The sequence below is a fragment of the Streptomyces incarnatus genome, assembly GCF_001027185.1.
Taxonomy (GTDB): Bacteria; Actinomycetota; Actinomycetes; order Streptomycetales; family Streptomycetaceae; genus Streptomyces; species Streptomyces puniciscabiei.
In genome coordinates this window covers 1,954,776-2,356,249 of sequence record NZ_CP011497.1, presented here as the reverse complement: position 1 = coordinate 2,356,249, position 401,474 = coordinate 1,954,776, and the positions used below count along the sequence as shown (strand labels likewise).

At 70.4% G+C, this 401,474-nt stretch carries 337 protein-coding genes, 1 tRNA gene, 11 pseudogenes and 2 riboswitches; of the genes and pseudogenes, 199 read left to right on the top strand and 150 right to left on the bottom strand.

Annotated features, from left to right (window positions below; translation table 11 throughout):
• The first annotated feature begins 112 nt into the window (after window positions 1-112).
• Both ABB07_RS10350 and ABB07_RS10345 read left to right on the top strand, forming a co-directional pair.
• Window positions 113-775, top strand: a complete 663-nt coding sequence (locus ABB07_RS10350; protein WP_208903375.1) for a DegT/DnrJ/EryC1/StrS family aminotransferase — start codon at window positions 113-115, stop codon at window positions 773-775.
• 84 nt (window positions 776-859) lie between these two features.
• Window positions 860-932, top strand: a tRNA-Thr gene (locus ABB07_RS10345).
• Between the two features lie 54 nt (window positions 933-986).
• Here ABB07_RS10345 and ABB07_RS10340 read toward each other — a convergent pair.
• Window positions 987-3,743 (bottom strand): SpoIIE family protein phosphatase, encoded by a 2,757-nt coding sequence (locus ABB07_RS10340; RefSeq protein ID WP_208898447.1) that lies wholly within the window; start codon window positions 3,741-3,743, stop codon window positions 987-989.
• Window positions 3,744-4,152: 409 nt separating this feature from the next.
• Between ABB07_RS10340 and ABB07_RS42175 the strand changes: the two are divergent.
• The 10 genes and pseudogenes from ABB07_RS42175 to ABB07_RS10295 form a co-directional block, all read left to right on the top strand.
• Window positions 4,153-5,418, top strand: a pseudogene (locus tag ABB07_RS42175) (HAMP domain-containing protein); the annotation flags it as partial.
• Between the two features lie 78 nt (window positions 5,419-5,496).
• Window positions 5,497-9,855, top strand: a pseudogene (locus ABB07_RS10335) (HAMP domain-containing protein); the annotation flags it as partial.
• A 299-nt stretch (window positions 9,856-10,154) separates the two neighbouring features.
• Window positions 10,155-10,835 (top strand): response regulator, encoded by a 681-nt coding sequence (locus tag ABB07_RS10330; RefSeq protein WP_069778400.1) that lies wholly within the window; start codon window positions 10,155-10,157, stop codon window positions 10,833-10,835.
• Between the two features lie 124 nt (window positions 10,836-10,959).
• The gene (locus tag ABB07_RS10325) at window positions 10,960-13,704 is read left to right on the top strand and encodes a DNA translocase FtsK (RefSeq protein WP_208898446.1); all 2,745 of its coding nucleotides are present in this window, start codon (window positions 10,960-10,962) and stop codon (window positions 13,702-13,704) included.
• Between the two features lie 292 nt (window positions 13,705-13,996).
• Window positions 13,997-14,842 carry a helix-turn-helix domain-containing protein gene (locus ABB07_RS10320; RefSeq protein ID WP_208898445.1) on the top strand — a complete coding sequence of 282 codons (846 nt, stop codon included), beginning with the start codon at window positions 13,997-13,999 and terminating at the stop codon, window positions 14,840-14,842.
• Window positions 14,843-14,937: 95 nt separating this feature from the next.
• A complete protein-coding gene (rimO, locus tag ABB07_RS10315; RefSeq protein WP_208898444.1) occupies window positions 14,938-16,410 on the top strand; it encodes a 30S ribosomal protein S12 methylthiotransferase RimO in 1,473 nt (490 codons plus the stop codon).
• Window positions 16,407-17,165 (top strand): CDP-diacylglycerol--glycerol-3-phosphate 3-phosphatidyltransferase, encoded by a 759-nt coding sequence (gene pgsA, locus ABB07_RS10310; protein ID WP_208898443.1) that lies wholly within the window; start codon window positions 16,407-16,409, stop codon window positions 17,163-17,165. The genes rimO and pgsA overlap by 4 nt, the downstream gene beginning before the upstream one ends.
• Entirely contained in the window at window positions 17,162-17,707 is a 546-nt protein-coding gene (locus ABB07_RS10305; protein ID WP_208898442.1) for a CinA family protein, read from the top strand. The genes pgsA and ABB07_RS10305 overlap by 4 nt, the downstream gene beginning before the upstream one ends.
• A gap of 109 nt (window positions 17,708-17,816) precedes the next feature.
• A complete protein-coding gene (locus ABB07_RS10300) occupies window positions 17,817-18,191 on the top strand; it encodes a helix-turn-helix domain-containing protein (RefSeq protein WP_053666341.1) in 375 nt (124 codons plus the stop codon).
• Between the two features lie 196 nt (window positions 18,192-18,387).
• Entirely contained in the window at window positions 18,388-18,858 is a 471-nt protein-coding gene (locus tag ABB07_RS10295) for a Dps family protein (protein ID WP_208898441.1), read from the top strand.
• A gap of 362 nt (window positions 18,859-19,220) precedes the next feature.
• Here ABB07_RS10295 and ABB07_RS10290 read toward each other — a convergent pair whose 3' ends face one another.
• The 3 genes from ABB07_RS10290 to ABB07_RS10280 form a co-directional block, all read right to left on the bottom strand.
• Complete coding sequence (locus ABB07_RS10290; RefSeq protein ID WP_208898440.1) at window positions 19,221-19,985, bottom strand: SDR family NAD(P)-dependent oxidoreductase; 765 nt, start codon at window positions 19,983-19,985, stop codon at window positions 19,221-19,223.
• Between the two features lie 340 nt (window positions 19,986-20,325).
• Window positions 20,326-21,171, bottom strand: a complete 846-nt coding sequence (locus ABB07_RS10285) for an Fpg/Nei family DNA glycosylase (RefSeq protein WP_208898439.1) — start codon at window positions 21,169-21,171, stop codon at window positions 20,326-20,328.
• 308 nt (window positions 21,172-21,479) lie between these two features.
• Complete coding sequence (locus ABB07_RS10280; protein ID WP_208898438.1) at window positions 21,480-26,495, bottom strand: ATP-dependent helicase; 5,016 nt, start codon at window positions 26,493-26,495, stop codon at window positions 21,480-21,482.
• 410 nt (window positions 26,496-26,905) lie between these two features.
• On the opposite strand from ABB07_RS10280, the gene ABB07_RS10275 reads away from it, so the two are divergent.
• The 3 genes from ABB07_RS10275 to ABB07_RS10265 are packed head-to-tail and all read left to right on the top strand — an operon-like array spanning window position 26,906 to window position 29,030.
• On the top strand, window positions 26,906-27,820 hold the full coding sequence (locus ABB07_RS10275) for an AraC family transcriptional regulator (RefSeq protein ID WP_244189309.1): 915 nt from the start codon (window positions 26,906-26,908) through the stop codon (window positions 27,818-27,820).
• Window positions 27,821-27,843: 23 nt separating this feature from the next.
• Window positions 27,844-28,725 carry an AzlC family ABC transporter permease gene (locus tag ABB07_RS10270; protein ID WP_425264697.1) on the top strand — a complete coding sequence of 294 codons (882 nt, stop codon included), beginning with the start codon at window positions 27,844-27,846 and terminating at the stop codon, window positions 28,723-28,725.
• Window positions 28,722-29,030 carry an AzlD domain-containing protein gene (locus tag ABB07_RS10265; protein WP_208898437.1) on the top strand — a complete coding sequence of 103 codons (309 nt, stop codon included), beginning with the start codon at window positions 28,722-28,724 and terminating at the stop codon, window positions 29,028-29,030. The genes ABB07_RS10270 and ABB07_RS10265 overlap by 4 nt, the downstream gene beginning before the upstream one ends.
• Before the next feature lie 130 nt (window positions 29,031-29,160).
• On the opposite strand, the gene ABB07_RS10260 is transcribed toward ABB07_RS10265, so the two are convergent.
• Window positions 29,161-30,105 carry a hypothetical protein gene (locus ABB07_RS10260; RefSeq protein ID WP_208898436.1) on the bottom strand — a complete coding sequence of 315 codons (945 nt, stop codon included), beginning with the start codon at window positions 30,103-30,105 and terminating at the stop codon, window positions 29,161-29,163.
• A gap of 396 nt (window positions 30,106-30,501) precedes the next feature.
• Here ABB07_RS10260 and ABB07_RS10255 point away from each other — a divergent pair, with 396 nt between their 5' ends.
• From ABB07_RS10255 to recX, 5 genes are all read left to right on the top strand, one after another.
• Entirely contained in the window at window positions 30,502-30,912 is a 411-nt protein-coding gene (locus tag ABB07_RS10255; RefSeq protein WP_208898435.1) for a hypothetical protein, read from the top strand.
• Window positions 30,913-30,996: 84 nt separating this feature from the next.
• Entirely contained in the window at window positions 30,997-31,191 is a 195-nt protein-coding gene (locus ABB07_RS10250; RefSeq protein WP_208898434.1) for a DUF3046 domain-containing protein, read from the top strand.
• A 129-nt stretch (window positions 31,192-31,320) separates the two neighbouring features.
• Window positions 31,321-32,577, top strand: a complete 1,257-nt coding sequence (locus ABB07_RS10245; protein WP_208898433.1) for an AI-2E family transporter — start codon at window positions 31,321-31,323, stop codon at window positions 32,575-32,577.
• A 230-nt stretch (window positions 32,578-32,807) separates the two neighbouring features.
• Window positions 32,808-33,935, top strand: a complete 1,128-nt coding sequence (gene recA, locus ABB07_RS10240) for a recombinase RecA (protein WP_208898432.1) — start codon at window positions 32,808-32,810, stop codon at window positions 33,933-33,935.
• A gap of 3 nt (window positions 33,936-33,938) precedes the next feature.
• Window positions 33,939-34,781 carry a recombination regulator RecX gene (recX, locus tag ABB07_RS10235; RefSeq protein ID WP_208898431.1) on the top strand — a complete coding sequence of 281 codons (843 nt, stop codon included), beginning with the start codon at window positions 33,939-33,941 and terminating at the stop codon, window positions 34,779-34,781.
• A 118-nt stretch (window positions 34,782-34,899) separates the two neighbouring features.
• Here the strand turns inward: recX and ABB07_RS10230 are convergent, their stop codons facing one another.
• From ABB07_RS10230 to ABB07_RS10200, 8 genes are all read right to left on the bottom strand, one after another.
• On the bottom strand, window positions 34,900-35,343 hold the full coding sequence (locus ABB07_RS10230; protein WP_208903373.1) for a rhodanese-like domain-containing protein: 444 nt from the start codon (window positions 35,341-35,343) through the stop codon (window positions 34,900-34,902).
• 5 nt (window positions 35,344-35,348) lie between these two features.
• On the bottom strand, window positions 35,349-35,882 hold the full coding sequence (locus tag ABB07_RS10225) for a cupin domain-containing protein (protein WP_208898430.1): 534 nt from the start codon (window positions 35,880-35,882) through the stop codon (window positions 35,349-35,351).
• A gap of 67 nt (window positions 35,883-35,949) precedes the next feature.
• Window positions 35,950-36,036: a putative leader peptide gene (locus ABB07_RS41745; RefSeq protein WP_313960178.1), complete on the bottom strand. Its 87-nt coding sequence runs from the start codon at window positions 36,034-36,036 to the stop codon at window positions 35,950-35,952.
• 73 nt (window positions 36,037-36,109) lie between these two features.
• A complete protein-coding gene (locus tag ABB07_RS10220) occupies window positions 36,110-37,714 on the bottom strand; it encodes an FAD-dependent monooxygenase (protein WP_208898429.1) in 1,605 nt (534 codons plus the stop codon).
• A 177-nt stretch (window positions 37,715-37,891) separates the two neighbouring features.
• Window positions 37,892-38,782: an amino acid ABC transporter permease gene (locus ABB07_RS10215; protein ID WP_208898428.1), complete on the bottom strand. Its 891-nt coding sequence runs from the start codon at window positions 38,780-38,782 to the stop codon at window positions 37,892-37,894.
• Window positions 38,779-39,444 carry an amino acid ABC transporter permease gene (locus ABB07_RS10210; RefSeq protein WP_208898427.1) on the bottom strand — a complete coding sequence of 222 codons (666 nt, stop codon included), beginning with the start codon at window positions 39,442-39,444 and terminating at the stop codon, window positions 38,779-38,781. Before ABB07_RS10210 ends, ABB07_RS10215 begins: the two co-directional genes overlap by 4 nt.
• Window positions 39,445-39,522: 78 nt before the next feature.
• Window positions 39,523-40,356: a glutamate ABC transporter substrate-binding protein gene (locus ABB07_RS10205; RefSeq protein ID WP_208898426.1), complete on the bottom strand. Its 834-nt coding sequence runs from the start codon at window positions 40,354-40,356 to the stop codon at window positions 39,523-39,525.
• Window positions 40,357-40,455: 99 nt separating this feature from the next.
• A complete protein-coding gene (locus ABB07_RS10200) occupies window positions 40,456-41,235 on the bottom strand; it encodes an amino acid ABC transporter ATP-binding protein (protein WP_208898425.1) in 780 nt (259 codons plus the stop codon).
• 288 nt (window positions 41,236-41,523) lie between these two features.
• On the opposite strand from ABB07_RS10200, the gene ABB07_RS10195 reads away from it, so the two are divergent.
• On the top strand, window positions 41,524-42,210 hold the full coding sequence (locus ABB07_RS10195; RefSeq protein WP_208898424.1) for a response regulator transcription factor: 687 nt from the start codon (window positions 41,524-41,526) through the stop codon (window positions 42,208-42,210).
• Between the two features lie 9 nt (window positions 42,211-42,219).
• Window positions 42,220-43,623, top strand: a complete 1,404-nt coding sequence (locus ABB07_RS10190; protein WP_208898423.1) for a sensor histidine kinase — start codon at window positions 42,220-42,222, stop codon at window positions 43,621-43,623.
• 240 nt (window positions 43,624-43,863) lie between these two features.
• Here ABB07_RS10190 and ABB07_RS10185 read toward each other — a convergent pair whose 3' ends face one another.
• Window positions 43,864-44,862 carry a TAXI family TRAP transporter solute-binding subunit gene (locus ABB07_RS10185; RefSeq protein WP_208898422.1) on the bottom strand — a complete coding sequence of 333 codons (999 nt, stop codon included), beginning with the start codon at window positions 44,860-44,862 and terminating at the stop codon, window positions 43,864-43,866.
• A 187-nt stretch (window positions 44,863-45,049) separates the two neighbouring features.
• On the opposite strand from ABB07_RS10185, the gene ABB07_RS10180 reads away from it, so the two are divergent.
• Window positions 45,050-45,478 carry a pyrophosphohydrolase domain-containing protein gene (locus ABB07_RS10180; protein ID WP_208898421.1) on the top strand — a complete coding sequence of 143 codons (429 nt, stop codon included), beginning with the start codon at window positions 45,050-45,052 and terminating at the stop codon, window positions 45,476-45,478.
• Window positions 45,479-45,610: 132 nt separating this feature from the next.
• On the opposite strand, the gene ABB07_RS10175 is transcribed toward ABB07_RS10180, so the two are convergent.
• The 3 genes from ABB07_RS10175 to ABB07_RS10165 all read right to left on the bottom strand — a co-directional run bounded on the left by ABB07_RS10175 (window position 45,611) and on the right by ABB07_RS10165 (window position 48,108).
• Complete coding sequence (locus ABB07_RS10175) at window positions 45,611-47,053, bottom strand: hypothetical protein (RefSeq protein WP_208898420.1); 1,443 nt, start codon at window positions 47,051-47,053, stop codon at window positions 45,611-45,613.
• 207 nt (window positions 47,054-47,260) lie between these two features.
• A complete protein-coding gene (locus tag ABB07_RS10170) occupies window positions 47,261-47,704 on the bottom strand; it encodes a MarR family winged helix-turn-helix transcriptional regulator (protein WP_208898419.1) in 444 nt (147 codons plus the stop codon).
• Window positions 47,705-47,748: 44 nt separating this feature from the next.
• Complete coding sequence (locus ABB07_RS10165) at window positions 47,749-48,108, bottom strand: DUF6204 family protein (protein ID WP_208898418.1); 360 nt, start codon at window positions 48,106-48,108, stop codon at window positions 47,749-47,751.
• Window positions 48,109-48,275: 167 nt separating this feature from the next.
• Here ABB07_RS10165 and ABB07_RS10160 point away from each other — a divergent pair, with 167 nt between their 5' ends.
• On the top strand, window positions 48,276-49,607 hold the full coding sequence (locus ABB07_RS10160) for a cytochrome P450 (RefSeq protein WP_208898417.1): 1,332 nt from the start codon (window positions 48,276-48,278) through the stop codon (window positions 49,605-49,607).
• 217 nt (window positions 49,608-49,824) lie between these two features.
• Window positions 49,825-50,577: a PP2C family protein-serine/threonine phosphatase gene (locus ABB07_RS10155; protein ID WP_208898416.1), complete on the top strand. Its 753-nt coding sequence runs from the start codon at window positions 49,825-49,827 to the stop codon at window positions 50,575-50,577.
• Between the two features lie 15 nt (window positions 50,578-50,592).
• Here ABB07_RS10155 and ABB07_RS10150 read toward each other — a convergent pair whose 3' ends face one another.
• A complete protein-coding gene (locus tag ABB07_RS10150) occupies window positions 50,593-51,222 on the bottom strand; it encodes a protein-L-isoaspartate O-methyltransferase family protein (RefSeq protein WP_244189308.1) in 630 nt (209 codons plus the stop codon).
• A gap of 139 nt (window positions 51,223-51,361) precedes the next feature.
• Between ABB07_RS10150 and ABB07_RS10145 the strand changes: the two genes are divergently transcribed.
• A complete protein-coding gene (locus ABB07_RS10145) occupies window positions 51,362-51,652 on the top strand; it encodes a hypothetical protein (RefSeq protein ID WP_208898415.1) in 291 nt (96 codons plus the stop codon).
• 52 nt (window positions 51,653-51,704) lie between these two features.
• Here the strand turns inward: ABB07_RS10145 and ABB07_RS10140 are convergent, their stop codons facing one another.
• Window positions 51,705-52,130, bottom strand: coding sequence for an SRPBCC family protein (locus tag ABB07_RS10140; protein WP_208898414.1), 426 nt, complete (start codon window positions 52,128-52,130; stop codon window positions 51,705-51,707).
• A gap of 115 nt (window positions 52,131-52,245) precedes the next feature.
• On the opposite strand from ABB07_RS10140, the gene miaB reads away from it, so the two are divergent.
• Both miaB and ABB07_RS10130 read left to right on the top strand, forming a co-directional pair.
• A complete protein-coding gene (gene miaB, locus ABB07_RS10135) occupies window positions 52,246-53,775 on the top strand; it encodes a tRNA (N6-isopentenyl adenosine(37)-C2)-methylthiotransferase MiaB (RefSeq protein WP_208898413.1) in 1,530 nt (509 codons plus the stop codon).
• Between the two features lie 361 nt (window positions 53,776-54,136).
• Window positions 54,137-54,850 carry a class III extradiol dioxygenase subunit B-like domain-containing protein gene (locus ABB07_RS10130; protein ID WP_208898412.1) on the top strand — a complete coding sequence of 238 codons (714 nt, stop codon included), beginning with the start codon at window positions 54,137-54,139 and terminating at the stop codon, window positions 54,848-54,850.
• Between the two features lie 136 nt (window positions 54,851-54,986).
• Here ABB07_RS10130 and ABB07_RS10125 read toward each other — a convergent pair whose 3' ends face one another.
• Together ABB07_RS10125 and ABB07_RS10120 are read right to left on the bottom strand one after the other, a co-directional pair.
• Window positions 54,987-55,292 (bottom strand): antitoxin, encoded by a 306-nt coding sequence (locus ABB07_RS10125; RefSeq protein ID WP_208898411.1) that lies wholly within the window; start codon window positions 55,290-55,292, stop codon window positions 54,987-54,989.
• Between the two features lie 24 nt (window positions 55,293-55,316).
• Window positions 55,317-55,616: a hypothetical protein gene (locus ABB07_RS10120; RefSeq protein ID WP_208898410.1), complete on the bottom strand. Its 300-nt coding sequence runs from the start codon at window positions 55,614-55,616 to the stop codon at window positions 55,317-55,319.
• 183 nt (window positions 55,617-55,799) lie between these two features.
• Between ABB07_RS10120 and miaA the strand changes: the two genes are divergently transcribed.
• The 6 genes from miaA (at window position 55,800) to hflX (ending at window position 64,701) form a co-directional block, all read left to right on the top strand.
• A complete protein-coding gene (gene miaA, locus ABB07_RS10115; protein ID WP_208898409.1) occupies window positions 55,800-56,738 on the top strand; it encodes a tRNA (adenosine(37)-N6)-dimethylallyltransferase MiaA in 939 nt (312 codons plus the stop codon).
• A gap of 371 nt (window positions 56,739-57,109) precedes the next feature.
• Window positions 57,110-57,649, top strand: coding sequence for a hypothetical protein (locus ABB07_RS40715; RefSeq protein ID WP_425264808.1), 540 nt, complete (start codon window positions 57,110-57,112; stop codon window positions 57,647-57,649).
• 57 nt (window positions 57,650-57,706) lie between these two features.
• A complete protein-coding gene (dapF, locus tag ABB07_RS10105) occupies window positions 57,707-58,582 on the top strand; it encodes a diaminopimelate epimerase (RefSeq protein ID WP_208898408.1) in 876 nt (291 codons plus the stop codon).
• 283 nt (window positions 58,583-58,865) lie between these two features.
• Complete coding sequence (locus ABB07_RS10100; RefSeq protein ID WP_208898407.1) at window positions 58,866-61,094, top strand: RelA/SpoT family protein; 2,229 nt, start codon at window positions 58,866-58,868, stop codon at window positions 61,092-61,094.
• A 406-nt stretch (window positions 61,095-61,500) separates the two neighbouring features.
• The gene (locus tag ABB07_RS10095; protein ID WP_208898406.1) at window positions 61,501-63,033 is read left to right on the top strand and encodes a M1 family metallopeptidase; all 1,533 of its coding nucleotides are present in this window, start codon (window positions 61,501-61,503) and stop codon (window positions 63,031-63,033) included.
• A 177-nt stretch (window positions 63,034-63,210) separates the two neighbouring features.
• The gene (hflX, locus tag ABB07_RS10090) at window positions 63,211-64,701 is read left to right on the top strand and encodes a GTPase HflX (RefSeq protein WP_208898405.1); all 1,491 of its coding nucleotides are present in this window, start codon (window positions 63,211-63,213) and stop codon (window positions 64,699-64,701) included.
• 152 nt (window positions 64,702-64,853) lie between these two features.
• Here hflX and ABB07_RS10085 read toward each other — a convergent pair whose 3' ends face one another.
• Complete coding sequence (locus tag ABB07_RS10085; protein ID WP_208898404.1) at window positions 64,854-66,077, bottom strand: trypsin-like serine peptidase; 1,224 nt, start codon at window positions 66,075-66,077, stop codon at window positions 64,854-64,856.
• 516 nt (window positions 66,078-66,593) lie between these two features.
• On the opposite strand from ABB07_RS10085, the gene ABB07_RS10080 reads away from it, so the two are divergent.
• The 4 genes from ABB07_RS10080 to ABB07_RS10065 all read left to right on the top strand — a co-directional run bounded on the left by ABB07_RS10080 (window position 66,594) and on the right by ABB07_RS10065 (window position 73,533).
• Window positions 66,594-68,066: a diaminobutyrate--2-oxoglutarate transaminase family protein gene (locus ABB07_RS10080; RefSeq protein ID WP_208898403.1), complete on the top strand. Its 1,473-nt coding sequence runs from the start codon at window positions 66,594-66,596 to the stop codon at window positions 68,064-68,066.
• A gap of 282 nt (window positions 68,067-68,348) precedes the next feature.
• Window positions 68,349-70,307, top strand: a complete 1,959-nt coding sequence (locus ABB07_RS10075; protein WP_208898402.1) for an IucA/IucC family protein — start codon at window positions 68,349-68,351, stop codon at window positions 70,305-70,307.
• 67 nt (window positions 70,308-70,374) lie between these two features.
• Window positions 70,375-71,181 carry a GNAT family N-acetyltransferase gene (locus ABB07_RS10070; protein WP_208898401.1) on the top strand — a complete coding sequence of 269 codons (807 nt, stop codon included), beginning with the start codon at window positions 70,375-70,377 and terminating at the stop codon, window positions 71,179-71,181.
• A 360-nt stretch (window positions 71,182-71,541) separates the two neighbouring features.
• Window positions 71,542-73,533, top strand: coding sequence for an ATP-dependent DNA helicase (locus tag ABB07_RS10065; protein WP_208898400.1), 1,992 nt, complete (start codon window positions 71,542-71,544; stop codon window positions 73,531-73,533).
• Between the two features lie 180 nt (window positions 73,534-73,713).
• Here ABB07_RS10065 and lexA read toward each other — a convergent pair whose 3' ends face one another.
• Window positions 73,714-74,493 (bottom strand): transcriptional repressor LexA, encoded by a 780-nt coding sequence (gene lexA, locus ABB07_RS10060; protein WP_208898399.1) that lies wholly within the window; start codon window positions 74,491-74,493, stop codon window positions 73,714-73,716.
• Window positions 74,494-75,081: 588 nt separating this feature from the next.
• Between lexA and nrdR the strand changes: the two genes are divergently transcribed.
• Together nrdR and ABB07_RS10050 are read left to right on the top strand one after the other, a co-directional pair.
• Window positions 75,082-75,633: a transcriptional regulator NrdR gene (gene nrdR / locus ABB07_RS10055; protein WP_208898398.1), complete on the top strand. Its 552-nt coding sequence runs from the start codon at window positions 75,082-75,084 to the stop codon at window positions 75,631-75,633.
• A 163-nt stretch (window positions 75,634-75,796) separates the two neighbouring features.
• Complete coding sequence (locus tag ABB07_RS10050; RefSeq protein WP_208898397.1) at window positions 75,797-78,688, top strand: vitamin B12-dependent ribonucleotide reductase; 2,892 nt, start codon at window positions 75,797-75,799, stop codon at window positions 78,686-78,688.
• A 79-nt stretch (window positions 78,689-78,767) separates the two neighbouring features.
• On the opposite strand, the gene ABB07_RS10045 is transcribed toward ABB07_RS10050, so the two are convergent.
• Complete coding sequence (locus ABB07_RS10045) at window positions 78,768-79,298, bottom strand: TerD family protein (protein ID WP_208898396.1); 531 nt, start codon at window positions 79,296-79,298, stop codon at window positions 78,768-78,770.
• A gap of 154 nt (window positions 79,299-79,452) precedes the next feature.
• Here ABB07_RS10045 and ABB07_RS10040 point away from each other — a divergent pair, with 154 nt between their 5' ends.
• From ABB07_RS10040 to ABB07_RS10030, 3 genes are all read left to right on the top strand, one after another.
• Entirely contained in the window at window positions 79,453-80,058 is a 606-nt protein-coding gene (locus ABB07_RS10040) for a YdbC family protein (RefSeq protein ID WP_142218487.1), read from the top strand.
• A 153-nt stretch (window positions 80,059-80,211) separates the two neighbouring features.
• The gene (locus tag ABB07_RS10035) at window positions 80,212-80,871 is read left to right on the top strand and encodes a histidine phosphatase family protein (protein WP_208898395.1); all 660 of its coding nucleotides are present in this window, start codon (window positions 80,212-80,214) and stop codon (window positions 80,869-80,871) included.
• Between the two features lie 12 nt (window positions 80,872-80,883).
• Window positions 80,884-81,789, top strand: coding sequence for an ADP-ribosylglycohydrolase family protein (locus ABB07_RS10030; protein ID WP_208898394.1), 906 nt, complete (start codon window positions 80,884-80,886; stop codon window positions 81,787-81,789).
• A 365-nt stretch (window positions 81,790-82,154) separates the two neighbouring features.
• On the opposite strand, the gene ABB07_RS10025 is transcribed toward ABB07_RS10030, so the two are convergent.
• Entirely contained in the window at window positions 82,155-83,702 is a 1,548-nt protein-coding gene (locus ABB07_RS10025) for an MFS transporter (RefSeq protein WP_208898393.1), read from the bottom strand.
• 185 nt (window positions 83,703-83,887) lie between these two features.
• On the opposite strand from ABB07_RS10025, the gene ABB07_RS10020 reads away from it, so the two are divergent.
• From ABB07_RS10020 to ABB07_RS10010, 3 genes are all read left to right on the top strand, one after another.
• Window positions 83,888-84,511, top strand: coding sequence for a TetR/AcrR family transcriptional regulator (locus ABB07_RS10020; RefSeq protein WP_208898392.1), 624 nt, complete (start codon window positions 83,888-83,890; stop codon window positions 84,509-84,511).
• 81 nt (window positions 84,512-84,592) lie between these two features.
• Window positions 84,593-85,294 carry a ribonuclease HII gene (locus ABB07_RS10015; RefSeq protein ID WP_208898391.1) on the top strand — a complete coding sequence of 234 codons (702 nt, stop codon included), beginning with the start codon at window positions 84,593-84,595 and terminating at the stop codon, window positions 85,292-85,294.
• A gap of 68 nt (window positions 85,295-85,362) precedes the next feature.
• Complete coding sequence (locus ABB07_RS10010) at window positions 85,363-85,995, top strand: hypothetical protein (RefSeq protein WP_208898390.1); 633 nt, start codon at window positions 85,363-85,365, stop codon at window positions 85,993-85,995.
• Between the two features lie 560 nt (window positions 85,996-86,555).
• On the opposite strand, the gene ABB07_RS10005 is transcribed toward ABB07_RS10010, so the two are convergent.
• Both ABB07_RS10005 and ABB07_RS10000 read right to left on the bottom strand, forming a co-directional pair.
• On the bottom strand, window positions 86,556-87,176 hold the full coding sequence (locus ABB07_RS10005; RefSeq protein WP_208898389.1) for a hypothetical protein: 621 nt from the start codon (window positions 87,174-87,176) through the stop codon (window positions 86,556-86,558).
• A 266-nt stretch (window positions 87,177-87,442) separates the two neighbouring features.
• The gene (locus ABB07_RS10000) at window positions 87,443-89,608 is read right to left on the bottom strand and encodes a RecQ family ATP-dependent DNA helicase (RefSeq protein WP_208898388.1); all 2,166 of its coding nucleotides are present in this window, start codon (window positions 89,606-89,608) and stop codon (window positions 87,443-87,445) included.
• Window positions 89,609-89,751: 143 nt separating this feature from the next.
• On the opposite strand from ABB07_RS10000, the gene ABB07_RS09995 reads away from it, so the two are divergent.
• The 7 genes from ABB07_RS09995 to ABB07_RS09965 all read left to right on the top strand — a co-directional run bounded on the left by ABB07_RS09995 (window position 89,752) and on the right by ABB07_RS09965 (window position 101,768).
• Window positions 89,752-91,320 carry a DUF4192 domain-containing protein gene (locus ABB07_RS09995; RefSeq protein WP_208898387.1) on the top strand — a complete coding sequence of 523 codons (1,569 nt, stop codon included), beginning with the start codon at window positions 89,752-89,754 and terminating at the stop codon, window positions 91,318-91,320.
• A gap of 902 nt (window positions 91,321-92,222) precedes the next feature.
• Entirely contained in the window at window positions 92,223-94,136 is a 1,914-nt protein-coding gene (locus tag ABB07_RS09990; RefSeq protein ID WP_341845921.1) for a glycogen debranching N-terminal domain-containing protein, read from the top strand.
• A gap of 130 nt (window positions 94,137-94,266) precedes the next feature.
• Window positions 94,267-95,025 (top strand): NUDIX hydrolase, encoded by a 759-nt coding sequence (locus ABB07_RS09985; RefSeq protein WP_055709754.1) that lies wholly within the window; start codon window positions 94,267-94,269, stop codon window positions 95,023-95,025.
• Window positions 95,026-95,189: 164 nt separating this feature from the next.
• Entirely contained in the window at window positions 95,190-97,754 is a 2,565-nt protein-coding gene (locus tag ABB07_RS09980; protein ID WP_208898385.1) for an ABC transporter ATP-binding protein, read from the top strand.
• Window positions 97,755-97,916: 162 nt separating this feature from the next.
• The gene (locus tag ABB07_RS09975; RefSeq protein ID WP_208898384.1) at window positions 97,917-98,804 is read left to right on the top strand and encodes a FadR/GntR family transcriptional regulator; all 888 of its coding nucleotides are present in this window, start codon (window positions 97,917-97,919) and stop codon (window positions 98,802-98,804) included.
• A gap of 436 nt (window positions 98,805-99,240) precedes the next feature.
• On the top strand, window positions 99,241-100,785 hold the full coding sequence (locus tag ABB07_RS09970) for an RNA polymerase sigma factor (protein WP_208898383.1): 1,545 nt from the start codon (window positions 99,241-99,243) through the stop codon (window positions 100,783-100,785).
• Between the two features lie 122 nt (window positions 100,786-100,907).
• Window positions 100,908-101,768, top strand: coding sequence for a serine protease (locus tag ABB07_RS09965; RefSeq protein ID WP_208898382.1), 861 nt, complete (start codon window positions 100,908-100,910; stop codon window positions 101,766-101,768).
• A gap of 98 nt (window positions 101,769-101,866) precedes the next feature.
• Here the strand turns inward: ABB07_RS09965 and ABB07_RS09960 are convergent, their stop codons facing one another.
• On the bottom strand, window positions 101,867-102,097 hold the full coding sequence (locus tag ABB07_RS09960; RefSeq protein ID WP_208898381.1) for a DUF7455 domain-containing protein: 231 nt from the start codon (window positions 102,095-102,097) through the stop codon (window positions 101,867-101,869).
• A gap of 440 nt (window positions 102,098-102,537) precedes the next feature.
• Between ABB07_RS09960 and ABB07_RS09955 the strand changes: the two genes are divergently transcribed.
• From ABB07_RS09955 to ABB07_RS09930, 6 genes are all read left to right on the top strand, one after another.
• Window positions 102,538-104,661, top strand: a complete 2,124-nt coding sequence (locus ABB07_RS09955; protein WP_208898380.1) for a DNA gyrase/topoisomerase IV subunit B — start codon at window positions 102,538-102,540, stop codon at window positions 104,659-104,661.
• Between the two features lie 853 nt (window positions 104,662-105,514).
• The gene (locus ABB07_RS09950) at window positions 105,515-106,036 is read left to right on the top strand and encodes a CcdC protein domain-containing protein (RefSeq protein WP_208898379.1); all 522 of its coding nucleotides are present in this window, start codon (window positions 105,515-105,517) and stop codon (window positions 106,034-106,036) included.
• Entirely contained in the window at window positions 106,033-107,184 is a 1,152-nt protein-coding gene (locus tag ABB07_RS09945; RefSeq protein WP_208898378.1) for a sensor histidine kinase, read from the top strand. Before ABB07_RS09950 ends, ABB07_RS09945 begins: the two co-directional genes overlap by 4 nt.
• A complete protein-coding gene (locus ABB07_RS09940) occupies window positions 107,181-107,867 on the top strand; it encodes a response regulator transcription factor (protein WP_208898377.1) in 687 nt (228 codons plus the stop codon). The genes ABB07_RS09945 and ABB07_RS09940 overlap by 4 nt, the downstream gene beginning before the upstream one ends.
• A 162-nt stretch (window positions 107,868-108,029) precedes the next feature.
• Complete coding sequence (locus ABB07_RS09935) at window positions 108,030-108,485, top strand: DUF485 domain-containing protein (protein WP_244189306.1); 456 nt, start codon at window positions 108,030-108,032, stop codon at window positions 108,483-108,485.
• A complete protein-coding gene (locus ABB07_RS09930) occupies window positions 108,482-110,074 on the top strand; it encodes a solute symporter family protein (RefSeq protein WP_208898375.1) in 1,593 nt (530 codons plus the stop codon). Before ABB07_RS09935 ends, ABB07_RS09930 begins: the two co-directional genes overlap by 4 nt.
• Before the next feature lie 52 nt (window positions 110,075-110,126).
• Here ABB07_RS09930 and ABB07_RS09925 read toward each other — a convergent pair whose 3' ends face one another.
• Complete coding sequence (locus ABB07_RS09925) at window positions 110,127-110,819, bottom strand: response regulator (RefSeq protein WP_208898374.1); 693 nt, start codon at window positions 110,817-110,819, stop codon at window positions 110,127-110,129.
• A gap of 158 nt (window positions 110,820-110,977) precedes the next feature.
• On the opposite strand from ABB07_RS09925, the gene ABB07_RS09920 reads away from it, so the two are divergent.
• The 3 genes from ABB07_RS09920 (at window position 110,978) to ABB07_RS09910 (ending at window position 113,771) form a co-directional block, all read left to right on the top strand.
• Window positions 110,978-111,793 (top strand): ABC transporter ATP-binding protein, encoded by an 816-nt coding sequence (locus ABB07_RS09920; RefSeq protein ID WP_208898373.1) that lies wholly within the window; start codon window positions 110,978-110,980, stop codon window positions 111,791-111,793.
• Entirely contained in the window at window positions 111,783-112,646 is an 864-nt protein-coding gene (locus ABB07_RS09915) for an ABC transporter permease (RefSeq protein WP_208898372.1), read from the top strand. The genes ABB07_RS09920 and ABB07_RS09915 overlap by 11 nt, the downstream gene beginning before the upstream one ends.
• Before the next feature lie 66 nt (window positions 112,647-112,712).
• Window positions 112,713-113,771 carry an ABC transporter substrate-binding protein gene (locus ABB07_RS09910; protein ID WP_208898371.1) on the top strand — a complete coding sequence of 353 codons (1,059 nt, stop codon included), beginning with the start codon at window positions 112,713-112,715 and terminating at the stop codon, window positions 113,769-113,771.
• A gap of 10 nt (window positions 113,772-113,781) precedes the next feature.
• Here the strand turns inward: ABB07_RS09910 and ABB07_RS09905 are convergent, their stop codons facing one another.
• The 4 genes from ABB07_RS09905 to ABB07_RS09890 form a co-directional block, all read right to left on the bottom strand.
• Window positions 113,782-114,462 (bottom strand): response regulator, encoded by a 681-nt coding sequence (locus ABB07_RS09905; protein WP_208898370.1) that lies wholly within the window; start codon window positions 114,460-114,462, stop codon window positions 113,782-113,784.
• Entirely contained in the window at window positions 114,459-116,138 is a 1,680-nt protein-coding gene (locus tag ABB07_RS09900; RefSeq protein WP_208898369.1) for an ATP-binding protein, read from the bottom strand. Before ABB07_RS09900 ends, ABB07_RS09905 begins: the two co-directional genes overlap by 4 nt.
• Window positions 116,139-116,265: 127 nt before the next feature.
• Entirely contained in the window at window positions 116,266-117,207 is a 942-nt protein-coding gene (locus ABB07_RS09895) for a sucrase ferredoxin (RefSeq protein ID WP_208898368.1), read from the bottom strand.
• 94 nt (window positions 117,208-117,301) lie between these two features.
• Entirely contained in the window at window positions 117,302-118,558 is a 1,257-nt protein-coding gene (locus ABB07_RS09890; protein ID WP_208898367.1) for a citrate synthase, read from the bottom strand.
• Between the two features lie 113 nt (window positions 118,559-118,671).
• On the opposite strand from ABB07_RS09890, the gene ABB07_RS09885 reads away from it, so the two are divergent.
• Together ABB07_RS09885 and ABB07_RS09880 are read left to right on the top strand one after the other, a co-directional pair.
• Complete coding sequence (locus ABB07_RS09885) at window positions 118,672-119,835, top strand: citrate synthase/methylcitrate synthase (RefSeq protein ID WP_208898366.1); 1,164 nt, start codon at window positions 118,672-118,674, stop codon at window positions 119,833-119,835.
• 65 nt (window positions 119,836-119,900) lie between these two features.
• Window positions 119,901-121,013, top strand: coding sequence for a CobW family GTP-binding protein (locus ABB07_RS09880; protein WP_208898365.1), 1,113 nt, complete (start codon window positions 119,901-119,903; stop codon window positions 121,011-121,013).
• Here ABB07_RS09880 and ABB07_RS09875 read toward each other — a convergent pair.
• Window positions 121,010-123,469, bottom strand: coding sequence for a DNA gyrase/topoisomerase IV subunit A (locus ABB07_RS09875; protein ID WP_208898364.1), 2,460 nt, complete (start codon window positions 123,467-123,469; stop codon window positions 121,010-121,012). The genes ABB07_RS09880 and ABB07_RS09875 overlap by 4 nt on opposite strands.
• Before the next feature lie 307 nt (window positions 123,470-123,776).
• Between ABB07_RS09875 and ABB07_RS09870 the strand changes: the two genes are divergently transcribed.
• The 4 genes from ABB07_RS09870 to ABB07_RS09855 all read left to right on the top strand — a co-directional run bounded on the left by ABB07_RS09870 (window position 123,777) and on the right by ABB07_RS09855 (window position 128,616).
• The gene (locus ABB07_RS09870) at window positions 123,777-125,171 is read left to right on the top strand and encodes a M16 family metallopeptidase (protein WP_208898363.1); all 1,395 of its coding nucleotides are present in this window, start codon (window positions 123,777-123,779) and stop codon (window positions 125,169-125,171) included.
• A complete protein-coding gene (locus ABB07_RS09865) occupies window positions 125,168-126,556 on the top strand; it encodes a M16 family metallopeptidase (RefSeq protein ID WP_208898362.1) in 1,389 nt (462 codons plus the stop codon). Before ABB07_RS09870 ends, ABB07_RS09865 begins: the two co-directional genes overlap by 4 nt.
• Before the next feature lie 246 nt (window positions 126,557-126,802).
• A riboswitch (cyclic di-AMP (ydaO/yuaA leader) is annotated at window positions 126,803-126,966 on the top strand.
• Window positions 126,967-126,978: 12 nt separating this feature from the next.
• Complete coding sequence (locus tag ABB07_RS09860; RefSeq protein ID WP_208898361.1) at window positions 126,979-127,731, top strand: M23 family metallopeptidase; 753 nt, start codon at window positions 126,979-126,981, stop codon at window positions 127,729-127,731.
• A gap of 198 nt (window positions 127,732-127,929) precedes the next feature.
• On the top strand, window positions 127,930-128,616 hold the full coding sequence (locus ABB07_RS09855) for a GntR family transcriptional regulator (protein WP_208898360.1): 687 nt from the start codon (window positions 127,930-127,932) through the stop codon (window positions 128,614-128,616).
• A 148-nt stretch (window positions 128,617-128,764) separates the two neighbouring features.
• Here ABB07_RS09855 and ABB07_RS09850 read toward each other — a convergent pair whose 3' ends face one another.
• Window positions 128,765-129,046: an HPr family phosphocarrier protein gene (locus ABB07_RS09850; RefSeq protein WP_003993478.1), complete on the bottom strand. Its 282-nt coding sequence runs from the start codon at window positions 129,044-129,046 to the stop codon at window positions 128,765-128,767.
• 178 nt (window positions 129,047-129,224) lie between these two features.
• Between ABB07_RS09850 and ABB07_RS09845 the strand changes: the two genes are divergently transcribed.
• From ABB07_RS09845 to ABB07_RS09825, 5 genes are read left to right on the top strand one after another with little or no spacing between them, the layout of a single operon-like run.
• On the top strand, window positions 129,225-132,131 hold the full coding sequence (locus tag ABB07_RS09845) for a bifunctional acetate--CoA ligase family protein/GNAT family N-acetyltransferase (protein WP_208898359.1): 2,907 nt from the start codon (window positions 129,225-129,227) through the stop codon (window positions 132,129-132,131).
• 16 nt (window positions 132,132-132,147) lie between these two features.
• A complete protein-coding gene (locus tag ABB07_RS09840) occupies window positions 132,148-132,561 on the top strand; it encodes a hypothetical protein (protein ID WP_208898358.1) in 414 nt (137 codons plus the stop codon).
• Window positions 132,562-132,571: 10 nt separating this feature from the next.
• On the top strand, window positions 132,572-133,159 hold the full coding sequence (locus ABB07_RS09835; protein WP_208898357.1) for a DUF5998 family protein: 588 nt from the start codon (window positions 132,572-132,574) through the stop codon (window positions 133,157-133,159).
• Window positions 133,159-134,349, top strand: a complete 1,191-nt coding sequence (locus ABB07_RS09830; protein WP_208898356.1) for an alkaline phosphatase family protein — start codon at window positions 133,159-133,161, stop codon at window positions 134,347-134,349. Before ABB07_RS09835 ends, ABB07_RS09830 begins: the two co-directional genes overlap by 1 nt.
• Window positions 134,350-134,392: 43 nt before the next feature.
• A complete protein-coding gene (locus tag ABB07_RS09825; RefSeq protein WP_208898355.1) occupies window positions 134,393-135,043 on the top strand; it encodes a thymidine kinase in 651 nt (216 codons plus the stop codon).
• Window positions 135,044-135,363: 320 nt separating this feature from the next.
• Here the strand turns inward: ABB07_RS09825 and ABB07_RS09820 are convergent, their stop codons facing one another.
• From ABB07_RS09820 to ABB07_RS09795, 6 genes are all read right to left on the bottom strand, one after another.
• The gene (locus ABB07_RS09820; RefSeq protein ID WP_244189305.1) at window positions 135,364-136,395 is read right to left on the bottom strand and encodes an ABC transporter substrate-binding protein; all 1,032 of its coding nucleotides are present in this window, start codon (window positions 136,393-136,395) and stop codon (window positions 135,364-135,366) included.
• A 101-nt stretch (window positions 136,396-136,496) separates the two neighbouring features.
• Window positions 136,497-137,078, bottom strand: a complete 582-nt coding sequence (locus tag ABB07_RS09815) for an ABC transporter permease (protein WP_244189749.1) — start codon at window positions 137,076-137,078, stop codon at window positions 136,497-136,499.
• A 341-nt stretch (window positions 137,079-137,419) separates the two neighbouring features.
• A complete protein-coding gene (locus tag ABB07_RS09810; RefSeq protein WP_208898352.1) occupies window positions 137,420-138,706 on the bottom strand; it encodes an MFS transporter in 1,287 nt (428 codons plus the stop codon).
• Window positions 138,703-139,518, bottom strand: a complete 816-nt coding sequence (locus ABB07_RS09805; protein WP_208898351.1) for an LLM class F420-dependent oxidoreductase — start codon at window positions 139,516-139,518, stop codon at window positions 138,703-138,705. The genes ABB07_RS09810 and ABB07_RS09805 overlap by 4 nt, the downstream gene beginning before the upstream one ends.
• Window positions 139,519-139,578: 60 nt before the next feature.
• Complete coding sequence (locus ABB07_RS09800; protein WP_208898350.1) at window positions 139,579-140,598, bottom strand: zinc-dependent alcohol dehydrogenase; 1,020 nt, start codon at window positions 140,596-140,598, stop codon at window positions 139,579-139,581.
• A gap of 159 nt (window positions 140,599-140,757) precedes the next feature.
• On the bottom strand, window positions 140,758-141,426 hold the full coding sequence (locus ABB07_RS09795; RefSeq protein ID WP_208898349.1) for a ribonuclease FAU-1 family protein: 669 nt from the start codon (window positions 141,424-141,426) through the stop codon (window positions 140,758-140,760).
• Between the two features lie 331 nt (window positions 141,427-141,757).
• A riboswitch (FMN riboswitch) is annotated at window positions 141,758-141,888 on the top strand.
• Between the two features lie 282 nt (window positions 141,889-142,170).
• Here ABB07_RS09795 and ribB point away from each other — a divergent pair.
• From ribB to ABB07_RS40710, 26 genes and pseudogenes are all read left to right on the top strand, one after another.
• A pseudogene (ribB, locus tag ABB07_RS09790) lies at window positions 142,171-142,809 on the top strand (3,4-dihydroxy-2-butanone-4-phosphate synthase); the annotation flags it as partial.
• A 290-nt stretch (window positions 142,810-143,099) separates the two neighbouring features.
• Window positions 143,100-143,342 carry a phosphopantetheine-binding protein gene (locus ABB07_RS09785; protein ID WP_208898347.1) on the top strand — a complete coding sequence of 81 codons (243 nt, stop codon included), beginning with the start codon at window positions 143,100-143,102 and terminating at the stop codon, window positions 143,340-143,342.
• Window positions 143,343-143,345: 3 nt separating this feature from the next.
• On the top strand, window positions 143,346-144,602 hold the full coding sequence (locus ABB07_RS09780) for an ATP-grasp domain-containing protein (RefSeq protein ID WP_208898346.1): 1,257 nt from the start codon (window positions 143,346-143,348) through the stop codon (window positions 144,600-144,602).
• Between the two features lie 118 nt (window positions 144,603-144,720).
• Complete coding sequence (locus ABB07_RS09775) at window positions 144,721-145,983, top strand: MFS transporter (RefSeq protein ID WP_208898345.1); 1,263 nt, start codon at window positions 144,721-144,723, stop codon at window positions 145,981-145,983.
• Between the two features lie 12 nt (window positions 145,984-145,995).
• A complete protein-coding gene (locus tag ABB07_RS09770; protein ID WP_208898344.1) occupies window positions 145,996-146,862 on the top strand; it encodes an isocitrate lyase/phosphoenolpyruvate mutase family protein in 867 nt (288 codons plus the stop codon).
• Complete coding sequence (locus ABB07_RS09765) at window positions 146,859-147,734, top strand: transketolase (protein ID WP_208898343.1); 876 nt, start codon at window positions 146,859-146,861, stop codon at window positions 147,732-147,734. The genes ABB07_RS09770 and ABB07_RS09765 overlap by 4 nt, the downstream gene beginning before the upstream one ends.
• Complete coding sequence (locus ABB07_RS09760; RefSeq protein ID WP_208898342.1) at window positions 147,718-148,650, top strand: transketolase family protein; 933 nt, start codon at window positions 147,718-147,720, stop codon at window positions 148,648-148,650. The genes ABB07_RS09765 and ABB07_RS09760 overlap by 17 nt, the downstream gene beginning before the upstream one ends.
• Window positions 148,647-150,386, top strand: coding sequence for a thiamine pyrophosphate-binding protein (locus ABB07_RS09755; protein WP_208898341.1), 1,740 nt, complete (start codon window positions 148,647-148,649; stop codon window positions 150,384-150,386). Before ABB07_RS09760 ends, ABB07_RS09755 begins: the two co-directional genes overlap by 4 nt.
• Window positions 150,379-151,683, top strand: a complete 1,305-nt coding sequence (locus tag ABB07_RS09750; RefSeq protein ID WP_208898340.1) for a condensation domain-containing protein — start codon at window positions 150,379-150,381, stop codon at window positions 151,681-151,683. The genes ABB07_RS09755 and ABB07_RS09750 overlap by 8 nt, the downstream gene beginning before the upstream one ends.
• A 53-nt stretch (window positions 151,684-151,736) precedes the next feature.
• On the top strand, window positions 151,737-152,645 hold the full coding sequence (locus ABB07_RS09745; RefSeq protein WP_208898339.1) for a phytanoyl-CoA dioxygenase family protein: 909 nt from the start codon (window positions 151,737-151,739) through the stop codon (window positions 152,643-152,645).
• Window positions 152,632-155,103, top strand: a complete 2,472-nt coding sequence (locus tag ABB07_RS09740) for an amino acid adenylation domain-containing protein (protein WP_208898338.1) — start codon at window positions 152,632-152,634, stop codon at window positions 155,101-155,103. Before ABB07_RS09745 ends, ABB07_RS09740 begins: the two co-directional genes overlap by 14 nt.
• Window positions 155,097-156,152 (top strand): zinc-dependent alcohol dehydrogenase, encoded by a 1,056-nt coding sequence (locus tag ABB07_RS09735; protein ID WP_208898337.1) that lies wholly within the window; start codon window positions 155,097-155,099, stop codon window positions 156,150-156,152. The genes ABB07_RS09740 and ABB07_RS09735 overlap by 7 nt, the downstream gene beginning before the upstream one ends.
• Window positions 156,149-157,228, top strand: coding sequence for an N-acetyl-gamma-glutamyl-phosphate reductase (gene argC, locus ABB07_RS09730; RefSeq protein WP_208898336.1), 1,080 nt, complete (start codon window positions 156,149-156,151; stop codon window positions 157,226-157,228). The genes ABB07_RS09735 and argC overlap by 4 nt, the downstream gene beginning before the upstream one ends.
• Window positions 157,225-158,400 (top strand): phosphoglycerate kinase, encoded by a 1,176-nt coding sequence (gene pgk / locus ABB07_RS09725; RefSeq protein WP_208898335.1) that lies wholly within the window; start codon window positions 157,225-157,227, stop codon window positions 158,398-158,400. The genes argC and pgk overlap by 4 nt, the downstream gene beginning before the upstream one ends.
• A complete protein-coding gene (locus ABB07_RS09720; RefSeq protein WP_208898334.1) occupies window positions 158,390-159,559 on the top strand; it encodes an iron-containing alcohol dehydrogenase in 1,170 nt (389 codons plus the stop codon). The genes pgk and ABB07_RS09720 overlap by 11 nt, the downstream gene beginning before the upstream one ends.
• A 194-nt stretch (window positions 159,560-159,753) precedes the next feature.
• Window positions 159,754-160,143: a hotdog family protein gene (locus tag ABB07_RS09715; protein ID WP_208898333.1), complete on the top strand. Its 390-nt coding sequence runs from the start codon at window positions 159,754-159,756 to the stop codon at window positions 160,141-160,143.
• Window positions 160,144-160,193: 50 nt separating this feature from the next.
• A complete protein-coding gene (locus ABB07_RS09710; RefSeq protein WP_208898332.1) occupies window positions 160,194-160,628 on the top strand; it encodes a hotdog family protein in 435 nt (144 codons plus the stop codon).
• Window positions 160,629-160,631: 3 nt separating this feature from the next.
• The gene (locus ABB07_RS09705; RefSeq protein WP_208898331.1) at window positions 160,632-161,882 is read left to right on the top strand and encodes a cytochrome P450; all 1,251 of its coding nucleotides are present in this window, start codon (window positions 160,632-160,634) and stop codon (window positions 161,880-161,882) included.
• Between the two features lie 129 nt (window positions 161,883-162,011).
• Window positions 162,012-162,905: a 4'-phosphopantetheinyl transferase family protein gene (locus ABB07_RS09700; protein WP_208898330.1), complete on the top strand. Its 894-nt coding sequence runs from the start codon at window positions 162,012-162,014 to the stop codon at window positions 162,903-162,905.
• A complete protein-coding gene (locus tag ABB07_RS09695; protein WP_208898329.1) occupies window positions 162,812-164,506 on the top strand; it encodes an AMP-binding protein in 1,695 nt (564 codons plus the stop codon). The genes ABB07_RS09700 and ABB07_RS09695 overlap by 94 nt, the downstream gene beginning before the upstream one ends.
• A 47-nt stretch (window positions 164,507-164,553) precedes the next feature.
• Window positions 164,554-165,345 (top strand): ferritin-like domain-containing protein, encoded by a 792-nt coding sequence (locus ABB07_RS09690; RefSeq protein WP_208898328.1) that lies wholly within the window; start codon window positions 164,554-164,556, stop codon window positions 165,343-165,345.
• Window positions 165,342-165,887 (top strand): PaaI family thioesterase, encoded by a 546-nt coding sequence (locus ABB07_RS09685; protein WP_208898327.1) that lies wholly within the window; start codon window positions 165,342-165,344, stop codon window positions 165,885-165,887. The genes ABB07_RS09690 and ABB07_RS09685 overlap by 4 nt, the downstream gene beginning before the upstream one ends.
• A 67-nt stretch (window positions 165,888-165,954) precedes the next feature.
• On the top strand, window positions 165,955-166,218 hold the full coding sequence (locus tag ABB07_RS09680) for an acyl carrier protein (protein ID WP_208898326.1): 264 nt from the start codon (window positions 165,955-165,957) through the stop codon (window positions 166,216-166,218).
• Window positions 166,219-166,224: 6 nt separating this feature from the next.
• Complete coding sequence (locus ABB07_RS09675) at window positions 166,225-167,076, top strand: SAM-dependent methyltransferase (RefSeq protein WP_208898325.1); 852 nt, start codon at window positions 166,225-166,227, stop codon at window positions 167,074-167,076.
• An 11-nt stretch (window positions 167,077-167,087) separates the two neighbouring features.
• Window positions 167,088-167,978, top strand: a complete 891-nt coding sequence (locus ABB07_RS09670; protein WP_244189304.1) for an acyl-ACP desaturase — start codon at window positions 167,088-167,090, stop codon at window positions 167,976-167,978.
• A gap of 172 nt (window positions 167,979-168,150) precedes the next feature.
• Window positions 168,151-168,267: pseudogene (locus ABB07_RS40710) on the top strand (thymidine kinase); the annotation flags it as partial.
• 183 nt (window positions 168,268-168,450) lie between these two features.
• On the opposite strand, the gene ABB07_RS09665 reads toward ABB07_RS40710, so the two are convergent.
• Window positions 168,451-169,242 (bottom strand): VOC family protein, encoded by a 792-nt coding sequence (locus ABB07_RS09665; protein WP_208898324.1) that lies wholly within the window; start codon window positions 169,240-169,242, stop codon window positions 168,451-168,453.
• A 319-nt stretch (window positions 169,243-169,561) separates the two neighbouring features.
• Here ABB07_RS09665 and ABB07_RS09660 point away from each other — a divergent pair, with 319 nt between their 5' ends.
• The gene (locus tag ABB07_RS09660) at window positions 169,562-170,413 is read left to right on the top strand and encodes a sulfurtransferase (RefSeq protein WP_208898323.1); all 852 of its coding nucleotides are present in this window, start codon (window positions 169,562-169,564) and stop codon (window positions 170,411-170,413) included.
• 79 nt (window positions 170,414-170,492) lie between these two features.
• On the opposite strand, the gene sepH is transcribed toward ABB07_RS09660, so the two are convergent.
• The 4 genes from sepH to ABB07_RS09640 all read right to left on the bottom strand — a co-directional run bounded on the left by sepH (window position 170,493) and on the right by ABB07_RS09640 (window position 175,201).
• The gene (gene sepH, locus ABB07_RS09655; RefSeq protein ID WP_208898322.1) at window positions 170,493-171,533 is read right to left on the bottom strand and encodes a septation protein SepH; all 1,041 of its coding nucleotides are present in this window, start codon (window positions 171,531-171,533) and stop codon (window positions 170,493-170,495) included.
• 764 nt (window positions 171,534-172,297) lie between these two features.
• Window positions 172,298-172,540: a hypothetical protein gene (locus ABB07_RS41740; RefSeq protein ID WP_208898321.1), complete on the bottom strand. Its 243-nt coding sequence runs from the start codon at window positions 172,538-172,540 to the stop codon at window positions 172,298-172,300.
• A 143-nt stretch (window positions 172,541-172,683) separates the two neighbouring features.
• Entirely contained in the window at window positions 172,684-174,003 is a 1,320-nt protein-coding gene (locus ABB07_RS09645) for a D-arabinono-1,4-lactone oxidase (RefSeq protein WP_208898320.1), read from the bottom strand.
• Window positions 173,963-175,201 (bottom strand): MFS transporter, encoded by a 1,239-nt coding sequence (locus tag ABB07_RS09640; RefSeq protein ID WP_208898319.1) that lies wholly within the window; start codon window positions 175,199-175,201, stop codon window positions 173,963-173,965. Before ABB07_RS09640 ends, ABB07_RS09645 begins: the two co-directional genes overlap by 41 nt.
• A gap of 194 nt (window positions 175,202-175,395) precedes the next feature.
• On the opposite strand from ABB07_RS09640, the gene ABB07_RS09635 reads away from it, so the two are divergent.
• A complete protein-coding gene (locus ABB07_RS09635) occupies window positions 175,396-176,523 on the top strand; it encodes a ferrochelatase (RefSeq protein WP_208898318.1) in 1,128 nt (375 codons plus the stop codon).
• Between the two features lie 8 nt (window positions 176,524-176,531).
• Window positions 176,532-177,347: an inositol monophosphatase family protein gene (locus ABB07_RS09630; protein WP_208898317.1), complete on the top strand. Its 816-nt coding sequence runs from the start codon at window positions 176,532-176,534 to the stop codon at window positions 177,345-177,347.
• A 77-nt stretch (window positions 177,348-177,424) separates the two neighbouring features.
• On the opposite strand, the gene ABB07_RS09625 is transcribed toward ABB07_RS09630, so the two are convergent.
• Window positions 177,425-177,598 (bottom strand): hypothetical protein, encoded by a 174-nt coding sequence (locus ABB07_RS09625; protein ID WP_167528465.1) that lies wholly within the window; start codon window positions 177,596-177,598, stop codon window positions 177,425-177,427.
• A gap of 418 nt (window positions 177,599-178,016) precedes the next feature.
• Between ABB07_RS09625 and ABB07_RS09620 the strand changes: the two genes are divergently transcribed.
• The 4 genes from ABB07_RS09620 to ABB07_RS09605 all read left to right on the top strand — a co-directional run bounded on the left by ABB07_RS09620 (window position 178,017) and on the right by ABB07_RS09605 (window position 181,574).
• The gene (locus tag ABB07_RS09620; RefSeq protein ID WP_031165802.1) at window positions 178,017-178,670 is read left to right on the top strand and encodes a response regulator transcription factor; all 654 of its coding nucleotides are present in this window, start codon (window positions 178,017-178,019) and stop codon (window positions 178,668-178,670) included.
• 6 nt (window positions 178,671-178,676) lie between these two features.
• On the top strand, window positions 178,677-179,924 hold the full coding sequence (locus ABB07_RS09615) for a sensor histidine kinase (RefSeq protein WP_208898316.1): 1,248 nt from the start codon (window positions 178,677-178,679) through the stop codon (window positions 179,922-179,924).
• A 428-nt stretch (window positions 179,925-180,352) separates the two neighbouring features.
• A complete protein-coding gene (locus ABB07_RS09610; RefSeq protein ID WP_003997302.1) occupies window positions 180,353-180,649 on the top strand; it encodes a DUF4193 domain-containing protein in 297 nt (98 codons plus the stop codon).
• Between the two features lie 13 nt (window positions 180,650-180,662).
• Window positions 180,663-181,574, top strand: coding sequence for a hypothetical protein (locus ABB07_RS09605; RefSeq protein ID WP_208898315.1), 912 nt, complete (start codon window positions 180,663-180,665; stop codon window positions 181,572-181,574).
• 17 nt (window positions 181,575-181,591) lie between these two features.
• Here the strand turns inward: ABB07_RS09605 and ABB07_RS09600 are convergent, their stop codons facing one another.
• Entirely contained in the window at window positions 181,592-182,056 is a 465-nt protein-coding gene (locus tag ABB07_RS09600; protein WP_208898314.1) for a DUF3093 domain-containing protein, read from the bottom strand.
• A gap of 58 nt (window positions 182,057-182,114) precedes the next feature.
• On the opposite strand from ABB07_RS09600, the gene ABB07_RS09595 reads away from it, so the two are divergent.
• From ABB07_RS09595 to ABB07_RS09565, 7 genes are all read left to right on the top strand, one after another.
• The gene (locus ABB07_RS09595; RefSeq protein ID WP_208898313.1) at window positions 182,115-182,699 is read left to right on the top strand and encodes a PaaI family thioesterase; all 585 of its coding nucleotides are present in this window, start codon (window positions 182,115-182,117) and stop codon (window positions 182,697-182,699) included.
• Window positions 182,696-183,247 (top strand): dUTP diphosphatase, encoded by a 552-nt coding sequence (gene dut / locus ABB07_RS09590; RefSeq protein ID WP_055704262.1) that lies wholly within the window; start codon window positions 182,696-182,698, stop codon window positions 183,245-183,247. Before ABB07_RS09595 ends, dut begins: the two co-directional genes overlap by 4 nt.
• Before the next feature lies 1 nt (window position 183,248).
• Window positions 183,249-184,013 carry a DUF3710 domain-containing protein gene (locus tag ABB07_RS09585; protein WP_208898312.1) on the top strand — a complete coding sequence of 255 codons (765 nt, stop codon included), beginning with the start codon at window positions 183,249-183,251 and terminating at the stop codon, window positions 184,011-184,013.
• Window positions 184,014-184,277: 264 nt separating this feature from the next.
• Window positions 184,278-186,836, top strand: coding sequence for a sensor histidine kinase (locus ABB07_RS09580; RefSeq protein ID WP_208898311.1), 2,559 nt, complete (start codon window positions 184,278-184,280; stop codon window positions 186,834-186,836).
• Window positions 186,833-187,519 (top strand): response regulator, encoded by a 687-nt coding sequence (locus ABB07_RS09575; protein ID WP_208898310.1) that lies wholly within the window; start codon window positions 186,833-186,835, stop codon window positions 187,517-187,519. Before ABB07_RS09580 ends, ABB07_RS09575 begins: the two co-directional genes overlap by 4 nt.
• Window positions 187,520-187,579: 60 nt before the next feature.
• Entirely contained in the window at window positions 187,580-187,978 is a 399-nt protein-coding gene (locus ABB07_RS09570; protein ID WP_079048543.1) for an OB-fold nucleic acid binding domain-containing protein, read from the top strand.
• 3 nt (window positions 187,979-187,981) lie between these two features.
• The gene (locus tag ABB07_RS09565; RefSeq protein ID WP_208898309.1) at window positions 187,982-188,749 is read left to right on the top strand and encodes a DUF3159 domain-containing protein; all 768 of its coding nucleotides are present in this window, start codon (window positions 187,982-187,984) and stop codon (window positions 188,747-188,749) included.
• 181 nt (window positions 188,750-188,930) lie between these two features.
• Here the strand turns inward: ABB07_RS09565 and ABB07_RS09560 are convergent, their stop codons facing one another.
• The 3 genes from ABB07_RS09560 to ABB07_RS41510 all read right to left on the bottom strand — a co-directional run bounded on the left by ABB07_RS09560 (window position 188,931) and on the right by ABB07_RS41510 (window position 190,581).
• Window positions 188,931-189,608 carry a potassium channel family protein gene (locus ABB07_RS09560; RefSeq protein WP_208898308.1) on the bottom strand — a complete coding sequence of 226 codons (678 nt, stop codon included), beginning with the start codon at window positions 189,606-189,608 and terminating at the stop codon, window positions 188,931-188,933.
• Window positions 189,608-190,279 carry a potassium channel family protein gene (locus ABB07_RS09555; protein WP_208898307.1) on the bottom strand — a complete coding sequence of 224 codons (672 nt, stop codon included), beginning with the start codon at window positions 190,277-190,279 and terminating at the stop codon, window positions 189,608-189,610. Before ABB07_RS09555 ends, ABB07_RS09560 begins: the two co-directional genes overlap by 1 nt.
• Window positions 190,280-190,452: 173 nt before the next feature.
• Window positions 190,453-190,581: a hypothetical protein gene (locus tag ABB07_RS41510; RefSeq protein WP_279617435.1), complete on the bottom strand. Its 129-nt coding sequence runs from the start codon at window positions 190,579-190,581 to the stop codon at window positions 190,453-190,455.
• 173 nt (window positions 190,582-190,754) lie between these two features.
• On the opposite strand from ABB07_RS41510, the gene ABB07_RS09550 reads away from it, so the two are divergent.
• Window positions 190,755-192,806, top strand: a complete 2,052-nt coding sequence (locus tag ABB07_RS09550; RefSeq protein ID WP_208898306.1) for an APC family permease — start codon at window positions 190,755-190,757, stop codon at window positions 192,804-192,806.
• 108 nt (window positions 192,807-192,914) lie between these two features.
• Window positions 192,915-194,243: a class I SAM-dependent RNA methyltransferase gene (locus tag ABB07_RS09545; RefSeq protein ID WP_208898305.1), complete on the top strand. Its 1,329-nt coding sequence runs from the start codon at window positions 192,915-192,917 to the stop codon at window positions 194,241-194,243.
• Window positions 194,244-194,440: 197 nt separating this feature from the next.
• Here the strand turns inward: ABB07_RS09545 and ABB07_RS41505 are convergent, their stop codons facing one another.
• Complete coding sequence (locus ABB07_RS41505) at window positions 194,441-194,737, bottom strand: inorganic diphosphatase (protein ID WP_279617423.1); 297 nt, start codon at window positions 194,735-194,737, stop codon at window positions 194,441-194,443.
• Between the two features lie 235 nt (window positions 194,738-194,972).
• Here ABB07_RS41505 and ABB07_RS09535 point away from each other — a divergent pair, with 235 nt between their 5' ends.
• The 3 genes from ABB07_RS09535 to ABB07_RS09525 all read left to right on the top strand — a co-directional run bounded on the left by ABB07_RS09535 (window position 194,973) and on the right by ABB07_RS09525 (window position 204,719).
• Complete coding sequence (locus ABB07_RS09535; protein ID WP_208898304.1) at window positions 194,973-198,350, top strand: hypothetical protein; 3,378 nt, start codon at window positions 194,973-194,975, stop codon at window positions 198,348-198,350.
• Between the two features lie 762 nt (window positions 198,351-199,112).
• A complete protein-coding gene (locus ABB07_RS09530) occupies window positions 199,113-202,043 on the top strand; it encodes a putative dsRNA-binding protein (RefSeq protein ID WP_208898303.1) in 2,931 nt (976 codons plus the stop codon).
• A gap of 105 nt (window positions 202,044-202,148) precedes the next feature.
• Window positions 202,149-204,719, top strand: coding sequence for a competence protein CoiA family protein (locus ABB07_RS09525; protein WP_208898302.1), 2,571 nt, complete (start codon window positions 202,149-202,151; stop codon window positions 204,717-204,719).
• Between the two features lie 304 nt (window positions 204,720-205,023).
• Here the strand turns inward: ABB07_RS09525 and ABB07_RS40695 are convergent, their stop codons facing one another.
• Entirely contained in the window at window positions 205,024-206,670 is a 1,647-nt protein-coding gene (locus ABB07_RS40695) for a recombinase family protein (protein WP_244189302.1), read from the bottom strand.
• Between the two features lie 871 nt (window positions 206,671-207,541).
• On the bottom strand, window positions 207,542-212,122 hold the full coding sequence (locus tag ABB07_RS09515; RefSeq protein ID WP_244189301.1) for a sacsin N-terminal ATP-binding-like domain-containing protein: 4,581 nt from the start codon (window positions 212,120-212,122) through the stop codon (window positions 207,542-207,544).
• 94 nt (window positions 212,123-212,216) lie between these two features.
• On the opposite strand from ABB07_RS09515, the pseudogene ABB07_RS40690 reads away from it, so the two are divergent.
• The 3 genes and pseudogenes from ABB07_RS40690 to ABB07_RS09505 form a co-directional block, all read left to right on the top strand.
• A pseudogene (locus ABB07_RS40690) lies at window positions 212,217-212,419 on the top strand (transporter); the annotation flags it as partial.
• Between the two features lie 387 nt (window positions 212,420-212,806).
• The gene (locus ABB07_RS09510) at window positions 212,807-214,249 is read left to right on the top strand and encodes a DNA phosphorothioation-associated putative methyltransferase (protein ID WP_208898300.1); all 1,443 of its coding nucleotides are present in this window, start codon (window positions 212,807-212,809) and stop codon (window positions 214,247-214,249) included.
• Window positions 214,250-214,309: 60 nt separating this feature from the next.
• Window positions 214,310-215,158 (top strand): hypothetical protein, encoded by an 849-nt coding sequence (locus tag ABB07_RS09505; protein ID WP_208898299.1) that lies wholly within the window; start codon window positions 214,310-214,312, stop codon window positions 215,156-215,158.
• Window positions 215,159-215,271: 113 nt separating this feature from the next.
• On the opposite strand, the gene ABB07_RS09500 is transcribed toward ABB07_RS09505, so the two are convergent.
• From ABB07_RS09500 to ABB07_RS09480, 5 genes are all read right to left on the bottom strand, one after another.
• On the bottom strand, window positions 215,272-216,072 hold the full coding sequence (locus ABB07_RS09500) for an adenine nucleotide alpha hydrolase family protein (protein ID WP_208903369.1): 801 nt from the start codon (window positions 216,070-216,072) through the stop codon (window positions 215,272-215,274).
• Window positions 216,073-216,287: 215 nt separating this feature from the next.
• Window positions 216,288-216,935 carry a hypothetical protein gene (locus ABB07_RS09495; protein ID WP_208898298.1) on the bottom strand — a complete coding sequence of 216 codons (648 nt, stop codon included), beginning with the start codon at window positions 216,933-216,935 and terminating at the stop codon, window positions 216,288-216,290.
• A gap of 192 nt (window positions 216,936-217,127) precedes the next feature.
• Entirely contained in the window at window positions 217,128-218,030 is a 903-nt protein-coding gene (locus tag ABB07_RS09490; RefSeq protein ID WP_208898297.1) for a phospholipase D family protein, read from the bottom strand.
• Window positions 218,027-219,901, bottom strand: a complete 1,875-nt coding sequence (locus ABB07_RS09485) for an ATP-binding protein (protein WP_244189300.1) — start codon at window positions 219,899-219,901, stop codon at window positions 218,027-218,029. The genes ABB07_RS09490 and ABB07_RS09485 overlap by 4 nt, the downstream gene beginning before the upstream one ends.
• Complete coding sequence (locus tag ABB07_RS09480) at window positions 219,898-221,523, bottom strand: DEAD/DEAH box helicase (protein WP_244189299.1); 1,626 nt, start codon at window positions 221,521-221,523, stop codon at window positions 219,898-219,900. The genes ABB07_RS09485 and ABB07_RS09480 overlap by 4 nt, the downstream gene beginning before the upstream one ends.
• Before the next feature lie 365 nt (window positions 221,524-221,888).
• Here ABB07_RS09480 and ABB07_RS09475 point away from each other — a divergent pair, with 365 nt between their 5' ends.
• The 5 genes from ABB07_RS09475 to ABB07_RS09455 all read left to right on the top strand — a co-directional run bounded on the left by ABB07_RS09475 (window position 221,889) and on the right by ABB07_RS09455 (window position 230,808).
• Entirely contained in the window at window positions 221,889-223,151 is a 1,263-nt protein-coding gene (locus tag ABB07_RS09475) for a cysteine desulfurase family protein (protein ID WP_244189298.1), read from the top strand.
• A 58-nt stretch (window positions 223,152-223,209) separates the two neighbouring features.
• A complete protein-coding gene (locus ABB07_RS09470) occupies window positions 223,210-224,301 on the top strand; it encodes a DUF4007 family protein (protein ID WP_208898295.1) in 1,092 nt (363 codons plus the stop codon).
• Window positions 224,298-227,879, top strand: coding sequence for an ATP-binding protein (locus ABB07_RS09465; RefSeq protein ID WP_244189297.1), 3,582 nt, complete (start codon window positions 224,298-224,300; stop codon window positions 227,877-227,879). Before ABB07_RS09470 ends, ABB07_RS09465 begins: the two co-directional genes overlap by 4 nt.
• Window positions 227,876-228,709, top strand: coding sequence for a phosphoadenosine phosphosulfate reductase family protein (locus ABB07_RS09460; RefSeq protein ID WP_208898294.1), 834 nt, complete (start codon window positions 227,876-227,878; stop codon window positions 228,707-228,709). The genes ABB07_RS09465 and ABB07_RS09460 overlap by 4 nt, the downstream gene beginning before the upstream one ends.
• An 800-nt stretch (window positions 228,710-229,509) precedes the next feature.
• Entirely contained in the window at window positions 229,510-230,808 is a 1,299-nt protein-coding gene (locus ABB07_RS09455) for a DGQHR domain-containing protein (protein ID WP_208898293.1), read from the top strand.
• Window positions 230,809-230,994: 186 nt separating this feature from the next.
• Here ABB07_RS09455 and ABB07_RS40685 read toward each other — a convergent pair whose 3' ends face one another.
• The gene (locus ABB07_RS40685) at window positions 230,995-231,831 is read right to left on the bottom strand and encodes a hypothetical protein (RefSeq protein ID WP_244189296.1); all 837 of its coding nucleotides are present in this window, start codon (window positions 231,829-231,831) and stop codon (window positions 230,995-230,997) included.
• Between the two features lie 925 nt (window positions 231,832-232,756).
• Between ABB07_RS40685 and ABB07_RS09445 the strand changes: the two genes are divergently transcribed.
• Window positions 232,757-233,647, top strand: coding sequence for a DUF5655 domain-containing protein (locus ABB07_RS09445; protein WP_208898292.1), 891 nt, complete (start codon window positions 232,757-232,759; stop codon window positions 233,645-233,647).
• A gap of 94 nt (window positions 233,648-233,741) precedes the next feature.
• Here the strand turns inward: ABB07_RS09445 and ABB07_RS09440 are convergent, their stop codons facing one another.
• The 15 genes from ABB07_RS09440 to ABB07_RS09370 all read right to left on the bottom strand — a co-directional run bounded on the left by ABB07_RS09440 (window position 233,742) and on the right by ABB07_RS09370 (window position 245,699).
• Window positions 233,742-234,923 carry a DnaB-like helicase N-terminal domain-containing protein gene (locus ABB07_RS09440; RefSeq protein ID WP_208898291.1) on the bottom strand — a complete coding sequence of 394 codons (1,182 nt, stop codon included), beginning with the start codon at window positions 234,921-234,923 and terminating at the stop codon, window positions 233,742-233,744.
• Window positions 234,923-236,149: a DNA cytosine methyltransferase gene (locus ABB07_RS09435; RefSeq protein WP_208903365.1), complete on the bottom strand. Its 1,227-nt coding sequence runs from the start codon at window positions 236,147-236,149 to the stop codon at window positions 234,923-234,925. The genes ABB07_RS09440 and ABB07_RS09435 overlap by 1 nt, the downstream gene beginning before the upstream one ends.
• Before the next feature lie 5 nt (window positions 236,150-236,154).
• Window positions 236,155-236,370 (bottom strand): XF1762 family protein, encoded by a 216-nt coding sequence (locus ABB07_RS09430; protein ID WP_244189295.1) that lies wholly within the window; start codon window positions 236,368-236,370, stop codon window positions 236,155-236,157.
• Window positions 236,367-238,157, bottom strand: a complete 1,791-nt coding sequence (locus ABB07_RS09425; protein WP_208898290.1) for a type IV secretory system conjugative DNA transfer family protein — start codon at window positions 238,155-238,157, stop codon at window positions 236,367-236,369. Before ABB07_RS09425 ends, ABB07_RS09430 begins: the two co-directional genes overlap by 4 nt.
• Window positions 238,158-238,190: 33 nt before the next feature.
• Window positions 238,191-238,967 (bottom strand): SPDY domain-containing protein, encoded by a 777-nt coding sequence (locus ABB07_RS09420; RefSeq protein WP_341845879.1) that lies wholly within the window; start codon window positions 238,965-238,967, stop codon window positions 238,191-238,193.
• A 598-nt stretch (window positions 238,968-239,565) separates the two neighbouring features.
• Window positions 239,566-240,369, bottom strand: coding sequence for an SPDY domain-containing protein (locus ABB07_RS09415; RefSeq protein ID WP_341845878.1), 804 nt, complete (start codon window positions 240,367-240,369; stop codon window positions 239,566-239,568).
• Complete coding sequence (locus tag ABB07_RS09410; RefSeq protein ID WP_208898287.1) at window positions 240,366-240,728, bottom strand: hypothetical protein; 363 nt, start codon at window positions 240,726-240,728, stop codon at window positions 240,366-240,368. The genes ABB07_RS09415 and ABB07_RS09410 overlap by 4 nt, the downstream gene beginning before the upstream one ends.
• Before the next feature lie 21 nt (window positions 240,729-240,749).
• Window positions 240,750-241,553: an SPDY domain-containing protein gene (locus ABB07_RS09405; protein ID WP_208898286.1), complete on the bottom strand. Its 804-nt coding sequence runs from the start codon at window positions 241,551-241,553 to the stop codon at window positions 240,750-240,752.
• Window positions 241,550-241,933: a hypothetical protein gene (locus ABB07_RS09400; RefSeq protein ID WP_208898285.1), complete on the bottom strand. Its 384-nt coding sequence runs from the start codon at window positions 241,931-241,933 to the stop codon at window positions 241,550-241,552. The genes ABB07_RS09405 and ABB07_RS09400 overlap by 4 nt, the downstream gene beginning before the upstream one ends.
• A gap of 265 nt (window positions 241,934-242,198) precedes the next feature.
• A complete protein-coding gene (locus ABB07_RS09395; RefSeq protein WP_208898284.1) occupies window positions 242,199-242,609 on the bottom strand; it encodes a hypothetical protein in 411 nt (136 codons plus the stop codon).
• Window positions 242,610-242,893: 284 nt separating this feature from the next.
• A complete protein-coding gene (locus tag ABB07_RS40680) occupies window positions 242,894-243,271 on the bottom strand; it encodes a hypothetical protein (protein ID WP_244189294.1) in 378 nt (125 codons plus the stop codon).
• Window positions 243,268-244,026: a hypothetical protein gene (locus tag ABB07_RS09385; RefSeq protein ID WP_208898283.1), complete on the bottom strand. Its 759-nt coding sequence runs from the start codon at window positions 244,024-244,026 to the stop codon at window positions 243,268-243,270. Before ABB07_RS09385 ends, ABB07_RS40680 begins: the two co-directional genes overlap by 4 nt.
• A gap of 28 nt (window positions 244,027-244,054) precedes the next feature.
• A complete protein-coding gene (locus ABB07_RS09380; protein WP_208898282.1) occupies window positions 244,055-244,747 on the bottom strand; it encodes a hypothetical protein in 693 nt (230 codons plus the stop codon).
• A gap of 14 nt (window positions 244,748-244,761) precedes the next feature.
• A complete protein-coding gene (locus ABB07_RS09375; protein ID WP_208898281.1) occupies window positions 244,762-245,262 on the bottom strand; it encodes a hypothetical protein in 501 nt (166 codons plus the stop codon).
• Window positions 245,259-245,699: a hypothetical protein gene (locus ABB07_RS09370; protein WP_208898280.1), complete on the bottom strand. Its 441-nt coding sequence runs from the start codon at window positions 245,697-245,699 to the stop codon at window positions 245,259-245,261. The genes ABB07_RS09375 and ABB07_RS09370 overlap by 4 nt, the downstream gene beginning before the upstream one ends.
• A gap of 605 nt (window positions 245,700-246,304) precedes the next feature.
• On the opposite strand from ABB07_RS09370, the gene ABB07_RS09365 reads away from it, so the two are divergent.
• Window positions 246,305-246,469: a hypothetical protein gene (locus ABB07_RS09365; RefSeq protein WP_208898279.1), complete on the top strand. Its 165-nt coding sequence runs from the start codon at window positions 246,305-246,307 to the stop codon at window positions 246,467-246,469.
• Between the two features lie 560 nt (window positions 246,470-247,029).
• On the opposite strand, the gene ABB07_RS09360 is transcribed toward ABB07_RS09365, so the two are convergent.
• The 5 genes from ABB07_RS09360 to ABB07_RS09340 form a co-directional block, all read right to left on the bottom strand.
• Complete coding sequence (locus tag ABB07_RS09360; RefSeq protein WP_208898278.1) at window positions 247,030-247,527, bottom strand: hypothetical protein; 498 nt, start codon at window positions 247,525-247,527, stop codon at window positions 247,030-247,032.
• 125 nt (window positions 247,528-247,652) lie between these two features.
• Window positions 247,653-248,699 carry a hypothetical protein gene (locus ABB07_RS09355; RefSeq protein WP_341845877.1) on the bottom strand — a complete coding sequence of 349 codons (1,047 nt, stop codon included), beginning with the start codon at window positions 248,697-248,699 and terminating at the stop codon, window positions 247,653-247,655.
• A gap of 87 nt (window positions 248,700-248,786) precedes the next feature.
• Window positions 248,787-249,131: a hypothetical protein gene (locus ABB07_RS09350; RefSeq protein WP_208898277.1), complete on the bottom strand. Its 345-nt coding sequence runs from the start codon at window positions 249,129-249,131 to the stop codon at window positions 248,787-248,789.
• Entirely contained in the window at window positions 249,128-249,577 is a 450-nt protein-coding gene (locus tag ABB07_RS09345; protein ID WP_208898276.1) for a hypothetical protein, read from the bottom strand. Before ABB07_RS09345 ends, ABB07_RS09350 begins: the two co-directional genes overlap by 4 nt.
• 32 nt (window positions 249,578-249,609) lie before the next feature.
• Window positions 249,610-250,719, bottom strand: a complete 1,110-nt coding sequence (locus ABB07_RS09340) for a hypothetical protein (protein WP_208898275.1) — start codon at window positions 250,717-250,719, stop codon at window positions 249,610-249,612.
• A gap of 103 nt (window positions 250,720-250,822) precedes the next feature.
• Here ABB07_RS09340 and ABB07_RS09335 point away from each other — a divergent pair, with 103 nt between their 5' ends.
• Window positions 250,823-251,596 (top strand): glycosyltransferase family 2 protein, encoded by a 774-nt coding sequence (locus ABB07_RS09335; protein ID WP_208903364.1) that lies wholly within the window; start codon window positions 250,823-250,825, stop codon window positions 251,594-251,596.
• Window positions 251,597-251,702: 106 nt separating this feature from the next.
• On the opposite strand, the gene ABB07_RS09330 is transcribed toward ABB07_RS09335, so the two are convergent.
• The 14 genes from ABB07_RS09330 to ABB07_RS09265 form a co-directional block, all read right to left on the bottom strand.
• Complete coding sequence (locus ABB07_RS09330) at window positions 251,703-252,428, bottom strand: glycosyltransferase family 2 protein (RefSeq protein ID WP_208903363.1); 726 nt, start codon at window positions 252,426-252,428, stop codon at window positions 251,703-251,705.
• A 44-nt stretch (window positions 252,429-252,472) separates the two neighbouring features.
• A complete protein-coding gene (locus ABB07_RS09325) occupies window positions 252,473-252,907 on the bottom strand; it encodes a hypothetical protein (protein ID WP_425264694.1) in 435 nt (144 codons plus the stop codon).
• 423 nt (window positions 252,908-253,330) lie between these two features.
• Entirely contained in the window at window positions 253,331-254,605 is a 1,275-nt protein-coding gene (locus tag ABB07_RS09320; protein WP_208898274.1) for a DUF8094 domain-containing protein, read from the bottom strand.
• A gap of 90 nt (window positions 254,606-254,695) precedes the next feature.
• Window positions 254,696-255,229, bottom strand: coding sequence for a hypothetical protein (locus ABB07_RS09315; RefSeq protein ID WP_244189292.1), 534 nt, complete (start codon window positions 255,227-255,229; stop codon window positions 254,696-254,698).
• 14 nt (window positions 255,230-255,243) lie between these two features.
• Window positions 255,244-255,723 carry a hypothetical protein gene (locus ABB07_RS09310; protein ID WP_208898273.1) on the bottom strand — a complete coding sequence of 160 codons (480 nt, stop codon included), beginning with the start codon at window positions 255,721-255,723 and terminating at the stop codon, window positions 255,244-255,246.
• Between the two features lie 338 nt (window positions 255,724-256,061).
• Window positions 256,062-256,496, bottom strand: coding sequence for a hypothetical protein (locus tag ABB07_RS09305; RefSeq protein ID WP_208898272.1), 435 nt, complete (start codon window positions 256,494-256,496; stop codon window positions 256,062-256,064).
• Between the two features lie 95 nt (window positions 256,497-256,591).
• Complete coding sequence (locus ABB07_RS09300; protein WP_208898271.1) at window positions 256,592-258,112, bottom strand: ATP-binding protein; 1,521 nt, start codon at window positions 258,110-258,112, stop codon at window positions 256,592-256,594.
• Window positions 258,113-258,140: 28 nt separating this feature from the next.
• A complete protein-coding gene (locus ABB07_RS09295) occupies window positions 258,141-258,596 on the bottom strand; it encodes a DUF6238 family protein (RefSeq protein ID WP_208898270.1) in 456 nt (151 codons plus the stop codon).
• Window positions 258,593-259,159: a hypothetical protein gene (locus ABB07_RS09290; protein ID WP_208898269.1), complete on the bottom strand. Its 567-nt coding sequence runs from the start codon at window positions 259,157-259,159 to the stop codon at window positions 258,593-258,595. Before ABB07_RS09290 ends, ABB07_RS09295 begins: the two co-directional genes overlap by 4 nt.
• 63 nt (window positions 259,160-259,222) lie before the next feature.
• On the bottom strand, window positions 259,223-260,695 hold the full coding sequence (locus ABB07_RS09285; RefSeq protein ID WP_208898268.1) for an SCO6880 family protein: 1,473 nt from the start codon (window positions 260,693-260,695) through the stop codon (window positions 259,223-259,225).
• Between the two features lie 84 nt (window positions 260,696-260,779).
• Entirely contained in the window at window positions 260,780-262,186 is a 1,407-nt protein-coding gene (locus ABB07_RS09280; protein ID WP_208898267.1) for an SCO6881 family protein, read from the bottom strand.
• A gap of 15 nt (window positions 262,187-262,201) precedes the next feature.
• Window positions 262,202-262,870 carry a hypothetical protein gene (locus ABB07_RS09275; protein WP_208898266.1) on the bottom strand — a complete coding sequence of 223 codons (669 nt, stop codon included), beginning with the start codon at window positions 262,868-262,870 and terminating at the stop codon, window positions 262,202-262,204.
• Window positions 262,870-263,187: a DUF6112 family protein gene (locus ABB07_RS09270; RefSeq protein ID WP_208903360.1), complete on the bottom strand. Its 318-nt coding sequence runs from the start codon at window positions 263,185-263,187 to the stop codon at window positions 262,870-262,872. Before ABB07_RS09270 ends, ABB07_RS09275 begins: the two co-directional genes overlap by 1 nt.
• Before the next feature lie 85 nt (window positions 263,188-263,272).
• Window positions 263,273-264,391: a C40 family peptidase gene (locus ABB07_RS09265; RefSeq protein WP_208898265.1), complete on the bottom strand. Its 1,119-nt coding sequence runs from the start codon at window positions 264,389-264,391 to the stop codon at window positions 263,273-263,275.
• 519 nt (window positions 264,392-264,910) lie between these two features.
• Here ABB07_RS09265 and ABB07_RS09260 point away from each other — a divergent pair.
• From ABB07_RS09260 to ABB07_RS09165, 20 genes and pseudogenes are all read left to right on the top strand, one after another.
• Window positions 264,911-265,666, top strand: coding sequence for a DNA-methyltransferase (locus ABB07_RS09260; protein ID WP_208898264.1), 756 nt, complete (start codon window positions 264,911-264,913; stop codon window positions 265,664-265,666).
• A 205-nt stretch (window positions 265,667-265,871) separates the two neighbouring features.
• Complete coding sequence (locus ABB07_RS09255; protein ID WP_244189747.1) at window positions 265,872-266,420, top strand: DUF4913 domain-containing protein; 549 nt, start codon at window positions 265,872-265,874, stop codon at window positions 266,418-266,420.
• Window positions 266,417-266,899, top strand: coding sequence for a hypothetical protein (locus ABB07_RS09250; protein ID WP_208898262.1), 483 nt, complete (start codon window positions 266,417-266,419; stop codon window positions 266,897-266,899). Before ABB07_RS09255 ends, ABB07_RS09250 begins: the two co-directional genes overlap by 4 nt.
• A gap of 15 nt (window positions 266,900-266,914) precedes the next feature.
• Window positions 266,915-267,607 (top strand): hypothetical protein, encoded by a 693-nt coding sequence (locus tag ABB07_RS09245; protein WP_208898261.1) that lies wholly within the window; start codon window positions 266,915-266,917, stop codon window positions 267,605-267,607.
• Between the two features lie 13 nt (window positions 267,608-267,620).
• Entirely contained in the window at window positions 267,621-268,373 is a 753-nt protein-coding gene (locus ABB07_RS09240) for a hypothetical protein (RefSeq protein ID WP_208898260.1), read from the top strand.
• Between the two features lie 151 nt (window positions 268,374-268,524).
• Window positions 268,525-268,860, top strand: a complete 336-nt coding sequence (locus ABB07_RS09235) for an SH3 domain-containing protein (protein ID WP_208898259.1) — start codon at window positions 268,525-268,527, stop codon at window positions 268,858-268,860.
• Between the two features lie 106 nt (window positions 268,861-268,966).
• Complete coding sequence (locus tag ABB07_RS09230; RefSeq protein WP_425264693.1) at window positions 268,967-269,434, top strand: hypothetical protein; 468 nt, start codon at window positions 268,967-268,969, stop codon at window positions 269,432-269,434.
• Window positions 269,431-269,895 carry a hypothetical protein gene (locus ABB07_RS09225; protein ID WP_425264692.1) on the top strand — a complete coding sequence of 155 codons (465 nt, stop codon included), beginning with the start codon at window positions 269,431-269,433 and terminating at the stop codon, window positions 269,893-269,895. Before ABB07_RS09230 ends, ABB07_RS09225 begins: the two co-directional genes overlap by 4 nt.
• Window positions 269,892-270,326, top strand: coding sequence for a hypothetical protein (locus tag ABB07_RS09220; protein ID WP_208898258.1), 435 nt, complete (start codon window positions 269,892-269,894; stop codon window positions 270,324-270,326). Before ABB07_RS09225 ends, ABB07_RS09220 begins: the two co-directional genes overlap by 4 nt.
• A 39-nt stretch (window positions 270,327-270,365) precedes the next feature.
• Window positions 270,366-271,217, top strand: a complete 852-nt coding sequence (locus ABB07_RS09215; RefSeq protein WP_208898257.1) for a winged helix-turn-helix transcriptional regulator — start codon at window positions 270,366-270,368, stop codon at window positions 271,215-271,217.
• Window positions 271,214-271,714 carry a hypothetical protein gene (locus ABB07_RS09210; RefSeq protein ID WP_208898256.1) on the top strand — a complete coding sequence of 167 codons (501 nt, stop codon included), beginning with the start codon at window positions 271,214-271,216 and terminating at the stop codon, window positions 271,712-271,714. The genes ABB07_RS09215 and ABB07_RS09210 overlap by 4 nt, the downstream gene beginning before the upstream one ends.
• 86 nt (window positions 271,715-271,800) lie before the next feature.
• A pseudogene (locus ABB07_RS09205) lies at window positions 271,801-272,936 on the top strand (MFS transporter).
• A 29-nt stretch (window positions 272,937-272,965) separates the two neighbouring features.
• Entirely contained in the window at window positions 272,966-273,286 is a 321-nt protein-coding gene (locus tag ABB07_RS09200) for a hypothetical protein (RefSeq protein WP_208898255.1), read from the top strand.
• A gap of 90 nt (window positions 273,287-273,376) precedes the next feature.
• Window positions 273,377-274,603, top strand: coding sequence for an ATP-grasp domain-containing protein (locus tag ABB07_RS09195; RefSeq protein WP_208903358.1), 1,227 nt, complete (start codon window positions 273,377-273,379; stop codon window positions 274,601-274,603).
• A pseudogene (locus ABB07_RS09190) lies at window positions 274,591-275,757 on the top strand (MFS transporter); the annotation flags it as partial. The gene ABB07_RS09195 and the pseudogene ABB07_RS09190, both read left to right, overlap by 13 nt.
• Window positions 275,754-276,374, top strand: coding sequence for an HAD-IA family hydrolase (locus ABB07_RS09185; protein WP_208898254.1), 621 nt, complete (start codon window positions 275,754-275,756; stop codon window positions 276,372-276,374). The pseudogene ABB07_RS09190 and the gene ABB07_RS09185, both read left to right, overlap by 4 nt.
• 28 nt (window positions 276,375-276,402) lie before the next feature.
• Complete coding sequence (locus tag ABB07_RS09180) at window positions 276,403-277,263, top strand: SPDY domain-containing protein (protein WP_208898253.1); 861 nt, start codon at window positions 276,403-276,405, stop codon at window positions 277,261-277,263.
• An 18-nt stretch (window positions 277,264-277,281) separates the two neighbouring features.
• A complete protein-coding gene (locus tag ABB07_RS09175) occupies window positions 277,282-277,773 on the top strand; it encodes a hypothetical protein (RefSeq protein ID WP_208898252.1) in 492 nt (163 codons plus the stop codon).
• Between the two features lie 33 nt (window positions 277,774-277,806).
• Window positions 277,807-278,601, top strand: a complete 795-nt coding sequence (locus tag ABB07_RS09170; RefSeq protein ID WP_244189291.1) for an SPDY domain-containing protein — start codon at window positions 277,807-277,809, stop codon at window positions 278,599-278,601.
• A gap of 35 nt (window positions 278,602-278,636) precedes the next feature.
• On the top strand, window positions 278,637-279,662 hold the full coding sequence (locus ABB07_RS09165) for a SpaA isopeptide-forming pilin-related protein (protein WP_208898251.1): 1,026 nt from the start codon (window positions 278,637-278,639) through the stop codon (window positions 279,660-279,662).
• 127 nt (window positions 279,663-279,789) lie between these two features.
• Here ABB07_RS09165 and ABB07_RS09160 read toward each other — a convergent pair whose 3' ends face one another.
• A complete protein-coding gene (locus ABB07_RS09160) occupies window positions 279,790-280,635 on the bottom strand; it encodes an SDR family oxidoreductase (RefSeq protein WP_208898250.1) in 846 nt (281 codons plus the stop codon).
• 132 nt (window positions 280,636-280,767) lie between these two features.
• Between ABB07_RS09160 and ABB07_RS09155 the strand changes: the two genes are divergently transcribed.
• The 4 genes from ABB07_RS09155 to ABB07_RS09145 all read left to right on the top strand — a co-directional run bounded on the left by ABB07_RS09155 (window position 280,768) and on the right by ABB07_RS09145 (window position 284,480).
• Window positions 280,768-281,091 (top strand): DUF6087 family protein, encoded by a 324-nt coding sequence (locus ABB07_RS09155; RefSeq protein ID WP_208898249.1) that lies wholly within the window; start codon window positions 280,768-280,770, stop codon window positions 281,089-281,091.
• A 461-nt stretch (window positions 281,092-281,552) separates the two neighbouring features.
• Window positions 281,553-281,975, top strand: a complete 423-nt coding sequence (locus ABB07_RS40675) for a DUF6233 domain-containing protein (RefSeq protein ID WP_244189290.1) — start codon at window positions 281,553-281,555, stop codon at window positions 281,973-281,975.
• A gap of 271 nt (window positions 281,976-282,246) precedes the next feature.
• Window positions 282,247-283,236 (top strand): ATP-dependent DNA ligase, encoded by a 990-nt coding sequence (locus ABB07_RS09150; protein ID WP_244189745.1) that lies wholly within the window; start codon window positions 282,247-282,249, stop codon window positions 283,234-283,236.
• 341 nt (window positions 283,237-283,577) lie between these two features.
• On the top strand, window positions 283,578-284,480 hold the full coding sequence (locus tag ABB07_RS09145; protein WP_208898247.1) for a DUF4231 domain-containing protein: 903 nt from the start codon (window positions 283,578-283,580) through the stop codon (window positions 284,478-284,480).
• Between the two features lie 61 nt (window positions 284,481-284,541).
• Here the strand turns inward: ABB07_RS09145 and ABB07_RS09140 are convergent, their stop codons facing one another.
• Window positions 284,542-287,703 (bottom strand): TIR domain-containing protein, encoded by a 3,162-nt coding sequence (locus ABB07_RS09140; RefSeq protein WP_208898246.1) that lies wholly within the window; start codon window positions 287,701-287,703, stop codon window positions 284,542-284,544.
• Between the two features lie 666 nt (window positions 287,704-288,369).
• Between ABB07_RS09140 and ABB07_RS09135 the strand changes: the two genes are divergently transcribed.
• The 3 genes from ABB07_RS09135 to ABB07_RS09125 all read left to right on the top strand — a co-directional run bounded on the left by ABB07_RS09135 (window position 288,370) and on the right by ABB07_RS09125 (window position 290,383).
• Window positions 288,370-288,660: a hypothetical protein gene (locus tag ABB07_RS09135; RefSeq protein WP_208898245.1), complete on the top strand. Its 291-nt coding sequence runs from the start codon at window positions 288,370-288,372 to the stop codon at window positions 288,658-288,660.
• Between the two features lie 12 nt (window positions 288,661-288,672).
• Entirely contained in the window at window positions 288,673-289,491 is an 819-nt protein-coding gene (locus tag ABB07_RS09130) for an SPDY domain-containing protein (protein ID WP_208903355.1), read from the top strand.
• Between the two features lie 352 nt (window positions 289,492-289,843).
• Window positions 289,844-290,383 (top strand): hypothetical protein, encoded by a 540-nt coding sequence (locus ABB07_RS09125; protein WP_244189289.1) that lies wholly within the window; start codon window positions 289,844-289,846, stop codon window positions 290,381-290,383.
• Window positions 290,384-290,444: 61 nt separating this feature from the next.
• On the opposite strand, the gene ABB07_RS09120 is transcribed toward ABB07_RS09125, so the two are convergent.
• The 10 genes from ABB07_RS09120 to ABB07_RS09075 all read right to left on the bottom strand — a co-directional run bounded on the left by ABB07_RS09120 (window position 290,445) and on the right by ABB07_RS09075 (window position 298,660).
• Window positions 290,445-291,140, bottom strand: a complete 696-nt coding sequence (locus tag ABB07_RS09120) for a hypothetical protein (protein ID WP_208898244.1) — start codon at window positions 291,138-291,140, stop codon at window positions 290,445-290,447.
• A 77-nt stretch (window positions 291,141-291,217) separates the two neighbouring features.
• On the bottom strand, window positions 291,218-291,589 hold the full coding sequence (locus tag ABB07_RS09115) for a hypothetical protein (protein WP_425264806.1): 372 nt from the start codon (window positions 291,587-291,589) through the stop codon (window positions 291,218-291,220).
• Window positions 291,590-291,751: 162 nt separating this feature from the next.
• On the bottom strand, window positions 291,752-293,470 hold the full coding sequence (locus ABB07_RS09110) for a relaxase/mobilization nuclease domain-containing protein (protein ID WP_208898242.1): 1,719 nt from the start codon (window positions 293,468-293,470) through the stop codon (window positions 291,752-291,754).
• Window positions 293,467-293,823 (bottom strand): plasmid mobilization protein, encoded by a 357-nt coding sequence (locus ABB07_RS40670; RefSeq protein ID WP_237281021.1) that lies wholly within the window; start codon window positions 293,821-293,823, stop codon window positions 293,467-293,469. The genes ABB07_RS09110 and ABB07_RS40670 overlap by 4 nt, the downstream gene beginning before the upstream one ends.
• A 302-nt stretch (window positions 293,824-294,125) precedes the next feature.
• The gene (locus tag ABB07_RS09100; protein ID WP_058083009.1) at window positions 294,126-294,329 is read right to left on the bottom strand and encodes a hypothetical protein; all 204 of its coding nucleotides are present in this window, start codon (window positions 294,327-294,329) and stop codon (window positions 294,126-294,128) included.
• Window positions 294,330-294,448: 119 nt separating this feature from the next.
• Entirely contained in the window at window positions 294,449-294,640 is a 192-nt protein-coding gene (locus ABB07_RS09095) for a hypothetical protein (RefSeq protein ID WP_058083010.1), read from the bottom strand.
• Window positions 294,637-296,262, bottom strand: coding sequence for a hypothetical protein (locus tag ABB07_RS09090; RefSeq protein WP_208898240.1), 1,626 nt, complete (start codon window positions 296,260-296,262; stop codon window positions 294,637-294,639). The genes ABB07_RS09095 and ABB07_RS09090 overlap by 4 nt, the downstream gene beginning before the upstream one ends.
• Window positions 296,259-296,903: a WhiB family transcriptional regulator gene (locus ABB07_RS09085; protein WP_208898239.1), complete on the bottom strand. Its 645-nt coding sequence runs from the start codon at window positions 296,901-296,903 to the stop codon at window positions 296,259-296,261. Before ABB07_RS09085 ends, ABB07_RS09090 begins: the two co-directional genes overlap by 4 nt.
• Window positions 296,904-297,061: 158 nt before the next feature.
• Entirely contained in the window at window positions 297,062-297,745 is a 684-nt protein-coding gene (locus ABB07_RS09080) for a zinc finger domain-containing protein (protein WP_208898238.1), read from the bottom strand.
• A 3-nt stretch (window positions 297,746-297,748) separates the two neighbouring features.
• Window positions 297,749-298,660, bottom strand: coding sequence for a helix-turn-helix domain-containing protein (locus tag ABB07_RS09075; protein ID WP_208898237.1), 912 nt, complete (start codon window positions 298,658-298,660; stop codon window positions 297,749-297,751).
• Between the two features lie 1,323 nt (window positions 298,661-299,983).
• Here ABB07_RS09075 and ABB07_RS09070 point away from each other — a divergent pair.
• Both ABB07_RS09070 and ABB07_RS09065 read left to right on the top strand, forming a co-directional pair.
• Window positions 299,984-301,375 (top strand): helix-turn-helix transcriptional regulator, encoded by a 1,392-nt coding sequence (locus ABB07_RS09070; RefSeq protein ID WP_244189288.1) that lies wholly within the window; start codon window positions 299,984-299,986, stop codon window positions 301,373-301,375.
• Window positions 301,376-301,467: 92 nt separating this feature from the next.
• Window positions 301,468-301,875 carry an acyl-CoA thioesterase gene (locus tag ABB07_RS09065; protein ID WP_208898236.1) on the top strand — a complete coding sequence of 136 codons (408 nt, stop codon included), beginning with the start codon at window positions 301,468-301,470 and terminating at the stop codon, window positions 301,873-301,875.
• A 139-nt stretch (window positions 301,876-302,014) separates the two neighbouring features.
• On the opposite strand, the gene ABB07_RS41730 is transcribed toward ABB07_RS09065, so the two are convergent.
• From ABB07_RS41730 to ABB07_RS08965, 19 genes are all read right to left on the bottom strand, one after another.
• Window positions 302,015-302,851, bottom strand: coding sequence for a GNAT family N-acetyltransferase (locus tag ABB07_RS41730; protein ID WP_341845875.1), 837 nt, complete (start codon window positions 302,849-302,851; stop codon window positions 302,015-302,017).
• 68 nt (window positions 302,852-302,919) lie between these two features.
• Entirely contained in the window at window positions 302,920-304,107 is a 1,188-nt protein-coding gene (locus tag ABB07_RS09050) for a bifunctional class I SAM-dependent methyltransferase/NUDIX hydrolase (protein WP_244189287.1), read from the bottom strand.
• A gap of 19 nt (window positions 304,108-304,126) precedes the next feature.
• A complete protein-coding gene (gene fxlM, locus ABB07_RS09045; protein ID WP_208898234.1) occupies window positions 304,127-306,031 on the bottom strand; it encodes a methyltransferase, FxLD system in 1,905 nt (634 codons plus the stop codon).
• A 20-nt stretch (window positions 306,032-306,051) separates the two neighbouring features.
• Entirely contained in the window at window positions 306,052-308,013 is a 1,962-nt protein-coding gene (locus tag ABB07_RS09040) for an ATP-binding cassette domain-containing protein (protein ID WP_208903352.1), read from the bottom strand.
• Between the two features lie 487 nt (window positions 308,014-308,500).
• Window positions 308,501-309,289: a 3-deoxy-manno-octulosonate cytidylyltransferase gene (locus ABB07_RS09035; protein ID WP_208898233.1), complete on the bottom strand. Its 789-nt coding sequence runs from the start codon at window positions 309,287-309,289 to the stop codon at window positions 308,501-308,503.
• Window positions 309,290-309,311: 22 nt separating this feature from the next.
• Window positions 309,312-309,878 carry an NUDIX hydrolase gene (locus tag ABB07_RS09030; protein ID WP_208898232.1) on the bottom strand — a complete coding sequence of 189 codons (567 nt, stop codon included), beginning with the start codon at window positions 309,876-309,878 and terminating at the stop codon, window positions 309,312-309,314.
• Window positions 309,879-309,882: 4 nt separating this feature from the next.
• Window positions 309,883-311,004: an adenosylhomocysteinase gene (locus ABB07_RS09025; RefSeq protein ID WP_208898231.1), complete on the bottom strand. Its 1,122-nt coding sequence runs from the start codon at window positions 311,002-311,004 to the stop codon at window positions 309,883-309,885.
• Between the two features lie 26 nt (window positions 311,005-311,030).
• The gene (locus ABB07_RS09020; RefSeq protein WP_244189286.1) at window positions 311,031-312,011 is read right to left on the bottom strand and encodes an NAD-dependent epimerase/dehydratase family protein; all 981 of its coding nucleotides are present in this window, start codon (window positions 312,009-312,011) and stop codon (window positions 311,031-311,033) included.
• A 54-nt stretch (window positions 312,012-312,065) separates the two neighbouring features.
• On the bottom strand, window positions 312,066-312,902 hold the full coding sequence (locus ABB07_RS09015) for an aminoglycoside phosphotransferase/kinase family protein (protein WP_208898230.1): 837 nt from the start codon (window positions 312,900-312,902) through the stop codon (window positions 312,066-312,068).
• Window positions 312,899-313,555 carry a histidine phosphatase family protein gene (locus ABB07_RS09010; RefSeq protein ID WP_208898229.1) on the bottom strand — a complete coding sequence of 219 codons (657 nt, stop codon included), beginning with the start codon at window positions 313,553-313,555 and terminating at the stop codon, window positions 312,899-312,901. Before ABB07_RS09010 ends, ABB07_RS09015 begins: the two co-directional genes overlap by 4 nt.
• The gene (locus tag ABB07_RS09005; protein WP_208898228.1) at window positions 313,552-314,313 is read right to left on the bottom strand and encodes a phosphotransferase; all 762 of its coding nucleotides are present in this window, start codon (window positions 314,311-314,313) and stop codon (window positions 313,552-313,554) included. Before ABB07_RS09005 ends, ABB07_RS09010 begins: the two co-directional genes overlap by 4 nt.
• A complete protein-coding gene (locus ABB07_RS09000; RefSeq protein ID WP_208898227.1) occupies window positions 314,310-315,155 on the bottom strand; it encodes a class I SAM-dependent methyltransferase in 846 nt (281 codons plus the stop codon). The genes ABB07_RS09005 and ABB07_RS09000 overlap by 4 nt, the downstream gene beginning before the upstream one ends.
• A 31-nt stretch (window positions 315,156-315,186) precedes the next feature.
• Window positions 315,187-315,699, bottom strand: a complete 513-nt coding sequence (locus tag ABB07_RS08995) for a P-loop NTPase family protein (RefSeq protein ID WP_208898226.1) — start codon at window positions 315,697-315,699, stop codon at window positions 315,187-315,189.
• 96 nt (window positions 315,700-315,795) lie between these two features.
• Window positions 315,796-316,860, bottom strand: coding sequence for a glycosyltransferase family protein (locus ABB07_RS08990; RefSeq protein ID WP_208898225.1), 1,065 nt, complete (start codon window positions 316,858-316,860; stop codon window positions 315,796-315,798).
• Window positions 316,845-318,563 (bottom strand): carbamoyltransferase family protein, encoded by a 1,719-nt coding sequence (locus ABB07_RS08985; protein ID WP_208903350.1) that lies wholly within the window; start codon window positions 318,561-318,563, stop codon window positions 316,845-316,847. Before ABB07_RS08985 ends, ABB07_RS08990 begins: the two co-directional genes overlap by 16 nt.
• Before the next feature lie 8 nt (window positions 318,564-318,571).
• The gene (locus ABB07_RS08980; protein WP_208898224.1) at window positions 318,572-319,528 is read right to left on the bottom strand and encodes a thymidylate synthase; all 957 of its coding nucleotides are present in this window, start codon (window positions 319,526-319,528) and stop codon (window positions 318,572-318,574) included.
• Window positions 319,525-321,354, bottom strand: coding sequence for a glycosyltransferase family protein (locus ABB07_RS08975; protein WP_244189285.1), 1,830 nt, complete (start codon window positions 321,352-321,354; stop codon window positions 319,525-319,527). Before ABB07_RS08975 ends, ABB07_RS08980 begins: the two co-directional genes overlap by 4 nt.
• A 20-nt stretch (window positions 321,355-321,374) precedes the next feature.
• Window positions 321,375-322,004 carry an HAD family hydrolase gene (locus tag ABB07_RS08970; RefSeq protein ID WP_239513293.1) on the bottom strand — a complete coding sequence of 210 codons (630 nt, stop codon included), beginning with the start codon at window positions 322,002-322,004 and terminating at the stop codon, window positions 321,375-321,377.
• A gap of 100 nt (window positions 322,005-322,104) precedes the next feature.
• Window positions 322,105-322,593, bottom strand: coding sequence for an ATP-binding protein (locus ABB07_RS08965; protein ID WP_058083029.1), 489 nt, complete (start codon window positions 322,591-322,593; stop codon window positions 322,105-322,107).
• Window positions 322,594-322,936: 343 nt separating this feature from the next.
• Here ABB07_RS08965 and ABB07_RS08960 point away from each other — a divergent pair, with 343 nt between their 5' ends.
• Window positions 322,937-324,328 carry an NsdA family TPR-like regulatory protein gene (locus ABB07_RS08960; RefSeq protein WP_208898221.1) on the top strand — a complete coding sequence of 464 codons (1,392 nt, stop codon included), beginning with the start codon at window positions 322,937-322,939 and terminating at the stop codon, window positions 324,326-324,328.
• Between the two features lie 75 nt (window positions 324,329-324,403).
• A complete protein-coding gene (locus tag ABB07_RS08955; protein WP_208898220.1) occupies window positions 324,404-324,889 on the top strand; it encodes a TrmO family methyltransferase domain-containing protein in 486 nt (161 codons plus the stop codon).
• 101 nt (window positions 324,890-324,990) lie between these two features.
• On the opposite strand, the gene ABB07_RS08950 is transcribed toward ABB07_RS08955, so the two are convergent.
• A complete protein-coding gene (locus tag ABB07_RS08950) occupies window positions 324,991-325,386 on the bottom strand; it encodes a hypothetical protein (protein ID WP_208898219.1) in 396 nt (131 codons plus the stop codon).
• A gap of 148 nt (window positions 325,387-325,534) precedes the next feature.
• On the opposite strand from ABB07_RS08950, the gene ABB07_RS08945 reads away from it, so the two are divergent.
• The 8 genes from ABB07_RS08945 to ABB07_RS08910 all read left to right on the top strand — a co-directional run bounded on the left by ABB07_RS08945 (window position 325,535) and on the right by ABB07_RS08910 (window position 333,258).
• Window positions 325,535-326,641, top strand: coding sequence for a helix-turn-helix domain-containing protein (locus tag ABB07_RS08945; RefSeq protein WP_208898218.1), 1,107 nt, complete (start codon window positions 325,535-325,537; stop codon window positions 326,639-326,641).
• A 16-nt stretch (window positions 326,642-326,657) separates the two neighbouring features.
• A complete protein-coding gene (locus ABB07_RS08940) occupies window positions 326,658-327,326 on the top strand; it encodes a YdcF family protein (protein ID WP_208898217.1) in 669 nt (222 codons plus the stop codon).
• Window positions 327,268-328,056, top strand: a complete 789-nt coding sequence (locus tag ABB07_RS08935) for a WbqC family protein (RefSeq protein ID WP_208898216.1) — start codon at window positions 327,268-327,270, stop codon at window positions 328,054-328,056. The genes ABB07_RS08940 and ABB07_RS08935 overlap by 59 nt, the downstream gene beginning before the upstream one ends.
• 764 nt (window positions 328,057-328,820) lie before the next feature.
• Window positions 328,821-329,027, top strand: a complete 207-nt coding sequence (locus tag ABB07_RS08930) for a helix-turn-helix domain-containing protein (RefSeq protein ID WP_208898215.1) — start codon at window positions 328,821-328,823, stop codon at window positions 329,025-329,027.
• 219 nt (window positions 329,028-329,246) lie between these two features.
• The gene (locus ABB07_RS08925) at window positions 329,247-330,182 is read left to right on the top strand and encodes a tyrosine-type recombinase/integrase (RefSeq protein ID WP_244189284.1); all 936 of its coding nucleotides are present in this window, start codon (window positions 329,247-329,249) and stop codon (window positions 330,180-330,182) included.
• A 184-nt stretch (window positions 330,183-330,366) separates the two neighbouring features.
• Window positions 330,367-331,083 carry a DUF4839 domain-containing protein gene (locus tag ABB07_RS08920; protein WP_208898213.1) on the top strand — a complete coding sequence of 239 codons (717 nt, stop codon included), beginning with the start codon at window positions 330,367-330,369 and terminating at the stop codon, window positions 331,081-331,083.
• 125 nt (window positions 331,084-331,208) lie between these two features.
• Window positions 331,209-331,817 (top strand): HhH-GDP family DNA glycosylase, encoded by a 609-nt coding sequence (locus tag ABB07_RS08915; RefSeq protein ID WP_208898212.1) that lies wholly within the window; start codon window positions 331,209-331,211, stop codon window positions 331,815-331,817.
• Between the two features lie 271 nt (window positions 331,818-332,088).
• A complete protein-coding gene (locus ABB07_RS08910) occupies window positions 332,089-333,258 on the top strand; it encodes a hypothetical protein (RefSeq protein WP_244189283.1) in 1,170 nt (389 codons plus the stop codon).
• Window positions 333,259-333,357: 99 nt separating this feature from the next.
• Here ABB07_RS08910 and ABB07_RS08905 read toward each other — a convergent pair whose 3' ends face one another.
• The 4 genes from ABB07_RS08905 to ABB07_RS08890 form a co-directional block, all read right to left on the bottom strand.
• Entirely contained in the window at window positions 333,358-338,361 is a 5,004-nt protein-coding gene (locus ABB07_RS08905) for an AAA family ATPase (protein ID WP_208898211.1), read from the bottom strand.
• Window positions 338,268-339,626 (bottom strand): hypothetical protein, encoded by a 1,359-nt coding sequence (locus tag ABB07_RS08900; RefSeq protein WP_208898210.1) that lies wholly within the window; start codon window positions 339,624-339,626, stop codon window positions 338,268-338,270. The genes ABB07_RS08905 and ABB07_RS08900 overlap by 94 nt, the downstream gene beginning before the upstream one ends.
• A 580-nt stretch (window positions 339,627-340,206) precedes the next feature.
• Window positions 340,207-341,030, bottom strand: a protein-coding gene (locus tag ABB07_RS08895; RefSeq protein WP_244189282.1) for an IS5 family transposase whose coding sequence is annotated in 2 segments (ribosomal slippage) — window positions 340,207-340,679 and window positions 340,679-341,030 — 825 coding nt in all. Because the reading frame shifts where the segments join, the coding sequence is not laid out codon by codon here.
• A 711-nt stretch (window positions 341,031-341,741) separates the two neighbouring features.
• On the bottom strand, window positions 341,742-343,175 hold the full coding sequence (locus ABB07_RS08890) for an endo-1,4-beta-xylanase (protein ID WP_208898209.1): 1,434 nt from the start codon (window positions 343,173-343,175) through the stop codon (window positions 341,742-341,744).
• Window positions 343,176-344,054: 879 nt separating this feature from the next.
• Here ABB07_RS08890 and ABB07_RS08885 point away from each other — a divergent pair.
• A complete protein-coding gene (locus tag ABB07_RS08885) occupies window positions 344,055-345,479 on the top strand; it encodes a non-reducing end alpha-L-arabinofuranosidase family hydrolase (RefSeq protein ID WP_208898208.1) in 1,425 nt (474 codons plus the stop codon).
• 213 nt (window positions 345,480-345,692) lie between these two features.
• Window positions 345,693-346,001: pseudogene (locus tag ABB07_RS41975) on the top strand (CHAT domain-containing protein); the annotation flags it as partial.
• A gap of 142 nt (window positions 346,002-346,143) precedes the next feature.
• On the opposite strand, the gene ABB07_RS08875 reads toward ABB07_RS41975, so the two are convergent.
• Window positions 346,144-346,980 carry a helix-turn-helix domain-containing protein gene (locus ABB07_RS08875; RefSeq protein ID WP_208898207.1) on the bottom strand — a complete coding sequence of 279 codons (837 nt, stop codon included), beginning with the start codon at window positions 346,978-346,980 and terminating at the stop codon, window positions 346,144-346,146.
• A gap of 326 nt (window positions 346,981-347,306) precedes the next feature.
• Between ABB07_RS08875 and ABB07_RS08870 the strand changes: the two genes are divergently transcribed.
• The 5 genes from ABB07_RS08870 to ABB07_RS08855 all read left to right on the top strand — a co-directional run bounded on the left by ABB07_RS08870 (window position 347,307) and on the right by ABB07_RS08855 (window position 355,575).
• Window positions 347,307-348,476 carry an MFS transporter gene (locus tag ABB07_RS08870; RefSeq protein ID WP_208898206.1) on the top strand — a complete coding sequence of 390 codons (1,170 nt, stop codon included), beginning with the start codon at window positions 347,307-347,309 and terminating at the stop codon, window positions 348,474-348,476.
• Between the two features lie 167 nt (window positions 348,477-348,643).
• Entirely contained in the window at window positions 348,644-349,042 is a 399-nt protein-coding gene (locus ABB07_RS08865; RefSeq protein WP_208903347.1) for a CU044_2847 family protein, read from the top strand.
• Between the two features lie 51 nt (window positions 349,043-349,093).
• Entirely contained in the window at window positions 349,094-351,262 is a 2,169-nt protein-coding gene (locus tag ABB07_RS40665; protein ID WP_244189281.1) for a VMAP-C domain-containing protein, read from the top strand.
• Window positions 351,259-352,257, top strand: a complete 999-nt coding sequence (locus tag ABB07_RS08860; RefSeq protein ID WP_244189280.1) for an AAA family ATPase — start codon at window positions 351,259-351,261, stop codon at window positions 352,255-352,257. Before ABB07_RS40665 ends, ABB07_RS08860 begins: the two co-directional genes overlap by 4 nt.
• A 6-nt stretch (window positions 352,258-352,263) precedes the next feature.
• Complete coding sequence (locus tag ABB07_RS08855) at window positions 352,264-355,575, top strand: SAV_2336 N-terminal domain-related protein (RefSeq protein ID WP_208898204.1); 3,312 nt, start codon at window positions 352,264-352,266, stop codon at window positions 355,573-355,575.
• On the opposite strand, the gene meaB is transcribed toward ABB07_RS08855, so the two are convergent.
• From meaB to ABB07_RS08835, 4 genes are all read right to left on the bottom strand, one after another.
• Complete coding sequence (gene meaB, locus ABB07_RS08850; RefSeq protein ID WP_208898203.1) at window positions 355,572-356,579, bottom strand: methylmalonyl Co-A mutase-associated GTPase MeaB; 1,008 nt, start codon at window positions 356,577-356,579, stop codon at window positions 355,572-355,574. The two genes, ABB07_RS08855 and meaB, sit on opposite strands and share 4 nt — an antisense overlap.
• Before the next feature lie 14 nt (window positions 356,580-356,593).
• Window positions 356,594-358,792, bottom strand: coding sequence for a methylmalonyl-CoA mutase (scpA, locus tag ABB07_RS08845; protein WP_208898202.1), 2,199 nt, complete (start codon window positions 358,790-358,792; stop codon window positions 356,594-356,596).
• Complete coding sequence (locus tag ABB07_RS08840; protein ID WP_208898201.1) at window positions 358,792-360,591, bottom strand: methylmalonyl-CoA mutase family protein; 1,800 nt, start codon at window positions 360,589-360,591, stop codon at window positions 358,792-358,794. The genes scpA and ABB07_RS08840 overlap by 1 nt, the downstream gene beginning before the upstream one ends.
• 85 nt (window positions 360,592-360,676) lie before the next feature.
• The gene (locus ABB07_RS08835; RefSeq protein ID WP_208898200.1) at window positions 360,677-361,186 is read right to left on the bottom strand and encodes a MarR family winged helix-turn-helix transcriptional regulator; all 510 of its coding nucleotides are present in this window, start codon (window positions 361,184-361,186) and stop codon (window positions 360,677-360,679) included.
• 115 nt (window positions 361,187-361,301) lie between these two features.
• On the opposite strand from ABB07_RS08835, the gene ABB07_RS08830 reads away from it, so the two are divergent.
• On the top strand, window positions 361,302-361,817 hold the full coding sequence (locus ABB07_RS08830) for a YceI family protein (protein ID WP_208898199.1): 516 nt from the start codon (window positions 361,302-361,304) through the stop codon (window positions 361,815-361,817).
• A gap of 39 nt (window positions 361,818-361,856) precedes the next feature.
• On the opposite strand, the gene ABB07_RS08825 is transcribed toward ABB07_RS08830, so the two are convergent.
• Entirely contained in the window at window positions 361,857-363,635 is a 1,779-nt protein-coding gene (locus ABB07_RS08825) for a hypothetical protein (RefSeq protein ID WP_425264691.1), read from the bottom strand.
• 226 nt (window positions 363,636-363,861) lie between these two features.
• On the opposite strand from ABB07_RS08825, the gene ABB07_RS08820 reads away from it, so the two are divergent.
• The 4 genes from ABB07_RS08820 to ABB07_RS08805 all read left to right on the top strand — a co-directional run bounded on the left by ABB07_RS08820 (window position 363,862) and on the right by ABB07_RS08805 (window position 367,610).
• On the top strand, window positions 363,862-364,251 hold the full coding sequence (locus ABB07_RS08820; protein WP_055706353.1) for a cell division protein SepF: 390 nt from the start codon (window positions 363,862-363,864) through the stop codon (window positions 364,249-364,251).
• A 1,094-nt stretch (window positions 364,252-365,345) separates the two neighbouring features.
• Window positions 365,346-366,542: an AAA family ATPase gene (locus tag ABB07_RS08815; protein WP_208898198.1), complete on the top strand. Its 1,197-nt coding sequence runs from the start codon at window positions 365,346-365,348 to the stop codon at window positions 366,540-366,542.
• A complete protein-coding gene (locus ABB07_RS08810; RefSeq protein WP_208898197.1) occupies window positions 366,539-366,907 on the top strand; it encodes a nucleotide pyrophosphohydrolase in 369 nt (122 codons plus the stop codon). The genes ABB07_RS08815 and ABB07_RS08810 overlap by 4 nt, the downstream gene beginning before the upstream one ends.
• A gap of 166 nt (window positions 366,908-367,073) precedes the next feature.
• Window positions 367,074-367,610, top strand: coding sequence for a DUF6099 family protein (locus tag ABB07_RS08805; protein WP_208898196.1), 537 nt, complete (start codon window positions 367,074-367,076; stop codon window positions 367,608-367,610).
• A gap of 36 nt (window positions 367,611-367,646) precedes the next feature.
• On the opposite strand, the gene ABB07_RS08800 is transcribed toward ABB07_RS08805, so the two are convergent.
• Window positions 367,647-367,823 carry a hypothetical protein gene (locus ABB07_RS08800; protein WP_208898195.1) on the bottom strand — a complete coding sequence of 59 codons (177 nt, stop codon included), beginning with the start codon at window positions 367,821-367,823 and terminating at the stop codon, window positions 367,647-367,649.
• Between the two features lie 176 nt (window positions 367,824-367,999).
• Between ABB07_RS08800 and ABB07_RS08795 the strand changes: the two genes are divergently transcribed.
• On the top strand, window positions 368,000-368,758 hold the full coding sequence (locus ABB07_RS08795) for a recombinase family protein (protein WP_208898194.1): 759 nt from the start codon (window positions 368,000-368,002) through the stop codon (window positions 368,756-368,758).
• A gap of 128 nt (window positions 368,759-368,886) precedes the next feature.
• A pseudogene (locus ABB07_RS08790) lies at window positions 368,887-369,745 on the top strand (transposase); the annotation flags it as partial.
• Here ABB07_RS08790 and ABB07_RS08785 read toward each other — a convergent pair.
• Together ABB07_RS08785 and ABB07_RS08780 are read right to left on the bottom strand one after the other, a co-directional pair.
• A complete protein-coding gene (locus ABB07_RS08785) occupies window positions 369,715-370,023 on the bottom strand; it encodes a transposase (RefSeq protein WP_208898193.1) in 309 nt (102 codons plus the stop codon). The pseudogene ABB07_RS08790 and the gene ABB07_RS08785 overlap by 31 nt on opposite strands.
• A 53-nt stretch (window positions 370,024-370,076) precedes the next feature.
• Entirely contained in the window at window positions 370,077-370,661 is a 585-nt protein-coding gene (locus ABB07_RS08780; protein ID WP_208898192.1) for a DinB family protein, read from the bottom strand.
• A gap of 609 nt (window positions 370,662-371,270) precedes the next feature.
• Here ABB07_RS08780 and ABB07_RS08775 point away from each other — a divergent pair.
• Complete coding sequence (locus ABB07_RS08775) at window positions 371,271-371,822, top strand: hypothetical protein (RefSeq protein ID WP_244189279.1); 552 nt, start codon at window positions 371,271-371,273, stop codon at window positions 371,820-371,822.
• 14 nt (window positions 371,823-371,836) lie between these two features.
• Here the strand turns inward: ABB07_RS08775 and ABB07_RS41970 are convergent.
• From ABB07_RS41970 to ABB07_RS08755, 3 genes and pseudogenes are all read right to left on the bottom strand, one after another.
• A pseudogene (locus ABB07_RS41970) lies at window positions 371,837-372,907 on the bottom strand (IS630 family transposase).
• 588 nt (window positions 372,908-373,495) lie between these two features.
• Window positions 373,496-373,798, bottom strand: a pseudogene (locus ABB07_RS08760) (DUF4352 domain-containing protein); the annotation flags it as partial.
• Window positions 373,799-373,886: 88 nt separating this feature from the next.
• Window positions 373,887-374,804, bottom strand: coding sequence for a D-alanyl-D-alanine carboxypeptidase family protein (locus ABB07_RS08755; RefSeq protein ID WP_208898189.1), 918 nt, complete (start codon window positions 374,802-374,804; stop codon window positions 373,887-373,889).
• Between the two features lie 152 nt (window positions 374,805-374,956).
• Here ABB07_RS08755 and ABB07_RS08750 point away from each other — a divergent pair, with 152 nt between their 5' ends.
• Genes ABB07_RS08750 through ABB07_RS08740 form a run of 3 tightly spaced genes read left to right on the top strand, consistent with a single transcriptional unit; the run spans window position 374,957 to window position 380,079 of the window.
• Window positions 374,957-376,015, top strand: a complete 1,059-nt coding sequence (locus tag ABB07_RS08750) for a DUF6215 domain-containing protein (RefSeq protein ID WP_208898188.1) — start codon at window positions 374,957-374,959, stop codon at window positions 376,013-376,015.
• A 45-nt stretch (window positions 376,016-376,060) separates the two neighbouring features.
• Entirely contained in the window at window positions 376,061-377,524 is a 1,464-nt protein-coding gene (locus tag ABB07_RS08745) for a 3' terminal RNA ribose 2'-O-methyltransferase Hen1 (RefSeq protein ID WP_208898187.1), read from the top strand.
• The gene (locus ABB07_RS08740; protein WP_208898186.1) at window positions 377,521-380,079 is read left to right on the top strand and encodes a polynucleotide kinase-phosphatase; all 2,559 of its coding nucleotides are present in this window, start codon (window positions 377,521-377,523) and stop codon (window positions 380,077-380,079) included. The genes ABB07_RS08745 and ABB07_RS08740 overlap by 4 nt, the downstream gene beginning before the upstream one ends.
• Before the next feature lie 120 nt (window positions 380,080-380,199).
• Here the strand turns inward: ABB07_RS08740 and ABB07_RS08735 are convergent, their stop codons facing one another.
• From ABB07_RS08735 to ABB07_RS08725, 3 genes are read right to left on the bottom strand one after another with little or no spacing between them, the layout of a single operon-like run.
• A complete protein-coding gene (locus ABB07_RS08735) occupies window positions 380,200-381,090 on the bottom strand; it encodes an NAD(+)/NADH kinase (protein ID WP_208898185.1) in 891 nt (296 codons plus the stop codon).
• Entirely contained in the window at window positions 381,087-381,248 is a 162-nt protein-coding gene (locus tag ABB07_RS08730; protein ID WP_208898184.1) for a hypothetical protein, read from the bottom strand. Before ABB07_RS08730 ends, ABB07_RS08735 begins: the two co-directional genes overlap by 4 nt.
• Window positions 381,245-382,456 carry an SPFH domain-containing protein gene (locus ABB07_RS08725; RefSeq protein ID WP_208898183.1) on the bottom strand — a complete coding sequence of 404 codons (1,212 nt, stop codon included), beginning with the start codon at window positions 382,454-382,456 and terminating at the stop codon, window positions 381,245-381,247. The genes ABB07_RS08730 and ABB07_RS08725 overlap by 4 nt, the downstream gene beginning before the upstream one ends.
• 143 nt (window positions 382,457-382,599) lie before the next feature.
• Between ABB07_RS08725 and ABB07_RS08720 the strand changes: the two genes are divergently transcribed.
• The 3 genes from ABB07_RS08720 (at window position 382,600) to ABB07_RS08710 (ending at window position 386,468) form a co-directional block, all read left to right on the top strand.
• Entirely contained in the window at window positions 382,600-383,823 is a 1,224-nt protein-coding gene (locus ABB07_RS08720; protein ID WP_208898182.1) for an arginine deiminase, read from the top strand.
• A gap of 62 nt (window positions 383,824-383,885) precedes the next feature.
• Entirely contained in the window at window positions 383,886-384,896 is a 1,011-nt protein-coding gene (gene argF, locus ABB07_RS08715; RefSeq protein ID WP_208898181.1) for an ornithine carbamoyltransferase, read from the top strand.
• Between the two features lie 120 nt (window positions 384,897-385,016).
• Window positions 385,017-386,468 carry an amino acid permease gene (locus ABB07_RS08710; protein WP_208898180.1) on the top strand — a complete coding sequence of 484 codons (1,452 nt, stop codon included), beginning with the start codon at window positions 385,017-385,019 and terminating at the stop codon, window positions 386,466-386,468.
• Here ABB07_RS08710 and ABB07_RS08705 read toward each other — a convergent pair.
• Entirely contained in the window at window positions 386,425-386,880 is a 456-nt protein-coding gene (locus ABB07_RS08705; RefSeq protein WP_055705125.1) for an ATP-binding protein, read from the bottom strand. The genes ABB07_RS08710 and ABB07_RS08705 overlap by 44 nt on opposite strands.
• A gap of 296 nt (window positions 386,881-387,176) precedes the next feature.
• Here ABB07_RS08705 and ABB07_RS08700 point away from each other — a divergent pair, with 296 nt between their 5' ends.
• The 3 genes from ABB07_RS08700 to ABB07_RS40655 all read left to right on the top strand — a co-directional run bounded on the left by ABB07_RS08700 (window position 387,177) and on the right by ABB07_RS40655 (window position 390,811).
• Window positions 387,177-388,004 (top strand): enoyl-CoA hydratase family protein, encoded by an 828-nt coding sequence (locus tag ABB07_RS08700; RefSeq protein ID WP_208898179.1) that lies wholly within the window; start codon window positions 387,177-387,179, stop codon window positions 388,002-388,004.
• Between the two features lie 6 nt (window positions 388,005-388,010).
• Window positions 388,011-390,275: a bifunctional salicylyl-CoA 5-hydroxylase/oxidoreductase gene (locus tag ABB07_RS08695; protein ID WP_208898178.1), complete on the top strand. Its 2,265-nt coding sequence runs from the start codon at window positions 388,011-388,013 to the stop codon at window positions 390,273-390,275.
• A 137-nt stretch (window positions 390,276-390,412) separates the two neighbouring features.
• The gene (locus ABB07_RS40655; RefSeq protein ID WP_244189277.1) at window positions 390,413-390,811 is read left to right on the top strand and encodes a hypothetical protein; all 399 of its coding nucleotides are present in this window, start codon (window positions 390,413-390,415) and stop codon (window positions 390,809-390,811) included.
• 12 nt (window positions 390,812-390,823) lie between these two features.
• Here ABB07_RS40655 and ABB07_RS08685 read toward each other — a convergent pair whose 3' ends face one another.
• Together ABB07_RS08685 and ABB07_RS08680 are read right to left on the bottom strand one after the other, a co-directional pair.
• Window positions 390,824-391,636: a PaaX family transcriptional regulator gene (locus tag ABB07_RS08685; RefSeq protein ID WP_208898177.1), complete on the bottom strand. Its 813-nt coding sequence runs from the start codon at window positions 391,634-391,636 to the stop codon at window positions 390,824-390,826.
• Window positions 391,637-391,651: 15 nt separating this feature from the next.
• On the bottom strand, window positions 391,652-393,244 hold the full coding sequence (locus ABB07_RS08680) for an AMP-binding protein (RefSeq protein WP_208898176.1): 1,593 nt from the start codon (window positions 393,242-393,244) through the stop codon (window positions 391,652-391,654).
• Window positions 393,245-393,456: 212 nt separating this feature from the next.
• Here ABB07_RS08680 and ABB07_RS08675 point away from each other — a divergent pair, with 212 nt between their 5' ends.
• Window positions 393,457-394,725 (top strand): acyl-CoA dehydrogenase family protein, encoded by a 1,269-nt coding sequence (locus ABB07_RS08675; protein ID WP_244189276.1) that lies wholly within the window; start codon window positions 393,457-393,459, stop codon window positions 394,723-394,725.
• Complete coding sequence (locus tag ABB07_RS08670) at window positions 394,722-395,120, top strand: RidA family protein (RefSeq protein WP_208898175.1); 399 nt, start codon at window positions 394,722-394,724, stop codon at window positions 395,118-395,120. Before ABB07_RS08675 ends, ABB07_RS08670 begins: the two co-directional genes overlap by 4 nt.
• Window positions 395,121-395,130: 10 nt before the next feature.
• On the opposite strand, the gene ABB07_RS08665 is transcribed toward ABB07_RS08670, so the two are convergent.
• Window positions 395,131-395,349 (bottom strand): DUF5999 family protein, encoded by a 219-nt coding sequence (locus ABB07_RS08665; protein WP_208898174.1) that lies wholly within the window; start codon window positions 395,347-395,349, stop codon window positions 395,131-395,133.
• Between the two features lie 232 nt (window positions 395,350-395,581).
• Between ABB07_RS08665 and ABB07_RS08660 the strand changes: the two genes are divergently transcribed.
• Window positions 395,582-396,007, top strand: a complete 426-nt coding sequence (locus tag ABB07_RS08660) for a DUF6299 family protein (RefSeq protein WP_208898173.1) — start codon at window positions 395,582-395,584, stop codon at window positions 396,005-396,007.
• Window positions 396,008-396,138: 131 nt separating this feature from the next.
• Here ABB07_RS08660 and ABB07_RS08655 read toward each other — a convergent pair whose 3' ends face one another.
• Entirely contained in the window at window positions 396,139-396,936 is a 798-nt protein-coding gene (locus ABB07_RS08655) for a GntR family transcriptional regulator (protein WP_208898172.1), read from the bottom strand.
• Window positions 396,937-397,259: 323 nt separating this feature from the next.
• On the opposite strand from ABB07_RS08655, the gene ABB07_RS08650 reads away from it, so the two are divergent.
• The 4 genes from ABB07_RS08650 to ABB07_RS08635 all read left to right on the top strand — a co-directional run.
• On the top strand, window positions 397,260-398,540 hold the full coding sequence (locus ABB07_RS08650) for an extracellular solute-binding protein (protein WP_208898171.1): 1,281 nt from the start codon (window positions 397,260-397,262) through the stop codon (window positions 398,538-398,540).
• A gap of 99 nt (window positions 398,541-398,639) precedes the next feature.
• Entirely contained in the window at window positions 398,640-399,638 is a 999-nt protein-coding gene (locus ABB07_RS08645) for a carbohydrate ABC transporter permease (protein ID WP_208898170.1), read from the top strand.
• Window positions 399,635-400,465, top strand: a complete 831-nt coding sequence (locus tag ABB07_RS08640; protein ID WP_208898169.1) for a carbohydrate ABC transporter permease — start codon at window positions 399,635-399,637, stop codon at window positions 400,463-400,465. The genes ABB07_RS08645 and ABB07_RS08640 overlap by 4 nt, the downstream gene beginning before the upstream one ends.
• A gap of 8 nt (window positions 400,466-400,473) precedes the next feature.
• Window positions 400,474-401,474 (top strand): glycoside hydrolase family 3 protein (locus ABB07_RS08635; RefSeq protein ID WP_244189743.1); only part of this gene is annotated, 1,001 nt, incomplete at its 3' end.

Sequence of the window (401,474 nt, the reverse complement as noted above, 5' to 3'; positions counted from 1 at the left end):
TCTTTCAAAAGGTCGGACCCTGAACTTCGGTTCAGGGTCCGACCTTTTTACGTTTTCCTTAACGTGTCGTTCACGTCGCGCACCCAGCATCCAGCACATGGGTACTGCTGCAATGCTCAGGGCCGCCGGTGTCGGTGTGGGTGACGAGGTCGTCGTACCGGCCTTCGGGAACGTCGAAGTCGCCGAGGCCGTGACCCTGGCCGGCGCGTTTCCCGTGTTCGCCGACATAGACCCGGTCACGTACTGCCTCGACGCCGGCGCTGTCGAGGCAGCCGTAACTCCGCGTACGGCCGCGGTCGTTGTCGTACACCGCTTCGGGCGGCAGGCCGACCTGCGGCGCTTGCATACGCTCGGGCAGCGGCACGAGCTGCTGGTGCTGGAGCAGGGCGAGTCGGAGGCGCCGTACGACGAGATAGCGCAGCGCAGGGAGCGGGCCGCCTATCTCGACGGCAAGCTCAAGGGCGTACGGACGCCGGACGGCGGTGACGGGCACACCTACCAGCAGTACGTGGTGCGGGTTCCGGGGAACGGCCGGCCGGACCGGGACGCCTTCGCGATGGCTTTGCGGGCCAAGGGAGTTGAGTGCCGGGTGCCGGTCAAGACGCCCGTGCACCGGCTGCCGGAGTTCCGTAGGTGCGTGTCCCTGCCGGAGACCGAGCTCGCCGCCGACGAGACGCTGGCGCTGCCCGTGGACGCCTCGCTCACCAAGAGGGAGATGCAGCGGATCGTGTCCGCGTGCAACGCGCTCGGCGGACTGCTGCAGCCCGCCTACTGAGCGGGTTCCGAACGAATTTGGGAACTCGGGCCTGCTCGGGGTACAGTTTCCTCGTCGCCGCGAGGGAAACCTCGAAAACGACAGGCCCCTATAGCTCAGTCGGCAGAGCGTCTCCATGGTAAGGAGAAGGTCAACGGTTCGATTCCGTTTGGGGGCTCAGAAAAAAGACCCCACCCTTCCGGGTGGGGTCTTTTTCATGCGTCCGTTCTCATCAGTCCTTGTGGATTCCCGGGACCCGCATGGCCAGGATCGCCATGTCATCCGACGGGGCGTCCGACGCGAAGCGTTCCACCGCCCGCATGATGCGTGCGGCGACCGCGCCCGCGGTGAGACCCGTGCAGGTCGTGAGCACGTCGGCGAGGCCGTCGTCGCCCAGCATGCGCGTGCCCTCACGGCGTTCGGTGACGCCGTCCGTGACGCAGAGCAGGACGTCGCCCGGGTCGAGGGTGACCGTCTCCTCGTGCAGTTCCAGGTCCTCGATCACGCCCAGCAGCGGCTGCGGTTCGGCGGCCGGTGTCACGGTGCCGTCCTGGCGCAGGCGCAGCGGCAGCGGGTGGCCGGCGCAGACCACCTTCAGCTCGGCGCTGCCGTCCTCCTGCGGGCGCATCTCGCCGTAGAGCAGGGTCAGGAAGCGGCTGCGGTCGCCCTCGTCGAGAATGGCGGAGTTCAGGCGCTGCAGCACCGCGGGTCCGGAGAGGCCCTCGCGGGCCAGCAGGCGCAGGGCGTGCCGGGCGAGGCCGGTGACCGCCGCCGCGTTGGGGCCCGTACCGCAGACGTCGCCGATGGCGAAGCCGTAGGCGCCGTTGCCGATCGGGAACAGGTCGTAGAAGTCGCCGCCGACCTCGTTGCCCTCGCCGGCCGCGCGGTAGATGACCTCGACCTCGACGCCGTCGATGTGCGGGGTACCGGGCGGGAGCAGGCTGCGCTGGAGGGCCTGGCTGATGGCCGTGCGCTCCGAGTAGAGACGGGCGTTGTCCAGGGCGAGGGCGGCCCGGCGGGACAGGTCCTCGGCCAGTTCCAGGATCTCCTGGCGGAAGTGTTCGTCGGTGGGCTTGCCGAGGACCAGCATGCCGATGACGCGGTTGCGGGCGACGAGCGGGAGCACGACCGTCTCACCGCCCACCGCGGAGGCCGTGGCGAGGGTCGGGCCGATACCGGAGGAGACCCGGTGCGTGGGGCCGCCGGACAGGCCGAGGCTGCGCATGGAGCTGCGCAGGGCGGCCTTGTGGGCGACCTCGCCGGGGGCCGTCCAGACGCGGGCGCCGGGCGTCGGTACCGGGTCGGGCGGGGGGATCTTCGACAACAACGACTTGATGCCGTCGATGAGTTCCTCGTCCTCGTGCAGGACGTACGACAGATACGGCTCGGAGGCCTGGTCGGCGATCGTATAGACGGCGCACCAGGTGGCCAGGGTCGGGACCGTCATCTGGGCCATCAGGGCCAGCGTCTGGTCGCGGTCCAGGGTGCCGGCCAGCAGGTCGGAGGCCTCGACCAGGAAGCTCAGCGAGCCGCGGCGCAGCCGCTCCAGCTCGCCGAGGCGGGCCGACTCGACGGCCAGGGCGATGCGGTCGGCGGCGAACTGCAGGCGCAGCGCCTCCTCGTTGGAGTACCGGCCGGGGGCCTCGGCCGCGACGCCGAGCGAGCCGGTGAGGCGCCCCTCGACCTTCAGCGGGACCGTGACGACCGAGCGCATCCCGGTGCCGGCGAGCAGCGGTACGGCGCCCGGGACGGACGTGAGGTCGTCGTGGACGGCCGGCATGCGTGCGGAGCCGTAGCGGCCGGGGCCGGCCTCGACGGGCACGCGCGCGAAGCGCTGGCGGGCGGAGGGCAGGCCGGTGGAGGCGCGGACCTCCAGCTCGGTCTCGTCGTCGGTGGCCAGCAGCAGGAACGCGGAGTCGGCGTCGAGCATGTCGCGGGCGCGCTCCACCGTGCGCTGCAGCAGGCCGTCGAGGTCGTCCGGGGCGGGGGAGCCGATGAAGACCTCGAAGGGGTCGGTGCTCTGGCCGTCGGACGACTGGGCCTGGTCGCCGGCCGGGACGCGCGGCGGGGTCTGCAGGACGGCGCGCTCGTCGTCGCGGACCAGCAGGCAGACGGTGGAGGGCTCGCCGCCGGTGTCGCGGACTCTGAGGTGGGAGGCGTAGACCGGGACCACCCGGCCGTCGGCGCCGCGGATGCCGTAGCTGCCCTCCCAGCGGGAGAGCTGCAGGGCCTCGGCCACGCCGGTGCTGGTGCCCGGGGTGTGCGGCCAGGCCGCCAGTTCGGTCAGCGGCCTGCCGACGACCTCCGCGGCCGGGTGGCCGAACAGGTCTTCGGCGTCCTCGTTCCAGGAGGTGATGGTGCCCTTCCGGTCGACCTGGACGACGGCGACGCGGACCCGGCCGTCGGCGAGCGGAAGCAGGTCGGCCGGGAGGGACGGGCCGGCCGTGCGGGTGCCGACCGGGCGTTCGGGGAGGTTGAGCTGGAACCAGACGTTCTTGTGGGTCGGCGTGTAGTCGACGCCCCAGCGTGTCGCCAGGGCGGCGCACAGTTGCAGGCCGCGGCCGCCCTCGCGGTCGGGGCTGCCCATGGTGGCCGCGGCGCCCTGGAGGGGGACCTCGCGCTCGGGGTAGCGGTCGGAGACCTCGATGCGCACGCCGTCCTCGGTGCGCAGGCACAGGACGTCCGCGTGGGTGCCCGCGTGGACGACCGCGTTGGTCACCAGCTCGCTGGTGAGGACCACGGCGTCGTCGACGATGTCGGCGAAGCCCCAGCCCTGAAGGGTGTCGCGGACGAAGGACCGGGCGGTCGCGACCGATCGCCCGACGGGCTCGAAGGTGGCGGCCGCGCGCGCGGTGATCACAGAACTCCTCGGCCGGTTGTCTACGTGCAGGGCTGCGTGGCCGGCCGGCTCGCGCCGCTGCTGCGGCATCAGCTCGCCCGTCGGCTGTGGCTCCGGGGGCTGTTCCCCCGGGATCACTCCGGTGGTCATGGTCTGCGGCCGCCCCTCCGATGCCCGCTCGTGCTCGTGCCACCGCCCAGGCCGGTCGGACCGGTGCGGCTGGACAGCCGCATGCAAGGTTACTTACCTTCGCCGTCCGAGCGGATGCCGGTCGCCGGTGTTTACCCCCCAGGGTGTGCGGACGATGTGCGAAGCTGCCGAACTGTTATGGCCTGGTTCGGCCGGGGTGAAACACTGGGCAAGCTTCTGATGAAGGTCGGGTCAGCCTGCGTGTGTTCCGTGTACGGCGGGCAGCAGCCTCTGGTGTGGCCGGATCTCGTCTGGCAGAAATACGCAGCAGTAACGGGTACGCGGACGTAACCGGTATGCCGATCAGCGGCACCCCGGCCGGAAGCGGCCGAGCACAGCAGTAACGGTCTACCCCTCCGGGAGGGACACAGTGGAGTCTGGCGCGGCGACGCGTGGCACGAAGACGCGCGCGAAAGGCGGACCGTCCCTGGGCAAGCGCGGTGACACCACCACCGTGGACACGGCTGCCCTGAACCGGCTGCTGGCGGCTCTCGTCTCGATGCGCGACGGGAACTTCCGCAAGCGGCTCACCGTCTCCGGGGACGGTGTGATGTCGGAGATCGCGGCCGTCTTCAACGAGGTGGCCGACCGGAACCTGCATCTGACCGGGGAGCTGTCCCGGGTGCGGCGCATGGTGGGTCGTGAGGGAAAGCTCACGGAGCGGCTGGAGACGGGGGCCTGCGAGGGTTCCTGGGCGGCGGCGATCGACGCCTCCAACGCGCTCGTCGACGATCTGGTGTGGCCGGTGTCGGAGGTCGGCCGGGTGCTGACGGGGGTCGCCGAGGGTGATCTGTCGCCGCGGATGGAGCTGCGGACGCAGTCGCCGGACGGCGGCGCGGGGCATCCGTTGCGGGGCGAGTTCCTCAAGGTCGGCCGTACCGTCAACAACCTGGTCGACCAGTTGTCGACGTTCACTGACGAGGTCACGCGCGTGGCCAGCGAGGTCGGCACCGAGGGCAAGCTCGGCGGTCAGGCCCGGGTGCGCGGTATGTCCGGTTCGTGGAAGGACCTGACCGAGTCCGTCAACACCATGGCGCGGCAGCTGACCGCCCAGGTGCGCGACATCGCGCTGGTGACGACGGCCGTGGCCCGGGGTGACCTGTCCCGCAAGGTCACGGTGCAGGTCGCCGGCGAGATGCTGGAGCTGAAGAACACCGTCAACACGATGGTGCTCGCCGCGCGCCGGAACCGTCACCTTCTGCGACAGATCACCAAGCAGCTGTCGTCCTTCTCCGTGGAGGTGACCCGGGTCGCCCGTGAGGTGGGCACCGAGGGCATCCTGGGCGGTCAGGCGCAGGTGCCGGGCGTGGCCGGGGTGTGGAAGGAGCTCACCGACTCCGTCAACACGATGGCGGGCAACCTGACCGCGCAGGTGCGTGGGATCTCGCAGGTCACGACCGCTGTCGCCAATGGTGATCTGTCGCAGAAGGTGACGGTTCCGGCGCGCGGCGAGGTGGCGCAGCTCGCCGAGACGATCAACCAGATGACCGAGACGCTGCGGATCTTCGCGGACGAGGTCACCCGCGTGGCGAACGTCAACACGATGGCGGGCAACCTGACCGCGCAGGTGCGTGGGATCTCGCAGGTCACGACCGCTGTCGCCAATGGTGATCTGTCGCAGAAGGTGACGGTTCCGGCGCGCGGCGAGGTGGCGCAGCTCGCCGAGACGATCAACCAGATGACCGAGACGCTGCGGATCTTCGCGGACGAGGTCACCCGCGTGGCGAACGAGGTCGGCGCGGAGGGCCGGCTCGGCGGCCAGGCGAACGTGCCGGGCGCCGCCGGTACCTGGAAGGACCTGACCGACTCGGTCAACACGGTCTTCCGGAACCTGACCACCCAGGTGCGGGACATCGCCACTGTGACGACAGCCGTGGCCAACGGTGACCTGTCGCAGAAGGTCACCGTCGACGTGGCCGGCGAGATGCTGGAGCTCAAGAACACCGTCAACGGGATGGTGGACCAGCTGTCGGCGTTCGGTGCCGAGGTGACGCGGGTCGCGCGGGAGATCGGTGTCGAGGGTGAGCTGGGCGGCCAGGCGCAGGTGCCCGGCGCGGCCGGTGCGTGGAAGGACCTGACCGACTCCGTCAACACCGCGTTCCGCAACCTCACCGGGCAGGTGCGCAACATCGCCCAGGTGACCACGGCGGTGGCCAACGGCGATCTGTCGCAGAAGGTCACGGTCGATGTCTCCGGCGAGATGCTCAAGCTGAAGAACACCGTGAACACGATGGTGGACCAGCTGTCGAGCTTCGCCGACCAGGTCACGCGGATGGCCCGGGACGTGGGTACGGAGGGCCGGCTGGGCGGTCAGGCCCGGGTGGACGGCGTGTCGGGCACCTGGAAGGAGCTGACGGACTCCGTCAACTTCATGGCCGGCAACCTGACGTCCCAGGTGCGGCAGATCGCCCAGGTGACGACGGCCGTGGCGCGTGGTGACCTGTCGCAGAAGATCGATGTTGACGCGCGCGGCGAGATCCTTGAGCTGAAGAACACGATCAACACGATGGTTGATCAGCTGTCCGCCTTCGCCGACCAGGTGACCCGGGTGGCGCGGGACGTGGGTACGGAGGGCCGCCTCGGCGGTCAGGCGCAGGTGCCGGGTGTGGCCGGTGTGTGGCGTGACCTGACCGACTCCGTGAACGGCATGGCGGGCAACCTGACGGCCCAGGTCCGCAACATCGCGCAGGTCGCGACGGCCGTGGCCCGCGGTGACCTGTCCCAGAAGATCACCGTGGACGCGCGCGGGGAGATCCTGGAGCTGAAGAACACCCTGAACACGATGGTGGACCAGCTGTCGTCGTTCGCCCAGGAGGTCACGCGGGTGGCGCGTGAGGTGGGCACGGAGGGCATCCTCGGCGGTCAGGCCGAGGTGCAGGGTGTCTCCGGCACCTGGAAGGACCTCACGCAGTCCGTGAACTTCATGGCGAACAACCTGACCATCCAGGTGCGCAACATCGCCGAGGTCACGACCGCGGTCGCCAAGGGCGACCTGTCGAAGAAGATCACTGTTGACGCCAAGGGCGAGATCCTTGAGCTGGTCACGACGGTCAACACCATGGTTGATCAGCTGTCCAGCTTCGCCGAGCAGGTGACCCGGGTGGCCCGTGAGGTGGGCACCGAGGGCATCCTGGGCGGCCAGGCCACCGTGCCGGGCGTCACCGGCATCTGGAAGGACCTCAGCAACAACGTCAACCTGATGGCCAACAACCTGACCATGCAGGTGCGGAACATCTCCCAGGTCGCCTCGGCCGTCGCCAACGGTGACCTGACCCGTCAGGTGACGATCGAGGCGCGCGGTGAGGTGGCGCAGCTCGCCGACACCATCAACATCATGGTGAAGACCCTGAGTTCGTTCGCGGACCAGGTCACCAAGGTGGCCCGGGAGGTGGGCACGGACGGCATCCTGGGCGGCCAGGCGCACGTACCGGGCGTGGCCGGCACCTGGAAGGACCTCACCGAGTCCGTGAACCAGATGGCGTCCAACCTGACCGGTCAGGTGCGCAACATCGCCATGGTCACCACGGCCATCGCCAAGGGTGACCTGACCAAGAAGATCGACATCGACGCGCGCGGCGAGATCCTCGAGCTGAAGACGACGATCAACACGATGGTCGACCAGCTGTCCAGCTTCGCCGAGGAGGTCACGCGCGTGGCCCGCGAGGTGGGCACGGAAGGACAGCTCGGCGGCCAGGCACGCGTGCGTGACGTCGACGGCACCTGGCGGGACCTGACCGAGTCGGTGAACGAGATGGCCGGGAACCTGACCCGGCAGGTGCGTGCCATCGCGCGCGTGGCGACCGCGGTGACCCGCGGCGACCTGAACCTGAAGATCGACGTCGACGCGTCCGGCGAGATCCAGGAACTGCAGGACTACATCAACAAGATGATCGCCAACCTGCGCGACACCACGATCGCCAACAAGGAACAGGACTGGCTCAAGGGCAACCTGGCCCGCATCTCCGGCCTCATGCAGGGCCGCCGCGACCTGGAGGACGTGGCCTCGCTGATCATGAGCGAGCTGACGCCGGTGGTGTCCGCGCAGCACGGCGCGTTCTTCGTGGCGATGCCGCTCATGGAGGAGGGCAAGGACGGCGGCGACGGCGAGGACAACTACGAGCTGCGCATGCTGGGCTCGTACGGCTACTCGATGGGCTCCATGCCGACGTCGTTCCGGCCCGGTGAGGCGCTGGTCGGCACGGCCGCCGAGGAGAAGCGCACGATCCTGGTGGAGAACGCGCCCAGCGGCTATCTGAAGATCTCCTCCGGGCTCGGTGAGGCCCCGCCGGCGCAGGTGATCGTCCTGCCGGTGCTGTTCGAGGGCACGGTGCTCGGTGTGATCGAGCTGGCCTCCTTCACGCCGTTCACGCAGATCCAGAAGGACTTCCTCAACCAGATCGCCGAGATGATCGCGACGAGCGTCAACACCATCTCGGTCAACACCAAGACCGAGCAGCTGCTGAAGCAGTCGCAGGAGCTGACCGAGCAACTGAGGGAGCGCTCGGCCGAGTTGGAGAACCGGCAGAAGGCGCTGCAGGCCTCCAACGCCGAACTGGAGGAGAAGGCCGAGCTGCTGGCCCGGCAGAACCGCGACATCGAGGTGAAGAACACCGAGATCGAGGAGGCCCGGCAGGTCCTGGAGGAGCGTGCCGAGCAGCTCGCGGTGTCGATGCGCTACAAGAGCGAGTTCCTCGCCAACATGTCGCACGAGCTGCGTACGCCGCTCAACTCGCTGCTGATTCTGGCCAAGTTGCTCGCGGACAACGCCGAGGGCAACCTCTCGCCCAAGCAGGTGGAGTTCGCCGAGACCATCCACGGCGCCGGCTCCGACCTGCTCCAGCTGATCAACGACATCCTCGACCTGTCGAAGGTCGAGGCGGGCAAGATGGACGTCTCCCCGACGCGTATCGCGCTCGTGCAGCTCGTGGACTACGTGGAGGCCACCTTCCGTCCGCTGACCGCGGAGAAGGGCCTGGACCTGTCCGTACGGGTCTCCCCGGAGCTGCCCGCGACCCTGCACACCGACGAGCAGCGGCTGCTGCAGGTGCTGCGCAACCTGCTGTCGAACGCGGTGAAGTTCACCGACTCCGGGTCGGTGGAACTGGTGATCAGGCCGGCCGGCGCGGACGTACCCATGGGCATCCGGGAGCAGCTGCTGGAGGCCGGCTCGCTGACCGATCCGGACGCGCCGCTGATCGCGTTCTCGGTGACCGACACCGGCATCGGGATCGCGGCCAGCAAGATGCGGGTGATCTTCGAGGCGTTCAAGCAGGCGGACGGCACGACCAGCCGCAAGTACGGCGGCACCGGCCTCGGCCTGTCGATCTCCCGGGAGATCGCGCAGCTGCTCGGTGGCGAGATCCATGCGCAGAGCGAGCCGGGCCGCGGCTCCACGTTCACGCTGTACCTGCCGCTGCACCCGAGCGAGCTGCCCCCGCAGGGCTACCAGCAGTCCGTGCCCCCGCTGGAGGCCGGGGACCTGGTCGCCGCCGCCGAGGCGGAGCGGTCCTCGGAGCTGTCCGCGGTGGAGATCGAGACCCCGGCCGAGGTGAAGTCGTACCGGGAGACGCAGAACGGGCCGGCGGCGCTCTTCCGGCGCCGGCGCCGGGGCCTGCCGCAGGGCGAGCAGCGGTCCGAGCACTGGGCGGCGGTGCCCGAGCAGGAGGGCGCGCCGCACTCCGCGCGCGGGGTGCGGTTCGGCGGCGAGAAGGTGCTGATCGTCGACGACGACATCCGCAACGTGTTCGCCCTCACCAGCGTCCTGGAGCAGCACGGCCTGTCGGTGCTGTACGCCGAGAACGGGCGCGAGGGCATCGAGGTGCTGGAGCAGCACGACGACGTGGCCGTCGTGCTCATGGACATCATGATGCCCGAGATGGACGGCTATGCGACGACCACGGCGATCCGCAGGATGCCGCAGTTCGCCGGGCTCCCGATCATCGCGCTGACCGCGAAGGCGATGAAGGGCGACCGGGAGAAGGCGATCGAGTCCGGCGCCTCGGACTACGTGACCAAGCCGGTCGACCCGGATCATCTGCTGGCCGTGATGCAGCAGTGGATGGGTGGGAAGTGACGAGATCCGGCCACGGGTTGTGAACACCCCGGGAACCCTTGGCGTGGGTCGGGAGTTGCCCACTTGAGGTGTCGGCGAGCACACGGCTTAAGGTGGGCCTGCGTACGTAGGGGAATGCGGGATTCCGGGAACCATCCGGGCTCCCGCCGCGTTTCCGGTACGTGCACAGTGACATCGCGGTGACAGGGTGTGGCGACAGGCGGGGTGCGGCTACGATGACCGGCACAAGGACGGGCGGCGAAAGGGAGTCGTCCCCTGGGGCGGCGCCCGGTGTACCGCCGGGGCGAGGAGGGCGGGCCATGGTGCAGAAGGCCAAGATCCTCCTGGTCGATGACCGGCCGGAGAATCTGCTGGCGCTGGAGGCGATCCTCTCGGCGCTCGATCAGACGCTGGTGCGGGCATCGTCCGGGGAGGAAGCGCTCAAGGCACTGCTCACGGACGATTTCGCGGTCATTCTGCTGGACGTCCAGATGCCGGGCATGGACGGGTTCGAGACCGCCGCGCACATCAAGCGGCGCGAGCGGACCCGGGACATCCCGATCATCTTCCTCACGGCGATCAACCACGGGCCGCACCACACCTTCCGGGGCTATGCGGCGGGCGCGGTCGACTACATCTCCAAGCCCTTCGACCCGTGGGTGCTGCGCGCCAAGGTCTCGGTGTTCGTCGAGCTGTACATGAAGAACTGCCAGCTGCGCGAGCAGGCGGCGCTGCTGCGGCTGCAGTTGGAGGGCGGCGGCAAGGGCGCGGTCGGCGGCAAGGAGTCCGCCGGGCTGCTCGCCGAGCTGTCCGCGCGGCTCGCGGCCGTGGAGGAGCAGGCCGAGGCCCTGTCCAAGCAGCTGGACGACGACTCGGCGGACGCGGCCGCGGTGGCCACGGCGGCCCATCTGGAGCGCAAACTCACCGGGTTGCGGCGCGCGCTCGACGCCCTGGAGCCGGGCGCCGGCCCCGGCGGCTCCTCGGTGCCCGCGCAGAACTGAGGTACGCCCAGGTGGCGGTTGCCCATGAGCGTGCGTCAGTTCCGGTCCTCGCCAAGGGCGACACGAACGGGTGAAGCTGTGGGCACACGTGTCCGCTGTCGTCTCCCCCGGTAACCTCACACCCATGGCCTCACGTCCCTCCGCAGCCAAGAAGCAGCCCGCGAAGAAGGCGGCCGCTCCCTCGAAGGCTCCGGCGAGGAAGGCCGCAGCGAAGAAGGCCCCGGCCAAGAAGGCGCCCGCCAAGAAGGCCCCGGCCCGAAAGGCCGCGCCGCCGAAGCCGGCGCCCAGCCCCACCGGGGGCGTGTACCGGCTCGTGCGCGCCCTCTGGCTGGGCCTCGCGCACGCCGTCGGCGCCGTCTTCCGGGGCATAGGGCAGGGCGCGAAGAACCTCGATCCGGCCCACCGCAAGGACGGCATCGCGCTGCTGCTGTTCGGCATCGCGCTGATCGTCGCCGCCGGCACCTGGGCCGACCTGAAGGGCCCCGTCGGCGACCTCGTGGCGATCCTCGTCACCGGCGCGTTCGGCCGGCTCGACCTCCTGGTGCCGATCCTGCTCGCGGTGATCGCCGTACGGTTCATCCGGCACCCGGAGCAGCCGGAGGCCAACGGACGGATCGTGATCGGCCTGTCCGCGCTCGTCATCGGCGTGCTCGGCCAGGTCCACATCGCCTGTGGCTCGCCCGCGCGCAGCGACGGCATGCAGGCCATAAGGGACGCCGGCGGCCTCATCGGCTGGGCGGCGGCCACCCCGCTGACCTACAGCATGACCGACGTGCTCGCCGTACCCCTGCTGGTGCTGCTGACGCTCTTCGGGCTGCTCGTGGTGACCGCGACCCCGGTCAACGCCATCCCGCAGCGGCTGCGGGCGCTCGGTGTGCGCCTGGGCGTGCTGCACGACCACGAGGCGGAGGAGTTCACCGAGGACGACGAGCGCTACGACGACCAATGGCGCGAGGCGCTGCCCGCGCGCCCCCGAAAGCGCGCGTCCGCCCCCCGGGCGTACGACCCCGACGGCGCCGAGGAGGAGGCCCTCTCGCAGCGCCGTGGCCGCCCCAGGCGCTCTGCGGTGCCCCAGCCGGATCCGCAGCGCCGGATGGACGCGGTGGACGTCGCGGCGGCCGCCGCCGCGGCGCTCGACGGCGCGGTGCTGCACGGCATGCCGCCCTCCCCGCTGGTCGCCGACCTCACCCAGGGCGTCAGCGTCGGCGACCGCGAGGAGACCACACCGGTGCCCACTCCGGCACCGGCCGCCGAGCCCGCCCCGACGCCGGTCCCCGCCGCCCGCCCCAAGCAGGAGAAGCTCAAGCTCGGGACCGTCCCCGACCTCACCAAGAAGGCCCCCGAGGAGCCGCGCGACCTGCCGCCGCGCGCGGAGCAGCTCCAGCTCTCCGGGGACGTCACCTACGCGCTGCCCGCACTGGACCTGCTCACGCGCGGCGGCCCCGGCAAGGCACGCAGCGCCGCCAACGACGCGGTCGTCGCCTCGCTGACCCAGGTCTTCACCGAGTTCAAGGTCGACGCCGCCGTCACCGGCTTCACCCGCGGCCCGACGGTCACCCGCTACGAGGTCGAGCTCGGCCCCGCCGTCAAGGTCGAGCGGATCACCGCGCTGACCAAGAACATCGCCTACGCCGTCGCCAGCCCGGACGTGCGGATCATCAGCCCGATCCCCGGCAAGTCCGCGGTCGGCATCGAGATCCCGAACACCGACCGCGAGATGGTCAACCTCGGCGACGTGCTGCGGCTCGCGGAGTCCGCCGAGGACGACGACCCGATGCTGGTCGCCTTCGGCAAGGACGTCGAGGGCGGGTACGTGATGCACTCGCTGGCCAAGATGCCGCACATGCTGGTCGCCGGTGCGACCGGCTCCGGCAAGTCGTCCTGCATCAACTGCCTGATCACCTCGGTCATGATGCGGGCGACCCCGGAGGACGTCCGGATGATCCTGGTCGACCCCAAACGCGTCGAGCTGACCGCTTATGAGGGCATCCCGCACCTGATCACGCCGATCATCACCAACCCCAAGCGGGCCGCCGAGGCGCTGCAGTGGGTCGTGCGCGAGATGGACCTGCGCTACGACGACCTCGCGGCCTACGGCTACCGGCACATCGACGACTTCAACCAGGCCGTCCGCGAGGGCAGGGTCAAGCCGCCGGAGGGCAGCGAGCGGGAGCTGCAGCCCTACCCGTACCTGCTGGTGATCGTGGACGAGCTGGCCGACCTGATGATGGTCGCCCCGCGTGACGTCGAGGACGCGATCGTGCGCATCACCCAGCTCGCGCGCGCGGCCGGCATCCACCTGGTCCTCGCCACCCAGCGCCCGTCGGTCGACGTGGTCACCGGTCTCATCAAGGCCAACGTGCCCTCCCGGCTGGCCTTCGCCACCTCCTCGCTCGCCGACTCCCGGGTCATCCTCGACCAGCCCGGCGCCGAGAAGCTGATCGGCAAGGGCGACGGCCTGTTCCTGCCGATGGGAGCGAACAAGCCGACCCGCATGCAGGGCGCCTTCGTGACCGAGGCCGAGGTCGCGGCCGTCGTCCAGCACTGCAAGGACCAGATGGCGCCGGTCTTCCGGGACGACGTCACGGTCGGCACCAAGCAGAAGAAGGAGATCGACGAGGACATCGGCGACGACCTGGACCTGCTGTGCCAGGCGGCCGAGCTGGTCGTCTCCACCCAGTTCGGGTCGACCTCCATGCTCCAGCGGAAGCTGCGCGTGGGCTTCGCCAAGGCCGGGCGGCTCATGGACCTCATGGAGTCCCGGGGCGTGGTGGGCCCGAGCGAGGGCTCCAAGGCACGTGACGTTCTTGTGAAGCCTGATGAGCTGGACGGCGTGCTCGCCGTGATTCGCGGGGAGTCTGAGGAGTAGGGCTGTAGGACGGTAGGGAGAAGGGCCGTTCGGCGGATGCCCGGTTACGCCGGGCGGCGTCGTCGTGATCCACCCGTTAGAGAACGGCGAGCAACCGTTTCCCTTCGTCGTACGTCCAGTTGAGCGAAAGGACAGATAGGCGTCCCACCATGGGGTACCTGCCTGTCGAATCATAGGAATGTCCGGCCATTCCTATGGTGCCAAAGTCCGACCGCCCGGTTGCCCCACCCTTTCGTACCCCCCCTAGACTGAGCTTCCAGCACAGGTGGCTACACGCTCGAAAGGCGCCCCCGTGTCCATCGGCAACTCCCCTGAAGACGAGCGTCCGTTCCGAGACGAGTCCCAGGAAGCCCGTGTCTCCGTGGGCCGCGCCCTGCAGCAGGCGCGGATCGCGGCCGGGCTCACCGTGGACGACGTCAGCACTGCCACTCGTGTCCGTATCGCCATCGTCCACGCCATCGAGGCGGACGACTTCGCGCCCTGTGGCGGCGATGTGTACGCCCGCGGGCACATCCGCACGCTGGCCAAGGCCGTCCACCTCGATCCCGCGCCCCTGATCGCCCAGTACGACGCCGAGCACGGCGGCCGTCCCGCACCCACCCCGGCAGCCCCCCTGTTCGAGGCCGAGCGGATCCGGCCCGAGCGGCGCGGGCCGAACTGGACCGCCGCCATGGTCGCCGCGATCGTCGTGGTGATCGGCTTCGTCGGCTTCACCGCGGTCAAGGGCGGCGGCTCCGGGAACGACGCGAAGTCGCAGGTCGCCCAGGGTGGCGGTACGCCTACCGCGAGCAGGTCCGCCTCGCCCACGCCGACGAAGGGCAAGCCCGCCGCGCCGAGCCCCGCGCCCTCCGACAGCGCCATCGCCGCCGCGCCCCAGGACAAGGTGACCGTCCAGATCAGCGCCCCCAACGGACGCAGCTGGATCTCGGCCAAGGACCACAACGGCCGGATGCTCTTCGACGGGCTGCTGAACAAGGGCCAGTCCAAGACCTTCCAGGACAGCACCAAGATCAACCTGATCCTCGGCGACGCCGGCGCCATCGAGCTGTACGTCAACGGCAAGAAGATCGACGACAACTTCCAGCCGGGCCAGGTGGAGCGCCTCACCTACACGAAGGGCGACCCCGTCGCCGGCTAGCCCGTCCCCCGGGCGGAACGGATGTGACGGGGTCGGCCAGGATCTGCCAACCCCGTCGACGTGGGCTGTCAGTGAGACGAAGTACTCTTGAGCCCATGCCTGAACGCCGTACCGTCGCACTCGTCACACTCGGCTGCGCCCGTAACGAGGTGGACTCGGAGGAGCTCGCAGGCCGTTTGGAGGCGGACGGCTGGCAGCTCGTCGAGGACGCCGCGGACGCCGACGTCGCCGTGGTCAACACGTGTGGCTTCGTCGAGGCCGCCAAGAAGGACTCCGTCGACGCCCTCCTGGAGGCCAACGACCTCAAGGACCATGGCAGAACCCAGGCCGTGGTGGCGGTGGGCTGCATGGCCGAGCGGTACGGCAAGGAGCTGGCCGAGGCGCTGCCCGAGGCCGACGGCGTGCTCGGCTTCGACGACTACGCGGACATCTCCGACCGCCTGCAGACCATCCTGTCCGGCGGCATCCACGCCTCCCACACCCCGCGCGACCGCCGCAAGCTGCTCCCGATCACCCCGGCCGAGCGGCAGGAATCGGCCGCGTCCGTCGCCCTGCCCGGGCACGCCCCGGCCGACCTCCCGGAGGGTGTGGCGCCCGCCTCGGGCCCCCGTGCGCCCCTGCGCCGCCGCCTCGACGGCTCCCCGGTCGCCTCGGTGAAGCTCGCCTCCGGCTGCGACCGGCGCTGCTCCTTCTGCGCCATCCCGTCCTTCCGGGGCTCCTTCATCTCCCGCCGCCCCAGCGACGTGCTGAACGAGACGCGCTGGCTGGCCGAGCAGGGCGTGAAGGAGATCATGCTGGTCTCCGAGAACAACACCTCCTACGGCAAGGACCTGGGCGACATCCGCCTGCTGGAGTCCCTGCTGCCGGAGCTGGCCGAGGTCGACGGCATCGAGCGGGTGCGGGTCAGCTACCTCCAGCCGGCCGAGATGCGCCCCGGCCTGATCGACGTGCTGACCTCCACCCCGAAGGTCGCCCCGTACTTCGACCTGTCCTTCCAGCACTCCGCGCCCAGCGTGCTGCGTGCCATGCGCCGCTTCGGCGACACCGACCGCTTCCTGGAGCTGCTCGACACCATCCGCTCCAAGGCGCCCGAGGCCGGTGTGCGCTCCAACTTCATCGTCGGCTTCCCCGGCGAGAGCGAGGCCGACCTCGCCGAGCTGGAGCGCTTCCTGAACGGCGCCCGCCTGGACGCCATCGGTGTCTTCGGCTACTCCGACGAGGAGGGCACGGAGGCGGCGACCTACGACGACAAGCTCGACGAGGACGTCGTCGCCGAGCGCCTGGCCCGGGTGTCCCGGCTCGCCGAGGAACTGGTCTCCCAGCGCGCCGAGGAGCGCGTCGGCGACACCGTGCGCGTCCTGGTCGAGTCCGTGGACGAGGAAGAGGGCGTGTACGGCCGTGCCGCGCACCAGGCGCCCGAGACCGACGGCCAGGTCCTGCTCACGAGCGGCGCCGGGCTGAGCGTCGGACGTATGGTCGAGGCGAAGGTGGTCGGTACGGAAGGTGTCGACCTGGTGGCCGAGCCGCTGACCGGCTCGCCCGCGTGTAGTGAGGAGGCGGGCAGATGACCGGAGTCCCGGCATCCGCCGCGGGTGGCTCCTCCGGCGCGCACGGCGCGCGGGGTCCGGCCGCCCCTGCCGACGGCGCTCGGTCCGAGGTCTCCGGTTCTGCTCCAGGTCCCGACAGTGGCGGCAGGCCCGCGCGCGGCGGAAAGATCGCGGCCGCGGCCGTCAACCAGGCCAGCGTCTGGAACGTGGCCAATCTGCTGACCATGCTCCGGCTGGTCCTGGTGCCCGGCTTCGTGGCCCTGATGCTGGCGAACGGCGGCTACGACCCGGCCTGGCGCTCACTGGCCTGGGCCGCCTTCGCCATCGCCATGATCACCGACCTGTTCGACGGGCATCTGGCGCGCACCTACAACCTGGTCACCGACTTCGGGAAGATCGCCGACCCCATCGCCGACAAGGCGATCATGGGGGCGGCGCTGATCTGTCTGTCGGGCCTGGGCGATCTGCCCTGGTGGGTGACGGGGGTCATCCTCGGCCGGGAACTCGGCATCACGCTGCTGCGTTTTCTGGTCATTCGCTATGGCGTGATCCCGGCCAGTCGTGGGGGCAAGCTCAAGACCCTCACCCAGGGCGTGGCGGTCGGGATGTACGTCCTGGCGCTGACGGGATGGCTGGCCACACTGAGGTTCTGGGTGATGGCCGCGGCCGTCGTCCTCACCGTCGTCACCGGACTCGACTACGTGAGACAAGCCATTGTGCTGCGCAGGCGGGGAATCGCCGAGCGCGCGGCGGCGTTGGAGGAGAAGGAAGCGTGAGCTCACCGGCCACCGAACTGGTGCGACTACTGACCGTGAGGGGCGAGACCCTCGCTGTCGCCGAGTCGCTCACCGGTGGCCTGGTGGCGGCGGAGATCACCTCGGTCCCCGGAGCGTCCAAGGTGTTCCGGGGTTCGGTCACCGCCTACGCCACCGAGCTGAAGCACGAACTGCTGGGCGTCGACGCCACCCTGCTGGCGCAGCGCGGAGCGGTGGACCCGCAGGTCGCGGGCGAGATGGCGGCCGGCGTGCGGAAGGCGCTGGGCGCCGACTGGGGCATCGCGACGACCGGAGTCGCCGGCCCTGAACCCCAGGACGGACAGCCCGTCGGGACGGTTTTCGTGGCCGTGGACGGGCCCCTCACTGACCGCCCGGGTTCCGCCGGTGGCGGAAAAGTGGAGGCCCTGCGGTTGAACGGCAGCCGTGCGGAAATTCGTATGGAGAGTGTACGGAGCGTACTCGCAGTGCTCCTGGAGCAGCTTGCGGGCGAACAGACCGGTAATGAGCGGGCACAGGATACGGAACGGAACGGGGGGTTTTGATGTTTGCAGCCCTGAGTGAACACGACATCGCTCCCCGCACGGCCGCAGCGCGAGGCGGTACGGTGGGGCGAGAAGGATGCGGCTACGCGGTCCGAGGAGGGAGCCACCGATGATTCTGCTCCGTCGCCTGCTGGGTGACGTGCTGCGTCGGCAGCGCCAACGCCAGGGCCGTACTCTGCGCGAAGTCTCCTCGTCCGCCCGAGTCTCACTCGGCTATCTCTCCGAGGTGGAGCGGGGGCAGAAGGAGGCTTCCTCCGAGCTGCTCGCCGCCATCTGCGACGCGCTGGACGTACGGATGTCGGAACTCATGCGGGAAGTGAGCGACGAGCTGGCGCTCGCCGAACTGGCCCAGTCCGCCGCGGCCACCGAGCCCGTGCCCACGCCGGTCCGTCCGATGCTGGGTTCCGTCTCGGTGACCGGTGTGCCACCGGAACGGGTGACCATCAAGGCGCCCGCCGAGGCAGTGGACGTGGTCGCCGCGTGACGCACGCGTACGCGGCTCAGCACCGATAGCTGTAAGACCCCAGCCGGCCGTTCCAGGGGGACCTGGAGCGTCGGCCGGGGTTTCGGTTTCACCGGCCACATGTGTGATGTGTGTCGCTTTTGCGTCCGTTTGCCGGTGGTGAGGGAGGCGGCCATGGTGGAGGGACGTGACGGCGCCGAAGCACCGGAGGAACCCGATGTACGTCGTGAAGAGCCCGTTGGCCGACGCTGACCTGAAGACCGTGACCGAGGCGCTGCAGGGTGCCCTTGTCGACCTGGTGGACCTCTCCCTGGTCGCCAAGCAGATCCACTGGAACATCGTCGGGCCCCGCTTCCGCTCCATCCACCTCCAGCTCGACGAGGTCGTCGCCTCCGCACGCACCCACTCCGACACCGTCGCCGAGCGATCCTCGGCGCTCGGCGTACCGCCGGACGGGCGCGCCGCCACGGTGGCCTCCGGCAGCGGCATCGGCACCACTCCGGCGGGCTGGATCAAGGACGGGGACGCGGTCCGGGCGATGGTGGAGGCGCTCGGCGCCGTGATCACCCGGATGCGGGAGCGGGTCGCGGCGACGGGGGAGCCGGATCCGGTCTCCCAGGACATCTTCATCGGGATCACGGCGGATCTGGAGAAGCATCACTGGATGTTCCAGGCCGAGAACGCGTAGGTGTCCCGGCCAGGGCCGGTTCAAAGTACTCGGTGAAAAACCGGACGAGCCGGCTCGTGTGCACCGGTGGGCCCGGAGTGCGTCTCCCGCGTCGGGCGGGCGGCGGTCCAGCGTTCCGCAGGAGGTGGTGGCGGCCATGGTGGGGCGGATAGCGCGCTGGGCGGTCGCGCTGGGGTGCGCAGCCGTGTGGTGGTGGGCCGTGCTCCGGATCGCCCTGGGGCACGGGGCGGGCGTGCTGGAAGCCGCCGTCGCGGCCGGCGGGTGGGGGCTGAGCCTGCTGCCCGTGCACTGCGTCCCCGAGACGCAGGCCGTGGGCGGCGGGCAGCGGGGGCGCTGGGCGGCCGCCTGGCGGGCGGGGGACGCTACCAGGGCATCGCCACACCCCCGTTCGGGCGAAGTATCTGACCCGTGGTGAACGCCGAGGCGTCCGACGCCAGGTACAGCACCGCGTGAGCGACGTCGTCCGGCTCGCCGACCCGGCCCAGCGGCGCCATTCGGGCCATCACGCCCTCGGTGTGCGCCTGCGCCTCGCGGTCGTGGCGGTCGGTCATCGGGGTGCGGATCCAGCCCGGGGCGATCGCGTTGACCCGGATGCCGTGCCGCCCGACCTCGGCGGCCAGCGTCTTGGTCAGCTGGACCACGGCCGCCTTCGCCGCGCCGTAGCAGAGCAGCCCGGGTCCGCCGGTGTCGACCGCGCCCGAGGCCATGGTGACGATGCTGCCCCGGATGGCACGGGCCAGCATCGAGCGGGCCGCCTCCTGGCAGGCGTACAGCACACCCTTGAAGTTGACGTTCAGTACCCGGTCGAGATCCTCGTCGCGGGTCTCCAGCACGGGGCTGCTGTGCATGATCCCGGCGATCGCCGCCATCACGTCCAGCCGCTCGCAGGACCGGACGGCCTCGGCGAGCCGGGCCCGGTCGGTGACGTCCAGGACGTGGGTACGGGCCGTGCCGCCGCGCTTCTCGATCAGCTCCGCCGTGCCGTGCAGGCCGTCCGCGTCCCGGTCGGCGCAGTGCACCGTCGCCCCCGCCTCGGCGAGCAGTACGGCGGAGGCCCGGCCGATACCGCCGGCGGCTCCGGTGACGAATGCGGTGCGCCCGGTGAGGTCGTACGCGGTGAGGGGCATGCGGCGACGGTACGAGCGTTTCTGACGGGTCGTCAATTGGTGGGCGGGGATTGGCTGGGTGTGCTGCGCATCGGGCCAGGGCTGTGGGTGTGATCGGGGTGCGGGGCCGCGACGGCCGGGGCGCGGGCCGGACGGGGTTTTCGGTCGCTCTGGTGTCGTCGGTAGTGGAGTGTGGGCTCGGTGGGGGGTGGGCCGAGTACAGGAGGGGTTGAGTACGGGAGGGGTTGAGCACGGGAGGAGGTAGCGTACAGACCGGCTCGGGGATCGGCGGGGTCGGCGCTGGTTGTTCGGGTGGCGCCGGGCCCGGCGTGTGGCGGAGACCTGGTGGGGTGCCAGGGCGTCAGGCGGTGCGGCGAGGTGGGCGGTTCTGCCGGTGCTGGGGTGCGCCGGGGGCCGGGGCGGGGCCCGACTGGCAGGTGGGGCACCAGTAGGTGGGGCGCTCCCGGGAGCCGTCGCCCTGGTCGGCCACGCGGACCGGGGTGTGGCAGCGCAGGCAGGGGCGGGATGCGCGGCCGTAGACGAACAGGTCGTGCCGGTGCAGGCCCGTGGTCTGGCGGACCGGGCGGTCGCGGTTCGCCTCCAGGAGTCTCTTGGCGAGCGCGGGCAGCTTCTCGGCACGGTCCGCGGGCAGCGTGCCGACCGGCAGCCATGGGGTGACGCCCAGCAGGAAGCACAGCTCGCTCTTGTAGACGTTGCCGATGCCGGCGAGGTTGCGCTGGTCGAGCAGGGCCTCGCCGAGCGGGCGGGCGGGGTCGGCGAGGAGGTTGGCGAGGGCGCGCTCGGGGTCCCAGTCCGGGCCGAGCAGGTCGGGGCCCAGATGGCCGACGATCCGTTCTTCCTCGCTCGTGCGCAGCAGTTCCAGGACCTGGAGCCGGTAGCCCACGGCCGTGCGGTCGGCGGTGCCGAGGATCGCCCTGATCTGGTGTGCCGGGCCTCCTCGCCAGCGCTCGCCGGTGCCGTACACCTTCCAGGTGCCCTCCATCCGCAGGTGCGTGTGCAGGGTCAGGCCGCCCTCGAACCGGGTGAGCAGGTGTTTGCCGCGCGGGACCGTGCCGAGCACCGACCGGCCCGTGAGGTCGACCGTCGCGTACTTCGGCACCCGGAAGTCGCTGCGGGTCAGCGCCTTGCCCGCGAGGGCCTCGTGCAGCCGCCGCGCGGCCTGCCAGACCGTGTCACCTTCGGGCATGCGTCAAGGGTGCCACGGGCGGGGCGAGCGGCGGGCGGCGGTGGCGGCGCGCTCCAAGGGGGGCGCGGGGTTGTATCGGTATCCGGCTCCGCCACGCGGGCGCGACCAGCCACGACGCTGCCGCAGCGGAAAAGCCGCACGATGCCACGGGCGGGCGAGGCGGGTGGCGGGTGGCGGGCGGCGGGTGGCGGGTGGCGGGTGGCGGCGCGAGGCTGCCGCAGTGGGAGAAGCCGCATGTCCACGAGGCTGCCGCAGCGGAAAGACGGGATGGCGCGGCACTTCCGGACTTGGTGGCAGCCGGTGGAGCGTCATGCTCTCAGGCGCAGGCCGCGCGGCGTGGCCACGAAGCCCGCTGCCTCGAAGAGGCTGCCTATGGGCGAGGTCAGGGCCTGGGCGCCGTTGATCCGCTCGACGGTGACCGTGCCGAGGGAGCCGGCTCGGGCCGCCGCGGCCAGGGCTTCCGCGGCCGTACGCAGCCGGGGGTCGTCCGGGGCCGGAGTGTCCGGGCCGGCGGGCCAGGCCAGCAGGGTCTTGCCGCCGCGCTCCATGTACAGCGTCAGTTCGCCCTCCACCAGGACGACCAGCGAGCCCGCCTTGCGTCCCGGCTTGTGCCCGGCACCGGTCGGCGGCTCGGGCCAGGACAGGGCCGCGCCGTACGCGTTGGCGGGATCGGCCGCGGCGAGGACCACGGCACGGGGGTCGGGCGAGGCCGCGCCCGTACGACCGCCCGCGTACCCTCCGTACCCGCGGTTCGCCGGTGGGCCGTAGCCGCCGGATCCGCCGCCTCTGGGGCCGCCGTAGCCGGGGGTGGCGAAGGGGTCGGCGAGGTCGCGAGGTGAGACGTATTCGCCGGGGGCGGGCGGCGGGTCCGTCGGCGGCCAGGTGAAGTCGCCGTCGAGTCCGGGGTGGGCGAAGCCGCCGTCGCCCTGGTCGAAGGCGCCGGGAAGGGCGCGATCGTGCGGTGTGCCGTCGGGTGCGGTGCCGTCGGGCGCGTCGAAGCCGTTCGGGAAGGCCGGCTGGGCGAAGCCGTCGGAACCGCCCGGGAAGCCGTTCCGGTGGGGCGCGGAGGGCAGGCCCTCGCTCCGGTCGCGCGCGTTGGACACCGCGCGGAGCCGGTCCACGGCACCGTCCATGGCGAACTGGGCCGCGCCCAGGCCCTCGACCACATAGCCCCGCCGCGCCTGGCCGCTCTCCTCGAACGCGGACAGCACGCGGTACACCGCCGAGAAGCCGCCCTCGATCCCCTCCGCGGCGACCGCGCCGCGGGTGACCACGCCGTGCCGGTCCAGCAGGGTGCGGGCCAGCGCGTGGGCGCGCACGGTGGCGTCCGGCTCGGCCGCCGGGAGCAGTGACCAGCGGCCGGCGACCGTCGGCGGGCCCGTACGGGACGCGGTGCGTGCGGCGGCCGTCAGGGAGCCGTAGCGCCCGCGCGGGACGGCGCGCTTGGCGCGGTGGGCGGTCGAGCCCGCCGTACGGCCCGAGCCCAGCAGGGAGCGCATCGGCGCGAGGGTGTCGTTGGTGAGCCGGCCCGACCAGGCCAGGTCCCAGAGCGCATCGGCCAGTTGGGGGTCGGTGATATCGGGGTGGGTGGTGGCACGGACCTGGTCCGCGATCTGACGGAAGAACAGGCCGTAGCCGCCGGACAGCGCATCCAGGACGGACTGATGGAGCGCGGTCAGCTCCAGAGGATGGGGCGGGGGGAGCAGCAAGGGGGCCGCGTCCGCAAGATAGAGGGAGACCCAGCCGTCCTTGCCGGGCAGGGCGCCCGCACCCGCCCACACCACTTCCCCGGCGGCGGTCAGCTCGTCGAGCAGCGAGGGCGTGTAGTTCGCCACCCGGGAGGGCAGGACGAGCTTCTCCAGCGCGGAGGCGGGCACGGAGGCGCCCTGCAACTGCTCGATGGCACGCACCAGTCCGTCGATACCGCGCACTCCGTGCCCCTTGCCGATGTGCTGCCACTGCGGCAGGAACTGGGCGAGCGCGGCCGGTGGCACGGGCTCCAGCTCATGGCGCAGGGCCGCCAGGGAGCGGCGGCGCAGACGGCGCAGTACGGCCGCGTCGCACCACTCCTGGCCGATGCCCGCCGGGTGGAACTCGCCCTGGACGACCCGGCCGTTCGCGGCGAGCCGCTGCAGGGCGCCCTCGGTGACCGCCACCCCCAGGCCGAAGCGGGCCGCGGCCGTGGCCGAGGTGAACGGGCCGTGCGTGCGGGCGTAACGGGCGAGGAGATCGCCCAGCGGGTCCTTCACCGGCTCGGTGAAGGCCTCGGGCACACCGACGGGCAGTGCCGTGCCGAGCGCGTCGCGCAGCCGGCCCGCGTCCTCGACCGCCGCCCAGTGGTCGGCGCCCGCGATCCGGACCTTGATCGCCCGGCGGGCGCCGGCCAGCTCGCGCGCCCACTGCGGGTCCGCGCCCCGCGCGACCAGCTCGGCGTCCGTCAGCGGACCGAGCAGCCGCAGCACATCGGCCACGCCCTCCACGTCCTTGACCCGCCGGTCCTCCGTGAGCCACTGCAGCTCGCGCTCCAGCTCGGTCAGCACCTCGGCGTCGAGCAGTTCGCGCAGCTCCGCCTGGCCCAGCAGCTCGGCCAGCAGCCGCGAGTCCAGGGACAGCGCTGCGGCCCGGCGCTCGGCCAGGGGGGAGTCGCCCTCGTACAGGAACTGGGCGACGTACCCGAACAGCAGGGAGCGGGCGAACGGGGAGGGCTCCGGGGTGGTGACCTCGACCAGGCGCACCTTCCGGGACTCGATGTCGCCCATCAGCTCCACGAGCCCGGGGACGTCGAAGACGTCCTGGAGGCACTCGCGGACGGCCTCCAGGACGATCGGGAACGAGCCGAACTCGCTGGCCACCTGGAGCAGTTGGGCCGCGCGCTGGCGCTGTTGCCACAGTGGGGTCCGCTTGCCCGGGTTGCGGCGGGGCAGCAGCAGCGCGCGGGCGGCGCACTCACGGAACCGGGAGGCGAACAGGGCGGAGCCGCCGACCTGGTCGGTGACGATCTGGTCGACCTCGCCCTTGTCGAAGGCGACGTCCGCCGCGCCGACGGGCGCCTGTTCGCTGTCGTACTCCGTGCCGGCCTTCATCGGCGCCTGGTCGAGCAGGTCCAGGCCCATCAGGTCGGCATCGGGCAGTCGCAGCACGATGCCGTCGTCGGCGTGCATGACCTGCGCGTCCATGCCGTACCGCTCGGACAGGCGGGCGCCGAGCGCGAGCGCCCACGGGGCGTGCACCTGGGCGCCGAAGGGGGAGTGGACGACGACCCGCCAGTCGCCGAGCTCGTCGCGGAAGCGCTCCACGACGATCGTGCGGTCGTCCGGGACATGGCCGCAGGCCTCGCGCTGCTCGCCCAGGTACGACAGCACGTTGTCCGCCGCCCAGGCGTCCAGGCCCGCCGCCAGCAGGCGCAGCCGCGCGTCGTCCCTGGGCAGTGCGCCGACCTCGCGCAGGAACGCGCCCACGGCACGGCCCAGTTCGAGCGGGCGGCCCAGCTGGTCGCCCTTCCAGAAGGGCAGCCGGCCCGGCACGCCGGGGGCGGGGGAGACCAGGACCCGGTCGCGGGTGATGTCCTCGATGCGCCAGGAACTCGTGCCCAGCGTGAAGACGTCCCCCACGCGGGACTCGTAGACCATCTCCTCGTCGAGCTCGCCGACCCGGCCGCCGCCCTTCTTCGGGTCGGCACCGGCGAGGAATACCCCGAACAGACCGCGGTCGGGGATCGTGCCGCCCGAGGTGACGGCAAGGCGCTGGGCACCCGGGCGGCCGGTGATCTCGCCGGTCACGCGGTCCCACACCACGCGCGGGCGCAGCTCCGCGAACGCGTCGGACGGATAGCGGCCGGCGAGCATGTCGAGCACCGCCGTGAACGCCGACTCGGGCAGCGCGGCGAAGGGGGCCGCGCGGCGGACCACGGCGAGCAGGTCGTCGAACTGCCAGGTGTCCAGCGCCGTCATCGCGACCAGTTGCTGCGCGAGCACGTCGAGCGGGTTCGCGGGCACCTTCAGGGACTCGATCGAGCCCGAGCGCATCCGCTCGGTGACCACGGCCGCCTGGACGAGGTCGCCGCGGTACTTGGGGAAGACCACACCGGTGGAGACGGCGCCCACCTGGTGCCCCGCGCGGCCGACGCGCTGCAGCCCGGAGGCGACCGAGGGCGGGGACTCGACCTGTACGACCAGGTCGACGGCGCCCATGTCGATGCCCAGCTCCAAGCTGGACGTGGCGACCACGGCGGGCAGGCGGCCCGCCTTCAGGTCCTCCTCGACCAGGGCCCGCTGCTCCTTGGAGACCGAGCCGTGGTGCGCGCGGGCGATCACCGGGGGTGCGCCCTGGGCCGCGCCCGAGCCGCCCATCAGCTGGGCCGGGGCGTGGTGTTCGTCCAGGGTCTCGCCGGTCGCCCGCTCGTAGGCGATCTCGTTGAGCCGGTTGCACAGCCGCTCGGCGAGGCGCCGGGAGTTGGCGAACACGATGGTGGAGCGGTGGGACTGGACCAGGTCGGCGATCCGCTCCTCCACATGCGGCCAGATCGACGGCCGCTCCGCGCCCTCGCCCGCGTCGGCCGCCGGTGCGCCGCTCAGCTCGCCCATGTCCTCGACCGGGACGACCACGGAAAGGTCGAACTCCTTGCCGGACTCCGGCTGCACGATCTCCACCTTGCGGCGCGGCGAGAGATACCGGGCCACCTCGTCCACCGGGCGGACGGTCGCCGACAGGCCGATCCGCCGGGCCGGCTTCGGCAGCATCTCGTCCAGCCGCTCCAGGGAGAGCGCGAGATGGGCGCCGCGCTTGGTGCCCGCGACCGCGTGCACCTCGTCCAGGATCACCGTCTCCACGCCCGTGAGCGCGTCGCGCGTGGCCGAGGTCAGCATCAGGAACAGCGACTCGGGGGTGGTGATGAGGATGTCCGGCGGGCGGGTGGACAGGGCGCGCCGCTCGGCCGCGGGGGTGTCGCCGGAGCGGATGCCGACCCTGACCTCGGGCTCGGGCAGGCCCAGACGCACGGACTCCTGCCGGATGCCGGTCAGCGGGCTGCGGAGGTTGCGCTCGACATCGACCGCGAGGGCCTTCAGCGGGGAGACATAGAGCACCCGGCAGCGCTTCTTCGGGTCGGCCGGGGGCGGGGCCGAGGCCAGCTGGTCCAGGGCGGCGAGGAACGCGGCCAGCGTCTTGCCCGAGCCGGTCGGGGCCACCACCAGCACGTCCGAACCCGCACCGATGGCCCGCCACGCGCCGGCCTGGGCCGCGGTGGGCGCGGAGAACGCCCCCGTGAACCAGCCGCGGGTCGCGGGTGAGAAGCCGTCGAGGGCTCGGTGTGCGGAGCTGACCATGCGTCCATCCTGCACCCGCCCACTGACAATCACGCTGACCTGCGCGAACGCCCTCCGAGGGAGGGGAGGGGGGTCGAGCGCGGGGAGAGAGGTGGGGGCTGCGGCGGGTGCTGGTGCGGGGCGGGTGGCGATGGCTGGGGGTCGTGGGTGGTGCGGGGCGGGTGGCGATGGCCGTCAGTCGTGGGTGGTGCGGGGTGCGGATGGCGATGGCGGGGGGCGTGGGTGGTGCGGGGAGCCGGTGGCGACGGCCGGAAGGCGTGCGACGGCGAGGGGTCGGGGTGGTGCGGTGCGGGCGGAGGCGGCCAAGGGTCGTTGTTGGTGCGGGGAGCCGACGGTGGCTGCGGGTCGTTGCACGGGGAGCAGGGCCTCAGGGCCGAGGACGGACGCGGCGGGGGGCGGAGAATGGGCGTATGACGGGTGCGGTTCGGCGGGGCGAGGAACGGACGGGCGGGGAGACCCGTGGGCGTCGGCCGGTGGAGCGTGCGCGGCACTGGCGGTACGACGACCTGCCGGGCGTGGACCTGCTGCGGGCCCGGTACATCCGCAAGACCTTCGTCCGGCACACGCACGAGCACTTCGTGATCGCGGCCATAGCCGACGGCGTCGAGGTCTTCCACCACCGCGGCTCCGACGTGTCCGCAGGCGCGGGAGCCCTCGCCCTGGTCAACCCGGACACCACGCACACCGGCCGGGCAGGCGTTCCCGAGGGCTGGCGGTACGGCGCGGTCTACCCCTCACCCGAGGTCGTCGCCGCGATCGCGGCGGAGACCACCACCATCCGGGGCACGCCCGGTTTCGTCAGCCCCGTCCTGGACGACCCCTACACCGTCCGCCTGGTCCACCAGGTGCTGCGCGCCGCGGACGAGGGCAATGCGCTGGCCGCCGACACCCTGCTGCGGGTCGCCGTGACCAGGCTGCTGCGGCTGAACGGCGGCCCACTGCCGCAGCGGCCGGTCCGCACGGCCGGAGCCGGTATCGCCGCACGCGCGCGTGCGGTGCTGGACGAGCGGATGGCCGAGCCGCCGACCCTGGAACGGCTGGCCGGCGACCTCGGTACCAGCCCGTTCGCGCTGCTGCGGGCGTTCCGGGACGCCTACGGCATGCCGCCGCACGCCTGGCTGACCGACGCCCGCGTGCGCCGCGCACGGCTCCTGCTGGACGCGGGCTCGCCTCCCGCCGAGGCGGCGGTGGCCGTCGGCTTCACCGACCAGCCGCACCTCAACCGGCACTTCACCCGGATCGTCGGCGTGCCCCCGGGGGCCTACCAGCGCGAGCGCAGGACGACCGGCGAGCGCGGGCGCAAGAACGTACAAGACCCGGGGTGAGGGCCGCCCGTACCGTCCGGGGCGTGGCACAGCAGACAGCACTCGCGGACATGACCGCCGACGGCGCGGACAAGCCCGACCGGGCCGTCGTACGGGACGCCCTCGGGGTCGGCGTCGCCGTGGGTCTGTCCGGATTCGCCTTCGGGGTGACCTCGGCCGGCAGCGGGCTCGGACTGCTCCAGACCTGCGCGCTCAGCCTCCTGGTCTTCACCGGCGCCTCCCAGTTCGCCCTCGTCGGAGCGCTCGCCGCCGGAGGCAATCCGCTCACGGCCGCCGCCGGCGCCTTCTTCCTCGGCGTCCGCAACGCCTTCTACGGGCTGCGGCTGTCGCAGTTGCTCGCCCTCCCGCGCGCGGTACGGCCGTTCGCCGCCCAGTGGGTGATCGACGAGACCACGGCGGTCACCCTGGCCCAGCCGACCCGGCGCGCCCGGCGGATCGGCTTCACCGTCACCGGGCTGACGCTGTACGCGCTCTGGAACCTCACCACGCTGCTCGGCGCGCTCGGTGCCAAGGCCATCGGCGACACGCGCGCGTGGGGCCTCGACGCGGCCGGCCCCGCCGTGTTCCTGGCGCTCCTCGCGCCGATGCTGAGGACGATCACCGAGCGCGCGGTCGCGGGCCTGGCCGTCCTGCTGGGCCTCGGTCTGCTGCCCGTACTGCCGGCCGGCGTTCCGGTCCTGGTGGCGGCCCTGGCGGCACCGATCGCTCTCGTCGCCGAAGGCCGTCGCGCGAGGCGTGGCCGACAGGGCGGAGGACATGGGCCGGGCCGGACGAGTGGACCGGCTGGACTCACCGCATCGGATGCAGCGGCCCGAGTGGACCAGATTGATCAGGTTGATCAGATTGACCGGATCAATGGAGTGGATGGATCGGACGGCGGCGCCGTGGCGGAGGAGGACCGGTGAACACCTGGATCGGGATCGGCCTGACCGCCCTCGGCTGCTACGCCGTCAAGCTCGCCGGGCTGCTGGTGCCCGCAAGTGCCATGGAGCGGCCGTTCGTACGGCGGCTCGCCGCCCTGCTGCCCGTCGCCCTCCTCGCCGCGCTCACGGCTCAGCAGACGTTCGCCGACGGGCCCGCGCTCGTGCTGGACGCACGGGTCGCGGGGCTCGGCGCGGCCGCCGTGGCGCTGGTGCTCCGCGCGCCGTTCCTGCTGGTCGTCACGGCGGCCGTGGTGGTGACGGCGGGCGTACGGGCGCTCGGCGGATGACGCACCACCGGCGCTGCCCGACACGGCTCACGCGGGTGGTTCCGCGCGTACCGGTGGGGCTCGGCCGCAGCGCGGGACGCGATCAGCCGCCGTACGGCACCGCGTCGGCGCACCGCATCAGCGCACCGCGTCAGCCCACGAAACGGCCGTACGCCCGCAGGGTGCGCAGTGCCTCGATCGTCACCAGGGGGCGCGCCTCCAGGGCGGGGGCCGGGGCCCACTGGCGCCACCGGAGGGGCCAGCCGCCGTCGTCCTGCTGCTCGGCGGCCAGGTGGTCCAGGGAACGCGCCATCTCGTCGTCCGTGAACCACGCGCGGGCGAGCGATTCCGGGGACTTGGCGAAGTCGTGCGGGAAGTGGTGCTCGCCCGGGGCGTAGCCGGACGCGACCGGATACGCGTCGAGCCGGTCCGGTTCCAGGGCCGCGAGCCGCTGTTCGCGCACCAGGCGGCCGAGCCGGTCCGCCGCGGCCTCCGCGCGCGAGCGGTCGGGAGCGGAGTCGAGGAAGGCCACGGAGGCCTCCACCTCGTACGGGTGGGACTTCTCCAGGGACTCCACGGCCTGCCAGCAGAAGTCGGTGGCCCGGAACAGCCAGGCGTGCCACACCTCGTTGCGGTGCAGCAGCCCGACCACCGGTCCGGTGGCGAGCAGATCGCTGGGCGGGTCGTCGACGACCGGGACGAACGGTGCCGCTGGATATCCGCGCTGGCTGGGATGGATCGCCGGCAGGGCGCCGTCCGCGGTGGAGATCGAGGTCAGATAGCGGCACAGGCGCTCCACCCGCTGCCCGCCGCAGCGTCCGATGGCGTCCAGGACGCGCAGGGCGTGCGCGGTGTGCAGGGGCTGGCTCACCGGGCCGCGCAGATCGGGCTCCAGGGCGTGCCCGTATCCGCCGTCCTCGTTGCGGTAGGCGTCCAGCGCCGCTTCCACCGCGTCCGGGGTGCTGTGCAGGAAGTGGTACGCGAAGAGGCGCTGCTCCAGCACGCGCGCGGTGAGCCACACGAACTGCTCGGCGCGGAAGAGCGGGGAACGCGCCGTGGGCGTGGAGGGGAGTGGGGAAGCTCCTGTTTCGGCCATGCGTCAGACCGTAGGACGGAAAGCGGTCTCGACAAGCGCTCCCGGCCGGGGCCCACCCCCAGGGGCGGGATACCGGAGTCATCCGGTTGACGCCCCCTCCGCGCCCCGGCCCGTCCCACGCCCATCGGCGAATCGGGCCTCGGCGGCGTCCGCGGTGGCCGCGGTGTGGACCGGGCGGAGTTCCCTGGCGACCTGTGACCAGTGCTTGGTGGAGGCAGTATGCGAGGCCATTGCGGGGATGGCCTCGTCGAAAAGCCGTCGCTCCGTCGCTGGTGCGTGGGCGCGATCTGCGGCTCTAAGCTGCCCCGACGGTCGCGCTGTCGCTGTGTTCCCAGCAGCCGCGTCAACCATGCCGTCACCGGCATCGCCGGCTGGTTCTCGTACGGAGTGATCGTTGTGGGGATCTTTCTGCTGATCTTCTGGGGCGGCAGCGCCTGCTTCTCGGTCTGGCGTGCCCAGCGGTTGTGGAAGGACCCGGACTACTACCAGCGGGTCGTGAGCCAAGGCGTGTTCCGGTTCAAGAAGGACGTGAGCCGCGGACTGGTCCGCGGCTGGGCTCCCTTTTCGGCCGGCGTCGTGGCCCTGCTGGTGGCGATGCTGATGTTCGTGGCCGCCGGTGTCGGCCAGCATCAGGAGGGCCCCTCCCCGGCCGTCGTCGCCGCCGCCTTGCTGATCGTCGTCTTCCTGGTCGGCGTCGTCCTCCAGCTCACGGTGGCCTGGTTCAACCGGCCGCGCTGGTGCGTCCCCGCCTACCTCCGGCAAGAGACGGCAGCGTGGGCGCAACGGCACCCGCGCAAGGCACGCTGACCGTGTGATCCGGGGTGCGATTGCCTACTCTTGAGGTGAGGGGCTGAAACGTGCAGGTCATGGCGGGGGTATGGAGCGGAATTCATGCGGTTGACGGTCTTCTGGCAGCGGATGGCGGAACACTTCGGTCCGGGGTACGCCGACACCTTCGCGCGCGATCACGTCATGTCGGAGCTGGGCGGGCGCACCGTGAACGAGGCGCTGGACGCCGGCTGGGACGCGAAGGACGTGTGGCGCGTGGTCTGCACGGTCATGGACGTGCCGGGTGAGCGGCGCTGATCCACTGACCGGCTGACCGGCCGCCCGAGGTGTCCCGTCGTCCGTGAGGAGATCCGTCGTACGGCACCGATCGGTCACGGAGATCGCAGGTGGGCGCCGGTCACCGGTGGCGTGGGCGAGACTTGGCCCGTGGCACCCATCGACGAGGACAACGAGCCGCTGACCCGGGACGCGGCACCGACCGGCACGACACCGCCAGAGCGGCCCACGGCCCCCGAAGCCGTCGCCGCGGGCGGACGCATGCCGCGGTGGCTGCCGCGCGCCATGGTGCTCGCGCTCGCGCTGATCGCCGCGTTCCAGCTCGGCAGCTGGGCCTTCCACCAGCTGACCGCACTGTTGATCAACGTATTGATCGCGTTCTTCCTGGCCCTCGCGATCGAGCCCGCGGTGAGCCGGATGGCCGCCCGTGGCATGCGCCGGGGGCTGGCCACCTTCCTGGTCTTCCTCGGGCTGACGATCGCCGTCGCCGGGTTCGTCACCCTGCTCGGCTCCATGCTGGCCGGCCAGATCATCAAGATGGTCGAGGGTTTCCCGCAATACCTTGACTCGCTCATCAACTGGATCAATGAGACCTTCCACACAGAGCTCCGGCGCGTGGACGTCCAGGAGGGCCTGCTCCACTCCGACTGGCTGCGCAAGTACGCGCAGAACAGCGCTGCCGGTGTCCTCGACGTCTCCGCGCAGGTGCTCGGCGGGCTGTTCCAGCTGCTGACGGTGGGGCTGTTCTCCTTCTACTTCGCGGCCGACGGCCCCCGGCTGCGCCGCGCCCTGTGCTCCGTCCTGCCGCCCGCACGCCAGGCGGAGGTGCTGCGCGCCTGGGAGATCGCCGTCGACAAGACGGGCGGCTATCTCTACTCGCGAGGCTTGATGGCGCTCATCTCCGGCATCGCCCACTACATCCTGCTCCAGGCCCTCGGCGTGCCGTACGCGCCCGTGCTCGGTGTCTGGGTGGGCCTGGTCTCGCAGTTCATCCCGACGATCGGCACCTACCTCGCCGGAGCGCTGCCGATGCTGATCGCGTTCACCGTCGACCCCTGGTACGCGGTGTGGGTGCTGGCCTTCGTGGTGGTCTACCAGCAGTTCGAGAACTACATGCTCCAGCCCAAGCTGACCGCCAGAACGGTCGACATCCACCCCGCGGTCGCCTTCGGCTCGGTCATCGCAGGCACCGCGCTGCTGGGCGCCGTGGGCGCGCTGATCGCCATTCCGGCGGTGGCCACCCTCCAGGCTTTCCTGGGCGCCTATGTGAAGCGGTACGCCGTCATGGACGATCCCCGCGTGCACGGGCACCGTGGCCAGGGCCCCGGCGGCCCCGGCGGCTCCGGGGTGCTGGCCCGCATTCGCCGGCCGCGGACCGGGCAGCCCGAGCCCGAGGAGACGGCGTAGACGCTTGCGCCGGCGGGCCTCGCACCGCTGGGAGCGGCGCTTGACACCAAAATCGAACATCCATTCTCATGGAGGCCCAGGCGAGGTTTTGGGAGTGGATTTCGTCCCGTTCTGCTGGGGGAAGTCCCACAGTTATCCACAGGCTGGGCCTGCGTCGGGGCGCATTGTCAGTGGCAGGCGTTAGCGTCTTTGACGTGAAGCGATCGACTCAAGCAAACCGGGTGGAACCCATGGCAGGAACCGACCGCGAGAAGGCGCTCGACGCCGCGCTCGCGCAGATTGAACGGCAATTCGGCAAGGGCGCGGTCATGCGCATGGGCGAGCGGTCGAAGGAGCCCATCGAGGTCATCCCGACCGGGTCGACCGCACTCGACGTCGCCCTCGGTGTCGGCGGCCTGCCGCGCGGCCGCGTGGTGGAGATCTACGGACCGGAGTCCTCCGGTAAGACGACCCTGACCCTGCACGCGGTGGCGAACGCGCAGAAGGCCGGCGGCCAGGTCGCCTTCGTGGACGCGGAGCACGCACTCGACCCCGAGTACGCGCGCAAGCTGGGCGTCGACATCGACAACTTGATCCTCTCCCAGCCGGACAACGGCGAGCAGGCGCTGGAGATCGTGGACATGCTCGTCCGCTCCGGCGCGCTCGACCTCATCGTCATCGACTCCGTCGCCGCGCTCGTCCCGCGCGCGGAGATCGAGGGAGAGATGGGCGACTCGCACGTGGGTCTGCAGGCTCGCCTGATGAGCCAGGCCCTCCGCAAGATCACCAGCGCGCTCAACCAGTCGAAGACCACGGCGATCTTCATCAACCAGCTGCGCGAGAAGATCGGCGTGATGTTCGGTTCCCCGGAGACCACGACCGGTGGCCGCGCGCTGAAGTTCTACGCCTCGGTGCGTATCGACATCCGCCGCATCGAGACCCTGAAGGACGGCACCGAGGCGGTCGGCAACCGCACCCGCTGCAAGGTCGTCAAGAACAAGGTCGCCCCGCCCTTCAAGCAGGCCGAGTTCGACATCCTCTACGGCCAGGGCATCAGCCGTGAGGGCGGCCTGATCGACATGGGCGTGGAGCACGGCTTCGTCCGCAAGGCCGGCGCCTGGTACACGTACGAGGGCGACCAGCTCGGCCAGGGCAAGGAGAACGCGCGCAACTTCCTCAAGGACAACCCCGACCTGGCCAACGAGATCGAGAAGAAGATCAAGGAGAAGCTGGGCGTCGGAGTCCGGCCGGAGGAGCCCGCCGCCGAGCCGGGCGGGGACGCGGCGGTCACCACCGCGGCCGCCGACGACGCCAAGACGGTGCCCGCCCCGGCAGCCGCCAAGGCCACCAAGCCCAAGGCCGCCGCAGCCAAGAGCTGACCCGTGACACGACGAACCGACTGGGCCGAGTACGAGTACGCCACCCCCGGTGCCCCACGGGGGACGGGCACCGGGGGCCACCCGGGCTCCGTCCCGGGCGGTGACGACGGACACCCGGACGGCGGCCACGAGAGCCACGACAGGCATGACGCGTACCGCGGCACCGGTGGACAGGGGGATGCCGACGGCGCCCAGTACGGGGGTGGCTCGCCCGGCCGAGGCTCCCGCGGGGGCGCCGGCGCGCGAGCCCGCCGGGGGCGCGGTCGGCGGCGCGGTTTCGGGGACGCGCCCGGTGAGGACGAAGGCGCCCCTTCCTCGTCGAGGGCCGAGCGGGGGGAGTCTTCAGGGGACCCGGCTGAGCGGGCACGGGCGATCTGCCTGCGCCTGCTCACCGGGACCCCGCGCACGCGCAGGCAACTCGCGGACGCCCTGCGCAAGCGGGACATCCCCGAGGACGTGGCCGAGGAGGTGCTGTCGCGGTTCGAGGAGGTCGGACTGATCGACGACAGCGCGTTCGCCGACGCCTGGGTGGAGTCCCGGCACCACGGCCGGGGACTCGCGCGCCGGGCGCTCGCCCGGGAACTGCGCACCAAGGGGGTCGACTCGGCGCTGATCGACGAGGCCGTCGCCCAGCTCGACTCCGAGCAGGAGGAGGCGACGGCCCGCGAGCTCGTGGCCCGCAAACTGGCTGCCACCCGCGGACTCGACCGCGACAAGCGCCTCCGCCGCCTCGCCGGCATGCTCGCTCGCAAGGGCTACCCCGAGGGCATGGCCCTCCGCGTCGTCCGCCAGGCCCTGGAAGAAGAGGGCGAGGACACGGAGTTCCTCGGAGAAGGGGACTTCTGACGTCTTCGGACGCGCGGAGAGCACCGGGCCGGATGCGAAGAGCGCCGAGCGTCCCCGCTCCCAGACGGTGACGGTGGCCCCGAGCCCCGCCCGGCAGGCGTGGCGGACCCGTTCCGGGTCAGTGCGTCGCCGGTTGCACCGGCAGGCCCTCCGCCCGCCATGCCTGGAAGCCGCCCACGAGGTCCGTGGCCCGGTGCAGGCCCAGTTGGTGGAGGGAGGCGGCGGCGAGGCTGGAGGCGTAGCCCTCGTTGCAGATCACCACGACGCGCAGGTCGTGGCCGGTGGCCTCGGGGACGCGGTGGCTGCCCTGGGGATCGAGGCGCCACTCCAGTTCGTTGCGCTCGATGACGAGGGCACCGGGGATCAGCCCGTCCCGCTCGCGCAGGGCGGCGTACCGGATGTCGACGAGCAGAGCCTCGCCCGTCCGCGCCGCCTCGTGCGCCTCCCGTGCCTCGATGCGCCGGTAGCCCGTGCGCACCCGCTCCAGCAACTCGTCGATGCCGACCGGTCGTTGACGCACATCTGCCGCAGCCGGTGTGCTGACCGCCGCTGTCTCCTGCACGCCGCTCACTGCCAGTCCTCCGGGCGTTCGACCTGCTCCAGGCGCAGGACCTGACCGCTGCGACTGTAGCGGCGGATGCGCGGCAGGGGCGGGTAGTAGGCGTGCACGGAGATGGCGTGTTCCGTACGGGAATCGTTGAGGACCTCGTGGACATGGTGGCGGCCGAAGGCACGGCCCTCGCCGGCGGGCAGCCGGCGTTCGTGGTCCACACCCTCGGTGAGTTCCAGGGTCTTCCAGCCGTCGGTCGGCAGCCGGGTGGCGAGGGAGTTCTCCTTGAGAGCGCCCGAGACGGTCAGGAACGCGCCGACCGACTCGGCGTGGTCGTGCCAGCCGGTGCCGGTGCCGGGCGGCCAGCCGATGAGCCAGGCCTCGCTGCCGCGCGGACCCTTCAGCCGCACCCAGGTGCGGCCCTCCGGGTCGAGCGGAAGGGAGTCGATCAGCTCGGCGTCGGCGGCCGTACGCCGTACGAAGTCGAGGAGGTCCGCCTGGGTGGGCGCCGAGCCGACGGCAGGGGACACGGAAGCAGGGGAGACAGACACGTGCACCGTCCTGAGAAGGTTCGCGGAACGGGCGCACCGAAGCGCCCGGAAAGAAGGGGATGCGAATTCAGCAGGACGGGCGACACACGCAGCCCGCGTAGCGGACGAGGTCCATATGGACCCTCCGCCACAGGCGCACGCAGGTGTCGGTCATGGTCCGGAGTACAGCATGCCGGTGTAGTCCGGTCAACTCACCGTCACCATGTGGACAGGGGTGACCTGCCCGGTCAGCGGGTGCCGGAGGCCGCCTGTGCCTCCTCCTTGGCCACACCGCCCACCGTCGCCTCCGCCGCCGTGTAGAGGTCGGCCGGCCGGACGCCGCTGAGCGCGGTGACCAGATGGCCGTCGGGGCGCACGAGCAGCACGCTGTGCGCCGGCGCACCCGGATAGCTCTCGGCGACCAGCAGCTCGGCGGGGTACGGCAGCGCGGTCACGGCCGCCGCGAGCCGGGGCATCACTCCGGCGGAGACCCAGTGCCTGCGGTCCCACACCCCCGTGCCGGGCGCGATCAGCACGACCAGGAGGGCGCCGCGGCCGAGCCGGTCGCGCAGTTGGACGAAGGAACCATCCTCCGCGGTGACCCGCACGTCGGTGACGGCCGCGCCGGGCGGGGTGCCGACCGGGATCTCGCCCTCCAGCTGCCGGGGCGCGAGCGGCGAGTCGGTGTAGGCCCCCGGCGCACCGAGCGGTCCGCGGCCGAGGTGACCGTCCGTGATCAGCGTGTCGTGGCCGCGCGCCGCACCCGGGACGATCTGGCGCAGCCCGCCGGCGCCGCGCAGCACCGGCAGTACCTGGTCGGCGGCGCGCAGCCGGGCGGCGACCACCGCACGCCGCTCGGCCTGGTAGCTGTCCAGCAGCGCCTCCTGCGGGCCGTGGTGCCAGGCCGGGGCCAGCTTCCAGGCGAGGTTGTCGGCGTCCCGGAGGCCCTCGTCCAGCCCCTGGGTGCCGAGCGCGCCGAGCAGGTGGGCCGCTTCCCCGGCGAGGAAGACCCGGCCGACGCGCCAGCGGCGGGCCAGCCGGTGGTGCACCGTGTGGACACCGGTGTCGAGCAGGTCGTACGCCGGTGTGGAGCCGTCCGTCCAGCCCGCGAGCGTCTCGCGGATCCGGGCCACCAGGATCTCGGGCGTCACCAGGTCCTTGCCCGGTGGCAGCAGCCAGTCCAGGCGCCACACGCCGTCGGGGAGGGGGCGGGCGGTCACCTCCCCGGCCGAGGGCCCGGACTGCCGCCACGGCGGCGTCCGATGGAGCAACGCCCGGCCCTCCCACGGAAGTTCCGTGCGCAGCGCGGCGACCGCGTGCCGCTCCACCGCCGTACGGCCGGGGAAGCGGATGTCCAGGAGTTTGCGCACCGTGGAGCGCGGCCCGCCGCAGCCCACCAGGTAACTGCCGCGCCACCAGGTGCCGTTCGGGCCCCGGGTGTGCGCGGTGACGCCGGAACGCTCCTGCTCGATCGAGTCCAGGCGGCTGTCCACGGCCACCTTCACCAGCGGCTCGTCGGCGATGGCCGCGCGCAGGGCGCTGGTGAGGACGTGCTGGGCGATGTGCAGCGGGGCGGCGGGGTCCGCCTCCTCGAAGGTGATCTCGCTCATCACCTGCTTACGCCTGACGGACCGCCATCCGGCCCAGCGCACGCCCTGCTCGCCGAGCGCCACCCCGGCCAGCCGCTCCAGCAGGGCGGCCGTGTCCTCGCGCAGTACGACGGTGCGCGCCGGGCGGGGTTCGTCCTTGCCGGGGCCCTCGTCCAGGACGACGGACGGCACCTCCTGGCGGGCCAGCGCCAGAGCGAGCGCGAGCCCGACCGGCCCCGCTCCGACGATGATCACCGGGTCCATGACGCGGCGCCCCCTGCCCGTGACGATGCCCTGACGGAGACAAGTGAACAGGAAGGGGGAGCGGGGTGCACGATCACAGAACGTATGCAACCCATTGGCAGAGTTTGCGTCAAGCGACCGGAGGCAGTGGCGATCAGGCCACTGCCTCCGGGTGAAGCTTTCGGGTCTGAGCGGGCGTCAGGCGGCGGTTCCCGTTCCCGCGTGGCCCGCGATGCCGACGGTGTCCTCGACGCCGAGCACCGCGCCGGTCGACTTCTTGCGCCGCCGCAGCCGGCCCTCCAGCCAGCTCGCGAACGAGGTCAGGGAGAAGTTGATGATCACGAAGATCACGGCCACGACGGTCAGTGAGGCGATCATGTTGCCGTAGTAGCCGGCCATCGTGTTGGCCGAGGCCATCAGTTCGGGGAAGGTGAGGACCGCGCCGCCGAGGGCGGTGTCCTTCACGATGACGACCAACTGGCTGACGATGGCCGGGAGCATGGCGGTGACCGACTGCGGCAGCAGGATGAGCCGCATCATCTGCCCCTTGCGCAGACCGATCGCCAGGGCCGCCTCGGACTGGCCCTTCGGCAGGGCGAGGATGCCCGCGCGGACGATCTCCGCGAGCACCGACGCGTTGTACAGCACCAGGCCGGTGACGACCGCGTAGAACGGCCGGTCGTCCGAACTGACGTCGGTGTACTGGGCGAAAAGGGCGAGCCCGAAGATCATCAGGACCAGGACGGGGACCGCGCGGAAGAACTCGACGACGATCACGGCCGGGACGCGCACCCACCCATGGTCCGAGAGCCTGGCGATACCGAGGACGGCGCCGAGCGGAAGCGCGATGACCATCGCCAGGGCCGCCGCCTCCAGGGTCTTCTGCAGACCGGGCCAGATGTACGTCGAGTACACCTCGGTGCCGCTGAAGAACGGCTTCCACAGCGACCAGGCGAGCTGTCCCTTGTCGTCGAACGACTTGTACACCCACCATGCGAGGGCCGCGAGGACGATCAGGAAGACCGCCGTGTAGAGGACGTTGCGCCGCTTGGCGCGGGGCCCCTGGACGTCGTACAGGACCGAGCTCATCGCTTCACCGCCACCTTCTTGCCCACCCAGCCGAGGATCAGACCCGTCGGCAGCGTCAGGCAGACGAACCCGAAGGCGATGACCGCGGAGATCGCCAGCAGCTGCGCCTCGTTCTCGATCATGTCCTTCATCAGGAGCGCCGCCTCGGTCACACCGATCGCGGCGGCCACGGTCGTGTTCTTCGTCAACGCGATCAGCACGTTGGTCAGCGGCCCGACGGCCGCGCGGAAGGCCTGCGGCAGCACGACCAGGAACAGCACCTGCGTGAAGCTCAGACCGATGGCTCGCGCCGCCTCCGCCTGGCCGACCGGCACGGTGTTGATGCCGGCCCGGATCGCCTCGCACACGAAGGCCGAGGTGTAGACGATCAGACCGAGTACGGCCAGCCGGAAGTTGATCGTCTTGAAGTCGTCCGCACCGAGGTTGATCCCCAGCGTCTGGTTGAGGCCGAGTGAGGAGAACAGAATGATCACCGTGAGCGGGATGTTCCGCACGATGTTCACATAGGCGGTGCCGAAACCGCGCATCAGCGGTACCGGGCCCACCCGCATGGCGGCCAGCAGAGTGCCCCAGACCAGGGAGCCCACGGCCGACAGCAGGGTCAGCTGCACCGTCGTCCAGAAGGCGCCCAGCACGTCGTACTTGTCAAGAAAGTCGAACACGATCTCCCGCGCTTCCGCGTGTAGGGATGCCCCGGTGCGCCGCCGTGTTCAGAGGCGGCGCACCGGCGGGGCGTTGCCTCAGCTCTTGATGTCGCCGATCTTCGGGGCGGGCTCGTTCTTGTAGTCGGCCGGGCCGAAGTTCTTCTTCACGGCCGCCTCCCACGAGCCGTCGGAGACCATCTCCTCAAGGGCCTTGTTGATCTTGTCCTTGAGGGGGCTGCCCTTCTTGACGCCGATGCCGTAGTTCTCGTTGGTCATCTTGAAGCCGCCCAGCTTGAACTTGCCCTTGAACTGGGCCTGGGAGGCGTAGCCGGCGAGGATCGAGTCGTCCGTGGTGAGGGCTTCGATGGCGCCGCTCTGCAGGCCGCCCAGACAGGCCGAGTAGGTCGGGTACGTCACGAGGTCGGCCTTGGGAGCCAGCTTGTCGTGAAGGTTCTGCGCCGAGGTCGAGCCGGCCACCGAGCACAGCTTCTTGCCGTTGAGGTCAGCCGGAGACTTGATCTTCGTGTCGTCCGCGCGCAGCAGCACGTCCTGGTGGGCCAGCAGGTACGGTCCCGCGAAGTCGACCTTCTGCTCACGCTGCGGAGTGATCGAGTAGGTGGCGGCGATGAAGTCGACGTCCCCGCGCTGCAGCATGGTCTCGCGGTCGGCGCTCTTCGACTGCTTCCACTCGATCTGGTTCGCGCTGTAGCCGAGCTTCTTGGCGACATAGGTGGCCACGTCCACGTCGAAGCCCGAGTAGCCCTGCGGGGTCTGCTGGCCGAGGCCCGGCTGGTCGAACTTGATGCCGATGGCGATCTTCTTGCCGCCGCCGGAGCCGTTGTCGTCCTTCTTGCCGCCGCCGCACGCGGTGGCGCCCACGGCGAGCGCGAGTACGACGGCCGAGGCGGCGGTGACCTTGCGGAGCTTCATGGTGAACATCCTTTGAAGTGGTGCGGAACGAGGTCCGTTGGAAAAGGCGACCCGCGGGTTGGGAAAGCCAACCCAGGGCGTGGGGCGGGTCCTGCGCCGTCAGTGGTGCAGGATCTTGGACAGGAAGTCCTTGGCCCGGTCGCTGCGCGGGTTGCTGAAGAACTGGTCGGGCGCGGCCTGCTCGACGATCCGGCCGTCGGCCATGAACACCACGCGGTTCGCAGCCGATCGCGCGAAGCCCATCTCGTGGGTGACGACGACCATCGTCATGCCCTCGCGGGCGAGCTGCTGCATGACCTCGAGGACCTCGTTGATCATCTCGGGGTCGAGGGCGGAGGTCGGCTCGTCGAAGAGCATGACCTTCGGACCCATCGCCAGTGCTCGCGCGATGGCGACGCGCTGCTGCTGGCCACCGGACAGCTGGGCGGGGTACTTGTCGGCCTGCGTGCCCACGCCGACCCGGTCGAGCAGGGCCCGGGCCTTCTCCTCGGCCTGCTTCTTGTCCGCCTTGCGGACCTTGAGCTGGCCCAGCATCACGTTCTCGAGCACGGTCTTGTGCGCGAAGAGGTTGAAGGACTGGAAGACCATGCCGACGTCCGCCCGCAGCCGGGCCAGCTCCCTGCCCTCCTGGGGCAGCGGCTTGCCGTCGATGGTGATGGTGCCCGAGTCGATCGTCTCCAGGCGGTTGATGGTGCGGCACAGGGTCGACTTCCCGGACCCGGAGGGCCCGATGACCACGACGACCTCGCCGCGGGCGATCGTCAGGTCGATGTCCTGGAGTACGTGCAACGCGCCGAAGTGCTTGTTGACGCTCTTCAGGACGACCAGTTCGTCGGACGTGACCACAGTGTCTTCCTTGGTCACCGATACATTGGTCATCGCTCTCGGGCTCCGTCCTCCTCGGTTTCGCAGGACAGTAGTGAGGGGCTGTGACCTGCGTCATCACATCTGAGGGAGATCTGAGCATCACGATCCGATAGCAATCGGACACGTGTCGTAGCATGTGCCGCCGATACGCGTATCGGCCGGATAACGGAAGCGGCGGGCAACCGGAACCCTCTTGACGCCGTCCTTCTCCATCGGCGTCACTGCCATGGTGCACGCGCGCGTGAGCCGTACGACGCACGCGAACCCAGACCGTACGACCGCTGAACCGGAGGGGGCCGGATGAGACTGCTGCTCGTCGAGGACGACAACCACGTCGCCGCGGCCCTGTCCGCCGTACTCGCGCGACACGGTTTCGACGTCACCCACGCGCGCAGCGGCGAGGAGGCCCTGCAGGCGCTCGTCCCCGAGGGCAACGGTTTCGGTGTGGTCCTGCTCGACCTGGGCCTGCCCGACCAGGACGGCTACGAGGTCTGCGGCAAGATCCGCAAGCGCACCAGCACCCCGGTGATCATGGTGACCGCCCGCTCCGACGTCCGCTCCCGCATCCACGGGCTCAACCTGGGCGCAGACGACTACGTGGTGAAGCCCTACGACACCGGGGAACTGCTCGCCCGTATCCACGCCGTCAGCCGGCGCACCGTCCACGAGGACCCGGCGTCCGGCGGCGACAGCTCCCTGCGCCTCGGTCCCGTACGCATCGAACTGCCCACCCGGCAGGTCACCGTGGACGGTTCGGTCATCCAACTGACCCGCAAGGAGTTCGACCTGCTCGCCCTGCTCGCACAGCGCCCCGGAGTGGTCTTCCGGCGGGAGCAGATCATCAGTGAGGTCTGGCGCACCAGCTGGGAGGGCACCGGCCGCACCCTGGAGGTGCATGTCGCCTCCCTGCGCGCCAAACTGCGCATGCCCGCGCTGATCGAGACCGTACGCGGCGTCGGCTACCGGCTCGTCGCCCCGGCCGCCTAGCGGGGACGGGTGCGCACACGGCTCCTGCCGCTGCTCATCATCCTGATGGCGGCCGTCCTCCTCGCGCTCGGGCTTCCGCTCGCCATCAGCCTGGCGGCCGCACAGCAGCAGAAGGTCGTCGTCGACCGCATCGACGACACGGCACGTTTCGCGGCGCTCGCCCAGTTCGTCACCGACGGACCCAGCGGGTCCCGCCGCACCAGCACCGACGAGCGCCTGGAGGCCCTGCGCAGCGAACTCGGCAGCTACTACGGCGTCTACGGCATCCGCGCGGGCGTCTTCTACCGCAACGGCTCGGCGATGGCCAACGCCCCCGACGACTGGTTCGTACCGCCGAGGGGCGAGATGCGGGAGGCGTTCGAGGAGGCGCTGCTCAGCCGGCGCAGCCATGACCCGCGGCAGGTGTGGCCCTGGCAGCACACCCGGCTGATCGTGGCCTCCCCGGTGATCCGGGACGGGGACGTCGTGGCGGTCGTGGTCACCGACTCGCCCACCGGGCAGATGCGTTCGCGGGTCCTGCGCGGCTGGCTGATCATCGGGGCCGGCGAGATCGCGGCGATGCTGCTGGCCGTCGGCGCGGCGCTGCGGCTGACCGGCTGGGTGCTCAGACCGGTACGAGTCCTGGACGCCACCACCCACGACATCGCCACCGGACGGCTGAAGTCGCGGGTCGCGGTCGGCGGCGGACCGCCGGAACTCAGGCGGCTCGCCCGTTCGTTCAACGAGATGGCGGACAACGTCGAGGAGGTGCTGGAGCAGCAGCGCGCCTTCGTCGCGGACGCCTCGCACCAGCTGCGCAACCCGCTCTCGGCGCTGCTGCTGCGCATCGAACTGCTCGCACTGGAACTGCCGGAGGACAATGAGGAGATCGCCTCGGTCCGCACCGAGGGCAAGCGCCTCGCGCAGGTCCTGGACGACCTGCTGGACCTGGCGCTGGCCGAGCACGCCGAGGCGGACCTGACGCTGACCGACATCGGCGCCCTCACCGAGGAGCGGATCGCCGCCTGGTCTCCGGCCGCCGCGGCCAAGGGGGTGCGGCTGACCGGGGACTGCCCGCCCACCACCGGCTGGGCGGACCCGATCACCCTGTCCAGCGCCCTGGACGCGGTGATCGACAACGCCGTGAAGTTCACCCCCGAGGGCGGCGCGGTGGAGGTCTCCGTGGCCGCCGACGGCGACAGCTCGACGGTCGTCGTCACCGACACCGGGCCCGGCCTCACCGACGAGGAACTCGCGCGCGTCGGCGACCGCTTCTGGCGCAGCGGGCGCCATCAGAACATCAAGGGTTCGGGCCTCGGCCTGTCCATCGTCCGCGCGTTGCTCACGGCCGGCGGCGGCTCGATCGACTACGCCCACCATGAGCCGCGGGGGCTGCGGGTGACGGTGACCGTGCCTCGGCACGGGGGAGCCTGACGGGGAGGGCGAGGGGCATGGCAGCCCGGGCCAGGGGCGGGGCCCTCGCCACCGGATGCGTGCCCCCAGGGGGGCCGAGTCACAGGGGGGCGGGCGGCGCACCGTGTGGCGAACCGGGCTCGACGGCCGGGTCGCTGCCAGGGGGAGCCGGTCATGGCCCGGGTGCGGTGGTCCCGGCTCACTCCCGCCGACGCATGCTCCCCGGCCCGGGGGCCGCTGCTGCAGGCCGCCTCGCTCGGGCTAGGGCTTCACCGAGCGGTAGTAGCGCCGGGCGCCCTCCTGCAAGGGCAGCGGATCGGTGTAGATGGCGGTGCGCAGATCGACCAGTTGGGCGGAGTGGACATGGGCGCCGATGCCGTCGCGGCTCTTGATGACCGTGCGGGTCACCCATTCGGTAAGCCTGGGATCCATGTCCGCGCGGGTCATCAGGAGGTTGGACACGGCGATCGTCGGGACCTCGTTGCCCTGCTGTACGGCCGGGTACGCCGACTCGGGGATATTGGTGGCCCGGTAGTAGCGCGCCTCCTCGCCCTGGCCGTGCAGCTTGGTGACCAGGTCGCCCTCGATCGGCACGAACTTGAAGGCGGACTTCTGGGCCAGCGCGACGAGTCCCTTGGTGGGCAGGCCCCCCGACCAGAAGAACGCGTCGATCCGGCGCTGCTCCAGCTGGTCGGGCCCGGTGTCGATGCCGTCCGCGACCGGGGTGATGTCCTTGCGGGGGTCGATGCCGGCGGCCTTGAGCACCCGGTCGGCGATCAGCCGCACCCCGGAGTCGGGCAGCCCGGTCGCCACCCGCTTGTGCCGCAGGTCCGCGACATTCCTGATGTTTGAGTCACTGCGCACGACGAGGTGCACGTAGTCGTCGTAGAGCCGGGCCACCCCGCGCAGCCGCCCGGCGCCGCTGCCCTGCCGCAGCTCGTACGCCTCCACCGCGTCGGCCGCCGCGATGGTGAAGTCGGCCCTGCCGGTCGCCACCCGCTGCACGTTCTCCTGCGAGCCGGCGCTGTTGAGCAGCTTCACCTTGAGGTTGGGCATGTCCTTGGCGAACTCGGCGCGAAGCCGCTCGCCGTACTCCTGGTAGACCCCCCGGGGCGTGCCCGTGCTGAAGACGATCGTCCCGCTCGGCGGCTTGTCGCCCAGCGGCAGCAGCCACCACAGCAGCAGCCCGAGCACCACGGCACCGGCGGCCGCGGCCGGCAGCGCCCGGCGCCTGCTGATACGGGGGAACACCTTGGACATGCGGGCGATCCTGCCAGGCCGGGCGCGACGCTGACCAGCGCCGGGGTCACTCCGGGGCGTGAACCGGCCCGGCGCGTCACCCGGGCACGCCGCGCGGGCAGCGGGGAAATCGGGGTGGACAGCAGGGTGATCCGGGACGGGCACGAGGGCCGAGGGCTGTGTCAGTGGTGGCCGTTAGAGTCGTCGCATGAGCACTTCGCCCGCCGACCTCGTCCGAGAGTTCCACCTCGCCTTCGGCCTCGACGCCCGCACCAGGCCGACGGAGGTGGACCCCGAACTGGCCGCCCACCGCGGGGAACTGCTCGCCGAGGAGGCCGCGGAGGTGGCCGAGGTCGCGGTCGACGGCCCGCTGGACAAGCTCGCGCACGAACTGGCGGACGTGGTCTACGTGGCGTACGGCACGGCACTGGTGCACGGCATCGACCTGGACCAGGTGATCGCCGAGATCCACCGCGCCAACATGAGCAAGCTCGGCCCGGACGGACAGGTCGACCGCCGGGCCGACGGCAAGGTCCTCAAGGGCGAGCACTACCGGGCGCCGGACGTGTCGTCCGTCCTGCGCGGCCAGGGCTGGATACCGGCGGCGCGGCGCGCCGCCTCGGATCCGGGCGCCTGACCGGCGGTCCGAGCCGAGCCCGGTGGCCCGAGCCGAGCCCGGTGGCCCGAGCCGTGCCCGGTGGCCGAGCTCGGTGCCTGAGGCGGCGGTCCGAGCCGAGCCCCGCGGTCCGGCCGGGCCGGTGTCGGTCGTCTAGAGCGTGCCGCCTGCCAGCTTCCACTCGCGGTTCAGGGTGCCCAGCGGGATGCTCCGCTGGATGACGGGTGTGCCGAAGACGGACAGCTGCAGCCGCAGGGTTCCGGACAGATCGACCCCGCCGTACACGTCCCAGGCGTCGGCGGTCTTCGCCCCGGCGCCGGTGAGGGCGGTGACCGTGCCGGAGGCCTCGCCCCGCAGATACGGGGCCAGGTCGGCGGTGACGCCGACGGTGCCGTAGAGGCCCACCGAGGCTTCGGCGCCGAGCGCCGTCTTCACGTTCCCGGCGCCGGTGACGGAGGCGCGCACGGGCGTGCTCTTCATGTCCGCGGAGCTGACCGGCGTCCAGCCCCTGGCCGGGCCGAAGGTGCCGCCCGCCCTGAAGTCGCCCTTGAGGTCCTGCTCGACGTCGACGGTGACCCGTCCGTCGCCGCTGATCTGGACGTACGCGGTCAGGTCGAGGTCGACGACGACAGGAACCGGGCCGACCTGGAGGACGGGGTCGGCGTGCAGTTTGGCGAACGGGATCCGCAGCGGGGCGCCGGTGGCCGCGGCGGCCCGGCCCTTGACCGCCCAGCCGGAGCTCCAGTCGCCGGAGACGCCGAGGTAGGCGGAGCCGGGCGGGGCGTCGCTGCCGGCGCCGCCGTAGGCGAAGTCGACCTGCGGGGCGACCTGGACGAAGCCGTGCACCGAGGCGGTCGCGGTGGCCGGGGCGTCCTGGGCCGTCGGCAGGTCGGCGCTCAGGTCGAGCCGGAGGCTGCCGAGTGGCACCGTGGCGCCCTTCGGGCCGGCGTGCAGGTGACCGGCCGTCGCCCAGGACACCTTCACGCCGGGCAGCAGCTTGTCGACGGTGAAGGAGGACGGGTCGACCGGTACGGCGCCCTTGGCCGTGTCGTCGCCGAGCAGCGCGTTGAGGGTGGCCGGTTCCGTCTGCACCTCGGTGCCGCCGTCCCTCTCGCCGATCACCTTGGTGACCTTGGCGAGCAGCCCGTCCGGCGCCCCGGGCGCGGGCGCGCTGGCGATCACATCGCCTACGGCGGCCCGGTGCGGGGCGCCGGAGGCAGTGGGCGCGGCCGCCGGTGAGGAGGGGGCTGAACTCCCGTGCCGGGCGGGCTTGTCGGTGAGTACGGCCCGCCGGGTGCGGCTGTCGTACGAGCCGATGGCGAGTGCCGTCCTGTGTGCCCGCCGCCCGGAGCCGGCCGGGCCCGCCGAGGCGGTCGCGGTGGTGGTGGCAGCCGTTGTGGTGGGCGCGGCGGCGACGGCGAGTGAGTGGTCCGTGCCGTCGGCGGGCCCGTCGGCGACCTCGACCTGCCGGCCGTTCCCGGTGGTCGCCGACGGTCCGGCGTGCGAGGCGGACGAGGAACAGGCCGCCGCGAGGAAGAGGGTGGTCACGGCGAAGGCGGGCAGCAGGGCACGTCTGTGCCGCATGCGTCTGCGCATGATCGGTCCTGTGTGGAGTGGGGGGTGGCAGGGAGGTACCGCGCGAGCGGGCTACTTGGTGGTAGAACCGGCCGGTAACTCGGGATGGGGCATGATCATGCCATGACTGTGCGCAGGGCCCCCTCACAATTCGGCCACATCCCAAGGTGTCCTGCGCCACGGCGAGTTCGCGTCATGGCGGGGTGAAAACCGGTCACGCGGCTGCGGTCAGGAGCCGGTCAGGCCGGTGCCGCCGAGGCGGGTCAGCAGGGAGGACAACCGAGTGATGTCCTCGGCGCTCAACGCGGGGGCGGCGAAGAGCTCGGCCGCGGTCTCCTCGGCCGTCACGAGCATCTCCCTCAGCCGGCGTCGGCCCGTCCCGGTCAGCGATGCGTAGGCCACGCGCGCGTCCCGCGCATCCGCCTCACGGGTGACCAGACCGATCCGCTCCAGTGGCGCGAGCCCGCGCGTGACCCCGGAAGCCGTCACACCCAGTGCCTCGGCCAGGTCGACCCGCCGCATACGGCCGCCGGGCGCCTGGCTCAGTCGTAGCAGCAGGGTGAAGTCGGCGAGGCTCACGCCGTGCAGCCCGCCCAGCCGGGAGTCGAAGCGCCGCACGAGCGCCGCCTGGGCGCGTACCAGTCGCAGTGTCACGTCCAGGGCATCGCTCATGGCCGCTCACGCCATCTCATTGTCATCTCCTTGAGTACTCAAGTTTATGCCCCGTTCGAACGCGCCGCGCGCCGCTGCCGCTTGCCCATCCGCGCCTGGGAGAGGTCCTCGGCGGTGGAGCGGAGGTTCTTGAAGCCGTAGCCGCGTTCGGTCAGCCAGGCCTTCGCCGCACCCTCGGCCCGCTCGATGGCCTCCAAGATGTCCGCTTCCTCCTCCCCGGTGTCGGAGAAGCGGAAGACGAAGGCCGGCCGGGCGGCGATGTCGTAGGTGAGGGTGCCTTCGGCGGTGAACGCCGCGCGCAGCACGTCGTGTTCGGCGGCGTCGGCCAGCAGCTCGGCCCGGTGCGTGTCGGTGAGGCCGTCGAAGGTGCCGCGGACGGTGATCCGGAAAGTGCGAGTGGTCATGGCGTGACCCTAGGGGTGGCGGGCTTCCTGCCTCCACCGGGTTTCGGGGGCGCCGGTGATGGGGTGTCGCGCACTGTGGCACGTCCCGTACAGTCCGTGACGGCGAGAAGAGAGCCCCAGAAGAATCCTGAGAAGAACCCCGAGAAGAGAACCCGGGAGAAGCGCACATGGACGTCGAAGCCGGTCCCGGCTCCCTCCCCGGCCTTCCGGAAACGGGACAGCCGGTGCCCGAGGCCGAGCCCGCGCTCGTCGAGCGGTGGCGTTCGGCCGGAGGCGAACTGGTGGAGCTGCTGTCCCAGGTACGTGAGCGCTGCGGCGGCGTCGGCGCGTTCCGGCAGGGGACCGCGCGCACCGTCCTCGTCACCGACCCGCAGGCGGTCCAGCACGTGCTCGCCCGGCACCCCGAGCGGTACGTCAAGCGCTCCCACCGCGCCCGGCTGCTGATCGGCGACGGTGTCCTCGCCGCCACCGGCGCGGCATGGAAGAGGCAACGGCGCCTGCTCCAGCCCCAGTTCACCGGTACCGGAATGCGCCGTTACGAACAGCGGATCACCGAGGCCGCCCGGACCACCGCCGCACGCTGGGAGGGATACGCCCGCAGAGGGCAGACCCTGGATGTCATGCGCGAGATGCGCCGTTTCGCCCTCGACGCCATCTGGCGCTCGCTGACCGGGCACGCCCTCGACGACGGGACCGAGCGCGAGCTGGCCGCCGTGACCGCCGTGGCGGCCGCCCTTCCGACGCTGCCCGCGGACGCCACCGACGCCGAGGAAGCCGTCGCCGCCGATCTCGCCCGGATCGACGCGGTCGCCCGGCACGCCATCGACACCGCCCGTGCCGGGACGGCCGGGCCCGACGGCCCGGGCCTGCTGCACGTCCTGGTCGACGCCGCCGCCGCGCACCCGCAGTACACCGACCGGCTGATCCGCGACGAGCTGGTCACGCTGCTGGCGGCCGGGCACGAGACCACCGCCACCACCCTGACCTGGCTCTATCTGCTCCTCGACCGGTGCCCCGGCGCCCGCGAGCAAGCCCTGACCGCCGGCGGCGAAGGCTCGGCGCAACGCCGCCAGGCCGTGCAGGCCCTGGTCCACGAGACGCTTCGGCTGTACCCCGCCGCCTGGATCCTGCCCCGCCACGCCACCGAGGACGACATCCTCGCCGGGTACACCGTGACGGCCGGGACCGACCTCCTGGTCTGCCCGTACCTCACGCACCGCGTTCCCGAACTGTGGCCGGATCCCGAGCAGTTCGCCCCCCGGCGCTTCCTCGTCCCGGACGGCCGGCCCGCCCACCCGGGCGCCTACGTCCCCTTCGGGATCGGCCCCCGCGCCTGCCTCGGCGCCCAGTTCGCACTGCGCGAATCGACCATTCTCCTGGAACACCTGCTGCCGGTCCACACGCTGTCCTTCCACTCCACGCCCGTCAAGGCGCAGTACGGCATCACCGTCCGTCCCGACGGCCCCGCCACCGCGTCCTTGGCTCCGCCACTCACCTGACCCGAACCGGACAGCCGGACAGCCGGCGTCCGGCCGCCCGGGGCACGGAAGCGCTGCTGCCAGGGCGACGGGGCGGACGGGCGACAGCGGAACATGCGGGGGCGGGCCGCGGGGGTACGTCGACGCGGCCCGGCGCTCCCGGCGAGCGCCTACCCTGGAGCCGCGGGCAGCGAGTCGTCCGACCGCTGTGGCCCGTCCGGGAAGGCGGTGGCGTTCCATGCGGTACGTGGCGGTGAGCGCGCTGAGTCATCCCGGGCTGGTCCGCGAACGGAACGAGGACAGCCTCGTGGCCGGGCCGTGGACCCTGTGCGCCACGGTGACGGAGAGTCCGCAGACCCTGGTGTTCCCGTTCGGTACGCCGCTCGTCGTCGCCGTGGCCGACGGGCTCGGCGGGCACCCCGGCGGCGACCTGGCCAGCGCCCTGGTCGCCCGCCGGATGGCGGCCGTCGGCCCCACGCTGAGCGGCGAGGACGCCGTACGTGACGCCCTGAACGCCTGCAACCGCGCCGTGTACGCGGCCGCGGGCGGCGAGATGGAGACCGAGCTCGCCGCGATGGGCACCACGGTCGCCGGCGTCGTCGTGCGGCCCGGCTCGCTGCTGGCGTTCAACGTGGGCGACAGCCGGGTCTACGCGGCTTCCCGCGACGACGGGCTGCGTCAGGTGAGCGTCGACGACAACCCCCCGCTCGAGCCGGGGCAGCGCACCACGCCCATCGTCACCCAGTGCCTGGGCGGCAGCCCCTCCTACCGCGCCGTCCACCCGCACGTGACGGCCGAGCCCCTGTCTCCCGGCGACCGCTACCTCATCTGCACCGACGGTCTGACCGACCCGCTGCCGGCGGACGTGCTCGACGAGGTGATGCGGGAGCACGACGACGGCCGTGCCGCCTTCGAGCTGTGGAAGGCCGCCATCGCCGCGGGCGGTCCCGACAACATCACGCTGGCGGTCGTACGCGTCGCGGACGACTGACGACCAGGGAGAACCTCAGCGCCACCCCGCCTCGTCCGGCGGGAAGCCGTAGCGCCCGCGCAACCGTACGAAGCAGGCCGAGGCCAGGACCCGCACCTGTGCCAGTCCCGCTGCGGTGCCCTCGAAGCACACCACCCGCTCGCGCCCGCCCGGCCCGATCGGCTGCACCAGGCGGCCACCCGGGCGCACCTGGGCGGCCAGCGGTGCGGGTACCTCCGGGAACGCGGCCGACACGAGGACGGCGTCGTACGGAGCCCGGTCCGGCACACCGCCGCTGCCGTCGCCGACACGCAGCTCCACGTTCCGCACCCCGTGCCGGGCGAGATTCACGCGCGCGTGGCGGGCCGTGTCCGGCCGTATCTCGATGCTGACCACGTCCGCGGCCAGCCGCGCGAGCAGGGCCGTCTGGAAGCCCAGACCCGTACCGATCTCCAGGACGTGCTCGTTCCCGGTCAGATCGAGGCCCTCGATCATCAAGGCGGACAGCGAGGGCTGCGTGGTGACCTGCCCGTGCCCGATGGCGACGGGCACGTCCCGGTAGGCGGCGGACAGCTCATCCGCCGGGACGAATTCCGCGCGGGGCGTCGTCCGCACGGCCGCGAGCAGCCGCTCGTCCCTGATCCCGGCGGCCACGAGGGCCCGCACGAGATCGTCCGGTCCTCCGGGTGCGGAGCCTCCCGGTATGGATCCTCCGGGTACAGATCCTTCAGGTATGGATCCTCCGGGTATGGAGTTCACGGCCTGGTTCACCACACCATCCGGTGGCGACGCCTACGGTGGAGACATGAGCGAGATCGTCGTCTACGAACTCGACAGACCGGGCGGAGCACGCGCACCCGTCGGATCCTCCGCGGGACCGGCGAGCGGCGCGGAACGGCGCGTCCGCAAGGTGCACGCGGCACCGGCGGCGCCGGGGTCGCACACGACCACCGGACCGCGGACCCTGTGCGGCAAGGACACCTTCGCCATGGAGACGGCCGGCTGGAAGCCCTCCGAACACCCGGGAGGGCCGTGGTACCCCGAGGAGCACGCGGCCGTGGTCTGCCCGGACTGCGATGCCGTGATGGAGACCTGACCGGCCTGCCGGAGGCCCGGCGCCGTCGCGCCCACCGCCGCCTTCGCGCCACTCACCCGCGTTCGACGTACTCCTTGAAGTGCTCCAGATCGCTGCGGACGAGCCGTTCGATCGCGTTGGTCTGGGCGAACCCCTTCGGCCCGCCGAAGGCGTCCCGTACGGTGCCGGGGTCGTACTCCAGCCGTGCCTGGATCCGGGTGTGGTTCTGGTCGATCGGCTGGACCGAGAAGGAACCCGTCAGCTCGGGAGCGCTCGTGGTGAGCCACTCCATCACGTGCTCCCCGCGGTCCGTCACCGCGGCCTCGACCTCCCGGGCCCGGCCGCCTGCCTCGAGGTCCAGGTGCGCTCGGCCCCCGGCCTCCGTACGCGCGCCCCGCACCCCCTGCACGAAGCGCGGATAGTTCTCCACCCGGTGCAGGGTCTCCCAGGCTCTGTCGACCGGGACATCGACGTCGACATGCAGCTCGAGGGTGCTCATGGCTCACCTCCGTGTGCAGCTCATGACGCATGGCCTTCCGCTTACAGTGTGCGCGCCCGGCGGGACGGGAGACGAGCCGGGACAGGGCCCTTCCGACAGCGCCTACCCTTGACGCATGACCAGCAGCAGCGACCGGAGCCCCGCAGTGGACGTTCACGCACCCAAGACCTACGAAGTGCGCACCTACGGGTGCCAGATGAACGTCCATGATTCCGAGCGGCTGGCCGGCCTGCTCGAGGACGCCGGGTACGTGCGCGCCCCCGAGGGGTCGGACGGGGACGCCGACGTGGTCGTGTTCAACACCTGCGCGGTGCGGGAGAACGCCGACAACCGGCTGTACGGCAACCTCGGCCGGCTCGCGCCGAAGAAGGCCTCGCGGCCCGGCATGCAGATCGCGGTCGGCGGCTGCCTCGCGCAGAAGGACCGCGACACCATCGTGAAGAAGGCGCCCTGGGTGGACGTCGTCTTCGGCACGCACAACATCGGCAAGCTGCCGGTCCTGCTGGAACGCGCGCGCGTGCAGGAGGAGGCGCAGGTCGAGATCGCCGAGTCGCTGGAGGCCTTCCCGTCCACCCTGCCGACCCGGCGCGAGAGCGCCTACGCGGCCTGGGTGTCGATCTCCGTCGGCTGCAACAACACCTGCACCTTCTGCATCGTCCCGGCCCTGCGCGGCAAGGAGAAGGACCGCCGCACCGGCGACATCCTGGCCGAGATCGAGGCCCTGGTCGCCGAGGGCGTCTCCGAGATCACGCTGCTCGGGCAGAACGTCAACGCGTACGGCTCCGACATCGGCGACCGCGAGGCCTTCAGCAAGCTGCTGCGCGCCTGTGGGGCCATCGAGGGCCTGGAGCGGGTCCGCTTCACCTCCCCGCACCCCCGTGACTTCACCGACGACGTCATCGCCGCCATGGCCGAGACGCCGAACGTGATGCCGCAGCTGCACATGCCGCTGCAGTCCGGTTCGGACACGGTCCTGAAGGCGATGCGCCGCTCCTACCGGCAGGAGCGTTACCTCGGGATCATCGAGAAGGTGCGGGCCGCCATCCCGCACGCCGCGATCACCACCGACATCATCGTGGGCTTCCCCGGCGAGACCGAGGAGGACTTCGAGCAGACGCTGCACGTGGTCCGTGAGGCGAGGTTCGCGCAGGCCTTCACCTTCCAGTACTCCAAGCGCCCGGGCACCCCGGCCGCGACCATGGAGAACCAGATCCCCAAGGAGGTCGTCCAGGCGCGCTACGAGCGGCTGGTCGCCCTCCAGGAGGAGATCTCCTGGGAGGAGAACAAGAAGCAGGTCGGCCGCACGCTCGAGCTGATGGTCGCCGAGGGCGAGGGCCGCAAGGACGGCGCCACGCACCGGCTCTCCGGCCGTGCCCCCGACAACCGGCTGGTCCACTTCACCAAGCCGGAGCAGGAGGTCCGCCCCGGCGACGTCGTCACGATCGAGGTGACGTACGCCGCCCCGCACCACCTCCTCGCCGAGGGCCCCGTCCTCTCCGTGCGCCGCACGCGCGCGGGGGACGCCTGGGAGAAGCGCAACGCCGCCGAGGCCGCCAAACCGGCCGGCGTCATGCTGGGCCTGCCGAAGATCGGCGTACCGGCCCCGCTGCCGGTCGCCACGGGCAGCGGCTGCGGCTGCGACTGAGGCCCGCCGGGGTACGGGCGGACCCGCCACAGGGCTGGGACCGGCCACACGACGGGCAGCCACACCGACAGGCAGCACACCGGCCGGGAGTACCCCACCGGAGGGGAGTGGCCACGTCGGCGGGGAGTACTGCACCGGCAGGGAGTAGCCACACGGGCGGGGACGGGCCACACCGGCGGGGGGTAGCGCGGTCGGCGGGGCCAGCCACACCGGCGGGGGGTAGCGCGGTCGGCGGGGCCGGCCACACCGGCCGGGAGTAGCCCACCGGCCGAGACGTGCCACACCGGCAGGAAAGACGTGCCACACCGGCAGGAAAAGCGAGACTCGGTCGGCGGCTGTCGTACGGCGTACCCTGCCGATCATGCTTGTCGCCGCCGCAGTCTGTCCCTGCCCGCCGCTGCTCGTGCCGGATGTGGCCGCTGGCGCCGCTCCCGAGATGGATGCCGCGCGCGCGGCCTGCACCGACGCGCTCGGTGTGCTCGCGGCCGCCCGTCCGGACCTGCTGGTGGTGGTCGGACCGGCCGGGCAGAGCGGGTACGGAACGTTTCCGCAGGGCACCCCGGGGTCCTTCCGGGGCTTCGGGGTCGCCGTGGACGTACGCCTGGGCGCCGCCGCGGACACCGTGAGCGAGGGCGAGCTGCCGCCGTCGCTGGCCGTCGGCGCCTGGCTGCTGGAGCGGACCGGCTGGGCGGATGCCCCGATCGAGGGACTCGGTGTCGGGGAGCGGCTCGCGCCGGAGCGGTGTACCGAGCTCGGAAGGGCGACCGGTGCCAGGGCCGGGCGCGTGGCGCTGCTGGTGATGGGGGACGCCAGCGCGTGCCGCACGGTCAAGGCGCCGGGCTACCTGGACGAGCGGGCGGCGCCCTTCGACGCGGAGGTCGCGCGGGCGCTGGGCGCGGCGGACGTGACGGCCGTCCAGGCCCTGGACGCCGGACTGGCACACGAGCTGAAGGCCTCCGGCCGGGCACCCTGGCAGGTCCTGGCCGGCGCAGCCGAGGGCGCGGATCTCAGCGGTGCGTTGCTGTACGAGGAAGCGCCGTACGGGGTGGGGTACCTGGTGGCGACCTGGTCCTAGGGGGAAGGGGAGTCCGGAGCAAGGGGCAAGCAGACGGGGAAACGGCGGACGGCCGGGAGCCGTTGTGCTCCACGACCGTCCGCCGAATCGTGCGCCATTCGGCCGCGTCCATGGGGACGCACGCCGTTCAGGAGGCTCATGAAGCCGGTGGCGGGCCCTCCGGGCGGGTGGGGGGCGTCGCATCGCCGGCCGTCGCCGGACCGGGGCCGGTGGCCCTGTCCGGGCCGGGACCTTCCTTGTGGGCGAGGCGGTCCATCGCCTCCTTGGCCTTGCCGGTGCCCGCCTGGATCCTGTCGCTGTACTTGTGCTTGGTCCGCTCGTCCACGACCTTGGCTGCCTTGTCGAGACCGTGCTGGACCTTGTCCCCGTGCTGTCGCGCGAGGTCCGACACCTTGTCCTTGGCCGGGCCGAGCTTGGCCTTCATGTTGTCCAACAGACCCATGGTCCACCTTCCCTCGCGGGCCAGTTACCTGTGGGCGCCCTCGTCGGCCTCGTTGTCGGCGGCCTCGTCGGCGGACTGCTGCTTGGGGATGCCGGAGCCGTCGGACGCGTCGTCCGCCGCGGTGTCGGACCGCGCCGCGCCGTCCGCGCTCCCGTCCCCGGCCGAATCCTCCGTCTCCGCCGACCCGGTCGCCTTCGCCGTCGCCTCCGCCGACTCCGCTTCCTCCGCCTCGGCCCCTGCCGGCTCCGCGCCGGTCTGCGCCTCGGCGGCAGACGCCTCCGGAGTCGCCTTCGACCTGCCGAGGAGTCGTGCAAAAACGCCCATATCCACTCCATACGGTACTCGTGCGGGCGAATTCCCGCGTTACCCGGTGCGTACGGTTGCGCCGCCCGGGTCACCGCCTCCGGCGGACCGGAGGGCGGTACCTCGCCACGGGCAACGACTCGGGACCCCACCCGTCACGTAACTCGTTCGAGACGCCGCCAGGAGGTTTGCGAGACTGGTGCGGTGAGCAGTGCACCCTCCACTCCCCGCGTCATCGCCGTCGTCGGTCCCACCGCGGCCGGAAAGTCCGATCTGGGCGTCTTTCTGGCCCAGCAGCTCGGCGGGGAGGTCGTCAACGCCGACTCCATGCAGCTGTACCGGGGGATGGACATCGGTACCGCCAAGCTGACGCTCGAAGAGCGTGGCGGCATCCCGCACCACCTGCTCGACATCTGGGACGTGACGGTCACCGCGTCCGTCGCCGAGTACCAGAAGCTGGCCCGGGCCCGGATCGACGCACTGCTCGCCGAGGGCCGCTGGCCGGTCCTGGTCGGCGGATCCGGCCTGTACGTGCGCGGCGCCGTCGACAACCTGGAGTTCCCCGGCACCGACCCCGAGGTCAGGGCCCGCCTGGAGGAGGAGCTGGCGCTGCGCGGCCCGGGCGCGCTGCACGCCCGGCTGGCCGCCGCCGACCCCGAGGCCGCCCGCGCGATCCTGCCGAGCAACGGCCGCCGGATCGTCCGGGCGCTGGAAGTGATCGAGATCACCGGCCGGCCGTTCACCGCCAACCTGCCGGGTCACGACTCCGTGTACGACACCGTCCAGATCGGAGTCGACGTGGCCCGCCCGGAGCTGGACGAGCGCATCGCGCGCCGTGTCGACCGGATGTGGGAGGCGGGCCTCGTGGACGAAGTCCGCGCACTGGAGGCGGAGGGGTTGCGCGAGGGGCGCACGGCGTCGCGTGCGCTGGGTTACCAGCAGGTGCTCGCGGCGCTCGCGGGGGAGTGCACCGAAGCGGAAGCGCGGGCCGAGACCGTCCGCGCGACCAAGCGCTTCGCGCGCCGTCAGGATTCCTGGTTCAGGCGTGATCCCCGGGTGCACTGGCTGAGCGGGGCCGTGGCCGATCGCAGGGAACTTCCGCAGCAGGCCCTGGCGTTGGTCGAACGACCGGTTACAGCCTGATCACGTCATGGCATCGGGATGCGCCGCCGGTCATCCCGGCCTTCGGTGCCGTGCCATCATCGAGCTTCGATCGACCAAGTGGAGCCTAGTTGGGAGGGCGCGTGGCGATGGAGGCCGGCCCTCGCGACACCGCACAAAGTGCCGAGCACGTCACCACCGCCGGTGACGAACCGGACCGGCGCGGCGGCCGTCTGACCGACGACTGTCCGGGCGAGGCCCGACCGGCGGTCGAGCCCCTGAGCGGAGACGACCTGGGCGAGCACCGGGTGCCGGAGGCCCGTCACCCCGAGGACCGGTCGGCGGAGGACCGTTTCACCGACGATCGCCTCACCGCCGACCGGCTCGCCGAGGACGGGCTCGTCGAAGACCGGCTGACCGCGGACCGGCTCGTAGCCGGCCGCCTCGCCGGTGACCGGCCCGTCGAGGAGCGGCTCACCGAGAACCGCTTCCCCGACGACCGCCTCCCCGGCAACCCGCTCACCGAAGACCGGCTGACCGATGACGGCCCCGACGAGGCGCCGGACGGCGTGACCGACGACGGGCCGGAGCCGGAGGAGATGTACCAGAGCGGCCCGGAGGTCGAGGTCGAGCTGCGCCCCCAGCGCAGGCTCCGCCTCTGGCAGCTCGCCCCCATCGTGGGACTGTCCGCCGTCGGTTCCCTGATGTTCGCCTTCCCGCTCGCCTTCGACTTCGGCGACAGCGGCGCGGTGATCGCGATGCTGGGCCTGCTGATCTGCTCGTGCGCGGCGGGCTGGGGCATGATGGCGGCCCGCAGGGTGGGCTACACATGGCCGGGCCTGCCGGCCCGGGGCTCGGCCCGCCGCCCGGACTGGCGGGTCGTACTCGGGTACGTCCTCCTGGTGGCCCTGGTGGTCGTCCTCGCGGTGTGGCGCGTGGCAAGGCTCCGCTAGCACGCACCTGAAAGGGCGCGGCGACGGCGAAGCATCGCCGTCCCTTACGATCGAGGAATGAGCACGCGCACGCGGATTCCCTTCCTCAAGGGCCACGGCACCGAGAACGACTTCGTGATCGTCCCGGACCCCGACAACGCCCTGGACCTGACCCGGGCCGCCGTGGCAGTCCTCTGCGACCGCCGCGCCGGCATCGGCGCCGACGGCGTGCTGCACGTCGTACGGTCCGCCGCCCACCCCGAGGCCACGGGGATGGCCGCCGAGGCCGAGTGGTTCATGGACTACCGCAACGGCGACGGCTCGGTCGCCGAGATGTGCGGCAACGGAGTCCGTGTGTTCGCGCGCTACCTCCAGCACGCCGGACATGTGGGCGAAGGTGACCTCGCGATCGCCACGCGCGCGGGGGTGAAGACCGTCCACATCGCGAAGGACGGTGACATCACCGTCGGCATGGGCCGCGCCCGCCTGCCGGAGGGCGAGGTCACGGTGAGCGTCGGCGAGCACACCTGGCCCGCCCGCAACGTGAACATGGGCAACCCGCATGCGGTGGCCTTCGTCGACGACCTGGCGCAGGCCGGCAACCTGTACGACCCGCCGCCGTTCAGCCCGGCCGCCGCCTACCCCGACGGCGTCAACGTCGAGTTCGTCGTCGACCGGGGCCCCCGTCACGTCGCCATGCGCGTGCACGAGCGCGGCTCCGGCGAGACCCGCTCGTGCGGCACGGGCGCGTGCGCCGTCGCCGTGGCCGCCGCCCGGCGCGACGGTGCCGACCCGGCCGTCACCGGCACCCCGGCCACGTACACCGTCGACCTGCCGGGCGGCCGCCTCGTCATCACCGAGCGGCCCGACGGCGAGATCGAGATGACCGGACCCGCCGTGATCGTCGCCGAGGGCGAGATCGACGGCGAATGGCTGGAAAACGCCCTCCGTTGACCCGGCGTCACCACGGCTGGCACGGTCCCCGGCTCCTGGATCAGCGGTTTCGCGCGACCGGTGGTGTTCGAAACCGCGGTCGAGGCCAAGACGGTTGGCGGAAACCCTAAACCTCCTTCTCGTCGCTCGAATGGGTGATCCGTTTCACGCTGGGTCAGAGGCGGTCGGTCGCACGTGATGGGCTCGGTAGCATCAAGCACCGGCACGGACGGGGGAACGTCGCCATCCCTGAGCCGCGTACGCCCTGGGGCCCCGTCCGCCGGTCCACGAGCCGGAGGTGCCCATGAGTGCGGAGGCCACGAACCCTGCGAGCCCTGGCCCGGTAGCGCCCACGGCGTCCGCGGCGACCACCGCCCCCGCGGTGCCCAGAGCGGACCGCAGGAAGTCCCGCCCCCGTATCGACCTGCGCAGACTCGGCCGGGCCGCGCTGCTGGGCCCCGCCGTCCGCGGCAAACTGCCCGACGCCATCGGCCATGTCGTGGAGGCGCACCGCGCCCACCATCCCGACGCGGACATCGACCCGCTGCGCCGCGCCTACGTCCTCGCGGAGTCCTCGCACCGCGGCCAGATGCGCAAGAGCGGTGAGCCGTACATCACCCACCCGCTCGCGGTGACCCTGATCCTCGCCGAACTCGGCGCCGAGACCACGACCTTGACGGCCTCTCTGCTCCACGACACCGTCGAGGACACCGATGTGACGCTCGAGCAGGTGCGGGAACAGTTCGGCGAGGAGGTTCGTTATCTCGTCGACGGCGTCACGAAACTGGAGAAGGTCGACTACGGAGCCGCCGCCGAGCCGGAGACCTTCCGCAAGATGCTCGTCGCCACCGGCAGCGACGTGCGCGTGATGTCGATCAAACTCGCCGACCGCCTCCACAACATGCGCACCCTCGGCGTGATGCGCCCCGAGAAGCAGGCGCGGATCGCCAAGGTCACCCGCGACGTCCTCATCCCGCTCGCCGAACGGCTCGGTGTGCAGGCCCTGAAGACCGAGATGGAGGACCTGGTCTTCGCGATCCTGCACCCCGAGGAGTACGACCACACACGCCGCCTCATCGCCGAGAACGCCGCCCGCCCCGACGACCCCCTGGCCGAGGTCGCCGACGAGATGCGCGGGGTGCTGCGCGAGGCCGGAATCCCGGCCGAAGTGCTCATCCGCCCGCGGCACTTCGTGTCCGTCCACCGCGTGGGCCGCAAGCGCGGGCGACTGCGGGGCACCGACTTCGGCCGCCTGCTCGTGCTGGTGGGCGAGGACGCCGACTGTTACGGCGTCCTCGGCGAGCTCCACACCTGTATGACGCCGGTCGTCTCGGAGTTCAAGGACTTCATCGCCGTACCGAAGTTCAACCTGTACCAGTCGCTGCACACCGCCGTCGCCCGTCCCGACGGCCAGGTCGTCGAAGTCCTGATCCGCACCCACCAGATGCACAAGGTCGCCGAGGCCGGCGTCGTCGCCCTCGGCAACCCCTACGCCCCCGCCTCCGACGCTCCCGCCCCCGCCGAGGGCGAGCGGGCCGACCCCACCCGTCCCGGCTGGCTCTCCCGGCTCCTCGACTGGCAGCGGGCCGCCCCCGATCCCGACACCTTCTGGTCCACCCTGCGCGAGGACCTGGCCCAGGACCGCGAGATCACCGTCTTCCGCCCCGACGGCGGCACGCTGGGCCTGCCCGAGGGCGCCACCTGTGTGGACGCCGCCTACGCCCAGTACGGCGAGGACGCACACGCCTGCATCGGCGCCCGCGTCAACGGCCGGCTGGCCACCCTCAGCACCGTGCTGCGGGACGGCGACAGCGTCCAGCTCCTGATGGGCCAGGACCCGGCCTCCGAGCCCTCCCGGGAATGGCTGGAGCACGCCCACACCCCGGCCGCCCGCATCGCCATCCAGCGCTGGCTGGCGACACACCCGGGCGGCGGCACCGGCACGGCGGACATGACCGGCACCCGCGCCGAGACCACCGAGGCCACCGCCCCCGCACGGCGCACCGACGCGATCGGGGGCACGGCCGCGTCCCGACCGGCGGACGCGCCCCCCGCCGAGGGCACCTCGGCACGGTCGCGGGGCGCCGACGTCCTCGTGGACCGGCCGGGGGCCGCCGTACGGCTCGCCCGTTGCTGCACGCCCGTGCCGCCCGACGAGATCACCGGTTTCGCGGTACGCGGAGGAGCCGTGACCGTGCACCGGGTGGAGTGCGCCGCGGTGGCGCACATGAAGGGCAGGGGGCGCGCGGAGATCGGTGTGCGCTGGGGAGACACCACCGAATGCCGGGTCACCCTGGTCGCTGAATCGTTCGGCCGCCCCCATCTGCTCGCCGACCTCACCGAGGCGATCTCCTCGGCGGGCGCCGACATCGTCTCGGCGACCGTGGAACCCCCCAGCCAGCAGCGGGTACGGCACACCTACACCCTCCAGCTCCCCGACGCGGCCCACCTCCCGGCCCTGATGCGCGCCATGCGGGACGTCCCCGGCGTCTACGACGTGGCCCGCGCCCAGCACCAGGCCCCGGGCGCCTGAGGGGCGCGGTGCGACCGGGGCGCTCCGGACACGACCGGAGGCGCTCCGACGCGACGGGGGCCCTCCGGTCGCGACCGGAGGCGCTGGATGCGCCGCGGGGGCGCTGGATGCAACCGGGGAGTGCTGGAGGCGAGTGAGGAGCGCCGGGGCTTGACGGCGCGCTCGGTACGCGGCCGGGCGCCGCAGGTGGGATCAGAAGCTGCCCTGGTCCAGAGGGCTGCCGAACCGGGATCAGGGAGCGCCGGGCCCTCGCTCAGGAGGCTGCCGGCCCTCGGCCAGCAGGCTGCCGGGCCTCGGTCAGGAGGCTGCCGGGCGTGGCTCAGAAGGCCCTCGGAACCGAACCCGATCGGGTGGGCCGGGCGCGAGTCGCCGTCGTAGCCCGCGAACGCACTGGTAGCGGTGGTGCATGCTGCTCAACCCCCGCGTCGGCCTCCGCGCCTGCTCCGCGTCCCGGACCAAGTCCTGGACCCAGCCCCGGACCCAGCCCCAGGTCTCCCGGCGCCGGAAGGCGGCCCTGCTCGCCTCCGCCGTCTCCCTCTGTCTCCTCGCGGCCGCGGCCCCGCCCAAGCCCCTCGGCGTCGGCGACCGGCTCTTCCCGTACCTGGGCAACCCGGGCTACGACGTGGCGTCGTACGACCTGTCCTTCACCTACCCCGGCAGCAACGACAAGCCGCTGCAGGCCGTCACCACCATCGACGCCCGGACCACCGCCGACCTGGACCGGATCAACCTCGACTTCACGCACGGCACCGTGCAGTCCGTCGAGGTGGACGGGCGTCCCGCGACCTTCACCAACGCGGGCGAGGATCTGGTCGTCACCCCGGAACACGGTCTCCCGGAGGGCAGCCGGACCCGGATCACGGTCCGGCACACCAGCGATCCCGCCGTCGCCAAGGACGGGGACGGGGGATGGGTGCGCACCTCCGACGGACTCGCCATGGCCAACCAGGCGGACGCCGCCCACCTGGTCTTCCCGTGCAACGACCACCCGTCCGACAAGGCCATGTTCACCTTCCACATCACCGCCCCGAAGGGCTACACCGCCGTCGCCAACGGTCTGCCCGCCGGAGTGGACCGGGCCGGCCGCACCACCACCTGGACCTATCGCACCCAGCACCCCATGGCCACCGAACTCGCCCAGGTGTCCATCGGCCGGTCCGCCGTGCTGCACCGCAAGGGACCGGACGGGCTGCCGATGCGGGACGTCGTGCCCAGCGCCGACGCCAAGGCCCTCGCACCCTGGCTCGCCAAGACGCCCGACCAGATCGCCTGGATGGAGAGCAAGGTCGGGAAGTACCCCTTCGAGACGTACGGCGTGCTCATGGCACAGGCCGCCACCGGGTTCGAACTGGAGACACAGACCCTGTCCCTCTTCGAGAAGGACCTGTTCACCGACCCCGCCTACCCCAAGTGGTACATCGAGTCGATCATGGTGCACGAGCTGTCCCACCAGTGGTTCGGCGACAGCGTCAGCCCCCGCACCTGGTCCGACGTCTGGCTGAACGAGGGGCATGCCACCTGGTACGAGGCGCTGTACGCCGAGGAGCACGCGCACCGGCCGATGGTGGACCGCATGAAGACCGCGTACGGCGCCTCCGACCGCTGGCGCGCGGCCGGCGGACCGCCCGCCCAGCCCAAGGCGCCCGCCCCCGGCCAGAAGATCAGCATCTTCCGGCCGAACATCTACGACGGCGCCGCGCTCGTGCTCTACGCCCTGCGCCAGGAGATCGGCCGGTCGGCCTTCGAACGCCTGGAGCGGACATGGGTCCGCGACTACCGGGACTCCACCGCCGGCACCGCCGACTTCGTCCGGCTGGCCTCGGCGGTCTCCGGCCGTGACCTGAGCGGCTTCTTCCAGGCCTGGCTGTACGGCGAGAAGACCCCGCCGATGCCCGGCCACCCGGACTGGAAGCCCACGGCACCGCCCAAGGCGGCCTAGCCGCGAACCCGGCGATAACACGGTGACGAGGTGGGCCGCCTCGTGCGACCATCTTCGGGTCGGGGCGAGACGGGGCACGGGAATCTCCCGGGGTACCCGTACGTTGACGACATAGGCGCGGTCCCGCAGGACCGCCCCACCGACGCCGTGACGGCATCCCATCGACGTAAGGATCCAATGACCTCCTCTTCTTCCCCTTCCCAGGACACCAAGCGCCTCGCGCACGCCTATCCCGAGGGTCTTCGGGCCGATGCCCTGATGGAAGAGGACGTCGCCTGGAGCTACGAGATCGACGGCGAGCGGGACGGCGACCAGTTCGACCGCTCCGAGCGCGCGGCCCTGCGCCGTGTGGCCGGCCTGTCCACCGAGCTGGAGGACGTCACCGAGGTCGAGTACCGGCAGCTCCGCCTGGAGCGGGTCGTGCTCGTCGGGGTGTGGACCACCGGCACCGCACAGGACGCCGAGAACTCCCTCGCGGAGCTGGCCGCCCTCGCGGAGACCGCGGGCGCGCTGGTGCTCGACGGTGTGATCCAGCGCCGCGACAAGCCCGACGCGGCCACCTACATCGGCTCCGGCAAGGCCCAGGAGCTGCGCGACATCGTCCTCGAGACGGGCGCGGACACGGTCATCTGCGACGGTGAGCTGAGCCCGGGCCAGCTGATCCAGCTGGAGGACGTCGTCAAGGTCAAGGTCATCGACCGTACGGCCCTGATCCTGGACATCTTCGCCCAGCACGCCAAGTCCCGGGAGGGCAAGGCGCAGGTCGCGCTCGCGCAGATGCAGTACATGCTGCCGAGGCTGCGCGGCTGGGGTCAGTCGCTGTCCCGGCAGATGGGTGGCGGTCGCGGCGGCCTCGCCACGCGTGGCCCCGGTGAGACCAAGATCGAGACGGACCGGCGGCGGATCCGCGAGAAGATGGCGAAGATGCGCCGGGAGATCGCGGACATGAAGACCGGCCGCGAGATCAAGCGCCAGGAACGCCGGCGCAACAAGGTGCCGTCCGTCGCCATCGCGGGCTACACCAACGCCGGCAAGTCGTCCCTGCTCAACCGTCTCACGGGCGCCGGCGTCCTGGTCGAGAACGCCCTGTTCGCGACCCTGGACCCGACCGTCCGCCGCGCGGAGACCCCGAGCGGGCGCCTGTACACGCTGGCGGACACCGTCGGCTTCGTCCGGCACCTGCCGCACCACCTGGTCGAGGCGTTCCGCTCCACCATGGAGGAGGTCGGCGGCTCCGACCTGATCCTTCACGTGGTGGACGGCTCGCACCCGAACCCGGAGGAGCAGCTCGCCGCCGTACGCGAGGTGATCCGGGACGTCGGCGCCACCGACGTGCCCGAGATCGTCGTGATCAACAAGGCGGACGCGGCCGACCCGCTGGTCCTCCAGCGGCTGCTCAGGGTCGAGAAGCGATCCATCGCCGTCTCGGCCCGCACCGGCCGGGGCCTGGAGAAGCTGCTCGCCCTGATCGACGACGAGCTGCCGCGCCCGGCGGTCGAGGTCGAGGCGCTCGTGCCGTACACCCACGGCAAGCTCGTCGCCCGCGCCCACTCCGAGGGCGAGGTGATCTCCGAGGAGCACACCGCGGAGGGCACCCTGCTCAAGGTCCGGGTCCACGAGGAACTGGCGGCGGACCTGGCGCCGTACGCACCGGTCTCGGCGGCCTGACCCACGGCTGCACGAAAGGCCCGCCCCCCTTTTGAGGGGGCGGGCCTTTTCCGCGCCCCCGTCAGGGGCGCGGGGAACCGCGCGACCAGCCGCAGACGACCGTCAGCCGCCGACGCGCAGCTCCACCCACGGCGCGCGCAACGCTTCCCTTCCTACTGCCCGGCAAACTTCTTGCTGACCGAGTCGTACACGCCCTTGGCCACAGAACCGAACCGAGGACCGGCCAGCCACCCCGAAGTCACCGGGCCGATCGACGTGTTGGACACCAGCGCCGGCTTACCGTCGGCACCGGTCTCCACCCAGCCACCACCGGAGGAACCCGCGGTCATCGTGCAGCCGATCCGGTACATCGTCGGGGCCGACTGGGCGATGGAGAGCCGGCCGGGCTTGTCCTTGCACTGGTAGAGCAGCTGACCGTCGAACGGCGCCGCTTCCGGGTAGCCGGACGCGGTGATGCCGCTGACCTTCGGCACCGCGGGGGCGTTGAAGTTCACCGGCAGCGCCCCGCCGACGGTCTCCTCCAGCGACTTGCCGCCGTTGCCCTGCTCCGGCGTCACATGGATCACCGCGAAGTCGTACGGGGCACCGTTGCCGCCGGTCTCACCGCCCTGGTCGATCCACTGCTGCGAGGTCCGCGCCGCATCGGCCCACCAGACGCCGTACGGGGCGATCTCGGACCGGCTGGCGTTCTGCAGCTGAGCGACCGACTTGCCGGAGTTGTTGTACGACGGCACGAACGCCATGTTGCGGTACCAGCCGCCGTTCTTGCCCGCGTGCACACAGTGGCCCGCCGTCCAGACCAGGTTGGACTTGCCCGGGTGCGCGGGGTCCTCCACGACCGTGCCCGAGCACACCATGTGGCCCTCGGGGGAGTCGAAGAACACCTTGCCCGAGGTGGCCGCGTTGGTGTGGTACGGCGTCGCGACCGCCTGGGCCTTCACCGGCTGCGGGGTCGGGTCCGTCACGCCCTGGTCACCGGAGATGTCGTTGTCGTTGACACCCTTGTTCGGGTCGTTGGCGTGGCGCATCCGGTTGGGATCCCACAGGCCCTTGATGATCGGGTTGATGAAGTCGTTGGCCTCGCGCAGCCAGTCTTCCTTGTTCCAGTTCTTCCAGGCGCCGTTCTTCCACTTGTCGATGTTGATCCCGTGCTCCTTGAGCCTCTGCTTGAGGTCGTCCGGGATCCTGATCTTTCCGTCGCCGGTGCCGGCCGCGGTCGCCGATGCGGTCGGCTTGTCGTCGGCCTTGTCGTCGCCGTTGCAGGCGGTGGCGGTCAGCGCCAGCGCCGAGGCGAGGGCGACCGCCGCCAGTGCGGGGGAGGTACGGCGGGAGCCCCTCCCCCGCCGAACGGTGAACGACGGCCGTATCGATCGCATGCTGTGATTCCCCCTGCTGTGAAGGTACTCGGCGCTGCGGCCGCACCACCGGCCGGGAACTCATGAGGAGTTCATGCCGGTCTCACGACCGTCTAGGAACGGCAACACACACTATGCGCTCGCTGTGGGGGACTTCCGACGGAACGGCAACGGTTCGGCTACAAGCCCTCTGACCAGGGCAACCGTCCATGAATTGTCCGATTTGACGTCCACTCACCGAGACGGCCCCGCACGCTGCCGCCCCCCTGCGACGGCCGCGCCCGCCCGCCCTGGCGCGCATCCGGCCGTTTGGACCACGCCGCACGGAGCCGCACGTTCCGCCGGCGGACCGCCCTCCGCGACACGGCACCGAGCCGGCCGCCGCCCCGACGTGGCAATGATCTTGCCGGAACCCGTAACCCGTCGACCGGTCCACGGTTGTAGCGGTGGGGGGCCAGCTGCCTGCACCCGGTCCCCGCGGATCAACTCGCCTCTGGACAGCGGGGAGGACAGCGAGCCGTGGCCGTTACGGAGTCGATGGCTGGGGGCAAGCACGGGGAAGCGCGTGCTGTGCACGAGGGGATCCTCAGACGCCAGTCGGCGCGTGAATCCTCCGCCCGTACCTATGCCCGGGCCCTGCCCATCGTCCCGGTCCGGGCGCGAGGGCTCACCATCGAGGGCGCCGACGGCCGCCGCTATCTGGACTGTCTCTCCGGTGCCGGCACCCTCGCCCTCGGGCACAACCATCCGGTGGTCCTGGAAGCCATCCGCAGGGTCCTCGACTCCGGCGCCCCGCTCTCCGTCCTCGACCTGGCGACCCCCGTGAAGGACGCCTTCATCACCGAGCTGTTCCGCACCCTCCCGCCCGGCCTCGCCGACCGCGCCCGCGTCCAGTTCTGCGGACCGGCCGGCACCGACGCCGTCGAGGCCGCCCTCAAACTGGTCCGCGTTGCGACCGGCCGCACCGGCATCCTCGCCTTCACCGGCGCCTACCACGGCATGACCGCCGGGGCGCTGGCCGCCTCCGGCGGCGCCCGCGACGTCCAGGTCGCCCGCCTGCCCTATCCGCAGGACTACCGCTGCCCCTTCGGTGCCGGCGGACCGCGCGGCGCCGAACTCGCGGCCCGGTGGACCGAGTCCCTCCTCGACGATCCCAAGTCGGGCGTGCCCCTGCCCGCAGGGATGATCCTCGAACCCGTCCAGGGCGAGGGCGGGGTGCTTCCCGGCCCCGACGACTGGCTGCGCCGCATGCGCCGGCTCACGGCGGACCGGTCCATCCCGCTGATCGCCGACGAGATCCAGACCGGAGTGGGCAGGACGGGCGCCTTCTGGGCCGTCGACCACAGCGGCATCACCCCTGACGTCATGGTCCTGTCCAAGGCCATCGGCGGCAGCCTCCCGCTCGCAGTGATCGTCTACCGCGACGAACTCGACGTCTGGCCACCCGGCGCCCACGCGGGAACCTTCCGGGGCAACCAGCTCGCCATGGCAGCGGGCACCGCGACCCTTGCCTTCGTCCGAGAGAACGGGCTCGCCGAACGAGCGGCCGACCTCGGCTCCCGCATGCTGCACCGCCTCGGGGAACTCGCCGACACGTTCGCGTGCGTGGGCGAGGTGCGGGGGCGTGGACTGATGCTCGGGGTCGAGCTGGTGGACCCGGCGGGCGCCGTTTCCGAGCCCCTCGACCAGCACCCCGCGGCCACGGATCCGGAACCCCCTCACGCTCCTCAGCCGGCCGCGCCCGAACTCGCCGTGGCAGTGCAGCGGGAGTGCCTCCGGCGCGGCTTGATCGTCGAACTCGGCGGCCGCCACTCGGCCGTGGTCCGGCTGCTTCCACCGCTCACCATCAGTGAGGAGCAGGCAGCGGCCGTTCTGGACCGCCTGTCGGACGCGGTGGCCGCGGTCGCCCGCGGCCACGAAGAACACGGCCCACAGCACGGCCCGCCGCACAGCCCACAGCCCGGCGCGCAGCACGGCAGACACCACGGTCCTGGCCGGCGCGCGGGCTGAGGCCCGCACCAAGGCCGGCCGGTCCTGGAAACAGGCACCGGTCTCCCGATCCCTTGCCCTTCTCATCCAACTGCACCTCCCTTCAAGGGCATTCAGGCCAAGACGGCCTCCCATGACCCACCCGAAGACCCCTCGCCCACATCCGCTCTCCCCGTCGACCCGCCCCTGGGACGCGGCCAGGCCGGCCGCCGACGCCGCCGAGGCGACCGCCGGCCCGGCGGAGCGGTGGCACAGCGACGGAACGAGCCCCGTACCATCCCCAGCCAGCCACGAGGAGCCGTCATGAACGCCACTCCCACTCCCGACGGCAGCTCCAGTGCTCCCGACGAACAGGGAGACTCCGCAGCCCAGGCCTCACCGGTGCCGCTCGCCGAGTCCGTTCCCCAGCAGAAGAGGCGCACCGCGGATCTCACCCGAGTGCCCGAGCACGGGGCCGAGCTGCTGGAGCATCAGGACCCGCACATCGCGGCCCAGGCCGCCGCCGTGGAGAACCTGCTGCGGTGCTGGGTACGCGAGACCAATCTCGCCGCCCCCACCAGTGGCACCCTCCTCCTCCCGCTTCCGGCCAGCGGCACCTCTCTGCTCGTGCCGGTCCGCTACTGGTCGCCGACCGGCTCACACCGCTTCGGTCCACCACGCCTGGCCGGCGCCCCCGAGACCGCCCCGGACGTCGACGCCGTCACCTTGGCGGTGCTGCTCGCCCGGGAGGCATCCGGCGACCCGGGCAGTGCCTCCCGCGCCCAGGCCTCCGGCGCAGCCGTCTCTCACGACGACGGTGAACTCGTGGCCAGGGTGGCCGACTCCCTCCGCCGCACCGCGACCTTCATCCGCGACCGGCGCGAGCACCCCGCCGACGCCCCCGACCTCTTCCTCTCCGCCGAGCAGGCCCTCGTTCTCGGACACCCCCTGCATCCGACTCCGAAGAGCCGGGAAGGGCTGACCGAGGCAGAAACACGTCTTTACTCACCAGAGCTGCGCGGCTCCTTTCCGCTGCACTGGATGGCTGTCGCCCCCTCTCTCCTCGCGACCGACTCGGCCTGGACGGAGCGCGGTCGTCCCGTCCCCGCCGACCACCTCACCCGGCGCCTCGCCGAAGCCGGCCTGCCCCTGCCCAACGGCCATGCCGCTCTGCCCCTGCACCCGTGGCAGGCCCGCGAGCTGCGCCATCGCCAACCCGTCGCCGCCCTGCTCGACTCCGGCCTCCTCCGTGACCTCGGCCCTCTCGGGACCGGATGGCATCCCACCTCCTCCGTGCGCACGGTCCACCGATCCGGCGCCCCCGCGATGCTCAAGCTGTCGCTCGGTCTGCGCATCACCAACTCCCGCCGGGAGAACCTGCGCAAGGAACTTCATCGGGGAGTCGAGGTGCACCGGCTGCTGCGCGCCGGCCTGTCCAAGCAATGGCAGGCCGTACACCCCGGCTTCGACATCGTCCGCGACCCGGCCTGGCTCGCCGTCGACGACCCGGACGGCTTGCCCGTGCCCGGACTCGACGTGGTGATCAGGCACAACCCGTTCGTCCCGGCCGACAACGTCGGCTGTGTCGCCGGACTCGTCTCGCCCCGGCCCGTCCCGGAGCCCGCAGGCAGCACCTCCACCACTGAGAACGTCACGTGGCCCATGCGCTCCCGGCTGGCCGAACTCGTGGCGAGGCTCGCCGCCCGCACCGGGCGGCCCGCCGGAGCCGTTGCCGCTGAGTGGTTCCTCCGCTACCTGGAGCAAATGGTCCGCCCCGTGCTCTGGCTGGACAGCGAGGCAGGCATCGCCCTCGAAGCCCACCAGCAGAACACCCTGCTGGTGCTCGACGGCCACGGCTGGCCCACCGGCGGCTACTACCGCGACAACCAGGGCTACTACTTCCGCGAGTCCCGGCGAGCGGACCTGGACGCCCGGCTGCCCGGCATCGGTGAGCACAGCGACACCTTCGTCTCCGACGAGGTCACCGACGAACGCTTCGCCTACTACCTCGCCATCAACAACGTGCTGGGCCTGATCGGCGCGTTCGGCTCCCAACGCTTGGCCGACGAGCGACTCCTCCTCGCGGCCTTCCGCCGCTTCCTCAGCGACGTCGCGACAGGACCCAACGCCCTGCGCACCTCCCTGCCCCGGCGCCTGCTCGACTCACCCGTGCTGCGCTGCAAGGCCAACCTGCTGACCCGGCTGCACGGTCTCGATGAACTCGTCGGCCCGGTCGACACCCAGTCCGTCTACGTCACCATCGCCAACCCCCTTCACTCCTGAACGAACCGAACCTGCTCCCCGCACTTCCGAGGACCATCACCCCCTCGTCTCCTGAGAGGAGCGCCCCATGCCTCCCACCGACGCGAACGCCGGCCCCGGCCCCGGCACTGCCCGTCCGGATGCCCCCGCCCACACCCGCGTCCCTGTCCACGGGGGCTCCGCCGGCCCCCGAGCGGACCATGCCGGCACCCGGAGTGCCCCCTTCACCGGGTTCGCGATCGAGGACGACGACGGGGACTGCGAGGACACACTGGATCTGCATCTGCCCGCCGACTTCCTCGCCCTCTTCGGCACAGGCACGGCCTATCTGCTGGACCAGCTCCACACATGGGGCTCGGTGGTCACGCGTATCGGCTCCTTCCAACTGGTTCCCGTCCGTATCGATGAAGACCTGCCACTCATCCATCGCTGGATGAACGACCCCGCCGTCGCGGAATTCTGGGAGCTGGCCGGGCCCCGGAACCGGACGGAGGACCACCTGCGCGCCCAACTGGACGGCGACGGGCGCAGCATGCCGTGTCTCGGCGTACTGGACGGCGTACCGATGAGCTACTGGGAGATCTACCGGGCAGACCTGGATCCCCTGGCCCGCCGCTATCCGGCCCGTCCCCATGACACCGGGATCCACCTCCTCGTCGGCGCGGCCGCGGATCGAGGGCGGGGGCTCGGATCCGCCCTGCTGCGAGCCGTGGCCGACCTGATCCTCGACCGGCGCCCCGCATGCGCACGGGTCGTAGCGGAACCCGATCTTCGCAACATCCCCTCCATCGCGGCTTTCCTGAGCGCCGGCTTCCGGTACGCGGACGAGGTCGACCTGCCCGGCAAGCGGGCCGCCCTCATGATCCGGGACCGGCTCCTGCGCGAAGTTCTGTAGCGTCGTGTGATCGTGCGGTCACATGTAGTACGACTGGCGGCCGTGCCGAGTTCCCACCCGATCCGAGAAATTTTCGAGGCGGCCCGACGGGACCACCCGGGGCAGCGCCCGTCGCCCCCGCCGTCACCGCCAGGGATCCGCCACCGCCCCACCGCCCCACGACCCGCGATCCACCACCACCCCAGCCGCTTTCCCTCTCCCCGCTTTTCCGTTCTTCCTTCCGCCCGCAGCCCCAGCCCAAGTCCTCCTCCCTCCACTTCCGCCACCCGCCCCCGCACCCAGGAGCCCGGCCGTGATCCCGCCCTCCCTCCCCGTCTTGACCACACGTTTGTCAGTGCCGGGCCGTAGGGTGGTCGGGCTATGACGAAGCCCTCACTCCCCGAACTCCTGCATGCCGCTGTCACAGCCGTCGGCGGCACGGAGCGCCCCGGCCAGGTGACCATGGCCGAAGCGGTCGCCGAGGCGATCGACGACGGATCCCACCTGCTGGTCCAGGCCGGCACCGGCACCGGAAAGTCCCTCGGCTATCTCGTGCCCGCGCTCGCGCACGGGGAAAGAGTGGTCGTCGCGACGGCCACGCTCGCGCTGCAGCGCCAGCTCGTGGAGCGCGACCTGCCACGCACGGTCGAGGCGCTGCACCCGCTGCTGCGCCGCCGCCCGGAGTTCGCGATGCTGAAGGGCCGGTCGAACTATCTCTGCCTGCACCGCCTGCACGAGGGCATGCCGCAGGACGAGGAGGACGGCCTCTTCGACCAGTTCGAGGCCGCCGCGCCCACCAGCAAGCTGGGCCAGGACCTCCTGCGGCTGCGGGACTGGTCGGACGAGACGGAGACCGGCGACCGGGACGACCTCACTCCGGGCGTGTCGGACCGCGCCTGGGCGCAGGTGTCGGTGTCGTCGCGGGAGTGCCTGGGCGCCTCGAAGTGCGCTTATGGCGCCGAGTGCTTCGCGGAGATGGCCCGCGAGCGTGCCAAGCTCGCCGAGGTCGTGGTCACGAACCACGCGCTGCTCGCCATCGACGCCATCGAGGGCGCGCCGGTGCTTCCACAGCACGAGGTGCTGATCGTGGACGAGGCCCACGAACTCGTCTCCCGGGTCACCGGCGTCGCGACCGGAGAGCTCACGCCCGGCCAGGTCAACCGAGCGGTGCGCCGCGCCGCCAAGCTGGTGAACGAGAAGGCCGCCGATCAGCTCCAGACCGCCGCCGAGGGCTTCGAGCGGTTGATGGAGCTGGCCCTGCCCGGCCGGCTGGAGGAGATCCCGGAAGATCTGGGCTACGCCCTGATGGCGCTGCGGGATGCGGCCCGGACGGTCATCTCCGCGATCGGCGCGACGCGCGACAAGTCGGTGCAGGACGAGGACGCGGTCCGCAAGCAGGCGCTGGCCTCGGTGGAGACGGTGCACGACGTGGCGGAGCGGGTCCTGAACGGCTCGGAGTGGGACGTCGTCTGGTACGAACGGCACGACCGCTTCGGCGCGTCCCTGAGGGTCGCCCCCATGTCGGTCTCGGGCCTGCTCAGGGAGAAGCTCTTCGCCGACCGTGCCGTCGTCCTCACCTCGGCGACCCTCAAGCTGGGCGGCGACTTCAACGGCGTCGGCGCGTCCCTGGGCCTCGGCCCCGAGGGCGTGGAGGGCGAGGACCTGCCGGAGTGGAAGGGCGTGGATGTCGGCTCGCCGTTCGACTACCGCAGGCAGGGCATCCTCTACGTCGCCAAGCACCTCTCGCGCCCCGCGCGTGACGGTGAGCGTGCCGACATGCTCGACGAGCTGACCGAACTCATCCAGGCGGCCGGTGGCCGCACCCTCGGGCTGTTCTCGTCCATGCGGGCCGCGCAGCTCGCGGCGGAGGAGCTGCGCTCCCGGATTCCCGAGTTCCCGATCCTGCTCCAGGGCGAGGAGACCCTCGGCGAGCTGATCAAGAACTTCGCGGCGGATCCGAAGACCTGCCTGTTCGGCACGCTGTCTCTGTGGCAGGGCGTCGACGTCCCCGGACCCAGCTGCCAGCTGGTCGTCATGGACAAGATCCCGTTCCCTCGTCCCGACGATCCGCTCATGAGTGCCCGGCAGAAGGCGGTGGAGGACGCGGGCGGCAACGGCTTCATGGCGGTGGCCGCCACCCACGCGGCCCTGCTCATGGCCCAGGGCGCCGGCCGGCTCGTCCGCGCGTCGGGGGACCGGGGCGTGGTCGCCGTACTGGACCAGCGGCTGGCCACGGCGCGGTACGGCGGCTATCTCAAGGCGTCACTGCCGGACTTCTGGTACACCACGGACCGTAACCAGGTACGCAAGTCGCTCGCGGCGATCGACGCGGCGGCAAAGGCGACGGAAGCGCAGCAGGCCGAGGCGAAGTGATCGCGGGGTGGCCCGACCAGGGGGCCACCGCCAGGGAGCCGTTGCCGCCCCCAGGTCAGACCACCCCGCGAACAACAACACGGGTCAGCCCCCGGACACAGCAGGACCCCGGAACCGGCGCAGGGGTTCCGGGGCCCGGTCAGGGAGCGGGCCGGCCGTACGACCCGCCCGCCGCACGCGTCACACGCGCCGCAGCACCGCGACGACCTTGCCCAGAATGGTCGCGTCGTCGCCGGGGATCGGCTCGTAGGCCGCGTTGTGCGGGAGCAGCCAGACGTGGCCGTCCTCGCGCTTGAAGCGCTTGACGGTGGCTTCGCCGTCGAGCATGGCCGCCACGATGTCGCCGTTCTCGGCGACCGGCTGCCGACGGACGGTGACCCAGTCGCCGTCGCAGATCGCGGCCTCGATCATGGAGTCGCCGACGACCTTGAGGACGAACAGTTCACCGTCGCCGACGAGCTGGCGGGGGAGAGGGAAGACGTCCTCGACGGACTCCTCCGCGAGGATGGGGCCGCCGGCGGCGATGCGGCCGACCAGCGGGACGTACGACGCGGCGGGCTTACCGGTGGTGTCCGTGGGCTGCACGGTCACGGCCTGGTCCGAGCCCCGGACCTCGTACGCGCGCGGGCGGTGCGGGTCGCGGCGCAGGAAGCCCTTGCGCTCCAGCGCCATCAGCTGGTGGGCGACCGAGGAGGTGCTCGAGAGGCCGACGGCCTGACCGATCTCCCGCATCGACGGCGGGTAACCCCGCCGCTGGACGGAGTCCCGGATGACTTCGATCACGCGGCGCTGGCGGTCGGTCAGTCCGGAGCTGTCCGCCCGGATGCCTGGAGGTCGGCCCGGCAGGGAGCGCTTGTGCCCCTCGGGATTCGTGGCTTCGTTCATCACGTGTACCGGCTCGACTCGTCCCTGGGAGCGGTCCTGGGCGGTGATGGTGGCACTGTCTGCGGTGGTGGTCACGTCTGCCCCTCTCGATGGTCTCCCTGCTGGACAACGGTAGTTGCTTTCGAAAGGTTGCGCCAAACACACGTTCGAGTGAAAAAGTGCGATTCACCTGACGGGATCATGTGTCTGGGTGTATTGCTAACGCGCCACCTGGCAGGCAAAAGCGCCCATTGTTGCACTCTTCACTGCTGGGATTGCCGACCTCGTGGGCCGCTACCCCAGTCTGCCATCCGGAACCCGCTCGTCCGGGCTCCGGGTCCCTGTCTGTGCCGGAGTCCCACGCGGCCTCCGTGCGGCGCCCACGGTATCTCCGTAAGTCTCGCAGCGATACGCCTCTGCGCCCGCGTGTCTCGGCGGGGGGCCGCAGGTCTGCCTGCGTGGGCCTTCTCCAGGTCGGCGTCCGCTTTCGTCCCTCACGACACGCGAGTTGGCCTCGGTGTATGAGCCAATCCCCACATCTAGTGGTTGGATGGCTACACCGGCCCAGAAGTTGTGGTCCCCCCGGTCTGAAGCGGCCCCGCGATCGCCTATGCTTAGGGCTGCTTCACGGGGCTCATGTGGCCGGTGAGGCTATTGAGTCTGCTGTGAGGAGGGTTGGAGATCATGCACTGCCCCTTCTGCAGGCACCCCGACAGCCGTGTGGTCGACAGTCGCACGACCGACGACGGCACGGCGATCCGCAGGCGCCGCCAGTGCCCCGACTGCTCCCGTCGTTTCACGACCGTGGAGACGTGCTCGCTCATGGTGATCAAGCGGTCCGGGGTCACCGAGCCTTTCAGTCGTACCAAGGTCATCAACGGCGTGCGCAAGGCATGCCAGGGACGGCCTGTCACCGAGGACGCACTCGCCCAGCTCGGCCAGCGGGTCGAGGAGGCGCTGCGGGCCACCGGAAGCGCCGAGCTGACCACCCACGACGTGGGTCTGGCCATACTCGGCCCGTTGCAGGAGCTCGACCTCGTCGCCTATCTGCGATTCGCCTCCGTGTACCGGGCGTTCGACTCGCTCGAGGACTTCGAGGCCGCCATCGCGGAGCTGAGGGAGGCGACGCGGGGCCCCGCCGCGGACGAGGAAGACGCGGGAGCGGGGAGCCAGGAAGCCGACCGCGGGCCCGGCGGGACCACTCAGGTCCCCGTGCCCGCCCGCGCCGCCGACTGACCGGCGGGCCGGGATCCGGAGGAGAGCCGGTTCCGGCCGCCAGGCGGCGACCGAAGACCTGTTGCGGGTGGCAGCTGAGGGCGCCCGCAACACAAGACACAACACCGTGCCACGGGAACAAACGCGGCACTTCAGGGCGTTTTTGCCCGTACAGGGAGGCGGCATGACAGAGACGGCGAGCGGTCCGGCACGAGGTTCCCGAGCCAAGGGCACCAAGGCCACCAAGGGGCTGCGTATCGAGCGCGTCCACACCACGCCCGGCGTACACCCGTACGACGAGGTGTCGTGGGAGCGCCGTGACGTCGTCATGACCAACTGGCGCGACGGCTCGGTCAACTTCGAGCAGCGTGGCGTCGAGTTCCCCGACTTCTGGTCGGTGAACGCGGTCAACATCGTCACCAGCAAGTACTTCCGCGGTGCCGTCGGCACCCCGCAGCGCGAGACCAGCCTGAAGCAGCTGATCGACCGCATCGTGAAGACGTACCGGAAGGCCGGCGAGGACCACAAGTACTTCGCCTCGCCCGCCGACGCCGAGATCTTCGAGCACGAGCTGGCCTACGCCCTCCTGCACCAGATCTTCAGCTTCAACAGCCCCGTCTGGTTCAACGTGGGCACCCCGCAGCCCCAGCAGGTCTCCGCCTGCTTCATCCTGTCCGTCGACGACTCCATGGAGTCGATCCTCGACTGGTACAAGGAAGAGGGCATGATCTTCAAGGGCGGCTCCGGTGCCGGCCTGAACCTCTCCCGCATCCGCTCCTCCAAGGAGCTGCTGTCCTCCGGCGGCAATGCCTCCGGCCCGGTCTCCTTCATGCGCGGCGCCGACGCCTCCGCCGGCACCATCAAGTCCGGTGGTGCCACCCGCCGCGCCGCCAAGATGGTCGTGCTCGACGTCGACCACCCCGACATCGAGGACTTCATCGAGACCAAGGTCAAGGAAGAGGAGAAGATCCGCGTCCTGCGCGACGCGGGCTTCGACATGGACCTGGGCGGCGACGACATCACATCCGTTCAGTACCAGAACGCCAACAACTCGGTCCGCGTGAACGACGAGTTCATGAAGGCGGTCGAGGACAGCGGCAAGTTCGGTCTGCGCGCCCGGATGACCGGTGAGGTCATCGAGGAGGTCGACGCCAAGGCGCTCTTCCGCAAGATCGCCGAGGCCGCCTGGGCCTGCGCCGACCCGGGCATCCAGTACGACGACACCATCAACAACTGGCACACCTGCCCCGAGTCCGGCCGGATCACCGCGTCGAACCCGTGCAGCGAGTACATGCACCTGGACAACACGTCCTGCAACCTGGCCTCGCTGAACCTGATGAAGTTCCTGAAGGACGACGGCAAGGGCAACCAGTCCTTCGAGACCGAGCGCTTCCAGAAGGTCGTCGAGCTGGTCATCACCGCGATGGACATCTCGATCTGCTTCGCGGACTTCCCGACCCAGAAGATCGGCGAGAACACGCGCGCGTTCCGCCAGCTCGGCATCGGCTACGCCAACCTCGGCGCCCTGCTGATGGCCACCGGTCACGCCTACGACTCCGACGGCGGCCGCGCCCTCGCCGGCGCCATCACCTCCCTGATGACGGGTACGGCCTACCGCCGCTCCGCCGAGCTGGCCGCGGTCGTCGGTCCGTACGACGGCTACGCCCGCAACGCCGACGCCCACAAGCGCGTCATGAAGCAGCACGCCGACGCCAACGGCAAGGCCGTCCGCATGGACGACCTGGACACCCCGGTGTGGGCCGCCGCCACGGAGGCCTGGCAGGACGTCGTCCGTCTCGGTGAGAAGAACGGTTTCCGTAACTCCCAGGCGTCCGTGCTCGCCCCGACCGGCACCATCGGTCTCGCGATGTCCTGCGACACCACCGGTGTCGAGCCCGACCTGGCCCTGGTGAAGTTCAAGAAGCTGGTCGGCGGCGGCTCGATGCAGATCGTCAACGGCACCGTCCCGCAGGCCCTGCGCCGCCTGGGCTACCAGGAGGAGCAGATCGAGGCGATCGTCGCCCACATCGCCGAGCACGGCAACGTGATCGACGCCCCCGGCCTCAGGCACGAGCACTACGAGGTGTTCGACTGCGCCATGGGCGAGCGCGCCATCTCCCCGATGGGCCACGTCCGCATGATGGCCGCGATCCAGCCCTGGATCTCCGGCGCCATCTCCAAGACGGTCAACATGCCGGAGACGGCGACCGTCGAGGAGGTCGAGGAGATCTACTTCGAGGCCTGGAAGCTGGGCGTCAAGGCGCTCGCGATCTACCGCGACAACTGCAAGGTCGGCCAGCCGCTCTCGGCCAAGAAGAAGGACTCCGCGGAGGAGAAGAAGGCCGAGGAGCCCGCCGCCGTCGAGCCCAGGGTCGAGAAGGTCGTCGAGTACCGGCCGGTCCGCAAGCGCCTCCCGAAGGGACGTCCCGGCATCACCACGTCCTTCACCGTCGGCGGTGCCGAGGGCTACATGACCGCCAACTCCTACCCGGACGACGGTCTCGGCGAGGTCTTCCTGAAGATGTCCAAGCAGGGCTCGACCCTCGCGGGCATGATGGACGCCTTCTCCATCGCGGTCTCCGTCGGCCTGCAGTACGGCGTGCCGCTGGAGACGTACGTCTCGAAGTTCACCAACATGCGCTTCGAGCCGGCTGGTATGACGGACGACCCGGACGTGCGGATGGCGCAGTCGATCGTCGACTACATCTTCCGCCGCCTGGCGCTGGACTTCCTGCCCTTCGAGACCCGCTCGGCGCTCGGCATCCACTCCGCCGAGGAGCGTCAGCGGCACCTGGAGACGGGTTCCTACGAGCCGTCCGAGGACGAGGTCGACGTCGAGGGTCTGGCCCAGTCGGCGCCGCGCGCCCAGGAGCTGAAGGCCGTGGCCACGCCGCGTGCCGAGGTCGAGGCGGCCAAGCCCGCCCCGAAGCAGGCCCACACCAGCGCCGAGCTGGTGGAGATGCAGCTGGGCATCCAGGCCGACGCCCCGCTGTGCTTCTCCTGCGGTACGAAGATGCAGCGGGCCGGTTCCTGCTACATCTGCGAGGGTTGCGGCTCGACCAGCGGCTGCAGCTGATGACGTGCGGTTCCTGAAGTGAAGTAAGGGGCGTCGGCAGTGGCCGGCGCCCCTTACCGCTACCGGGCCGGGACTGTGACTACTGGGCTCGGCCCATGACCCGGGTGAAGGTCGCCGGGTCCTCCTCGAAGCCGTGCACGCCGGAACGGAAGGTCCACTCCCCGGAGGCGTCCCGGACGAATTCCGCGATCGTGGCCGCCGTAGCCCCGAGGACGGAGCCGAAGTCGTCCTGGGCGAGCACGGTGTAGCGGTCCACCCGGATGCGCATGGCCGGATTCAGCACGTTCACGAACGTCCTGTCTCCGAAACGCTGTTGGATGACGACCCCGACCACCACGCGCGCGTACCGGTCGTCGAGCCGGTCCAGTTCCAGCGTCATGACCTCGTCCCAGCCGAAGCCCCTGCCGTCCGTGCTGTCCCGGTTGAGGAAGATGGTTCCGTCCGGCGAGCGGCTGTCGAAGTGCACCACATACGCCGGGGCCCCGTACGGGTCGCCCGACAGGAAGGTGGCGGCGACGAGATCGAGATCGGTGGGCGGCTGACCCGCAGGACTGGGGTCCCACTTGAGCCCGACCTCGACCTTGCCGATTCCCTTGCTGAAGCCGGTCATCGGGCCTCCCCTTTCCCCCGGTGGTTGCCTCACTCCCCAACTCGCCTGCGGTCAGGGCTGCTTGTCCATCGTGCCACGCGCGCGGGGGCGCACATGCGGGCGATCTCCGCCGGAGCGTGACCGACGCCACGCTCGGTGGCCTTACGATGGCGCGGTGCTGGTCAAGTGGATTCGCTGCACCGTGGTGGACCGCCGCGGCTTCGAGCGGGGGCAGCGGAAATGGGCGGGGCTTCTGGGGGAGCCGGGTTTCCGGGGGCAAGGGGGAGGCTGGAGCCGGCAGCGGCCGGGCGTGGTGCACATCTTCGCCTTCTGGGAGAGCCGTGCCTTCTACGACTCCTTCATGGCCCGCTCGCACGACCGCCTGGCGGCCGCCCAGTCCGGCACGTTCAAGGACGCGCAGGTCAAGCTGTTCGAGTACCGCTTCGATGTGAAGACGGGCTTCGAACCGCGGTTCACCGACTCCGATCTGATCCGTGTCGCCCTGTGCCGGGTCCACGAGGAGCGGGTCGAGCACTTCACGCTGATGCAGGAGAAGGTCTGGAACCCGGCGATGGCCGGTTCGCCCGGCATGATCCGCGGCATGTTCGCCGAGGCACCCGGGCAGGAGTTCCTGGTGCTGTCGATGTGGCGGTCGGCGGCCGAGCACGGCAAGTACCGCACCGAGCGCGTGGAACGTCTCGCGCTGCGTGCCCAGACAGAGGCCGACGTCGCGGCGCTCTCCGGTGACATCGTGGAGCTGGAGCCGTCCTGGACGGTCTGACACCGCCGCCGTACGTTTGAATAGCAAACTCACTGCCTGAAGGTGTGGCCCGGCGTGTTCGCGAACGGCCCCCGAGGCGGGAATCATGTGATCTACGCCGTATGGAGCCCGTACGGGTGCTCGACTCCCTCTCGCTCGATCTAGGGTTTTGGCATGGCACGACCACGGCGCATCGTCCTTGTCCGGCACGGCGAGTCCACGGGCAACGTCGACGACTCCGTGTACGAGCGCGAGCCCGACCACGCTCTCGCGCTGACCGAGCGTGGCCGGCGGCAGGCGGAGGAGACCGGCAAGACGCTCCGGGAGCTCTTCGGCCGGGAACGCGTCAGCGTCTACGTCTCCCCCTACCGCCGGACGCACGAGACACTGCGCGCCTTCCATCTCGACCCCGACCTCATACGGGTCCGGGAGGAGCCGAGGCTGCGTGAACAGGACTGGGGCAACTGGCAGGACCGCGATGACGTGCGCCTGCAGAAGACCTACCGCGACGCGTACGGCCACTTCTTCTTCCGGTTCCCGCAGGGCGAGTCCGGCGCCGACGTGTACGACCGCGTCGGTGGCTTCCTGGAGAGCCTGTTCCGCAGCTTCGAGGCCCCGGACCACCCGCCCAACGTCCTCCTGGTGACGCACGGACTCGCGATGCGACTGTTCTGCATGCGCTGGTTCCACTGGACGGTCGCGGAATTCGAGTCACTGTCGAACCCCGGGAACGCCGAGATGCGGATGCTCGTTCTCGGAGAGGACGGCAAGTACACGCTCGACCGGCCCTTCGAGCGCTGGCGGAAACCGGTGCCGTACTGGGTGAACGGATAGAGTGGCAGAGCGATGACCGCTGACTCCTCTTCCTCCGGGCGCCTGGAGCGCGCCCTGGCGAGCCTGCGCGGGCTGGCCGTGGGGGACGCCCTGGGCTCCCAGTTCTTCGTCCCGGCGAACTACCCCCTGCTCAAGCGCCACGAGCTGCCCGCCGGGCCGTGGCAGTGGACGGACGACACCGAGATGGCCTGCTCGGTGGTCGCCGTCCTGGCCGCCCACGGACGTATCGACCAGGACGCACTGGCCCGCTCCTTCGCCGACCACCACGACTTCGACCGGGGCTATGGCCCCGCGGTCAACCGGCTGCTGAGACTCGTCCGGGAGGGCGAGGACTGGCGTGAACTGGCCGCCGCACTGTTCAACGGCCGGGGGTCCTGGGGCAACGGAGCGGCGATGCGGATCGCGCCGCTGGGCGCCTGGTACGCGGACGATCCGGAGCAGGCAACCCATCAGGCGGAGATCTCGGCCTACCCCACCCATCAGCACCGTGAGGCCGTCGTCGGCGCCATGGCCGTGGCCGCCGCGGCGGCGCTGGCCGGCTCGCCGGACGGCCCGCCCAGCCCCGAGGCGCTCCTCGACGGCGTCATCGCCCTGGTGCCGAAGAGCGCCGTCGGCCAGGGACTCCGGCGTGCCCGGGACATGCTCGACTACGGCGACGCGGGCACCGTCGCGGCGGTGCTCGGCTGCGGACGCCGTACGACCGCCCATGACACCGTTCCCTTCGCCCTCTGGTCGGCCGCGCGGAGCCTGGGGGACTTCGAGGGGGCCTTCTGGACGACGGCCGGGGTCGGCGGCGATGTGGACACCACCTGCGCGATCGTGGGCGGTGTGCTCGCATCGGGCAAGGCGGGGACACCGCCCGCCGAGTGGGTGGAAAACTCCGAGGCGCTGCCGGACTGGGTGCCGACCGGGCCTTGACGGGCCGGGCGGGGCCGTGGCCGTGCGGGTATCCGGCCGTGTTCTCGCGTCCCGCGCCGGTGCGCTTCGCTCCGTGTGCGCAAACTCGAAACTCTGCGTGGCCATCGGGAACTCTCCGTGACCGCCGCCCGTTCCTTCCATGTCCGTCGTGCACCGCGGATCGCGGCGGCAGGCCGACGGACAGGCGAGGAGCGACGGCCGGAGGGGAAGGGGAGATGGCCTGCATGGTGCTGGTTGTGCTGGTGGTCGCCGTCCTGCTTCTCACGCGGCCACGGACGGTGTCGGTGCGGTCGGCCGGACCGTCGTGTGCGCCGTCCGTCCCCGGGCGGTCCGGCCGACCGCGGCCCCGCGCGGCTCGGGCCGGATCAGCCGATGCCCGGGCCCGCCACGCCGGCGAGGGCATCGAGATCACTCTTGCGGACCCTGATCACCAGCCAGGAGGTGAGGAACGCGACGCCGGCCATCGCGGCAGCCGGTACGAAGGCGGTGGAGATGCCGTGGGCGAGGACCTCGTGTCCCCACGGCGCGGGCAACTGGTGCGTCGTGGCGAAGTGGGCCTGCTGCTCCGGCGAGCCATGGGCGAGGAACTTCGGCACCTGCTTCTTCGTCTCGTCCTTGGCGGCCGAGCCGAACACGGTCGTCAGGATGGACAGCCCGAGCGAACCTCCCACCTGCTGCATGGCGTTGAGGAGTCCGGACGCGGCACCCGCCTCGTGCTGGGCGACGCCGGACACGGCCGTGACCGTGGCCGTCACGAAGTTCAGGCCCATGCCGAAACCGAACACCAGCATCGGTCCCAGCACGCCGCCGAGGTAGGAGCTGTCCGGCCGGATGAAGGTCTGCCAGGCCAGCCCGATCACCACAAGGCCCGTGCCGGCCATCATGAACGGCCTCGGGCCGAGCGCCGGAAGGAAGCGCTGGGACAGTCCGGCGCCGACCGCGATCGCGACCGTCACGGGGAGGAAGGCCAGACCGGCCTTGATCGCGCTGTAGCCGAGCACGTCCTGGACGAACAGCACGATGTAGAAGAACATGCCGAACATCGCCGCGGCGAGGCTCAGCATGATCACGTAAGTGCCCCAGCGGTTGCGGTCCGCGAACATCCTGAGGGGCGTGATCGGCTCCTTCGCCCGCACCTCGGTGAGGACGAAGGCGAACAGCAGCACCAGGGCCGCGCCGAACGAGCCGAGGGTGAGGCCGTCCCGCCAGCCGTTCTCCGAGGCGCGGATGAACCCGTAGACGAGCGAGGCCATACCCGCAGTCGAGGTCAGCGCACCGGTGATGTCGAAGCGCCCGGGGTGCCGCTGGGATTCGCTGATGTACAGCGGAGCGAGCGAGGCGATCAGCACGCCGATCGGCACGTTGACGAACAGCACCCACCGCCAGTCGAGCCAGTCCGTGAGCATGCCGCCCGCCAGCAGGCCGATGGCGCCGCCGCCCGCGGACACGGCGGCGAAGACACCGAAGGCCCGGTTGCGTTCGGGCCCTTCGGGGAAGGTCGTGGTGATCAGCGCCAGCGACGTGGGCGAGGCGATGGCGCCGCCGACGCCCTGCAGGGCCCGGGCGGCCAGCAGCTGCCAGGGCTCCTGGGCGAGACCGCCCAGCAGGGAGGCGAAGGTGAACAGCAGGATGCCGGTCATGAACACCTGGCGACGGCCGAGGATGTCACCGGCCCGCGCACCGAGCAGCAGCAGGCCACCGAAGGTGAGCGTGTAAGCGCTGACCACCCAAGTCAGGTCCGTGGTGCTGAACTTGAGTGCGTCTTGAATGTGCGGGAGCGCGATGTTCACAATCGTCGCGTCGAGTACCACCATGAGTTGGCAGGCCGCGATGACGGTGAGTGCGATGCCGGGATGCCCCTCCCGGCGGGCCACGCCCGGCTTTGGTTCCTGAAGCAGCTGAGAGGTCGTCACTATGGGTCCCCCCTGAAGGCGTTAGTGAACGCTCGCGTTCACTGTTGCGTCCACGGTAGTGAGTCCCCAACAGTGAACGCAAGCGTTCACTTAAGCTCGTGCGCCGCCTCGCGTCCCCCTGTTGCTGCAGCGCGGCGCACCGTTCCCCGGAATCCTCGCTTCCCTTGCATGTTGGAGAGACAGAGATGGTTACCTCGCGCTGGACGGCCGCTCCCGCTCGGGCGGCTTCCCCTCGTCGGCGCGGCGTGGTGCTGGAGCGCGCGATCCTCGCGGCCGCGCTGGAGCAGCTCGGCGAGGTCGGCTGGAAAGGGCTGACCATGGAAGGAGTCGCCGCCGGCGCCCAGACCGGCAAGGCCGCGGTGTACCGCCGCTGGCCCTCCAAGGAGGACCTTGTCGCGGACGCCCTGGTGGCCGGACTGCCCAAAATGGAGACGGCCCCGGACCTCGGCGGTGTGCGCGAGGACCTCCTCGCCCTGTGCCGGCAGGTGCGGCAGGTCATGTTCTCGCCCCCCGGTGTCGCACTGCGGTCGGTGATTCACGAGTGCGACCAGATCCAGGCGGAGCGCTTCCAGGAGGTGATCGTCGGAGGGGTGGTGGAGCCGACCCTCAAGCTCCTGCGTGAGGTCGTTACTCGCGGAATTGGGCGGGGGGAGGTGCGTCCGGATGCGGCCAACGGCTACGTCTTCGACGCCATTCCGGCGATGATGATGTATCGCTCAAAAATGTGCGCCAGCGAATGGAGCGATCGAGACCTCGAAGAGATGATCGACCAGTTGATGCTCCCGCTGCTGCGGCCCCACAGAAGGTGATCCCGCACGCCGGCGATCCGCATGGCGCGGGGGCGACCGGGGTGTCGGCCGGCGATCCCGGCGGCGTACGCTAAGGGCGCCATGCCGTACGTACCGCCTACCCACACCGTCGAGCGCTCCCTGCGCGCCACGACCGGAGCGAAGGTCATTGCCGGTGTCGACGAGGTGGGGCGCGGCGCCTGGGCCGGACCTGTCACCGTCTGCGCCGCGATCACCGGACTCCGCCGCCCGCCCGAGGGGCTGACCGACTCCAAGCTGCTGACGATCAAGCGGCGCACGGAACTGGCGGAGGTCCTGCAGGGGTGGGTGACGGCCTACGCGCTGGGGCATGCCTCCCCCGAGGAGATCGACGACCTGGGAATGACGGCCGCGCTGCGGCTCGCCGCGGTCCGCGCCCTGGATGCTCTGCCGGTCCGCCCCGACGCCGTGATCCTCGACGGGAAGCACGACTATCTCGGCGCGCCATGGAAGGTGCGCACGGTGATCAAGGGCGATCAGTCGTGTGTGGCCGTCGCGGCGGCATCGGTGATCGCCAAGGTTCGGCGCGACAAAATGATGGCCGAACTGGGTGTCGACCATGCACACTTCGGATTTGCGGACAACGCCGGGTATCCGTCGCCCGTGCACAAGGCCGCACTGGAGGAGTGGGGGCCCACCCCGCTCCACCGCTTGTCGTGGGCGTATCTTGATGCGTTGCCTCAGTGGCGGCACCTCAAGAAGGTCCGCAGCTGGGTGGACGGAGGCGTTCCGGAAATCGAGGGTCAGCTCGGCTTCGATTTCTGACGAGTCCGCTCGCACTGATGTGCCACCCGGTCACCCACGCCGCACCAACGTTTGATAAATATCAGCTCATGCCTCTCATTCCCGAGGAGCCTCAGATTCACGAGAGTGCCCAGGGCCCGCGCGCCACTCCGGCCAGCGGCCGTACCGCGCCGACCCCCCGCCCCGTACCCGGCCCCCGCCCCGCGGCTCCGTCCCGCCCCGGTCGTCCCGGCCCCCCGCGGCCGGCGCCGCCGGTGCAGCGCACACCGCGTGACGTGCCTCCGGCCAAGCCGGGCCAGTCCGGTCCGGCCGCTCCCGCCGCCGCGGCGGCCACCCCGCAGATCCAGCTGATCCCGGCCTCGGCCGAGGGTGCGCTCGACGCCGCCGAGGAGGCGGTGGACCTGCTGCTGGACTCTGGCCGCGCCCCCGGCGACGTGCTCGTGATCACCACCGGGTCCCAGCACCCGTGGGCGGAGCACGAGCTTTCCTTCGGTGAAGCTTCCTACTGGGCGCAGCACGACGCCGGTGACGACGTCTTCTACGCGGACGCGGCCGTCGCCGCCCGCGCCGCGTCCCGGCCCGTGGTCGTCGTGGCCGTCAATGGAGGCCCCGCTTCCGCTGCTGCCTCGGCCCTTCCGCTGGCCCACACCCGGGCCGGTGCCCTGCTGATCGTCTGCGGCGACCCGCAGCAGATCAACTCGGTGCTGGGCGCGGGCGTCTGAGCCTCCTCCGGCACCTCGGGGCACCGGGGTGACGAAGGAACCGCTCCGGTGGAATCCGCACGGCGTGGCCTCCGGCATGCCCGCACGACTGGCGTGCCCGCCCGTCTGGCGGCCGATCCGCTCGCGCCGACGGCCGGATCACTCGTGGACGGCGTACCGGCGATGCGCCCAGGCGCCGGGTGGCGAGCGGCGGTTATGGGGCGGGGACCGGCTCCCGGTTCGAGCTGCTTGCCCTGCCGAGGCCGAACCGTGACGCCGCCGCCCACGTGGGTATGGCTCCCGGCACCTGAGTGAGGCTCTCGGACATCCGGTACTGCTGCCGGATGGGGTGCGATGCTGGTTGCTCGGCACGGCACACCCTTGTCTCCCGACTCCGGCAAGGTAGGGCTCTCACGCCGCTTTCGGCATGGGCGGTCCCTGCGTTCCGCGGGCCGCGGCACGGCTTCGTGCGGCGTGGTGTCCTGGCGACGCGGCGGCGGTGGACGGCCGGCTCGCCGTCCCGGTGGCAGGGCGGTGGCCGGAAGACGGTCAGGGCCAGGCCCGGCCTCCCGCCGCGTCCTTCAGCGGGCCGCCGCGCGGCGCAGGACCTCGGAGACCGGGCCGCCGGTGCGCGGCGGGAGCGGCGGCGTGTCGGACGTGGCGAAGGGTATGGGTGCGGAATCGGCGTTGGGGCGGCGGCCGCTGCGTCCCTCGCCGAGCACGTGCCAGCCGTCCTGGGTCAGCGTGATGTACGCCCCGCAGCGCAGCCCGTGCAGCGTGCAGGCGTCACGCAGGCCCCACATCCAGGCGCCGTCCTCCTCCGTCCAACGCGCGTCTCCCTCACGGCAGTAGACGAGGATGGCCGTGCGCACCGGGGTCCGGCGTCTCAGGTCGTGCGGAATCACCCGGCGCAGCTGCGCGAGCAGCGCGTTGCGGAACATCCAGCCGTCGGCCGGGGCCGGACGACGCGTGAACGACGCACTGGCGCACAGCCGCTCGTCCGGATCGAGCACTGCCACGATCGCCGTGGAGTGCCTCGGCCGATGGCGGGCGTGCAGCCCGCTGACGACCTCACGGGGGTTGCGCAGCAGAGGGATTCCGGCGGCGGCCCATTCGGCCGGCTCGAGCAAACGGCTGGCGGAAGCGGCGGACGCGGAGGTCGACAACGAGGCCGCCGAGGACGAGGCGAATCCGAAGGTCACGTTCCTCCCTTCGGCTACGCGCCCATACTGCGGGCGAGGTCGGATTCGAGGGACCGCGCACCGCAACAGAGCCCAACCGATCACGGACGAGCCGCGCGGGGAGCGGACCTCAATTCTTCCTGCCGAACTTGGATGCGGCAACGAGCAATTGGAGCCACCGACGGTTATCTGGTGGTGCGTGGCTTATATCCCTACCCAAAGGTTGGGCCGATGACGCCAGCGGGTGCCGGGCCGTGTTCCGTACGGCCGTGGCGGCGGGTGTCCGGTCAACCCTGGACGGCCAGGACCAGCGGCAACACCGCCCGCGCGCCGGACCTTCTGAGGAGGCGGGCAGCGACCGCGAGAGTCCAGCCCGTCTCCGTGAAGTCATCGACCAGCAGCACCGGTCCGTCGGCCGCGGTGAGCGCCGAGGCGAGGGCGGGCGGTACCGCCAGCGCACCGTCGAGGGCCTTCAGCCGTTGGGCGCTGTTGCTGCGCGACACCCGAGGCGCGTCCTCGGCGTACTCCACGGAGCCGAGCAGGGGCAGCCGGCCGACCTCGGCGATCCGCGCGCCCAGGGAGCGGATCAGCGCGGGGCGGCTTCGCGAGGCGACGGTGACGACGCCCACCGGCCGGGCTTGGGCGTCGGCCGCACCGGAGGCCCAGCCGCCGGGACCTTTCGCCCAGTCGGCCAGGACACCGACCACGGCCCGCGCCACGTCGTCCGGCACAGCGGTGTCCGGCGCCTGAGGCGCGAGGAGCGGGCGCAGTCGGTTGCCCCAGCCGATGTCCGACAGCCGGCCCAGGGCCCGTCCCGACGCGGCCTGTTCACCGGCCGGGATGCGTCCCTTGAGCTCGATCCCGATGGCCGGCAGGCCAGTCGGCCACATACGCCGGGGTTCCACCTCGACGCCGGCCCGGCCCAGGTCGCTGCGCGCGGCGTCCACCGCCACCGTGGACATGTCGGCGGTGAAACGCGGCCCGGCACAGTTGTCGCAGCGTCCGCAGGGTTTGGCGCCCTCGTCGTCCAGCTGCCGTTGCAGGAACTCCATCCGGCACTGGGCGGTGGACGCATAGGCGCGCATCGCCTCCTGTTCGACGGCCCGCTGCCGGGCCACCCAGTCGTAGCGCTCGGTGTCGTACGACCAGGGCTGCCCGGTGGAGATCCAGCCGCCCTTGACGCGGCGGACCGCTCCGTCCACGTCGAGGACCTTGAGCATGGTCTCCAGCCGCGAGCGGCGCAGCTCGACCAGGGGCTCCAGCGCGGGCAGCGACAGAGGGCCGTCCGCCCGGGCGAGGACGTCCAGTGTGCGCCGGACCAGTTCCTCGGAGGGGAAGGCGAGCGACGCGAAGTACTGCCAGATCGCCTCGTCCTCCTTGCCCGGCAGCAGCAGTACCTCGGCGTGTTCGACGCCGCGGCCCGCCCGGCCGACCTGCTGGTAGTAGGCGATGGGGGAGGACGGGGAGCCCAAGTGGACCACGAAGCCGAGATCCGGCTTGTCGAAACCCATACCGAGCGCGGAGGTGGCGACCAGCGCCTTGACCCGGTTGGCGAGCAGATCGTCCTCGGCCTGCTGCCGTTCGGCGTTCTCCGTCCTGCCGGTGTACGAGGCGACGGTGTGGCCGCGCTGCCGCAGGAACGCGGTGACCTCCTCCGCGGCGGCGACGGTGAGCGTGTAGACGATGCCGGAGCCCGGCAGGTCGTCCAGGTGGTCGGCGAGCCAGGCCATCCGGTGCGCGGCGTCCGGCAGCCGCAGCACGCCGAGGCTCAGGCTCTCCCGGTCCAGCGGCCCGCGCAGCACCAGGGCGTCCGAGGTGCCGCCTGTGCCCAGCTGCTCGGCGACGTCCGCGGTCACGCGGGCGTTGGCCGTGGCGGTGGTGGCCAGCACGGGGACACCGGGCGGGAGGTCGCCGAGCATGGTGCGCAGCCGCCGGTAGTCGGGGCGGAAGTCGTGACCCCAGTCGGAGATGCAGTGGGCCTCGTCCACGACCAGCAGGCCGGTCGCGGCGGACAGTTTGGGCAGGACCTGGTCGCGGAAGTCCGGGTTGTTCAGCCGCTCCGGGCTGACGAGCAGGACATCGACCCGGCCGGCCGCGATCTCGGCCTGGACGGCGTCCCACTCCTCGGTGTTGGAGGAGTTGATGGTGCGGGCGTGGATGCCGGCCCGAGCCGCGGCCTCCACCTGATTGCGCATGAGCGCGAGCAGGGGAGAGACGATCACCGTGGGTCCGCTGCCTCTGGCCCGCAGCAGCGAGGTCGCCACGAAGTACACCGCGGACTTGCCCCACCCCGTGCGCTGCACGACCAGGGCCCGGCGCCGCTCGGCGACCAGCGCCTCGATCGCCCGCCACTGGTCCTCGCGCAGCTGGGCCCCGCCCGTGGCATCCCCGACGAGCCGGGCGAGGACGGCGTCCGCCTCTGCCCGGAGATCCGCGTTGCTCGTGTGCTCCATGCGTCCCATACAACAGGACGGGACCGACAAGCGTGCGGCCCGCTGAGCCGGGCTGTGGACAACCGGTGCGGTCTTGTCGTGTCCCTGATCCGACTTGTCCACAGGCTCAACCGGAATCGCAGGATCCGCGAGATCGTCTGCGCATGACGAATCACAGCGAAACCGCCGGACCGTTCGAAAACGGCGACATCTCAGGACAGGAGCCGTTCACCGGCCCGGCTCCGCACGACACACAGATCACGCTGCGTACCCCGGCCGAGCTGGCCGACGCCCTGCCCTACCTCCTCGGCTACCGGCCGGAGGACAGCATGGTGCTGGTCGCGCTGCACGACCGGGAAGGCAAGGGAAGGTTCGGCGGCCGGGCCCGGCTCGGCATTCCGGCCGGTGAGGAGGACTGGGAGGCGGCCGCCCGCCAGCTGGCCCACGGACTGGTGACCGGCAGCGAACGGCGGGGCGCCCGGCCCGAACAGATGGTGGCCTACGTCTGCCAGGAACCAGCCCCGGGGGAGTCCGGCCGCGATGTCAAACGGCGGCTCGAACGGCTGGCCCATCTGCTGCGCACCCAGTGCGGCGAGCTCGACGTGCCGGTCATCGAGGCGCTGTGCATCTCGGACGGCCGTTTCTGGTCGTACTGCTGCCCGATCGAGAGCTGCTGCCCCGAGGACGGCTCGCCGATGGGCCTGCCCGGCACCTCCGTCCTGGCCGCCGCGGCCACCTACGCCGGTATCCAAGTACGCGGCACTCTCAGGGAGTTGCGCGCCAGGCTGCAGCCTTGGGAGACGACCGCGGCCCTGGAGCAGGAGCTCGCCCTGGACGCGGCCGGCATGACCCTGGTGCCTCGCATTCTCGACGAGGCGTCCCGCGCGGAAGTGGCGGACGAGACTCTGGATCTCGCCGAGCGGATCATCCACCGCTTCGCCGCCGCCGCACCGGTGTCCGGCACGCATCCGGCGGACCTGCGCGACGACCGACTGCTCGCGCACGACGAGGCGGCGACGTTGATCCTCGGGCTCCAGGACCGCACGACCCGCGACCGGGCGGCCGCCTGGATGGAGGGCGACGAGGCGGGTCCGGCTCTCCGGCTCTGGCGCGCCCTGGCCCGCCGCTGCGTCGGACCCTACGGCGAGCACGCCGCAGCCCCGCTCACCCTGGCCGGCTGGGTCGCCTGGTCGACGGGTGACGAGCTGGAGGCCCGTGAGGCGCTGGCCATGGCGCTGGGCGCGGATCCCGACTATCTCTTCGCCCGGCTCTTGCACCAGGCCTGCAACGAAGGGCTCGACCCCGAAGGGATCCGCCGCTGCCTGCGCGCGGACCGTCCGGATCCCGCGAGGCATACGCCGGTGCAGAGCGGCTCACAGCCGCACGTGGACGAGAAGCCGGTTCGGGCCGAGGTCCCGGACACCGGAGAGGCGACGCACGAAGCGAGTGCCCGAGCGGACGACCAGGTCGCCGATGCGGGCCGAGGGACGGGCACGCGCCGACGGCGCCGTGTGCGATCGGCCGACGGTGGCTGTGCCCCTCACGCGGCCAGGCCCAGCGGCGGACGGCGCAGGCCGGCCGGTTCCTGTTCCGGTCCGTCGGCGGCACAACCCTCACGCCCCGGCAGCCGGGCCCTCGGCAGTACGCGCATGCGCGGGGCGGAACCGGACGGCACCACGACCGGTAAGGCCCTGCCGAAGAGCGACCACCGCAAACCCGAAGGGGAGGGGTGACCGCTGTGCGGGGGAGTACGGGCGGGTACGGACACGCGGTCGAGCAGGTCTGTCCAAGAGGGACGCCTTGCGTGTCGACGGAACCCACCGGATCCGGCGGACGCCCCCGGAGGCCGCTCCAGAACCGATCTCGCGCGAATCGAAGCGGCAGCCGTGGCGGTGGAGCACGTGTGGGCCGCGTGGCCGGCTGGGTCCATCGGCCATCCTCGACTGCTCGGTGCGCACTCGACGGCCCGTCGCCCGCCCGCCGGTGGAAGCGGCTCGTGGCCGGCTTGAGCCGCGCTACTCCTGTGCTGCGCCGCCTTTCACCAGGCGACCCCGAGGCGAGCCGTGACCCGGACGAGTCCCCTTCCGTTCACCTGAGTGGCGGAACACCCGGACGGGCCCTGCCGCCGTACGACCCCTGTCCGTCGGGGCGTCCCACGGATCGCCCAGCATGTTCGAGGCGCCGCGAGCGCAGAGGAAGCCACTCCATGCACCAGCAGCCGACTCCGCCCTCCGTCGCAGACACCGCACGTCCGCCCTGGGACAGGCGCGAGTGGCCGCCGCCGGACGGTGCCGAGGCCACCACACGGCAGACCGTCGGCGCCCCGTCGGCGCACAAGCACCTCGGAGTGAACTTCTCGACAGGCCAGGGCACGCCATGGGCATCAGGCGCGACGCACAGCCACGGCAGGTCCACAACGCCGGCCTCGATCCCTGGCCAGGACAGGACACCGGCGTCGGCCCCGGTCCCAGGCCAGGGCCGGTCACCGGCATCGGCCTCGGTCCCTGGCCAGGACAGGACACCGGCGTGGGCGCCGGTCCCCGTCCGCAGCCGCCGGCCTAGTGTGGCCTCGTCGGTGCGCCCGCCGCACGGCAGCCGACCGGCGCCCGAGTTGCCGCCCACGCACACCGCCTTGATCTGTGTTGCCCTGCCCGGTCTCGCCGTCTCCGGTGGCGGGCAGCTGTCCGGCCGGGGACTGGACGGGTTCTATCGCGCCGGCAGGCGCCTGCTCTCGCGGTGCCAGGTACGCGTGGCCGGTCGCGAACCGCTGGCCGTGCTGGCCAGGATGACCGGCGCAGACAGCGCCCGCTTCGTGGGAACGCTGCGCGTTTCCCCGGCGGCGGGTCCCGATCCGGACGTCGTGGTCGAGCGGAACCGACGTGCCGACGGAACCGAACGGATCACGCTGCGCAATGCCACCGTGCGACCGCTGAGGCTGCCCGTCGAGGTCGCGCTCGGCACGGACCTCGCCGACCTCGGGGCCATCGCCGCCGGCAGCGCGGGCCCCGAAGTCCCGGCCACCGTGCACGACTCGGGCCTGCGCTGGGCCACAGCCGGTGCCGCCGCCTCCGTCATCGCCGACCCGCCGCCCTCCGACGCCCTCGCGTCCGCCGGACTGCTGCGCTGGGACCTGGAACTCCCGCCGGGCGGTACCGCAGCCTTGGAACTGAGGGTCCGGCTCGAAGGCGCCGGCCCCCTGCGCGCGGCGGGACAGGCCACGACCAGCCCGTTCGCCCCTGCCCGGGCGAGCGGCGACGATCCCCGGGTGGCCCCGCTGCTGGACTGGGCGGTCGCCGATCTCCAGGCGCTGCTGCTGCGCGATCCCGCCCATCCCTCCGACACCCATCTCGCCGCGGGCGCGCCCTGGCGCTGCGGAACGGCCCCTGCCGACGCCCTCGCCGCGGCCCGCATGGCGCTGCCGCTCGGCACCCGGCTCGCCGCGGGCACCCTGCGGACTCTGGCCCGCACCCAGCTACCGGACCGCAGCCCACAGGCCGGCATGATTCCCGGGCCCCGGCGCGACGCAGGCCCGCTCCTTCCGCCCGGCTGCACGGGTACGGAGGCCACACTGCTCTTCCCCGTCCTGCTCGCCGAGGCCCGCCGCTGGGGACTGCCCGAGCAGGAGACGAGGGACCTGCTGCCCGCGGCAGAGCGGTGCCTCACCTGGCTGCGCACGACCGCTGGTGACGGCCCCTACCTCCGGGACCCCCAGCCCGGGGGTCCGGCCCGCTGCGAGACACAGGCCCACGCGTATCGGGCGGCCCTGCTCGGCGCCGATCTCCTCGACGCCTACGACCGGCCCGGCAGCACCGAGTTACGTCAGTGGGCCCAGGCCCTGCAGGCGGCGTTCCGGGCCGACTTCTGGGTGGAGGACCGCGGCGGCGGACGTCCGGCCGCGGCCCTGGCACCGGACGGCCGGCCCGTTCCGCACATGGGCTCCGCCGTGGTCCACCTTCTCGACACCGGCCTGCTCGGTTCCGGCCGGCTCGCCCCGGGCCTGCTCGACTCCGTACAGACCCAACACCTCGCCCGGCTGCTCGGCGCCCCGGCCATGGACGCGGGCTGGGGACTGCGCAGCCTTGGTGCGAAGGAGGCGGGACACAACCCGTTCGGCCACCGCACGGGAGCCGTCCGGGTTCATGACAGCGCACTCGCCGTCGCAGGACTGGCCGCCTCCGGCTACGAGAAGGAAGCCACGGGCCTGCTGAAAGGACTGCTGGAAGCGGCGGAACACTTCGGCCACCGGCTGCCGGAGATGTTCGCCGGGGAACAGCGCACCGCCGGGAGCGCTCCCCTCCCGCATCCCGCGGCCTGCCGGCCGGCGGCCACCGCGGCGGCGTCCATGATCATGGTGCTCGCCTCGCTCGCGGGTATCCGCCCCGACACCCCCGCCCGCACGGTCACCCTGCGCCCGGTGCGCAGTGCCCCGCTCGGCGAACTCGGTCTGACCGGGCTGCGGGTCGCCGGCGCCCCGTTCGCCGTGCGCATCAGCCGACTGGGCCTCGCCATGGTCGAGGAGGCGGCGGACGGCCTGCAACTGGGAGCGTGACCAGGCACGACGCCAGGCAGGCGAAGAACAGCGACCGGTCCTGCGTCCCATACCCGAACGAACCGGAACCGCCGTCGATGCGGCCGGGGAAGGGAGTGTTTATCGTCAGGCAGACGACTATGATCGCGGCATGCCCTACGACCCGTCAGCCTTTCCGCCCTTTGCCGTCACCGTGGACCTGGTCGTGCTGACCGTACGCCGCCATGCCCTGTGTGCGCTGGCGGTCCGCCGGGGCGAGCCCCCGTTCCAAGGGCGCTGGGCGCTGCCCGGAGGTTTCGTACGGGCCGACGAGGACCTCTCCCAGGCGGCGGCGCGCGAGCTCGCCGAGGAGACCGGGCTGCGGGCACACGACCCCTCGGCCCCGGCCCAGGACAACGGGGCTCATCTCGAGCAGCTCGCCACCTACGGGGACCCCAAGCGGGATCCGCGCATGCGCGTGGTGAGCGTCGCGCACCTCGCGCTCGCGCCCGATCTGCCCGCCCCGCGTGCGGGAGGCGACGCCAGCAACGCGCGCTGGGCGCCGGTTGAGGAACTGCTCCAGCAGGGCGGTTACGGCCGCGACGGCGAGCCCGTGGCACCGCTCGCCTTCGATCACCACCAGATCCTCGCCGACGGGGTGGAACGAGCCCGGTCCAAGATCGAGTACTCGTCGCTGGCCACCGCGTTCTGCCCGAGCGAATTCACCGTCGGCGAGTTGCGCCGGGTGTACGAGGCGGTGTGGGGAGTGGCCCTCGATCCGCGCAACTTCCACCGCAAGGTCACCGGAACCCCCGGCTTCCTCGTTCCCACCGGGGGAACGACCACGCGCCAGGGCGGCCGGCCGGCACAGCTCTTCCGGGCGGGCGGCGCCACCCTGCTGAACCCGCCGATGCTGCGCCCCGAGGTCTGAGGCGTACACCGGCCCGGCCGCCCGGACGATCGGGTGGGCCGACCGTGCGGGCGAGGCGTCGGTTCCCCCGAACGGCGGACGTGCACCGGGTCGATCGGCAGCACGTGTGGTAGTAGATCGTGCGATACCCGAAAAAACGGACATGGCGCGCTATCTTGCTGCAGGTGATCCAAGCCTTCGGACTGACCAGCATGCCCCGCAAGGCGCACCCGCCCGCCGTCGACGACGTCTCCTTCGAAGCGCGCGCGGGGCATGTCACCGTGCTGCTCGGCGGCGCCGGCGCGGGCAAGACGACGGCGCTCAGACTCATGCTCGAGCTTCAGGAAGGGCGTGGCATCACCTACTTCAAGGGGCGGCCGCTGCATCGGATCGCGCATCCCTCACGGGAGGTCGGCGTGCTCCTCGGCGATGTGCCGGGTCATCCGGCCCGCTCGGTCCGCGGACATCTGCGCATGTTGTGCGCGGCCTCGGGAGTTCCGGCGCGACGGGCCGACGAGGTGCTCGAAGTGGTCGGCCTCGTCAGCTTCCGCGAGGAACGCCTCGGCACGCTCTCGCGCGGCTTGGACCGCAGACTCGGTCTGGCCTGCGCTCTGCTGGCCGACCCGCACACCCTCGTCCTCGACGAGCCCGCCCACGGCCTCTCCGCCGGTGAGGCGCAATGGCTGCACGGCATGCTGCGAGCCCACGCCGGCCAGGGTGGCACGGTTCTGTACACCACGGCCGACTCCAAGGAGGCCGCCCGCACGGCCGACCGCGTCGTGACCCTCGACGGCGGCAGGCTCGTCGCCGACCAGGATGCCGGAGAGTTCGCCCGGACCCGGCTGCGTCCGCGCGTGGCCGTCCGCAGCCCGCAGGCGGCACGCCTCGCGGCCCTGCTCGCCAAGGAGGCCCGCACCACGCGGCGGTCCGTCGAGGTCGTGCGGGAGGGAGGCAATCGCCTCTCGGTGTACGGCTCCACGACCGCCGATGTCGGCGAGACGGCATTTCGCCACGGCATCCTCGTGCACCAACTCGCGGACGAGATCGGCGACATGGGGCCGGTAGCCGGTGCCGCGCCCGAAGCCTCGTCCGTGGAGGCGGCCGCGGAGGCGGCGAACGAGCCGCATGAGGAACTGGAACAGGCAGGGCCCGGTTCGCCGCAGATGGGGCTCGAGCCGACGGTGTGCGACCTGCCGACGGTGGAGCCCTGCCCCTTGGGGGTCGGACTGGCCGCGTCCGCGTTCGGTGTCCCGGCGCCCGGTTCGTCGGCGGCCGAGTCCGGCGCGTCGGCGTTGGACGCGTCCGTGTCGGAGCAGGCCGCTGTGGCATCCGTCCTTTCGTCGGGAGCGCCGGGCGTCACGGCGTCCGGTTCCCCGGGCAGGGAACGGGGGGGCGTGCCGTTCGGCTTCTCGGTGGAGAAGCGGGAGAACAGCCCGGCGAACACGGCGCCGCACGAGGCTGTGTCCAGCGCCTTCACGGATGCGGAAGCGTCGGAGGCCGAGCGGGCAGAAGCCCTCGGCGGCGAGCGGTCGCCGCTCAGGGAGACGTCCGAGGCCCGGCCGGGGACGGGGCACACTGAGCCCACCCAGCACGTACCGGTCGGGGATGTGTCGCCGGCCGACGCGGTCCCGGGAGCCGGCGTCACGGCGCTCCGCGATGCAGGGCCGGCCGGAGGGGAATCGCTGGACGGGGGTGCCGAAGCGGCCCCCGCCGAGCCGCTCGCGGCAGCCGGTGGCCGCCGGACTTCCGGCCCGGCGGCCACCACGCACACCCGGCTCGATGCGGCCCCGGCCGCCGAGGAGGCGCAGACCGGCAGCACGGGCACCGCGGGGGCGGGTGTGTCGGCTCCGCGCACCCGCCTCCCGGGCGCCAGGAATCCCGGCACCCAGCAGCCACAGGCCGGTCGTGCCGTCGGCGCGGAAGGTGTACGTCCCCTGGATGCGTTCTCCCCCCTCCCGCCCCCCATCTCCGTCCGCGCCGCCCCCAGCCCCCTCCGTCCTCTTCGCTACGAGCTCCGGCGCGCCGCCGGCATCGGCGTCGGCTTCCTCACCTGCGGTGCCGTACTGGTGGTGTCCGCGCTCACCGCCGTACTGCTGGCCAGGATCGGGCACACCCCGCAGGCGCGGCTGTTCGCCGCGTGGCCGCGGGAGCTGCCGCTGCCGCCCGCGGCCCTCGCGGCGGGGCTGCTCGGCGCGCTGGCCTTCGGGGACGAGTTCCGCCACCCCGCCCTGGCGGCGGACCGCGGCACCGTGCCCCGCCGGCTGGGGCTGCTCACCGCGAAACTGCTCGTCTCCGGAGCCACCGCGGCCATGCTCGCCTTCCTCACCGTGGGCTGCGACGCCGAAGCGCTCTACATCGTCTACGGACGGGAGCTGACGCAAGTTCCCGCGGACTGGCTCTCGCTGAGCGCGAGTTGGTTCTGCCTGCTCGTCGGCTGCGCCTGGGCCGGGGTGCTGGCGGGCGGGGTGTTCCGGTCCACCGCGGGCGGCATGGCCGCGGTGCTCGCCGTACCCGTTGTCGTCGTCCCCCTCGTGGACAAGGCCCTGCAGGGGCCCGCCCTGCGCATGGCCGCCGGGTTCCCGCTGCGGATGCGAGAGGTCCTCCTGCTGCAGTGGCCCTTCGGCGGTGAGCGCTACCTGCTCGGAATGGTGCGGGTGCTCTCCCAACCCGTGGGCAGTGCGCTGGCGTTGTCGCTGGCGGCGCTGCTGTGCGCGTACCTGTTCACGACACTGCGGACCCGGTTCCGGTGAAGAGCGTGCGTCCACTTCCGATCCCGCGGTGTGCACAACTCCCCGGGGAAAGGCCATTTCTTTCCGATAAGGCGTCAATTGCGACGGGGTGAGCGATCACCCTTTCGTGTGCTTTTCACCAAAGACCTCAAGGGAGTTGGAGGCGGCGCCGACAAAGGATCCGTGAGTACCCTTGCGCACACCATGATGACCGCCGCCCGCTCCACCGACTCCGGTCTGGCCGGCCCGGGCGAACTCGACCGCTACCCCTACGCAGAGCCCCAGGTGGCCGACCGCGTCGGAGCACCCTCCTGGGAGGGCGCGGACCCGGACCTGGGCCGCGTCGGCCGGCGCGCCGCGGGCAGCCGCGGACGCGGCCTGCACGGCCAACTCGTACAGCAGCTGGGACAGATGATCGTCTCCGGAGACCTGGGCGCGGACCGTCCGCTGGTGCCCGAGGAGATCGGCCAGCGCTTCGAGGTCTCCCGCACCGTCGTCCGCGAGTCCCTCCGTGTCCTCGAGGCCAAGGGCCTGGTCAGCGCCCGCCCGAACGTCGGCACGCGCGTGCGTCCCGTCAGCGACTGGAACCTGCTCGATCCGGACATCATCGAGTGGCGGGCCTTCGGCCCCCAGCGCGACGACCAGCGCCGCGAGCTCAGCGAGCTGCGCTGGACGATCGAACCGCTGGCCGCCCGCCTCGCCGCCGGCCACGGACGGGAGGACGTGCAGCAGCGACTGTGTGACATGGTCGAGATCATGAGCCACGCCATGGCACAGGGCGACGCGCTGACGTACTCGCGCGCCGACAACGAGTTCCACGCGCTGCTCATCCAGATCGCCGGCAACCGCATGCTGGAGCACCTGTCCGGGATCGTCTCGGCGGCGCTGCAGGTCTCGGGCGGCCCGGTCACGGGGTGCGACCGGCCGAACGAGGCGTCGCTCGCACAGCACGCCCGGATCGTCGACGCCCTCGGCACCGGCGACGGCGTGGCCGCCGAGACGGCCATGCGTCAACTGCTCACGGTCCACCCCGAGGTCGAGCGCGTGGTGCCCGCGCCGCGCGAGCACTGACCTCGCGCGGCCAGGACGGTGCGGTCGCCGTGTGCGGCGTCCTCGGGGTGCTCGTGGCGGCGCCGGGCTCGTGCCGGCCGCCGCTGGACCCCGCCGGACCAGTTCGGTCCGGCGGGGTCCAGCGGCGGGACGGGCCACCGGGGAGCACGTGCGCGACCGGGCAGGACGACAACGGTGATCTCCTCTGCCCATGTCTGACCGCCTTTGACCGCTTACGGGGTGTGACTCGGGCCACGCAGATTGGGCGTAACGCTCGCGGAAACAGCGCGATGACCTAAGAGGTGACAGCCGCGGAGGGAATACGGACGCCATCACAGGCGCTGTGCATCTCCCCGGCCCCCGCCCGCTCCGTCGGCCCATCCCCAGGCCGGTGGTCGGCTCCTGTCCGCAGTGGACGGTGCCGGAAGCCGTTTTCCAACGTTCCGAGAGGTTGTTCGTGTCGGCCAGCACATCCCGTACGCTCCCGCCGGAGATCGCCGAGTCCGTCTCTGTCATGGCGCTCATTGAGCGGGGAAAGGCTGAGGGGCAGATCGCCGGCGACGATGTGCGTCGGGCCTTCGAAGCTGACCAGATTCCGGCCACTCAGTGGAAGAACGTACTGCGCAGCCTCAACCAGATTCTTGAGGAAGAGGGTGTGACGCTGATGGTCAGTGCCGCAGAGCCCAAGCGCACCCGCAAGAGCGTCGCAGCGAAGAGCCCGGCGAAGCGCACCGCCACCAAGACGGTCGCGGCGAAGACGGTGACCACGACGAGGAAGGCCACCGCCACCACGGCCGCCCCCGTGGCGCCGGTCGCTCCGGCCGCAGCCGATTCCGCCGAGGAAGAAGCCGCACCCAAGAAGGCCGCGGCCAAGAAGACGACCGCCAAGAAGGCGGCCGCCAAGAAGACCGTCGCGAAGAAGACAGCCGCCAAGAAGACCACGGCCAAGAAGGACGACGTCGAGATTCTCGAAGACGAGGTTCTCGAGGACGCCAAGGTCGCCGACGAGCCCGAAGGCGCCGAGAGCGCGGGTTTCGTACTCTCCGACGAGGACGAGGACGACGCGCCCGCGCAGCAGGTCGCCGCGGCCGGCGCCACCGCCGACCCGGTCAAGGACTACCTGAAGCAGATCGGCAAGGTCCCCCTGCTCAACGCCGAGCAGGAGGTCGAACTGGCCAAGCGCATCGAGGCGGGGCTGTTCGCCGAGGACAAGCTGGCCAATGCCGACAAGCTGGCGCCGAAGCTCAAGCGCGAGCTGGAGATCATCGCCGAGGACGGCCGCCGCGCCAAGAACCACCTTCTGGAGGCCAACCTCCGTCTGGTGGTCTCCCTGGCCAAGCGCTACACCGGCCGCGGCATGCTCTTCCTGGACCTCATCCAGGAAGGCAACCTCGGTCTGATCCGCGCGGTCGAGAAGTTCGACTACACCAAGGGCTACAAGTTCTCCACGTACGCCACCTGGTGGATCCGTCAGGCCATCACCCGCGCCATGGCCGACCAGGCCCGCACCATCCGCATCCCGGTGCACATGGTCGAGGTCATCAACAAGCTCGCGCGCGTGCAGCGCCAGATGCTCCAGGACCTGGGCCGCGAGCCCACCCCGGAGGAGCTGGCCAAGGAGCTCGACATGACCCCGGAGAAGGTCATCGAGGTCCAGAAGTACGGCCGCGAGCCCATCTCGCTGCACACCCCGCTGGGCGAGGACGGCGACAGCGAGTTCGGTGACCTCATCGAGGACTCCGAGGCCGTCGTCCCCGCCGACGCCGTCAGCTTCACGCTCCTGCAGGAACAGCTGCACTCCGTTCTGGACACCCTGTCCGAGCGCGAGGCCGGCGTCGTCTCCATGCGGTTCGGCCTCACCGACGGTCAGCCGAAGACCCTCGACGAGATCGGCAAGGTGTACGGCGTGACGCGTGAGCGCATCCGCCAGATCGAGTCCAAGACCATGTCGAAGCTGCGCCACCCGTCGCGTTCCCAGGTGCTGCGCGACTACCTCGACTAGGTCGCGGTCGTACGACGGCGAAGGCCCGGCTCCCCTCGTGGGGGCCGGGCCTTCGTGCTGCGCGCGACGGCCGAGTGGATCACTCTGGGTGTCCCAGCATCACCCGAGAGTGAGGAGTCTGCATGCGCCCTTCCTTTGCGCGGGCCCTGATCAGGCCGCTGGCCCTGGCCGCCGCCATGACCGCCATACCCCTGGTGGGCGCGGCTCCCGCGGCCGCCGACAACGTGGTGGTCGGGGGCTTTCCGATCGATGTCTCGCAGGCTCCGTGGACGGTCGCGCTGTCCAGTCGTGACCGGTTCGGAGGTACGCGGGCGGGCCAGTTCTGCGGCGGAGTGGCGGTCGCACCGACGGCGGTGCTCACCGCGGCCCACTGCCTGGCCGAGGACGTCCTCGGGGCGCCTCCGAACCGCGTGCGCGACTTCCGCGTCATCGCGGGCCGTACCGATCTGCTCTCGGGCGAGGGCCAGGAGATCGGCGTACGCGACGCCCGGATCAATCCCGGGTACAACAGCGAGACGAACGCCGGCGACTTCGCCGTACTCACCCTCGCCAAGCCGCTGCCGCAGAGTGCGGTCGTCACCATGGCGGGTGCGGGCGATCCGGCCTACACGCCGGGGACGCAGGCCCTGGTCTCCGGATGGGGCGACACGACCGGCGGGGGCGCCTATGCGCACAGGCTGTACGGCGCACACCTGCGCGTGCTGCCCGACGAGCTCTGCGCCCGGGCCTATTCGAGCGGTCGCGACGGCGCGTACCAGGCCGGCAGCATGCTGTGCGCCGGAGAGGCCGCGGGCGGCCCGGACGCCTGCCAGGGGGACAGCGGCGGCCCGCTGGTGGCGGGAGGGCGGCTCATCGGGCTCGTGTCATGGGGGAGCGGCTGCGGCAGGCCTGGCAGCCCTGGCGTGTACACACGCGTCTCCGAGGTCGTACGGGCCCTGGGCGCCGCCGCGGGGACCCAGAAGAAGCCCCACATGCGCTCCTGAGGCGCACGCGCGGGCATGAGCACGGGCGGCCGCTCCGAGAAGGAGCAGCCGCCCGTTCACCGGCCTGTGCCGGGGCTGGCTCGTCGTGTGTGCGAGATTCAGCGCTCTTCTTCGGAAGCGGTGTTCGGAACGGACGTCAGCCGCTCCGACTCGTCCTGTATCTCAGCGGCGATCTTCTTGAGTTCCGGCTCGAACTTGCGACCGTGGTGGGCGCAGAAGAGCAGTTCTCCGCCGCTGAGCAGGACGACGCGCAGGTATGCCTGGGCGCCGCAGCGGTCGCAGCGATCGGCGGCCGTCAACGGGCTCGCGGGGGTCAGAACAGTAGTCACGTCGCCTCTTCTCTAGCTCGACGAGCTGTCGTACCAGGGTCAACATCCAACCAGCCCGAAAACGTTCCCGCTCGTGGCTTTTCCTCGAAAAAATCTTCCGGGGCGGCTGTCTGCTGCCGGTTGGCGGCGAATGTGCCGTAGTGCGTCTCTTGTGGTGCTTACGGTTTCGCGCAGTGTTGTGTCTCGGTCCTCCAGGCCGGGTTGCCTGTTGTTCATGAGGACGTGCCCGGAGCCTAAATGGTTCATGCCTCCAAGGGAACGTGATATGTACTTCACCCCATCGAGGGATCGAACATGCATGCGATCCTGGACTAGTCTGAGTTCCCGACGAGGGTGGCGTTACACCGGCTCTACCAGGCCTCGGTACCCTCTGAGCGGCTACCGAAGCCGTCCCCTTACCCAGTAGGGGGCCAACTGAAATTCAGCGAGGAGCGAACCGCGTGACCGCCGATACGTCCGTGCCGTCCACAGCGCTGCTGGCAGGAGCAGACCGGGACGGTTCCAACTACACCGCGCGGCACCTGCTCGTCCTCGAGGGCCTCGAAGCCGTGCGCAAGCGCCCGGGCATGTACATCGGCTCGACCGACAGCCGCGGTCTGATGCACTGCCTGTGGGAGATCATCGACAACTCCGTGGACGAGGCCCTCGGCGGCTACTGCGACCACATCGAGGTGATCCTTCACGACGACGGCTCCGTGGAGGTGCGCGACAACGGTCGCGGCATCCCCGTGGACGTGGAGCCGAAGACCGGCCTGTCCGGCGTCGAGGTCGTCATGACCAAGCTCCACGCGGGCGGAAAGTTCGGCGGCGGCTCGTACGCAGCCTCGGGCGGTCTGCACGGCGTCGGTGCCTCCGTGGTCAACGCCCTGTCCGCCCGGCTCGACGTCGAGGTGGACCGCGGCGGCCACACCCACGCCATCAGCTTCCGGCGCGGCGTGCCCGGCGCCTTCGCGAGCGAGGGCGCCGACGCCAAGTTCGAGGCCAAGAGCGGCCTGCGCAAGACCAAGAAGATCCCCAAGACCCGCACCGGCACGCGCGTGCGCTACTGGGCCGACCGCCAGATCTTCCTCAAGGACGCCAAGCTCTCCCTGGACAACCTGCACCAGCGCGCCCGGCAGACCGCCTTCCTGGTGCCGGGCCTGACGATCGTCGTCCGCGACGAGTTCGGCCTGGGCGAGGGCGGCAGCAAGGGGGAGGAGTCCTTCCGCTTCGACGGCGGCATCAGCGAGTTCTGTGAGTACCTGGCGGGCGACAAGCCGGTCTGCGACGTCCTCCGCTTCTCGGGCAAGGGCACCTTCAAGGAGACGGTCCCCGTGCTCGACGAGCACGGCCAGATGACCCCCACCGAGGTCACCCGTGAACTGGGCGTGGACGTCGCGATGCGCTGGGGCACCGGGTACGACACCACCATCCGGTCCTTCGTCAACATCATCGCCACCCCCAAGGGCGGCACCCACGTCTCCGGCTTCGAACAGTCCCTGACGGGCGTGTTCAACGACGTGCTGCGCGCCAAGAAGCTGCTGCGGGTGGCCGAGGACAACATCGTCAAGGACGACGCCCTCGAGGGCCTCACCGCCGTCGTGACCGTCCGCCTGGCCGAGCCGCAGTTCGAGGGCCAGACCAAGGAGGTCCTGGGCACCTCGGCGGCCCGCCGCATTGTGAACAACGTGGTCACCAAGGAGCTGAAGGCGTTCCTGACCAGCACGAAGCGGGATGCCGCAGCGCAGGCCCGGGTCGTCATGGAGAAGGTGGTGGCCGCCGCCCGTACGCGCGTCGCGGCCCGCCAGCACAAGGACGCCCAGCGCCGGAAGACCGCCCTGGAGTCCTCGTCCCTGCCGGCGAAGCTCGCCGACTGCCGCAGCGACGACGTCGACCGCAGCGAACTGTTCATCGTCGAGGGCGACTCCGCGCTCGGTACGGCCAAGCTGGCGCGGAACTCCGAGTTCCAGGCTCTGCTGCCGATCCGTGGCAAGATCCTCAACGTGCAGCGGTCGTCCGTGACAGACATGCTCAAGAACGCCGAGTGCGGCGCGATCATCCAGGTCATAGGAGCGGGCTCGGGCCGCACCTTCGACATCGACCAGGCCCGCTACGGCAAGATCATCATGATGACCGACGCCGACGTGGACGGCTCCCACATCCGCTGCCTGCTGCTCACGCTGTTCCAGCGCTACATGCGGCCGATGGTCGAGGCCGGCCGGGTCTTCGCGGCGGTGCCGCCGCTGCACCGCATCGAGATCGTCCAGCCGAAGAAGGGCCAGGACAAGTACGTCTACACGTACTCGGACCGCGAGCTGCGGGACAAGCTCATGGAGTTCCAGAGCAAGGGCATCCGGTACAAGGACTCCATCCAGCGCTACAAGGGTCTGGGCGAGATGGACGCCGACCAGCTGGCCGAGACCACGATGGACCCCCGTCACCGCACCCTGCGGCGGATCAACCTCTCCGACCTGGAGGCCGCCGAACAGGTCTTCGACCTGCTGATGGGCAACGACGTGGCGCCGCGCAAGGAGTTCATCTCCAGCTCGGCGGCGACGCTGGACCGGTCGCGCATCGACGCGTAGCCGCTGCGCTGGACCTCGGCCGACGGGGCCTGTCCGAGGAGGGCGGCTCTGGTCGGCCGAGGTGCCTGAGGAGGGCCGAGCCGGTCGGCTGGAGGTGCCCGCGGAGGGCTGACTGCGGCGGCCGGGGCGGGCGACCTGGAGGGGCGACCGACGGATGGGGTCGGTGGTCTGCGTCCGCGGGCCGGCTCCTTCCGTGCCTGCCAGGGGATCCGCTTTGGCGGGCCGGGTGGTCCTTCTGCCGCTGGCAGGCGGTCCTTCGAGGTCGTCCGGACGGGCTTCGTCGATGGCCGGACGGGTTTTTCGCCGCCTGGCGGACGTACTGCCTTTCACCGGCCGCACGCGGCGGTCAGTGGGACGCGGCCAGGATGCGCCAGGACGCGGCGGTCCGCCGTTCGGCTGTGACGGCCGCGACTGGTGCCGGCAGCGCAGCCCGCGGGGCGCCACAGGGCTGAGCCTGGCAAGTCCCGATCCTGTTGGGCCGGGCAAGGCCTTGGGGCCGGCGCGGGTGGGACCGGGGCTCGTGGGTCGTTCCCGGGTGCGCCGTCAGCTGCCCCCATTCCAAGCCGAGCCGTCGTGAGCAGCGGGCAGGCCCATCCTGACGCCAGTACTGTCCGCCGGGAGCCCGTGGCGCTCGCGGTCGGTCGGCCGGAAAACCGCCCCGACCGGTCTCCGCCTCCCGCCGCGGACCGGTGGAGGAACCGGCCGGATCTACACCCGTGGGTGGAGACGAGCCGCTCCAGGTTTCCACCCGTGATCCACCCCGGCTCCGATCTCCCGACCTGCGCTTTTCCGTAGTTTCGTAGATGTCGGCAGCACCCGCTCCCGGCACCATTACTCGCTCACGGAGGCTCTGATGTCCGGGCTCGTCAACGTGTTGGTGATCGTGGTCGTCGCCGCCATAGTGATCGCGCGGCAGTTCCGCGCCCGCGCGATCAACACCGACCGGCGCTGGTGGCTGATCCCCGTGGTCCTCGCCGTCGTCGCACTGCGTGAGCCGGGCATCCTCGACGCCCATCACCGTGCGGGATCCGCCGTGCTGCTCGTGGTCGAACTGGTCATCGGTGTGGCCACCGGCGCCGGCTGGGCCTGGACGACCCGCATCTGGACGGAACCGGACGGCGTCGTGTGGACCAAGAGCACCAAGGCCAGCGTTGCCGTATGGATCGTGGGCATAGCCCTCCGCATCGGCATCTACGCACTCGGCGCCGTACTCGGCCTGCACCAGGACAGCTCCGCCCTGATGTGCGCTCTCGCCGTCACCCTGCTGGTCCGCGGCGGAATCCTGGTCTGGCGGGCACAGTCGCTCAGTACCGGGAACCGCCCCGCCCCGGCGTACGGTGACGGAATGCGATCGGTCAGGAGGGAGCGCGTGTGAAGGAGAACGCCTGGACACGCTGGCCGTCACGGGAGGCGCTCGGCCGGGACGGGATCTCCCGGCCCCGGCGCCTGATCGCCTGGTCCGTCAGGTGCCTGGTGATCGGCATGCTCCTGTGGGGCGCGTACCACCAGCGGCACATCGGCCTCTGGGGCGGACTCGCCGCGATGGCCGGGGTCCTCGCCACCGCTCTGCTCGCCTGGGCCTTCTTCCGGACCACCTACCAGCACCGGCTGGTGCCGTCCCTGGCGCTGATGGTCGCACTCATGGGCATCGCGGTCGCCGGTGAGGCCACGGGGTTCAGAGGGCCGGCACTCCTGATCTGGTGCGGCTGTGGCATCGGCGCCCTGGAGCGGCTGCCGCTCGCGGCCGCGGCTCCGGTGACCTCGGTGGGCCTGGCGGCGTACGCCGCCTTCAACAACGACGTCTGGCTGACCACGGCCGCCTCGGTCGCGGGCATGGCACTCGCCGGATACGTCCTGCGGCTGGACGCCGAAGCCCGTGGTCACGCGCAGCAACTGCTGGCCCAGGAGCGCGCCGCCCGGGCGGCCGAGGCGGAGTCCGCGGCGCTGGCCGAGAGAGCCCGCATCGCGCGGGAGATCCACGACGTGCTGGCCCACAGCCTCTCGGCGCAGCTGGTGCATCTGGAGGCGGCCCGTCTGCTGATCGAGAACGGCGCGGACCGTGAACGCGTCCTGGAGCGCGTGGTGGCCGCCCGGGGCATGGCCCGCGACGGACTCGCCGAGACCCGGCAGGCCCTGTCGGCACTGCGGGGCGAGCTGACCCCGCTGGAGGACTTCCTGAGCGAACTCGTCAGCGGGACCGACGGCGCGCAGGTCACCGTGACGGGTGAGCGAAGGCCCCTGCCGGCCGAGGCTTCCCAGGCCGTGCGCAGGGTCGCGCAGGAGGCGCTGACGAACGTCCGCAAGCACGCGCAGGGCGCCAAGGTGCACCTGAGACTCGACTACAGCGAGCGCGAAGTGACGCTGGACGTACGGGACTGGGGCGGTCGGCCGGGCGAACTCACGGAGTCCGGAGCCGGGTACGGTCTGCTGGGGATGCGCGAGCGGGCCGAGCTGCTGGGCGGCTCACTGGACGCGCGGCCGGACGAGGAGGGGTTCGTGGTGACGCTGAAGGTGCCTGTATGACGGAGACGGAGGGGGAGAAGAAGCCCGCGCGGGTGGTGGTCGCCGATGACCAGACCGTGGTCCGGGAGGGCATCGTGATGCTGCTCGGGCTGCTGCCGGGAGTGGAGGTCGTGGGTGCCGCGGGAGACGGCGAGGAGGCGGTGCGGCTGGTCGGGGACCTGGCACCGGACGTCGTCCTGATGGATCTCAGGATGCCCCGCTGCGACGGCGTGGAGGCCACCCGGCGGATCCGGGCGCAGTACCCCGGGACCCAGGTCGTGGTGCTCACCACGTACGCGGACGACGAGTCGCTGTTCCCCGCGCTGCGCGCCGGAGCCCGGGGCTATCTGACCAAGGACGCGGGCGGTGACGAGATCGTGCGGGCCGTGGAGAGCGTGCTGTCGGGGGACGCGGGTCTGTCGCCGAGTGTCCAGCGCCGGCTGCTGGAGCGCCTGTCCCAGCCCGAGCCTCCACCGGCGACCGCAGAGGAGCCGCCCGACGGACTGACCGCGCGGGAGACCGAGGTGCTGCTGCTGATCGCCGATGGGCTCAGCAATCAGGAGATCGCCCGCAAGCTGCATGTGTCGACCGCGACCGTGAAGACACACATCAACAACCTGTTCTCCAAAACGGGCCTCAAGGACCGTGCACAGGCGGTGCGTTACGCCTACAGCAAGGGGCTGGTGCGGCCGCCCACACAGTGAATCACCTGATGGGGTGAAGAGCCGGAGGAAGAAGAGTCAGAGATCTTCCCGATCTGTCCATGCTTGGGCATGCAGCCAAGCAATGGTCGTGCGCATGGAGCCGGGGACGGTCCCGAGAGTTCGGCCGAGAACCAGCAGGACCACGGCGCGCCCTCCCGCGGCATGCCGTACGAAGACCCCTGGTACGACGCCCTGGCCTGCGGCTGGGGCGAGTTGGACAGCACCGGTGTGCCGGCGCCGGCGGTGCCACCGGCCCGCGGGGAGCTGAGCGGAGGGACGGTTCGCGCTCGCGATGTGTACGTCGAGGTGCAGCGCAGCGCGGCCTTCCAGGAGGTGCGCACCCGGTACCGGCGGTTCGTCGTGCCGGGAGTCGCCGCCTTCCTCTCCTGGTACGTGGGCTTCGTGGTCACCGCCACGGCCGCGCCGGGGCTCATGGCCCGGCCCGTGGCGGGCGCGGTGAACGTGGCCATGGTGGCCGGGCTGGGGCAGTTCCTCACCACGTTCCTGCTGACCTGGGCCTACGCCCGGCATGCGCGGCTGCGCCGGGACCGGGCGGCGCTGGAACTGCGGTGGGACACCCAGGAACTGGCGCGCGGAATGCGGGGAGACGCCTCGTGACCGGTGATCATCAGAGGCTGGCACTGCTGCTGTTCAGCTGTTTCGTGGCCGTCACCCTCGGGATCACGACGTGGGTGAGCCGCCGCCGGCGGGGTTCGGCGGAGGAGTTCTACGCCGGAGGGCGGCTGTTCTCGCCCATGGAGAATGGTTTTGCCATCGCCGGTGACTACATGTCGGCCGCCTCCTTCCTCGGGGTCACCGGACTCATCGCGCTGTACGGGTACGACGGGATGCTGTACGTCGTGGGCTTCCTGGTGGCCTGGCTGGTGGTGCTGTTCCTGGTGGCCGAACTGGTGCGCAACTGCGGGCGGTTCACCCTGGCCGACGTGGTGGCCGCGCGGATGAGCGAGCGGCCGGTGAGGATCGCCGCGGGAACTTCCTCGGTCACCGTGTCCGTTCTGTATCTGGTGGCGCAAATGGTCGGCGCGGGCAGTCTGGTGGCGCTGCTGCTGGGACGGACGAGCGGAGCTGCGCAGGCCTGGGCGGTCATCGGGGTCGGCGCGCTCATGGTGATCTATGTGTCGTTGGGAGGGATGCGGGCCACCACCTGGATCCAGATCGTGAAGGCGGTGCTGCTGCTGAGCGGCACGATCGCGCTGACGGTACTCGTCCTGCTCCGCTTCCACGGCGACGTCGACCGCCTGCTGCTCACGGCCGCGGACCGCAGCGGTCACGGAAGGGCCTTCCTGGCGCCGGGCCTGAAGTACGGCGGCACGTGGACCGCCCGACTGGACTTCATCAGCCTGGGACTCGCCCTCGTGCTGGGCACGGGGGGACTGCCGCACATCCTGTCCCGCTTCTACACCGTGCCCACCGCGCGGGCCGCCCGCCGTTCCACGGTGTGGTCCATCGGGCTGATCGGCGGCTTCTACCTGATGACGATCGTTCTCGGCTTCGGGGCGGCCGCGGTGGTGGGGACGGATGCGGTGCGCGGCTCGAACGCGGCCGGGAACACGGCGGTGCCGCTGCTCGCCCTCGACCTGGGCGGCGGCGCGGGCTCCACCGGTGGAACGGTTCTGTTCGCGGTCGTGGCCGCCGTCGCCTTCGCCACGATCCTCGCCGTGGTCGCCGGCATCACGCTCGCCTCGTCGGCGTCGGTGGCGCACGACCTGTACGCGTCGCTGCGGCGCTCGCGCGCCAAGGCCCGCAGCGAGGTGACCGTGGCGCGGTGGGCGGCGGTCGCCATCGGTGTCATGGCGATCGCGCTCGGTCTGCTGGCCCGTGACCTCAACGTCGCCTTCCTCGTCGGCCTCGCCTTCGCCGTCGCCGCGTCGGCGAACCTTCCGGTGCTGCTGTACTCGCTGTTCTGGCGCGGTTTCACCACGCGCGGCGCGGTGTGGGCCGTGTACGGCGGGCTGATCCCGGCGCTCGGACTGGTGCTGCTCTCCCCGGTGGTCTCCGGCAGCCCGGCTTCACTGTTCCCGGACGTCGACTTCCAGTACTTCCCGCTGCAGAACCCGGGCATCGTCTCCATCCCGCTCGGCTTCCTCGCCGGCTGGCTCGGCACGATCACCTCCGACGAGGTCGCCGACGGGGCCAAGTACGCCGAGACGGAGGTCCGGTCGCTGACCGGTGCGGGCGCCGCGTAGCCGGGCGGGACCGGTACTGCCGGTCGGGCGGGCGACCGCCGGCCGAGCTGCCTCAGGGCGCCACCCAGGCGTAGCGGTGCTCAGGCCGGCCGGTGTCGCCGTACTTCAGGGAGAGCCTGAGCCGGCCGGCCTGCTCCAGGTGGCGGAGGTAGCGCTGCGCCGTGGAGCGGCTCAGGCCCGTCCGGGCGGCCACCTCGTGGGCGGACAACGGCTGGTCCGCGCGGTGCAGGACGCCGCAGATCAGATCGGTCGTGGGCTCCGAGTGGCCGCTCGGCAGGCCGGGCGTGGACGGTGCGGGGGACGCCCGCAGCGCCCCGAAGATCCGGTCGACCTGCTCCTGTCCGGTCAGGCCGTGGCCGCCGACCCGGTCCACGGTGCGCCGCAGCGCGGCATAGGAGTCGAGGCGGGCCCGCAGGGCGGCGAAGGTGAACGGTTTGACCAGGTAGTGCAGGGCGCCCAGGCGCATCGCCCGCTGCACGGTCGTCACGTCGCTGGCCGCGGTGATCATGATGACGTCCGTGCCGTGACCCTGCTCCCGCATGCGGTGCACGAGATCGAGCCCCGTCCGGTCCGGCAGATAGTGGTCGAGCAGGACCAGGTCGACGCTGCCGCGTTCGACGGCGGCCAGTGCCTGGGCGGCGCTGTGCGCACGGGCGGTCACCCGGAATCCGGGAACCTTCCCCACGTACTTGGCGTTTATCTCAGCGACGCGGAAGTCGTCGTCCACGACCAGGACGTCAATCATCAGGCCTCTCCTCCAAGGCCGACGAGCGTTGAGCCCGTGTTTCGGCTCCGCAGTTGTAGCGCGAGCAAAAAGAGCACAACAGGCTCTTGCGAGCAAAAGAACGGCTTGTGCTCACAAGACTCCTGCGGTGGCCGGGGCCACACCTACCGTCCCGGGCCATGAGCGCACACACCAGCCCCGCCATCGAGCTGCGGGGCGCGAGCAAGACCTTCAGAACCCCGTCAGGGGGACTGCACACGGCCGTGCGCGGTCTGGACCTCACCGTCGGGCGCGGCGAGTTCGTGGCCGTCGTAGGACCGACCGGCTGCGGAAAGTCCACCACGCTGACGCTGGTCAGCGGCCTGGAGGAGCCCACCGAGGGTCAGGTGCTGGTGGCCGGCGAGCCGGTCGACGGCGTCGGCGACAAGGTCGGCTTCGTCTTCCAGCAGGACGCCACCTTCCCGTGGCGCACGGTCCTGTCCAACGTCATGGCCGGCCCGCGCTTCCGTGGCCTGCCGAAGGACGAGGCCAGGGAGAAGGCCCGGGAGTGGCTGGCCCGCGTCGGCCTCGCCGCCTTCGAGGACCGCTACCCGCACCAGCTCTCCGGCGGTCAGCGCAAGCGCGTCGCCCTCGCCGCCACCTTCGTCAACGACCCCGAGATCCTGTTGATGGACGAGCCGTTCTCGGCGCTGGACGTGCAGACCCGGGCGCTGATGTCGGACGAGCTGCTGGAGCTGTGGGAGGGCACGGGCGCCTCGGTCGTCTTCGTCACCCATGACCTGGAGGAGTCCATCGCGCTCGCCGACAAGGTCGTCGTGATGACCGCGGGCCCCGCGACCGTGAAGCAGGTCTTCGACATCGATCTGCCGCGGCCGCGCAAGGTCGAGTCGGTGCGCCTGGAGCCGCGGTTCATCGAGATCTACCGCGAGATCTGGGAGTCCCTCGGCGAAGAGGTCCGCATCACCCGCGAGAGGGGTGCCGCCCATGTCGCCTGAGGTTCTCGAGCCCTCGGTGGCCGACACCGCCAAGGTTTCCGACCGCGCGCAGACCCGGGCTCAGGCCGCCCGCCGCCGCAAGGCTCTCGTCATGGCCGTACGCGTGCTGCTGCTGGTGGCCGTGCTCGGGCTGTGGGAGGGTCTGTCCCGCGCGAAGATCATCGATCCGTTCAACTTCTCGATGCCCTCGAAGATCTGGGACCAGATCTGGACCTGGGTGATGCACGGGACCGCGCTCGGCTCACTGGGCGAGCAGATCTGGTACACGCTGTACGAGGCACTGCTCGGCTGGGTCATCGGCGTCATCGCCGGTGTGGTGCTCGGCATTGCGCTCGGGCGGATCAGGTTGCTCGCCGAGGTCCTTGGTCCGTACATCAAGGTGCTCAACTCGATCCCCAGGATCGTCCTGGCGCCCATCTTCCTGATCTGGTTCGGGCTCGGACCGTCCTCCAAGATCGCCTCCGCCGTCGTCCTGGTCTTCTTCCCGGTGTTCTTCAACGCCTTCCAGGGCGCCCGCGAGGTGGACCGGAACCTGGTGGCCAACGCCCGCATCCTGGGCGCGAGCGACCGCAGGGTGACCCTGCAGGTGGTCATTCCGTCGGCCACCTCCTGGATCTTCACCAGCCTCCATGTGAGCTTCGGCTTCGCCCTCATCGGCGCCATCGTCGGCGAGTACATCGGCGCGACCAGGGGCATCGGCCTGCTCGTCTCACAGTCGCAGAACACCTTCAACGCGGCCGGCGTCTACGCCGCGATGGTCATCCTCGCGGTCGTCGCCCTCGCCGCCGAGGGGCTGCTGACCTTCGCCGAGCGCCGCATCTTCCGCTGGAAGCCCACCGGCTCCGACAACTGACCGGTCTCTTCCCGGACCTGCCCCCCACGCCTTCCCGCACCGCCCTCTCACAAGGACGTGAACCGCATGCGCAACACCGTTCGATACGCGTCGCTGGCCGCCACCGGCCTGCTCGCCCTCTCCTCGCTCACCGCGTGTGCCAACGACGCGGCCGGCTCCACGGCCGACACCGGCAGCGGCGGGGGCGGCGGCAAGGGCGAGAGCGTCAAGATCATGGTCGGCGGCCTGGACAAGGTCATCTACCTGCCCGCGATGCTCACCCAGCGCCTCGGCTACTTCGAGGCGGAGGGTTTGAATGTCCAACTCCTCAGCGAGCCCGCCGGTGTCCAGGCCGAGACCGCGCTCGTCTCCGGCCAGGTGCAGGGAGCGGTCGGCTTCTACGACCACACCCTCGACCTGCAGACGAAGGGCAAGTCGGTGGAGTCGGTCGTGCAGTTCTCGCAGGCGCCCGGCGAGGTCGAGGTGGTCTCCGGCAAGGCGGCGGACAGCCTCACTTCGCCCAAGGACTTCAAGGGCCGCAAGCTGGGCGTGACCGGGCTCGGCTCCTCCACCGACTTCCTCACCAAGTACCTGGCGGTCAAGAACGGTGTGAACGTCAGCGAGTTCACGCCCGTGGCCGTGGGCGCCGGACCGACGTTCATCGCGGCCCTGCAGAAGGGTGCGATCGACGGCGGTATGACCACCGACCCGACCGTCGCCACGATCCTCGACAAGAAGGCCGGGAAGATCCTCCTCGACATGCGCACCCCCGAGGGTTCGCAGAAGGCGCTCGGGGGGCCGTACCCGTCGTCAAGTCTGTACATGCAGACGGACTGGGTGAACGGGCACAAGGACACCGTGCAGAAGTTGGCCAATGCATTCGTCAAGACACTCAAGTGGATGTCCACCCACAGCGCCGGCGAGATCGCCGCCAAGATGCCCGCCGACTACTCCCAGGGCAACAAGGCGCTCTACGCGCAGGCCGTCAAGAGCACCCTGCCGATGTTCACCGACGACGGCGTGATGCCCCAGGGCGGCCCCGAGACCGTTGAGAAGGTCCTCAAGGCGTTCAACCCCAACATCAAGAACGCCAAGGTCGACTTGAGCAGGACGTACACGACCGAGTTCGTCAACGCCGTCAAGTAGACACGTCCGCTCAGCCGCGGGTCGCCCACACGTAACGGTGTTCCGGGCGGCCCGCGTCGCCGTACTTGAGGGTCAGCCGGGCCCGGCCGGTGCGCTCCAGGAGCTTCAGATACCGCTGGGCCGTCTGCCGGCTGACCCCCGTGCGCTCGGCGATCTCCTGGGCGGACAGCGGCCCTTCGGCGTTCATCAGCGCCTGGCGCACCAGCTCGGCCGTCGTCGGGGAGTGCCCCTTGGGCAGCTCCGGCTCCGAGGGAGCGGACAGGGCGCCGAAGATGCGGTCCACCTCCGCCTGTTCGGCCTCGCCGCCGCCGTCCAGGGTCCGCCGCAACCGCGCATACGCCTCCAGCTTGGCGCGCAGACCGGCGAAGGCGAACGGTTTCACCAGGTACTGCAGCGCCCCCTGCCGCATCGCGGCCTGGACGGTCGACACGTCCCGCGCCGCCGTCACCATGATCACATCCGCCTGGTGGCCACGCCGGCGCATCTCCCGGACGACCGCGAGACCGGTGTCGTCGGGCAGGTAGTGGTCCAGGAGGACGAGGTCCAGCCGCGGCAGCGTCTCCACCTGCCGGAGCGCCTCGGCGGCGCTGTGCGCCTCGCCGGCCACATGGAATCCCGGCACCTTCTCCACGTACGCGGCGTTGACCCGGGCGACGCGGGTGTCGTCGTCCACGACCAGGACCTCGATCATCGCGTCTCCTCCTCGGCGACGGCAGCGGGCTCGGACGACTCCCCGAGCGCCGCGGGTTCCAGCTCCGGCTCGGTCAGCGCCTCCGGCAGGACCACGGTGAACTCCGCGCCGCCGCCGTCCGCCTCGCCGACCGTCGCGCTCCCGCCCTGCCGTTCGGCGAGCCGGCGCACCAGCGAGAGCCCGAGGCCCCGTTTGCCGTGCGCGGGCGGCTTCTTGGTGGACCAGCCCTCGGTGAAGATCAGCTCCCGCTGGTCCGCGGGGATCCCGGGGCCCGTGTCGCACACCTTGAGGACGACCGTACGGCCCTCGGTGCGCAACTCGACCTCCACGCGCGCGTGGAGGGTGCCGGCGACCGCGTCGAGGGCGTTGTCCACCAGGTTGCCCACGACCGTGACCAGACCCCGCGGATCGATCAGCCGGTCGGGCAGGCGGGTGCGCTCCGACACCCACAGCGCGACGCCCCGCTCGGCCGCCACGGTCGCCTTGCCGACCAGGAGCGCCGCGAGCAGGGGATCCTGGATCTTCTCGGTGACCTGCTCGGCGGTGACCCGGTGGTCGCCGACCACCTCGCCGACGAACTCCACGGCGTCGTCGTACATCTCCAGCTCCAGCAGGCCGAGCAGGGTGTGCATGCGGTTGGCGTGCTCGTGGTCCTGGGCGCGCAGGGCGTCGATCAGCCCGCGCGTGGAGTCGAGTTCGCGCCCCAGCTGCTCCAGCTCGGTGCGGTCGCGCAGGGTGGCCACGGCGCCGCCGTCATCGGTGGGCATGCGGTTGGCGACCAGCACCCGCTGGCCGCGCACGGTGAGCAGATCGGTGCCGGGCACCCGGCCGGCCAGGACGTCCGTCGTACGGCCGGCGCCGAGCGCCTCGTCGGGCGTCTGCCCGACGGCCTCGTCACCGATGCCCAGCAGCCGCCGCGCCTCGTCGTTGAGCAGGCGGACACGGCCGCCGCGGTCGAGGGCGACCACACCCTCGCGGATGCCGTGCAGCATCGCCTCACGCTCCGCGAGCAGCGCCGAGATGTCCGAGAAGGCCAGGTCCCGGGTCTGCCGCTGGACCCGGCGGGAGATCAGCCAGGCGGCCAGCGCGCCCACCGCGAGAGCCCCGCCGGCGTAGGCGAACAGGCCCGGGATCGCGCTGATCAGCCGCGCCCGCACACTGTCGTAGGCGATCCCGACCGACACCGCCCCGATGATGCGGTGGCGGGCGTCGTACAGCGGCACCTTGCCGCGTGCGGAGCGGCCCAGGGTGCCCTGGTCGATCTCCATGACCTCCTTGCCCTGCAAGGCGTCCTCGGGACTGGTGGAAACCTGGTCGCCGATCTGCGAGGTGACGGGATGCGACCAGCGCAGCCAGTGCCGGTCCAGCACCACGATGTACTCCGCGTGCGTGGCCCGCCGGATCCGCTCGGCCTCCCTCTGCACCGGGCCGTCGGCGGTCGGCGGGGTCGTCAGCACACCCTCGGCGATCTGCGGGTCCTGGGCCGTCGTCTGCGCGATGGACAGCGCGCGGCGCTCCGCCTCCTGGTCCAGCTGCTTGCTCAGCGGCGCCAGGAACAGCCCGGTCGCGAGCACCGCGACCCCCGCGGCGATCGCCACCTGCATCAGCAGCACCTGCGAGAACACCCGCCGCGGCAGACCGAGGCGCAGACGGCGTGCGGGGGCAGTGGGGCTCATACGCACGACGGTACGTGGGGCGGCTCTCCGCACCCCAGGGGGTGTGGTGGGGATCTCTTGACCAGTTCTTGAACGAGGCGGTCGCTTTCTCCAACGAAGCGATCGCTTTCTGGAACGAGGTGGTCGCTCAGCTCGCGAGCGCCGTCGGCCTCAGCTCGCGCACGGCCACAACGTCCATCCGGGCCGGCGTGCCGAGCACGGCCGCGCCGCAGCTCTCCGGGCGCGGCGGCTGCGACGCACTCTGCGCCACGCTCACCCGCCAGCGGCGGCCGTCGGCGTGCCCGACGGTGACCTCCCAGCGCGGGGCCGCGCCGTCGGTCCGCACGACGCTCAGCAGCCCCGCCCGGTACTCGCCCGCCACCGACCGGACGGCCAGTTCGGCCGCCTGGCCGGGCCGGTCCCAGGCGGAGCAGCCACGGCACCCCTCGACCACCACGCGCCCCTCCTGCGCGCCGTCCAGCGCCTCCTTGATGGTGTGCGCCCCGGCGCGGCCGTAGGAGTAGCCGTACGGCAGGACGAGCACGGTCGGCGAGAAGCGATGTCCACCCAGATGGGTGACCTCCCACACCCCGCGCACCCCCGAGGCGGACAGTTCGGCGGCGAGGGGACGGCCCAGGAGGGCGCAGCAGCGGTCGCGTTTGCCGTTGGTGCACACGAGGGCGAGCGGGTCACCGCGGTGCGGCCGCCCGCCGAGCGCGGCGCCGAAGGAACGGTGGTCACCCGCACCGAGGGCCGCGAAGTCGAGCCCGAGGAGCCGGCGCGGATCCCGGATCGTGGCGCGGTGCAGCCAGACGCGGCCCGGCACGGTGTGCGCGGCGTACACCTGCCGGTCGGCGGGCCCGCCGGGGTCGGCGTGGCGTCCCGGGCGGCGGATGAGCGCGATGCGGACGCCGGTTCCGTCGGCGGCCGCCTCCAGCGCCCGGCCCAGCGCGCGGTCCAGGTGGCTCGAAGTCAGCGCCTTGGCACCCCACGGGCCGGGCTGTTCCAGCAGCAGCCACGTCGTCGCCGTGGCCGCCGTGCCGGAGACGGGCTCGTCGAGGCTCCGGGAGACGGTCGCGCACCTACTCACACAGGTGAGCCTAACCTGACTCTTCCCAGGGCGACTTCCGGCCATGGGTGTGTCCTGCTCCGGCAGGGGACGGCCCACTCGGGCATGGGGCGACCTACTCCGGCAGGGGCTGCTCAGGCCGCGGACCGACGTAGTGGCCCACGGGACGCATGCGCAGCGGGCGCTCGCCGTACTCCTCCAGGGCGTGTGCGATCCAGCCCGCCGCCCGTGCGACGGCGAAGATCGTCTCGCCGGCCGTGGCGGGCATGCCGCTGGACGCGGTGAACACCGCCAGGGCCAGGTCGACGTTGGCGTGCAGCGGGGTGTGCCGGGCTGTGGTGGCGACGATGTCCCGGGCGGCGAGCAGGGCGGACTCCGCGCGCGGGACCTGCTCCAGGAGGCCGAACAGCACGCTCGCGCGCGGGTCCTCGCCGGTGTACAGCCGGTGGCCGAGCCCCGGGACCCGGCGGCCCGCACGCAGTTCACCGGCGATCACCGGGACCGCCGTGCCCTGGTCGAGCACGTCGAGCAGCATGCGGTGGGCGTCACCGCTCGCGGCGCCGTGCAGCGGGCCCTCCAGGACGCCGAGCCCGGCCGAGACGGCCGCGTAGGCGTGCGCACGGGCCGAGGCGGCGACCCGGACCGCGAGGGTGGAGGCGGCCAGATCGTGGTCGGCGAGCAGGGCGAGCGCCGTGTCCAGGACGCGCAGGGACGCCTCGTCGGCGGCACGGCCGGTCAGCCGGCCCCAGAGCCGGTGGGCGAGCGGACCGTCGTCCTTGTGGTCGCGGCGGACCGGCGGCAGCGCGGCGACGAGCGTGGGGATCAGGATCCGCGCGGTGTTCAGCACGGCGTCCTCGGACAGGTCGAAGCGCAGGGGGTCCTCGGCCGCCGCGGCGACGGCCGCCACGCGCAGCCGGTCGGTGGGGGAGGCGTGCTCGGACAGCGCGTTCACCGCGCGGCGCGCGACCTCCACGGTGGGGCCGGGCGCGGAGAAGGAGACGCCCGGGGTGAGCCGGCCCGTCCACAGCCACTCCGCGACCTCTTCGTAGGAGTGGCGCAGCGCCAGCTCGACGGCGTCCACGCCGCGGAAGTAGTACCGGTCCTGCTCGATCAGCGTGATACGGGTCCGGACGGACAGGTCCGCGCCGGAGCCCGGGGTCGTGGCCGCCTCGCGGCGGTGGCGCCGGGCCAGGGCCTCGACCTCCTTCGCCTCGAAGGTGCTGGCACGGCCGCCGGGCTCGCGCCTGCTGCTGAGCAGGCCGCGGCTGACGTACGCGTACACCGTCTCCGGCTTCACGCCGAGCAGTTCGGCGGTCTCCCTGGTGGTCAGCCTGCGCCCGGGACGCCCGGGAGCGGATTCGTGATCGCGCATGGAGGTCACCGTAGCCGCCTCTGCACATGTTGATCGGCGTAAGTTGATTCAATCAATATTGACAGACAAGTAGTCAAGCATGGACAGTCGGATCAAGTTCAGGGAGGAGAACCATGGCCATCAACAGGACCGCCCCGCTCATCGACGCACCGCGCGGTCTCGCCGACGTCGTCGTCACCGAGACCGAGATCGGTGACGTAAGGGGACGCGAGGGCTTCTACCACTACCGCCAGTACTCGGCCGTCGAACTCGCGCGGACCCGCGGCTTCGAGGACGTCTGGCACCTCCTGGTCCACGGCGCGCTCCCGGACGCCCGGCGCGGCGCCGCCTTCGCCGCCGAGACCGCGGCACTGCGGCACCTCCCCGAGGAGGTCCGCGCGGCGCTGCCCGTGATCGCCGCTGCGAGCCGCCTGTCCGGCCCACTGTCCGGACTGCGCACGGCCCTGTCCCTGCTGGGCTCGGCGCGCGGGCTGCGACCCGTGTACGACATCGACGCCGGCCGGCGCCGCGCCGACACCCTGGCCGTCTGCGCGGCCGTACCGACGCTGCTCACCGCGCTGTACCGGCTCGGCCAGGGATTTGCCCCGGTCGAGCCGCGCGAGGACCTGCCGTACGCGGCCAACTACCTGTACATGCTCACCGGTGAGGAACCCGAGCCGCGCCGGGCGCGTGCGGTCGAGCAATACCTGATCTCAACCATTGATCATGGGTTCAATGCATCAACCTTCACCGCCCGCGTCATCGCCTCCACCGGCGCCGATGTGGCCGCCTGCCTGACCGGAGCCGTGGGCGCCCTGTCCGGGCCGCTGCACGGCGGCGCGCCCAGCCGGGCGCTGGACACCCTGGACGCCATCGGCACCCCGGACCGCATCGACCCCTGGATCCGCGAGCGGGTGCTCGCCGGTGACCGGATCATGGGCTTCGGACACGCGGTCTACCGCACGGAGGATCCCCGTTCCCGGATGCTCCGGGAGATCGCCCAGAGCTTCGGCGGACCGCGCGTGGACTTCGCGGTGGAGGTCGAGCGCCGCGTCGAGGCGATCCTCGCCGAGCTGAAGCCCGGCCGTGAACTCCACACCAACGTGGAGTTCTACGCCGGCGTGGTCATGGAACTCTGCGGACTGCCCCGGGAGATGTTCACCCCCACCTTCGCCGCGGCGCGGGTGGTGGGCTGGAGCGCCAACATCCTGGAACAGGCGGCCGACTCGAAGATCATCCGTCCGGTCGCGCGGTATGTGGGGCCGACACCGCCGGTCGCGGTACCGGCCGCCGGCTGACGCACCCGCCCCGGGGGCCTCACTATCCTGGACCGGCAGTCGGTCCGCACGAGAGAGGTCACCCCTTGGGGAACAGCCCGGCGAACAGCCCGGACAGCAGCCGTGGCCCGCAGCAGATCCCGGTCGTCGTGCTCGCCGGTTTCCTCGGCTCCGGGAAGACCACGCTCCTCAACCACCTCCTGCACCGCGGCGGAGGCAGCCGGATCGGGGCGATCGTCAACGACTTCGGGGCCGTCGAGATCGACGCGATGGCCGTCGCCGGCGCCCTCGGCGACTCGACCGTCTCGCTCGGCAACGGCTGCCTGTGCTGTGCCGTCGACGCGAGCGAACTCGACCTCTACCTGGACCGGCTCGCCGACCCGCGCACCGGCATCGACGTGATCGTCATCGAAGCCAGCGGACTCGCCGAGCCGCAGGAGCTCGTGCGGATGGTGCTGGCCAGCGAGCACCCCAGGGTCGTCTACGGCGGCCTGGTCGAGGTCGTGGACGCCGCGGAGTTCGACGACACGCGCGCGAAGCACCCCGAGATCGACCGGCACCTCGCCCTCGCCGACCTGGTCGTCGTCAACAAGCTCGACCGCGCGGACGACACCGGCCGGGTGCTCGGTCTGGTGTGCTCCCTCACGGACCGTGCTGCCGTCGTCCCCGCCACCTACGGCCGTATCGACCCCGAGTTCCTCTTCGACTGCAAGCCGAGCGAGGAACGCATCGGGCAGCTGTCCTTCGACGACCTCCACGAGCACACGGGGGGCGACGAGCACGAGGACCACGCCGGTCACCTGCACACCGCCTACGACAGCCTGTCCTTCACCTCCGAGGTCCCCCTGGAGCCCCGTCGGCTCATGCGGTTCCTGGACAGCCGGCCCGAGGGGCTGTACCGGATCAAGGGGTACGTCGACTTCGGGCCGTACGACACCCGCAACCGGTACGCCGTGCACGCCGTCGGCCGGTTCCTGCGCTTCTACCGCGAGCCCTGGGGCGTCGCAGGCGACCGCCTCACCCAGCTCGTGCTGATCGGCTCCGGCATCGACACCGAGGCCCTCGGCCAGGAGCTCAAGGGGTGCCGGAACGACGCCCCGCACGCCGACGAAAACGGCATGTGGGGCGTCTTGCGCTATGTGCAAGACCTGGATGCACAAGGCCCGGACGAGGCGGACCTGGACGATCCGCCCGCCTAGAGCACCGGTCCCGCGACCACCGCCACCGTCTTCGGCAGCGACGTGCCCGAACCGTCCCGGCGCGGGTCCAGCTCCGGCAGCTCCACCGGGGTGCCGGTCTTCTGCGCCGCGCGCGCGGGAGTGGGGCCCGCCCAGGCCAGCGACAGGCAGTCCTCGCCCTTCAGGAACCGCTGGCAGCGCACACCGCCCGTGGCCCGGCCCTTGCGCGGGAACTGGTCGAACGGGGTCAGCTTGGCGGTCGTCTGCACCGAGTCGTCCAGCGTGCCGCGCGAGCCCGCGACCGTGAACACCACCGCGTCGGCCGCCGGGTCGACCGCCGTGAAGGAGATGACCTTGGCGCCCTCGGTGAGCTTGATGCCCGCCATACCGCCGGCCGGGCGGCCCTGCGGGCGCACGATGGACGCCTGGAAGCGCAGCAACTGGGCGTCGTCCGTGATGAAGACCAGGTCCTCCTCACCGGTGCGCAGCTCCACCGCGCCGACGATCCGGTCGCCCTCCTTCAGCGTGATGACCTCCAACTCCTCCTTGTTGGACGGGTAGTCGGGCACCACGCGCTTGACCACACCCTGCTCGGTGCCGAGCGCCAGGCCCGGGGACGACTCGTCCAGCGTGGTCAGGCAGACCACCGTCTCGTCGTCCTCCAGGGAGACGAACTCGGCCAGCGGCGCCCCTCCGGAGAGGTTGGGCGCGGCCGCGGTCTCCGGCAGCTGGGGCAGGTCGACCACGTTGATCCGCAGCAGCCGGCCCGACGAGGTCACCGCGCCGATCTCACCGCGCGCGGTCGCCGGAACCGCGGAGACGATCACGTCGTGCTTGACGCGCTTGGCGCCGGCCTGATCCGGGAACGGCTCGGCGGTCGCCGTCCGGGCCAGCAGACCCGTCGAGGACAGCAGCACCCGGCACGGGTCGTCGGCCACCTGCAGCGGCACCGCGGCCACCGGGGCGCCCGCGGACTCCAGCAGCACCGTACGCCGGTCGGTGCCGAACTTCTTCGCCACGTCGGCCAGTTCGGCCGAGACCAGCTTGCGCAGCTCGGCGTCGGACTCCAGGATCCGGGTCAGCTCCTCGATCTCCGCGGTGAGCCGGTCCCGCTCCGCCTCCAGCTCGATCCGGTCGTACTTGGTGAGCCGGCGCAGCGGCGTGTCGAGGATGTACTGCGTCTGCACCTCGCTCAGCGAGAAGCGCCGCATCAGGCGCTCCTTGGCCTGCGCGGAGTTGTCGCTGGACCGGATCAGCCGGATGACCTCATCGATGTCCACCAGCGCGGTCAGCAGGCCCTCGACCAGGTGCAGCCGGTCGCGCCTCTTGCCGCGGCGGAACTCGCTGCGGCGCCGGACCACGTCGAAGCGGTGGTCGAGGTAGACCTCCAGCAGCTCCTTCAGGCCCAGGGTGAGCGGCTGGCCGTCCACCAGGGCGACGTTGTTGATGCCGAAGGACTCCTCCATCGGGGTCAGCTTGTACAGCTGCTCCAGGACCGCCTCCGGCACGAAGCCGTTCTTGATCTCGATGACCAGGCGCAGGCCGTGCTCGCGGTCGGTGAGGTCCTTGACGTCGGCGATGCCCTGGATCTTCTTCGCGTTGACCAGATCCTTGATCTTCGCGATGACCTTCTCGGGGCCGACCGTGAAGGGCAGCTCGGTGACGACCAGGCCCTTGCGGCGGGCGGTCACGGTCTCGACCGAGACCGTCGCGCGCATCCTGAAGGTGCCGCGGCCCGTCGCGTACGCGTCCCGGATGCCGTCCAGGCCGACGATCCGGCCGCCGGTGGGCAGGTCCGGGCCCGGAACGTGCTTCATCAGCGCGTCCAGGTCCGCGTTCGGGTGCCTGATCAGGTGGCGGGCGGCCGCGACGACCTCGCGCAGGTTGTGCGGCGGCATGTTCGTCGCCATGCCGACCGCGATGCCCGAGGAGCCGTTGACCAGCAGGTTCGGGAAGGCGGCGGGCAGCGCCACCGGCTCGCGCTCCTGGCCGTCGTAGTTCGGCGCGAAGTCGACCGTGTCCTCGTCGATCGACTCGGTCATCAGGCTCGTCGCCTCGGCCTGCCGGCACTCGGTGTACCGCATGGCGGCCGGCGGGTCGTCGTTGCCCAGCGAGCCGAAGTTGCCGTGGCCGTCGACGAGCGGCACGCGCATGGAGAACGGCTGGGCCATGCGCACCAGGGCGTCGTAGATCGACGCGTCGCCGTGCGGGTGCAGCTTGCCCATGACCTCGCCGACGACGCGCGCGCACTTCACGTAGCCGCGGTCGGGGCGCAGGCCCATCTCGTTCATCTGGTACACGATCCGGCGGTGCACCGGCTTGAGGCCGTCACGGGCGTCCGGCAGGGCGCGCGAGTAGATGACCGAGTACGCGTACTCGAGGTAGGAGCCACGCATCTCGTCCACGACGTCGATGTCGAGGATCCTCTCCTCGAACGAATCGTCGGGCGGCGGGGTCTTCGTGCTGCGGCGGGCCATCGCTGCCGGCTCCTTGCTACTGAAGCGTTTGATGGATCTGACGCGGACCATTGTGGACCGCGGCACTGACAACCCGGGCCATGGCCCGGTCCTCCACGGTCCGCCCGGCACCGCGAGGCACGCCGGACCGGCACCGCACCGTGCCCGCCGGCCGTCCCGCGGGCACGCGAGTCGCAGGTTACGGGATCCGCTGTGGGCGTACGTCAAGCCGGAACTCGGCCGAGGTCCCGCACCGTTTGCATACAGTGGCAGGAACGGCAGGAAAACCGCGGTTTCCACAACCGCCTCCGCTCGCGAAGGGACGTACATGCCCATGGGTCACACGACCACAGCCGAGGCAGGCTCCGGGGGCCTGACAGCGACCGAGCACCGCCTGGCCAACGGTCTGCGCGTGGTGCTCTCCGAGGACCACCTGACCCCGGTGGCGGCGGTCTGCCTCTGGTACGACGTCGGCTCCCGCCACGAAGTCAAGGGACGTACCGGCCTGGCTCACCTTTTCGAGCACCTGATGTTCCAGGGCTCCGGACAGGTCAAGGGCAACGGTCACTTCGAGCTGGTGCAGGGCGCCGGCGGCTCGCTCAACGGCACCACCAGTTTCGAGCGCACCAACTACTTCGAGACCATGCCCGCCCACCAGCTGGAGCTCGCCCTCTGGCTGGAGGCCGACCGCATGGGCTCGCTGCTGGCCGCCCTGGACGACGAGTCCATGGAGAACCAGCGGGACGTCGTCAAGAACGAGCGCCGCCAGCGCTACGACAACGTGCCCTACGGCACCGCCTTCGAGCGGCTGACCGCCCTGTCGTACCCGGAGGGCCACCCCTACCACCACACGCCGATCGGCTCGATGGCGGACCTGGACGCGGCCACCCTGGAGGACGCCCGCCAGTTCTTCCGCACCTACTACGCGCCGAACAACGCGGTGCTCTCCGTGGTCGGCGACATCGACCCCAGGCAGACCCTCGCCTGGATCGAGAAGTACTTCGGGTCGATCCCGGCCCACGACGGCAAGCCCGCCCCCCGCGACGGCTCGCTGCCGGAGGTCATCGGCGAGCAGAAGCGCGAGGTCGTCGTCGAGGAGGTCCCGGCGCGCGCCCTGATGGCCGCCTACCGGCTCCCGCACGACGGCACGCGCGCGTGCGACGCCGCCGACCTGGCCCTGACCATCCTCGGCGGCGGCGAGTCCTCCCGCCTGTACAACCGGCTGGTGCGCCGCGACCGTACGGCCGTCGCGGCCGGCTTCGGCCTGCTGCGCCTGGCCGGCGCGCCCTCCATGGGCTGGCTGGACGTGAAGACGTCCGGTGACGTCGAGGTCCCGGTCATCGAGACCGCCATCGACGAGGAGCTGGCCCGGTTCGCCGAGGAGGGCCCCACGCCGGAGGAGATGGAGCGCGCCCAGGCCCAGTTGGAGCGCGAGTGGCTGGACCGGCTCGGCACGGTCGCCGGCCGCGCCGACGAACTGTGCCGGTACGCCGTCCTGTTCGGCGACCCGCAGCTCGCCCTCACCGCAGTCAAGCGCGTCCTGGAGGTGACCCCGCAGGAGGTCCAGGAGGTCGCCCAGGCCCGTCTGCGCCCCGACAACCGCGCGGTCCTGGTCTACGAACCGAAGTCCCCGGAGCAGGCCCCGGACGCCGACGTGCCCGAGGACCCGGAGCAGGAAGCCACCGTAGAGGCCGGTAACGAGAACGAGGAGACGGCCAAGTGACCGAGCTCGCCACCATGGACTTCCACCCCCAGCCGCAGCCCGGCGAGGCCAGGCCGTGGGCGTTCCCGGCCCCCGAGCGGGCCGCGCTCGACAACGGCCTGACCGTGCTGCGCTGCCACCGCCCCGGCCAGCAGGTCGTCGCCGTAGAGGTGCTGCTGGACGCGCCCCTGGACGCCGAGCCGGCCGGCCTGGACGGCGTCGCCACGATCATGGCGCGGGCCTTCTCCGAGGGCACCGACAAGCACTCCGCCGAGGAGTTCGCCGCCGAGCTGGAGCGCGCGGGCGCCACCCTGGACGCGCACGCCGACCACCCCGGCGTCCGGCTCAGCCTGGAGGTCCCGGCCTCCCGCCTGGCCAAGGGCCTCGGCCTGCTCGCCGACGCGCTGCGCGCGCCCGCCTTCGCCGACAGCGAGGTCGAGCGCCTCGTCCGCAACCGCCTGGACGAGATCCCGCACGAGCTGGCCAACCCCTCCCGCCGGGCCGCGAAGGAGCTCTCCAAGGAGCTGTTCCCGGTGGCCTCGCGCATGTCGCGCCCGCGCCAGGGCACCGAGGAGACGGTCGAGAAGATCGACGCCGCCGCCGTACGCGCCTTCTACGGCCGGCACGTACGCCCGGCCACGGCCACCGCGGTCGTGGTCGGCGACCTCACCGGGGTCGACCTGGACGCGCTGCTCGGCGACACCCTCGGCGCCTGGACCGGCACCCCGGGCGAGCCGCGGCCCGTGCCGCCGGTGACCGCCGACGACACCGGGCGCGTGGTCATCGTGGACCGGCCCGGCGCCGTGCAGACGCAGCTGCTCATCGGCCGCGTCGGCCCCGACCGGCACGACCGCGTGTGGCCCGCCCAGGTGCTCGGCACCTACTGCCTCGGCGGCACCCTCACCTCCAGGCTGGACCGCGTCCTGCGCGAGGAGAAGGGCTACACCTACGGTGTGCGCTCCTTCGGCCAGGTCCTCCGGTCCGCGCCGGACGGCACGGGCGCCGCGATGCTCGCCATCAGCGGCTCCGTGGACACCCCGAACACCGGCCCCGCGCTGGAGGACCTGTGGAAGGTGCTGCGCACCCTCGCGGCGGACGGCCTGACCGACGCCGAGCGGGACGTGGCCGTGCAGAACCTCGTGGGGGTGGCACCGCTGAAGTACGAGACCGCGGCCGCCGTCGCGAGCACACTCGCCGACCAGGTCGAGCAGCACCTGCCCGACGACTTCCAGGCGACGCTGTATCAGCAGCTGGCCGCGACGGGCACGGTGGAGGCCACCGCGGCCGTCGTCAACGCCTTCCCGGTGGACCGCCTGGTGACCGTCCTCGTCGGTGACGCCGCCCAGATCAAGGCGCCGGTCGAGGCGCTCGGCATCGGTGAAGTGACCGTGGTGGCGGCCGAGTAGAGCGGGCCGCCGCGGCGGCCGGGCACGCCCGAGCGGACGCACGCGCGCGTGGGGCCCTGACGGTCTACGGACCGTCAGGGCCCCTGTTGTTCCACTCCCTTCCCCAGATGCCCGATTTGAGGCGGAGGTTGCCCGTCTGCCCTGTGGGATGCGCTACAAAAGCCCGGATCCGTTTGGGAATCCGAAGCGGGCTTCCGTAGCGTCGTCCGGGCTGTTCGTCAGGCAGTGCGCCGCACCCGCGGCACCGGACAGCCATCGCCGAGTCCCCGTACGGCGCGAGCCAGGGGAGCCGGGGACCCACGCAGTCCCTGGGGTGAATCGGGCGCCCGCGCGAGCCGCGAGGGGGCCCGTAGGAGACCTTCCTGCTCCGAACCCGTCAGCTAACCCGGTAGGCGAGAGGGAAGGAAAGGACCAGCCACTCCATGGCGTTCATGTGCGCCACCGGGAAGCACCGCAAGCCCGGCCGGGTCAAGCGCACCACCGCTCAGGCGGCGGGCATCGCGGCCCTCACCACCACCGGTGTCATCGGCACCCTCGCCGCCTCCCCGGCGCTCGCCGCCGAGAACGCCGGGAACGGCGTGGAGCAGACCGGCCTCACGCCGGTCCTCACCGTGAGCGACGACGTCGCCGAGCACATCGACGCGCAGGCCACCGCGCAGAAGAAGGCCGCCGAGCAGAAGGCGGCCGAGGAGGCCGCGGCCAGGAAGGCGAAGGAGGAGCGCGAGGCCAGGGCCCGCGCCGCCCGCGAGGCCGAGCGCAAGCGCCTGAACGCCTTCGTCGCCCCGATAGCCGACTCCTACGTCTCCACCGGCTACCAGGCCAGCAGCTCCCTGTGGTCCTCCGGCCACCACACGGGCATCGACTTCCACGCCGCGACCGGCACCCCCGTCCACGCGGTCGGCTCCGGCACCGTCGTCTCCACCGGCTGGGGTGGCGCGTACGGCAACCAGATCGTGATCCGGATGGCCGACGGCATGTACACCCAGTACGGCCACCTGTCGTCCATCGGCGTCTCGGTGGGCCAGCGGGTCGTCCCGGGCCAGCGGATCGGCCTGTCCGGCGCGACCGGCAACACCACCGGCCCGCACCTGCACTTCGAGGCCCGTACGACCCCCGACTACGGCTCGGACGTCGACCCCGTCGCCTACCTCCGCAAGCACGGCGTGAACGTCTGACGCCGCACCGCGCGGCATCCGGCGCCCCGGCTCACCGAGCCGGGGCTTTCGCCGTTTTCCGCGGTGTCCGGCGGACCCTGTGACCAAAAAATATCCATGGATTCCGGCCCGCCGTCGGAAATTCCGGCTCATTGGAATAGAGTCACGGAACACGCGTCCATCGTCGACGTTTCACGGGGATTAAGGCGGAGGTCGGTCATGCGTATTCCGGCGCACTCGGTGTGCACGGCCATCCGGGACGACATCGTCGCGGGTGTCTACGAGCGCGGTGGCCGGCTGACCGAGGAAGTCCTGGCCCGCCGCTACGGCGTCTCGCGCGTCCCCGTCCGCGAGGCCCTGCGCACCCTGGAGGCCGAGGGCTTCGTGGTGACCCGCCGGCACGCGGGCGCGTGCGTGGCCGAGCCGACCGAGCAGGAGGCGGCCGACCTGCTGGAGATGCGCATGCTGCTGGAGCCGCTCGGCGCCGCCCGGGCCGCCCAGCGGCGCACCGAGGCCCATCTGAAGGTGCTGCGCGGTCTCGTCAGGCTGGGCCAGGAGCGGGCCCGCAGCGGCAGCAGCGAGGATCTGCGCTCGCTGGGCGGCTGGTTCCACGAGACGCTCGCCCAGGCCGCCGGCAGCCCCTCGCTGACGGCGATGCTCACCCAGCTGCGGCACAAGATCGCCTGGATGTACGCGGTGCAGGCACCCCCGAGCCCGGTGGACCACTGGGCGGAGCACGGCGCCATCGTCGACGCGGTGGCGCGCGGCGACGGGGAGCGCGCGCGGGCGGTCACGGCACTGCACACCGAGCGCGCGACGACCGCGCACCGGCTGCGTTTTTCCGGGGGCGGCGAGCGTGTGAGGACTTCGCAACACGCCGTAAACATGTCGGGTCTTCGGCATTAACACGGGCGCCGTATACAAAGAAGAGTAATTCGGCGCGGTGTATTTTCGCTGCCCGAATTCAGGTGTGCGCGCAATGAGCCCGGAAAGGGCGGAGCCGCGCCGCCCGAAAACAGGCGACGCGGCTCCGGTGTTATCCGTGCGCTGGTGTTCAGACCGTCTCGGGCAGTTCCTCGAGGCCCTCGGAGACCAGCTTGGCCAGACGGTCCAGGGCGGCGTCCGCGCCCTCTGCGTCGGAGGCCAGGACGATCTCCTCGCCGCCCTGGGCGCCAAGCCCCAGGACGGCCAGCATGGAGGCCGCGTTGACGGGGTTGCCGTCAGCCTTGGCGATCGTCACCGGGACGCCTGCGGCCGTGGCGGCTCGGACGAAGATGGAGGCGGGGCGGGCGTGGAGGCCCTCGGCCCAGCCGACGTTGACGCGGCGCTCAGCCATGTGTTGCTGCCCTTCAGTCTTCAGGGTTGTCTAGACCAGTTTCCCATATCGCGAAGCGTGCCCGGAGCGGACCTTCGTCCACCCCGGTGCGGCGCCGGAACCGCGGCCTCGGTTCCGGCTTCCGTCCTCCACAGACTGCCCCGCGCCGTTGTCGGACGCGAGCCGTACTCTGGGGCCCATGCAGACCTCGGCGGACCGGCAGGACCGGCACCACTACCCCGCCCACTGGGAGGCGGACGTGGTGCTGCGCGACGGGGGTACCGCGCGCATCAGGCCCATCACCGTTGATGACGCCGACCGCCTGGTCAGCTTCTACGAGCAGGTCTCGGACGAGTCGAAGTACTACCGCTTCTTCGCGCCGTACCCCAGGCTCTCCGCCAAGGACGTCCACCGCTTCACGCACCACGACTTTGTGGACCGGGTGGGACTCGCGGCCACCATCGGCGGCGAGTTCATCGCCACCGTACGCTATGACCGCATCGGCGCCGACGGCATGCCCGCCACCGCACCCGCCGACGAGGCCGAGGTCGCCTTCCTGGTGCAGGACGCCCACCAGGGCCGCGGCGTCGCCTCCGCCCTGCTGGAGCACATCGCGGCCGTCGCCCGCGAGCGCGGCATCCGCCGCTTCGCCGCCGAGGTGCTGCCCGCCAACACCAAGATGATCAAGGTGTTCACGGACGCCGGGTACACCCAGAAGCGCAGCTTCGAGGACGGCGTCGTCCGGCTGGAGTTCGACCTCGAACCCACCGACCGCTCCCTCGCCGTCCAGCGCGCGCGGGAGCAGCGCGCCGAGGCCCGCTCGGTACGGCGGCTGCTCATGCCCGGCTCGGTCGCGGTCGTCGGCGTCGGCCGTGCCCCCGGCGGGGTGGGCCGCAGCGTCCTCGGCAACATCCGGGACGCCGGGTACGGCGGCCGTCTGCACGCCGTGAACAAGGCCTTCCCGGAGGACCTCGCCGAGGTCGACGGCGTGCCGGCGTACCGGCGCGTGCGCGACATCGGCGGCCCGGTGGACCTCGCCGTGGTCGCCGTACCGGCCGAGCACGTGCCCGCCGTGGTCGCTGAGTGCGGGGAACACGGAGTGCAGGGGCTCGTCGTGCTCTCCGCCGGGTACGCCGAGAGCGGGCCCGAGGGGCGCGAGCGGCAGCGGGCCCTCATCCGGCAGGCCCGCGCGTACGGCATGCGGATCATCGGGCCGAACGCCTTCGGGATCATCAACACCGCGCCCGGCGTCCGGCTGAACGCCTCCCTCGCCCCGGAGATGCCCCGCCCCGGCCGCATCGGCATGTTCGCCCAGTCCGGCGCCATCGGCATCGCCCTGCTGTCCCGCCTGCACCGGCGCGGGGGAGGGGTCACCGGGGTCACCGGCGTGTCCACCTTCGTGTCCGCCGGCAACCGCGCGGACGTCTCCGGCAACGACGTCCTCCAGTACTGGTACGACGACCCCGAGACCGACGTCGTCCTCATGTACCTGGAGTCCCTCGGCAACCCGCGCAAGTTCACCCGCCTCGCCCGGCGGACGGCGGCGGCCAAGCCGCTGGTCGTGGTGCAAGGGGTCGGTTCCGCGCCCCAGGGACACGCGGTCCGGGCCACCCGGCTGCCGCCCGCCACCGTCTCCGCCCTGCTGCGGCAGGCCGGCGTGATCCGGGTCGACACGATCACCGAGCTGGTCGACACGGGGTTGCTGCTCGCCCGGCAGCCGCTGCCGGCGGGGCCGAGGGTGGCGATCCTGGGCAACTCCGAGTCGCTGGGCGTGCTGGCGTACGACCGGTGTCTGGCGGAGGGGCTGCGCCCCTCGCTTCCGCTGGACCTGACGACCGGGGCGACGGCGGAGGACTTCCACGGGGCGCTGGCGCGGGCCCTGGCCGACGACACGTGCGACTCCGTCGTGGTGACCGCGATCCCGGCGATCGGGGAGGCGTCGCCGGGGGATGCCGAGCTGGCGGAGGCGCTGCGGTCGGCTGCGGCCGCGGTGCCCGGGAAGCCGGTGCTCGTGGTGCATGTGGAGCTCGGGGGGCTGGCGGAAGCGTTGTCGGCCGCGGCGAGTACGGCACCTGCCGCCGTCGAGAAGGCGCCCGGCACCGAGGGCGGCGCCCACCCTTCCCCGCCCCCGGCTCCGCTCGAGCGGTGGGACCCCCGTCGCCCCGCGGAACGGTCGCCCACCGCGGCGGCGGAGACCGGCGCGCCCACCGGGGGAGCGGCAGCGGCCAGGCCTGCGGAGGGCCGGCACCTCATCCCCGCCTACCCCGCCGCCGAGCGTGCCGTTCGCGCGCTGGCCGAGGCCGTCAAGTACGGGCAGTGGCGGCGGGAGGCCATGGATCCGGGGAAGGTGCCGGAGTACGAGGACATCGACGAGAAGGGTGCCGCGCGGCTGATCGGCGAGCTGCTCGCGCGCGGGGAAGGGCTGACGATCTCCGACGCGGAGACCTGCGAGCTGCTCGGCAGGTACGGCATCCCCGTGCGGCGCGCGCTGCCCGCGCCCAGCCCCGACGCCGCCGCGGAAGCCGCCCGTTCCCTCGGCTACCCGGTCGCCCTCAAGGCCACCGCCCCGCATCTGAGGCACCGTGCCGACCTGGGCGGCGTACGCCTCGACCTCGCGGACGAGGAGCAACTGCGCCGGGCCTACGCCGAGTTGACCGAGCTGTTCGGCAAGCCGGAGGAGCTGCGCCCGGTGGTGCAGGGCATGGCGCCGCGCGGCGTCGACACCGTCGTACGGGCCGTGATCGACCCGGCGGCCGGGGCGGTGCTGTCCTTCGGGCTCGCCGGGGCCGCCTCCCAGCTGCTCGGGGACATGGCGCACCGGCTCGTCCCGGTCACCGACCGGGAGGCGACCTCGCTGGTGCGGTCGATCCGTACGGCACCCCTGCTGTTCGGCTGGCGCGGCTCCACGCCCGTCGACACCCCGGCGCTGGAGGAGCTGCTGCTGCGGGTGTCCCGGCTGGCGGACGACCACCCGGAGGTGGTCGCCGTCACCCTGGAGCCGGTCGTCGTCGCCCCGCGCGGCGTGAGCGTCCTCGGCGCCACGGTGCGGCTCGCGCCGCCGCCCGCCCGCGACGACCTCGGCCCGCGCACGATGCCGGCCTACTGACCGGGGAGGGGACCGCGTGGAGATCGCCGGCCGCAGGCTGCCCGAGGGCAGCTGGTGGGACTGGGAAGTGATCGTCTGGGACGGCGGCCGGCTCCGACTGGCGGCCGGGTACGACCTCACGTATCACCACGGCCTGGAGGTCGTCTTCACCGCACCGGCCTTCGTCTCGTGCCCGGCCGCCTTCCAGGACCCCGTCTTCCGGGAGCCCACCGCCGAGGAGGCGGCACGTCTGCGGCGAACGCTGGGCGAGACGCCGCCCGTCGTGGTCGCGTTCGAGGCGGACGGCGGTGGTCCGGACCCCGTGTCGTGTCTGATCGCCGCTGAGGGGCTGGACATCCTTGCGGGACTCGTCCCGCGGAGTTCACGCCCGCGTGCGCAGGCCGCCCCCGGTCTTCGTGACTGGCCCGGACCCCCCTTGCCCACGGATTAGGATGGACGCCATGGCCAAGACCAGTACGACGACCCAGGGGCTGCGCGCGGCGATCGAGCGCAGCGGCTACTACCCGGCCCTCGTGGCCGAGGCGGTGGAGGCCGCTGTGGGCGGCGAGCCCATCCGGTCGTTCCTGGTCCACCAGGAGACCACCTTCGACCAGAACGAGGTGCGCCGGCACGTGACCGTCCTGGTCCTCACCGGCAACCGGTTCATCGTCAGCCACACCGACGAGCAGGCTGCCGACAGCACGTCCCCGACGCCGTACGCCACCACCTCCACCGAGTCCGTGAAGCTCGGCCGGATCTCGTCGGTCGTGGTCAGCCGGGTGGTCGCGAACCCCGAGCAGTACGCGCCGGGCACCCTGCCCCGCGAGGTCGTGCTGACCATCGGCTGGGGCGCGGTCAGCCGCATCGACCTGGAGCCCGCCGCCTGCGGCGACCCCAACTGCGACGCCGACCACGGTTACACCGGCAGCTCCACGGCGGACGACCTCAGCCTGCGCGTCAGCGAGGCCGGGGACGGGCCGGAGACGGTGCGCCAGGCGCTCGCCTTCGCGCAGGCCATCTCGGAGGCGACCGCGGACGTCACGCGCTGATGTCCCAGCTCTCCGCCTGGGACCACCCGGAACCGCTCGCCCTGGACACCGCCCCGCTGCCCGAGTACGGCACGGGCTCCCTCGCCGATCTGCTGCCCACGCTCGCCGCCGGCATGGGCGTACCCGGCATGACCGCGACGATCCCGGAACTGACCGCCGCCGACCGGGTCTGCGTCCTGCTGATCGACGGGCTCGGCTGGGAGCAGCTGCTGGCCCACCGGGACGAGGCCCCCTTCCTGACCTCGCTGCTCGGCACCTCGCGGGGCGGCACCGGCCGCCCGCTCACCGCCGGCTACCCGGCGACCACCGCGGTCTCCCTCGCCTCCGTCGGCACCGGGCTGCCGCCCGGCGTCCACGGCCTGCCCGGCTACACCGTGCGCAACCCGGCCACCGGCGAGCTGATGAACCAGCTCCGCTGGCAGCCGTACACCGATCCGCACGCCTGGCAGCCGTACCCCACCGTCTTCCAGCTGGCCCAGGCGGCCGGGGTGCACGCCGCCCAGGTGACCTCGCCGATCTTCGAGCACACGCCGCTCACCAGGATCGCGCTCAGCGGCGGCAGCTTCCACGGCCGGCTGAGCGGCGAGGAGCGCATGGACCTCGCGGCCGAGCAACTAGCCGCCGGGGACCGCTCGCTGGTCTACACGTACTACTCCGAGCTGGACGGCGCCGGACACCGCTACGGCGTCGCCTCCGACACCTGGCGCGGCCAGCTGATGTACGTCGACCGGCTCGCCCAGCGCCTCGCCGAGCAACTGCCGCCGCGCAGCGCGCTGTACGTCACCGCCGACCACGGCATGGTCGACGTCCCGTTCGACGACGAGCACCGGATCGACTTCGACACGGACTGGGAGTTGCGCGCCGGGGTCGCCCTGCTGGGCGGCGAGGGCCGGGCGCGGCACGTGTACGCGGTGCCGGGCGCCGAGGGCGACGTACTGACCGTCTGGCGCGAGGTGCTCGGCGAGCAGTTCTGGGTGGCCTCGCGGGACGAGGCGATCGCGGCGGGCTGGTTCGGGCCGCACATCGACGAGCGGGTCCGCCCACGGCTCGGGGACGTGGTCGCGGCCGCCCACGACGACGTCCTGATCATCGCGTCCGAGCGGGAGCCGAAGGAGTCGGCCCTGGTCGGCAACCACGGTTCGATGACGCCCGCCGAGCAGCTGATCCCGCTGCTCGAAGTACGCTCCTGACGCCTCCTGTCCCGACTGTCCGCCGAAAGGTGCTCAACTCCGCATGCCTGAGCTGGTGTTCTTCTCCGGAACGATGGATTGCGGGAAGTCGACTCTGGCGCTCCAGATTGTCCACAACCGGTCGGCTCGTGGTCTGAAGAGTGTGATCTTCACACGGGACGACAGGGCCGGTGAGGGCAAGCTGTCGTCACGTCTGGGTCTGGTCACCGACGCGGTCGAGGCGACGTCGGAGCTGGACCTCTACGGCTTTGTGGTGGAGCGCATGTCGCGGGGCGGCAAGGTCGACTATGTCGTCGTGGACGAGGCCCAGTTCCTGTTGACGGAGCAGATCGACCAGCTGGCCCGGATCGTCGACGATCTGGACCTCGATGTGTTCGCGTTCGGTATTACGACGGACTTCCGTACAAGGCTGTTCCCCGGCTCCCAGCGGCTGATCGAGCTGGCGGACCGGATCGAGACGCTCCAGGTCGAGGCGATGTGCTGGTGCGGGGCACGGGCCACGCACAACGCTCGCACGGTGGGCGGCGAGATGGTCGTCGAGGGCGAGCAGGTCGTGGTGGGGGACGTGGGGGCGGCCGAGGAGGCCGTCGGGTACGAGGTGCTGTGCCGCCGTCATCACCGCAAGGGGATGACGAGTGAAGCGGCACGAGCGGCGGCACTGTCGCCTGACGTACTTCCGGTCACGGCGGGCTGACGAGAGGCCATGGATACGGGAGGCGGGATCGTCGGTCGTTGGCGGTGAGGGCGGAGGCGGCCGCCGGCGCCGGTGCGGTAGAGCAGGTCCGCGATGCCGTCGCCGTTGACTGCGAGCCGTCCTGAGCCGAGGTGAAGGCGCACAGCACCCGCTGGGCAGCCGTGCTGGATGCATACTCCGCCTGCCACTCCAGCGGAATCGGCCGAGGCGCCCGTCGGGCCGGACGGAGGGGCGCCGGCTGCCGGGCGGTGCTGACCGGCAGCTCGGCCAGCGGGCACTCGGGCGCTGAGCGGCAGCTCAGACGCCCGCGGCGTGCGGCATCAGGGCAGGTAGCTGTTGGTGTACGCCTCCGTGGGCCGCACCGGCTTGTCCAGCAGGTTCTGCTCCTTCATGAAGACCGCCATCCTGTCCCAGGTGGCCGGGTCGTTGCGCCCGGGCCGCCCGGAGGCCGGAGGCTTCATCAGCGGCACGGTCGCCTGGAGTACGGCGAGTGCCGACTCCTCCTGCTTCTTGTCCATCCCCGGGATGAACGCCTTGCTGATCGACACCGCCTCCTCGGGGTGTTCGACGGTGTACCGCACACCGCGCAGGGTCGCCGCGACGAACTTGCGGACAGCGTCGCCCTGCTGCTTCAGCGTCTTGTCGGTGGCGCCGAGCCCGACACCCACCAGCGGGAGCTGCGAGGAGCCGGCGGCTCCCTCCACGGCGCGGACCTTGATGCCCGCCTGCTGGAACTGGACGGCGTCGTTGTTGAGGTAGCCCATCACCGCGTCGACCCTCTTGCCGGCGAGGGCGGCCTGCTGGGTGAAGCCGATGTTCTGGACCTTGACGTCCTTCGTGGTGAGCCCGCCGGACTTCAGCCGGGCGAGCAGCCCGAAGTAGGTCTCGCCGTACGGGCCGGGCGTGCCGATCCGGCGGCCCCGCAGGTCCGCGACCGTGCGGATCGGGGAGTCCTGCGGCACCAGCATCGCGACCGGGTAGGTGTGGTAGAGCGTGGCGATGTCCACGACCGGCAGACCCCTGGTCCGGGCCTGGAGCATCTCGTCCCCGCCGGCGTAGACGAGGTCCTCCTTGCCCGCGGTCAGACCGCCGAAGAGGTCGTCGGTGAAGCTGTGGTGGCGCAGGTTCACCTTCAGCCCGGCGTCCTTGTAGTAGCCCTTGCTCTGTGCCACGTAGAAGGGGGCGAACTGGATGTTGGGAATGTAGGTGAGGCCGACGGTGAGGGCCTTGCCGCCGTCCCCGCCGCCCTGAGCCCCCTCGGCAGAGGGGTCGGAGGAGCAGGCGGAGAGCACGGTACTGCCCGCCAGAAGGAGGGCGATCGTTCCCGCTGAACGGCGGCTGGTCTTTCGCATGCGCATGCGCGTCCCTGTTCGTGTCGTGTGGTGTCGCACCGTCTGTCGCGGTGGCGCGGTGTCGTGTCGTGCGGTGCCGGAGAGAACCATGGGAAGGGGCGTCAGCGGGCGACTGCCCGCTCGGCCAGGCGGACCGTGCCGTGGGTGACGGCGGCCAGCAGGACGAGGGTCAGCAGCGTGACGAACAGACCGGTGGTGTCCGCCTGTCCGCGCTGGACGGCGAGCAGCTGCCCCAGCCCCTCGCCGCCCATCACGAACTCGCCGACGACGGCCCCCGTGATCGACAGCGTGCAGCCGGTGCGGACGCCGGCGAGGATGCTCGGCAGGGCCAGCGGGAACTCGATGTGGCGCAGCATCCCCCAGCGCCCCACCCCGTCGACGCGTGCGGCGTTGAGCACGTCGCGGTCCAGTTCCCGCAGGCCGAGCACGGTGTTCACCAGCATCGGGAAGAAGACCAGCAGCGCGCAGAGGATGGCGATCGGCAGCAGCCCGTACCCGGCCCACAGGGCCAGCAGCGGTGCGATCGCCACCGCCGGTACGGCCTGCGAGGCGGCGATGTAGGGCTGGAGCGTCCTGGACGCGAGGGTGCTGCGGGCCACCAGGTAGCCCAGCGGGAGGGCGACGGCGACCCCCAGACCGCTGCCGGCCGCGCTCTCGACGACGGTCTGCCAGGTGTACTCCAACAGGTCCCCGTCGGTCACCGCCTCGCCGAAGGCCTGGGCGACCGTGCCCGGCGCGGGCAGGAAGAACGGCGCCACGGCCCCGGTCCGGGTGACGGCCTCCCAGGTGCCGAGCAGCAGGACACCGAACACCACCGGCGGCAGTGCGACCGCGGGCCGGACCAAGGTCCACCGGGCCCGCGCCGGAGCGGCGCCCGTCGGCACCGCCCGGTCGCGGGCGGCCGTGGGGGTGAGGGTGGCGGTGTGCGGGGCGGGTGTCGTGGTCTTGGGCAAGGCTGCTCCTTTCGTGTCCCCGTACGGTGGGGCGGACGGTCCTGCCGGGCGCGGGGCCGGCCTGTGCCGGATCACGGTGTCGCGCGCCGCAGGCCGAGGGCGACGGCGCAGGTGACGGTGGTGCCGGCGGCGAGCGCCAGCCAGCCGGCCACAGGGCCGGTCGCCGTGACGACCGCGATGCCGGCCGGGGGGCCTGCGACCGTCCCAGCGCTCCAGGCCAGCGAAGAGAGCGCACTGCCGCGGCCGAGCGAGGCGGGCCCGGACAGCCGGACCAGCAGCGGGAAGAACGCGGACGAGTACGCGATCTCCCCCAGGGCGAAGAGCGCCGCGAACACTCCCAGCAACACGCTCCTGGCAGCCCCTTGGACGGTCGCGGCCAGCCCGCCGGCCCCGAAGGCGGCGCACCACAGCAGGGGCGCCACCGTCAGTGCGCCGGTCTCCGGCCACCGTTCGAAGCGCCGGCCGACCGGGTGCTGGAGCACCAGCAGTGCCAGCGCGTTGCCCGCTGTCACCAGGCTCACGCCGGTGAGGCCGACGCCCATGCCGTGGTGCATCAGCAGCGGTACGGCAGCTTCGATCTGGGTGAAGCCCACTGCGGCGAACAGGGCCTGACCCAGCATCAGCAGGGCGAGCGGGCGGCTGCGCAGCAGCACGCGGTAGCCCTGTCGGCTCTCGCCCGCATCCGGGGTCCCGCCGTCACCGGGCGGGGTGCCGGCCGGGTGGGAGTGGCACAGCCCGCGGACGGCGAGGAACACCACGGCCAGCGGCACGGAGCCGGCCGCGGCCGCCTCGTACAGGTGTCGAAGCATTCCCGTCGAGCGGCCCGAGCCGGCGAGCAACAGCCCGCCGGCGGCGGCGCCGAGGCCCATGCCGACGTTGGTCATGACGTGCCGCAGGACGAAGGCCCGGCGCTGCAGCGACGCCGGCACCAGGGCCGTGACCACACCGGTGATCGCCGCGTACTGGAGTCCGTATCCGGTGCCGGCCAGCACACCGGAGAGCACAACCGGCAGATCGCCGCTCGCCGCGCCGAGCAGCGCGTAGGACACGACGAGCGACGTGGTGCCGACGGCGCCGACGGCCGCCGCTGCGCCCCGGTCGGCGCGGGGGCCGCCGATCACGGCCGCGGCACATCCGGCCGCCGCCATGGCGACGAAGTAGCGGCCCGCACCGGCGCCGCCCAGGCCGAGGTGGTCGCTGATGAAGATGCTGGTCAGCGGGAAGACCAGGCCGATGCCGGCGTGGGACGCCAGCAGACCCGCCATCAGCGTGTGGAAGTGCCTGCCGAGACGCTCCGGCGGCGTCCGGGCGTCGCCGGTCGGCTGCTCCTCCCGGCCGGTGCGCCGGGACGGGCTCACCGTGCCGCCGAGGCGTCACGCACGCCGAGGAGCTCGCGGAGCGGGGCGAGATCGAAGGGACCGGGTACGGAGACGATGATCTCGGTGGCGCCGGCCGCCGCGAACTCGCGGGCCAGGCCGGTCTGCGGAGCGTCGATCATGACCGTCCGGCCGATCTCGCGGGGGTCGCGGCCCACGCGCTCGCACCATTCGTCGAGCAGCCGGCTGCGGCTGCGGAACTCCTCCACCGGGTCGCCGGCCTCCCAGCCGTACCAGTTCCACAGGTCGGCGAACCGGGCGACGGCCGCCAGGGTGCGCTTCGCGCCTCCGCCGCCGATCAGCAGGGGCAGCGGGCCCGCGGGACCGGGGTTGAGCCGGCCGAGGCGCTCGCGGATCGCCGTCACCGCCGCTTCGAACGCGTCGATCCGCGCGCCGGGCCCGGGGAACGGGTAGCCGTACTCGAGGTGTTCCTGCTCGAACCAGCCGGCCCCGACGCCGAGGACCAGCCGCCCGCCGCTGAGCAGGTCCACGGTGCGCGCCTGGTCGGCGAGCAGGTGCGGGTTGCGGTAGGCGGTGCAGGTCACCAGGGAGCCGATGGCGGCCCGCCGGGTCTCGACGGCCATCGCGGACAGCAGCGACCAGCATTCATAGTGCCGGCCCTCGGGGTCGCCGGTGTGCGGTACGAAGTGGTCCCAGACCCAGATCGAGTCGGCTCCGAGGTCGTCGGCGGCACGCCACGCGGCGCGCAGTTCGCCCAGGTCGCAGTGCTGCGGGTGGAGCTGGACGCCGACCCTGGGGGTGGGGTGGTCGGCGGAGGTGCCGGAGAAGGGCATCGGGTGTCTCCTTGTGGGGCGGTTCCGGTGCGTGGCGGACGCGGTCGGACCGGCGCGTGGTCAGCGGGGCTCGACGAAGACCCGGTAGACCGGGGTCCCGGAGCTTTCGGTCAACGCCTTGTCCACGTCGGCCAGTTCATGCCGCGAGGTGACGAGCCGGGCCAGCCGGTCCGCGAGCGTCCCGCTGCGCAGCAGGGCGGCGGCGGTGCGCCAGTCGGCGGGCTCCTGGCTGTAGGAGCCGGTGACGGTGAGCTGGCGCCGGTGCACCTCGTAGCCCGGCAGCGCGGCGTCCGGGGTGTCGTGGGAGCCACCGAAGAGGACGAGGCGGGCGCCGTCGGCGGCGGTACGGAAGGCGGTGCCGATGGCCTCGGGGGACGCGATGGTGACGAACACGACGTCCGCGGGCGCGAGTCGGCCGACGTCCTCGGGGGCGACGGCGTCGTCCGCGCCCGCGTCGAGGGCGGCGGACCGGCGCTCCGGGTCGGTCTCCACCACCGTGACGGACCTGGCCTGTTCGTGCTGTGCGAGCAGCAGGTGGAGCCGTCCCATGAAACCGCCTCCGATCACGGCGACCCGGTCGCCGGACCGGTAGCCGGCCCGGCGGAAGGAGTGCACGACGCAGGCGAGCGGCTCGCCCATCGCGGCGTGGACGGGGTCGATGTCGCCGACCGGCCAGACGTGGGCGGCGGGGACCCGGACGTACTCCGCGAGACCGGAGCCCATGCCGATGCTGCCGTCCGGAAGCATGCTGCCCTGGGGGGAGGCGCACACGGCGCTGTCGCCGGCCCGGCAGTTGCGGCAGGTGCCGCAACGGGTCAGCAGGTCCAGGGTGACCAGGTCGCCGACGGCGGGTGCGTCCTCCAGAGCGGCGGCCCGCGCGCCGATCCGCTCGACCCGGCCGGACACCTCGTGCCCGGCGGCGACCGGGTAGACGGGCATCGCCCCGGTGTAGAGCTTGGCCTCCATGGTGCACAGGCCGCAGGCGGTGATCCTGACGAGCACGTCGTCCTCGCCGATCCCGGGCACGGGGATGTCACGGATCTCGACGGAGCCGGGGGAGGTCACCACGGCTATGCGCATCGGTCGTTCCTTTCGTGGTACTCACTCACGGCACACTCGCGCCGGCCCGCGGTTCGTCGCGAGCCGGGGCCCCGCCGGGATCGCCCGGGTGGTGCGTGGCGGTGGTGCCGCGGTGTACGGGTGTACGGAAGATCAGGGGCGGGCGGGGGCCCGGTACCGTCAGCGGACGGCGCCCGTCCACGCGGGCGGGGACAGCCAGCCGGCGGCCGGCTCCCACTGCGCCCACTCCTGTTCCCACCACGTCGCTCGGCTGTCGAGCAGGTCGGCGACCCGGGCGGCCTCGGCGCGCACGGCGGCGGACTGCTCGGCCGTGAAGCCGCCGCTGCGGGCGCGGTGTTCGAACTCGTCGACGTCCTTCCAGCGGTACGGACCGCCGTCGGCGGGGATCCAGAGATCGAGCTCGTGGTCGAGGGTGTCGAAGCCGGAGGCGTTCTTCCGGTAGGGGTCCTGGAAGTTGACGTACCAGCCGGTGAAGTCCCCGGTCGTGTCGTCCCGGAACATCCATACGGCGTAGGCGTCGCCGGGCCGCTGCAGTTGAAGGACGCCGTGGCTGCGCCAGTGCCCGGCGATCCGCTGCCAGGGGTGCGGCCCCCAGCTGAAGTCGCCGTCCCCGAAGGCCAGCGCCGTGCCGCGGGCCAGGTACACCGCGAGCAGATCGGGCCGGTCGGCGACGACGCGGACCGGGTAGCTCAGCCACGGGCGTCCGTCGAGGATCTCCCGGCGCAGCACGATCGCCCCGGGCTCGAAGTAGCCGGTGGCGCGGTCGACGGCGGCGGCGTCGGGCAGGGCTGTGCCCCTTTCACCGTCGATGTTCTCCTGTATCTGCATCGCGATGCACTCCCCCGTACGTATTCGCGAATCGGCTCGGCCGACGGGCGCCGCACGCGACTCCGGCCGGATACGCCGCGTGTCCTCCCGCGGTCCGTTCTCCGGCACTGCCGAGCGAAGTGGGCAACTGGTCGGTGTATGCCCGTTACTGGCGGGTAGTCAGCGGCGTCGCCCGATCGTAGGCACAGCGTCTCCGCGATCGCAACACATTACGAGGGCCGGCCGGCCGGGCGCGGCGCAGCGCGTGACGCAGGCCACAGTGGCTGTGATTAGCCGAGCCTTGTCAAGTTCGAAGAAAGTGTGCAAGGTTAACGTCAGTTATCACGAACGTTTGCGCACTCCGGGGTCGGTGTAATTCCGAACCGGCGGTAATAGTCCGCGACCCGGCCGCAGCCAGCGGCTGGTTGACCAGGTGGAATTCCTGGACCGACGGTGAAAGTCCGGAAGGGAGGCAGTGCGCGGCGGGCAAGGCCATTCCTGGCCGCCCCGGAAAATCCGTGTTCCGCTCACGGATCGTGCGGCGTCCGTCCGGAACGTCGACCTCTTCCCTTGCCCGCCCGGCCCCGGAAGTCCGCGTCCTGAGCGCGAGGAGACTCTGATGGGCCACCCTGCCGGGCGGGTACGCCGCCTGCGCCGACATCCCGGCTTATGTGTCGCGCACGACCGTGTTCCGGGTGCGTGCGGCCCACGCCGTCACCCTCGCGCCCCGACCTCGCTTTCCCTCGAACGCAAGGAAACACGGGCATGACCAGAACCGAACCGGCGCCGTCCCCGACCGCCGGGGACGCACAGCCCCTTGACTCCGTGGCGCACGCGGTGGTGGAGATCGCCGCCGGGCGTGCGGTCGTCGTCGTCGACGACGAGAGCCGTGAGAACGAGGGCGACATCGTGTTCGCCGCCGAACTGGCGACCCCTGAGCTGGTCGCCTTCGCCATGACCGAGTGCCGGGGCCTGCTCTGCGCGCCGATGCCCGGAGCTGATCTGGACCGGCTGGAGCTGGGTCAGATGGTTCCGCGCAACACCGAGAGCCACCGCACCGCCTTCACCGTCTCGGCCGACGCCGCATCCGGCATCAGTACCGGGATCTCGGCCGCCGACCGGGCGCTGACCCTGCGTCTGCTCGCCGATCCCGCCTCCTCGCCCGGCCACTTCGTGCGCCCCGGGCATGTCTTCCCGCTGAGGGCGCGCGAAGGCGGTGTGCGGATGCGCCCGGGGCACACCGAGGCCGGTGTGGACCTGTGCCGGCTGGCCGGGCTGCGCCCGGCCGCGGCCGTCTGCGAGATCGCGAATGCCGACGGAACCATGGCCAGACTTCCGCAGCTGCGCGACTTCGCCCGCCGGCACGGACTCGCTCTGATCTCCATCGCCGACCTGATCACACATCTCGAGCAATCCGCGGAATCCGCCCCCGTGCGCACGGCATCGGCAGGGGTTTCTCTGACCTGACCGACGGGATACGGAATAAAGGGGACCGGCAGCTGCTGCACCTTTCCGGCCGAAACGGATCCGGAAACCGCAGGGCTCTTTCGAGGAAAATGCCGGTCCCTCGTTCCGTCATGCCTTCGATCATGATTCCAATAAGTTAACCTGGATTTCCCCGGGGCTTTGACAGCGCGCCGGAGGGGGTTTAATACTGGGTGACGGCCACGAGCCGAGGGGGAGGAAAAAAGACCATGCCTGAAAACAGCACCACAGAAACGCTGAGGAAAATCTGGGAAGAGGTACTCGGTATTCCGGTTGAGGATGTCGATGCCGATTTCTTCGATCTGGGCGGGGACTCCCTGCTGGCGCTGGCGATTTCGACCCGCGCCATAGAGTCAGGCCTCGCGATGCCGCGGTCGGGGGTGCTGCGCCGCAGCACGCTCCGGCAGCTCGCCGAGGCGGTCGAGGATCCCCGACTCTTCGAACACGTCTGAACGATGGCCATCGTCGTCGTCTACGACCAGGGTGCGGCCTCACCGCGCGAGATCATCGGCCGGCTCGGCGCATCGGAACCCGTGGTGGTGGCACTCGCGGACTCCGAACACGCCCGCCAGGTCCGCCCGCTCCTGGAGGAGAACTGCGCCGGTCTCGTCGACCTGGCGGACGGTACGGACGCCGCCGTCGACGAGCTGCGCCGGCTCGGGGCCAAGGGCATCGTGACCTTCAGCGAGTGCATGCTCGCCGACACCGCGCGCCTCGCGCTGCGGCTGCGTCTGCCGTTCAACTCACCTGAGACCACAAGGGCGTTGACGGACAAGGCGATCCAGCGTCGCCGGCTGAGCCAGGCGGGTGTGGACGCGGTCCGCCACGCGGTCGTCACGACCGAGCGGGACTGGCCGCGGGCCCTGGCCCGGGTGGGTCTGCCCGCCGTCCTCAAGCCGGTCCGTGGCGAAGGCAGCCGGAACACCGTCCGGGTGACCGACGCCGCGCAGGGCGCCGCCGCCGTCCGGGAGTTTCTTCGCTCCGAACCCGCCCTGGTGGTGGAGGAGTTCCTCGAGGGGGCCGACTGGGCGCCGTTCGGGGACTACGTCTCGGTGGAGAGCGCCGTCACCCCGGAGCGCATGTCGCACTTCGCCGTGACCGGCAAGCTGCCGCTGGCGCCTCCCTTCCGGGAGTCCGGGCAGTTCTGGCCCTCGCCGCTGACACCGGAGCAGGAGGCCGGCGTGACCGGTCTGGCCGACCGCGCGCTGCGCGCGCTGGGGGTCACCCACGGCCTGGTGCACACGGAGATCAAGCTGACCCCGGCCGGGCCCCGCCTGATCGAGGTCAACGGCCGACTCGGAGGCGACCAGACAGAGCTGGCCCTGCGCAGCACGGGTCTCGACCTGGTGGCGCTGGCCGGCGACCTGGCACTGGGGCGCGGCGTCCCGCCCGAGCCCGTACGCCCGCAGCGGGTCCACTTCCAGTACTACACCCCCGGACCCACGTCCGGGGGGCTGCTGGAACGGGTCGACGGCGCCGCTGCGGTGCGCGCCCTTCCCGGGATCACCGCGTACCACTCCCGTGTACGGCCCGGCACCCGCCTGGCCGAGGGCACCGCCACCCTGCTCCTGGACATGCTGTGCGGCTCGGCCGCCGACCATCGGGAGATGACCGCCCTGCTGGAGCAGGCCACCGCACTCCTCGCCTACGAGTTCACCGTCGGCGACGAGCGCGTCCTGCGGACCGCGCGAGACCTGCTCGTCCGCCCGTAGACCGGTCCGGCACCGGCCGCGACCTCCCGTCGCCCTGCCCGGGACACGGCTCATGCCTCCCGGGCCCCCGGCCCACCGTGTCGTCACCTTCATGCTGTCCACCAACCCTGGAAGGCTCATGCCTGCCCTCAGCGCGGCCGCGGCCGGATTCCTCAAGGATCTCGTCCCGGCGCCCGGCGCCGAGCGCCGGATGGGTGTGCTCACGCTCGCCCAGTCGCTCGGTACCGGCCTCTTCCTGACGTCGAGCGCCGTCTTCTTCACCAAGACCGTCGGGCTCTCGGCCGAGAGCGTCTCCTTGGCGCTGTCGGTGGCGGGCCTGTGCGGATTTCTGGCCACCGTGCCGGGCGGCAGGATCGCCGACCGGTTCGGCGCGCGCCGCCCGCTGGCGGCCAGCTACGCGCTGCTGGCCGTGCTGTTCGTGGGGTACGCGTTCACCGACGCGATCGTCGCATTCACCCTCGTCGCCTGTGCCATCGCGGTGTGCGAGACCGTCGGGAGTCCGCTGCGCGCCGCGCTCACCCACGCCCTCTTCGGTTCCGCGCGATCGGCCGCCGTCCGGGCGCGGATGCGCAGTCTGTTCAACCTCGGCTTCACCGGCGGCGCGGCCCTGGCCGGGGCGGCGCTCGCCGCCGGAACCCGCACCGCCTTCGTCGTGGTCGTCACCGCGAACGCGCTGCTGCAGTTGTCCTGCGCGGGCCTCGCGATGCGGCTGCGTCCGGCCGGACCCGAGGCCGTCCCGGCCACGGAGGCCCGCTCCTGGGCTGCTTTCCGGGACGGCAGGTTCCTGCTGGCCACGGTGCTCACCGGCGTCCTGGAGCTGTTCCAGCCGGTCCTCGCCGTGGGCGTACCGCTGTGGACCGTCAACCGCACCAGCGCGCCGGTCGCGCTGGTGGCCGTGCTGACGATCGTCAACACCGTGCTGGTCGTGCTGCTTCAGGTCGCCGCCGGGAAGGGGTCGGACACCGTGTCCGGCTCCGGCCGCCTGCTGCTGCGCGCCGGCCTCCTCATGGCGCTCGCCTGCTGCCTGTTCGCCGGGGCGGGCGGCGCCGCGACCACCTGGGCCGTCGCCCTCCTCGTCGTCGGAACGGTCGTGATGACCCTGGGCGAACTCGCCCAGTCCGCCGGCGGGTGGGGTCTGTCCTTCACCCTTCCGCCCGAGGGCCGCATGGGCGAGTACCAAGGGGTGTTCGGCCTCGGCCGGGGACTGCAGCAGTTCTTCGGTCCCGCTCTGGTCATCATGCTCCCGCTCGGCATGGGCACCGCCGGCTGGCTGCTGCTGGCCGCCGTCTTCCTCGTCTCCGGCCTTGTCGCCCGATGGGCGTTCGTCCGTGACGAGCTGTCAGGAGAAAGCCCGAGCTCCGCCCCCACACCTTCACCGTAGGAGTTCTTCCACGTGAGTCCCACCAACCGCACCTATCCCTCCTTCCGCAGCGTGCTCGCCGCGCATCCGCTGACCCGGATCGCCGGCGCCCACTCGCCGCTCGGCGGTGTGATCGCCGAACAGGTCGGCTTCCAGGCCGTCTGGGCGTCCAGCTTCGAGATCTCAGCGGCCCGCTGCCTGCCCGACGCCAGCCTCCTCGGCATGACCGAGTACCTGGAGGCGGCCGCCAACATCCAGAAGGCGCTGACCGTCCCGGTCGTCGCCGACTGCGACACCGGCTTCGGCAACAGCATGAACGTGGCCTACATGGTCGCCGAGTACGAGCGGGCCGGCATCACCGCGGTGAGCATCGAGGACAAGATCTTCCCGAAGATGAACAGCTTCGCGGCGGCCGACCACAGCCTGCTCGACGTCGGCGACTTCGCCCACAAGATCGAGACCGCCAAGAAGGCCCAGAGCGACGACGAGTTCTTCGTCATCGCGCGGACCGAGGCCATGATCAGCGGGCTCGGCGTGGACGAGGCGCTCAAGCGCTGCAACGTCTATGCCGACGCGGGCGCCGACGCCGTCCTGGTGCACTCCAAGAAGGACACCAAGGACGAGGTCATCGCATTCCTGGACGCGTGGGAGGACCGTCTGCCGGTGGTGGTCGTGCCGACCACCTATCCCGACTGGCACGCGGACGAGGCCCACACCGCGGGCGTCTCGGCGGTCATCTACGCCAACCAGGGCCTGCGGGCCACCATCACGTCCCTGCGCAACGCCCTGGGCTCGATCTACGAGACCGGGCACTCCGCCCATCTCGAGGACAGCATCGCCGGGGTCAAGGACGTCTTCGCCCTCCAGCGGCTCGACCAGTGGCAGGAGTTCACGGCATGAGCACCGCGCCGCTGTCGCGGCCGCACACCTCCCACCGAAAGGACCACGACGTGCCCTCGCAGGACGCGGCGCTGGTGCGCCGTCAGGCGGCCCGGGCCCGGGCACTCGCGCTGACCACCGTCAGCACGGCCGGCACCGGCCACATCGGCGCGGACCTGTCCGCGATGGACATCCTGTGCACGCTGTACTTCGGTGTCCTGCGCGGGGGTCCGGACGACCCGGACCGGGACCGCTTCATCCTCAGCAAGGCCCATGCGTCGGCCGCCATGTACAGCGTCCTCGCCCTCAAGGGCGTCCTGCCCGAGGAGGAGCTGGCGACCTTCGGCGGCGCCGGCTCCCGGCTGAGCACCGTGGTCTCGACCCGCGTACCGGGCATCGAGTTCAACACCGGCTCCCTCGGCCACGGTCTGTCCCTCGGGGCGGGCGCCGCGCTCGCGGCGCGGGTCCAGGGCTCCGGCCGCCGCACCTTCGTGCTCACCGGCGACGGAGAACTCCAGGAGGGCAGCAACTGGGAGGCCGCGATGCTGGCCGCGTCCCGGAAGCTGGACAACCTGGTGGTGATCGTCGACCGCAACCTCGCCCAGAAGGGCGCCAGCACCGAGGACATCAACGCCCTGGAGCCCCTGGACGACAAGTGGCGTTCCTTCGGCTGGGCGGTGCGCACCGTGGACGGCCACGACGTCGACGAACTGCTGGACGTCTTCCGCGGGGCCCCGATCGAGGAGTCCAGGCCGACGTGCGTGATCGCCTCGACCGTCAAGGGCAAGGGCGTCTCCTTCATGGAACGCAATCTCGAATGGCACAGCCGTCGGCTGACCCCCGACCTTCTCGACCAGGCACTCCGGGAGCTTGAGCATGGCAACGACGACTGACTGCGCGGCCGCGTTCTCGGCCGCCCTGCTCGAACTGGCCCACGCCGACGAGCGGATCTGCATCGTCAACAACGACTCCGCCGAGACCCACTCGGCCCTCGGCTTCCAGACCGAACTGCCCGAACGGTTCGTCGACGTCGGCATCGCCGAGCAGAACCTGGTCGGCGTCGCGATCGGCCTGGCCAACGCGGGCCTGCGCCCGTTCGTCTACTCGGCCTCCTGCTTCCTGACCGCCCGTGCCCTGGAGCAGATCAAGAACGCGGCCTACACCGGTGCCAACGTCGTGTTCTGCGGTTTCGTCAGCGGCCTGGCGTACGGCGCGCTCGGCGGCACCCACCACGCCGTCGAGGACCTGGCCTGGATGCGCTCGATCCCCCGGATGACCGTGCTGGCCCCGGCCACGCCGGCGGACACCGTGGCCGCGCTGCGCGAGGCCCTCACCCACGACGGCCCGGTCTACATCCGGATCGTCAGCAAGCTCCACACGCCCGAACTCTTCCCCGACGACCACACGTTCGCGTACGGAGGCTCCGTCACACTGCGCGAGGGCGAGGACGTCACGCTGCTCGGCACCGGTCTGCTCACCAGCCGGCTGGCCGAGGCCGCGGATCTGCTCGCGGCCGACGGCGTCAACGCCGGTGTCCTGCACCTGGGTTCCGTCCAGCCGATCGACACGGAGGCGATCGGCCGGGCGGCGACCCGTACGGGACGGCTGGTGGTGGCCGAGGACCACGTCCTCAACGGCGGGCTCGGCGGAGCGGTCGCCGAGGTGGTCGTCCGCACCCACCCGGTGCCGGTGCTGCAGATCGGTGTGCCGGGCGAGTACGCGCCGATCGGGCCGGCCGAGCACCTCTACGAACACTTCGGACTGACCGCGCAGGGCGTGGCGAAACGCGTACGGGAGTGGCTGGCATGACCATACGGGTGGCCGACTACGTGGCCTCCAGCCTGCGCGCTCTGGGTGTCCGCACCTGCTACAGCCTGTCCGGCACGGGCTCCATCCACCTCGATCAGGCCTTCACCCAGCAGCCGGGCCTGGTGAGCATCTGCGCCCGGCACGAGACGGCGGCGGCGCTGATGGCGACCGGTGCCGCCAAGCTGACCGGCAGCCTGGGCGTGGCACTGGTGACCAGCGGGCCGGGCGCGGTCAACGCGCTGGCGGGCCTGGTGGACGCCTACGCCGACGGGGTCCCGGTGCTGGTGATCTCCGGCCAGGTGGAGACCCGGCACATGGACGAAGGCGTGCGCTCCTTCGGGGTGCAGGGCTTCGGCGTGGTGAACAGCGCGCGCAGCATGACCAAGTACTCCGCCGTCGTCGAGCGTCCCGCCGACATCCGGCTGCACCTGGAGGAGGCCGTCCGGCACGCCCTGTCGGGCCGCCCGGGTCCGGTCTGGCTGGACATCCCGCTGGACGTGCAGGCCGCGCAGATCGATCCGGACGCGCTCCAGGGCTCCGGCCCGGCGCCGAGCGGGCCGCGCGCGGCCGGCGCCCGGCAGACCGCCCGCCAGCTGATGACGATGCTGCGGTCCGCCGAGCGCCCGCTGATCGTCGCCGGCCAGGGCATCCGCCAGGCCGACGCGGTCACGTCCTTCCGGCACCTGGTCGAGCAGCTTCGCGTCCCCGTGGTCACCTCCCGGCTGGGCACCGACCTGCTGCCGTACGACTCGGAGTTCTGCTTCGGACAGGGCGGCATCCGCGGGCGTCTGTACCCGGGGCTGATCATGGGCCGCTCCGATCTGGTGATCTCCCTCGGCTCCAGCCTGTCGACCGCGTTCGTCGGTGAGGACGCCGACGCCTTCGACCCGGACGCCACCGTCGTCGCCGTCGACATCGACCCCTCGCAGCTGACCAAGAAGGGTGTCCGCGTCGACTTCCCGGTCTGCATGGACGTCGGTCCGCTGATCGAGGCCCTGCGGGTGGAGGCGTCCGGGGCACCGGGCAGCGAAACCCACGGGGCGTGGCTCGACGAGTGCGCCGGCCTCAAGGCGGCCCACCCGACGGTCGGCGATCAGCGGCCGGACGGCCCGATCAACTCCTACGGATTCGTCGACCGGTTGGAGGCCCAGACAGGGCCGGACCACGTGTTCGTGGTGGACACCGGAAGCGCCTACTACGTGACGGGCCAGACCCTCGAATTCACCACGTCCCAGCGGGAGATCACCTCCGCCGCCTTCCTCAACATGGGCGCGGCCGTCCCGATGGCCGTCGGCGCGGCCTTCGCACAGCCCGACGCGCAGGTGCTGGTGATCGTCGGGGACGGCGCGATCGAGCTGAACATCCAGGAGCTGGCCACCATCAGCCAGTACGGGCTGAACATCAAGGTGTTCGTGCTCAACAACGGCGGCTACGCCTCCATCCGCGAGTCACAGGCCGCCCTGACCGAGGGCCCGCAGCTGCCGGAGCCCGAACCGCTCGACTTCCGGGCGGTGGCGACCGCGTTCCGGCTGCCGTACCGCACGCTGGCGCACGCCGACCGGCTCGACACCGGCATCGCCTCGGTGCTGGCCGAGGAGGGCCCCGCGCTGATCGAGGTGATCTGCGACCCCGAGCAGCAGCTGCTGCGTCCGCTCCGTGCGGACGGCGGGCTCCGCGCCCACGACGGCGCGTCGGTCGCCCACCGCGTCACGACGAGGGAGCTCAACCATGCGTGAATCGCTCAAGGCGTCCTGGAACCACCGGCACCGGCTCGGCCAGACCCGTGAGGACGCCGAGCGCGGCGTGTTCAACCCGCACCACAGCAATCTGCCGCTGACGCTGCACGGGCCGCTCGACCTCGACGCGCTCGACCGCGCCTGGCACGCCATGCAGCGGCGCCATCCGGTGCTGCTGAGCGCGTTCGACACCGACGCCGGCCTGTGGCACGTGGGGGCGGCCGAACCGCAGGACGTGCTGCGACTGCCTTCCGGGGCGGACGCCGAGGCCGACCTGGCCGCCGTCCGCGGGGCGGTGGAGGAACCGTTCGACCTGGAACACGGACCGGTCGCCCGGCTCGTGGTGCTCCCGCGCTCCGCGCAGGAGACGTACTTCGCCCTGGTCACCGAGCACCTGGTGAGCGACGGCTGGTCGCTCAACGTGCTGATCCGGGACCTCGCCGCGCTCTACGGGCAGGAGATCGGCGCCCCGGTGCCGCCCCTGCCGCCCATCCAGATCAGCTTCCAGGAGTTCGTGCGGCGGCAGAACGCCGAAGTGGCCTCCGAGGGCGGCCGGTCCGCGCTGGCCCGGCTCGCCGCCCGCCTCGACGGCATCGGCGCCATCCCGGCCATGCCGGTCAAGGGCTTCAGCCGGGCCACCGGCATCCGCTACGAACGCAACGGGGAGTTCGTCCGCCGACTGCCCCGGCAGCTCTGCCGGGACCTCGCCGCCGCGGGCCGCCCCTTGCACCTGACCGGTCTGAACCTGATGCACGCGGCCCTGCACCAGGCGCTGTTCCGGCTGTCCGACCGGCCCGCGGTCGCCACCACGCTGTCCACCGCCAACCGGGAACTGCCCGGGCTGACCCACACCGCGGGCTGGTTCGCCAGCAAGACGGTGCTGGCCAGCGAGCCCGGCCGGTACCCGGCGGCACCCGAGTACCTGCGCCACTTCCGTGAGCGGGTGCTGGTCACCCTGGACGACAGCCATCTGCCGTGGCCGGCCCTGATCGACCTGATGGACCCGCAGGCGGTCGGCCGCCAGGCGACCGTCCCGTACGTCACCTTCAACGCCAGGCCGATCGCGATGCGCCGCTCGGTCGGCGAGATCGAGATCCCGGGAGTGCGGACCTCGCCGCTGAAGGTCTCCGTCGGCTGGCACGACGCCTCGATCGCGACCTTCTGGGACGAGGACGAGGACGGCGTGACCGTGGCGGTCATGCACAAGACGGACTGGTACGCCGCCGCCGATGTGCTCGCCCTGTGGGACACCGTCGAGACCCAGCTCCACCAGTGGGCCGAGGAGCTGCGCCCATGACCGGCGCCCCGGCTCGAACCGACATCCCGTCACCGCTGACGAAAGGATCCGCCATGCACGTCGCGACCATCCGCGAGTCGACCGCCGAGACCGACCTCGTGCAGGACTGGACGCCGCTCACCGACGAACAGTTCGAGACCTACGAGCAGAACGGCTACCTGCACCTCAAGGGCCTGTTCACGCCCGAAGAGGTTCAGCGCGGCCTCGCCGTCATCGACGAGGTCCTCGCCAAGGGCGCCCGGACCATCGAGAACCACGCCAGCTTCACCGACCGCAGCCACACCGTCCGGGTGCGCGACGCCGTCGCCCGCACCGACGGCATGGACTACTTCCTCGACCACCCCAAGCTGGTCGGCCCGCTGATGACGCTCCTGGCGGGCAGCGTCCAGATCCTCGGCACCGAGATCTTCGTCCGCTCGCTGCAGGACGAGGCGCTGGAGTACTGGCACACCGACGGCGGTGAGTACCTCCAGCAGTTGCGGCTCGCCCACGGCAGCCCCAGCCTCCAGCTCAAGGCCCAGGTGTTCTTCACCGACACCACGCAGCCCGACAGCGGCAACTTCCTGCTCGTCCCGGGCAGTCACCGCCGTGTGCCGACCGACCGGACCGCGCTGTGCTACATCGAGGAGCTCGACGAGCCGCTGCGCCGCGGGGAGATGCCCGAGGAGGCCGTGGAGGTCAAGGCGGCCCCGGGCGACGTGCTGATCTTCCCGTACTCGCTGTGGCACGCGGTGGCGCCCAACAAGACCCAGGAGCGCAAGACGTTCATCCTCCGCTACGGGCACCTGTGGCACCGTCCGCACGACTACATCGTGCAGCCGGCCGAGGTGCTGGACCGCATGTCCCCGCGACTGCGCCGCATGTTCGGCGACTTCGGCGCCCACGTGCACCCCACCGACTACTACAAGCCCGTCGACCAGGGCGACGTCATGGCGATCGGCGGCAACAGTGGCGGGAAGTGAACTGCCGGCGGACCTGCATTCGCTGCCCGAGCTGTTCGCCCGCGTCGCGGCCGGGCGCCGTGACGCGCCCGCCGTGGTGGGCGGTGGCCACGAGGTCGGCTATGCCGAGCTCGACCGCTCGGCCGACGCCGTCGCCGCGCTGCTGGCCGCGACCGGCGTCGGCCGGGGCGACCTGGTGGGTGTGCTGCTGGAGCGAACCCACCAGGCGCCGGCCTGGATACTCGGGGTGCTGAAGGCCGGGGCCGCCTATGTGCCGCTGGACCCGTCGTACCCGTCGGACCGCCTTCGGTTCATGGCGTCGGACGCCGGGCTCGCGGCCCTGGTCGGTACGCCCGACCGGGCCGCGGCCTGCGGGCTCGATGCGCTGACCGTCGTCGACCCGGGCGCCGCCGTGGAGGTGCCGGCTGCCGTGCCCCAAACTCCGGGGCCCGACGACCCGGCCTATGTGATCTACACCTCCGGAACCACAGGGACGCCCAAGGGCTGCGTGGTGACCCACGGCAATGTGCTCGCCCTGCTCCGTGCGGCCCTGCCGCTGTTCGACCTCGGCCCGGACGACCGGTGGACGTTGTTCCACTCCGCCTCCTTCGACTTCTCGGTGTGGGAGCTGTGGGGGGCCTGGGCCACGGGCGCGACGGCGGTCACGGTGCCCGCCGCCACGGCCCAGGCGCCCGAGGAGTTCCTGCGGCTGCTGGTCGATGAGCGGATCACGGTCCTCAACCAGGTCCCGTCCGCCTTCCGTTACCTGGCACGCGAGTACGCCGACTCCGGCGCCCCGGCGACGTTGCTGCGGTACGTCGTCTTCGGCGGCGAGAGCGTCGACCTCGACGTGGTCCGGGACTTCGTCGCCGCGGCGCCCGGGCCCGCGCCGGAGATGGTCAACATGTACGGCATCACCGAGATCACCGTGCACGCCACCCATCTGCGGCTCACGCCGGAGCACCTGGCCGGCCGGGGCACCTCGCCCATCGGTGTGCCGCTGCCGCACCTGACCGTGGAACTGCGCGACGACGACCTGCGGCTGGTCGACGACGGCGAGGTGGGTGAGATGTGGGTGACGGGCGCGGGGGTCGCCACCGGCTATCTCAACCGGCCCGAGCTGACCGCCGAGCGCTTCCGGACCGTCGACGGCCGCCGCAGCTACCGCACCGGAGACCTGGCCCGGCGCCTTCCCGACGGCCGGCTGGCCTATCTGGGACGCAACGACCAACAGGTCAAACTGCGCGGCCACCGCGTCGAACTCGGCGAGGTGGAGGCCCATCTGCGGGCCGCGGACCAGGTCGCGGACGCGGCCGCGCTCGTCGTCCGCGACGGTTCCGGGAACGACCTGCTGACCGCCCTGGTCGCGCCGGCCGGCGGCGACCTGGACGTCGCCGCGCTGCGCCGGCACGCCCGCGCGACCATGCCGGCCCCGATGGTGCCCAACCGGTTCCACGTGGTCGACGCCCTGCCGCTGACACCGTCCGGGAAGCTCGATCGCCGGGCGCTCGCCACCGCGGCGGCCGTGGCCGCCGTACGGCCGGCCCGGATCCTCGTGCTCGACCCCATCGACGACGGGGCCCTCGAGGAACTGCGGCAGCGCCACGAGGTGACGGTGGCCCTGCGTCCGCCCGCCGAAGCCCTGCCCGAACTCGTACGCGGCAAGGAGGTGATCGTGCTGCGCAGCGGGGTGCGCCTGGACGCCTCCGTCATCGCGGCCGCCGACAGCCTCAAGGTGATCGCCCGGGCCGGCTCGGGGGTCGACAACATCGACCTGGTCGCGGCGAAGCAGACCGGCGCGACCGTCTTCAACATCCCTGCCGTATCCGCCCCGGCGGTCGCGGAGCTGGCGCTCGGACTGATGCTGGCCATGGCCCGGCACATAGCCCTGGCGGACCGTCAGGTCCGCTCCGGCACGTGGAACAAGGCCGCCCTCTCCGGAACGGAGCTGGGCGGGAAGACCCTCGGGCTGGTCGGCCACGGACGGATCGGTTCACGGATCGCGGTCCTGGCCCGAGCCCTCGGCATGCACGTGCTGGTCACCTGCGAGCGGCTCGACGACGAGCGCCGGAGCGCACTCGCGCGGCAGGGCTGTGAGGCGGTCGCCCTGGAGCGTCTGCTGCGGGAGGCCGACGTGGTCTGCCTGGCGGTGCCGCTCACCGACCGTACGCACCATCTGATCGACGAGGACACGCTGTCCCTGATGAAGCCGAGCGCGCTGCTGGTCAACGTCTCCCGGGGCCAGGTGGTCGACGAGGACGCGCTGTACGAGGCGCTCGCGGGCGGCACGATCGCCGGCGCGGGACTCGACGTGGTCGCCCAGGAGGGCCGGCCGAACAGGCTCCACGAGCTCGACAACGTGGTGATCACGCCGCACATCGGCGCCATGTCGGCCGACTCCCAGGCCCGGATCGGGCGCATCCTGGTGGACTCGGTGAACGCCGCGCTGGCCGGCCTGGAGGTGGCCAACACATGCTGACGGACCGGCATCCGGCCGCGACACCGCCCGCCTTCATGGACCGTGCGGTACTGACCGGCGAGGGCCGCATCGAGACCCGGCGCGGCCCGCTGCCCCCGGTCGCCGAGGGCGAACTGCTGGTCAGGGTCCTGGCCACCGGGATCTGCGGCTCGGACCTGGCCACCTACCGCGGTACGCACCCGTACAAGTCCGCACCGTGCGTACTCGGCCATGAGCTGTGCGGCACCGTCGTCACCGGCGCGGGCGGCTTCGCGCCAGGTGACCTGGTGTGCTCCGCCGCCTACGCGCACTGCGACGCGTGCGAACGGTGCGCGGAGGGCCGCACCCATCTCTGCACCGGCAAGCGCAACCTGTGCCATCTCGGCTGGGACGGCTCCTTCGCCGAGTACGTGACCCTGCGGACCACCATGGTCCACCGGCTGCCGGCCGCCACCGACCCGGTGCTCGGGGCACTCGTCGAGCCGCTGTCGATCGCCGCCCACGCGGTCGCGCTGGCAGGCCCGCCCGGACGGCGGGCCCTGCGCATCATCGGCGCCGGGAACATCGGCCTGGGCTGCCTGATCGCCGCCCGGCGGCTCGGCTTCGGCCGGATCGTCTGCTCCGACCTCGGTCCCGAGAAGGGCGAGCGGGCCCTGGCACTGGGCGCCGACGCCTACCTGGACGTCCTGGCAGGCGAGACGGGTCCCGAGCCGGCCGATCCCGGCGCCGACGCGGTCCTGGTGGCATCGGGCCACCCGGGTGCGGTCGACGAAGCGGTGCGGGTGGTGCGCCCGGGAGGCACGGTGGTGGTGGTCAGCTTCTTCGACCGCCCGCCGACCGTGGCGGTCAACGCCCTGGTGGGCAAGGAGGTCCGGGTGATCGGCTCGTCGCTGTCCACCGCCGGCGACTTCCGCCGGGTGATCGGCTGGCTGACCGAGGGTTCGGTCGATCCGATGCCCATGGTCACCCACCGGTTCGGCCTGTCCGAGGCGAGCGTCGCGATGGCGCTGATGGCGGCCGGGGAACCGGCCACCGGCAAAATCATCATCATTCCGCGAGGTGACGCATGACTCTCCGTATCGGCATCGTCGGGGGCACCGGCCACTCCGGCGGCGAACTGTGCCGGCTGCTGCTCAACCACCCCGGCGTCGGCACAGTGCTGCCGACCGCCCGCAGCGGCGAGGAGTTCGAACGCGTCCACCCCAACCTGCTCGGCAGCGGGCTGCGGTTCGTCACCGTGGAGCAGCTCCAGGAGCGCGCGGGCGAACTCGACGTGGTGTTCTTCTGCACCCCGTCCGGGGAGGCGATGCGGTCGGCGCCCCGCTTCCTGGAACACGGCGCCAAGGTGATCGACGTGAGCGCCGACTTCCGATTCCCCGACCCCGAGCGGTACGCGGAGGTGTACGGCGAGCCGCACGCCAGCCCGAAGCTGCTGTCCGAGGCCGTCTACGGCGTCACCGAGCTGTTCCGCGAGCAGGTCGCCGCCGCACGCCTGGTGGCCAATCCCGGCTGCTACGCGATCACGACCGTACTCGGCCTGGCACCCCTCCTGCGCTCCGGACTGGCCGACCTCGACAGCGCGGTCCATCTGGCCGCCGTCAACGGCACCTCGGGGGCGGGCAGCAAACCCGTGAGCGAGGTGATGCACGCGGAGGCGTTCGCATCGATGCTGCCCTACAGCCTGGAGGGCCACCGCCACGCCCCTGAGCTGGAGACCCACCTGGCGCCTTTCGCCGGCCGGGAGCTGTGCGTCGACATGACCACCGCGCACGGCAACTTCGTCCGCGGCATCTACATCCAGGCGAGCGTCGCGATACGCGCCGAGGCGCGGGCGGGGGTCGACCGGGCGGCCCTGCTGGACCTCTACCGTGACCACTACGCCGACGAGCACTTCGTGCGGATCAACGCCTTCGCGAAGAAGGGACGCCTCAACTCCAAGGAGTACGGCGTCTACCCCAGCCTGAACGCCGTCACCGGGTCCAACTTCTGCCACATCGGCGTGGACTACGACCCGGTCCGGGGCTTCGCCAAGGTGGTCGCCGTGACCGACAACCTGGTGAAGGGCGCGGCCGGTTCGGCGATCCAGAACATGAACGTGATGTCGGGGCTGGACGAGCGGGCCGGCCTCGGCCACTACGGCCTGTGAGGGGACTGCGACTGCTGTCGGACCACCGGCCGGCGGCGGGCGAGCGCTGGATCTACTCCGCCGGGTTCAACGTCGGCCCGGCGCTCACCGACACCGGCCGCATCGACGTCGAACTCGCCGACCTCGCACGGCTGTCCGCGGCCGGTGCCCGAGTGGCGCTGCTCAGCCATCAGGGCAGCGCCAAGGACGGCAGTGCGGTGCACCTCGACCATGTCGCCGGCTACCTCGGCGGGCGGCTCGGCCGTCCGGTGCGGTACCTGCCGGAGAACGCCACGGCGCGTGCCCGCGACTGGGCCGCGGAACTGCACGACGGCGAGATCGCCCTGTTCGGGAACACCCGCCTCCATCCCGGTGACGAGGCGGCGGACCCCGGACTGGCCCGTGCGCTGGCGGGACTCGGCGACCGGGTCGCCGTCGGCGGGTTCTCCAAGGCGCACCGCCGGCACGCCTCCAACACCGGACTGCTGGACCATCTGCCCGGGTACGCGGCGGATTCCCTGGTCGCCGAGGCCCGGGCGCTCGACCCGTGGGCGACCGGTCCGGGCCGGGGCCATGCGGTGGCGGTGCTCGGCGGGGTGAAACCGGAGAAGACGCTCATCGGCCTCACCGGACTCACCCGTACCCACCGGCTGGTGATCCCCGGCGGAGTCGTACTCAACACCCTGCTCGCGGCGGCCGGTCACCCGGTCGGCCGGTCCGAGCTGGGCAGCGCGCCCGAGCGCTGTGCCCGCGCCGCACGGGCGGTGCTCGACCGCACGGGCGGCGAGGGCATCCACCTCCCGCGCGTCCTGGTGGTCGCCGGCCCGGACGGGGTCACCCGGCGGATACGGGTCGAGGACGGCGTCCCGGACGACTGCGCCGTCGTCGACTTCGTGATCGAACCCTGGGCGCTCGACCTGGTCCGCGGCGCCGAGCGGGTCCTGATCGCGGGCACGCCCGGCCTGTACGCCCAGGGCAACCGCCACGCGGCCGCCGCCGTGCTGGCGGCCCGGGCCGGCCGCGAGGCGACCACCCTGCTGCTGGGCGGGGACACCGTCGCCGAGCTGCCCTGGACCGGGCCCCGCTCCACAGGCGGCGGATCGGCACTCCAGTACCTGGTCGAGGGCACCTGTGCGGTGTTCGAGGCCCTGAAGGACAACCGACGGCGAGGAGCCGGACACCATGCACACTGATCATCCCCACCGCACGGCGGCCGGACCCGGCCCGGACCTCGCGCTCGATCTGCCGGTGCCCACGCGTGCGGTGTTCGGCCGGGGCACCCTGGATCTGCTCGGGTCGCTGGCCGCGCCGCTGGGCGGGCACGCCCTGCTCGTATGCGGCCGCACGGCGATGCGCCGACACGGGTATCTCGACCGCGCGGAGGCGTCGTTGCGGGCGGCGGGGGTCGCCGTGACCGTCTTCGACGGGGTCAGTGCCGACCCCCGCTCCGACGAGGCCGACGCCGCGCTCGCCGTCGCCCGGGCCGGCCGCTGCGACCTGGTGGTCGGGCTCGGCGGCGGCAGCGCCATCGACGCCGCGAAGGCCGTCGCGGTCGCCGGAGACCACGACACCGTGCGGGACCTGATCGGCACCACCCTCCCCGCCCACGCCGTCGCCCTGCCGCTCATCGCCGTCCCCACGACGGCGGGCAGCGGCTCGGAGGTCACCAAGGGGGCGATCCTCACCGACGTGGTCCGCGGCTTCAAGTCGGGCATCCGCGGCGACGGGGTCGCGCCCCGAGTGGCGGTCGTCGACCCCGACCTCACCGCTCGGCTGCCCGTCGCCGTGGCGGTGGACAGCGGGTTCGACGCGCTGGCGCACGCCGTGGAGGGCGCCGTGGCGGTGCGGGCGACCGAGGAGAGCCGGGCCCGCTCCTGGCGCGCCCTCGCGCTCGTACGGGACAACCTCCCCAGGCTCGCGCGCGGTGAGTCGTCCCCGGAGGTGCGTGAGGCGATGGCCCTCGCCGCGCTGCTGGGCGGCGTGAACGTGGCGACGGTCAGCACCTGTCTGCCGCATCGCCTCCAGCAGGCCATGGGCGCGGTGCCGAAGGTCCGTCTCTCGCACGGCCGCGGTCTGGCCCTGCTCTACCCCGCCTGGCTGCGCAGCGCCTACGCCCACGCGCCCGAGGCGTTCGACACGGTGGCCGACGTCCTCGGCGGCCGTGACGTGGTCCATGCCGTGGCAGCGCTGGCGGGGGCGGTGGGCCTGGGCGGCACGCTCGCCGACCACGGGTTCTCGGAGCGGGACATCGACGCCTGCCTCACGGGCATGAGCGGCAATCTCGACAACGATCCCCACCGGCGGGTGGATGCGGAGCTGCTCCGGAGCCTCTACCGGGACTCCGTCGGCTGAACTGTGTCGCAGACGGTATGAGCCGCTCCGGTAGCGGCACAGATCCGGCCAGATGTGACACGGGGCACAATCACGGAACGCAGTCGCGTGCGGCCGCCCCGTGAGGCATGATTCAACCAAGCAGTTACCTACCAGTAGGTAATGATCGGCCATCTTTCGCCACATCAGTCTCCCGTACCGTACTGGAGGGGACGTTGTCGTCAATCGCCATCAAGAACGCCGTCCACGGAGACATCTCCGTCGGCACCGTGCTGACGTGGGCCAAGCAGTACACCGACCAAGAGGTGTACGACTACTACGAGTTGGCGGGCGCGCCCGCCGAATCGCTGCCCGAGTACCTGCCGTACGTACTGACCGTCGCCCCGCTGACCAAGCTGGGCGGTGACCTCAACTACCTTTCGCAGCGCATGGATTGGCGAGCCATCCGGCCGCTCAGGCGAAACGAGGAGATCGTCGCCGAGTTGGAGGTCACCCGCCTGGAGCCGACCGCCGGGATGACCAAGATCGCCTTCGACGCACGCATCCGGTGCGGGGGCGAGGTCGTGATCACCGGCCGCAGCAAGGGCCTCATCGTCAGCGCGTAAACCGCAACGCTTACCGCGTAGAGCGTTTCAAGAGAACGGATGGTTCTTCCGTGAGCACCACCCGCACCACCACGCGCACGTTACGCGCCGAAGACATCGACGTCTGCGCCCGCCTCACCGGCGACCTGGGCGCGCACCACATGGGTGGACACGGCGACCGCCGGATGGCCCAGGGCGCGCTCACCCTCTCCGTGGTTCCCCTGCTTGCCGAGCCCGGGGTGCACATGCGAGATCTCTCCCTCACCTTCCTCGCCCCGGTCTACGCGGGCGACACCGTCACCGCGACCGTCCGCACCACTGAGGCCGATGCCCGGGAAGTGGCCGCCGGGGCCGTCGAGTTGACTGCGGACCACGCCTTGCTCACCTGCGAGATAAGTGTGGTCAACGGCGCCGGCACTCCCGTGCTGACCGGCACCGGCCTCGCCGAACTGCCCCGCACGATGGCCGACGGTCTGGCGAACATACCGACGCACGAGGTGAGTTGACTCGTGCCCACCGAATTCGACGTCAGCGGCCTGAAGCTGCTCACGCCTGAGGTCTTCGCCGACCCCTACCCCACGTACGCGCTGCTGCGCGAACACGATCCGGTGCACTGGGACGACCAGCTCAACGGCTTCCTGCTGACCCGCTACGACGATGTGAACGCGGCGATACGCGATCACGAGACCTTCTCGTCCCGGCGCATCCACCTGCTCGCCGCTCGTGGCGGTGCCAACCCCTCCGCCGCGATGCAGCGCTTCCTCTCGCTCGCCGAGCAGTGGATGTGGATGCTCGACCCGCCCCAGCACACCAGGGTGCGCAAGCTGATGAACCAAGGCTTCAGCCCGCGCGACGTGCGGCTGCTCGAACCCCGCGTGGCGGGGATCGTGACCCGGCTCGTCGACGCCATGCTGGAGAAGGCGGACGGCTTCGACCTGATCCCCGACCTCAGCTACGCGGTGCCGGCCGGTGTGCTCCTCGCCCTCTACGACCTTCCCGAAGACGACGGTTCGCTCATCACCCAGTGGTGCGACACCATCAAGCTCTTCCTCGGCGGCGCCCCCGACCTGCTCGGCACCCAAGGTCCGGCGGTCCGGTCGCTGCAGCAGATGATGGACTACCTGGGCGCGGTGATCGCCGAGCGCAGGAAGGACCCCAAGGACGATCTGATCTCCCGTCTGGTGCAGGCCGAGGAGGACGGCGAGCGGCTCGGCGACGAGGAGCTCTGCTCGAACCTGCTGCTGCTGTTGGTGGCCACGTACGAGACGTCTGTCGACATGATGGGCAACGGGCTGCGCGGGCTCCTGACCCAACGGGACCAGTGGGAGCTGATCAAGTCCCAGCCGCAGCTCATCCCGGCCGCCGTGGAGGAGATCCTGCGCTGGGACGGTCCGGTGCAGCTCACCCACCGCCTGGTCACCCGCGACATCGAGCTGCACGGTACGGCCATCAAGGAAGGCCAACTCGTCTACCTGGTGAGGGGATCGGCCAACCGCGACCCGGCGCACTTCAGCGACCCGGACCGGCTCGACGTGACCCGCACCGAGACCGGGCACGTGGCGCTCGGCACCGGCGTGCACTTCTGCATCGGGGCCGGCCTGGCGAGACTGGAAGGGGCCTGCGTCCTCAGGGAGTTGACCCGCCGGATACCCGAACTCGCACTGGACGAGGCCCGCCCGTACCGCTGGCGCGCCGACAATCTGCAGTTCCGGGGACTCGCCACGCTGCCCGCGACGGCCGGCGGTCAGGCACCGGCATAGCTCACGGCACCGCCGGCGGGGACTTCACGGTCCGCCGGCGGGGACTTCATGGCTCCATCGGCGGGGGCTTCACGGCTCCGCCGGCCGGGACTTCATAGCACCACCAACGGGGATTTCAACGGGGACTTCATGGCACCACCAACGGGCGCCGAATCGCACCATGCCACGTTCCTTCACCTTCACCTCGCGGATCTGTCCGCCGTGTACGCGGCGGCGGAACAGGGCCCGCCGGAGCTGCCCGAGCCCGAGCGCGCGGCGCTGCGCGACCGGTACGCCCGGGGCCGCAGACGCACCCAGGCACAGGCCTCCCGGCTGCTGGTCCGGGCCGTCCTGAGCCGGGCCACCGGCCGGCCGGCGCACCGGGTGCCCGTCGTCACCGACGCCGACGGCCGCCCACGGCTGGCCGGCCCGCCGACGCGGTGGCCGCACTTCAGCGTCAGCCACGACAGCGGGCTGCTCGCGCTGGTGCTCGGCACCGGCCCGAGCGGGATCGACGTCGAGGACACCCACGAGGACGCGCTGCGCGAGGTCGCCCACCGCTTCTGCGGCGACGCCGATGGCGCGCTCCTCTGCGAACCGGACGGAGCCCGGCACCTGTGGGCGGCCAAGGAGAGCGTGGCCAAGGCGCTCGGACGCGGGCTGCGCGCCGGACTCTCCACGATCCACTTCACCGGCCACCCCGGCCGGCAGTGGGCCGAGGCCACCTGGCGCGGCCGGCCGGCCGGACTGCGTACGCGCGTCGCGGACCTGGGCGGCCGTCACCTGGCGGTCACGGCCGCGACGGTGCCCGCCGCCGTTCGCCTCTCCTGGTGGACGCCGCACCGCGCCGGCACCGACGGCCGTTGGGAGCTGCGCCCCAGCGCCTCGACACACGCAGGACCACTGGTCATTGACGACATCAATGGCATCGACATCAACGGGGGAAGCCAATGGACGGACCGACACTGCACACCGCCCTCGACAAGATCGCCAGCGAACACGGGGAGGTCACCGTCGACTTCCCGGCCGACAAGGTGTCGCTGAGCCTGACCGAGCTGAGCGCGCGGTCCCGGCGGATCGCGGCGCACCTGCACGGACTGGGCATACGACAAGGCGACCGCGTCGGCGCGCTGTCCACCAACGAACCGGACTTCCTGCTGGTTCTCTTCGCGCTCAGCCGCCTCGGCGCGTGCGTGTGCCCGTTGCCGATGCACTCGAACGAGGGCGCCGCCCGGCTGGTCGGCGTGCTCGACGACGCCGGGATCAAGGACGTGGTGGTCTCGAGCCGCCTCGCCAGGATGCTGCCCTTCATCGAGGAGGCGCTCCCGGGCCGCCGGGTGCTCGGGGCGGCCGAGATCCTGGCCCACGGTGGGCGGGAGGAGGCGGACGAGGTGAGCGGAACGGACATGGCCGCCGAGTGCGAGATCGTCCTCCAGTACACTTCGGGCAGCACCTCGCACCCCAAGGGCGTCCGGCTGACCCACGCCAACGTCCTTGCCACCCTGCGCGCGATCCGCGAGGGCATCAGGCTCACGCCCGCCGACAAGAACGCCAACTGGCTGCCGCTGTTCCACGACATGGGCCTGTTCGGCACGCTCACCGGCATCCTGACCGGCGTGGCCTGCACCATCTGGCGGCCCTCGGCCTTCGTCAAGGACCCGGCGCGCTGGCTGCGGCAGTTCGCCGACGGCGGCTACACCATCAGCCCGATGCCCAACTTCGCTTACGACTACCTGGTGGAGGCGGTACCGGCCGATGAGGCCGCGTCGTACGACCTGTCCCGCTGGCGGGTGGCGTTCAACGGCGCCGAACCGATCGCCGTGGACTCGCTCGAGACGTTCTTCGGGCACTTCGCCCCGGCCGGCTTCGACCCGCGCGTGATGCTGACGGTGTACGGCCTGGCAGAGGCGACGCTCGCGGTGACCTTCCCGCCGCTCGGGCGCGGTCCGCGCTTCGACTGGGTGGACCGCGCGGCGCTCGCCGAGCGGGGCGTCGCCGTACCGGTCGAGCGGACGGCACCGGGCGCGCGCGGCCTGGTCGGCGTCGGCCGCCCGGTGCTCGGGATGAACCTCCGGATCGCCGACCCGGACAGCGACAGCGGCGTCGTGCTCGACGACCGGTCGGTCGGCGAGGTGCAGCTGCGCGGCCTGTCCGTCACGGCGGGGTACGTCGACGACACGGGCACCCTGACCCAGCCGTTCACCGCCGACGGCTGGCTGCGCACCGGCGACCTCGGCTATCTCGCCGACGGCGAACTGCACATCACCGGGCGCGCCAAGGAGATGCTCATTCTGCGCGGCGAGAACTACTACCCGGACGACGTGGAGAGCGCCGTACGGACCGACGAGGCCGTGCACCGCCGCCGCTGCGTGGCCTTCGTCCACCAGGAACACCACGAGCACCAGGAGCACGAGCACGGCCGGGGGCGCCACGGCGACCGGGAGTTCATGGTCCTGGTCGCGGAGACCGACCGCCCCGAGGCGGAGCACACCGCCCTGGCCGACCACCTGCGCACCCTGGTCCGCAAGTCCCTGGGCCTGCACGACCTGCGCGTCGTGCTCGCGGCCCCGGACACGTTGCCGCGCACCACCAGCGGAAAGCTCCAGCGGCTCGCGGCCAAACGCGACTTCGCGAACGGCCGCTGAAGCCGGCTCACTCCCACAGCCCACTGCCACGAACAGGGGATGAACTGATGCACAGTTACGACGTCTTCACCCAGTACGAGCGCAACCACTGGAAGCTCACCGACATCGACTTCTCCGCCGTCGACAAGGACAAGGTCAAGCCCGAGTACGTGACGATCGCCAAGAGCGCCGTGATGGGCGAGTCGAACGTCATCGCCGCCGTGCACGGCTTCCTCAACGAGTTCGTCGACGACTACGACTTCTCGACCTTCGCCGTGGTCTGGGGCAACCAGGAGGTCCAGCACCACTACATGTTCAAGGCCTGGCTCGACGCCATCGGCGAGAAGGTGGACGGCGCGGCGGTGGCGGCCATGCGGGCCCCGTACGACCCGGGCATCACTCCGTCCGCGACCCTGGCCACCAACATCATCTCGGAACTGACGGTGAACCACATCTACCGCCGGGTGGCGAGCGCGGTGGACGAGCCGGTGCTCAACACGCTGCTCCTGAACGCCAGCCGGGACGAGGCCGGGCACGCCCGGGAGTTCATCCACTACTGCAAGGAGCGGCTGCTCCGGCACCCCGAGGAGACGGCCTCGGTCCTCGAGACGCTCTACGTCTACACCTCGGACAAGCGCATCAAGCACCCCGTGGGCATCTTCAAGAGCGAGCTGACCGAGCTGGAGGACCACGAGACCATCGACACCGCCTTCGAGCTGTTCCTGGAGCGCATCGCCGACGGCGACGAGCTGCTGGAGCTCCAGGGAAAGATCCGCAAGGTGTTCGGCACCATCGTGGGCATGGACCTGTCGAGCAACGGCAAGGTGCGCCGCGCGCTGGCCGAGGTGATCGCCGCGTGACCGCGCTCACCACGGAGGCGGGCTCGCGGGGCAGCGAGCCGGTCGAGCTGCCCTGGCGGGTCCTGCCGGACTATCAGTGCTTCGGCTGCTCACCCGCCAACGAGCACGGTCTGCGGCTTCAGTTCCGGCACACGCCGGACGGCGGCATCGAATGCCCCCTTGAGTTCGACCGCACCTTCGAGTCCTACCCGGGCGTGGTGCACGGTGGGATGTCCGCCACGGTCTGCGACGAGATCATGGGCAATCTGCTGGTGCTCCGCCTGGGCGTCTCGGTCTTCACCACCAGCATGCGCACCCGCTACATCGAACCCCTTCGAATCGGCGCCAGGTACCGCTGCACGGCGAGCACCGACGCGGTGGCGGGCGACCAGGGCCCGCACACGGCGCACGCCCAGATCACCGACGCCGCCGGGCAGGCCGTCGTCTTCGTCACCGGTTCCTATCAGCCGGTGACACCGGAGCAGACCAAGGCCCGGATGGCGATGTCCGACGACGAGATCCGGCTCGTGGACGAGGCGCTGTCCGCGCTGCGCGCCGACTGACCGCCGCGCACTCCCGGCCGCTGACCAAGGCTTTTCCGTAAAGACACCGTACGAGGAGAGAACGAACATGTCCCAGACCCCCACCAAGGACGACATCATCAGCACCGTGACCGACCTGGTCGCCGCCGAATTCGGCCGCCCGGCAGCCGAGTTGACCCCCGACCGCGACCTCACCTCGGTAGAGGGCGCCGACTCGGTCAAGGTGCTGCGGTCTGTTGCCCGGATCGAGCGGACGTACGACATCGAGCTGGAGGACGACCAGGTCTTCGGCTTCAAGACGATCAACGACGTGGCCGACGCCGTCGCCGGCCTCATCGCCGAGCGGGGCTGACCGCCGATGACCGTCGACCACGTCGAAGCGGCCGAACCGAAGACCAACCAGCACTACGACCAGGACCCCAGGGTCTTCGAGCTGTACCTCGACCGCACCCGCAAATACAGCGCCGGGATCTACCGCACCGACGAGGACACCCTCGACCAGGCCCAGCAGAACAAGCTGCACTACGTCGCCGACCGGCTCGGCATCCGGCAGGGCGGCCGACTGCTCGACATCGGCTGCGGCTGGGGCTCACTGATCCTCTTCATGGCGGCCGAGTACGGCGCGACCACGACGGGTATCAGCCCGGCGCCCAACCAGCACGCCTACATCGCCGAGCAGGCCGCCGCGATGGGCCTGACCGGCCAAGTGACCACCCGCATAGGGCAGATCGAGGAACTGGAGCTCGAACCGCGCTCCTACGACGCGATCACCATGCTCGGGTCGATCGTCCACATGCCCGACCTGGACGCGGTCTACCGCAAGGCCTGGGCGGCGCTCAAGCGGGGCGGCCGGATGTACGTGTCAGAGAGCTGCTACCGCAACAACGCCAAGCGCGCCGAGTTCGCCGAGCGCGAGAACTCCGTGTTCGTACGGGACTCGATCTTCGGCTGGGGCGACATGCGTCCGCTCTCCGACCTGGTGAGGGGCGCGGAGAACGCCGGGTTCTCGGTCGTCGCCGTGGACGACCTGACCGAGGGCTACTGGCGCACGATCGAGGACTGGCTCGCCAACGTGGAGCGCAACGCGGCACGCCTGGACGAGATCGAGCCCGGCCTGTCCGAGCAGCTGATCCGCTATCTGAAGACGGCCAACGCGGGGTGGGGTTACACCACCAAGCACTACGCGCTGACCCTTGCCAAATCCCGTTAGTGGAGGACACGTTGACGGAGACGGAGGCCGTACCCGCAAGGTGGAGGCATGCCCAGACCGGCGGACCGCTGCTGCCCGCCACGGATGTGGACGCGGCGGTCAGCGCTTTCCTGCGCACCTCGCCCCCGGCGAAGCGCTGGGACACCGACTTCAGCTTCGACTGGTCCCAGGCCGACGCCGGCCGGCTGACCGAGGGCGAGCGTTCGGCGGTGCAGTTCGTCACCATCATCGAGGACCATCTGCCCGGCTACTTCGCGCTGTACGAGCAGAACTTCCCGGTGGACGACAGCGTCGACCGCGAGACGTTCATCCACAACCGGGAGCTGTACCACTTCACCGTCCGCTGGGCGCAGGAGGAAGACACGCACGCACGCGTACTGGCCCGCTATCAGCTGGCCACCGGTCTCGCCGAGCAGCAGGATCTGTGGACCTCGCTGGCCGACGAGGGACAGAAGCGCTTCGAACTGCCCTACTCCCAGGCGGTCCAGTTCTTCGTCTATCCGCTGGTGCAGGAGAAGGCCACCCAGATCTACTACCAGCATCTGCGCCAGGTGGTCGGCGATCCGCTCCTGAAGGAGATCCTGGTCCGGCTCAGCAGGGACGAGGCCCGGCACTTCTCGTTCTTCGCGGACATGGTCGGGCGCTACCTGGAACGTTACGGAGACGCGGTGGTGGACCCGATCCGCGAAGTGATCGCCGAGTTCCGGATGCCGCTCGCGGACACCATTCGCGGGTACTGGCGCTGGGCCCTGAAGATCGCCGACACGGCTCGGTACGACCACACCGAGGCGTATGACCACCTGGTGAAGGTCGTCCACCGCGCGGTGGACGCCAAGTCGGACAAGGTGGACGAACTGGTCTCGTTTGTCACGGCTTGCGGCCAGCTGGGGCCTCGGCTCTGAGCTGTCCGTCGTACGTGCCGGTGGGCAGGGCGATCTCGGCGACTGTCCGAGCGCGCGGGCGAACGTGTGCGGCAGCGGTTTCCCGGCCGGCGCGGAGCGGGTGACGCCACCCGTTCCCGCGCCGCGGCCGGACCGTGGAGAGTCCGAGTGGCCCCGTACGCGCTGTGACCGGCACAACCGCTCCGCGTGCGGCCTCGTCGGCGTGATCTCCACCCGCAACGACCGCGCGGGCGAGGGCAAGCTGTCCTCGCCGCGCGGTCTGGTCACCGACGCGGTCGAGGTCACCGATCACTGCTCGCCTGCCCGGTCCCGGCTCGGGCACTGCCCAGTCCCGGCGCGCGGGCGCTGCCCGACCTCGCTCCGCGGGTGCTGCCCGGTCCCGGCGCGCGGGTGCTGCCCGACCTTGCCCCGCGGGCACTGCCCGGTCCCGGCGCGCGGGTGCTGCCCGACCCCGGCTGAACCCGCGGAGCGCTCAGTGTGGGTTCTGGATCACCGAGAACTCCGCGCCCTCCGGGTCCGCCACCGTCGCCACCCGGCCGTGCGGGCTGTCGTGCGGCTGTCTGATGACGCGGCCGCCGAGGTCCCCCACCTGCCGCACCGTCGCGTCGGCGTCGGCGACCTCGAAGTACGTCTGCCAGTGCGGTCCGCGATCGCGGGGCAGGCCATGGCCCACGCCGTGCAGTCCGGCCACCGGGCGGCCGGCCAGATGGAGCGTCACGTAGTCGAAGTCGGCGGAGAGCACCGGCTCGCGCTCGTAACCGAACACGGTCGCGTAGAACTTGGAGACGCTCTCGGTCTCGAAGGTCACCAGCTCGTTCCACGCGGGCGTGCCGGGCACTCCGTGGATCGCGGTGCCGAGGTGCGCGGCGCCCTGCCAGATGCCGAACACGGCCCCGGAGGGGTCCGAGGCGATGGCGATCCGCCCGGCCTCGGCGGCGTCCAGCGGCCCGACCGCCACGGTGCCGCCGCACTCCCGGACCGTGTCGGCCGTCTGGTCCACGTCGTCCGAGGCGAGGTACGGCGTCCAGGCGATCGGCAACCGGCGGTCCGGCGGCAGCTGGCCCATGCCCGCCACCTCGTGCCCGTCCAGCAGCGCCCGCACATACGGGCCGAGCTGCTGCGGGCCCGGCCGGAACTCCCAGCCGAACAGCTCAGCGTAGAACTCCTCGGTGGCGGCCAGCCCGTGCGCCATCAGGCTCACCCAGCAGGGCGTGCCGGGCGCACGCCGCGCGTGCGGGCCGGCCGGCTCCCGTGCCTCGGTCATCGATCACTCTCTCCCCGGCCCCTCGCGGTGGCCGTTTCGCATCCGCTCCCCGAAGGGGTGTCCACGCCGGCGGCGGGCACGCCTGCGCCGGTGCCCGCATCCTCCACGCCGCGACGGGACTTACCGCGCCGACGCTCGGCGACACCTCCGGGAAGATGCCCGGTCTGCCGTCTTTCGCCGCTTCCTGACGATGGCCGGCGGGTGTCCGCCGGCTGTACAGCACGTGCTCGGTCCCGTACGCCCGGTGATCGAGCCGGTCCGGCCGAGCAGAGTAGCCGGACCTGGACGCCGCGGCCACCCCTGGCGTATGCATGGCGCCATGACAGCCATCATCACCGCATCCGATCTCGCACACGAGCTGACCGGAGACCGCCCGCCGGTACTGCTCGACGTGCGCTGGCAGCTGAGCGTGGCGAAGGCGGCGGGCGCGCCGGCCTTCGACGGGCGGGCCGAGTACGCGGCCGGGCACATCCCCGGCGCGGTCTTCGTCGACCTGGACCGGGAACTGGCCGCGGAGCCCGGGGAGAACGGCCGGCATCCGCTGCCGGACCTCGCGGAGTTCGGCGCCGCGATGCGCCATGCGGGCGTGTCGGCCGGCCGGCCGGTCGTCGTGTATGACGGCGGGCAGGGCTGGGCGGCGGCGCGCGCGTGGTGGATGCTGCGCTGGACGGGTCACCCGGACGTGCGGGTCCTCGACGGCGGATTGCCGTCCTGGCGGGGCGAGCTGTCCACCGAGGTGCCGGACGTGGCCGAGGGCGACTTCCGTCCGGAACCGGCCGCCGCCGGCCTGCTGGACGCGGACGGCGCCGCTGCCCTGGCCCGCGCGGGTGTCCTGCTGGACGCGCGCGCGGGGGAGCGGTACCGCGGCGAGGTCGAGCCGATCGACCGGGTCGGCGGGCACATCCCGGGCGCGGTGTCGGCGCCGACGACGGAGAACGTGGGCCCCGACGGCCGCTTCCTGCCCGCGGACGAGCTGCGGGACCGCTTCAAGGCCCTCGGCGTGTCCGGGGACACCGAGGTGGGCGTGTACTGCGGCTCGGGCGTCTCCGGCGCCCACGAGGTCCTCGCGCTCGCCGTGGCCGGCATTCCGGCGGCCCTGTACGTCGGTTCGTGGTCCGAGTGGTCCTCGGACCCGGCCCGCCCGGTGGCCGTGGGGGCGGATCCGCAGTAGCGGATCACGGAAGCCCTTCGGGCAGGGAGAAGTGGGGGCACGCACGCGTGCCCCCACTTCTTCGTTCCGGTACGGCCGGTTACTCCTGCTTCTTGCGCCGGGTGCCGAACACGATCTCGTCCCAGCTCGGCACGGCGGCACGGCGGCCGGGGCGGACCCCGTCGGCCTCGGCCTGCCGGTCCGTGGCGCCGATGAGCCGGTCGCGGTGGCTGCCGACGGAGCGGGGCATGAGGACGTCCGCGTAGGCCGAACCGGCCGAGGCGGCGGGGGCCGGCGGCTCCTCCGCAGCCGGTTCGTCGGCGGGCTCCTCCGGCGTCTCCGCCGGGCGCTCCGGGACCACCAGGTCGCCCCGGAAGCTCGGTACCGCCTCCAGCAGGCTGGTCAGCGAGTCGCGTTCGCCCGTGCTCTCCTCGGCGGGCTCGGACGGCTGCGCGGGCAGGCTCGGCCGCTCCCGCTCGGCCCGGTCCAGGGCGCGGTCCATCGAACGCTCGCGCGGCAGACGGGCGATGCGCGGGACGAACGGGAAGCTCGGCTCGGGCACGGCGAGGTCGTCGGACTCGCCGATCAGCGAGCGCGCCTCGTCGTCCACGGCCTGGACGAGCCGCCGGGGCGGGTCGTACGTCCAGCTCGCCGAGTGCGGTTCGCCCGCGACCCGGTAGACGAGGAGCACCTCCCAGGTGCCGTCGTCGCGGCGCCAGGAGTCCCACTGCACGGTGTCCTTCTCGGCGCCGCGCAGCAGCAGCCGCTCCTGTACGGCCTCGCCGAGCAGCGGCCCGGAGTTCTCGCCGGGACGGCGGACCGGGGTCTTGCGGGCGCGCTCGGCCATGAAGGCGCGCTCGGCCAGCACGGGCCCCTCGAAGCGCCGGACCCGGTCGACGGGGATGCCGGCGAGCTGGGCGACCTCCTCCGCGGTCGCACCGGCACGTATCCGGGCCTGGATGTCGCGGGGGCGGAGATGGCTCTCGACCTCGATCTCGATCTGGCCGAGGCGCGGCCGGTCGCCGCGCACGGCGGCGCGCAGCCGTTCGTCGATCGGAAGGGTGTACTCCGTTGCGTCGGCAGCCTTCAGCACCAGCCGTGTGCCGTCATTCGAGACGGCCACGACACGCAGTTCGGGCATGGGGACCTCCCGGGTGGTGCCTGCCGACGTCACGTGCGTCGCTGCTTCCGCTAGTCGAGTGTGGCCTGCCCGGGTGCAGCCTGCCACAACCTTGCCGAGTTGCCCGGCGTGTCGGGCACGGGCCCTGGACCGCCGTTATGGCACGGTTACCTATTCGCAACGCTAAGTGACAAAATCTGTCACCCTGTGCAACTAGCCCCCTCCCGGCGGTCCTTCAAGGCCGCGGACACCCTGGTGGGAGACCGGACCCAGGGCTCGCAACAGTACTCCATTTGGACCATGTGCGTGGATGGGCGCGCCGTCCAACTTCTGGCAAGGGTGCGGACTTGGCCGTCGGCAACCCGTTTTGCCGATCATGAACGTGGCGAACTTCACGCAATCCCCAGAAACGGAACTAATGGTTCCCGCTCCACGTCCCTATCTCGTGCAGTCGGTCAGCCCATGTCGATCAGGTGCGGGAAAGGCGGGAAAGTTCCGGATATGCGTGAAACGCCCGATGCGGGTCGCAAACGGATCGACCTGAGCGTCCCCCAGGTCGCGGGCGGCGCCCTCGCGGCCGTCGTGGCGGCCAAACTGGCCTCGTACTTCGGGGTGTACGGCACGATCCTCGGCGCGGGAGTCGTCAGTGTCGTCGCGACCTGCGGGGGCACGCTGTTCCAGCACTTCTTCAAGCGGACCGGGGAGCAGCTGAGAGAGGCGACGGTCGCGGGCCGTCCCCGGGACCAAGTGTCACCGGCTCCCGGAGAGTTCACCGAGGGCACCGTCTACCGCGCCCGGGTGAGGAAGACCTGGCGGCGGCCCGTGGTCGCGGCCGCCATGGTCTTCGGGGTGACCATGGCCGGCGTCACGACGTACGAACTCGTCTCCGGCAACAGCTTCAGCGGCGGTACGGGTACGACGGTCAGCGACGCCGTCACCGGCCGGGGCTCGTCCACCTCGACGTCCGAGGCGCCCGCCGGGTCCGACGCGCCCGCCGGGTCCGACGCGACACCGGTCCCTTCGGACACGCCGTCCCGCGAGCACGCACCCGGTGCCGGGGGCGCTACGACGCACAGCGCGGCGCCGGAGCCCGGTCACGCACCGAGCGGGGAGCCGGGCGGCGGTCCGAGCCCGCCCCCGACACCCACGCCCAGTGGGTCCACCCAGGCGCCTACGACCCCAGAACCCTTCGCAAGTAGTCGTTCTGGAACAGCCGTTCCGGGTCAAGACGGTCCCTCAGTGCGGTGAACTCGGCGAAGCGCGGGTAGACGCGCGCGAAGTACTCGGCGTCCCGGGTGTGCACCTTGCCCCAGTGCGGCCGGCCCTCGTGCGCGGTGAAGATCCGCTCGGCGGCGGTGAAGTAGGCCTGGTACGGCGTGCCCCGGAACATGTGTACGGCGACATAGGCGCTGTCCCGGCCGGAGGCGGTGGACAGGGCGATGTCGTCGGCCGGGGCGGTGCGCACCTCGACGGGGAAGCTGACGCGCAGCCCCGAGCGGTCGACCATGGCCTTCAGCTCGCGCAGCGTCTCCACCAGGGCCGCGCGCGGGACGGCGTACTCCATCTCCACGAAACGCACCCGGCGCGGCGAGGTGAACACCTTGTATGGAATGTCCGTGTACGACCGTGCGGACAGGGCCTTGCTGGAGATCCGGGCGATGGCGGGAACGGTGGCGGGGGCGGCGCGGCCGACCCACTGGGCCACCTGGAAGACGCCGTTGGAGAGGAACTCGTCCTCGAACCAGCCGGCCAGCTGCCCCACGGGCTGCTCGGGACCGGCGCTGCGGTTGTTCCGCTTGGTGTTGGTGCTGCCGGTGTGCGGGAACCAGTAGAACTCGAAGTGCTCGTTCTCCGCCCAGAGTTGATCGAATTCGGCGAGGACCCGGTCGAGGGGCATCGGCTCCTCGCGCGCGGTGAGCAGGAACAGCGGCTCCACGGCGAAGGTGATCGCGGTGACGATGCCCAGGGCGCCGAGGCCTATTCGGGCGGCCGCGAACACCTCCGGGTTCTCCTTCTCGGAGCAGGTGAGCACCGAGCCGTCCGCCGTGACGAGTTCGAGCCCGGTGATCTGGGCGGCGATCGAGGCCGACTCGCGGCCCGTGCCGTGCGTGCCGGTGCTGGTGGCCCCGGAGACGGTCTGCTCCATGATGTCGCCCATGTTGGTGAGCGACAGACCCTCGCGCGCCAGCGCGGCATTGAGTCTCTTGAGCGGGGTGCCGGCCGCGACCGTGACCGTCATGGCCTCGCGATCAATCGTGCGGATTCCCGTCAATAGTTGAGGGCGGATCAACACACCGTCGGTGGCCGCGATCGACGTGAAGGAGTGCCCGGTTCCGACCGCCTTCACCTTCAGGCCGTCCTCGGCGGCCCGCCGCACCGCCGCCGCCAGCTCCTCCACCGAGGCCGGCGCGACCTGCCGGGCGGGCCGGGCCGACACATTGCCGCCCCAGTTACGCCAGGTGCCGTTCTTCCCGCTCGCTGTGCTGCTCAACGGTGCCTCCCCGACCCGCGGCCGGCCTGCGCAGCCGGCGGTACCCGAGGAAACCGACCGCGACCGCGACGGCCCCGGACATGGCCGGAACCCCGTACCCGGCCCGCGCCCCGGCTGCGTCGATCACCCAGCCGGCCACGGACGAGCCGAGCGCGACCCCGACCGCGAGGCCGGTGCTCACCCAGGTCATGCCCTCGGTGAGCTGCGCGCGAGGTACGTGCTCTTCGATGAGGGACATCGTCGTGATCATCGTCGGTGCGATGGACAGCCCCGCAACGAACAGCGCCACGGCCAGAAGCGGCAGGTTTCCGACCAGTAGGAGGGGGATCATACTCACGGCCATCGCCGCCACGCCCAGCAGCCAGCGGCGTTCCGGCACCCCGGTGAACCGCAGCAGCCCGAAGAACACCCCCGCCACACAGGAACCGGCCGCGTACAGCGCCAGGACGACGCTCGCGGCACCCTTGTGGCCCCGCTCGTCGGCGAAGGCGACGGTGACCACGTCCACCGACCCGAAGATCGCGCCGGTCGCCACGAAGGTCGCCACCAGGACCTGGAGCCCGCCCGAGCGCAGGGCCGTACCACCGCCGTGCTTCTCGCGCGGGTGCGGCCGCGGCTCGGTGGCGCGCTGGGCGGTGAGCCAGCAGACGCCGGCGGCGAGGAAGCAGGCGGCGAGCAGCGGTCCGGCCTCGGGGAACCAGGCCGTGGACAGCCCGATGGAGATGATCGGGCCGAAGATGAAGCAGATCTCGTCCACGACCGACTCGAACGAGTACGCGGTGTGCAGCTTCTCGGTGCCCCGGTACAGCGCCGCCCAGCGGGCCCGGATCATCGCACCCAGGCTGGGCACCGAGCCGATCCCGGCGGCGCACACGAACAGCACCCAGTCCGGCCACCGCAGGTGCGCGGCGATCAGCAGCCCGGCCGCCGCCGTGAGGGCCACCAGGGTCGCGGGACGCAGCACCCGGCGCTGCCCGTGCTGGTCGACCAGCCGGGATATCTGCGGCCCGATCACCGCGGCGGACAACGCGATGGCGGCCGACAGAGCGCCCGCGAGCCGGTACCGCCCGGTCAGCTGGGAGACCATCGTGACCACACCGATGCCCATCATCGACAGCGGCATCCGGCCGAGGAGTCCCGCGGCGGAGAACGCCTTGGTGCCGGGTTCGGTGAACAGGGCTCTGTAGGGGCTGGGCACGGGGTCTCCGAAGCGGCTCGGTAAGGCGCGAATGCGGCTGATACAGATTACGAGTTAGGGGACCCTAATCGCACCTCGTTTGTTCGGGGGAAAATTCGGGGGAATTTCGGGGGAAAACCGCCACGAACCGTCTGGAACCCGACTCGTCACCCCGCCGTTGCCCGGCTGTCAGTCACGGGTGGCAGGATCGAGACATGCCAGACGCGCTCGATGCCACCCCCTACGACGCCCTGCTCCTGCTCTCCTTCGGCGGTCCCGAAGGCCCGGACGACGTGGTCCCGTTCCTGGAGAACGTCACGCGCGGGCGCGGCATCCCGAAGGAACGCCTGAAGGAAGTCGGGCAGCACTACTTCCTGTTCGGCGGGGTCAGCCCCATCAACGACCAGAACCGTGCCCTGCTGGACGCCCTGCGCAAGGACTTCGCCGAGCACGGCCTGGACCTGCCGGTCTACTGGGGCAACCGCAACTGGGCGCCGTATCTGACGGACACGCTGCGCGAGCTGGCCGCCGACGGCCGCCGTCGTATCCTCGTGCTCGCCACCAGCGCCTACGCCTCCTACTCGGGCTGCCGGCAGTACCGCGAGAACCTCGCCGACGCGCTGGCCACGCTGGAGGCGGAGGGCCTTCGGCTGCCGAAGATCGACAAGCTGCGGCACTACTTCAACCACCCCGGCTTCGTCGAGCCCATGATCGACGGGGTGCTGCGCTCCCTCGAAGACCTCCCCGAGGACGTCCGCGCGGGCGCCCACATCGCCTTCACCACCCACTCCATCCCGGCCTCCGCCGCCGACACCTCCGGCCCCGCCGAGGCCCACGGCGAGGGCGGCGCCTACGTCGAGCAGCATCTGGACGTGGCCCAGCTGATCGCCGACGCGGTCCGCGAGCGCACCGGCGTCGACCACCCCTGGCGGCTCGTCTACCAGTCCCGCTCCGGAGCCCCGCACATCCCGTGGCTGGAGCCGGACATCTGCGACCACCTCGAGGAGCGGCACGCGGCGGGCGTCCCGGCCGTGGTCATGGCGCCCATCGGGTTCGTCTCGGACCACATGGAGGTCCTGTACGACCTCGACACCGAGGCCAAGGCCAAGGCCGAGGAGCTGGGCCTGCCGGTGCGCCGCTCGGCCACCGTGGGCGCCGACCCCCGGTTCGCCGCCGCCGTCCGCGACCTCATCCTGGAGCGCGCCGCCGTGGAGCGCGGCCAGGAGGTCACCCCGTGCGCCCTGGGCGCGCTCGGCGCGAGCCACCACCTCTGCCCGGTCGGCTGCTGCCCCGCCCGCGCGCCCCACCCGGCCGCCGCCGGTGCCGACAGCCCCTACGCGTGAGGAGACCCGTGACCGACCCCCTGCACCGGGAACTGCTGGAACTGGCCCAGGAGGCCGCCCGCCACGCCGGTGAGCTGCTGCGGGACGGGCGTCCGGCCGACCTGGCCGTGGCGAGGACCAAGTCCAGCCCGATCGACGTCGTCACCGAGATGGACATCGCGGCGGAGAAGCTGATCACCGATCTGATCTCCGGCCGGCGGCCCGATGACGGCTTCCTCGGCGAGGAGGGCGCCTCCGTCGAGGGGTCCAGCGGCGTGCGCTGGGTGATCGACCCGCTCGACGGCACGGTGAACTACCTGTACGGCCTGCCGACCTGGGCGGTGTCCATCGCGGCCGAGCAGGACGGCGAGACCGTCGTCGGGGTCGTCGCCGCTCCGATGCGCGGCGAGACGTACCACGCGGTACGCGGCGGCGGCGCGTGGGCCACCGGCGCATGGGAGGGCGAGCGGGCGCTCGCCTGCCGCCCCGCGCCCCCACTCGACCAGGCGCTGGTCTCCACCGGCTTCAACTACGTCGCCGAGGTCCGCACCCACCAGGCCGAGGTGGCCGCCCGGCTGATCCCGCTGCTGCGGGACATCCGGCGCAGCGGCTCGGCCGCGGTCGACCTGTGCGACGTGGCCTCGGGCCGGCTCGACGGGTACTACGAGCGGGGGCTCAACGCGTGGGACGTCGCCGCGGGTGACCTGATCGCCCGGGAGGCCGGCGCCCTGGTCGGCGGGCGGCCGGGGGAGCGTCCGTCGCGGGACCTCACCGTCGCCGGCTCGCCGGGGGTCTTCGAGCCGCTGCAGGGCCTGCTGGAGGACTTCGGGGCCTGGCACGACTGACAGCGATCAGCACCCGCACACGCAAAGGGACCCCGGCGCTGGATTCGCCGGGGTCCCCTCTTGCGCTTTCGGGCCGATCAGACGCGTGACGCGCCGACCTCCACACCGTGGTCGGCGGCGAGGCGTCGCAGGTCGTCGAGCTCTGCCTGCTCCACCTCGACGAGGAAGTCGTCGCCCTCGTCACGAGCCCGCGACAGGTCGGACTCGGTCGCCCTTATGCGCTGCAGAAGTCCTGCGGTGAAAGCGTCCATGCTGCGCCCCCTCGTCCTGGGTCGTGGGTCGGTGGCACGGGGGTGTGCCTGTTGGGAAAGGGGCGATCACGTCTCTCGCGGGTGCCCAGCGCTGCCCTGCTGGGCGGCGACGGTGCCGGACACCCGCGCCCACTCTGCAAAAAGCGGATCGCGGAGTACCGCATGGTGCTGCGGCACATGCAGAGCGTGATCGCGGGGTGTAAAGCCGTCCTCCCCCCGCTCCCTCACCCGGAAACCTCAACCGGAGGAGAAAATCTCGTATTCCTGCCCCCGGGCCCCGATCTGTGCGGTCCGCAACCCGCCTTACAGCCGACTTACGGCCGAAAAGGGCAGGATGGAGGTCACACCCCACGAACACCCCTGCCCGCACGTGCCCACGGCGCGCGACGCGGGTGGACCTTGAGGAAGGACAAGCGACGTGCGCGTACTCGTCGTCGAGGACGAGCAGCTGCTCGCCGATGCGGTGGCCACCGGACTGCGCCGGGAGGCCATGGCCGTCGACGTCGTGTACGACGGTGCGGCCGCCCTGGAGCGCATCGGCGTCAACGACTACGACGTGGTCGTCCTCGACCGCGACCTCCCGCTGGTGCACGGCGACGACGTCTGCCGCAAGATCGTCGAGCTGGGCATGCCCACGCGCGTGCTCATGCTCACGGCGTCCGGTGACGTCAGCGACCGTGTCGAGGGCCTGGAGATCGGCGCCGACGACTATCTGCCCAAGCCGTTCGCGTTCAGCGAGCTGATCGCACGCGTGCGCGCCCTCGGCCGTCGTACGAGCGTTCCCCTGCCGCCGGTCCTGGAGCGCGCCGGCATCAAGCTGGACCCGAACCGCCGCGAGGTCTTCCGCGACGGCAAGGAGATCCAGCTCGCGCCCAAGGAGTTCGCGGTGCTGGAGGTGCTCATGCGCAGCGAGGGCGCGGTGGTCTCGGCCGAGCAGCTGCTGGAGAAGGCCTGGGACGAGAACACCGACCCGTTCACCAACGTCGTGCGGGTGACCGTGATGACCCTGCGGCGCAAGCTGGGCGAGCCGCCGGTGATCGTCACCGTGCCCGGCTCCGGCTACCGGATCTGATCCGCCATGGCCGCCACCCCCGCGCCGCCCCAGGCGCCACCCAAGCCCACCTGGGACCCCAGAAGGCCGCAGCCCCCCTTCCCGTGGCTCCGCCCGACCATCCGCATAAGGCTCACGCTGCTGTACGGCGGCATGTTCCTGATCGCCGGCATCCTGCTGCTGTCGATCATCTACCTGCTGGCCGCCCAGGCGATCAGCACCGGCAACCAGCCGCTGTTCAAGATCGTCAGTGGTACGTCGATCCGGGTCTCCAGCGACAACTGCCCCGCGATCAACACCACCAGCCTGCCGCTGTCGGAGTTCAACGACGCGATCGCCCAGTGCGTGGACCACCAGCGCCAGGCGGCCCTGGACGACCTGCTCAGCCGCTCGCTGCTGGCCCTTCTGGGCCTCGCCGTGATCGCGTTCGCGTTCGGTTACGCGATGGCCGGCCGGGTGCTGTCGCCGCTCGGCCGGATCACCCGCACCGCCCGCCAGGTGGCCGGTTCCGACCTGTCCCGCCGGATCGAGCTGGACGGCCCGGACGACGAGCTGAAGGAGCTGGCGGACACCTTCGACGACATGCTGGAGCGGCTGCAGCGGGCCTTCACCGCCCAGCAGCGCTTCGTCGGCAACGCCTCCCACGAGCTGCGCACCCCGCTCGCGATCAACAGAACGCTGCTGGAGGTGCATCTGTCGGACCCGAACGCACCAGTGGAGCTGCAACAGCTGGGCAAGACGCTGCTGGCCACCAACGAGCGCAGCGAGCAGCTGGTCGAGGGCCTGCTGCTGCTCGCCCGCAGCGACAACCAGATCGTCGAACGCAAGCCCGTCGACCTGGCCGAGGTCGCCACCCAGGCCATCGACCAGGTGCACGCCGAGGCCGAGGCCAAGGGCGTGAAGATCCGCGGCGAGCGCAAGCCGGCGGTGGTGCAGGGCAACGGCGTGCTGCTGGAGCGGGTCGCCCTGAACCTGGTGCAGAACGCGGTCCGGTACAACGTTCCCGAGGACGGCTGGGTCGAGGTGAATACCGAGGTCCAGCACGGGCAGGCGGTGCTGACGGTCACGAACACCGGGCCGGTGGTGCCGGCGTACGAGATCGACAACCTCTTCGAGCCCTTCAGACGGCTCCGTACGGAGCGCACGGGCAGCGACAAGGGGGTGGGCCTCGGCCTGTCCATCGTCCGGTCCGTGGCCCGCGCGCACGGCGGCCACATCGTGGCGCAGCCACGCGAGGGCGGCGGCCTGGTGATGCGGGTCACCCTGCCGCTGTGATCCCTGACCGGGCCGCCCGACCGGGCGGTCCGGGGCACCCGTCCGACACACGCGGAGCGTGTTCGCTTGACGCGGAATTTTTCAGCCGCCGAATGAGCTTGCTCCTGTGTGATCGATCACATGGGCGGATTTTCAGCCATGTACTCTGCGTGATCATGAAACATGGCGGAAAGCCGGGAAAGTCCTGGTTTTCAGGGCACTTGATCACGGGAAGTACACGGTGAGGCGCCTTTGAGGTGTGACATTCGAACCGTGTACGGTCCTCACCGCCATCCAAGCCGATCACTCTTGAGGGATCGGATTGGGTGTCGATTGAGTAACAGACCTTGATGTGAGGCAAAATCTCCGCCTCAGGTCGGGCACAAGTCCGGCCTCTCACGCGTTACGTGCGCTGGAGACACCGCAGACACCCAGAGGGGGAGAGCGATATGGCAACCGATTACGACACTCCACGCAAGACCGACGACGACGTCGACTCGGACAGCCTTGAAGAGCTGAAGGCCCGGCGGAACGACAAGTCCACCTCTTCGGTGGACGTCGACGAGTTCGAGGCCGCCGAGGGTCTCGAGCTGCCCGGCGCCGACCTCTCGAACGAGGAGCTGGCCGTCCGGGTGCTGCCCAAGCAGCAGGACGAGTTCACCTGCATGAGCTGCTTCCTGGTGCATCACCGCAGCCAGCTGGCCCGCGAGAAGAACGGCCAGCCGATCTGCCGCGACTGCGACTGAGGTCGGGTCGGCCGTGGCTGGCTCGACCCCTCCACGGAAGCGCCGCTTCTCCCAGGGGAAAGCGGACGAAGGGCCGTCCGACGGCCCGCACGGCGCGCGTGACGACGAACGGGGCACACCGGGAGCGGTGGCCCCGTTCGAACCGGGGACCGACCGGGGCGACCACCCGGCTCCGGCGCGGCAGCCCGCGCCGGTCGCGCGGCGGGTCGCGGTGGTGCGTGACAAGGCCAGGGACATGGCCCGGGAAGGCGTCCGCAAAGGCGGCAGCCGCGCTCGCGCGGGCCTGGCGCACCTCGCGGACCGGATCATCGAGATCGCCCCGCGTGTCCCCGTACGCGACCTCGCGACCCTGCGCCGGCAGTTCCCGGGCCTCGGACCCGAAGAGCTCGCCGACAAGCTGGTGGCGGGCGCGGCGGCCGGCACCTCGACGGTCGGGGCCGGGATCGGAGCGGCGGCGATGCTGCCGGTGCCGCCCGCCATGCCCACCGAACTGGCCGCGGAGATCACCGGGGTCGCCGCGATCGAGCTGAAGCTCCTCGCCGAACTGCACGAGGTCTACGGCGTACGGCCGCCCGGGAACCTCAGGACCCGCAGCACCGCGTATCTGTCCTCCTGGTCGGGGGAGCGCGGCATCGACGTGATGAAACCGTCGACGTACGACACCGCCCTCGGCGGCCAGATGAAGCGCCGGCTGCGCCAGCAGATCATGAAGCGCATGGTCCGGGACCTGCCCAACCTCATGCCGTTCATGGTGGGTGCCGCGGTCGGGGCGGTCATCAACCGCCGGGACACCAGGAGACTCGCCGCGCGTGTCCGGGCCGACCTGCGCAGGATCCAGGTGCCCTGGGAGGAGCTGAAGGAGCTCCCGCCGCTGGAGGAACCCGCGGAGCCCCTGAACCTGCGCGACCTTCCCGAAGAGCTCTAGACGCGTCCCGAGCGGCTCTAGGCGTTCGCCTTGCGGGCGTCCTCGATCGCCGCCGCCAGCCGCTCCGGCTCCCGCGTCGACAGGTACAGGTACGGCGTCGGGTCCTCGGGGTCGGTGACCTCCACCCGCAGCGCCGTGGGGATGTAGGCGCGCAGCAGCAGGAAGGCGCGGGTGTCCGCCTTGTACGTCCGCCAGGCGCGGGCCTCCTCCGCGTCCAGCACCTCCGACTCGCCCAGCGCCGACACCGGGATCTTCGCCTCGCCCGCGATCAGCGCGTCGCCCACGACCCGGATGCGCGGGGAGCCGTACGCGCTGGCGACCACCGCCGCCGCCGCCGTACCGCCGACCAGTCCGCCGAGCAGCGGCAGGGTGCCGAACGGAAGCAGGATCAGGGCGAAGGAGACGCCCACCAGGAAGCTGATCAGCCACCACGAGCGGGGGGCGGTGAGGCGTTCTTCGTAGGGGGTGGCGGAGAGCTGCATGAGGCCAAGCTTGGCACGGGATCGAGACGATGCCGACGCGCGGGTAAGGTCTGCGCCTGTGAGTGGTAGTTCCGTAAGCCTTCAGCCTCCCGCCGACGCGGTGAAACCGGTACGGCACCCCGACGCGCCCGCGCCCGGAGAACTCCTCGGCGCCCACTACGGACACTGTTTCGGCTGTGGTCCCGGGCAGCCGCACGGACTGCACCTGGAGGCCCGGGCCGGCGAGGGCGTCTCGCTGACCGCCGAGTTCACCGTCCAGCCCGCCCACCAGGGCGCCCCCGGCCTCGCGCACGGCGGAGTGCTGGCCACGGCCCTCGACGAGACCCTCGGCTCGCTGAACTGGCTGCTGCGGACCATCGCCGTCACCGGCCGGCTGGAGACCGACTTCGTGCGGCCCGTACCCGTCGGCACCACGCTGTACCTGGAGGCCGAGGTCACCGCCGTCGCCGGCCGGAAGATCTACTCCACCGCCACCGGACGCATCGGCGGCCCCGACGGCCCCCTCGCGGTACGCGCCGACGCCCTCTTCATCGAGGTCAAGGTCGACCACTTCATCGACCACGGCCGCAAGGAGGAGATCCAGGCCGCGATGAGCGACCCGGACCAGATCCGGCGCGCCCGCGCCTTCGAGGTGAACCCGTGAGCCGCGGCCACCTGAACGTGCTGCTCCGGCGTGTCGACCCCGACGTACCGCTTCCGGCGTACGAGCATCCGGGGGACGCCGGAGCCGATCTGCGCACCACCGAGCCGTGCGAACTGGCGCCCGGGGAGCGCGCGGTGCTCCCCACGGGTGTGTCGATCGCCCTGCCCGAGGGGTACGCGGCCTTCGTGCACCCACGCTCCGGTCTCGCCGCTCGCTGCGGTGTCGCCCTCGTGAATGCCCCGGGGACGGTTGATGCCGGGTACCGTGGGGAGATCAAGGTGATCGTGGTGAATCTCGACCCGCGCGAGTCCGTGCGGTTCGAGCGCTTCGACCGGATTGCCCAACTGGTCGTCCAGCAGGTCGAGAGGGTCCGCTTCCAGGAGGTCGCGGAGCTTCCCGATTCGACGCGGGCCGAAGGGGGCTTCGGGTCCACCGGCGGCCATGCCGCGGTGGGCGACGAGAGCGGCACAAGCGGTCAGGCCGCCGAGGGCGGTCCGACGGGTGGGAATCGATACGCTTCGGTCGTATCCGACCGGGAAGGACAGTGACGTGTTCGGACGTCGCAAGAAGAAGGGTGCCGCCGAGGACGCGGCCGGCGAGGCCGAGCAGGTCGTCGACAGCGTCGACACCGAGGCGGACGAGGAAGAGGAGGCCGAGCGCGAGCGCGTCCGGCTGGAGCCCGGGCCCCGGCCCGACGGGCCCTGGGACAGCGGCGAGGTGCGGGACCCGGCCGAGGGCCGTGTCGACCTCGGCGGACTGTTCGTACCGGGCGTCGACGGCATGGAGCTCAGGGTCGAGGTCGCCGGTGACGCGATCGTGGCCGCCACCGTCGTGCTGCGCGACAGCGCCATCCAGCTCCAGGCCTTCGCCGCGCCCAAGCGCGAGGGCATCTGGGGCGAGGTCCGCGAGGAGATCGCGTCCGGCATCACCCAGCAGGGTGGCATCGTGGACGAGGTCGAGGGCCCGCTCGGGTGGGAACTGCGCGCCCAGGTGCCGGTGCAGCTGCCGGACGGCACGGGTGGTTTCCAGGTGGTGCGGTTCGTGGGCGTGGACGGCCCGCGGTGGTTCCTGCGCGGTGTGATCTCCGGGCAGGGCGCGGTGCAGCCGCAGGCCGCCGGGCTGCTGGAGCAGATCTTCCGCGACACGGTCGTGGTGCGCGGCGAGGGCCCGATGGCGCCTCGCGACCCGATCGTCCTGAAGCTGCCGAACGACGCGCAGATGGTCCCGGAGGGGATCCAGCAGGAGGAGTCCTCCCGCTTCTCCGGCGGGATGGGGCAGCTGCAGCGGGGGCCGGAGATCACCGAGGTCCGCTAGGCGCTCCGCTGGGTTCAGCAGGGTTGCACGGGCCGTGCCTTTGAGGGGTGCGGCCCGTTTGTGCGGGGTCGCGCCGTGGGGGAGTTCTCCGTTGCCGGGTGCGGGTCTGTTGTGGTTGCTCGCGCAGTTCCCCGCGCCCCTTACGGGGCGCCATCAGGGTTGTGTCAAAGATGGCCGTCGTCCGGCTCCCCGGGTCTTTTGTCGTGATTGTTGGCCGTAAGGTCGACGCTGCGTAGGCGGCAGTCACGGGAAGAGAATGGAGCCATGGCACGCGGCAAGCTTCGGATCTACCTCGGCGCGGCACCGGGCGTGGGCAAGACCTACGCCATGCTCTCCGAGGCGCACCGCCGCGTGGAGCGGGGCACCGACTGTGTCGTGGGCTTCGTCGAGCACTACGACCGGCCGCGCACCGAGGTGATGCTGCGCGGCCTGGAGCAGGTGCCGCGCAAGCGGCTGGAGTACCGGGGTGCCACCTTCGGCGAGATGGACGTCGACGCCGTGCTGCGCCGGGCGCCGGCCGTCGCCCTGGTGGACGAGCTCGCCCACACCAACATCCCCGGCTCGCGCAACGCCAAGCGCTGGCAGGACGTTCAGGAGCTGCTCGCCGCGGGCATCGACGTCGTCTCGACCGTCAATATCCAGCACCTGGAGTCACTCGGCGACGTGGTCGAGTCGATCACGGGTGTGCGGCAGCGGGAGACCGTCCCGGACGAGGTGGTGCGGCGGGCCGACCAGATCGAGCTGGTCGACATGTCCCCCGAGGCGCTGCGCCGCCGTATGGCGCACGGCAACATCTACCAGCCGGACAAGGTCGACGCGGCCCTGTCCAACTACTTCCGCCCCGGGAACCTCACCGCCCTGCGGGAACTGGCGCTGCTGTGGGTGGCCGACCGGGTCGACGAGTACCTCAACGCCTACCGCAGCGAGCACCGGGTCTCCAGGATCTGGGGCTCGCGGGAGCGGATCGTGGTCGGGCTGACCGGCGGCCCCGAGGGGCGCACCCTGATCCGGCGGGCCGCGCGGCTCGCGGAGAAGGGCGCCGGCGGCGAGGTGCTGGCCGTGTACATAGCGCGCAGCGACGGGCTGACCTCGGCCTCCCCGAAGGAGCTGGCCGTCCAGCGCACGCTCGTGGAGGACCTGGGCGGCACGTTCCACCACGTGGTCGGCGACGACATACCGGCCGCCCTGCTGGACTTCGCGCGGGGCGTGAACGCCACCCAGATCGTGCTGGGCTCCTCGCGCCGCAAGGCCTGGCAGTACGTCTTCGGGCCGGGCGTCGGCGCGACGGTGGCCCGGGACTCCGGGCCCGACCTCGACGTCCACATCGTCACCCACGAGGAGGTCGCCAAGGGCCGCGGACTGCCCGTGGCCCGCGGCGGACGGCTCGGGCGGGCCCGGATCATCTGGGGCTGGGCGGTGGGCCTGGTGGGCCCCGCGGTCCTCGCGGTGCTGCTGGACACCGCCGGTCTCGGCCTCGCCAACGACATGCTGCTGTTCCTCGCCGTCACCGTCGCGGCGGCGCTGCTCGGCGGCCTGCTGCCCGCGCTTGCTTCGGCGGCCTTCGGCTCGCTGCTGCTGAACTACTTCTACACCCCGCCCCTGCACCGGCTGACCATCGCCGACCCCAAGAACATCGTCGCCATCGCGATCTTCTTCGGGGTGGGCATGTCGGTCGCCTCGGTGGTGGACGCCGCCGCCCGGCGCACCCATCAGGCCGCCCGGCTGCGCGCCGAGTCGGAGATACTCTCCTTCCTCGCCGGGAACGTGCTGCGCGGCGAGACCAGCCTCGAGGAACTGCTGGAGCGGGTCCGGGAGACCTTCGCGATGGAGTCGGCCGCGCTGCTGGAGCGGGCGAGCGACGTCGAGCCGTGGACCTGCGCCGGGCGCGCCGGATTCGGGCGCCCGCTTCAGCGGCCCGAGGACGCCGACGTCGACATGCCGGTGGGCGACCACATGGCGCTCGCGCTCACCGGCCGGGTGCTGCCCGCCGAGGACCGCCGGGTGCTCGCCGCCTTCGCCGCGCAGGCCGCCGTCGCCCTGGACCGCCGGCGCCTGCAGGAGGAGGCCGACCAGGCCCGCGCGCTCGCCGAGGGCAACCGGATCCGCACCGCGCTGCTCGCCGCCGTCAGCCACGACCTGCGTACGCCCCTGGCGGGCATCAAGGCGGCGGTGTCGAGCCTGCGCTCCGACGACGTGGACTGGTCCGAGGAGGACCGGGCGGAGCTGCTGCAGGGCATCGAGGAGGGCGCCGACCGGCTCGACCACCTCGTCGGCAACCTCCTCGACATGTCCCGGCTGCAGACCGGTACGGTCACGCCGCTGATCCGCGAGATCGACGTGGACGAGGTCGTACCCATGGCGCTGGGCGGCGTACCGGAGGACAGCGTCGAGCTGGACGTGCCGGAGTCGCTGCCCATGGTCGAGGTCGACCCCGGGCTGCTGGAGCGGTCGGTGGCCAACCTGGTGGAGAACGCCGTCAAGTACAGCCCGCGCGGGCGCCCCGTGCTGGTCTCCGCGAGCGCCATAGCCGACCGGGTCGAGGTGCGGGTGGTGGACCGCGGGCCGGGCGTGCCGGACGAGGCCAAGGACCGCATCTTCGAACCCTTCCAGCGGTACGGCGACGCCCCGCGCGGCGCCGGGGTCGGGCTCGGCCTCGCCGTCGCCCGGGGCTTCGCCGAGGCCATGGGCGGCACCCTCAACGCCGAGGACACGCCGGGCGGCGGACTCACCATGGTGCTCAGCCTCCGCGCGGCCGGATCGCGTCCCGAGTCCCCCGAAGCGGGCCGGGACCTCGCAGAACCAGAAAGGCAGACGACTCTATGACCCGGGTGCTCGTGGTCGACGACGAGCCGCAGATCGTGCGCGCCCTCGTGATCAACCTCAAGGCACGCAAGTACGAGGTCGACGCGGCGCCCGACGGCCGTACCGCTCTCGATCTCGCCGCCTCCCGGCACCCCGACGTGGTCGTGCTCGACCTGGGGCTGCCCGACATGGACGGCGTCGAGGTGATCCGGGGCCTGCGCGGCTGGACCCGGGTGCCCATCCTGGTCCTGTCCGCCCGGCACTCCTCGGACGAGAAGGTCGAGGCGCTGGACGCGGGCGCCGACGACTACGTCACCAAGCCCTTCGGCATGGACGAGCTGCTGGCCCGGCTGCGGGCCGCCGTACGCCGGGCCGAGCCGGTCGGGCCCGGCGAGGACGACCTGACCACGGTCGAGACCGAGGGCTTCACCGTCGACCTGGCCGCCAAGAAGGTCAACCGCGCCGGCAAGGACGTCCGCCTCACCCCGACCGAGTGGCACCTGCTGGAGGTGCTGGTCCGCAACACAGGCCGCCTGGTCAGCCAGAAGCAGCTGCTGCAGGAGGTGTGGGGACCGTCGTACGGCACCGAGACCAACTACCTGCGCGTGTACATGGCCCAGCTGCGCCGCAAGCTGGAGACGGACCCCTCCCACCCGAAGCACTTCATCACCGAACCGGGAATGGGGTATCGCTTCGAGAAGTGAGCCGGGGAGTGAAGTGAGCTTGGCTACGGCGCTGTCGGTGGGCCCCGGTACGCTTCAGGTATGAGTGCTGTTCCTCGTTCCGAAAAGCCGGCCGGCCGGTTCCGGCGCATGCTCGACCGGCTTTCCTCGTCGCAGGAGGACCTGGAGTCCGAGGAACTGCGTGAGGACGCCGAGACAGCGGGCTGTACCAGGATCGGCGACTGCCACGACCGGCAGATCGTCACCGTAACTGGTACCTTGCGCACGGTCACCTTGCGACCGCGCGCCGGGGTCCCCGCCCTGGAGGCCGAGCTCTTCGACGGCTCCGCCGCGCTGGACGTGGTGTGGCTCGGCAGGCGTTCCATCGTGGGCATAGAACCGGGGCGCAAGCTGATCGCATCGGGCCGGATCTCGATGAGCCGAGGCCGCCGGGTGCTCTTCAACCCGAAATACGAACTGCGACCCCTCGGACGGGAGTAGCCGGTGACGTCCCTCGACAAGCCGACCGAAGACGCCGGAGAGGCTCAGCCCGACGATGCCCGGGCGGTGACCGAGGCCGCGCTGTTCGAGGCGTTCGGCGGCGTCCGCGGCATGGTCGAGACGGTCGTGCCGGGCCTGCTCTTCGTCGCGATCTTCACGGTGAACAAGAACCTGCACCTGTCGGCGATCGCCGCGCTGGCGGTCTCCCTCGTGCTGGTCGTGGTCCGGCTCGCCATGAAGGACACGGTCAAGCACGCCTTCAGCGGCGTCTTCGGCGTGGCCTTCGGCGTCGCGTTCGCGATGTTCACCGGCAACGCCAAGAACTTCTACCTCCCGGGCATGCTCTACACGCTGGGCCTGGCGCTGGCGTACATCGTCACGACCCTGGCCGGGGTGCCCCTGATGGGGCTCATCCTCGGTCCGGTCTTCAAGGAGAACCTCTCCTGGCGCACCCGCAACCCCGGCCGCAAGAAGGCCTATGCGAAGGCGAGTTGGGCCTGGGGTCTGATCCTGCTCGCCAAGTGCGCGATCCTCTTCCCGCTGTACTGGTGGTCCGACACCACCAAGCTCGGCTGGGTCCTGGTCACGCTGAAGATCCCGCCGTTCCTGCTGGCGGTCTGGCTCACCTGGATCTTCCTCGCGAAGGCGCCCGCCCCCATCGACGTCTTCGCCGAGATGGAGGCCGAGGAACAGGCCGAGAAGGAGCGCAAGGCGGCGCTGGCCACCGAGGGCGGCGACCCGACCGGCGGCCGGCACCGCCGGGAGGCCTAGCCGGTCACGGCGCCGTGGCTTCGCAGCGGCCCGGGACACGTCGAGGTCCCGGGCCGTTCGCATGCGGGCGACGGGGAGGTGCGCGGGGCTCCGGTGCCGCACGCATGAGCCGGAGTGGACGCGCGCAGGAGGGCCCGGCGGATCGGGTGATCCCCGGGCCCTCGGTGCGGCGGCGTACCGGCTAGCCGGAGGTGTCCTCGCGCCGGACCGACAGCAGCTCCTCCAGCTGCTCCTCGCGGGCCTGGGCGGCCACGAAGAGGAGTTCGTCGCCCGGCTCCAGGGAGTCCTCCTTGGACGGGGTCAGGACGCGGGTGCCCCGGATGATGGTGACCAGCGAGGTGTCCTCGGGCCACTGGACGTCGCCCACCTGGGTGCCGGCCAGCGCCGACTCCTCGGGCAGGGTCAGCTCCACCAGGTTGGCGTCGCCGTGGCTGAAGCGGAGCAGGCGCACCAGGTCGCCGACGCTCACCGCCTCCTCGACCAGGGCGGACATCAGGCGCGGGGTGGAGACGGCCACGTCCACGCCCCAGGCCTCGTTGAACAGCCACTCGTTCTTCGGGTTGTTGACACGGGCGACGACGCGCGGGACGCCGTACTCCGTCTTGGCGAGCAGCGAGACGACCAGGTTGACCTTGTCGTCGCCGGTCGCGGCGATCACGACGTTGCAGCGCTGCAGCGCCGCCTCGTCCAGAGACGTGATCTCACAGGCGTCGGCCAGCAGCCACTCCGCCTGGGGCACCCGCTCCACCGAGATGGCGGTCGGGGCCTTGTCGATGAGCAGGACCTCGTGGCCGTTCTCCAGCAGCTCGCCCGCGATCGAGCGGCCGACGGCGCCGGCTCCGGCAATGGCGACCCTCATCAGTGACCGCTCTCCTCTTCCGGGCCCTGGGCGAACGCCGCCTCGACCTTGTCGACGTCGTCCGACCGCATCATCACATGCACGAGGTCGCCCTCCTGCAGCACCGTCTGCGAGGTCGGCAGGATCGCTTCGCCGAGGCGGGTCAGGAACGCCACGCGGACGCCCGTCTCCTCCTGCAGCTTGCTGATCTTGTGCCCGACCCACTGCGGGGAGGCGTGCACCTCGGCGAGCTGCACCCCGCCGGTGGGGTCGCGCCACAGCGGCTCGGCGCCGGAGGGCAGCAGCCGGCGCAGCATCTGGTCGGCGGTCCAGCGGACCGTCGCCACGGTGGGGATGCCGAGGCGCTGGTAGACCTCGGCGCGACGCGGGTCGTAGATACGGGCGGCCACGTTCTCCACGCCGAACATCTCGCGGGCCACGCGCGCGGAGATGATGTTGGAGTTGTCACCGCTGGAGACGGCGGCGAAGGCGCCGGCCTCCTCGATGCCCGCCTCGCGCAGGGTGTCCTGGTCGAAGCCGACACCGGTGACCCGGCGGCCCCCGAAGCCCGGGCCCAGCCGACGGAAGGCGGTCGGGTCCTGGTCGATCACGGCGACCGTATGGCCCTGTTGCTCCAGGGTCTGGGCGAGAGCGGATCCCACTCTCCCGCAGCCCATGATGACGATGTGCACGACCGTCCTTCCGAAGTCAAGAAGTTCCTCTGAGGTTATTGACCTGGCCTTAACAGGTTCTCAGACCGAGGCCCAAAGCTACACACGGGCGCCGGGGCGTTGGCACCCCCCTGTACGGGTTCCCCGTGACCACGGTCCGCGATCACGTGCGCGAGCGGCGTCCGCGAGCCGCGTCAGCGATCAGGGTCCGCGATCATCGGGGGCGGGGTCCTGCGAGTGATGCTGCGCACGCTGCACAGCGTCAGGATTCCGAGGCCGAGCAGGGCGAGGGTCGCCCCGATCAGCTCCGCGGTCGCGGGCATGGGACCTCCGAGGTGCGATGACGTGCGGGGTCTGCCATCTAGGCACGGGGAGCGCGCGGACCATGGAATCCGCAGTTCCGTGCGCCTCTGATTTCACTCGTGAGGCAGATCGTGAGGCAGATCGCGCACACCGGGTGGGCGGCTGCCTGTTCGAAGGCCTACGATCCTCTCTCGTGTCCAAACTGACCGACGTGCCCAAACGGATCCTGATCGGGCGCGCACTGCGCAGTGACCGGCTGGGCGAAACGCTCCTGCCGAAGCGCATCGCACTCCCCGTCTTCGCCTCCGACCCGCTGTCCTCCGTCGCCTACGCGCCGGGGGAGGTTCTCCTGGTCCTGTCCATCGCGGGTGTGTCGGCGTACCACTTCAGCCCGTGGATCGCCGTCGCGGTCGTGGTGCTGATGTTCACCGTGGTCGCCTCCTACCGGCAGAACGTGCACGCGTACCCGAGCGGCGGCGGTGACTACGAGGTCGCCACCACGAACCTGGGCTCCCGGGCGGGCCTGACCGTGGCCAGTGCCCTGCTCGTGGACTACGTCCTCACCGTCGCCGTCTCCATCGCCTCCGGCATCGAGAACCTCGGCTCCGCGGTCCCCTTCGTGGTCCAGCACAAGGTGCTGTGCGCGGTCGCCGTGATCGTGCTGCTGACGCTGATGAACCTGCGCGGCGTGAAGGAGTCCGGCAAGCTCTTCGCGATCCCGACGTACGTGTTCGTCGGCGGCGTGTTCATCATGATCGTGTGGGGCGCCGTACGCGGCCTGGTCCTCGGCGACACCATGCGCGCGCCGACCGCGGACTTCCACATCAAGGCCGAGCACCAGGGCCTCGCGGGCTTCGCGCTGGTCTTCCTGCTGCTGCGCGCCTTCTCCTCCGGCTGTGCCGCGCTGACCGGTGTCGAGGCGATCTCCAACGGCGTCCCGGCCTTCCGCAAGCCCAAGTCGAAGAACGCGGCGACCACCCTCGCGATGATGGGCCTGCTGGCCGTCACCATGTTCTGCGGCATCATCGCCCTGGCCATGTCGACCAACGTCCGCATGGCCGAGAACCCGGCCACCGACCTGCTCCGGGGCGGCCGTCCGCTGGGCTCCGGCTATGTCCAGAACCCGGTGATCTCGCAGGTCGCCGAGGCGGTGTTCGGCAAGGGCAGCTTCCTGTTCGTGCTGCTCGCGGCCGCCACCGCGCTGGTCCTGTTCCTGGCGGCGAACACGGCGTACAACGGCTTCCCGCTGCTCGGCTCGATCCTCGCCCAGGACCGCTACCTCCCGCGCCAGCTGCACACCCGCGGCGACCGCCTCGCCTTCTCCAACGGCATCGTGCTGCTGGCGGGCGCCGCGACCCTGCTGACGTTCATCTACGGCGCCGACTCCACGCGGCTGATCCAGCTGTACATCGTCGGCGTGTTCGTGTCCTTCACGCTCAGCCAGACCGGCATGGTCCGGCACTGGAACCGGCACCTGGCGGTCGAGCAGGACCCGGCGGTGCGCCGCCGCATGGTGCGCTCGCGCGCCATCAACGCCTTCGGTGCCTTCTTCACGGGCCTGGTGCTGGTCGTCGTCCTGGTCACGAAGTTCACCCACGGCGCCTGGGTGGCGCTGCTCGGCATGTGCCTCTTCTACGCGACCATGACGGCGATCCGGAAGCACTACGACGGCGTCGCCGAGGAGCTCTCGGCCCCCGAGGAGCCGGACGACGACATGGTCCGCCCGTCCCGGGTGCACTCGGTCGTCCTCATCTCCAAGATCCACCGCCCCACCCTGCGCGCCCTGGCGTACGCCAGGCTGATGCGCTCGGACACCCTGGAGGCGCTGACGGTCAACGTCGACCCGGCCGAGACCAAGGCGCTGCGCGAGGAGTGGGAGCGGCGCGGCATCGACGTACCGCTGAAGGTCCTGGACTCGCCGTACCGCGAGATCACCCGCCCGGTGATCGAGTACGTCAAGGGCCTGCGCAAGGAGTCGCCGCGCGACGCGGTCTCCGTGATCATCCCCGAGTACGTGGTGGGCCACTGGTACGAGCATCTGCTGCACAACCAGAGTGCCCTGCGTCTGAAGGGCCGCCTGCTGTTCACGCCGGGCGTCATGGTCACCTCGGTGCCCTACCAGCTGGCCTCCTCCGAAGTGGCCAAGCAGCGCGCCCGCAAGCGGCAGGAGTGGAGCGCGCCGGGTGCGGTGCGCCGCGGTCCGGCGGCGGTACGGCCCAAGGAGCCGTCGGCGACCAAGGACTGAGCCCGCTGGGCCCGGGCCCGGCCTGTGGTGAGCGGCCGGACGACAGCCACGTAGACTGGTGGGCTGTTGTCCGGCCGTTTCCCGTTCCCGATCTGGAGTCACCCCGCCATGCAGGCAGAAGAGAAGAAGTCGCTGGTCGGGGAGGAGTACGAGGTCGAGATCGGCCCCGTCGCCCACGGCGGCCACTGCATCGCCCGCACGGCGGAGGGCCAGGTGCTGTTCGTCCGGCACGCGCTGCCGGGCGAGCACGTGGTGGCGAAGGTGACCGAGGGCGAGGAGGGGGCCCGCTTCCTGCGCGCGGACGCCGTACGGATCCTGGAGGCGTCCAAGGACCGCATAGCGGCCCCCTGCCCCTTCGCGGGCCCCGGCCGCTGCGGCGGTTGCGACTGGCAGCACGCCAAGCCGGGCGCCCAGCGCCGGCTCAAGGGCGAGGTGATCGCCGAACAGCTCAAGCGACTCGCGGGCCTCACGCCCGAGGAGGCCGGCTGGGACGGCACGGTGATGCCGGCCGAGGGCGACAAGCTGCCGGCCGGCGAGGTCCCGCAGTGGCGTACCCGCGTCCAGTACGCCGTCGACGCCGAGGGCCACGCGGGCCTGCGCCGCCACCGCTCGCACGAGGTCGAGCGCATCGACCACTGCATGATCGCGGCGGAGGGCGTCAGCGAGCTGGGCATCGAGCGGCGGGACTGGACCGGCATGGAGTCGGTCGAGGCCATCGCGGCGACCGGCTCGCAGGACCGCCAGGTGATCCTCACTCCGCGCCCGGGCGCCCGGCTGCCGCTGGTCGAACTGGACAAGCCGGTGTCGGTCCTCAGGGTCGACGAGAAGTCCGGCGGCGTCCACCGGGTCCACGGCCGCCCCTTCGTCCGCGAACGCGCGGACGGCCGTACCCACCGGGTCGCGGGCGGCGGCTTCTGGCAGGTCCACCCGAAGGCGGCGGACACCCTGGTGACGGCGGTCATGCAGGGCCTGCTCCCGCGCAAGGGCGAGATGGCCCTGGACCTGTACTGCGGAGTGGGCCTGTTCGCGGGCGCGCTGGCCGACCGGCTCGGCGAGAAGGGCGCGGTGCTCGGCATCGAGTCCGGCAAGCGTGCGGTGGAGGACGCGCGCCACAACCTCGCCGGCTTCCCGCGCGTCCGCATCGAGCAGGGCAAGGTCGAGTCCGTCCTGCCGCGCACCGGCATCACCGAGGTCGACCTGATCGTCCTGGACCCGCCCCGCGCCGGCGCCGGCCGCAGCACGGTCGCCCACCTCTGCTCCCTCGACGCCCGCCGCATCGCCTACGTCGCCTGCGACCCCGCCGCCCTCTCCCGCGACCTGGCGTACTTCCGCGAGGGCGGGTACCGGGTACGGACGCTTCGGGCGTTCGATCTGTTTCCGATGACCCACCACGTTGAGTGTGTCGCGATCCTAGAACCCGCCGCGAAGGGCTCCTGACCTGCGGTTTTGTGTGTGCGCATTATGTGCGGTGTGGGCGTTACGGGCGATATCTTGACGCTGAAATGACGCTCGTGACGCTCATTTGACGCTCATCCTGATGGGTCGTCAGGCGTTTTGCGTCGGTGGTCAGGCGGTCTGCTGGCTACGCGGCTGTGGCAGGTTAGCGGGAATTTTGTCGTGCCAAGCGGTCTTGCTCAGCCACATCTGTGGAGCGCCCAGCAGTCCGGATCTTGGTCCGCCGGATGGAAGCCAGGCTCATGGCGCGTAGAACTGCGAACTTGGCGAGGCGGTCCGGGTTCATCACCGCAGGCTGTGATTACGCGGGCCTTGGATGACGCAGCCGGGGTGGTTTGCTCGCCGGTGATGACGAGGGCGTCGAGCCGTTCGCCGAGGAGGCCGACAACGTGGTTGACGTAGCCGTAGTCAGCCGGAGGGCGGGTGGCGGTGAACAGCAGTCGGTCCAGGCGGATCCACCCCGCCTCATGGTCTATCTCCTACTTTGTGCCGGATCCCTGTGGAATCTCCAGGGTCACGAGATTGGATGGTGCTCGAGCGGGACGGCGATCGATGTCGACCGGCAGGCGGGGGGTCTTGCGCGGCCCTCCTGCGGTCCGGCCCGATGGATGCACCGCGTTATAGCTGAATGGGCAGTCGGGACAGCCTTCAGCTCTCACGCGCGGGATAGGTTGGAATTGTGGCCTTGGTCAACGACGCAGGAGCGCATTGATGGGCGTCTCGCCGTACTCGACGGGCGGCGGGGGCACGGTACTGGAACACCGCTACGCCGCGGTCCTTCTCTCTTCCTTGCTGACGCGCGGTTCGCTGGACGAGCTCGGGGACCCGGTGCTCGTACCGGTGGAGATCAAGCTGCAGGCGAGCCAGTTCAGCAAAGTCGACGACATCTTGATCACCGCCAGGCCGTCGCCTGGCGGCGAGGACTTCTCCGTCTGTATCGGCGTCCGCAGAGATCCTGAGATCGTGCCATCGAGCGAGGCGACAGTGGCATTGATCGGCAGCTTCCTGTGGGAGATTTCCGAACATTGGCAAGAGGTACAGCAAGGCCGCTACCGGTTGGTGCTCGCGGTCGCCGAGCGCAACGTCCACGCTCATGAGGTGGCCAGCCTGGCCCAGATCGCCGCCGGAAGAGGGCCGGATCAGTTTCGGGCCGAGGCTGCCCGCTCGGGTCCCACGAACGAGAAGGTACGAGCCCGCCTCTGCCAGCTCGACGAGGTGGTGACCGCAGCGGCCACGGCACGTGGCCTTGACACCACCATCGTGTCCGCCAAAGAGCTGACCTGGCGTCTGCTGTCCGCTCTGAGGGTTCAGCACATCCGCCTGGAGGGCGGTGACGAGCGGGATCGCACCCAGGCGGTCGACCGGCTGCGCGATGTAGCTGCTGAGGACTCCACGAGGGCGGCGGAAGAAGTGATGAGCCGGATTGAGCACCTTGTGGGTGACTGGGCTCCGACCGCTGCTCAGGTCACCGAAGCGATGTTGCGTCGGCACCTGGCCGCTCGACTCAAGCCGCGCTTCCTCTCGCTCGGCGGTAATCAGCAGCTGGCGGAAGTCGATCCTGACGCCTTGCTGCGGGGGCCGATTGCGCATCTCGGGCTGGCCGAGGACCTTAAGGAGGCTCAGGCCCTGGAGGAACGTGATCCCGCGGCCGCTGCTGTCCGTTTCGCGCGCGTTGCGGATGCGCTTGAGTCTTCGGCCTGGGTTCCGTTCGCGTTGGCTGTACGTCAGCAGCAGGCCAAGGCTCACCACAAAGCTGGGGAGCACACTGCCGGCGTGGCCGCTGGCGTGGCCGTGTTGGCCGCGGCTTTGCCTTCAGGTGAGGTGTGGCGTGCGGTGTCGGTTAGTCAGCGGCTGGCCACTGATCAGATCGAGGCGCCTGACGAACTGATCCGTGCGGCGAACGCCCTCGGCGATCTCGCGGCCTACGAGCACTTTCACCAGGTCACTCTTGATGAAGTGTGCGCCACGATTGACGCTCTCCGTGTCAGTGACCCGCACTGTGTGCTGGCCACTACCTGGTTTGCGGAGCACGCCACTGCAACCGGCCGACTGGACCTGTTGCGGCCGCGAGAGGAGGCTTTGTCCAGCCTCGCCGCTACTGCGACTCAGAGCGATGCGCTGTTGCAGGCGCGGCTGCGGGCATGTCTGGCTGATCTGGACCTCACTGGAACCGCGTGGACCACCCTTGCCCAATCCGCCCGGGCCGACTTCCCCCGGCCGATCACCGCGCTACTGCTGGCCCGCCATGGTCGTTTCTTGGCCACTCACGGGCAGGCGCAGAAAGCCCTCGACCGGTACGACGATGCCATTGAGCGCGCTGTCCAGTGCAGCAATCACCAGGATGCTGCGGCGTGGACCGAGGCCCACAACCTTGTCCGCATCCGCTATGGCCTGCAGGGTGACAAGATCGGTGAGGCGTATCCCACCGCGACTGCCCTACGGGCTGCTGGCTCTGGCAGTGCTCTGCCGCAGCCGTTCTCCGCCCGTGAGCGTGCCTTGGGCCGGGTGGCGAACCAGGCCCATCCAGCTGAGACCTTGCAGGCCCTCACCCAGTACCTCCGGCAGGCGACGGTCTCGGCTGCGTGGCTTGAGGAGCGTGAGGCCCACGAGATTCTCGGTCGTGTTCATCTTGACAACGGGGAGCCTGTTGCTGCCGTCAGCCATTTCATTTCCGCTGGCGCTGACAAAGCTCTCGAATCGCTCAGCGGTCGCCTTCCCGAGGAACCGCTCTCCCTCCAGGTTCCTGAGGATCTGCCCGACCAACCGCGATGGAGACGACACGGCACGTTCATCGCCGTGCAAGCCGCCGCCGACCTACTCCCGGACGACGACGCTCGCACCTGGGCCGACGCGGCTTTGACGGAGATTGCGGACGAACACCCCGTTCCTTTTGGAACCCGCAATCCGCGCCAGGCCGCCTTCGGCGCCTTCGCTAGGTTGGCTGACGCGTCGAGCACAGCGCAGGCCCAGCGCTTCCTCGACGTCACCTTCCGAACGCTGGACAGCCGCACACGCCGCCACCGCACCACCGATGAGGCGTACACCCAAGCACTCATTTGTATCGCTCAGCGGCACTCGGGCCTCCTCCAGGTAGAGGCCGTCGACCGGATTTGTCATGGCCTGCTGATTGATGCCTTCATGGCCAACACGGTGCTGGCGCAAGGGGAAGCGGCGCTCCGTCTCCAGCCGTCAGTGGTCAGCGAGCGCTGCACGATGGCGGCAAGCGGCAACGCGGACGCTGCGCAAGCCTTGATCTTGGCAGAAGCGCCGGCTGACGCAGGTCGGCCGTTGGCACGGGCGTTCCTCGACCGAGCCCTCGGCCGAAGCGGCAGCACGGATCCAGATCTCACCGCCACGCCGGCACAAGCGGCACTTCTGATCGGCCACCTTCTACAGTCGGCCGAGTGGCAGTCCTTCGCGAATGCCATGACCGCCCGCGTTCGTAGCCACGATCACACAGCCCATGAACGTCAAGACGCTCTTGATGCTCTCGCGGTCCTCGCCACCTACCTGGGCCCCGAACAGCGTGCACGCCCATTCGAAGCAGCCCTGGAGGCAGCCCGGGGCCGACTCGACGGCAGTGCTCAAGACGATCTGGCCAGTACGAGTTCCTATGACCGCTTCCAGCTGAACATGGGACTGACCACTCTTCGTTGTCACGGCCTGGCCACGGCAGCCCACCTAGCCAGCACCGATGCCGACGCTCAACGGATCATTGAACTCGCGCTTCCACTTCTCGCCCAGGCGGAAGGCTCAGCCGAACGCCTCACGGTGGAAGCGCTGGCCAAGCTGTCCCCCAAGCAGCATGTGTTGCTGCCCGCCGTGTTGGCCGGACACTCTGCAGAACGAGTTCGCGCCCTGGCAGCCCGCCTGTGGTGTACCACGGAACGGCCATCGCCAGCAGACCTTGGCGCTCGCCTGGCCGCCGATCCAAGTCCGCGCGTTCGCTGGGCACTTGCTGATAACCTCTCCCACCGGGAGAGCCATGCCGCCGTGCGCGAGATGCTGCGCGGGGACTGCCGTCGGTCGGTCCGCACTGCCGTCGCGGCGCTGGATTCTCGGTCCTCGCCGGGCGTATTGATCGAGTGATGGCATGTAGTCAGACCGCGGGTACCTGTGCCAGCCCGCGGAGTTACTTCTTCGAGCAACGCGACCCTGCCCGGAGTCCGGCTCCATTACTTCTCGCTGGTGAACCTGAGCGTCCCGGCGCCGCCCGCTCGTTGGAGACCGCTGACAAGGTCGTTGATGCATCCGCCCGCTATGGAAGGCGAGGCTGGAGCCGGTTTCTGTGGTCCCGGTCAGATGTAGCGGAAGAGACCAGCCAGCGCTGTGACCTGCAGCGATTGCCCATCACGGGGAGCTGACTTGGGAAAATGGCCTTTCGGGTGTTTCACGCCCGTGCCCGTTGATGCAGCCGGAAGTCCCAGAAAAGTCCCACGGGACTTCCACGGTCCGCGGCCACTCTTTCGGCTCTATGCAGCTTGTGCAGGCGCCACGCGATGCCGATCAGCCGTAGTCACCACAGCCGGAGCTCTCCTTCGGTTCTCCCGCGCGCCTACGGGCCGCTCTCCTGCCCTTGGCGGACCGCGCGGCCCGCCACCTCAGCCTGCGAGTCACACGGAACGATCCGTGTCGAGTGAACCCTCCCCGAACCCGCGCCCGGCGGCATACGCTGGCCAGCCAGTGCCGCCGTGATCACCGGGAGCCCCGGGAGACGCGGCGGGAGGAAGGACAGCAGGACCGGGGGCAGGCCGCCGCCCGTACGCAAGCACCGGGACAGCGCACCGACGCCACCCGGGAGAGCGCGTGCTGTGGCCGGGCAGGGCCGCGTCACCCGGCACGGGGAGGGCCATGAACCGCTGGGTCGGCATCGTGTCGCTGCGCGAGACCGCGCCGCCGACACCCGTGCACCGCATCGCGCTCGCCATCGACGCCGCGCGAAACCGGACGTCGTACCAACTGGCCGACCAGACGGTGCCGTACGCGCGGATGCGGTCGGCGCTGCGCACGCTCGGTCAGGAGCACGCGCGCCACCATGAGTGGGAGCGGTACGCGTACTGCATGGACCTGGCCGGCGACTTCTTCGACGGGGGCCACCCCCCAACGGGACTGCCCTGCTGGCTCACCAACGAACTCAAGGACCTCCTGGACGGCAGGTCCGGCACACCGCCGACCGGCGGGCGAAAGGTGCAGGAGGCCCCTCGGCGCACCGTCTCGCGTCCTGCCCACCAGCGCCCGACGTCCACCCGCCGGGGCCGGACCACACCGCCCGAAGTCGCCCGCCCGGCCCGGCCCGCGCGGTCAGCCCCGCCCGCGGCCGGGCAGCGTCCGTCGCCCAATCCGGTCCGGCCTTACTCCCGCGCCGAACGGCGACTCGACGTCCACGACGTCACCTACCCGGCGCTGTGCGAGCCGCCCGTGTCGCTGGTGGGCACTTACGGGCAACAGGTCTGCGAGGCCGTGGGGAAGGCCGTGCGCGGATGGGACGCCGACGCCGAGGTCACCGCCTGGCTCGGCATGGCCGCCGAACACCGCAGTCACCTCTACGAGAGCCACCACGCCGACCAGGTCACACCGCACGTGCTCGGCCTGCTCGACCGGCTCGGCGCCACCGCGCTCGACGTGATCCTGCTCGACGCTTACGTGCGACGGGCGACCCCTCGGAAGGCGGGCGAACAGTCGAGCGAACACGCCCGGCGACGCGCCGCCGCCGACCTCGCGCTCGGCGCCTGGGCCACCAAGCAGGGCCTGGTGCGCATGGGCGCGGGGGAGGCGCAGCAACCCGCCAGATCCGTCTTCGAAGGAGTGGCCCGGCAGATCCTCGGCGTGCTCAGCCTCTGTGGCGAGCACGAGATCGCCCGCAGACTGGTCGCCTCCGTGTGGCCCGACCTCGACCGCCCGTCCATGGAGACCGGAGCCGATCCCGTCACCCTGGCGGAAACGGCCTTCCGCAAGGAAGGACTGACCTACGACTACGACGAGGAAGGCCCAGACCACCGCAAGGTCTTCCGCGCCACCGTCCGCACCGGAACCGGCCGCACGGCGCAGGGCACCGGCCAGTCCAAGAAGGCGGCGCGGGCAGCGGCGGCACGAGCACTGCTCGACGCATACCCGCATGTGCCCGCCTCGGCGGGCGCCGAGCGGAAGGCAGCGCCCGCGACCCCGCCAGCCGCGTCGCCGCTGCCGTACGCGCAGCCGGGCAACCGGCACAGAGACGCCGTGAGCGACCTGGCGGCCATGTTCGAACTCGGCCATCGCGCGGACGCGCTCCTCGCCCAGGCCCTCACCCATGCCTCCTGGATCCACGAGAACCAGGCGGCGGTTACCGCCGCACGCCAGCGCGACAACCACCTCCTCGCCCACCACGGCTCGCACGTGGTGAACCACCTCGCCGCCCACATCCGCGTCCGCCAGGCCCTCGCACACAGCCTCACCCCCGACGAGGACGAGGCACGCATCCTTACCGTCTCTGACGACGACACCGCCAGGCTCGGTGCGACCCTCCAGCTCGCGGAAGGGATGCTGACGAGCCGCGGTGAGAGCGGACAGAGCCGCACAGCGGTGTCGGACGCCACCCAGGCGGTCGTCGCCGCGGCCTGGCGCATCCACGGGCCTCGGCTGCTCAGGCGCCGGCCCGCCATCCTCGACGACTGGCTCACCGGCCTGGAACACCAGCACGACCCGGTGACCATCCTTGCCACCATGGCCACCACATACGGCATCGACCACGAGTACACGTACGACGTCACGGGGCCAGACCACCTGAAGAGCTTCACCGCCACGATCAGGCTCCAGGACGCTCAGGGCCGGGTCCACCAGTGGACCGAGCGTCTGCCTGGAACCCCCGGAAAGCCGGAGGCGAAGAAGGCCACCGCCGAGGCCGTCCTCGACATACTCGCCACCCCCGTCAACGGTGCCGTCGACGATCTTTCCACCCCCGAACGGGACCTGCTCGTTTTCCTCCTGCGGGCCCAGCTCGATGGCCTGGGCCGGCCGACGGAACGGCAGCGCGCCCGGATGCTCGCCCGCGGCGACCTCGGCACCGACCTCCTCACCACCGGCGATACCGAGGCGTTTCTTGCCTGGGCAGAACGCATCCGCCTCCTGCTTGGGCCGGACGGCCCGGCCGTACCGGACGCGCTGCGCGAGCTTTACCGGAAGGTCCTGGACGACACGCGCATCGGGCCCGGCTCGCTCCTGCGCCGCATGGCCGCAGACCCCGGATCCGACGCCGCGAGCGTGGTCCGGCGAAACGCGGCGGACGCCGTACGGCGAGCGCTGAGCGGCGGGCCGCAGGCAGACTCGGTCCGCGACGTCGTGCAGGACTGGTGGCGCGACCAGGCCCCGGCCACCGGCGTCACGGTCCGCGATGACATGCGTCAGGAGGTCTTCCGCCCGCTTCCCGTTCACCTCGGCGCGCTGGACGAAGCCCTGACGTGGTGCGGCGAAGCCGCCGAGGCGGCCGACACCCGCATCGACGTCGAGCTGACGGTTCAGGACGGCACGCTGCACGTCTGGCTCGGCCTTGACAAGGTGGACGTCCGGGCGGCATGCGACGCTTTCGCCCGCCTGCTGTCCCACGCCCTTCCGTTCACCGACTGCCTCGTCGGTGACGACCATGTGCTGCTGCGCCTGCACGGCGATCTTGAGACGGCTCCCCTCCATCCCCTGGCCACAGCGGGCATGGATGCCTACGTCTCCGTGCCGCTTGATCGGGGGAGGTTCCCCAGGGAAGTCACCAACGGGCCAATAGGAGCACAGGACGTGCAGCCGTACTCCTGAGCACGCTCCGCGAGCCCGCCACTCGGCGACCGAACTCGCCGAGCCTTGGTCCAAGCGCGCACCACGATCAACCCGCAGTACTGACCCATCGCCCCGGAGCGTGTCGTGACAGCATTCGCCGACGAGGAAGACACCCGCAAGGTCCAGACTGCCGTCATCGGGCGGGCCGGATCCGACACGCCCGTCTTCCTCCCGTACGACCACGACGAGTTCGACCTCTTCATGCGAGGCCGCTCACGCGACGACTTCTACTGCGGCACCCTCCTCGGGGGCTGCGGCAAGAAGCTCAGCGCCAAGCGCTACACCGAGAAGAAGTGCCACTTCGCGCACCGCCCGCCCGTCCACTGCCGTCGCACCGCGAACGGCGAGTCCAGCGCCGACCACCTCTACATCGGCCAAGCCCTGACCCGATGGCTCGCCCAGCAGAACCGCCGGGAGGCCAAGGCTTCGTACCGGACCGTCGGGGACAGGCCGGGCGGGACTGTGGACTTCCGACTGTCCGGCGGGCGGCACCTCATACGCGTACAGATGGCCCGGCTGGGGCTGCACCCGTGGCGACAGGAGGCGGAGGACCTCGCCAGGCGCGCCGACCGCGTCGAGTGGCTCTTCGGCCCGGACAGCATGCTGGCCTACGACCGGGTGGAATCCCACGGGTATGCGATCCGTGTCGAGTGCCGGACGGTCGGTGTCACGCGTGAGGTGTGGATCGGCACCCAGCTGCCCGGCAACACCGTCGAATGGAGCACGCTGGAGGAGTGCTCCCTGACCTCGCAGGGGATCGTCACCCCGAGCCTGGTGCCTACCGGCCAGGGCATCGTGCCGCGTGGGTCGGCCGAAGCGACCGCATCCACCACGCCCCCGCTGTTCTTCCAGCTGGCCGATGACACCGTGGCGTTCACCGGGGCCGTGCTGAGGACCGACGTGCACTCGCCCACGGGCACACCGGGGGCCGTCTACGACGCGGACATCCAGCCTCTGGGCTCGGCTGTCACCCGGGCCCGCATCGTGCTTCCTCGCGCTTCGACGCCACCCAACCCTTCGAGGGTGTACCTCCTGCGGGAGCGGGTGACCCTGGCGCCGGCCGCGGGTACCACGACGGACACGCCTGAGTGGCTTCTCACCGCAGCTCAAACGCGACGCCTCGACGCCCGGGAGGCGGCAGCCTGGAACGGCCTCAAGCCAGCCCAGCCGGTGCCTGCAGGCACCATCCGCCCGCTCGAGCCGCACGCGCTTTCGCGTCCAGGGTTCGACGACCGAGACATCGTGGCTTCCTTCCGGAAGACCCTGGAGCAGACCGCCCGCATACACGGCCGGATTACATGGGCCGAGCTCGTCGGTTCTGCGAAGGCGAAGCCCCAGCAGTTCACCTCGGAGCACCGGCTCAAGCTCCTCACAGCGCTCGATTTCCCTCGCGCCCAGGACAAGCCGGTACTGTCCTCCCTCCTCAGGACGGAGAACGGTGAGGTCCCGTCCTTCTTTGCCGCTCTACTTGCCGGGCTCGGCTGGGCATCCAGCCTTCCAGAGAACCAGGTTCGCCGTATCAACGAGATGGAACGGCGGCGCGCCTACGAACTCTTCGGCGACGGCCCCGTCACCGCCTCGCCCGTCTCCCAGGCAGCCCCCCGGCTCCAGCCACAGCAGCCAAGCAGCCGGTCACAGGCCGCAGCCGGACTGATCTCGCCGGCAGGTCTGCCGACGCTCCAGCTCATGCTCGCCGTACGCGAGCACCTCAAGGCGCGAGCGAGGAATGGAGCTGACGACATCACGTGGCGGGAGCTCTCGGCGAACACTGGTTTCGACTTCGCGGCGCTCTCGGACGAGCGGCGCGCCAACATCCTGTTCCGTGTGGACGAGCCCCTCAGGGACCACGACCTCATGTACGCGGCACTTGTCGTGACAGACGACGGCAAGCCGCTGCCGTACTTCCCTGCGATCCTCCAGCGTCATGGGCGCCCAGTCCCGGGCCTCCAGAGCGAGGCCCATCAGGCCAGGCGGCTGGAGGCGGGCCGCATCCGCGACGCGTACGCGAGCAGCGCCGGCCGGTCGAGGAGCACGGAAACGGAACCCGCCGAAGCCACGGCCTCCGCCGCGATGTCCCAAGTCTCTCCCCGCCCCGAACCCTCCGCCGCAGCGGCCCCCGCTCCCGCTGGGCGCCCTCTCGATGCTTCTACGGCGGCGGTTGTTGGAACACTTGCAGGGCTGCGATGGCGCTTCGACCACGCCCGGCAAGCCGGCGACCTCACCGAGGCCAAACGCGTCTGGCAGGCGGCGGGCAAACTGTACGGTACGAAGCTGTCTGCCGAGCAGCAGGCCGAGTATCGCCCCCACCTGCGCGACATGAGCGAGTGGGTGCACGAGCGCGAGAACGACAACGTCCAGGTGGACCTTCGTCGGCTGCTCGACGACCTCATGCGGCGACGGGGGCCCGCTGCCCGCGACGCTGTTCGTGACGGCCTTGCCCGTGCGAAGGAACTCAAGAGGAAGCACCACGGCAAGCTCCCTCAGGACCTCCAGGACGCACACCACGTCTGCGAGGAGCGACTCGCCCAGCTGCTTGCTCTGTCGTCTAGTGATGACGCCAGTACTTCTACTTCGGAGGTGGAGGCCGATCCTCGGCCCCGACAGGATCGAGGACTTCGACACCGCGTGACGAGGAACCGGAACAGCGGTGGGTAGTCGATGGAGTCCACAACGCATCGCGGGCGCCATGCCCATACTGTGTGGCTCAGGCTGACCATCCCCCACGGCGGTTGCAGCGCTCGGCAGTACCAAATCGGAGCGCAGGTGGTGAAGAAGCTGGAGGCGACCGGGCACGAGGCCGGTATCGCTCTCTCAGCCCACGGGTACCGACGTGGTCGTGTGGCAGGCTCTGGAGCTCGTTCCCGCCACCGGTTCATGGAGGCCATGGACGCGGTTCCGTACTGGACCACCCGGCAGCAGGCTTGAGGTACGAAAGCTCTGCGACTGGTCGGTCCGCTCGTCAACCAAAAAGCCCTGGCACTATCACCCGAAGGGTCAGTTCATTGCGCGGCCGACTGTAGCGGACCTCTAACCCGAATGTGTCGTAGAGCCGCCGTTGGACATCCTCTGGAACCAGCGCAAGGTCGACGTCGAGGGGCGACAGCGGATCCGGCAGAGTCTCTTCTGCGGCACGTGCCACTAACTTCTGCACGCGCGGATGAGCCAACTCATCGGTGAGCTGTGTGCGCTGTCGGCAGAGCGCGGCGTGCTCCCGGCGGATCGCGTGACGGAACTGCTTCTCCTCGTCCGGATTGAGATCCCCTTCCGCGTCACTGTGGCCGGAGCCGTCGGCTAGTGAGCGAGTGAGACGGGCCTGGCGCTGGTTGGTGTCTGTGATGGCACACTCCGGTACCGCTCGCTCCACGGCGACGCGGTTCCCAATGTTGTTGGGGGACCGAGTGGCATCAAGCGCGACTCTGCGGTGGCGTAGCTCAGGGCCGAAAATGGTCTTAGAGAAGAAGCCTGAAATCGACGCGATCAAGATCTCTTCGCGGATCCAGATACTCTTGGGGTGGTCGAGAAACCACGGCGTGTCACGATGTTCATTCGGGTCTGGCTGGCACGCGTAGTACGAGATCTCATGGCGGGTCTTGCCGAACATACGGCGGTCACAGATGTCGCAGGTTACGTACGACCGCAGGACGTAGGAGCGTTTGGTGGCCCGGTGAGCGCTGGCTCCGCTCGTGGTGCGTGATCCCTGGCGGCTGCGGCCCACCATGGAGACCGTGTCGAACAGCTCCTTGGTGACAAGAGGTTCGTGAGTGGGTCGCAACGACCAAACCCAGTCCCTGGGGTCGTTGTTACGGCCGCCCTTCTTCGTCGCCCGACGGTTCCAAACCTGATAGCCCGTGTATTTGGGGTTGCGCAGAATCTCTCGTACAGCGGATCCGCTCCAGCGGCCCAGGGCTGCATTGGGGCGGGTCGGCTCCGGAGGCGGGTAGGTGACGAGGTCCAGGTTTAGACGGTCGGCGATCGCATCGTAGCCGAGCTTGTCCAGCCCACGAAGCTGGAAGATGTGCGTGACTGTTGAAGCTCGGGGTGGGTCGGGGACGAGCCGGTGTTTGGTACGGCCCTCGGATCGGCGAGCCGGGACGGGGTGGGGCACCTTCTCTGCCAGGTATCCGTAGGGAGGCTTGCCGACGTTCCAGCCCTGGGAGATGTGTTCGATGAATCCGTCCCAGGACAGCTCCAGCATCTGCAGCACGTACCACTCTGAGACGGCCTGCTTCACGCGGCGGGTGAGCGTGGGCGTAGCCCGTTTCGCCTTTGAGCCGGTGACGATCGGCTCATCAGCGGCGCACAGGGCGACTCCGGCCTGCTCCAGCTCGTACTCGATCTTTGTGCCGAAGTATGTGCGACGTGCGACGCGCTCGATCGACTCGCAGATGACGGCAGCGAAGCGACGGTCAGGGCGTTGGGCCTCCTCGAGGAGATCGGTGAGGCTGCCGTCGCGCGGGATGGGGATCTTGAAGTCCTGGTGGGCCAGGGAGTTGCCTCGCTCGTGCAGTTCCTTGCGGCCGGACTCGACGTCGTAGAAGTGGGCGACGATCAGCCAGCCGGCTGGCAGAGCGGCTCTGGCGTTGCGCAGCTGTCGGGGCAGCGACAACGTGGGGTCCTGGGCGTCCTCCGTGGAGGTTCGACCGAGCCAGGCAACCGGGACAGTCACTGGAGGCGCCGCAGCGTCCGGGACGTCGGTGGCCCAGGGGCGGCCGGGTACCGGAGGTGCCCAGGACGACCGGGGGGCAGGTGGGGTGACTGTCATGTGGTGTCCCTCTCCGCGCGGGAAGGCGTAGGGCTGGCCGTTTCGGTCTGTCCGCCTTCCGCTGGGGCACTGTGGCAGGCGTAGAACCACTTCAGCACCTCGCGGATCGCGGCATCTTGACGTTGAGTCAGCGCCTGAGCGTCCTCGCCGTCAACAACGACGTATTCCACGAACACTCGCGGACCTCCGGCGGGGCAGGGCCTTTCCGGGGCGACGCTGACGGTTGCCGTCGATGGAGGCTCAGCCTCGGCCGTGTCGTCAAGGATGCCGTCCGACGTGTCGGCTAGAAGACGCGAGAGCTGATTCACGGTCGCTCCGGTGAATACGGGGGCCCGGCCCTACTCTGATGGTGAGCAGATAGTAGAAATTCCACGCGGCACATTGTCGCGGTCTCAACGGCCGCAAGAACTCCCCTGAAGACAATCCCGCGCCCCAGTCACAGATAATCTCGGAATCTCGAATGTGTCGTCTCACGCAAGCTCTCCAGGACACTCCCGGGCCAACTCGACACGCCGAAGAAGATCACGCGAATTGACCGAATAAAGTCACACGAAGGGTGGGGAGACCACCAGAACGGGTTTGCCTCAACCTCTGCCGTCGTAGGGGGCGTCGGCCACCACGTGGTTGCCGTCGACGTAGGCAGACAAGCCGATGTTGCGATCCCTCGGCCGCATGCCAGGCGCCGGCCTCGCCTCTCTCTGGGCCGGCGTTGCCGTCATTCCGCCTGTTCGAAAGGAATCTGAAGGCTCCCGCATCCCCGGACACCGGTGAGCGTGACGGATTCGCTGGTGCGGACCGACAGCTTCCGCAGCGGGTCCAGAATGATCCGCACTGTTGTCGGTATGCCTGCCCCGCGCTGCAGCCCGGACACTACGACGAGAAAGAAGTTGCTCTCGGTGGCGGCCCGTTCGAATTCGTGCGGGGTCAAGGAGACGGAATCCTCCTCCGCCCCCAGGAATGACTTCACTTCGTAGAAGCGATTCAACTCGTCCACCGAGTCCGCCCCGACGCCGCGCTGGGCCCGCAGGTCCCGCAATTCCTCGGAGTCCCGTGCCAGAGCCGCCCGTACCAGGGCCAGGGCGGCGCCTTCCTGCTCTTGCGGGGTGAACATTTTCACTCCGCTCCGCTGCTGAGGAACTGCTGAACTTGAGCTTGGGCGGGAGAGCGAGGGACGGCCTGAGCTGCTGGAGGTTCTAGAGCCTGAGGCATCGGATCGCGACCGGTCGTTCTGAGGGACGATAGAGGAGTCCGTGAACACCGGGCGTAGCTCGGTGGGGTCGACGAGGTGCCGTTCTTTGAACTGCCCCCGGGCGTGCACAGGCCGGGAGACTTGGGCGTCTGCGGGGCGTTTTCCGGGCCTGGCGTCGCCGGGCGTTCTGGCCCGCGCTTTTTTGTGGCGTTCGTGGATCTCACCGTGGAAGGCGGCCAGCCGTTGTTGCTCTTCCGCGTCGGCTGCTTCGTTGAGGGCGCTGATGCGGTCCTCCGCCCGGGTGATGTCGATCGCGGACAGGCCGGCCTCGGCGCGTTCCCAGGCTGCCACCCATGCGTAGGCCACTTCCCGTCGTCGGGCCCGGAAGCGGCCTGCGAGAGTCCGGCCGGCGTGGGAGAAGCGTGCGAGCGCCGAGGTAGATCGGACATACATGACGCCCTGTCCCCTGTCGATTGCTGTTTCGATGGGGAAGTGGATCAGAGGGGCCGGTCCGGGCAGCGTGACCGTGCACGTCAGGCCGGGTTCGACACAGACGAGGAGACTGGCCAGCTCTTCCCAGGTGCAGGTGAGTTCGCGCGCCGTGCCGGGATCGTTGCGTTGGAGGTCCTCGCGGAGGTGGGCCACGGCTGCCGCGAGGCGGGCCGTGGCGTGTGAGTCAGGGAGGGGGCGCCCAGTAACGTGCGGGGCGGTGTCGTCGGGGCCGACGACGGTGACGCCGAGCCGGTCGATGAGCCCGCGGAAGTGCTCCATCTCCGCCCCGGGGCGCCACACTGCGGCGTCGCTCCCGCTTTCGGCAAGGGCGGCGCCCAGCAAGGCGGCGACCGCCTCGTCCTCCACGGCGTACACAGGACGACGGCTCGTCCAGCCGCGGCTCGTCCATAGCGGCAGCCGCCGAAGCGGCCTGCCCTTCAGCGCTTCCGGATTGCTGGATGCCAGGCTCTCGAGGAACTGCAGGCTCTGAAGCAGGACCGTCTGCGTCTCCGCGTCCGGTTCCTTCCGCTTAGCCTCGGGACTGGACGGCACCAGTTCCCGGATGACGGCGATGGCATCGTCTGCGCCGGGCTCCGGCACGCCTAGCATTTGCCACAGTGCCTCCCCGCCGGTGAAGTGGGGAGCGAAGGGACGGAGTCGGCCGAACAGCGGTGTGCCGCGCAGGCACGCGTTCGGAGTCTTCCATCCCGCGTCGGTGAGGACGAGTCCGTCCCCTTGAGTGAAGGCACGTCGGAGGTCGTCGCGGGACAGGTTGCCTGCAGGGGCACGCGAGGGAACCGTCTTGGCGGCCAAGGCGCGGTAGAGCAGCAGGGCACCGGATGCGTCGCGACCTCCGCCTTCCCGTTCCGTGTCTCGCAGTCGGCGCAGCCGACCCACGATGTCGGCGGTGGTGGGTTCACCGCCGACGCCGAGGGCCTTCAGCACGTCTACGCGACGGCCGACAGCGGACTGGATCTCCGGGTGCAGGAGCCCGTCCGCCTCCGCGCCATACACCACGGCAGTCGCCTCGGTCCGTCGGCGCAGGACCGATGGCGCCATAGGGTTCCCGCTCTCACTGTCGAGCCACGGGATCTCCTTCAGGCGCCAGAGCCAGAACCCGGGAACAGTATCCACGGAATACCAGGAGCGGTAGGCGTAGGCGGCCGTGACCGACTCATGTTCCGCGTACCGCTTGGCCCAGGTCCTGCCGAGCACATGGATGAGGGCGATGGCCCGCTGACGTCGCACCGTTCCGTCCGCCTCGTCGGCGATCGCGTGTGCAACGGCGTCCAGATCGGGCGTTTCCCGATCGTTCAGGGTGTACTCAGCGCCGAGCGCATTCATCTTCGCGATGCGGCTCTTCGGTGAACCCGGCGCGTGAACGGGCACTTCCCGGCGATTGAGCCGCTTCTCACGGTGGCGGTGCAGCTGGATTCGGGGTGCCGAATCGGCTCCCAGCAGCCGGAGAAAGCTGAGGGGGCTCAAACCGGCGCCGGTCCCGCGCAGAACGTCGCTGTAGCGCCGGCGCAGCCATGTGAGGCTCGGGGTGTTCCCCGCGGCGTAGGCGAAGCTCTCAGTGCGGTCGACGCGGTCGATGCCTGCTGGCAGGTACGACTTCGCCGGAGACTCCCACACGTTGCGTCGGCCGCCGTCGGAGTCATATCTGAGGGCTTGGAGTGCGACGGCCATGCCCACGTCGCCGCCGAGCCGGGAGCGGTCGGGAGCGTCGAGCCGGGCGAAGGCGTCCTGGAGGTTGCGCAGTTGCTCGTCGGTGAGCTGCAAGGCTGGTGCGTCCTTACGGGCCTTGCCGTAACTCGCCAGACGCCGCAGGGCGGTGAGCTCGTCCCCGTCCGTCAGCAGAGCATCGCGTTTGGCTAACCACTCTCGTACGCGGGTGGGGGAAGGGGAGTCGGCAAGGAAGGCCGGATGCAGGACGTGGGCGAAGCCGAGGCTCTCCGCGAGGTTGCCGGGGCGGTCGGCGAAGATCCGCAGTTCACTGGATTCCGGGGGCCGGTGCCGGGCGCCACTCTCGTCCGCCAGCCAGGCGAAGGAGGACAGCCGGTGGTCTGCCCACCCGGATGCCACCCCCACGGCGGCCAGCTCGATGGTGCTTTCCAGGGAGCGGCCCTCATCCCCCAGGAGCTCCAGGGCGTCCCACACGTCGACGGACACCGGCTTGACTGCACCGTGGTCCGCCCAGTCCTTGAGGACTTGGCGGTAGCGGCCTGCCGAGTCCCGCGCGGCGTAAGGGAGAGCCGGGTGCTCGGTGAGCCGCTCGATCTCAGCTTCGGTCAGAACACTGGTGAGTTCAGCGGCTTCAAGGGCTAGGTCCTCAAGCGCCTGGGGTTCCTGACAGGAAACGTCGACCCGTAGACGCGCAGAGACCTGCAGACGGGCCCGCTCCAGCAGTGCCGCTTCCAGCGCGTCGACGACCTCGGCTTGCTCTTGCCGGCTTGTCTTCTGTGGGAGAGGGACCATCTGCCAGGACGACGCTGGGACGAGCCGGAACTGTTCGGTTACCGCTGCCGCCCACAGATCTGCCAAGCGTGGTACGAGCGCCTTGTTCCAGGCGGTGGCTTGGAGCCCTTGCCGGCTCGGGGTGGGATCGAACGCGGCGTGTACACGGACGGGTAGAGCGAGAGGGGTCACGGGGAGCCGGACGTGGACGTGCCCAGATCGGGCTTCGCTGACGGGCGCGGCGGTGGCCACAGGTTCCAACGGAAGGGCCACGGCCAGGGGAGTGGTGTCTCCGAAAGCCTTCGCCGCAGGCTCGAGGCCCGGCGGTGACACCACGACAGCATGGCAGACCCGCCAGCGCACGCCGACGGGATCGCGTACATCCTCCACCTCGACCGATACGCATTGCCCCGCGACTTCGGCGGTGAACTGCTTGGCGGCCTCTCGTCGCAGCGCAAGACGCCGCACAGTCCGGCCGTGGGTGTCGAGGTGGATCACCGCGGCGACATGACGAAGGAAGAGCAGTGCCTCGTTTCCCCAGGAGGCCAGCCATTCGTCCACGTCGGATGCGGTGAGCGGCTCCTCGGTGAGCGGGACACGGAAGACCGTCCATTCGTCGCCGCCCAGCTCAGGGGGAAGAAGACACGCTGGGGCCAGGCTCAGACCAGATTCGCTGATCCGTAGACGGTAGTGGCCGCTGTGCACCTCGATTGTCGACGAGAGGTGGAAAAGAGTCATGAGACCGATGCCGAAACGCCCGATGGCCTCCGCGTCCTCGGCTTTGCTCGTCAGCCACGGCATCGACAGCGGAATGACGTCTGTCAACACGACCGGTTTGCCATTGTGGGCCACCAGCAGGGTCGCCTCACGTACCTGGATCCGTACCTCGGTCGCTCCGAGGTCCTCCGCATTCTGCACGACCTCCGACAGCCCCTGGAGACGATCCGTGGATACCCCTTTCGCCGCGCGTCGGGCCCCGATCGCCAAGTCCTGCATCACACCTGTTTCGGTGGGCAGCTCAGCCAAGCGCTTGATGGCTGCATGGACCGCTTCCGGCGTCGTTGGCTCGGGCACGTTCGGCCCGGGCGCGCACGTCTTCTTGAACAGCCGCTCCGCCCACTCGGCGGCTTCCTTCTCGTTGGCCGTCCACCGTGCCATGACCCTTCCCCCACCCGTTGTCGCTCCTGCCCCGGCCATCGATTCTCTCCTCCGGGCAGACGTACCGGAGCCGTTGTTCAGAACAAGCCGAGGCTCCTGCGTCTGCCCGCCGCAGCAGACCAAGCTCCTCGTCTACCTCAAGGCCGGCCCGAAGTCGGTCGACCTCGTACCCGGCTTCACTCGGGACGTGACGGAGGTCGGTCACCACGGCACGGGGTGACCTGGAGCTGCAGTTGCGTACGGAGCGGAACCTGGAGCGCGCAGGACCTGTTCCGCCTCAGCTACGCCGCGGCGTAGAGACCTCTTCTGCCGGAGGCATGCCACACGCATACGCATCTGGAGTTGTGGGTTGTCGTCTTGGTGGTGCCCTTCGACGCGGCGGACAGGGAATGGCGGTGCACCAATAGTCCGGACGATCCCAGGTTTCGCTAACCGGGGATCGTGCGCTTTGTGTCGCCCTGCCTGTCTAGCCTGGGTGGGTCTGGCATGTTCCTGATGCGCTCACCCTTGAGGGTGATTCGAGCAGCGAGCAATCCCTGCTACCACCAAGCGGATCTTTGACGATGTGTGGTCCGTGGGCAGCTGGGTGGTGCAGCTCACCGTGAGCCGGGTCCTCCGGAGCGGGTCTCACGTAAGGTTTGGTGCTGTCGCATGCTGGCCCGTCCGTGGAATCAGGGGACGCCGATGACGCAGCAACTTTGGGGCAGCCAGAGGCATCGGACCGCCATCGGCCGTGTCGGCCTCTCGCTACCGGCCCGTCGTGCAGTTGGCGACCTCCAGTTGAAACCAGACACAGGCGTACTGGACTACGGGTGCGGACGCGGTGGGGATGTACGGGCACTGCAGAACCTCGGTCTTGATGCCGTGGGCTGGGACCCGGTGCATTTCCCCGATGGGCGGCGTGAGGCTGCCGAGGTGGTCCTCCTCACTTATGTCCTGAACGTCATCGAGAATCCCGTCGAACGACGAGACACGCTCCTCCACGCCTGGGAACTCACCAAATCCGTGCTCGTGGTATCCGCACGGTTGAGGTGGGAGCGCAACCAGATCAAAGGCACCGAGTACGGCGACGGCATCCTCACTCAGCGCCGCACATTCCAGCACCTCTACGCCGCCGGCGAGCTGCGCGACTACGTAGAGGAAGCAACCGGCGTCCGCTGCGTCTCGGCGGCGCCGGGCATCGTCTACGCCTTCAAGGACGATGCGGCCCGCCTGAGCTATCTCGCCCGCCAGGTCGCCCCTGACGGGGGATGGCTGGCTTCAGAGGACACCGCCTCGGCGATCACCTCGGTTGTCGCTCATCTCGAGCAGCGGGGCCGGATGCCGCAGCTTGAGGAAATGCCGCAGTCCATCATCAGCCTGCTCGGCCACCTGCGCCCCGCTGAATTGAAGCGCCTTGCCGAGCAGGAAGCCGACCCGGTGAAGGTGGAGCGGAGCGCCGAACGAGGAGCCCTCGACACGCTGCTATTCCTCGCGCTGGAGTTGTTCCATGGCCGAGGCCCCGTGAGCAGTCTGCCCCTGCCGGTTCAACTGGACATCCGTGCTTTCTTTCCCTCATACACCGAGGCGTGCCAGCGAGCCGATCGGCTGCTGTTCAAGCTGCGCGACGACGCCTACGTCCGTCGCGCGATGAACGGATCGATCGCCGGTAAATTCACCGCGACCGCCTTGTACGTGCACCGCCGGGCACTCCACCGGATCCCGGCCGTACTGCGCCTGTACGAGCAGTGCGCGAGCATCGCTGCTGGCCGCCCTGGCGAGTGGTCCGTCGTCAAGCTCCGTCACCAGGGCCGCGGTGTTAGCTGGCTCGACTACCCCGAGTTCGACACGGATCCCCACCCGCGTATCGCGGCCTCGTACGCCGTCGACCTGAAGACCCTCAAGTCCTCCTTCACCTCGTACGCGGACTCCACCAACCGTCCCCTTCTCCACCGTAAGCACGAATTCCTTGCCGAGGACGATCCCGACGCACCCAAGTACCGGAGGCTCACGGAGACCGAGGTTCGCGCTGGCCTCTACGAGAGCCCGCACCTGATCGGCACCGAAGAGGGCTGGGAGAGGGAACTCGTACGCTGCGGGCGGGAGTTGCGCGGCCACCGGCTCGTACGCCGCACCACTAGCACCTGAGCGTCGCACCGCAGCCCGGCGCCGGAGCGATTGTCAGTGCTGTGTGCCACGCTCCACCCTATGACCACTACCCGGATGGAGGGCTCCTGCCTGCCCTCATACCGCACCTTGTCAATGCTCGCGTTGTCCGAGCCCGAGGATCACGTCCGTGAACTCACCGACTGGGTGGAGCATGCCTCCGCCGTCACCGGAGTCCCCGGGGCGCAGGACGTCTGGGATACGGCCTACAAGTGGCTGCGGCTCGCCCAGGGCCTGCGCACGGTGACGTTCGACATGTCGTACGACGACGGTGGCATGTGCTCGGCGGGCCTCGACTTCGACGCCATCTGGACCGAGATGATGGAGGAGTGGCAGCAGCACCAGGTTCGTCTCAGCTACCTGCGCGCGGCACTTGAAGGATTTGTTCGGCTGCTGCACCCGGACGCCACGGAGCCGTGGATGGCCGTTGAGGCCGCCGAACGGCGGCTGCATCACCACGCCGAGGAATGGCCCGTCCATGCTCACGCGGTCGCCGACCATCTGGGGACGCATGCCCCGGATGGCGTGCCGGGTGCCAGCACGCCGGTGGCGGCAGCGGTGGCCCAGGTGATTGCCTTGCACGAGATGGTCGTCCGGGGTCGTGCCGTCATCCCTGAGCCGGACAGCGATGCGGACGGGAACGTCTTTCCCACCGGGCACGCCGAGGTTTGCGCGCTGAGGGAAGCCTCCACGGTGCTGTTGCTGGGGATCCAACTGCTGATGGCGGCAGCGGTGCAGGAGGACCGCGTCGCCGTCTTCGATGACAAGTACCTTCTCGACGGCATGTGGATTCCCGACCCCTCGGGCAGCCGCTGGGTGGACGAAGAGATGCCCTACGGCGAGTACCTCGCCGTCCTCCACCTTCAGCCCGGTGAGCCGCCCGAGCTCTGATCTGTCACCGGCAGCGCCCTGCGGCGGCCACGTCGGACGACAGGGACAAATGACGGGTGGGGTCCGAAGCCATGACTTTCGGGCCCCACCCATCGCGGCCTGCTCGGCACGTATCAGGTCATGCACCAGCCGGAGTCGCAAGCCCCCTCATCCTCATCGACGTCATCTACCCCCGGGCTCTGGTGAGGGATGGCCTGAGTGAGCGGGACGCCGTACCTCGTGAGATACACGGCATCCCGCCCCAGTGCGGCCCGTCGACGGTTGATCGTCTCCTCCAGCCGGACCGACTGAGCGAACAACTCGGGCTCGTGCCGGCGCTGGTGGCGCCAGGCGTCGACGGTGCGGAAGGGGCAGAAGAAGCAGGAGCTCTTGGGCGGTACCGGCAGGCCGGCCTCGGCGATGATGCGCTCGCAGTCGTCCCGGCGCAGCCCGAGGTCGAGCAGTGGGTACTCGATGACCTCGTGGGCTTCCCTCCGCCGGCGGTTGGCGCGATGGATTTCGTCGAGCGATATGCCGATGCCGACCGCCGCCGGGGCCTCCGCGGTGGCGCCATGCTCCCGGAGCCACCGTCCGACCACCTTGATCTTGAAGTCGGCTGTGCAGTTGCGGCGGCCAGGAGCACCGTTGGCCATGCGGACCGGGATGGGGATCGACCGGGTGTCCGGCCGGTTCAGCCGCTGCATGAGCGTTTCCGCGGCCCCATCGCGTCGGCGCCGCCTGAGCTCGTGGACAGCCAGTCCCGCATTTGCGGCGTACGGGATGGCGATCTCGCGAACGTAGGTGAGTGTTGCCGGGTGCTCGCTGTCTTCGCCGACGTTGGCGAAGAGGAAGGTGTGGAAGTCGATCTCTCCACGGGCCGCCAGCACTAGCAGCGCCGTTGATTGCACGCCGCCTCCGTAGGAGACGACCTTCATCGGGTTGTCGTTCGGCTCGCAGAAGGCGGCCTGTGGGTCGGTGTCGGTTGAGTCGGCGGTATGGGCGCCGCTGGTGCTCTGCAAGATCGACATGTGAGAGAGAGTATGGATAACCCTGACGCTCATCAAGTATTTCTCTCGCAGCTGTCGGCGAACGTGGGCGCAGCCAAGTGGCGTTGGACGTTCGGGTCGTTAGTTGGAGAGGGTCAGTTGAGTCAGGTCTGAGGCTTGATCACGACGGAGTAGCCCTGGGTTAGTACCGATTCCAGGAACTCCACGGCGGTGGCCTGCTCGTCGCTCGTGAAGGTTCGTTCTGCTGGCGCCACCGCCTTTGGCGGGCGCACGGCGGGGTTGCCTGACCTGCGGCCGCGAGGCTTCTGTGGGGCACGCTGTCCTGCGCGGAGCAGGGCGATTTCGGCGAGGACGACGGATCGCTGCCGCTGATACGCATCCGCGATGATCGTTTCCAAGAGCCAGAGCGGAGAGCCAGAGAGAACGAGGTCTGGCTCGGCGATACGTCGACGGTTACGCCACCGGGAGACGGCCTGGGCGTCTCGACCTAGGACGCGAGCCACCTCCTGGATGCCGATGATCACAGGTAGTTGTTCATCTTCCCGCGGGACGTAGGCGTGGGAGATGGCGGCTTTGTAGGCGTCGAGCTGCCGCTCATCAACCTGCCGGTCTCCGACACCGTCCAACCTCAACACCGTCGTCAGCAACCAGTACGGCTTACCAGAAGCGACTAGGTCGGGCTCGGGAAGCGTGCCCTCCGTACGCCACTTCTGAGATGTCTGGCGTTCGATTTGGAAGAGAGAAGCGATCTCAGCATGCCCGAGCAGGTAGGGGACCCGCGCTTGAGCCATGAGAACCTTCCCGCACGTGAGTTCCTGCCTTTGAGACCGCCAAGTGGGGCGCTGCCGCCACAGCTGGCTATCCGAACAGATCCTAGGCGAGTCCGCGGTTCAGGTTGGCGGGTCCGACAGCGGCTCGCCGCCGACCAGATGCGGGTGCGGGCCGGCCTCGGTACCGAGGCCGGCGTCACGTCAGGCGAGTGGTTAGGACAGTTCTTGTCCGTGCCTGATTTCCCATGTTCCGACGTCGGTGTAGAAGCGGCCGAAGTGTCGCAGCCACGCGGCGATGGTTTCAGTCGCTCTCTTGGCCTGCTCACCGGTCAAGCCCGCCTGCTCCTGCAGTGCGTGCTGCAGCTCGACGTTGGTCAGACGATCACCCTGCACCAGCGTTTGGAGGGCGGGAATTTGGCGCAGGCGGCTTTCGACCCAGTCCGTGAACTCGGCCTCGGTCAAACCCGCCGGTACGCCCAGGAACGCAAGGTCACGGAGGATGGCTGCTTCCACGGATCGCCCGAATTGGGCCCTTCCGCAGTAGTACGGGTACACAGTCTCCGGACGTCGCGTGACCGGGTACCAGCCCTGCTGTGCTTCCTCTCGTGGCTGGTCGGAGGCAGCAGGGCGATGGGCCTTCAGCAGCTCTGCTTGTTGTCTCACCAGGGCGGCCATGTGGGGCGTCGCCTCGATCGCACGAGCCTCGATCTCACGGAGCACTCGGGAGACTTCGGGATGCGCTGCGGACGCCTCGACCAGGATCTCGATATTCGGGTTCGGGACCCGCCCGGTGGCCTTGCCTGTCAGGTTGGCCGACCCGATCAGGCAGCGTTCGCCGGTGAGGTAGAGCTTGGCGTGCAGGCTCGGGCACAGGGCAACGCGCAGTCGCTTGTCGTCCTCCGCGAGGGTAATGATCTCGGGGTCCGAGACCCCCGCCGCCACCTCCTCGGGGATCCACCGCGTGATGCAGTTGATGGTCTCCACTGAGTCGGGGACGGCGGTGAGGGCGGCTGCCAGCACTTCGCGCTTGATGAAGGGCGCCACAAGGGTTACGCGTCCATGGGCGCCCGCCATCAGTTCTTCGATCTGCCGCCAAATGTGGGCGGGCTCGGTCACGCGTCGCCGGCCTTTCCATCCACGAAGTCACGGGCGTACCGGCCCCACTCCCGACGCGCGTCCGCAATGCGTTCGCGCTCGCGGTCGGGGTAGGTCTCGTCCTCCATGCGCGCCCAGGAGAAGAGCAGCAGCTTGAAGGTCTCGGCAGCCTGGTTAAGCCGGTCACGCAGTTCGTCCGCGTCCGCATCTTCCGGGACGTCTTCGAGGACGGTGATCAGCTGAGAGTGCAGGGGGTGCTTCTCGTTGAAGATCACCTGCAGCATGCCGGCCATGAGGTCGATGCTGAAGAAGGCGGAGGTGTCCTGGAAGCTGGAGATCCAACGTGCGCGGAGGTCCTTCTCCAGGGCCTCCTCGACCATGGACTGCGCGGTGTCCTCGTCCAGGTGGTGCCTCTGGGTGAGGGCATCAACCTGTTCCTGTCGCTTGGCCTCGGGGGTAGCGCCTTCGTCCAGCTCGTCGGTCTTGCCGGTGTAGCCCTCCTCGCTGCGGCGCTTGACAGCGTCCGTGGCCTTGGAAGCGACGTCGTCGTCGTGCCGCTTCTTGGTCTTGCGGGTACCTACCGTCTGCTGTTTCAGCTGCCGCCGGATGGCCGGCAGGAGCTTCTCCTCCAGGTAGAGCACGAGGTCGATGAGAGGAAGACGCGGATCGCCGAGTTCGGCAAGGCGCTCCTTGAAGCCCTTGAAGGACTCGCCGGCCTCGGCGTGGGCCTTCCAGTCGAAGTGGGCCAGGGACGAGAAGACGGTGGCGCTCTGCTTGTTGTTCGTCACGCCGAAGATGGGGTCGAGCTCCGGCGGGAACTCCACCTCGACGCCCCACCACCGTTCCGTCGGGTTGTAGCCGATAGCCCAGGACGAGTCGAGATCCAGCTCTCTGCCCTGCCGCACGAGCGAGATACCGACGTTGCGGCTGGCGTGCTTGCCCCACGGGAGGGTGCCGGGGTCGGAGGTGCGGCTGATGCCGTCAGGCCACGGGTGGCCTTCGACGTCGGCACGGCGGGCTTCCGGGCGAGCGATGGAGGCTCGGACCGTGATGTTGTGCTTCTTGCCCTCGTGGATCACGGGGAAGTGCGTCACGCCAGGTTCGGACTCGCTGCCCATGGAGAAGGGCATGAACATCGGCTTGTCCGAGAACGGCTCCGGGGTGGAGGTATGAGCCATCAGGTAGAGCGGGTCGTTGGGTACGGCGTAATACTCCCCGTCCGTAACCTTGCCATCTCGGACGGGAGCCATCCGGATGTCGACGCGTCCATCGTGGAGGTAGTGCCGGTAGACGCGGCCAATCAGATCAGCGGTGTTCTTCAGGGTGGCAGCGGCTCCGTACCAGTTCACCTTGTCGAGGTCGGTCCAGACGACGAGCGTGCCGGCGTCGCTGAGCCCCTCGCTCAGATCCCGCCACTCGTCCGGCAGCGGGTCGTGCGTGGGCTCGGGAACGTCATCGATCGACCCTTCTTCGATCTCTTTGAGGTCGAGATGAGTGTGCATCGCGTTCCCCGGGCCGTTGGTCCAGGACCAGACGTCCAGCCGGGTGCACTGGGACATGCTGGAGTTGGGCAGCCCCATGCCGAAACGGCCGATGCGGCCGGGGTCGGCGCCTTGACCGTCGCCGTACTTCAGTGCCCGCCGCAGCTGCGGGGGCTCCATGCCGTGGCCGTTGTCGAGGACGGCGATGGTCTCTACGCGGTGGCTGGTCCGGGTGCCGACCTTTACCGGCTTCTCGCAGGCGAAGACCTCCACGAGCGTGGCCTTGGCGTCGATGCTGTTGTCGATCAGTTCGGCAAGGGCGTAGGCCGTGTTCTTGTAGCCGCTGTCCCGCATGGCCTTGACGGTCAGCGAAGGGCTGACGATCCGGTAGTTGCTGCCGTCGCTGGTCACGCTGTCTCCCATACGTCTTCCCAGTTGGTAAATGCCTCTGCCACGTCGCCGAACCCGGGGAGCTCCGGGTTGACGACGGTGACGATCTCGCAGGTGGGGGTGCCGCCGGCCTTGGGGCCGCGGATGACTCGACCAACCATCTGGCTATAGAGCACCAGAGACTTGGTCGGACGGGCGATCACTGCCGCACTGGCGGCTGGGGCGTCGAAACCGGTCGTCAGGACGCCGAAATTACACAGAACCATGGGGCGCCGGCCGGACCCCTTGAATCGAGCGATGACCTGGCTGCGGTGCCGAGGGGAGGACTCGCCGGTCACGAACTCAGCATCGATGCCTGCCGCCGACAGCACGGCCGCGATCAACCGGCAGTGGTCGACGGACGCTGCGAACACCAAAATCCGTCGGTGCTGCTCCAGCAGCTCCATGATCGTCTGGACAACCTTCAGGTTCCACTGCTCGTCCCCCGCGAGCTGGGCCATCATCGCGGCCGGGATGTCGAACGACCGTGCAAGGAGCTGCTGATCGCGGGCCGACAGGTGTACGCCCGGCTCGGAGGCCACAGTCCGCATGAGCGGCTTTGCCAGGTACCCCTGTTCGATCAAGGCCGTCACAGGGTTGGTGTAGCCCTCGATCTCCAGCATGACCTTCTGCCGGGAGAAGTAGTCGGAGAGCTCCTCGTCCTTGGAGATGTCGGCCCATGTACGTCCAGGGGTGGCCGTCAGCCCAAGGAGGCTCGCATCGTGACGGATCGTCAGCTCGTCGACGACTCTCTGGAAGGTGGGAGCGATGATCTGATGCGCCTCGTCGAACACGGTCAGAGTGCTGCGGGCCGCGAGGGTGGCCAGAAACTGTGGGTTCGACTTCGCTGTCGAGACGGCCTTCTCCAGGCCGAGAACGACTAGACCGTCGGTCATGCCTGCGAGTTCCACCGGGGCGTTGCCCCATGCTCTGAGAACGGGGAGCGGACGATCACCAACTTTGGCCCAGGCGCGCTCGAACTCGGCGGCGGCCTGCTCCAGCAGTTCCTGCCCGTGTGCCAGCCACACCACCACGGTGGGTTCATGCTGCCGCAGGTGATCACAGATCAGGCTCATGCCCGTCCGGGTCTTGCCGACGCCGGTGGGCAGGTGGAGCACTGTCCGCCGCGTGCCGTCGTACAGCAGTTCCTTGACCCGGGCTGCCGCGTGTCGCTGATGCGGGAACAACCCGTACTCAGGGGCCGCCTCCTGCTTGAACGCCGGCGGGAGGGACGGCACTCGATCGATCGTGAAGCCCAAGAACTCCAAGAGCTCTCGCCGCTCGTCCGCCGTCCACTTCAGGCTCCGCAGGTAGTCCAGTGGGGCCTGATCATCACCTACGGAGCCAAGCCGCTGCGCCAGCTCGGCCTGCTTGGGGCCCGGAATCATGGCGATGAGCGCGGAGCGTTCGACCTCGTCAGTGACCAGGCGCTCGGCGTCGATGGCGATCGGAGCCACGGCACGCAGACGGTCATCTGCCGCCGCGCCTCCCTCGATCAGATCGAGCAGGGCGCACAGCTGCTCGCCCAGATGTGCACGGATGTACGACATGGGCGCATCGGCCAGAAGAGCCCGGAAGGACATCCCCGGTGACCACGTCGTCACGGCATCACCTGCCCGATGCGTTGCGGGCAAGAGCCCGCACACGCGTCGGTCAGCACTGTCGTCATGAACCCACCCCCAGTTCGAGCACGCCAAGCACCGCTCCAACGGGCAGGTACTGCCACGTCGCAGCGTGCGAACACCCTAATCGGGGGCACTGACAGTCAGTGCATCATCAGACGAAAAGCCCGGCCAGGACAGGGATTTGTCTCCTCACGGCCAGGTCTTACGAGTCCTTGGGGGATCTTTCCGCGAGCGAGTTGCACACCCTTCACATGATGTAGAACATTCGTTCGGTAAGCGGTCTGCGACACCACGCTTCTGAGTGATTCGGCTAGTGGATCTCGCTGCGTGACTAGGATCGCTTCGTGCTCCTGGTGGAACCCCGGATGCGGGAGGAGCTTTCCACCAGCAGTACATTGGTGTGCGACACGAGCGAGACGGGGTGGCAGATGGTGAACGAGTCCGATGGGTCGGTTATGTCCTATCTTGACTACAATGCCACCGCTCCGATCCGGCCGGAGGCTGCTGCGGCCGTCATCGAAGCCATGCAGACCGTCGGAAACGCCTCAAGCATGCATCAACCGGGACGGCGGGCGGCGCACCGGGTCGACCTTGCTCGTCGACAGCTAGCCGACCTGCTCAACTGCTCACCCGGCGAGATCATCTTCACGTCCGGGGCGACGGAGGCGAACAACCTGGCCCTCCGTGCTGCCTACACGGCTGGAAGTCCGCTCATTACGAGCTCCGTGGAGCATCCTGCTGTGCTGGAGACGGCCCGGACGGTGACCGCCGAGCGGCCCGAGGATCTTGTGCTGCTGCCGGTGGGGGCCGACGGCCTGGTGGATCTGCACGCTCTGGAGCAAGTCTTCGCGGCCCGCAGTGGGGGCGTGGTCTCCTTGATGGCGGCTAACAATGAGACCGGCGTTCTGACCGATCTTCGAGTTGCGGCGAAGGCGGCCCGCGAGGCCGGTGCCCTCCTCCACACGGACGCCACGCAGATGATCGGCCGGCTGCCCGTAGACGTTTCCGAGCTTGATGTCGACCTGCTGTCGTTGTCGGCCCACAAGTTCGGCGGCCCGCAGGGCGTTGGTGCGCTGTACGTGCGGCGCGGGACGTCGCTGCCGCACAGGCCGCTCCTGGTGGGCGGCGGACAGGAGCGTGGCTGGCGTGCCGGCACTTTGAACGTGGCGGGAATCATCGGTCTCGGCGCCGCGGCCGACGCCGCACGACGCCGCCTCGGTGAAGAAGCCAAGCGTGTTGCAACGCTGCGTAATCGCCTCGAGAGTCTGCTGACCGACGCTCTGCCTGAGTGCCGTATCAACGGCAGAAGGGATCAGCGACTCCCTGGCGTGAGCAGTATCACTTTTCCGGGAGTGCCTGCCGATGCTGTCCTGGCCGCCATGCCCGATGTCGCCGCTTCGGAGGGAAGCGCCTGTGCGTCCGGTGCCCCGACGCCGAGCCACGTGCTCCTGGCCATGGGGCTGACTCGGGACGACGCCGACAGCACGATCCGCTTCTCGCTGGGCTACGCGACTACGGACGCCGAAATTGAGTACGCGGCACAGGCTGTCGTACGGGCCGTGACGCAGGTTGGTTCCGCCTTGGCCGCAGCCGATGGTCCTCGTTGACCGTTACCCCGTTTAACACCTCGCTAGAGCAATCGCATAGGACACGGAGAGGTCCCTGATGTCAGACAGCCGGCTTGGGGAAGCCGCCCATTTTTCTTTCGCGCGACATGAGACCTTCGCGCCCCGCTTCGGCTGGCTGCACAAGGCATACATGCAGGTCAAAGACGACCCGAGTGCCTTCCTCGCGGATGACGCGCCGGTGCTGTTCGGCGTGGGCAAAAACATGGTCAACGCCATGCGTTACTGGTCCCGGGCCTTCAAGCTGACGCGCGAGCACTACCCGACGACCGGGGCGCGCTCCAAGTACTCCTACCCGACGTGGGAGGCTCGCTGGCTGCTCGATGAGGATGGCGCAGACCCGTATCTAGAGGAGAACGGCAGCCTGTGGCTGCTGCACTGGTGGCTCGTCTCTTCCCGTCCAGGGGCCAAGTGCTGGGCGCCAACCTGGTACACGGCCTTCCACCTCGCGCCGTTCTCCCGGTTCACGGTGGCCGACATGACTCAGGTCGTCACCCGGCACGTGAACTTCTCCTACAAGGAGAGCCCGGTCGAAGCGTCGATCGTCCGCGATATCGACTGCTTGACCAAGATGTACGCGCGCAGCGCTCCGGAGAAGGCCGGCTCCCCGGGCAGTTATGAGGATCTGCTCGCCTGCCCCTTCCGTGAGCTTGACCTGCTGACCTTCGTCGGCACCCGTGGCAAGCCGGAGTGGCAGTTCACCAGCGGACACCGCACCACGCTGCCGGCGCGCGTCCTGGCCTACGCCTGCCTCGATTACGCCGCTAAGTTCTCCCGCCAGGCCAACTCGATCTCTGTCGCCCGCCTCGCCAACGAGCCAGGTTCCCCGGGGCGCGCATTCCGGGTTCGGGAAAACGAGATCGTCACGGCGCTGCAGAAGGTCGCCGCGGACCACCCACAGCTCAGCCTGACCGAGGCCGTGGGACAGCGCAGCCTTGCCTTCACCGCCGACCCCTTCGACCTGGCCTGGGATGTACTTGACGAGCAGTACGACTTCGTCACCCGCCGCCCAGGCTTCCCGACCCGCGAGGAATGGGCCGGCAAGTTCCCCAAGCTCTCCGAGGCCGAGCAGAAGGAACTCACCGCCAACACCGCCGAAACCACCGAGCCACTCTTTGAGGAGACCGCGTGACCACCGCAACCCCCACGCGGACCCCCAACAGCGCCGCGAACTCCGCCCCGCAGTTCCCCGCCGGCATCGAACTCGTCGGCTCCCAGATGCGCTCGACGAACCTCGAACGCGACGTCACGGACGCCCTGCACGATCCCTACGTCGGCGCCCGGGCAGTCGACGTTCTGGAACGCATCGCCAGCGCCCTTGCCGACCAACGCCGCACCCGCGCCTGGTCCTTCACTGGCCCATACGGATCCGGCAAGTCAACTCTGTCCAACTTCATCGACGCCCTGCTTGGGCGGGACGCCAAGCGGCGCACCGAAGCCGAGCGCATCCTCGACGAGGCCAGCCCTGCCCTCGCACAGCGCCTGGCCGCCGCGCGCGACGCCATCGCCCCCGAAGGATTCCTCGGCGGCGTAGCCACCGCACGCCGTGAACCCCTCGTCGCCACACTCGCCCGGGCCCTGCACACGGCGGCGGAGCGACGCTGGGGCAAGCGCTTCCCGAAGGCTATCGCCGCGGCTCTCGCTGCATGCGCCGATCCGGACAGCGCCGGCGCCAAGGACATCCTCGACGCCGTTACGGCACTGACGGCGGACGGGCAGCAGCCCCTGCTGCTCGTCATCGACGAGTTCGGCAAGACCCTCGAACACCTGGCCAGCCACAACGAGTTCGCCGACGCTCAGAACGACCTGTTCCTTCTGCAGGAACTCGCCGAGAAGTCGGCCGGCCCCAATGGGCTGCCCGTCTACGTGATGACTCTGCAGCACCTCTCGTTCATGGACTACGCCTCACGGTCCAGCGAACTGAAGACCCGCGAATGGGCCAAGATTCAGGGCCGTTTCGAAGACATCACCTTTGTGCCCCACCACGGTGACTCCCTGCACCTGCTGCGTCGCCGCCTCGACCACTCAGCCGTCAGCCGCGCGGGCAAAGCCTTGATTGCCGCATCGGCCCACGCCTCCGCGGAGATTTGGTCGGAGCATGGTCTCGGGGTCCTGGCTGAGCTTGGTCCGGAACACTTCGCCGACCTCTATCCGTTGCATCCGATCACGGCCCTCGCCGCACCGATTCTCGCTGCCCAGATCGGCCAACACGACCGCAGTCTCTCAGGCTTCCTCAACAGCGGCGAACCCAATACCGTCCGCCACTCGCTGGCGCGGTACAGCAAAGAGGAAGTAGACCATGCCAGCACGGTGCGGCTGCCGCAGCTGTACGACTACTTCCTCAACTCCGGACGCACCACCCTGCTCGCTTCCGCCAACGCGAGCCGGTGGATCGAGGTCGATGGGCGCATCCGGGACGCCAACGGCCTCCCGGACGCCGATCAAGGCATTCTGAAGACGATCGGTGTCCTCAACCTGATCGACTCCGACGGGGCCCTCAGCGCTACCGCCCCGATGATCCACTTTGCTCTCCACGATCCCACCGACGTCGCCGACCCCGACGCCTTCACGGTGCTCGAAGAACGGCTCGCCGACCTCGTCCGCCGGGGTTTCGTAGTCCATCGCGAGTTCAGTGGCGAGTACCGGGTCTGGCAGGGCACGGACGTCGACATCGACGGCCGACTGAAGGAAATCATCAGCCACTTCGATGATGCCTCGGTCATCGACCGTCTCGGTGGGCTCGTCCCGCAGGCATTCGTGGCCGGCCGTCACAGCCAGGTCACCGGCATGATGCGTGTGTTCTACACCGCGGTCAGCGGTCCGGAGACCAAGACAGTCGCTGCCCCAGACGAGCTGAGGGAGCCTGCCGACGGTCTCGTCGTCTTCCACCTCGGCACCCAGGCCAACCGGCCGAACGTCGATTCGCCCCTGCCCGTGCTCGTCGGTACCACGCCGCAGCCGGACGTGGTGCTCACGACGGCCACCTACCTGGTCGCGCTCAAGGAACTGAGCAACGACCAGGGCCTCGACCACGTCGCCCGGCGGGAAGTCACCGAGCGGATCGTGCAGGCCGAGGCGGAGCTGCTGGAGCTGATGCAGGACGCCTTCTACCCGCCGTCCTCGGACGCATCGTGGAGCCTGTGGCACAGTGGCATTGCCCCGGGCGAAGAACCCGCAGCCTCCAACCTGACGGCCCGGAGCCTCAGCGGACTGGTCTCCCTGGCCTGCGAGTCGGTGTACCCGCACACGCCGCACATTCGCAACGAGATGCTCGGGCGCCACGTCCTGACCAGCCAGGCCGCCCAGGCCCGCGGCATACTGCTGACGGCCATGCTCTCGGCATCCGGGCAGAAGAACCTTGGTTTCAAAGACGGTTACAAGCCCGAGCGCGCCATGTACAGCGGCGCACTTGCCTACCTCGGACTGCACCGCGAAAACGGTGTGGCCCAGGCCGAGAGCCAGCAGGAAAGCCTGCTTCCGTACGGCTTCTCGTCGCCTGGCGAGGGCCACGAGCACGCCCAGCCCGCCTGGAACGCGCTGAACGAGGTACTCACCGACGCCACCGAACGACTGAGTATCGAGGAGGTCATTCGGACCCTGATGAGCCCGCCCTTCGGGCTCAAGGCCGGAGTAATCCCGGTGTTCCTAGTGCCAGCGCTCGTCATCCGCCGGCACGATGTCGCCTTGTTCGAGGAAGGTACCTACCTGCCCCGACTGACCGTTGACGTGGTCGAGCGCCTCGTCAAGGGCCCGGGACGCTTCTCCGTGAAGTACACGCCGGCCGGAGATGGCCAGCGCGGCAGCATCATCAAGAAACTGATGGTCTCCCTCGGCGTGGAAGCTCCACGCTCCAAGGCTCTGCGCAACCCCGACCTGCTCGCGGTCGCCAGCGCATTGATCACCCGGGTGGCCGACCTCAACAAGTACGCGCGCACCACCAAGAACATCTCCGCCGATGCCCGCGCCGTTCGCGCCACCATCGCCAAGGCGGTAGACCCCGACGAGCTGGTCTTCCACGCACTGCCCAAGGCTCTTGGCCTGCCCGAGGTCCCGGCACGCACGCGCACCAACGCAGAAGCGGCGAACACCTATGTCGAACGCCTCACTGCGGCAGCGGACGAGCTCGTCGCGATCGAGAGTCGGCTGCGCGCGGAGGTCGTCCGAGTCCTGGCCAAGGAGTTCCGCCTGCCGACCGAACTGTCTGAGCTGCGCACTCAGCTGGCGGCCCGGCTGCGAGGCTTCGCGGACGCTGTACTGACACCAGACCTGCGGGGCTTCGTCGACTTCGTCCTCAGTGACAGCCTGGAAGACGACGACTGGCTGGAACCAATCGTCGTACGCCTCACCAACTCCGCTCTCGGCGACTGGGACGACCACGAAGCCAAGGTCTTCCCACAGAAGGCCCGGGCGATGGCTGCAGCTCTGGATCGCGTAGGACACCTGCACCACGCCGGACGCGAGGTCCGGAGTCGGGAAGAGAAACTCGACGCCCAGTTGTTGACCTTGACCGACAGCGCCGGCGTGGAGCAGCGCACGCTGATCTACGTACCCGAGCAGGCACGCGGCGAGGCCGACACGCTCGCTGCGGACGTCCTGAAGCGGGCGGAGAAGGCACTGGGGCCGGACGGTGCACGGATCCTTCTCGCTGCCCTCGCCCAGCGCGTTACCGAAGCCGCGACAGCGGCGAGTGAAAGGAAGGCACAGGGATGACCGACGAAGCCGACACCAAGAAGGTCCGGCACGTGCTCGGCATCTCCGGTGGCAAGGACTCGTCTGCGCTCGCCGTCTACATGCGTGACCGAGTCCCGGAGATGGAGTACTTCTTCTGCGACACCGGCGCCGAGCTGCCTGAGACCTACGAGTACCTCAACCGGCTCGAGGCCGCGCTGGGCAAGTCGATCGTGCGGCTCAACGCCGACCGCGACTTCGACCACTGGATGGAGGTCTACCAGGGCACCCTTCCCAGCCCGCAGATGCGCTGGTGCACCAAGAACCTCAAGATCAAGCCTCTGGAGGACTGGGTCGGCGACGACAAGGTCATCTCCTACGTCGCCATCCGCGCCGACGAAAACCGCCTCGGCTACGTCAGCACAAAGCCGAACATCGAAGCCGTCTTCCCCTTCCGAGAGGATGGCATCGACAAGGACGGCGTCATGCGGATCCTGGACGAGGCCGGCATCGGCCTGCCCGACTACTACGAGTGGCGCACCCGCTCTGGCTGCTACTTCTGCTTCTTCCAGCGCAAGCACGAGTGGGTCGGCCTCAAGGAGCGCCACCCCGACCTGTTCGAACGGGCCATAGAGTACGAGGAGAAGGTCCGGTACCGGCACACCGCCATGAAGGGGCGCAACTACACCTGGTCGCAAGGTGAATCCCTTCAAGAGCTGATCGAGCGCAAGGAAGAGATCGAGGCCAAGCACCAGGCGGCCTTGGAGCGCGCTGCCAAGCGCGTCAAGCCCAACCGGCCCCTCCTGGAAGTCCTCACCGACGCCCTCGACTCCGATGACGACGAGGCAGGCTGCTCCGTTTGCCACCTCTAGCCAGGTGACCCCCGGTCACTTGACCGGGCAGAGGCCCGCCTTGTGGACGTACCGCGAGGCGGGCCTTTTCCATGGCTCTCTGAGTGGCTGTCAGTCCTACCTGTCACACTAGATGTGCCAGAGCCGCAGAGTCGTGTACGGGGGGCTATCTGCATGTCGGTTTCGAGCATGACCGGTCGAGACGCGCTGACCCGCATGGTGCAGAGGCACCGTGAGGAGGACAGCCCGGGGTTGCCCATCGAGGTCGGTCTGCTGCGGATGCTGGACGGGGAGAGCTGCCGACAACTTGATCAAGACCTCCGCGAGTTCGCCTCGCCGTGGGAAGTTCACCAGGCCACTGATACCCTCGCGCCCGCCCTCCCTGACGAACCGGGCTTGTACATGTTCGTCTGGCGGCCTCAATTCCAGTTCGCGGTCGATAGCCGTCCTACCTACGGAAGCTTCCCGCAGCTCCTCTATGTCGGGCAGGCGGGAGCCTCCAGGTCCGACTCCGGTAACACCATTCGGCAGCGCTACAAGGAGTACCGCAGGTATTTGCGCGCCAATCCCGAGAGCTTGTGGACCGACAGTGAACCAAAGACCAGAGAGCAGCGGTTGAGTCGCTATCTTCCGCTGCGCCCCATGGAGTTCTGGTGCACCACGGTGACGGACCGAAACCGGATCCGGGGGCTAGAGAAAAGGCTCATCCGGTTGTGGAACCCCCCTCTTAACGACTCTGATCGCCCCAAACTGCGTGGGCGTCTCGGTGTTCCCCGAGCCGCCTGGACGTCCTGACCGCCGCAGCATAAGAAGAGGTATCTATGCCCTCCAAGACGTTCGTTCCTGCCTTCGAAGCCAAGGTGGGGAACTGGAAGTACTACTCGTGCCTTATGAGCTACGCGGCGGTGGCACGGGAAATTAGCTTCGCGCACGAGCTAGGTGGCAACCAGGACCTGGGGACGATGATTCAGCGCGGCGTTGGAGCGCGCACGGCTGAAATCACCGACTACCTATTGACGAACGAGAACCGATTTCTCGGGGCCATTATTGTCGCGGCCTGGGGAGGCGCTCCGGAGTACATCCCGCTGGAGATGGAGAAGAATTCTGAGTACGGTGATGTTCTCGCTGGCGTGGACCGCAACTTTGGAGTTCTAACCTTTGACGGCACCCACCAGTTCTTCGCGCTGGACGGCCAGCATCGTTTGAAAGCTATCAAGGACGCGGTCAAGCGGAACCCGGAGTTGGGGCGCGAGGACATCAGTGTGATTGTGGTTCCGCATTTCGATGACGAAGCGGGACGCCGTAGGACCCGACGTCTCTTCACCAATATCAACCGCAACGCTGTCAAGACCACCGCACAAGAGAATATCGCCCTCGATGAGGACGATGGTTTTGCGATTCTGACCCGCCGCCTGCTCGACGACCATGAGTTTCTTGGGCGAAAGGGCGTGGTGCAGGTCTTCAGTAAAGTGGGCAACGAGGGTGAACTTAAGCTCGCTACCCGCCAGGTGGGTGTAACTGGCACCGCGTGGACGACGATCGGGGTTCTGTACGATCTGCTCACGGACTTGGGTTTCGGTCTGCATGAGAGCATGAACAAGACCTCTCAGCGAGCAACGGACGACATCCTTGACGAAAGTTACGAGGTACTCGCCAAGCGCATTGATGAGCTGCTCGCTGCTTGCGGGAACATGCGGGAGCGCTATGAGGCGCACGCGGCGCCTAAGGATCTCCGTGCGCCTAAGGGTCGAGATGGGGATGGGCATCCCTTCATGCGCCCCGCTGTCCAGGTCCAGGTCGTCCGAGCTGCCCGTCACATCATCGAGCAGAATCTCCTGGATTGGCCGGAGCTCCTGCGCCGCTTGAGTGAATTGGACTGGAAGATGACTTCTGCGCCGTTCTCGGCAGTGTGGCAGGAAACTCCGGATGGAAGCCGGAAGGGAAAAATGATTCCGGCCAAGGACAACAACCAGGCTCTTTACGAACTGCTACTCGTCCATCTCGCCCCGGCTTCTCGTGCACAGATCGACCGCGCCATCCGTACATACCGGACGGTGAAGAACGAGCGCTACGCCGTGTCGGCTGATGAGCTGGCGCGACGGCTGCCCCTCGCTGAGTAGGTAGCCAACTCTTTTCCCAGGTGCGTTGCCCGCCGTTCTGCTGGCCAGGCCGGGGTCTGAGTGGTCTGCCCAACGGATGCCCGTGCAGCACCGTGTGCGCTACACAACGCGCATGCCCCCGCGGTATCCCCGTCCGCGGGGGCATACGCGTTTCCGTAAGTTCTACCTGGCTGATGCCACTGCCGGTCAGCGTCGCTGATGTGGGAGATCGTCAGCCCACAGTGCCAGATAGGTCTCGCGAGTTGCTGCTTCGAGTAGGCCAGGGTGCTCATCGATGTCGAGCCGGGGTTCCTGGTGGGTGGGTAGGAGGTCGCGCCACTGGCGCTCAGCTTCGTACGCGTCGCGCAGGCGTTCTCGGACGAGGTCGCGCTCCTCCTCCTGTGCTTCGCGAAAGACACGCCTTTGAGTACGGCGGCGTTGCTCCTCGGCCTCTTCGTCGGCTGGCTCGTCCGCGATGCGCTGGTCCTCGGCACGTAGGCCCGGCGTCCGCTCCGCGATCAGCTGGTCCTCTCGGTGGAGCTGCTCGCAGGTGGAAAACAGGCGACGCGACATGCCCAGTTGCACTTCGGTGCCGGGAATGCGGCAGGTGAGGAAGTCGTCCAGGCCGACGTCACGTGCGTGAAAGCGGAGTGTCTCTTGATCTTCTTGCGTGGTCTCGGCGCGTACATGAGCGCGTAGCTCATGCGTGGCTGGATCGCGTTCCAGGGGCGTGGTCAGACCGACGAGGGTGCGTCGGCGGGTGGAGCGGTCCGCAGGAAGGCCAACGCTGCGCAGCCGCGAGGGAGGGATGGATCGCAGGACAAGGTAGGTCAGCATCTGCGCGCGGGCAGCGATGAGGAGGGCGTCGTCGCTATCGGCGAGGTGGTCCTCGGCTGTACTGGGCGCCGTGGGGGTGCTGTGGCCGCCGGCCGATTGTGCGGGCTGGCCCTGGTGATGGTCGTGGTCGATGGTCAGGAACAGATCCCCTTGAGGCTGTACGGACGCACCGCACAGAATGCGGCGATGCGCGTAGGCGCGCAGCACTTTGCTGCCCTCTTCGAGCTGCTCCCACCCCTCGACGAGCCGCTTCTTGCGGACATCGCCGCCCTTGGCCTCGATCAGCCAATACGCGTTCTCGGCCTCATGGAGACCCCACAGGTCCGGGAGCGTGCGGGTCGGGTCCTTAAAGTCGTTGGTCAGGGCGGGGATGGGGCCCCGTCCTCAAGGTGCCAGGTCTGCCCGAGACCCATGAGCGATCGGCAGACCCACTCAGCCATGGTCATGCCCAAGCCATATCCGAGCATGCTTTTGGCGGTTCGTTCGGTGCCGTGCTCGTACACGACGTTCACGGTCAGACGTCGGCCGGAGCTGTGTGGGAGGGGATGCTTCAGGGCGACGTTATGCATGCCGAGGTAGGCGTACAAGGGAGCGACGCGAGCCACCAGTTCACCCCGCCAGCTGCGGCACGTGGTGCAGCCAAGGCACAACGTCCCTGCCCACCTCGGTGGCTGCTTTCACTATCTCCCGCCACGTGGTCGTCGGCAGGTACCAGCCGTCCTTCGCCGGGAACACGCCCGGTGAGGACCATGCTTGGTGGCTGGCGGTGCGCCACTTCTGATAAGGCCGTTTCGCAGGCCCGCCGCGGAAGAGCACTGGTACGTCCACGCTGTCGCAGAAGGTCTGGGGCGGGGCATCATTCATATCTGCGAAAGTCACCAGGACACTGTCGCAGGGACGCCTTGCACCGAGACGTCAGTCGCCAGTTATTAACACGCCGTGGCACGCACTGAGGATGGTGGGCTGCGTGTTCACATTTTTCCAGTCGGCATGTGTTGTGAGGAACAAAGGCCGCGAGGGGCCGGGTGGGCCCGGACGTAACGTCTCACAGCATCTTCACAGGCCGAAGCCCCTCGCGGAAACAATCCCGGGCCCGCCCGGCGTTGTGGATCACCGAGCCGAGGAGGGGGAGGTGTCGGGCCTGAAGCTGTTCCACACGACGATGAGCGGCGCGACCGAGGTCGCGCCGCGTCTTGCTGAGACCGAGGCAGATGTGCAGGGTCTGGTCGAGACACACATGGAGACGCTTCTGGGCGTCCAGTTTCTGGCGAGCGAGTACAGCACTGGACCTGTACATGGGGGCAGGATTGATTCGCTCGGTCTGGACGAGAACGGATCGCCCGTCGTTGTGGAGTACAAGCGCGGTCTCGACGCCGGCGTCATCAACCAAGGGCTGTTCTACCTGAGCTGGCTCGTGGACCACCGAGCAGAGTTCGAGCACCTGATCCGCGACCGGCTCGGGGCCACGGCCGCGGCCCAGGTGCTCTGGAGCAGCCCGAGGTTGATCTGTATCGCCGGGGACTTCACCCGCTACGACGTGCACGCCTTGCGCGAGCACCGGCGCAGCATTGACCTGGTCCGCTACCGGTTCTTCGGCAGGGACCTGCTCGGCCTTGAGACCATGGCCTCCGTCAGCGGCAGGGCGCCGGCCGTGCGACGGGTGCGCAGGCGATCGACCGTACTGGCGGTGAAGGGCGGCCAGAGCACGGCGCTAGACGAACTGGCGCAGGCACTGGACGAGACACTGCTCGGTCTCGGTGATGGCGTGAACTGCGTTCAGCGTAAGACGTATCGGGCGTACCAGCGTCTGCGGAACTTTGCCTGCGCCTGCCCGCCGCAGAAGACCAAGCTCCTTGTCTACCTCAAGGTAGATCCGAAGGAGGTCGATCTGGTGCCCGGCTTCACCCGGGACGTGACGGGTCTCGGTCATCACGGGACGGGTGACCTTGAGGTGCAGCTGCGCACGCTTCAGGACCTGGATCGAGCGCAAGACCTATTCCGTGCCAGCTACGCGGCTGCCTGAGTCAACGTGGGCGTCGATGGAGGGCGTGGTCATACGGAGGGGGTTCCTTCTGCCGACGGCCGCACCGGTTGGGTCGGCCGCCGGAAACGTCGGGTCAGCGAGCGATGCGGCTGGTGGGTGGGGCTGTGGTGGGCGGCGGGCCGGCGCGCGGCGCCATCCTGGCCGTGCGGCGCGGGGACCAAGTTGTTGGCGTGGAGGTTGTGGCGTGGTGCCACCGGGCGCGAATGGCGGTCAGTTCGGCGAGGGCTCGGCGGCTGCCGACGACGAGTTGGTAGGGCGTGTTGGCTGGGTCGTCGGTGAACGCGATGATGCGGCGGCCGACGTGGTGGGCAGTGGTAAGCACAGACCGGTGCAGTATGCGCTCGCCGAGGTAGGGCGCGGACACGTCTGGTTCGGCAAGGAAGGTGAGTAGGTCCCGAGGGTCGTCCGCGGCGCTCAGGGCACCGCGCTGCTGGGCCTCCCATATGACGGTAACGGGGTCGACTGGCACGTCACGGCCTACAAGCGTGGTGAGGCACTGCCAGAGCCCTGCGTGCAGGGGGTGGGTGAAGTCCTCGGGGGTCAGCCAGCGCATCGGCTCGACTTCGGCCGGGCGCGCCGTGCACGTGGCGAGCAGCAGCCGCTCCTCCTGGGCGGCTTCGTCGCCGTCGTGCGGGAGTGCCGGCGGTGGTGCGGCAGCACGGGGCAGGGGCCCGGAGTTCGCTGGGAAGGCGGCGGCTATGTCGTCCACGACGGAGGCGAGGGTGTCGGCCTCGGCCAGTGCGGCCTGCACGGGGTGTGGGAGCGAGGCGTCCTGTGCCGTGTGCACCAGGCGGGCGGCGGCCTTGCGCAGGCGGCAGCGGGCGGATTCGGCCGCGATGATCCGGGCGTACGCGGGCGTGTGGCGGGGGTTGGGACATGTGCTGACGAGTCCGTGCAGGTGTGCGGCGGTCAGTCCGCGTGCCTGCTCGCGCGCAGTGGTGAGCACCTTGCCGAGCCAGACGATGTGCTCGGTGCGCTCGGCCAGGCCCGAGAGTGATTGCGCACGCAGTGCGGCGAACGCGGCGGTGTAGTCGGTGGCCTCGGCCAGGGCGGGGGCGGGGATGGCGCAGATCGCTGCGAACACCGCGGCGTGCGCCGCGGTGGAGAACGCTTCTGGGCTGATCCCAGTTACGTCAGCGAGGTGCTGCGGGTCAGACAGGAGGGCGCCGAGTAGAGCTTGCTCGGCGTAGTACACCGGGGGCCACGGTGTGGTGGTGGCAAGATCGTCCTTGTCGGGTTGCGGGGTGCGGGGCATCAGGCGGCCAGAGTGAAGTCGTCGGTGTTGAGTGGGACGTTCAGGTGTGGAGCGAGAAGGTGGGCGGCCAACCGGGGCGGGACGGCGTTGCCGATCTGGGAGAACTGCTGGCCCTTGTTGCCCTGCCAGGGGTAGTCGACCGGGAAGGACTGCAGGACCCCCGCCTCCCGGGCTGTGATCCGGATCGGTTCCGGCACCGCCACGTTCAGGGGTACGGGAGCGGCGGGTTCGGCAACCCAGGTGCATTCGTTCGCGCGGTGCCCGAAGAACAGTGTCCCGGCTGGCTCGTCCACCCGTCGCACGGTGGCGTTGGCCTGGTTGTTGCTCCGCAAGGACCACGCCCAGCGGTGCGCTTCAGCGGTGCTCGTCTGCGTTGAGCAGTCGACCGGCTGGTCGGTTCGACGGCTGTGTCTGGCGGCCCCGGCCGGGTGTGGGGTCCAGGTGCCGCGAGCGCGGGCGTCGGTGAGGGTCTTGCGGGCGCCGGAGGGGAAGGGTTCGGGGCCGCCTCCTGGTCCGCCCCCGGCGCACACGGTGGGCACCGGGCCGTCGGTCCGGCCCCAGCCCAGAGCTTCGGCCATCGACACCCACCGTGCGCGGCCGGGACCGAACAACGATTCGGGCTCGGCGACCTGGGCGTGTGTGGGCGGCGGCGGCTCGGCGGTACGGACGCGGGAGGCAAGGAGGATCGCACGGCGGCGGGTCTGGGGGACGCCGTAGTCGGCGGCGTTCAGGATTCCGGTCCACACGGAGAAGCCCCAGGTACGCAGCACCGCGGCGTACTGCTTCCACAGCGGCAGGACGTCGGGGACCTCCTCCATGGCCACCCACTCCGGCTCGCCCACCGCATTCAGGGCGTGCAGGTAGCGCATGGGCTCGGCCGCGAGCAGCGAGCGGGGGTCAGCGCATGCGGAGAGCAGCTGTTCGCGGGTGTCGCGGCCGGCGGCGAGGTCGGTGACGGCCTGGTGGACGAGGAGCTGGTCGACCAGGCCGAGGCGTTTGCCGGCCATCGACCACGCCTGGCACGGCGGGGAGGCGATCAGCCCGAGGACGCGACCGGAGAAGATCCATACCGGATAGCGGGCGACATCGGTCTGGATGGTCAACTGCCCAGCGCGGGCGCGGGTTTTGCAGGCCCATGTGTCCCATTCCAGGCCGACGTCGCGGGCCCCGAGGACGGAGAGGGCGTGGCTCCACCCGCCGGGGCCGGCGAACAGGTCGAGGATTATCCGTCTCACGAGGTACGGGCCACTTCCAGGGTGGTGCCGTCATCGAGGTGGCGGGCGACGGGCCGGCCCACGATCGCCACAGCACGCAGGGTGCCTTCCTCGTCGGCGGCTCCGACGGCGAAGATCTGTCCTGGCGGTGGCGCGTGGTGCCGGTGCCTCCGGACGAAGTCCTTGGCCTCGCGGGAGCGGACCGGCACCAGGCGCAGTCGGCCCTCGCTCATGCGGCCTGCCGGTAATCTGACTGGAGCGGGGCGTGCTTGGCGACGGCACGATCGGTGATCGCCTTCGAGGCACGGGCGGAGGCAGCGGCCAGTTCGCCGGCGCCGGATTCGAGGTACCAGGGGCGCAGGTCGAGCATCGCGGCGCGCATGCCGGTGGCGAAGACCAGGGCGGTGCCCTTGGGCAGGGCACGGATCGCGTCGGCGGGCAGGATGCGCTCCTGCCGCATGCTGACGGAGGTCGACTTCCCGGACTCGGACGTGGAGGTGGAGGTGGTCTCGACGTCGTGGTCACCGATCAGCCGGGACAGCTTGTCCGCGAAGTCCGGGTCGTCGATACCGGAGCCGATGACCTTGACGGTCGCGGCCGACCACATCGCGTCCATGCCTGCGTCGCCCCAGACCTTCTGGCCCTGGCGGTAGGACTGCAGGATGGTGATCGGGATGATCCCGCGCGAGCCGAGGTGGGAGTACAGGTCCGGCAGATCACTGATCTTGCAGACGTTGGCGGCCTCGTCCAGGATCGCCAGCATCGGCGGGTCGAGCCGGCCGCCGACGCGCTCGGCCTGGGCGGTCGCGGCCCGCATCACGGAGTCCGCGCACGCCGCGATCAGCGCCGACGCGCCTCCTCCGCCGTCCTTCGACAGCAGGTACAGGGTGTCGGTGGAGGTGACGAACTCGGCGGGCCGGAACTCGGGGACGTCCTTCTGCGGGGTGACCCACGCGGCGATCTCGCTGTTGAGGAGGGCGGCGGCGTACTGGCGGGCGGTCTCGTAGATGCCGTCGCGGGTCTCGGGCGGGCCTTCCACGGTGCCCTTGAGCTGGGCGGCGACCGCGGTGAAGTCGTGGTCGCGCAGGATGTCGAGCGGGGTGCGGTCGGCGGGGAAGGCCAGCCACTGCATCACGTCCGTGATCGGCCGGTCATCGAGCGCGGCGGCGAGGAAGAGCTGGCTGAGGATGTTGGATCCGGCCTTGGACCAGAAGTCGCCCTGCTGGGAGGCGTCCACGGAGGCGGCGAGGAAGTGACCGGCCAGGCGGCCGGCGCCGTCGAGAGTCTTGGCGTCGGCGAGGGGGTTCCACCACATCTCGCGGGCGGCATGCGCGATCTGCTGCGGGTCCATCGACCACACCCGGCCCACCGCTGCGCGGGCGTCGAGGGTGGCGGTGTAGGCGTCGCCGGCCGCCTTGTTCGAGGTCAGCAGGACGGGGCCCGGCGCGTTGAGGATGGAGGGGATCGCCAGCGAGGTGGTCTTTCCCGACCGCGGCGCCATGATGGCGACGGCCACGTCCTCGTACCCCATGCGGACTTCGTGCCTGGTGCCCTGGAGATTGCCGAGGAGGATGCCGGTGTCGCGGGCGTCGATGTGCTTCGCGGTCTTCAGGCTCGGGCGCAGCGAGCGCGCCTTGTCGGTGATCGCCTTGGCCATCAGAGGCTCGATGTCCTTCGGCTTGGCCATTCCGGTGATCTTCTTCTTCCGACCACCACCGTTGTTCTTGTGCCGGGCCCACAGCAGGCCGGCTGTTGCACCGAGGGCGAGAAGGAGGGTGACGGGGATGATGCGGGCACCGATCAGCAGGGACGTTTCTCCGGCCGTCGGCCAGAGCTGGTCGGGGTGGAGCAAGGCGGTGGTCGGCTGGTACGACGCCCAGGGGTGTCTGGTGAGGCAGGCGGTGATGTTGCCGGACAGCCAGGCGAGGTGAGACAGGGGGACGACGACGGCGAGGACGCCCATCAGGAGACGGAAGGCGATGTCGTAACCGTCGGAGTTGTTGGCGGAGGTAGGAGGCAAAGGGCTACGTGCTTCGGTGCGGGGACAAGGGCATCAGCGGGTGCGGACGGGACCGGCGGACGGGCGTCGGGGAATGGCGGTTGGTGCTGCCGTGGCCGCGTGTCGGGCTGCGAGTTGGCGGACGCGGTCCTCTAGCGCGGAGGCGACCTGCCGGGCCGGTACTTCCTGGCGGGTGTGGGTGACCAGATCCGGGTTGCGGGTCGGGAGGCTGAGCACCGTGCCTGTGCGTGCTGCCGGGTGCGGGTCGGTGAGCGCGGTGGTGAATGCGGCGATCAGGTGCTTGGGTGTGTGCTCACCGAAGCGGGCCTGCCACACCGGGGGCCGTGCGTCGTCTAGGACGGCGCCGATCCACCAGGTCCCTGTCGTCTCGTGGACGTCGACCCGCACGGTGCCGTCGGGTGAGACGAACCGGTGGAGGTTGTAGGACGGCGACCACCCGGCGCCCAGGAGCGGCGCCAGGGGGTCGTGGGGCTTGTCCCGGTCGGTGGTGGGATCGGTGAGCGCGTCGGTGAAGCCCGCGATGATCTCGACGGGGGTGAGGGCGCCGAAGCTCGCGTACCAGGCGGGCCGGTCCTCGGTGGGCGCGTGCTGGAGCGTCCACCACTGGCCGTCGGGGTCCGGTTCCAGCCGCAGGAGGGCCTTTTGGTCGGGGCTGGAGAGGATGACGCGCGGCATGAGGGGGTCGTGGCCGTGGCTCCAGCCGCAGGCGCGGTGCGGGGGGACGGTGATCCATGCGGGAACACCGCCGCCGGCCAGGTGACGTGGAGCAATGAAGTCGACGTCGACCGTCTGGGAAGGGCCGTCGTGCACCGTCACCTCCGTGCCGCCGCGGTTCGGCCAGTTGCCCGGGCTGGTCGCGTGGTGGGCGGGGGAGCCAGCGGGGACGGCGCGTGCCGGGCAGTGGTGTTGATCTCACTGATCACGTGACCGTGGGTGGCCCAGTCGTCGAGGTAGCTCCAGCACTCGGCGTGGTGCTCGGCAAGGGCGGCGTCGAAGACGTTCGTCCCGGGCTTGGCGTCGGTCGGGAGACTTTCGCGGGTGTGGAGCCATTCCTCGTGCAGCGTGTTGAGGCGGTCCAGCGCGTCGCGCAGGACGCCGAGTTGGTAGATCCAGCGGGTCTGCGCGGTGCCGGCGGGAACCAGGGGCAGTTGCGCGTCGGCGGTGTTCAGCAGGTGCCGGGCGCCTGCGCGCAGGTTCTCGAACGCCGCGGCGGTGTCGGCATCACGCTGTTGCTGGCGCAGCCCGTAGGCGTGGTCGTCGTACGGCCAGCCGTCGAGGTCGGTGTGCTCGTCGGAGTAGACGTTCCAGGCGTCGAGGATCTTCTTGGCCTCGCGGATGTAGCCGTCGAGGTGGCCCAGGAACTCACGGTGAGCGTGCGGGTGGGAGATAGGGGTGTCCTTTCGCGGGGTCAGCGGCGGGCGGCCGGCCGCGCGGCGGCGGGCGCCGCCGGGGAGGCGCTGGATTTGCTGTTCTGCCGAAGGGCGGCACGGACCTTGGCACGGATGCTGTTGAGACGGTCCGTGTGTGCCTCGACGATCTGCTCCGGCCTAAGCGGGCTGGGCGTCTGAACGGCGCTGTGGTGGGCGGTGCGGTCGCCCATCCCCCGCTGGAGCGGGGCAGGGTCGACGAGCGCGGTGAGGAAGGCGTTGACCAGGTGGCCGGGCGTGCGATCCTCGAAGGAGGCGTGCCACAGCCGGGCGCCCTGGCGCCCGCGGTCGGGATCGTGGACCTCCACCTGCCAGGACAGGAGGGAGTCGGGTCGCCGTTCGAGAAGGCAGACAGCGTCCGGTGAGCTGGCCGCGCCGCGTGCGTCCAGGAGCCATCCCGCAGCGTCCACCACATCCAGCGGGCTGCTGCGTTCGGTGGGTGCGGGGGCGACGAGGGCGTCGGTGAAGCCGGCGAGGACCTCGGCGGGCACGAGTTCGCCGAAGGTGGCGGTCCAGCCCGGCTCGGTGTCGGTGGATTCGGCCCACAGCCGCCACCAGGCAAACGTGCCGGACTCCGGGACGAAGTCGAGGCGGTAGCGGTGATCCGGGCTGCTCAGGACGATCTCGGGGCTGAGGGGGTCGGAGGTGCGTTTCCATCCGGCGGCGGCCAGGCCGTGGGTGACATGGCGGGCGTCGCCGGGGCCGGCGAGGTGACGGGGACTGGTGTCGAACGGGATGCGCCAGGCGTGCCTCCTGGCGAATTCGTCGAGCTGCTGTCCGCTCACCGGCACGAGCCGCACCCCACCGTGCGCGTCGGCTCGGAGGAGGCGTACAAGGCGCGCAGGTCGTCGATGACGTAGTGGAGAGTGTGCTGGTCGGTCTGTTCCCAGGCGGCACTGCGCAGTTCCTGGACCAGAAGGTCGACCTTATGGTCCAGCGGGGTGTCCGGGCGGTGGGTCTGCACGATGCGGGCGAGGGCACGCAGAGCGTCGGCGAGCTGGACGGGAAGGCCGGTGTACTCGTCCAGCAACGGCTCGACCAGGGCGAGGGCTTCGGCGGGGTCCGGGTCCTGGCGTAGGTATTCGGTGAGGCGGGAGAGGGTCTCGGTGGCGGCGTGGACGCTGTCCGGGGTGAGGTGGGGCACAGAATTCCTTGGTGGTGCGGGTCAGCGGCGGGCGCGGAATGCGCCGGCACCGGCGTGGGGTCGGGGAGTGGTGCGGGGGCGTGGGCTGCGGACGGAGTTGCGGGCCCAGGTGGCGGCGCGGGCGGCGGTGATGCGGGCCTGTTGCCAGGCGCCGAGCTGGGAGGGCAGGACGGACACGGAGGTGGTCCGGATCTTCGTGCTGTGCGGGACGCGTCCGCGGGGGCGCATGACCGGCTCGGGAGAGGCCAGCGCGGTGGAGAAGGCTTGGACGAGGTGCATGGGGGTGCTGGGAGCGAACTGGGCGGTCCAGCCGTTGCCGCGCTCGTCCCGGGCGCCCGACCACCACAGGGCGTTGCCGTCACCGTCCTGGCGGAAGTGCATCCACGCCGTACTGTCGGGGCTGGCCGCCGTGTAGTTCCGCCCTTCGAACTGCGTGTGCCAGTGCTGCTCTTGCAGGGGCGCCCACACGTTGGGGGCGTGCGCGGAGCGGGAGCGGGTGAGAGCGTCGGTCAGTCCAGCGACGATCTCCACCGGCGCCTGCCGGCCGATCACCGCCCACCACTCGGCCTGGTTGCCTTGTGCGGCACTGCGGATGGTCCAGCCGCCGGGCTGGGTGTAGGGGTCGTAGGAGAGACGGACCGCACGGTCGGGGCTCTCCATGACCAGAGGGCCGCCCATCTTGGACCTGTCCTGCCAGCCTGAGGCACGCAGGAACTCCGAGACGTGACGGATGTCGCCTCCGCCGGCCAGCGCCCGGGGCTCGACGAGGTAGTGCTGCTCGGCCTGCTCGCCCGGCCCCCAGCCCTGCCACTGGGTCTTCCTCACCGGCGCCGCCGGGCGACCAGCGGGGCCGGGGCGGGAGGCTTGCTCGCTGCCAGGCCCGTCCGTGTGCCGAACTGGACGAGGGTGTCCTTGTGGTCGTCCAGGTCCAGGCCGATGCTGTGCAGCTCGTTCGCGGCTCGGCCCAGGGACAGCCACACTTCTGCCGGCAGCGCACCGCGTTCGGCCTGGTGCTGGGCAAGGCGGGACCCGGCTTCTACGAGCTGGGTGAAAGCGCCGAGGATGCCGTCATCCGGGTTGACGATGCGTGCGATGGCCTGGACGGCTTCGTCGGCAGGCAGCTGGTGCAGATCGGTGGAAAGGTGTGCGAGCCGCTGGGTGATCTCGGCGGTCAGTCGGGCGGTGTTCTGGGTCGGGTGCGGCATGCTCCTCCAGGCGGTAGATCGGGATTACGGGCGGGTGGTCCGGGGGGCTTCACTGAGGGCGGCCTCGGGGCGCGCACCGGCCAGGAGACAGGTGCGGTCGGGCCCTGCCGGTATGCAGGCGCGCAGGTAGCGGCGGAACACGGCGGTCGCCAAGCGGGGGCTGAGGCGCCGGCTCATCGGCGGGGGTGTGCGGGGAGTAACGGGCTTCTCCGAGTGGTTGTTCCGGGTGGGGGTAAGGGCGGGCCCCGGCTGGGGCCCGCCGCGTTTACGGGGTACGTCCGGTGGGCGCGGGGCGCCGGGAGGTGGCGGCAGGGCCGCCGGGCGGGTGGGTGGTCTGGCGGGAGGTGCCGGATCGGATGTCGTGCAGTGCCTGCTGGTAGGCGGCCTGGTCGAACACCTCGGGTGTGCAGTTGACCTTGTATCCGGCCAGCAGGAGGGTGGGGATGGCGCGGGTCGCCAGGCGCTGCTGCTCGGCGCTGTCGAGGTGTGCGGGGACCTCGTGCCAGATGTAGACGGGCTCCGGGGTGGGGAACTGGTGTCGTTCGAAGCCCAGCTGGTCGAGCTGGTCGAGCAGCTTCGCGGGCGCACCGGTCGGCGTCTCGACGTAGATGGTGGTATTCAGCCATCTGCGGTAGATCTCGACGTCGGTGCCGTACTCGTCGGCACGGTTGCCCATGACTCTCCTGTTTCAGCGGTTGCGGGATACGGCAGCGACAGGACGCTGTGCTGGGCTGTGCGTTCTCACGGCCTGACCCGGTTGGGCGGGCATGCGGGCGACGTCGCTCCGGACGCGGAGGATCTGGTCGGCGGCCCGCGAGAGCGCATCAGCCGCGCTCCCGAGCTGCGCAGCCGGTTCCAGGTTTGCGCCGCTGGCGCCGGGCTGCAGGGACCACAAGCAGGCGACCGCTATGGCCTGCCGGATGAGCGGCAGAAGTCCCTCGGCGGGTGCAGCGATCTCGGTCAGGAGGGCAGCCCTCTCCTTGCCGTTGAGGCACGAGTGCCCTGTTGCGCCAGCTCAGCGACGTACCGCAGTGCGGCCTCCCGGCCGGCGTCGGGTACGGCGAGGGCGTTCAAAGCTGGGTCGAGGTGAACGCTGTATCCGGCGCTCAGCAGGGCGTGCGATGCGGCCGTGGCTCTCCGACGCTGTTCGGCGGCGGGAAGACCATGGGGAAGACGGTGGTACGTGCCGCGGGGGCCGGGGTGATCGAGGAAGCCGGCTCGCTGCAGGAGAGCGGCGGCTTGCTCGGTGCCGCCCAGGGCGACGACCAGTCCGCTTCGCGCGTCCTTGGCGATGGTGACGTACTCCAGGACATCGAAGTCGGGCTCGACCTCGCTCATCGCGTCCGGGCCGCCGACGCCCGGGACGCCGTCGGGGCCGGCGGGGCTGCCGGCGCCGTGGCAGTGGGGGCGATCCGGCCGGAGGGGTGCTGGAGTGCGGTGCCGATGCCGTGGGCGCGCAGCTGCTGGCCGGTTGCGCGGACGGCACGCGCCTGCTTGTAGGTGTCGTCGCCGGAGAGCCGGTACACGCCGGTCTGCTCGTCTTTGACGAAGCCGTTGGCGGCCAGCACGTTCGCGGCTGTATCCCCGACCGGGGCGGCGGCGAGGCTGCCGTCCGGCTGCCAGGTCAGCACGACCCGGTCCGGCTGCGAGGGCACGATGTCGTCCATGGCGTTGAGGCGGACGCGGGCCAGGGCGGTGTCGTAGCGGGCGAGCAGGTCACCGGCGACCTGTTCTGCGGCGAGGAAGGGATCGTCGGTCACCACGATGCCATTGGGCTCGGGCACGCCGCGGTACGCCTCGTCGGGCAGGCCGCGCGGTGCAACCGCGGCGATGAGGAAACCGTCGCGCTCGTCGTGCCGGTCGAGAATGACCAGCTGGGCACCGTCCGGACGGGACAGGACGGCCGCCTGGCGCAACGGGTGCGCGGCGAGGGATTCGGCGATGAGGTCCAGGTCCCAGACGCGGTCGGCCAGCTCGGCAAGAGCCTCCTGGTCCTTGGCGGGGTGGTGGGTGCTGCGCCAGGTACCGGGGAGTTCGCCGGCGAGAACGTCTGCGAAGGAGGCGAGGCGCTCGGGGTCTTCGTGGTGGTGCATGGAGTCCTTGGCGGGTGAGGGGGTGGTGTCAGCGGCGCGGTCCGGCGGCCACGGGCGGGGGGACCGGGATGGCGCGCGGCGGAGGTGGGCAGGCGCACACGGCGGACCGTTCGCGTTCGTCGGCAGGGACCTCTTGGGTGCACGCGACGCGGCCGGGGTGCGGGGCATGCCGGTCGGCGAGGTCATTGCGCGTGTGCACCAGGTCGGTGCGGACGACGGCGAGGCGTTCCTCGGCGAGGTAGCGCAGCCGTCGCGCGGTGTACAGGGCAGTTGACGCGCCAAGATCGTCGTGGAACTCAGCTGCAGCAGTGAGGACTTGGCCGACGGCATCGAGGATGCCGTCGCAGGGGGCAGTCAGCTCGGTCAGGATCTCAGCGACCTCCTCTGTGGTGGTCGCCTGTCGGATCCGGTCGGCGAGCTGGGCCACCGAGGCACCCAGCGGCTCGTACTGGGCGGGGCGGCGGTCGGTGTCGAAGGACGGGTCGCAGTCGACCTGGTAGCCGACCGCCCGCAGCCGGGCCACGGCTTCGGTGGCCAGGCAGTTCTCCTCGTCCTGCGCCAGGCCGGCGGGAGCGCGGTGGTAGGTCTCGTGGAGGCGGTGGACGGGCACGAAGCCCGCCCGTTGAAGCACGCTGTGGGCTTCCGGATCGCCACCGCGAGCGAGCACTTCCTCGGAGTGGGGGTCGCGGCGGATGGTCAGGGCGCGGTCGGCCAGAGGCAAGTGAAAGGTTTCTCCTAAGGTGAGTGGCCGGCACAGGCTCGTGCGGCCGGTACCACCGGCGCTGCTGTCGACCGCCTGGAGCGGGTGGTCAGACGGGCAGCGACGCCATCGAGGCCCTGCTGGATGCCATAGAGGCGGCGGGCTATCAGCTCCAGCTGGTGCGCCGTGTCGGATCCGGTGCAGGGCTGGCGAGAGGCGCGGTACGCGGTGTGCTCGATGAGGCCGCGCACGGTGGCCAGCGGACCGGACCGCTCGTCGGCGAGCTGGGCGAGGACGCTGGCGAGCTGAGCGGACGCTGTCGGTACGGCCCTGGCCACCTGCCGGTCGTCGGATGCGGACGTGATGGTGGTGAGACGCAGGTCCTGCTCGATGTGGCGGGCATCAGATGCGAGCCGTTGCAGCAGGTCGGCTGCCAGGCGTGCTGGCCCGAACGGGAATGAGGTGTCCCAGGTGGCCTGGGTCCGTGCGCGCGCCAGTGTGAGGGCGCGGCCGGGGCGGCGGAGAGGCAGTCTCAACGGCCGCCCCGGGCATCGGCGATGTGGACCAGTTGGCCGAGGGCCGTGGTGGTGTACCAGCCGCAGTCGATAACAGCGTCGGCGTGGCCGGTGTACTTCGGCAGCAGATGATCAGCCATGGCTCGCAGGTAGAGCACGCAGTCCGGGCAGCGGCGTGAGAGGTGCACGAGGTAGCGGGGGTGCGCGGTGATGAACGTCTGCGCTCCGCCGTTGGGGTCGCGCAGCCGCCAGCCGTCCTCGTCGGTCGGGGTGTGCCAGGACGGGGCGACGACCTGCATCGCATTCCCCCACAACTCGGCCCCCGTCACACCCTTGATGACCACGACTTGGTCGCCGGGCTCGAAGTGCCCATGGGTGATGTCCCGACAGGGCGTGAGGGAGTCGGGTGTCGGCGCGAAGGCCGGGGTGGACGGCGGGGTCCAGGACGGTGGGAACATGCGGATCCTTCCACGCTGTGCGTGTGGCGGCGGGAGGATCAATGGTCCGCAGGATCGCCGGTTTGGCTAACCGGCGATCCGCGGCTATGTTCCGCATGGTTCGACAGAACCGGTCGCCCGCCCCGGGGTTTTGCGGCAGCGCGGCGTCTTTCGAGCTGAGCAGGCCGGAGTCGCCTGCGTCGTGATGGTCGCTGTCCGGCCGCGAGCATGTCCGTCGTCCTCACGCGTAGATGTCGGCTGACGCTCCGCCGAGCCGCTGATCGCGGCGCACCTCCGGTACAAGAAGATCTACACTGCCAGTTTCTGTGGCGCACGTCACACCGGCCTTGCTGGTGCGGCGAGCTGTGGCGGGGCTCGTTCGTTCGGATCGGTCCTTGACGCTTAAGACGTGCGGAAAAGGGCGCGTGACCTGCGCATTTCCATCCGGCCCAAAGCTGGCATTGTTTTCGATGTCGGGAGGGCGGTATTCGCTAATTTACCCACCGGAGGGGGTGGTGCGGCTAGTTATGCGCGGCATTCCTCGCCGGGTGGTGAGATGGCCCCTGTCGCGGGTGGTACGTTAAGCCTGCCCACCTTTTCCGGAGGAGATTCGCATCGGGAAGGGGGTGAAGGACGTGGAGAGTGCTGGTCAAGATGCGCTTGAGGAGCCGGAGCGGCCCTCGTTCTGGCGTCGCCTGCGGGCGCGCCGGAACCGATGGCTGGAGGCGGTGGAACTCGTAGCGCGGCTCGGCCTGGTCATCGTGGAAATCGCCCACGTGATCGGGTTGTAGCGGGCTTGGCCAGGACGTATTGCCGGGAGCCCGCCGCGTGCGGCGGGCTCCCGCGTCGTCCACGCCGACCCGGACGGGGTCTGTCGATGCTTGGACGGCTAGGTAGGCCCCGTCGTCGTTGTGGATGACGCTTAAGACTCTACCACTGAAATTGATTTCGCCAGGGATCCGCGAATTTTCTTCCGGTTGACTTTTCGGTGATCCCGGTTCGATGAGATTTCATTTGGTGTCGAATCTGATCGCAAATCTTCGCTCTGGGGTTTCGTGTGCTTCTGGCGATCGAAATTTCGGCGGGATGATTTGGGTCGTCACCCGTTTGGGTGGCTGGGTTGGAAAGTCGGCTGTCTCGGCCCTGAGGTATTTGTGAAGCCCTGGTACGTAGGCGTTTCACCGGCGGTGCGTCTACGAGGACCCTCTTCCCGCAGGTTGAACCCCAGCTCAAGCCGGCGCTCTGATGTGCTGTGTGCCGACAGTCGCCAGCGCCTGTCCGTCAAAGTTGATCAGCCATTCGGGTGAGGGGCGCTCAAATCCGCACCGGCCTGGCATCCGGGAGTGGGGAGTCAGTGGAAGGGGTTCTCCGTTCTGCGATCGTGTTCCGTCGCGGCGTTGAGGAGTTCGAGCAGGTCGGCACCGTCAGCGTCACGCTGGTCGATCCACCATCCAGCCCGCGTGACCGTACGGGCCTTCTCCTCCAGCTCTGCCCAGTCAGCCTCGTCCCAGGTGCCTTCGACGACGAGCGCGGTGTGCGCGGCGCACATCAGGTGGTGGCGGGAGCGTTCACCCCAGTCCACGGCGCGTTCCGTTCCTTCCAGCGGGGGCATGTCGAACTTGGTGGCCCACTCGGTGGCAGCCCGCTGTTCCTCGGCCCGCTTGGCGGCGAGCCATTCCTCCTTGGAGGCGGTGTCGTTGCTGCGGGCGGCCTTCCAGCAGTCAGTACAGTCCCGTCCGCCAAGCCAGCGGGCGAACCCTGCCCGCCGGTCGGCGGCGCGGTCGGACAGGTCATGGACGACTTCGTGGCCGCAGGCGTGCTCGACGGTCCACTTCGTGCGGACAGCCATAGATCGATCTCCTTGAACGGGTCGTATGTGAGTGAAGGTGCAAGGGGCCCGCCGAATTCGCGGGCGGCCCTACGCTCGGCGGGTGACGGCCGTGCTGCGGGGCGGCGCTGTGGGAGGTGTGGTGCTCAGGGCGGGGCGGGGCCGTATCCGCGGTGGTACCGGGGTGCGGTATGGCGGAAGCACGCCGACCGTGGCGGCGAGATCCTCGGCCACGTCGTGCACCTCGCGGGTGAGGAAGGCGAGTTGCCGGCCGAGGACGTCGAGCGGGCACCGAGCTGCTGCCCGCGGACGGTGTCCAGGGCGTAGGACAAGCGGGCCGCGGTATCGAGGAGGCGCTCCAACCGGACCAAGGGACCGGCTTCATAGCCTTGCTGCGCGGCGGTGAGCAGGGCTTCGGAGACCTCGCCGGCGGTGCGGGCCTCGATGACCTCCTGGAGCAGCTCCTGCACAGGCCGCTCGGGCGTGGGCTCGGGCCGGTCGAAGCCGGACGCGGCGTGCGGCCGCAAGACTCCGGGAGGGACTGCGCGAGGCAGGGCCTGGCCGGCGGCCGATTCGTGTTCGTAGCCCCCGATCACCTCCCAGCCCGCCGTATCAAGGTCGCCCGCCAGGGCGATGACGGTGGAGATGCCGTCCTCAACCAGGTAGGCGAGGGTGATGAGGCGACCGTCGGCCGCATACCACGACTCAATGGGGTCCAGCTCGCCCCGCCGTCGGGCAGCGCGGGCCTTCTCGGTCCACAAGTGCTTGTCCTCGCTGGACAGATGGGGCCCGGGTTGATGGTGCTGGTCGGCGAGGTCGGCTGCGACGGAGCCGTAATCGGCCCAGAAGGCCAGGTGCGGCCACACGGCCGTGTGCTGCTCCCGTTCGTCGGCCGATCCGGGTGCGGCGGGATGGTCCAGCACGCGGGTGATCTCGGTGTGGGAGGCGGCGAGGGCATCGAGCAGGTCCCGCCAGGCCGCGGTGTGGGGGACCTTGGGCAGTCGGTTGAGGCTGCTGCGGGCCGCGTCAAGCAGCTGGTGGCCCTGCTCGACCAGGTGCGTGGCGTAGGTGGCGAGGGCAGCTTGGGTGCGGCGGTCTCGGGCAGTTGCGGATGCACGATGGTGGACAGTGCGGCCGTAGCGGTCCCGGGCGGCATCCAGCGTCGACTCAGTCTCACGGTCGATGACCGCCATCCGCAGCCGGAAACCGCGTGCTCGCTCGGCGAGCTGCGCCGCGCTGGGCGTAGTGGTATCAGAGATCGGTTCTCCTGGCGGAAGGTTTCAGCGGCGGGGTGGCCTGCTGGGCGGCGCTTGGGCGGTCATGGCCGACCGCCGTGGGGGCGAGGCCGGAGCCTCCTGACCGGGTGGGTGAGGGCGAAGACCGGGGTCGAGGTGCACCGGGTAGCGGGCGGCGGTGAGCATGTCCGCCGCCCAGGCCGCGTGCTCGTTCTCCCAGCCCCGGCCGAGGCCGAACGGCAGCCGTATCCAGTGCCCGCGCAGGGCCGGCAAGAAGAGGAACCCGGCTCGGAGCAGGATGTCCCGCGCGAACGCGTCGATGGTGCCGGTGACCTCGACCTCGCCACCCCGCCCGCGGGTGATGCGGATCGTCTCACCGTCTGGTGTCATCGGGAGCGTCTAGCCGACAGGTGAATGGTCGGAGCGTAGGTGGGCTTCGGCGGGATGGCTCGCGCGGCCGGTGCGGTGGTGGTCGGCGCCGCACGGCGTTGGGGGGAGCGCATGGCCGCGGCCTGTGCGATGCGGGCGCGACGATCCGAGACAGCGTGGCGCCGTACCGGGCGCGGTGCGGCGGCCGGTGCGTCCGGATCGAGGCCCATGTCGGCAGACACCGAGTAGCCCTGGGCCCGCAGATCGCGGACGGCCTGGCGGGTGCGGCGCGGACCGTCACGGTCGGGCTCGGTGAGGCGGTAAAGCCCGGGACGATCGGGGATGGGCTCGAACTGCTCGCGGGTGAGGAACCAGTGGGCCAGGTGCGCGGGCATCGTGGCGGTGAAGGAGGCGACGAAGCCGTGCTGGGGATGAGTGCCGAAGGCGAAGTGAGTACCAGGGTCCAAGAAGGTGGGTCTCCTTAGGAATCGGGTGCCGGTCAGCGATGGCGTGCCTGGCCGGGCGTGAGCCGGTGGGGTGGCTGGGGAAGGGCAACGGTGGGGCGTGGGCGAGGGGAGGCAGCGCGGGCCTGGCGCAGAAACTGCTGGCTGTGGGCGAGCCAGGTCTCGATGGCTGGCCGGGTCTGTGCTCGGTGCTCGGCGCGAGACAGCGGAACGCCGCTGTTCAGGTCCTCGCGAACCTGCAGCGTGGTGAGGAGCGCGACGGCGAGCTGGTCGAGCACCTCGGCGTCCTGCGGCCACGCGCTGGTCGCTGGACGGCACTGGTCGAGTAGCGCCGGGGCGTGGTCCAGGACGGTGAGGAACTCCCGCCACGCGCTTTCCAGGAACTCGCCGGCGGCCGTGGTGAACACCGGGGGTTCGACACGCACGGCACCGCCGGGCTGGGGGGCGGCAGGCAACTCATTCCAGGAGCCCCACTCCGACTGGATGAGGTCGAGGGCCTCGGCCACGTGCGCGATCCGGCGCTCGTGGACGGCGCGGTCGTAGGCGGGCAGGTAGCGCTGGGTGATCACCTGCGCGGCGCGGCCGGGGAACGGCGGCACGGTGATACTGCGGGGAGCGTGCGGATCGTTGGACCCCTCACCGAACGGCTCCGGTGCGAAAGCGCCGACGAGGTAGCTCAGTTGATGACCGGGGCGTTCAACGAGGAGCAAGGTGGTGCCGGAGATGGGGTCGGTGAGAGTGGCGGCGTAGGGGATTCGGTCGGTCCGTACGACGCGGGCGAGTTCGCCGCAGTCCCACAGATAGGGCGCGAGGTCTTCCTGCCACACCGGGTGGGAGTAGATCTCGACCTGGGTGTCCCACTGGCCGGGCAAGCAACGGGCGATGTCCTGGGCGGTGTCACCGATGAAGCGTCGGCTGCTGGCCGTCACCTGTATCCCCCGCGCCTCGGCACGCTCGGCCAGGTGGGCCAGGGTGGCTCTGACTGCCGCCTCGTCCGTGTAGGTCAGCTGGTACACCCCCGCCTCGCCCCGGCGAAAACCGGCATCGTTCAGCGCGCTTTCCGCGGACTTGTACTGCTCGCCGGTCGCGATGGCGACGACGCCAGTGTTGCGGCTGTAGGCGAGCGTGATCTGCGCGTCAGCCACTCAGGCGCTCGCGGGGGTGCGAAGACATATCGTCCTCCGCGTAGCCTTGACCGGCGACAACAACATCCATGACGACTCCAATCTGGGTAAGGAGAGCACCGCTGTGCCCCTGGTTTCTGTGGTCATGCCTGTGCACAATTCGGCGGCCACGCTGGGGCCCGCGGTTCGGTCGGTGCTGGCGCAGACCCACACCGATCTCGAATTGCTGATCACAGACGACGGCTCTTCGGACGAGTCGATGGATCTGCTGAGAGAGCTGGCGCGGCAGGACGAGCGGGTCCTGCCGGAGGCAGCGGTCCGGCAGGGGGGCGCGGCTCGGGCCCGCAACCTGGCGATCGCGCGGGCTCGGGGTGACTACGTCGCCTTTCTCGACAGCGACGACCTGTGGCTTCCGACGAAGGTCGAGAAGCAGCTCGCCTTCGCCGCGGAGGCCGGCACACCCCTGACGTTTACCTCCTACTACAAGATGGACGCCTCGTTCGAGGGTGAGGCCGTCGACTTCGTCCCGAACGGGCGTGTGGTGTGGGCGCCGGACCGCGTGGACTACAGCGCGATGCTGGTCCAGGACCACATCGGCGCTCTGACCGCCATGTACGACCGCAGTGTGGTCGGTACGAAGCTGATGCCGGACATGCCGAAGCGGCAGGACTACGCCCTCTGGTTGTCGATCATGCGAGATGGGACTCCCGCGCGGGCGCTGCGGGAGCCGTTGGCGGTGTACCGGGCGCAGCGGGCGGGGTCGCTCTCGTCGAACAAGCTGTCGCTGGTCCCGTACAACTGGGCCCTGTACCGTCGGCACGAACAGCTCTCGGTGTTCCGGTCGGCTCGGGCGCTGGCCGGGTCGGCATGGCACTCGGTGCGGAAGTCACGCATCTAGCCCCCGATCACGAGTTCGGGGCAACCGGCGCATCCGCTCGGGGAGGGGCCCGACCGGTGCCCCGCCTCGCAGGTGTGCCGCGTAATCGGCGGCTGGACCCGGTGGGTCACCGGTGCCGGCACAGGAGCGAGCGCAGGCTGCGGCCGTACTGCCAGGCGTGCTCGCGGGCGGCGCTCTCCAGCTGGTCGTATCCCGGCTGGGCGGTCATCTGCCCAGGGTGCTTGCGGTAGCGGTAGACCGGCAGTGGCAGCAGGATCCCGGGAGCAAGGTTGGTGATGCCGACGGCCGCCATGTAGTCCTCTCCCTGGACGAGGCCGCCCATCGGGGCCGCGCGCACCAGCTCGGTGCGGGCCAGGATGGTGGTCGGTCCGATCGGAATGGTGTCGGCCGGTGAGCGCCAGTACGTCCATACATCCCCGGCCTCGTGCCGGCCGGGCGGCGCCGGGCACCGCCAGAGCGTGGTGCTGCCGTCGGGGTGGAGGTCCTCGCTCCACCCGGCGCACCAGCCCACCCCCGCCTGCTCTAGGGAGCTGAGGCGGGCGGCCATCGCGTGGTCAGGGAACAGGTCGTCGTCAGCCCAGTTCACGTACGGGGTGCGGACGAGGTTGAGGGCGAAGTTGCGGGCGCAGGCCGCGCCGACGGACCGCGGCACAGTCAGGGTGCGCACGCGCGGATCGCTGGCCAGCGCTGCCGGCAGACGGTCGGGGCCGACGCCGTCGAGGGCGATGACGGCCTCCCAGGGCACGGTCTGCCGACAGAGACTGCGGTGCATGGCGGTCAGGAAGCTGAGGCGGTCCTCGCGCAGGCGGGTGGCGATGACGACCGTGATCAGGGGGCTGGGCAGGGTGAGGTCTCCGGTGTGCGGGGGCGGGTGGGTTAGCGGCGTGCGGCCGTGCGGGGCCGTGGCGAGGCCGCGGCCCGCGCGGTCCGCGGGGCCGTGCGCGTGGAGGTGGTGAGCGGCGTGGGCGTGGGCGCGGGCCAGTGAGCCGGATGGTCGCTGAAGCGGGTGCGGGGGTCGGTGTCCCAGCCGATGACCGGACCGGCGTCGGCGTGGGGCACGCTGATCACTTCGATGCCCTCGGAGCGCAGGACATAGCCCCACTGCACGTCCTGGTCGGCGGCGGTCCGATCCGTGACCGTCATACGGACCGGCGGGGAGCCGTCCGGTGTGATCAGGTGGTCGAGGGTGCGGCTGGGCCACTGCTCGCCGCCGGTCAGCGCCGTGACGACCTGCGCTGGCGCGCCGGCGAGGAGGTCGGTGCCCAGCTCATCCCAGCCGACGGCCACGCCGTCGACGAGGTGCTGGGCCATGGCTTCGAGGTCGCCTTCGAAGCGGTACTGGAAGGCGGCGAGGAGGAGGGGCAGCTTCGCGCTTGGCTGGCCGTCGAGCTGGACGTAGATGCCGTCATAGCCGCTGGTGGTGGGGCGGGCGATGAAGGAACGGGTCGACAGAAGGAGCCTCCGGAGGTTGCGATCAGCGGCCCGGGGTCGTACCGGTGGGCGGTGCGCCAGGCGGCGCGGGCGGGAGGCCGGGCCCAGTGCGGCCCGGGGACGGGCTGGGCGGGGGCGGTGGCGGGTCGTACTCGGCGCGCAGGATCGCCAGGTCCGCTTGATGGCCGAGGGCCAGTGCCGACAAGCTGTCGCTGGCCGCCCTCATCAGCATCTTGGGCGGTGAGCCCAGCTCCGCTCCGCGGTTCTGGCCCCGCCACCGGGCGGCAGCCACAAGGTACTCACTCACCGCTTCAAGCACGGGTGCGGCGGCATCCAGCAGGCGCTGGGTGACCGCACTGGCCTGCGCGGGGGTCTCGGCGGCGGCAAGGGCATGGAGATAGGGGCCGAGGTCGGGCGCCTGCAACGGCTGCTCGGGCAGCGGGTGCTGTGCCAGGAACGGCTCGGCGTCCCGCCGGGCCCACCGCAGCAGGTCGTTGTCCGTGGCGATGCCGTAGCGGGCGGCGGCGATCTGGTCGCCGTCGCGGCCGACGTTGTCGTACAGCTCGAAGTCGGGGTCTCGCAGGGCCCGCTCCTAGAGGGAGAAGTCGGGGACGGTGGGCTTGGCGTCCGTGCGGCGGCAGCCGCCAGCAGGCTGGAGGGCCTCGGCGTGGCCGGGACGGAGGCGACATCGGAGCAGGTGAAGGTGTAGGTGAAGGCAGGGGCCGGTGCGTTGAGCCAGGCACGGTCGAGCTTCTCCGGCACGATCTGAAGCCCCGGGGCGGCCACGGCGTCGTGCTGGGTGTGCGTGTGGGAGAAGATCACGAGCACGCCGGTAGTCGTCTTCAGCGCGTATGCATCGGGGAACTCCGTATCGGCGGACGCGAACTGGGTGGTGCCGCGTGTGCCGAACTTGCGGGTCGTCTGATCGTGGACCTTGATCTGCCGCCGGGATGCCTCGGTCGGGGTGAAGACCTTCTTCCCCGTCCTCTCGCCTCCGGTCGCGAAGTTGTCCGCGATGGCCGTGCGCAGCACGCCGACCGGCGCGGCGAGCGAGGTGGAAGAGGCGTCGACCGCGGTGGCGTAGCCGTCCTTGTCGAGGGCGATGTCCGGCAGCTGCTCGGGCTCGTCGAGGTCGACGGCCGCGACCATCTCCCAGCGCTTGGCCTTCGTGTTCTCGGCCAGGACCAGCACGCGGGCGTACTGCTTCCTGCTGCCGGAGCGGGTGACGGCGGCGAACCATCGCTGCTGGCCCGGCTTAACACGCGGGATGTAGACGTCTGTTGCATCGAGGTCGTAGGACCACGGCCGGTACGGCTCGCGGTCCGACCTCGGCAGGGCCGCCGACTCCTTGAGGTCGGCGGACGACATCGCGTACAGCGGTCCGTTCTCGATGGTGTCGAGGAGTTTGGTGTCGCCGGTGGCGTTGGCCTTGTTGTTGATCTGTGAGTAGTGGGCGATCTGGGCCAGGGCCTCCTGCTTCGTGAGCGCCGGCTCGGCGGCCGGTGTGGGCTGCGTGGTGTGGTACGGAGTGGCCGCAGTGGCGTCGCGGGCGCCGCTGGAGGTGGAGCAGGCGGACACGGTCAGCGCGACGGCCGCGGCGGTGAGCAGGAGTGTGGTGCGGCGGACAGAAGTGTGCAGGGGAATGAGGAAACTCCGGGGGATCGTGATTCAGCGGGTGCGGGCTGGGGCGGCCGTCGGCGGTGACGGGGCTGGCCATATCGATCGGGCGTCCGCGGCAGTGCGCAGGGACTTGGCGGCACGGGCGAGATGCGCGCGGCTCTCGGCGAGGCGTTCCACGAGTTGCTGGTGCGCGGTGGCCACGGTCCGGGTGCTGGCGCGGCCAGGATCTTGGTGGCTGAGATCGGCGAGGACGCCAAGGCAGTGGACGGCACCGCCCAGAGCAGCGAGTGCGGCTCCGGCGGGTTCAGCGGCACGGGCGAGGGCGAGCGTGGTGCGGCGATGGGACGGCGTGGTCTGGTGCGGATAACGAGCAGCGGCTCGGTGGCAGAAGGCGTTCTCGCCGGCCAGGTAGCCCAGCAGCCTGGCCAGGTGCCGTACTTCATCGTCCAAAATCTCGCTGAGCCGGGGGCCCGGCTGGACCTGGTCAGGAAGCGGGAGCTGGTCGGCCACGGTGTTGATCCGGTCGGCTACGTCGTGCAGCAGCATCCGCTGGTCGGGATCGGACAGCGACGGTGTTCGCACAGGGAGGTCCGGTTCTACCGCCGGGCGGCCGGCTGCCTCGCGCCGGGCGGTGCGCCCAGCGTCGGTGCTGCCGTGCTGATCGGACGGGATGGGGTGGGTGCGGCGTGCCGGAAGTTGACGCCGATGCCTTGGGCGGTGAGCTGCCGGACCGCGCTCTGCAGCAGCAGGGCGCGTGCCTCGGTGCTGTAGGAGGCTGGCAGGACGAACGCCGCCTCGTGCGGGCTGTACTGGAAGCAGCAGGCGTACAGCACGGTGCAGGCCACGGCGGGCACGCTGGCGGACGGGGCGCCCACCACGCCGTCGGGGTACCAGATCAGCGTGAGCGACTCGGTGACCTCAGGCGCGGCGGGTCGGTGCGGTGGCTCCGGCTGATGGAGGGCGCTGCGCCGTACCGCGTTCAGGGCTTCGGCGTAGCGGGGCAGGACACGGCGGGCGACCTGGGCGGCGGCACGGATCGGATCGTCGGGGACGGCGATGCCGTTCGGCTCGTCCATCCCGCGGAAGTGGTGCGGCTTGAACCCGTCGGGCCGTAGCGGCGCTACCAGGTACTGGCGGGGGTAGCGGGGGCGCGGTATCACGCAGAGCTGTTCGCCGGCTGGCCCGTCGAGGAAGGCGGTCGGCGGGGCCCAGTCGAGCAGGGCCGAGTGGGTCGGCCCGCAGTCCCAGACCTGGTCTGCGACATGCGGCTGGTCCTGGGGCGGTGGGAATCCGGTGTACCGGCGGTGCCACTGCCCAGGGAGGTGCGCCGCGAGTTCGGTGGCGAAAGTGCTGTGAGTCTGTGATGACAGGTGGCTCCTCCTGGGGGCGGAAGGGGGCGGCCAGGGCAGCAACGTCAGCGGCGGGACCCGGGCGTGTGCCGTGGGGCGGTGGAGCCCGGCGAGGTGGTGGCCGTGGGCGCGGTCGCGCGTGTCGGTTCTGCGTTTGCTGTTGTTGGCGCGTAGTGGGCGCGCAGGTTCTCCAGGTCGGCTTGGGCCACCTTGGCCATGGCGGTTCGGATGCTTAGGGCCGCTTCGCGCAGCAGGCGCACCGACTGGGGCGTGTGCCGGTGCTCGGTGCCGGCCCAGAGGGCTACGGCGATGAAGTGGCTGGCGATGTGGTCGAGGACGGGTGCGGTGTCGGCGACCAGCTGGTGGGTGATGGCGCTGACCTCGGCAGGTGTCTTGGCCGCGGGGAGCGCCTGGAGGTACGGCGTCAGGTCCGGTAGAGGGGTGGGCTGGTCCGGCAGCGGGTGGTTGGCCAGGAAGGTCTCGGCGTCGCGGCGGGCCATGCGATAGAGGTCGCAGGGTGGAGCGGGGCCGTCGGACTGTGTGGAGGGGCGTGGCGACAAGGAGTCTCCGGTGCGGTGGGCGAGGCCGTCCAGGGTCAGTGCATGCGGGCGTCGGTGTCGAACAATGCCAACTCGTCACTGTGGAGCAGGTGTTGGACGATGAAGGACCTGCCGGCGACCTTCCACAGGCCACGGCCGCGGTTGAGGTGGGCGATGGCGTCGACTTCGACGGAGGTCAGGCCGAGCAGGGAGGCGGCGGCGTGGAGCTGGTCGGTTTCCTGCCGGTAGATGATGCGGGTGGAGCAGTCGGCGAGGAGGCCCTCGGCGAGCGCCCGGCCCTGTGATCCGGCGTCGCCGGCGGTGAGCAAGTCGCTGAGCCTGTGGATGACCATGAGGTTGGCGATGCCGAGTCCGCGGGAGAGCTTCCACTGGGCCTGCATGCGCTGCAGCAGGCCGACGTGGCGCATCAGGCGCCATGCCTCGTCATAGACGATCCAGCGCCGGCCCCCGTGCGGGTCGGTCAGGGCGGACTCCATCCAGGCGGAGGCGCAGGTCATGGCGAGGACGAGGGCGGTGTCGTCACCCGATCCGCCGAGCCGGGACAGGTCGATGGTCAGCATCGGCGCACGCGGATCGAAGCGGACGGTGGAGGGCGCGTCGAACATGCCGGCGAGATCGCCGTGGACGAGGCGGCGGATGGCGTGGGCGAGGTCGCGGGCGGCCTCGCCGAGGTGGCCGGACATCGTCCCGGCGGCCTCGTCGAGCTGGGCCGGGTTGTTGAGGGCGGAGGCGACGTCGCCGAGCAGCGGTGTGCGGCCGGTGCCGGCCGCACGGTTGACTGCGGCGTCGAGGGCGACGTCGAGCGCGGTGTGCTCCATGGGCAGCAGGTCCCTGCCCAGGACGGTCCGGGCCAGGGACCCGAGCAGGAGCAGGCGCCTTTTGCGGATCTCGCCTTCCCAGTGGGCCTCGGTGATGCTGTCCGGGCGCGGGGCCGCGTCCAGGGGATTGAGGCGGCCGGGCAGCCCGGGGCCGAGGGCGACGGAGGTGCCGCCCAAAGCCTGGGCGACCGGGGTCCACTCGCCCTTGGGGTCGCAGGGGACGTACACGCGGTAGCCGAAGGCGATGGAACGCAGAGCGAACGACTTCGCGAGCGCGCTCTTGCCCTGGCCGATCACGCCGGCCAGCAGCACGTTCGGGTTGGTGAAGCCCTCCACCTTGCCGTACAGCGCGAACGGGTCGAACACGAAGGATGCTTCGGCGTGGACGTCGCGTCCGATGTAGATGCCCTCCGCGCCGAGCCCCCCTTCGGCGAGGAAGGGATAGGCGCCCGCCGCGATGGCGGTGGTCATGCGGTGGGCAGGCAGCTTCAGCCGGTTTCCTCGGGCGGACGCCCGTCCGGGGCGCCCGCCGGGCGGATAGACGGGTGCAGGCGCGGCGTGCTCGTCCGGTGCCGGGCCTGTGGCCGGGTGGGTGGCTGTCTCGGCGCGTGCCTTTGCGGCGGCTTCGGCGAGCTGCCTGCGGGCGGCGCGCCGGGCGGCGCGGTCGGTGCCGTGCGGGGTGAACAGCGGGCTGGCGGAGGCGCGGCGTGCGCGGCGGGCGGGCCGTCGGTGGTTCATCGGGGGCCCTCGATTCGGCGGATGGTGCTCATCGCACGCACGAGGTGGTGTGCGGTGCGCGGTGCAGGTCGGTGGGGGTGGTCTTGCGGCGGACGACGTGCCCGGCGGCGAGATGGCGCTGACAGATGGTCAGGAAGGGAGGCCCTTCGGGGAGCTGCCCGGGCTGGTACTCGGCGGAGTCCGCGGACGCGGCCGGCAGAAGGTGGAAGGCCGCGTGGATGTCGGTGGTGGCCTGCCACAGCCGGGTGCGCGCCGCAGCAAGGTGCCGGCCAGCTGCGGGATGCGGGGGCCGCGCCGCCTCGGCCAGCTGGTCGAGGAGCCGGTGCAGTTCTGTGAGGTGGGCGTGGAGAGTGTCGAGGTGCGTCCGGTCCGGGACATGCGGAGGCGCGGGGTGGCTGAGGGCGCGGATGTGATGGCGGACGCCCGCGGTGGCAGCGCGCAGATAGGGGTGCGAGTCGGGCTCGCTGGCACGGATCTGGGTCAATGGGAGGTCCTAGCCGCCGGGGAGGCGGGAGCGGGGACCAGGGGCGAGCTGGTCACTGGGACGGACAGGCGGGCGCGCGAGGTTCGGGTGACGCCGGTCGCAGGCACCGCAGCGGCTTCTTGCTCGTCACGCAGGTCCACGTATTCGCCGCGCGTTGGGAGGCCGGGATGGCTCTGCTCCGGCAGATAGATGATGTCCGCGCCCTGGCCGTCAGGGGTCCCAGCGTCAGCCAGGTACCACTCATGCCAGCTGGGAAGGCCGGCCAGGACGCGGGCAGCGTCATCGAGGTTCATGGCATTGACGACGAAACTTCTTGGGGCTTCGCCGACGTGCCGCTCATGACCGGCAAACGTCAGAGTGAAAGGGCGTGGCGCAGGCGGGGCGAGGAGATTGGCGAGGCGGTTCCGTACGGTGTCGAGGTGGTCACTGGCTTCGATCGCCGTGGTGATACGGGCGTCGTCGTATTCGCGCAGCTTCTCCTCGGTCACCTCCCCTTCGGGGTCACGGTACTGGTCGAGGACGCCGCGGTGGCGGGCTGCCAGCTCCTCGCAGGAGGTCAGCAAGGCTTGTAGTTCGCGGAGGAGACCGTCGCGGTCGTTGATCGGTGTCAGTGCGGTTCCGGGGGCTTAGAGGGTGGTGCGGGCGAGGGGGAGTGCCGCGACGGCGAAGGCGTCGGGCTGCTGATACCAGAGCCTGCGCAGGTCGACGCCTGCGGTGACGGCGGCGGTCTCGATCTGGGCGCAGGCGGCGTCGAGGGCGGCGTCGGTGTCGGCGGTGACGGTGATCAGGCCGGTCAGGGCGACGTCGGCGTGCCCGGCGATCAGCTGGCGCTCGCGGTTTTTGACGTCGGCGTACTCGATGGAGTCCTCCTCGCTGTCGACCTGCCCGCGCCGGGCGCGTTCGGAGGCGTCAGCGATGATCGCGGCCTTCTTTCGCTGGACGTCGCGCAGCGCGGACTCGAGCCGCTGTGGGACGTAGGTGAGGGAGAGGGTGCGGCGCACGCCGGCGGTGAACATCAGGCCGTGCAGGAAGCCTGCGCCCATCTCGGTGCGCGGCCAGTTCTCCACCCAGTAGGTGGCGTGGCGGGCGGAGTCGGTGGCGATGCGGTCGTACTCCTCGACCTGGACGACGGGGCCGGCGGCGGCAGGGTCCGCTTCCGCGCGGCCGGTCGGTGACCACTGCTGGAGCGCGGCGAGTGCCTTGGGGTCGTAGGCGGTGCGCACGACGGCGGCGATCTCACGCGCGGACAGCCACCCGGTGATCACCAGCCCGGCGTTCCGGGCGGCCTGGGCGATCGAGGCGGTGGTCTGTTGCATGACGGTGAACGCGCCGGGCAGTCCGCCGCCGGCCTGGGAGATGAGGCGCTTGGCGGCCTTGAGGTCGAGGGAGATCGCCAAGTAGGTCTCGTGCGGGGCGGCGGCCGGTCCGGCGGAGGCGACCAGGTCTGCGTATACCTGTCCTGCGACCGGTGCTTCGGGCCGGCCGTGCTGGGCCCAGTGCCGGGCCAGGGTGTCACCGGAGTCGGGGACCGTGCGTTCCAGGACCTGCACGGTGGCGACGTGCCCGGTGCGGGCGGTGCCCGCCAGCGCACGCCCCCAGCCGTTGACGTTGTGGTTCTGCGTGGCCGGGTCGAGCAGGGCGAAGGCACGGCTGCTGACGCGGGCGACAGCGGTGAGGGTCTGCTGGTGCGGGTCGTGGACGGCGGCGGCCCCATTGGCGGAGTCGCCGGGGGTGACGACCTTGAGAGAGGCCGCCGTGCCGGGCAGATGAAGGATGCCGTCCTGGCGGGGCCGGGTGACGGGCCGGGCCAGCCACAGGGTCTGTCCGCTGTGGCGGCGCCAGACGAAGCGCGCGACGATCGGCGCCCAGTCGATCAGCGAGCGTCCCTGCCGGCGAACGGCGACCAGGACGGCCACCGCCGCCCACAGCGGAGTCAGCGTGATGGCGCCCAGCAGCCCGGTGGTCAGGACCGTGACCAGGAGCAGAGCCAGCGCGGCAGAGACGAGGACGAGCTGGTGGAGGGTGAGGCCGAGCAGGATGCCTCGGCGGCTGCGGTGCGGGAACTTGACGGTGGCCGGGGATACGGCGAGGTCGGACAAGGAGGCTGCTCCTGGAGCGAGGGCCCGGGGGCGGGAAGGACCGTGAGCCTTCCCACCCCCAGGGATCGGGCATCGGACAGGAGATCAGAGACCGGTCGCGGGCGGCGGCGGTGAGGCCGCACCGGTCGGCGCGGAGGTCGTGCCAGCGGTCTGTGTGCCCGCGGCGGGCGGGGCGCCCTGTGGCGGCGGGGTCGTGGCCGGAGGAGCGGACTGCCATCCGCCGCTGTGGCCGGCGGCTGCGGCACCTTGGCCGAATCCGCTCGCACCGGGGGTGCCTGCGCTGGTAGGGCTGCCGCCCATCTGGCCGCTGGTGTCGTCGGCAACGTGGGTCGGCGGCGGCTGGACGGCCTGCTCCAGACCGGACTTGGCGGAACTGCCGCCCGACGGGCCATCGGAGGCACCGCCTTGGGCAGAGTCCTGTCCGTTGCCGGACGAGTGGGAGGCGATGTCGCCGGGGAACCCGTCCTGGCCGGGCACGGTGTCCGGGCCCTGCGGAGCTGCTGCGGCTCCGGCCGCGGCACCGCCGGTTCCAGCGGTGGCCGCCATCGCCGCGGCCTTCCGGCCCGCGCGCTCGGCGTGCTGCCTGGCCAGCTGCGCGCCCGCTCCGCCGGCACGGTGCAACGTCTCTCCGTCGGATCCCTCGGCCGCCCAGTGCACGAACTTGAAGGTGGCGTAAGGGCACAGCAGCACCAGGATCATGACGACGATGCCGGCGAGGACGTCCGCGAGGGCGGCCAGGCCGTCCTTGGCGTCGGTCTTGCCCATGGCGGCGATGCCGAGGACGAAGACGATCGTCATCAGCAGCTTGGAGACGACGAGGGTGGCGGTGGCCTCGATCCAGCCCTTACGCCAGCGGCGGGCGACTTCCCAGCCGCCGCCGGCTCCGGCGAACACGGCGAGGGTGACCATGACCAGGATGCCGACCTTGCGGACCATCATCACGCACCAGTACAGGAAGGCGCCGATGGCGGCTCCGATGCCGGCGAAGACGGCGACGAGCCAGCCGAGCCCGGCAAGTCCTGGCAGTGATGCCACCTTGACCATGCGGCGGACCGCGGAGGCTATGTCCGTGTGCGCGGCCTGGAAGAGGCCGGCGGAGAGGGCGTCGGTGACTTCGATCGCGACGGTGGTCAGGGCGATCGCGGCGAACGCGAAGATCACGCCGGAGGCGGTGCCGGTGAACGCCTGGGTCAGGGCCTGGCCGTCGCGGCGGATCGCGGCACGGACCAGCTGCGCGCAGAAGGTGGCCACGAGCATGACCAGGCCGATGGGCAGGATCGTCTCGTAGTTGTCGCGGAACCATCCCGCGTTCAGGTCGACGCGGGTGGTGGCGTCGACGGCCTTGGACGCCAGGTCGGCTGCGGACGCGGCGAGTTCGCCGGCGCTTTTCGCCATCCAGTCGCCGATGTACTTGCCCGGGTCGGAGGCGAAGTCGATGGCCTCACCGACCGCGCAGACCTTGTCCGCGACGGGGAGATCACAAAACCCCATGAGGACTCCTTTCGGTCAGGGCGCGACGCGCGGGGCGATGGCGACGAGCGAGCAGTCGGCGGAGGGGCGGCACTGCACAGCGAGGGTGATCGAGCGGTCCTCCGCACCCCCGCCGCCCTTGGTCCAGGTGATCGTCTGCTTGCCGGTGACGGTGACCGCGTAGATGTACGCCTTGGTGATCGCGGCCGGGTCCTCGGATAGGGCCTGTTTGAAGGCGGCCGGGTAGTGGCCTTCGCTGATGGTCGCGGTGGCGTGCTGCTTCTGGTCCGCCATCCGCGACCACAGCACCGGGTCCGGTATCTGCGCCGAGACCGACGCCCAGTCGCCGTACTCGCTCTCCTTCGTCATCCACGCCTCCATGCCGGCCAGCTGCTGGGCCTGGCTGGTGGTGCGGGTGTCGTAGGACCAGAGCATCTTCGCGGCGGCCTTGGCGAACTCCACCGGATCGGAGATCCTCGGCGGCCCGGCCACCGGGCCACTGGCGGAGGAGGGCTGGGCCGTCGGGGAGGCGGAGCCGTGCTCGGGCGGTGGGACGGGCGGGGCAGCGTGGGGGCGGTTGCCGCGGCCGGTGAAGATGGCCGCTGCGGCAGCCAGGGCGAGCAGGCAGGCCAGGCCGACCCCAATGGCGACGATGCGGCGATTCGATGCCCAGCCGAGGCCGTATCCGGGGAGACGTTTGAGCATCAGTGGACCTGCGACCCCAGACCGGAGAAGAAGGCCACGATGCCGTTGGCGGCGCCGAGCCCGAGGGCAGCGCCGGCGGAGACGGTGGCGCCCTTCTTGCCGTTGGCCTCGGCCTGGTGGCCACCGGTGTGGTGGCCCCACGCCCAGACCGCGAGGCTGACGGCCAGGGCGCCGACGACCGCGATGATCGCGAACATGTTGATGCTGTTAACGACGTTCTTCAGGACGGTCAGGCCCGGAAGGCCGCCGCCTTTGGGGGAGATGCCGGGATCGTAGGCAAGCTGGACGGCACGGGCAGCGAGGGGTGACACGGGTATGAAGGGCTCCTTGCGTGGACAGGCTCGAAGGCCCTGGCGGGAGTTCAGAAAGAGGGGGTGCCGAGCGGCGGGAGAGAGGCCGGCGTCAGATGACGCGGCGGGCGGCGAGGACGGCCCAGTCCTTGAGCGGCGTGATCCGTACCGGCTTGCCGGTCCGGGGGGCTTCGATGACCAAGCCCTCGCCGATGTACATGCCGACATGCTCGGGCCGGGCCGCGGTGCCACGGCTGAAGAGCAGGTCACCGGGCTTGAGGGCCTTCGGTGAGACGGCCTTGCCCTCGCCGACCTGGGTGTAGGTGGTGCGGGTGAGGGTGATGCCAGCGTGGGCGTACGCCTGCTGCATCAAGGAGCTGCAGTCGCAGCGGGCCATGGCGTCCGGGCCGTGGGGGTTGGTGCAGGATCCGCCCCACTGGTACATCGTGCCGAGCTGCTGCATCGCCCAGACGATCGCCTTGCGGGCTCGCGGGTCGGTGCCCTTGGGGAGCTTGTAGCCCTTCGGGACGGCGCCCTCGGGGATGGGCCCGTAGGACGTGCCGTCGGCGGTGTCGCAGCCGGTCGCGGGGGCGGGCTTGTCGTCGGTCTTGCCGGAGTCCTTCTCCCCGGAGTCGGGGAAGGTGGCGGCAATCGCCTTCTGCAGCGTGGTCGCCAGCGGTTCCCACTGTGCGTAGGCGTCCGGATAACCGGAGCGCTGCACTGCTTGGGCGGCCTGGGTGACGGTCATCTGCTGCCAGCCGTGGACCTTCAGCAACGCCTTGTAGAACTGCTCGGACGCGTAGACGGGATCGTGGATCTGCGCGGCGGTGCCCCAGCCCTGGCTGGGCCGCTGCTGGAACAGGCCGAGAGAGTCACGGTCGCCGCCGCCGAGATTGCGCAGCCGGCTCTCCTGCATCGCGGTGGCCAGCGCCACGATCTGACCGCGCTCGGGAACGCCGAGGCTGTTGCCGGTGGCGACGATGGTCTGCGCGTTCGGGATCTGCTCGCCGGGCAGGTCCAGGTCCTTGATGTGCACCTTGGACGGATCCGCACCGTCGAGGATCTTGGTGACCTGATCAGCGATCTTGCTGGTGTCCACGTCGGAGAGGCAGTCGAGCGATGAGGTGGTGCTCTGGGCGGCTTCGCTGGAGGTGGCCATCATCACGGCGCCGCCGCCGAGAAGGAGAGGGGAGAGGAAGACGACGCCGATGCCGGCGGCGAGCCCCTTCAACCTGTGGTGCCCACGCGCACATCACCGGTTTCGGGCAGGGGCGGATAACGAGACGTCATGCAGGGGTCCTTCGGGTGCGGTGTCCGGCACGCCGCGCGAGCGCAGGGAATGCGGGAAAGGGAGCGCAGCAGACCGGGGTGGGCGAAATCAGGAGTGGCCGGCCACAGGCGAGTAGCCGCTCGCCGAGCGTGGCCGACAGGTGAGCTAGGTATGCGGGGGCAGCGTGAACCTCCACGAGCCAAAGGGGGAGTGGGCCAGCGGCGGTGTACGCCGGGCGGTTCAAAAACAGTAGGCCCAGATCGGCCGTTGACCAAAAAGTCGGCGTGAGGTGCCGGAATCCGGCCCCTCAGCAGCGCACTTCTTGGTCATCGGCCGAATCATGTCTACAGTTTTTGAACTCCCCCTCGCCCTCCCCAGACCATGGTCATGGGCCTGCTCATGCCCGTTTTCCGGCCAATGGGGCTTGCCGACGCGACGGGCATTCCACGCACGCACTCCCACCCGAATCGGGGTTCCTCTTTGCCTTTTTCCCTGCATCAGGGCGACGCGCTGAGCGTCCTGTCCAAGCTCCCGGACGACTCCGTCGACGCCGTCATCACTGACCCGCCGTACAACTCCGGTGGGCGCACGGCGAAGGAGCGCACCAGCCGCTCCGCCAAGCAGAAGTACACCTCCGCCGACGCCAAGCACAGCCTGGCCGACTTCACCGGCGAGAACATGGACCAGCGCTCTTACGGGTTCTGGCTGACCCAGATCATGACGGAGGCCCACCGCCTCACCAAGACCGGCGGTGCGGCGCTGCTGTTCACCGACTGGCGCCAGCTGCCCATCACGACGGACGCGATTCAAGCGGCCGGCTGGCTGTGGCGCGGCGTCCTGGCCTGGCACAAGCCCCAGGCCAGGCCCCAGAAGGGACGCTTCACCCAGAACTGCGAGTTCATCGTGTGGGCGTCGAAGGGCGCCATCGACGGCTCCCGCAACCCGGTCTACCTGCCGGGCATGTACTCCGCTTCACAGCCGTCGGGCTCCCAGCGGCAGCACATCACGCAAAAGCCCGTCGAGGTCATGCGCGAGTTGGTCAAGATCTGTGCGCCCGGCGGCACAGTCCTCGATTTCTGCGCCGGCTCCGGATCCACCGGCGTGGCCGCCCTGCTCGAAGGCCGGGACTTCATCGGTGTGGAGAAGACCGAACACTACGCGTCCATCGCCGCCGACCGGCTGACGGAAACGATCCGTCAGTCCCTCGGCCAGGACGACGTGGTCCTCACCGCCTGACTCCACCGCCCCGCCACATGCGAATCACCGACCGCCGTATTCGGCCGGTGCACTGCCGGATTGTTCCTGTCCCCATTTCCGCGGCACTCAGGAGGTTGCTTCTCTCATGTCCGAATCCATCGACCCCCCGGCTGACGGAGAACTGGAGCCGGTGCGCATCCCGGACACGCAGCTGGAGGGGATCGAAGCCAGTGTCCGTCGGCTGATGGAACAAACCGCAGAGCAGGCCCGGCAGTTGGATCACCTCGCCTGCGCTCCGCCCGCAGCTTCGCCGTTTGCGGCGTTCGGCATGCCGGGGTTCGGTGGATCCCCGGCACAGGCTGCGCCGGAGCCTCGGCCCATCCTGGAGCTGGAGGGCGAGGCGTACGAGGACGAACTCGACGCCCTGTCGGACTGGGTCGACGACTTCCTCCTGCCGATCTACGGGGCGGAGGTCACCACGGCGGCGCCCTGGTGCCTGCAATGGCAGGAGCACAGCGACGTCGTCGCGTGGCTGCATGCCCTGTGGCTGGCCTACCAGCAGCACAAGGACCCCGAGGCGGGCCTGGCCGGCATGTTTGTCTGGCACCGCGACTTCCTCACCCACGCCATGGCCGCGATCCGCGCACCTGGCGGCCCCCTGTCCGCCTGCATGACCTCCCCGGACCGTCCCGCGCACCGTCTCCTTCCCGGACCGCCCCCCTCGGTCCGCGCGGAGAAGGAGTCCGCCGAGGCGGAGGCGTCCGGGCCTGGTAAGTACGGGCTGACGTCATGAGCGAAGGGCAGCAGCCGGCTTTCGGCCTGAGCTTCGACCCCCGAGCCTTGAACGACCTGCTCCAGGCGCCATCCGACATCCGCGATCTCACCCTCGCCTATCTGCAGGAAGTGGTGAACGCCGAGCGCTTCGGGCTCCGCCTGACTGGTGACCTGGAGGGCTACCGCAAGCTGTTCGTGGACGCTCGCAAGGACTGGCGGGTCGTCTACGGCATCCGTCCGGCGCCCGAGTCGTCGGCGCACCGGCGGGAGATCCACGTGGTCGCCGTACGGCCGCGGGCGGGCAACGACGTCTACGACGAGGTCGGCCGCCGCCTGGGAATGACCCGTCGGCCGCTCAGCGCCCGCACGCACGCGGCACGCGCCCGTTCCCCGCAGCTGGCCACCCGCGGTCCCGTACCCAGGTCGGCACCGCTGTCGTCCGCCATGCCGGGCCTGCCCCGCCCCGCGCAGAGCCCCTCCCCGCTTCACACTCGCTGACCACAAGGAACTGCCATGCCCCCTGATCCGGCGCCCACGGCTGCCCGCCGGGCTGTGTCCTCGCTCGACCCTCGCATCGAGGCAGCCACCGGCCACGACGTCGACACCCTGTGGGCCCACCGCGACTGCGGCATCCTCGACGAGCCGCACACCGAGCTGGTCGACCGGCATCGGGAACTGGCCCAGGTCGAGACCGGCGTCACGTTCTACCGCACCCTCCTGCACCGGCTGTCCTCCGGGGAGTTCCCCGTCGATGCCGCTTTGTTCGAGCGGATCGACCGCACCGTGGACCAGTTGGAGGAGGCCGCCGCATCCCGCGACGCCGCCATGCGGCGGGTGCTCGACGCGTTGGAGCCGATCGAAGCCGCCTCGCGATCAGCACCAAGTGGCGAGGCGCAGATCACCGCGGCTGATCAAGCGGCGCTGCTGGCCATCGCCGGCGGCGCCAAGCTCTACGAGCATCTCCTGACCGGCCGGCTGTCGGTGACCACCGCCTCAGGCACCCGCGTGCCCTACGCCGAGCTTCAGCGGCTCCAGTCCGCCGGTCTCGTCGCCCTCGACACCAGCCATCCCGTCCATGCCGGCCAGCTGGTCAGTCTGACCGACGCCGGCCGTGCCGCGCTGACCGCCAACCGCCGTACTACGCAGGCGTCGTTGGCGACGGCGCGACCGGGAGCGTGGCCGTCCGCTCCGGCACCGCGACGCTGACGTGAAAGACCGCATGCCCACCCACGAACCATCCCCACCCGCCGACAGGGACCTGTCCCATTCTCTGAACTTCCGGGTGGACGACCTTGACGCCGACGATCAGATCAGCGCGGCATTCTTCCGTCTCGTCAGCGTTCACGAGGACATGCTCGTCTCCCTCGCCGAGCACCACAGCGCCGATGGCGCCCGCAGCTTCTACGTCCTGTACGACGGCTCGGCCACCTGGGACCACCCGGGTGTGCCGCAGTACGTAGCTCTCCACCTGCAACGAGACCTGGAGAGAAGCACGTTCAGTTTCGAGCGGGCCACGTTGCCTTTGCCTTCGATGGCGCAGTCCTGGCTCATCCGCCGCGGCTGTCCGCCCGAGTTCCTTACGCTGGATGCCGAACGGGGCACAGCGCCGGCCGACGAGGCGACGCGGGCCTTGGAGCAACGGCTCATGAGGGACGGGGACCACTACGCGCTCGGCTGGTCCCACACCCAGGACGACCCGGACGACTGGGTCACGCTCGCGGTGTTGCGGGCCCTGGACGAGCGCGCCCGCTCCCCATTCCGTGTCGTAGTCGAGGAAGTCGACATCGAGGCGGGAACGCACACACTGCGCGAGGGCGGCTTCGATTCGGTCGAAGAAGCCTTGCAATGGTGCGATGACCGCCTCGGTGGCCTAAGTAAGGCTCTGCCGCTGGTCCGCCCGGTGCCATCACTTTCCCGCCCTGCTCCTGCGCCGAAAACGGCGTCCTCCCGACCCTCTGGCCGCTCACGCTGAAGCCCCGTTTTCCCGTCGGCGCGGCGAAACATAGCCGATGATCGCCGGTTGGCCAAACCGGCGATTCTCCGGACTCTTATACGGCCGCCGGGAGCACCCCGGGTTCGGCGCTCCCCAGCATTCCTTTCCCTCGTATGGAGGTTCTTTCCGCATGCGCGCAACCCGCATTGCCGTATCCGCTGCGATTCTCGGAGCCCTCGCCCTGCCGATCGCGTCGGCGACCACCGCCACGGCCGCCCCGAGCAGCGCCCTGACCTCCCAGCCCTGCAACGACCCCGGTCCGTGGGTCATCGGCACGAAGGCCGTGACCATCCGCTCCAAGGCGTCGGTCATGTCCACCGCCGTGGGCATCCTGTACCGCGGGCACAAGTTCACCGTCCACAAGACCAGCGGCAACTGGCGCTACATCACGGACCGAACGACGGGTGTGAAGGGCTGGGTGTCCGCCACCTACGTCTACCGCGACGTCCGCATGTGCCTCGACTAAGCCGCGCACGCCAGTAACTCGACTGTACAGCGGCGCTTTTGAGCGTTCGATTCCCTCCCACTTCTGCCAGTTAGAGGATCCCGGTGTCTACCAAGAGGAGTCTCCCGTGTCTGACGCTCCACTCGATGCGATAGACGATGTCGTGGGCGTGCTCACTGAACAGATCGAAATCCGTTTCGGGATGAGCGTGGATCAGTTGAAGGCCGCCGTCGCCGCTGCGCCGACCGCCAACTCGCAGGCCACCGACGTGGTCAAGTGGCACGGCCTTCTCCTCGAATCGCAGGCAGCGCTGGAGCGTGCGGAGGACACCCTCGTGGCCGCGCTGGACGGCCAGCCCAGTGAGGTCGACGACCCGACGATGGAGTTGGCCCATCGCGTCAACGCTGCCGTCACCGCCCGCGACGGGCGGGCCATGGTCGTGCGGTGGCTAATCGACCCGGACGCCAGGGGCAAGCAGGACCTGGCCGCCCGGCGGCTGACCCGCTTGCGCGGGCGTCAGGGACCGGCCGTCCCCACCAGCCCCCCGCCGAGGCCGGCGACCACCCAGCAGCAGGGAAGGAGCCTTGCGCGGTGAGCGCCCAGCTCAAGCCCAGCTCCGCGGACGACCGGCTGCACCAGGTCTTCGGCGTCCCGGTCGACGACCTGTACACCGCAGCGGTTCGTCCCGACGCTTCCCCCGCGCTGTGCCGGGCTCTGGAGCTGCGCTCCTTCCTGGCTCTGGCCGAGGAGCAGGTCGCCCGGGTCCGTGACCGTGTACACGCGGCGATGGTCGGGGACCGTGACATGGGCGAGCTGTCCGCCGAGGACCTGCGGACGGATGCGCAGTGGCTCGAGGCGGCACTCGATGCCCGCGACGGTTACCGCTTCGCCCTCGATCAGCTCCTGCGTGCCATGCCCGCACCCGGGCAGCACGCCCGGGCCGCGCGCACCGCACAACCGGCCCGTCCCCCCCGCCCCGTTCCCGACCGCGGTCGCCCCGGCACCCACGGGTGCCGGGGCGACCCGGGCCCGCCGACTGTGAAAGCCCCGGCTTGACCCACCCGACGTCCACCGAGATTGCCGGACGGATCGAGGACCTCTACGGCGCTCCGCTCGCCGCCCTCCAAGCACATGCCCGAGACCAGCCGCCCGGCATGCTGAGCGCCCTCCTCGGCCTGCACGACACGCTCGACTTCGCCGAGCGCAGCATCACCTTCCACCGCGAACGCCTCGTCCAACTCATCCACGTCGAGCGGAAGATCAGTGCCCACGAGGTGGTGCACGTGCTCGACTGCGCCCGCCGTCTCGCCGAGGCGGTCGCCGTCCGGGACACCCAGGCGGTCACGGCAACGGCGGTGCTGGAGAGCCTGGTGCGCACCGAACCGGCCGGGCAGGCCGAACCGCCCGAGCCGTCCCCGGCCCCACCCACCACCACGGTGCCCACGGGCCCTGCCGCTGCCGCCACGAGCAGCACACCGAGCCGCTGACCCGCACGCGTATCCGTCACGATCACAGGAGTTTCTTCCTTGGCCCTCACCGGTCTGCCGCCCGACACCGACGCCGACGTCGCCCGGGTCACCGAGGCACTCGCCATGATCACCCCGCGCTGGAACGTGCGGATCCTGCTCGCCCTGAACGGGCAGCCGCTGCGCTACAGCGAACTCGCGGCCAAGGTGTCCTGGCTGTGCGACGGCCAGCTGCACCCCAAGGTGCGGCAGCTGTGCGAGGCCGGTCTCGTCCAGCGAAACGAGCACACCCCGCGGCACGTCACCTATGGGCATACCGGCCGTGCCACCGCGCTGCTGCCGGTCCTGCCGCTGATCGTCACCTGGGCCGAGCAGTACCTGGAGAAGCCGGAGCAGCCGCTGACCGCGATCGAACAGATCGAGGACAGCCTCACGCTCCTGACCCGGCGGCACGCCGCCGCGATCCTGTGGGCGCTCAAGATCCGGGGAGAAGCCAGCGGCCGGGCTCTGGCCCAGACGGTCATGCCCGGCAGCGACTGGACCAACATCTACCCCCCGCTGCGGCAGCTCGTGGACGACGGTCTCGTCACAACCGACGGGATCGGACAGCCCTACCGCCTGTCCGCCGCCGGCGACGGTCTCGGGCCCCTCCTGGGCGCCCTGTCGGCATGGTCCGCCGGCCAGCCCCTCACCCAGGCCGGACAGCACCCGGTCTGGGGACAGACCAGCGCCACACCGCAACAGCGGATGTGGCTCAGCAGCCAGGCGCGGACCGTCACCCCGGCGACCACACCGGCACCCACCAAGACCGATCAGACACCGCCGCCGGCCTGGCAGCGCAACGCCCTCTTCTCCCACGCCACCCCACCCCGCTCGCTGGCGGCACTTCATACTGGAGCACCACGCCGATGACCACCCTCACCCCAGCCGCCATCCGGCACGCCTGCACGGTGCTGTCCGCACCCGGTCTGATCCGCCTTATCACCGAGATCGACGACAACGGCCCCATCCCGCCGCGCAGCCTGACCCGCACCCTCCCCGACCTGCCAGTCCCTCAGCTGCGGCATTCCGTCGAACAAGCCCGCGCTCTCCGGCTGGTCCACAACCGGCCTGGTGCCGGGCTCACCCTGACACCGTCCGGATCCGGCCTGGCCGACGTCTACGACGCGATGGCCCGCTGGGCGCGCCACCACGGCCTTCCGGCTCCGGTCTGCGACTTCACCAGCCGCATCCAGCACGCCCTCTCGCTCTACGCCGTGCCTACCGCTCTCACTTCGCAGGAGGGGCGGGAAGGCGCTCCGGTCATCGAGACCGCTGAGAAGCACGTCCGCCCGCGCGACCTTCTTACCCCGTGGCTGCACGAGAACCCGCAGCTTGTCCAGGGCGCCGAGCCCGTGCTGGCCGCGTGAGGGCTGGCAGAGCCCGGTACGCCCGCCACCCTTCCTTGTTCCGCAGCGTCTACCTGCCCCGCTCGGCTGACGGTGCCGCGTTCGCGATGACCACCTACGGCATCCCGCTCATCGTGGTTGCGACGACAAGGTCGGCGACCCTGACGGGCGTCGCGTTCGCGCTGGAGTGGCTGCCCCGCCTGGTGGCGTTCACGGTGGCCGGCTCCCTCGTCGACCGCCACGGCGTCTCCCGTATCTTCCGTACCGCGTGTGTCGGCAGAGCTCTTGCCGTCCTGCTGGCCGCGCTCCTGCTGGCGGCGCCTGACGTCGGGGTGCCGGCGGCGGTCACCGTGATGGCGCTCGCCCCGGTCAGCGGCTTCCTCACGGAGTGCAGTTACATCGCTGTGGAAACGGCTGGCGGCGAGGCGAGCCGGACAGCCGGACAGCCGGATCGCGGGCGCACCGGGTGCAGTCTGTCCTGCTGGGGATCGACCAGACCGCCATGCTGGCCGGCCCTCTCGTTTCCGGCTTGCTGCTGAAGTACGGCGGGCCGGCGCTCATGCTCAGCACGCTCGCCGCCCTCTCACTGCTCGCCGCCGCGCTGTTTCCGCGTCGGCCGACCGCGCCGAGCCGTTCCCCCGCGAGCAGGAGTGGCGTGCGGGCAGGCTGGGGCACTCTGCGTGCCCTTCCTGCCCTGGCGTGGCTGGTGGGCGGCCTGCTCGTCTCCAATACGGCCATCGCCCTGTTGCAGGCGGCGATGCCGGTGATCGTGGTCACCGAGCTGGGCCGCTCCCGCGCCGACGCTGGACTCATCTGGTCCGCCGCCGCTGTCACCTCCCTGCTCGCCATCGCACTCGCGCGCCGGGCGATCGACCGGTGGGGGCTGTGGCCGGTCGGCGCCACCGCAGCCGCCCTTGCCGCGGCAGCCACCCTCGCGGTCGCCAAGGCCGACACCTACCCCGAATACGTCCTGCTGATCGCCGTGCTGATGGCCGGCGAAGGCGGCCTCACCGTCGTCCTGCGCACCCTGCGCTCCCACCTCATCCCGCCCGAGGTCTTCGGCAGCACCCTGAGCCTGACCATTCTGCTGCTCCTGGTGCCCTTTCCCGCCGCCGGACTGCTCGTCGCGGTCGTCCCGCCCGCCCAGATCGGGCACGCCGTCACCGTCACCGCCCTCATGCAGGCCCTCGGCCTCTTCACCGCCTTCGCCCGGCTGCGCACCCTGCGCACCACGCCCGCCTGAACCCCACCCCGAAAGGAACCGCTGCCCGCATGCCCTCCACCGTGCAGGACGGACTGCCCGGCCTCGACTTCCCGTACCGGGACGGACCCACGATCACCGAACAGTTCCGCGCCTTTGACGCCCAGTACCCGTGGATCTACCGGTCTTTGGAACGGCTCGTTGAGGAACGTCTTGCCGCCGGAGCCAAGCGAGTCGGGATGAAGGCGCTGTTCGAGGCCCTGCGCTGGCGCCAGCCAGCAGGGGTCAAGGGCCTGAACAACAACTACACCGCCCTCTACGCGCGCAGGCTGCTCGCCGCTCACCCGGAGTGGGCGTCCGTGATCGAGGTCCGCCGCCGACGCAGCCCGTAAAGCCTCCCTCGGCCCTTCATCCCCCGTTGATCTCTGAGGAGTTCGTACTTGTCCCACCGTCCTGTCGTCCTGGTCGTCGCCGCCGCCGACATGGAAGCCGAGGCGTACCGCGGCTACTGCCTCCAGTCCGTGGCTGCCGCCTACGACGTCGTCCTGATCACCGGTGAGGAGCCGTCGTGGGAGGTGCCCTATCTCCGTGACTGCGTGGTGGTGCCCGACCCGGCCGACCCGGTACAGCTGTCGGCTGCCGGGCAGGCGCTGGCCGACCGCTACGACCTGGCGGGCGTGTTCACCTGGACCGAGTGGTACCTCGTGCCCGTCGCCCGCCTCGCGCGCCGGCTCGGCCTGCCCACCAACGCCCCCGAGGTCATGGAGGCATGCCGCAACAAGGCCGTCTCGCGCAGCCTGTTCGCCCAGCACGGGGTCCCGTCGGCCGCCTCGGTGACGGTACGCACCGAGGCCGAGGCCGAGGCGGCGGCCGAGCGGATCGGCTACCCGGTCGTGCTGAAGCCGGCCGCGCACGCGGCCAGCATCGGCGTGATCCGCGCCGACACCCCCGGACAGCTCACGGCCGCGTACGCGTTCGCCAAGAAGGCCGCCGGTCTGGGGAAGGAGAGCACGAGCGTGCTGGTCGAGGAGTATCTCGACGGGCCGGAGGTGTCGGTGGAGTGCGTCACCTACCGGGGCAAGACCACCGTGGTTGCGGTGACCCGCAAGACGGTCAGCGAACCGCCGTACTTCGAGGAGCTGGCCCACGTGGTGGACGCCGCCGATCCGCTGCTCGACGTGGTCGCCCCCGCAGCATGCGCCGCGATCCGCGCTCTGGGGATCACCGACGGTGTCAGCCATGTCGAGATGCGCCTGGTCGACGGCCAGCCGAGGCTGGTCGAGGTCAACGGCCGGATCGCCGGCGACATGATCGGCTACCTCGTGTACCTGGCGACCGGCATCGACCTGCCGCGCGCCGCCGCCGACATCGCCTGCGGCCGGGCACCCGATCTCACCCCCAACCGCTCCTCGGCCGCCGCGATCCAGCTGATCTACCCGGACGTCTCCGGCACCCTGCGCCGCGTCTACTTCGATGGCATCTGCCCGCGCTGGCTGGAACGCGTCCACTTCCAGCACCAGGCCGGAGACCCACTCCTCCTCCCGGCCGACGGCGGCACAATGTTCACCGCCCGCATCGGCTACCTGATCACCACCGCCCCCACCGCCGACCTCGCACGAGCACGCGCCGAACAGGCCGCCCGCCGCCTCCACATCGACATCGCGCCCCTCGCGGGCGATGCGTCTGGCACCGGAGGTCGCGCCGCGTGAGCCGTCCCACCACCGCTGCCCGCCGCAGCCGGATGCTGCTGACCGGCTACTTCCTCGGCCTGGGCGTGGCGATGGCCATCTGGGGCGCCCGGATGCCCGCCGTCCAGCACGCCGCCCACCTCAGCACCGCCCAGCTGTCCTGGGTCCTGCTCACCGCCGCCCTCGGCATGGTCGCCGGCTTGCGAACCGGTGGCCGCCTCGCCCGGCCAAAGCGGCTTCCCGTGTTTCTGATGGGCGGAGCTGTCGGCCTCGCCGGGGCTCTCGCTGTGCTGGGCCAGTGCCGCACCCTGGCCTCGCTGGTCGCGGCGGCGCTCGCCTTCGGCATCGCGCACGGCGTCCTGGACGTCGCCGTGAACTCCGCGGCGGTGCGCTGCCAGAACGCCTACGGCCGGCCCATTATGTCCTCCCTGCACGCCGCCTACTCCCTCGGCGCGCTGGCCGCCGCCGCCCTGGCCGCAGCCACCGCCGCGATCAGCCACCACACCCTGTTCCTCGCCACCGGCCTGACGCTGACCGCTGCTGTGTTCGCTGCCGGACCAAGCACCCTCGCCCTGCACGGCACCGATCAACCTCTGACGTCCAACAACGCCGGCTCCGGCGCTGCGCAGGCGACACTGGCGCCCACGAGGCTGTGGCTGCTGGGTGCACTGGCGGCCGCAAGTCTGCTGGGGGAGGGGGCGGCAGCCGACTGGGCCGCCGTGCACGCTCACTCCCTGCAGGCCACCACGGCCGTCGCAGCGAGCGCGTTCGCCCTCTACAGCGCCGCCATGGCCCTGGGACGGCTGAGCGGCGACCGGCTCACCGCCGTCTTCGGCGCCCCCACCGTGGTCCGTACCGGCGCACTGCTCGCCGCCACCGGCCTGACGGTCGGTGTCCTGGCCGACAGCGTGCCCGCGGCCCTGGCTGGCTGGACGGTCTTCGGACTCGGCCTGTCCGGCACGGTCCCCTGCCTGATCACCGCTGCCGGGACCGGCGGACCGAAGGCCGTGGCCGCGGTCTCCGTCACCGGCTACCTCGGCCTGCTGGCCGGCCCTGCACTCATCGGTGCCCTCGCCAGCACCACCACCTTGCCCACGGCCCTGCTGCTGCCCGCCCTCCTCGCAGCCGCCATCGCCTTCCTCGCCCACCGCGCCCTGGAGAACACCACCTCTTGACCCGCCACACCGGCCTCGACGCCGTGATCCTCGACTACAACGGCGTCATCGGCCTGCAGCCCACTCGCAGCCAGTGGCTCCGCCTCGCTCGCACCGCGTCCTGGCCCGACGACGACCTCACCGGTTTCCAGCGCGCCTTCTGGAGTGCCCGCGAACCCTACGACGCCGGCCAGCTCAGCGACATGGCGTACTGGGCCCGCGTCCTCGGCTCCCACCCCGGCCCCCGGCTCCTGTGCGAACTCCTCACCGCGGACACCGACATGTGGATCGGAACGGACGAGCACGTCCTGGCCGTCCTTCGCCGCGTCCACCGGACGGGACTGCCGATGGTGCTCCTGTCCAACGCACCCCGCCACCTCAGCGACGTGCTCGACACCCACGACTGGCAGCAGCTGATGACCCAGGCCCTGTACTCGGCCCGGCTGGAGGCGTGCAAGCCCGACCCGTCCGCCTACCACCATGCCCTTGCGGCCACCGGCGCCCGCAACCCGGAGCGCGTGTTGTTCGTAGACGACCGCGCCGACAACTGCCAGGCCGCTCGCAGCCTGGGGCTGACCGCGCTGCACTACACCGGCCGGCCCGCCGTCCTTGAAGCGGCACTGCTCCCCACGGCGTGAACCGCCCCACCTCACCGTCCAGGATCCTGTGCTACCTCACGACGACACCATCGACGGGGACGTCTACGTCTCCCCGCGCTACCTCGCCCGCGCCACCGCGATCGGCGATCCCGGCCTCGACCCGCTGCGCAACCTCGGTTGGGAACTCCGCCACGACGATCTGGGCAACGCCTACCTGACCGCGTCCGACAGCACGGTCCGCCTCGGCTACCTCCCCGAGGGCGAGGACGACGGCCTGTGGCGCATCAACGCCTACAAAGACCCCTTCGGCCCGCCCGTCTGGGGTGTGTGCTTCAACGACTCCTGCCCGACGGAGTTCGTCACCGCCTTCACCACCACGCTCGCCGAGGCATATCAGCAGGGGCCGGACAGCTACCTGGCCAGACCCCTCTCGGGGGACAAAGACCATGACCCCTTCCTCGCGGTCGCACCACTCATCAACCGGGGCTGGCTCATCGACCGGCCCCGCTGGGGCGTCTTCGCCGTCCAGTCACCCGACAAGCTGGCCGGGCTCGCATACACCACCGGCGACCTCGACCCGGAAACCGAGCTGACCACCCGTGGGGCACGCTGGCAGCTGTGGGCCGGCACCTCCATCGACCGGCCCTACTGGTACGCCACTGCCAGCACGGACACCCCCGTGGCCCTGCTCAAGGCCGTCACCGAGTGCGTCTCCGACCCGGCGCCGCTGCCTCGCTGGCGCGAGGACACCTACAGCTACGTCAAGAGCAAGGCCCAGGTCACCTCCATCGTCCCGCCGAGCCCGCCGGCTCCGACCCCGCTCGATGTCCAGCGTGCCGTCACCCGCCGCCCGACCGCCCGGCCCGCTGCCAGCGTCCCGCGCTGGAGCACCACCAGCCGACCCGGGCTGGCCGGGCCACACCGCTGACACCACCGGGAGACCCACATGGCCATGCACGCCCCCGAGTTCTTCGCCCAACTCGACTTGCCCTTCGCCGACAGTGCCGTTGTCGGCGACACCTACTACGCCACCCCCGTACCCGGGGGACCGCTGCGGCTGCGGATCGACTTCAGCCCCACCCAATGGGCCAACGAGTACGCCGGCCTCCGCCTCGCCACCCTCCACCAGGACCGCGGGCAACTGGACGTCACCGTTCTGCGGTTCGCCGATCACAGGACGTTCGATCACCGCGACTCCACGCGCGGCCTTCAGCCGCACAACTCGGGCTACGGCACGTTCAAGGAGTTCAAGGACCGACCCGACTGGGTGCCGTGGGAAGGCGCCCACACAAACGGCCTGCGCGATGCGATCGAGCAGTACAGCGCTGTGTGGTTCCCCGGTACGTGGCCGGCACCCGCCCTCAGCCGAGCCGCGGGCCGGACGGCGCGGCCGGTCCCGTCGCCGGCGGCTCAACGCAGCGCCGCGAGGGCCCGCTGACCACGAAATTCCCACAGACAGGATCCCTTTCTGTTGCCCGATCCCTTCGAAGACCTCGACCGTGATCAGACGGTGCGCGTTCTGCCCCGCCACCTGGCGGGTCCCGGCTCGGTCGACTTCCGAGCCATCTGGCCCTTCCCCTTCGACGACGACTGGTCCCTGCATCAGCCTTCAAAGGAGGAAGGGGCGGTCGCGTGCAGCCCGTGCCTTCGGCTCCGTACCGGCTACGTCCCCGACCCCAACAGGCGGGGCCACATGCAGTGGATCACCGCCGCACACCGCGACCCCTTCGGCCCGGCCACCTGGCAGATCACCTCTGACGCCACCACGCCGGTCGAGCTGCTCGGCGACGTGCACAGCGAACTACTCGACCTGTACCTCGAAGACCGACACAGCGACAAAGATCATCTGTTCCAGTCCCAGACGTCAGCGCAGGAGGCGTACGTCCCGCTGCTCGCCCACGGCTGGAGGCACACGATCAAGACCGACGGCACCCAGACCTTCCTCGCCCCAGACGCCCTGAGCGGGATGCAGCACCAGTACGACAGGACCCCCAGCTCCGACCTCGCGCCGTCCTGGCGGATCTGGGGCGGCCAGCCGGCCAACCCCGACTGGCGCGTGCAGTTCTCACCATCAACCCCCGTCGCGCTGGTCGCAGCGTTCACCGCCTCCCTGCTTTCCACCGAACCGCTAGAGCGCACAGTGAAGGACATCCCCTTCTTCACGCGCCACCACGTCTCCATAGCGACCACAACGGCCAAGCAGAACAAGCCCTTTCCCCCGGTCGCTACGCCGCCTCCGAGACCGGCCATGAGCCGAACCCGCTGACACGCCAGTACCCGCCACCAAGGAGCCCGCTTTTCGTGCACCCCCGTACCGTCCGCGGCACCGTCCGCTCCACTGCCATCGCAGCGGCGGTGGTCGGCACCCTCACCTGGGCACCGGCAGCGACCGCACAGCCCTCCCAGCCCACGCCCTCCAGCACCACCCTCACCGAGACCCCGGCACCCGATGGCGGAAGTGTCACGCTCACCGCGAAGGACCCGGCCGGAGACGTTGTCCAAGGCGCCTCATATCTCCTTCTCGACGCCACCGGCCAGGAGGCTGGGCGCGGCACAACCGACGCACAGGGAACGCTGACCTTTCCCGGCCTCGCCCCGGGCGTCTACCGGCTGAAGGAGACCGCCGCCGGCAGCCCCCTTTACGACGTCGTGGCCGACCAGGACGTGATCGTCACACCCGGCGGCACAACCCGCCTGGCCATCGTCGCCCCGTTCAAGCCCGCCCACGTCCTGCTCCAGGCCAAGGACGACAAGACCGGCAAGCTCCTGCCCGGCGCCACCGTGAACATCGGCAGCGGCGACACAACCCTGCTCACCCTCACCACCGGGCCCAAGGGAACGGCCACCGGTGACCTGCCGGTGAGCAGCCGGAAGGCCGAGTTCTGGATCAAAGAGACCAAGGCTCCCGCCGGATACGACCTCTACTCGCGCACCAAGACCTTCACCGCAGGCCCAGGCGACCCGGTCACCGTGAACGTCACCAACTCGAAGCGTTCGACTTCGCCGAACCCCACACCGACCAAGAAGCCCACCCACACCCCGTCCGCACCGGGGGACGAGCCGACCAGCGGAACCTCCGGCGGATCCGGACCCAACCCGGCCACCTCCGGCACACCCGAAACCGCACCTTCGGCCGCCCCGGTGCAGGACGCGACCGATGATCCATCGCCCACGGCCCCGGTCGGTTCTCTGGCCCACACCGGAGCCGACGCCAGCCCGTGGCTCCTGGGCGGCGCGGGACTCCTTGTCGCCGGCGGCACCACCGCCGTCATTGCCGCTCGGCGACGAGCCAGGACCGACAGTGAGGAAACCCCTGCCGACAACTGACCCCAGCTGAGCACAGAGCCCAGTTGCCCCCGGAACCCTCGCGGACCGGGGGCTCTCGGCTGTTCAGCCCACCTGCGGGGCGGTGGCTTACACCAGGCGCCTTGGAAGAGCACCGGAAGTCGGCGCGCTATGGGTTGCTCGGCGCGTTCATCCCTTCAACGAGGAACTCCCGGGCGCCGCGCAGGCAGGTGACCAGCTCGCGTTGGGTCGCGCGGCAGTCGAGGCGGACGTCGAGCCCACCGGGAATCCCGGATTCGCTGCGCCGTCCCGCCCGCAGCCTGGAGAAGTCCAGCCCATCGCGGCGGGCGATGAGAACACCGAGGTCGTAACGGCTGACAGACTCGGCCCCCGCAAGATGGCGCACACCGGACGCGTCGGAGAACCCCAGCTCCAGCAGGGCGGCGGCCAGATCGGACACATGTACCGGGCAGCGGACGTCGTCCGTGAACAGCGCCCCGTCCCACCTGCCCGATGCCAGATCATGCACTACCCGGACATGAACAGAGCGTCGGTCGCCGATGATCAGGGAAGTACGGGCGACGACGGCGTCCGGGTACACGAGGCGGACGCCGGTCTCAGCGGCTGCCTTCGCCGCGCCGTACGGGGTGACAGGATCGGGCAACTGGGACTCGTCGTAGTGGACGTTCGCGCCGGAGAACACCGCGTCGCTCGACACATGGACCAGCCGACAGCCGTGCCGGGCGGCGGCCAGCGCGAGCCGCACAGGTCCCTCTGCCGTGACCGCCCAGTCGGCTCCGCCGCTGGTTGCGTTGATGATGACGCACGGTGCCAGGTCAGCAACGACGCTTTCCACGAGCTGTGGACGTCGCAGGTCAAGGGCGTGCCAGCTGGCGTCCGGAACCGAACCCGGCCGGGTCGCGAACGTCGCGGCCGTGACATGACCAGCAGCTCTCGCCTGACGGACCAGCTCGCTGCCGAGGAATCCACTGCCGCCAACGATTAACACCGACATAAGGCGACACCATAGGCAATCCCGTAAGTCTCCAATTGGCCTTCCACAAAAGGCACACGGGGGCAAGTGGGCTGACTGATGAGTGTTGGCCCAAGGTGGCGGTGGAGGGCGGCCCTACGACACGATGCTGCGATGTACGAGGAGCCGTTGGAGGAGTGGGCGAGGCGGCGCGAGGAGCGCCGAAACGCCTCGAAGGGGAAGCTGCGCGCGGCACCGCTCACCTCGGGCCCCCACCGAGGGACGCACGTGGAGCCCAGCGCGCCCAGGGCGATCGAGGAATGGAACGGCGTCCAGTGGGTGACCGTGGGCATCGTCCCGGACCTGGCAGCCGCGAAGGCGTTGCTGTACCCGCCACCGGCGGTGGAGGAGAAGCCTGCTGAATGGGGCCGACCTGCGCTGGGCAGGGGGCGGGGCCGGCACCGCAAACCGTCCCCGGCGGACGAGCGGAATCGGTGAGTCGCCGGGCCGCGCTGTGTGCCCGAGGGGCGCCGCTGCCGTGGGTGACCAGGAGGAGGGCGGGCGGGGTCGTCGCGGTGCCGCTGTGGGGTACGACTGCTGATCGCCGCCCTCGCCCTCATGGTCCGACTCTGATCAGCCCGCACAGCCTGCAATGCAAAAGAAGCCCACCGATCAGCCTTCGGTGAGGCCGTTCGGCTTCGGTTCGACGATCAAACGGACAGTCTTCTGCTCCGACATGCGCTGAAAATCGAACACATGATTGAATCTGGTCATGAGCCCCATCCCCAGCGACCTCGCTCGTGCACAAGAGGAGTGGCGCGCTGTCTACCGCCAGCTCGCCGCGCGACCGCAGATCGCTCAGCGGCGCCAGCTCATCCACCTGTCGGCGCAGGTGCTGTTCCACCCCTACCGGCAGGGCCGGAGGACCGGAGCCTGGGCAGCGTTGCACGGTGCTCGCCATGTCCGAGCTGCCTCCTGACCCGCCCCGCCTTCGGGCGATCCTCGCGTACCTTGACCGGCAGATCGCGGAGAACGACACGCTCGGCAGGTATCTGCGCCTTCAGTACGACGCCGTACGGAAGGCGCTAAATCGCGCCGAGCGGTCGGCGTCGCCGCCGCGGCGCCCGAGCCGCCCTGTGAAGGGCGGCGGCTCACTGCCCGCCTTCCCTCCGGCGCAAGTGAGGACGGGCTACGTAGTGCAGCGGAAGCGCACCCCGAACGGTCCGGAGCCTGCCCTCGTTCACCTCGCAGACTGCTCCATGATCGAGGGCACACCGCACCCGATCAGGGCAGATGAGGCACGAGCCGCGCTTACCGACCCCACTATCGAGCCCTGTGTCTTTTGCAGGCCGGACACCGAGCTGGGTATGGATCTCGCGTGACCATCGCTGTGCGCGCGCCCCGCATGGCCGGATATATTCGCACTTATGGACGGGGTGCTTCAGCGCATCGACCCGGAAACAGACCGGTCCGTCGCGGCACGCCTGTTGGGCTGTGCACCCGACGAGGTCGGGTACTGCCCGCGCTGCCAGGGGCTGACTCACCGATACGGTCGTAATGCCCGGATCATCTGCCCGGCCTGCCGGGCCGCTTAGCCCACGCCGACGGCTGGTTCTTCGGAGTGACATGGTGCTTCGACCGCCGGTGGAACCGATGCTGGCGCAGGCCCGCGACAGCCTGCCCCCGCCTAGCGCGCTCGCGGGCGAACCCATATTTCAGCCGAAGTGGGACGGCTACAGGGCGATCTTGTTTACTCCCTGTCCGTCGCCCGGACCGGTGCTGCTGCAGTCTCGCCCGGGGGCACTCATCCAGGGGCGGTTCCCTGACCTGGTGAGTGCGGCGTCCAGCCTGCCTGACGGCCTGGTCCTTGATGGCGAACTGGTCGTCCTTGCCGGTGAGCGACTTTCGTTCGAGGCCCTCCAGCGACGTGCGGCCTCCAGGGGACTGACCGCTGCCCGGCTTGCCGGGGAGGCCCCGGCCCACTTCGTTGTGTTCGACGCCCTCCAGATCGATGGGCGTGAACTCTTGCGGACGCCGTACGCCGAGCGACGTGCCTGCCTGGAGGCCATGTTCACCGAGCATCGACTGAGTGACCCCTGGAGGCTGTGCCCGGAGACGACTGACGTTGCCCTCGCGCAGGAGTGGTTTACCTCCTGGACCCAGGTTCCCGGCATCGAGGGCCTCGTGATCCGGGGTAGCCAGCAGCGCTACCTCCCCGGAGCTCGAGCGCTCATCAAGGTGCGCCGTCGGGATACGACGGAGGCCATCGTGGGGGCGATCACCGGCACGCCGCGCTGCCCTCAGACATTGTTGCTGGGACGCTTCGATCAGGGCGGGGTCCTGCGTCCTATAGGGCGGAGCACGCCGGTGCGGCCGGACGCCGCCCGGCAACTGGCCGGCCAGCTGACGCTTGCAGGACGGGACCACCCAAGGGAAGGCGTGCGGTTCACCACCTCGTGGGGCTCGCGTACCCCACTTGATGTCGTGCTGGTCCAGCCCGACTTGGTGGCCGAGATCGTGGTCGACACTTCTCAGGACCGCGGGGCGTGGCGCCACCCGGTTCGTTTCGCCCGGCTGCGCTCGGACGTCACTGCCAGGGACGTACCTCCCTTCGGTGCGGGTGCCATACCGTCCGCAGGATGACCAGGGCCTCCGGGTCCGCAGGTGACGGACCGGCACGTTGTCTAAGGTCCACCATTCCGTGCGCACTGTTTCCTGCAGGAACATCGCAATCCAGGCTTGAGACGCACTCTAGTATCGGCTCAGCGTGAGCAATCGTTAGCGATTGGTGTTCGGTTTGGATACCCTCCGTGAGGATTGTGAGGCATGGCATGGCGCTGCCCAGCGTGCATTGTGTCCCCCAGTCATTGGAGGTCCAGGTCCTTCTGGGGAATACGTCTGATCGGGGGAGGACAGCGAGCTTGACGCCGAAAAGGTCCTCAGGCTGGCGGCCTGCGATGCGGCTGTGTGCGAGCCTGTTCATCGTGTCGACCACTGAACTCCTCGACGATCTGTGGCGCCAGCAGTCGATCTGGTCGCGTACGGCCAATCAATTGAAGAAGCGCATTGGGCGCGCGCGTGTTGCAGCTCTCGCCGATACCGTTACCGTCGCCGTGCTCGGGGCACTCGCCACCATAGTGGCCAACCTGGAACCGACAGTGAGCCGTGTGCTAGCCGGTGTCGCAGCGTTTGGAGCGTCTCTTCTGCCCGTCCTGCGGCCTGCTTGGAGCGGCAGGGCATTGCAGGACTGGACCAGGGCTCGGTCAGTCTCCGAAGGGCTGAAGAGCGAGGTCTACCTGTGGCTCGCCCGCGTCGGCGACTACCACGATGACGTAAGCGGCAGACGGCTGCGTGAGAAGGCCGAGCGGGTCCGCAGCGACGCTGCAGACCTGGTGCGCCACCAAGCCAGAATCGTCGCCGAACAGCGCGACCTACCTCTCGTGCACGACATCCATTCATACTTTGCAGTGCGGGTGTCGAGCCAGATCGGCTACTACCGCGCTCGGGCGGGTCAACTCAACAAAAAATTGCGATGGTTCCGTACCGCCGAAGTCGCGCTTGCAGTCCTGGGCGCTGCGATCGCCGCAGTGGCGGCCGCGGACAACGGTTCAACATTCACAGGGTGGATCGCGGTGATCACTACCATCGGCACGGCTCTCGCCGTGCACAGAGCTGCCACTCGTTACGAGTACCAACTGATCGAGTACCTACGCACTGCAGACCGTCTGGAGCAGTTGCAGGGCAGGGTCGCCGGCACAACCTCAACAAAACATCTTGAAGAGCTTGCGCAGTCGGCTGAGGCCGTCATCTCGGTTGAAAACCAGGGCTGGATGGCCAAACTATCCAAAGATTCACCCGAACATCGAGCTCCAAAATCAGGCAAATGATCTCCGGTACTCGGGCACAAGAAGCCATTTTTGACCAACCGTTGCCACCCAGAGACGAATATCACACTGTCGAGGCCGAGAGGGCGGTATCGAACCGACGCTGAGCGACTTCTGGGTCTTCACGAAGCAGTCGAATCAGTGATCGGAGCGCCGCAGGTCCTTGCTCTTGGAACATTTCCTCGATCCGCTCAGCGCCACGGTACGGCCATTGCGGGTAGGTGTCACGCTGGATGTATTCCCAGCAGGCGTCGAAGAGCCCCAGGTCGTCGCGGGAGAAGTCCAACGAGGCCCATGCGGCTAGGGACTCGTTGAGGTTTCTGGCCTGTCGCCACTCGTTTGCATTGCGGGCCGACGGTGAGGTTTGACCGTTCTCGTCCAGGCCAATCGCGAGTGCCGCATGTAGGTGTTCGTGTACGAGGGTGGCCAGCAGGAACTTCTCGGCATGCTGGTGTGCCGCGTCGTGCTCGAGCCCATCAGACATAAGCGATGCCACCAATCGGTCGAAGGCGTTCGCGCAGATCAGGACCTTTGGCCCGGCTGTGGGTATCGCGAAGTCCGGCACTCCATTTCTGCTGGCAGCCTGCTGGATCCGCGCGGTGTCCTGCCCGCCGCCGTGGGTGTAGGCGCCGAAGGTGAGCGCGGAGGTCTTGAGCAAACTGGGCCGATTTCGCGCGGGTTCGCGCAGCAGACGCAATGCGCGATTGCTCAGGTCGGTGAGCAGCCGGAGGTAACCGCTCCGGGTGAGGCTCCAGCTGTACAGGACAGGTTGGGCTGGGTCGTTGCCTCGCTTCTTCTCGGCGGTCTCGGTGATCGTTTCCGGGAACTTCCTCTGCACCCATCTGATGGACTGCCCACTTACCCAGTAGCCGTTCTCGAACACGCCGTCGTCGGCCAGTTGGATGGCCCGGCTCGCGAATTCACGCATGAGCCCGAGGAATGACTCTGCGTAGGCGAGGAAGCTGTTCCACGGCAAGGTGGCTACTTCCTTGAAGAAGTGTTGGAGTTCAGATTCGTAGCGACCGGCGATGGTTAGGACCTCAGGCGAGCCTGCTGTGGATGCCAGGTTTTCTTCCCATTCCCGTCCATGACAGTCGTCCAACTCGGCAATGAGCTCCGGGCCAAACGCGCGGCGTAGCTGTGCAGCGTCGTCAGGAGAGGCTATCTGTAGCAGACGTTTGATCTCCCGGGTCAGTCTCCAAATGGCCAGAGTGGTGTTGGGGTGGGGATTGAGGACCTCGGCGACCATCGTGGCGAGGTCTTTCCCTGCCCTTGTGGCCGGATCGGCGCCGGCCAAAGTGCTGCGGAGTCCGCGAATGAAGGCGGCTTCCGCGTTACGTCGCACATGGTCGAAATTTACCTTATCAACCTCGTTCTTGAGATCGACGGCAGGTGGGTTCCCCCACCATTTATCCGGCAGGAAACCACCCGTATGAAAGATCAGGGCGAGGGATTCCAGTAGCTCGATTACGATCTTCGCATCTTCGGCGTCAGGGGGCTCGGTGCCTGCGCCATCGTCCGCCTCGGTATTCCTCCGGATCGAGGAGACGGTGAAGTCGTCGACGAGCAGTGTCGGCGGTGGGTAGTAGCGCAGGCTGGTCAACCGCTCGATGAAGGGGACTACTGAAGGCAGTGCATGGCGGATGGCTTCCAGGGTCGACCCGCTCGGGTCAGGCGTGCAGGCGAGGACCGGGAACACCACATCAAAGTGTGGCGGCAAACCCGGCGTACTTACTGCCTCGCAGGTGGTCTGCGCAACTTCGGTCAGCCCTAGTGACTGCGGATCGACGTATCGGAAGTGCAAGTCCTTCAGTGCTGCGGGCGCGGCCGCCATCGGACGGGTCCAATAGAGGGGGCGGATGAAGTTTTGTCCCGCAGCCCGCCCGGTGGCTACCTTAAGGGCGAAGTCCCATTCCTCCGCCACGTGAGTTGACGCTGCCGCCGATTGCGACCAGTAGAGTTGGAACAGGTCGTGCTGCGCAATCATCTCGCGGAGGACCGAGCGCCACGGTTGCCCGCTCTCCAGGTCTTCGCGATCCACGAACAGATTGATCCCCAGGGCCCGGTATGCGGCCTTGCACCTACGCACAAATTGCTCGTCCTCATGTGCGTAGGACGCGAACACCCTCCGCAGCATGGGCGCTGAGGACAACTGACGCAGCTCGCGCCGCGCGGCAGGCACCGTTACCTGGATCACCAGCGGCACCTCTGCCACTGGCAGTCCGTTGATGTTCACCTCTATCCGGCCGCGACAAGTCGCATCGGCGGACGATCCGACATAGGTCAAGTCGAATCTGAGCGCTTCAAGTTGCTCCAGCCAGATCACGTCTTGCCGGTCCGGCACGCATCGAAACTGATCGAGTACGGGCCGGATCTCCAGAACGTGACCTGCCGGGATGACCGTGGTAGAGACACCGGTTGCGCGACCCGGAAGCCGGCCCAGATTTCCGGCCACCTCGGCAAGCTCACGCTCCACTTCAGCCTGCATTGTGGACAGGTGCACGTAGAGCCACAGCGGCGCGCTATCACCCGGTTCCAAGAGCCCGGGGTAAGCGGCTGTGAAGCTCACCGGCTCGCGGTCGGCGACCTCACGCCCAACGGTGTCGGCTTCCGCGACTGCACTGGCCAACAGCGCCTCCGCCTCCTGCGCGTGCGCAACGGCAGCTTCTGCAGATTGTGCCGCCGAGGCGGCCAGTTCATCGCGGCCACGAACAGCGTCCCAACGCCCATGAGTAATGCCAGCAATCCGCCGGATGAGCGCCACACCGTCGTCCGTCGGGTCGATGAGAATCGCATCCACGACGATGCCCGCGTCACGGCACTGCAGTGCGGCCTCCCGAGCTGCGACCGGTTCGGACAAACCGTCGCTTACTAGCAGCACGGCAACAGAGCCCCCGTCAGCGGGGCTTTGCGCATACTCCGCTGCGGAGCGGAGCGCGGCCGCGATGTCTGTCCCGTCCTCGGCTTGAAGCGACTCGAGCGCAACGGCGAAGTCCGTTCCCGACCGCGCGGTCCCTTGCATAATCTCGACGACGCTGCGATTGAAGCCGAGAAGCACGACCGGCATGTCGCTCGGCAAGCGGTCGAGCTCGATGAGAACACTCTCCTTCGCGGCATCCAGCTTGACGTCCTGATCGGTACGGCGGGTGCGTCGATCAGGATGGCCTGAACTGTCCGCGAATGGATCAGCCATGGAAGCAGACCGATCAAGCAAGACGATCCACATCTGTTTGCTCCGCATCGTGCCGAGCCTTGCCGGTCGACTGCCGTCACAGCAGCACGTCGCCTACCCGGCACCGAGGACGTCTGGTCTCTTTCCCGAGGAATGCCAGTTTTAGGGCTGTCCTTACAGCCCTTCGTGCTCGCCAGTCGCGGTAAGTCTTACGCCTGACTCATAATGCCCGCACTGGCGGACACTTACCGGCCACACCACCAGCATCCACCCCTGCGACACGGGGCGCACCTCCACAGCTCCAGAGATCTGCACCCCAGCAGTTACTGTCTGGAGTCATTGCGCACCGAAGCCCGGATTTGCGCATTCACTGCGCATCGAGTATCGACAGTGCGCATCGAGTCGCGGACCCTACACGTTGCAGGCAATCGCAGCAGTTCGCCTGGGGCAGACAGGAAAGATCCCCGAAAGACTGGCCAACACTTCCAGCGGCATGTCAACGTAGACGACCTTCCCGGAAAGTGCCAGGTCAGGAAGGTGATGGCGTGTGAAGGCCGACCGCTAGCCGCTTCTCCGAAGTTCCTTCGATGGGAGACGCCGGCCGACATGCTGCCTCGCCGCCGTCCCAGAGGTGCCGGAGCCGCCCGACGCGTGCAGCGCACCCGAACTCCAGGCTCTGCCTATCGGCTGGCCGCCCATCCCCATGCAAGGAGGCTGTCCGTGCCGTCTACGGAAATGACCGTTGGAGATCTCATCGACCTGCTGTCCGGCTGCGACCGCGACGCCCCGGTCCGGCAGGCGATCAACCCCTTCTTCCCGTTGGAGCACCGCCTCGCCCAGGTCGTCCAGTCCGTGGACGCGGCCGGGCAGACGGTCGTCCATCTCGCCGAGGGCAGTGATGAGCACAGCCAGCTCGGTGTCCTGCCGCCCGAGGTAGCCGTGACGCTGGCCTGGCAGTCTCCCGTCCAGCCACCGCGTCGACCCCGCCGCACCGCTCGCGGAGGCCAGTAGGTCCTCATCATCCTGGAGGTGCCCCTGAATCCCGACTTTCCCCTCGACCCCGCCGCACCCGATCGAACCCAGGCCGCGTTCTGGGTCGGCCCCCGCCACTTGGCCGGCGACGACGGACGCCTCTACGACACCGTCGCCGACACTCTCACCGGCCTTGGCTGGACGAGCCTGACGATGGTCCGCGGCCGGCAGGAGCCGGACGAGGCACCGGAGGACCGGCAGGTCGTACGCAGCACCGTCCTGCACCTCAGCCCCGACACCCTCCGATGGGCCCAGTGGGTCCTGGCGGACGAGCCGTTCCTGCTGGGGGACCTGCCAGTCGCCTGGCATGTGTCGGCTCGCACGGACACGGGCAGTCCACTCGCGCAGTGGTCCGCGTACTTCACCCCCGACGTCCCCGGAGAGGCTGTCGTCGACTTCCTCACCGCACTCGACGCACGTCAGCGCCCGGCCAAGAACTTCGGCGGGACCGAGCTGGTCCTCGACGCCGTCACCACTCACGGCTGGCTCCTCGACATCGACCAGCCCCGTGCGGGAGCGACGGACGCGACCTTCACCTCCCACATCAGCTACGGCACGGTGCCGGCCCTCATCCAGGACGCCGACCCGCGCACCTTGACCGACGACACCGGGACGAGCCTGGACGGGTGGCAGGCATGGGCCGAGCCGGTGCTCGGCGCACGATGCCTGTGGGCGGCGTCGTTCAGCTCCAGCGTCCCGCACGACCTGGTCGCCGCCTTCGCAGGCTCGATCAGCTCCACCGCACCGGTCCTGCGCCGGGTGCTCCCCGCGAGCACCGAAGACCGGCTCCTGCGCGCCCCGGCCATCTGACGCCACGCGTCGTGATCCCACAAGGACAGAGAGGAGAAATGAGGTCAGGGCCCTTGTGCGGCATCGACTGGTCGGAGCTCTCAATGGGGCATGTACCTAGCGGCCCTCCGCGTGCTACCGAAAGGCCCGGACACCCCTCGAAGGTGTCCGGGCCTTTTCGCGCACCCGTCACATGTCTTGCGATCATCAAGAACGCCAGAGATACGAATAAAGCGCCGCACGGGTATGGGTTGGCGCCGTAGGCTGACCTGTTCGCCCAGGAAGGCACGGGGGGTTGAAAGAATGAGCGAAGCCGAGAACGCGTGGCGGCCAACCGAGCACCGGAGCCAACATCGGACACTCGTCTGCCGTTATGGCCCACCGGAAGGTGGCTCTGGACGTTCACAGGCTTACCCATGAACGCGATTCCGGCCGGGCCGTCATAGACGCTCCGTATACGGTGATGGCACTGCGCCACGTTTTGCGGGGCGTCGAGATGACACGCACACACGTGAAGACAGAAGCAGCTCGGCAGTTGGTCAGCGACGCCCTTGAGGCATTCGACCGTGCGGTGCCGGGCGGAAAACACGCCCGGGATGTAATCGAGCACTTCGACGAGTACGCCATGGGTGTCGGCAACCTGCAACAGCCCCAGGTGCGCAACTTCAGACAGCGGCAGCCGGACGATCAACTGTCTGAAGAATTTAGGCACCGTCTGGAGTGGGCCGGGACCGGTGACGAACGACGCCCCGTATACGTCGCCGGCCCCTACCGCATCGACGTCCTGGCCGCGGAGGACGCTGCATTCCGGTTGATATGCGACACGTACGAGGCCCTACTGCTCGACGAAGGACGGCCTGTCCCACGCGGGTGGGCGTACGAGGTCCAGCGCGGCTCGCTGCGATGTGAATGAAGGGCCATGCGACGGTGCCCCGCCAGCAACGCGCGGGGCGGGGCACCGAGCAGTGGGCGTTTCAGCGGCCTGCGGTTGCCTTGGTGAGGGCCTTGTCGAAGTGCCGGTCGACGAGAGCGGGCGAACCGGAAACGACCACGAGGACGTTCCCGTCGCGGATCGCGGTCTGCTTCACCACCCTGTCGTGTCCGCCGGCGGAGAAGGTCAGCAGCTGGCTCCACTGCTCCTCGCCGAGGTGGGGCGATGCCGCCTTCTGGGTGGCGATGTCAACGGCGGAGCCGCCGACGAGGATTTGGTACTCGGGGCACCCGGCCATGGCGTCGAAGACCTCGACCATGCCGTCGGACAGCTTGGCGGGCGTGTCGCTGTACAGCTCCTCCGAGACCTCGGAGTCGCTGTGGCCGGCGTAGGTGAAGGAGGTCTTCGCCTGGCGGGGGAAGTCGAGCGATCCTCCGGTGGCCGCCTCGCCGCCGAGGTCGGAGAGGGCAGGGCAGCCGAGAACGGTGACGTCGTCATGCCGTGCAGGGCGCTCGGCCTTGCGGGTGTAGCCGCTGCCCAGGTCGCTCTCGTCGAGCAGGCGGGCGGTGAGTGCGGTCGACGACAGTGGGGTGCTGTTCACCTCATTGACGGCCGGGCTGCCGGAGGCGGCGGAGGACGACGGTGCAGGAAGTGCCGCGCTGTGGGGCGAGCGGGCGGGCAGGGCGAGCAGGGCAACGGCGGTGATGCCGACGGCGGTGGTGGCGACGCGAACACGCACGACTTGACCCCTTGGTTCTGGGAGAAGGTTGGGCAGTGCGGGCCAGCGGGCCCTGTGGGGTCGTAGGGGTATAGGGGTCAGTGGCCGAGGTGGCGCAGGCAGTCATCGAACGTGGCGTGCGTGGCATCGACCGGCGCGGAGTTCCGGTTGTACCAGGCCGTGTCCAGGCGCCTCTCCTGCTGCTGGTGACCGGCGCGGCAGCGCAGCCAAATCTGATCTTGGGTCGAGATGATGAGCCAGTCCCGGTACGCGCTGCACTCGGCGCAGGTGACGACCTCGCCGTCCAGGACGAGGGGCCGCAGCCAGGGCATCATCCGGCCGGCGACCTGGTCGTGGCTCGGGACCCGCAAATCCGGCGGCAGGAAGTCGTCCACCTCGGCCACTGGCTCGGACGGCTGCACGCCAGGCTGCGGCATCGGAGGCGTGGGCAGGGGCATGCGCTGCCACATCTTCCACATCTCCTCGTGCCGGCGCTGCATCTCGATGTCGAATGTGTCCGGTTTGCTGCGGCGTATCCGGTCAAACACGCTGGCGTCCTCCTGCGTCTCGTCCTGCTCGCGTCATGATCGTCTTCGAAGGCATGTGACCTGTTCAACTCGCAAAGTCCACAGTCACGACCGGCCTCGCCGGGCCGTGGTCCGGCCCTGCGCCGCGCGTCCGGTGCGGCTGGTCAGGCGCTCCGTCCCGCGGTCGGCGGTCACGGCATTGCTGGTGTCGGCGGGCAGGTCGGCACTACGGCGCAGGCGCCACACCAGCACGTCGCTGACGGATTCTGCGGTGTCGAGTTCTCTGCGTACGGCGGCATCGGCGAGGAGCACGGTGGCGTTGTGGCCGGCGGCTTCGGCGTCGGCGAGGGTGGCTGCGAGCGCGTACCAGCCGGGCTCGGCCAGGACCTGCTCCGCCAGCTCCGGCACAGCCTCACGCAGTATGGCCGTTTGCCGCTGCAGGAGCGGGTGGCCCAGGCGTCGGCCGCGCTGGTAGAGGGCGCCCAGCGGCTGGGGGGCGGCGGCCTGGTAGGCGGCACGGAGGTGTTCGGCGGCTTGACGGGCGGCGGCGGCCTGCTGAGCGTGGCCCTTCTTCGCGTGCCAGTGCATGGCCGCGGTGACGAGGAAGAACAACATGTCGATCGCCATGGCGGTGGTCGCCCCATCCTCCCCGCGGCCGAGCGCGGGGCCGCTGAGGACGAGGTCGCGGGCGGCCTGCCGCAGCGCCCGGTCGTGGCCGCGCTCGGCCCGGACGTGCGAACGAGAGGCCCGCTCGAAGGCGAGGGCGGCCTCGCGCAGTTGGGTCCGGGTGTGGGCGGCGGAGGTCTTGGCGAGCGCGTCCAGGACCTCGCTGGCCGAGGCGATGTGAGCGGCGGCGACCGCGTCGTCACCTTCCTCGATGACGATCAGTGCCTGCCATGCCGCGGCGGCAGTGCCGCGGCGCGCGGTGGACGGGGCGCCGGGCGCCGTGCGTGACGGCGCAGCGACTGAACCGCTGGCCTGGTCGTCGTCGGCGGACCAGCGTTCGCGGATGCGGGGCAGCGACAGGTCCGGGGCAAGTTTGGACCCCGAGTAGAAGATGGGTTCGCCGTCCTTGTTGCGGTCGTCGGGCAGCGCGACGGTGTAGCCCAGCAGGTCACCGGAGGGTGCGATCCGTCGCCGGATGAGCAGGCCGGCAGCGGCGAGCCGGTCGAAGAACTCCCTCTCACCAGTGGCTCCGGCCACGGCACGGCGAACGGTTTCACGCAGTTCCTCGCGCGGGGTGCGTTCCAGCTGCTGCCGTTCGGCCTTGTGGCGCTCGGCGCTGGTCGGCCGCTGGGCGGCGGTGCCGTCCCCGGTGTTGAGCCGCTTGAGGCCGTACTCGGCTTCGATCAGACGGGCTTCGGCCTGAGCGCGTCCCGCGTCGTTGTTCAGGCGGGGCCTACGACCGTCCTCCCGGACGAGGGTGGCGATGATGTGGATGTGGTCGTCGGCGTGGCGGATGGCCGCCCAGCGGCAGGCGGCGGCGTCGCCGTCGGGGGCGATGCCGGTGGCCGCGACCATGCGCCGGGCGATCTCGCCCCACTGCTCGTCGGAGAGTACGGGGTCCTCTGGCGCGGCACGCACCGACAGATGCCACACATGCTTGGCCGGGCGACGGCTGGGGGCGAGGGCTTCGACCGGCTGGTCGAGGAGCTTCTGCAACTCGGTGTACGTCGCCTGCGGGTCGCGGCCGGGGTCTGGCGCCAGGCTGTCCCAGGCGGCCACGAGGTGCGGGTCGACGTGTTCCTCGTGCGTGCCCGGCCCGTACAGGTAGTACAGCAGCCCGATGGTGCGTGTCCCGCGCTTGTGGACTCTGGGGATCATGAGACGTGGTTCTCGGTGTCCAGGTAGTGCTGGGTGAAGGTCTCCACCCGCTTGGCGGCGCGGTGGACGGCGTCGAGGACGGCTCGGGTGTGCGGGACGTCGGCGCCGGCGTTGGTGGCCTTGGCCACCTGGTTGAGGTTGTTGCCGATCTGGCCGAGGTGCCGGCGTACGGCGAACAGCTCGGTCAGCACTTCTCGTTCGGTGGCGATCTCGGCAGCGGTGCGGTCGAGGTCACGGGCGGCTTTGAGGGCGGCGTGGGCGAGGAAGCTGGCGACGCTCATGCGGCAGGCGGACGCGGCGCGGACGAGGAGCTGGTACTCGTCGTCGTTCATACGGCAGCTGGGCTGACGCATGCGCTTGTGCTCGTCACGCAGGCGCTCGCGCTGGCGCGCGTGTGGCTTCGGCGGCGCGGCGTGCTCGCAGTACGCGGTGTGGCACGTGTGCGGCAGTCCCCCTCCTGGATGCGGTCCGCCCTCGGTCGCATCCTGGTGGACCGGCACCCCCCGGTGCCGGTCCGCTCCCGCCACTCCAGGGGCGGGGGAGGCAAGAGCATTGCTCCCGACGGGAGCAATGCTCTTGCGATAACTTGCTCGCCCCCAGACCGAGTTGGGGTCCCGAGCAGGATCCGGGGTGGCGCTGTTCTCGTTCGGGTTCGTCATCGGCTGTCGGGCCTCGCCGTACGGAGCTGCCGCTGGATGGTGGCGGCCAGATCGAGAACGGAGGCCGGTCCGTGCAGGAGCTGGACCGGCCCGTTCGGCACCTGCTGGACGAGCCACTGGCCGGTCGGGACGGGCACCATGGCGTAGACGAGGTGCCGGCGGACCAGGACGGTGGCCCACGCAGCCGCCTCCGTGGCCATGTGCCGCGACGGAGGGATGGGGTGGGAAACCACGGGATGCCTCTCGGTACGGGGCGGTGGCCCGGGGTGCGCCGGGCCACCAAAGGGGGACAGGGGGAGTGACCTGCTGGTTTGCAGGGTCAGCCGCACTCGGGGCAGCGTCCGACGTGGCCGCTGAGCGCCCGGGCCATCCGCGCCTTCGTTGAAGCGGCGTACGTCGAGCTGGCCTTCGCCGACGGCTTGCCGGCATGCCGCCTGGAGTGGGCGCTCAGATAGCCGATCTCCCGCTCGTATTCCTCACGGATGGCGGCGAACTGCGGGCAGGTCCTCATGGTGTGGTGCTCCTTGTCGTCGTGTTGCTGTTTGGGCTGCGCAGGGCTGCCAGGACCAGGCTGAGTCGGTCGTTTCGGCCGCCGGGGAGCTTCTCGCGGCGGATGATCTCCCTGAGCTGGACTCGAGTCACGGCCGCGTTGCCGTCCCGTTCCAGCAGCGCGGGCACGTGGGGGCGGATCAGCTCGACCAGATGGTCGATGTCCTGCTCCGGCTCACGCGCCGGACGCTGAGCCTGCGGGCCGCGGGACCGGCTACTGCGCTTGCTCTTCCCCTTTGCCTTGGGGGCCGGCGTCCGGCGCAGGGGAACCTGGTGCCCCCGGTCCCCGGTGGTGTCGGTCACCGTGTCGTTCGGTCCCCGGTCCCCGGTGGTGTCGGTCACCGTGTCGTTCGCTCCCCGGTCCCCGGTGGTGTCGGTCACCGACTCGTCGGTCCCCGGTCCCCGGTGCCATTCAGGGCGTTGTGCAGGCACTTCATCGACCAGGAGGCCGGTCCCCGAGCGGCTCTCGTGCTCCTCACCGGGCTCCGCGTTCACTGCCTTGGTCCCCGGCTCGTGGGTCCCGTGAATCGAGCCTCGGTCCTCGGTCCCCGCCTCGGTCCCCGCTGCCCGGTCCTCGGTCCCGGGGTGCTGCTTGGCGTTCTCGGTGTCTGGTCCCCGGTGAGGTTGCAGTCCCCGGTCCCCGTTCCGAGTGACGACGATGTGGGGACCGTCGTTGGCCGAGCTGCTCTCGGCGCTAGCGGCGGGGACCGTGGTCGCCATCTCGCCGGAGCGCGGTGGGGACCATGGGGAGGGCAGCGGGACGGTGGCGAGCGCGAGCGCGTGTCGGCGGGCGGCAAGCTGGGCCAGCAGCTCGGCTCGCTGGGCGGGGACGGTGGCGACCGAGGCCCGGCCGATCGCTATCGACAGCCGCCGGGTCAGGCGCCGCCCCCGTCGACTCTGCCGCTGCTCGGCTGTGAGTTCGGCAAGCCGGGTGGCCAGGGCCACGGCGCGGGCGGTGGCGCGGTCACGGGTGATCTGCGCAGCGTCGCGGTCCCGGGCGGCGATGCCAAGTCGGGACAGCAGGCGCTCGCGTGCTTCTCGCCCGAGAGTGGCGATCAGGCCGTGGGAGGCGGCACCAGGGGTGCGCAGGCGCAGCTCGATGCCCATGGCCAGGTGCCAGAGCATCGCCGCCATCACCGGTCCGACGAAGGCGCGGACAGTGCCTCCTACGGGACCGCTCTCGGCGTAAGCGGGGATCACCTGCACTCCGGTGATGAGCCACACCAAGGTGCCCGGCAGTCCAGGAGCGCCCTGAGTGTTCAGGTTCTGCCGGGCCATCAGGGCGGTGGCGAACAGGCCCAGTTCCGCGGCGGCGAACATGCTGGCGCGTTCGGCCGTGCCGGCGATGTTGAGATAGTCGGCGGCGAAGCGCCAGCTGGTGTCGGCGCTGTAGGCGGTGCAGCCGAGCGCGGCCAGGGCGGCGACCACGACCGCGGCATTGCCGAGTCGTTTCTGCGGGTTCTGTGCCCGTCGCCGGAACGCCCAGCCGACCAGAGCCAGGGCCAGCGCGGCGGCGGGGACGCCGAGGGCGAGCAGGTGGGAGAGGTCGGGGCTCGCACCGAGGGACAGGGAAGGGTGGGTCATGCGGCCTTTCCGAGAGGGGCGTGCGCCGAGGCCGGCGCCACCGGGCGGGTGACGGGCTGCTGTCTGGCGGGCCGGGCGGACGTAGGTCGGCTGGTCTTGCCGGGTACGGCCTTCCTCTTTGCGTCCTTGCGCCGAGGTACGCCAAGGGTGCGATCGCGGTCGAAGACCTTGTTGGCCGCCTGCCGCAGCAGGTCCCGGGCGTGCTTGGTGCCGATCTGCAGGGCGACGGCGAGCCGGTCGGGTCGCCATCCGCGGACATAGGCGTGGTCGATGACGACCTGCCGTTCGGCCTCGGTGAGGTGGACGTCGCGGCCGTTGAAGAAGGCGATCACGCGGCTGTAGTCGAGGCGATGGGGCAGTCCCTTGTGCCAGGGTTCGCGTTCTTCAGCGGTCAGCCCGCCCCAGACGCCCTCCTTGAGGTCGTTCTCCAAGGCGTAGTTGAGGCAGTCGCGGCGCACGGGGCACATGGCGCAGAGTTCCTTCGCGTCGGCGATGGCCTCGTAGTCCCGGGGCAGGGGAAAGAAGGTGGCGTCGGCGTCGTCGGGGTCCATGCCGTGGCAGGCGCCGTGGGGCTGCCAGCTGGTGTCGCCGATGCCGCGCAGGCCGGTGGCCGGCGTGGTGTGGGTGGTGATGTGGCGCAAGGTGGTCTCCGGTGTGCTGCCGCGCCGGCCGACAGCAGGTCGGCGTGGGTGGACGCGGCGTCGGGCCCCTGCTGCGGCGCGGGACAGGGGCGCGGCAGCAGGGGCGGGACGGTGGTGTTGCGCGGGTGCACCGGACGGTGCACCGTCGTGCGGGCCGGTCAGGCCAGGGCCGTGTGCTGGGCGGCGGCGAGGTCCAGGCGGCAGTGATGCGGGGTGGCCCGCAGGGCGCTGCCGCGTGCGAAGCCGTCGGGGTCGACGCGCCGGCGGCGGCACGGCTCGCCGACCGGTGCCTCGCACCAACCGCAGCGCACCGAGAGAGCGTCGGGCTGGCCCTGGGCGAGGGCTGCCTCGCGGGCGGCGCGGGCGCGACGGAAGGGCGCGAGGGCGGCCCTGGCCTCCGGCGGGATGCAGGAGCCGACTTCCTTCAGCCGGGCTTCCAGCCTCGGGCTGACACGGCTTGCGGCCAGCTGCCGGTACATCACCGGCTGGGCGGAGCCGGTGGCGACCGCACGGCGGGTGCCGACCAGCTCAGCGGTCCATGCCGCCTGATCGTCGGGGTCGGCCGACGGGGTGGGGTCGGTGTGCCGGTGCAGGCGGTCGCGCTTGTAGCTCTCCCACGGGCGGGCGATGTCCGCGGGCAGGATCTGGTACGGCGAAACGCGGATGTGGCGGCGGGCGACGACGCAGGCGTCCCAGCCGTGCGGCGTGGTCAGCGGTACCTCGTCCAGCAGCTCGTGCCACTGGGCGAGCTGGTCGCGGGCTTCGCCCTGGTCCGTGCGGATGGTGCGGGGGTCGAGTCGGCCGATGTAGGCCAGCAGGGCGGCAGTTTCGCGGCGGTCCATGGGCTACTCCGTTCCGGTCGGCGTCGGCTCGTTGAGGGCGGCGAGGAGAGCGGCGGTGTGGGCCTCGGCGCGGGTCATTCCGCCCGTCGGGGCATGTCCGCTGCCAGGTATGGCGTAGAGCTTCGGGCGGGCCGGAGCGTGCTCCCGGGCGATCCAGGAGCGCCAGTCGGCAGCCCAGGCAGCCGGCGGTCGGGGGATGTGCCCGGCGCGGTGGGCGCGCCACTTCGCGTCGGCTGCTCGCAGGCCCTCCTCGCCGAGGCGGTCGAGGTGGCCTTGCTGGCGGGCCCAGGTTTGGCTGGCTGGGTCGACCTGCCAGTCGGCAGCCGAGGTGACGGCAGCACCACTACTGCTGCCTTTCCGGTTCAACTTAGGTTCTTTACGGTTCTGTGTGTCGGATTCCGTACCGTGCTGGGGTCGCATTCCGGCACGTCGGGGGGTCGGATTCCGACGCGAGGGGCCGGATTCCGTACCGGCCGGATTCCGGCGGGAGGGGCCGGATTCCTCACCCTTCTTGGGCCAGATCCCGTACCGCCGCAGGCTCTTCTCGGCCTCCTCGCCCAGCTCGGGCACCGGATCGGAGTCGGTCGGTGGGTCGACATACGCCTCCGGGTCCTCGTGTCGAGCGTCGGCGACCTTCGCCAGCCACGCGGCAGCCCGGGACAGCCGGTACACCGTGGTCCGTTGCGGGCCCTCCAGGTGCCCCAGCACCCGCAGCTCGCCGCTCTTGTCGAGCGCGACCAGCGCGTCCCGCACCGCCGTCCGGCTGGCGTTCGTTCTCTCCACCAGACTCGTCAGCGAGGCCCAGGCGACGCACTTGTCGTCGGCGACCCGATCTGCGATCGACAGCAGGACCAGCCGCGCGGTGCCCCGGCTGGAGCTGTGCTCCCACACCCACTCGCGTGCGTCGACGCTCATCGGACACCCCTGACCGCGACGCCTGGCCGACTGTTCGCCGACGCCGGGCTGACGTGCAGTGTGCCCAAGCGATGTGACGCCGGGGCGAGGGTGGATGCCACGCAGGCCGTATGACTGGGCCTTTTGCGTATGGCGGGAGGCATGGAAGAATCCCCTTTGCAGTGTTGCCACGCTGAAGCGCCCGTCGGAAAGGGATCAGCGTGGTGATGGTGGGCAATCTCCGCCCTCTTGGGCCTAGCCGGGCCGGATTGAGGCGGTACGTGCCGCTACGCGTTCGGCGTCCAGGAGTAGCCGCTCCTGGGCGCCGTCGCTGTATACGGACCGCGCGAGTCGTTGGGTTCCTGCCCTCCTCCTCACGCTCATTGGGCCCCAGGCGGGCTGCCCGGGGAACGACGAACATACGCAACGACCCGTGTCAAGATCCAGAGTTGGCTCTAAAACTCTGTACTAGTTGCAGAGAGCGATGGGGCCGCACGTCTGGCGGCTGGTGGCGATCGGCCATGCACTGCTGAGCCGCCGTGGGACGGTTGCCGCGATTACCCGCCACGCCTGTAGACGCGAAGGTGCAATTCGAGGCACTAAAATCTGCGTCGAAAATATTGCGTCGAGTCCGATGCTAGCGTTCGCCTTCGGAGTGTGGAACGACGAACCGCTTAGCGTCGCGCTGCGAGTACCGCTATCCGGCCGTGTGTTCCTCGACGGATGTTCCAGCTGGCAGCGATGTCGCCAGGCAACCGACTAAGTGGTGGGCGCAGACCGAAGGGTCCGAGCGCCTCGGCATGTTCCTCACTGCGAACCCCCTTGTGTCTCATGCCACATTGCTGGTCGGAACTGCTGGCCAGGGCGATTTAAGTCAAGCCCGTCCGAGCGCGTCAACGGCAACCATTTGTCCAGTTTGTTACAATACGTCGCTAGGGTTGCATGGTAGCTGATTCGTACCTACGCCGCCGTAACTCGAGCCTGAGGTAAGGCAAATGCTCGCAACGGAGCCAACTGGTTGCCCGTTAATGAGTGTGGTCTAGACCGCCCGCTGCTTCGCTCAACGAAAAGCGGCAACGTTTTGCCGATTTACCGGCCGCCTGCATGAGTGGATCTTGAGTCGTGTCCGTTTGGGGCGTGAACGTGCCACCATGTCGCGCCTCGTTTGTTCGACGTTGAACCATAGGGCCGTCTTTCATGGCGACCCACCCGGATCAAGATCACTTAGGGATTGCGTATGGTTCTTCCGGGAGGCGAAGGGTGGGCCCGGCGGATTCCCTGCCGCTTGGGTCCTTACGTGCGCCCGGAAAGAAGCGTCTCCTGATAGTCAAAGGCAGGATTTTCGTGGTCACGCAGGAACAAAAGCCCAGCGGCAATGACGCTCTGGAAGAGGAGATTTCGGAGCGCGGTGACAGCGGACAGCAGTTGGCCGGCCACTACATGGGCTTCGGTGCCCTCCTGCGCAGGTGGCGCAAAGCGGCAGGGGTAACGCAGTACCGGACGGCCAGGGCTCTGGGCATGAGTGAGCGCACGTATCGCAAGATCGAACGTGGCGCGACGCCACCCCGGCTGTCCCGCACGCAATGCGAGGCCCTTTCCGAGCTACTTCAGCTTGACCGCGACGAGCGTCACGCACTGCTGCTCTACAACGTCGGCTCGATGCTCGTTCCGCCGAAGGGGGCCGGACAGCCGGAGCTGCAACAGGCTTTGCGTCTGCTCATCGACCGGCAGATGCCCAGCCCCGCGTACCTGTGTGACCAGCACTGGAACATCCTGGCTTTCAACACGGCCATGGCGGAGTGGTGGCCGTGGGTGATGGAGCCGGGCGCGAATCTCATTCGGTGGGCTTTGACAACGCCGGAGGCCCGCGCTCAGTACCAGGACTGGGACAAGCACGCCTCGGCGTATGTGAAGATCCTCAAGTTCGCCCAGGCCACCAGGCCGAATGATGCCGAGCTGCGCCGGCTGATCGAGGACGTCAAGAAGGACCCCGACGTGCGGCACGTCTGGGAGACCGAGCACGACATGGGGGAGACCCGCGATGGCCATGTCTTCCGGATGAACGTGCCGACGCTGGACTGGGAGACGATCGAGGTCGTCAGCCACGTCCTCTATCCGGCGTCGATGCCCGACTGTCGCTTCGTCGTGATCACCTGGATCGAAGGCCACGGCGACGACGAGCGCGACGCGCTCGGCGGCGTCCGCGACGCTTGGGCAACAATGACCGCGAACGAAAACGACGTGGCGACGGCACAGCGGCACGCGCAGAACCGTGCGGCCGAGGACGCCGCCACCCGTTGGCGAAGGGAAGCGGCAACCCTCGCGGCCCGCATGGTTGTCGCCACTGCAGACGAAGCAGCAGCACTAGCGGGGGACAACGGCGTCCCTCTGCCGGCCATCAGCGGGACCGTGGGTTCCGACGTCCACCTGACGCTTGCGCCGGACAAGCGCACCGTGGTCTGGGCCACCGAAGAGACGACCGGTTGTTGGTCCGTCACCCATGTCTCGCCGGCCACCGTTATCGCTCGCGTGCCCAGGCACGCGGTAGAGGGCGCGTGCCTCCTTGAGATGCGTCAGCTGGTGCGCGCTGCGCTGCCGGCCGATCCTGCGGCGGCAAGCGTTCGCATCGGGCAGCTCCTCGACGAGCGCGACACCGAGCAGCGTGTGCTCCGCGATGTCCTGCAGCAGGTTCAGGAAGGCAATGCCGAGTCGCCGAAGAGCTGCATGGCAGGCTGAGGGACCGCGATGGACGGCCTTGCTCAGAGCCGCCCGCCGACAGCATCAGTGGCCCCCATGCCATCTGCCCCCCACACAGGAAGACCTTTCTCGTGAAGAAGTACACCTATGCCCTCCCGTTGCGCTGGGCCGACGCGGACGCGTACGGGCACGTCAATAACGCACTCTTCCCCCGGTACATGGAGGAGGCGAGGACCCGGATGTTCCAGGAGATGCTGCCCACCGACGAAGCCGGCCGCCGCCAGCACGCATTCGTGGTCAGCCGCTCCATCGTGGACTACCGCGCTCCCCTGTCCTACCGCGAGGAGCCCGTTGACGTGCACGTCAGGGTCGTCACCTGCCGGGGGGCGAGGCTGGAACTTGCCTACGAAATCCGTGACGCGGACCATCTGTATGCCGAAGCCACGACCTTGATGGCCGCGTACAACCTGGAGATCGGCAGGCCGCGGCGGATCTCTCAAGCCGAGCTGGACTTCCTCGCTCGCTACACCGAGTCCTGAACCGCTGCGCTGTCTCTGCATGCATGCAGGCCCCGGCTGACGACGTCCAGCCGGGGCCCATGCGTCTCTGGCCGCATCCGTCACTGCCGGGAGAGGCGGTTGAGCACGTCGAGAAGCGGGAGCACGTGGCAGGGCTACGTCAGCGAAGCAGCTCGTCGCCGGAATCCTGTGGCGGAAGGAACTTCGCGGCTTTTCGGGCCAGGACGGCAGTGAAGTATTCACGTGCGTCGGGACGCAGTCGCGCGAGGGCGACCATGCCAGTGATGACAGCGTCGGCCACCTCGTCTTGGACGTCTGTCCACGTGTGGCTGTGCCCTTTTCTCGGATTGGTGCCCCGGGCTCCGATGACGGCCTGCGCAGCCTCGCCAACCTCTTCCGCGAGCTTGAGCACTTGCAGGGTCCATTGCTCCTCTGGCGCGAGTCCGTTCTCGGCATCGAGACGGCTGAACGTGTCGGCCAGACGCTGGATCGTATCCCAGTCGTCGGTCAGAGCGCCGCACCTGTGCTGACCGCGGGATTGCGGAGATAGTGCGGTTCTGCGCATCAGTGCTGGATCGCTGACGAATCCGAGCCCCTCGTACAGAGACCTGGATTCGTCACTGGCGTGCAGTTCGAAAAGGGTGATGTCTTCCTGCTCCAGGTCGTTGAGGAGCGCGATGAGGGCGGCTTTGGCGTAGCCGCGACGTCGGTACCCGGGCCGGGTGGCCACGGCTTGGATGCGTGCGGCCAGTCCCTTGGGATACCGGGGTGCGGGCAGTACGGGGCTGACGAGTGCCAGGGCGCAGGTGACGAGTCCTCCCTCGGGTGCTTCGACGACGTAGGCCCGGGCATCGCCGTGAGCCTGGAGGCGTTCGGTCAGTTGGTCTCGGCACAGGGCCAGCCAGTCAGGGGTGAGCGGCTGGGAGAGGATCAGCTCGGACCGCAGGCGGGTGATGCCTTCGGCATCGGCGGGCGTGGCACGGCGTGGAGTGGTCACGGGATCGGTCCTGTTGATTCGGCGATGGGTGAGGCGGTAGGGGGTTCACCGGACGAGGCCCGCCTCAGTCAGGGCTGGGATGACGCGGAGGCGGTCGTGTGCGGGTCGGTGATGGGCGAGAAACGGGCGGGGGCGTGGTCGATGGGGAGGTCCGGGCGCCAGGTTGTGAGGATCTGGGCGCTGCATTCGAACAGGTCCGGCGGCAGGGCATCCAGCGGCCACCAGCGCCAGTCTCCGACACTCTCGCCAGGCTGGTCGGCCGGCTCGCCTTGCCAGTGGGTGACGAGCGCGCCGAAGGTGATGCGGACGACGTCGCCAACCTGGTCGAGGAACATGCCGAGAAGACGGACGTCGGCCGGGTCGGCGCACAGACCGGTCTCCTCGGCGAGTTCGCGCACGACTGCCTCTTGCAGTGACTCGCCCGGCTCCACGGTCCCGCCGGGCAGCTCCCGTGTGCCCAGCCGGTGTCGGCCAAGGAGGAGGCCCTGGGGTCCGAGCAGCACTGCCCCGACGCCGACGGCCGCGTGGGCGACGGGTGGCTTCGCGGTGCGGGGACGGGCGGTGATCCGGGCCGGCCGGTGGACCTGGAACAGTCGGTAGGAGGCGTGGTTGTTCTTCTCCGGTGCGTCGAGGACGGTGATGCCCCGCACGCGGAACCCGTAGTGCACGAGCAGCTCTTCCCACAACTCGGGTGTGAGCACCCACATGTGCACGGTGAGATCGTCGCCGCCGGCCAGGCGCAGGATCTCCGGGCGTGGGGTGACGGTCGAGGCGGGGCCATCGCCGGCGGAGTTGGTGTGCAGCACGGTGAAGTACAGCCGTCCGCCCGGTTTGACGGCGGTGGCCAGGGCGGGCAGGAGCCTGTGCGGGTCGAGGAAGTGGAAGGTGCTGAGGGAGTAGATCACGTCGTACGGGGCTGTCGTGCCCAGGTACTCGACAGCGTCGGCGTGCACCAGCCGCAGGTCCGGTACATCGGGGTAGCGGGCACGCGCTCTCTCGATCTGGCTGAGGGAAGCATCGACGCCGTCCACCTGCGCTCCGTAGGTGCGGGCCAGGTGGGCGGCGTGCCGGCCAGGGCCGCAGCCGATGTCCAGGACCCGCAGGCCCTCGATGTCCCCGAGGATGGCGTCCCCGGGCCCGTTTGCTGCAGGGCCCCAGATGATCCGGTCCACTTCCGGCAGGGGAGTGGAGCGCTCCAGGTGGTGCTTTCCATAGGTGTCCCAGGCGAGGCGGGTCTGATGCTCGATGTCCAACACGTCGACCTCCGTGCTCAGTTCAGGGGCGGAGTGCATAGCAGCGCAGCACGTCGAGATCGGCGGTGCGTACTACGGACCAGCCCGCGGTGAGGATTTCGGCCTCGGCGGGTGTGATCCCGAGGTGCCTGTACGGATCGTCCTCCTCACGGCGGCCGGCGAGTTCGGTGACGACCCAGAAGGTCCCGCCGGGCGCCAGGACCTGTCGGACGCGGTCGAGGAAGGCCGCCTTGTCGTCGATCCACCGGTAGACCAGGCGGCAGGTGACGATCGCATACGCGGCATCCGGCAGGGCGCTGAGGTCGTCGGAGACGAAGTCCATCAGGTGCCAGGCCGGCCCGTCACCCCGCTGGGTGTTGCGGGCCGCGGCGATGGCGCTGGGCGCGAAGTCGATGCCGATGGTGCGGTAACCGAGCTGGTGAAGGTGGCGGGCGAGTGAACCCTCGCCGGTGCCGATGTCGAGTGCCGGGCGTCCGTGGCCCGGTCCGACATGGTCGGCCAGCATCGCTGCCTCGGTGCTGGTGACCTCGCGATACCGGCGTCCACCGGCCCAGAGCGGCTCCCAGTAGTCGGCGGTGGCCGGCACGGTCGCCACTCGGCCGCTTTGCGAGCGGGCAGGACAGCAGGGCTCATGGTCTTGGGCGTCGGCAAGGGGTGCAGGCGCTGCTTCGCCGGGAATGACGGGCCAGTCGATCTTGATCCGCGTGTGTTTCTTATGGAACACGTGCAGGCCGTCGGTATAGGCGCCGGTCGGTCCGGTGGCGTCCTTGGGCTGGACCGTGATGTGCGGGCAGAGTGCGGCGCGGTGGTTGCGCTGCCAGTGCCGGACGTGCTCGGCCATTTCTGTGGCCGCCAGGTGACCGGCCGGTCCGTAGCCGTGGATGACGAACTCGTAGGCGCCGTTGCCGTTTTCGCCGTCTCCGATCCGCTCGTGTGCCAGACGGGCGAGTGACCTCCCACGCACCATGGCCGCGCCGGGCCAGTGCGGGGGTGGGGGACTGACGAGGCCGGTGTCGTGGTCCGGGTCGACGGACAGGCGGCAGAAGCCGGGGAGAGCCCCGGCCAGATAGAGGGTGAGGGAGTCGAAGGATTCCTCACCCCCGACGGTGACGTGCGTACGGACCGTTGAGGGCGCCATACCGAAGGCCGGGGCCAGCTGGTCGACGGGCACGGGCGTTCCGTCCTCGAAGGCAAGGCGGATGCCGCAGCCTGGGATGGTGCGTAGATTCGGTTCCCATGCGCCGGCGCCTTGCATGGGGACGAAGCCGCACACGGTGAGTGGCTCCTCACTGATGAGCGCACCGTCGTGTTTCGTGAAACCGATGGACCAAACGTACTGGTGGAGGCGTAGCGGGGCGACGAGGCGTCCGCCCTCCGCGACCATGGTGATCCACGGCAGATCCCAGGTGTCGACCGTGACGATCACCGCGTCGAATCCGCCTTCGGGGACGACATCGGCGGGCAGATACTCGGCGTCCGCGGTGAGGACACGGACACGGTCGTACCCGGCGGCGGTGAGGAAGCGGGCGGCGCGGTCGGTGACGTCTGGGTCGATGTCGACGGTGGTGACCTGTCCGGTCGGGCCGACCAGTTCGGCGATCAAGGCGGCGTTGTAACCGCCAGAGCCAACCTCCAGGACACGGTCGTCCGGCTGGATGCGGGCCGCTTCGAGCATCACGGCCTGCAGCCATGGTGCGCTGACGGAGCTGCTGATCCGGCCGTCGGGCGTGTGACGGGTGGGGATGATGTCATCGGCGTACGCGGTCTGCACGGGCACGTCCGGTGCGAAAGCATGGCGGGGAACCCTGCGCAGGGCGGCCTCGACACTGGCGGTGCGGACGTGGCCGGCCGCGAGGAGCTGATCGACGAGCCGGTGCCGCAGTGCACTGGGATCGTGTTCCTGCGCGGTAGTGGGGGGAGCCGTCACCCTAGGGCCTTTCGAACGGGTCATGCGGGATCTGCGACGGTGGGGGAGCTGGGGCGGGGGATGGTGCCCGCGGGGGCGTACTGGGCGGCTTGCGCGTCGAACATCGAGGCGTAGCGCCCTTGGGCGGCCATGAGTTCGTCGTGGCTGCCGTGCTCTACGAGGCGTCCGTGGTGCAGGACGTAGATGCGGTCGGCGTGACGGACGCCCGACATGCGGTGGGTGACCAGGACGACGGCCCGATTCGGGGCGGCGAGCCGGCGGATGCGGTCGAACGCGGCGATCTCCGCTTCCGGGTCGAGGGCGGAGGTGGGCTCGTCCACGATGAGCACGCCGTCGGCATCCGAGGTGGAGCTGCGCCAGTGGGTCCGGGCGAGACCGATCTTCTGCCACTCGCCGCCGGACAGTTCGCTCGCGCCGCGGAACATCCGGGCCAGCAGGGTGCGCAGCCCGTCGGGAAGTTTTGCGATGACCGGACCGGCACCCGCGTAGTCCACCGAAGGCTGCAGGTGCTCGGGATCGGCCGGCCGGGCGGGCCGGCCGATCCGGATGTTCAACGCCGCTGTCACGGGCCAGCGTTGGAAGTCCTGGGTGAGCAGTGAGACGCGGTCGAAGACCTCGGAGCGGTCCAGGGAAGCGATGTCCGCTTCTCCCCACAACACCGTCCCGCTCTGCGGCAGCAACAGGCCCGACAACACCTTCATCAGAGTGCTCTTGCCTGAGCCGTTCTCGCCGACCACGGCGGTGACCGAGCCCATGGGCAGCGTGAGGGAGACCCCGTCCAGGGCGGGGGCTTCCCGGTCCGGGTAGCGGTAGCTCACTTTTTCCAGAACGACCTGCCTCACCCGCGCCGGAACGGGATCGCCCCCGCTGGGAATGGTGCGCCGCGCCGCCTCGTCCAGGAAGCGGGCGTGGTCGCGGACGTAGAGGGACTCCTCGTGCAGCTGGTTGATGTTCATCACCAGCGCGCCCAGGCTCGCGGAGCCGGACCGGACGGCGATGACGGCGGTCCCGGCCACGGCCAGACTCATGTGCCCGCTCATGATCAACAGGATCATGGCCGCGTACGTCGCCGCCATGGCGAGTCCGGACAACGCGGCGGCCACCCACTCGGTGACCGCCTTGCCGACGGCCAGCCGCTCCTGCTCGGCCTCGGCGCTCTCGGCCATCCGCTCGTAGCGGCTGAGCAGGAACGGCCCGACGGCATGGATGCGCACCTCCTGCGCGGCGGAGCGCTCGGTGAGCAGGTTCCCGATGAGGCGGCTGGCCCGTACGTGCTCGACCCAAGTCATCACCGACACGTACCGTTCCTGCGCCACCCGCATCGCGCCCCAGCCGCGCGGCGCCGCGATCAGGATCAGCAGCGGCAGCAGCACCGGGTGGAGGATGGTGAGTACGCTGGCCGTGGAGATCAGGGAGATGGTGCCGTTCAGCGCGGCCACGCAGGCGCTGATCATGCGGCGGGCGGATGCGGCGCCGTACTGGGCGACATCGATCAGGCGTCGGAACTCCGGGTCCTCGATGGCCTCCAGCTCCACCGACGCGGCTGCGGCCAGGTACTGGGCCGTGGCGATCCGCTCGACCAGCGGCTCCAGCCGGCCCGCCCGCGAGGTGGACCAGCCGGCCAGACCCGAGTTGACCACGGCCGCTGCTGCGGCGGCGACCAGGCCCGGTAGCACCGCGTGCAGCCGCTGCTCGGGGGTGCCCGAGCCGAGCAGCGCGTGCATGACGGCGTTGACCGCGAGCAACCCGACCGCCGCGGCGACACCCTGCCCGATCTCGCTGACGGCGACCGTGAGCAGCGCGCGGCGGTCTGCCTGCCACGCCATCCGCAAGGTCGCCCCGACCAGCCTGGGCATGGAGCGCAGAGCCGACATCATCGTCAGGTCGAGCCGGGCACGCTCGTGTTCCGACCAGCCCAAGTCGTAGCGCAGAGGACCGCCGAAGAGTTCCTCCTCGGCGTCGGAGACCTCCGGCTCCGCCATCCGCACGCGTCCGAAGAACCTCTTCACCGGGCGCCTCCCGGCTCGGAACAGCTCAGCGACCGGAGAGCCGGCGTGGGCAGCCACCGCGCCATGGTGGCGACCGTGATCATCCGCACAGAGGCCATGCCGTCGGACTCGTCGCGGTACGAGTACCCATCCCCTCGTGCCACGTTATTGGGAGTCGCATGTGCTGGTGTTCTAGCCGAAGTCAACGTGGTCCCCCTTGACGGTTGTGCGGCTGGTTCGTGTGGCTCAACGAGCCGGCCGGAATTTCGAACACATGTGTTTCGGTCGTGTTGGTAACCCTGGGATTGAGCGCGCGCCGGAGCTTGTGGGTGGCATCGACCCTTGCGGCCCCAGGGTCAGAGGTCGGAGCGGCGGTGGCCAAAACGCCGAGCATGCTGCTGCGGCGCCGGGGACGGGCGCGGTCTCGTCGAAGCGTGTGAGCAGAGCGCCGGATCCAGGGAGCGGCGGTCGACCGCGGTCATCAGGAGAAGCGGGCGATCGCCCGCCCGGTGTGGGTCCGCAACAAGGTGCCGGCCCTCGCGAGGTCCTCGGGAGTGTCGACCGCCAACCCATCGTCCGCGACGCCGAGCATCCGTACGTCGTGGCCATGCTCGATGAAGCGCAGCATCTCCACGCCTTCGGCACGTTCCAGCGGCCCCTGAGGGAGACGCCGGAACGTGTCGAGGGCCGTTCGGGTGAAGCCGTAGAGACCGAGCTGACGCAGGTACCTCGGCCGGTCACCGCGCGGGTAGGGGATCGGCTGCCGGGAGAACATGAGGGCGTTGTGCTCGGCGTCGACGACGACCTTGACGACGTTGTGGTCCAGGACGGCACTGGCGTCGTCCAGCTCCGTGTATGCGTTCACTGCCAGGGCTCTGGGTGCCAGGTGCTCCATGGCTTGGGAGACAGCGTCAATCGCGGTGGGGGAGATGAACGGCTCGTCCCCCTGGACGTTGATGTAGGCGTCTGCGGGCAGGCGTTCTGCGCACTCCGCGACGCGGTCCGTGCCGGTGAGGTGTTCTCCGGTCCGCATGCACTCGATGCCCAGGCGGTGGCACACCTCCTCGATGCGCTCGTCATCGGTGGCGACCACCACCCCGTCGAGGCGCTCTGCCTCCAGGCAGCGCTGGTGGACGTGCCACAGCAGCGGCTTGTCCCCGAGCTGCGCAAGGGGCTTTCCTGGAAATCGGGAGGCTCCCCAGCGGCACGGGATGACCGCTATGCGGTGGCGGCGCGCGGTGCTCGGCGGTGCGGCGGTGGTGACTGCCACGGCGTACTCCCGTCGGTGAGTGTCAGGAATGGGTGGGGCGGGGGAGGAGGGCCAGCTTGGCGCGGACGGTCGGCGAGGCAGAGTCCTTGAAGGACCGCCACTCGTATCCGCTGACCTCTTCGGTTTGAAGCGTCACGGCGTGTTCGGCCCGGAGGAGGAAGGCCCAGCGGAAGTCGACGTGCTGGTGTGCCGGCTCGCCCTTCGCGGGGTTGGCGGCGATGTCGTGTACATCGATGTCCAGCGGCACGGTCTCAAAGCCAGGGAGGGGGACGACGGCATCGCGAGGAATGCCGACTTCCTCGCCCAGTTCACGAAGGGCGGCACCGGGAAGGTCTTTGTCCCCTGGCTCGTTGTGGCCACCGGGCGCGAGGGCCTTGCCCGTGGCGTTGTGCTGAATGTGGAGCACCCGGTCGTTGCTGTCGATGACGATGGCGCTGCACGTGACGTGCGTGGGAAAGGTCTTGCGGCTGGTCGGATCGTCCCCGCCGGTAAGGGCGACGAAGAGCGCAGCCAGGGCGTCCCGCTCGGACGGGTGGCGGGTGAGGTACCCCTCAACGGTGGCACGGATGCGGTCGGGGGAAGGCGGCATGGAATCACCTGTCGAAGAAGTCGAACCAGATCCTGGCGATGGCCTGGCGGTCGGGTGCGGCCATTTCGTGGAGACCGGACTGGAAGCGGCCGTGGCTGAGGGCCGCGGTGGCGGCCAGTATCTCGGCCTGAACGAGATGGATGTATGAGCCGACGGCGGCGCCGTGCACGAAGTTGACGGCGCCGCCGTCAGCGAGGACGTAGAAGTAGTGGCCCGTGATCTCGTAGCGCGTCAGATGCTCGCTGACCGGGGTGCGCTTGTAGAGGCCATGGAGGCTGCCGAGTTCAAGTTCGTCCTCTGAGGACGTTACCGAGGCGAGGTACGCCCCGTTGCGGAGGGCGGAGAAATCGCCCTGGCGGAGGGCGAGGTTGCCGGTGGCACACAGGACGAGTTCCGCCTCCCGCAGCGCCTCGGCCGTCGACGCGCTCGTACGGAAGCCTTGGGAATGCGCCTGCACTCTCTTGACTGGATCGGTGTCGTGGACGGTGACGCGTAGGTCTTGGGCGCGCAGCGTCTGAGCGATGGCCCGGCCGACCTTGCCGAACCCGATGACGCAGGCATTTCGGCTGGTCAGAATGTCGCCGCGTGCGCGTACGAGGGCGTCGGTCGAGAAGACGATGGACCGGCCCACTAGGTGGTCCTCGCAGTCCTTCAGCGGGGAGCGGGCCACCGAGACGACCGGGCAGGGCAGGCGGTCGAGTGCCGCGTACCGCTGGTGTCCGTTCTCGGTGTCCTCGACGACGCCGAGGACACGGCCGGAGAACTTCTCTACCAGGGTGTCGAGGCACGGCGCGAAGTAGCCGCCGATGTCTATCAGGATGACGTTCCGGCCGCCTGCTGTGTCCTCCAGGTACTCCAACGCCCAGGTCGAGTCGGCAAACAGTTCTCGGTTCAGGTCATGGATGGTGAAGGCACGTCGGACCTTCTCCAGCGTCGGCTGGTCGACGGACCTGGGCTTGGGTAGTACAGCACCGACCGTGGACGTCGCGGCCATCGCGCGGAGGAACGCCGGCCGCTCGGAGAGCAGGTGCGTGATGATCAGCGTGGTGACGTGCTCGCCAGCGGGGAACCGTGTTGTGATCTGCCGGAAAAAGGCTTCCAGTCGCGCCCTTTCAAGACTCTCCACTGCAACTCCTCCTGGTGTCCCGCTGGTTATGCCGCGCGGCCGTACGCGGCGGTCTCGGCGGCCAGCGCCTGCATGTGGGCTCGCATGCCGTTGTGAAGGTCGACCTGGGGCTGCCAGCCCAAGACCTCATGGGCGCGGCCGGGGTCGGCGCGGGTGGTGAGGACGTCGCCGCTGCGGGGGTTTTCCTGGTGAACCTGGATCTCGCGACCGGAGAGGCTGTTCGCAATGTTGATCACTTCCAGCAGGGAGGCGCTCGAACCACCCCCGACGTTGATCACTCCGCTGGCGGTCGGGATCGTGGCCGCGGCGATGGTGGCGGCGACTGCGTCGTCGATGTACGTGAAGTCCCTGCGCTGGTGACCGTCTCCGTACAGACGTAGTGACTGGCCGGTCAGGGCGGCCGTGAGGGCGCGGTGCGTGAACATGTCGGGGCGCTGCCGGGGGCCGTAAACGGTGAAGTACCGCAGAGCGACGACGCTGGTGGGGCAATGGGCCTGGGCGGAGTGCGCGAGGCAGAGCTGCTCCTCGGCGAGTTTCGTGACCGCGTACGGGGATGCCGGCTGTGGCCGGTCGGTTTCTACGCTCGGACCGCCCTCGGTGGGGCCGTAGACGCTGGAGGACGAGGCCACCACCAGCCGGGGAACACCCATACGGGTGACGGCGTCCATGACGCGGTGGGTGGCGAGGACGTTGGAGGCGACGTACTCGCTGAACTTCGGCCCCCAGGAGGGGCGTACCCCGGGGATGCCGGCCAGGTGAAAGACGGCGTTCGCGTCCACGAGTAGCGGCTCGATCGCGCAGTTGAGGAGGTCAGCGGTGACGTGCATGTACCCCGGGAGCCTCTGCAGGGCGGCCAGGTTGGCTGCGGCCGTGGGGTCGGTGGCAGGGTCACGGCGGTCGACGCCGACGACGACGGCGCCGGCCTGGACGAGGGCCTGCGCGAGGTGGGAGCCGATAAAGCCGGCGTCGCCGGTCACCACAGCCCGGCGGGGCACGGTGGTGGTCATGTGGGATGCGTGCTGTGACACGGAGTTCTCCAGGAATCCGAGGAGGGTTGTGGTTCAGGCGAGCCGGGCGAGAACGGTGCGGCCGTGGCTGCTGAGGGCGAGATCGTCCTGCTCGTGTCCGCGGACCAGGGCGGTGACGGCCTCGATCGCACCGAAGGACTCCAGCAGTCGCTGTTCGGTGTCGTTCAGCGGCGTTCCGTATCCGGCGAAGAAAGCCGTGCGGAGGTGGGGAGCGGCCTGCCAGCGGCGGAATTCGAGCCGGGCGAAGTCGCGGATGCGGGCGTCCCGGCGCATGTGCTCGAAGTCGCACATTCCGAAGGCGTCCCCAAGGAGCCAGTTCCGCGGCTGGTAGTCGAGGTGGCACACCGCGCTGTCCATGAGCGTGTTCGCCAGGACGTCCGCGCTGTGGCTCATGCGGTCGCGTTCGGCCGTGGAGATGAGGCCGGCCCGGTCTGCACGGGCGATCCAGTCGCGTAGCCGCTGGGCGAGTTCCGTGCCGACGGCGCCGGTACGCGGTACCGAGGTGGCGTGGTGCAGCTTGCCCAGGACGCGCCCGGCCTCGTAGTGAGCCTGTTCCTCCTCCGGCGACCCGGGGGCGAGCGCATCCGCCCGTACGCCGCGCACCGCGGTGAGCAGCAGGGTGCATGTTCTGTCCTGTCGGCCCACCACTCGGGGGACGTGCCCGATCAGGTGAGCCCCCCAGGCGAGATAGGCATGGAGTTCTCGGATGTATCGGTCGCGTTCGCTGTGCTGCTTGGCGAAGAACTCATTGCCGTCGGCGTCGACAAGACGCAGGACTCGAGGCGGGAGAGTCGGATCGTGCACGATCCGGACCGCTCCGAGCGCGCCGCGGGCCAGGCTCAGTCGCGGATCATCGGACAGCGTGATCACGCGACAGCCTCCTGCGCTAAGGCGGCCAGGTGCTCGGTGTCGTTGTGGCGGTCGAGCATCCACCGTCTCTGCCCAAGCCGGTTGAGGTGGTGTTGCCACCGGGTGATGGACCCGTGAGAGACCGTGAACCCGGTCGGAGATCCGAGCGGGATTCCCAGGAGCAGGGTGTGGGCGACGGTCACGGTCTCGCCGTGCGCGGCGAACAGGATGCGCTCACCCTCGTGATGGGCGATGAGCTCCCGTAGGAGGCGGCCTGCCCGCTCCAGGTAGCCGTTCCACGTGTCGGATCCAGCAGCCCAGGGCGTGTCCGGGTGGGCGTGCGGCCCGCCGTCGGCGGCGGTTTTCACCTCGGCCCAGGGTCTGCCGTCGGCGGCACCGTGGACCGGACCGTCGAGGCGGTCGTCGGTGGACATGGGGAGGTTGAGGGCCTGGCTGATGATCTCGCCGGTCTGGCGCAGGCGGAGGCGCGGGCCGGCGTACAGGGCGTCGAACGGCTTGTCGCGGTGCTCGGTGGTGAGGCGAAGCGCGACCCGTTCGGTCTGGGCGTATCCGCGGTTGGTAAGCCCGGTGCAGGTGCGCGGGCCGCCTACCAGGCCGTCGACGTTGCACTGGGCTTCGCCGTGGCGGACGAAGACGAGTTCGGTGGTGATCATGCGGATCCTCGGGGGCAGGGTCGGGGCGACCAGCTGTAGCGGTAGCCGTTGCGCCCGGCGTACGGAGCGGTCAGCACGGCGTGCAGGGCGAGGAAGTCGTCGAGCCGCTCGCGATCCGTGATGCCAAGCTGGGGGTCGTGGCGTACGGCGGCCTCGTTGTAGGCGCGCAGGGTCGAGTCAATGGTTGGAGCCGGCAAAGGCCCGTACGTCAGGACCAGCGTCGCGATCAGTTTCGCCAGGTCGTAACCCATCGGCGCCAGCGTCAGATCGTCGGTGTCGACCGTGTAGATCTCGCCGGCCTCGGTGATGATGAAGTTTCGCGGGTTGCTGTCCTTGTAGAAGGCGGTCGGCCCCTTGGCGGTCTTCTCCAGCAGCGTCAGCAATGCGTGCAAGGCCCCGCGGTCCGGCAGGTACCCCTGTTCCAGCCTTCTTCGCAGGGCAGCCTGCCGGGGACCGATGTAGTCGCCGAACGCGATGCCGTCACGGAAACGGTGGGGCCTGTTGAGCGCGGCCGGCCGGAGGTCGGTGGTCCAGGCGGCCCCGTGGACATCGCCCAGCAAACCAGCCAGGGCCGGCAGGTCCTCGGTCCGGGCAGGACGGCCGTCGATCCACTCGTATGTCAGGCTCGTCGGCCCCACCACCGTCAGCGCCGGAAGCCGCAGCGGCGGTGCGTGCTCGACGAGCCAGGCGTGATGGCGGGCTGCCGAGGCCACCCGGCCGGGGGCCTCGTAGTGCTTGGTGAACTGGCGAACGCTCACGACCGTCCTCCCCCTGACTGGGCCACCACGAAGGTGACGAGGGACTTGGTGGTGAGGGGCCGGTCTGGCAGGAACTCATGCAGTGTTGCCGCGAGCGCGCCAGGATTGCCGTAAAGGCCCGGGGCGAGGTCGTACTTCGGGTTGGTGGCCAGGTACTCCGCCACGTGGTCGTGTCCGTCGAAGGTGAAGCGGTGTTCCTCGTGCTCCACAGCGAGTACGTCGAGCGACACGGCGGCCAGGTGGGCGAGGTTGTCGCTGTGCGCCGAGATGTACAGGCTCTCGTGCTGCTCGGCCCGCGGGTCGAGGCCGGCGGCAGCGACCAGCTGGTCCATCTCCCGATAGCTGTCGAGCCCCTTCGTGACGAGCACGGCCAGCCCTCCCGGAGCCAGCACCCGCTTCATCTCCGCGACCACCGTCTGAGGCTGCGGTGAGTGGTAAAGGCAGAAGGCTGCGACAGCGACGTCGAATGACTGGGCAGGAAGCGGCAGTTGGTGGAAGTTGCCCATGAGGAAGCTGACTGGGACGTCGGGGAGCCGTTGAGCGCGGTGTAGGGCCTGTTCGATCAAGGCCGGAGCCGCGTCGAGACCGAGTACCCGCTGCGGCCGGAGTTGCTGGGCCAGGGCGAGACTGCTTGTACCGCGACCACAGCCGACGTCCAAGACCAGGCCGAGCTTGTCTGCCCGCTCGTGGTGGGCGCGCACCAGGCGCACGATCGTGTGTGGTACCTGGCGTCCGGAGGTTTTCGCCCTCATCAGGGCATTGGACCGGCCGGCCAGCCGCGAGGCGTGCCCATACAGCTCCGCTTGCCGCGCGGGGTCCAGGAACGGGTTGGCGCCGCTCATGCCGCACCCTCCCCTCGGGGGCGCGGAGCGCTCAGCGGTGCTCGGCGGCGACCTTGCGCAGCCAGCGGTGCGTCTGTCGCCGGTTGCGCAGCAGCACCACCTCGGCACGGCCCGAGGCGAATTCCTCGATCTTGGCCATGACGCGCGGGCGCATCTTGCGGCGGTACGTGGCCACGTACTTGATCACGCCCCAGTGGATGCGGTTGTGCACCCCGTTGCCCTTGTGCCCTGCACCGTGCCGGATCTGGCGGGAGAAGATCCCGTACAGCGCGGCCACGGTCGAGACGTCCATGAGGACCACCGTGTCGCAGGCTTCGAGCCGGATCTGCAAGGTGGAGTTGTAGTTGCCGTCGATCACCCACTTCGGCTGCGCGACCAGATCCTGCTGCAGGGCGGCGAACTTCTCCATGGGCAGCGCGTTCCACGCGTCGTCGTAGAACGCGGCGTCCAGGTGCGTGACCGGGGCGTCGAGGATCCTGCCCAGCTCGCGTGCCAGGTAGGACTTGCCGCTGCCTCCGCAGCCGACGATGGCGACCTTCTTCATGGTGCTCCAGCGTAGAGGCGCTCGGGTGCCCGGTCGGACCGGCCGGTCGAACACGTTCGGATGATCCAGGTGCCATGGCCTGGGAAGCCAGCTGCATCACGCCGCTCCCCGTTCCATATCTACGGGGCTGGCGGCTGTGTCCAGGACGGCTTCCAACGCGTCTACCTGCCGACTCAGGCGGAACAGGTCCAGGCGGTCCAGGCAAGCCGCGATCAGGTCCGCGTGCTGCTGGGTGCCGGCGATCCGCTGGAGGTGGGCGAGCCGCTCGATCACCTCGCTTCCGGAGCTGACGATCAGCTCCTTGGGCACGAAGCGGTCCGCGTGCAGGATGTCGGCAGGGGTGAGCGGAAGGCAGCCGGCGAGGACGGCCTCGAAGATCCGCTGCGTCATCTGCCCAACGACGGCGTACCGCTCCGGCAGCATCAGCACGGTTGCCAGAGACCTGCCGTACACGGCGTGGACTGCCTCGAAGGGGAGCCTGCCGAGGAACCGGACGTGCGGCCAGCGATCGGTCTTGGTCCACTTGCCCCCGACCAGGTGATCGAAGCGTGTGGCGGCCGGCGCGAAGAAGCGATCGAAATGCTGGTCGCGGTCGTATTGGTTGCCGACGTACCCGAGGACGAGGTCCCTGGGCTTCTTGGCGAGCACGATCGGATCCGCCTCGTCGAGGAGACGGTCGTCGACCGGGAAGAGCAGGCGGTGGGCGCTCGCCGTCGGTTCGAGAGCGGCCTCGCACACAGTGGTCCGGCGGATGCGCCGCCACACGCTGTCCGACCGGAGCTGGCGGTCCTTGTCCCAGATCACGGTCGGGGTTCCGAGCCGAACTGTGTACCAGGTGAGCAGCTCTGTCTGGCGGTGCAGGTCGCAGGTGTGTCCCTCGGTGCCGCATGGGGTGGTGTTGCGCCCGTCGATTGCCCAGCGCCACTCCAGGAACAGGACGTCGATGTCCGGGTTGCCGTTGTGGAAGGCGTAGGCGTTGCCGAGGTCGTCGCCGGCCTCGATCAGGTCGCGGTTGGCCTGCAGGAAGATGATCTCGTGGCCGCGGCCGAGGAGGGCGTCGATCAAGGGGCGGCGGTGGCTGCGGCCCCCGTCCGGGGTGTCAGTGATGCCGTTGCCGAGGAATCCCCAGAAGCTGTATCCGATCTTCACTTTGTGATCCACCGGCCTTCCAGCAGCAGGGCGTCCAGTCCGGAGCTGGCCAGGCAGTCCAGCGCCATCTCCGGTGTTCCGCAGATCGGCTTGCCCTTGACGTTGAGGGAGGTGTTGATCAGCACCGGCACCCCTGTACGGCGGGCGAAGGCGCTCAGCACGTCGTGCATGAACGCGTTCTGCGACCGGGTGACGGTCTGGAGGCGGGAGGTGCCGTTGGCGTGCACGATGGCCGGCACGCGCTCGCGCGCCTCGTCGGTTACGCCGGACGCCATCGACATGTACGGCGCCTCTTGGCCGAGGGTGAAGAACTCCGCGGCGCGTTCAGCCAGGACTATGGGGGCGAATGGGCGGAACGGCTCCCGGAACTTCACGGTGGCGTTCAGACGCTCGACGACCCCGGGCTCCAATGGAGAGGCGAGGATCGAGCGATTCCCAAGGGCGCGGGGGCCGGCTTCGACTCGTCCCTGGAAGAGCCCGACGATCATGCCGTGGGCAAGCTGGTCGGCGAGGAACTCGGCGGACTCCACGCCCAGCGTCTTCTGCTGGAGCCCGGGCCATGGCGTGAGGTCAAGGGCCTGGTGCTGGTACGACGGGCCGAGATAGCAGGCCCGGGCGACGCCGGACACGGGTCGCCGGCTGCGGCTGCCGGTGTGTGCGGCGATGGCGGCCCCGATCGCGGTGCCGGCGTCGCCCGGGGCGGGCGGGACGAAGACTTCGTCGAAAATTCCGGCCTCGATGATCCGCCCGATGCTCACGCAGTTCGTGGCGACTCCACCGCCGACACACAGGCGGCGCGATCTGGTGGTCATCCGGGCCCTGCGGGCCAGATGCAGCATCACCTGCTCGGTGCGCTCCTGGAGGGCGGCGGCCAAATCCCGGTGGACGTCTTGGATCGGCTCGCTCGGGTGGCGCTCGGGGCACGTCTCGTCCATGAAGCGGCGAGAGGTCCTCGGGTAGCCCGAGGTCAGCACGCGCGGCGGGAAGTAGGCGGGGTCGACCGAAAAGCCCGTGGGTGTTGTGCGCAGGGCCCGGGCAAAAAGTGGGCGGAACCGCTCCGGATCGCCGAGGGCGGCGAGCGCCATCACGGTGCCCTCCTCGTCACCACGGCGCCACCCGAGGTGCTCGGTGACCGCGCCGTACACATAGCCCAGGGAGGCAGGGTCGTTGATCGCCTCCAGGGTGCGGGTGGAAGGGTGGAGCGCGTTGTGTCCACAGGCGATGGTGGTGGTCTGCCGCTCGCCGAGGCTGTCCACGATGAGCACGGCGGACTCGTTCCACCCTGAGGCGGCGAAGGCCGTCAGCTGGTGAGCCCGGTGGTGCAAGACAGGGATGACGCCAGCAGAGGGGAACCGCCGACCGAGGGCGCGGGTTCGCAGATGGGTGCGCAGCGCCACCTTGGCGAAGCCGTGAGCCCTCGGCAGCGCCCGATCGCGCGTCGTCGGCGACAGAGACAGGCGCAGGGCTGCCGGGGACTCGGCCAGGTAGTGGGCGGGCTGGAAGTTGTAGGCGACGGCGTCGACGTCGGCCGCGGTGAGCCGGGCCTCGCCGAGCAGCCACTCGACTGCGTAGCCGGGGTAGTCCTTGGTGTGTTTGTGCTGGGAGAGGCGCTCCTCCTCCACGAAGCCGATTAGCTCCCCGTCTACCAACAGGGCAGCGGAGGAGTCGTGCGTGAAGGAACACAGCCCGAGGATGACCGAGGGCGCGCGGTCCATGGTGGCCATCACCGCGTCCCCGCCGTCTCGCGCGCGGTCGAGGCGCCGGAATGACGATTCAGCTCGCCGTACCAGGCGATGAGCGCCTCGCCCAGCGGCCCGTCGATCTTGTCGGCGACCCGCCACGCCTGCTCACGCGCGCCGTCCTTCCACAGGCGGTAGCTGCGCAGTGTCTCGGCCATCGTGTCCCAGCCCGGGTGGCCGGTCACGTCCCGGGCCTCGACCTGGTCGAGCAGATCGTCGAAGCCCCGCCACGGTGTGGTGAGGTCCGGCATGACCGCGCTCGCGGTCACCGCGGTCAGCTCTTCCGCCTGGTCGAGATGGTTCTCGTAGATGTGCAGTGATCCCACGTGGTGGTGGAAATCGCCCAGCTCGGCGCCGAGCCAGCCCGCGACCAGCTCATGCAGCACGGTGTAGAAGAAGAGGTCGTACGGCATGCCGATCCACACGTCCTGACCACGCATCGTCGTCGACATGTGCAGGCGGCCGGCACGCAGATGGAAGCCGAAGCCCAGCGTGCAGGGCACGTCCTTGTGCCCTGCAGCGTCCTGGGCCGGGTCGTAGAGCTGGATCAGGGCCCGGCGGGAGTCGGGGTCCTCTTTGAGGATCTCGACGATGCGGCTTAGCTGATCCACGTTACCGGCCCACTTCCGCATACGCGGCCCGTACGCGCCCCGCAGGACACCGTCGTCGGCGTACTGCCGCAGGCGCGCGTTGTAATCGAAGATCCACGGAGCGTCCGAGCCGGAGAGGTGCCAGACGGTCTCCGCCACGGCGAACGCCGGATTGATGACGCGTGCCGGCGGCGCGTACAGCAGGCGAGCCCGCGGCTGGGTCAGCCGCATGTGGACGTCGAGCACCTCACGGGTCGCCATGCCGCGAGGGCTGACCCTGTCGCCGCTCTTGGCCAGGGTGACAGCGCCGACGAACAGTTCGGCGACGCTGTCGGCGGTCAGGTGTGTCATCGGACAGGTACTCCTTCGCCCTGCGGCCGTCCGGACTCGGCGGCGCGGGCATCGTGGTTGATGTGGTGGGAGTGCATGGCATGGCCGCCCGAGCGGCGGGTGATGAGGCATGCGACTTGGGCTGCGCTGTCACCGCGCCACCGGCACACCGCGTCCGTCGCCGCCCGGTCGGCAGGCGGGTGCGGACCGCGCAGTGCGACGAGAGCGTCGGCGATGTCATCGGCGGTGCTGCACCGCCGTGCAAGGCCGTGGTCGGAGAGTCCGAGCGTGCGCTCGCCGGGCGAACCCAGTTCGAGCACCGGCACGCCCATCAGCGCGGCTTCGATGCCGCACGTCGAATAGGCGCTTGCCAGGGCGTCGGCACCGGCGAGGCAGCCACGAGCGCCGACCCGGGGATCGGCCACGGCCACGAGCGGCCGACCGTGCCGTTCGAGCAGGGGGGCGAAGACGTCGATGCTCTGCGCCGGGTGCGGCGCGATGACGAGGCCCCAGTCGCTGCCGGCCTGCCACAGACCGTCCAGCAGCAGGTCGGCCTGGGCCTTGAGCCGGTCAGGACCGAAGGGCTGGCAGGCCCACACCGCGATACGGGCAGGACTGCGACGCGGGCCGTGGGCCAGCAGATGTTCCAGGTAGCGCCGCTGGGTATCGCGGCCGAGGCCAGCGAGTACATCGAAGCGGGGCTGGCCCAGGACATGGACTTCGGCGTCAGGGTGGCGCACCCACTCCTTCGCGAGGGGGAGGTCCCGCTCACCCATGACCACGATGTCGCGGCTGTGCAGGGCGGGCCATGCGACCGACTCAGCCGTCCAGGCCCCGTGCTGGACGTGCACAGTGTTCATCCCATGGCGCTCTGCCACATGTACGGCCAGCGCACCCAGCGGGCTGGTGTCGTTGCTGACCAGGACGGTATGCGGCCGTACGGCGGCGAGAACGCCGTCCAACCATGTCTCCGCCCGGACCACGGATCGCCAAGACGGCTGGGTGCACCCGCCGCTCGTCTCCAGAATTACGGACACGAGGCGGAGCAATCGGGCCAGTCGGAGCTCGTGCTCGTCGACTCGAACGACGGGGCCGTCATCCTGCGGCCTCAGCCCGTCCACGGCGCCGGAGAGGTCGAAGAGACTGGGCGGAGGCGAGCACAGGTTCACCCCGGCGACGCGCGAAGCCGGGCACCGCTCCGCCGGGTCGGTCGCCAAGTCCACCACGAGGCTGGGGCGCCCGTTCCTGGCCAGCTCCTCCAGCACTGGCAGCAGAGTGGCCGCGTGACGGGACGACCACGACAACGCCACCACCTCGCTCACTGGAAGCTCCGAGGGCGCCGAGCTCGGCACCGACGCGGCCGTCAGGGCAGGAGGGAGGTTGCGTAACTGCGCGGATCGGAGGGGATTGTGAGGGGCTGCGGCTCCGAGCAGGTAGGCAATGCCCGACCAGGTGACCGTGTACGCCCGGTACTCGCGGGAGCTGCTCGACCGCAGCCCGACGAGTCCTTCGTAGGGCGCGAGTCTCAGCGGACCTGGGGCCTTGGCGAACGGCTCCCACGCGCTGAGCGCCGCCAGCTTACGTACGACCTGTGCCACCAGGCGCCGCACCGGCACGTGCTGGACGTACAGCCACCCCGCGCCACCCGGAGTCCTCGCGAGGTCGGCGCCGTACGCTTCGAGGGCCTCCATCACATGGTTGACCCGTGCTTCAGCATCGCGCTGGTCGAAGGGCAGGACCTCCAGTTCGGACGTGGTGATCCGGTCGGACTTCATGGTCACGAGCGCGCGCTCGCCGACCAGCGCCCACAGGGGCTTGCCATCGGAGTCGGCGCGGGCGATGCCCAAGGCGCTGCGCTTGGTCGGCCTCATACCAGGCTCCCTTCAAGGATCGGCCCGGTGTCCATGAGCCGCAGCAGGTCCTTCGGCGATTCGGCGACGACGGGGGCCGGGGAGCTCGGGGTGCCGTAGCCCCAGCCCGCGTGCACATACGAGACGCCGGCGCGACGGGCTGCCTCCTGGTCGACCGCCATGTCTCCGACGTACAGGGCATCGGCCGGGTCGGCGCCCAGGTCGATCAGGGCGAGCAGGATCGGGTCTGGCGCGGGTTTCCCCCGCCCTATCCCGTTCGGCGTGCGCACCGTGGCGAAAGGGACGCCGAGCTGAGCCAGGAGAGGGGTGGCTCGCGCCAACGGCTTGGACGTGACAATCCCCAGCCGCCAGTCGGCAGCGGCGAAGGCATGCAGGACCTCCATGACGCCGTCGAACTGTCGGGCAAGGTGAGAGGCGGCCGTCGACGCCTTGGAGTAGGTCTGGTGGATCGGCTCGGCGTCAGCGAGCCCGAGCTGCTGCATGATGTCGGCGAAGGGCCGGCCCAGGTGACGCTCGTACTCCCCGAACGGCACGTCGAGACCGTGGTCCTCACAGACCTGGCGCCACGCGCGCTTCATGACCGGGCGGGTGTCGACGAGCACGCCATCCAGGTCCAGCAGCAGCACACGTACGGCATCGGCGTCGAGGCCCCGCCTCGTTCCGCCGGAGGTCGGCGCGGGTGAGGAAGTAGGCCGGGATGACATCAGGGATCTCCAAGGGAAGGGGTTAGGAGGTGAAGGGCGACTCGGTGCGCCTCACGAGAGCGATCACTCTCTTGCCGCGTCCGTCTTCCTTGGGACAGGCAGCCCAGGCGTCGGCCGCTGCCGACACGAGGTGTAGGCCCCGTCCGCTGGTGGCATAGAGCGAGGCGATCTGAGGCACTGGGGGCTCAGGGGAGTTGTCTTCGACCTCGATCCCCACAACACCTGCCTGCAGGGCTAACGTCAGCGTGATCTCGTCGACGGGCTCGCCTTCCACTCTGGATGGAAGGCTCAGGCCCACGCCCGGAGTTCGGCCGTGCCGCTCGGCGTTGGTGGTGAGCTCGCTGACGATCAGTACAGCCTGGTCCAGAAGGTCTTCCACCCCCCACGCCATCAGCGCTTCCCGGGTGAAGGACCGCGCCTTGCCCGGAGCCCTGTCGTTGGCGGCGAGCGTCAGGGTCTTCTTCTGTTCGGGAGCGCTGATCACACTCCCCAGGCTTTCGATTCGGTCCATGCTCGCCTTCTCACAACTGGTGCTTGAGCCCGCGGAGGACTCGATCGGCGGTCTTGTCGGAGTGGTCGAAGCGGCGGAGGTTTTGCACGAGCACGGCCACCGGCGGGGGGTGGTCGAGGTGCCGTACGCCAGACGTCGGAGCGGGAGCGCGCCCGTCGCCCGGCACAGTCCGGGTGGCGGTGCCAGTCGTGTGCCTGGTCTTCACCGGTTTCCTCCCGGGCAAAGGCAGTTGGTGGTTTCGTTGACCACGAGCGAACCGTGGATCACATCGCGGCGGTATCTCCCGGCGGCTGTCGGGGCCGTCAAACCCGTCAAAGATCGTTTTGGTGAACCGAGGTAGACGATGGCGCGCGAGCGGAACGTGAAGCTGGCCGACGCGATCGCGGAAACAGGCTGGTCGCAGCAGAAAGTGGCGGCTGCCTTCGTGAGGGTCGCGGCTGAGGTAGGAGCAAAGGAACTGCTGGGTACCAGCCGCTCCCACATCGCCATGTGGGTGGCGGGAACGCAGCCCTCGGGCAGAGCGCCCCTTATCTTGTGCGAGACGTTGTCCCGGCGACTGCAACGCCCCATCACACCAGCTGAGATCGGGTTCTCCGTGCCGGGCGCGGGTGCAGTGGCGGCAGCATCGGAGTGGAACGTCGATACGCTGACTGCGCTGGTAGACCTTGGGAGAAGCGACGTGGATCTCGAACGCCGCCGGTTGCTGGCCGGCGCCGCCTACTCGGTGGGTGGCCTGGTTCTGCCTGGACAGCAGTGGTGGGATGAGGCTCCCCAACGGGCAAAGTCCCGCCCCGCCGCGACGAGCCGCAGGGTCGGGGCCGCAGAAGTCAGCGCTGTGCGTGAGATGACAGAGTTCTTCTCTCGAAGAGACCAGCGACACGGCGGCATGGATGGCCGCACGGCCCTCTACCAGTACCTCGTCGACGACGTTGCCAGGTACGTCGGAGGGGTATTCACCAGCGACGACACTCGTCGCGCCCTCCTCGCCGCTGCCTCCGAGGCGGTGTACGTCGCCGGCTGGATGAGCTTCGACGCCTCTCACCATGAGGCCGCACGGCGCTACTTCACGCTGGCGCTGAAGCTCGCGGCGGAAGCCGACGACGCTCCCCTCGCCGGCCACATCCTGCGGGCGATGGCTCACCAGGCAACGGATCTCGGCCACCCACGGGCTGCCGTCGACCTCGCCACGGCTTCCGTGGAGCGTAAGCGGTACACCCTCGCGACGCCTCGCGAGCGGGCACTGCTCGGAGTGGTGCAGGCGCGCAGTCTTGCTGCCAACGGACAGAAGCGGGCCGCGATCGCAGCGCTTCTCCGCGCCGAGGACGACCTGGCTGCGGCTGACGTCGGTGACGAGGATCCGAGTCGGGTGTGGTTTTTCCAGCGGGCTTCCCTGGCCCACGAGACCGCCCGCACCCTGTGGACGCTCGGCGATCTCGACGGAGCGCTCCAAGAATTCAACAACAGCGTGCTGACCAGGAAGGCCGACACCTTCAGCCGGACCCACGCGGTGACGTTGGGCTACATGGGCACTGTGCAGGCCCGCAAGGGGAACGTGGAGGCCGCGTGCCACACGTGGGCACAGGCCCTGGACGCGATGGAGGGCGTCCAGTCGGGCAGAGCACGCGAGGCAGCCGTGAACATGCGCCGGGTGCTTTCCCCTTTCCGCAATCGGGGAATCAGCGTGGCGGCGGAGATCGACGAGCGCGCCAAGGCCGTACTCGAACGAGTAGCCTGACGGCGCCATGGTGGTGAAGGCGGGCATGCTGTGGTTGACCGCCTTGCCGTGCCGCGAGCGGAGAAGGGGGGACCCGTGTCCACAAAGTCCATCGAGGTGCCGGTGATCGCCGAGGTGGTCGGGGGCCACAAGGGGCGCCTCGACGACTTCAAGGGCGGTGTGGAGTCGATCATTCGGCTGCGCCCGGAGTACCCGGAGGAAACCCTGCAGGGGATCGAGGAGTTCTCTCACCTCCAGGTCACCTGGTTCTTCAACTTCGGCTCTCCTGAGGACGTTGCCCTCCACACGCGCAGCCCGCGGGACAACCCGGACTGGCCGGCGACGGGAACCTTCGTGCACCACAACCACCGGCGTCCGGCTCGCCTCGCGACCTCGTTCCCGCGGTTGCTCCGCGTCGACGGACGGGATCTGCATGTGACGGACCTCGACGCTGACGACGGCACGCAGGTGGTGGATTTGGTGGCGGTCTTCAAGGAGTTCCTGCCGCGCGGCCCCGTCACCCAGCCCGCGTGGCCCGGCGAGATGCTGAAGGACTACTGGAGGCACGCCGCCGAGCGCTGACTCGAGGCATCTTCCGTAACCGAGGCCGGCGGCCGGCCGGGACGTAACCGCCCGAGCGGGCGCCAACCACGGTCGCGCAGGGCTGTACCGGCAGGCACTCATCACTCGGTGCCTCCGGCGGCGAGGGCTGCGGCGCCCTCGCCTGGGGGAGCCGTCTGTTCACCACGGATCAGCAGCAGATGGGCGCCGGTTTCGGTCAGCTGACTGCGCCGTTCAGCCGCTATGGCCTTGGGGCCGAGGTGCGACGGGGTGGGAAGTACCACCCCATAGGACCGAGTGGCCGTGAGGGCATCGAGCATGCCCACGAACGCGGACGGCGTGGAAGAGCAACGCTCCATGTAGACGCCGGCCAGTGTCAGCTCGTGACGACGGCAGTAGTCGCTGATCGCCATCGTCAGGGCCAGCTGACGAGCACGCGAGACCCGCACCAGGCGCAGGTAGCCGAACACGAGCGGACCGGTGACGTGCCGCTGTTCGGTGAGGGGTTCCAAGATCATGACCGTCCATCAGGCCGTCTTCGGAGGGGCACTTCGAGCCTGATGGCGGCCGGGCGGTCGGGGAATCCACGGCCGTCCCACTTCTGTCCCACTTCCGTCCACCTGGCGCGACTCAGCGTGCTTCGATGGCGACGGAAAGGAGTGGCACGTGGCGACCGTTCATGAATGGACCGGCCTGGAGGCACTTGCCCTCCGGAAGGCTCTCCGCTTGAGCGTGCGCGCCTTCGCCGAAAGACTGGGCGTCTCGGTCAATACCGTCAGTAACTGGGAAAAGTTTCTGGCCAAGCGGCGACCCAATACGGAGAGCCAGGCCATCTTGGATACAGCGCTGGCCCAGGCGAACGCGCAGACACACGTGCGTTTCGAAACAGAGCTCGCCAAACTCGCCAAGGGGAACACCCCTCCGGAAACGACCGGGCGTGTCACCATTCCCCGCCCACGAGCTTGGGACTACGAGACGTGGGCCGACGACCTGGAACGCGCAGTGGTGGCCCTTGCCCGCCAGAACTTTCCCTTCGCAGAATCACTTCTGCACCGCTGGACCTCTCGCTACAAAGCCTCGGAGCTGGATGAACGGGGCTTGTCCCTGCTGGCACGTTCCACCGCGCTGCACGGAGACCTGATGCGAGACCAGGGGGCCGTCGTAGGCCCACTCTCGGCCCAGCGCGCATACGCCAACGCTCGTTCGCTCTACATGCAGTTGGCGATCCCGCGCCGCGTAGCTCAGCTCGATCTCTCCCTAGCCGTCGTCACGGAGATGGTCGGCGAACTTGAGACAGCGGCGCGCCAGTACGAGGACCTGGTAGCCGACGATCGACTGTCCCCTCGTGACCGTGCCCGCGCTCGTCTGTGGGTGGGCACGGCTCTGAGCAAGGACGGCAACCACGACTATGCGGTCAGCGTGATGGAAACAGCGGTCCACGTCTTCGAGGACCTCGCCGAACAGGAGGACTGGTCGGTCGCGCAACAGAAGCTGGCCCTCGCTCACCGCGGTTCCGGAAACCTCGACGCCGCCCTGCGCCTCATCGACCTTGCACGCAGTACGGGCGTCACGGAATCGCCCATGCAGCGGGTACGCCTGGACACCGCATATGGCCACATCCTGCTCTCCGATGCCGCCACCCTGGATGATGGGTTACACGTCCTCGACGACGCTGCCAGGGAGGCGGCCCAGTACGGGCTGAGCCACCAGCTCCGCAGCATCACGGACATCCGGAGGACGGCCGACGGGGCAGCCCGCCCCACACGACGGTGACCAGGGAGATAAGCGAGTGACCGACAACCAGCCGGCCATCACCGAGGAGCAGATCAGCAAGGCCCAGCTGGTCTGGGACTTCCACCAGATGCATCACGACGTGAGCCCCGTCGACGTCGCGATCGGGCTCGGCAGTCACGACCTCGGCGTGGCCGCCTTCAGCGCCGAGCTGTACCGCGCTGGCCTGTTCCCCACTCTCGTGTTCACCGGCGGCAACAGCCCGACCACAGCCAAGGTGTTCCCCCGTGGGGAAGCCGTGCACTTCCGCGAGCACGCCCTCGCCCTAGGTGTGCCGGATAGCGCAATCCTCGTGGAGCCGAACGCCGGCAACACCGGCCAAAACATCACCCTGTCCCGCGAGGTCCTCGCATCCGCCGGCATCACGCCGAAGTCCGTGCTGCTTGTCTCCAAGCCCTACATGGAGCGCCGCTCCTTCGCCACCGCCCGCAAACTCTGGCCCCAGGTCGACGTGACCTGCGCCTCGGAGCCCATGGAGTTCGACGACTACCTCAAGAGCATCGGCGACGAGAAGCTCGTCATCGACATGCTCGTCGGCGACCTCCAGCGCGTTATCGAGTACCCGAAGCTCGGGTTCGCCATCGAGCAGCATGTTCCGGAGGACGTACATGCCGCGTACGAGTCCCTCATCCGCGCCGGATTCACCAGCAGACTCATCGCCTCATGACCTCCCCGCGCCCGGCGGGCTGTGCGCGATCCACCAGCCGAACTTCCTGCCGCGACTGAACACTCTGGCCAAGCTGTTCGCGGCGGATTACTGGATCGTGCTCGACGACGTCCAGTTCGCCCGCCGCGACTACCAGCACCGTGCCCGGCTGGCCAGCATGTCCCACCCAAGCCGGCGTCAATGGCTTTCGATCCCTACCCACCTTCCTCATGGTCGGTCGACCCTCATCCGGGATGCTCTTCTGGTCGACCCGGAACGCTCACGTCGACGAGTCATGCACATGCTCGCGCAGCACTACGGCAGCTCCACTGACTGGCCGCTCTTCCGGGAGGAATTGGACTCTGTGCTCGACGAGTTCTGGCGAACGGATAAGACTGCTGATGTAGCCGAGGCATCCACGCGGATGCTCCTCGGACTGATGGGGTGGAAGGGCCGCATCCTGTACAGCAGTCGTTTGCCCGCCCGCTCTGAGCGGTCGCAGCGACTCGCCGACCTCGCAGCGGTAACCCAGGCCCGGAGCTACATCTGCGGTACCGGCGGTACACGCTACCTCGGTGTGGTCCCCTTCACCGCTCACGGGATAAGCGTGGTTCCCTTCCGTACGCCTGCATCTAGGGTGTGGGATGGCGGGCACGAGCTAAGCGCCGTGCACCCCCTCATGACCTACGGCATCCGGGCCGTAACCAAGGAAGTGCGTGCCGTTGCCGCCTTGTACCGCTTCGCCGATTAACATGCAAACTATTCGCATTAGGTCGGTGACAAGACGGCCTGCGACGGTCCTACTCCTTCGGCCGGGTCGATCTACGGCCGGGCGGTCATTTCGTCCTTACTGGGAAAAGCGTAGCCAGCGGTGAGAACGCTCCAAACAGCTCCGCAGCCCGCAGTAACTAAGCGTATCCGGGGCATAAAGGGACCTGTGGCCTTCAGTATTCGCTCACGGCAGACGAGAAAGCACGTCCAAAGGCTGGAACGCTACGCGGGGCTATGTCAATCTACAAGACCGCGAAAGAATGTGGGCAGGTGAATGGCCCACCGCTCGCAAGGTGAGGATCTTCTTCTTAGGCGTGCTAGCTCATATCAGTTCGGTTGACCATCCTGTTGACCTCTCCTTTTGGTGCCTACCGCTTGGATTTCACCCAGCAGGCCCTAGCACCGGAGCGTCTCAGCGGCCATGGAAGTTGGTGCCGTGGTTGTCAGCCGATGGTCGGCTTCTTGCCTGGCGCGACCGGAACATAGACCACGATCGCCGGTTAGCCAAACCGGCGATCGTGGCGACCATTGAGGGTGTTCGCGGTCGGCTGTGCTTGGCGGTGGGGCCGCAGCGAACGCAGGACAGCGCTTGGACCGGAGAGGAGAGCAAGAGCGTCGCTGGCCTGTGACCTTCTGGCATCAATCAGCACGCCTCCGCCGAGGGGGGCAATGCCTCTTCCTGCTCAACAGGCCAGCTGAACCGATGCGCCGGCTCCTTTCGCATCCCACTCTCAAGGACTCACCATGCCTGCCCGTCTGCTATCCATTCCCGCTGTCGCCGCAGCCTTGGACGTCGATCGCCGCACTGTCTACCGCTTCATTGCGGCCGGGGAACTTCCGGTCGTCGACCTGCGCACCGGAACGGGCCGCTCGCGCGTCCGTGTCCCCGCATCCGGCTTGGAGGAGTTCATTACCAGCCGATCAGTAGCTTCCCCGCGCCCCCGCCGCTGACCTTCGCTGTCAGCTTGGTCCTCACCGTCCCCGGAATAAAGGAGTAGTGCCGCGTACCTGCGCAAGTTGAAGTCCGGCAAGTGGCAGGCGACCGTACGCAACCAGACAGGAGACCGGTTCAGTGAGTCATTCCCTCTTAAGGCTCAGGCGCGAGCTTGGGGCATTGAGATGGAAACTCAGTTTGCCCGCGGAAGCATGCGCGACCCGAGGGTTGGCGAAATGGCGTTCCGTGAGTGGCATGACCGTTGGTGGAACGCCCGCGTGGTCGAGCGCCACACCATGCGAGGCGACGCCTCCTGCATCAAGAACCACGTGATGCCCTACTGGGCGGACTGGGAGATGCGCGCCATCACCCGAATGGACGTCCAGAGCTGGGTCCGCTCCCTGGTCGAGAAGGGTGTGGGTGCTGCCGCGATCAAGCGAGCCTACAACCTGACGTCCTCGATCATGCGCGCGGCTGTCGACGACGACGTGATCACGGTGAGTCCTTGCCGCAGCATCGACCTGCCCAAGATCGCAGTTAAACCGCCGCAGTGGTTCACACTCGATCAGGCGCAGAGCGTCCTGGACGAACTGCCGTCCCCTTGGCGGACGATGTGCCTGCTCGGCTTCTACACCGGACTGCGCTGGGGTGAACTTTCCGGCCTTCACCGACACCGCATCGACCAGCGTCGCTCGCGACTGTTCGTGGTGGAGGTCAACACCAAGAGTGGCATCAAGGAGTACCCGAAGAGTTCCAAGAGTCGCCGGGAGGTTCCGCTGCCAGCCCATGTCCTGGAGGCACTTGAGCGCCACATCTACGGTCTAGACCGTGACGCGGTGGTATTCACCACCATCACAAAGGGCAGGGCCGGACGACTCCTCGATGACGGCAACTGGCGGAGGCAGACCTGGTGGCCGGCTGTAGAAGGCGCCTACTACTTTGACGGCGACGGTGAGCAGCAGCTCGTCCCGCAGTACCCACCGCACTCCATGCGTCACACCTGCGCCTCGTGGCTGGTGCAGCAGGGGGTCTCGCTCTACGAGGTCCAGCACCTCCTCGGCCATGAAAGCTTCCAGACCACGCAGCGCTACGCCCACCTGCAGCCGGACGCTCACAAGGCAGTCCTAGGAGCCTGGGAGAGAATGGAAGCCCCGCTCACTGTAGCTGCATGAACGTTCCTCCACCTCTGTCCGTGCAGGACAGGGGTGGAGGCGTTTTGAGTACAGGCCACGCCCGGACGCGGTGGGGTGCAGATGCGGTGATGAGCCGACGGTTCCTGACGCCGTGCTACTCGCGGAGTCATCTATGCTCGCGCCCAGTTGGAATGACCAGTTCGCTTCAGGGGCGGGGAGCCGCATGGCCGACGAGATCAAGTACGAGTACAAGGTCGTGCAGACGCTTCGGGGCACCGACGGTTTGGTCATCTCGAAGATGCAGAAGGACGGCTGGGAGCTCGTGGAACAGCTGCCAGGCCGGCTGCGCACCACCCTCAACTTCCGTCGGCCGAAGAGGCCACTACCGTGGCGTCTGATCGGGGCGGGGGCTGCCGTCCTCGTGGTCTTGGCCGCCATCATCGTCACTGGCGTTGCGCTCGGCGACGGAGACGAGGAGAAGGACGCGTCAGCCAGCTCGACGGGCATCGGCGAAAAGCCTTCCACTACGCCCTCCGCAGATGAGCCGACTGCCGCTGAGATGATCACGGCGCAAAACGATCGCGAGTTCGCAGCGTTGCTGAAGGCGGACCCGTGCAGCGAAGCGAACGCGAACTTCGCAACCGAGCACGAGGGGCAGACGATCGCGTTCGACGGGTCAGTCAGGCACATGGCGTCCTATGGGAGTGATCAGACCCGCTACGACTTCCTTCTCGGCCCAGGCGACAAGGGACCGCAGACGACGGACGGCCCGAACTTTAAGTACGAGGACGTCAACACCGGCGACCTGCACCTGGCTGGTCAGCAGGCCCCTGCAACCGTTGCAGTTGGCGATAAGTTCCGCTTCGTCGCGGAGGTGATCGAGTTCAACACGGTCCAGTGCGTCTTCCGCCTCGCCCCGGTCTCGACGAAGGCCCGTTAGCCGAAATGGGAAACCTTCCCATCAGGGAGGGGCTGCGCGAAGGAACGGCACCTCCATCCCGCCATCCATTCCAGAAATTTGCACTTTCTGGCCAGATTGTCAGACCGCAGCGCCATCATTGGCCCATGCCCACATCCAGCCCTGCCCGACGGCTCGCCGATCACGCTCAACATCTACTCGGCAGCGGTCCGTTTCCCCAGCCCGGCGGATGGACCCACATGGGTGCTGTCATCTGCGACGTCAGCTTCCAGCCCCGGTGCAACTACGAGAGCACTCTCCGACCGCGGCTCCTCCATCTGCAGTTGAGTTGGCCTGATGCAAGAACGGTCGGCGGCTTCCAGCGCCGGCTCGCCACGGAGGACCTCGCCGTGGCCATGAGGTTCAACCACGCCCAGAAGGTCGCGACGGCCCACGCCATCACGGACCTCCTCGCTGCGCATGGGGTCGGCACCCGCGAGGACCTCCACGCGTGGCTCGATCATCAGGCCAATCGCGCCGCTCTGCGCAAGGTGAAGGGGGTGGGGCCGAAGAGCATCGACTACATCGGCAATCTCGTTGGCCGTTCGCACGTGGCCGTTGATGTACATCTGCGCGCCTTCGCCGTGGATGCTGGTGTTCCGGACCTCCCGTACGACCAGTTGCGCGCTGTGTATGAGGAAGCCGCCGCGCTTCTCGGGCACGACAAGGGCGGACTGGAACACGCCATTTGGCGACATAGGTCGAAGGGCGCGTAGTCACCCGGCGGCCCTGGCCGTTGTAGGTGCGGGTTACAGCAGGCTGATCTGCTCTTGGGCGATGCGCGGCCGAGTCCGCGGACCTTGCCTCCGGTCTTCTCCTCTCACCAGCTAGGCGAACATCCTGCAGTGGCACCATCGAGGCCAGGTGGAACCGCCCTGTGGCCGAAGAATCAACGCGAGCGGAAACGGCGTCACGCTGGAGGCCCTCGCGGCCCCAGACCTAGTTCTGATGCGCACATTGGCGCAAGGAAGACCTTAGGCTTCTCCGATGAGCACGGTGCGCGCCCGGGTGTGGCGCTTCACGATCGAGAAGGGGAAGGCCGGCGCGGAGGCCGTCCAGGCGGTCGAGATCGGACAGGGCCCGCTGCCGGTCTCCCTGGCCGCCATGGTCAACATCAACGCCCTCGCTTGTGACCTGCGCAAGACGGTCGACCAGCGCGTGCGCGATTACGAGATCAGCCTCCTCCTCAGTTACATCATCGGTGGCCAGGGCAAAGGGCCGCTCAGAGTCGAGTGCTCGGCTCTCGACTCCAGCGCCGGCCACATCCAGCGCTTCGTCAGTGAGTGCACCGGGCTCGGCGTGATGAGCGCCGCCAGCGAGGCACTGTTCGACTGGAAGCCCGGCGCCAGCGGGCTGAGCAGCTTCGACGTGCTTCCGGGCAAACTCTCTGGGCTCTACGCCAAGACGGGTGTGCGGCCCGATCTGCTGTACGACCTGGCCGCGGGGCCGGTTGCCGGAGAGGCTCGAGGGCGGCGACGGCGCGCCAAGAAGATGTTCCCGCCGGGAAAGGGCACCCCGGAGCAGAGGAAGCGATTGGAGAAGCTCGCCCAGTGGTCCGTTGACCATGGTGATCATGCCTACTTCATGAGCTGGGTCTGGCTCGGCGCTGGCGGCGTCTACGTCGATGTCTTCCTGCCCGACGGCTCCGCCGCCCTGACGGGTCTCAAGACCGGATGGATCGACGTGCCAGGAGGCGCGAAGCCCTGGCAATTCCGGGTTCCCCGGCCCGATCCCCGCCGTGTGGTGAACCTGGCACCGCAACAGGGGCACATGGTCGACCTTCCGCGCCCGGAGATCAGCGGTGAGGGGGCTGCCAGCTGGGAAGTGATCAGCCGGGTGGGGCCGGAGGCCGAAGAGGCGATGGACCGGGCCTTCAGCCGCGAGGAGCATCAGCTTGGCACGCTCGACGGCGTACCGGTCCGAGGACGGTGGATCCGCGGCGACATCCTCGGCGAGACGCGTCACGAGGTACTGCTCGGAGTTCTGGGCGAGCGAGTAGAGGTGAACCGCCGTGCTCAACGCGAGCGGCTGGCCACCCTGGCCGGCGATCGGCTCGATACGTTCATCGACGGCCGCCTGCTCACAGCCGTACGCCCGGTCGACGGCCCCCGACCGAGCTGGGACCGGATCAGCGCGGAGCTGCTGGAGCAGACCTGAGGCCCGTACCTCGCATGTCGCTGGCGGGCCAACAGAAATGCGCCTAAGGGAGGTGCGCCCAGCCTGGGGCACCCGCCGGCGCGGCCGGGAGGATGCAGCTCAGTCGCGGTTGAGGGTGGGTGCTTCCTCCAGGGCCCGTTGTGCCTGCAGGGCTTCGGCGTTTGCGCTGGCCGCCAGCTCATCGAGCAGGCGGTGGGCGTGCTGACCGATCGGCTCGGCGCTCAGTACGGGGTTGGTCAGGACGCGCTGGAGGAAGGGCACCGCGCTGCGGCTGAGGCAGGTGACGGCTGCGGGGTCGGTGCCGAGCACGTCGAGGACGAGTGCGATGGCAGCGCTGGTGAACAGCTGGTGCCGGTCGAGGATGCGTATGAGGTGGTCGGCGCGCGCCGTGGCGCCCGTGTGGGCCTTGGCCCAGGTCGTGATGATGACCCAGGTGGGCTGGGCGGGCCAGCGGGTGCCGTCGGCCGGGGCGGGAAGGAGCGCCTCGCGCAGGTGCCCCGAGCAGCGTCGGCCAGAGGTGAGGAAGCGGTCGAGGAGCCCGGGCCACAGGGTGAGCAGCTCGGTGATCTGCGTTGGTGTGGTGGCCTGCCGGGCCAGCGAAAGCAGGAGGTCGACCAGGGCATCCGGTTCATTGGCGAAGGCAGTGACCGTCTCCTCCAGGCGCCCCCGGTCGCCGGCGAGCGCCTGCTTGGCGGTGATGGTGTCGTGGGCGCGCCGCCAGGGCCGGGAGCGTTTGGCCATGTCGGCGCTCTGCTTCGTCCAGGTGAGCCGGTCGTGCGCCGTGAGCGCCTGGAGAAGGGCGTCGGCTTCGGCGCGGTGGATACAGTCGGTGCGCGCGGCATGGTGAAGCGCGGATACGGCGGGCGCGGCCAGACGCAGGTCGAGGATCGCCGTGGTGCTGGTGCGCAGGGTCGGGACGGGGCTGGTCAGCTGGTACGGCTGACGGTTCCCGCTCTCGTCGGGCGGGTGCAGGCCGGCGGTGGCCACCATCGTGTTCAGCGCTGCGAGCCCTTCGGTGTGGAGTCGGTCGGCTGGTCCCGAACAGGGGCCGTGCGTCCACTGGTTGGTGAGTGCGGTGGTCAGCGTGTTGCGGACCTCGATGAAGTCGCTGCTCGCCACCGCGGCGGTGGCGGTGGAAGTGTCTTGTGCGGTCAGCCTGGTGCGCCGACGCAGGTCCTCATCGGCGAGCAGGAGGGGCAGGATGTGCGCGGCGGAGCGGTCGCCCGCCTTGTGGTTCTGTTCCTCGCACACCAGGTCCGTGCTCGTGAGCGCTGACGGAGTGCTGGCGGCCGCCGCCATGAGCTGTTCACCGGCCCAGTGCAGTTGCCACGGCTCCACGCCGTCCTCACCGGCGGCTCGCTGCACGAGCACGGCCGCCACGGCCGCCCGGATGTCCTCCAAATCCCCGAGCCCCTCCAGAGGCGGGGATACCTCAAGTGCGGCCTCCAGTACCGCCATCCGTTCGAACAGGCGATGCACGTCCACGGTGTCCGTCTCGTCCCGGGCCCGGCAGGCGTCCTCGGCAAGTGCGAAGCTTTCGACGAACCGGTGTAGATCGCCCTGAGTCTCCTCGGCCTCGGCATACATTTGCCGAACGGCGCGGTTGACCACCACACGTCCGCGGCCGTCCGGCAGCTCGACCTGCTCGTACTGGGCGCAATCCAGCAAGGCGGCCATCGTCCTGAAGACGTGGTCGCGGGTGCGCTGGCGCTCCACAACCCCCGGCGCCGCCAGCTGCGCCTCCGGTAGTGCGGCGTGCTCGGCCACAAGCCGCTGGCCCAGGAGCCGGTAGGCTTCCTGGCGCTCGCGCCCGGCACGCGAGACGACGATGGGAACGGCCGCGACCATGGCCGAGGAAGTCGTGGGCAGCAGCCAGATCGCCGGCTGCTCCAGTGCCGGGTCCAATTCCGTCTCGATCCGGGCGGCGTGCTGGCACAGGACATCGACGACCACGGACACCAGCGCCAGGCTCTCGCCGCAGCCCAGGACCTGCTCCACGATTTCCGCCAGCGCAGCCCCCGCCCCGGCACGGGCGTTGGCCCACCGGTGCAGCGCTGCCAGGGCGGCGATCACCGGTCCCGGCCCTGCCTCCCCGGCCCACAGCCATGCCGAGACCCGGTGAGGCCCGACGTAGGTGCGCAGGCTCCCGGCCAGCGGCCACGTCACGGACACCGGCCTGGCCGCCCGCGTGTCGCCGCGGCGCATCACGGCGGAGGTAGCGGCGTCGGCCACAGCGCCAATCAGGGCAAGGCCGTGATCGGGCGCATGCTCGACCAGAACGCCGAAGGGGCCCAAGTCCGCCGGATCAGGCCCCCGCTGGAGGACCTCCCGAGCCACGCGCGATACCAGGGGCCATCCCGGCTCCCGCACACCCTCCCGGGCATCGACATGGTCCTGGCTGTGGGGGTGGCCGAGGTAGAAGGACCGCGCCAGCCGGGCCAAAAGCGCCGGCTCGTGGCGGGCGAGCGGCAGGCTGAGCCTTCGGTCCTCGACCACGCACTGCACCGACAAGGGGTGGCGGAAGGCGATCTTTGCCAGCAGGTCGCGGGCGTCGTCGTCAAGACGCTCCGCGGCACAGGCCAGCGCACAGGCCGCCTCCTGCGCTCGGCGGGGCCCGCCGTCATACCAGCAGGCCACCGCCCCCGGCACCCGTGCCACCAGTTCCCTCGGGGTGCGCTCGCCCAAGGCCAGCAGCCAGGTGGCCGTGCAGACCAACGCCGCGTCTGCGGCATGCGGAGCCAGAGCGTCGGCCTGGGCGAGCAGGAAGTCCAGCACCGGCACGGCCGCCTCGGCGTCCGGCAAGCGGCGCGAGGCCGCCGAGACCAGGGCCACTGCGCCGTCGTCGAGCAGCTGGGCGGCAAGGGCCGCCAGCACACCCCGGCTTTCCCCGAGTTCGAAGAGCGCCTCGAAGGGCACGTCCGCCCAGCGCACATCGCCGCCACCAGCAACATCGTGCGCCCGAGAGGTGATCTCCCGCCAGGCGGCCGGGAGCCGGGCCGGGGCACGACGGGCGGTACGCGCCAGCAGCATCTGCGCCCACAACCGGAACCCGCGCAGGAGCCGGCGCGGCCCGACCACGCCGGTCACGTCGGGGGCATCACTCATGCCGAGGCGTACGGCGATCGCGTAGTCCTGGTGCACGTCGTGAGCGAAGGCGAACTCCGCCCCCCCGCGGACCAGGATGCCGTCACCGACCAGGCCCTCCCGGGCCGCGCCGGAGCAACCGCGCAGCGAAGCCCAGGCGTGACCGTCGATGACGGCGTCCGCCATCGCGAGGTAGACGTCGGTGCGCTCATCCGGCCCACCACCCCCCGGACGCCGGACACCACCACAGCGCACCAGGCCCTCGTACACCCAGTCGGCGATGTCCTCCTCGCCCAGTACCTGCCGAGGCAGGACAACGTCGCCTGCCGCACGCACCAGCTGTTCGACGACGAAGAGGTGGCGCAGCAGCCGCGCCGACCGAGGCGAGCGCAGCAGCCGCCGCAGTCCGGGGAAAGCGGCGAGGACCGAGCGGACCTCGTCATCGTCGAGAAGCTGCATCTGGAGGCGGTGGACCTCACCGCCGTCCACGCGGCCGAGCACCCGCTCGACCCCGTCGGCCGCCTGCTCCCGGGCGACAGCCAGGACGCGCCAGCGACCGCCCTCCGCGCGGGGGAGTACCTCCAGCAGGGACGACAGCAGGGCGCCGTCATCGGTGAGAACCTGCTCCGCACCGTCGACGAGCAGCAGCCGCATTCCGCCCGGGGCCGCGGCCAGCGCCCGCTCCAGCCGCGCGCCGACCTCGTGCCCGATGTCGGCCACCGTGTGCCAGGCGCGTTCGGTCAGCGACAACGCGAAGACCGTGCCGCCCGCAGCATGCATCGTGCCGGCCAGCTTCCGGGCCAGGGCACTCTTGCCGGCACCGGCCGGGCCGCTCAGCAGCACCCGCTCATGCGCGCCCACCGCCTCACGCAACACCTCCACCTGCTGCGCGCGCTCCAAGCGCAGACGCCCGCCCAGCTGACGGCCCACACGCGGACTCGCAAGAAACCTCTCGGTCCACCGCCTGACCGCTTCCACCTCAGCCAGCGCCGGCGGATCCGCACGCAGGACGGCACCGCGGGCGTGCAGCAGATCGCGCAGCATCCTCACGTCGATCACGCCGCCCTGCGGCCCGTACTCTGCGGCGATATCGGTCAGACGCCGGAAGACATCAGCCGCGCCCGGGCCGCGCTGGGTGTCGACGACCATGGCCTCCAGCAGGCCGAGCAGCGACCGATAGGTGGCACCGCCGGTCTCCGGCTCGATCTGCACCACCAGACGTCGCGCGATCCGGAAGGCCGTCTCCTCGACAACATCCAGCGCCGGTCCCGTGCCGTCGGGGGCGGTCATCAGCTGCGCCACGGTCGAGGTCAGGTGCCGCCACATTCGGTGGTAGGACTCGCCCCGCCGCCCCGTGACAGCCAGCTCTACCCGGAAGTCGTCAACACAGGGCCGGTCCGCAGCCTTCGCCAGCTTCGCAAGCTCTTCGAGGTCGCGCACCGGGCCCGTGGCGACCACGCCGAGCAGCCGCCGACGCGCGTCGATCTCGGGCCCGTGCTGGTGAAGGCTTTGCAGGCACTGGCTGACCGTCTTGCGCCACGGCTCCTCACTCGGCGCGATCCTCAGGGTGCGCTTGACCTGCTTCTCCACCACGAACGGGAACGGTCCCGACCGGTCCACGGCAATGACGTCATCGAGGGGAAAGCCGGTGTCACCCTGCTGCAGCCGGATCTCCGTCGGCGGGCCCTCAAGACCCTCCACGGGAATGCGGCACAACAGCGCCCCCAGCTCGACGGCGGCAACGCGGCACTCGAAAAAGGTGCCGGCACCGCCCGTGCCCTCCGGAGAACTCCCCCTGCTCACTGGCCGCCCCGCGATCCGCACCGTTCCCCGCCACCGACGACCGCAGTCTAGTGACCGACCGAACTCGAGCCGCCCCGCACAGCGACCGCGCCCTCCCTCGCCGAACGCGGCCGCCGAGGCGATCAGTCGGCCTGCACCTCCACCAAGCCAGTGCCGCGGGCGATCTCGTTGAACGTCGGCGTGAACTCGCGCAGCTCTTCCAGGTACTCCCGCCACACCGCGTCGCGCTGCGCACCGAGGTGGGCCGTGGCCGCGTACAGCTCGACGAGGTAGCCAGGCATCGCGCGTCCCCAGCACTGGTCGTTGTCCCACCACGCGCGTAGCACCGCCCGCAGGTCGTCCAGGGTCAGCACCCCGGCGCACGGCAGCACCGCGGTCCGGGCGACGAACTGGCCGTGATCGAAGCTGCCCACCTCCTCCAGTACGCCCGGCAGATGGGCGGCGAAGTATGCGTTGGGGCGCTGACCGATCACCCGGCAGCGGTCGCTGACATGCAACGCGGTGAACGCGCCTTCCAACGCGGGCAGGGTGGTGCGAACCTCCGCGTTCGCCACCAGGGCAAACACCTTCGCCTCCTGCGCCGGCAGCGCGCCGGTGCGTTCGGCCTTGCCGATGCCCTCGACCCGCGCGTTGAACTGTGCGATCAACGCCTCCGGCAGGCAGGCCCAGAACGCAGGCAGGTCCCCGAGCCGGGCCAGGGCCGCCAGCTGTACGGCCGGGTCCGCCTTCAACAGGCGGTCGGCGTGCCGGGCCACACAGTCCGTGGCGAGCGCAGCATCGCGCTCGGCGAAGTGCCGCAGACACAGGGCCATCCGGTCGGCGAGCATCCCGGGCGGGATCGTCACGTGAGGATCGTCGATCTGCAGCAGCGCGAACTTCGCGGCGAACTGCACCACCTTGGCCCGGGCCGAGGGACGGACACGATCGAAAAAGGCGTAGCCGAGGTACTGCGCATCGAAGGTGAACGCCGGGTCGGCGACCTGGACCATGAAACTCTCCAGGATCTTGCGGCCCTGGCTGGGCGGGTGGACGAGCACAGCTTCCAGCGCAACCGCGAGGTGGGCCCGGGCATACTCGGCCGTCGGCTCGAACAGCTCGCCGAGTGGGCGCAGCGAAGGGTGCGCGCACAGATGCCTATCCTCGCGCAGCCGCTCCAACTGCATCTTCTGCGTCCGGTCGACCAACTCGAGTTTTTCGGCGATGTCCAGGATGCTGCGCTCGATGCCGAGCATGATGTTCACCGCATCGGCCTGCCCCGGCTGCTGGGCCCGCTCGACGTCCTCGACCAGGCCCCGGGCGTCGCTCTCTCCGTCTTCCTTCAGAATCTCGGCCTTGTGGATCAGATCCGCACACACCGCCGTCCACGTCAGCACGATCGCCGCCCGGGCGGCACCGGAGGCGTAGCAGCGATGCGCCTCCCGCACCAACGGCCGCACATCCGGGTTGAACACCCGTGAAACCCGCTCTTCCAGATCGAGCATCAACTCTCCTCACAAGCCCGCTCGGCCCGCCGGGCGCCATCGGCGACACCCAACACCTGCTGACACACGATCTCAGCCGGAACGTGCACGACTCCACGACGCGCATTCCCGACGCCGGGCCTGTGCTTGAGGCCCCTGGCAGGCGGTGGCTGGCTCGCGGCGCCACGTTCGCAGTCGGCCCGGGCCTCTACACCGACGGTGTCTACTCGTGCCCGGGCATGCCTCGATGATCACCGAGGGGCTTCAGCCGGGATTGCCGCGGGCTCCGGAGTTGCCAGCGTTCGACGAGCGATTCTTACCTGGGCCGAGCCTGCGGTTCCGATCGGGCAACGCACGCTTAGGTCCAATGTGCCTGCTATGCACCCTGGGGAGAACGCAGCGCCATTACGATCAAGATTCTGATTCCAGGCCATGCTGTTCGGGGCCACCTGTTGCGATCGAGGTGGGGTCCCGTAGCGAGGAATGCCGGATGAAGTCTCCAGGTTCTCGCTCCCGCACTGCGGAACCAAGGAGTCGCCGCCCGTTTTTGTGCTCTCGGTCCGCCAAGCATCGGTTGCTGGCGGCGTAGGAGGAGCCTCTCTTAGAGGTCCCAAAGTCGTTGGACGTGTCGGTGGGTGATGAGGCAGGTGGCGAGGCCGAGGAAGGCTTCGTGGATGTCGTCGCGTCTTTCCCAGCGGATGCGCAGGCGGCGGAAGCCGTGGAGCCAGGAGATGGTGCGTTCGACGACCCATCGGAAGATGCCCAGGCCGGAGCCGTGGGGCTGGCCGCGTTCGGCGATCACGGGCCGGATACCGCGTTTCCACAGCAGTCGCCGGTACTTGTCGTGGTCGTAGCCGCGGTCGGCGAAGAGCATGTCCGGCCGTCGCCGTGGCCGCCCGACGACGCCGGCCACAGGTGGGACCTTGTCGAGCAGGGGGAGGAGCTGGGTGACGTCGTTGCGGTTTCCGCCGGTCAGCGACACCGCGAGCGGGATGCCCTGCCCGTCGGTGAGGACGTGGTGCTTGCTGCCCGGCCGTGCGCGGTCGACCGGGCTGGGCCCGCTTTTGGGCCCCGGCGGGCCGCCCGGGCACGGGAGGAGTCGATCACCACCCGCGACCAGTCCAGCTGCTTCGCCGACCGCAGCTTCTTAAGCAGCACCCGGTGCAGTTTCTCCCACACGCCAGCCTCGTTCCAGGCGGCCAGGCGCCGCCAACAGGTCATGCCCGAGCCAAAGCCCAGCTCCTGGGGCAGGTACTCCCACTGGATGCCGGTGTGCAGCACGAACAGGATCCCGCACAGGGCCTGGCGGTCCGGCACCCGCGGCCGGCCCGCCACCAGCTTCGGACCAGGCTCAGGCAGCAACGGCTCGATGAGCGACCACAGTTCGTCTGACACGATCCACGGCCGTGACTGACGCTTCCCCACGACCCGACCAACGAGCAGACAAGCCGACCGACACGTGATCAACAACTTCTGTTAGGACCTCATAGAGAGGCGCGGTCGTGACGCTCAAATGACGCTCCGGCCCGGGGCAGGCCGTTCCGGTGCCGGAGAAAGGCCCCCCCACCTGCGGTTTTCTCCGGCTGAAGAATGCGGACATGTTTCCGATGACGCATCACGTGGAGTGCGTGGCTATTCTTGAGCCCGCAGCAAAGGGCGTCTGACCTGCTGTTCTTCTGGTTGCCCAGGGTGCGTGCGGGTCGTGCCGACATGTTTCCGCAGGTCTTGACGCTCGTTCGACGCTGATTCTGACGGAGCGTGACGCGTGGTCCCGGATCAGATGGCGCGGGTCGATCGCCGACCGGCACGTCCTGTCGGGGGAAGGCGACGCGCACCCGCACTCCGGGATGGCGGCAGCCGAGTGCGAGGCGGTGTCCGAAGCGAGCGAAGGCGGATCCCCGGGTGAGCTGGTTGCCGCAGTCTGCTCAGCCCTGAGCAGGACGGACTCTCGGCCACGGTGTTCGCCCTCGCCGCCTCGGCGGGCGCCGGACGCACCGCGGCGAGCAGCATCCCGATCGCGAGGTCGCCGCCACCACGGCGGCGACCCGGGACCGTCGACGATGTCCTTGCGGAGGGGCGGGAGAAGCCGCACCGTGGGCTGTCACGGCTTCACCCCTTCGTTTGTGGCAGGCCCCCTCAGGTACGGGTCCAGCGTTGGTTGACGCCGTTCGAGCAGGAGTAGAGCTGGATCAGGGTGCCGTTGGCGGTGCCGCCCGAGACGGCGTCGAGGCAGAGGCCGGACTGGACGCCGACGATGGATCCGTCGGAGTTGAGACGCCATCTCTGGTTGTCGCCGCCCCAGCAGCTGTAGATCTGGACTTTGGAACCGTTGCCCGTGCCGGCGGCGTCAAGGCATTTGTTGCCGTAGACCCTGAGCTCGCCGGCGTCGGTGTACGTCCACTGCTGGTTGGTGCCGCTGTGGCAGTCCCACAGCTGGAGCTGGGTGCCGTCGGTGGTGCCGGCTCCGGGCACGTCCAGGCAACGGCCCGAACCGACGCCCTTGATCTGTCCGCCATCCGCAGGGGGCGTCGTGGAGCCGCCTCCGTTGAGTGCGTTGAGGACGGCGGTGTAGGCAGGCTTCTTGCTGCCGTCGCCGTTGAACAGCAGCGGCGTGTCCCCCGAGCGCCAGGAGTCGGTGTCGCGCACACCCCAGACGGTGATGCCGAGGCAGCGCGGGACGGCCAGGCAGTCGTTGGTCACGTTGGCGTAGGTCGAGGCCGGGGCGCCCTGGATGTCGAGTTCGGTGATGGCCACGTCGACGCCGAGGGCGGCGAAATTCTGCAGGGTGGTGCGGAAGTTGCTGTTGTAGGGGCTGCCGCTGTTGAAGTGCGACTGGAACCCGACGCAGTCGATCGGCACGCCGCGCTGCTTGAAGTCCCGGACCATGGCGTACACGGCCTGGGTCTTGGCCCAGGTCCAGTTCTCGATGTTGTAGTCGTTGTAGCAGAGCTTGGCCGCCGGGTCGGCGGCGCGCGCGGTGCGGAAGGCGACCTCGATCCAGTCGTTGCCCGTGCGTTGCAGGTTGGAGTCCCGCCGGGCTCCCGAACTGCCGTCGGCGAAGGCCTCGTTCACGACGTCCCACTGGGCGATCTTGCCCTTGTAGTGGCCCATGACGCCGTTGATGTGGTCGATCATCGCTTGGCGCAGTGAGCTGCCGCTGAGGCTCTGCATCCAGCCGGGCTGCTGGGCGTACCAGGCCAGTGTGTGGCCACGCACCCGCTTGCCGTTCTGCACCGCCCAGTTGTAGACGCGGTCGCCGGCGCTGAAGTTGAACTGGCCCCGCTGTGGTTCGGTGGCGTCGATCTTCATCTCGTTCTCGGCCGTCACCATGTTGAACTCACGGCTCGCGATCGTCGTGTACGCCGAGTCGCCCAGCCTGCCGGAGGCGATGGCGGTGCCGAAGTAGCGGCCGCTCTGTGCCGCCGCGGCGCCAAGCGTGTTCTCGGCGGCGTGTGCGGTCGGCGGTGCGGCCAGTGCGGTGACCGCACCGAGGACGCCGACGACCAGCGCCAGCAGCAGGCTGCGGATCTTCCGGCGGGTAACGGATCTGGGAAGGGCATACAAGCCCATGACTGTGCCTCCGAGGTAGAAATCGCTGATCGACTGAAGCGCAGGGGATTGTGTCGTCCGGCCCCGTCCGGCAGACGGACGGGGCAGGTCGGAGCCCGGGCAGGACGGAATCACCGGACACCGCGGTCATCGGGACCGGGGTGACGCCAACGGCACGGGCGCCGCACCCGGTCGGCCGTCGGGCGACGTACGGCGGGCGGCGGGCGTGTTCCACGTCTCGACACAGGCATGGGGTACTCCAGCGCGGCTCAGCCGGGGGACCGTCACACGGCGTCGCATGCCTCTCCCACTGCGGGAAGAGCCAGGATGCGCTGGTGCGAACCTCACCGGAACGGAACGGGGCGCCCGGGATCTTGAACCAGGCCCGGTTTCTCAGACAGGGATGATTGAGGTGTGACCGTGGATCGTCAATACTCCCGGCCGAAGTAATTTCCGATTGTTGTACGAAACTTTCGGTCACCAGTAAGCGGACGGTGGCCCCCGGTGCTGGCGTCGGCGGCGTGCGGATTTCGATTTCAGGGACGTTGGAGGCGGGGTCGACTGAGTGTCTGCACTGCCCGCACATCGCTCCCTTCCGGGGGCAAGTCGCTTACGAGCCAGCCATTTGACGGTGTGGCGTGCGCTGGTCGACGCGTGGGTGGTGCGAATGTTTCGGCGTTTGAGGCGACACATGCGAGAGGTATTGACGGCGTTCACCGGTTCTCTATCATCGGGTTGCTCGATGGATCGACCTTTGTTCGATATGTCGAACATTTCGGACTGCTCCATCGCGCAGTAGGGCCATGCCGGGCAGCACCCCCTGAAGTCGAATCGCAAGGGCCGTGCCGCATTGTCACGGTTGCAAATGTCATGGACTCATCAACCCTCTAGGGAGTATCCATGCGCAGAGGAAGTTCCAGCCGCAGGCATCCGTCAGTGGTGCTCGCCGCCGTGGTTGCGGCCCTGGCCGCGTTGGTGGCGATGCTCGTCGCCGCCCCGGCTCAGGCGGCTTCCAGCGGCGCCTTGCGCGGTGTTGGTTCCGGCCGGTGTCTCGATGTGCCGGGCGCCGGCCAGACCGACGGCACGTATCTGCAGATCTATGACTGCTGGGGCGGGACCAACCAGCAGTGGACATTGACGGACAGCAACCAGCTCACCGTGTACGGCAACAAGTGCCTGGACGTTCCGGGCCACGCCACCACGGCCGGTGCCCGGGTGCAGATCTGGACCTGCTCCGGCGGTGCGAACCAGCAGTGGCGGGTGAACTCCGACGGCACTGTCGTCGGCGTGGAGTCCGGGCTGTGCCTGGAGGTTACGGGCTCCGCTACGGCCAACGGCACAGCGGCGCAGATCTGGACGTGCAACGGGGGCAGCAACCAGAAGTGGACCGGCCTGTCCGGGACGACCCCGCCGGGGGACGGCACGTGTTCTCTGCCGTCGACGTACCGGTGGACGTCGACGGGTGCGCTGGCGCAGCCGGCGAACGGGTGGGTCTCGCTGAAGGACTTCACCAACGTGACGTACAACGGCAAGCACCTGGTCTACGCGTCGAACGTGTCGGGATCGTCGTACGGCTCGATGATGTTCAAGCCGTTCACGAACTGGTCCGACCTGGCGTCGGCCGGCCAGACCGGGATGAGCCAGTCCGCGGTGGCGCCCACGCTGTTCTACTTCGCACCCAAGAAGATCTGGGTGCTGGCGTACCAGTGGGGTGCATGGCCCTTCATCTACCGCACGTCGAGCGACCCCACCAACCCGGGCGGCTGGTCCGCGCCGCAGCCGCTGTTCACCGGAAGCATCCCCGGCGCCGCCCCGATCGACCAGACCCTGATCGCCGACGACCAGAACATGTACCTGTTCTTCGCCGGCGACAACGGCAAGATCTACCGGGCGAGCATGCCGATCGGGAACTTCCCGGGCAGCTTCGGCTCGTCGTACACGACGGTCATGAGCGACACGGTGAAGAACCTGTTCGAGGCGCCGCAGGTCTACAAGGTGCAGGGCCAGAACCAGTACCTCATGATCGTCGAGGCGCGGGGTGCGAATGAGCAGCGCTACTTCCGCTCCTTCACGGCCTCCAGCCTGAACGGTTCGTGGACCCCGCAGGCCGCCAGCGAGAGCAACCCCTTCGCGGGCAAGGCCAACAGCGGTGCCACCTGGACCAACGACATCAGCCACGGCGACCTGGTCCGCACCAACCCCGACCAGACCATGACCATCGACCCCTGCAACCTGCAGTTCCTCTACCAGGGCAAGTCCCCCACCGCGACCGGCCCCTACGACCAACTGCCCTGGCGGCCGGCTGTCCTCACCCTGCAGCGCTGAACCGGCCTGTGTACCTCGCCGACGGCCGGCCTCACCCAGATCGGGCCGGCCGTCGCCTTTGCCACCATGAAGCAGCGCCGGGGAAGCCGATGAACCGCTGACGAGCGCCGAGCCGGAACGGTGCTCTGCTGGAAGGTCTATGCGTTGACTCCAGCCGCCGGTCCGGGCTGGTGTTGAGCACGTCACCCGCCGCCGTGCTCGCTCGCTGACAGCGTCGACCTGATCATCCTTAACGCTTGCAGAACGGGCACACATGAAAGCACCGGCCGTACCGTGCAGACCTTGCGCAGCATCGAGTCCGCCTTTCTCGTCCGCGGCGCAAAAGCGGTCATCTCCACTCTGTGGGAGAACGCTGACCTGCAAGGCGTCGTGTTCTCCGCTGTGCTCCACGCACACCTCGGACAGCCGAAAACCCGCGGTGGCTTGCGGTGTTGTCGGCTCGCGCTCCTTGCAATGTGGTTCCCCTTGACGCATCACGTGGAGTGCGTGGCGATTCTGGAGTCCGCTTCAAAGCAGCCCTGACCTGTTCACAGGCTTGCGCTACGCGCGGCCGGCTCGGGTCCAAGGCGCCGAGGGGCACGACTCCGCTGGGTGCCTCAGGCGTTCGGCACGCCGGGGTGGGCCCCGCGGGTCCGTGTGCCCGGACGGGTGGGCCGGTGGGGGGTCATCCGAGTGCCTGAAGGCGGTGCAGGGCGTCCTCGGAGTCCCGGTCGTCGGGCAGGTAGGCGAGGAAGTGGTGGCCGGGCTCGTCCACGGCGGCCAGCTTCACGTACCGCAGCCGGAGTTCGCCCACGGCCGGGTGCCGGAAACGGCGGACCGAGGGCTGGAAACCGGCTGTCTCCCGGCGCTCGTACCAGCGGGCCGCGTCACCGTCCGACAGCAGTTCGCCGATGAGTTCGGCGAACCGCGGATCGTTCGGACGGCGAGCGGCCCGTGACCGGAACTGGCCGAGCAGGGCGCGAGCCTCGGGTTCCCAGTCGGCGAGCAGGGCGCGCGCCGGCGGCCAGCGGAACACCAGCCAGAGGAGGTTGCGCTGCTTGGGGTGCAGCCGCGCCGGATCGGTCAGCAGCGCGGCGTACCCGGTGTTCCATGCCAGCAGGTCCCAGTGCGGGTCGAGCACCACGGCCGGGTGGGGTGTCATGGCCTGCACCAGACTGAGCAGGTTGCGTGACACCCAGGTGGGGGCGTCGGCAGGCGGCCCGCTCTCCTCCACGAACGACAGGACGTGCGCGGTTTCCGCGGCGTCCAGCCGCAGCACCCGCGAGACCGCGCGCAGCACCTGCTCCGAGGTACGCACCCGGCCCTGCTCCAGCCACGTGTACCAGGAGACGCTGATCCCGGCGAGTTCCGCGACCTCGGCCCGCCGCAGCCCCGGGGTCCGGCGGCCCGGGGCCTCCGGCAAGCCCACGTCCTTCGGCGTCAGCCGGTCACGGCGGGACCGCAGGAAGGCCCCCAGTTCACGGCGGGCGGACCCGCCCGAGGCCGTGGGCGGGGCGCTCACCGGCCACCGCGCCGGCGGCCGGCTGCGTCCGGCGAGGAACCGTGGTCCGCGGTGGGCGGTGCGCAGGTGTCCGGGGGCGACAGCCTGCCGCGCGTCATGGTGCCTCTCCTCCGCCCGGCGGGCGTCCGCCCGGCCGCGGGCGCCCCCTTGTGATGCTGCCGTCACCAGGCGCGATGCCGAACCGGCAGGCTGTGAGTGATGGTAATAGCCAGTGGTCTCCGCCCCGCAGGGCCCGGTGCTGAACTGGTGACGGACCGCGTCCGCCCAGGCTCGGTCCCCCTGTCACCCGTTCTCGTCGAACCCTCTCGGAAGGGAGCGTCCACCCCGTGACCACCACCGCGTCGACGCCGGTGGCGACTCTGCCCGCGACCTCCTTGCGGCTGTTGTGCACCGCTGGATTCGTCAGCAACTTCGACCGTTTCTGCATCGCGCCCATGCTGGTTCTCATCGGCACCCGGCTCGGGACCCCGCTCCACACCGTCGTACTGGCCGCGAGCGGCTACTACCTCGCCTACGGGCTGATGCAGCCGGTGTGGGGGGTGGCCGGCGACCGGTGGGGGCGCGTGTGGGTGATGCGGGTGTCGCTGACCGGCGCGGCACCGGCCGCCCTGGCCTCGGCCCTCGCTCCCGACGCCCCCGTGCTGATCGGGGCCCGCGCTCTGGCCGGCGCCTTCTTCGCCGCGTCCATCGCCGCCTCCCTGACATACGTGGGCGACACCGTGCCCGCCGCGATCCGGCAGCGCCCCCTCAGCGAGCTGATGACCGCGTTCGCGCTGGGCACCGCCGTGGCCACGCTCGTCGCCGGGGCCCTCGCGCACTACCTCACCTGGCGGCTGGTGTTCGCGCTGCCCGGCGTCCTCGCCGCCTGCCTGGCGGTGGCCCTGCGCCGCCTGCCCGAGCCCCGGCGCGCCCGCTCCGGATCACTGCCGGCGCCCTTCCGCGTGGTCCTGTCCTCACGGTGGCAGTGGTACGTCATGGCGGTGGCGATGCTGGAGGGGGCCGTGCTGCTCGGCTTCCTGACCTACCTGGCCCCGGCCCTGGAGGCGCACGGAGTGCCCACCACCCTGGCCGGCGCGGTCGCGGCCCTGTACGGGGCCGGTTCCATGGCGGCGGCACAGGTGGTCAAGCGACTCGTCGGGCGGTGGTCTCCGGCGGGCCTGATCGTGGCCGGCGGGGTGCAGATGGCTGTGGCGTACCTGCTCGCCGGCTGCAGCCAGTCCACCGGGGCGCTCGTCGTGGCCGCCCCGCTCCTCGGGGGTGGCTGGTCCTTCATGCACTCCACGATCCAGTCGTGGGCGACGGTCCTGTCCCCGACGGCCCGCGCAACGGGCGTGGCCATGTTCGGCGTTGCCCTGTATGCGGGCAGCGCCCTGGCCGGCGCGCTGGCGGCCGCCACCGCTCAGGCACACCACTACCGGCCCCTGTTCTGGCTCGCGGCGCTCCTGACCGTGCCCCTGACGGTGGCCGCGGCGGTGGGCCGGGCACGCTGGCGCTGACGGGCGGTCCGGTACGTCGGCCGCGCGGGCCGCGGTCCGAGAACGCGTCCGGAACCGCCGGCCGCCGACCGCCGGGCGCGGCAGCGGCACCAGGGGCCGGGACGGCATGGCCGGGGTGTTGCGGCATTGCCTGGGCATGTGACCGGGGCGTCGGACAAGATGTGTTCATGCCTGAGTCTCTTGAAGTCGAGTTGGCCGGGGCGGTGTTGCGGCTGGAGCTGTCCGATGCCGGGGAGCCGGCTTCGGATGCCGGCCCGGTCGAGGCGGACGAACACCGGCCGGATCTTCCGGAGGGCTTCGGCACGGTGACGCCCGTGTCCGCCCGGCGCGGTCGTGCCGCGGTGGTGGCCACCGAGGGTCTGCGGCTCATGCTCAGCCCGTTGGGGCCGCTGCTCGAGGAGGTGCACCGTTCGGTCACCAGCGTCCCCGACCCACCCCAGCAGCTTTCGGTCACGTTCGGAATCCAGGTGGGGCAGGATCTCAAGCTGGGCATCGTGGGTGTGAACGGCCATGCCACGATGACGGTTTCGGCGACCTGGGACGCCGACGACACCCGAAGGGACTGATGGATGGGGTGGTTCCGCCGATCGGGGGACATCACGCCGACCCTGGTGTCGGTGCTGACGGCAGAAGCTCCGTCCGCTGCGGGTGCCGGGGCACTCCTCTCCCCGCGCTACGTTCTGACCTGCGCCCACGTGGTCAACGACGCACTGGGCAGGCGGCAGATGGACATCGAACGGCCGACGCGTTCCGCACGTCTCGAGGTCATGGTGCGGCACGGCGCGGAACGGCACCGCAGCACGGCACGGGTGGTGGTGTGGGTGCCTCCTCGCCGAAGTCCCGGGAGCACCTGGGGGGAGGGGGACCTGGCGGTACTGGAGCTCGATGAGCCCGCCGCACCCTCGATGCGCCCCGTGGCGTGGCAGGCCATGACCGAAGGGCTCAGGGTTCGGGCGTGGCACGGCGGTGGCGACGCCGGCACCTTCGCCGACACCACCATCAAGGCCGCCGATGCCTGGTACTACTACGCCGACGCCGAACTCCGGGGCGCCTCCATCCAACACGGTTACAGCGGCGGTCCGTTGTTCCGGGAGGACGACCTCACGGTTGCCGTCGGACTCGTGACCAACCACGTCATCAACGACAGGCCGTTGTCGGACAGACAGGTCGTACGGCGCACCCTGACGGTGCCGTGGCAGCGCGTTCGCGAGGAACTCGACCGGGCAGAGGCGCACGAGGTGATCGCCGAACACCTGCGCGCCCCCTTCACCGACACGGGCCACGTGCCGGACGGCGCCGTCGACCTTCTGCTGCGGCTGTTCGACAGCACGGAACAACTGAAATACCAGGCCGGCCGGCTGGCGAAGAAGCTCGGCCTCCACCTGACCGCCGAGGCGCCGGGCACGGCCGTTCTCCCGCTGGAAGAGGAACTGGCCGCCCTCTTGTTCACCGAGGGACGTGCGCTCGCCACCTTGGCCGAATTGCTCACGGACGTGGTGGGCGAGGAACGCCGGAAGACGCTCGACCGACTGGTGGCGCTCGGGCGGACGGAAGAGGGCGTCCGCCTGCTGTCCGTCGGGGAGCATCAAAGGCTTCTCGCGCTGCTGACACCCGTCAACGCCGCCCACCCCCGCCTCCTTTGCCAGGCGGCCCGCCACGTACTGCAGTTGGCCCACCGCCTGCCCCCATGGGTCTACGACGGCACCCTGGCGGATGCGCGACTGGCGGCCGCCGTCGACGATCTCGACCTGGACAGCGCGGACATGCTGCCGCCTTTGCTGCGGCTGGTCGTCTTCCTCTCCTCCGCCGTCGCCGACAAAGAGACCAGGAAGGAGCTGGACGCCTGGTGCGACGACGTCGGCCGGCGCCTGGGCCGCGATCGGTCCCTCCTGACGGACTGCCGCGCGCAGGCCTCGTCGTGGGCCAAGTCCCGGCGCCGGCCGTTGACGCGGATCGTCGTCGACCTGTCCCGCAACGACCCGGACTGCCGGCGGTACACCTGTCACATCTGGCGGGTGCGCGAGGGCCGGGCACCGGAGGAGGCGGGCATCTCGGCCGGGCCGTACACGGCGGAGGAGATCGGACGGGAGATCCATGGGCTGGCCGGGGAACACGCCAACGGAGGCGAGGAGCCCGCTCCCTGGATAGACGTGGTGGTCGGCAGAGAGCAGCTCGACGTGCCCGTCGACGGCTGGACGGCCTCCACCCTGCTGGACGAACTCGCCGCGCTCGGGATCTCGTCCCCGGCCGCGGAGGACAGCCCCCTGGTGCTGGGGGCGCAGTACCAGATGGCCTTGCGACTGCGCGAGTACTCCGGGGACACGGAAGCGGAGAACAAGCGCCGCAACTTGCTCGCGCACCGCTGGGCGGCCGGGCGCACGGCCCCCCTCGTCATCAAGGAGGACACCGACCTGCGCGTGCTGTTGCGGGCGATGACAGCCGAATACAGCGACGTGTCATGGACGGTCCTGCATGGTCGGCCGGAGCGCCGCGAGAACTTCCTGGCGGTCTGCCTGGCGCGCGGTGTCCCGGTGGTGCTCTGGGACCGCGAGGCCGCGCACCCGGACCACGCGCGGCGGCTCGACGACATCGTCGGCAGCGTGGCGCTGTCCGATCTGCCGGAGGCGGTCCGCAGCTTCCGGGAAGACGTGTACTACGGGGCCAGGACGGCCGACGCACGCCCCGCCATGGTCTGGGACGACCCCGGCATGGCGCTCCCCACGCCGCCCGACTACGGGGATCCCCCCGACGCTCTGACGAACTCCGGAAGGATGGCTGCCAGGTGACTGCGAAGGACCTCGACGACAGCTGGCGGCTGTTCCGGGGCGACGGCCGGGTACGCGAGGTGCATCTCCCCGCGGCACCGCCATGGCGCCGGTTCGGCGGTGCCCCGCCAGGGGTGGGCCGACGGAGCGAGCGCCCGTATCTCATCGGGCCCGAGGAGGCGGACGTGGTCAGCGCGGCCCTGATGCTGCGGCGGCCCCTCCTGGTCACGGGGCAGCCCGGGACCGGCAAGTCGTCGATGGCGCACGCCGTCGCCCACGAGCTGGGTCTGGGCCGGGTCCTGCACTGGCCGGTCAACAGCCGCACCACGCTGCAGGACGGGCTCTACCACTACGACGCCATCGGCAGGTTGCGCGAGGTGAGCCTGCGGCGTGACCGGGACGGCGAGCAGGGCACGGTGCGCGGGGAGCCGGACATCGGCACCTACATCCGCCTGGGCCCCCTGGGGACGGCGCTGCTCCCGGCGGACCGGCCGCGGGTGCTGCTGATCGACGAACTCGACAAGGGAGACATCGATCTGCCCAACGACCTGCTGACCATTTTCGAGGACGGCGAGTTCGAGATCCCCGAGCTGGCCCGGCTGACCGGGGAGCAGGACCGCGCCCGGGTGGTGACCGCGGACCCAGGAGGCCGGGCGGACGTGGAGCGCGGCTGGGTGCGCTGCGAGGAGTTCCCGGTCGTCGTCATCACCAGCAACGGCGAACGCGACTTCCCCCCGGCGTTCCTGCGCCGCTGCGTCCGTCTCGATCTGCCCGAGCCGGACGAGGAGCGCCTGCGGGCGATCGTACGGGCCCACCTGGGTGACGGCGGCGGCTCCGCGGACGACGGCCTCGAAGGGCTCGACGAGCTCGTGCGCGCGTTCCTGGCCCGGCGCGCGAGCGGCGAGCTGGCCACGGACCAGTTGCTCAACGCCGTGTTCCTGCGCCTCGGCGGTGTCGGCCTGGATTCCGACGGTCTCCTGGACGCCGTGCTGCACCGCCTCGGCGGGACGGTGTAGCAGAGCATGTTCGAGCGGGTCCTGAAGGCCTTGGCGGACTGCGGAGTGGGTCTGTCGAGCGAGGAGTTCCTCGACGCCCTGTGGCTGGCCACCCATCTGCCACCGGCTCCCGCCGGCGCGCTGGCGCGGCTGGAGCGGACGTCCGGGGCGGTGTCGGACGACGGCCTCCAGGGCGGCGACCAGGGCGACTCGGGGCCGACGTACGCCGGTGGCCCGGCCACGTCCGCCCGCCCGGCCGGCCCGTTCCGGCGGCCCCGGCGCGGCAGGGGCGCCCTGCGCGGCGGCGCGGCCCCCGCTCCGGATCCCGAGCGCACCTTCGCCGTGCCCCCTCCCGCCCCGGCCGTATCGGTCCGGCCCCCCGGCGAAAAGGCCCTCGGCGCGGCGGAACTCGCCCTCGGCCGTGCGCTGCGCCCCCTGCGTCTGCACCGGCCGGACCCGCACCGCGCCGAGCTGGACATTCCCCGGACCGTGGCGGCCATGGCCGAGACCGGGCTCCCCGACCTCGTGCTGCGCCCGGCCGCCGGGCACGGGCTGGACCTCGCGATCCTGGTGGACGACGGGGTGTCCATGCTGCCCTGGCAGCGCCTGGCCACCGAGGTACGACTCCTCATGGAACGCAGCGGCGCGTTCCGCGTCGTCCACACCTTCGGCCTGGACACCCGGAGCCCGGACGGACCACGGCTGGGATACCGCCCCTTCGGCACGGCTGCCGCGACGCTCCCGCCCTCCGCCGTCGCCGACCCCTCGGGCCGCACCCTGCTGATCGTGGTCAGCGACGGCGTGGGCCGGGCGTGGCGTGACGGCCGCATGCACGGTCTGCTCGACCGGCTGGCCAGGGTGAGCCCGGTCGCCGTGCTGCACACGCTTCCCCGGCGGATGTGGGCCGGCACCGGCATCCGGGCGGAGCACTGGCGGGTGACCACGCGCCGCGCGGCGGCGGCCAACGCCACCTGGCGCATCACGGATCCGGTGCTGCCACCCGACCTGCGGCCGTTCGACGGCACACCCGTCCCCGTCCTCGCCCCCACCCCCGACGCGGTGACCGCGTGGGCCCGTCTGGTCGGCTCGGCGGGCACCAGCGCGCTGCTGCCCCTGCTGGCGCCCGCGCCCCGGCGCACCCCGTCCGCCGCGCCGAGCGCCGCGCCGACTCGTCCACACCAGGAGCCGTACGCCGAGGTGCTGCGGTTCCGCTCCTTCGCGTCGACGGAGGCGTACCGACTCGCGGCGCACCTGGCGGCGGTCGCGCCACTGCCGGTGCCCGCGATGCAGCTCGTACGGCAGGCCCTGGGCGCGTCGGTGGACGCGGGCCATCTCGCGGAGGTCTTCCTCAGCGGCCTGCTCCGCCGTGTCGGCGACATCGACCGGCCGCCACAGCAGTGGCAGTTCGACTTCGCCGAAGGGACGCGCCAGATCCTCCTCGGTGTGATCCCGCCGCCCGAACTCGTCCGGACCACCCGCGCGATCACCAGCCGCCTGGCCGAGCTGAGCGGCACCGCACCCAGCTTCCTCGCCTGGCTGCCCCACCCGGACGGCCAGGACCGCGTCGACACCGGTCAGCGGGCTCTCAGCTGGGTGGACGAGCGGGTCATGCGCCGACTGGGCGTTCCGCTGCCGGACGCCCCGACGCCCGCGGTCGCGCCGCCGCCGTACGACCTCGCGATCCGTACGACCCACTCGCCGCCGGTGCCGCCCGGCATGGCGGCGAAAGAGGTGCTCATCCCGTGGGCCGCCGGGGAGGAAGCGGACCTGAAGCTCAAGACGGCCGAGGCGCTGAGCGCAGCCGGTCTGACACCGAGCGACGTGGCCGCGAAGATCGTCTTCATCGCGCCGCCGGGACCACAGGCCCTGCCGGCGTACGCCACGGTGGCCGGATTCGCCCACCGGTGGGTGGACGCCTACGCCGATGGCAGCCCGCTCGACATGGCCGGCCTGCAGTCCTTCACGGAGCGCATCGGTGAGGTGGCGCGGCCGGCCACGTTCCTGGTCTGGGCCCAGGCGGGCGGACCGCCCGCGGACGGCATGCCCACCGTGCCCTTCGCCGTCGACCCGGACGGGCGGCTGGACGAGACCACGGTACGGACGGTGCGTTACGCGGCCCGGCTGCGCATGGTCCCGCCGGACTCGGCGTCGGCCGCCCTGACCATGCTGGCCAGGATCGCGGCTCTGCGGACCCGGGGAGACACCGCGTGGCGGCTGCCGGTCCTGTCCACCGGAACCGAGCCGCCCCCGGCGGGCAAGTCGACTCAAGGGCAGGGCGTCGACCTGGAGTTGATCAGGCAGACGGCGGACCGGTGCCGCAAGGAGGCCGTGAAGGGCGGTGAGACGACGGAGGTGGTGCCGGTACCCCCGGTGTCGCCGCTCAACCGGCGCGTCGCGGAGGCGAACGCGGCGGACCCGGTCGTGCTGCTGCGCCGGCTCGGCGGCACGTCGGAGGACGGGGTGCGGTGGACCTGCCCCCGTGACCGGGGCGACCACGGGGACGCCGTCCTGACGGTCGCTTCCCGTGCGCAGGTCTCCTGCAGACACTGCTACCCGCGCGCGGTCGGGCTGGTGCGACTCGTGGTGGACGCCTTGTCCCTGACCCCGGACGAGGCGGCCGCGTTCATCCTGAACGACTCCGGTGACCGGCTCCCGGCACCCGGTACGGCGGTGACCGCGCGGGTCACCGGCCGGACGCCGGAAGCGTATCGCTGCACCGTGCGCCATCCCGTCACCGGGCAGGCGCACGAAGCGGTCCTGCCGGCCCGCACCTTCCGGGACCGCCACAGGGACCGGCCGCTCGCGCGCCTGGCGAAGGGGGACCACGTGGTCGCGCTGGTCCTCGAGCCGTCGGCCGACGGCCTGGTCCTCTCCCTCACCGCCGAGGAACTGGTGGAGCGTGTTCTGGTCGGCTTCGTGCCCGAGCTGACGACCGGCGAGGTGGTGATCACGGGGATCGCCCGGGTCGCCGGAGCACTGACGAAGATCGCCGCCGCACCCACCAAGCCGGCGAGCAGCGTCCGGGGAGCGTTCGTAGGATGGGACGCCGAGCGGATCAGGGGCGCCCAGCGCCTGCTGTCAGGGGGGACCACCAACGAGAAGTTCGAGGTCATCGCCTACTCCAGCGATCAGCGCATCCTCCTGGCCAACGCACTCGTCTACGCGGAGCCGACGGGGATCCTCATCGACCGGCAGCGAGCGGTCGTCGCCGTCCCGCACCATCAGGTCCGCAGCGCCATCGGACGGGGTGGCCTGAACGCCGAGCTCGCCGGAAAGCTCACGGGTCTGTACGTCAAGATCGTTCCCGCGGGGACCGACCTCAGGCTGGAGATGGACTAGCCGTCCGAGACCGGTGGTGCCGTACGCTCCCCGAACGCCTCCAGAATGCGTTCCGCCGCCAGTGTCGCCGTCAACCTCCCCTCCCTGACCTGGCGTTCGAGGTCCGGGGCGGCCTCGCGTACCGCCGGGGCCCGCCGCAGGCGGTCCAGCAGCTCGTCGTGGACCATCGCCCAGGTCCAGCGGACCTGCTGGTCGCGGCGCTTGGCGGTCAGCCGGCCGGTGGAGTCCAGCAACGTCCTGTGCTGTTCCAGCCGTTCCCACACCGTGTCCAGACCGCTCGACTCCCGGGCGCTGCAACTCAGCACCGGCGGGGTCCAGAAGGCGTCCTTGCCGTGCATCAGGCGCAGGGCGCCCGCCAGTTCACGGGCGGCGGCCTTCGCGTCCCGCTCGTGCGGTCCGTCCGCCTTGTTGACGGCGATCACGTCGGCCAGCTCCAGGACGCCCTTCTTGATGCCCTGCAGCTGGTCGCCGGTGCGGGCCAGGGTCAGCAGGAGGAAGGAGTCGACCATCTCGGCCACCGTCGTCTCCGACTGGCCGACGCCGACGGTCTCCACGAGGATCACGTCGTAGCCCGCCGCCTCCATCACCACCATCGACTCCCGGGTGGCCTTCGCGACCCCGCCCAGCGTGCCCGCGCTGGGGGAGGGGCGGACGAAGGCGTTCGGGTCGACGGACAGGCGCTCCATCCTCGTCTTGTCGCCCAGGATGGAGCCGCCGGTGCGGGTGGAGGAGGGGTCGACGGCGAGGACCGCGACCCGGTGGCCCAGCGAGGTCAGCAGCGTGCCGAACGCGTCGATGAACGTCGACTTGCCCACGCCCGGCACCCCGCTGATGCCGATCCGCCGCGCCCGGCCGCTGTGCGGGAGCAGCTGGGTCAGCAACTCCTGCGCCGGTGACCGGTGCGCAGGGCGAGTGGATTCCACGAGCGTGATCGCGCGGGCCACGATCGCTCGCTTCCCGTCCAGCACGCCCTTCACATATGCGTCGAGATCGATCGATGCCACCCCGTAAGCCCCCGCTACAGCTCGTGGCCGAGGCCGGCCGGAAGCTCGTGGCCGAGGTCGGCCGAGAGCCGCTTGACCAGGTCGTACGCCGCGTCCGGGATCACCGTACCGGGCAGGAACACCTCCGCCGCGCCCATCTCGCGCAGCGTCGGCACGTCCTGCGGCGGGATCACCCCGCCGACCACGATCATGATGTCCTCGCGGCCCTCCTCGGCGAGCTTCTCGCGCAGCGCCGGGACCAGGGTGAGGTGGCCGGCGGCCAGCGAGTTCACGCCGACCACGTGCACGTCCGCCTCGACCGCCTGCCGGGCGACCTCCTCCGGGGTCTGGAACAGCGGGCCGACGTCGACGTCGAAGCCGAGGTCGGCGAACGCGGTCGCGACCACCTTCTGGCCGCGGTCGTGGCCGTCCTGGCCCATCTTGGCGACCAGGATGCGCGGGCGGCGGCCCTCGGCCTCCTCGAAGGCGTCCACCAGGGCACGGGTGCGGTCCACGGACGGGGACTGTCCGGTCTCGTTGCGGTACACACCGGAGATCGTACGGATCTGGCCGGCGTGCCGGCCGTACACCTTCTCCAGGGCGTCGGAGATCTCACCGACCGTCGCCTTGGCGCGGGCCGCGTGGACGGCAAGCTCCAGCAGGTTCTCCTTGCCGTCGGCGGCCCGGGTGAGCGCGTCCAGGGCGTCCTGGCAGGCCTGCTCGTCCCGCTCCGCGCGCAGCCGCCGCAGCTTCTCGATCTGCTGGGCGCGTACGGCGGAGTTGTCGACCTTGAGGACCTCGATCGCCTCGTCGTTCTCCACGCGGTACTTGTTCACGCCGATCACCGGCTGGCGGCCCGAGTCGATCCGCGCCTGCGTCCGCGCCGCGGCCTCCTCCACGCGCAGCTTCGGGATGCCGGCGTCGATGGCCTGCGCCATGCCGCCCGCCTGCTCGACCTCCTGGATGTGCGCCCAGGCCTTGCGCGCGAGGTCGTAGGTCAGCCGCTCCACGTACGCGCTGCCGCCCCACGGGTCGATGACCCGGGTGGTGCCCGACTCCTGCTGGATGAGCAGCTGGGTGTTGCGGGCGATGCGCGCCGAGAAGTCGGTGGGCAGGGCCAGCGCCTCGTCGAGGGCGTTGGTGTGCAGCGACTGGGTGTGGCCCTGGGTCGCCGCCATCGCCTCCACGGCCGTACGCGTGACGTTGTTGAACACGTCCTGCGCGGTCAGCGACCAGCCCGAGGTCTGCGAATGGGTGCGCAGGGAGAGGGACTTGGCGTTCTTCGGCTCGAACTGGCCGACCAGCTTGGCCCACAGCAGCCTGGCCGCCCGCAGCTTGGCGACCTCCATGAAGAAGTTCATGCCGATCGCCCAGAAGAAGGACAGCCGGGGGGCGAACGCGTCCACGTCCAGGCCCGCCTCGCGGCCCGCGCGCAGGTACTCCACGCCGTCCGCGAGCGTGTACGCCAGCTCCAGGTCGGCCGTCGCGCCGGCTTCCTGGATGTGGTAGCCGGAGATGGAGATGGAGTTGTAGCGCGGCATCCGCTGCGAGGTGTACGCGAAGATGTCGGAGATGATCCGCATCGACGGCTTCGGCGGATAGATGTAGGTGTTGCGGACCATGAACTCCTTCAGAATGTCGTTCTGAATGGTTCCGGCCAGCTTCTCGGGCGCTACGCCCTGTTCCTCCGCCGCCACGATGTACAGCGCGAGCACCGGCAGCACGGCGCCGTTCATCGTCATCGACACGGACATCCGGTCCAGCGGGATGCCGTCGAAGAGCTGCCGCATGTCGTAGATGGAGTCGATGGCCACGCCCGCCATGCCGACGTCACCGGTCACCCGCGGGTGGTCGCTGTCGTAGCCCCGGTGCGTGGGCAGGTCGAAGGCGACCGACAGGCCCTTCTGGCCGGCCGCCAGGTTGCGCCGGTAGAAGGCGTTGGACTCCTCGGCGGTGGAGAAGCCCGCGTACTGGCGGATCGTCCAGGGCTGGTTGACGTACATCGTCGGGTAGGGGCCGCGCAGGTACGGCGCGATGCCCGGGTAGGTGCCCAGGAAGTCCAGGCCCTCCAGGTCGCGGCCGGTGTACAGCGGCTTGACCCCGATGCCCTCCGGGGTCTCCCACAGCGGCTCTTCGGTCCCGGTCGCCCGCGCGACGGCCGCACGCCACTGATCGGCACCGCCGTCGGCGACCGGCGTCCCCAGCTCGATGCCGGAGAAGTCGGGGATTCCCATCAGGACACTCCCATGCGGTCGAGGGTCGCGGACAGGACGTCGATGGCGTCGCAGCCCGCGAAGACGTAACTGTCGATGCCGGCGTACTCGCCCCGGCCCGCCAGGAACACGTGCCGGGCCCCGGACGCCCTGAGCGACTCGGCGGCCTGCTCGGCCTGTTCGGCGTACAGGGCGTCGCTGGAGCACAGCACGGCCTCGGTGGCGCCGCTGTCCTCGAAGGTGCCCTCGGTGACCGGCTCGATGCCGCCCGCCTGGAAGAGGTTGGCGGCGAAGGTGGCGCGCGCGGTGTACGCGGCGGCCGAACCCAGCGTCGCGAGGTAGACGCGCGGACGGGCGCCGGTCGCGGCCAGGTGGGCGTCGGAACGGGCGCGCAGCTCCTCGTACGCCTCGTCGCGGCGCACCCGCGGCAGACCGCCGGACGGCGGCTCGGGCGCGGGCTCGCGCTCCACGGGTTTCTCGGCGAGCAGCGGGAACTCGCTGACGCCGGTGATGGGTTCGCGCCGCTTGGCGAGCTTCTTGGAGCGCTCCGCCCAGGTCGTCGCGAGGTCGGTGCGCAGCCGGCCGGAGCGCAGCACGGCCGCCTGGCCGCCGTCGCGCTCGATGGTACGGAAGAACTCCCAGGCGGCCTGGGCGAGTTGGTCGGTCAGCTGCTCGACGTACCAGGAGCCGCCCGCCGGGTCGATGACCCGGGCCAGGTGGGACTCCTCGATGAGGATCGTGGAGGTGTTGCGGGCGATCCGGCGGGCGAAGGTGTCGGGCAGGCCGAGCGCGTGGTCGAACGGCAGGACGGTCACGGAGTCGGCGCCGCCGACCCCGGCGGCGAGGGTCGCGACCGTCGTGCGGAGCATGTTCACCCACGGGTCGCGGCGGGTCATCATCACCGGTGAGGTGACCACGTGCTGCACCTGCGCGCCCGGGGCCCCGCAGACCTCGGCGACCCGGGCCCACAGCCGGCGCGCGGCGCGCAGCTTGGCGATGGTGAGGAACTGGTCAGCGGTGGCCGCGTAGCGGAACTCCAGCTGCCCGGCGGCCTGTTCGACGCTCAGCCCCGCCTCGGTGAGCTCCCGCAGGTACGCCACACCGGTGGCGAGCGAGGCGCCCAGCTCCTGCGCGGCCGAGCCGCCCGCCTCGTGGTACGGCAGCGCGTCCACGGTGAGGGCGCGCAGTCCGGGGTACTGCTCGGCGCAGCGGGCGGCCAGGGCGGCGTACGGCGCGAAGTCCAGCGGGGTGCCGGTGCGGGCCTCGTACCCGAGCGGGTCGCCGCCCAGATCGCCGCGTACGGCCTTGGCGTCGACGCCGTTGTCCGCGCACAGCCGCAGCAGCGCCTCGGCGGCCCGCTCGGTGTCCCGGCCGGCGTCCAGGACGACCGGCGCCAGGTCCAGGTAGACCCCCTCCAGCGCCCGAGCCAGCCCGTCGAGCGGAATGCCGCCCTCGCCCAGCACGAGCCACAGCGAGGTGCCGCCGTTCTCCAGGTCGGCCAGGACGGCGCCTTCGGTGAGGGCGGAGTGCCGCTGCCGTACGTCCCAGCCGCCGGCGGTGTTGCCCTCGGGCCGGCTGCCGCGCACGTACGGCGCGAAGCCGGGCAGGCCGGGGTCGGGCGCGGCGTCGCGCGCGGTGTACAGGGGCCGGGTGCGCAGCCCGTCCTCCAGCGTCGTGGACAGGGCGTCCTCAGCTGCCTCGCCCGAGACTTCCTTGCCCGACTTGCGCAGCACGCCTTCGACCAGGCGTTGCCACTGCTCGTGCGTCGCGTCAGGGAACTCGGCGGCCAGTGAGAGCCCGTCGTCAGGCAGGACCGTCATGGCTCGGATGCTAGGGCAGCACGCTCAAGTGAGAGTAAATCGTGGGCTGTGAGGTTTCTCCCCTTGTGCTTGTGACCCGCGTCGCTCAGCCGCCGGAGGGCTCGTCGCGGGGGTCCGGCAGATCGGGGACCAGGGCGCACATGGCGGCGCGCTGGTCGGGGCCCATGGAGTCGGCGAGGGCCTCGCGCACGGTCGCGGCGAGCAGGGTGGCGGTCTCGCTCAGCAGCGCGCGCGCCTTGTCCGTGAGGGCGACCTGGACCCCGCGCTTGTCGCCGCACACGGACGTGCGGGCGACCAGGCCGGCGTGCTGGAGGCAGGCGATCTGGTAGGTGAGCCGGGTCTTGGGGCGGCCGAGGAGATCGGCGACCTGGGTCATGCGCAGTGCGGTGCGGGGCTGCTCCGCCAGCAGGCACAGGATCAGGAACTCGTCGTGGGAGACGTCGAGGTTCTCCTTGACCACCGACCGCATCCGCTGCTCCACGGCGCCCGTCGCGGCCAGCAGGATCATCCACGCGCGCAGTTCGTCGGGCAGCAGTCCGCTTCCCGCGGCGGGGCAGGTGAACTGTTCGGCGGGGTGCGCGTCGGAGGCGGACATGGGCCGATTCTATCTGTTATCCAATTTTGGACGAGCTGGTTGTTCAAAATTGGATGACGCGCTAGCGTGGCGGCAGTCATCCAAATTTGAACCAGCTGACTTCAGGAGTACGACCATGACCGTCGCCGTGCAGACAGGCACCTGGCAGCTCGATGCGGCCGCGTCCACCGTGGGACTGCGGCACAGGACCATGTGGGGGCTCGTCACCGTGAAGGGCACGTTCGGCGCCGTCACCGGCGCCGGCGAGGTGCACGCCGACGGCTCGGCCACCGGCACGGTGACCCTGGAGGCGGCCTCCCTGGACACCGGGCACGCCAAGCGGGACACCCACCTGCGCTCGGCCGACTTCTTCGACGCCGACCAGCACCCCGAGATCACCTTCGCCGTCCGCGGCGCCGACCGTCTCGACGGCGACGGCGTCCGGGTCACCGGTCAGCTGACCGTGCGGGGCATCAGCAGGCCCGTGACCTTCAGCGCGCGCCTGACCGAGGCGAGCGGCGAGGCGGTCACCCTGGACGCCGAGTTCACCGTGGACCGGGAGCAGTTCGGCATGGGCTGGAACCAGCTGGGCATGATGCGCGGGCTCACCACGGTGACGGCGAAGCTCCGCTTCACGCGGACGCGGGCGTGAGCGGGCGGCTCAGCCCTTCGGCCTCCCGCCCTTCCCGCTTCACTTCTTCCCGCTTCCGTCCTCGACGCCCAGCTCGGCCCGGCTCACGTCCTTGGTGGAGAGCGTCTGCGGGGTCGCCGTGAAGGCACGCAGCCGCAGGTGCGTGTACTTCGCCGTGGGCACCGGGAAACCGTTCTTGGGCGCGCGCAGCTCGACGGTCGCCGTGGTGTGCGCGGGGATCGTGGCCGGGCCGTGCGCCAGGGACCAGTACCGGTTCATGCCCTGGCCCGTGGTGAGCATGTAGTGCGGGGTCAGCGCGTCGTCGCCGGTGTTGGCCACCCGCACCGTCATCGTGGTCACCGTGTGCGCCGAGGAGTGCCGGACCGCCGTGATGTCCATCCGCAGCGGCGGCCTGCCCGTCACCGCGAGGGTCGCGCTCACCAGCGCGGGCGTGACCAGCAGGACGACCGCGGCGGCCAGGGCCGTACGGCGGCGCGGACCGGTCAGCCACCGGGGCCGCGGCTGCCACGCCTTCCTGAACTCCGACAGGGGCACGGTGACCGCCGCCGCCAGCCACAGCGGGGTGTACATCAGGTAGTAGCCGTCCTGGGACCGGGTCGCCAGGTAGAAGGCGCACCAGGGCAGCACGGTCGCGGCCGGGCCCAGCCGCCGTACGAACAGCACGAACAGCGCCAGCAGGGCCGCGGCGAGCAGCATGCTCGCGTGGCCGTACCAGTCGAGCCGGTCGCTGCCGTGGGTGAAGTACAGGGAGACGTCGACCAGGCCCTGGCCGTGCAGCACCGCGCCCTGGGTCAGCGGCAGCGCGATGCCCTCGAGCCACGGACCCGGCTCGCTCACGGCGAAGTAAGCGTTGATCAACAGCCAGGTAAGGACCGCGACCCCGGCGATCCGCAGCACCACCCGCGCGGCCTGTCGCCCCCCGAGCTCACCGCGGCGCACGGCGTAGATCCCCGCCAGCAGGAACGGGGTGACGAACCAGGGAAGCTGCTGTGCCGCGCACGCGGCCCCGATGCACGCGGCCCGCGCGATCCCGGACGCGCCCAGCCGGCCCCCGGCGCCGAGCCGCGGCCAGCGCACGACCACCGGCACCAGCAGGACCAGGCCGACGATCGCCGGGTAGCCCTGACGGGCGTACATCGGCAGGAAGCTGAAGCCCAGGCAGACCATCGTGGCCGCCGACCGCCAGGGCGTCGGCAGCAGCCGCCACAGCATCACGGTGCCCGCGATCAGTACGACCGTCACCGCGAGCGTGGCCGGTGCCCCGGCGTGGCCGAGCCACAGGAAGGGTGCGGTGAGCAGCGGTGTCAGCGGGGGATAGCCGTAGGTGAAGTCGTAACCGCCGGTCGTCGTCGCCGTCAGGGCGACGCCCTTGATGTGGAACAGCCACGGCCACGGCTGGTCGTAGACCTGGTGGCCGCCGACGATCTGCTTCGCCGCCTGGGTGGTCAGGACCGCCTCGTCGCCGCCCGCGTGGTTCAGGGCCCAGGCGCACAGGGTGAGCGCGATCGCGGTCACCAGCACCACGGCGTCGAGCCGGGCCAGCGAACGCGCCCGGCGGACCGTCAGCGTGAGCACGCCGGTCACCAGGATCGAGGCGTAGCAGACCGAGATGACCCCGGCGAGGACCAGCTTGTGCGTGGCCGCCTGCGTCCACACCGAGCGCGTGCCGATGAACAGGCTGACGTCGGCGAGCAACGTCAGCACGCGGTGCCACTGCGCGGGCGGCTCATGGAGCTCCGCGCGGGCGACCGGTACGGCGGACACCGCCGACTGCGTCCGCCGGCCGGCTGTCACCTGCTGTGTTTCTGCCAAGTGCACGGGACCGGACGCTATCGGGGGCGAATGAGCGACATGTGGCCGGGGGTGAAGAGAACGGTATGAGGGAGGTAAGAAGCGGGCGTATTCGTACAGGTGGCCCCAGGTCGCTCCGGGTGCGGCGGGGCCGGACCGGTCGCGCAGTGTGTCGTTGTTGGGCCGAACGGGTGACTTGGCGTAAGAATTGGCTGGTGCAGGCATCGAGTGCGAGTCAGGTCGGGGGGAGCCGGTGAGCCGTTACGACGTCACCGATGAACAGTGGGAGGGGCTCGCCCAGGTCGTGCCGCTGCGGGGCCGGGACGCCTGGCCGTCCGCGGTGAACCACCGCTCGCTGCCGGACGCCGAGACCGAGACGCGGCGCCGGTTCGTGGTCCTGCGCGTCAACGTCTTCGCCGACGCCCGGGAAGTCGCCGAGACCCTGATGGCCGGCGCGCCGGTCCTCCTCGACCTCACCGGCGCGGAGACCGAGGTCGCCAAGCGTGTCCTCGACTTCAGCACCGGCGTCGTCTTCGGCCTGGGCAGCGGGATGCACCGCGTCGACCGCAACGTGTTCCTCCTCACCCCACCCGGCACCGAGGTCAGCGGGCTGATGGAGGGCGTGGGGGTGTCGGGAGGCTGACCGCCGACCCCGGGGGCCGGCCGGCTGACTCCGGCAGCCGAGCGCCTGCCTCCGGCGGCCCGCGGGGCGCTCGGAGCAGCTGAGGTCGCGGCCTGCGGGGTGGGCCTGGGGCGGCCGGTCGGGTCTGCGGCGTGGCCTGCGGGGTGGGCCTGGGGCCGGCCGGTCGGGTCTGCGGCGTGGCCTGCGGGGTGGGCTCGGGGCGGCCGGTCGGGTCTGCGGCGTGGCCTGGGTGGTGGGTTTTCCCGGCTGGGTGGCTTGGTGGTTGCCTGCGGCGATCCGGCGGGGGCCTGGGGCGGCTGGTCGGGTCTGCGGCGTGGGCCCGGGTAGTGGGTTTTCCTGGCTGGATGGCTCAGTGGTTGCCTCCGGCGGTCGAGCGTGGTTGCTCGAGGTGGCTGAGGCCGCGGTCTGCGGGACGACCTGTGGGGCGTGGGCTTTCTGGTCGGGTGGCTCGGCGGTGTGCCCGGTGGCCTGGCGCGGTGCTTCGGGGGGCCGGGTGCGTGGACTGCGGGGGTGTGAGCCCTGCCGCACGGCGATGGGTCGGCCGTGGTGGGTGTCCTCGCCCGGGCGGCGCCGGCTGCGGCGCCCCGCTGCTCGGACTCCAGGACGGTGCGGGCGCCCCGAGGTTCGGGCGGCGGCCCGCGTCTGCCCGGTGGACGCGATCAGGCAGCCTTGAGACGGCTGGCGGAGCCCGCCCGGGCCCGACGGCCGCCATCGGCACCCGCGCCGCCCCGCGCGCCCCGGCTGTCCGGCTGCGATGGTGACGTGCGGTCGCCGGATGACGCGGAGGCGGCCCGTGCATGTCGGTGGGCAGCAGCGGGGCATGTCCGACGCCACCCCGTCCGGGCCGCCCTCCGTCCCCGGCACCGCTCGACCCACGGCGACCCCAGCTGTCCGTCCCCGGCGGCAGCCCTCCGCCGGAGAAGCGGGCCGATGCCACGGAGGCCGCGCAGGGAAGGGCGAGGCCGGGTGTCAGGTGGCCGTTGTCACTCGTCCGGGTGTCCTCTCGTCGCGTGCGGGGCTGTCGTACCGCCCGATCGTAGGAAGGTCGCGGCAGGAAACGGTTCGGCAGGGAGGGGGAGCCCTACGGTCCGGGCATGGCCGTGCCTTCCGTGTCTGCTGAGCCGCCCACCGCCGACGTGTCCGCCGGGATCGTTCCGGCGCAGTCCCGGCGGGGCCCCGACGTGCGGGCCCGGATCACCGAGTTGCGGCTGTCGGCCTTCGCCGGGCACCGGCGGGCCGGGTTCCCGCTGGGGGCCGTCACCTTGTTCGCCGGGCGGAGCGGAGCGGGGAAGACGACCGCGCTCACGGCGTACGAGGCGCTGGCCCGGCTCGGTGGCGGAGCCTCGCTCTTCGAGGTGTTCCCGGACCCGGTGGCCTGTGTGCCGCAGCGGGCCCGCCCCGACGCCGGAGGGCGCCGCGGCTTCCGGATCGGCTGTACGGCCGATGGCGCCGAGGGACCGGTCCGGCTCGACGTCGCCGTACAGGCCGAACCGGACCTCAGGATCGTGGGGGAGCGGCTGACCGCGGGCGGGCTCGTCCTGCTGGAGACCGCGCTGCGCGACCCCGGGCGCCGTACCGTGCAGGCCGCCTGGCACACCGCGGGCTCCGCCCCGGTGACCCGCGCCCCGCTCCCCGACGACCGCCTCGGCACCGCCCTGCTGCCGCTGCGTGTGGCGGGCAAGACCGACGGGCAGCGCCATGTGCTCGCCGCGGCCGAGCAGATGGTGGTCGCCCTGCGCTCGGTCTTCCCCTGCGACCCCCGCCCCGAGTGCATGCGCACCCCCGTGCCCACCGGCTCCGGCCGGCTGCTGTCCGGCTGCGACAACCTGGCCGACGTGCTGTGGCGCACCCGCGCGGAGTGCGGCCGCCGGCACGGACTGCTGGTCGACGCCCTGCGCGCGGGCTGCGCGGGCCCGGTGACCGATCTCGTCGCGGAGCCGCTGCCGGACGGCACGGTACGGGCGCTGCTCGACCGCGGTGACGGCCTGCGCACCGAACTGGCCCGGCTCGGCGACGGCGAACTGCGCTATCTCGCACTGGCGTTGGTGCTGCTGACCGGTCCCGGCGTGCTGGACGTGGACACCCCGGGCGAGGTGCCGGACGCCCTGCGCACCCTCACCGTCCTCGCCGACGGCTTCGACCGCGGCCTCGATCCCGCCCAGCGCCGGGAACTGCTGCGGACGGCCGTCCGGATGGGCGAGCGCGGACACATCCGCTGCGTGGGCGCGGTCAGCGACGCCTCCTGGGCCGCCGGGACCGAGGGCGTCACGGTGGTACACCTGGACGCGTGACGGAACCTCTCGACCTGGCCCGGCTCCAGCGCAGGCTCGCCGCGTTCGCGGCCGCGCGGCACTGGCAGCCCTACCACACACCCAAGAACCTCGTCGCCGCGCTCAGCGTGGAGGCATCCGAACTGGTCGAGATCTTCCAGTGGTTGACGCCGGAGGAGTCCGCACGGGTGATGGACGACCCGGACACCGCGCACCGGGTCACCGACGAGGTCGCCGACGTCCTCGCGTATCTGCTGCAGTTCTGCGACGTCCTCGGCGTCGATCCGCTCGCCGCCCTGGCCGCCAAGATCGACCGCAACGAACGCCGCTTCCCGGCACCGGGGGCGCAGAACGCGCCCGAGCGCCCTCACCCGCCGGAGGACTGAACTCCGCTATCACTCTCCGGAGTTGAACCACCTGTCGAATCCGAATTGTTGTCCACAGATTTCCGCCTACCTCTGGCTTTTCACCCAGAGGGCCTTCACTCTGGGTAGTGGACAAGGGAGTTCGAGAGGGCGTGCGAGGAAGCACGCGGAAGGACGGGGGCGACGCATGGACGCCATACGGCTCATCCTCACGAGCAGGCGTGCGCTGGCGTGCGGCGCCGACGCGGCCGAGATCATGGCGGAGGTGTGGCAGGCACAGGCCCTGGCCCAGGCGATCGGCAGCCGGCTCGCGGTCTCCGGCCCGCCCGAGCTGCGCGGCGAGGCGCTCGGCCTGACCGAACTGGCGGGCCGGGGCTGCGGCGTCCTGGACCCGCCCGAGCTCGACCTGGGCGACCTGCGCGCCGCCCAGCTCACCGAGCTGGCCGACGCCCGCGAGACCCTCGTCTGCCTCGGGGGGCTGCTCGGCGAGGTCGGCATGGCGCTGGTCGGCCTGGCCAGCTCGGCCGACGACGAGACGACGTACTGGCAGTGCATGGAGGCCATCGACGCGGCCGACGAGTCCCGCGACCGCGTCCTGGAGATGCTGCGCAAGCTGGCGGTGCGGGAGGAGACGTTACGGGAGGAGGCACTACGGGAGGACGACGGCCCGAACAGCGACCAGCCCAGCCCGAACGGCAACCAGAGCAGCCCGTCCGGCGTTTGAGGGGAGCGCGCGGGCCGGCCCCGGCCCAGGCCGGCTTCAGCGGGCAGGCCGGCCCCGGCCCAGGTCCGCTTCCTCGGCCGCGCCCCGGCAGGCCTGCAGATCCGCCAGCTCCGACAGATCCGCGTTCAACGCCGCCATCAACTCTTCCATCTGCTCCAGCAACCCCTTCGGCCGACCGGTGGAGCCCACCGCGGAGCCAGGTTCTTCGGACATGTCGGCCTCCTCGGCACCGGCGCCGGACGGTCCGGCGCCGACCACCCAACGATCACCAGCGGGGCCGGTCACCGGCCCGCCTCGCGCCGACGCGCCCGGCGGGATGATTTTCACCCGACCGGGGACGGCCGTGCCCGGCGGTACCGACGAGGTTGACGTGGTGTGCGGCGTGCAGGATGGATGTATGCACCTTCGAATCTTCACCGAGCCCCAGCAGGGGGCCACCTACTACACCTTGCTCTCCGTGGCGAAGTCGGCCGAAGTACGGCGTCGCAATCGTCTCCACTCAAGAGCCGTTCATCAACACGTCCGATGACAATCCCTTCGAGGTCGAATTCTTCGCCCTTATCGCGGGTCTGGCGCATCAGGAATCGAAGAACAAGTCCAAGTTCATCCGTGATGCCTTCGCAGAACTCAAGGCAAAGGGGTCACACTCCTCCGGCCCCGTCCCCTACGGCTTCAGGGCGGAGCCGGTCCAAGTCGACGACGTGACGATCCGGATGCTCAGCCCCGGGCCTATGAGCGACGCGGAAATCGGTCCTGACTCGACGCCGGCCGACAACGTGATGTACATGATCGAAGAGGCGGAGAACGGCGCTAAGGAAAACGCCATCGCGTCGGCCCTGACTGACGCAAAGGTCAAAACGCCACTCGGCAGCCTCGACGAGGACGCCGCAAGGGCTCGTCGCGAGGCGGCGCTCAAGCGCCGTAAGAACGGCCCGTCGGACGAGGCGGACTACGAGTGGTCGGCGACCGTCGTGCGTCGCATCCTCCGCGACCCGCGGCTTGCAGGTTTCGCCATCGGCCCCGTCAACCCGAAGACGAAGCGGCGGGAGATTCTCCGCGACGAGAACGGGCAACCGGTGAGGCCGCATCAGGGGTTCATCGAGCCGAAGCGGTGGTACGACCTTCAAGCGATCCTCGACGGCCGCTAGCGCGAGCGCACCATGGACCGGGCGGGCACGCTGACCTTCCTTGGTTCCTGGGGCGTCCTGCGGTGCGGTCTGTGTGACTCCGGGATGACAGTCTCGAACACCGACCAGAGTTACGTGTGCAACCTGCGCCGCCGCGTGAATCGCGGCTGCGTGAACTGTTCGAGAAGCTGCAGGCCAAGCACGGCAACGTGCTGGTCGTGGTGGACCAGCCGGCCTCGATGGGTGCTCTCCCACTGGCAGTGGCCCGCGATACGGGCTGCCGGGTTGCCTATCTGCCAGGGCTGACGATGCGGCGAATCGCCGACCTCTACCCGGGCGAATCGAAGACCGATGCCCGCGATGCGGCGATCACCGCCGATGCCGCCCGCACCATCCGACAGGAGACGGCTGGTGACCCTGCTGCGGCCCATGGCGCCACGCATGGCAGAACGGCTCGTTGCGGACATCTTCGACGCACTCGACGAACAGACTGTCGTCGTTCCGGGCACGGAGGCCTCCGCGCTGATCGTCCCAAGTCTGGCTGCCTCGCTCTCCGCGGTACTTGACCAGCGCAAAGTCCTTGCCGCAAGGATCGAGGAACTGCTGGAAGCACACCCTCTTTCGCAGGTCCTGACCTCGATGCCCGGCATTGGGGTCAGGACCGCAGCCCGGATCCTCATCGACGTCGGTGACGGCAGCGGCTTCGCCACCGCAGGGCACCTGGCCGCCTACGCCGGCCTTGCACCCGCAACGCGCAGATCCGGCTCCTCCATCCGCGGCGAACAGCCCTCCCGACGAGGCAATAGACAACTCAAGCGGGCCTTCTACCTCGCCGCGTTCGCCTCACTGTCCCAGCCGGCCTCACGTGCCTACTACGACAGGAAACGACACGAGGGGAAACACCACGTCGCAGCCATCGTCTGCCTGGCCCAACGCCGCATCGACGTCCTCTTCGCCATGCTCCGAGACGGAACCTTCTACCAGCCACCCACTCCGGCCACCGCTTGACGAAAACCATAGGGGCACCTTTTGGCGCGAACCGAGGCCGCGTCGACGATCGCCGAGGTCCAGTCCACTTCGCCCCGGACCCCGAGTTCGTCCAGCACCGCCCGATGCCGCCAGGCACAGCCGCTGGTCAGCACGTAGACCACTGCGGTGAACACGGCCCGCTGGTCGCGCGGAGCGGTCCCGGCGCCTTGCGGTCGAGCCGCGAACGACGGCAGTAACGGGGCGACCAGCCTCCAGAGCTCATCAGGAACCAGACGCTTCGACAGATCAGCACTCACGGCCGGCATCATGCCGCTCGAACATCAAGCATCAAGTCACAGGGAACAGCCTTCTATGCCTCGACTGATGCGGCCGATCTGGCGGCCTGCTCGACCTTCGCGCAGTAGGCGGTGCGGGCGTCCTCATCGATCTGCATCTCGTGTTCGGGGCGCATCCCGGTTCGGCCGTCCACGCCTTCGCGCAGGATGTCGGCGTGCCCGGCATGCCGGTTGGTCTCGCCGAGGACGTGGACCAGGATGGCGAACAGGTTCGTGTTGGAATAAGGCTCCGGCCACCACGGCACGTGGCCCGGGGCATCGAGGGCAAGCTCGTCGATCGTCGCGTCTGAGTGTTTCCACGTGCGCCGGTAGGACTCGATGATCTGATCGCGCGCCTCGTCCTCAGCCGCCCACAGATCGCTTCCGTCGTGGTCCTGCCACCGGGGCAGCGGTTCTGGGGACGGCCGGTCGAAGACCTCGCCCAAGTACCTGGCCTCGACGCTGGCCACGTGTTTGACCAGGCCGAGGAGGTTGGTCCCGGTCACTGTCAAAGGTCGGCGGGCGTCGTATTCGGACAGGCCGTCGAGCTTCCAGAGCAGCGCCTTGCGGTCCCGCCGCAGTCGCCCGTGCAGGGTGCCCTTCGCGAATTCATCGATCATGCGGCATGAGCCTGCCATGGGCTACTCGTGGCCTCAAGATCCCGTACGTGGACCGCAACGACCAGCAGTGCTGAAACCCGGCCATGGCCCCCGCCCCGAGCTACTGAAGAACTCGCGAAACTTGCCACGTGAGACAGCCTCTTGGTTTGTCGGTCTGTCGCCATTCCGGCCAGAGGATGAGAGCCTCAAGCTCACACCCGCGTCACATGCGCCCGATAACAGTCGTAGAAGGGGGGCGTGAGCGCCGTAGCGAGTAGCGTGCGGCCCGCTCTCCTTCCTCGACAGCCGACGCCGCTCCTGCGCTCCCTCATCGGTCTAAACGACCGCCAGGTAGCCTACAGCGAGTGAACACAGTCTTCGGAAGTAGCAGCACTGCCCCGCCCCGGTAGAGCCATGCACGCACGGCCAGCTGCTTGCGATTTGTCTCTAGAGATCTTTAGCGGTGCAGGTTACGGCATTTGAATGGCGCTGAGGGCTTCAGCGAGTGGGCGCGTGAGTCGGAGAGCGCGGCGTTCTGCCCCGTCGGCGCGCGGGGGAGGCCGTTGGCCCTGGCGTCGAGTGGCAGCTCTGTATGTTGGTATGTCAGTGGCGCCGGTTACGTTGCTGGGCATGACAAGTTGGATCAACTGCGGCGTCATAGCGTGGCTGGAAGAAGACTGGGGTGGGGACGACGAAAGCGTCCTGGTCTACTTCAAGGGGACCGGCCTGGCCGCCATGGCCGATGGCCTGTCCGCGCACGACCGGCCGCCGTTCGCCTACGGCAACGGCACGGCACCCGGTGACTGGGGCGTGATCGTTCACCACATGTTCAACCCATCTCGCGGCGACTTCGACGAGATCGACTACCGCGAGCTGTGCCCCCAGGGCGCTGAACTGATGGTGTTCGTTCCCAACCCGTCCATTGCCCAGGCCCACCGGCCCAAGGCGTACCACTACAAGGACGGCCAGATGTCGTCCTGCATCGACTACGAAGGCCCCGACTACGTCGGAGACTACTGGCCCAACAAGATGGCCTCCCTCATCACGGCGGCCGGACTGGACCACGAGAACGAGACCTACGAGGAGCAGCTGACCCAGCTGATCTGTGACCACCTGGGGCTGCCCCCACTGGATCGTGACACCATCACGGTGGACCGCGACCTGGTGGATTCCTACTTCTAGGAGATCTTTACCCGTTACGGAGGTTGGAAATCGAGCGCGGTTTTGGCGATGAGTCCCTCGATGAGGCGGGGTCGGTACTGCATCCGTTTCAGCCGCCTCTTCACCAACGCGGTGAGCTGGTCGAGGCTGTGTTTGGTGAAGTTGGCCGCGGCGACCTCTTCAGGTGTGGCGCCACGCCCTCGACGGGGTTGAGTTCGGGAGCGTACGGCGGCAGTTGGTAGACGGTCAGCCTAATCGGGCATCGATCAGCTCGTGCATGTTGCGGCTGACGTGCGTGTTCAAGTTGTCCCACACCAAAACGAGGGGGCCGCCGAGCTGCTGGTGCGCGGCATCCAGCAGGCGGGCGTAGTCGGTCTCGGTGAAGCCCTTGCGGCGGCCCCTGGCGGGACCACGGTCGAGGTGGATGCGGTAGATCAGCCGAGGCCGATGACCGTCTTTGGTGCAGATCAGCGCCGCCAACGAGACGCGTTTGGTGCCCGCGGCGGTGACCCGCACCACCGGGGTGTGACCCCGGCGGCCCCAGGTGCGGCCCTTGGGCGGCCTCAGGCCCTGGCCGGCTTCGCCCTCGAAGCAGACCCAGGCGCCCAAGTCCGCCGCCCTCTTTTTATGACGGGCCACTGCTCGTCCTTCCAGGCGGCGATCTTCGCCTCGTCCCGCTCGGTGGCCTTACGGGATGGGACCTGCACACTCCAGCCGATGCGGTGCAGCAACAAGTCCAGCCCGGCCAGGGTGTACTCCACGCCGAACCGGCGGCGCACGATCTCGGCGATCCTCACCGGCGTCCGGCACTGGTCACTCCAGCCGCACGCGGCCGGGCCAGCATCCAACACTGTCTGCAAGACGCGGAGTTGTTCCGGGGCGAGCTTGCAGCGGGCGCCACCAGGGACCTTGGAAGCCAGGGCCTGCCGACCGCCCGAAGCCAACGCCCGCCGCCAGCGATTCGCTGACACCCGGGTCACCCTGAATCGCCGGGCCACCTCCCAGTCACTGGCCCCAGCTTCGATCAGGTCGGCGGCAGCGAGCCGGACTCTCTCACGCCGAGCCCGTTCCTCGGCCGTCAACCCACCGCCATCGGGATACCTCATCCTCCCGGCATAGCGCGTCCCACTACATCGAGCCCCGAAATCCACGTTGAGATGGGGAAAGAGACGAGCGTTGTACACAGGCCGGTGCCGACCGTACGCAGCAGCACCACACCTACAATGGCGGAGGCACGCGATGACTGTGCGCCGTCCCTTTTCACGAGTCCGACGGCAGCGGAGAGTGATGCGATGATGGCTGCCGTGGTGAACAGACTGGTCTGCGCACGCGCAAGCCTTCGAGTTTCTCGTTTAGGTGCTTCATCCGGGCCTGAACCAGGGAGGCGGAGGTTCGAGTCCTCCCGTCCCGACAGATCAGCGTCTCCATAGGAACGCAGCAGCGCCGGTCACTGCGCTGGACACGAGCGCCAGGAACCGCACCGAGATCCGATCAGAGGTGGCGTGGAAGCCGCCGATGCGAAGTTCGAAGTAGGGCCTGGAACGTGTTGTCTGTGGCATCTGTGTACCTCCCCGCCTGAGGGGCTGGTGATGCAGAAGCCCTGCATGATCCCATTTTGCGCTTTTAAAGGCTCTTTGCACGCATGACACAGCCCCGCCGCGGAGGAGAGTTCCTGCGACGGGGCTGCAGTCGCTTTACGCCGGAGGCTTCACCTTGAACGCCGCATTGGCATTCGGGTCTTCGGTGTACGTGGAGCTCACGACTCCACCCCGCCGGCCGACGTCGAGGATCAGCTTTCCTGTGACGGCCTGGCCCGGCTTGTAGTCCGTGTCGACGTCCGCGCCCTCACCGACGCCTTCGAGCGTGGTCGCGTCCTGCGCGGCTGTCGACGAGTCCTCCCACTTGAGGTTTCCGTACGTGTCGACGTGGGCCGGCGTTGTGCCGGCGTTCTTGAACGTGAGCGTAAGCGCCACGTACTGGCCCTTCGGCTTGTTGGTCGTTCCGACCTCCGCGGGTCGTCGCCGCCGAGCGGTACGGCGGGCGAGGGCCGCCGCCGTGTGGCACGGTGGCGGTCCCGTGCCCGGATCAGCCGTTCTGTGCGAAGCCGTAGTCGAGGATCTTCGCCGCGTCCTGGAAACGCTGGTCCACCGAGGTGTCGGCGAGGACCGTGCCCACGATCGTCCGGCCGCCCCGGGTCGCCGCGAACACCAGGCAGAACTGTGCCTCCGGCCCGGAGCCGGTCTTCACGCCGATCGCGCCCCGGTAGGTGTTGAGCAGCGTGTTGGTGTTCGTCCACGGGGCCATCGTGTGCGTGCCGCCGCCCGGCCGGTAGGACTGCATGTCCTTGTACACCTTGATGCCGACGACCTTCTTGAACGTCGCGTTCTTCAGCGCGACCCCGGCCAGCTTCGCCAGGTCGCGCGGCGAGGCGTAGTTGTTGCCGTTGGACACCCCGTCGAAGGAGTCGAAGTGGGTGTTGGCCAGGCCCAGTTCACGCGCCTTGCCGTTCATCCTGGCGATGAACGACGTGGTCCGCTGGGCCGTCGTCGCCCCCGTGCCGTAGGTGTCCGCGAGCGCGTAGGCCGCGTCGCAGCCCGAGGGCAGCAGCAGCCCGTACAGCAGGTCGCGCACCTTCATCGAGTCGCCGAGGATCAGGCGCGCGCTGGAATAGCGCTGGTTCCCCGTGGCGGGGTCGATGACGTAGTCGGTGTACTCCTTCTTGATCTTCACCTTGCGGTCGAGGTCCAGGTGCGGCTGTGACAGCACCACCAGCGCCGTCATGATCTTCGTCGTGGACCCGGTCCGAAGCCGTCCGTCCGGCGCCTTGCCGAACAGGGTCTTTCCGGTGGCCGGGTTCAGCGCGAACGCGCCCTGGGCCTGTACCTGCGGTGCCGTGGCGGCCTCGGCGGGAGCGGCCGCGAGGACCCCGGTACCGAGGACCGTACCCGCCAGTGCCGCGACGACGGCTCTCCTGCCGACGCGGGCGTGATGGCCGTGAGACATGGTTCCCCCTGCAGTCAGTGGTCGGTTGACACGCGAGTCAGTGGTCAGTGGTCAGCTGACGGTTGATCACTATGCCGTAACTGTGTACGTTCTGTGTCGGAAGTGTGGGCTCCGCCACAGCGTGATCATCCGGGTCCTGGTGAGATCGCCGGATGCTCGGTTTCCTCCTGCGCCTGCTGCCCTTCTGGGTCCGCGAGCCCTTGTTCGTCGTGATCGGCTCCGTTTTCGGCGTACGCCTCATGTATCTCGCCGTCCGCGACCACGACTGGACGCCGGCCGGCATCGGCGCGGTGTTCCTGCTGTTCACCGCCATACGCGTCCACACGATGGTCCAGGCGCTGCGCGCACGCCGGAACCCGGACACCCCGGCCTGCGCGCCCGCGGTCGGCACGGCGGCCATGACGGCCCCCCAGGCCCAAGCCCAGGCTCAGCCTCAGCCTCAGCCTCAGCCTCAGGCTCAGGCTCACGCCCAGGTCCAGGCTCACGCCCAGGTCCCGGTCGCACAGGAGAAGGAGCACAACGCGTGGGGCCAGGCCCTCGCCGCCGTGGCCGTGTTCGGGGCGATCGGGGCCGTGCTGTGGGTGGGCCCGTACGTGCTGCCGTCCGACGACGGCACGCAGCGGGCCGCCTCGTGTCCGGGCCCGGAGCACAGCGAACTGCCGCAGGCGTACAAGGAGGCCTCCCGGCCCGTGACCGGTGACCAGCTGTGCAAGGCGCTCAACCGTCCCGACCTCGCCCGGCTCCTCGGGACGCCGGGGGAGACCGCGAGCACGGCTTCCGGCAGCAGCGACACCGCCGCCCTGACCGATGGGAAGGTCGCCGAGCCGGAGGCCGAGATCGGGTTCGACACGTACACCGTGAACCTGTCGGCCACCTACAACCACCTGTCGGTCGCCCAGTACGTGAAGCTGAAGAAGATCGGGAACGAGCAGAACGTCAAGACCCGTACGGTGCTCGGCCGGCCGGCGGTCTTCTCCTCGGACCACACCATGAAGCTGGAGATCAGGCTCGGCAGCGGCGGAAGCAACGGCGGACCCGTCGAGGAAGGTCCCCTGGCCCGGACGCTGACCGTGGCCCTCGACGGCACGGACCGGGGCGGCTACTACGACCTCACGGTGTGGAGCCAGACCGGAGCCCTCCCCGACGACAGCGCCCTGATCGACATCGCCGAGAAAGTCCTGCCGACGATCCCCGAGCGGGGCGCGCGGTGAGAAAACCGGTGGTCGGCAGGCCCTGATCCCGGAACACTCGGACGTGTGTTCCTGACGATCTCCATGCGCGGCGACGCCGCCCACCCGGCCACCGACCTCGGGTACCTGCTGCACAAGCACCCCGACAAGGCGCAGAAGTTCTCCACGTCCTACGGTACGGCGCACGTCTTCTACCCCGAGGCGGACGATCTGCGCTGCACGGCCGCGCTGCTGCTGGAGACCGATACCCTCGCGCTGGTCCGCCGGGGCAAGGGCAAGGGCCGCGGCGGAGCCCCTGACGCGGCGCTCGCGCAGTACGTCAACGACCGCCCCTACGCGGCCTCCTCGCTGCTCGCGGTCGCACTGAGCGGCGTGTTCTCCAGCGCGATGAAGGGCACCTGCCACGCCCGGCCCGAACTGCCCGGCCGGGCGAGGCCGTTGCGCATCGAGGTGCCGGCGCTGCCCGCCCGCGGCGGACCGGAGCTCGTACGGCGTCTCTTCCAGCCGCTGGGCTGGACGGTCACCGCCGAACCGGTCGCCCTGGACGCCGAGTTCCCCGAATGGGGCGACTCGCGGTACGTCCGTCTCGTGCTGGAGTCCGAGGTGCTGACCCTCGCCGAGGCCCTGCGCCACCTGTACGTCCTGCTGCCGGTCCTCGACGACGCCAAGCACTACTGGGTCTCCGCCGACGAGGTCGACAAGCTGCTGCGGGCCGGCGAGGGCTGGCTGCCCGAGCACCCGGAGCAGAAGCTGATCACCAGCCGTTACCTCTCCCGCCGCTGGTCGCTGACCCGGCAGGCGATGGAGCGGCTGGAGCTGGTGCGGCTCGCGGAGGCCGACGACAGCGAGGTGGAGGAGATCGACAACGCCGTCGAGGAGGAGACCGAGACGGAGGAGAGGCCGGCCCCGCTCGCCGTTCAGCGCAGGGAGGCGATCCTCGCCGCCCTGCGCGCCTGCGGCGCGGCTCGCGTCCTCGACCTCGGGTGCGGCCAGGGCGAGCTGGTGCGGGAGCTGCTGAAGGACGTGCGGTTCACCGAGATCGTCGGCCTCGACGTGTCCGTGCGGGCGCTCACCATCGCCGCCCGGCGGCTGAAGCTGGACCGCATGGGAGAGCGGCAGGCCTCCCGCGTCCAGCTGGTGCAGGGCTCGCTCGCCTACACCGACAACCGGCTCAAGGGCTACGACGCCGCCGTGCTCAGCGAGGTGATCGAGCACCTGGACCTGCCCCGGCTGCCCGCCCTGGAGTACGCCGTGTTCGGGCACGCCCGCCCGCGCACGGTCCTCGTGACCACCCCGAACGTCGAGTACAACGTCCGCTGGGAGACCCTGCCCGCCGGACACGCCCGGCACGGCGACCACCGCTTCGAGTGGACCCGGGCCGAGTTCCGCACCTGGGCGCGGGCGGTGGCCGAACGGCACGGCTACGACGTGGAGTTCGCGCCCGTCGGCCCGGACGACCCCGAGGTCGGCCCACCCACCCAGATGGCACTGTTCACGATGAGGACCGAGAAGGAGGCGAAGGCAGCATGACCGAGGCAACGGAGAACGCACCGCGGAACAGGGGGCGGGTCCTCCCCGTCACCGACCTCTCCCTCGTCGTCCTCGTCGGCGCCTCCGGCTCCGGCAAGTCCACCTTCGCCCGCCGGCACTTCAAGCCGACCGAGGTGATCTCCTCGGACTTCTGCCGCGGTCTGGTCTCCGACGACGAGAACGACCAGAGCGCCACCCGGGACGCCTTCGACGTCCTGCACTACATCGCCGGCAAGCGGCTGGCCGCCGGCCGCCGCACCGTCGTGGACGCCACCAGCGTGCAGCAGGACGCCCGGCGTCAGCTGCTGGACCTGGCCAGGAAGCACGACGTGCTGCCGATCGCGATCGTGCTGGACATGCCGGAGGAGGTGTGCGCCGAGCGCAACGCGGCCCGCACCGACCGGGCCGACATGCCGCGCCGGGTCATCCAGCGCCACATCCGCGAACTGCGCCGCTCGCTGCGGCACCTGGAGCGCGAGGGCTTCCGCAAGGTGCACGTGCTGCGCGGGGTGGAGGAGGCCGAGAACGCCACCGTCGTCACCGAGAAGCGGTTCAACGACCTCACCCACCTCACCGGCCCCTTCGACATCATCGGTGACATCCACGGCTGCGCCGCCGAACTGGAGTCGCTGCTCGCCAAGCTGGGCTACACGGACGGCGTCCACCCCGAGGGCCGTACCGCCGTCTTCGTCGGCGACCTGGTCGACCGCGGCCCGGACACCCCGGGCGTGCTGCGCCGGGTGATGGCGATGGTGAAGTCGGGCAACGCGCTGTGCGTGCCCGGCAACCACGAGAACAAGTACGGCCGCTACCTGGCGGGCCGCAAGGTCCAGCACACCCACGGGCTGGCCGAGACCATCGCGCAGATGGAGGGCGAGAGCGAGGAGTTCCGGGCCGAGGTCCGGCAGTTCCTGGCGGGTCTGGTCAGCCACTACGTCCTCGACGGCGGCAAGCTGGTCGTCTGCCACGCCGGGCTGCCCGAGAAGTACCACGGCCGCACCTCCGGCCGGGTCCGCTCGCACGCCCTGTACGGCGACACCACCGGCGAGACCGACGAGTTCGGGCTGCCGGTGCGCTACCCGTGGGCGGAGGACTACCGGGGCCGCGCGGCGGTGGTCTACGGCCACACACCCGTGCCCGAGGCGACCTGGCTCAACAACACCATCTGCCTGGACACCGGCGCGGTCTTCGGCGGCAAGCTGACCGCGCTGCGCTGGCCCGAGCGCGAGCTGGTCGACGTACCGGCCGAGCGGGTCTGGTACGAGCCGGCGAAGCCGCTGCGCTCCGAGGCGCCCGGCGGACACGACGGCCGGCCGCTGGCCCTGGCGGACGTGTACGGCCGCCGGGCCGTGGAGACCCGGCACGCCGGCATGGTGGCGGTCCGCGAGGAGAACGCGGCGGCGGCCCTGGAGGTCATGAGCCGCTTCGCGACCGACCCGCGGCTGCTGCCGTACCTCCCGCCGACCATGGCACCCACGGCGACCTCGCAGGCCGACGGCTACCTGGAGCACCCGGCCGAGGCCTTCGCGCAGTACGCGGCGGACGGGGTCGAGCGGGTCGTGTGCGAGGAGAAGCACATGGGCTCGCGGGCGGTGGCCCTGGTGTGCCGGGACGCGGAGGCGGCGCGCAAGCGCTTCGGGGCGGACGGGCCGACGGGGTCCCTCTACACGCGGACCGGGCGGCCGTTCTTCGACGACGAGCAGGTGACCGAGGAGATCCTCGGCCGGCTGCGCTCGGCCGTCGACAGTGCCGGACTGTGGGACGAACTGGCCACCGACTGGCTGCTGCTGGACGCCGAGCTGATGCCGTGGTCGCTGAAGGCCTCGGGGCTGCTGCGCAGCCAGTACGCGGCGGTCGGAGCCGCGTCCGGCGCGGTGTTCCCGGGCGCGCTGGCCGCCCTGGAGGCCGCCGCCGCACGGGGCACGGACGTGGGCGGCCTGCTCGACCGGCAGCGCGGCCGTGCCGCCGACGCGGCCGCGTTCACCGCCGCGTACCGGCGCTACTGCTGGACCACGGACGGCCTGGACGGCGTACGCCTGGCGCCCTTCCAGCTGCTGGCCGTCCAGGGCCGCAGCCTCGCCGGGCTGCCGCACGACGAGCAACTGGCCCTGATCGACCGGCTGGTGGAGCAGGACGGCACCGGACTGCTGCAGACCACCCGGCGGCTGTACGTCGACACCGGCGAGGCGGAGTCGGTGCGCGCGGGCGTCGACTGGTGGCTGGAGATGACCGGCCGGGGCGGCGAGGGCATGGTGGTCAAGCCGCTCGGCGCGCTGGTCCGCAACCGTGAGGGCCGGCTGGTGCAGCCCGGCATCAAGTGCCGGGGCCGGGAGTACCTGCGGATCATCTACGGCCCCGAGTACACCCGCCCCGACAACCTGGCGAGGCTCCGGCAGCGCTTCCTGAACCACAAGCGGTCCCTCGCCCTGCGCGAGTACGCCCTCGGCCTGGAGGTCCTGGACCGGCTCGCGGACGGGGAGCCGCTGTGGCGGGTGCACGAGGCGGTGTTCGGGGTGCTGGCCCTGGAGTCGGAGCCGGTCGACCCCCGGCTGTGAGCCGCCGCACGCGATTCCGGTGCCACCTGCTCCTCGCCGAGCGGCGGTACCGGCCGCCGGGGGCCGGGCGGCGGTGCTTCCCGCGCGCGTCCGGCGCCCGGCCGGTGCGTGCACCGGGAGCTAACCGACCAGCCGCAGCCGCTGCCCGCACACCCCCACCCGGACCGTCTGCCCCCAGGTGAGCTGGAGCGCGTCCGTCTCGATGCCGTCGCCGAAGGCGATGAGGCGGTCCGACTCCGCGGTGACCGTCAGCGCCGCCGAGGCCCCCAGCTCGCCCGCCACCAGGCTGGTGCCGGTGGCCGGGGACGGCCAGGCCTCGCGGACGAACCACACCAGCCGGTCCTCGGCGGGGGAGGGCAGCGGGAGCCTGCTGCCCCGCTCCTGCCACACCGAGCGGAGCCAGCCGGTCGCGCCGGTGCCGGTCCCCACCAGCACCCCGGAGGAGGCCTGGGCCTCGACGACACCCCCGTCGTCCTCGAGGCCCAGGCGGTACCGGGCGGTCTGATGACCGGGGGTGCCCAGGTAGATCTCGTTGAGTGCCAGCAGCCGCTGGGTGTCGTCGGCGACGGCCTCCACCATGGTGAGTTCGTCCACCGCGGTGTCCGCGGCCGCCAGCAGCCGCGCGGCGTCGGCCGGGCGGTGCCGTACCAGCACGCCCGGATTGCGGCCCGGGTCGGTGTCGATGCCGATGACCGGCTGGCCGAGCAGGTACTTGGCGGTGTTCGCCACGAGTCCGTCCTGGCCGATGACCACCACCACGTCCTCGGGCGCGAACAGGAACCGGTCCAGGTCGCCCCGCTCCACCCGTGCCTGCCGCCAGGTCAGCGGCACCGCCGCGGCCACCTCGGCCAGCGCGCGCCGGGCGCGCCGGTGGCGTGCGGCCACCTCCTCGATGTCCCGGCCCCGGGAGGCGAGGAAGAACGCGGCCTGGCCGTGCGTGCCGTGCCGGGCGATCAGTTCCTCGTACTCCGTGGTGCGGTGCACGAGGACGGCGCGCGGGGCGAGGCTCACCGGGCCGCTCCGGGGCCGGTGCGGGGCACTCCGGAGGACGGCCGGGCGGGCGGGAGGACCCCCGGCACCGGGGCGGACGCGACCATGGCGCTGTCGTGCGCCGGGGCGGCGCACGACACCGTGCCCCGGTACACCGGAAGCGGCCTGTGCGCGCTCACGCCCGCTCCTCGGAGCCCAGCCTCGCCAGCAGCCCCGTCAGCACGTCCGGTGAGACGGTCACGCTGTCGATGCGCGGCAGGTTCTCCGCCAGCCGGGTGGCGGTGAGCGCCCGCAGGGTCGTCGCCCCGTCGACGCCGGCCTCGGTGTGCACGCGCAGCCAGGCCGCCTGGGCCTCGGCCCGGGCCACGCCCAGCTCCCGCGCGCCCTCGGCCTCCGCCCGGGCGGCCCGTACCGACCGCACCGCCTCGGCGTCGGCCAGCAGCGTGGTGCGCGCGGCCTCGGCCTCGGCGAGCGTCCGCGACCTGCTCGCCTCGGCGTCCGTGAGCCGGAGCTGCCGCGCGGCCTCCGCCTGAGCGAGCTTCACCGACCGCTCGGCCTCCGCCTCCGCGAGGCGCACCGAGCGGGCCGCCTCCGCCTCGGCCAGCCGCACCGTCCGGGCCGCCTCCGCCTCGGCCCGTACCGCGTCCGCGGCCGCCTGTTCCTCGGCCTCGCGCCGGGCGTTGGTGCCGCACTGTTCCACCAACTGCTCCTCGCGGCGGGCGAGTTCGATGCGGCTGGCCAGTTCGTTCTCGGCGATGGTCCGCTCCCGCTCGACCGCGACGGCCCGCCGCTCATAGGTCGCCCGGTCGGCCTCCTGCTGGATCTGCTCCCGTGCCGGGGTGCGCAGGGCCCGCTCCACCTCCGGTTCCGGCCGCAGCGCCATCACCCGTACGGCGACCACCTCGATCCCGGTCGCCGGCAGCCGCGGCTCGGCGCCCAGCCCGGCCGCGACCCGCTCGCGCACCGCCGCGACCCCGTCGACCAGCGCCGCCGACAACGGCGTCCGGGCCAGCACGTCCAGCGCGTGCTGCTGTGCCGTCTCGGTCAGCAGGGTGCCCAGCTGCTCCAGCGGGGTGCCGCGCCAGGCGCCGGTGTCCGGGTCGATGGAGAAGTCCAGGCGGGCGGCGGCCGCGGCCGGGTCGGCGATGCGGTAGGTCACCGTCGCCTGGACCGACACGTCCTGGAAGTCGGAGGTCCGGGCGTGGAAGGTCATCGCCAGCTCGCGGTCGTCGACCGGCACCTCGGACAGCGCGGCGGTCAGCGGCCGGAACCAGAAGCTGAGCCCGGGACCGTCGTGCACCAGCTTGCCCGAGCGGTGGTGCCGGATGTGCGCGGTCGGTGCCCCGCGCAGATGGCGCCGGCCCAGGCGCCGGGTGATGTCGGCCATGGATCCCCCTTGCTGCCAGACCTGTTTTTCGTCATCAAGACGATAATAGCGAGTGCCGCTTCTCGTCAAGCGGACGAAAACATCAGGAGGCGGAAACGGTCGAGAAGCGCGTGAAGACGGGCGGGGACGGCCAGGATGGAGGCATGACCTACCATGTCGCCTCCGAGGCCGGGCGGCTGCGCCGCGTGATCCTGCACCGGCCCGATCTGGAGCTCAAACGGCTCACCCCCAGCAACAAGGACGCCCTGCTCTTCGACGACGTGCTGTGGGTGCGCCGGGCGCGCGCCGAGCACGACGGGTTCGCCGACGTCCTGCGCGACCGCGGGGTCGCCGTTCACCTCTTCGGCGACCTGCTCGCCGAGACCCTGGAGGTTCCCGAGGCCCGCACCCTGGTCCTGGACCGGGTCTTCCACGAGAAGGAGTACGGCCCCCTCGCCGCCGGTCATCTGCGCGCCGCCTTCGAGTCCCTGCCGGCGCGCGAGCTGGCCGAGGCGCTCGTGGGCGGCATGACCAAGCGGGAGTTCCTCCAGGCGCACGCGGAGCCGACCTCCGTCCGCTTCCATGTGATGGACCTCGACGACTTCCTCCTCGCCCCCCTCCCCAACCACCTCTTCACCCGCGACACCTCCGCCTGGGTCTACGACGGGGTCGCGATCAACGCCATGCGGCTGCCCGCGCGGCAGCGGGAGACCGTGCACTTCGAGGCCATCTACCGCCACCACCCGCTGTTCCGCGACGAGATGTTCCACGTCTGGTCCCAGGGGCAGGCCGACCACCCCTCCACCATCGAGGGCGGCGACGTCCTGGTGATCGGCAACGGCGCCGTGCTGGTCGGCATGAGCGAGCGCACCACCCCGCAGGCCGTGGAGATGCTGGCGTACAAGCTGTTCGCGGCCGGTTCGGCGCGCACCATCGTCGCGCTCGACATGCCCAAGCGGCGGGCGTTCATGCACCTCGACACCGTGATGACCATGGTCGACGGCGACACCTTCACCCAGTACGCCGGGCTCGGCATGCTGCGCTCGTACACCATCGAGCCGGGCGTCTCCGAGAAGGAGCTGAAGGTCACCGACCATCCGCCGGAGCACATGCACCGGGCGATCGCCGCCGCCCTCGGCCTCGGCGAGATCCGGGTGCTGACCGCCACCCAGGACGTGCACGCCGCCGAGCGCGAGCAGTGGGACGACGGCTGCAACGTGCTCGCCGTCGAGCCCGGGGTGGTCGTCGCCTACGAGCGCAACTCCACCACCAACACGCACCTGCGCAAGCAGGGCATCGAGGTGATCGAGATCCCGGGCAGCGAGCTGGGCCGGGGCCGGGGCGGGCCGCGGTGCATGAGCTGTCCCGTAGAGCGAGACGCCGTATAGAAATGTGGGAGGTCGTATAGACTTCCAATAGTCCCTCGTTCTCGCACCACTGGAGCGCCCCCATGGCGACAGTCCCGACCGCCCTCCTCGGCCGCCACTTCCTCAAGGAGCTCGACTTCACGGAGGAGGAGTTCCGCGGCCTGGTCGAGCTGGCGGCCGAGCTGAAGGCGGCCAAGAAGGCGGGGACCGAGACGCAGTACCTGCGCGGCCGGAACATCGCGCTGGTCTTCGAGAAGACCTCGACGCGCACCCGCTGCGCCTTCGAGGTCGCCGCCGCCGACCAGGGGGCCCACACCACCTACCTGGACCCGTCCGGCTCGCAGATCGGCCACAAGGAGTCCGTGCGGGACACCGCGCGGGTGCTGGGCCGGATGTTCGACGGCATCGAGTACCGCGGGGACAGCCAGGCCAAGGTCGAGGAGCTGGCGGCGTACGCCGGTGTGCCCGTCTACAACGGACTCACCGACGACTGGCACCCCACCCAGATGCTCGCCGACGTGCTCACCATGACCGAGCACAGCGACAAGCCGCTGGGCGAGCTCGCCCTCGCCTACCTCGGCGACGCCCGCTTCAACATGGGCAACTCCTACCTGGTCACCGGCGCCCTGCTCGGCATGGACGTGCGGATCGTCGCCCCGAAGGCCTACTGGCCCGCCGAGGACGTGGTCACCCATGCCCGCAAGCTCGCCGCGGCGAGCGGCGCCCGGATCACGCTCACCGAGGACGTCCCCGAGGGCGTGTCGGGGGCGGACTTCGTCGCGACCGACGTGTGGGTCTCCATGGGCGAGCCGAAGGAGGTGTGGGCGGAGCGCATCGCCGCGCTGTCGCCGTACGCCGTGACCATGGACGTCCTGCGCGCCACCGGCAACCCGGACGTGAAGTTCCTGCACTGCCTGCCGGCCTTCCACGACCTCGGCACCCAGGTCGGCCGCGAGATCCACGAGACGTACGGCCGCGACTCGCTGGAGGTCACGGACGAGGTCTTCGAGTCCGCCCACTCGGTCGTCTTCGACGAGGCCGAGAACCGGCTGCACACCATCAAGGCGGTGCTGGTCGCCACACTCGCCCGCTGACCCTGGTCCACCTTCCCGACCAGCGCTTATCCTGGCCGACGGTCCTGAACCACCCCTTCCGGGCCGTCGCCGCGACCGTGACCCGGCCGCCCGCACCACCAGAAACGAGCACCACCCGCAATGCCCGCTCCCCGCATCAAGTCCCCGCACCTGCTGGTCGCCGAATCCGGCGCCGACCGCGAGGGACACGGCCTCAAGCGCACGATGGGCCTCTTCCAGCTCATCTGCTTCGGCGTCGGCGCCATCGTCGGCACCGGCATCTTCGTCGGCCTCTCCGACTCCGTCGCCCAGGCCGGCCCGGCCGTCGTCGTCTCCTTCGTCCTCGCCGCGATCACCTGCGTGTTCACCGCCTTCTCCTTCGCGGAGCTGGGCGGCGCGATCCCGGTCTCCGGCTCCTCGTACTCCTTCGCCTACGCCGGCCTCGGCGAGTCCACCGCCTTCCTGGTCGGCTGGTGCCTGCTGCTGGAGTACGGCATCTCCATCTCGGCCGTCGCCGTCGGCTGGAGCCAGTACGTCAACGAGCTGCTGCACAGCCTCACCGGCGTCCAGCTCCCGGCCGCCCTGTCCGCCGGGCCCGGCGACGGCGGGGTCATCAACCTCCCCGCCGTGATCGTCATCGCGATGGCCTCCGTGCTGCTGGTGCGCGGGGTGCGGGAGAGCGCCCGGGCGACGGCCGCCATGGCCGCCGTCAAGCTCGTCATCCTGCTGGCGTTCTGCGCCATCGGCTACAGCGCCTTCAAGCACGGCAACCTCACCCCGTTCTCCCCGGCCGGGCTCGGCGGCATCGGCGCGGGCACCACGGCCGCGTTCTTCTCCTACATCGGCTTCGACGCCATCACCACGGCCGGCGAGGAGGCCAAGAACCCGCGCCGGGACATCCCGGTCGCGATCATGGTCTGCATGGGCATCGTGACCCTGCTGTACTGCGCCGTCGCGGTCGCCGCGATCGGCGCCATCGGCGGCAAGCAGGTCGCCGGCCGCCCCGCCGCGCTGTCGTACGTCGTCAACGAGGTCACCGGCTCGACCGTCGGCGGCGGCGTGATCGCCTTCGGCGCGGTCGTCGCCATCGCCTCGGTGGTCCTCGCGGTGATGTACGGCCAGACCCGCATCCTGATGTCGATGTCCCGCGACGGCCTGATCCCGCGCGTCTTCGAGAAGGTCAACCCGAAGACCTCCACGCCGGTCGCGGGCACCCTGATCGTCGCCGTGGTCTTCGCGCTCCCGGCGGCCTTCGCCTCCCTCGACGCCGTGATGAACCTGTGCACCATCGGCACGCTCGCCATCATGGCCGTCGTCAACATCGCGGTGATCGCCCTGCGCCGCCGCGAACCGGGCCTCGTCCGCAGCTTCCGGGTACCGCTGTACCCGGTGGGCCCGCTGCTCGGCGTCGCCTTCTGCCTGTACCTGATGTACGAGACCGGCTGGCAGACCTGGCTCCAGTTCGCGGTGTTCCTCGTGGTGGGCCTCGCGATCTACGCCGCCTACGGCCGCCGGCACTCCACGCTGGCCCAGGCGGCCGCCCCCGAGGTCACGCCGAGCGCCGCCGCTGAGCGGGAACCGCAGGCAGTCTGAACCACACCGCCTTGCCTGACGGGGTGGGGCGGTGCCCGCAGGACGAGCTGAGGGCGCGGATCAGCAGCAGCCCGCGCCCGCCCTCCTGCCAGACGTCGGGCTCCTCGATCACCGGCCGGGTCAGATGGCCGGGCGGCGCCGGGTCCGGGTCGTGCACCTCGACCTGGCAGCCGCTCGGCAACAGCTCCACCACCAGCTCTATCGGGCCGCGCCCGGCGGTGTGCTCCACCGCGTTGGCCACCAGCTCCGCCGTGAGCAGTTCCGCGGTGTCGCAGTCGGCAGGGTGCTCCACCTCGGCGAGGGCCGTGCGCACCAGGGCACGGGCCACGGGCACCGCCGCGGCGGTGTGCGGCAGCGCGATGCGCCAGGAGGCCGGTTCGGTGGGGCGTTCGTGCAAGGCGAGTCCGTTCATGGAGCAGGCTGTCCTGCTTTCGACTGTAGGAATGGTACGGGCCCGGCCACTTCGGACCGTCGGCGGGCTTCGCCCGGGACCTTCGGCCCCGGTACCGGGCGGCTTACCCCGGCGAACGGCCGGCCTCGCCCGCCCGTGCCCACTGTTACGCCCCTGTCGACGACCGGTGACGCACGTGACCGGAACCGGCCGATGGGCCGCGGTCTGTCGCGCGGTCGTGACGACAGTCACAAACAAGTGATAACTTCATGGGACAGCGCAACGTACGGCACCGTCGCCCTAGGAGGCCGCACGTCATGAGTCCCTTCACCGGCTCCGCCGCCCGCACCTCCGACTGGGAGCACCTGCGGGTCCAGCTCGCCGACGGCGTCGCCACCGTCACCCTCGCCCGTCCCGAGAAGCTCAACGCGCTCACCTTCGGCGCCTACGCCGACCTGCGCGACCTGCTGGCCGAGCTGTCCCGGGAGCGCGCCGTGCGCGCCCTGGTGCTGGCCGGCGAGGGACGGGGCTTCTGCTCCGGCGGCGACGTCGAGGAGATCATCGGTGCCACCCTCGGCATGGACACCGCCCAGCTGCTCGACTTCAACCGGATGACCGGGCAGGTCGTACGGGCGATCCGCGAGTGCCCCTTCCCCGTGATCGCCGCGGTGCACGGCGTGGCGGCGGGCGCCGGCGCGGTCCTGGCCCTGGCGGCCGACTTCCGCGTCGCGGACCCCACCGCCCGCTTCGCCTTCCTCTTCACCCGCGTCGGCCTGTCCGGCGGCGACATGGGCGCGGCCTACCTGCTGCCCCGCGTCGTCGGCCTCGGCCACGCCACCCGCCTGCTGATGCTGGGCGAACCGGTCCGCGCCCCCGAGGCCGAGCGCATCGGCCTGCTCAGCGAGCTGACCGACGAGGGCCGGGCCGACGAGGCCGCTCACGCACTGGCCCGCCGCCTGGCCGACGGCCCGGCCCTGGCGCACGCCCAGACCAAGGCCCTGCTCACCGCCGAACTGGACATGCCCCTGGCCGCCTCGATCGAGCTGGACGCCTCGACCCAGGCCCTGCTGATGAACGGCGAGGACTACGCGGAGTTCCACGCGGCCTTCACGGAGAAACGCCCACCGAAGTGGCGGGGGAGGTGAGCTGCCGTGAAGGTGGCGATCATCGGCGGGGGCCCCGGTGGCCTGTACGCGGCAGCGCTGCTGAAACGGCTGGACCCCGAGAGGGACGTCAGGGTCTGGGAACGCAACGCCCCCGACGAGACCTTCGGCTTCGGGGTCGTCCTCTCCGACGAGACCCTCGGCGGCATCGAACACGCCGACCCCGTCGTCTACGGGGCCCTGCAACGCGACTTCGTCCGCTGGGACGACATCGACATCGTCCACCGGGGTGTCACCCACCGCTCCGGAGGCCACGGCTTCGCCGCTCTCGGACGTCGTCGCCTTCTGGAGATCCTGCACGACCGGTGCCGCTCCCTGGGCGTGGAGCTCGGCTTCCGCACCGAGGCGCCCCACCCGGACACGCTCTCCACGGAATACGACCTCGTCATCGCCGCCGACGGCGTGCACAGCACCACCCGCGACACCTACGCCGATGTGTTCGCCCCCCGGGTGACGGCACACCGCTGCCGCTACATATGGCTCGCCGCCGACTTCCCCTTCGACGCCTTCCGCTTCGAGATCGCCGAGACGGAACACGGCGTGATGCAGCTGCACGGCTACCCCTATGCGGCCGACGCCTCCACCGTGATCGTCGAGATGCGCGAGGAGGTCTGGAAGGCGGCGGGATTCGACGAGGTCACCCCGCAGGAGTCCGTCGACCGCTGCGCCAAGATCTTCGCGGAAGCGCTCCGCGGCCGCCCGCTGCGCTCCAACAACTCGGCCTGGACCGTCTTCCGTACGGTGGTCAACGACCGCTGGTCCCACGGCAACGTCGTCCTCCTCGGCGACGCCGCCCACACCGCCCACTTCTCCATCGGCTCCGGCACCAAACTCGCCGTGGAGGACGCCCTCGCCCTGGCCGCGTGCCTGGCGGAACAGCCGGACGTACCACGCGCGTTGGCGGCCTATGAGGAGGAGCGCAAACCCGTCGTCGCCTCCACCCAGCGAGCCGCGCGGGCCAGCCTGGATTGGTTCGAGAATCTGCGGCTGTACCTGGATCAGCCGCCCCGCCAGTTCGCCTTCAACCTGCTCACCCGCAGCCGCCGCGTCACCCACGACAACCTCAGGCTGCGCGACGCCCACTTCACCGAGGCGGTCGAGCGCGAGTTCGGCTGCCCGCCCGGCACACCCCCGATGTTCACCCCGTTCCGGCTGCGCGGACTGACCCTGCGCAACCGGGTCGTCGTCTCGCCGATGGACATGTACTCCGCCACCGACGGCGTGCCCGGCGACTTCCACCTCGTCCACCTCGGTGCCCGCGCGCTCGGCGGGGCCGGTCTGGTCATGACCGAGATGGTGTGCGTGAGCGAGGAGGGCCGCATCACGCCGGGCTGCGCCGGTCTCTACACCGGCCGGCAGGCCGAGGCATGGCGGCGGATCACCGACTTCGTGCACACCCGGGCACCCGGCACCGCGGTCGGCGTACAGCTCGGCCACTCGGGCCGCAAGGGCTCCACCAAGCTGATGTGGGAGGGCATGGACGAGCCGCTGCCCCGCGGCAACTGGCCCCTCGTCGCCGCCTCCCCGCTGCCGTACAAGCCGGGCAGCCAGCTTCCGCGCGAGCTGTCGCGGGCCCAGCTCACCGACATCCGCGAGCAGTTCACCGCCGCCGCCTGGCGGGCCGCACGGGCCGGCTTCGACCTCCTCGAACTGCACTGTGCGCACGGCTACCTGCTCTCCGGCTTCCTCTCCCCGCTCACCAACCGGCGCACCGACGCCTACGGCGGCTCACTGCAGCGGCGGCTGCGGTTCCCGCTGGAGGTCTTCGACGCCGTACGCGCGGTGTGGCCGGCCGAGCGGCCCATGACGGTCCGCATCTCGGCCACGGACTGGGCCGAGGGCGGCACCACCGCCGAGGACGCGGTGGAGATCGCCCGCGCCTTCGCCGCGCACGGGGCCGACGCGATCGACGTCTCCACCGGGCAGGTGGTGGCCGAGGAGCGGCCGGAGTTCGGGCGGTCGTACCAGACGCCGTTCGCCGACCGGATCCGGCACGCGGCCCGTGTCCCGGTGATCGCCGTCGGCGCGATCTCGTCGTGGGACGACGTCAACTCCCTGATCCTCGCCGGGCGCACGGACCTGTGCGCGCTGGGCCGCCCGCACCTGTACGACCCGCACTGGACCCTGCACGCGGCGGCCGAGCAGGGCTACGAAGGCCCCGGCGTCGCCTGGCCGGCCCCCTACCGGGCGGGCAGCCGCCGCCCCCAGACCGGCCGCACGGACGCCCCAAGGCCCCGGTTGTCGCTCAGCTGAAGGCCCGGGGAGCAGGGGCGTGCGGGGTCGGTCACACGCCTTCCACGTCATCCGCACCGTTCCTGAACCGACCTGTTATCGACACCTGTCTAGGTTCTTTCGAGCCATTCGACGGACCCACAGGGATCGAGACTGCGATGACTGACACCAGGCCGCTGCCCGAGCAGCCCGGACATGGATACGGCCGGACTCCGGCCCCCCGGTACGCGGCCCCCGTGGCGCCGCCCGCCGCCCCCGCCCGGCCGCGCGGCCGGGACGGCTCGGGCACCCGGCGTGCCGCGCTGGTCATCCAGACGATCGCGGACGTCGCGGCGGCGTTCCTGGGGCTGTGGATCCTGCTGTACCTGCTGCAGGCCAATCACGCGAACGTCTTCGTGGGATTCGTGGCGGACGTGGCCGACGCGCTGGCCTGGTGGTCACAGGACATCTTCACGACGCATACGGAGAACCTCCGGGTCCTGCTCGACTACGGTCTGCCCGCGGTGATCTACCTCGCGGTCGGACACGGCGTCGCGATCCGGCTGCGCCGCTTCTGAGGCACCGGCCGCTCACAGCCCCGCGAACCGCGCGCCCGCGTCCCGCAGCCGCTCGTGCAGGGCGCGGAACACCGCCGCCGAGCGCGTCCCCGGCCAGCCCGCGGGCAGCAGGCGGCCCGGCAGGCCGGGGTCGGTGTACGGCAGGTGGCGCCAGGAGTCGAGGGCGCGGAGGTAGTCGCGGTAGGCCTCCTCGGGCGGGGTGTCCGTGCGGTGCTCCCACGAGTGCAGCACCGGGCCGTGCGCGTCCAGGAAGCGCTCGTGCTCCTTGGCGATCGCGGCCAGGTCCCACCAGCGGGCGACCGCCTCGGCCGTCGGGGCGAAGCCCAGGTGCTCGCCGCGGAAGAGGTCGACGTACGGGTCCAGGTGCAGCCGGCGCAGGGTGTGCCGGGTCTCCTCGTACAGCCTCGCCGGCGCGATCCACACCCCGGGGGCCGCCGTGCCGAAGCCCAGGCCGGCCAGCCGGGAGCGCAGCACATGCCGCTTCTGGCGCTCCGACTCGGGCACGGAGAACACCGCGAGCACCCAGCCCTCGTCCGCCACGGGTGTGGTCGCGTAGATGCGCCGGTCGCCGTCCTCCAGCAACTGCCGTGCCTCGGGCGAGAGTTCATAGCCGGCCGCGCCGGTCTCCGTGCGGGCCGGCAGCAGCAGGCCGCGCCGTTTGAGCCGGGACACCGAGGACCGGACCGAGGGCGCGTCCACGCCGACCGCGGCCAGGAGCCGGATCAGCTCGGCGACGGGCACCGGGCCGGGCATGTAGCGGCCGTACGCGCCGTAGAGCGTGACGATGAGGGACCTGGGGGCGTGCTGCTCGGACACGTTGATCATTTTAGGTCGTCGGCATCACTGCCGGTCGCCTTCGGTGCGCAGCCGGAAGCGCTGGAGCTTCCCGGTGGCGGTGCGCGGGAGCGCGTCGAGGAAGACGAACTCGCGCGGGCATTTGTAGGGTGCCAGTTCGGCCTTGAGGAAGGTGCGCAGGGCCTCCGGGTCGCGCCGGGCGCCCGCGCGCAGCACGGTGTAGGCGACCACCACCTGGCCACGGGCCTCGTCCGGGCGGCCCACGACCGCCGACTCCACCACGTCCGGGTGGCGCAGCAGCGCGTCCTCCACCTCGGGCCCGGCGATGTTGTACCCGGCCGAGATGATCATGTCGTCGGCGCGGGCCACGTAGCGGAAGTAGCCGTCGGCCTCGCGGACGTAGGTGTCACCGGTGATGTTCCAGCCGCCGCGCACGTACTCCCGTTGCCGCGGGTCGGCGAGGTAGCGGCAGCCGACCGGGCCGCGCACGGCGAGCAGGCCGGGCTCGCCGTCCGGCACCGGCGTGCCGTGCGCGTCCTGCACCCGCGCCTGCCAGCCCGGCACCGGCACCCCCGTGGTGCCCGGCCTGATCCGCTCGTCGGCCGCGGAGACGAAGATGTGCAGCAGCTCGGTCGCGCCGATGCCGTTGATGAGGCGCAGTCCGGTGCGCTCGTGCCAGGCCCGCCAGGTGGCCGCGGGCAGGTTCTCGCCGGCCGACACACAGCGCCGCAGCGACGAGAGGTCGTGCCCGTCGAGCTCCGCCAGCATGGCGCGGTACGCGGTCGGGGCGGTGAACAGCACCGAGACGCGGTGTTCGGCGACCGCGGGGAGCAACTGCCGGGGGCCCGCCTGTTCCAGGAGCAGGGAGCTGGCGCCGGCCCGCATCGGGAACACCACCAGACCGCCCAGGCCGAAGGTGAAGCCGAGCGGGGGGCTGCCGGTGAAGACGTCGTCCGCGCGCGGGCGCAGCACGTGCCGCGAGAAGGTGTCCGCGATCGCCAGCACGTCCCGGTGGAAGTGCATGCACCCCTTCGGGCGACCCGTTGTGCCCGAGGTGAACGCGATCAGGGCCACGTCGTCGGCCGCGGTGTCGACCGCCGGGTACGGCGTGCCGGGCCCCGGGCGGTGCAGGAGGTCGTCGGGGCCGTCACCGCCGTACGTCGTGATCCGCAGCCCCGGTATGTCGGCCTTCGCCAGGTCCTGAACCGACCGGATGTCGCACAGCGCGTGCCGCACCAGGGCGATGTCGCACATGGTGGCCAGCTCGTGCGGGCGCTGCCGGTCCAGCACGGTGACGGCTATCGCGCCCGCCTTCAGCACGGCCAGCCAACAGGCGGCGAGCCAGGGGGTGGTGGGGCCGCGCAGCAGCACCCGGTTGCCCGGCACCACGCCGAGGTCGCCGGTGAGGACGTGCGCGATCCGGTCGACCCGCGCGCGCAGCTCGCCGTACGTCCAGGTGGGCCCGTCCGGGGTGTGGAAGACCGGGCGCTCCGCCCCGGCGCCGTCCAGGAGTTCGGCCGCGCAGTTCAGCCGTTCGGGGTAGCGCAGCTCCGGCAGGTCGAACCGCAGCTCGGGCCACTCGTCCGGCGGCGGCAGATGGTCGCGCGCGAAGGTGTCGACATGGGCCGAGCGATGCATGGCGGTTCGCCCCCTTGCCGTGACAAACGTCGAGACGGGCGTCGTGGTGGGCACCGGCGTCCTGGTGGGCTCGCGCCTCGAGCGTATCGTGTTGGTGACGGCAGTCAACCTTCCGCGATAAGGTCGGAAGGGAGCCCGGGTGGACCAAGGGCGAGGCCCCCGAGGGGGAGAGGGAAGGGCCCATGTGGCCCGGACCGGAGGGAGGACCGGCAGTGTCCGCATTCTCGCTCGAACCGCGGCAGGCCGCCTGGTGTGCCGAGCTGCGCACGACGGCCGCCGAACGGCTGCGCCCGCTCGCCGGCCAGGGCGAGCCGGGGCACGTCAACCGGCCGCTGCTCGCCGAGCTCGGACAACTCGGGCTGCTCGCCCGGCTGTTCGGTTCCGGCGCCCTCGACCTGTGCCTGATGCGGGAGTCCCTCGCCCAGGCCTGCACCGAGGCCGAGACCGCGCTCGCCCTGCAGGGCCTGGGCGCCCACCCGGTGCACGCCCACGGCAGCCCCGCCCAGCGCGAGCGCTGGCTGTCCCGGGTCGCCGACGGCAGCGCGGTCGCCGCCTTCGCGCTCAGCGAGCCGGGGGCCGGTTCGGACGCGGCCGCGCTGTCCCTCGCCGCCGAGCCCGACGGCGCCGGCCGCTGGCGGCTCACCGGCGCCAAGCGCTGGATCTCCAACGCCCCCGAGGCCGACTTCTACACCGTCTTCGCCCGCACCACACCCGGCGCCGGAGCCCGCGGCGTGACCGCCTTCCTCGTCCCCGCCGACCGCCCCGGGCTCACCGGCACCGCCCTGGACATGCTCTCGCCGCACCCCATCGGCGCCCTGGACCTCGACGCCGTACCGGTCACCGCGGACGACGTCCTCGGCGCACCCGACCGCGGCTTCGCCGTCGCCATGGGCACCCTCAACCTCTTCCGCCCCAGCGTCGGCGCCTTCGCGGTCGGCATGGCCCAGGCCGCGCTCGACGCCACCCTCGAACACACCCGCCGCCGCGAGGCCTTCGGCGGCCGGCTGAGGGACCTGCAGACCGTCGCCCACCAGGTCGCCGAGATGGCCCTGCGCACCGAGGCGGCCCGGCTGATGGTGTACACGGCGGCGACGGCGTACGACGAGGGCGCGCCGGACGTGCCGAAGCGCGCCGCGATGGCCAAGCTGCTCGCCACCGAGACCGCGCAGTACGTCGTCGACACCGCCGTCCAGCTGCACGGCGCCCGCGCCCTGCGCCGCGGCCACCTCCTCGAACACCTCTACCGCGAGGTGCGCGCCCCGCGCATCTACGAGGGCGCGAGCGAGGTCCAGCGGGGCATCATCGCCAAGGAGTTGTACAAGGAGACCGAAAGGCCCGCCGAGTCCGAGAGGCGGGCCGAGTCCGAGAGGCGGGCCGAGTCCGAGAGGCGGGCCGAGTCCGAAAGGCCGGCCAAGGAGACCGAACGGCCGGCCAAGGAGACCGATAGCCCGGCCAAGGAGACCGAGGAGGCGTCCCGGTGACGACCGAACGCGTCAACCCGCCCGAGCTGTCCCCGCCCACGGGGTTCTCGCACGCCGTCGTCGCCTCCGGCTCGCGCGTAGTGTTCCTCGCCGGCCAGACCGCCCTCGACACCGACGGCAAGGTCACCGGCGACACGCTCCCCGAGCAGTTCGAGCGGGCCCTCGGCAACCTCCTCGCCGCCCTGCGCGCGGCCGGCGGCACCCCCGCCGACCTCGCCCGGGTCACCGTCTACGCCACGGACGTCGCCGCGTACCGCGCCCACGCCGGCCGGCTCGGCCGCGTCTGGCGGGACCTGGCGGGCCGGGACTACCCGGCGATGGCCGTCGTCCAGGTCGTACGGCTGTGGGACGAGCGGGCGCTGGTGGAGCTGGACGGGTTCGCCGTGCTGCCCTAGGCGGCCGGGGTCAGGCGGCCGCGGCGAGCCGTTCCGCCGGGACCCGGCGCGGCGGGACCACGCTGCCGTCGGGGCGCAGTTCGCCGCCGTCGTCGAACACGATCGAGCCGTCGCACAGCAGGGTCCAGCCCTGCTCGGGGTGGGCGGCCACCGGGTGCCGCGGGGCGGGACCGGACGCGGGACCGGACGCGGGACCGGACGCGGGGCACGAGGACCGGTCGGAGCACATGGCGCACCTCCACATCGGGATGTGAGGGGCCGGCGGGTGCGGCCGCCGGCCGTCATACACAGACCATGCTCCCGTGGTGAACGCCCCGGAAGCGCGCGCCGTGAAGCGTGACAACACCCGGGCAACTCCCGGACGGTTCGATGACGCGCCACCGTTGGAGTGACGGTCACACCCGACGGCCCGGCCGACCGGTACCAGTGGAACCTCCCATTCCGTGGATCCGGAGGTACCCGTGCCCGTACGCCCCGCCCTCGCCGCGGCCCTCGGCACAGCCGCCCTGCTGTGTGCCGCCGTCGCCCCGGCAGCCGCCGCCGACTCGTCCGAGACCGTCACGGTCGATCCGACCGGCCACATCGCCAAGGACGGTACGATCACGCTCACCGGCACCTACCGCTGCACCGATGCCAGCGGTATCGCCTTCGTCAGCTCCTCGATCAGCCAGGGCGACCGCAGCACCGTGTACGGCATCGGCGGCAGCCCCGCCCAGTGCGACGGCGCCGAGCACCACTGGGAGAACACCGGCAAGATCTCGCCGAAGAGCCTGAAGGCCGGCAAGGCCCATGTGCAGGCGACGGTCACGGAACTGCGCGACGGCGGTGTGGTCCTGCTGCTGCCGGCCTTCCACGCCCTCAAGGAGCGGGACGTCACGCTCAAGTGACACCCGCGCCGCCGGCGCCGGGGCACCGCGGCAGCTCCCCCGGCGCCGGGCGGCCCGGCCGGGCGGCGGCACCTCGACCGCCGCAGGCCTCACCCACCCGGCGCCGGCGGAACGGCTGCGGCACCCTCATGTCACCGGGAACCGCCGGCCCGCCGCACCACCGCCCCTCCCGCCGGACGGCGCAACGCCGCCACGAACTTGTAGCGGGAACCCCGGTACACCGAGCGCACCCACTCCACCGGCCGGCCCTCCGCGTCCCGTGAGTGACGGGACAGCAGCAGCATCGGCAGGCCCACGTCGGTGGCGAGCAGGTGTGCCTCGCGCGGGGTGGACAGCGAGGTCTCGATGGTCTCGTCGGCCTCGGCGAGATGGACGCCGTACACCTCGGCGAGCGCCGTGTACAGCGAGGGCTGGGTGGTCAGTGAGCGGCGCAGGCCGGGGAAGCGCCGCGCGGACAGGTGGGTCGTCTCGATCGCCATCGGGTCGCCGCTGGCCAGCCGCAGCCGCTCGATGCGCAGGACCGGCCCGCCGATGCCGATGCCGAGCAGCTCCGCCAGCCGCTGGTCGGCCGGGATCTCGCCGATGTCCAGCACCTGCGAGGCGGGCGTGAGGCCCTGCGCGCGCATGTCCTCGGTGTGCGAGGTCAGCTGGAGCGTGCGGTACAGCTTGGGCTGGGAGACGAAGGTGCCCTTGCCCTGGATCCGGTCCAGCCGGCCCTCGCCCACGAGTTCCGTGAGCGCCTGCCGGATGGTGGTCCGCGAGGTGTCGAACCGGACGGCGAGCAGCCGCTCGGCCGGCATCGCCGAGCCTGGCTGCAACTCCTCGGCCATGGCGAGCAGTTGCTGTTTGATCCGGTAGTACTTCGGCACGCGCGCGGTGCGGCCGTACGCCCCCCTGTGCGGCTGGGCGCTGCTGACGTCGGTGGTCATGCCTGCCTTCCCGGCTGTGTCGACGGTCTCCCGTTATAGCGACCAACTGCCCTATGGTCTAGTCCAACCGCCTCGCTCAGGTCTGGTCCAACCGGCGGCCGGGCGAAAGGGGCGGATGCGGACGGACGCGCTCCGGTGACGTTCTCGTAACGGCCGGAATCGGCTTCCCGGACCACCCTTGACACCCCGAAAGGTCTAGGCCAAGCTCCACCGTACTGGTCTACACCATTAGTGGCCAGGTCCCGAGCCCTACGTGCAACAGCGTCGTACGCAGGTCACCGCCGAGGGCGTGGGGGGTTAGAGGCATCCCTGAGGAGGGTGGCGTGAAGCGCAAGCTCGCTGCCGCGATCGTGATCGCGGGCATGATGGTCTCCGTTGCGGCGTGTGGCGGAAACGACGGCAAGGACAGCGGCAAGGACGCGGGACCGAGCAGCTGGAAGGGCCAGACGCTCACGGTCTGGACCATGGACGGCTCCGCGCCGCCGCAGTGGACCAAGGACGTGCAGGCCGCCTTCGAGAAGAAGACCGGCGCGAAGCTGAAGTTCGAGACCCAGAAGTGGGACGGGATCCAGCAGAAGATCACCACCGCGCTCTCCGAGGACAACCCGCCGGACGTCCTGGAGGTCGGCAACACCCAGACCCCGGCCTACGCGGCCACCGGCGGCCTCGCCGACCTCTCCGACCTCAAGAAGGAGATCGGCGCCGACTGGACCCCGTCCGTCTCCCAGTCCTCCGTGTACGAGGGCAAGCAGTACGCCGCCCCCTGGTACTTCGCCAACCGCGTCGTCGTCTACAACAAGGCGATCTGGGCGAAGGCCGGCATCACGGCCACTCCGAAGACCCGCGACGAGTTCTTCAAGGACCTGGACACCATCGGCAAGAAGACCGACGCCGAGCCGCTCTACCTGCCCGGCCAGAACTGGTACTTCTTCGACGGCCTGACCATCGGCCAGGGCGCCGACCTGGTGAAGAAGCAGGGCGGCAAGTACGTCTCCAACCTGGCCGACCCCAAGGTCACCGCGGCCATGGAGATCTACAAGAAGTACGCCTCCTACTCCAAGGCCCCCAAGGACAAGGACGAGGCCACCCCGCAGCAGGCCACGATCTTCGCCAAGGGCAAGACCGGCGCGTTCATCGGCATGGGCTGGGAGGCCGGCACCGCCGTCCAGGCCAACAAGGCCATCGAGAAGGACCTCGGCTACTTCACCATCCCCGGCGCCACCGCCGACAAGCCCGAGGGCGTCTTCCTCGGCGGCTCCAACCTCGCCGTCGCCCAGAACAGCAAGAAGCAGTCCCTCGCCAAGGAGTTCCTGAAGATCGCCCTGTCCGACCAGTACGAGGGCGAACTGGCCAAGCTCAACGGGGTCATCCCGAACAAGACGGCCCTGCAGAGCAACCTCAAGGGCAACGGCGCCGCCGAGGCCGCCGCGCCCGCCGCCGCGGCCGGCGGCACCACCCCGCTGATCCCGGAGTGGGCCGCGGTGGAGAACACCCCGAACCCGATCAAGTCCTACATGACCGCGGTGCTGAACGGAAAGGCTCCCGCGGCGGCCGCCAAGGACGTCGAGGCCGAGATCGACAAGCGCCTGGCCCAGCAGAACTGATGACCCCGCCGGGGGCGCCGCACCGGGCGCCCCCGGCTCCATGTGCCGTACGCACGCGCGGCCATGGAGTTCGTACGGCCACGGAAGAGATGGCAACTCATGTCAGTGCAGACCCAGGGCACGGACACGGCCGGGGGGCCCGCTGTCCGCAAGGCCCGGATACCCAGGCCGCCCAGGGCTGAGGACCGCGGCTCCCGGGCCCCGTCCCGCCGCGGTGCCGCCGCCCCCTACCTCCTGCTGCTGCCCGCGCTGCTGGCCACGGTGGTCCTGCTCGGCTGGCCGCTGGTGAAGAACGGCATGCTGTCGTTCCAGAACCTCAACCCGCGCCAGCTCATCCAGCACCTCACCGAGTGGAACGGCGTCGAGAACTACCGGCAGGTGCTCTCCGAGTCGGAGTTCTGGCACGTCCTGGAGCGCTCCGTCTTCTTCACCGTCGCCAACGTCGTCCTCATCATGGGCATCGGCACGCTGATCGGCCTGCTGCTGGCCCGGCTCGGCCGGAGGATGCGGCTGCTGCTCATGGTGGGCCTCGTCCTCGCCTGGGCCATGCCCTACGTCGCGGCCACCACCGTCTACCAGTGGCTGTTCGCCCAGCGCTTCGGCGTCGTCAACTGGGTCCTGGACAACCTGGGCTGGCACTCCATGGCCGACTACAACTGGATGGGCTCCCAGTTCTCCACCTTCTCCGTGGTCATCCTGCTGATCGTGTGGCAGTCGGTCCCGTTCGTGGCGATCAACCTGTACGCCGCCACCACCACGATCCCCAAGGAGCTGTACGAGGCCGCGTCCCTGGACGGCGCCGGCGCCTGGCAGAGCTTCACCTCGGTGACCCTGCCCTTCCTGCGGCCGTTCCTGTACGCCACGACCTTCCTGGAGGTCATCTGGGTGTTCAAGTCGTTCACGCAGCTCTTCGCGATGAACCAGGGCGGCCCCGACCACCTCACCGAGACCCTGCCGATCTACGCCTACGTCGAGGGCGTCGGCAACCAGCACTTCGGGGTCGGCGCGGCGATCTCCTTCCTGACCATCCTGGTCCTGCTCGTCATCACCTCGTACTACCTGCGCATGGTGCTCAAGCAAGAGGAGGACGAGCTGTGAAGCGCTCGCTCTTCGGCCGCATCTGGCCCAACGCGACCGCCGTGGTCCTCTTCGTCGGCTTCGTGTTCCCCGTCTACTGGATGTTCGCGACGGCCTTCAAGCCGACCGGCGACATCATCGCCGAGAACCCGGTGTGGTTCCCGACGAACGTCACCCTCGGCCACTTCAAGAAGGCGATCCACGCCGACCACTTCTGGACCCTGGTCGCCAACTCCGTCACCGTCACGGTCCTGTCGGTGGTGTTCGCGCTCGTCATCGCCCTGGTCGCCGCGTTCGCGCTCGCCCGGATGCGGTTCAAGGGCCGGCGCGGGCTCATCGTGACGTTCATGCTGGCGCAGATGGCCCCCTGGGAGGTCATGATCATCGCCATCTACATGATCGTCCGGGACAACGACATGCTGGACAGCCTGGTCCCGCTCACCGTCTTCTACACGATGATGGTGCTCCCCCTGACCGTCCTGACGCTGCGCGGGTATGTGGCCGCCGTACCGAAGGACCTGGAGGAGGCGGCGATGGTCGACGGCTGCACCCGCACACAGGCCTTCGTCCGGGTCATCTTCCCGCTGCTCGCGCCCGGCCTGATGGCGACCTCGCTCTTCGGCTTCATCACCGCCTGGAACGAGTTCCCGCTCGTCCTGATCCTCAACAAGGACGTCGAGAAGCAGACCCTGCCGCTGTGGCTGTCGCAGTTCCAGACCGCCTTCGGCGACGACTGGGGCGCCACCATGGCCGCCTCGTCCCTGTTCGCGCTGCCCATCCTGATCCTCTTCATCTTCCTGCAACGCAAGGCCGTCAGCGGCCTGACCGACGGCGCCGTGAAGGGATGACCCCGCCGATGACCACACTCGCCACCACAGGGTCCGACAGCGGCTCCGCCGCGGGTGACACCCTCACCCGGGACGCCCTCGCGGTGCTGCAGCCGGGGTTCGACGGCACCACCGCGCCGGACTGGGTGCGCCGCCGCCTCGGCGAGGGCCTCGCCTCCGTCGCCCTGTTCGGCCGCAACGTCGTCAGCGAGGACCAAGTCACCTCCCTCACCGCCCAGTTGCGGGCCGAACGGGACGATCTGCTGGTCGCCATCGACGAGGAGAGCGGTGACGTCACCCGCCTCGACGTGCGCTCCGGCTCCGCCTTCCCCGGCAACCACGCCCTCGGCGCCGTCGACGACCCGGACCTCACCCGGGCCGTCTCCCGCGAGCTGGGCCGGCGCCTGGCCGCGTGCGGCGTCAACTTCGACTGGGCGCCGTCCGCCGACGTCAACGCCAACGCCGACAACCCCGTCATCGGGGTGCGCTCCTTCGGCGCGAGCACCGACCTGGTCGCCCGGCACACCGCCGCCTGGGTCGAGGGCCTGCAGTCCACCGGCGTCGCCGCCTGCACCAAGCACTTCCCGGGCCACGGCGACACCAACGTGGACTCCCACCACGCCGTACCCCGCATCGACGTCGACGCCGACACCCTGTACGAGCGTGAACTGCCCCCGTTCCGCGCGGCGATCGCCGCCGGCACCCGGGCCGTCATGAGCGCCCACATCCTCGTGCCGGCCCTGGACCCGGACCGCCCCGGCACCCTCTCCCGCCGGGTCCTCACCGAGCTGCTGCGCGGGGAACTCGGCTACCAGGGCCTGATCGTCACCGACGGCATGGAGATGCGCGCGATCTCCGGCACCTACGGCCTGGAGCACGGCGTGGTCCTGGCGATCGCGGCCGGCGCCGACGCCATCTGCGTCGGCGGCGGACTGTGCGACGAGGACACCGTGCTCAGGCTCAGGGACGCCCTCGTGGCCGCCGTCCGCTCCGGCGAACTGCCCGAGGAACGGCTCGCCGACGCCGCCGC

What these genes read in the sequence shown, in the direction of transcription:
- ABB07_RS09870 (WP_208898363.1), top strand. Translation starts at nt 123,777, where the DNA reads ATGCCCATGGGTCACACGACCACAGCCGAGGCAGGCTCCGGGGGCCTG.
- ABB07_RS09600 (WP_208898314.1), bottom strand. Translation starts at nt 182,056, where the DNA reads ATGCAGCTCTCCGCCACCCCCTACGAAGAACGCCTCACCGCCCCCCGC.
- ABB07_RS09875 (WP_208898364.1), bottom strand. Translation starts at nt 123,469, where the DNA reads ATGGCCCGCCGCAGCACGAAGACCCCGCCGCCCGACGATTCGTTCGAG.
- ABB07_RS08865 (WP_208903347.1), top strand. Translation starts at nt 348,644, where the DNA reads ATGCCTGAGTCTCTTGAAGTCGAGTTGGCCGGGGCGGTGTTGCGGCTG.
- ABB07_RS09985 (WP_055709754.1), top strand. Translation starts at nt 94,267, where the DNA reads ATGCCCTACGACCCGTCAGCCTTTCCGCCCTTTGCCGTCACCGTGGAC.
- ABB07_RS10120 (WP_208898410.1), bottom strand. Translation starts at nt 55,616, where the DNA reads ATGGGCGTTTTTGCACGACTCCTCGGCAGGTCGAAGGCGACTCCGGAG.
- ABB07_RS09680 (WP_208898326.1), top strand. Translation starts at nt 165,955, where the DNA reads ATGTCCCAGACCCCCACCAAGGACGACATCATCAGCACCGTGACCGAC.
- ABB07_RS08950 (WP_208898219.1), bottom strand. Translation starts at nt 325,386, where the DNA reads ATGATCTTGGAACCCCTCACCGAACAGCGGCACGTCACCGGTCCGCTC.
- ABB07_RS09745 (WP_208898339.1), top strand. Translation starts at nt 151,737, where the DNA reads ATGCACGTCGCGACCATCCGCGAGTCGACCGCCGAGACCGACCTCGTG.
- ABB07_RS08830 (WP_208898199.1), top strand. Translation starts at nt 361,302, where the DNA reads ATGACCGTCGCCGTGCAGACAGGCACCTGGCAGCTCGATGCGGCCGCG.
- ABB07_RS09900 (WP_208898369.1), bottom strand. Translation starts at nt 116,138, where the DNA reads ATGAGCCCCACTGCCCCCGCACGCCGTCTGCGCCTCGGTCTGCCGCGG.
- ABB07_RS09850 (WP_003993478.1), bottom strand. Translation starts at nt 129,046, where the DNA reads ATGGCTGAGCGCCGCGTCAACGTCGGCTGGGCCGAGGGCCTCCACGCC.
- ABB07_RS09825 (WP_208898355.1), top strand. Translation starts at nt 134,393, where the DNA reads ATGCCTGAGCTGGTGTTCTTCTCCGGAACGATGGATTGCGGGAAGTCG.
- ABB07_RS08885 (WP_208898208.1), top strand. Translation starts at nt 344,055, where the DNA reads ATGCGCAGAGGAAGTTCCAGCCGCAGGCATCCGTCAGTGGTGCTCGCC.
- ABB07_RS09660 (WP_208898323.1), top strand. Translation starts at nt 169,562, where the DNA reads ATGACAGCCATCATCACCGCATCCGATCTCGCACACGAGCTGACCGGA.
- ABB07_RS09280 (WP_208898267.1), bottom strand. Translation starts at nt 262,186, where the DNA reads ATGGGGTTTTGTGATCTCCCCGTCGCGGACAAGGTCTGCGCGGTCGGT.
- ABB07_RS09885 (WP_208898366.1), top strand. Translation starts at nt 118,672, where the DNA reads ATGGCCATCAACAGGACCGCCCCGCTCATCGACGCACCGCGCGGTCTC.
- ABB07_RS09835 (WP_208898357.1), top strand. Translation starts at nt 132,572, where the DNA reads ATGGCCAAGACCAGTACGACGACCCAGGGGCTGCGCGCGGCGATCGAG.
- ABB07_RS09735 (WP_208898337.1), top strand. Translation starts at nt 155,097, where the DNA reads ATGCTGACGGACCGGCATCCGGCCGCGACACCGCCCGCCTTCATGGAC.
- ABB07_RS09210 (WP_208898256.1), top strand. Translation starts at nt 271,214, where the DNA reads ATGACCACCCTCACCCCAGCCGCCATCCGGCACGCCTGCACGGTGCTG.
- ABB07_RS10260 (WP_208898436.1), bottom strand. Translation starts at nt 30,105, where the DNA reads ATGGCCGAAACAGGAGCTTCCCCACTCCCCTCCACGCCCACGGCGCGT.
- ABB07_RS09440 (WP_208898291.1), bottom strand. Translation starts at nt 234,923, where the DNA reads ATGCCCCGCACCCCGCAACCCGACAAGGACGATCTTGCCACCACCACA.
- ABB07_RS09305 (WP_208898272.1), bottom strand. Translation starts at nt 256,496, where the DNA reads ATGGCCCGCCGCGACGCCGAGACCTTCCTGGCCAACCACCCGCTGCCG.
- ABB07_RS10295 (WP_208898441.1), top strand. Translation starts at nt 18,388, where the DNA reads ATGTACGTCGTGAAGAGCCCGTTGGCCGACGCTGACCTGAAGACCGTG.
- ABB07_RS09920 (WP_208898373.1), top strand. Translation starts at nt 110,978, where the DNA reads ATGAGCGCACACACCAGCCCCGCCATCGAGCTGCGGGGCGCGAGCAAG.
- ABB07_RS09765 (WP_208898343.1), top strand. Translation starts at nt 146,859, where the DNA reads ATGAGCACCGCGCCGCTGTCGCGGCCGCACACCTCCCACCGAAAGGAC.
- ABB07_RS10125 (WP_208898411.1), bottom strand. Translation starts at nt 55,292, where the DNA reads ATGGGTCTGTTGGACAACATGAAGGCCAAGCTCGGCCCGGCCAAGGAC.
- ABB07_RS09795 (WP_208898349.1), bottom strand. Translation starts at nt 141,426, where the DNA reads ATGCAGATACAGGAGAACATCGACGGTGAAAGGGGCACAGCCCTGCCC.
- ABB07_RS09925 (WP_208898374.1), bottom strand. Translation starts at nt 110,819, where the DNA reads ATGATTGACGTCCTGGTCGTGGACGACGACTTCCGCGTCGCTGAGATA.
- argF (WP_208898181.1), top strand. Translation starts at nt 383,886, where the DNA reads ATGGCGACAGTCCCGACCGCCCTCCTCGGCCGCCACTTCCTCAAGGAG.
- ABB07_RS09400 (WP_208898285.1), bottom strand. Translation starts at nt 241,933, where the DNA reads ATGCCGCACCCGACCCAGAACACCGCCCGACTGACCGCCGAGATCACC.
- ABB07_RS10130 (WP_208898412.1), top strand. Translation starts at nt 54,137, where the DNA reads ATGCTTGTCGCCGCCGCAGTCTGTCCCTGCCCGCCGCTGCTCGTGCCG.
- ABB07_RS09750 (WP_208898340.1), top strand. Translation starts at nt 150,379, where the DNA reads ATGCGTGAATCGCTCAAGGCGTCCTGGAACCACCGGCACCGGCTCGGC.
- ABB07_RS10000 (WP_208898388.1), bottom strand. Translation starts at nt 89,608, where the DNA reads ATGGAGCACACGAGCAACGCGGATCTCCGGGCAGAGGCGGACGCCGTC.
- ABB07_RS09530 (WP_208898303.1), top strand. Translation starts at nt 199,113, where the DNA reads ATGAACCGCTGGGTCGGCATCGTGTCGCTGCGCGAGACCGCGCCGCCG.
- pgsA (WP_208898443.1), top strand. Translation starts at nt 16,407, where the DNA reads ATGACCGGAGTCCCGGCATCCGCCGCGGGTGGCTCCTCCGGCGCGCAC.
- ABB07_RS09695 (WP_208898329.1), top strand. Translation starts at nt 162,812, where the DNA reads ATGGACGGACCGACACTGCACACCGCCCTCGACAAGATCGCCAGCGAA.
- ABB07_RS09240 (WP_208898260.1), top strand. Translation starts at nt 267,621, where the DNA reads ATGCCCACCCACGAACCATCCCCACCCGCCGACAGGGACCTGTCCCAT.
- ABB07_RS10185 (WP_208898422.1), bottom strand. Translation starts at nt 44,862, where the DNA reads ATGTCCAAGGTGTTCCCCCGTATCAGCAGGCGCCGGGCGCTGCCGGCC.
- recA (WP_208898432.1), top strand. Translation starts at nt 32,808, where the DNA reads ATGGCAGGAACCGACCGCGAGAAGGCGCTCGACGCCGCGCTCGCGCAG.
- ABB07_RS08855 (WP_208898204.1), top strand. Translation starts at nt 352,264, where the DNA reads ATGTTCGAGCGGGTCCTGAAGGCCTTGGCGGACTGCGGAGTGGGTCTG.
- ABB07_RS08840 (WP_208898201.1), bottom strand. Translation starts at nt 360,591, where the DNA reads ATGACGGTCCTGCCTGACGACGGGCTCTCACTGGCCGCCGAGTTCCCT.
- ABB07_RS09470 (WP_208898295.1), top strand. Translation starts at nt 223,210, where the DNA reads ATGTCAGACAGCCGGCTTGGGGAAGCCGCCCATTTTTCTTTCGCGCGA.
- ABB07_RS09460 (WP_208898294.1), top strand. Translation starts at nt 227,876, where the DNA reads ATGACCGACGAAGCCGACACCAAGAAGGTCCGGCACGTGCTCGGCATC.
- ABB07_RS08965 (WP_058083029.1), bottom strand. Translation starts at nt 322,593, where the DNA reads ATGGACCGAATCGAAAGCCTGGGGAGTGTGATCAGCGCTCCCGAACAG.
- ABB07_RS40680 (WP_244189294.1), bottom strand. Translation starts at nt 243,271, where the DNA reads ATGAGCGAGGTCGAGCCCGACTTCGATGTCCTGGAGTACGTCACCATC.
- ABB07_RS09950 (WP_208898379.1), top strand. Translation starts at nt 105,515, where the DNA reads ATGTCCGGGCTCGTCAACGTGTTGGTGATCGTGGTCGTCGCCGCCATA.
- ABB07_RS09915 (WP_208898372.1), top strand. Translation starts at nt 111,783, where the DNA reads ATGTCGCCTGAGGTTCTCGAGCCCTCGGTGGCCGACACCGCCAAGGTT.
- ABB07_RS10215 (WP_208898428.1), bottom strand. Translation starts at nt 38,782, where the DNA reads ATGAGCTCGGTCCTGTACGACGTCCAGGGGCCCCGCGCCAAGCGGCGC.
- ABB07_RS10145 (WP_208898415.1), top strand. Translation starts at nt 51,362, where the DNA reads ATGAGCGAGATCGTCGTCTACGAACTCGACAGACCGGGCGGAGCACGC.
- ABB07_RS08985 (WP_208903350.1), bottom strand. Translation starts at nt 318,563, where the DNA reads ATGGACCGCGCGCCCTCGGTCATCCTCGGGCTGTGTTCCTTCACGCAC.
- ABB07_RS09325 (WP_425264694.1), bottom strand. Translation starts at nt 252,907, where the DNA reads ATGGCCCAGCACCTCGTCGACGGCGTGGCCGTCGGCTGGGATGAGCTG.
- ABB07_RS10220 (WP_208898429.1), bottom strand. Translation starts at nt 37,714, where the DNA reads ATGGACCCGGTGATCATCGTCGGAGCGGGGCCGGTCGGGCTCGCGCTC.
- ABB07_RS10100 (WP_208898407.1), top strand. Translation starts at nt 58,866, where the DNA reads ATGAGTGCGGAGGCCACGAACCCTGCGAGCCCTGGCCCGGTAGCGCCC.
- ABB07_RS10175 (WP_208898420.1), bottom strand. Translation starts at nt 47,053, where the DNA reads ATGCGCAGACGCATGCGGCACAGACGTGCCCTGCTGCCCGCCTTCGCC.
- ABB07_RS09515 (WP_244189301.1), bottom strand. Translation starts at nt 212,122, where the DNA reads ATGGCACGGTGGACGGCCAACGAGAAGGAAGCCGCCGAGTGGGCGGAG.
- ABB07_RS10015 (WP_208898391.1), top strand. Translation starts at nt 84,593, where the DNA reads ATGCCGTACGTACCGCCTACCCACACCGTCGAGCGCTCCCTGCGCGCC.
- ABB07_RS09395 (WP_208898284.1), bottom strand. Translation starts at nt 242,609, where the DNA reads ATGGGCAACCGTGCCGACGAGTACGGCACCGACGTCGAGATCTACCGC.
- ABB07_RS09350 (WP_208898277.1), bottom strand. Translation starts at nt 249,131, where the DNA reads ATGACACCAGACGGTGAGACGATCCGCATCACCCGCGGGCGGGGTGGC.
- ABB07_RS09150 (WP_244189745.1), top strand. Translation starts at nt 282,247, where the DNA reads ATGCTGGCGCAGGCCCGCGACAGCCTGCCCCCGCCTAGCGCGCTCGCG.
- ABB07_RS08655 (WP_208898172.1), bottom strand. Translation starts at nt 396,936, where the DNA reads ATGACCACCGACGTCAGCAGCGCCCAGCCGCACAGGGGGGCGTACGGC.
- ABB07_RS08755 (WP_208898189.1), bottom strand. Translation starts at nt 374,804, where the DNA reads ATGTCTCACGGCCATCACGCCCGCGTCGGCAGGAGAGCCGTCGTCGCG.
- ABB07_RS09495 (WP_208898298.1), bottom strand. Translation starts at nt 216,935, where the DNA reads ATGGCTCAAGCGCGGGTCCCCTACCTGCTCGGGCATGCTGAGATCGCT.
- ABB07_RS10275 (WP_244189309.1), top strand. Translation starts at nt 26,906, where the DNA reads ATGACGGGTGCGGTTCGGCGGGGCGAGGAACGGACGGGCGGGGAGACC.
- ABB07_RS10010 (WP_208898390.1), top strand. Translation starts at nt 85,363, where the DNA reads ATGCCTCTCATTCCCGAGGAGCCTCAGATTCACGAGAGTGCCCAGGGC.
- ABB07_RS09155 (WP_208898249.1), top strand. Translation starts at nt 280,768, where the DNA reads ATGTACGAGGAGCCGTTGGAGGAGTGGGCGAGGCGGCGCGAGGAGCGC.
- ABB07_RS09610 (WP_003997302.1), top strand. Translation starts at nt 180,353, where the DNA reads ATGGCAACCGATTACGACACTCCACGCAAGACCGACGACGACGTCGAC.
- ABB07_RS09580 (WP_208898311.1), top strand. Translation starts at nt 184,278, where the DNA reads ATGGCACGCGGCAAGCTTCGGATCTACCTCGGCGCGGCACCGGGCGTG.
- ABB07_RS10330 (WP_069778400.1), top strand. Translation starts at nt 10,155, where the DNA reads ATGGTGCAGAAGGCCAAGATCCTCCTGGTCGATGACCGGCCGGAGAAT.
- ABB07_RS10165 (WP_208898418.1), bottom strand. Translation starts at nt 48,108, where the DNA reads ATGACCACTCGCACTTTCCGGATCACCGTCCGCGGCACCTTCGACGGC.
- ABB07_RS40675 (WP_244189290.1), top strand. Translation starts at nt 281,553, where the DNA reads ATGTCCGAGCTGCCTCCTGACCCGCCCCGCCTTCGGGCGATCCTCGCG.
- dapF (WP_208898408.1), top strand. Translation starts at nt 57,707, where the DNA reads ATGAGCACGCGCACGCGGATTCCCTTCCTCAAGGGCCACGGCACCGAG.
- ABB07_RS08750 (WP_208898188.1), top strand. Translation starts at nt 374,957, where the DNA reads ATGCTCGGTTTCCTCCTGCGCCTGCTGCCCTTCTGGGTCCGCGAGCCC.
- ABB07_RS09615 (WP_208898316.1), top strand. Translation starts at nt 178,677, where the DNA reads ATGGCCGCCACCCCCGCGCCGCCCCAGGCGCCACCCAAGCCCACCTGG.
- ABB07_RS10140 (WP_208898414.1), bottom strand. Translation starts at nt 52,130, where the DNA reads ATGAGCACCCTCGAGCTGCATGTCGACGTCGATGTCCCGGTCGACAGA.
- ABB07_RS09355 (WP_341845877.1), bottom strand. Translation starts at nt 248,699, where the DNA reads ATGGCGGTCATCGACCGTGAGACTGAGTCGACGCTGGATGCCGCCCGG.
- ABB07_RS09820 (WP_244189305.1), bottom strand. Translation starts at nt 136,395, where the DNA reads ATGCGAAAGACCAGCCGCCGTTCAGCGGGAACGATCGCCCTCCTTCTG.
- ABB07_RS10280 (WP_208898438.1), bottom strand. Translation starts at nt 26,495, where the DNA reads ATGGTCAGCTCCGCACACCGAGCCCTCGACGGCTTCTCACCCGCGACC.
- ABB07_RS08720 (WP_208898182.1), top strand. Translation starts at nt 382,600, where the DNA reads ATGACCTACCATGTCGCCTCCGAGGCCGGGCGGCTGCGCCGCGTGATC.
- ABB07_RS08900 (WP_208898210.1), bottom strand. Translation starts at nt 339,626, where the DNA reads ATGCTCGATCTGGAAGAGCGGGTTTCACGGGTGTTCAACCCGGATGTG.
- ABB07_RS09030 (WP_208898232.1), bottom strand. Translation starts at nt 309,878, where the DNA reads ATGCCGCCTTCCCCCGACCGCATCCGTGCCACCGTTGAGGGGTACCTC.
- argC (WP_208898336.1), top strand. Translation starts at nt 156,149, where the DNA reads ATGACTCTCCGTATCGGCATCGTCGGGGGCACCGGCCACTCCGGCGGC.
- ABB07_RS10030 (WP_208898394.1), top strand. Translation starts at nt 80,884, where the DNA reads ATGACCGCTGACTCCTCTTCCTCCGGGCGCCTGGAGCGCGCCCTGGCG.
- ABB07_RS08960 (WP_208898221.1), top strand. Translation starts at nt 322,937, where the DNA reads ATGGCGCGCGAGCGGAACGTGAAGCTGGCCGACGCGATCGCGGAAACA.
- ABB07_RS08930 (WP_208898215.1), top strand. Translation starts at nt 328,821, where the DNA reads ATGCCTGCCCGTCTGCTATCCATTCCCGCTGTCGCCGCAGCCTTGGAC.
- ABB07_RS08740 (WP_208898186.1), top strand. Translation starts at nt 377,521, where the DNA reads ATGACCGAGGCAACGGAGAACGCACCGCGGAACAGGGGGCGGGTCCTC.
- ABB07_RS09940 (WP_208898377.1), top strand. Translation starts at nt 107,181, where the DNA reads ATGACGGAGACGGAGGGGGAGAAGAAGCCCGCGCGGGTGGTGGTCGCC.
- ABB07_RS08805 (WP_208898196.1), top strand. Translation starts at nt 367,074, where the DNA reads ATGGACGCCATACGGCTCATCCTCACGAGCAGGCGTGCGCTGGCGTGC.
- ABB07_RS09830 (WP_208898356.1), top strand. Translation starts at nt 133,159, where the DNA reads ATGTCCCAGCTCTCCGCCTGGGACCACCCGGAACCGCTCGCCCTGGAC.
- hflX (WP_208898405.1), top strand. Translation starts at nt 63,211, where the DNA reads ATGACCTCCTCTTCTTCCCCTTCCCAGGACACCAAGCGCCTCGCGCAC.
- ABB07_RS10340 (WP_208898447.1), bottom strand. Translation starts at nt 3,743, where the DNA reads ATGACCACCGGAGTGATCCCGGGGGAACAGCCCCCGGAGCCACAGCCG.
- nrdR (WP_208898398.1), top strand. Translation starts at nt 75,082, where the DNA reads ATGCACTGCCCCTTCTGCAGGCACCCCGACAGCCGTGTGGTCGACAGT.
- ABB07_RS09720 (WP_208898334.1), top strand. Translation starts at nt 158,390, where the DNA reads ATGCACACTGATCATCCCCACCGCACGGCGGCCGGACCCGGCCCGGAC.
- ABB07_RS10205 (WP_208898426.1), bottom strand. Translation starts at nt 40,356, where the DNA reads ATGAAGCTCCGCAAGGTCACCGCCGCCTCGGCCGTCGTACTCGCGCTC.
- ABB07_RS10050 (WP_208898397.1), top strand. Translation starts at nt 75,797, where the DNA reads ATGACAGAGACGGCGAGCGGTCCGGCACGAGGTTCCCGAGCCAAGGGC.
- ABB07_RS08995 (WP_208898226.1), bottom strand. Translation starts at nt 315,699, where the DNA reads ATGAAGAAGGTCGCCATCGTCGGCTGCGGAGGCAGCGGCAAGTCCTAC.
- ABB07_RS08665 (WP_208898174.1), bottom strand. Translation starts at nt 395,349, where the DNA reads ATGTGCTCCGACCGGTCCTCGTGCCCCGCGTCCGGTCCCGCGTCCGGT.
- ABB07_RS10085 (WP_208898404.1), bottom strand. Translation starts at nt 66,077, where the DNA reads ATGCGATCGATACGGCCGTCGTTCACCGTTCGGCGGGGGAGGGGCTCC.
- miaB (WP_208898413.1), top strand. Translation starts at nt 52,246, where the DNA reads ATGACCAGCAGCAGCGACCGGAGCCCCGCAGTGGACGTTCACGCACCC.
- ABB07_RS09095 (WP_058083010.1), bottom strand. Translation starts at nt 294,640, where the DNA reads ATGAGGACCTGCCCGCAGTTCGCCGCCATCCGTGAGGAATACGAGCGG.
- ABB07_RS09665 (WP_208898324.1), bottom strand. Translation starts at nt 169,242, where the DNA reads ATGACCGAGGCACGGGAGCCGGCCGGCCCGCACGCGCGGCGTGCGCCC.
- ABB07_RS09855 (WP_208898360.1), top strand. Translation starts at nt 127,930, where the DNA reads ATGCGTATTCCGGCGCACTCGGTGTGCACGGCCATCCGGGACGACATC.
- ABB07_RS09690 (WP_208898328.1), top strand. Translation starts at nt 164,554, where the DNA reads ATGCACAGTTACGACGTCTTCACCCAGTACGAGCGCAACCACTGGAAG.
- ABB07_RS09760 (WP_208898342.1), top strand. Translation starts at nt 147,718, where the DNA reads ATGGCAACGACGACTGACTGCGCGGCCGCGTTCTCGGCCGCCCTGCTC.
- ABB07_RS08705 (WP_055705125.1), bottom strand. Translation starts at nt 386,880, where the DNA reads ATGAACGGACTCGCCTTGCACGAACGCCCCACCGAACCGGCCTCCTGG.
- ABB07_RS09080 (WP_208898238.1), bottom strand. Translation starts at nt 297,745, where the DNA reads ATGGACCGCCGCGAAACTGCCGCCCTGCTGGCCTACATCGGCCGACTC.
- ABB07_RS09250 (WP_208898262.1), top strand. Translation starts at nt 266,417, where the DNA reads ATGAGCGAAGGGCAGCAGCCGGCTTTCGGCCTGAGCTTCGACCCCCGA.
- ABB07_RS10170 (WP_208898419.1), bottom strand. Translation starts at nt 47,704, where the DNA reads ATGAGCGATGCCCTGGACGTGACACTGCGACTGGTACGCGCCCAGGCG.
- ABB07_RS08835 (WP_208898200.1), bottom strand. Translation starts at nt 361,186, where the DNA reads ATGTCCGCCTCCGACGCGCACCCCGCCGAACAGTTCACCTGCCCCGCC.
- ABB07_RS09570 (WP_079048543.1), top strand. Translation starts at nt 187,580, where the DNA reads ATGAGTGCTGTTCCTCGTTCCGAAAAGCCGGCCGGCCGGTTCCGGCGC.
- ABB07_RS09020 (WP_244189286.1), bottom strand. Translation starts at nt 312,011, where the DNA reads ATGACCACCACCGTGCCCCGCCGGGCTGTGGTGACCGGCGACGCCGGC.
- ABB07_RS09700 (WP_208898330.1), top strand. Translation starts at nt 162,012, where the DNA reads ATGGCACCACCAACGGGCGCCGAATCGCACCATGCCACGTTCCTTCAC.
- ABB07_RS09775 (WP_208898345.1), top strand. Translation starts at nt 144,721, where the DNA reads ATGCCTGCCCTCAGCGCGGCCGCGGCCGGATTCCTCAAGGATCTCGTC.
- ABB07_RS09860 (WP_208898361.1), top strand. Translation starts at nt 126,979, where the DNA reads ATGGCGTTCATGTGCGCCACCGGGAAGCACCGCAAGCCCGGCCGGGTC.
- ABB07_RS08700 (WP_208898179.1), top strand. Translation starts at nt 387,177, where the DNA reads ATGAGTCCCTTCACCGGCTCCGCCGCCCGCACCTCCGACTGGGAGCAC.
- ABB07_RS10325 (WP_208898446.1), top strand. Translation starts at nt 10,960, where the DNA reads ATGGCCTCACGTCCCTCCGCAGCCAAGAAGCAGCCCGCGAAGAAGGCG.
- ABB07_RS10290 (WP_208898440.1), bottom strand. Translation starts at nt 19,985, where the DNA reads ATGCCCCTCACCGCGTACGACCTCACCGGGCGCACCGCATTCGTCACC.
- ABB07_RS08725 (WP_208898183.1), bottom strand. Translation starts at nt 382,456, where the DNA reads ATGGCCGACATCACCCGGCGCCTGGGCCGGCGCCATCTGCGCGGGGCA.
- ABB07_RS08780 (WP_208898192.1), bottom strand. Translation starts at nt 370,661, where the DNA reads ATGATCGATGAATTCGCGAAGGGCACCCTGCACGGGCGACTGCGGCGG.
- ABB07_RS09090 (WP_208898240.1), bottom strand. Translation starts at nt 296,262, where the DNA reads ATGACCCACCCTTCCCTGTCCCTCGGTGCGAGCCCCGACCTCTCCCAC.
- ABB07_RS10155 (WP_208898416.1), top strand. Translation starts at nt 49,825, where the DNA reads ATGCGGTACGTGGCGGTGAGCGCGCTGAGTCATCCCGGGCTGGTCCGC.
- ABB07_RS09505 (WP_208898299.1), top strand. Translation starts at nt 214,310, where the DNA reads ATGACCACTACCCGGATGGAGGGCTCCTGCCTGCCCTCATACCGCACC.
- ABB07_RS08680 (WP_208898176.1), bottom strand. Translation starts at nt 393,244, where the DNA reads ATGCATCGCTCGGCCCATGTCGACACCTTCGCGCGCGACCATCTGCCG.
- ABB07_RS09430 (WP_244189295.1), bottom strand. Translation starts at nt 236,370, where the DNA reads ATGAGCGAGGGCCGACTGCGCCTGGTGCCGGTCCGCTCCCGCGAGGCC.
- ABB07_RS09545 (WP_208898305.1), top strand. Translation starts at nt 192,915, where the DNA reads ATGCAGGCAGAAGAGAAGAAGTCGCTGGTCGGGGAGGAGTACGAGGTC.
- ABB07_RS09275 (WP_208898266.1), bottom strand. Translation starts at nt 262,870, where the DNA reads ATGCTCAAACGTCTCCCCGGATACGGCCTCGGCTGGGCATCGAATCGC.
- ABB07_RS41510 (WP_279617435.1), bottom strand. Translation starts at nt 190,581, where the DNA reads ATGCCCGCGACCGCGGAGCTGATCGGGGCGACCCTCGCCCTGCTCGGC.
- ABB07_RS09000 (WP_208898227.1), bottom strand. Translation starts at nt 315,155, where the DNA reads ATGAGCGGCGCCAACCCGTTCCTGGACCCCGCGCGGCAAGCGGAGCTG.
- ABB07_RS10020 (WP_208898392.1), top strand. Translation starts at nt 83,888, where the DNA reads ATGGTTACCTCGCGCTGGACGGCCGCTCCCGCTCGGGCGGCTTCCCCT.
- ABB07_RS09890 (WP_208898367.1), bottom strand. Translation starts at nt 118,558, where the DNA reads ATGCGCGATCACGAATCCGCTCCCGGGCGTCCCGGGCGCAGGCTGACC.
- ABB07_RS09040 (WP_208903352.1), bottom strand. Translation starts at nt 308,013, where the DNA reads ATGGCGGAGCCGGAGGTCTCCGACGCCGAGGAGGAACTCTTCGGCGGT.
- ABB07_RS09140 (WP_208898246.1), bottom strand. Translation starts at nt 287,703, where the DNA reads ATGTGGATCGTCTTGCTTGATCGGTCTGCTTCCATGGCTGATCCATTC.
- ABB07_RS08890 (WP_208898209.1), bottom strand. Translation starts at nt 343,175, where the DNA reads ATGGGCTTGTATGCCCTTCCCAGATCCGTTACCCGCCGGAAGATCCGC.
- scpA (WP_208898202.1), bottom strand. Translation starts at nt 358,792, where the DNA reads ATGGGAATCCCCGACTTCTCCGGCATCGAGCTGGGGACGCCGGTCGCC.
- ABB07_RS10160 (WP_208898417.1), top strand. Translation starts at nt 48,276, where the DNA reads ATGGACGTCGAAGCCGGTCCCGGCTCCCTCCCCGGCCTTCCGGAAACG.
- ABB07_RS09200 (WP_208898255.1), top strand. Translation starts at nt 272,966, where the DNA reads ATGCCCTCCACCGTGCAGGACGGACTGCCCGGCCTCGACTTCCCGTAC.
- ABB07_RS10075 (WP_208898402.1), top strand. Translation starts at nt 68,349, where the DNA reads ATGAACGCCACTCCCACTCCCGACGGCAGCTCCAGTGCTCCCGACGAA.
- ABB07_RS09125 (WP_244189289.1), top strand. Translation starts at nt 289,844, where the DNA reads ATGGCCCACCGGAAGGTGGCTCTGGACGTTCACAGGCTTACCCATGAA.
- ABB07_RS09785 (WP_208898347.1), top strand. Translation starts at nt 143,100, where the DNA reads ATGCCTGAAAACAGCACCACAGAAACGCTGAGGAAAATCTGGGAAGAG.
- ABB07_RS10035 (WP_208898395.1), top strand. Translation starts at nt 80,212, where the DNA reads ATGGCACGACCACGGCGCATCGTCCTTGTCCGGCACGGCGAGTCCACG.
- ABB07_RS09160 (WP_208898250.1), bottom strand. Translation starts at nt 280,635, where the DNA reads ATGTCGGTGTTAATCGTTGGCGGCAGTGGATTCCTCGGCAGCGAGCTG.
- ABB07_RS10195 (WP_208898424.1), top strand. Translation starts at nt 41,524, where the DNA reads ATGAGACTGCTGCTCGTCGAGGACGACAACCACGTCGCCGCGGCCCTG.
- ABB07_RS08795 (WP_208898194.1), top strand. Translation starts at nt 368,000, where the DNA reads ATGGATGTATGCACCTTCGAATCTTCACCGAGCCCCAGCAGGGGGCCA.
- ABB07_RS09195 (WP_208903358.1), top strand. Translation starts at nt 273,377, where the DNA reads ATGGAAGCCGAGGCGTACCGCGGCTACTGCCTCCAGTCCGTGGCTGCC.
- ABB07_RS10045 (WP_208898396.1), bottom strand. Translation starts at nt 79,298, where the DNA reads ATGACCGGCTTCAGCAAGGGAATCGGCAAGGTCGAGGTCGGGCTCAAG.
- ABB07_RS09245 (WP_208898261.1), top strand. Translation starts at nt 266,915, where the DNA reads ATGCCCCCTGATCCGGCGCCCACGGCTGCCCGCCGGGCTGTGTCCTCG.
- ABB07_RS09370 (WP_208898280.1), bottom strand. Translation starts at nt 245,699, where the DNA reads ATGTTCCCACCGTCCTGGACCCCGCCGTCCACCCCGGCCTTCGCGCCG.
- ABB07_RS09385 (WP_208898283.1), bottom strand. Translation starts at nt 244,026, where the DNA reads ATGCACCACCACGAAGACCCCGAGCGCCTCGCCTCCTTCGCAGACGTT.
- ABB07_RS09910 (WP_208898371.1), top strand. Translation starts at nt 112,713, where the DNA reads ATGCGCAACACCGTTCGATACGCGTCGCTGGCCGCCACCGGCCTGCTC.
- ABB07_RS10065 (WP_208898400.1), top strand. Translation starts at nt 71,542, where the DNA reads ATGACGAAGCCCTCACTCCCCGAACTCCTGCATGCCGCTGTCACAGCC.
- ABB07_RS09995 (WP_208898387.1), top strand. Translation starts at nt 89,752, where the DNA reads ATGACGAATCACAGCGAAACCGCCGGACCGTTCGAAAACGGCGACATC.
- ABB07_RS10080 (WP_208898403.1), top strand. Translation starts at nt 66,594, where the DNA reads ATGGCTGGGGGCAAGCACGGGGAAGCGCGTGCTGTGCACGAGGGGATC.
- ABB07_RS10180 (WP_208898421.1), top strand. Translation starts at nt 45,050, where the DNA reads ATGAGCACTTCGCCCGCCGACCTCGTCCGAGAGTTCCACCTCGCCTTC.
- ABB07_RS09755 (WP_208898341.1), top strand. Translation starts at nt 148,647, where the DNA reads ATGACCATACGGGTGGCCGACTACGTGGCCTCCAGCCTGCGCGCTCTG.
- ABB07_RS10285 (WP_208898439.1), bottom strand. Translation starts at nt 21,171, where the DNA reads ATGCCCGAAGGTGACACGGTCTGGCAGGCCGCGCGGCGGCTGCACGAG.
- ABB07_RS40655 (WP_244189277.1), top strand. Translation starts at nt 390,413, where the DNA reads ATGACTGACACCAGGCCGCTGCCCGAGCAGCCCGGACATGGATACGGC.
- ABB07_RS08935 (WP_208898216.1), top strand. Translation starts at nt 327,268, where the DNA reads ATGCCGCGTACGAGTCCCTCATCCGCGCCGGATTCACCAGCAGACTCA.
- ABB07_RS08685 (WP_208898177.1), bottom strand. Translation starts at nt 391,636, where the DNA reads ATGATCAACGTGTCCGAGCAGCACGCCCCCAGGTCCCTCATCGTCACG.
- ABB07_RS10350 (WP_208903375.1), top strand. Translation starts at nt 113, where the DNA reads ATGCTCAGGGCCGCCGGTGTCGGTGTGGGTGACGAGGTCGTCGTACCG.
- ABB07_RS09905 (WP_208898370.1), bottom strand. Translation starts at nt 114,462, where the DNA reads ATGATCGAGGTCCTGGTCGTGGACGACGACACCCGCGTCGCCCGGGTC.
- ABB07_RS09300 (WP_208898271.1), bottom strand. Translation starts at nt 258,112, where the DNA reads ATGAACCACCGACGGCCCGCCCGCCGCGCACGCCGCGCCTCCGCCAGC.
- ABB07_RS09635 (WP_208898318.1), top strand. Translation starts at nt 175,396, where the DNA reads ATGCCAGACGCGCTCGATGCCACCCCCTACGACGCCCTGCTCCTGCTC.
- ABB07_RS09100 (WP_058083009.1), bottom strand. Translation starts at nt 294,329, where the DNA reads ATGGCCACGGAGGCGGCTGCGTGGGCCACCGTCCTGGTCCGCCGGCAC.
- ABB07_RS10095 (WP_208898406.1), top strand. Translation starts at nt 61,501, where the DNA reads ATGCTGCTCAACCCCCGCGTCGGCCTCCGCGCCTGCTCCGCGTCCCGG.
- ABB07_RS09455 (WP_208898293.1), top strand. Translation starts at nt 229,510, where the DNA reads ATGCCCTCCAAGACGTTCGTTCCTGCCTTCGAAGCCAAGGTGGGGAAC.
- ABB07_RS08815 (WP_208898198.1), top strand. Translation starts at nt 365,346, where the DNA reads ATGGCCGTGCCTTCCGTGTCTGCTGAGCCGCCCACCGCCGACGTGTCC.
- ABB07_RS08710 (WP_208898180.1), top strand. Translation starts at nt 385,017, where the DNA reads ATGCCCGCTCCCCGCATCAAGTCCCCGCACCTGCTGGTCGCCGAATCC.
- ABB07_RS09780 (WP_208898346.1), top strand. Translation starts at nt 143,346, where the DNA reads ATGGCCATCGTCGTCGTCTACGACCAGGGTGCGGCCTCACCGCGCGAG.
- ABB07_RS08800 (WP_208898195.1), bottom strand. Translation starts at nt 367,823, where the DNA reads ATGTCCGAAGAACCTGGCTCCGCGGTGGGCTCCACCGGTCGGCCGAAG.
- ABB07_RS08775 (WP_244189279.1), top strand. Translation starts at nt 371,271, where the DNA reads ATGACAAGTTGGATCAACTGCGGCGTCATAGCGTGGCTGGAAGAAGAC.
- ABB07_RS08915 (WP_208898212.1), top strand. Translation starts at nt 331,209, where the DNA reads ATGCCCACATCCAGCCCTGCCCGACGGCTCGCCGATCACGCTCAACAT.
- ABB07_RS08645 (WP_208898170.1), top strand. Translation starts at nt 398,640, where the DNA reads ATGTCAGTGCAGACCCAGGGCACGGACACGGCCGGGGGGCCCGCTGTC.
- ABB07_RS08910 (WP_244189283.1), top strand. Translation starts at nt 332,089, where the DNA reads ATGAGCACGGTGCGCGCCCGGGTGTGGCGCTTCACGATCGAGAAGGGG.
- ABB07_RS09115 (WP_425264806.1), bottom strand. Translation starts at nt 291,589, where the DNA reads ATGTGGCAGCGCATGCCCCTGCCCACGCCTCCGATGCCGCAGCCTGGC.
- ABB07_RS09965 (WP_208898382.1), top strand. Translation starts at nt 100,908, where the DNA reads ATGCGCCCTTCCTTTGCGCGGGCCCTGATCAGGCCGCTGGCCCTGGCC.
- ABB07_RS09845 (WP_208898359.1), top strand. Translation starts at nt 129,225, where the DNA reads ATGCAGACCTCGGCGGACCGGCAGGACCGGCACCACTACCCCGCCCAC.
- ABB07_RS08925 (WP_244189284.1), top strand. Translation starts at nt 329,247, where the DNA reads ATGGCGTTCCGTGAGTGGCATGACCGTTGGTGGAACGCCCGCGTGGTC.
- ABB07_RS09500 (WP_208903369.1), bottom strand. Translation starts at nt 216,072, where the DNA reads ATGAAGGTCGTCTCCTACGGAGGCGGCGTGCAATCAACGGCGCTGCTA.
- ABB07_RS09675 (WP_208898325.1), top strand. Translation starts at nt 166,225, where the DNA reads ATGACCGTCGACCACGTCGAAGCGGCCGAACCGAAGACCAACCAGCAC.
- ABB07_RS10200 (WP_208898425.1), bottom strand. Translation starts at nt 41,235, where the DNA reads ATGACCAATGTATCGGTGACCAAGGAAGACACTGTGGTCACGTCCGAC.
- ABB07_RS09625 (WP_167528465.1), bottom strand. Translation starts at nt 177,598, where the DNA reads ATGGACGCTTTCACCGCAGGACTTCTGCAGCGCATAAGGGCGACCGAG.
- rimO (WP_208898444.1), top strand. Translation starts at nt 14,938, where the DNA reads ATGCCTGAACGCCGTACCGTCGCACTCGTCACACTCGGCTGCGCCCGT.
- ABB07_RS09075 (WP_208898237.1), bottom strand. Translation starts at nt 298,660, where the DNA reads ATGAGCGTCGACGCACGCGAGTGGGTGTGGGAGCACAGCTCCAGCCGG.
- ABB07_RS09310 (WP_208898273.1), bottom strand. Translation starts at nt 255,723, where the DNA reads ATGGACGAGCCGAACGGCATCGCCGTCCCCGACGATCCGATCCGTGCC.
- ABB07_RS09255 (WP_244189747.1), top strand. Translation starts at nt 265,872, where the DNA reads ATGGAACAAACCGCAGAGCAGGCCCGGCAGTTGGATCACCTCGCCTGC.
- ABB07_RS41745 (WP_313960178.1), bottom strand. Translation starts at nt 36,036, where the DNA reads ATGACCGACACCTGCGTGCGCCTGTGGCGGAGGGTCCATATGGACCTC.
- ABB07_RS10300 (WP_053666341.1), top strand. Translation starts at nt 17,817, where the DNA reads ATGATTCTGCTCCGTCGCCTGCTGGGTGACGTGCTGCGTCGGCAGCGC.
- ABB07_RS09360 (WP_208898278.1), bottom strand. Translation starts at nt 247,527, where the DNA reads ATGGCTGTCCGCACGAAGTGGACCGTCGAGCACGCCTGCGGCCACGAA.
- ABB07_RS10250 (WP_208898434.1), top strand. Translation starts at nt 30,997, where the DNA reads ATGCGGTTGACGGTCTTCTGGCAGCGGATGGCGGAACACTTCGGTCCG.
- ABB07_RS09510 (WP_208898300.1), top strand. Translation starts at nt 212,807, where the DNA reads ATGACGCAGCAACTTTGGGGCAGCCAGAGGCATCGGACCGCCATCGGC.
- ABB07_RS40670 (WP_237281021.1), bottom strand. Translation starts at nt 293,823, where the DNA reads ATGCGTCAGCCCAGCTGCCGTATGAACGACGACGAGTACCAGCTCCTC.
- ABB07_RS09800 (WP_208898350.1), bottom strand. Translation starts at nt 140,598, where the DNA reads ATGCGCATAGCCGTGGTGACCTCCCCCGGCTCCGTCGAGATCCGTGAC.
- ABB07_RS09935 (WP_244189306.1), top strand. Translation starts at nt 108,030, where the DNA reads ATGCCGTACGAAGACCCCTGGTACGACGCCCTGGCCTGCGGCTGGGGC.
- ABB07_RS08920 (WP_208898213.1), top strand. Translation starts at nt 330,367, where the DNA reads ATGGCCGACGAGATCAAGTACGAGTACAAGGTCGTGCAGACGCTTCGG.
- ABB07_RS09235 (WP_208898259.1), top strand. Translation starts at nt 268,525, where the DNA reads ATGCGCGCAACCCGCATTGCCGTATCCGCTGCGATTCTCGGAGCCCTC.
- sepH (WP_208898322.1), bottom strand. Translation starts at nt 171,533, where the DNA reads ATGCCCGAACTGCGTGTCGTGGCCGTCTCGAATGACGGCACACGGCTG.
- ABB07_RS09010 (WP_208898229.1), bottom strand. Translation starts at nt 313,555, where the DNA reads ATGATCACCACCGAACTCGTCTTCGTCCGCCACGGCGAAGCCCAGTGC.
- ABB07_RS09535 (WP_208898304.1), top strand. Translation starts at nt 194,973, where the DNA reads ATGGGCGTCTCGCCGTACTCGACGGGCGGCGGGGGCACGGTACTGGAA.
- ABB07_RS09575 (WP_208898310.1), top strand. Translation starts at nt 186,833, where the DNA reads ATGACCCGGGTGCTCGTGGTCGACGACGAGCCGCAGATCGTGCGCGCC.
- ABB07_RS09560 (WP_208898308.1), bottom strand. Translation starts at nt 189,608, where the DNA reads ATGAGGGTCGCCATTGCCGGAGCCGGCGCCGTCGGCCGCTCGATCGCG.
- ABB07_RS09110 (WP_208898242.1), bottom strand. Translation starts at nt 293,470, where the DNA reads ATGATCCCCAGAGTCCACAAGCGCGGGACACGCACCATCGGGCTGCTG.
- ABB07_RS10070 (WP_208898401.1), top strand. Translation starts at nt 70,375, where the DNA reads ATGCCTCCCACCGACGCGAACGCCGGCCCCGGCCCCGGCACTGCCCGT.
- ABB07_RS08980 (WP_208898224.1), bottom strand. Translation starts at nt 319,528, where the DNA reads ATGACACACCTGACCGCCGACAGCGTCGCCGAACTGTTCGTCGGCGCT.
- ABB07_RS09175 (WP_208898252.1), top strand. Translation starts at nt 277,282, where the DNA reads ATGGCCATGCACGCCCCCGAGTTCTTCGCCCAACTCGACTTGCCCTTC.
- ABB07_RS09805 (WP_208898351.1), bottom strand. Translation starts at nt 139,518, where the DNA reads ATGCCCTTCTCCGGCACCTCCGCCGACCACCCCACCCCCAGGGTCGGC.